Below are 461373 nucleotides of genomic sequence, written 5' to 3' on the forward strand. Positions count from 1 at the left end.
GCCTGCTAATCTATTGATTTGCAGGCTTTTGATGCGTTTGCTATTTCTTCAAGTGATCCCGCTGGGATTCGAACCCAGGACCCATACATTAAAAGTGTATTGCTCTACCAGCTGAGCTACGGAATCGTTTTTGCAACTTTCTTTATTAATTGGATTTGCACGGGGCGTTTCCGTAATTGCGATGCAAAAGTAGAATTCAAAAAAGTATAATGCAAGCCCTGAGTAAGAAATACCTGTTAATTTGGATTTTTTTGGGAACTGTCATAGCCCCTGAAACAGCCTTTTCAGCCAATAAAAAAGAGCTAAAAACGGCTGATTCTCTGTTTGCTATGGCAAGATACCCCGAGTCACTTGTACTCTATAAAAAAAATTTTAGCGAAGACGAAAAAAACAACCAAAGCCTGCTTCTCAAACTGGCTTTTCTGGCCGAAAAGACAAATAACTACACCGATTGCCTTTTTTATCTAAGCAAACTCGCCCTCACAAACCCGTCGCGGCGCCTTTTTGAAAAAATGGATAAGCTGGCGGCTGAACAGAATCTAACCGGCTATGAATTCGACGATTACAACTATTTTATAATTTTTTATAGAAGATATGGTGATTACATTCCAATATTGCTTCTAACTTTGGGGACGTACATAGTGGTAATAATGGTTACAAAAGTTCGGAGAGGCGAGCCGATAATGCAAATACACAAGGTGTCAATTGTCGTGTATCTGCTTGTGTTACTGGGTATTCTCAACGTGCCGTCGCTTTACCGGACTTGCATTATCATTAACGAAAATACGTTCCTGAGAGATGAGCCGTCATCGGCGGCCCCGGTTATCGATCGGGTAGGAAAGGGGCATAAGCTGACAATTGTGGGCTCTGTGGACCACTGGAACCGGGTTATATGGAACAACCGGATCGTGTATATACGTAAAAGTGACCTTTGGAATATTTGAGTGCAGTGCGGGTATCATTTTTGTAACGAGATAAGTTTATATATATTTAGGACAAATTTTTTTTTAAATTAACGATGTATGAAAAAGCCAATGAAACGTTTTTTACTATTGATCGCAGGAGTTGTAATGTTAGGGTTTGTGTCGTCTTGCAAAGAGGAAGGTCCTCACAAAGATGACATTGTGAAGTTCTCCGCAGTTATAAATAGTAGTGCTACTGTTCCAAAAGCTACTTCCGCTGGACAAGGCACAGGTGTTTTTGAATACAACAAAGCCACCATGGAGTTGAAATACAACATTAATTATCAGAACGTTACACCGACCTCTGTAAACATCCACACAGCAAGCCCATCATGGGAGGCAGGTCCGTTGGTGTTCACATTGGCTGATAAGCCTACAGGCAGCCAGGTTCAGGGAACACAGAAGCTGAATACTGAGCAACAAACACAATTGATCCTGGGAATGATGTATGTTAACATCCCGAGCGTAAACAACATTTACGGTGAAATTCGCGGACAGATCCTTGCTGATAAAATCGAAGAATAAGATCTTTTAGGAGTTTTTAACCTTATAAAAAAGGCTTGCAGCGAACCTGCAAGCCTTTTTTCGTGCCGTAATCCGAACATTAGTTCTTCTTTTTCTTCTTCTTGGCCGTTTCGTACGCTTCAACTTCTTTCATAAGCGATTTCAGATCGTCGGTTGTGTCGGCGGTGAAGTCGATGGTTTGGGAATAATCCGTGGCGCTGATGTTCAGGACATCGATGGGTTTGTCGAGATAGGTTTGAATTTCTTCAAGCATCGGTTTTTCCTCAGGGCTGCAAAATGACACGGCGCGGCCCTTTTGCGTTCCGCGTCCTGTGCGGCCTACCCGGTGCACATAGTTTTCGGCCTGTTCAGGAAGATCGTAATTCACCACATAATCAACATTGGCAATGTCTATTCCCCTGGCGCTGACGTCGGTGGCGATCAGCACTTTGGTATTGCCTTTCTTGAATTCGTTCAATGCTGTAAGCCGGTCGGCTTGTTCCTTATCGCCGTGAATGGTTAAGCTCTTGATCTCCATTCTTTCCAGCGCATTGAAAACCCTTTCGGCACGCACTTTTGTGCGAACAAAAACGAGGATTTTGCTATCCGGATTTTCTTTGATGACGCGTTCCAGGAAAAATCGCTTGTCATCCATTTCGACAAAAGCAACCGAATGGGTAATGTTCTTAGCAACCCGGTCATTAGGGGAAATCTGGATGCGTATGGCATTCTTTACAAGCGAATAGGCGAGTTTCTTGATCTTCTCATTGATCGTGGCCGAGAAAAAGAGCGTTTGCCTGCTCTTAGGAAGAAATTTGATCAGATCCTGAATGTCTTTAATAAAACCCAGGTCGAGCATATGATCGGCTTCGTCGAGGATCAGGATCTCGATGCGGTCGAGCTTAATGTGGCCCTGACTTACCAGATCGAACATTCTCCCGGGTGTGGAAACGAGCACATCAATGCCTTTTTCCAATTGTGCGATTTGCGGACCTTGTTCTACGCCGCCAAAAACGCTGAATGCCTTAACCCTCGTATGCTGCGCCAGTTTCGCAAAAACTTCGGTGATCTGGATCGCAAGTTCCCGAGTGGGGACCATCACTACGCATTTGATCCCTTCTGAGCGGCTGGAAACTTTTTGTTTGTGTAATTTATCAATGACCGGAATCGCAAAGGCGGCGGTTTTACCCGTTCCCGTTTGCGCAATGGCCAATACATCCTCGCCCTTCATAATCGCCGGAATAGCCTTGAACTGAATGTCTGTGGGCTTTTTAAACCCGGCTGTATCGAGGCTGCGCTTGATCTCGGAGGCAATGTGGTAATCTTCGAATTTCATAAAATAAGGATTGTAAGGCGGCTTTTCTGGTTCGCCGCCTTCTAAAAACTGCCCAAAGATACGCTGTTATCCAAGACCGCACGATTAATTGTTGAAGGCTTCGGCAATCAGTTCTTTTTGGCGCTCGTTCAGGTTTTCGGGAATTTTTATATCAAATGTTACATAAAGGTCCCCGAAACTGTCCGCTTTTTTGTAAACAGGAAAACCTTTTCCTTTTAATCTGACGACACTTCCATTCTGCGTTTCGGGCTTAACGGGAAGCTTTACTTTTCCGCTTAGGGTTTCGATGATCAGTTCACCGCCCAGCAATGCAGTTTTAAGGTCGAGCTCCACTTTCTGATGAATGTCGTCGCCGGTCCTTCGGAGCTTATCGTCGGCAGCAATGTTGAATGTGATGAAAAGATCTCCATTCTGGCCGCCGCTGGCACCCGGACCGCCGTGGCCTGCGATCTTGATCGTCTGGCCGTTTTGAATGCCTGCGGGAACGGTAATGCGGATGTTTTTGCCGTTAACCGTGATCGTCTTCTTTTGCGTATGATATGCTTCCTGTAATGTCAGGTGCAGCTCGGCCTGGTAATCCTGGCCGCGCAAAGTGCGCTGCCTGCCGCCGCCAAAGCCGCTTGAAGAACCGAACATGGATTCAAAAAAATCCGAAAAATCATTGCCGCCTGTCTGCCACTGGCCTTGCTGGCGTGACGAATGGGCCCGGGACTGGCGCGCCCTTTCAAACTCATCACTATGCTGCCAGTCTTTACCATACTGGTCGTATTTTTTTCTTTTTTCAGGATCGCTGAGCACTTCGTTGGCTTCATTTAGCTCCTGGAACTTCTTTTCAGCTTCTTTATCGTCCGGATTTACATCGGGATGATATTTCCGGGCCAGTTTGCGGTAAGCGTTCTTTATGTCCTTGTCCTGCGCGTTTTTATCTACGCCAAGGATCTGGTAATAATCTACGAATGGCATAATTAAAAAAGTTTAGATCGATTCAGGTTTGTTATTCATATCAAAAAAATTGCGCTCACGTCATTTGCGTTCGAGCATTTTCAAATACAGGTCTTCTACTTTTTTCCTTGCCCACGGCGTTTTCCTTAAAAACTTCAAACTGGATTTAACACTCGGCTCAAACTGAAAGCTATTAATATTAATGTGATAACCCATTTGTTCCCAGCCATAATATTCAACCAGTTCGTTCAAAATTGCTTCCAGGGTCTTTCCGTGAAGCGGGTTATTGGGTTGTATTTCCATGTTTTGTAATAGAATGTTGCCTTCGTTTTAAAGTAGATTTATCCAATTAAATAATTATTATGCTTAACGATTAGTTCAAAGCTGAATCGCGATAATTTCAAACAAAAATCCTGCTTATGGATCAGATAAAATGGGGCATTATCGGGTGTGGTAATGTTACCGAAGTCAAAAGCGGCCCGGCTTTTAACAAAGTTGCCAATTCCAGCCTTGTCGCTGTTATGCGGCGCGATGCCGAAAAAGCAGCCGACTATGCGTCCCGGCACAATGTTCCCAAATGGTATGCGGATGCCGACGAGCTCATTAACGACCCGGAAATCAACGCGATATACATTGCCACGCCGCCGGATGCGCACGAAGAACTGGCGATAAAGGCTATGAAGGTAGGTAAGCCTGTCTACATTGAAAAGCCGATGGCGTTAAATGGCGCTGAATGCGACCGGATCAATGCATTCAGTAAAGAAAGCGGCGTGCCTGTTTTTGTGGCATTTTACAGGCGTTCGCTTGACTATTTTTTAAAGGTTAAAGAATTGATTGACAGTAAGATAATCGGTGATGTAAGATTTGTCAGCATTTGCCTGCAATGGCAGCCTTATGAGGAAGAAGTCGGTGCCGACCGGAAACCGCGCTGGCGTGTCGACCCAAAAATATCAGGTGGCGGGCATTTTCATGACCTTGCTTCGCACCAGTTTGATTTCCTAGAATTTGTGTTTGGACCGGTTAAGTATGCTTCCGGGATTGCGCGCAACCAGGCGGGTTTATATGAAGCGGATGACATCGTCGTCGCCAATTATGAGTTTGAATCCGGTGTGCTGGGCCATGGAAGCTGGTGCTATACCATCAACAAGGAACAGCGCGAGGATCAGGCGCAAATCATTGGTTCCGCAGGCAGGATCACCTTTTCGTTTTTTGAAAAATTTGACATTATAGTCGAAACAGAATCCGGAACGGAGGTCATTAACATTCCGTATCCGCCGCACGTCCAACAGCCTTTGATTGATTCGATTGTGAAAACCTTACGAGGCGAAGGGACTTGCCCCAGCACAGGAGAAACAGGAGCAAGGGCCAACCATATCATGGATTGGATTACGAAAAAGTAATTTTTTTATAGTTTTACAGTTATTCAATCATCATAACCTCAAAAATTCAATAGTCATGGCAAAGGGTAAAAATCTCGACAAGGGAAGCACGAAAAAAGAGCCTGAGAAGAACCTGAAAGAAAAACGCGCAGAGAAAAAAGCGAAAAAAGACGGCAAAAAAGACTACTAAAAAACCACTTAGCGACAATGTCGCACTAAGCAAAGCCAAAGCCAATGTCAGACTGAGCGGAGCCGAAGTCCGCTCAGTCTGACATTGGCTTTGGCTTAATAAACTTCCCGGTTCGTCTTGTATTTGGCGAGCCTTTTTTTGGACCGGACGATTTTTGAATGGATCTTATTTTTCTCGTCCGGTGTCACAATGTCATCAGCCTGAGCCTTTTCTATCGCTGCCAGGATAACATCCTGTTCGCGCTGTAATTTGGAATATTCAAGCTCGGTTAATTTCTTATTTTTATAGGCTGCCTTAATTTCCGAATCGAGTTTTTTCAGTTCGGCTTTGAAATTCTGGGCTTGTGCCTGGTGCATGCCGACGAAAAAAGCGAAGATTGCTATTGCGAAAAACCTCATGATTAGTGGTCGTTAGTAGGAATGTTGCGTTTGAATAACATCGTGAATATAAGGGTTAAGGGACTTAATTTAAAAATTGAAATGTGTGAATGGTGGCTTTTTGAGCAAGTTTCAGGTTGGGTAACCGTAGATTCGAGGCCAATTTTGTATAACAAATTATTAATCCCATGAACCAGGAAAATTATAATTACGACAAAATTGCCAAAGCCATCGAGTTCATCGTCGCCAACGCAAAAGAACAGCCTTCATTATTCGAAGTTGCTGAGGAGGTGAGCATTAGTCAATTTCATTTTCAGCGTGTTTTCACAGAATGGGCAGGTGTGAGCCCTAAAAAATTCCTTCAATTCATCACTGCATCATATCTTAAAGAAAAGATCCGGGAAACATCCAACCTCGTTGAGCTCGCGGAACAAGCCGGTCTTTCCAGCCAGAGCCGGGTTTACGACCATTTCATCAGCATTGAAGCGGTGACTCCACAGGAATTTAAAACTTCGGGCAAGGGGCTGGCCATTCGTTACGGCATTCATCCTACACCGTTTGGCGATTGTTTTATCGCAGTAACGGACCGCGGAATCTGCGCCATGGCGTTCGTGGATGAGGCCAGCCGCGAAGCGGAACTGATCGCATTGGCCAAAAAGTGGCACTACGCCAACATTCAGCATGACCAGGATTCTACAAAAAGCTTTATTGACCGTATCTTCCAACCGGCAACGGGGTCGCTAGAAAAGCTGCCTGTGCTGATTCAGGGGACTAACTTTCAGCTCAAAGTCTGGGAAGCTTTGTTGAGCATTCCCAAAGGCGCGGTGACCACGTACCAGCAGATCGCCCAAAGCATCGGCCATCCGGCAGCAGTAAGGGCGGTAGGAAGCGCAGTTGGCGACAACCCGATCGCTTACCTGATTCCGTGCCATCGCGTGATCCGCAAGGAGGGAATGCTGGGAGAATACCGTTGGGGCAGCCTTCGCAAGAAGGCATTGATCGGGTGGGAGGCGGCGCGCTCTGCATAATGGATCATCGTTGACGCCAAATTTCCCAGGAAAATGGCGTGCTGAGGAATAATTTGCACAGCAATTATTGTAAGCCGAATAGCATAATTGTGATTTGCCAATGTTGTAAGGCATTGTCTGCTAAGCATTCACGCTTATTCGCAATGAGATTTTTCTGATATGGACTGATATTCGTAATGTCCTTAGCATTAACAATCAGTAATCTATATCAGTTATGAAAAAGCAATTATTTCGTTCGTTGGCTGTGGCGGCATTTTTCCTGACCATCAGCTCTGTTAGTTATGCCCAGTTCTCACTTGGACTGCAAGGCGGACTTGCCAAATCCAATGTGGAAGACTCTAAAACCGTTGCCGGTGGTGGGGTGAACCTGCGGGTTTTTACTTCGCCCAACTTTGCGTTTGGTGTTGCTGGTAAAATTTACGCAGATGGAAGCGATTATACGGTGGCAGGGCAAACGCTCAGCTCAACGGGCCGGTTGATGCCGGTAACCGGAACGATTGACTACTTTTTTACAGAAGGCGTGATCAGGCCATATGTTGGCGGTGATGCCGGTATTTACTTCTCAAAATACGACGCTAAGTTCAACGGAAATACAATCGTTGAATCTTCAAAACACAGCAACTTCGGTGCGGCTCCGCGTGCAGGTTTGATTTTTGCTTTCGGCAACGTCGGTATTCAGGTTGAAGGAATTTACCATTTCGTTTTCGGTAATAAAAACCACGGATCAACAACGGGATCGGCTAATAACATTGATTTCGAATCGACTTCCAATTTCGGTGGGGTTAATGTGGGTGTGATCTTCGGATTGGGCGGACAGTAATTTCCTAGTCAATCGAATAAGTTGCAAAACGCGCTCATTGAGCGCGTTTTTTTGTTACTGATTAAATCTGCGGCTAACTTGCCGACCTATGCCAGTCCCGTCATCACCGATCACCATGCAATCTTTCAGCGAACAAGTCTGTAAATGGCTTAGTAGAATGCATTTGTGGTGTGACATAAATCTGGAAACAGCATTTGCGACACATATTGAGATCAGGAATGACAACGGGCGGTCGCTAAACCTTGTGCTCGTTAATCTCGAAGATTGGCAAAAAAGCGGCTCCCCCGACAATTGGCAGCTTGAATTTTGTGACTTAATAAATAGGCGGAAAACCGGTGAAAAACGAGTTTTGATCTGGGAGGATTACTGGCTTAAAAAGCCGCAGGTCGTGAAATCCCGGATAAGCGCAATGTTGGGAATTTCTCAGAAAATTGCCGCCCGGCTCACGCAGGTCCGAAGAATTGACCAGGAAACGGCTTCTCATTTTTTAGAAAAAAATCACCTGAATGCTTCGGTTAGCTCTAAGACCAGATTTGGCTTATTCCTGCCCAAACGTTATTTCCGGGTTTTAAAAAGCGATTTTAAATGTGATCGAGAATCAGAGGAACTGCTTGTAGCGGTTGCAACATTCAGTGCGCCGCGTGTTTTTGCCAGAGAAGATGGTCCGTTCAGGTCTTTTGAGCTGTTGCGGTTTGCAAGCTTGCTGGGGACAAATATTTCGGGCGGATTGGACAAGCTGCTTATGGCTTTTGTCAGGGAGAAAAATCCGGATGATATCATGACTTATGCGGACCGGGAATGGTCGGAGGGGGCTGGTTATGAGAAGATTGGCTTTGAAAGAATTTCTGAAACGCATCCAATGCAATTTTATTTATCTCCCGAGGATATGACGAGAACCACAAAGTCAAGTCTGGGCGCCATTGCGATCTATAATGCTGGCAGCATTAAGTTTGTTAAGACTTATAAATTGCCCGATTAAATGTCTGAAAACCAAACCGCCGTTCCGCTGCTCGTGATATTGGGGCCAACTGCTTCCGGCAAAACACATTTGTCCGTGAAAGTTGCCGCTATGTTGCGTGGTGAAGTAATCAGCGCGGATTCCAGGCAGGTTTACAAGGATATGGACATAGGAACCGGAAAGGATCTTGCTGAATATCAGCTGAATGGTGAAGAAATCCCCTATCATTTGATCGACATTATGGATGCTGGCGAGCAGTATAATGTCAATGCGTTTCAAAAGGATTTTGAAACGGCATATGAAACGGTTCTTTCCAACGGCCATGTGCCAATCCTATGCGGCGGAACTGGTTTTTACATACTGTCGTTGCTCAAAGGTCATGCATATGCCTCCATTCCGGTGAATGAGGCACTCCGGACAGAATTGGAAGCATTGCCGAAAGAACTGCTACTAGCACGATTTGAGCATTATAAAACTGCTTATCAGCAACTTGCGGACACTTCGACCAGAAAGCGATTGATCCGGGCCATTGAAATATCCGAGTTTCTGACGCATAATCCTGCTGAGGAAGCATGTACAGAGAAGCCTGCCTATGGTTACATTGTTTTTGGTTTAAATCCTCCGGTGGAAATCAGGCGGGATCGAATCTCTAAAAGATTGCGGACGAGGTTGGAGCATGGTTTGATTGAAGAGGTTAAGGCATTGCTGGAACGAGGCTTAACAGCAGAGCAGCTGATCTATTATGGATTGGAATACAAATGGATCACATTATATCTGACCGGCGAACTGCAATACGAGGAAATGGTGGTGCGCCTGGAAACGGAGATCCACCGTTTTGCAAAGCGACAGATGACTTTTTTCAGGAAGATGGAAAAAGACGGCATTCATATCCACTGGCTTGATAGTGAACGCAGTGCGGACGAGCATGCAGCAACCGTAGCTTCGCTTTATCAGCAATATTTAGCATTGAAATAAGAGTAGTTTACCCTAAAAGACGTCATACTAAAATGAATAAGAAAGTGAGCAGCCTTTTGCTGCTGTTGGTCCTGAGTGTAACCGATGCCTACTTGCTTGCACATCCCAACCTGATCGGAAAGCTCGGTGTGATGGTTTATAAGCACGTTTACATCCGGAATTTTCCGAGGGCTTTGCTGACGGTTTTGCTCGTTGTGGGCGCTTCGCTGGCTCTTTGTGAATTGATAAGGAGGTTTGCAGACCGGAAGCCGGCTACCATTTATTACAGCTGGTTATTGGGCATTGCGGTGTTTTGGTTTGGTTACGTTTATCTCACGTTCTCAACCTTTTCCTATCGCATTACAGGCAAAGCATTTATCTATGGCGCTCACCTGCTGCCGGTTATTCTGGCCGGGTTGTTCGGGCGTTACCTGATCAAGCAGATACTGAGCAAGCCCAGGTATGTAGAGACGGATCCGACTCTGAAATGGACAAAGGATAAGGAAGCTTAACGCCTGCCAATTGCATTATTTTCGCTTATATATGTCTTCAATAGAATAATATCATATTTACTTTAAATTGTGAAATATTATTGCCCCAGTCCCGATTTTGCACAAATAAAACATGGATAATAATAGAAAGTACACAGTTTTTTAGGATATTGCGGCTTGTGTCGGATCAGGAAATGGTTACTCTTGCGTTCAATTAACACAAAATTAATTTGTTGGATAAGTAAATCAGGAGCACGGAAAATCTTTGGATTGAATTGACCCGATTTACCTATATCTTGTCATTAACCTTTTTAATTTTATTCCCATTAATATGTCCCAAATAGCTGAATTAACCCTTGAAGGTAAGAAGTACGAGTTCCCCATTATAGAAGGAAGTGAACAGGAGAAAGCGATAGATATTGCCAAATTACGTGACCAGACAGGGTATATTACAATTGATGCAGGTTATAAAAATACAGGCGCAACAAAAAGCGCTATAACGTTTCTGGATGGAGAAGAAGGGATACTGAATTACAGGGGTTATTCGATTGAGGATCTGGCTGAAAAGTCGTCATTTCTGGAAGTGGCTTACCTGCTTATTTACGGAGAGCTTCCTACGGCGAAGGAGTTTGAGGAATTCGAGCACGCGATCAGGACGCACACCCTCGTGAATGAGGATATGCGCAAGATATTTGAAGGATTTCCGGTAAATGCACACCCTATGGGCGTACTTTCGTCGCTGGTGAGCGCGATGAGTGCTTTTTATCCTGAAACTTTTGATACCAATTCAGAAGAGATCACGCAGCTGCATATTATTCGTTTGCTGTCCAAATTGCCGACGATAGCAACCTGGTCTTACAAAAAATCGCAGGGGCATCCGGTGAATTATCCGCAGAATGACCTGGATTATTGTTCCAATTTCCTGAATATGATGTTTTCGCTGCCCGTAGCGAAATACAATGTGGATCCCGTTGTTTCGGCAGCGTTGAACAAATTGCTGATCCTGCACGCAGACCATGAGCAAAACTGCTCTACGTCGACGGTTAGGCTGGTTGGTTCTTCCCATGCGAACATTTATTCTTCTATTTCTTCCGGTATCAGCGCACTTTGGGGCCCGCTTCATGGTGGTGCAAATCAGGAAGTAATTGAAATGCTGGAAGCTATTAAAAACGATGGCGGCGACACGCAGAAATACATTAACATGGCCAAAGACAAATCAAGCGGCTTCCGTTTGTTTGGTTTTGGACACCGTGTTTACAAAAACTTCGACCCGCGCGCACGCATTATCAAAAAGGCAGCGGATGATGTTTTGAATAAACTGGGCATCAATGATCCGGTTCTGGAAATTGCCCAGAAACTGGAAAAAGCGGCTCTGGAGGATGAGTATTTCGTATCAAGAAAACTTTATCCAAACGTCGATTTTTATTCGGGTATCATTTACCGTGCATTAGGCATTCCTACGAATATGTTCACAGTAATGTTCGCTATCGGCCGTCTTCCGGGATGGATAGCGCAGTGGAAAGAAATGCGTGCGAACAAAGAGCCGATCGGTCGTCCGCGTCAGATCTACACAGGCGCTCCGAAAAGGGATTTTGTTCCTATGAGCGAACGCTGATCAATTTAGAAATAACACTTTCAATATCAAGAGATTGCTTGTAAATAGCAGTCTCTTTTTTGTTAAATAAAATACAATGCTGATAAAACAAAAACACCTCGAAGGCATCATGTCCGGAAACGTTTCCCTTGCTTTCCGCAAATGGAAAAAGCTTTCGATCAGGAAAGGCAGCCTGCTCCAGACGAGCATTGGGGTAGTGAAGATTACGGACCTTGCAGAAACTGAACTATCCAAAATAACGGATGAGGATGCCAGGCTTGCCGGTTATGAAAACGCACAAGCGGTAACGAGCGAACTCGAAAAAGTCACGAACGGCGCCATTTACCGGATCGAACTTGGCTACGAAAGCCCTGATCCGCGCATTGGTCAGAGAGAACAAAAGGAAATTACGAACGAAGAGCTGGAAGCACTGAAAGAAAAGCTCCTTAACCTGGACAAGTTCAGCAACCAGGGCAAATGGACGACCAAAGTGTTAAAAGCGATTCAGGATAACCCAAAATTACCGGCTGTTGCGCTGGCAGCAAAGGTGAACAAGGAAAAGGAATGGTTAAAGACCAATGTCAGAAAACTAAAAAACCTGGGTCTGACGATTAGTCACGAACCAGGTTATACGCTGTCGCCGCTCGGCGAATATGTTTTGAAATCACTTCCTGAAAAGCCTCAGAAAGGATCAGGGATATAATCTTTCGATTTCCCAGCTGCCTTCATCCGTTTTCTCATAAACAAGGCGGTCGTGAAGGCGGCTGCTCCGTCCCTGCCAGAATTCGAAGTAATGCGGGATCACTCGGTAACCGCCCCAATGTGGCGGGCGCGGCACCTCGGCAGCTTCGAATTTTTGTTCCAAAAGTAGTGTCCGTTCTTCCAGCTCAGCGCGGCTTGCCAGATGCTCGCTTTGTGTGGATGCCCATGCGCCGATCTGGCTCCCGCGCGGCCGCACGGCAAAGTATTCGGCTGATTCCTGATTCGTCGTTTTCTCAACCTTCCCTTCGATCCGGACCTGCCTTTCCAGCTCTTTCCAGAAAAACGTAATCGCCACAAACGGGTCCGATTCCATTTCCTTTGCTTTTTTGCTTTCGTAGTTGGTGAAGAATGTAAAACCGGCCTGATCCAGGTCTTTCAGAAGCACAACTCTTGCCGAGGGACGACCGTCTGAAACCGTGCTGAGGACCATTGCATTGGGCTCCACAACGCCTGCTGAAAGTGCTTCGTCAAACCATAATTTAAACTGTGTGAAGGGATTAGGGTCCAAATCCTGTTCATCTAAACCCTTCAAATTATAATCCTGTCGTAATTTGGCAATATTATGGTCCATTGGATGCTAATATGTTCAATGTTAAGAAACCAAAAGTAGCCATTTCAGAGGAAAGATTATTAGATTTGTAATCCATAAGAGACGTACGTACGAAACCAGAATCACGATGGCACAAGAACAACAAGAAGGGGTCAAAAGCGATGAGCAGGAAGACCTGACACAAAAGACTATCGACACCCTTGAAATTGATCTTAACAATGAGTTGACGGAAGAACATGAGGAGGAAGTGCCAGACGTGGATTACAGCCAGTTGTCTAAGGAACAGCTTGTGAATATTTTGGAAAATGAGTTGGCGTCTATCAATGCGGAAGGTTCAAAACCAGCTGCATTGAAAAAAGCGGAATCCGTTGCGAGAGAAATCCGTCCGGTCCTTGATTCGATCAAACAAAAGGAGAAAGAAACGGCCCTGGCAGCATTTGTTGCAGAAAATGGCGGTGAAGAGGGGTTTGAATACAAATATGACGCGGAAACCCAGAAAATAGATGCTTTGAGCCGCGAGATCCGGGGTTTGAAAAACAGCTACTATCAAGGGCAGGAAAAAGAAAAAGAGAAGAATTTTAATGTAAAAACGGCTCTGCTGCAACGTCTGCGTACATTATTAGAAGACGAAGGCAGCAAGGAAACCGATGCTTCCGGGCTGAAATCGAGCTGGGAAGAATTTAAGAAGATCCAGGAAGAATGGAAACTGGCCGGTAACATTGCTTCTCCGCACAACGGAACGCTTTGGGCAACTTATAACGCGCTGATCGATCGTTATTTCAGTAACCGGAACATTTACTTCGAGTTGAAAGAACTGGATCGCCGCCGCAATGCTGAATTGAAAGCGGAGCTTTGCGAAAAGGTGGAGGAATTGGGCAAGTCGCTGGAAACGCGTCCTATGACGCGTGAAATCCTCAACGAGGCCAATCACATTTTCGAAGACTATAAACACCTTGGCCCGGCACCAAAAGAAGACCAGGAAAAGTTGTGGCAGCGGTTTAAAGAAGCACTTGACGTGCTTTATAATGCGCAACGCGGTCAGTTTGCAGAGCAGAAGAAGTCGATGCAGGAAAATTACGAGCAGAAGCTTAAAATCTACGAAGCAATAACACCCTTCACGACTTATAATTCGGGCAGCATTAAGGAATGGAATGCCAAGACAAAGGAGATAATGGCATTCCAGGATCAGTGGGTTGCGTTGAAAGGCATTATGCCGCGTGAAGAGGGCAAGGATCTGAGCAAGAAATTCTGGGCAGCATTGAAAACTTTCTTCAATAACAAAGGAGAGTTTTTCCGTCAGCTGGAATCGAAGCGCGAGCAAAACCTGGAATTGAAAAACCAGCTTTGCGCGGAAGCAGAAGCTATTCTGGAGACGGGTGAGGATAACCCTTCAACAACTCAGAAGATCATTGATCTTCAAAAGCGCTGGAAAGGGATCGGACAAGTGCCTGAAAAATTCAAAGACACTATTTACGAGCGTTTTAAAAAGGCCTGCGATGCCTATTTTGATCAGAAACGCGCCAAGAATAAGGAGGTTGAAGAAGAATTTGAAAGCAACCTGAAAAAGAAAGTCGATCTGATCGAAAGAATTGAGGCGGCTGCCAACAACAAGGACGAGTCAACATTGAACTTGCTAAGTGCGTTCAAGGGCGAGTGGTCGTCTATTGGCTTTGTTCCTAAAAAGGACATGCAGACGATCCAGAAAAGATATATTGCGGCGATCAACACATATGTAAGCGCAATCGGCCAGCTGTCGAGCAAGGAAAAGGAGCAGGCGGTTTTGGAGAGTGAAGTGGAACTGGTAAGGGATGGCGATAGCAGCCGTAACCTTTACAGAAAAGAAAGCGATATCCGCCGCAAGATTACGCAGCTTGAAAACGACATTGCGCTTTGGCAGAACAATATTGAATTCTTTGCGAAGTCAAAAACGTCGGACCGGTTGAAAGCAGAATTCGAACGGAAGATAAATAGTGCGCTGAGTCAGCTGAATGACTTGAAACACCAACTATCTATCATTCAGGAAGCTATATAATTTTCGAAAAAAAGTTGAAAAATTTTAGCGCTAAATGTTGCGCTGTATAGCCTTTCCTACTACTTTTGCACCATGATAACGGAATAACAAACGGTATCAGAAAGTAAAAAGAGGCCTCCATAGCTCAGCTGGTAGAGCAACTGACTTGTAATCAGTAGGTCGTTGGTTCGATCCCGACTGGGGGCTCTTGAAAATCAAGCACTTAGCATTAATTTGCTAAGTGCTTTTTGCTTTACTAACATTGAAAGTAACATTGATTTAGGCGGATTGATACCAAGCCATATGTCTGACTAGCGTCGACTCTTTTAATGCTTGTTATCCTCTGTATTTGAAATATTGTTCGACAACTTTATTGTATTCTTCCGTTGACTTCAACTTTGTGGGCTCTTCTGCCGAAAACTCAAATAATCTATTCTGTACTTCATCATGGAGATAAAAGTAAGTTGAGTCAAATTTCGAATAGATTTTAAGTGTGGTTATATCCTTTGCAATCCATCCCAGGTGAGGCAAATATGAGTCAGTGTCAAACTGCTCAACCTCTCTTATAAAATTGTATCCCTCCATTGCCATAGCGTTTTTAGGCATTATAACAGGTAGGGGACGGAAAAGAACTGAGAAATGAGTATCCGGTTGGATTGGTTTATTTCAAGGTCAATCTGTGCCATTAATCAAATTTCTTCCCACTTGAATGGTTAGTATAGGGTTTGGCTTTCCGTATAATACGTCTTTCCACTTCCGAGCTTGCCAACTATTATCTCTTCCCCATCTGGCGAGTGAGTTTTCTTTGGATTGTGAACGTAACGGTGATCTTTGTTTTCCATTTCAAAAACATCGCTTGAAGTCTTCAGTTTCTCTAACTCTGCTGTCGCCTCAACAGTCACGTTACGGATCGCCTCATATAAATCTTTTACTTTGGCCGATGGTATATTTTTAGCAACCGAATATGGCGAGATCTTTGCTGACCAAAGAATTTCATCTGCATATGCACTTCCTATGCCCCGGATCCATTCCTGTTTTTGAATAACCTCTTTAATTTTGCCACCTGTTTTTGCCAGGATTTTCCTTAGGTACTCCTCAGTGAAATCGTCACCCATGATGTCAGGTATTGATGGGATCTCGGGATTTAGAATAGGCTTTGCTTGGCCCAGTCCGTCTAATACAATTATACCAGCACCATTTTCAAATGTCAGTTCGAAAATTGGATTCTTCAAATTCTGATCAGTAGGTAGCAAAATCATTTTGCCCGTTAACATCATGTGGATCCCGAGGACTGCACCATTATCAAATTTTAGATGAAGTTCTTTCCCATTACGCCCCACTGAATGCAGCGTTCCGCCTTTCAAGGCGTCGTTAAATTCCTCTTCAGTAGCTTTCACACGCTTCTTCCAAAGCACCTCTAATCGCTTGAATTTTTGACCTTTGAAGTGCTTTTCGAGGGTAAGGCCCACAATGTTAAGTTCAGGTACTTCTGGCATGATTTCAATGTTTGGATGAAACTTCAAAATTAGCACAGCGGCATTCTTTTCATAAGGTTATGGGAAGTAAATTTATAGGGCAGGGTTATTTTATAGCAAACCATTAATTCAACCTAACATTATATGCTTGATATTTCAGAAGCGATTATCGCCGAAATCATAGATTTTGAAATTCATGTAATTGACGATGCGACGATCGGAGAAGCGATAGGTTCCGTTGCACTTTCTGCTTCGATGGAAATTAAAGTCGATGAGGGCTACTTTGTATTTGGTGGGCCGGAGGCGTTTCTTTCCATCCCCAACCAAGGAACAGATTTTTTCGGGCATTTTGTAATGCGCTGTATGCAGACCGTTGGCGTAACTGCCACAAGGGAAATGGAAGGTGAGCTAATAAAAGTAATCATACTGGATGGAAAAGTTATGGCGATAGCTTCTCTTAAGGATGACGTTTTTTTCAACCCATTAACCGAGTTCCCGTTAGTCAAAAAGAGTTCTCACGAAACTAGTAGGTATTATGGTCACGATTGACGAAAATTACGAAGGTCATAAGGAGTGGATGGCCTGGTCTCGGCAGGAGATAATAGCTGAGCAAGGCGAGACTTTGCATGAGGTAGTCGAGTTCATGCATGCACATCTTCAACATTTCGGAAGAACCGATCTTACTTTTGAAGTTGGCGATATTGAGCATCAGGGGAACATTTATTATATAATTTTAAAACCACATAATAGTCCGCCTGCGTATGTTCATTTCTCGGGTGGAAATTATAGAGTTCATAGTGGTGGTGGGTTACGTTTCAAATATTGAAAAATGGAGAATCAATTTGACAAAATTCATGTACTATTTTCGGATGACGATTCTGAATCCGAGCCAGTTGCAGCTTTTAGTGACTTGGGGTTAGCTGAAGGCCTGGCCGAGTACTTCAATAAATTCATAGAAGGAGGCGTAACCGTTAAGTCGATGCCGTCGGATCAGAACACTTTGCCAGTCGATAAATACGCCCGACTAATCGAAATGGGGATGGCTCCTTTCTACGTCTTACTCAATCCAGACGGAACTCCTTTTGGGCCAGCCGATATTTTCGCTCGGAGTTGGGAAGAAGATACACTTGAAAAGGCCTATGATTGGGTTGTCGAAATGCAGGAAGCTGAGACAAAGAACCCTGATAAAAAGTGGCTTATAGGTGGTGTGTTCTGGGCTCCGGATGAAGAGCTGGCAATCGAGCGTGCAATACTTCAACATAAGATTATCTTTGCTGCGCTCGCAAATTCCGCGGCGGAGCAGGAAGAATCCGCGGTTTAATCACTGCCTTTGTCATCATCAAGCCCGTACAAAGACAGTGTATCAAATGCAGGCCGCTCGTAGGGCGTTATTGCCGAAGGCACGTTGGTATTTAGCTTTGCATTGTAAATTCCGTCGATCACCCGATATGTTTCCAATTGTTCATCGGGATATTGGTAAGCCATCAGGCTTTTCATTTCATCCTGAGTTAGATTGGGCACAAGCCATGCCATAGCAGCATCACCTTGTAATATGAGTGGCTGTCTTTTCCCATCGTTATGAACTTCTGCCAATAGCGGGCTGGCGTCAGTCGTTACAATGCTGCATGTCTTCACTCCATTCCATTCTGAGTAAATACCACCCAGAGCAAAGTATTTTCTATTCTTCGGCTTAATATACCAGCTTTCATGCTCCTTTCCGTTTAGGTCCGGATAGTGCGGTTCAAAGAAGCCCGTGCAAATGATCAGACATCTGTTCTCCCAATACTGCCGGTAAGACGTCTTGTCGAACAATTCGTCGTTACGTGCATTTAACGTATTGGCTTTGAAATCCTTTTCCTCTTTCACCCAGTGAGGAACCAGACGCCAGCGGTACATGTCAATTAACCGGGGATTTTCTTTCGAAATTACTGGAAGAAATGGTTTTTCGAATCCATTGAAATCGTATCGCTTTTTAAACTGCTCTACTTTGTCCATTGGAAGCTTAAAATCTATCTTCAATTGTTCGGCGTCACTTTCGTTGGATACGTGATAACACATTGACAGTATTCGTTTGGTATGCGGTAATTGTAACACAATTAAAATTCAAAAGGTTACATAATTGAAAGCCTTTTACTCGCATTTTGGTGGCAGGCAATGGATGGTTATGATCTCGTCGAGCCTTGTAGTATACCTGGGCGAGAGTTTTTCCCGTTTCATTTTCCATACGCGATCCAAATCCTGAGAAGCAAGTTTGATTTTTTGCTGCCCCAAAGCCTGATTCATTTTGTCTACAACGGCCATCAATTGGGCATGCCGCGGGTCGGAATTAGCAAATAACATCTTTTGCTTAAATGCCTCAGGAGTGAATTCCATGGCAATTACGCCCGCTTTTTTATATGCATAGCCTTCCCTATATATCTTTTCTAGCGCATCAACAGCAAAGTGAGCAAGTTCTATACTGCTGTTTGTTGGGAAAGGCAGGTCAATGGTAATGGATTTGTTATATTGTGGCTGCTCGGGCCGGAAATTGTTGGTTTGCACAAACACTTGAATGACGTTACAGCATGAATCTTGTTTCCGGAGGCGTTCTGCGCATATCGTGGCAAATGTTATTACCCGCTCCTTTACCTTATCAAATTCCGTATAGTTTTCATTGAATGAACGTGTAACGGCAATGTTCTTTTTTGCCTTGGTGTCTTCCAAGTCGAGTGTCTTCATGCCAGCCAGTTCCTTTTGCAAGCGTAAGCCAACGATTGACATGTTTTTCTTAATCCAATCTTCCGGTATCAATGTAAAATCCAGCACGGTTTCAATGCCCATCGCCCTTAACCGTTTTTCATGAGCCCGACCAATGCCCCAGACATCGCCGATTTTAAAGAAAGCTAAAACGTTAATCAGCGTGTCCTGGTTGTCGATTACATACACTCCACCTGTCGCCTTCTGAAACTTCTTTGCCATCTTATTCGCCATTTTAGCGAGCGCTTTGGTAGGGCCTATGCCAATACTTATTGGAATGCCAGTTCCCTTAGTAACCACGCTGCGCATCTCGCGCGCAAGCTCTTTTACATCAAAATATTCATATCCTTCAAATTTAAGAAATGCCTCATCGATTGAATATACTTCCATGTCAGGCGTATAGCGCGATAATAACGTCATTACCCGGCTACTCATGTCGCCATAAAGGGCGTAGTTACTGGAAAAAACATGAATGTCATGCTCTTTATATTGTTTGGTAAACAGAAATGCAGGTGCTCCCATGTTTATCCCAAGCTTTTTCGCTTCTTGAGACCGCGCTATTACGCAACCGTCATTATTACTCAGCACAACGACGGGCTTTCCGTTTAAGTCGGGCCTAAAAAGGCGCTCACAGCTTGCATAAAAATTATTGCAATCCACCAGTGCGAACATGTCACAGGTATTTAATTACGTTGATGACAATGCCCCAGATCAGAAAATCATTGTCCTGCGTGACCTTAATTGGCCGGAATTTTGGGTTCTCGGCAACCAGCCAGCAGCCGTCTTCTTCGAACTGAATTCGTTTCACCGTAAACTCTCCATCAAGAAAGCAAACAGCTATTCTCCCGTTTGACGGGGGTAAGCTCTTGTCTATAATTAAAATATCACCATCGTTAATTCCAACATCTTGCATGCTATTTCCTCGTACCCGACCTAAGAAGGTACAAGAAGGGTTCCTTATTAACTCCTTTCCGAGGTCAATATTAACGTCTATAAAATCAGCTGCTGGTGATGGAAAACCCGCACTTATAGCCGGAATCAAGTTTAAAACCATTCCCTCAAATCTAAATGTTTGAGAAATTCTTAAATTGCCTGAAAGCGAGCTGAATACGGTACGCATAAATGAAAATGATATCTTAAGGATCACAAAATTGAGATCAATAGTATCAAATTATAATTGATAAGTCAAGCTGACCGTCAAGGAAAAGATTGTAAAAGCCCTTCCATTTCTTATATTCCCATATTTATTTTTAAAATCTTTCAGAGCTAGCGAAATCTTGAACGATGGTCTCATGATGCACCTAGATTTACCATTCGTCATTCTTTACGATTTATAGTCAGTCACCCTACCCATTTTGTAATTTATGGAGACCAATATTAAAACCGTTCACATTCTTTACTCAGGAGAAGATGAACAAGAGACACCCGTAGCGGCTTTTAGCGACCAGTCCGTTGCCGAAACGCTTGCTGGCCGTCTTGGCAAATTCATTGAAGGTGGCGTTAGCATTAAAGAAATTGACGCTGATAAGTGCGAAATTGAGGTGGATAAATACTCGAACCAGGTAAAAAATGGAAATACTCCATATAAGATCTCTATGCATAGGGACGGATATCTGTTTGACCCTTGGGATATGTTGGGTAAAAGCTTTGATGAGCCAGACTTTGACGATCAGGCAGAACACGTTGTTGCCATGCGAAAAGAGGAGATTAAAAACCCAAATAAAGAATGGGGTGTTGGCGGAACCTACTGGGGTAAGGATGCGTCTGACGCGATAAGGCGGGCAGATCAAAGGAGGCGAGAACTATTCTCTAAATTTAAAATTCCATTAAAACGAGATTTATAGGCATCCATACGAATCAGTATGCCAGCAAGTCGACAGATCTTTGACAACGGAAGCTGGTTGGCGATTATATATTACGGAAACTATCTATGGGTTGGGACAAGGCGATAGACTGGCAAAGTTTTGCTAGATTGCACTTAAACTCAATTTGTGCTTGCTTATGAACAAGAATGGTGAAATAGTGATCATAGAGGACGATCCAGACGACCAATTTTTGCTAGAAGAAGTGTTCAAGACACTTGATTACCCCAATAAACGAGTTTATTTTTCAGATGGTCAGGCAGCGTTGGACTATCTCCATCTTCCAACGACAGTTCCTTTTCTTGTTCTTTCAGACATAAATATGCCGCAGCTAAATGGGTTTCAACTTCGGGAAAAACTTAAAACGGATGCCGATATAAGTTTGAAGTGCATCCCTTACCTTTTCTTTTCTACCGCTTTAAATCAGCAAGTGGTTATCGAAGCGTACAGTATTTCCGCACAAGGCTTTTTTGTTAAGCCCAACTCTGTAAATGAACTGACAGAAACAATAAGGGTTATCATTGAATATTGGACGCGGTGCGCATCTCCGAATAATTTTTAGGAAGTTTAATGGGATATAACAGGCTCAATATCTCACCTCCCTATGACCAGAAATATATTATTGGCAGTAAGGGACTACATTCAGCTAACCGCCAGAGAAAAACTGGAATTCCTTGCGCAAATCAGAAAAATTGAGAAAATGAAGCCGATAGTCAGGTTAGACTATGAGAAACACTGTTGGACTTGGCGAATCAGTAGGTAATTTGTTTTAAATCTTGAGATCTAAGGGACTTTAAAATAGTATTTTCAGAGGAGTACATGGACGGAGATTAATTATATAAATCAGGGGCCAGAAGCCCCTTTTTTATGCATCATTACTAAATCATATGCTAAGTATTACGCTCCTCCACCGGTGAAAGTGTAGTCAACAGAATCCTCACTTAGCCGTATCCAGGCATCAATACCACCAACAGTATAAAAATAATACAGCCCCGCACCATAAGTTCCCCCATCAGTCTGTACCCATAGTTTCCCCAATCCGCTAGTAGCTCTTCTTTGAGCTTGTGTTCCTACGCCTACTGGCCCAGCACTACCTGTTGCGCTTATTACGCCTGTTGTCTGATTGAACGTTATCCCTGTACCAGCGGAAAGCTGCAACCTCACTTGCTCAGGGAAGTTTAGTATCTCGTCGGATGTGTGCGTATGTTCTGCTTGTGCCCGGCCAGCAATCTCAATGTCTACTTGATTCTTTGTGTATACATCTGTAATACCGTATCCTGCAATCGTTGTAGGCTTACCGGTTATGTCATTCCATGGCATCGTGTTACACGCAATAACAACATTACCCGCACCAACAAGCCGTCCTGTGAGCGTACCGGATGATGACATGTTATCGCCCATAATCAAGTCTCCTTTGGAGAAGACATTCTCTTTCCCGTTAAGTCCGGAGTCGATATTAGCCTTAGTATATGCGTCGGTAATACCGAAGCCTAACAGAGTGGTAGGTTTGCTCGTGATGTCAACCCAGGGTATGGTGTTACATGCAATAACCACATTACCAGCCCCCACTAAACGACCTGTTAAAGTTCCGGATGACGACATATTGTCACCCATGACCAAATCGCCCGTAGTAATAGCGTGCGTATGACTGGTGCTTGTTACCGAGTTCGTGGTTGCGTTAGTGATGGTAGAAGGCGTGCCAAGTGTTAAAACTGGATTAGTTGCTAAACCTCCACCGCCTGTTAACCCGTTACCAGCCACGACACTTTTAAGCGCGTAATTACCCCAACTATACGCCTCGCTCCATTGTGTAGAGTTTCCTACGATAGCAGTTATAACCCCTGTCGCTGCCGAGTTGCCGGTTGCATCGACAGAAAATACTTCTGTTGTATAGTTACGAACAGATAGAACCTTCCCGGTGATAGTCCCTGTCCCAGATGTATTTCTACCTGACAAAAGTATTGCTGCCTGGGTGTATGAGTCTTGCCCCTGGCCGATTATACCTAAGCCATAAGATGTACTAACCGAGGCAGTGCCTCTTATCGTAGGTAAGAAACTCTCTGCGAAAGAAGTCCCGCTAAGAATTTCTAACCATCCATCATTATAACCGAACCTCGATATGTAATTCAAGGATCCTGCCGGGCCTTGAATAGACATGGTTTGGTTTATTGCCGTATTACCTGCCGTTAAGACAGATTGAAGGGTAGGGACAAACGTTTTGGCAGCATAACGAGCATCACCCCACACAGTGTCAAAAGCAAGCGTTCTATCTGCTGTTAGTATCCCTCCACCTGTTAAACCTGTTCCTGCGATTACATTTCTTCCTACATAATCAGCATGAAAGTTAAGCACCTTAGTGTTGCTTTGCACGACCATAGGAGGCGAGCCCGGCTCTATGCCTGATACGAACTGCCCTGCTGCTGATATACCTAAAACATCCAAACTGTAGTTCGGCGTTTTCCCGATACCTATTTTGAGCCCTGATTGTCTAACAGCACTATCAACGAGAGTGTGTCCACCAGTTCCAAACATGGAAAGAAAGTTCTCCGTCCCGTTGATATAGTCTTCTAAAAGATCCTCAATATAATCTACCGTAGGGATGTCGCCAGGATCAGGTTCTACGCCTAGTTTAGTGATCGGTATAGCCGTTGGCGTCCCCGTTGCCGTGGTAGGATTACCCAGAACCGTTTTGGCTGGCATATCCTGAATATTGGCGTACTTAACACCTTTTGCTTTTAAACGTAGATGATTTAAGCCTGCCGTTTCGGGATCATTAGGAGATTCGGGTTCGAATATCTCTATTCCTACACTGTCAACGTTTACGTCGAATCTTTTAATATAATCCTCGGTGATCTCAGACATACCCGCCCCGGCAATATAATCAGCCAATCCGCCACCCGGTTCGCTAATTGGGGCGTCGTCTATTGGTATTTCAACCCCAAACGAGAAGTCTGCTGTGCTGCTTGCAACCAACTTTCCACCTGCACCACCAGCCCTACGGGTGTGAATAACCCGGAAAGCGGTTTCGTCAGCGTGAATACTGTCTATCTGCTTGCTGTTTTTTGTTCCAAACAGGTAATGATCAGAGAAAGTAACCTCGCCTGGATATGTTTGAACCGGAGAAACACCGTAAGACTGCGTGTTGATAGGGATTAGACTACCGCCTTTGAATTGATAGAAATCAAATCCTTCCCAATCGTAAGGCTCTGAAACCGAATCATTCCAAACACTCCAACCAGAAGCAGGTAAAGGGAATACGTTACCAGATCCGGCAAGCGTACCCATTAAGGTAAAATTGGTCTTCCCGGCGTTAGCTGAACCTATCTTTAATACATTCTCTGTTGCCTCAGGCTCTTCTTCGTTAATCGTGAAGTCTGCGTACCTGACAAGTACTTCTTCGCCGTCCAGGCTAAGAACGATCTCAACGTTATAAAAACCCGCTGCAAGTTCCGTATCAGTGTCGTAAACAAGATAATTTCCAGTAAGAGAATCAGCACCTAATGGATAGGTTTTACTTGCAAGTGCAACCTCATTTTGATAAAGCGTTATTACAGCGTTATCGTGGTTTACGTCGTCCGCAAGCGCTTTGATATTAAGTGCGCCAGGCTTTATAAATTTACTTGATCCGTCCGCTGCGATCTCACCAATATCACCGCCACCAGCTGTAAGAAAGAATTTTAACTTGTTAAGATATTCCTCGTCGTAAAGCGTAAATGTGATATTCTGACGGCTTACAATCTGTTCGCCTAATGCAGTCGTCACAAACAGCCGAAACTGCCCGGCCGGTGTTTCTATGCCACTTCCGAAGAATTGATAAGTACCAACTTCGGTTTCAAGTACCGCCGCGTTTACTGTTTCATTGATAGCATCACCCGTATCGCCGCCGCCGATAAGCGTCATCTGATACCAGTCATGCGGCCCGGCTATTTTAGCGGTTAAGTCCCAAAGGTCTTTTAATTGGTAAACCCCAGGAAGAGCGCCATCGACCGCCCCGCCAGCCGTCATGTCAAGCAAGTTGTAAGTTACTTTTGTAGCTGGAAGTGCTACCAAGTTTATTATGACAAGTCTATCTGCTCCGCTTTGGCTGATCAATTCAATCAATACTCTATCCGTTCCGGCCTTTGTGGGCTTGGCCGTGATTTGGATTTGCATATCTTGCTCTTCCTCGCCTCGATCAACAGCGACATAGGAAACCCAATCAGTATAATGCGTTGGAATGGCTGCAAGCTCAGCGGCGGTGTATTCCGGGCCTAGTGCTGCGGCTAAATCTACTACCTTTATTTCTTGCTGTCCAACGGTGTAATATAATGTAGGGATTAATTCATCATCTACATAAATTTCTAGTGGCGGATCTACTGGCGTTCCACTTCCTCCGATTTGCTGACTTCCGCCTGCACCTCCGTACATACGGTTTCCCCGGCGTCCGTTTTCGTCGCCCACTACATCTATTATCTCGTTAGGTATCGCATCAAAGATGAGCTCAGATAATGTTAGTTCGTACTGGCGCTTCTTTACATCCCAAGTCCAGGCATTAATAGTATAGAATGTTTGCGGGTCTGCGGGGTCATCATAGCGGCTAAATACAGTATGATCCGGTCGCATACCGTACCCTTTGAAAGATCCGTTTAAAACTCTTCTCTTACCACAAAGTAAGCGTATCCTTTCTCTTAGGGATTTCTTTTGTATAGGTTCGTAAACATCATCTGAGGGATCAGTAGCGCCGCCTGGAAACCTTTTCCATCCTTCGGTTAATGACCCATCTAAACGCGTCATGTAACCGGTCATAACGCGGTTAATTGCTCTTCTCTGCTCTGGAGTTTCAATGCCTATCTTATCGGCAATGATTGTAGTGTAATCTGTTGGGTTTGGGTTTCTAACATCTAATTGCGAATCTACCCTATACTTGTGGTCGCCTTCATAAATGGTCTCAGTAGTAATACAGATAGCAAAATCCTCCCACGTAGTCCGGGGTATAATCGTATCCATTTCAACGGCGTTTTGAGCGCCCACCATTACCTGGGGTGCACAAATGTCAAAGTATAGCCGTACAACCGCCATGCCATCACGTTTGAGCATGTTGGTAATTGGCTGTGAAGTAATCTCGAAAGTTTGTAACTGCGCGTCCTCGAAACTATTTGAGGTCGGGAAATCTACTGGAACATCCGGGGTTATCTTTACATAAACATTGTCTTTGTTGTTTTTTTTGCTGTTTGTCCACTTGCCTGTATTATCCATGTAGGCGTGAACTTTCCTGTCTTCCCTTCCCTCGTTAAGTCTTACGAATAACTGAAAGAACGAAATGTCTGAGGCTCTAAAAGCTCCTGAAAAAACAACTTTATATTTAAAAGGGTCTGCGTCTTTATTGGGGAAGTTTCCAGGGATCAATTCAATGAATCCCTGCATCCTCATTTGCTTCTGCGGAAAAGCTGGCCGGTATGGTGTCGGAAGTGCGCCGGTGATATCCATTTTATATGGATCTGTTGGGCTATTTGAGCCGCTCCTAGTCCATCCTGCGGCTACCGCTCCGCCGTCTAATCCGCCGTTTAGATTGATATTCCAACCAGGCAGATTGCCGCCTATTAACGGCCCCTCAAAAGCTCCATTCGGCAAGCGGTTTACGGCTATCCCCGGGTGTACACTATTAGTAGCTATTGAGTTACGCTCCGCAATACTTTCCGTCGCCCCTTTCATCGGGCGTAGGTTAGGAATATTTGAAGCGTAAGGCGTGCGGCCAATACTTGCGTGCTGATCTACTACCTGCATCCCGGTACTATCTCCATTTGCATTAAATGAGCGTAAGTATCCGTTTGTAACCTTTTGGTCTTTAAGACTTTTGATTACCCATGCACCATTTGATTGTACTATAAAGGCATTAAAGGCATTTAAAATACCTTCCAATACTTCCATAGCTTTCATACCTCGCAAACCGTCAGCGTCAATTTCTGCTAACTTAAACGGGCTATCAGGATTAAACCCTGCTGCCTGTTCAAATAGGTTAACGTATGTGTGTATAGGTAAGGAATAACCTGTAGACGTTAAACAGTTTGCAATGACCTTTATAAGGGATACTTTACCAGTAACAAAAGATCCGAAACCGTCTAAAAAGTAATCATCGCGAAGAAAAGGTAAGCCACAAGTAGCGGTAAACGTTACCGGGTAGGGGGGCGCTTCAAAGGGTTCCTCAACGTTAGTAGGGGCAATATATCCATAATAGATGGGCTCCGCCTCTGCCTCTTCATTGTATTTAGATAAACGGATTTGATATTGTTTATCATCATTAAGGAAAAGTTCTTTTATATCGAAAGGGTTTTCCCCTTCTTCGGTGATCCATTCTACTGTAAATTTTGTTGCGCGGATTGCATCAAAAGGATTATCTACGTTTGTAGTGGACGCTTTAAATGGTGTGCCTCCGGATAGAACTTGTATGGGCGCTCCTGCGTAATTTCTTTCTAATATTTCTACTATATACTCACCTGGGGCTACGCCTCTTGCTCCTTCGTCTGCAAATTCCGAAAACCATTTTAACCCGTATGCCATTTTTTATCTGTAGAAGTTTTCTCGGCGTGTCGCCTTTCTTGATGAAGTTTCTATATCAGCGCCTTTAAGAACTGATTGCATTTGCACGTCTATCGTGATAGATCCGCTTCCGCTTCCGTATTTGGATTGGTTTATCGAGCCGGTGTTTGTGCCGTTGATGAATCCCCAAAGTCTATTCTGTTGGGTACTATTCATTACGATCTCGCCTTTTGATAGTCTGGTGGGGACTAAATCGACTCCTGCGGGGCCTTCGACAATACCACCAGTGTACATCCCTCTTGCTGCGTCTTCTGATTTTTTATTTGCTGTTGCTCTTAGTGCGGCACCTGCTGCTACTGCTGCAATACCGACTGCTAATGCTACGTATGGATTTTTAAATGCAACCTTTAAGGCCTTCTTTAAACCGTCCATTGTCAATGCGTAGGCTATAATGGCTTTACCGATTTGTGACACCATATCACCCATAATCCGGGTTATTTTAGCGCCTGCGTCTTCTAATCCACCTGCATCTACGGTCAGTGCTCCAAGTGCCTCGCCAATTCCCGAAAACAACTCAACTTTACCTTGGTCTATAATTGCTGAAATATCGTCTTCGAGGTCTTCGAGACTGATAGCAAGATCATTAGTGGATGCTGCTGATGCGTCCTTAGCTATCTTCTCTTTCCACCATGCGGCGGTCATTTCGTTAATCTGTTGGGTAATGTGATCGAAATTTGTAGTAGACCCACCACCACCTGAAACAGGATTAGTAAGCGCAAATTTGTTTGTTCCTTCGTAGCCTTTGAAAATTTCTTTACTTCCGGTTGGGCTAGCTTGCCCCATCGTGCCTAGAACTCCGTTGAACTTACGGTATTTGAGTTCTACGGCTGCTTCTGCGGCTACTATACCTTCTTTGATTCTCAGGTTAGATTCGTAAATCTCCCGGCGGTTAATTTCATCTTGTGCGCGTTTCCTTTCTCCTGCTAGTCGCTTTTGCTCTGCGATTAACTTTCTATTCGCTTTTTCCTCTTCGGTTTTCCTGATCTCAAACGCTTTCGCGGCTATGTTGTAATCTTCCTTCGTGATTTTTGAAGGGAGTTTGTAGGGTGATCCGGCGGTGGGCTGATTCCATCCTGTAATCCCTTTGGTAGCTCCTGCAATAGCTGCGCGTTGCTGCTCCGCCTCCATTTGACGACGATAGCCGAAAGGGTCAGTTTCCAGGTTTAGACCTGGCATGATTCCGTTTGCTAGACCTGTTCCGGCTTTTACAATTGATGCCCCTACAGCTGCGCCTATGCCGTGTTCCCGCTGAATTTTATTGAGAACATCCAGGAAATTACCAGCGTCTAGGGCTGCTTCTGCTAAGGCTCCTTTCCCACCTGCGGTCTGGTAAAGACCATCTAAAAGAAGGGTTAGTTTACTGCGTGCGAATTCAATGTTATTACCTAAATCGGTTGCGTCTTGCTGTGGAATATCACCTAATGACTTTCCCAGCTCTTCGGCCAATTGAGGTAAGATGGTGCTAACTGCTTCCTCACTTGCTTTGAGAACCTTGTTAAGTTCTTCAGTTGTGATTCCCATTGAACCGGCAACCTTTACAAATGAATCGTATAATCTGTGGTCTAATTCTGTGGAAAGGCCTTTTGAATCCACGGTGCCTTCCTTCATCTTGTCAATGAAAGAGGTAAACTCGCCTGTTGATTCATCAATACTAACACCTAATTTACCAGAAACAGAAGTGAGCGTATCGAATATAGCGGCAGTGGGTGCGCCTTCGTTTACAGTGTTCCTTGTCTCCCTGGTCAGGGCGTTATATCCAGCGGTAAGGGTAAAAATGCTTTTACTGTACTTATCCGCAATGGTTTGGAGTGACTTTGAATTCTCTTCGTAGTTTTGCTGAGTACCGGATGAAATCCTTAAAGATTTCTCCATGTTCTCTACCTGCTCGTTGGCATCATAGATGGCAGTCGCTACCGCTAATGCAGCAGTAGCAAGCGTCCCGCCCATTATACCGGAAACTTTATCTATCGTTCCACCGAAATCATCGAAGGCCTTACCGGATTTTTTTGTCTCTTCCGATACGCCTTGTATAACCTTCTTTGCTTTATCAGATCCTTTTTCGAGTCCTGATACGTCGGCGGTGTACTGGACTTGTAATTCCGGCCCCTTACTAGATGATTCCATTTAGGATTTACTTTTACTTTTTTCCTTCTCGATCTCGGCGGCGAACTTGCTAGCTGCTACGAAATCATCCATTTCGATTTTCTCTCTGTCAGAGGGCAGGGGGAGGAGTTGATATGCTTGTACTTGCTCCGGTGAATTGGCGTTGTATATCAAGGTTCCTATTAGTCGGAAACGTCTCCATTCTTCCTCCCATCTACCGTTAAATCCTTCCAACTCGAGTGTGATCTCGTAAAGGGTTTTATCACAGAATTCGCTATAAGAGATATTTAAGTCCCTTATAGCTGTTCTTAGCAATTCATCGTAGGTTAAGCCAGAGCTCGACTTTTTTTTTGCTTTTTGTCTTTATCATCGAATAGGGGCTCCTTCATTGGTACGCCCCCGTTTTCAACCGCTTTGAAGAATTGACCGTAAGCATTAATTAGGTCAGGGTGCGAAATACCCAGCTCGTCTATCCAGTCGAATGCATCGTAGACAGTATATCCTGAGCCGCCTTCCTTTCTGCTCATGTAATCAGCGCCAGCCCAAAGCATTACCGCTGTAAAATCAAAAAAGTCTTTGGGGGTTGGCAGTTTTTTGCCGTCTATTTCAATAGTTGTAAATAGCTCACTGTATATCTGAGATAGTGAGATTTTATAATGCTTCGTCAGTTCATTAACTGCATAACATCCAAACTTTAACGGTATTTCTTTACCTGCGACATTGATTGTCGAGTAGCCTATTAGCTTATCCATGACTTCGATTTAATTATGCAATTGCTGCGGGTACTAATGCACCTGTTCCGATTACATCGGCATTCCATGTAACCTCTCCTTCGTGTGGTGCTGAGAATGTTACGTTAGTGAAATATCCATTTCCTGCATAGCTTACATCGCCGGTTGCAAGGGTGCTAAACTCGATAGCTACCGGTGCGCGTGCAATGTCGTAGGCGATCAATTCACCGAATGAAACCTTACCGGATGTAGTAGCCCAATCGACAATGCCAGTGGCTTTGCCAGTCCAGGATCGAACGCCACCTAAGTACTCTTTCCAGCCGCCGGAGTCGCGGGTAGTAACATCTATCTCCGCTGTGTTTACGGTGATGGAAATATCACGCGTGTCTTTAATTTCTTTGTCTGGCGCACCAGCAACAAACATTTTCAATAGTGATCCATTGAACTTTGCCATAACTATTTATTGATGAAGTGTAATTATATTTGGTAAATCAAATGCTCGATTGTAATTCGCTTTTCGTAAACAGTACGGTCGTCCCGGTTGTACTGATAGTCTTTAATCCCTCTGCATGTGGCGCTTGCGACGGTAAAACCGGCTGCTGAAACTCCTGATTTTCCAGGCTCTGGAATGACTCTTTGGAGTACTTCGTTTGCTATATCGTCGGCCAATTCACCGTTTCCAAAGTCACCTTCAAAACTTGTAATGATCATCAGATCAACCGTTGCGTCACACTTGAAAGTGTTTCTTGTATTGTCGTTCAAAGCCAAAAAACCTGTTAAGACAATCATGGGATTTTTGGCAGGATAGGGCGCTTGTAGGCGGTAGTATCCGACCTCTCGACCGCTTACAGTTATACCACTTAAAAGCGTGTTATAACCTATCATAAGGGGCTTCGTTGGGTCTTTCATTGAATCCTGGGCTTTAATCCTTTTAGCTTCTCTACGAATCGTTTTCCCTCCTGCAAATAAGTTGGAACTAGAAAGGGATGCTCCCTCATTGTTCCTTTACCGTTCACGTAGAATTGCCATGCAAGAGCTTCAAATTCAAATGGTAAGGTCTTTACATACCTAGCCGCTGCATCACCTGTTCCGAACTCTAAATAGGCGGCACAGTGATCTTTCGCTGTGTTCCCGGCAAAGACTCTCGCGGTAAGGGTGGATTCGTCTAGTGTGTGGTTTATGCTTTGTTTTACGGCGGCAATATCTGCTGACAATTCAGCATCACCGTTGTCTTCGGGGTTTGGTTGGCATCGTAATTTTGCTAGTGCTTCTGTTCGTAATGCGGCACCGGCGACTTCCTTCCAAATCAAACTTCTTAGCGACTTATTAAATACTTCCAGCGTGACGTTAAATCCATCTACGCCGCCCAATTCTACTTTCATTTACCTGCTTTGGTAATGATGAAGTTCACAAATCGTTTTCTTGTGTCTACTTCCAATATGTTACTGATTAGATAACGTTTACTATTATACGTCAACTTCATATCGGGCTTTAATTCATATTCTGGATCGTAGCGGATAATAACAGAGTACCTTTGAATCATCACAAGCTTCTGATCAAGGAAGACGGTGTAGGCCTTCATTGGCTTAACCCTTGCGAACGTATCGAAGTAGTATGTTTCTACCGCAGTTGTTCCGCCTGTGGGAGTCGGACTTTTGATTAAATCATAAAATGTAATCGGCTCCCGTAATTGCCCTGGGTTTATGCTATCCATGAAATCCTTCTGTAAGGTTGGCATGTGCTTCTCCAGTTGTTAGGCAAACTTGTCTCTACTGCTCCTGATAATGGTGTTCCGGTCCTAAATTCAAAGTCATCTGTTGCCTTTTTCATTATCGCCAAGCGTAAATCTTCCGGCACGTCCGTTGCATCGACACCATAACCGGCTCGATAGGTGATAACCGTTGGTTCTGATCTGTCCGCCTTTATCTTCATAAAATCACCTATTTGACCTTCCAGTGTGTAACCGCCTAAATCAATTGTGGTATCTGACTTATCGGCAACGCTGATAATCTCATTAACAGGGCCATAGGGTAGGGGTTGTCTGGTTAACTGTTCCCATCGTATGGTGATCAGTGTTTCTACCAATGAGACGCAAAGGAATTTTTCTATTTGCTGCCTGGCTGAGACTAGAAGTGTTTCTAATAGCTGGTCTTGTGACTCATAGCTCACCTGAACATGAGATTTAAATTCTTCCAATGTTACCGGCTCTTGTGCTCCGTCTACTACCTGCTTTTTAATTGAAATACCCCTGGATGTCATTAACTAGGCTTTGAATTCCTTTTCGATCTTAGATTTTACGGCGGCGTTTGATTCACCGTCAACTGATGCTTTATCTGGTGCGTCCTTCGTCTTTGCTGGTATCGGAGTCTTGTCAACATATCCAAGTTTCGCTAGCTCTTCCGCGCGTTGGACAGGTAAAAATATTTCCTCGTCTGTCCCGTGAAAGGCATAGTCGTTTTGACTATCCCTAAAGTTTTTCAGTACCTTGTATTTGAATTTTGGCATTTCTTTTCTATGTTTTTGTAGTTGATAATCAGGCAATTGCAAACTGGAAAACTTAATGAACCTACCCCTTAAAAAGAGGTAGGTTTCACGTGATTTATTCCAAGTTGTTCATGTACCGGATTGTGGCGATTTACTACTACACAATTGGTGCTATTTCTGAAAGGTCTAATTTGTAAAAGCTGTTAAGCTGGCTTACTTGTAGACCGATACGTGCTTCGATACGGATCGTAACCAAGTTCTTGATAAAGTTATCTTGATCTTCGTAAGAAAAATCAACAGATAAGCCTTCACGAACGCGGATTTGAATATTTTGTGCACTCCAGTCACCCACAAACACTTGATTTGCTGCTACCGCTGTACTCATGTATATCGGCACACCTGCAATGTTCATTGGCATATTCTGGTTCGGCAAAAACAACATTGGTGAGTTATACTCTCCGGTTGTAGTTTTGTAAGTCAAAAGTTGACCGTAAGCGGATGGGCGCAAAAGAATACCTGTCGGATCTTTGTCTGCATCCATCAAAGCAATCGCTGGATTTAAAAGAGCTTGGTAAATATCTGGCATAGCGCCAGCGTAAGCCGTTGCGTATTGGTTAACACCTTTAATTGCATTGTCTCCACCTACGCCGTAAAGGATTTCTTTATCCTCTGCTTTTAAGTAGCGTTCTGTTCCTTCGGTGAGAAGTGATTGAGCTAACCATGGAATGTCGGCAAGGTTTTGTTTTGCAACACGGTAGTAACCTGCGATTGTTTGAGCGTTCAGGATAACTACCTGATAATCTTCTTCAATCTGATTTTTCGCTTGACCTGGGATTTGAATACCAAAATCCCCTTCTCCGTGTCCTGTTAACTGTGGGTAGCGGAAAGAATCACCGCTCATCGGTGTCTGCGTAATGATGTTACGCATGTGAACTCTACGCGGTGAGGTTCCAACAACCGTTTGGCTGTAGTCAGGATTCACCGCTGTCGGTGTAGTGCCGTCGGAGGTGAAGTTAGCGCTGGTAATTGTTCCAACCGCCTTGGATACGCCTTTGTGCCCATTAGCCCATCTAAGAGACGCGGTTTCGAAGCGGTTATCGAAATTCTTATTTTCAATACCGGATTTTAGCTTTTCTTCAAGATCTCCTGAAAGATCAATACCTGCTGCTTTACCCACTCCGCCTGGGGTATTCATCTTTACAATGATTTCATCCACTCGTTCGATTTGTTCTTTAGACAAACCTTGAAGTACTGCTAGCTCTGTTTGAAGCTCCTTAACCTTTGCGGCTGCGTCTGTGCCGTCTTTCGCTTTTTCTTCCAGGCCTTTAATGGATTTATTGATATCCTCGGCAAGGGTCTTAATTTGTTGTTCAGTGGACAATTCCATTTAATGAAGTGTTTTTGAAAAGTTCTATCAGATTTTTATCTTGGCTCTGGCTTAGATTCTTCTCAGTGGTTTCACCTGGCGTGTCCGGCTGCATTGATTTAAGTAGTTTCCCTATTGCATTATATTGTTCTTGAAATTCAATCATGGTGGCATCTGAGTACGTACCATGGTGCAGGGCTTTGTAAAGTTTTGCGAACTGCCCTATAAGTTCTTCTTCTGATTTGAAGCCTAGAAAAGGAGTGGCTGAATTAGCGCCCCAACAGTGAAGCGAAGAGCCTTCCCACATCTTGACCTCTGTAATTATATTCGCGTCTTCCGACTTATTGTATGATTGTTTAACAGGGTTAATATAGACTGAATGCTCACTGATTAACTCATCTTCCGCTTTTAAAAGAAAGTCTTGAGCGTCCGCGTGTTTGCCTACTTTACCTTCGTAATACAAGCCTTCCTGCCTTTCCTCTAAAACCAGAAACTTACCTAGAAGGCGGGATTTGTCATGGTCGATTAACCACTTTATTCGGGGTGTGTTTGACTTCGGTCCCCATTCTTGAATGGTCTTTGTATAGGCTCCAAACTTGATAATATCACCGTCTGAATCCTTCTGATGGAAGTCTGACAATATACCGGTCATAATGCCATTTTTGACATCAATATCCTTTATAGACAAAGGCTGACCCTGTGATTTATAGATATACATTAAATGTTGATGAAGTGCCCAAAAATCGCACTGTAAATATAAAAATTGTTAATGAGAAAACCTAACGTATTGCTATATACGTTTCGCTGATTTGTTAAATATTTTTGGTATTAGAATTATTATTACATTTGAGTAATTGTAAATCCTCTGTTACATGAAAAAAGCTTTACTCTTATTTATTACTGGTGCTTTGTTTTCGTGTTCGCCTATATACATGGTAAGCAAGTCCGAGTTTCAGCAGATCCCCAAAGGCACTAAGAAAATCGTCATTCAAACTGAAATGGCAGATGACAGTCTATTTACCATCATTTCTAAATCATTCTCCCGCGAAGGCTGGGTAGTTAAATCTGATAAAGGATCAATGCAGATTAGCGCTGAACCTAAATCGGTCGGATCGGGCACAGCATTAAAGCCGTTTGTATTCATTGAAGATAAAAAGGCGTACTATTCAGGTGAGTGGGGGTTAGATCAGAAAGGCCAATTAATGATGCAATCGATGGTACGCGCTAACACTGTTGCCTTCGAGCCGATTGCATTTGAAAGATCTGGTATTACTAAAAATGACGTAGCGTTCCAGGGGTTATTGTTACTGGCTAAAAAGATACCTGGCGAATTAACTTATTCAAAATAAAAACATTTTCTCCTTACAGCAATGAGTCAGATTGAGCGTAAATCAAAAAAGTGGTATGAGTATAAAATATTATGGCTCTTTGTTGGAGCCTGGATTATTGGAGTAATGTTATCAAAAAACAGACCATCAACCAGTGTTGAATCCAATGTTAACGTAGCTGATATTCCGCCCGGTAATTATTCTAGTGACAATGGTGATGCGAAGCCAGACAATTGGTCCTATAATGAAAACATTGACCGAATGACATCTGCACCGAAAAAAACCGCTCAAACTGTGTCAACAAACACGTTGGATTTCGACTTCCCATACAATGGTGGTACTAGTTTCACACTGCTAGTCCGGAATGCGGGTAATGGAAATGATGTTATCCTGTCATGTTCTAAGTGCCAATTCATTCATAGCTTTACCGACACCAATTTATTGAAAGTTCGGTTTGACGAGAATAAAGCCGAATCTTTCCCATTCGAGATGAGTACAGATCATAGTTCTGATTTAGTTTTTATCGGCTCAGAATCCAAATTTTTGAAAAAGCTTAAGAAAGCGAACCACTTGATAATTGGTGCTGAATTTTACCAGGAAGGCGTTCGTTATATTGATTTTGATGTCTCTAATTTCAAATGGGAACAATGAGGGCAACAAGCATTCAAACTCCTGCTCTTACTTTTCAGTCCCGGTATTTCTAATGCCGAATTCATACTGGTGAAGCAATGTGATTCAATCTACAGAGAGGACTTGGGTCGTTAACATCGTGAAATTTAGTAACAGTTTGATCAGTCCTTTAAACTATAATAGGCCTGTATTCTGTTAATTATATTGTCGGAAATATATCTTCGTGATCTTCCGCAGGAATATAACTGACGGCACATCTACATTGAATAACTTCCTTAGCTTCGCCGTCTGGATCTCCGGGAACATCCATTAATGAGTCACCGACAACGAACTTTTCATTAAAGCCGATAGGGTGGGGGTTTATCCAATGAGTATCCCTTACGCGGTCGTCGCGTGTATCGATCCAAATCTTTTTAAGCACTAAACCTGTCAACTCCATTGTTTCAATTGCTGACTGTTTAGCCGCCTGGTTAGCAATGTAAGTTGCTTCGGTTCTTGCGATAACCTTTGAACGTCTGGCGCTGAATTTATCGCTGTCCATTTCAGATTGGATACGCTTTGCAATTACGCTCGGCCTGACTTCTTCTTTTACGGCACGTCCTAAAACGGCTCGTAGCTTCTTCTTAATTGTGTTTGTGACCTGGGTAACCTTTTGCGCTGCTTTGAGGCCGTACACAAGGTTTTTAAGCTTTCGTAGCCATTCAGGATTAAAAAAACCAATCCCTAAACCAGCATCAGCGGATGCAACATCTACATTTACAGTAGGTAGGCGGTCTTTCTTTCTTGCTAATCTGCGCTTTAATTCCTGATCCGCCCAAAGTTTATGTTTTTTGGCAACGTGAACGTAGAAATCAGTAAAGGCCTGTTCTATGATTTTACGGTCTACCAGAATATCAATTGATAATAAAGCGGATTCTACACCATGCGCTGCAATGTGCTTTATTACCGGGTTAATGGTTTTATTGATAGCAAGCTGAAAATGTACGGCCCCCGATCTTTCGTAAATGGTCGTTTGCCTGGCGTAACGCTTCCAGTATTGTATTTTCTCCGCTTCGGTCATGGTAAGTCTACTAAGTCAGGGTCTACTTCTGTCTCGGAAGGATAACTTTCTATTCCTATATCATCCAGAATTACCTTGCCCGTTCTCACCATTATTTTATTGCTGTTGATTCCTGGGTCTTCATCCCATCCCATAGCGGTACGGTACTCGTTTGGACTTAGCGGAATTTTATCTAACCACTCCGCTTTGGCTTTTTTGTCTTCCTGTAATTCTGAGAAGAAATCAAGATCAAAGTCAATAACATAGCCCTCACCGTATGATGGAAGAAACCAATTATTGAGTGCATCTTTCAATGCTTCGAGCTCTGGTATTACCGCATCCGTAATTGCCATTTTACGCGCTTCTGGGAAGTTCGTGTAGGTTGTTTGACCTTGATACCCAACTACCATGGGGTGGATGTGCCAGGCTGCGCAAAGATCTTCCTTAGTGACCTTTTGAGATTCTAATATTTTCAAATCTCCAATCGACATTCCGACGCGGATAGAACCTAATTCGGACTCACTCACCATTATACCGCCTGATGTGGTTTCCTCTAATCTTTGCTCCCAAACGTCGCGGGTTTCCATGAACTGCTCGAAAGTTCCTTGTTGATTTACTGAGTCTACGGGGTTTCCAGTATCTGGGGTCTTTCTGAAAAGTATGTCTCTGATGCCTCTTTTTTGAAGCAGATTGGCTTCCACCGTTGTTCCTTCATCATACTTCAATAGAATGTTTTTAGCGGCTTGTAGACGAGATAATCCGTAAAGGTGTTGTGTTTCATTTTCGTATTGAGGCGAGAAGTTCGCGATTCTGCAAACATTCGCTGCCTCTATTTTCTCGCTTGGGCTTGTCTGTAAATAGTACTCTTTGATCGGTTGAAATTGTCCACCTGAAATAATCCTCATATGATGCGCTGGCGGTAGGAACATTTGCTTAATCTTTCCTTTGGTCTTATCGTTAACGCTTCCAGATCTTACCGCCATAAAATACGCTGCACCAACCTGATCCTTATACAACGTGTAACCATAAGCGAATTGATACCATCCCATCAAAGGATTTGGTTGATTGATAACGTTCATTATCTCGCTGTTCTCAATCTCTTCGAGAGCCTTATACTTCTCAATCCGGGCTTGGATTAGGCTTTCATCTGTCGGGTTTTGTAACAGCGCCCGATATTTTTTATATGCCTTTGCGTTTTTAACCCGGTACAATACCGGTGGAACGGATGCGACTTTTGAACACTTCCAATCCTGGATGGTATAGATTACATGGTTCTCTAGAAATCCTTTTTTTATTAGGTTGCTACCGCCGTCTGCGTACCAAACCACCTGATTATCTCCGGTAAAACGAAACATCATTTCCATCGGCGTTGCATAAGGGCTAACGACAGCTACCGGATTTTTAACGGTTGGTAGTTTTGGCTTTCTCCAAATATTATCTAATACTCCCATATTTATATCTAATTACCCTCCACGGGCTCCTTTTTGTGTTGCTGTTAATACCGCGTATAAAACATAGCGGCTCGGGTCTAGTAAATGGTTGAACTTATCAATGGGTGTTTTGGATTTCTTTTCTAACCAGATATAATTATTTAATTCTATTGCAAGATTTAACGAGCCTGGATCAACGATAATAGTAAAGTCTTCCAGCATCTTTATACCTGCTGTTAATGAACCTGGTGGCTTTTGGGCAGGCTTTATATTAATCCCTGCCTTTTGTACTTCAAATATTAAACGCGGCTCGGCGCTGTCTGCAATGATTAAACCCGTTCCCGCTAATGCTTTGTCTAACTCGATAATTTGCGACGTGGTGAGCTTTGTTTTATAAAGAAGCTCTTTTAAATAGATCCGCTTCTGTGCCTTATCTACGCATACTTTTACCAGCGTAGTAGGGTCATTGCTGAAACCGAAATCCTGCCCATAATAAACCGGACCGACTTCCTGAAAGTCACCGTACTTCCAGTTTTCATAGATAACGCCTTCCGATTTCCCTAACCATCCACCATATACAACGTGTTTGTAATAATTGGCAGCGGCTACTATTTCCGGGTCGCATTCCTTCTTTTGATCCTCAGTTAAACTATCGTAAAGCTCAAACGCTCTGCGCTTTTCTTCGTACTCTTCCCAAATATCGTCTGGTATGTATTCGCGCTCAACATCTAAATAGCAGGTGTGGACGTAAAGAACATTTCCTTTAATGCCATTAAAACCTTCTTCTACGCCTCTTTTCTCGAAGTACTCCTTATATATCCAATGTTCTTTTGATGCAGGATTGAGCACTAATACACCTAGATTCCTTACATCTATTGCACGCATTGACTTTCTTATCTTGTCATACGTTTTAAAATCCGGTACTTCCTCGGCTTCTTCTACTAAAAGCATTGAGAAGTTTTCCAGCGATTTTAAATTAGCTGTTAGGTTTCCCGAACTGGTTTTAATTCCCTTAAATACAATCTTGCTATCATTCTTCTTTCCTTTGATCTCTGTCGTCCTAACATCAAATAAAGGCCTCGAATTAAGTAAATCAAGTTTGCTTGTGAAAGCTGGAATAATTGAATCATGCGCGGATGTTAAAGTATATCGTGTGTATAAAACCCTATGGTTATAATCTTTGGCTGCAACGCACGAAAATAGGCTCGTAGCGTACGATTTCTGTGAAAACCTACCACCCGTCATTACGACGGTGTGAACGCGTCCTAGATCAGTTTTTTTGTCTGCACTAAGCCATGCAAAAAGGTCTTCATATTTCTCGCTTAATTTAGTTTCCACTATCTCGGCTACCTTTCGTAAACACAATCATAGTTGGGTTTATTTTTTCCCCTTTAGATGTGTGATCAATCTCTCTCTTATCGATCAGCTTACCGTGAACTTGCAGAACTGACTTAACTGCGTCTTTGGCGTCGTGAATCTCTATCTCCGTTGTTACGTCTACTATATCAGTCCCGCCAATCGTACGCTTTGTTTGTTTAATCTTTTTGATCAGATACATCCGTCGTTGCGCTGCTTCGCTGGTCAGATCAACCGTTACATTGTTATTCTCATCAATTATAAGAAATGGCGTAAAGTCAGCTCGGGCGAATTCCGCTAGTCGCAAAAGCGCCTCATCAGCTGACATCTTCAATTCATCTATCCTTTTTTTTATTGCTTCCTTAATGTCAGGTTTCGTCAGGTTCTCACAACCAATAGCCCGGGCGGATTTTTCAGAATAGCCCGCTCGAATTGCTGCTGCTGTTGCGTTGAAATCTAAGGTGTATTCCTCTATAAAGCGCATTTGCTTCACGGATAATTTAACACCTAATTCTTCATCATGCCCTTGATGCTTGTCTTGCTCTTCCATCTTAATTCGTCATTTCGTCCGGGCCGGGTCCAGACATTAGCTTACCCCAACTCGTTAGGATAATGAATAGTGATACCAGTGTGTTTATGCCAGGAACGAACATCAGGTAGGACATTCTTTTATAGAACCCTGGCGCTAATTCGTGACCGCCGTAAATAAGGAACATTGACCAGAAGCCTACCGAATAGCAGTAGATAAAGGTTAGTACTATGATAGTTGCTGTTATATTCATTATTCTGATACTGCGCAATGCAGGTTAAATATTAATTCCTCTTCGTCAAGCTCCACATTATGAACTTTATAGAATGTTCCTTTTTTAAGTGATTTGTCTTTGATAAGCTCACCCTCTACTGGCAGGCTATTAACCTCAATCGTTTTACGAAACCGATTACCGATAAAAATTCTTGCTGGCTGCTTGTGTGACATTGCTTCTTAAATTGTCTCTATCGCAAATTGATCTTGTTTGCAAAGCACTTTTACTTTATTTCCGGAAGTGTCAAAGTTGCTATCAATCAGGCCGGTAAATACTAGCGTCTTATCGCCGTAGTAAATTATAAAATTCCTCGGCTGGCTTTCCAGGTATAGGTTTTCAATTCTGCTCTTTAATTCAAACGGTAGTCCCTGAAATTCGAATAGCTTTCCAATATACTTTGGTTTGTATCCCGGTTGTTCGTGGTAAAGGTTAACAATCTTAATAGAGTCACAGACAATAAAGAAAGGGTTATCAATGGTGTCTATGATTGCGTGATAATCATTCGTGGGTGATTGTCTTTGGTATCAGTATTGTTGCTTTAATATGCGCCTCGTTAGAAATTGATTCTAAGAAAAGTTTCCTTGCCTGCTTCTGTTTCTTCATGATCAATTCCCCATGATTAATGGATTCAATTTATAGCAAAGATCATCTAATGATGTGGAAGCCGGGACAGACACTCTTGTATGGTCCTTGATTATGTAAAGAGGTTGAGATCCTACGGATAGAGTTACCGATTTTCCCCAAATACATTCTAATTGCAATTGCGACTTAGGCAGCGTTCGGATTTCCCCTCTGGCTACCACTCTAAGCATACTACCAACACTATAAAATTCCGCTGGCGGATATGGTGGTTCGATAGCATCTGTGAAACTGAATGCAGCAATGCACGCTACTGTTAGAACTGATTTTAGAAAAAGGCTTCTCATGTGTGAAGATTTGATAAATTATTTCGTGGGGCGTATAAACTAAAAAACCCGCTATTATAGCCGGTCGGTATTTGGTGAGTGAATGAAGTAGCTTTTTACTAAATTCTAACATTGTCCTGCCTTTGAAAGTCTCCCTGTCCTGGAAATAGTGAGGCGGCAATTTACCGCCCCGTATTTAGTTTATCTATCAGTTTCTTTGCCATTAATCCAGAGTGGATGCGCATTTGTGGATGTGTGACATTGGGGATGGACGCATAGGCATACGCACCCGGCTCTGGATTAAAAGCGTTTAGTTACTGCGCTCCTACGGCTGTGGTAATAAATTTCGTTGATTGCGTTCCCGATCCGGTAACTGCTACTCTGTAATATAGAAACTTGCTCGGTTGTTCCTTAAAGAGTTTTGTTTGTGTTGCCACGTTTGCAAGGTTAAGGGAATCGGCAGCGCCTAGTGCTGCTGCTTCTTGTACGCGTATCCATGCCTGTTTATCATTTGATCCGAAAACACGAACAACGCCCGCGGTAGTACCGGAAATTTTGGTAGCCGTTACCTGAATACTCAAAACAGAAGCCCCGCGGGTTGCTTTCAGGATTTGGTTTTTTACGCCAGCGTTAACAACTGTGTCAATCTTAGTGCCGTTGTACTCTGAAATGAACGAGGATACCGCTTTTGTTTGAGCGAATGTTGAAACCGAGGCAAAGCAAAGGCCGATAAGCAAAAATGCTAATTTTTTCATTTGTCTTTAAAATTTTCTGTTTTGGTTGAATTTCTTGTGTCGGGCTTCACCCCGGTCTGTATGTAAAAATACGATTAACGATAGAGATTATCTAGTAAAACCTCATTTATTTGCATAAATAATCGGTATTTGAGTTGATTTATAGATAAAATATCTTTATGCACTATGTTTTTAAGCATTCCTCACTTCACTAACGTACGTCGCTATACGTTTTACTTTGTGGTCGGCTGCTGCGCTAGTAATTTCTCCGGGTTGTCTATCACCAAATAGAGCCCGGATCAGTGACGATTCTTGAACTACTACATACGCATTGGCTTCTTCTATGGACTTCCAGCCCATGATCTCGAGGACGTAAACTGGGTTTATCATACGGACGTTAAGCAAATAATTCGCCATGGTCTTTCTGGCTGTGTGGAAGGTTATTTGTTTTTTCACCCCAACTAGACCAGCCACTTCGTTTATGATTTTTCCTACATCTTTACTGAGAAGGTCAAAGGGTAGATTCTCTAACTTGCCGCCGTATTTTGAAATGATTCTCAAAGGTTCTGGTAATAGTGGTACACGAAAAGATGTTCCGGTTTTCTGGCGGCGGCCTTTCAATATATACACGCCTTCCGACTCAATCAATGTACCCGGCTCTATTTTGTTGACTGCTTGTTTCGCTGCTACTTTGGCTTCTCTATCCTCCGGATTCATTAAAAGATAGTCTCCAATGGCTAGTCCTGTCCAGCAACAAAAAACGAACGCATCCCGATACCTGCTTTTTCTCTCGTCTAGTTCAATGTCAGAGAACTGTTTTAGCTGGCTCGGCTCTAACCAAAAAGGAATGGTCTTTTCACCCTCTGCTATTTTCAATCGTTTTATGTTCCGTGCGGGGTTTTCCGCTATTAATCTCATATCGACGGCGTAATCAAATATTTTTTTGATCGTCGGCATCATCTTTATGACAGTTGATTTAGCCCACCTCAAAGTAGCCAACTTTTGGAAATTTAAAATATCCTCCCCGGATAGGTTCCTGATTGGCGTTTCGTGCAAATCTTGTTTTTCTAATATTTCATTTGCATTGCGGCGGTATCCCCTGTATTGCTCGTAGGTCGATAATCCCACACCGGTTCCTATGGTCTTTTTCATATCTGTGAGAAACGAATCAAAGATGTTTAGATAGGTCGGATGCTTGGTAATAACTCCATTTGCTATGTGATCAGCGCCTTTGAGTGCAGCACGGACTTCTGACTTTGTTAGAACCTTTCCCTTTGCTTCGTATTCTAGGTGAATCTGATTGAGGATTTTATTTATCTCATTGATGAACATTAAGCACACTACGCCGTTCTCAGCGTTTGTTTTGGGACGCTGCTTCTTTTGATCCCATTCGTTGGCATTGAGTTTAACGTTCGTCACGGACGTTAAAAGGATTGTTCCGCCGACCTTTACACGGCAGTACAGGATGCCTTTTTTAACTTCGGTTTTTGACGAGCGTAAATAGTAATTGATATGCAGATTGTTTAGCAACATGATTTCCTGATAGTTAAAATGTTAGATTAATGAATTGATATACTGCTCACTGTTCTGATAATGAACTGTGCAAAAGTTTTCTTTGGCAAATTCTTCGTATGCCGGATGCCAGGCTGGGATATGTAGTAAACATTCCGCTGTGTTAATATCCAGGTCTTTCACGAATTGTAGTAAGTCGCTGTTCTGCTGCCAGTAGTTATAAACTACTTCCCGTTTCCTGTGGCTGTATATCTTGACAATTGATTGTAGCGCCGGGGCTTCTGTGATGAAAATTTCACAAGCTAAATTCATTTGAATTCTTCTAGCTCTGCCATTCTCTCCATCTGTCCGGTGGTACACACTATACCAGCGGCGGTTAGGTCGGCAATTAGAAATTTGATTTCTAAGCTCTTCAAACGGAAGGGTAGGAAGTCCACCTTCTCGACATATAAATACTTGTCTACGAACTCTCGTTTACATACCCATGCGCGTAATATTTCGCCTTCTAAGTTGCGGATGTTGGCAGGCGTGAACATTTTACCACGTGGGAATTCTTCTGACTCAGGCATAAATTTATGCTGACAGGTTTTGTAAACCCTGACCTTTGCAATAAATCCGAACTTCTGGTATTTCTCTATGAAATCAACCGGTTCAAATTGCGCGTGCATTACTTCGTCTTTTCTACCGAACATGCTAATGAACTGTTGGCGGGTTAATGAAGTAAGTAAATCATAGGCGCTGCCGTCTTGCACATTCATTGCAGCCGCTAGCCATGTTAACTCAACCAATTGGGAGTTAGTTTTTGTCAGTTTGTTGTATGCTTCTAGGTTTTTCATTTAACTGTTTGATTGAAAGTTAGACATATACGGATGGAGATATATATTTTTGATCTTGCGCCTGTGGTATTAGTTCGTCGGGAAACCCTGATTTTTTGTGATAAATGGAATCTACACGATGAAAATCAAATGGTTGACCAATTTGTTCGGGGAATTTAGAGCATTGATAGTCATATTTTCTTTGCCTTTCTAGCCGTTCTTCTGCTATCTCTTTTGCGTTTCTATCGCTATATTCTGGCTTATCATTTAAATACCTACGCTGCGGTTTAGGTAATTTTGCTTTCTCTTCTTCGTAAAGGGCTGTGAAAGAATACCAGCCTTTACCGATCGCTTTATCAATCATTGCAATTGCTATCGCCTCGTTTTTCTCGCTACCTAGCATCTTTAACTGCTCTTCAAAGGTCATTTTAGTAATAGACCTTTTAGACTCATTCAGGTAGGTTATCCATTTTGTCCAGGCTACGGAAAAAGAATCACTACTGTAAGGCTTTTCCATTTCTGCTGGGTTGAATACTTCTTCTTTTTTTAATTGGTCGAAGCAGCCAAATTTCTCATGATAGACTGATATAACCTCGGGGAAATCTATTGGCCCACCAGTGGCTACACCCATCATTCCGCGAATCCTCAAATCGTAGTTCGATTTTCTTCTTTCCCTTTCGAGCGTAACTTCTGATGACAATTCAACTATTGCCGTTTCTTTTGTCTTTTGCGCCGGGTTAGCCATGATTTTATCTACTTCGTATTGTGGTAGATCAAATACGCCCTGATAATCTCCAATGATCGAACGCTGTAACATTTCGAGCGCCACCGGCTCCGGGTACTTCTTTAGTTTATTAAGAATTGCTTTTACGGCTAATTCAGTTAATGGGGCGCTCTTCTTTTTTCCTACCGCCTTAGCTTGTCTCATAGTACAGAAGTCTTTCCATGTCTCCCTGAACTCTTCAGAAACAAAAGGAAGATCAATAATTAAAGGATCAAAAGGCGCTATATTTATAATAGGTTTTTTAATCTTCTTTTCTTCTTTTTTCTTCTCTTCTCTGTTCTTCTCTTTTCTTTGTGTACTAAATTCCTGCTTAGGCGTAGTTTCTTCTTCAATTGGTTTAGTTTCTTCTGAAATAACTACGGTTTCTTCTGAATTAACTACCGTTTCTTCTTTCTCAATCAGCACTTTTTTTTTATCAAAATCATCGTCGTCTAAGAGATTATACTCAGGCATTATCTTAGATTTCCTTTTAGCTTGCTGGCTAATCCTATACCATGTCGCCTGAATTTCCCGGCTGGTTAAAATCTGAAACTCGTCATAAAGGCGCTTACTAAGCAACTCTCTGTTAAGCATGGAATTAATAACACCGTTGACTTTTTCGCTTGTCATTTGATGACCTATGCGCTTTGCGAATACGACAGACATATCATTACTCCATTTGGTAAAATAACCCTCTCTGTAAATCCAGGAAAATAGTCTAATAGCCACGTACCCGCCTTCTATTCCGCGATCCTCTTCAACCAGCAATAATTTCGGCTCGTCGAAGAAATCGACATCTAGCGGAAAGTATTCTAGTCCCTCAACTTTTGGTCTTGCCATGATAAATTTTGGCCTATGTTAATTTATTGATTTACTATTTGATCGGCGGGTGAGTACGGGCATGAAGATTAAACGAAAGACTGTTTTTGTAGTCCGTCTAGCTTTTCGATTTTAATCAGAGGTTTCTTAGGCGTTTTTATAGGCCTAGGAACAACTTTGTCTGTAACGTTGGTAATCGTGTCCGGTAATAGATGAACGGCTCCTACGTATTGAATCATCGCCTTTCTGAGTTGGCAGAAAAACGAATGATCAGGGAAGGTTTCAAAGTCTCCGCACTCATTGTAATAGCAATCGAAAATATCTAGGATTGTTTCAATTACTGCTGTGGCGAACTCCTCACCCTGCCAGAAAAACACGTCCGGGGTGGTCTCGAAAGAACCTCTTTCTATTCCCTGGCGCATATCTGAAAACGCATCCAGAAATGTTCGGTGCATCCAGGCAACGGTGGATAGCTCAACGTTTCGGAAATTGTCTGGAAGTGGTTCTCTTGATCTGAAATCGTAGTAGTAAGATACGGCGGTGGTGAAAGTTTTTAGGAGCTTAATTTCGCCCTCAGCGTTAGGCATGTTTTCAATAAAGAATTTTGTTGTTTTCATTTTCCTGCTATTTTGATGTTAAGTTTTACAACGCTTTTTCTTTCCACTCGGCGAAAATGCGGCGCTCATTTACCGACCCGTAATGCTTTATTTGTCTGGTGCTAGTATGGCCTAGCATCGCTGCTACTGATTCATGGCTCATATTAAACTCGTTGAGCGCCATATCGGTAAAAGTCTTCCGCGCCATCTTGTTAGTTAGGTTCTTTTCGATGCCTACAGTTTCGGCTACCAGTTTTAAATAATCGTTCGATTTTTGACCTGAAATCCGGGGAAGGTTCTCGATGCCCCCATATTTATCGATTATTTGCTTTGCATAAGAGTGGAGCGGTATAGATGCGCCGACCTTGGTTTTTACACGCTTAATCTTTAACCATTCAGAACCATTGATAATATACTGATCGGACGGTTTAAGTTCTTGATAGTCGCAGATGTGCAGTCCGGTGTAACACATGAACAAAAAAGAATCGACAACCTTTTGAAGTTTAGTGGACCAGGCATGACTTTTGAGTTTTGCCACTTCGCCAAGCGACAGACATGTGATATCAACTTCGCTTGTCCATTCTAACGACATACCTTCGAATGGATTCGTGCTAATATGGCCCTCTCGAATTCCAAATCGAAACAGCCCAAAGCAAGCCTGTGTGATTTTATTACAATAATCATTTTTTAAATCTCGCTGCTTCAACCACCGCCAGAAACCAGAGACATGTTTTTTATCCACGCTAGATGCAAGTAAATCATCGCCCAGGTATTCAAGTAAATAACGATAACATCGTTTGTATCTTAGAATGGTCTTTGGCGAGCGGTCTTTGGTAATCAATTCATCGACAAATGAGCTCGCCAGGCGTGAAACTGGATAAACGAGAGATAACTTACGGTTATATACGTCAGCTACCTCTTGTGCGGATAAGACGCGACCCTGAGACCTTTGAGTTTGAAAAATATCTTCGATTTCGTAGCGGATTGCGTTCAGCTTTCTGTTGCACTCTCGGGCTGCTTCGGTCGCTCCTTTGACTTGCTGGCTTTTGCTATCCCATTTGATAGATTCAATCGATAGGCCGGTAGCGAATTCTCTAGCCTTTTTACCATTAACTCGGATACGACACGCTACACCACACTTACCTGAACTATTTATACTGGCCCTCCGCTGTGCGAATCTGACTCTAATTTTGTCAATGCTGGTTCTCATGCTTTCTTAAATTTTGATTTTGGTGAAACCCTTCCTGATTCCATGTACTTGATAAGGTCCTCAGTTTTGAAATATAGGCGCGCGCCTACGTAGTGATAAGGAACCCGTCCTTTTAGCTTGTAAACATGCTCTTCCGAACAGTCTAAAAACTCAGCAGTGGCCTTTACGGTCTTGTATGGATTACTTGTTGAAGAAACCTCTTTAAGTCTTTCTTGATAATATGAATGGAGAGAATCCACTTTCTCATCAATAGCATACAGCCGTTCTAGCATCATCGCCTGGATATTTGGGATCTCTATCATAGCTCTGCAATTAGTGCTAGTGAATCCTTGAAAGGTCTTTTAAGCAGGATATTTGCTCTAAGAGTGAGCATGAATTCATTATAGCGAGAAAGGCAATCGTATATATCCTTCTGCTTCAAGATGGCAACCAGTTCGGCGTACTGTTCAATATCATTGGGTAAGTCAGTGACACTGCCTTTATCACATATTATTGAAAACAAATATTGTTGCGCAGCTTCTTCACCTATGATTTGCACATCTAAGTCCTGATCCATAGCCTCTTCGAAACGTCTGTAATTACCGTTAACGGCATCTATCAGGCAGTCAAATACAAATCTAGTTTGAAGTGCAAGGTTCTCCATTTGCGCCTTCGCCTTAGCGCCAATTAGAAACTCCTCAATAATATTCTCAATTATGTGTTGAAGCGATGCGTCCAATTCTTTGTTCCCTGATTCCTCGCATTTCCATGCGTTGAGTAAGAAGTAGGCGGAATTCGAGTGTTCGGAATTGTGTTCGATGTTTTGGTATGCCGAATCCATCAATGCCAAGCTAATTAAAGAGTTAGTATTCATTTTGATGAAAGTTTTTGGACGTAGCTTTCCTGTAAGGATTTCGGCTTAATCCGGTTGAACAATGGGTAAATAAGTAATTAGAGTCTTTAATTTAGCAACGTATCTCAGTATACGCTTTCGCTAAATTGCAAATGCTTTTGATGTTGTAAGCCTGTTGAATTCTTCAAGTTGAGTTTGCAATTCTGCGATTTGAATCGCTTGCTGCGTCTCTGCCTCTTTTAAAATTTCTGTGGCGATTGAAAGAAAGTATGCCATTTGTTTAGCAGTGGGCGAACCCTTGCCATTTCTCCAATTTGAAACAGTTGGTCTCGCAAATTTAATTTTCTTAAAAAACTTCGCGTTAGCGCCGGGGAATTTATTGATTTTTCGGATTGTGGCGGCTATTACATCGCTTGCCATTATCCCTTGAGGTGTACCTTCATCGCGCTTAGCGGAGGTTCTTGGGGCTGTCAAAATTTCTGTTTCGTTCATTATGCGTTGATTAAATAGTTTATACTGTAAGCAAATCGTTTAGCTTAGAGATTGCAATGAAGCACCTCCGATCCGTTTCCTCCTTGGTCTTATTTAGCTCGGCAATTACTGAAGTGGCGGTATTAATGAAATTGAGTTGTGTTGCGGTATCTGGAACAGCAACGCCATTTTTCCACTGAGTTATAAGAGATCGACTCTTTTCAAGTCGGACAAATAGCAGCCTGTTTCCTCCGGAATACTGGTTTACTTTGAGAATCGCATCTTTCACGATCACCGAAAAATTCAATGGGTTTTCGTATCTATTCATAGTTTTTTAGGTTAAACATGTCCGAATTATACCGCTCATCCAGGATATGTTGTAAACAATGCGAATTAGCATTACCTTTATCACCAAATCCTTAACGCTAGTAAAGATAATTAAACATTTGCTGAAAGTGAAAGAAAAATTTAGTAAAAATTCAGAAATTTCTGATAGGATTCGGCAAGTAATTGATTATCTAGGGGTTACAGTTAAAGAATTTTCGGAAAATTTAGGATTTAACCGTCCTCAAAGCATTTACGATTATCTTAATGGTCGAGTAAAGCCTAGTTTTGACTTTTTTAGCAACTTTCAAAATTCAGCATATTCTGAAAGTGTAGATTTAGCGTGGTTGGTCAGTGGTAAAGGGCAAATGGCTCGTGACCAAGGGAGTTTGCCGAAGGTTGAAATAATTGATACTGAATCTGGCGAGGATAGTTCGGTAGAGGCGATAATAAAAGAACAATTACTTGCCGCCTTTCAAGAAATGCATATCTATGCATCAGCAAATGCTTCTCCGGAGGTTTTAGCTGCAAAGCAATCGGCGGTTCAACGCCTGAAGGATGTTTATTATTCGGTTAAGTTAGATCGGGCTGAGAAGTCGCTTGTGGTAGGTGATGCGGTTGGTTTGGAGGGTGAAATAATTAAAATTGAAGACGGAACGGAATTTCGCCATTTTGGTGATGAAAAATACTTGGTAGTCACTCCATTTATTGATAGGTTCGCGTACGACCGATATGTTTTGGAGTGGTCAAGTAGGCAATACATTGATGAGCTTCCAAAATATGCAATCGTAGTAGACAAACTCCAATTCGGCGTTTATAGATCTTTTGTATTAGTTGATAATGCTATGGACAATGGTTTGAAGGGATCATTATGCAAGGGTAGCGTTGTAACAGCTCGAAGAGTTGATCAAAAGTACTGGAGGAGCAAATTGGATCCTCATAAGTTTCAAGATTTCATTATACATAGCAATAGGGGACTGCTAGTGCGAAGGATATCGTCGCATGATCTGGACGAGGGAGTTTTAACTTGTTTATCATTAAGTGCAGACAAGGATCTCTATCCAGACTTTAGTATAAATCTGCCCGACATAAAGGAAATTTACGCCATTGCCTACGTAACTAATGAATGGTCTTAATACGGTTAATCCTGGTAGCCTAATTATTGGGCTACCAGCTAAGGACTTAATTTAGATAAAACCCAGAAACTTTCTCAATCATTCCCCTCCATAAAACGTTTGGTTTCGGTTTCGTGTCTCCTAAAAATACTGCATCTGCAATATGGATGTATGAAGCATTTTCTTCGGGCAGGTCCTGATGTTCGATTGTTTCCTTAATGTTTTGATCGATCATCATGTTTAGGATCTCGTTTTGCATACTCCCCTCGGTTAGTTTTTCGGCGCGAGGGGTTGTAACAATACTGCGTATCTGTTCTAGGTACGCGTGACAGCTTATCAAGTTACCACTAATAACGCTGCCTTCCGTAGTAATTGTGATTGGTAGCTTCTTGTCTGTCCCATTGATGCCGACTACGATTTTTTCTAGTAGCCAGTCTGCTTCGGTTTGAAATAACATATGTTCGTTTAGTTTAAAATATGGTGATTAGGTACTACTGATTTGTTTTTGGGTCTTTGGGGACAAGATTTGAAAGGTAGGATTCCGTCGTCTTGCCTTCAATTGAACCAATATACTTTTCCGTCGTCTTCATTGATCCGTGGCCGAACTTCTGCGTGATGTATTTTAGTGGCGCATTCGCCGTTGCCATAGTGGTTGCAAATGTATGTCGGGCTTGATAAGTGTTTATCTTAATACCAAGTTCAAGTTCTTTTGCTATTCGGTTCATGTGTGTATTGATGTTCTTTGTGACCTGGTTAACTATCCGTTTTTCACGGTCTGCGCTTACATCGGCAGGTAGGAAGGAGAAGAGTCGAGCGCCTGGTGATCTATCGGTGTTGCGCCACTTCTCGAGTATTTCTTTGATTTCTGGTAAGACTTCGATAACTATCTTCCTCATGTCTGTTCGCTTTGTGTCAATCGTTTTGTCGCGGTAGAAGGAAATGGTATTCGTGCCAAAATCTAGGTCTTCATTTTTTAGTTTACAGAGATCCATTGTGTTTATGCCGTTAGCCATGTAAATAAATAGCCAAAGGTCTTTCCACATTTCCCTCGGCGAACCTGATACTGGCGCTTCATACTGAAAAAGTTTTAGTAGTATTTCCTCAGATATAGCCTTTTTGGTATTAAGCACAGACGCCAGTTTAAATCCTGATTTGTGTGCCGTTTTGAATGGGTAATTTTCTTTGCTTACTATGCCTGAGTCAATCGCCTCATTCCATAAGATGCGGATGTATCGGCAGTAAATAGAGGCTGTCGAGATAGACGCAGGTTTTGCTGGGTTGTCTGGATTCTTCGGCGCTTTCCCGAATTGCAGCATCCATTTTTCGTAGTTCCGTAAAAAGTTCTGGGTGATCGCCATAATTGGTAGTTCAACAGATTCTACGCTTTTAGCTAGCTTGGCGTAAACTGCGTATCTTCTTAGACTTGAGGCAGTCGAAAGGTGTAGATTACCATTGCTTGCGTCACCTTGCTGAATTAGCTTTTGCCCCCTGTTTTCCAGTGCCTTTATAATGTCGGCGTTTGTAGGCGTTTTGTCTTCCGGGTTGTAGTTACCTGCTATTGTCTGCGCAAATATCTCAAACGTAAAGTAATCTTCTATCTGAGCTAATACACGCTTACCTTTGGCAGTTACTGATTCTTTTCTTACTCCTGATATAGTATCAGTATACTCGTCGCCATAAATCATGTTCCATAAGTTGCGCTTGGCGTCGTCCTTGATTCTTCCCGAGAGAAACTCTTTATTTGCTTTAAGAAATTTGACGTCTTCCTCATCCAGTATTTCACCTGTGCTATACGCCTTTTGTTTACCTGAATAGTAGACGTGCCATTTGACGGAGTAGCGGCCTTCCGGCATATTGCGGCTATCGAACAGAATTGATATAGATGGTCTTTTCATACACTAACATTGTGACTAACATTGAAAATAACATTGTAATATTAGCTATTCAAAACGAATGTATACCAACAGAATTGGAAGAAAGTTTGTTATATGCTTATAATGAGTTGTTTATGGGAACGGCAAATATGAGAAAATCCTGTGGACGAATGCATGTAACTGACTTGTAATCAGTAGGTCGTTGGTTCGATCCCGACTGGGGGCTCTTGAAAATGCGGTTCGCCGCTCCGAAGCACTTAGCATTAATTTGCTAAGTGCTTTTTGCTTTACTGTAATAAAAGTTGCAATAGTTTTTTACAAGAGAAGTTGTGTCGGCGGGTCAGTTGTACGCATGCTGTTGATGATTGATATTGCCGCTGTCTATTTCTGCGACCCTAGAAAATTCACTCAATACAATGACATCTCCGTTTGCGAGCTCGTCAAGGATCAGATCAATCTTATGGTCGAGCCAGGAAGCTCTTCCGGAGACCTTACTTAACAAACTGGACTTTTCTAAATTATATCTCATTGTCAAGGTGTAGTATGTCGGCTTTGTTCTTTTCAAGATCTTGATCTAGCGTAGACTCACGTAATTACGAGCAATTTCAGTTTATTTCTGAGCGATTAGATGAAAACCTTATTTAAGTACTTATTTTATAATAATAGCAATGTAATATCAAACCCTTTTCACTGAATCATCCTTACCATTTATATAAACGTTTATTTTATAATGGATTAGCACTGTGTTGTCACCGAGGAAGCAACGCAGGGCACAGCCAGAAATTCGGGCATTTTGACCGGCAGGATTTCACAGAGTGCTGCCAGAAAGCTTTTGAGTAAACGTTTGGTTATGAAACTGAGATTAGCGAAACCTTCAAATATTGGAAGGTGATGCCGAATGGAACAGCAATGGAGCGTGCCGCATCCTTCTCTGTTAAGTCAAATGAAATGCCGATTACAATCCACTCCGGGTCTGATGAGACGCATTCCCAAAGTATTTTTTTTGTTTTCAGATAATTCCAACACCTTCATTTTTGTGGCATAATTATCCCCAAAGTCAAACTCATTTACAAAACCTAGTTCCGGCTTAACAATCAATTCTACTGTCTAGACAGCGCTCAGGCCTTCTTGGGTTGTTATTGCTTTGTAAATATCCGCAATGGGTGATTTAATGTAATTGATGTGCTCATTTTTTCCATTTTTTATGACTTGTTAATAGAAATACAAAATTGACAATTGATATCCAAGCTCGCTAGGCATATGAGACAACCAAAGGGGAAAATCGGACAGTTAAGAGTAAAATTTAAATAGCACAATCAAAATATCCCGTTGTTATTATGGAACATGGCAAATCCGAGAATTTCCTTCCAGAGTTTGTATAACATATTTCAGGCTAAATAAGGAAACACAGAACAAGGGGAGACAGGGTTATATTAAAGTTCTTTGAATATTGCAAGGAGAGCGCACTTTGTAAGACTGTGGATTTTTGACGCAGTGCTTATAGTCCGTACCCAACATTATCCTGCGGGTGCAAAAATCATAGCCAACAAAAATGGAGCGGTTATAGCGATTGATATTATTAGCGCCTTCCAAATTTTCTTATATTCATAATTGTCGGAAGGGAAATATTTTTTAAAAAAATACTCAGATAAGATTGCCCCCCATACCATATTGAAAAGATACGAAAAAGAGCCGCCTTTTGTATGGAAGTTGTTTACAATCAGTATTGTTAACACAGTAAAGACAATTGAAATCAGCAAAATAAGATTGGCTTCTTTCTTACTACCGCTGTTTATTAGGTTTTGCCGTAATAAAAATCCTCCGAACACCGGGGAGAAAAACACTGAGAAACCCCAAATTGCTCTTTTTGAGTAAATTTTAACTGTATTTTCCTGGTTAAAGCTTGGTGTTGTAAGGTCGTTTTCTTCTGTCATATTTTTATTAGTCTAGGATCAAGTCGGAACTGCCAAATCTTTTACAAAGCATATTATTGGCGAAAAGCTGGATAAAATTCAGTGGACGTATTAAGTGCTATGCATTTGAGGTTCTTTGTACATGACCAATATGAGCTAGAATTCCAATCTTATCGCCAGGTTTCAATTCATTTACAATGTTCTCTGCCATTAACGAATCCCTCAGAGTTGCTCTGCGCCTCAGAGGAGTTTTCCGGATTGTTCAGCAATAGGAATTGCTTGTAATTATCTACGCTTTTGCGAATAAGATTCTTTTCCAAGCAAACTGCTCTATCGATTGATAAGTTGTTAAATATTTGATCGCTTAATTCTAAGAGTTCTGCAAAATCTCCCTTGTAGAATGAGTGGTTGTACATCGCATTATCCAAGAGCCGATAGTCGACTTCTGCAAAGGGGGCCTCGATTCCTATTTTGGTCAATCCACTGGATTTGAATAGCGCCTTAATCAAAGACATTCTTGCCTTGAAAAACTCGGAGGTGCCATGAGACTGCTCCCCGATTCTTAGCACTTTAAAATTTGAATTAATTTCACCTGCCAGGTCAAAGGCGCATAACTTGATAAAACTGATGAGTCAAGAATGATGGCCACATTCTTGATGCGCTCCAGAAGGCGGTTATTTTGGCGGCATACTTTATCAGCTAAGAGAATTATGAACAATAAAATGACAAATCGCATTGACAACATAATAAGTGGGACCGGCTTGATTTCAAAGATCGGTGCGTAAAAGCTTTTGACCAAACGTTTGGCTATGAACGTGAGCAATAAACAAACCTTCTCATATTTAGGTGACCTAAACTACCTATTTCCATTCTCCTTGAACCTGTAGCGTATCCCCCAACTTCCCCTAACGATCGTTGAACCTTCATAGACGATAGGTGCCAATTCTATATGAAATCCGAAATTTTTTGAAGAAAAAGGGAAGAAATGAGCCCCGATAGGCACAACGAGTCCTGCAATATTATTAGCTCGACCTCCTAATCCAACATATACTTCCACGTCTTTTTTATTAATAAACTGGTATGTTGCCACTGCTTCTACCGACATATTTTCCAGATTTGTGTCTACTCCCAAGCGGAGTTCCGGAACAAACCGGTCTGCCACTTCATAATTAAAGCCAATGAAAGGCAAATTGGATTGGTGAATGCTTACGCCGAATTGCGCGAAGGAGGAATTTATAGAAACAAAGCAAAAAATTAATACTAATAGCTTACGCATGCGCTGGATTGCCTAAATTAATTGTATTTCGAACAAACGGATTAATTTTCATAAGTACAGAAAAAATTTTGGATTTTGATAACTTTTCTGACGATGAAGTCAAAAGGAAATATGGAAATACAATTTCCTAAACCTACTTATTAGTGCTAGACACGGGGCTTTGCCGATTGCGTTCCGGAGCAGATGGTATAGGTGAAGTGTCTCGTAATGTAAGTTAATGGAGCTCTACTTAATTTTAACCGATTCTATTATCTGCATGAACGTATTCTCATTACGGCTTCTACCCAAAAGTGTCAATTGGATTACCCCTAAATTATAATAGATACCGATCAAACCTTCGCCAGGTTTTCTCGGCCTCACCATCTTTGTTGGGTAACCATCCCGATTACTTTCTGTAATGATATGCGTTTTTGATGTTTCAGCAGTAAATCGATAAGAGTACATACCATAATCGTATGTCAGAGTATCCTTGCCATCGGTAACACCTCCCACCTTAGAATCGTAGCCCTGGGCGCTGAATTCTATCCATTTTGAAGGTGCTTCAAGTGTGAATGTGTCGAAATCAAATGTTTTCCATTCGCTTCTTGGTTCTTCCTTATTGCAGGCCAGCATTAGGCAACAAATTGTCAGAAATACAATGGTTTTCATAACATCTGGTTTAATGGTTTTTGTGAAGAAACAGTTTTTAATCAAATAGTTGCAGCACCGAGATTTACTTACTTATTCTCTTTCAATTGTCGTAAATAACCTCAGGTATTTTTTTGTAAAAGAGAGGATCTTACCTTCGCAAATTACGATATCTCCATACAAGCTATGAAACAGACATTATTTCTATTTTTGATCGCTGCCAGCCTGATGGGCTGTGAAAAATTGGGTCTGAAAGATGAAGAATCTACCCATCAGGTATCAAATGTTAAAAAAGACGAGGACTTTGTTATTGAAAATAAGAAGCAGCCAGCATTTGTTCACTTTAATATTGAAGGACAGCTAAGTCATGATGCTAAGCTGGTCTGGTCAGATAGAGCACCCGGAGCCGATTCGGTTTTTATAAATCCCAATGAAATTTCATTGCCAAAAGGAAAGGTAAACATTGCCGATGTTCGAGGAGATTACTACGGTAAAAAGCTGTATGTCAGGTATGTACCTTTGAATGATTCTACCTCGGGCGCCTTGCAAATAAAAATTAAGATATAAGTTCCTCATTATGAGTTTAATTATAAGTCTACGTGACAGGTTATTGTTGACTTCTGAGACATTGGAAAAAATGAATTTAACACCTTTGCCTTTTGTAGTCACTTCCGCGAAGCTCAGATAGTAGCGATCCATTTTCTAATCGCATACCATTCTCACGAAACGTCCGGGAGTGTTGCAACTCTTTTCTCTGTTGTTGCAGTCCTCGATGATCGAACTGCCTGCCGAGAATCCAAATGTCTATTACTTCCTTGGTAGTGAGAAGAAAATGTTGGCTATAAAAGCGAGTTGAGCTACTGCGAATATGACAAGGAGCGTAAAAGGATTAATAATCCAGAATGACGGCACTGCGACAATAGTGAGAATCAATATTGTTGTCGTAAGATGTAGAAGGGAGAATATGTAATTAGGCTTTTTCCCTGCCTTTTCAAGTAACCAATATATCATTCCAAAAGACAAAAAAAGTATGGCTAATGCGACAGCATATTGGCCTACAGTGATTACATAATAGGTGTCATACAGCTGAAAATCCATTATATCCTGCGCAAATAACAATGCTAGTAGTATAAAAATGGGTATGCTTAACCAGCATAAGACATAAGGCGATGTCCAGATAAATGTTCGCTTGCTTGAAATCATGTAGAGCTATACTTTACTTGACAAAATAAAACATCAGTCAGTGATAAAAATCTGGATGTTATGCACTATCAATAATGATTTAATACTTTTTTGATCACTGCAATTTCGTAACTTCAGCAATGCAAGGAAAGAAAAATTATTCAGAAACCTTTTCATATGCTTCCAACTTTCAGATAGGGTTCCCAAGGAAAATTTCTATCACAGGCTCAGCGAAACGCTCGATTTGCATTTTTTATACAGGGACACTCGCGAGCTGTCTGGCAGAACCGGCAATCCATCAATCGACCCCGTTGTTTTCTTCGAATTGATGCTGAGGTGATATTTAATCAGTAATCTGTAACGAACAGATCAAAGAAGCATCCAATTCAAGATGATACTTCATAACAAGTGGACTGCCGAGAAATCTGCCGCTTACTTCCAGAGTCAGTTTTCCTTTTGAGCCGGTTTGAATATAATCAATGGGAGTGAGCTGCATATTATACTTTTCCGTCGCTTCTTGTATCCACCCTTCAATTTCTTTCCTACCCGAGTAGGACGAACCTTCGTCGGAAACGGTTGCGTGTTCTGTAAAGTAATTGGCAAATGCTGTGCTGTCTAGATCGTTTTGTGCTTTAATAAAGCCTGTAATATTTTCTGGAAGTTTCATGATTTTGAATGTTTATGTTGATTTAAAATGGCTTTTTTATTGAATGAAATCTTGATAAAATCTGAGTTATAATGTGGGAATGGTCCCGCCATCGATCACGTATTCGGTGCCTGTAAGGTAAGTGGCTCTCCTAGAAACCAGGAAGCCGACCAGTTCGGCAACTTCATGTGGCCACGCCGGTCTGCCAAATGGAATGCCGCCTAACGTGTCCATGGCGCTTTTCTCAGCTTTTTCCATCTGTGCCGCCAGTGCTTTTGGCAATGCGCTCCATCATCCGGACGGATGACGTAGTCATGATCCAGCCAGGCGAAACGGTCAACACGCGCACGCCTTTGTGTGCCACTTCATTGGACAAACTTTTGCTATAATTGGCCAAAGCTGCTTTTCCGCCGTATAAGGCAAGGTGGAGTCGTTCAAAGGAAGTTTCGCCTGAATGGATGCAATGTGAATGATGACGCCACCGTGACGGTCGATCATGCCGCGTAAAAATCCACGGTTCAGCCGCACCGGTGCCAGCAGATTGGTTGGAAATGAAGATTCCCAATCTTTGTCCGAAAGCACTGCAAATCCACCCGCAGGTGTTTCCGAGCCTCCCATATTGTTGATCAGAATGTCTAGTTGGCCGAATTTTGCGGTGACCTCGTCCACCACTTTATACGTTCCTTCCGGTTTGCTTAAATCTGCGGGAATGAAATGGATGTTTTTATTTTCTTCTTCCGGCTTGTTTCTGGCTGTGTTGATCACCGTTGCACCTGCTTGTGAAAACCGGTCGCCGATTGCTTTCCCGCACCTTTGCTGCCGCCGGTTACCAGGGCAATTAATCTTTTAGTTCGTTTTCAAAATTAAAAATCCATGTCCTTATCGATTTGTGTAGGACAAATTTCAACACAATGCTACGCGCGGACAAGTACGGAATTACGATTCAGATAGGGATAAATTTATCCTATTGAACCGCCAAATGCATATGTTTGTCATTGCAGTATGTAAGAAAGACAATGCCGGACCTGAATTGCGGGCACAGTGCTTCCAACCCTTCCCGACAATTACATCCAGCAAATAGCCCTGATTGGCCAGCTTCAACAATCGCGGCTGCTATTGGAAGGTGTTTGTCGGCAATGCGCAGATATCATCAGGTAATAGTAGCGCACGTTAAGTACAGACCACACTTACTGCCCTGACACAGAAGCATCTTCGAGAATGTAGTTCAGATGCTCGACATCCTGGCTATTGAGCTTTAATGTACCGGTTACTGTTTTAACAGCATCGGTTTTAAAGCGCTGCTTTTTGTCACGAAACTTCAATTCTACAATAGACTCAGGACCTGCACCACCACAGAAAAAGCACATCGACATTGGCTGTGCAGAAATGACGTAAATGTTGCCATCCGGATCAACAGGTATCATGTAACCTTTTATTGCAACTTTCTTTCCTTCAAGATCTTTGACTGACCTACCAAAATCAGGGTATAAAAAATACATGTCGAGCACCTTATTGAATTTGCGGCTGAACCGTACATCAGAAAGGTGTTTCCAGTTTATAGCCTTTGAGCGCTCATCAGCAAAGCTTACCACCGAGCACAATAGCATAGCTGTGAATATCCATATCTTCATTTTTCCGATTTTTAATGCTGGCTGTTTTTACGCAGCTGTGCGCTGATGGACTCGATAGCATCTTTCGCATTACGCTGGTATTCCAGCATGGATTCATCTGTCATTTGCGGTGCAGGCTTATGCGTGTGGCCTTCGGCATGTTCATGTGCATGCTCAAAACCGGGAACCTCAATAACAGATTCTTCCCAGATTTCCACCAGGTGGGCCAAGCTGTCTAGCCTGACTTTCTCAGCAGCACTGGCATGCTCAGCAAGACTATCCAGCGACTTTTCCAGTTTGCCAGCTATGCTGACAGATTCCAGGTAGAGCTGATTGGCCTCGATTAGCATTTGGCTCTTTTGGTCAGATCCCCCGCAACTGAATGCGAATGCCAGCGGGATGGCATAAATAATTGTTTTCATGAAAACGAACTTTACTATTTGCAACAACGTTGCAAATATCGGTAAAATTTATTGATTTCATTCATTTTTGCCGTTATGCTTAAAAAGTCTGCTCTTTCACTACCGATTTCCATTTTCGTTTCCCTGTTACACGTAGGCTGCTGCATTTTTCCTTTGATAAGTATTGCAGTGGGCTCTGTGGCACGTTTTGAGGAGCTGACAAGGTATAAACCATTCTTTTTCGGGTTGCAGGTATTGCTTTTGGTTTACCTTGGTGTAACACTAGTAAGGTTCTATTTAGGCAAACGCCTCTTTCATAGCCAGTTTGAGAATTGGTCTTATCATATTGCTTTCGGGATCGCGATAGCTGGAATGATTCTTGGCGTATTCGAGCCCTTCCGGACAGAGCAGCAAGTGCTGGCACAACAGCAGTTTGAATTATTTCGGACCCACCGGCAAATTCAGTTGTCTGTTTCAGGTAAATACAATAGCGAGCGGCTCAAAGAAGATATCACTTCTATCAAAGGCGTTAAACCCACATCTGTAAAGATCAATGGAAGCTCTGTAAAGGCAACCTTTCAAAGTAATCAGGTGAGTTCAGCTCGAATTTTAAATACACTAAAAAAGCAGGGGTACAACATTATCAAAATAGACTAATCGATACGCTTGTGTTCATTCAAAGCATTTCGTGGACATACAACGTAAACGCCAGATTTGCACCAAGCAATTTGAGGGGTGTCAGATATATAAACTGGTTCAACTGTAAAAGGGAATTCACTTTCAAATCCGGGGAAACAGCTTGTCCTTGGCCTGCGACTACTTTTCTGGTTTGAAAAACCTGGGCATAGCCCTGATAGGCAAATCCTGGCTTCCCAACCATACCATCAAAGCTGTTTACAATGCCAAGATTTGTAGCAGGTAAAACAGGGTCCTGGGCTGCTGATCCAGCGAAAGACAGTAGCACCATTAGATTAGATAGTATCCAAAGCACGCATGTTTGGATACTATCTGTGACTATGATCTGCACAGTCGGATTAGGAGCGCTTCTTTACCAATGAATTGATCCAGGCAGCAATTTTTAAAGCGTCCTTCTCAGGTACGTTTTTCATTGGTGACATAGGCGGGTACCCAGGCCAATTTGCAGGCTTGGGATTGTAGATCAAAGCGACGATCTGAGCGTTTGTGTATTTCTTTTTTGCAACATCCACATATGCAGGCCCAATTACCTTAGCGTCAGCTTTATGACAAGCCAGGCATGCATATTGCGTAAGTAGCTTGGAGATATCTTCGGGTATGTTTACTTGCTGTTGGGCAAGGGCTGGCGTGCCCGTAAACCACAGATACGCTAGTATTAGACTCATTATGATTTTCATTCGATATCAAGATTTTAGATGTTTACCAATTGTGAAGCTTTTATTGACCGTGCGCTATTCCTTTAAAAGCACAGTCATATCCTCTATGAGCTTTGCCGTACTTTCCTTGGAAGTCCCATCATAAATACCCCGCACATACCTGTTTTTATCGACCAGCACGAATGAGCCGCTGTGAATAAACCCTCCTGGCTCATCGGGATCGGCCATCGCACTGACCATGTAGTGCTTTTGACCTATGTCATAAATTTTTTCCCGGTCGCCAGTTACGAATTGCCACATATCGCCTTTCAAGCCCAGATCATCAGCATATTTTCCCAGGACAGCAGGCGTGTCGTGTTCGGGATCAATTGTATGTGAAAGAATGCCGACTTGCGGGTTATCCTTGAAGCGTTCCAGAACCGTGATCATGTTGGATTTCATGATCGGGCAGATCGTCGGGCAGGTGGTGAAAAAGAAATCGGCGACATAGATCTTACCTTCCATTTGCTTCTGGGTGAACGGCTGGTTTTTATGGTTCACGAAAGCATAGTCGGGAATCCTTGGATATTCTGTCACCTGGGTTTTCTTGCCATCAACCACCTTTGTGACGATATCGGGCTCGCCCAGGATCGGTAATTTTTTTTGTTTGCATGCAACAATTGTTAGCAGCATCAGACATGCCATCAAAGTTTTCATTGGATGTTGTTTTTAATAAATTCTTTTGATTTTGAAATTGCATCCTGCATCTGGATGTTAACCAGGTCCATCTTAGCGGTCTGGCTTGCTATATAAGCTTCCTGTTGATGCTCATCAAGGGTTTCAAGTGTATCTGCCCTATACTGGTGCATCCAATCCATCATGGATTTATCTGCCTGCACCAGCTGCTGAATAAAGTCTCTTGCCTGCTGTTTTTGCTTTTGCAGCTGGGGGCTGGGTTTGGCCTCATTCAAGCTGTCGAGCTGGCTTTCAACGCTTGTCAGCCGCTTCTTGATAGCCATTATCTCTTCCATTTTGGGCATCGCACTGTCGTGCAGGTCCATAAGCGCCTTGGCTTTGGGGTTGGCCTGATGGCTATCTGCCATATTGTGATGCGCATCGGTACTAGCGCTTTTCTGAGTGCTGTCACATGCAGACACGCCAAGCGTTACAAGGATTAAAATCAATTTTTTTTTCATAAGACATTATTTAAATTAATTGGAGCACCATCCCGGCAATAGTTATCGCAACCAGTATTTGGATACTGGTAAGGATGATCGCAGATGGTTGCATTTTAAGGCGATTGACCGGCAGGCTTACGCCTGTTCCATCCAGCAGGAGCTGGACTTCATCTGGATGCAGTAATCGGTTCATTGTTAAAAATTGGGTGGCTTTCGGTGATCCGGATTTTCGATAAATGAATAGTCGTTGAGCGTATTCAGGAATGCGATGATTTGCTTTTTTTCCTGCTCGGAAAACCCAAACCCTTCTTTGGGAATCTGGGTTGAAAGCGTAGCTGAGCCCTTTATGCCATTTGCGTAATGCTGGATCACTTCGGCCAGCGTTGCCAAGCGCCCGTCATGCATGTAAGGCGCTGTGAATGCCAGGTTCCTGAGCGATGGCGTTTTAAAGTTTCCAAGATCTGCCGGCTCGTAAGTGATCCGGTAGCGCCCCTGAAAAATGCCTTCATGCTCCACATTTGAGAAATCTGCATCAATGCCATTGTTATGGAAACTTTGATCTGTGAAAAGCTCTCCTGCGTGACAGCTCTGGCATTTTTGCCGGACAAGCACCTGGCCTTTCAGCTCATCTGCTGTCAGTGATGCTCCGTTGACATTTAGCCGGTAACGGTCATATTTTGAATTGGCAGACACTAGTGAACGCTGGAATTGCGCCAGTGCTTTTGATAAATTCTGCGAGCTTGCAGGTTCATTGAATGCTTGCCGAAAACCCGAAACATACTCGGGAACCGCATTAAGCTCCCGAATCAGCTGATCCAAATCCTGCGCCATTTCGTCATGAGCAGTCAGGGGCGCGAATGCCTGAGATTCCAGGTTTGTTGCCCCGCCGTCCCAAAAGAGACCGTTATTGACCCAAGCCAGATTGAAAAGGGCAGGGGAGTGCCGCAGCAATGCGGTTGCCGAAACACCTGCATTGCTGAGCTTTACCCCGTCGCTGAAAGCCAGTTTGGGATCATGGCAACTCGCGCACGAAACCTGGTTATTGGCCGAAAGCCTTGTATCATAAAACAGCATCCTGCCCAGCTGCACGCCCGCCAGGCTCGCCGGATTTTCGGTGTCGAAAACGGGCTCGGGAAAGTGCGCCGGGACCTCAAATCGGTAAGGCTCATTTTTGGGCGCTAAGGCGGGTTTATCGCATGCATTGAGCGCGAGTGCCAGCAGCAGGATCCCTATTTTTCTGATACAAACCATCATTGACCTGCTGAGCCAAACATGATTGCCTTTGTCGCCTGGTTGGTCGCAACGGTCGACATTAACGGAGCCGTGGCCGCATTAATCGTAGGATTTTTGATCAGATCAATGCCGTCCAGAATTTTTGCCACATTCACTTGCAAGACAATCCCTTTGGCTGCGGCCGAGTTAACCGGCGCAGCAAAATCAATGGCCATCGTTTTGTAATTTGCATTCAGGCCCGTTTCTACTTTGAATGCCTTTGTCTCGCTGCCCTGTTTTACGGATCCGGCAAGTGAGCTGAAAATATAGCTCGAATGCCACATCCAGACAATGCTGCTCATCCCATTGGCAATCGAAAGCTCACCGGCGCGAAGGCTCAGGTTGTCGTTATGGCGGGAATCAACACCTATGGAGAATTTGACGGATTTGTACTCTCCCGCCGGAACACCCTTCAAAGTAATCGTTTCACGCTTATTGGCCGGATAGATCAGTTTGTCATTGATTGTCCCCGAAAGGTCCAGCTCGCCGACTTCCTCCATTAGAAAATAAGAGTCCGGTACGATAAATTCAGCGCCCTTGGTATCAACCAAGACCATGTTGCTGACCCAGTAACGGAGCTTGGTAAAGCTGAGTGTCTGGCTGCCAACCGTAAAGTCTTGATTAAGGGCAAAGTCGGCATTGCCTACCCTGGCATCAAAAGTAAGGCTGAGCTCCCCGGCAGCAGCTGGCGTAACAAGTGGCGAGGGTGCATCATCGGAACAGGCAGAAAAAAGTGCGGAAAGCAATGCAAATATCAATATACGTATCATCTGTTTGGTTTGATTTTGGATTTAAAAAGAGAGGTAATTTGGCGCAAATGATGGGCCATCACCAGTCAAGGCTTGCCCAGACAGGCAGCTTTGGCTGGTTAGCGCTGGATTTGTAAAACCTTTGAGCTAAATGGGGTCAGTTATGGCACAGCATTATTGAGGCGGACGCAGGATGCCGCTTGCCGGTGTTGTGTAAACAGAAAGGCAGAAAAAGAAGGGTCCGGATCTTAGTGTTGCAAATGACTTTGCCCCAAAGAAAAAGTGAGCCGCAGCCATAAAAAACAACTGTACAAAGGGCATGTTTTCAACGCGCTCGGTGGTCTCTTTATCTTTCTTATCCTGCTGTTCTTTGAGCTTTTTGGCCAGAAAGCATTTGCCATTGCAATTAAGTATGGGCTTGTCCCGGTTTTCGCACAGCACCCTGGCAATGTAAGTTTTATTGATCTGGTAATAGGCGACTGTTCCCCACGGACTTAGCGTAGGTAGCATGATTGCGGCCAGCAATATATATGCAAAAACAGATCTCATTTAATTAGGCAATTTGTTGTTTAAAATAGAAACCCAACCTGCACCAAAAGCCTTTCCCTGGCAACCACGTGGCCGGAGGCGCTTTTCTGGGCGATGGGTTTCTGGGCATTCACACCCAGTGTCCATTTGTTGGAAAAAAATGTTACCCCTGCTGTGCCATTCAGCAGCCTTCCGCCCGTAATGTCAAGCTCTTTTCCGTGCTGCTTTCCATGATCTGCATGCTCGCCGTAAACACCGATGCTTGGGGTCAGCGAAATGCTGCCAATATTGAAAGAGCGGTAAAGCTCAACAGTTCCAAAAACCTGATCACCAAAGCGGTAACCCTGGGAATTGGTCGTATTGAACTTGCGGGAGATATTGGTAGCCAGGCCCCACTGGTCTTTGTTAATGGTGTAAAAAGCATTGACGATGAAATCCGTGCTGCCGGTGCCCAACTGAAAATTAGCATTAGCGACTTCGAGCGTATTATTCTCATCAAACTTAAAATCACCCGTGGGCAGCTTTACACCGCCGCCGACCATCAGCGTATGATTAAATGCACCTGAGGTTTCCTTGTCCATGAATGTGTTCAGGATATTGTAGTTGGCCAAAACCGTGATATCGCCCAACCCGTTCTGCTTTTTGACATCGGCGGACGTCACCTGCTTGTCGATGCGGTAGGGAAGAAAAGCCATGACCTGCACGCGTTTGATGGGAAATAAGCGGGCATACACTTCGCCGACATTGAATTGCTCTTCCGTCTTCAAAACCTTGCTATCAGCATGCGTCACAAAATGCAGCCGCTGGTAACGCAGACCGATCACCGACTTGTGCGATTGCGGCATTAGCCCAAAGTAGGAGCCGCTATTAGCACAGCCGCAGATATCGCAGGCCTGCGAAACCTGAGCTGTCAGCAGGGAAATGAGAAATGCTAAATGTTTGATTTTCATAATGATGCTGTTTTAAAATGCAGTTCCGATCCCCGGATCGGCAAATTTGGAGTCGCGGATAAACTGCTCATCGGAAAGTGTTTTCAGGAAAGCAATCAGCGACTGTTTTTCTGTTCCGGATAATGCAATGCCCGGCTTGCCGCTGGACTGGATTAGAAGCGTGTCGAGCGTCGGGGTTTTCTGAACGCTGTCGGTGTAATGATCGAGCACTTCTTCCAAGGTATGGTATCGCCCGTCGTGCATGTAAGGCGCAGTCAGGCCCACATTGCGCAGGCTGGGGACTTTGAACTTGTATACGTCGCCCGGCTTTCCGGTGATCGCAAACCTGCCCTGGTCATTGTTGCGCATCGGCATCAGGCCATTGTTGCGGAAGGAATGATCCGTGAAAAGCACGCCCTGGTGACAGGAGCTGCAATTTTTTTGGAATAATACCAAACCCTGCTTCTCCTGCGCCGTAAGTGCATTTGCGTCGCCTGCGCGGTAATAATCGTACCTGGAAGTGGCCGAGATCATCGTCATCATAAACTGCGAGAGCGCCTTCATCATCCTTTCCGAATTGATCTCATCCGTCCCGAATGCAGCTTTGAACATTTGGGGATAATTCACCGGGATCTTGGCAGTAGGCGAGGGCGTATTGCGCAGCTTATCGAGCACATTAACTACTTTCTGATCCATTTCCACCGGATTTTCAATCGGATTGAATGGCACCAGATCCATATCATGCACGCCGCCGTCCCAGAAAAAGGACGTGTTCCAGGCCATATTCTGAATGGCGGGAGAATTGCGTACACCCAGCCGGTCGTCTACGCCGTGACTGAGTTCGTGACCATGATGCGTGAAGGCAGCCGCCTGCTGGTGGCAGGTGCCGCAGCCTACCAGGTTGGTCCTGGACAAGATGCCGTCATAAAACAGAAACTTGCCCAGCTGCACGCCTTCCTCGGTAAGCGGGTTGCGCGACAGGTCGTAAACCGGATCAGGAAAGCCAGCCGGTTTGGTCCATGTCATGGGCGTAGGCCCCGTCTTGACTGGCAGGGGTGCTTTCTGCTCGGCTGTACTGCAACAGATAAGCGAAAGCGTTAACAGAAAAATAAGTCTGTTCATAGCAAAAGCGGATTGTCAGATGATTCAGTGGATATGATCTAAGCTGAACATATTGACGTAGTTGCTGGCAATCTGCTGGGATTTGTCAGGCTGGCCACCCATAATGCTATTGTAGGCAGCAATACTGATATTGGTCGAAGGTCCGTCAAAGACTTTGAGCACATCAACCAGCAAATGCACTTCCGGCACAGCGCTTTCTGTCACACTGGCTTTCAGCTGGCCGAAGCTCATTTTTACTACACGCGTATTGTTAACGGTCCTTTCGTTATATCCGCCAAACAAGCCAATGTGATAGTAAAATTTGCCATTGACCGGGCTACCTTTGGAAGAAGTTCCTTCCAGTTTGACAAAAATATACCCCGAGTTCCAGGCCCAGTACATACCATCGTCCATCATTGAACCCGATGGATCCAACACGCCCTGGCGTTTTTCGATTGGTGCTGTGTTGCGGGTGCTGTCTACGCCCACCATGAATTCGGCTGCTGTGTAATCCGCAAACGGCACATTGTAAAGCGTCACAAACTGGGAGGTTTTTGTGTCCTCCTTCACCAGGAAATAACTTGAATCCTGGGGCACGACAAATACACTTCCGTCAGCTTTGGTGAGTTTGATGTTGGAAATAAAGTAATTGAACTTGGTAACTACAAAATCCTCATTTGAAGCATTTTTGTAAGTGACACTGCCAAGCACCAGATTTTTATCCCCAACAACATTGTCAAATTCCAGGCGGAGCTTTCCACCGGCAGGGGCGTCGGGTTCTGGGCTGGGACTTGCAGGCGTAGAACAGGAGAATAAAAGAAAGACAGCGCAGACAGCCAGCGCCGTCGCAAAGTATTGATTAATACTTTTCATGCAATATGAGATTGTATCTCAACAACTTAATGTCGAAACAATGAATGTTTTAGTAAACTCTGTAGGAAAATAAAGACAGGTTACTAAACGAGTGGTGGGCGGAAGATGCTGCCGATGAAAAGGCGGTCGATAAATGAAGATTGGTAGGAATAGTCAGCCTTATCAAGTAAAAGGAAGGAAGTAGGGGAATAATCAAATGACTTAAAGCTGTTGATATCCATCACCTGATAAATCAGACTGGCGATATAATCCTGCTCGGCCTGGCGTTCCTGCTGCTGACTAGCAGCAGCGAGCTTATTGGCCAGATAACATTTTCCATAACACACTGTGATGGGCTGATTCCTGTTCACGCAGAGTGTTTTTGCGATATATTCCTTTCGCAGCTCATAGTCCAGACAAACAAGCGGGATCAACCATGCTTTTACAAGCATTAGCGTCAAAAGGCCCAAGCCGATCCACTGTCTGGTTAAACTATTCAATTTGAGGCAGATAAGAATTTGTCACTCGAAGGTGCTGTAAATGTAGACATCAAACTTCAAAAATTAAAGCTAATCTTAATCTGATATCACACTTTATCTACCTTCCCCAGAATTCATCATCCACTTGCTGGTCATCTGAAAATGTCCACACGTGCATGATCTTTCCTGACTTCACTTCAAAGAGATCCATTCCGCCCAGATCAAAACTGATCGACCCCTTTTTTGCTGTAAACCAGACAGGAACTGCTACGAAGCTGCCACTTTCTTTCATCTCTCCGTTGGGCCTGACAGTCATGTTTCCGGCTGTATCGCCCATGATGCCTTCAAACATTTTGATGATCTCATCAAGATTTTTTTTCAAGCCGGAAAACTTGTTGTTTTCCGGTTGGCTCCACTTCGTTTCCGGCGTAAATGATGAAAGTGCATTTTGCATATCGCCTTTTGCTAATGCGTCAAAGTATGATGCTACGATTTCTTTCGCTTCCATATGCTTATTATTTTAATTGATAAAAAACCCTTTGTTCTCGCTTGCCCACGCTTCCAAAGAAGTCATTTCAACGGGCAATTTTTCCAAAATCTCTTGCATGTTGGGGTTGAATTTGGAGGGATAATGCGTAGCGTTTTGAAGACCCTGATAATAGGAGGCAACAGCTGCTGCTGCGGCTTGGCCAACAAATGGGGAAAGGATGTCCCTGAACTCTGCGGGGGGCTGGGTATAGTAAGTAATTTTTTCACCAACGCCTTTTGAGAAACGGTCTGCTAGCTCATCGCCTTTCAGGTTCTCTAAACCACTTACCCTGAAAGAGTCCGCTGTTAAGTTTGGGTTGTAAATAGCTTCGACCATTAAGGCGCTCACATCGCGCGATGCTAACCAGCCTATGGGCATTGCCTGCGGGGTAGGGTATGCCAGCTTCTTTTCATTGGTGACGAACGGGGCGCAAAATCCACCCATCATGTTCTCCATATAGATCGTAGGCTCAATGATCACATATTCGAGCCCACTAGCTATCAAATAATCTTTGACGTCCAATTTAACATCATCGGTAGGCATACCCGTTTTCTGATCTTCGAGCCAGCCGCTGGTATTCCAGACAATTTTTTTAACGCCGTTTTGATTGGCAGCATCAATGACATTTTTTGAAAATTGCAGGCCATCAAAAGGATTTGGCAAAGAGACCGGGATCATAAAGGCAATGGCATCTATACCTTTGGTGATTTCTACCATTTGGGCGGCATTACTGATGTCGCCTAAAACCGGCTCAGCGCCTGCCTGCTGTAATTTTTCGAAGTTCTTATCAGTACTGGTTGCAGCAATTACATCTGCCCCTTTTTTCTTTGATTCTGCTATGACGTGGAACTGTTGAGAGCCGGTGGCCCCGAATACTAATATCCTCATTTTGCTTTCTATTTTTAAGTAAGACTTGCACAAAATTGATTCATAACCTACTTTTGTACAAGTACTTACGATGTTGTAGGGTGCCTACTTACAGGTTAGAATTATTGATTATCAATGGAAAAAAAAGAAAAACAAATTCTGCCTTGCGACGAAGGTTGCCCTGTAAAAGCTTCGCTGAAAATCCTGGGAGGTAAATGGACGCTGATGATCATCTTTCAGATCAATGACGATGTGATGCGTTACGGAGAGCTGAAAAGGGCTATCCCGAGCATAAGTGAGAAAATGCTCATCCAGGAGCTGAATATGCTTGTTGAAAACAAACTGGTCAGTAAAAAAGCTTTTCCGGAGATCCCGCCCAGGGTGGAGTACCGGTTGACCGATTTAGGCTTAAAGACACTGCCTATTATCGACAAACTCGTGGAGTTTGGTCTTCAAAATTTAGTGTGATGCTGCCTAGGCCAGTACGTTTTATATGTTTAACTATCAATTTTTAAGTTATGTCCATTAAAAAATCTTGTATTGTAATCATCTTGCTGGCCCTGTCCGCTCTAAGTGTAACGGCGCAGACCCAGCTGACTGCTGATGAATTCGAAAGTAAGGTATCTGGTTCCCAGCAAGTGCAATTGATCGATGTCCGTACTGCTGCTGAATACCAGGATGGGCACTTGAAGAGCTCAAAAAACGTAGACTACAAATCGCCAGACTTCAAGGAGCAAATAAAGGGGTTTGATAAAACCAAACCAGTTTATGTATACTGTTTGTCAGGGGCCCGCAGCGCATTGGCTTCAAAAGCCCTTGTAGAAAATGGGTTTGGTCCGGTTTACGAGTTGAAGGGTGGATACCTAAAATGGTCATCTTCCGGGAAAGATGGCAAACTTGTTACCAGAAAGAACGGGATGATGGAAGAGAAGGATTTTCGCGCGCTTCTGGACAGCTCGCTTTGAGCTATAATATAAAATTATTCGTCTATCACCGCTTTCATGTTTCGGGGATGATTGCTTAAAAATTCAGAAATGGTTTCATTGGTAAGCGTCTTAAAAAAGCGCATCAAGTGATTAGGCTCAGAAAAGCCATATTCGTAGGCTATTTCGCTGGTGGTTTTGTCGGTATAAATAAGCTGTGATTGTATTTCGGAAAGCAGCCGGCGCTTGATAAGCTGTGTAGCAGTCACATTAAATGCTGCTTTTACACCCTTATTGAGCGATATTCTACTTATGCCTAACATTTCTGTATAGTCATTGATACGTTGTTTTTGACGGATATGTGTTTCCAGAAGCCTTTTGAATTGATATGCATAGTTAGTGTCGGCCTGTCCGGTGGACAGGTTGTTCTGGCTGGAATACTGCCGGTTTAGAGTTTGCAAAAGGTAGTACAATTGGGACCGGATGATGTGGGCACTATCAGGTCTGACTGATACCAGCTCGGTCTTTATTTCAGTTAAAATTTCACAGGACTTTGACATCTGCTGGCTTGTTACTGCCATTTTTAACGGATGTTGTAGCTGATAAAAATACAGGAGGCGGTAGGTAAAAAGCTTGTCTGCAAAAAACTCGTTTAGGAAGTCCTCCTGAAAGACAAGCGAAGTAAATTCGATGTGTCCGGCACTTAAATTCCATTGCCTTTTCTGAAATGCAGATATGAATACAATAGAATTATTGCTGATCTCCATCTTTTGGCTGTTCAAAATAACACTGCCTTCTGCCTTTTTGAAGAAAAGGATTTCAAAATAGTCCGTATTGTAAATATCAGTGTGGGTATAAGAATCTTTGACCTGATCACCGGGCAATACATTCAGAAGAAAATCAACCCCGCATTCAGTCTTGTTAAAATTAATTGTCCTCATATTAAAACCCTCCATTCATTTCTGAATTCCAATCTAAAATTTAGCTACCAAAGCATCGAAAAAGCACAAAGGGATTAATTGCAAGCTAAGTACGTGAACTTCGATCAGATTATCAAAATGGTAGTAACTAGTTGCTTTTTGATAGGGCATCCCCTGCGGTAGAAACCGATCTTTGTAGCAAGTTATAGTTTCTTCCAGTGTGGAATGTGAACCTTTTCAAAATGACTCATAGTATATGAAAACACTATTTTTAGGCGCTGCATTGCTTGTATCGATCGCATCGTTTGCACAGCCCAAAACAAGTAAGACCCCGTCCCTTCGGTTGATCAGGAACGCTACATTAGTAATTGAGTACGCAGGCAAGAAGATTTTAGTTGATCCCATGCTGTCTTCCAAGGGGGCATTTGAATCCTTTGCCGGGGTTGAAAAAAATCCAACAGTTGAATTAAAAATGCCTGTCAAAGAGATTGTTGAAGGAGTGGATCTGGTTTTGGTAACACACACCCATGTAGACCATTTTGATCCGGCTGCCAGCAATGCGCTTGTTAAATCTGTTCAGGTGCTCAATCAACCTGCTGACAAGGCGTTTTTTACCAAGGAAGGATTTACCAAAGCAAATGTTTTGGATAGTAGCACGGATTGGGATGGTATCCGCATTCAGAGAGTGGATGCGCAACATGGCAGCGGTAAGGTCCTCGAAATGATGGGCAAGACTTCGGGTTTCATATTAACAGCCAAAAATGAACCTACCATTTACATTGTGGGGGATGGTATCCTTACAGAGGATATTGTTAAGAATATCAAAAAGTTCAATCCTGATTACATTGTTGTTAACTCTGGCGGGGCATTTATTCCTGGGTTTGAAACAAGCCCAATACTGATGGATGAAGTGCAAACAATGGCACTGATTCGCGAGAGTGGGAAAGCCAAAGTGATAGCTGTTCATATGGATGCGCTGGACCATTGCCGCACGAGCCGCGCTAAGCTAATTCAAAAAGCAAACGAAATGAATATTGAAATGACAAAATTGATCATCCCACAGGATGGAGAGGTAGTCCATCTAAAACGATGAGCATCTACATTCAATAAATGCCAAGATCTAAGTCAGGCAGATTAGGAATGTTAAAATAGAACTGAGCCGCCCTGTATCACCGGACGGCTCTTTTTGTTGAAAGATGCTTTTTGCCAAGGCACAGATTCATACATTTCTTACCAAAAAGTAGGTGGCTTACCATTTGGTAGGTACTTGCTTGGAGGTTCGCAATACTCTAGTTTTGTTTATCAAGTATCTGAACTTTGCGCTGCTATCTAATCAGATCATCACCGATTGCATACACAATGAAAATTAGTTTACCCTCCCTGCTATGTATTTTGTTTGTCTTTGGTTGCGCCAAAAATGTCCCACCAGATGAATACAATTCCAAAGCGGCAGATCCACAAATCTTCCATGAAACGGCCATAACGAAGATGATTATTTATTCGCTTCGATCCGCAGGGGGGACAGAAATGCACTCACGAGCCTTTTTCGAAAATATTACCGTCATCTTTTCCGGATGGCTTTGTGTCTTACAAAGGATTGCGACATAGCATATGAAATTGTTATCGATGTCTTTGCCATGCTCTGGAAAAATCGGGAAATACTAAACGACAGTCAGTCCGTATCGTATCATTTATTTTCATCGACTCGCAAAAAAGCTACTGAATATGCTGAAAACAAATGATTTGGCCCGACCCTATTTTTTGATCTCCATTCTATCCAATACTGAGGCTACGCATTGAAGACAGCCAAGCAAGGTTTCCATCTATACCATTTTTTGTTCTCTGAATAAGTAACTAAATGCAGTTGGAAATGCAGATATCAATAAGAAAGTAATAGAGAGAAAAATAAAACTATATTGGCCTAGGTGTGTCACAGCCGTTCTATGGATATCTCCCTCCAACTAATTATAAAACAGGCATTAATAAAAGATAATAAGTATTCGGCAATAGTAGATTTCTATAAGAAATATATAGTATCGATAATCCAAAGGGAAAGATTAATTGGCACTTTATGGGGAAGAAAACAAAAGATCGGGTGTGTTTAACAATTACTACTATTTATACACCGGAGATCTGATTCTATGCCCATCATAGTGTAATAAAAACGAACGAATTTTTACACAATGAATAAATTAAAAGAAAGTGCAAAAAGAACCACCGGCTTCGCGTAGCAAATTGGGTCGCTTGTATTGACCCTATCCAAATCTCAGCGTCGTCTCCAATGGTATATCGAGAATAGTCCTGTGTGAGGAATGGAAATTCTATTTATTTTATCTCAATGGACCTATTTGCGAAACCTATGAGCTACATCGAAAAGTTTGAAAGTGCGTTCGTGATTCTTGCTGCGTATTGTGGCTTTTCGGACTCGGGATTGATGAATGCGTGGTTGAGCTCGGTGAAAAGAATGGAGCCGTCGCGAACCAGCAAGGCTTCTTTTGACATTGATTTCAAATCGCCTTTGTCTCTGAAAGGAAAGTTAACATGCGCTTGTGCTTCCTTAAAGCCATCGAATCCGAACCTGGTTGCAGATTGATTGCTGCTAACCAATGGTGAAAAAATGATCTTAAACGAATCATATTTGATAGAAGGAAAGTTTTTAGTCAGCCATTTCTGCATTTCTGGAACGCCAACCGAGTCTCTGTAGCTGACGATAAGGCTATCATAAAATGGTTTATGCTGCATGTAGAAATCTGCGAAGTTCGTTTTCGCTGCAAATTGCTGTAACCCAGGGATGTATTCTCTCAAATGATTGGCATTCGAAAAGCCAGTGCGGTCATAAACAGGGCTTTGAACTATCTTTTCATTGTGAAATTCAAATGCATAAGCGTCCATTTTCAGTGAATGGTTAATTGTCTGCATTTGCAAGCGCGGCATTCAATGCATTCACAACCGGCTCGTTGCCATAGTTTTGAAACCATTTTAACACATCCGAGTGAAAAGGATTTCAAGAGCGCTGGATGCGGCGGCAGCTTTGAATACATTGGCCTTCACAGCTATCTCGCCCGATTTTAACCAGAAAGGCGGCGCCTTTTTCCTGGGGAACATTCAACTCGCCGTTGGCGCTGCTGATACCCGTAATAAGTTAATTAGTGAAGGCAAATTCACCACGCGAGGGATCCTTTTCGATGTTAATAGTGCAAGTATTTTGCCGCAATCCTATGGAAGCCTCAAAGACATTGCGAAAGTTTTGCAGGAAAATGCTTCTATGCGCGTTCAAATCGTTGGGCATACAGATTCCGATGGAAATGATGACGCAAATCTCGACTTGTCGAAGCGTCGTGCCGCTGCAATTAAAGAATCGCTTATTACAGTTTTCAAAGTGGACGCTTCACGCGTTGAAACAGATGGAAAAGGAGAATCGCAGCCAGCAGATTCGAATGATACGACGTCAGGAAAGGCAAATAACCGCCGTGTTGAAGTTGTCAGACTTTAGCAATTGTGGTGGTGATAGTTGCTGTTGAGAATTTTTTAGGGAGAAGTTAAATGTTCATATTATCATTAATGAATTTCTGTTTGTTTGATTGAAGTAACAAGCCGTTGTCTATAAGGCCGTTAAACCAGTGAGAGAATCGTTTTGCTCCTAAAAAATTTAGGTGTCCAAGGTCGCCGAATTCTGAATTTTCTATCGGAAAGTCTTTGAAATCTAAAAAGTCGACATGGGCAAATCTCGTTTTAACTACTTTTTGAAATAGTTTCTCATTAGATACCATTGGATGCTTTTTGTGAATCGGGCTTCGCATTAAATACACATTTACATTCCTGGATTGACAATAGTTAATTATTTTTTCTAAATAACCTAAATTGTATTCAGATGTATGCATATCGTTAGTAGCCTTGATTTTATTCGTTTCTAACTTTTTAATTTCATTTTCCACGTTGCTTTTAACTAAGTACCGGTATGCTCCTCTGTTTTCTACAAATGAATAATTGGAAGTAACTATCAGTTTGATGTTTTGACGCAAACTCTTTTTAATGCCGTTGACAAGGCCCATCGGGTTTTTGTCAAATAATAGACTTACCCCATCTGAATCTATAAATGGGCCGTAGAGTTGATACTTAAACGGTAAATATTCGTTACCCCAAATCCAGCCTGTCATGATCGAATCAACCTGATTGTTTGTAATTTCAATAAAAACAGATTTTATGTTTTCATTCCTATTTAATAATGGTTTCAAGGTATAATAATTGTAAAAATAGGAGGTTCCTGAGGACGCCATATTTTTGCAATTTTTTATTATTGTATCATTATATGCGCATTCCGGGTGCGAATGACCAATAAGAATTTTATCAATATTGGCACTTACTTTATATTGGGTTTTCGCTCTAAGTGATTCGTTACTGACGATGCTGCCAACAATAAAAACGGAGAATAGAATGACTAACAATGTAGTAAAACCAGTAATGTTGTTTAGAAACTTTTTCATTTATATTAAAACTGAAAATAAATAAATGTTTGATTTTCGCCTGTAAATAAGAATATTAATATAATCACCGAATAGTAAAAACCCCATCGAATAGGCTTGTTCCAGCTCATTCCCAATTTCTCGATGGCATATTTATCTTCCCTCCCAAGCCACTCGATTAAAACAAACAGCCCGATAAGAATAGCCGTCACCAAAGATTTTGTATCTCCTTCGAAACTGGGAATTGTGAATAATGAAGCTGAAAATATCTCAGCTATATAATTAAAGGCATGCGATACATTGTTGGCTCGAAAGAAGATCCAGGCGAATACCGTTAATCCAAATGTCGATATAATTGCAAAAAAATCGCTTACTGTTGGAAACAACCTTCCTTTTGCTACAATTTCGAGATTGTTTCTGTTCGTATTGGAAATAATTGACGGTAGTATATATACGGCATTTAAGACTCCCCAAATTATAAATGTCCAATTTGCCCCATGCCAAAAGCCACTTACGATAAAGATGATAAATGTATTGCGTATTTTCATCCATACACCTCCTTTGCTGCCTCCCAAAGGAATGTATAGATAATCCTTAAACCAGGATGAGAGTGAAATGTGCCACCGTCGCCAGAATTCGGCGATATCCCGTGAGAAGTAAGGGTATGCGAAATTTCTCAAAAGCTCAATACCAAACAATCTGGCTGTGCCTAGTGCGATATCCGAATATCCTGAAAAGTCGCAGTAAATCTGAAACGTAAAGAAAAGGGCGCCTATTACCAGCGTGCTGCCTGAATGTGCGTCAGAATTATTGAAAATCGTATTTGCATATTCAGCAGAATTGTCGGCTATAACTATTTTCTTGAACAAACCCCATAAAATTTGCCGAAGCCCGTCAATGGCTTTTGACGAATTGAATGTCCTTACCTTAACCAACTGAGGTAGCAGATGCGTTCCTCTCTCAATAGGCCCGGCTACGAGCAAAGGGAAAAAGCTAACAAACAGCGAGTAGGAAATGAAGTCTCGTTCCGGTTGAAGTCTTTCCTTGTAAATGTCAATAACATAGGACAGTCCGTGAAAGGTGTAGAAGGATATGCCTATTGGTAATATAACCTGCAATGTTTGAAGATTGGCTTGAAATCCCAATAACGCTAATCCACTGGCAAACGAATCGGCAAAGAAGTTGTAATATTTAAAAATACCGAGAAACCCGAGATTGATACCAATGCTTAACCATAGCCAGAACTTTTTACTTTTATGGTTAGCGCTTTCATGTATCTTAATTCCGGTAATATAATCCAGCAGGGTAGAGAATATCAGTAGCAGCATGAATCGCCAGTCCCAACATGAGTAGAAAAAGTAGCTGGAAAATAGCAATACAATGTTTTGGAGTTTGAGATTTTGTTTCGCTAGAAACCAATGTAGGAAGAATACAATGGGTAAAAACAGAGCAAAGTGAATTGAATTGAAAAGCATATTTTTGATTTACAGATCTTGACTATTTTCATCATGGTGTTGAGTTATATGAACGAATAATTGATTGCAATAAAATGACTATATCACCTGGGAATTTTCGGGATATTATGTCGCGTTGAGTAGTAAAAACTGAATACGCTAAGAACTCAGTTTAGTATTAGAAGTGTCCGTCTAAATTAGAACAATATTGTTAGGGTTTCTTTACGAATTATTAAACGGTAATTCTGGCTTAGTTCCCGGGTTCACCAAGCGAAAGGCGGGCCATTGTCAATCCGACAAAACCCGCACACCTGCAGATAAATGCTTAATGACTGACCGCCAAAAATCCCCTCCATCTCCTTTCGCTTTTTTGGAAAGATTACAAAGGCAAAGGAAGAAAACAAGCCCGCTGCGGCTTGAAGAAATCAAGGCGGCCCTTCAACAAGGTTTTAAGCAGATAAAGGAATACTAGCAAAAAGAGGTTGCGTGTTCGCAACCTCTTTTCTTATTCATAACCTACGGCCATTTCGTTGACCAAGTTGTTTTACAAAACCTTATAATTCTGCCCGGTTTGACCGCCTGCCACGCTTTTGACATAAGCTTGCGCCACGCGATGCATTGAAACAGGCACGTGGCCAGGGAAAAAGGGGAAATATCCAGGCGATTCTTCCACCACATCCGGTCCGACTGCATTGATCCGAACACCATTTTTGAGCTCGATAGCAGCCGCCCTCACAAAAGCGTCAATTGCCCCATTTATTGCACTCACAGCAGCGCCCAGAATAATCGGGTCGTCTCCCATGGTTCCCGATGTTAATGTGAAAGAGCCGTTTGGATTAATGTACTTCTGGCCGATCAGCACGAGGTTCACCTGACCCATTAGCTTGCTGTCCACTCCGGCGCGGAACTCGTTTTCAGTCATGTCGGCGAGCGGGCCGAAATGGCCGTATCCGGCAGTGCTTACCACCGCGTCGAACGGGCCTACTTTTTCGAACAGGGCTTTGATAGAAGCTGCATCCGCAATGTCCACCTGGAAATCGCCGCTTTTTGAACCGACCTGAATAATCTCATGGCCGTTTTCCAATGCTTTTACGACGTGCTTACCAATGGTACCGGTAGCGCCGATAATAATAATTTTCATAGTAATGATTTGTTTTACAAAAAAGAGGAAAGTTTAAACGTTAAGTGAGTTTCCTAACTTCTTTTGTAAAGGCGTTGCTGCCAAAGTTTTACTATCTGTTCCAAACACCAGTGCTGGACATTTGACCCTCAATTTACCGATTACTAACTCAACCTCACCAGTCAATCAACGGCTTTGAGAACAAAACGCTATTAACGTTTATTTGTGACGGCTTAATAAAGTTCTGGTACACACACTATGCTTTAACCTATACGCACACTATATTTTATTTTGGGATACAAAAACATACAGGCTATCCCAATCTGTCGCGACGCCGGAAGCAATTGATCTAATGTTGCTCGGCGATCTGGATCAGGTTTCCGCAAGTGTCATCGAACACTGCAATCGTAACATTACCCATCGTTTTGGGCTCTCCGGTGAACATTACCCCCAGTTTCACCAGCTTTTCATAACTTTCTCTGATATCATCGACACCGAACATGGTGGCAGGGATATGCGCATCAAACAATTCTTTCTGATACACCTTCCCAGGTCCGAAAGCAATCGGTTCCAGCAGGAGTTCCACCTGGTGATCGTCTTCCGGTGATACAACGGTCAGCCATTTATGCTCTCCAATGGGAATCTCATTTTTTACAACAAACCCCAGTTTTTCGGTATAAAATTGTTTTGCTTTTTCCTGGTCGTTGACCATTACGCTGGTTACAATGATTTTCATTTGGGTGAATTTTTAAGGTTTGGAATTTGGAATCAGGCGGTGGGAAGCGATTGTGCGGGTTTCCTTTTCAGGATCAGTGCACAAATCAAGGATACGATAAGGCCTACGGGCAATATTTCAAAGTAGGTAAATAAAATGACCATCAAAGGATTTTTATACATTTCGCGGTATCCATCCATTTTGACAGATTCGGCTTGCAACTCCTGCGCGCTTGCGCCTTCCTGATGTAATTCCCGCATAACGTGCGTGGCGTAACGTTCCATAAATTCAGGAACAAACAGATAGTAATCTACCAGCCAGACAATCACGTAAATGGTCGAGGCAATTAAAGAAATATAAAGACCTATCTGAAATGCCTTGCCGAATGAAACGAAACCGCCATTGTATTTATCCCTGAAATTCCGGACACCTACGAAAATTAATGAAAAGGAGAGGAGCATGGCCGTATAGCCCAGCAGCATGTTTCCTTCAAAATTATTGCTGGAATAACAGACGGCTATGGACGACACCATGAACACCGACACAATGATCCCGGCAATGATGCCGCAGATAAGGATTATTTTTCTCATAACGCGATCGTTTGGTTTTGTTAGGCAGCAAAAATGGCAAGTCGATAGCTAAATTAACTCATACTTTTGGGTGATTTTACCTTTGAAGGGACTTTTTCATACCAAAGTATGATTGGCTGCTAGGGGATGAGGTTCAGGCGCTTGGCCTTTTCTACGGCCTGGGTGCGGCTCTTGACTTCCATTTTTTCGAACAATTTAGAGGAATGCGTTTTAACCGTGTTAAGGGAAACAAAAAGCTGCCCGGCAATTTCCTGATTACTCAGTCCTTCCGCGATCAGGTTGAGCACTTCGAGCTCTCTTTTGCTCAGTCCCAGTAGTTCCTGTTGCTGCTCATTGAACTGAAAACTTTTGCTTTCAATAAAAACCTCCTTCTCTATCACAACCGTTTCAACTTTGGGCTTAGTCAGTTTCATGGCGATCCAGATGCCCAGGCCTGTGAAAAGCAAGGCGATGGCGCCCGCGTAAATTTCGAAGATATGGTTAATGATGATAAACCGCAGTTCCAGCCACTTCAAAAGGAACAGCAGCATAGCCAGCGATATCCCGTAAAGAATGGTTGGTTTGTGCTTTTGAAGAAATTCCGAAGTCATTCAAAATAGCGGTTGGCAGAGTTGTCGCATCAAAAATAATGTTTCCACAGAATTAATGGCATTCAGATAACCATCTTTTTACAGCCGCTTATAGCTAATGTAAATTACTTTTAATATTATATAATGTATGCTAATTACAAATAGTATTAATAGTAAGCATAAAAAAAGAGGCCATGAACACTCATAGCCTCATTGCTTCGTATAGCGGACAATTGAAATATTAATTCCCTCTTTCAAAGTAATATAACCTTACTTTGAAATAAACTTATTGAATCTGCTCTCTTTTCCATCGGCAGTTTCGCTCTGATATAGGAACTGGAGATCTCCCTCGTCGAACTTTTCAAAGAATTCGTCCCAGCCAATTTCTTCAAGCGTGTCTTTTCCAGTGTAGCCAGGGAAGTCAATTCTCAGTATGCCTGCTTCTGATTTTTTCTTATTCGTGCCTTTCACCATTGCTGGTTTTCCGCCTCGCTGTTCCACCCAGGCACGAATCTCTTCATGGTCGGTTGTGGTGTTGGACTTGGAATCTGAGTCACTGTCTTTCTTCGCGCTGCTCTTGGGAGCCGTTTTAGACGCTGTTTTTGAGCCCGTCTTGGATGCGGCCTTTGTTTCACCTTTGTCTGCGGAACTTTTAGAAGCCGAAGTTGCCGACTTTTTTGAATCGCTCTTAGCAGCCGTTTTCGTTGTCGCATTATCTGCTGTGGACTTGGCAGCCGAAGTCGCCGATTTTTTCGGTTCTGATTTGGCGGCAGCTTTTGGAGCTGCCTTTGTTGCGGTTTTTGTTGCCGCCTTTTTAGTATCGGATTTTGCTGTTGTAGTAGCCATGATTATTGTTTGTTGATATACGCCTCTTATTAAAAAAGCATGCCGCGGACTTAACAAAAAAGGGTGCATCCAAAATATTGGATGCACCCGCTAAAAAGAAGAGGATCATGTGATTACCGTGAAGAAGATCCGCCAGGCATGTTGGCTAATTTAGCTTCGTCATCAGCTATCTTTCTCTTCAATGATTCAATGTCTTTTCTTAGATCATCCAGATGATCCGACGCTTTTCTGGCGCGCTTAGCATCTTTTCTCGCGCCGCTTGCGCTATTTCCTGCACGGCGTGCCAGCTTCTTGTCTTGTGGGTCACCGCCCAGTCGTTCCGCATTTTTCTGATTATCATCGGCCGATCGCTGCGCTTGTTCCGCTGTTTTTTCAACATCCCGGGTGGCACCGTCCAGTTCATTTTCCAGTTTTGCGAGCTCGGTTTTGCGCTCATTCAATTTTTTATTCAGCTCAATACTCTCTTTTTGTTCTTTTAATGTATTGAGGGAATCCCGTGACACAACTTGTGCGGTCAGAGGCATGGCAACAGAGAGGAGTCCTAGCAGCGCTAGTGTCTGGATGGTCTTGATTTTCATATTGGTATATTGTAAGGTCAAAACAGAATTGCAATAATCGTGCCGCAAATAAATGCCTGACAGGATAGGAATAGCGGCTTTTTGTGGAATTATAAGCGGTAGTTCTCGGTTACCTAACAGGCTTAACGGCCTGTTTTATTCACTCAATTATTACTAGCCATACTTTGAAAAATTTTCCAAAAGCTCTGCTGCTCATTTGGGGAATGACTTTAACAGCTTGCGAAGGCGTATTTCGGTACAATCCCAATCAGGTCATTTTTAAGGAAAACGAGACTAATTTAAATCAAAAAAACATCGACCGCATCCATGCCATTCCTGTAAAGGACACGTTGCGGTTTATCCTGATGGGAGACACACAGCGCTGGTATGATGAGACAGATGATTTTGTGAAAAGTGCCAACAGTCAAAAGGACGTTGCCTTTGTCGTGCATGCCGGTGACATTTCAGACTTCGGGCTTTCGCAGGAATTCAAATGGGTAAATAAGATTATGGTCAAGCTTAATTGCCCTTACCTGACCGTTATCGGGAATCACGATCTGGTTGCCAATGGTCCCGCGGCCTACAAAAAAATCTACGGCCCTATGAATTACTCGTTCGAGTACGGGCACAACAAGTTTATTTTTATTAACACAAATTCAAGGGAATACATTTTCAACGGCTCGGTTCCCGACATTAACTGGCTGCAATCCCAACTGGCCGATAATCCGGACAATAAGAATGCGATCGTCGTGGCGCATATCCCACCTTTCGACGGAGATTTTGACCCGGCATTGGCCGATGATTACTCCGGCTTGCTAGCGAATGACAAGAATGTAAAGTTTACACTCTACGGTCACCAGCACACTTTCAAGGACGGAACGTTTTACAACGACGGTGTGCATTATTACCTCACAACCGCCATGGGAGAACGCGGATATTGGCTTTTGACAACCTGGAAAGGTGGTTATAAGGCAGAAAGAATTGAATACTGAATGCCATGAAAAAAATAATTTTACTACTTATCCTCCTTACGCCACTAACAAGCTCTGCACAAATCCGTGATGATGTGGATGCGAAACGGAAGTGGTTTATGCCGGACCATATCAAATTGCAATTCGCCGGGAACATTGGTTTTTTATCCGGCGGGCCAGGTTATCTTTCCAGGAACAAAACATTGGAAACCGACTTGCTGTTTGGTTTTTTGCCCCAGAAATTCGGCGGCGACGGTCTGGTAAGTACTACGCTCAAAACCACTTACTCGCCTTGGAGCATTCCACTGAAAAGCGACTATTATATCAAACCGTTTTCACTTGGTTTTTATCTGAGCTACACATTCGGGACACAGTTTAATACCAAACTTCCCGAACATTATCCCGTTGGTTATTACTGGTGGGCAACATCTTTCCGGCCGGGCGCATATATCGGCGGAAAAATAGGTAAGGATGTGTCGATCAAGAATCGCCAGCGGTCAGTGGAAGTGTATTATGAGCTGGGGACCTACGACTTGTTACTGATCAGTTATGTCCAGAACACGGGTTACCTGCGTCCGTCGGACATTGTGAACCTGGCACTTGGCGTGAGATTTGGTTTTTAAACACTTTTCTCATCCGCTTTTCGGGCAATGTCGCGGATAACATCATCCAGCTCTTTGGCCGACATCAGCAGATGGTCCAGGAGTTCCTGTTTTTCAATGTCGGTGTGCTCGTAGTTTTTAATGAGGTCCACAATGCCCATGAGCCGAGCCAGCGGGGCGCGCACCACGTGCGATTGCAGGAAGGCGATTTCTTCCACATAATTCCTGAGCCGCGACTTGCTTGACGTGATTATTTCGGAATTCTTCCTGTTTTCAAGGATCATTTTTAAAATCGCGACGGCCCGGTCTATCACATTCAGCTCATCTTCATCCGGTGTTTTAATGTGGTCGTAATAAATGGCAAAAGTTGCGGCAACATTGCCCTCAGAATCCAGAATAGGGTGCGACCAGCACGAAAGCAGTTGATGGGGAAGGGCCAGCTGCCTGTAATTTTCCCAACGCGCGTCATTCGCGATATCACTGGAAATCACCTTTTCTTTCAGGTAAGCCGCAGTCCCGCATGACCCGTGATTATTCCCTATATCAAGCCCGTTCAATGCTTGAATATAAGCGACCGGCAAACTTGGGGATGACCAGTTGTCCAGTTTACCATCCACAATGCCCGTTATGGAGCACTTCATCCGCGGATAAATCTGCTCAATGCCCAAGAGATACTCAGAAAGCACTTTTTGAAGCGAAATTTCTCTATCGGAATTAAAATCGAGGATTTTTTTTTCTAATTGTTCCAGGATTTCAAAGCGCTTGTTCTCCGTAACATCCACCATTACACCGCGCAAAAGAGTAGGCACACCATTGGTTTTGATGACTGAGACAATGTCTTTCAGCCACACAATGTCGCCGGTTGCGGAAATCATCCGGTAGTCAAAAATATGATTTTTCCCCTCCCGGAGCTGGCGGTGGCAATAGCCGATCGCCTGTTCACGGTCGTCGGGATGAATGCGGTCCTGCCAGAAATTTTTCGTGTTTATCCAAACTTCCGGTGCGTAGCCAAGAATGCGGACTGCCTGGTCGCTTACAAAGGAGAACTCCAATGTTGCCACATCGGCTTCCCAAACAATTCCATCGACGGTCTGCACCAGGGACTCGAACCGGTCCTCCCAATTTCCAACACGTGCAGCAGGTTGCGTAGCATTCCAGGTCTTGTCACGGACCTTTCCATTAACCAAGCTCAAATCCATATTTCTGAATTTTGTTATACGGGCACATCGTGGAGGTAAAAGCAGAGTATAATCACAATATATATTCAAAAAATCAATAAATCATGTTTTCGGTGAACTGATTTTTAACAGATATCTCCGGTTCGGGAGGTGTGATCGTTAACACGGGCAAAAAATACCCGTGTCAATTTTTATTTTTCCGCCTCAATTTTTCCTATTGCCGCTTCCAGGTCAATGCCTTCGCCGAGCACGGGTTTAAACAGATCTCCTTCATTTGCCAACCGGTCCATTGCATTCAGAATCGTAAAATGGCGCAGTTGCAAACCAATTTTTACCTCTTCCCAATGCAGCGGCATCGACACCGTTGCGCCTGGCTTGGGCCGCACTGAATAGGGTGCGGCAAGTGTTGCCTTGGGCCTGTTCTGGAGATAATCGATGTACAACTTCCCCTTCCGGTTTTTAGTCATCCGCTCGATGCTGGTGAAGCTTGGCAATTCCTGTTGCACCTGGCTGGCGACCCATTGCGCAAAGAGCTGGCATTGATCGTACGAATATTTTGCGCCCAGCGGAATATAAATGTGCAGGCCTGTGGAGCCGGAGGTTTTGCAATAACTTTTAATGTCCAGCGAATCCAGCAACTGCTTGATAACGAGTGCAGTTTCTATCACTTGTTCGAATGTGTTGGTTGTGTCCGGATCAAGGTCGAGCAGGCACCAGTCGGGGTTGTCGGGTTTATTGGTGCGGCTGTTCCAGGGGTTCATATCAATGCAACCCAGATTAGCCATATAGAGTAATGCAGCTTCATCATTGCATATCATGAAATTCTTTTCCTGTTCTTCGTCATTGGAGGTGTAAGGAAATGTTTCTACCCAGGCCGGCACTTTACCTGTAACATCTTTTTGATAAAAACTTTTGCCGTCGATCCCATTCGGATAGCGGTTCAAAGACAACGGCCTCTTTTCCAGGTAGGGCAATATGAAAGGGGCTATCTGATAGTAGTAGTTGATGAGATCCCGCTTGGTGATTTTTTCCTGATGCCAGAAAATCTTGCTCAGGTTTGAAAACTTCACCTCATTACCATTGATTTTCCTAACCTGCGTCTCGTCGGTTGGATTAAGCAGCGTTTTACGTTTCGATTTTGCAGGCTTTGGAATAATTTCATCTTTTTTCTCCGACTTTTTGGCAGACTTAGCTTCCGGTTTCTTCTCCTCGTCAACCACTTGCTCGGTAGGCTGCTCGATCTCACGGACCACGTCTTTCGCCTTTTTGTCTTCCCGCATTCCCTCAAATGACGGATGCCTGAATACGCCGTCCGAAGTCACTTCTGTAAAACTTACTTCACAAACAAGCTCCGGTTTAAGCCAGGTTGCATTTGCCTTCGGCGGATTGGGCCGGAAACGGGAAGGTTTGTTATAATCCGGCGTTTCTTTGAATGGGCTGTTCTCTGTTTCCAGCGGTTTGAAGAGTTCCAGCATTTCCTTTTGCTGCTTATCCTTAAAACCAGTCCCAACCTTTCCCACATACTGCAGAACGCCTTGGTCATACGCAGCAAGAAGCAGCGCACTGAAATGCTTCGACGTGCCTGCATTACGGGTATAGCCCGCAATGATCACTTCCTGCCGCTTGTTAACCTTGATTTTAAGCCAGTCATTGGTCCGCAGCCCTGCAAGATAAGGGCTGTCGGATCGTTTAGCGATAATGCCTTCCAGGCCCATTTCCCGTGCTGCCTCAAAAAAAGCGGTTCCCTCCGAAGCAATACTGTAACCAATCCGGACCGGACTGTCCTCTGTAACAATGCTTTGCAGAATGGCTTTCCGCTCGGTCAGAGGCAAATGCATCAGGCTTTTACCTTCATACCAAAGAATATCGAACACATAGTAAATCAATTCTCCGTCCGCCTCGCTCCGCCAGTTTTGCAGAGCGCCAAAATCCGAATGGCCTTTTTCATTGATCACAACAACCTCACCATCCAGCACAGCATTGATTTTCCAATCGCAAAGGCCTTCATGGATGGGATAGAACTTGTCATTGAAAGATTTTTTATTGCGTGATTTCAGCTCTGTAACACCTTTATTCATGTAGGCAATGGCGCGGTAACCATCCCATTTTACCTCGTATTCCCAACCGGGATCATCGAAAGGCCCGTCCACGAGCGTAGCGAGCATGGGCACAATGTCCTCAGGGAATTGCGCTTTTTTACCTTTCTTCAGAAGCGCTGCGGCACTTTTTTCGTCGGATTTATCATCCTTTTCATTTGCTATATATTCGTCGATCGGAGCGGCTTCGTCTTCCTTATCTTTCTTTTTTTCGGCTTTGTCAGCCTTCTTTTTGTCCGCTTTCGATTCTCCGTAAACGTTGTCTGTGGTCGCTTTTATTCCTTCCAGTGTTTTGTTTGAGATAACCGATTTGTCTTTTTTCGTAATGTCCGCGTCCGAGGCAAATTTATCCCTGTGCTTAATGAGCAGCCAGGAGTTCTCTGACATGCCTTTTGTTTTGACCAATGCAAATTCACCTTTCAGTTTCTTGCCTTTCATTCTGATCTTCACGGAGCCGGAGGCAAGTTCCTTGAGTAGTATTTTTTCTTTCTCTTTCTTTGTTTTTGCTTCTTCCAATGGCTCATAAGTACCTTCATCCCAAACCATTACGGTTCCTGCGCCGTAGTTGCCTTTCGGGATTATGCCTTCAAAGTCTTTATAATCATAAGGATGATCCTCCACCATCATGGCCAGCCGCTTCGTTGCGGGGTCCAGCGATGGGCCTTTGGGGACCGCCCAGCTTTTCAGCACACCATCCATTTCCAGCCTGAAATCATAATGGAGCCTGGACGCATGATGTTTCTGGATGACAAAAATGAGTTCTTCCGAATCAGCTTTACCGCCTTTTGGTTCAGGTGTTTTTTCAAATGAACGTTTCTCGTTGTATTTGGTCAGGCTCATGATTTTAATAGTTTAATTGAACGTTAGTCTGTCAGCTCGGCGACAAGCTCTTTTAATTTCGCGCCGTTTCGGAGTGCATGACCGCCGACGTCGTTGTTAAAAAAGGCCCAAACCTCGTGGCCCTGCTTAACCCACTCGCCGAATTTCAGTGCATATTCTTGCAAGGTCTCAATTGAATAAGAAGAGCTATATAGCGATTCCGGGCCGTGAAAGCGGATAAATATGTCTTTGGCAGTGATTTCTTCATAATAAGGAAACTTCTCGGATTGCGCAAAAACGAGGGTTACCTTATGTCTTTTCATCAGTTTGAGGCTCTCATCGGAGAACCACGATTCGTCCCTTACCTCCATGGCAAAGCGGTATTCACTGTAATTGCTTCGAAGTAATTCATAAAATGGCCTGACAACCAAGTCGTTGAACTTTACATTATCAGGCAGCTGGATCAGCACAGGACCCAGGTGTTGTTTGACGGGTTCAAAAATGTTGAAAAAGCGCTGTAAGGGTTCTTCCGGGTCATGGAGCTTCTTCATATGACTCAGATAACGGCTCATTTTAGGACAAAAAAGAAAATCATCAGGCACCATTGTAATCCATTTCAGGACTGTTTCCTGGGTGGGCAGTTTGTAAAAGCTGCCATTCAGCTCGGAAACGGAAAAGTGGTTTGCGTAGAAAGAAATGTAATCGGTCGGCTTCATTTCATTTGGATAAAAGATCCCTTTCCAATGCTTATAGCTCCATCCGGAAGTCCCAATATGTATGCGATCCGTTGCTTTCATAACGTGATGATGTGGGAACGATTGAATAAAATAATCATACCGACTTGACCCTGAGCGCTGGCAGGAATGGTTTTTTCGTTGTTGGTTGCTTACCAAATCAATTTATGATGAGCGTTATTGATATTCTGGGCGAACAGGAGGAAACTTTGGGAACTGCGGAAGACCTTCGTGAAGAGATCATTGTTGAAAGTTTGCAAGAGGAGCTTTCAGGAAGTTTGGTTAAAATAGAATTTGAAACTTCCATGGGACTTTGCAGGGGTTATTACCATTCCGGTGAGTTGGGCCATGAAGAAGTAAATATGGAAGAAGCGTCAATGGAGATTCTAAAAGCGCTATTCCCCGCTTGCAATGGTGTTTTTGTGCATCAGGCAAACCGCGATTGGGTTGAGATCAGTCTTGCTGAGCATATAAGCGGTTTTCCTGAATACAAACTTTATAACCGCGTTGTTTCAGGAGGGGCAGCATAGCTTCACAGCCGAATTCGGCAGGTTTGCGTAAAAAAATGTCCGTCAAATCCTCAATTATTTCGAAATTGGGACATTGAGTTACGCCAAGCCGTTATTTTATGAAGGATATCACCGTTGGAGATCTGAAAGCCATCAAGGTTTTTCAGGATGTGCCCGACGATCAGCTGCAATGGATGATCGACAGAAGCAAGCATTACGAATTGCCGGAAGGCGAATTTATGACATCGCCAGGCGAACCGCTGACCGGCACCCATGTAATTTTTTCCGGCCGGATTGAGTTATACCGCATTCAAAACAATGCAAAACTATTCATTGCAGAGCTGCTTCCCGGCACTATAACCGGGTCCCTGCCGTTTTCGAGAGGAAAAGTAGGCGTGGCTTATGGGCAATGTACAGAATTGACGCAGATCATGACATTCCCGGTTGAGCTGATGCGCGAATTGATCATTTCGCATTATGAGCTTACCCAGGCGCTGGTGATCGTCATGACGTCACGCGTGCGCGAATTCACGGAATTGGAGCAGCAGAATGAGAAAATGATGGCGCTTGGGAAATTGTCAGCTGGCCTCGCCCATGAGCTTAATAATCCCGCTGCGGCGATTGTAAGAGGTTCTGTTTCTTTGAAAAAACACCTTTTGTTGCAGCCGGGAGCATTCAAAAAGCTGATCTCTATCCACCTTTCTCCCGAAGAAATAGAGCTCATCAATGAGAAAATGCTTCAAATCATGGCTACAAAGGACAGGCCGGTGATGAGCATGATGCAGCGTTCTGAGCGTGAGGACCAGATCCTGGATTGGCTTGACATGAACAGCATTGGAGAATGCGACGACATTGCCGAAAATATTGTAGAATTTGGCATCACCGAGGATGATCTGGAAGAACTCAAAAGCAAAATCAACAAAGATGATTTTTCCCCGATCCTGCTTTGGATCAACAACAACCTGACCACCGAGCGGATGGTGGCCGACATTCAGGAAGCGTCCAAAAGGATCGCTGATCTGGTGGGATCGGTGAAGACATTCACGCACATGGACAGGGGCGGGGAAAAAGAAGTGATAGATATTCACGTCGGCATCAAAAATACGCTCACGATGCTGAATTATAAGTTGAAAAAAGCTAATATTAAAGTTACAGAAGAGTTTGATCTCAGCCTGCCGCATGTTAAGGTGATGGTAGGCGAGCTCAATCAGGTCTGGACGAACCTGATTGACAATGCAATAGATGCGCTGGAAAACCAGCCTAATCCCGAACTGCGGATCATTACACACCGCGATAAGGAGTTTGTAAAAGTCTCCATTTGTGACAATGGTCCCGGCGTTCCGGCTGAGATTAAGAATAAAATCTTCGATCCTTTTTTTACAACAAAGTCAGTTGGAAAAGGGACGGGATTGGGCCTGGACGTGGTCATCCGCATTATAAAGCAGCACCACGGCTCGGTAACATTGCACAGTGCGCCGGGTAAGACGGAATTTTTAGTTTGTTTTCCTATCAATAATTAATTTAGATTTCTTTTTACCCTTTAACAGCAGTCTACTATGGGTTTGCCCATTATATTTTCAATTGACGACGATCCACAGGTTTTGCGGGCCATCAGCCGCGACCTGAAAGCCCAATATAGGGACAAATACCGCGTACTGAGCACTTCTTCCGTTAGCGAAGCCATGGAAAGCCTGGTCGAACTTCAGAATAAAGGCGAGGAAGTGGCCATATTTGTTTCAGATCAGCGCATGCCGGAGATGCAGGGCGTTGATTTTCTGGAAAAAGCAATGGCTATTTTTCCGTTCGCCAAAAGGGTTTTACTGACCGCTTACTCAGATACAGATGCGGCCATTAAGGCGATCAATGACGTACAGCTGGATTATTACCTGATGAAACCCTGGGATCCGCCCGAAGAAAAGCTGTATCCCGCTATCGACGAATTACTGCACGACTGGCAGGCTAATTACCGTCCTGACTTTACGGGCATTAAAGTGATAGGTTATCAGTTTTCTCCTAAGTCACATGAAATCAAGGATTTTCTTGCAGGTAATCTTGTTCCGTATCAATGGATGGATGCCAGTTCGAGTGATATAGGCAAGCAGATCATCAAAACCAACGGACTTTGCCCGACGGACTTTCCAACAGTAATTTTCGAAGATGGGACACTTCTGAGAACGCCGTCTTTACTGGATGTTGCTTCGCATATCGGATTGAATGCAAAGGTGAAGCTGCAAGTTTATGATGTGGTCATTATCGGTGCGGGCCCGGCAGGGTTGGCAGCATCCGTATACGGCGCATCGGAAGGTTTAAGTACTTTATTGATCGAGCGAAAAGCGCCTGGTGGCCAGGCTGGTACGAGTTCAAGGATTGAAAATTACCTTGGTTTTCCAGCAGGTTTGAGCGGGTCAGAATTGACCAGGAGGGCCATTACGCAAGCCACACGTTTTGGAACAGAATTCCTTTCGCCCCAGTCGGTGAAGGAGATCAAATTGAAGGATCAGTACAAAACCATTGTGCTGGAAGACGATACGGAAATCAATGCGAGAGCGGTCGTAATTACAACCGGCGTTGACTATCGCAAGCTTGAAACCAAAGGAATAGCGGAGTTTACGGGAAAGGGCATTTACTATGGCGCTGCCAGCACAGAAGCCAGTTCCTGCGGTAACAAGGATGTTTACGTCCTCGGCGGAGGTAACTCGGCGGGCCAGGCAGCCATGTATTTATCCAAATTCGCCAAAAACGTTTACATTATCGTCCGTAAGAACGATCTCACTTCTTCAATGTCGTCCTATCTTATCGACCAGATCAAAAACACAGATAATGTCTCGATCCTGGGTTGTACGGAAATTGTGGAAGCAAAAGGGGACGAGCATTTGGAGGCTTTAAGATTGGTTGACCTCAATTCCTCGGAAGAGCGCGAGGTTCCGGCCGATGCGCTGTTCATTTTCATCGGGGCGAGACCTTATACGGATTGGGTTGGTTTACAGATCATTAAAAACAACAAAGGATTTATAGAGACCGGCCGCGATATGAAGAGTCACGAGAATTTCAGGCAGGTCTGGAAAATGCAGCGTGACCCTTATTTGCTCGAAACCAGCTCTCCCGGCATTTTTGCCGCAGGCGACGTACGTGCCGGTGCCATGAACCGTGTCACTTCGGCAGTCGGAGAAGGTTCTATGTCGATTAGTTTTGTTCACCAATATTTAAGTGAAGTATAATGGATCAGGTTTGTCAACACATTAAGGAAATCACCGAAATCAAAAAAGAGGCTGCTCACGTATGCGAGGAATGCGTGAAAGTGGACGGCAGATGGCTGCACCTGCGGACCTGCCAGACCTGCGGCGCAACATTATGCTGTGACAGCTCGCCTGCAAAACACATGACGCAGCATTATCACCAAACCGGCCACCCCGTTGCCAGCTCGGCGGAGCCCGGCGAACAATGGCTTTGGTGTTACAAGGATGAATCATTTGTCGAATACAATTAAGCATTGAAATTTCGGGATTGAATTTTGTAACTTCGTTTATGGAAAAACCGACTTCAATCCCGGAATTTTATAAAGACACTTCACAGCTGATCCCCGAGCCAGTCCAGAAGGAGATCGGCCATTTTAACATTTTCCGGACGGAGGATCTTTTCAGGGATTCCAAGCCGAAAGCAGTTCCTTACAACCGGCGGGCTTACTATAAGATCAGCCTCATCCTGGGCAGGAACCGGGCTGAGTACGCGGATAAAGTCATTGATATTGAGCATAATGCATTATTTTTTGCTACGCCGCAGATTCCTTATAACTGGCAGCCCCTGGACGATAAGCAGTCCGGAATGTTCTGTATTTTCTCGAAAGATTTTCTTACCCAAAACAACAGCGGGATCTTGTTAAAGGATCTGCCTGTTTTCAAGCCGGGAAATGTTCCCATTTTCTTTCTCAATGATGAGCAGCTTGCGGACGTAAAGCACATTTTCAGTAAAATGTTCAAAGAGGTTTCTTCCGATTATGCATTCAAATATGATCTGCTGCGTAATTATGTGCTTGAACTGATCCATAGCGGGCAGAAGTTACAGCCGGCAACAGGTCTGTTTAATGAAACCAATGCGCATAAGCGCGTTTCTTCCCTTTTTATTGAGCTGCTCGAACGCCAGTTTCCTATCGAACCGCCGCACCAGAAACTCATGTTTCGTTCGGCAAAGGATTATGCGGATCAGCTGGCGATCCATGTCAATTATCTCAATAAGGTTTTAAAGCTGGTAACGGGCAAAACCACGACGGAACTCATCATTGAGCGCATTATCAAAGAATCCAAGATCTTGCTGAAACACACAGACTGGAACATTTCCGAGATCGCGTACAGCCTCGGATTCGAGGAACCTTCACACTTTAACAACCTCTTCAAAAAACACACAACATTAAGTCCGCGTGCGTTTCGCATGTGAGATTTGATTTTTGTAAGTTTTGATTTGAAACCGGCAAGCTTCCCTTTGCTGCATGGCATAACTTTGTTCCATCGAAAAATCAAAATAACAAAAAGATGGAACAAGGAAATAAAATAGCGCTGATAACAGGCGCCAGCAGAGGATTGGGGAAAAATATGGCGCTCAATCTCGCTCAGCAAGGAACCGACATTATTGTCATATATCGCAGCAAGGAACAGGAAGCGCTTGAAGTTGTGAAGACGATCGACGCCATGGGCAGAAAAGCCGTCGCTATGCAGCTTGATACGGCGAACACAAAGCTTTTTGATACATTTTTTACGGATCTTCAATCCGTTCTGGAAACTACCTGGAACCGGAAAACTTTCGATTTTCTGATCAATAATGCAGGCATTGATGCCAATTCTAAATTTACTGATACAACAGAGGAGGATTTCGACGCTTTAATGAACGTGCATTTTAAAGGCGTTTATTTTCTGACCCAGAAAGCATTGCCTTACATTGCAGACAATGGCCGTATTATCAACCTTTCCACTGGGCTAACCCGTTTTGCAACACCGGGTTACGCGGCATATGCATCTATGAAAGGCGCTATTGAAGTGTTAACCAAATATCTGGCGAAAGAATTGGGACACAGGGGCATTACAGTGAATATCGTCGCACCCGGGATCATTCACACCGACTTCACTGAACGAGCATTTAAGGCGCACGAGGGATTGGAGGCTCAGATTAATTCCATCACTGCATTGGGCCGGGTAGGAGAGCCGCAGGACATTGGCGCGGTGGTTGCGTTCCTTTGCACCGAAGGCGCCCGCTGGATCAATGCCCAGCGGATCGAGGCCTCGGGTGGGATGAACCTTTGATGTTAAATCTTCTTACCGGCTAGTTTCAAATGCAGGTCAATATCATTCTTGATGACTGCATCGTCTGGCAACGCAGGATCGGTGGCGTAGGTGATACCCCATTTGGTCCTGTCTATTTTTAATTTAGCTTCTACTTTGAGATTATCTCCATTCAAGTCAATTTTGGCAGGAAATGAAATGGAATGCATGATTCCCAGCATCGTTAGATTTCCGGTTACCAGTTGATTCGCGCCTGCAATTACATTCTCACCACTTCCGTTGAAAGATGCGACGCCTGTAATGTTGAACTTTACTTCCGGGTGAAGCGCCATATTAAAGAAGTCCGGGCTTTGTAAATGGTGCACCAGCGCATGCTTCAATTCCTCTGTCGGCAGGTTAAAGTTGACGATAGAGGCTATCGGAATGGTGAAAGAACCGCTCTTGACCTGTCCTTCACGAATGACCAGGCTTTCACTTTTGATGGCAATGGAACCTTCATTGAAATACTCATTTCTGAGATATCCCTTCCATTCTGCAACGGAGACGGATTCATCGAGCTTGAAGTTTGTTGATTGCACATCGTGATCTGCGCAACCGAATGCAATTGAAATTGAGGCTAATAGACTAAAAAGTTGCTTTTTCATTGTTGTTTTTGTTTTGCTTGCTTGATCATGGCTTTGATTAGTGATGCAAAACTAAGACGTGCACGCACGGAAGCGCCTACGCAAAACGGAGTAAAACCTACGCAAGACGAATTATCCGTAATTGATCTTGGAATAGGTATTCGTTTGAATAAATGTGATATTTACAGGGAGGAACCAGAACTAAATCCCCTGTAATGTCAGTAAAAGGGCCTATAATATTGATTGAAGACGATTCCGATGACCAGTTTCTGCTTAAAAGCATCGTGGAGGAATTGCAGATACCAAACCCGATTATTTTCTTTTCAAATGGTCTGGAAGCATTGCTTTTCCTGGAAACGACCACAGAGCAGCCGTTCATCATTTTCTGTGATATCAACATGCCGGTTATGAACGGGCTGGAACTCCGCCAGCGCATTGAGCAGAATGAGTATTTAAAGAAAAAGTCGATCCCATTCGTGTTTTTGAGCACGGCCGACAATCCCCACATTATATCCGTAGCCTACGAAGCCACGATCCAGGGATTTTTCAAAAAAGAGAACAGTTTTGAAGACCTGAAAAAACGGATCAGGATTATTTTCGAATATTGGCAAAGCTGCCTGCACCCGAATAATTACGTATAGCGCAAGCAGCATTCAATGCGAGGCGTCTATTTCACCCAAAGACTATCCGTGAAATAGTGTTTGCAATCCAGGAAGTGTTCGATCACTTTGAAGCCATTATTTTCTGCCGTTTCTTCGATTTCTTTTAATGTATATTTTTTAGACAATTCTGTACGGATCAGCTCGTTCTGCGCGAAGTCGTAGCATTTGTCGATGCGTTGCAAATGTATTTTCTGCGCCGCCAGACTTACCAGATAGCTCCTCACCTCGCCGTTGATAGGGTTATAGTGGGAATAGAAGTCAAATTGATTGGTTTTTATGTTCCCGCCCAGTTCGCGATTGATCCGCGTGAGGAGATTCATATTGAATGCTTTGGTAATGCCTTGCGGATCATCATAAGCGTTGCGGATTGTAGCCGGGTTTTTCTGTAAATCGAAGCCTGTCAGCAATTTGTCTCCTGGCTTCATGCTTTGGTTGAAGCTGGTGAGCAGATCGTTCACCTCATCTTTTTCATAATTCCCGATGTTGCCTCCCAGAAAAAGAAACAAGCTGGGCGTTTCGGAAGAAGCCAGCTCCTCAATCATGGAAAGGTAATTCCCGATCATCGGTTTGATCTGTAAATCAGGCAGATGGTCGAGCATATTGGCTTCCAGCTCCTCTATGGCTTTTGCGGAAATATCAATTGGCACATAAGAAAATTGCACCCCGTTTTCAACCAGCGTTTTAAGCAATTGGCGCGTCTTGATGCCATCACCAGCCCCGAACTCCACAATGTTAAAAGGCTGATCAAAGTTTAGCTTTTCGATGATCTGATTTCCCTGCAAAGACAAAATTTCAAATTCACAGGCCGTAGGGTAGTATTCAGGCATTTTCATGATATCCTGAAAAATGACGCTGCCTATATCATCATAAAAATATTTGGAAGAAATGTGCTTCAATGGCGCCGAAAGGCCTTTGTGTATATCTTTTGCGAATGTATTGTCCGACATAATGTTGTGTTGATTCAATTACTTCACCAGCCTGATGCCCGTGTATTGCCAGCGTTCGTGTGCTTGAAAAAAGTTTCGGTAAGTTTTGCGGCTATGCTCAGGTGAGGTAGCAACAGATGCTCCACGGAGCACCATTTGGTTAATCATAAATTTGCCGTTGTATTCGCCCACAGCGCCCGGCGCCTTCGAAAAGCAAGGATAAGGCAAGTAGGCGCTATTTGTCCATTCCCAGCGCTTGCCCCATTGGAACTGATCCGATGCAATTTCCCACTCCGCTTCTGTTGGCAACCGCATGCCTCTCCATTGTGCGTAGGCCGAAGCCTCATATAGGTTAATGTGGCTCAGGATCGCTTCCGGGTTCACTGGCTGTAATCCGTCCAGCGTATAGTAATGCCACGCTCCTTTTATTTTGTGCCAATACATGGGAGCATTGATCGCATGGTCGTTGACCCACGACCAGCCTGCATCCAGCCACAGGTTAAAATCCTGATAACCGCCCGCTTCCATAAATTCAATGTATTCGGCATTGGTAACCAGTGCTTTGGAAATTTCAAAATCGTGCAGATACACTTTATGCCTTCCCAGTTCATTATCAAAGCAAAAGCCGGAACCGTTGAACCCTATCTCGTAAACGCCCTCCGAAATCTGTGCAAATCCTGATTCTTCATTAACGTCATTCATCAGATTGTGGCCCGATTTGTAAACCGGAAACAAGGGATTATGACCCAGGATATATTTAATGTCGGTAACGAGCAGTTCCTGATGTTGCTGTTCGTGGTGTAGGCCCAGTTCTACCAGCGTTAATGCTTCGGGATCTGTTAATGTTTCGAGCAGCTCCGACATATGACGATCCACATGTTGCCGGTAAGCATACACATTTTTGGTCGTCGGGCGTGTAACATTTCCCCTGTCGGTGCGCAGGGTGCGTTCGCCTACATTGTTATAATAACTATTGAAAAGATAGTTGTAGTCGTTATCAAAAACCTGGTATCCGGGGTGGAAAGGTTTGAGGATGAATGTTTCAAAAAACCATGTTGAATGCGCCAGGTGCCACTTCGGCGGACTTACAAACGGAACAGGCTGCGGGACATAATCTTCGGTTTCAAGAGGCTCACAAATCGTTTCCGAATGTTGCCTAACACGATTGTATGCTTCACTTATGGCGGTGGTTGTCAGCGGATACATATTCTTTTAAATCTGTAATAGTTCTTATATTCAATGATTGTGCCTGTTCTTTGCGCATCATCAAAGCATAGGCATTATTGAAACCGATCGGTTTGAGCCATTGCAGGTTATACTGCTCGTCAAAGCCTTTTTGAACGTAACTAAAAACCTTCTCACGACTGCCTGCAAGTGCTGCCAGGTCGTTTTTCGAAGGTTTCAGGATTACCAAAAGCCCCGTTCCTGTGTATTCAGGATACATATCGATCTCGTTATTGGTTAATGCATCAAAACAGATCTTTGTTCCGCCAAGTCCCGTTTTTGTTTCAACTTTTAAATCCGTATTCCCTTCGATCAGCGCTTTGTACATGTTGATCAGAATGTATTGCTCGGCAAAGATTTTGGAGCCCAGCCGGATCGTGCCTTTGTTTCCGTTTCGGGGCTTCTTGTATAGGTTATTGGTCAAAATAAAGTCGTGAGCCACTTTTTCGGGACTTTGTTTCAGATAATCAACCCGGTAATTCAGATCGGTCATAATCGAATCGTTGATCTTTCCGGACAAGAGATTCAATGCACTTTCCAATTCAGGATATTGAAGCAAAACCTCTTTTCTAACCAGTGGAGAGGCGTAATAGGGCGGAAAAATGCGTTTATCGTCTTCGAGTGTAATAAGGTTGTATGCTTTAAGCCTTCCGTCCGTGCTATAACCGCTGATGACATCGATTTTCTTCTCATATGCCGCCTTGTACATTACCGCATCGCTGATTACAACGGTCGGCATATCCAGTTTGTATTTTGATTTTAAACCAAGATAACCATCTTCACGCCCCATGAACTCCGGTGTAAAGCCACCCAGAATTTTCGCATCAGCATAAGGAAATATGTAGAAAGAGGACAGTAAAAGCAGTAAAACCGGCAGAATAACGGACACTTTACGCATCTTCCTGACATTCGCTCTCTGAACCAAAGACAGCAGCATATCAAAAAATATGGCGAGCAATGCGGCCGGGATTGCGCCGGCCAGGATCATGTTGGAATTGTTCAATGCAATGCCTCCGAAAATAAATTCACCCAAACCGCCCGCTGCAATGTATGCTGCAAGCGTCGCAACGCCCACATTAATGACCGTCGCTGTGCGAATCCCCGCCAGGATCACCGGCATAGCAAGCGGAAGTTCCACATTAAACAAAACTTGCCAGCTGCTCATGCCCATCCCACGGGCGGCTTCCGTTACGGCCGGATTCACGCCGCGAATTCCCGTATAAGTGTTCCTGATGATGGGGAGCAACGCATACAAAAACAACGCAGTAATCGCCGGAAGCGCGCCGATGCCCAGCAGCGGGATCATAAAGCCAAGCAATGCGATGCTTGGAATGGTCTGCAACACGCCCGCAATGCCCAGGACGAGCCATGCCGCCTTATTTCGCTGCGCGATCCAGATTCCCAGCGGGAGTCCTATCACGACGGCGATCAGCAAGGAAATACATGTCAACCCAACGTGCGCAAGCGTCTGGCTCCAAAGTTTATCGGATTGCTGGGCCATGAATTCCCAGAAGCTTTGCTGCACTTCCATTAAATCTGCTGTTTTAACTTTTGGTAAGCTTCCTGAATGTTGGAAGTCGTGAACAACTTTAATGTATTGGCAGCCTGATTACGAACAGCCAATGCTTCATTTCCGGATTTTGAAAGGCGCTCCATCCCCGACCATAAGCTCATGCCAGCATTCACCTCGGCATTAGGCGCATTCTGCACGCTGTTATGCACAGCGAAATCGGCACTAGTAACCACATCCCAAATGTCCTCAAAGGTGACTGCGCTCAGTTCGAGAAACAAGCGCTGGTGATCAAAGAATGTCCGGGCAAATGTATTCGCGGGTTTCAGGATCAGCTCTTTTGCGGTTCCGGCCTGGACGATTTTGCCTTTGTCCATTAAACAAATGCTGTCTCCGAGCTCAAATGCTTCCTGCACATCGTGCGTGACGAGCACAATGGTTTTTTGTTTCAATTCAGGCAATTCCAGAAATTCCTTCCGCACGCCAGCCCGCGTAATCGGGTCCAGCGCGCCGAAAGGCTCGTCCATTAATAAAACCGGCGGGTCAGAAATAAGCGCACGCGCAATGGCGACACGCTGCTGCTGGCCGCCGCTCAGTTCATCCGGATATTTGTGGCCGAACGTTTCCAGCGGAAGCTTCAACTGGTTCAATAACTCCTGGGCTCTTTTGCGGGTTTTGGCCTTATCCCATTTCAATAATTTAGGAACAATCGATACATTTTCCTCAACAGAATAATGCGGGAAAAGACCATTGCTCTGGGAAACGTAACCGATTGTACGTCTGAGCAATTCCGGTTGCTGATCAAAAATATTCTTGCCATTGATGGAAATAAAACCGCCCGACGCATCGATCAGGCGGTTAAGCATCTTCAATGTTGTGGTCTTTCCGCATCCGCTGGTGCCCAGCAAAACCATGGTTTCACCTTCTTTTACTTCAAAAGAAATGTCATCAACTGCCCGGATATCATTAAAAACTTTGCTAATGCGTTCGGCAATGATCATGAGTTTACTGTTCCAGCGTCATGAAAAGATTGTTCAGCGATTCCGCGTATGTCGGGTGCGCAAAAACGCCGTTCATCAGGCGGTCGTACGTAACATGTCCCATCATGGCCATTTGCAGAATGGTAACGATCTCTCCGCCTTGTTCGGCCAGGACCGAGGCGCCCAGGATCTGTTTCGTTTTGGCGTCGATCACCGCTTTCATCATCCCGCGTTCGTCGCCGGTTTCAATGGAGCGTGCAACGCTGTCATTTTTCATCGTCGCTACAAGTATGTCGAGCCCTTGCTCGCGCGCTTCCTGTTCCGTGATGCCCACGCGGCCCAACTGCGGATCGATGAACATGCAGTAGGGGACGAGTCTGTCTTTTGTGGATGCATTTCCATTGCTGATAACATTCTCGCTGATAATGCGGTAGTCGTCGTATGAAATGTGCGTAAATGCCGGGCCACCTTTCACGTCTCCCAATGCATAAATGCCTGCCGCAGACGTTTCCAGCTTATCATTCACTTTTATATAACCCTTTTCGTCGACGTCCACACCGGTTTTGTCGAGGCCAAGCTCTTTTGTTTGCGGCCTTCTGCCCGTTGCAACAAGGATATGCGAGGATTCCATCACGGTTTCCTTGCCGTTTTCATCCACCGTCACGGCAATATGATCTCCATTTTTAGTAATTGATTTCGCTTTGGTGTTTGTAAGAACCTGAATGTCTTCCTCTTTCAAAACCTTGGTAACTTCCTCCGCAATGTCTGCATCTTCCTTTTTCAGGATCCGCCCTGATGGCTCTATGATGGTCACTTTGCTTCCGAATCGCTTGAACATTTGTCCGAATTCCAGTCCAATATAGCCACTGCCGAGCACGAGTAAATGTTCGGGAATGCTGTCGAGTTCCATGATACTGGTGGAAGTCAGGTAATCAACACTTTCAATGCCATCGATCTTTGGAACAGAAGGTTTTTCCCCTGTATTGATGAAGAATTTATCCGCAGTAAAAACAGCTGTTCCGCCATCATTCAATGTGACAGTGATCTCCTTATTGCCTGAAAATGTTGCGGTTCCATAAAACAGGTCCAGGTTTTTTGTTTCCTGGATGCTTTTCTCGGAACTGCTGCGCATGCGGTGCACAATGTCGTCCTTACGCTTTATGATAGCTGAAAAATCAACATAAAAATGATCGGTAATAACGCCTAAGCTTTTATTGTGATAGACAGACCACGCTGCTTTTGCAGAAGCGATCATTGCTTTGGTAGGGGAGCACCCATCGTTCACGCAAGTCCCGCCGACCCATCTTTTTTCTATTAATGCTGTTTTTAAGCCAGACTCGGCTAATTTTCTGGAAAGGGGCGTTCCGGCTTGTCCGGAACCGATTACTATGGCATCGTAATGTTGCATAGAGGCGGTGTGTTAATGGGATGTAAGATTTGAAAATGCAATTACACCAAATAACAACAAAAGCGTGCCGTCGGGACACGCCTTTTGCAATATATTCCGTCAGATTTTAAGAAAAGTAAGCCCGCGAATTTTCCTTGTCAATATTGATCTGTCGAACCAGCATATCCAGGCTTTCGAATTTTTGCTCCGGACGCAGGTAATGCAGCAGTTCCAGTTTTAGATCTTCGCCGTAGATTTCTTTATCAAAATCAAATAAGTTGGCTTCGATCGTCCGCATGGTTCCGTCCACGGTAGGCCGTACGCCAATATTCAGCATGCCCTTGAATTTTTCACCGTCGTAAGTTGCTTGAATGACGTAAACGCCGTTCATCGGGATCAGCTTATACGACTCGTGCAAATGCACATTCGCTGTCGGGAAGCCGATGGTGCGGCCCAGTTGCTTGCCTTTGACCACAGTGCCCGATAGCGTGTATGGTCTGCCTAATAAGCCATTCGCTTCGCCAATATGCCCGGTAACCAAGGCTTTACGTATCCTGGAAGAACTGATGGCAAGATCTTCAATGTCTTCGCGCGGAATTTCTTCCACCTCGAAACCATAGGAAGCACAATTTTCCTGCAAAAACTCAAAGCTTCCCTCGCGGTTGCGCCCGAAACGATGGTCATATCCGATCACCAGTTTTTTGGTCCCGATCTTTTCAACAAGGATTTCCTTAATGTACTCGTGGCAGGATAGCTCTGAGAAGGCACGGGTAAAAGGGACGATCAGCAAATGGTGAATGCCTAGTTCAGAGAACAGCTCAATTTTTTCATCAATGGTCGAAAGGAGTTGCAAACCCTGGCTGTCATCTGAAACAACCATACGCGGGTGCGGCCAGAAAGTAAGCACAACGGTTTCTCCGCCAGACTGTTCACTGATTTCCCGAAGCCGGGAAAGTATTTTTTTATGTCCAAGATGCACACCGTCGAATGTGCCACTTGTTACGACGCCATATTCCAGTTTTTCAAAGGAATCCAGGCTGTGATAAATATTCATTCGTCCACTTCTAACTTCAATTCAAGTCTTTTTTGCTGAATGAAATCGGTAAGATTCCACGCATCCTTCAATTCAAACGCTCCGATCCGGGTCCTGCATAAAGCGCTCATATAAGCGCCACTCCCCGCCAGCTGACCGAAATCGCGAACCATACTGCGAATATAAGTACCTTTTGAACAAATGATCCTAAAATCAACCGAGGGAAAATGCGTGGCGTCAATTTCAAAAAGCGAAATTTCAACATTGCGTTTCTTAATCTCGATCTCTTCGCCGCGCCGCGCCTTCTTGTAAAGCCGCTCGCCATCGACACGCAATGCCGAGTAAATCGGGGGTGTCTGCGCAATGCTGCCTGTTAATGCCAGCCGGGCACTTTCCAGAATTTCTGCGGTAATGTGATCTGTTGGATATTCGGCATCGAACTCGGTTTCCAGGTCGATTGAAGGCGTTGTTTTGCCCAGAACCAATGTCCCTGTATATTCCTTTTCCTGCGCCTGATAGGTGTCGATCTGCTTTGTTTTCTTGCCGGTGCACAATATAAGCAAGCCCGTAGCCAGCGGATCCAATGTGCCGGCATGACCGATTTTTTTGAATTTGCAAGCTCTTTTGAGCTTATTGGCCACGTCAAATGAAGTCCAGGTCAAAGGCTTGTCAATGAGAATGACTTCGCCTTCGTCCGGTATGTTATTTTCGTTATTCAAATTTTGGAATGCGTATTAAATGAAGCGCTTAGACAACGTCCAGCTTGTAGCCTGAGGCAAGCAGCCCTAAAAGGATCAGCCCGAGAATGATGCGGTAATAGCCGAAAACTTTAAAACCATATTTGGTCAAAAAGCTGATAAAGAACTTGATAGCCAGCATAGCCACCACAAATGCAACTGCATTCCCGATCAAAAGCACTTTAATGTCTTCCGCTTGAATGGTGTCGTAGGTTTTCAGCAACTTATAGCCGCCTGCTGCTGCCATAGTTGGCACTGCCAGAAAAAAGCTGAATTCTGCTGCCTGCTTGCGCGAAAGCCCCTGCAACATTCCGCCGATAATGGTGGAAGCTGATCTCGAAACGCCCGGGATCATAGCTATACATTGAAAAAAACCGATTTTAAGCGCATCAAAGTAAGAAATCTCTCTTTCGCGGGTGTTATCGTTGGCAATGCGGTCGATGAAGATCAAAATGATACCACCTACAAGCAGTGAAACGGCAACCACCACAACGTTTTCCAGCATGGCATCGATAAAATCATTGAGTAAAAACCCGATGACAGCAGCCGGAAGAAACGCAACAAATAATTTGAAATAGAAGTCTGTGGTCTGGAAAAAACGCTTCCAGTAAAGCACAAGAACGGATAATATCGCACCAAACTGGATATTAACCGTGAACATTTTAGTGAATTCCAAATGACTGATCCCCATGAAAGAAGAGGCGATGATCATATGGCCGGTAGAAGAAACGGGCAAAAATTCGGTAATCCCTTCAACAATTGCTAAAATAATGGCTTGCCAAATGCTCATGAATTACGGGGTTTACGTAGAATCGCCCAAAACTCGATGATAAAGCCGCTGATGGTCACCAGCGGGCCCAATGTCAATCCCAGAAAGCCGAAACCGAATTCCGTGCTATCGAATGTCATGATCAGGAATCCGGCAAGGATCAATGCAATGCCGATTAACATCGTGGTGTAGTTTGATGTCGAAAATGGAAGTTCGTTTTTTGTGTTGTTCATCAGTTTTGCGATTTACTATGATCTGAACGGTATTGTTTTTTTGAAAAGAATGCCTCAGTAAAGGTCATCCAGGGCCATTCTCAGATAGCGCGTAAGCGATTGGTAAGTGCTGGCTATGCCGATTAAAATGCCAAGAATTAGGACTGTTCCAACCAGGATAATGATCTTGTCATACTCCTGCAACATGCCCAAACCTTCCACATTCCGGACTGCAAGCTGTTGCAAACCAACCAGTAATGCACCGGCCAGAACGCCGCCGATCAGTCCCTGAATGGCGCCACGCATTACGTAAGGACGCTGGATAAAGCCATTGGTGGCTCCTACAAGCTGCATACTACGGATCAGGAAACGCTGGGAATAGATGGCAAGGCGGATGGTGTTGTTGACGAGCAACACGATGATAATCAGCATGATCAATGCAAAGCTGGCCAGGACCACGTAGATTTTGGTGACGTTACGGTTGATGTTATCTGCCAGATCTTCCTGATAAACGACCTCGTAAACGCCTTTGATCTTTTCCAGCTCTTTCTTGATCGCCTGCAATTTGGCTTCTTCGAAGTAATCTTCCTGGATTTTTACACGGTAACTGTCACGCAAAGGGTTTTCGCCCAAAAACGTAACAAAATCTTCTTTCGTCCCTTCGATAAATTCTTTGGCAGCTTCTTCCTTTGAAACAAATGTGATCGGCTTTACTTCCGAAGATGCAAGGACAAATGGTTTCGCCTGGATTACTTTTAATATGGAATCCTGGCCCGCCTGGGTTTCTTCTTTATTCAGAAATACGCGGACCTCAATGTTTTCACGGATAATGGAAACCAGTTTTTTGGATTGGATCACCAGCAGCCCGCAAAAACCGATCAGGAACAATGCAGCCGTGAGGCTCATTACAATCATTGCATTGGGGTAACTTCCAATCTTCTTTTTTTTAGGCATAAGAGCGTAAGGTTTCGCTTAGCAGTTGGTTCAGACTCTGGAATGAACGATGGCAAAAATAAGCATTATAATGGCATATGGGCAGAAACAGCCGGTTTGTTAACTATTTTTAACTTTAACAAAACGGCGCAAACTAGTTTCTCCGGCCCATTTCGTCGCGGATGCTGGCAGCTTTTTCGTAATCCTCTTTCGAAAGTGCGTCGTCGAGCATGCGTTGTAACTCGTCGAATGTAAGGTCACGCAGCTGGTCTTTGGATGATCCCGTTGTTCCCAACGTTTCTTTCACACCATCTTCCTCATCTTCTTCATCCTCTGTTAACGAGCTCGACACAATGCCTGCTTCGGAAAGAATGGCCTCGTAAGTGAAAATAGGAATGTCAAACCGTAAGCCGATGGCGATCGCGTCGGAAGGACGCGCATCGATTTCCACTTCCCGAAGATTATCCGTGCAGACGATCTTGGCATAGAATATGCCCTCTTTCAGGTCCGAGATGACGATTTCTTTTAATGTATAATTCATTCCATCCGCAAACGATTTAAAGAGATCGTGCGTCATCGGACGGTTTGGGACAATATTTTCTATCTGAACGGCAATGGCCTGTGCTTCGAACACACCAATAATGATGGGCAGGCGACGGTTACCCAGCTCTTCGCCCAGAACCAGTGCGAAGGAACCTGCCTGTGATTGGCTTGGAGACAGCCCGAGTATTTCTAACTTGATTTTTTTCACGTTTAAACTAAATGCGCAAGTTTGGTTAACAGTTGTGGTGAATATGCCTGAAAATGTATTCGAAGTTGCAAAAATAATTAACCCGTACTGCATAAAAAAATGAAGTACGGGTTAAGAATGTGCTCATTGACAGCCGGATGGAAATAAAGCGGCTTAATTATCTGATTTTTAAGCTATTTTTTCAAATGCGGCCAGTCAGTATTTATTACAATTAATTTCAATATGCGCAGAAATCGCATTTTTAGAGATTTTTCGCAGCTTCTGTCAGTTTTGGCAGAATTTCGAAAACATCGCCGACGATTCCATAGTCAGCTGCCTTGAAGAAGGGCGCTTCGGGATCCTTATTAATGACCACAATGCATTTGGAACCATTCACGCCGGCCAGATGCTGAATAGCACCGGAAATCCCGCAGGCAATGTAAAGGTTCGGCGCAACTTTAATCCCCGTTTGGCCTATGTGCTCATGATGCGGACGCCAGTCGAGGTCCGAAACGGGCTTTGAACATCCCGTTGCTGCACCCAGTGCATGAGCGAGATCAACCAGCGGCTGCCAATGTTCAGGCCCTTTCATACCGCGACCGCCGGAAACAATAATCTGCGCTTCGGTAAGAGATAGTTCAGAATTGGCTTTCTCAACATTCACAACGGACGCCTTGAAGTCAGCATCACGCAATTGCGGGGAGAATGTCTCCACAACCGCATTGGCGGAAGCGACATCATCCTCATTGATCTCGATGACATTCTTCTTGATTACCAGGATTTTTACATCTGATTTCAATTCGGTTGTAGCAAACGCTTTTCCGGTAAAAATCCCGCGTGTTACTTTAAATGAAGCATTAATTTCAGGCAAAGCTGTAACGCCGGAGACGACTCCCGCTTTCAACTTGGCCGCAGCACGGGCCGCCATGGCATCACCTAAGCCGGATTTGGAAAGAATGATGATTTTGCTGCCTTCCTGTCCGGCCGCCTGCGCCAATGCATCCGCATAGGCAAGGCTGTTTTCGTGCGATAGTTTTTCATCCGAGGCATGCAGGACTTTGACGGCGCCATAGTTTCCAGCAATTTCCAGTGCAGACGCATCCGCTTTGCCAATGGCCAGCACTACCGCCTTATCACCCGTTTTTTCCGCCACTTTTGCGCCGTAAGCCACTGCTTCCAGCGATGTTTTTTTGATAGAACCATTGTCCAGTTCTACATATATAAGGACTGACATTTTCTTTCTGTTTTAATTAATGATTGTTTCAAAAGATCACAACACCTTTGCTTCTGTCTGCAATAGGCGGATCAATGTTCCGGCTTCGCTGGCCGGGATCATTTTGCATGCACCTTTCGGGGCAGGCAGGAAGTATTTTTCCGGCACGGTCATTTCGTCCACGGACACAGGTTCAACCACGGTTAGCGGCTTGGTACGCGCCGTCATAATGCCACGCATATTTGGAATTTTCCATTCTGCAATCGGTTCCTGACAGCCGAGGACGAGCGGCAGAGGCGCTTTCAGGATTTCTTTTCCACCATCGATTTCGCGGCTTATCGTAGCCGAACCGTCTGCAATGTCCAGTTTCATAACCGGGGAGTAGGAAGCGATTCCCAGCATTTCGCCCACCAAGCCATGCACTACACCACTGTTATAGTCAATTGATTCACGGCCCATCAGGATCAGGTCATAGTTGTTTTGCTTAGCAACATCGGCAATCTGAACGGCCACGAAGTAGGAGTCGAGAGGATCTGCATTCACACGGATCGCATCATCGGCGCCGATTGCGAGTGCTTTGCGGATCTGTGGATCGGCGTCGGCTTCGCCTACGTGCAGCACGGTTAATGTTCCTCCGGATTGTTCTTTTAATTCAACGCCCCTGGCCAGCGCGTAATCGTCGTACGGGCCGATGATGTATTGGATCCCGTTTTTATTAAGTCTGGTGTCGTTGTCCGTAAATGTTATCTTAGCGGTTGTATCGGGCACATTGGATATACAAACGAGTATTTTCATGAGCTTTTATTTAGAATTATTGCCTGGTATGAATATAACTTTGTCCGGGCAAATAAAGGGAAATCTTAAATAGTATGCAAGCATAATAATCCATAATGAACACCACTTTACTCAACAATCTGATCAGCTTTTATGAGGAGGATCCCGCCGATCCGTTCAATGTCTATGCCCTTGCCATTGAGTATGCCAAGTTTGATCCGGCGAAAGCTGCGCATTTCTTTGATATCCTTCTCAATGAGCATCCCGATTACCTGGCCACATACTATCACGCTGGTTCATTTTTTGCTGATAATGAAGATGTGGAAAAGGCTGAGGAAATTTATCGCAAAGGGGTGGCCCTGGCGCTTTTACAAAAAAATACCAAGGCACACCAGGAGCTTGTAAGGGCTTATAACAACTTTCTGGACGAAATGGACGACTAACTGATTGCAGCAAAAATTTGCTCATTGACGTAAAATGCCGTACCTTTCATGATTAGTAAGAGTACTACAATCCAGACTGCTTTCGGTAATTACTTCCTCTGCTCAGTTTAGTTTGATTTTTAAGGAGTTCCCTTGATTTACGGGATAGAAAAAATTATTCATTTAATATTATGGAAAAGGAATTATTTATTCCACTTGTGGTAAAGTGGGCACAGGCTCATGGGTTCAAGGATATACAGGCCAATATGGAAGGATTTGAAACACCGAAGTCCTACGAACGGGCCGCCGATAATGCCAAATTTACCCCGGATGTTACAGGCGTAAATATGTTCAACAGGCACTATCTGGAAGTCTCAATGAAAACAGACCAGCTTCGGGGAAGTATCTCGAAATGGAAACTGCTCAGCGAGCTTGCAGGCATGAAAGGTGCTAAATTATATCTGATGGCGCCAAGAGGGCATGTCAGGTTCACACGCGAAATCATAGATCAGTACAACATTCCGGCGGAAGTTGTGAAGATCGATTAAAATAAAAAAGGGATTGTTAGCTTCAACAATCCCTTTTTCGTTTCTATGCCTGCGGATATTTCCATTCTCCCCGGTATTCCCTGCTCAAAAGCTTATTCGCTTCGGGATCACCTTCAATCGTCTCTTTTTCTCCGTCCCAGACGATGCTTCTGCCTAATTTTAGCGAGAGCATGCCCAGCAGCGCTACATTGGTTGAACGCTGCCCGATTTCAATTTCACAAATTGGTGGCTTATTCGTCTTGATGGATTCAATGAAATTGGCCCAAAGTTCTTTAATGTTCTGGTCGTCCGGCTTGTTAAGCCTGGCATCCTCATGAATGATAGGTTTCTTTGGATCTGTTGGGTAAAATGTCCACCCGTCCAGCCAGCCCATATGAAATGTGCCTTCCGTTCCGTAGAAATAAACGCCTACTGCCTGCTGCGGATGTGTTTTCTCTGCATTGTTTGCGGCAAAATTCCGGTGTTCCCATTCCAGCGTAAAACCATCAAAATCATAAACCGCCACCTGATGGTCGGGTGCATCCGTACTGTCCTGGCGGATGGCGCGGCCACCAGTTGAATAGATTTTCTTCGGATATTTTTGTTCGGACCACCACAAAACCTGGTCGAGCCAGTGAATGCCCCAGTCGCCCAATGTTCCGTTGGCAAAATTGAGATAATTCCGGAACCCGCGCGGGTGCATGGTTTTGTTATAGGGCTGTAATTGCGCCGGACCGCAGTAAAAATCCCAGTCGAGTCCCTGCGGCGGTTCCGAATCAGGCGTTTTCTGTCCCGGGCCGCCGCCATAATGTACAAACGCCCGCGCCATGCCTATTTTTCCTGCTTTACCTGATTTCAGAAATTCCATGCCGGAAACATTGTGAGGCGAAACACGCCTGTGCGTTCCTACCTGGACGATTTTCCCGTGCTTACGCGTCGCATTCACCATTGCCCGTCCTTCCTTGATCGTATGCGAAATGGGCTTCTCCACATACACGTGCGCACCCGACTCTATGGCTGCAATGCAGCACAACGCATGCCAGTGATCCGGCGTCGCAACGATCACCACTTCCGGCTTTTCCTTCGCCAGCAGTTCGCGGTAATCCTTATACATTTTTGGTTTGTCCGGCGTGAGCTTGGACATTTCCGCAGCGCAGACTTTGAGCTGGTTATCATCCACATCACAAAGCGCAACCAGTTTGTTTTCTCCCGATTGCAGCGCACAGCGCAGGATATTGGTTCCCCACCATCCCGTTCCGATCAGCGCCGTGCGGTAAGGCGCGGCGCGGCTAATGGCGCTTAGGAGAGGCAGCGATGAAAAGGCAGCACTGGATAGTGCCACACTCGAAAGTGCGGCACCCGCAAGGGCCGACTTCTCTATAAAGTTTCTACGATCCATTTTAATGTTCTTAAACTATTTTTTCGTGAGTTTTTCAATCAGCCAGTTGTTCATGATATCCTTTTCTTCCTGGTAGGTCCAGTGCCCGGTGTCCAGGAAAAGTTTCAGCTCCTTTGGCGCAGTGGTAACATTGTAGGCCGCGTACATGGAAGTAGGAGGGCAGGTTTCATCATTATATCCCCAGATATAAAATCCCGGCACTTTAACCCTTCTGGCGAAATTCACCACATCATAGTAAGCCACCGTCGCCACTTTTTCTTTCGTATTATTCCATTTCACGCCGTTCTTATCAAAATAATGCGGCCATCCGCCCGCGCGTCCGTGCAGGTAACCTGTTACATCGCTCAATGCAGGGTAAAATGCGCCCAGCCATTTCACGCGCGGATCGAGCCCGGCTGTGATGATGGATAATGCACCTCCCTGGCTTCCGCCGGTTACTGCCAGGTTGGTACCGTCATATTGCGGCAGGCTGGTCAGGAAATCGTTGGCACGCACGCAGCCGAGGTAAACCCTTTTATAATAAAACTTATCGCGGTCATCCATATTATAAGCAGGATAACCATTCAAAAGTCCCTGGCCCATATCCAAATACACCGAAGGATCCATTGTCACGGGAATGCCGTGAATGCCGATTTCCAGTGTAATAATGTTGTTCTCGGCAGTGGCTACATCGCCATAGTAAGCTCTCACGCCTGCGCCGGGAACCCTCAGTAATGCAGGATATTTTCCTTCTTTTTTTGGAATGCTCAGAATACCATAAACGCGGACGCCTTTCCGGTTGTTTTGCAGGTTAAGGTGATACACATTCACCTTTTCAGTGCAACGTTCGGGCAGGAGCGTCATTTTTGCGTCCATAGGAACGGCGGCAAGTTCTTGTTTAGCCGTCGCCCAGAATGTGTCGAAATCCTGTGGGTTGGCAACGGTAGGTTCAATTTTTTGAGGGTCAAAACCAGCTGTGGCCAGGCCGCGATATTCGTTTCCGTCCACTGTAACCCATGCAATGCATCTCAGGAAGCCAGGCGTTTTGAGTGTTCCGCCGTCAATGGTCAGTTTGCCGTCAGCGGCTGTTTTGGTTTCCTTAATGGTTGGATCCAATTTTTCCAAACCGATCTCGTAGCGTACAGAAGCATTTTTTACCATATTTCCATTTCTCATCACAGTCACTAGGAATTGCACTTTGTCGCCGGTTTTGTAAGTCCAGTCATCCCGGTCCATGGTAACGATCACTTCCACAGGGCGCCTTGCGGGCTGTGCGATAGCGGTTAATAATGAGAGCCAGAAAAGCGCGGCCAATGGTAAAAAACGATTTTTCATAAGTGGACAGATTTCGTCAATTGAGTTAAAATGATTTCAGCTTGTAACGTAAAAGTGACACGCTGCCGGAATCTTTAATAAAAACAGGATAATTTTTGCGAATTGCAGTAATTTGCTTCTCTTTAATTGCGGCCCTCGGGGCTGGATCAGTAATATTTTAAAAAGCAGATTTTGATCAGGATTAATAAATACATCAGCGAAACAGGTTTTTGTTCAAGGCGGGAAGCGGATAAGCTGGTGGAACAAGGCCGCGTTATGCTGAACGGCAGAACGGCTGTTCTGGGTGATAAGGCTTCGACCGAGGATGAAGTAAAAATTGATGGTAAGCCGCTGAAAGTCAGGAAAGCATCGGTTTATATTGCATTTAACAAACCTGTGGGCATCACGTGCACAACGGAGCGCGATGTAAAGGGAAACATCATTGATTACATCCGGCACCCCGAACGCATTTTCCCGATTGGCCGACTGGACAAACCTTCCGAAGGGCTTATTTTCCTGACCAGCGATGGCGACATTGTGAACAAGATATTAAGGGCCGGAAACAACCACGAAAAGGAATATGTGGTAACCGTCGATAAGCAAATAACGCCTGAATTTGTCGCTAAAATGTCGGCCGGCGTTCCCGTCCTGGGCACGATTACCAAAAAGTGTTACGTCAAAAAGGAAAGCAGCCATTTTTTCACCATTATCCTGACCCAGGGCCTGAACCGCCAGATCCGGCGCATGTGCGAATATCTGGGCTATCGCGTGACGAAACTGAAACGGGTCAGGATCATGAATGTTACACTGGATGATTTGCCCACCGGAAAATGGCGAAACCTGACAGCTGAGGAATTGCAGACGATTAACGCTGCTGTGGAGAGTTCTGTGAAAACAGAGGAAGGTTCATATCTCTCCGGCTGGGAAGAGTAGGTTTAAATTAAACAAAGAAATATTTGTTCGAATTGTCTAAATTTATAATGAAATATTGAAATAAAACCTTTCCCCGGATCTTCATGAAAACCTGGTCTCTGCTTTTCGTACTGCTGTTTTCTGGAAATCTAGTACGCGGGCAGATCAACGATATTTATCGGGTCAAGAACGGCTCTGACGTCACGAAGGTGATACCCTTCACAGAACGTTACCAGTTTGACAAGTTTCAGGACGGGCATGTGCTTTTCCGCAATGGAAAGACCTCCAAAGCGCAAATGAATTACAGTCTGGTTCATGGCGAGGTGTTGTTTATAGACGCCAAAAAAGATACGCTGATGTTCAACGATAATTCGTTTATCAGCAAAATCTTCGTGGGGGATAATCTTTATTTTTTTGCCAAAGGCCATGGCCACGTGCATGCAATCCGGGATTATAGTGGTGTGAGATTGGGTAAAAAGCAGTTTCTGGTCCGGATGGGCAATGAGAAATATGCTTCCTATGAGCAATATTCGGCTACTTCTGCGATTTCGAGTTATTCCTCATTCGTAAATCAAAATGGCAACTTGCAAAATTTGGAGAGTAATGTCAAAGTGATCTTAAAGCGAAGATCCATTTTCTTTTTAATAGATAAAAATGAGCGCGTTATGTTTGCCACGCGGCCCAATCTTCTCAAAATTTATCCCAAAAACAAAAGGAAGCTTAACGAATACCTCCGTGAGAACGAGACCAGTTTCGAGAAAGAAGCAGATCTGAAAAAAGTGCTGGAATTTGCCAGCAGTCTCGAATAACCTTCAAATTAAACGAATTTGGAGACGTATAATGTGGATCGGAGGCTTGGAATGATTTTTTAGCTTTCCCTGAAAACTTATTCTCTATGAAGGAAAACGTCTCCAAGATCCTCGTTTGGGTATTATTACTGATTGCCATTCCAGCTGGTTTGTATTTTGGCAAAACCTTTCTCGCGCCACTTGCTATCGGCGCAGTTCTTTCCATGATGCTCATTCCGATAATGGACTGGCTGATGTTGAAAGGCCTTGCCAAGGGCTGGGCAGTTGCCGGGAGCACGGTAACATTGCTGCTGTTCCTGGTTTTTCTGGGATCGCTGATTACCATTCAGGTTAAGATGATATCCAAGGACTGGCCGGAAATTGAGAAAAAGTCAGTGCAGTATCTGGAAGACGGACAAAAATTTATAGAAGACAAGACAGGGCTGGATCCCGACGAGCAGCTTGCTCAGGCGAAAACAATGGTGTCCAAGCTGGGAAGCGGAAGTCCGGCGGCCATTGGTTCGGTAGGAGGGGCCATTGCCAATGTTATCCTTATTATCGTATATGTAGTGCTGTTGCTTTCGCAGCGGGAGCGTTTTAAGGAGTTTATCTTAATTAATTTCCCTAAACAGGACCATGTGCGCGTGCGTAAAGCCCTGAAAGATATTCGCAAAACATCCGGCGGCTATTTCTACGGAATGTTAAAGGCAATGATCATCCTTGCCATCCTTTACGGAACCGGTTTTATGATCGGAGGCGTTAAATATGCATTTTTGCTGGCGCTGATTGCGGCGGTTTTCTCATTTATTCCTTACGTGGGAAATGCGATAGGAGGTGGATTGGCAGCTTTGTTAGCCTTGGTTTCAGGCGGTCCGTCGAGCGTTTTGGTTGTGGTCATAGTCATGTTTGCTGCCCAGATGATCGATAATTACATCACCCAGCCTTATGTTGTTGGGAAAGAAGTGGATCTTAACCCGTTCATGACCATTACTTCGGTTGTTGCATTCGGCGTGCTTTGGGGCGTTGCGGGAGCTATAATCGCCATTCCGATCACAGGGATTTTGCGGGTCGCATTTCAATATTTGCCTCATACCAAATCACTGGCTTTCCTGATGGGGAATGAAAAGCCAGTGATGGATCTTGAAGGCGTGAAGCATCAGGTAGATGAACGAAACAGCGCGTAGGCAATAGCCAGGCGCGTTTCCAGCTCATTCCTTCTACATTAATATGTTATTAACAGCCTTGATGGGCGCCGGAATGTTTTCCTCATTCAGCATTTCGCGGAGATCAATTTCAATGGTGCGGCAAATCGCTGTCATTGGAACATCGTTGATCGCATTCTCGAATGGGTTTTCGCTCGTGTCACCCACGACTTCCATGGTGTAAAACACCCAGCCGATGATGATATAGCTCGGGATCGCAAGCCATACCAGATTTTCGCCCAGTTTAGCGAATTCGCCGATGAGTCCGAAAGGTAAAATGGCGAGAAAAAGCCAGACAAAAACTTTGGAGAAAAAGGCATACTGGCGTGGAAACGGGAAGTTTTTGATCCTTTCGGCAGCGCCCTGCTGGTTGTAAAATTCCTGAATCACATTCATCATATGAAAGTAAAACAGCTCATTGATCGCGCCTTTACGGAAAACAGCATCAAGCTGCTTCGCCTGTGCTTTAAGGATATGCGTTGCGGGATTTTTTTTGGATAAATAATACGCTACTTCATCGCCGGGCAAAAGGCCGTTTAATGTATGCAAAAGTGGAAATTCATCCGGATCGCGCTGGTCGGCCACCACGTGGTGCGCGATGGAATGTTTATCATCCCAAACGCTTTTTGCGCGCAACTGTAACCGTACTGCATTGATATAAGCAATGTGCCTGTGAATGAGCGTAGTGCTTATTTCCTTCACATTATGCTCAGGATCATCGGGTAAGGGCTGAATGTAAGTGGCTGAGAATGTTCCCCAGCTCCGGCTGGCGTTGACAATGGCACCCCAGATGCGCCTCGCTTCCCAAAGCCTTTCATAAGAAGAGTTGTTTTTAAAACCCACATAAAATGCCACAGCCGTACCAATCAACCCGATCGGAACGAAGGAGATGCCGAGCGTAATGCCGGAAATATAACTCAACGTGCAGAGTAATGTGGCGTAAGCAAAAAAGATCAGGATCGGCCTCCATGCGAAGGACATAACGATCCCCAGTTTAATTTCTCGGGCGGTATACATTCAGTTTAATAGAAAGGTGTAGTTAACAAGCACTAAGGTTTCAATTTTAGGTCAAAACGCGGACAGGCAATGCGGTGAACCGGATAATTTCAAACATTAAGCTTCCGAAACCGGAAGTGGAAATTTTTATCATTCCAATGCAAAAGCTACATATTGATTGCCCTTCCTCGTCCCCAGCTTGGTTCCGCCGCAGGCGATTACTACGAACTGCCTGCCGTTGACTGCGTAAGTGGAAGGCGTTGCGAAGCCGGCTGCCGGAAGCAGTGTTTCCCAAAGCAGCTTGCCATTTTTCTTATCAAACACCCTAAATTTTCCGTCTTTTGTCGCTGCTATGAACAATAAGCCGCTCGCTGTCACGACCGGTCCGCCGTAATTTTCTGTTCCGGTTGTGGGATATCCCTGCTTTTTCAGGGATTCCACTTCGCCGAAAGGAATGCGCCACAGGAATTCCCCGGTGTTGAGATTAATGGCATTCAATGTTCCCCAAGGCGGCGAAATCGCAGGAAGGCCGTTGGCATCGAGGAATTTGTTATAACCCGTGCTCTGGTAAGGCAGATACACTTTATTGGAAGTTGTCGCAACAGAGGTGGCTTCCACTTTCTCTTCGTCGAATAAAAAGGCAACAAGTGCCTGTTTTTCATCAGCAGAAAGCGTTGTAAAACCCGGCATCATTCCCTTCCCGGAAGTAATGATCTGGCTTACGAATGCACGGTCGCGGCGGGCGCCGATGTTGACCAGCGAGGGGTAACCGCTTTTGGCGTTGCCTTTGCGCTGCGGCCCGTGGCAGGTTACACAATTGGTGGTGTAAACTTTCTCTCCGGGACTCAGATTGGTCATTTCGCTCGCTTTCGGCGTGTCTTTCATGGTGAGTATCCAGGCCATTTCGTTGCTGTTGACATACATGATACCATCTTCGGGATCAGCTGCTGCACCGCCCCATTCCGCGCCGCCGTCAAAGCCTGGGAGAATGATGGTCCCTTCCTTGCTGGGCGCGGCAAACAATGCTTTCTTGTAACTTTTAAATTTGATAACCAAAGAATCCCGATCCGGCGCGTAAGGGCTTATGTCCTTCTCTGTCAATGTGTAAGCTTGCCTTGCATAGGAGGCTGGTTTGGTAGGAACGGGCTGTGTCGGCCATGGGAATTCGCCTGGTAATGCGTCTTTGGGCGCGGTTACTTCGCGTATCGGAAACAATGGTTTTCCTGTAACACGGTCAAAAATGAAAACATATCCCTGCTTGCTGACTTGTGCGACGGCGTCGATTTTCATGGGTTGTCCGTCCGGGCCTTTCTTTGTGACGGTGATCAGGTTAGGAGGCGCAGGCAGGTCGCGGTCCCAAATATCGTGGTGCATGGTCTGGTAGTGCCACAAGCGCTTCCCGGTCCTTGCGTCGAGTGCGATAAGGCAGTTTGCGAACAGGTTTGCACCTTTTCTTTTACCACCATAAAAATCGTATCCCGCTGAACCCGTGGGCACATACAGGATCCCGCGTTCCCGGTCGATGGCCGTTCCGGCCCAGTTGTTGGCGGCTCCTGTGAATGTATTTTTGTAAGCATCCGGCGGGAATGTTTCGTAACCGAATTCTCCCGGGTAAGGGATGGTGTGAAAGGTCCACACAAGCTTGCCAGTACGCACATTGAATGCGCGCAAGTCGCCAGGTGCTGCATCCGAATCCTCGGAAAGACGGACCGGCATGACGATCAGGTCTTCAAAAATGGTTCCAGGGGTGTTGGAAACCATGTATTTGTCTTTTGCAATGTCGGGTAACCCTGCGCGCAGGTCTATTTTTCCTTTGTCGCCAAAACTTTCAACCGGCTTTCCCGTTTTCGCATCCAGCGCGTAAAGGAACGGGCCCATGGCGTGCATTATGCGCTTGTCCTCGCCGTCGCTCCAATAAGTAAGCCCGCGGCTTGTGTTGGAGCCATTTTTTGATTTATCCCCAAAAATCCAGATCTGCTTCCCGGTGGCTGCGTCCAGAGCAAATGCCTGGACCATGTTGGTTACCCCATATAAAACGCCGTCGACAATGATCGGATTCACCTGCGTTTGTCCCGAATCGGGCATGGCGTAAGTCCAGGCTACTTTCAATTTTGAAACATTCTGGCGGTTGATCTGCGTGAGCGGCGAGTAATGGTTACGGTCCGGGCCGCCCAAGTATTCGGGCCATTCTGTGCTTTGAGCGGGTTTTGTTTCAAATTTTTGCTGCTGCGTGGCAACCAGGAACAGTGCCGACGCAGCGATGCAAATTGAAAGTGGCTTTAACATATAAGGGCTTATGAGGTGCTGACTATTGAAATTTGCCATTTACCGAGCGGCCCGTCCAGTCATCTGTCCGGAAACTGCTGGCAGGAAATCCATCGGTGCTGAATAAGTTTGCTTCTTCGGGGGCGTCCGACCAGGCATATCTCACAGAAGCCGGCCGGGGGACTTTTGGATGGGAAATTTCCACTGTATTTCCTCTGATCTCCGCTTTGGCATAATAGAAAACTTTGTCGTCTCCGGCGATTTCGAATCCTTTGAGATAACCATACCGGTCTTTAACCATCAGCCCGTTTTCCGCATGCTTGAATGTTACAACTGCTTTACCATCAGTGAATTGTACTTTGTCGTAAAGCGGGGAAGCGTAGGGGATGTTTTGTCCGTAATCATTTTTCAATGCTTGTGTTGCAAGCCTGTGTGCGACATCCTGCTTGTTGGTAGGGTGAATGTCGTTTGGATTTCCAACGTCGGTACTCACGGCCATTCCTGTTTTTGGCAGGCTTAATGTCATATTTTGTGCCTCGCGCAGTTCGGCCCAGTAACTTCCTTTATTGCTGTCTTCATCCTTTCCAAAGCTTGAAAGCTGCACCCAGTAAAATGAAAAATCATCATTCCAAAGTTTACGCCAGTCGTTGATCAGCAAAGGGAACGATTTACGATATTGGTAAGCGCGCATTGTGTTTGCCTCGCCCTGATACCAAAGCGAGCCGCGGATGGCAAAAGGGATCAGCGGGACGATCATTGCATTGTAGATGCTCGTGCCAACATTGTTCATCAAATGCGCATACTCGTGTTTTTCAGCGAAAGAAGGCATCAAGAACCAATCTTTGGCTAGCGAGATCTTGTTCGTCCCGTCTTCCACAAAAATATCCGTCGCTTTGCCCATCATACCCGGCCCGAACCAGGGCGTTCCCACCATGCTTCCATGGGCAATAACGAGCTGATTTTTGCCTTCTTTCCATGTATTGGCAGGGACTTTGATTTTGCGTACACCTTTGGATTCGGTTTCGCCCACCAATTTTCCATTGATATAGATCTTGTTCGGACTGTCGTTCTCCGCCAGGGATAATGTGGTCTCTTTCCCAATCATATCAGCGGTCATCATTACTTCTTTGCCCATGTAGGCCTTTCCACGATAACCCATCACGCCTTTCCAATCCCATTGTCCCACCGGATCGGCCGTTTTCATCCAGATTGAAAAGTCCGCATTTCCGCTGGTGTATTTTTGCTCATCTGCTGCACTCGGCGTGAATGAATCACTTTTGAAGAGCGTTTTTCTGAGCTTGGCATCCATCATCAGATCGGCTTCCTGCCACGTTTTGGGCAGATTCTGCGCGTAAGTTTTCAGCTCATCGTCGCCGAGCATGCCTTCCTTACTGATCCAGCCCTCCACTTGCGAGCCGCCCCAGGAAGAATGCAGCAGACCAATAGGAATGTTGAGTTTTTGATATATTTCCCTCGCAAAGAAAAATCCGATCGCCGAAAATCCACCGACGGTTTCAGAAGATGAGATTTTCCATTCACCGGAAGTCAGATCGGTTTCAGGTTGCAATGTTACGTTGTGTTCAACCCGGAAATGACGGATTTGCGGGAAATCGGCATTCTGTTTTTCAATCTCAAAATCCTTTGCAGCAGACACAGGCCATTCTATATTCGATTGCCCGGACAAAAGCCACACTTCACCGATAAGTATATCATTAACAGCCGCTTGTCCCGATTTCGCTGACACATTGAGCTTATGTGGCCCGCCAGCTTCCATAGGATCAAATTTAACCATCCATTTGCCGGATGCGTCCGCTTTGCCTTGCAATGTCTGCTGCGCCAGCGTCACTTTTACCTTTTCTCCCGGCTTCGCCCAGCCCCAGACCGGAATGGGCTTTTGTCTTTGTAAAACAACGTGATCAGAAAACAGACGGGCGAATTTCACCTGCGCAAAAACGGACGTGTTCAGTAGCAGGAAAAGAAAAAGGAAAATGTGTTTCATCAATGTTCGAAAAAGTTTGTAACCCCTTTAAAACACCTCCGGGGTGCACTTTCTACTTAAAGCCCTAACTTTACAGATGCATTGTTCCTGCATTGCATGGATGTTAGCCATAACTTATTCAGAATCTGATACATGTTATCCATCGTTATCTGTTCAGCCAACGCGGAGGATCTGTCCATTGTGAAAGAAAACATAGCGCAAACAGTCGGCATTGCGCATGAGATCATTGCTTTTGATAATCGTTTTGAGAAAAAAGGCATTTGCGAAGTTTACAATTGGGGCACGCAGCAGGCCAGATATGACATCATTTGCTATATGCACGAAGATGTGGAGATCAGGACGCACGGCTGGGGGCAACCGGTGATTGATATTTTCTCTAATGATGCCCAAGCGGGCATTCTTGGTGTGGCTGGTGGCGGCTATAAGTCGCTGGCTCCTTCGGGCTGGTATCAGGTGGATTTTCACTATGAGGAGCGCGCATTTCAGAACGTTTTGCAGGGATTTAAATTCAACAGCAAAGAAGAAATTCATGCATATCACAATCCAGGGCAGGAGAAATTAAGCCAGGTCGTTTGTGTGGATGGTTTGTGGTTTTGCACGCGTAAAGACATTGCATTGCGCTTTCCCTTCGACGCTAAGCTCTTGCCGGGGTTTCATGGATATGATCTGGATTTTTGTCTCAGCGTGTATCCCGAATACAAAGTGCTGGTCACGTTTGAAATCTTAATGAAACACGCTTCTGAGGGGAATTTTGATAAAAAATGGTTTGATCAAATCCTGAAATTACACCGGAAATGGTCAAAAATCCTGCCGCTTACCACGGCTAACATTAGCGACAGGGAGCTTTATCTCACGGAGAGACGGTGCTTTGAAACGGTGATTGAAAAGATGATCCACTGGGACTATTCTTTCTATCAGATCCATAAAATGCTGATGAGTATGAGGAAGTCGCGTATCCGGAAAAAGCTTTTTTTTAAATCCTATCAGCATTTGCTCAGGTTGAAGCTGGGTCTTCGTCCTCTTTCCCAAAAAAGCTGAAATATCTGGCCCAGAACAATTTCGCTTTCAATCCCCAGATCTGGCGGTAAACAAACGCACGCTTGCTGGCTTTGCGGTATTTTTGAATGTAGTATAAAATGTCGAAATGCCTGCCGATGAGTCGCGCGTAACCGAATGATATCCAGGTGTCAAGCCGCCTTTCAAACAATTCGACCAGTCGGTTGAGGAATTCCGGGTTTCTGTTCTTTTTAAATGTTGCGCAGTATTTGATCCATTTCAAATCGCGTCTCAATTTCTTGATATCGCGGTTCTCGTGGTATTTTTTCCTGATCTTTTTCCGCTTGTTAAGGATATCGGTCGAGGTTTTCGGGTGCTGCCGGTAATTCACAAGCGGAATGTCGACATACTGGATTGTACCCAGATTAACAGCGACATATGCGATCCAATGGTCATGAAAGTGATCCGCGTCGAAGGGAAGAATATCAGCGACGAGCTCGCGCTTAAAAAATAAGCTGTGACCTGAAACGCAGTTAAAAAAATAGAAAACTTCGGGTTGATCGCCGCTATACAAATTGATGATGCTCGACATTTTCAGGTCCAGCAGCTTTCCGCCGTCTTCCATAAACCGGGAATCGTGGTAAACCAGCTTGTGCGTTCCTATATTGTCCAGCATGATCTGGATCTTGTCGAGATTCCAGGTGTCGTCCTGATCCGATAACGCAATAAATTCTCCTTTGCAGAGCGTGATGGCTTTCTCGAAATTTTTTACATATCCCAGATTCACCTCATTTTCATAAACCTTTAAATAAGGATATCGCTGCTGGTAATCCTTTAAAATCGCCCGCGAAGCATCGCTGCTGCAATCGTCCACGGCTATGATTTCGACATTCGGATATCGCTGATTAACCAGAGTGTCGAGTTGCTCCTTCAGGAACTTCTCTCCATTATAAACGCAAAGCGCGATGGATACGAGTGGAGATGTACTGCCCCGATGAGGAGGTGAATTGAGTGTCATATGCATTAAAGGAACGTTTTTGCTAATGGCCCCCAGATTTTTCTTAGGGTAAAGAAAAATTTACTCCAACTGTTTTTTTTCAAAAGCCTCAGTAAATAATTTCTGTCTTTCCATATAGCCTGGCCGTAAGCAATGCTCATAAAGGAAGCATTCCGGTCTAGACTTAGCTTGTATAATCTGGTAATCAGGTAAGCAGACTTGTCGGCAGCTTTCGCTGCGCAAATTTTAAGCCACTCACTTTCTCTTTTGAGTTCAGTAATCTTTTGCCCGGTGGACCTTGAAGTCGTGCGCAAGGCAAGTATGTCTGTATTATTTTTCTTGTGCTGCCGGTAACGGACCAGGCATTTATCTACAAAATCAATAGACCCATTGCTGGTGGCAATGTATGCAAGCCATTGATCATAATGGAAGCCCTCAGGAAATGGAAGCGCATAGGCAAGCAGCGATCTTTTCATGAAGATACTGTGGCCAGAAACGCAATTGAAATACAAAAAAACCTCGGGCCGGTCGCCGCGGTAAAAGGCAAATTTGTCGGATATCCTGGCGTCCATCGACTTTCCCGATTCGTCGATAAATTCCGAATCGTGGTAAACCAGCAGATTGTTCTGGATCGCTTCGAGTTGTAATTTCAGCTTATCCGGATGCCAGATATCGTCCTGGTCGCAGATGGCGATAAAGCCGCCTTCACAAAGTTGCAGCGCCTTTTCGAAATTCTTGTTGTATCCCAGGTTCTGGTGATTGCGATGGATCTTAAAACGGTTGTCGCGCGCTGCATAGCTGCTTAGTATAGTCAATGTTTCGTCTTGCGAAAAGTCGTCTACGATTACCAGCTCCCAGTCCTGAAGGCTTTGGGAAAGGATGGAGTCCAACTGTTCTGACAGGAAATCACTGCCATTGTAGGTGCACAATGCTATCGAAATGAGCGGCTTGTTTTCCATCAAATATCGCTGAATTGCTGCATATCAATCAGTCGCTTGTAAAGCCCCTCGCGTGCGATGAGCTCCGAATGATTGCCTTGCTCTACAATCTGACCATCCTCCAAAACCACAATCGAATCTGCTTTCTGAATGGTGCTTAGCCTGTGCGCGATCACCAGCGAAGTCCTGTTTTGCATCAAATTATTCAATGCTTGCTGCACAAGTTTTTCCGATTCCGTATCCAGTGCAGAAGTTGCTTCATCCAGCAACATGATCGGCGGGTTCTTCAAAACAGCCCTGGCAATGCAGATACGTTGTTTCTGTCCGCCCGACAATTTCATCCCACGGTCGCCGATGTTGCTATCATAACCATCTTCGGTCTCCATGATGAAATCGTGGGCATTGGCCACCTTCGCCGCAGCGGCCACTTTTTCAGGCGTCGCATTGGGATTTCCAAATGCAATGTTATTATAAATCGTATCATTAAAAAGCATCGATTCCTGGTTCACAACCCCGAAAAGTGCCCATAGTGATTCCATTTTTACTTGTTTTACATTCCAGTCGTCGATGGAAACACTGCCTTCCTGCGCGTCAATAAAGCGCGGGAGCAGGTCCATGAGTGTGGATTTGCCGCCACCGGAGGGCCCTACCAGTGCAATGGTTTTTCCCTTCGGAATGGTCAGGTTAACGGATTTGAGAACCGGTTTTGCCTGATAAGCAAAGGAAACGTTCTTTAATGTGAGTGCATGATTAAATTCTTTCAGGTCGACGGCGTCAGGTGCGTCCTGGATCTCTGGTTTTTCATCGATCAGATCCAGAACCCTTTCGCCGGCTGCTATACCCGCATGAATGGTGCTGAAAGAATCCGTTAACGCCTTGGCAGGACGCATTACCTGCGAAAACAATGCGATATAGGCGACGAATTTGGACACGCTCAGGTCGGACTGGTTATCCAGAATCAGCGAGCCGCCATAAAGCACGATGATCGCCACCATTGTAACGCCCAAAAATTCAGAAACGGGCCCGCTCAACTGCTGCCGGCGCGCCATTTTGCGTCCCAGGTCGGAATAGCGAATGTTTTCTTTGTGGAACTTATCCTTAATGTCCTCCGTCGCATTGAATGCTTTAATGATCTTGATCCCCGAAAGCGCTTCGTCCAGATAGCTGATCATTAAACCGAACAGGTGCTGTGCTTCCTTCGCCTGCTCTTTCAGCCTTTTTACAATTTTTGAAATGATAAAAGCGGAGATCGGGATAACGAGGATGGCGAAGAATGTAAGCTTGGCGGATGTTGCAAAAAGCATGAATATGTAAGCCAGCAACTGCAAGGGCTCCTTAAAAACAACCTGCAATGTTCCCGTCACCGAAAACTGGACAACCTGCACATCGGACGCGATCTTTGAAATAATGTCCCCTTTACGCTGATTGCTGAAATAGCCCGCGTGCAGGTTCATAACATTATTAAAAACAGTTTTCCGCAAATTAAGCAAGGTGTGGATCCGGAGATTTTCCATGACCCGCTGCGAGAAATATTTAAAAATATTGGAAAGTAAGATTGATGTAACGATCACCGCGCAGACCAGTTGCAATGCGCCATGCGGACCGTAAGCGTCGTTGGCTTGTTGTGCGTAGTAGTTTAGCATGCCCGTAACATCCCAGGCATCGGGTTTTGGTATCACTTCGGCCCCGTCCTTATTGTTATTGAACAGGGTGCTCATCAATGGAGCAAGCAGTGCAAGGTTAAGCGTATTGAAAATGACCCCGAGGACTGTGAAAAAGATATAGGGGACTGCAAATTTGGCAATGGGCTGGGCAAATGATAGTAATCGGAAGTATGTTTTCATTATGTGGAAATGGCATATTTAGCATACGCCTGAAAGTAAAACAGCCGAAAATCCTAGAATTTCCGGTTGAGGGTGCAAATTAATGCTTATCGCTTTAAATCGCTGACAATAACTATAATTTTACGACCTGCTTGTATTTAAGCATCATTTTAATGTTCTCGATAACGTCATTGATCCCGATGTTGGATTTATGATGTTTCATCTGGGTTTTGAACGCGGTTTTCTTCACCGAAAGTTCGTTCATATTCCGCAGGAAGTCAAGATAGGCCTGTGCTTTATAGAATTGAAGTGTAATGATGCTGGGGAGCACGTCGCTGAGAATGACCTGCATATGATACAGATTCAGGTCAATGCCGTGCAAATGCAGGTGATGCATGTAGTAACGGTTCCTGAAATAGATCCTTTTGACAGAATAATTGTCCTTATGGCCCTTGGTGCTCGCAGAAACCTCGTGGCGGCAAACTGCATTGTGCTCATAATAGCATTTCCAGCCCAGTCTCCACGCACGGATTGACATTTCCTGGTCTTCGCCGTAATAAGGGTTGAACATTTCATTAAAACCATTGATCGCTTTCAGCTTCCTGGTGTCCATTAAAGCAATGGCGCCGGAGAGATAGAATGTCGGTGTCAGCGTATCGGAATCTTTCAGATAAAAGAAGTTGCTTGGTTTGATCTTCCTTCCCAGAATCTTCGGCGAACGTGCAGCATCCAGGATGTTGTCGTCTTCCATGCCGATAATGCGTCCCATTACACCGAAAGTGTCTTCCAGTTCGAAGTATTTATAAAGTTTTTCAAAATAACCTTCTTCGAGTGTAACGTCTGTATTAAGCAGGAAAATGAGATCGTTGGTGGCCTTCTGAATGCCCAGGTTGCAGGTGTGGGAAAATCCCGAGTTCTTTTCCTTCCGGATAATGGTAATGTTATTCCCGTAATGTTCTTCCAGATATGCTACTGAATCGTCACTGGAAGCGTCATCAACGATTATGATCTGGACCTTTGTTCCTAGGGTATTGAGAATTTTGTAATTATTCTCGAAATATTTTTCGAATAAATGCTTTCCGTTGTAATTCGGAATTACTACCGAGATGCTTTTCATCAATCTTACAATTTAAGTGTAGAGTATATGGTTTACCCGATAGTTGTCTATTTAATTAAAATCCTTAGTTTCAGATTTACTGGCATCAATCATCAATTATTGAACCACTTACTTACTTTCAAGAACCTGCGTTGGCCACCGGAAAACGGTCCGGCTTTTTTTGGCAAGCGCACAGAGTCATTAGAGGACTCCGGGTCCTGTGTTCTTTGTTTCCGAATTTTATAAGGGTGAAGAGGGAATAGTAACTGCAGATGCCGGTGGAAATAAATGTCTTTTACTTAGCTTTTCCAGGCATTATGCTTAGAGTTAATGTGATTATTATCATTTCGTGTATCTATACACGTATTTTGGTTAATTTGATGCAGGCAAGATATGTTTTTTCCAAGATCATTCATCGATTCCATTGTTTTTATTTTCATAGCCGAAATATCGTTTTCTACCTTTCAAGCTTCGTTTTATACGACGTAAGAAGTTTAAAAATGGTTGGAATCGAATTGCAAGAATTTGTCAAAAAAACATAATCGCTAATTATTAAGCGGCCGAAAGAGCCTCATACTCACCTTTAACTATGCCGCATTTTGGCGAAAAAAATTTATTAGTATGTGAAAAAAAATACGCACTTATTGAGCATCCAACTTTTTATCACTTCTCTTTGTTGCTATCTTAACTCTGCGTTCTGTTGCCAGGAAGCAACTGCCATGAGAACGCTGGCAGCAGCAAAAAATTTTAAGTGACCGTGCATGAAGATGAATAACCCTGGAACTAACATGATTGCAGGCGATCCTGTTCCCGCCACAACGTATAAGCCGGCACGGGGCGTGGCCAGTCTGGTCGAAAGCCATTTCGAGCGCCACCACGAATCTGTAAGGAGCCATTACGATCAGGAACTGGCTCCTAAGCCCGACGCCCGGACGATTGAAACCATTATTGATACAACTTTTTGGGCAAGCCTGCGAAGGGAAGAGGGGCGTTCCCCCAAAGTTTCCATAGCATTCCTGCCGCCCGAAGATGCCGAAAGCCCCCTGATTTTCAGTGAAAGGCTCACATTATCAGCCAATACGCTTACCAAGCTCGCTCCTGCGGTGGAACGCTCGGGGATACATCTGGGTGTATGGATGGAAGGCAATGAGCTGTGCATCTGGGGAACCACAAGGGTCATCCCGGGGCTGTGTTTTGTGCTCGAAGTGGTCGAGCCAGGGATGCTCGTGATCAAGCACAGGCGTGTGGATGGCTTCGGTAAGTTTGTTAATGTCGCTGTTCTGAAGGGAGATCAGGTGAAAATTGTGGACGAGAATAGCGGCAGGGCGCGTGATTGCCCTTCGGTTATTAATTCCATGATCGGATTTACTTCTTCGACATTGTGGAGCGATTCGCTTAACCTGCTGGTTCAGCTGGCGGTTTCTATGCGCGCCCACGAGCGGGGAGGCATCTTACTGGTTGTGCCCAACGGAAAGGACGATTGGAGAAAATCCATCATTCACCCGATTACCTATCACGTTCAACCTTCATTTTCCGAGCTGGCAGAACTGAACAGAAAATACATAGAAGATCCCAACCCGATCGGCTGGCAGTCACAATTGAGCTCGGCTATAAACGGCCTGGCCGGGTTGACCGCCGTGGACGGCGCAACGATCATCAATGATAAATATGAATTGCTGGCTTTCGGGGCCAAGATCGGGCGGACTGCGGAAGGTCGGCCGGTGGAGGAAATGCTGGTAACGGAGCCCGTTATAGGGAACGTGGGCCAGGTTATGCACCCGGTGCAGCATGGAGGCACGAGGCACTTGTCTGCAGCACAATTTGTGTACGATCAGCGCGATGCTATTGCGCTCGTTGCGTCGCAGGACGGACGCTTTACGATTTTTTCCTGGGCTCCCTGTGAAGGAAAAGTGCAGGCGCACCGGGTCGACGCATTGCTGCTATAATACAATGCAGGTCAGCCGAACAATTCGAGCTGGCCTGAGTCTTTTGCTCTTCGCGACCGGATTTCCAGCTCCCCGAAGTTGGACAGCGAAATGCCCAGCAGGCGCACGGATTTTTCTTCCAGGTCTACTTTCGCCATAAGATCTTTCGCCGTTTCAAGGATAATGTCCAGGTCGTCCACGGGCGAGCCGAATGAATGGTTCCGGGTGATCTGGGTGAAGTCGCTATACTTTATTTTTAATGTAATGGTGCGGCCTTTGAGCTGTTTTTTGCGCAGCCGGTTGAAAACCGTAACACCGATCTTATCCAGCTCCTTATGCATTTCGTCAATGGTGGAGAGGTCGTACATGAATGTATCTTCCGCACCCAGCGACTTGGTTTCCCGTTCCGTTTGCACTTCCCGGTTATCAATTCCCCGCACGATCTTGTAAAAGAAATGTCCTGTTTTTCCGAAATGCCGGACCAGCTCGTTTTCAGGTAATTTTTTGAGATCACCACCAGTGAAAAGCTGCATCCGCTTCATTTTATCGGCTGTGACTTTGCCTACTCCGAAAAATTTTTCGACCGGCAGCGCATTGATAAATGCTTCCACTTTGGAGGGCCCTATGAATGTCAGACCGTCGGGTTTATTAATGTCCGACGCGATTTTTGCCACGAATTTATTGACCGAGATCCCGGCAGAAGCAGTTAAGTTGAGCTCCGTTTTAATCGCTGTTTTGATCTGTTCCGCAATATCCAGGGCTGAGCCGATGCCCAGCTTGTCCTCTGTAACGTCCAGAAATGCCTCATCCAGCGAAAGTGGTTCGATCAGATCGGTATAGCGCGAGAAAATCTCTCTGATATGCGTGGAAACGGCCTTGTAAACCTCAAAACGCGGCGGGACGAAGATGATGCCGGGACACAGCTGGATGGCCTTGCGCGAGGACATAGCCGACCTTACTCCGAATTTCCGGGCCTCATAACTGGCAGTGGCCACCACACCGCGGCCCGTAGGCGAGCCCCCGACAGCAAGCGGCTTACCCCGATATTCCGGAAAATCGCGCTGCTCAACGGACGCGTAAAAGGCATCCATATCAATATGGATTATCTTGCGTACCGGTAAAACAGCAGGTTCTGACATGATCAGATTAGCGGGTATGATTTTAGGTAAAACAAATTAAATAACTAAGAATTCGCATCACTTGCTGGTTTTTTTACGTAAGTATTCATGAACCGGTGTTGCTTTAATTACAAACCAGTTTTTTTATATCAATCTGATTCCCGGAATTTTCCCGATGCGATACTTTTTACTGCGATTAAAATACATTGTTAGCAGCCTGCTCATTGCATTTTTACTGACCCAAAGCGCTTACGTACGCGCGCAGGATAGATGCAGCACCATGGATTTACTTAATATGCGCTTCACGAGGCAGCCGGCACTCAAAATCATGTTTGACCAGCGGGAGCTGCGCCTCAAACAAGCGATCCGGCAGCGGAATGTGACAGGAAAGTCTTTAAAAACCACAGCGAATGTTACTATTCCTGTGGTTTTTCATGTTGTATCAAACAGGCAGTCACTCATCACCGATGAACAGATCCTGGCGCAGCTTGACACGATTAACGCAGATTATGCGGGTGTTAACGGAAGCGCGAGCCGCGTTCCGTCGCATTTCAGGGCACTGTTCGGGCAGTCGGGAATCCAGTTCTGTCTGGCGCAGCGTACACCCGATGAAACACCTACAACCGGGATCGAGCGGTACCCAACTTCCCGCGCAAATTTTGACTATACCACAAATTTGGTAAAACATGCTGAGACAGGCGGCGCTACGGCTTGGGACACAGATCGTTACCTTAATATCTGGATCTGCGACCTGTCGGGCGGGACACTGGGATATGCCACATTCCCGGATGACGGCGTGCCCGATGAACAAGGCGTGGTGATTGACTTTGGCAGCTTGCCAGGTGGAAATGTGGCCGGTTATAATGCCGGAAAAACCCTGACACACGAACTGGGACACTTTTTCAATCTGTATCACATCTGGGGCGACGACAATGGCAGCTGCAACGGAACAGACCAGGTGGACGACACGCCAAACCAGGGCAACAGCACAGGCACATGTCCAACAGGCATCCAGACAGACAATTGTACCCAGACCGCGCCGGGCATCATGTATCAGAATTACATGGACTATACTTCCGACAACTGCCTGATTATGTTCACGAAAGGGCAAGTGGTGCGGATGGATGAATCATTTAATCTGTCCCGGTTGTCCCTGGCAAGCTCGGATGCCTGCACGCCCTTGAACCTGAAAAACAAAGACGCTTCCCTTAAAGCCATCACAAGGCCTGACCAGCGGATTTGCGCCAATTCATTCACACCTCAGGTTGTGCTGGAAAACCGGGGAAAAGAAACACTTACTTCTGTGAATTTTAATGCAGTGATTGACAACGGCACCGTGCAGACTTTCAGGTGGACGGGTTCATTAGCGACATTTGACGAAACAACTGTAAATCTGGGTGCACTTTCCACCGTGGAAGGAAATCATATCCTTACCATCACCACTTCCAACCCGAACGGCGCTGCGGATGAAAATACGGCCAATGACGAGCAAAGTCTGACCTTTATATATTATGAACCGTTCGCTGCACCGGTTGTGGAAAGCTTCGAAAGCTTATTCCCGCCACAAGGCTGGGATATTGTGAATGAAGACGCAGGCACGACCTGGGAGAAAACGACAACCGCTGCCAAAACCGGCGCTGCATCTGTAAAGATCTCCAACTTTGGCAACGAGGCCATTGGCGAGCGCGATTACCTGAGATCTCCAACCGTCAACATTGCGGGCACAGATTCGGCCTATGTGTCATTCCAGCTGGCGGCGGCGACCTATACCAATTCAACGGTGGAAGGCAATGTCTGGGATACATTGCAAGTAATGGTCAGCACCGATTGCGGGCAGACTTACACCAGCGTTTATAAAAAATGGGGGCCTTCACTGGTGACCAGGACAGCCGCCACGCGAACTGCATTCAGGCCCGCTACTAATGAATGGCGCAGTGAAGAGATCAACATTACCAGTTTCATCAACCAGGGCGAAGTGCTTATTGCATTTGTAAACTCCAATGGAAATGAGAATGATATATTCCTGGATGACATCAATATCCGGACGGTGACCATTAATCCGAATCTGAAAGAAGCCGGGTTCCTGGTAACGCCAAACCCGACGAGTGGAAAAGTCTCAGTACAGTTCTATCCGCGGCCCGAAGGATTAAGGTCTGTTTCCATTTATAATGTTTCGGGACAAAAAATTGCCGAACAGCGGATAGCCGGAGAAGTAAGCAGCAATGTGTACGACTTCGACCTGACGAACTATGCCAGTGGGTTGTACATTGTTAAAGCAGAGTTTACAGATCGCGTGCTGACGAAGAAGATTGTCAAAAACTAGAAACGGGTCATTGAAATTTACATTCAAAGGCATAAAAAAATCGGCTTAACCGCTTGTTACAGATAGGTTAAGCCGATTTTTATTTTAATTAATTAATAAATCCTCTTTACAACAACTTTGCTGTTTGTCTGCGCAATCGCAAACTCTTTTGCATTCTCGTTGGGCGGGGAAATGAAGATCTGTTTTTTCTTCTTGCCATCGGTACTTACCCAGTTGGCAGAATATATTTCTGGCAATGTTCCGGCATAAATCGGGTGGTTGTCGGAAAACATGAACACTTCTTCTTCCTCGTAGGCCAGTTCCAGATCGCTTCCTTCAATCACGTCACAGATTATTTTCAACTTGCCAAAGTCATCATCTACCAAGCCTTTTATCCTTGCTTTCCCGAAAAAAGGATCTTCTTCAAAATCCCAGCGGATATAATATTCGATTACATTTCCTATCTGAGAATCAATATAATCGGCGGTCAGCAGTTGTTCCTGGCTCATGGTTGTATTTAGTTTCTTGCACTCCTTTTTATAAAGCAAATCTCAATCCCAGGAGTTATGGGCATTTTGACAAATGTAATCTTAACGTGCATGTTTCCAAAAATAATCGCTTCCGATCGCGAATTAATTTGGAAATAAAAAAATTATTCTAGCCGGAAATCTGCCTCGTTTTTTGTAACCGCTGCTGACATATACTTGTGAAGGTTAGCACTTGCGAATCGCTGTTATCACCACTGGAAACATAGCGGTATGATTTTTGTCGTGCACTATACGTATTCATGTCAGGACTCAGTCCTATCACTTAGCCAAACGATAAATATATGCAAACAACTCAACGATTAGGTGAGGTAGAGCCTGGCACGGGCAATCTCATTTTTCAGAGGGGTCGGGTCTTGCTGTTGTGTTGCCTGCTCGCAGTTACAAGCACCTACGCGCAGCAGGTAACACCCGATTCCGCTAAAAAAGATTCCCTGCCCAAGCCCGCAGCACAACCCATTCCGGCGCAATCGCCAGCTGCCACTCCGGCGGCACCAGCACAAGCAACACCGGCAGCGCCGATTAAACCCGCAACAGATACCCTCCCAAAGACAAAAACATCTACTGATACAAGTTCCGCAGCCCCGCTCGTAAAGCCAACCCAGAATTTTGACCCTCTGGTAAAACCAGCAGCGAAGCCGGATTCTACTGCCCAGCCGGGTGCGGCCCAGCCGAGTGCGGCCCAGCCGAGTGCGGCCCAACCGGGTGCGGCCCAGCCGGGTGCGGCCCAGCCGGGTGCGGCCCAGCCGGGTGCGGCCCAGCCGGGTGCGGCCCAGCCGGGTGCGGCCCAACCACAAGCTACGCCAGCCGCAGGAGCTGCAAAGCCCGACAGTACGAAACAGCAGACGCCGGTTGGCAATGTTCCTGCACAGCAATCGGCAACGCAGCCGGAACAACCCGCAGCTGCGCAGCCAACCACCGCGCAACCCGCCGCCGGACAACCAGTCTCAACTCAACCGGATTCGTTGAACCTGAATGCTAATCCACAGGCCGGGCCGCAGTTAGGCGCAGATGCCAAGCCCGTTTCAGGGAAGGTTGTTGATGAGAAAGGCCTTGGATTGCCCGGTGTCAGGGTCCTCGTTAAAGGAACGGAAATCGTTTCCGAAACGAGTCCGGAAGGGACATTTGAGATGAAGGTGCCTGCTAAGGGAGCCATTCTTGTCTTCACTTTTATCGGTTTTGCAACGAAAGAAGTCCCGGTAGGAAACCAGGCGAAGTTTAATGTGCAGCTGCTTCCCGAAGCCAAAGCCCTGAATGAAGTGGTTGTGGTAGGCTATGGAGCCCAAAGCAAGCGCGATCTGGCGAGTTCGACTTCCAGGGTTTCGTCCCAGGAATATAAATCGGCTGTCGTGAATACAGTGGATCAGGCATTGCAAGGTCGCACCACGGGCGTTTCTGTGGTCGAATCCTCTGGTGAACCGGGAGCGTCCACTGTGGTGAGGATCCGGGGAAATAACTCATTGAGCGGCAATAACGAGCCATTATATGTTATCGATGGCTTTCCTATGCCTCCTTACCGCGAAGCGGGCGCAAACTTTACGGGCGCTTATTCTCAAAATGGATTGTACGGCATTAACCCCAATGACATTGAGAGCATGGAGATCCTGAAAGATGCATCGGCAACGGCCATTTACGGTTCCAGAGGTGCTAACGGAGTTGTTTTGATCACTACAAAATCGGGTAAACGTGGCGAAGGCCGTGTGGAACTGGTGAATAAAACCTCTTTCGGGACGATCGCTAATCCGATCAAAATGATGAATTCGCGGCAATATGCAGAAACCATCAATGAAAGCTATATCATTTCCGGACGCCAGGCACCATTTGAAAACCTGGATAGCGCCCTTACAAACACCGATTGGGTAGAGGCAGTAACGCAGCCCAGCTTCCGTGAAGACATTACGCTAAGCCTTTCCGGCGGCAGCCCGAAATCTTCCTATTACATATCCGGAAACTATCTGAGAGAAAAAGGAACGATCATTAATTCCAATAACAACAGGGCCAGTTTGAGGGTTAACCTCAATAATGAGATCAACGATTGGTACAATGTAAAAGGCCAGGTTGCTTTTACCAGGCAGAAGTCGAACCGCGCCGTGACAGCCTCGCGCGCATGGCCCAACTCGGGTGGTTTAATGGACGGCCTCCGTGCCGCTCCGACGCTTGCGGTGGACTATCTGGGAAACAACAGCCTGGGAATCCCGAACTATCAGGGCTACTATTTTGCCAATCCTGTAAATGAGCTAATGGCCAAGCACGATGTTACGCAGAACGATTATTCGGTGCTTAACATTGAGAATTATTTCAAGCTCGCAGATGGCTTGCAGCTTGTAGTCAGCCTCGGTGGTAACCAGAATCTGACCCGGAGAAATGTATTTCTGCCGCCCAGCACAGCCGATGGAAACCAGGTTAAAGGTCGCGGTAGCAACAATACATCCAATACGTATAGTTATAATGTCAATGCGTACTTTCAGTACGAAAAGACATTCAAGAAAGATCATTACCTGAATTCGACATTGGGTGTGGAATATAACGACCAGACTGTTGAATTCGTCAGCACTAACTATTCCGGTTTTGATGTTCCGTTTTTCGGGGTCGACAACATTGGAAGTGCGCAATCGCAGGGCATCGGTTCCTTTAAAGAGCAGCGGATATTACAGTCAGGCTTTCTTCGGGCCAATTATACTTACAAAGGAAAGTATGTGTTAAATACTTCCGTAAGGATCGACGGTGCTTCGGCTTTTGCCGCCAACAATAAATATGGCGTGTTTCCATCCGTAGCGCTTGCGTGGAACCTGGAACAGGAAGAGTTTATGAAGAGTGTAACATTTGTGTCCAACACAAAGCTTCGGGCTTCTTTCGGTGAAACGGGAAGCCAGGCCATCGGCCCTTATTCTTCATTATCCCAATACACCAGCGGATTTTATGAAATGGGACCTGGCGGCGACGGCAGCGTGATCAATACGGGCATTTATCCGAACTCCATCGCCAATCCAAACCTAACCTGGGAACGCACGCGCCAGTTTAACATCGGAGCTGACTTTAATGCAGCGCGCGACAGATTGGTTTTCAGTTTTGATTATTACAATAAAGTAACGTCAGATCTGCTGCAACCCAGGAAAGTGCCTACGCAATCGGGTGTGGGGACCATTATTGATAACTACGGGACAATGCGTAACCGCGGAGTGGAGCTTAGCATTCAGGCAAACATTATTCAGAAGAAAAATATAACATTCTCTTCCCGTTTGAATCTTTCGCGCAATATAAACACATTGGTCGACCTGGGAGAACGTACACAGCCTGATTATGTGAGCATCAATGGAAACTTGCTTGGAGGCGTTTCGGGTATACTCACGCCGGGTAAGGAAGTAGGGCGCTTTTTCGGATTCCGCGTGTCGGGTCTGACGCAGACTTCTTCCTTCGACAGCAACGGAAATCCTACTTTCCCGACATTTGAAGGACCGCGCCCTGCGGGCTCAAAAGGCACACCGCTTTACGGTGCCTGGATTTACGAAGATATAAACGGCGATAACATTATCACTGCCGATGACCGGATCGTGTTGGGCAAATCAACGCCCGACTTTACGTTCGGTTGGAGCAATGATCTGACGTGGCGCAGCTTCTCAGTGAATGCACTCTTTACGGGTTCTGTTGGGAATGATGTCCTGAATCTTACCAATTTTTACATTAATAATGGTGTGGTCGATTACGGCGGCGTAGGATTTAATCAGTCGGAGGATTGGTACAACAACCGCTATACCGAATCAAACCCGCATAATAATGTGAAATATCCGGGTATTCAACGCGGGATTGCTTCGGGGGATATTAACTCCACTATGCTGGAAGACGGCAGTTTTATTAGATTAAAAATGCTTAGCCTTTCGTACACTTTCCCAAGGTTAGGGCCGGTGCAAAATCCGCGCTTGTTTGTGACTGGAACCAATATCTGGACGGCAACAAAATATACCGGTTTTGATCCTGAGGTGAGCTCCTACGCGCAGTCGCTGCTGCAACAGGGCATTGACTATGGCGCATATCCGTCACAACGTTCTTACACCATTGGCATTTCCTGCAATTTCTAATTCAGATCAAAGCATTATCAATATGAAATACCATATTAAAATTACGGCAATGCTTGTCCTTGCGCTGGGCATTGTTTCCTGCAAAGACAACCTGGAAGAATCTCCATATTCGTCGTTAAGCAAAGAGGTTGTATTTAAAGACGAAGACGGCCTCAATCAGGCAACCATTGGGGTTTACCAGGCCTGGACGGCGCCCGATTTTTCGGATATATCAAGCCGGTTTATCCTCACAGAATCGGGACATCGCTATGCCACTGCTGGCATTTTGGGCTCTGGCTCAGACCCTTATTATCGGTTCGGGCATGTTTCCACTTCCGGTGCTTTCGAGGCGGTTTGGTCACGGTTTTATAAAATTATTTTCAGGGCGAATACGGTTATCGACAATGCGGCCAGGGCTGTGCCGGGAGAAGAAGAGGAAGCCGATCCGTACATTGCCGAGGCGCGGTTCCTGAGGGCTTACGCTTATTTTAACCTGGTAAGGCTGTTTGGCGGTGTGCCGTTGCTGTTGAAAGAAATCAATTCTTTATCAGATGAAGATTTGATTTTTGCCCCAAGAGAAACGGATGTGGCTGTCTATGAAGCTATTATAGCTGATTTGACCTTTGCGGAGGCAAACCTGCCCGATTCGCGTGGTGGTGCCGAGCTGGGACGCGTGTCTGCGGGAACTGCTAAGGCCATGTTAGGCAAAGTGTATCTGACAATGGCGGGTAAACCGCTGAACAAGACGGAAAATTACCAGAAGGCGGTTGACAAGTTCAGCGAGATAGTAGGTCCGGCGAATGAGGAAAAGTTTGATTTTGAACTCATTCCCGATTTTGCTGAGGTGTTTTCGCTGGACAATGAACGCAACCGGGAAATCGTGCTTTCTTTCGGCTATTTTGTTAATTCGTCGAATCCAAACGGGAACATTCTTCCTTTCAATCTTTTCCCCTCAGGGCTGGTTAATGGTGACGAGCAGACGAACTACGGTTTGACTTATGATTTTTATAAATTGTTTGAAAAAACAGATACGCGCAGGCCATTCACCCTTGTGGACCGATACGTTTTCAAAGGCGGCGCCAGGGCAGGGGCGGAAGAGGGGGATAGCATTATCTATAATCCTGAGATCGGTAACTATGTGAACAAGCGTACCAAAGCTTCCCTGGCACATGACGACTTCAAATATGGTATAGCCTATGGTAAGCTGGCAAGGGTTGCCCGCCCTGCCGGCGCTGCAATACAGGGATACAGCGCTGACCTGATCGAATTGCGTTTTTCGGATGTATTGCTGTGCTATGCAGAAGCATTGGTCGAAACAGGCAAAACGGCGCAGGCATTGCCGATACTGAACCGTGTTCGCGCCCGCGCTAAGGCTACGCCTTCAAAAGCAACGGCGGCTGCGGCTCTTCGCACTGCTATCCGGACCGAACGCCGGTTGGAGCTTACTGGCGAAATGACAACCGTTTTTGACATTCGCAGGTGGGGCACATTGCAGCAGGAAATTGCGGCAATGTCAGAAGACCAGATCGTGGATAATGTGCTGATCCCGTATTCGCCAAGACTTGAATTGTATCCGATCCCGCAATCGCAAATTGATGCGAATCCGAATTTGAGACAGAACGACGGCTGGTAAGATTTCACAAGGCCAACTAAATTTAAGAGACTTTCTGGTTCGCCGGGAAGTCTCTTTTCATAATTTCCTCGCTATTTTTGTAAACGCAACAAATAGCATTATGACCCTGTCTCCGCGACACATTACATCCTTGGCCTGGACCATTGCCTTTGCCTTCTTCTCGTCCTGCCAGCAACATTTAGCTGTTACCAAAAATGAATACAAGCAATACGCGGTTGATAATCAGACAGCTGAGGACTCTTCCATTGTAAAATATTATCTTCCTTATAAGGCTAAAATGCAGGCAGAAATGAGCAAGGTCATCGGGCAAACCGCTCAGGCGCTTACCAAACCGTCTGATCCGGAAACCCTTATGGGTAACTATTTTGCCGATGCCATGCTTACCGAGGGATTAAAGAAAGATCCGACCATTCAATTCACATTATCTACCAAGGGCGGATTACGAACCACTTTTCCGGAAGGCGACATTACGGTTTCAAATGTATTTGAACTGATGCCCTTTGAAAATGAGATGGTTACCTTAAAATTATCCGGCGAAAATGTGCAGCAAGTCATTGATTTTATTGTAAAAAAGGAAGGTGAGCCGATTTCAGGAATGCGGATGAAGATCAGGAATGGCGTGGCTTACGACGTGACCATTGCCGGGGAGCCTTTTGATAAAACGAAAACCTATAACCTGCTCACCTACGATTATCTGGCAGACGGCGGCGATGACCTGGAATGTCTGCGTCACCCGATTGAAAGAAAGGAAATTAACAAAAAAGTGCGTGAAGCGCTTTTGGATAACATCAGTGACCTGACCCGTCAGGGGAAGAAAATAACCGCTCAGCTCGATGGAAGAATTGTCATTATCAAAGAATAGCCGCAGGGATTTCCTGAAAAAAAGTGCAGGCACAGCGGCTCTATTTGCGCTGGGAAATCCATTTGAATCTTTCGCCCGCGATGTTGCGGTGCGGCTTACTATTTTGCATACCAACGATGTGCATAGCCGCATAGAACCATTTCCAATGGACGGCTCGCGGAACCAGGGGTTAGGAGGCGTTGCGCGCCGGGCTGCTTTGGTGAAAAAGATCCGGCAGGAGCAGGGAAATGTCCTTTTACTCGATGCCGGCGACATTTTTCAGGGCACGCCTTATTTCAATTTGTATGGAGGCGAGCTGGAATTGCAGATCATGAGCGATATGGGTTATGATGCCGCCACCATGGGAAACCATGATTTCGATAATGGCGTTGCTGGCTTTGTAAAACAACTTCCGCATGCCAAATTCCCTATCCTGGTCAGCAATTATAATTTTGACAATACAGAGCTCCAAGGCAAAACGCAGCCTTACAAAATATTTGTAAAACAAGGTTTGAAAATCGGGGTTTTCGGGTTAGGGATTGAATTAAATGGTTTGGTAAATAAAAAAAACTACGGCGACACCGAATATCTGGATCCAATCAGCAAAGCCAATGAAACGGCGTCATTGCTGAAAAACGACAAGGATTGCGACCTGGTCATATGCCTTTCGCACCTGGGTTATAAATATAAGGACAACAAAGTTTCCGACCAGATCCTGGCCAAGTCCACCCGGAACATTGACCTCATCATTGGCGGACACACGCATACATTCATGAAACTTCCCGAAGATGTAATGAACCTGGACGGCAAGGTAACGACCATTAATCAGGTCGGCTTTGCGGGCATTAACCTCGGGCGCCTGGATTATTATTTTGACAGGGAATCGAAAAGTAAGAAAATGGTTTCGGCCGTTTATCCGGTGCATGGGCACGGACTTGTATAAGCAGCCGTTCAATTATTCCATATGCAGAAACTGTTGCCTGATTTTCTCTTCTTCCAGGTCCAGCTGGGCAAGGTGCTGACGGATCACTTCCTCTTCAAAGGTTTCTTTCTTATTGAATTTGTTCAGAACAGCGCGCTTATGGTCCAATAGTTCTTTCGTAATGTGCTGAAATTCTTTAATATAATCGTAGCCTTCGTTTGTGGTTTCGGGATGACTTACGTGTTCGAGGAAGCCGAGGTCACTTTCAATCTTGGTTTTTAAACTTTGTAACAACTCATTTTTCGGCAGTTCATCCGCGTGCCGCTCGTTAATGAGCAGCAGCGATTCTTCCGCCAGCTTTCTCCTGATTTTGATGTCCTGATCCTGTGCGCTGATTTCGTAGTCCAGCTCGCCGACATCCATCCATTTGATGACTAATGGCAATGTAAGTCCCTGGAAAACAAGCGTTACCAGAATCACCACAAATGTAATGAACAAGATCATATTGCGCTGCGGAAACGGCTGACCATTGGTTAGCAGCAGCGGGATCGACAATGCGGATGCCAGCGAAACCACACCGCGCATGCCCGCCCACCCGAACATGAATGGCGCTCGTAGTCCCGGTCTGCTATCGGCTGTACGAATGTACCGGCTGACCACAACGGTAAATAGCGAAGCACCGATGGCAGATGCCAGTCGAGTCAGGATCACCACCAGCGAAATAATCAGTCCGTATTTGATAGCGTCCGGCAATGCGTCCGGTCCCATTTCTTTTACAATTACAGGCAATTCGAGGCCGATAAGCATAAAGACAATGCCATTCAATACAAAACCGACTGTTGACCAAACATTTACACCCTGTATCCGGCTCAAATGTCCCATAATGGTGTGGCTGTGGTAAGAAAGAAACAGGCCGCCGCTTACCACCGCGATGACGCCGGAAAAATGGAATTCTTCCGCGGCAATGTACATGGCATAAGGTGCCACAAAGGTGAGAATCGTATCAATGCTAGGGGTGGTGGGAAGCCAGCGGTGAATAGCGTAGAAGATCAATGCGATGGTGAATCCGACGACAACACCCATAATGATCACAACGAAAAAGCTGCTAATCGCTTCCTGTAACACGAATGTTCCTGAAACCACCGCCGCAACGGCAAACCGGAAGACGATCAAACTCGATGCATCATTCAGCAAGCTTTCGCCTTCCAGAATCGTCACCAGACGCTTGGTGACTTTCACATCCTTTAAAATAGACGTCGCGGCGACGGCATCCGGAGGCGAAATAATGCCGCCCAACAAAAATCCCAGAGGCAATGTAAAACCCGGAATGATCGAATTGGAAACATAAGCGATGACGCAGGAAGTTAGGATTACGACAATGAATGCGAAGGAACCGATCACACGCCGCCATTTATAAAAATCTTTCCAGGAGGTTTGCCACGCGGCATCATACAGCAGCGGCGGCAGAAATATAAGGAAGATCAGCTGCGGGTCAATGGAAATGGTCGGTAACCCGGGGATGAAGCTGATCGCCAGCCCGCCGAGCACCAGGACAATAGGGTAGGAGACTCTGATCCGCTGCGCCAGCATCACAAGGAACAAAATGATGACAATCAGCGAAATGTATAGTATAATTTGTTCAGACATAAAGGATTAAGGTGGTGCTTTTTATCTTACGAATAATTTGATTCCGTTTGTAGACTTCAAAACAATCTGCGGATGCATACCGACCGGGTGGGATGGATCAGCTTCAAAATCAAATCGTTTGAGCAAGGAAGCCAGGATCAGCTGCATTTCCATCATGGCAAACTGCTGCCCGATACAGATCCTCGGCCCCGCTCCGAAAGGCAGGTAATTGAATTTCGGCCTGTCCTTCACATTGTCGGCGTTAAAGTTGTCAGGGTCGAATGTCAACGGATCTTTCCAGAGGTTCGGATTCCGGTGGAGCTCGAAAACCGACAGGAAAACGGAAGTGCCGGATTTCACATCAAAACCTTCAATCTCCTGATCCACCGTTGCTTCACGCGTCATGGTCCAGGCGGGCGGGTAAAGTCGCAGGCCTTCCTCCACAACCTGCCTGGTATAAGGCATTTGCATGAGATGGTTAAAAGTGGGCACATTATCAAAAATGACACTTTCGACCCTGATCTTCGCCACAATTTCAGGTTGCTTTGCTAATTCGAGCAATAGCCAGCTTAACCCCGTTGCGGACGTTTCGTGGCCGGCCGCAAACATGGTGATCGCCTCGTCCCGGATCTGCTGATCATTCATCTGCTCGCCGGTTTCTTCGTCAATGCTGTCCAATAAAAGTTGGAGCAGGTCATTCGGCCTTTCGCCCGAAATGCGCCGTTGGTGTATGAATTCAAAAACCAGTTTATTGAAATAAGACAGATCGGTTTCAAAGCGGCGGTTTTCACCATTAATAGCCATAATGGGCACGCGGTATGGCTTGCGGACCCTGGTTACCAGGTATTTCTGCGTCCGGTTGACCTGCTGGTAAATCCGCGCTTTGTCCTCCGTGGTCATGTTTCCAAAAAGCGTTTTGAGCGCGATATCGGAGGTTATGCCCATCATTTTGGCATCAATGTCTACGGCATCTTTCCCGCGAACAGCTTCCATTTCATCCAGAAAAGAAGCAGTTAGAACGCCCATAGCTAGGAACAACTCCTGCAATCTTTCGCGATGGAATGCGGGTTGAACAAGCCTTCTTTGTCTTAACCAAAAATCGCCATCACTCGTAACCAGCCCGTTCCCCAGCACCGGACGTAACATTTTTGAAGAACTTCCCTTTTTGAAATTACGGTTATGCTGCTGCAAAACGTGCCTGAAAAAGCCCGGATCACGGGTCACGACAAATTCACGGAACAGCTTCATCTTAAATGTATCGCCACAGGCGTCGAATCCCTGGTGGAGGAAATGCAAAGGGTTTTTGGCAAATTTGAAAGGGGCCATAATGCCCAGCCTTCCAAGCTTGTAAACGGGAATGTTACGCATGGCTGGAATCAAAAGAGAATTTATGCAAATAAGTCATTAAGGCATAAAAAAACCATCCTTATTGAGGATGGTTTCGTAACATTCGCTTGAAACAGCTGGTCCTGCTTACTTTTTGCCCGCGAAAGAGCGCAGCATCCAGGTATTTTTTTCTTTGAACTGCATGAAACGATTCACCATATCATTGGTCCCGTCGTCGCCCGCTTCATCACTGGCAATCAGCAGGTAGCGCTCCAATTCGATCAGCTTTGCCATATCGTCCAGCAATGCTTCAACCATATCCAGGTCAGACATGCCGATGGTGTCGATCTCCTGGATCGAAGATTCCTTGATATAATCGGCAAAACGGCTGTGTGGCGGCTTGCCTAATGTGAGCACGCGCTCGGCGATCTCGTCGATGGTCAGCTGTGCGTTGGTATAAAGTTCTTCGAATTTTACGTGAAGGGTGAAGAAGTTCTGGCCTTTGATATTCCAGTGGCACCCTCTCAATTTCTGATAGTGAATGTGGTAATTGGCCAGGTAATCGTTCAGAAGGTCTACCACAGGTTTTACTTCTTTCTCATTCAGGCTTATCGCTTCGGCATTCATGATTTTTTTGGATTAATGTTGATTCTGATTTATAACAAAACCATACCACCATCATTTAGTTTCACATATATACGTAAGAGACGGTTTATGTTTAAAAAATGGGGAAGGGTGGCCAATTTCGGTGTTTTTTTCACTTGCAGGCACGATAGTTGAAAGTTGCTCGTTCAATACGCGTCAGACGGGCATCTCCGTTTTATAGTCCACAATTTAATTACAAATATGATTACGAAAAATTTCAAATTGCTCAGCGTTCTGGCCCTGGTTTTCACACTGTCAGGAAGTATTTCAAGCGTTCAGGCACAGGGAAAGGAAGAGGACAAGATCAGGGCGGCAGTTACCGTGCTGGATGATTTCAGCAGCATGGAAGAAAGCATTCCGGCGCAATTGCTTGACATTTCAAAAGGGATCATTATCGTCCCGAAACTGATCAATGCTGGCCTGATGGTGGGCGGGAAGCATGGTAAGGGCATTGCAATGGTAAAAAATGCGAAAGGCGAATGGAGTGACCCGGTATTTGTCACCATCACAGGCGGCAGTGTAGGCGCGCAGATCGGCGTTCAGGCTGTTGACCTTGTTCTGATTTTCAAGAATAGCAAAACATTAACGGAGATCGGCAAGGGAAGCTTTACATTAGGCGGCGACCTTTCTGTTGCTGCCGGTCCTATGGGAAGAAGTTCTTCGGCGAGTACGGATTACAAGCTGGAAGCGGAAGTCTATTCTTATTCGAGAAGCAAGGGATTGTTCGCAGGTGTGACGATCAATGGCGCAGCGCTGTCTGTGGATGCCAAGGCAAACAATGCTTTTTACGGAAATACGGACAGCGCCAACACGATTTTCACGTCATCCAGGATCTCTTCAAAACCGGTTGCAGATCTGAAAGACAAGCTTGATGATTTAAACTAACATTGATTTGCCATGCCATCTTCTGTTGTCGCAAAAATGATATACGACGGAGATACCGAAACGTTGCGGATTGTGTATGTTTCGGGGATGGTGTATGATTATAAAAATGTTCCTTTGGAAGTGTACCAGGCTATGAAGAACTCAGGATCCAAAGGGACATTTTTAAATAATCATATCAAAAACAATTATGAATTTGAAAAGGTAAACGACTGATAGTTAGCGTTTACAGTCAGCCTGAGACTATCACGGAATCTCGCAATTCTTCTCGTTGCAAAACTTCACTTCTCCCGTTTTTTCATTTCTGCACTTCACTTTACCGGTTATTTTCACCGTAGCACCCTTCTGTATCGACTCGTGGTTGATGATCACCCAAATGTCCTTACTGCCCTTGATTTTGACACGTGTGCCATCAAAAAATTTTTGTACCGCCATCGTCTACTTTATGTTCAAGGGGCAAATATAATGTATCAAATGTTCCCTTTTTTCATTTCACTCACCGCGTGGTCTACCGCCCTTGCTGTTAATGCCATATAAGTCAGTGAGGGATTTTGTGTGGATGTGGACGTCATACACGCTCCGTCGGTGACGATCACATTAGGGCATGCGTGCATCTGGTTCCATTTATTAAGCATGGAAGTTTTTGGATCATTACCCATCCTTACGCCACCCATTTCGTGGTTTTCACTGCCTGGATTGCGGTTTGTGTCGGAAGTCTTAATATTTGAAAAGCCAGATTTTTCAAGCATTTCGCTGAGCTCGTTGTAAAAATCTTTGACCATTTTCATGTCATTATCATCGAATTCGACATGCATTCTAAGCTGCGGAATGCCCCAATCGTCCTTTAAAGTTTTGTGAAGACTTACAAAATTTGTCTCCTTAGGCAGTGTTTCTCCCATCATTTGCGCACCCAGGCTCCATCCGCTGTCGTCCGGCTTGAAGAGGCTTTCTTTTAAAGATTCACCCAGTTCATTGGATTTAGCGCCCATTTTGGAAGCGGAAAAGGAGGTTGCGTAACCGCGGAGGAAATCCGTTTCCTGTTTGAAAACATTCCTGAAACGCGGGATATAAGCACCATTAGGTCGACGTCCGTCCACTGTCCGGTCGTGGTAACCGTCAAATTCTGCGCTCACGCGGCCTCTGTAATTGTGGAAACCTATGAATTTTCCCAGCAGACCATTGTCATTGCCAAATCCATTAGGGAAACGATTGGAAATAGAATTAAGCAGGATCAGGTTCGAGTTGATCGCTGATGCATTTACGAAAATGATTTTGGCATAATATTCCGTCATTTCTTTGGTCAATGCATCCACCACACGCACGCCTGTCGCCCGCTTCTTCTTTTCATCATAGATAATGGAATGCACAACGGAATGCGTTTGCAATGTAAGGTTCCCCGTCTTTTCAGCCCATGGCAATGTGGACGAATTCGAACTGAAATACCCGCCGAACGGACATCCGCGCTGGCACATGGTCCTGTGCTGACATTTGGCACGGCCCTGCTCGGTGTGAATGGGCTGCGGATCGCTGATATGCGCCACGCGACCGATAATGATGGGACGCGTATTGTTGTAATTTTTGGCTGTCTGATCGCTGAAATGTTTTTCCACACAAGACATTTCATGGGGTTTAAGAAATTCACCGTCAGGCAGTTGGGGTAAATTATCTTTGTTGCCGGAAATCCCTGCAAACTTCTCAACGTAACTATACCAGGGTGCAATGTCCGCATAGCGGATCGGCCAGTCAACACCGAAACCGTCCCTTGCCGGTCCTTCGAAATCGAAGTCAGACCAGCGCTGCGTTTGCCTCGCCCACAAAAGTGACCTGCCGCCCACCTGATATCCGCGCATCCAGTCGAAGGGTTTGTCCTGCACGTAAGGATGTTCCGCGTCTTTCACCACGAAATGCATGGCGTCTTCTTTAAAGATATAATGTTTGCTGGCCATCGGATTTGCCTGCCTTATCGCCAGGGAAGGCTGACCGCGGTGCTCGAATTCCCAGGGCTGCATGTTGGCAGTAGGGTAGTCCACAATGTGTTTTACATCCTTCCCGCGATCGAGGATCAATGTCTTTAAGCCTTTCTCCGTAAGCTCCTTAGCAGCCCATCCACCACTAATCCCCGTTCCCACCACAATGGCATCGAAGGTCCGCTGCTTAACCGAATCGATATTGAAATTTGACATATTCGTAAAATATCTGAATGCTTTTTATTTGGTCTTAGGTGACGATTTGCGCCATAGATTGGGCAGCAATTTGTCATTCAACAGCATTCGCCAGGTTCCCCAGTCATGTGCGCCGTCGCCGCCAATGTAATAGTCGTGCTGAATGCCTGCTTTTTCCAGCGCCTTATGCGTTGCTTCCGAGCGTTTTCCAACAAAATCCAACTCACCACTTCCCAGGCCAACCAGCAAGTAATCCACCTTATCCTTTATTTTAGTATCACTGAAAAATGCCGGGTTCAACTTCTCCGGATCCAAGTCGCCAGCGCTCATAATGCCAAATGAACTGAACAAGTCCAACGCCTTGAAACCCACTGCCTGCGTGTGACGGCCACCCATGGATAAGCCCGAGATTGCACGTGATTTCCGGTCGGCTATGGTGCTGTATGCTTTATCCACATACGGAACGATATGCTTCCTTAATTCTTCTTCAAAGAGCACATAAGTTTTTTCGAGGTGCTTTGGGTCGCTCCGGTGAAGGACCTGGTTGTTGGGCATGGCAATGATCATCGGCACAATTTTGCCTTCCGCCAGCAGGTTATCAGCGATGAAATTGGCACGACCGTCCAACATCCAGCCGGATGCCAGCTCGCCGCTGCCGCCCATGAGATAGAGCACCGGATATTTCTTTCCGGAATCGTATCCCGGCGGCGTGTACACATACATTTCACGTTCGCCGTTCAGTACATCGGAATGGTAAATATGCCGCGTAATGTTGCCATGCGGGACGTTTTTGGCATCGTAATAGGCGGGCTTGTTGTCGTGAACAATCACATTGCTGTAACCGGGCTGGTTAGAAGTTCCTGTGAATGTATTGTTCGGATCAGCAACCGGAACGCCATCGATAAGTAACCTGTAAACATAAATATCAGGCTTAATCGGCCCGACTTTCAGTGTCCAGGTGCTGTCGCTGCCTTTTATGAACGGCACAGGGCCTTTTGCTTTCAGTGCAAGAAGAATAGGGCCGCCTGTCAGTTCAACCTTATGCGCATCAGGCGCTTTTACCCGGAATGTTATAGTGTGATCGTCTGCAACATCGGGCGAAATCACATTTCCACCGTACGGATTCAGTTGCTGGGTGTTCTTTTGGGGATTCCAGTCCAGGTTCACATTGGCCTGCTGTGCAAATGTGCCCGGAGCTGCGAGCAGAAGCAATATGGCGGCCCGGTAACAAGCACCGGGCCAGTATCTTAGGTAATCTTGTTTCATGCTGAAAGTGTTTCGCCTGCAACGTTGTGCTGCTATCCTGAATAAAGACGGCGATTCTGCAAGATTACCCGGTCAGTGCAATGAAATCAGATTTTTTTTAATGCATTGAAGATGTTCTGATGCGGCTGCTCACCTTCAAATGTCTGCACAAGTTTACCTGCTTTGTTATAGATAGCAATGTAAGGGAACGACTTGATCTGGTAATAGCGCTGAACCGTGTACGAATATCCCTCCGTGCCAACCTTAATGTTAGGATAAGTGCCCAGCTTATGCTGCGCCACAAAAGGTTTCAGCATTTCCATTGACTGGAAAGTGACCATCACAACCTGCTTGTTGGCAAACACGCTGTAATTTTTAAGCATGTCTTTCGTAAAATCCTGGCAATGTTCGCAATCAGGTGAAAAGTAGATCAAAACCACCGGGCCCGCGGCAAGCTGCGATGCAGTATACTGCTGCCCGTTGGTTAATTTTATCTGAAAAGGCGCGATCTTCTTATCGGCCAGGACAGACTGTGAAAAAGCGAAACTGCTCGCAAAAACGAAGAGAATGACGGGAATTATTTTCCGGAACATAAAACTGAATTCTTTTTGAATGAAGAATCCGCAAGTTATTAATGTTTGCTGTTTTATCCCGCTACCTTTTCGCTAAGTTTTTTGCGAATATTTGTCAACTGATGAATATGTCTTTTCGAATGACAAACTACAAAACTCAGCCATTCCCAGCGGGTGAATGTGCCAATTCCCGGGAACTCAAATGCACTGGCTGTAAGCCGGAGATCCTGTTCTGCGGCCACTCTCCTGATTTCATCCCGCTCTTTTGTAAATGCTTCGATCAGCTCCACCTTGTTATGCGGCCCGTCCGAAGGAACGTTGAAGTCCGGTGCTTTTAGTTTCGTTGAAAAGTCCAGAAAGATATTTTCAATTTCCGGAATATTGGCATCGACCGGTCTGTTGGTATTGGTTGTATCGCCCAATAATACGCCAGGCAAGCCGCTTTCTGATTTTAGAATGTGCTCTACAACCTGCCCGGCCGTCCAGCTTCCTTCAAAGGGCACTTCATTAATTTCTTCTTCGTCGAATGATTCGATGGCGTCCCTGAATTTTTTAGTTGTCCTATCTAATTCATCCAGCAGGGCAGTTGCGCTGGTGCCTGTTTCTGACAATTCCTTGATAATGACGAGCGCATGGTCCCAGGCATCGGACATCATTTCAAAATAGTCGGCGCCCATATCACATTGCATATCCATGCGCGTGAGGCCATTTTCTTCTCTGAGCCGGTAAATTTCCTGAAATCCGTTCATGCCTTGTGCTTCTTCGGTCTCATAATTTTCCACGCCGTCGTTGAGAACGCCATTGTATTCGATAACCAGCTCTTCGGCAGGCTTATTAACCTTAATCACGCCTATAATTCCATTTTTGGACGCATCCGCAAAAATAACTTTACTGCCAGTCTGCCAATCCGTTTGGGCTTGCGTTCCATCGCTGAATGCATTGAACCAGATCTTGTTTTTATTATTTGAAATAATGGTTTCCCAAACGCTTTCCTTAGGCGCATTCACTTCAATCGACTTCTTAATGAGCATAGTTTCCATGGTTCCTGAGTTTATTTGTTGAATGATGTTGCTTTACAGACTATTTTTCAAGGATAGTTTTCAGGTTTTTCAAACTGGATTCCAGGTCTTTGCCAAGGATTCCATCGATAAAAAGGTTGGTAATGTTCATGGGATATTTACTTTTCCCGGTCATGCCCCAGCTTACTCGGGTTTGATCATCAGCAACCGGCGTGGTCGTCATCGCCGCCAGCCCGAATCCTTCGAATGGCCGTACAAAGCGGACTTCAATATTCACAAGCTCGCCTTCCACAAGCTTCATAATTTCCTGTTCACCGGCACCGACATTCTTATCCTTACTGTCCCACGCATATTTAAAACCGACCGTCCCGTCGACGCCGGCGTAAGTCTTCTTCATACCCGGATCCGCCATCACCCACTTGCTGTAATTGTCCTGATTTTTCAAGAATTTGATATAATCATAAACCCGGCCCTTCGGTCTGTTAATCGATATCTCCCGCCGCACCTCGTATTCATTTTTAACAAATAACGCCACCACCAGCAGCAGGACAACGAGGCCAACGATCACAGCAAGAATTGTTAGGATAATCTTCATCGGGTAATAGGTTAAAGTTCAGGTCAGCAATAAGATGTAACAAACCTACAAGTCTTTTCCCAATCCCCCGGGGGGTGAATATGTCAAATGCAGGGGCCGAACGCGACAAAGATTATGACTCGTAATTGTTGGAAATTACAAGGCACTGTTTAATATCCAGTATAACTACAATTTCATTTTGCTAATGAAGGAATCCGATTGAATGGCTTCCTCAAACCCGATACCCGTAGCTATCCACGATCGTCCTGAACACACTATCCCGCTCGTGCTCGCTCGTGTAGACCCATCTGTCGAGGGTGGTGGACATGTAGCTGTCTTTTACGGTGATTTGTTTTTGGAATACGATGTGGAACTCGGCGCCGCTGCGGTCTAGCTTGAAGGTGTCAACATTATCGAGGTTGATCGCTTTTTTTTGTTTTTCGTCGTAAATAATAGTCGGCATGAAGATTGGATTGAATGGTTAAGTTATCACCATAAGTTGCTTTCATCCTTAGACTACTGACGGGAAGCCGCATACCTATTGAATGCGACAGCGTATTTTGTTATTTTGAAAATATGAAGCATATATCAGTTCTTGTTCCACAGGGCGATGCTGCGCTCGGGACCATTGAGGGGCCTTTCAAGTTTTTTAATTTCGTAAACGACTTCCTGGCTGCTATGGGCCGCGAGCCGGCCTTTAATGTCCAGCTGGTGGGCATGACCGCTGATCCTCAGAAGTATAGCGGCGTTTTTACAGTGGTTCCGGATGTGACGATTCATGATCTGAAAAAAACTGATCTGGTCATCATTCCTGCTGTTAATGGTGATCGTGAAAGTGTGATTGAGATGAATAAGGTTTTTTTTCCGTGGATCATTGAGCAGCATGAGAACGGTGCGGAAGTGGCCAGCCTTTGTGTAGGCGCGTTTCTGCTCGCGGCCACCGGCATGTTGAACGGTAAAAGCTGCACAACGCACTGGATGTCAGCTTCGGATTTCAAAAATATGTTTCCAGAAGTGAACCTGATGGATAACCGCATTATCACCGACGAAAACGGCGTGTATACCAGCGGCGGCGCAAATACGTTCTGGAATCTGCTCGTTTATCTCGTCGAAAAATACGTGGACCGGCAGATGGCGATTTACACGACCAAATTTTTCATGATCGAAATTGACCGCAATACGCAGTCGCCTTTCATTATGTTCACGGGCCAGAAAGAGCACGAAGATGTCGAAGTCAGGAAGGCGCAGGAATTTATAGAAAGGAGTTTTCAGGATAAAATTACAGTGGATCAGCTTTCCGAAATGTTCGCAATCGGCCGCCGCAGTTTTGAACGCAGATTTAAGAAAGCCACTTCCAATTCGATTGTGGAATACATTCAGCGTGTGAAGATCGAGGCGGCCAAGAAAAGCTTTGAAGTGAGCCGGAAAAATGTGACCGAACTGATGTACGAAGTGGGTTATACCGACACCAAAGCCTTCCGCAGTACATTCAGGAAAATCACAGGCTTATCCCCGGTTGAATACAGAAACAAATACAACAAAAGCCAGATCAGCGCCTGATTGCTATTTCAATTCAGCGCTGACCACATTGATTTTACCATTTACTTCTATTGTGTCAAATGTGCCATTGGACTTCGTAGCCACTGCTTTCCCATTGACCTGATAATTTTTGAATTTCGCAGTCGGCAGCGCGATTTCCAGTTTCCAGCTTTCCTGCGACTGTGAAAGGTTCAGGCGGATGCTTTTTCCATTCCTTTTAAATGTATAATCCAGCGCATTGTCGCCTACGATCACGTTTTCCAGACTTGCATCATTCCAGGCCGATGGCATCTGCGGTTGAATGCGGATTAATTTTTTAGATGCAAACGGTTGTATGCCAAAGAATTGCTGAACGATCGGGTAAGCGTAACTGTATACATTCCAGGCCTGCGCCATCATGCCGTAATCCGGTGAAACCTCATAGATAGAACCAGGAAGCGCGAAGCTGAATGATTTTGTCATTCTTTTCAAATAACCCAATGCAGCATCCGGACGTCCATAATTATTTTCAGAAATGGCCAGTACGCCCGTGGGAAGTGTCATTACTGCACCTGTGTAAGTAAAAACTTTATTGTTGCCAGCAACAGAACGCTCATCTTTCCCGGCCGACTCATCCCGGTCGATGCCGGTCACGAAGGCGCCGAAGGGATTTACAAACTTGGAGGCTGTTTGCAACGCGGACAGCGCTTTTGCAGTATCAGCAATGCCGGTTTCCATGGGCGTGTTCACAACCCAATTGTGGTGCACTACAAATCCGCGCTTATTGTTTGATTTCGAGCTCGTTATTTTGGCTTTCGCTGCTTTCAGCTCTTCCACTGCCCAAGGCTTTTTCAATGTGTCGGCACGGATGATGGCATCATCAATGAGGCTGATCGCCTGCTTTGGTGTGCCGATAAAATCTGCATAGGAGTTGCTTTCAGGAACCCAGAACTCCCGATTGATCTTGATGCGAAGCCTGTCCGCAATGCTGGAATAATGTTGAGCCAACTTTTTGTCCCCCATTTCCGTGGCAAGTTCGGCGGCGTCGGCGAAGGCTTTTTGGGTGTACGCAGCAACGTCGGTCATTTCGCTGTTCATGCCGTGGATTTCCATCATGCCAAATCCATCAGGCAGCAGGTTACCATCTTTGTCATTCTCTTTGAGCAGCCAGTTCAATCCTTTTTTAAGGGTAGGAAAATATTTTTTAAGAAATTCCTTGTCACCGGTCCAGCGATAAACCTGCGCCACCAGCGAGGTGAATTGCGGCGTTTCGTTAATGTTGCCAGGATTGTAAACAGCGCCGTTCGTGGAGGTTTCATGCATAATGCGGCCATTTCCGTTCACTTTTTCCGAGAGTTTGTGAACCACATCAACTGCATTTTTTACCAATTCAGGCTGACCTGTGGCAATGAGCCCTTTGAGCGCATATTCGCTGTCCGCACCAAACCACCAGGGATAATCCGGAGCGCCGGCAGACAATCCGCGGCCAATTTCAGGCACATCGCGGATGAGCCAGTCAGTGTTGTACTTGGTCCAGCGAAAGGCTTGTTCCAGGTTTTTGTCGGGAATTGTCAGTTTGGTTTTAGAATCAATGGATTTATATCGCTCTTTCTTTGCAAGCAGTAATTTAGTGGCATTCGCCTGTGTTTCTGTAAATGTTTTTCGCGCGTCTTCCTTTGATTTGTAGGAACCGGAAATGGTTATAGAAAGGCTTATGGCACTGTTTCCGGCAATAGCAAGCTCATATTGCAGCGAAGCGGAAACACCCTTTCCCTGGGGTTTGTAATCGCAAGTGATGGCCTTCTGCTCATGCGATTTGGGCGACATGGCAGCGCCAAACATTACATACCAATCATTCAAACTATCCTTGGCGATCCAGCTGTGCGACGCCTCGTCCCAGGTCGTCACATCCGGGCCATCAACCATATTGGTTCTTTCACCCAGCCAAACCGGGCGGAGATCGGTATAACCATTGAAATCAAACTGAATGTTTAGCTTGTCTTTTCCTTCATTGATAAAAGTGTATTCCACCACCACAGCCTCTTTGCCATCTGGCACGAACTGGAAACGCTCTACTTTCAACTCTGGAAGCCCGGTTGTAAAAATGTGTTTATTGGCAAAAGGGAAATTAACGAATGTATCTGCCTTTGTGAGACAAGCAGACTGATTATCAACCGTCACGGAAGCTGCAAAGCCATCCATCAGCTTGATCGGATGATCCCAGATGCCGCCCATTTCGCCTGTAACATGCCAGCCAATATCCGGAAATGTCCCATTTTGATGGCCCACCATGTAAACGCGATCGCCCGCAGTAATGTAAGGCGTATTGAGATAAATACTTTTGCCCCGAATGTTCTCCGTATCGCTGACCACACTTTGCAGATTCTGCGCGTTACGATCACTTTTCGAGCATTCAAGCAAGAAAATGGAACAAAGGCCAATCAAAATCAGTAAATTTCTCAGTGTGTCAGGGGCTGTTTTCATGAAAAAAATGTTATCAGGGAGATTTCGGGCTAACCCGAAAACGCTTCAAGATAACACTTTTAAATCATGCATAAATTACCTGATTTCTTTCCCGCTCAGACTGGCAGCTAGCACGGGTTTCGAACCTTACCCTTGCAAAACCGACAGGATATTTCCTGCAGGATCCTTGAACCAGGCTACGGAAGGTTTTCCTCGGCTAATGTTGTTTTCGTCCGTTTTTAGCCCCGGAAAATCGTAGCTTTCAAATGTTACACCCAGTGCTTTCAGGTCTTTTACAGCTGTGTCAATGTCGTCGACCGGGAAATTAAGAACCGTGAATGTGGCAGGCGTATGATTTGGTTTTTCATACAGGATCACGTCGCTGCTCCCCGCAATGTGCAGTTGCAGCAAGCCCATTTCTTCCACTTCGGAGAGGTCAATACTGAGGACATTTCCATAAAAAGCCTTTGCTTTTTGCAGATCGTCCACTGAAAATCCACTGAATGCTTTTGTTTCTCTAAACATGATTTTCAAATTTTATTGATGACTAGATTTCTCCCTCTGCTTGAATTGCGTCGGCTTCTGTAAATGCAGGTTCCGGTTTCTTATAGATCTGAGATAACTGATGATACGCCTTCGATCGCATTGCAATTAATGTTACAATAAGTCCCAGAATGCCGGTTACAGTAAATAAAAGTGCCAGCCCACGTGCAGTGCCTGTCCCGAACCACGAGCCGATAAGGTCCACACCGGCGCCGGTTGTCATGAATGGTATGAAGACAAATTTGGCGATAGGTCCTATCATAAAGGCAGTGATAGGCGATGCTGCTTGCTCAATGCTTTGTGCAAAACCAAAAACGCGTCCCTGTCTCTCATGCGGAATTACTTTTTGCAGGATCGTTTGTTCCGTTGCTTCCACGACGGGGATCAGGCAGAGATAAATGAACATGCCAATGCCCAGCAATATGATGGATGCCTGAATTGTGAAGAATATACAGATCGTCCACATGATAATGTTGGCAACAAACAATGTACGCAACGGCTTCTTTCCCAGGCCTTTTTTGGCAACAACAAGCCCGCCGACAATAAATCCAAGGCTTAACACACCCCACAATATTCCCCAGACCTGAACCGAAACCAGCGAAAGGCCGTAAGCGTCCATGAGCGACATGAACACACCGCCGAGAAAATTATTGAATGTATTGAAGAAAATCAGGCCGAAGAGGCCCGGTACGAGTCCCACAACGGCGATAGTGCCTTTGATATCAATGCTTTCCAGGTGCGAACCCGTCTGAACTATCTCCTTTTCAGGAATATGGATTGTGAATAAATGCAGCAGCACTGCGATGGTTAACCCAACGGCCAGTGCCAGCATCCAAGTCATGCCCAGAAACCCGATTACAAGACCACTGAAAATAGATGCTACTAAAAAGGAAACACCATTAACGGTCCCAACCAGACCATTTGCCTTGTCACGTTCGTCTTCCTCGATCAGAATGGTAACAACGGTCGAAATGGCGATGGCCCGGATATTGCCGACCAATGCGCCCAGTAGGCAAAGGACAATCAAAACCCACAGTCCGATGCTGCCTGGATTCTTGAAATCGGCTTCGGGTGTTAACACATAGGTAAGCAACGCCAGAATATATAGGATCAATGTTGCAATGCCGGAAATGGTCATCGAGGTTTTTTTCTTATAACGGTCCACAATGGAGCCCAGGAAAAAGCCGGATAGTGCAACGGTTGCGAAGTAAATCCCGGCCATGACCGAGGTGGCAATGACGGATTTGGTTTCCAGATATACCCAAAAAGTAACCGCGAACCAGACGAACGTGTTCGTCAGGGTCGCGGCCAGGGAATTAGCTAAAATGGAATAAAACGTTTTCATGGCTAATAGTAAGTAGATGTGTCGTGCTGAAATGGATTCAATTCCGACATTACAAAATTACTACATCAAGCCATCATGCAGAGAGGTGTTATAAGACAATTTCAGGGTGGAATTGTGCCATTCTCCGCATGCCGTTTGTGGTAACTTTCATCAGGGAACGCTGCGAACGGGCACCGTCTGCTGCACAGGCTGCGTTTTCTGTACAGGTTGGGTTTGCTGCACCGGCTGCGACTGCCGGGCGGGCTGCGTTTGCTGAACATTCTGTCTGGTTGCCGGAACGGTCGTTGTTCTGTTGGTCGTCGTTGTGGTTGTTGATGTCGCGGGTTGCATTACACCGGGCGTTGTTTGTGTGGTTGTGGTGCCATTCTGTGTCTGCACATTTGTCTGGGTCTGCGCGTTAGATCCTGTTTGTGGTGTTCCCGTTGTAGTTTCCTCGACCTCAGTTACCTGCTCAACAGGCTGTGTCGTTGCAGGCATGTATCTTTCAGGCATTGTGGCCGGATCCTGCGATGTATTTACCTTAGGAACCTGTCCTTGCTGCACCACAGGGACCGGATCTGAAACGACGCTTGGATCCGCAGCTTGCGTCGCCCCCTGAATTTGTCCAGTCGGTTTTGGCTGATATTCGCTGTATGGCCTGGCGGGCTGTCCCGGGCCTGAGCTTGGAATTTTGCCGGTAGGAGCGGGCCGGGACCCGATTTTTTGTGCGTGTGATTCAACAAAAAATGCTTCTGCTAAAACCATTGCAGAAAATAATGTTACGGTCAGAATCTTCATATAGTGTTGGATAGATTGAATGATAAATGTAATCCTATTCACAATCTTACCAAAACCATTCCAACGAAAACAGCACTGCGCTATCAAAACGCAGGCTGTTCCGGTTCAATTCATGGCTAATAGATGCTGATGATGTGGCTGAATGTTGTTCTACCGATCCCAGAAAGCAGGCGGCTCAACACCCAATGCACGCAGATACACATATCCCTGTCCCCGGTGATGGATCTCGTTATCGATCAGATAAATGATTGTGTTCAGGATTGTGTTCTCATACATTCCGAACGCAGCTTCACTTTCCTCAAATCGCTCAGGACGGATCTGCGGCCAGAGCGTGTTAATGTATTCAGTTACCAGGTCCCAAAGGTTCAGCACTTCCTGTTTTGTCGGCGGTGGAGGCGTTGAGTGATCCAGAACGGGATCACCGAAAGTCCAGTCACCGAATGCAACGCCGCGAATTCCGGGTGCTGCCAGGCCGATCATTTCCATTGTCAGCAAAGAGAATGGACGCATGCCGCCGATAGAGAAATTGTAAAACGCATCCTCAGGAAATGCTTCGATTACCCTGCGCGTCAGCGCGCGGTGTCCCTGCCAGTGATTGAGCAGTGCTTCGGTTGTGAGTAGTGCTGGTGAAACAGCGGTTTCATTAGTGAAGGTGTTGTTGGTTTCCATTGTCAAAGGTTTTTAGTGATTTTTTGTTTGAACAATACAAAGGAAACATGGCCTTATGACAGCAGTATGTCAGCAGGTTTTTGAGTGTGAAAAATATTTTTTTTGGCTAAAATGATTTTACTAAACACTGTTTATTATATTTACGACGAAAACACTGAAACATGGCGATCAAAGAGAGAAAAGAGCGGGAGAGGCAGGATATGCGCAACCTGATCATTGATTCCGCCACGCAGCTGTTTTTAAAGCAGGGTTATGACAAAACCTCCATCCGGACCATTGCGGAGGACATTGAATACAGCCCGGCAACCATTTATTTGTATTTCAAAGACAAGGATGAAATTTTTTACGTCATCCACGAAAATGCTTTCGCATTACTGGACAAGCAGTTCCGCAAGCACGATGGAATCGAAAACCCTTTTGACCGATTGATCGCTGTTTGCAAGACTTATGTCAAGTTCGCAATGGACAACCCCGACTACTACGATCTGATGTTTATCATGCGCGCACCGCTCTCGCAGATCAAATCTGAGGAAAAATGGGATGCCGGTGAATGTGCATTTGAATATGTCGTGGATACGATCGCCGCCTGCCTGGAAGCGAATCTTATCAAACCGATGGACAAATACGTCCTTGCGATATCCGTGTGGTCCTTTGGGCACGGATTGGTCTCCCTGTATGTGCGTGAAAGATTGTCCATTATGGATATGCCTAACGATGTAATGCTTCACATGATGGAAAGCTCCGTCAACTTTTTTTTAGAAAACCTGAGAGTGTAAAAAAATTTAGCCATGAGTAAACAGTGTTCACTAAATAAACGTCATTTACATCCCAGTAAGTGGCCTGTTCGTCTACGTCAAAAACTGCTCCTCTTCGCAGTAATGACTTTTATTTCCCAAACGCTTTTTGCGCAAAACCGCGTGCTGGATGCTTACATAAGTCAGGGATTGAAGAACAACCAGGGATTGAAACAACAGGATTTTTTGCTGCAAAAGAGCCTGTATGCATTAAAAGAAGCCAAAAGCTATTTCCTGCCGGAAGTCAATTTCAACACATCCTATCTGGATTCACGCGGAGGAAGGAAGATCAGCATTCCGATCGGTGATCTGCTGAATCCGGTTTACACATCATTAAACCAGCTTACGAGCTCGTCCGCATTTCCGCAGGTCGAGAATGTAAACCAGACATTTAATCCCAACAATTACTATGACGCCAAATTCCGCACCTCGCTGCCGCTCTACAATCCGGAAATAGGGGTTAATACCAAGATTCGGAAGGAACAAATCCAGTTCCAACAGGCTGATTATGACGTCTATAAGCGCGAATTGGTCAAGGAAATCAAGCTTGGTTACTATGCTTACCTGCAATCCGAAGAAGCGATCCGCATCCTGGAAAGCGCCGTAACCCTGGCCCGGGAAAACCTGCGCTTCAATCGCGTGCTAGTGAGTAATGATAAGGCAATAAGGACAGTTGTGAGCCGCTCGGAGAATGAACTGATCGGGTTGGAAGCAAAATTGGAAGAAGCCAGGTATCAATCCAAAAGCGCAGCGGCTTATTTCAACTTCCTGCTGAACACGCCGCTGGACTCTAAAATAGAAACTGGCGACAACATCCAGACCGAGCTGGCGGCGGGACCAGGCACATTGGCCAAACGCGAGGAATTGTTGAAACTGGAATCGCTGGGCAGGATCAACACGCTTTCCGCCCAGCTGGAAAAAGCGACTGCCCTGCCAAGGTTAGCAACGTTTATAGACCTGGGTTCGCAAGGTGATTTCCTCAATTTTAACAATGATACGCGTTATTATCTGTTCGGGCTTACGCTCGACTGGCGCGTGTTTGCGGGTAATCGCACGCAATACCGAACCAAGCAGGCACTACTGGATGGTAAAGTGGCGGGCGAGCGCATCAGTCAGGCGGAGCAGCAGCTGGAACTGGAAGCGCAGACGGCTGCTAACAAACTGAATGCAGCCATCAAAATATACCAGGCATCCAAAAGCCAAACGGCACTTTCCCAGCAATATTACCAGGATCAGCAGAAGCTTTACCGCGAAGGCCAATTGCTTTACATTGAGCTACTTGATGCGCAAAACAGGCTCATCAGTGACCAGTTGCAGCAAAGTATTTCCTATATGATCATGCAGACACGTTCCGCAGAGTTGGAGCGTGCGCAAGCCAGTTATTCATTCTAAACTTTAAATATGCCATGAAAAATACGATCAAGACGGGCATGATGATGCTCATCCTTTCGGCCACTCTGCTTGCGTGCAAGGAAGAAAAGAAAGTGGAAGAAACGGACCCGACTATTCCCGTAAAAATCATCAGTTCGGCAGCATTAACCCAGTCGCAACCCGTGCAGACTTCTGGGTTGCTTGGGACTGAAAATGAGGCAAACCTGTCCTTTAAAGTGGGCGGAATTATTAATACTATCCTGGTAAAAGAAGGCGACAAAGTGCGTAAAGGACAGCTTTTGGCAACACTTAATGCCACAGAATTTGCAGCGCAAATGGCACAGGCAGAGGAGAATTTTATGAAAGCCAAGCGTGACGCCCAACGCACCCAGAACCTGTTTCGCGACAGCGTAAATACAAAAGAACAGCTGGAAAACAGCCTTACCACCTTGCATGTGGCCGAAAAGCAACTGGACATTGTCCGCTTCAACCTCTCGCAGGCTAAAATTTACGCGACAACGGACGGCGTGGTGATTCAAAAGTTGAAGAATCCCGGCGAGCAAGTGGCGGGCGGTTCGCCGGTGTTGTATATCAGCAGCACAAATAACAAGGATTGGGTGATCAAGTGCGGCTTAACGGATAAGGATTGGACGCGCTTGAAAGGCGGCGAAAAAGCAGAAATCGTCTTTGACGCTTATCCGCAAACTTTTTCAGGAAGCATTGCAACACTCTCACAAGGCAGCGATGCGGGTTCAGGTTTATATCAGGCCGAAATCCGACTGGATAAGCAGCCCGCCAAGCTCGCAAACGGTCTTTTTGCTAAGGTTAGCATTTATCCGAAACAAAAGACAGAGATGATATCCGTCCCGGTGGATGCCTTGATAGAGGGCGACAGCGACAGCGCTTTTGTGTTTGTGGCAGCGAATGGGAAAGCATTGAAAAAGCAGGTTAAAGTAGCGTTTCTGGAAGGGGAGAAGGCATTTATTCTTTCAGGGATTGATGCCGGTGCGCAGATCATCCGGGAAGGTTCAGCTTATCTGGCAGATGGCTCGGCAATCAAAATAGTTCAGTAACATTCAAACCCCTACGTCATGAAATTACCTGAATTTGCCGTTAAGAATTACCAGTTTACATTGGTGATTTTCCTGGCCGTGCTGGCGCTGGGCGTTTATTCGCTCTTTACGATGCCGCGCAGCGAAGATCCCGACATTCATCCGCCTCAGTTCACCGTCGTCATTGTTTACCCCGGTGCAAGTCCAAAGGATATGGAGCAGCTGGTGGTGGACCCGATGGAAAAAAAGATCAACGAGCTGGACGATATGAAGCACGTGATTACGGACATCAACGACGGGCTGGCCGTGATGCAGGTGCAGTACAAATACAGTTCCGATCCTGATGACAAATACCAGGAGTTGGTTCGCGAGATCAATAGTCTGCGAAACAGCTTGCCTGCGGACATTAACGACATTCGGATCAATAAGCAGATCCCGTCGGACGTGAGCATTTACCAATATGCATTGATCAGCGAAAATGCTTCCTATGCGCAGCTGAAAAAGTATTCCAAAGAATTTAAGGAGCGACTTGAAAAGGTCAAATCGCTGAAAAAGGTCGAGTATGCCGGCTTTCCGGAACGCCAGGTGAAGGTTAGCCTCAATTTGGAAAAAATCGCCCAGCAAAAGCTTACGCAGAACCAGATCATCAGTGCCTTACAGAGCGAGAATGTGAACATTCCGGGGGGCAGCATTAGTATGGCGACCAAAAAGCTGAACATTAAGACCAGCGGAAATTACCGGACGCTGGATGAGGTCGCAAACACAGTTGTATCTACGTCCGGCGGGAAGATCGTTTACCTGAAAGACGTTGCGGATGTGAAGCTGGGCTATGAAGACGAAACGCACATTACACGCTTGAACGGTTTCCGGTGCAGCTTCGTGAATGTAAGCCAGAAAGAAGGTGAGAACATTATAGCAGTCCAGGACCAGGTTGCACCCATTGTTGCAAACTTTGAAAAGGAGCTCCCGTCGAACATTGATCTGGTTAGAGTTTTTGATCAGGCCAAAAGCGTTGACATTCGTTTATCTCATTTCGCAAGGGATTTTAGCATTGCCATCCTGCTTGTGTTGCTGACTTTGCTGCCGCTGGGCTCTCGGGCGTCGGTGGTGGTGATGATTTCCATTCCGCTTTCACTCAGTATCGGGCTTACAATGATGAACTTGCTGGGCTACAATATCAATCAGCTGAGCATTGTAGGGATGATTGTGGCCTTAGGGATCCTGGTGGACGACAGCATAGTGGTGGTCGAGAACATTGAGCGTTATTTGCGGATGGGTTATGGCCGCGTCGAGGCCGCCGTGAAAGCGTCCTCGCAGATCGGTATGGCGGTTGTGGGTTGTACGATTTTATTGATTTTTGCCTTCTTACCACTTGTTTTCCTGCCGGAAGGCGCGGGCGATTTTATCAGAAGTCTGCCGCTTTCTGTAATTACCACGGTTTTCGCATCCATGCTGGTGTCGCTTACGATCGTTCCGTTTTTGTCCAGCATTATATTAAAAAAGCATGCGAGCGCGGAAGGTAACTTTTTGCTGCGTGGCATGAAGAAAGGCATTCACAAAACTTACGGAAGTCTTTTGGATAAAGCATTGAAATGGCCTGCCGTTACATTGGTGCTGGCCGGGTTGATCTTCGCAGGTTCCCTCGCGCTCGTCCCGCTGATCGGGAATAGTTTGTTTCCAAAATCAGAAAAACCAATGTTCCTCATCGACATTGAAACACCGCAGGGCACCAATTTGAAAAAGACGAACCAGGTGACACGCTATGTCGAAGGGATTTTAAAACAGGAACCCCTGATCACTTCGTTTGCGACCAATGTGGGAAAAGGAAATCCAAGAGTCTATTACAATGTTATCCAGCGAAATGAAAGTGAGAATTTTGCCGAGATTTTTGTGCAGGTGGAAGGACTCGAAACGGAGGAAAAAGTGGAGGTTATCGAGCGGTTAAGAAAAAAGCTGGAACGTTACCCGGGTGCGGAAATCAAGGTGAAGGATTTTGAGCAAGGCCCGCTGATCGAGGCGCCGCTTGCTTACCGCATTTATGGCGAAAATCTTGACGATCTGCGTAAAACCGCATTCCGCGTGGCCGATATGCTGAGCAAGGTGGAAGGGACGATCTATGTCAACAATTCCCTGCAAGTACAGCCCACAGACCTGAAAGTGAATATTAATAAGGAGAAAGCAGGAACGCTGGGCATTTCATCGGCCGACATTGACCGTACCGTGCGGCTCGGCACGGCGGGACTAAATGTAGCCACGTATCGCGAGGATGTTGGAAAAGCAGATAATTATAATGTGAATGTCTCTGTTTCCCGGAATGCGACCATCCAGGATTACAGTGTTTTTGACAAATTATATGTGACGTCCGCATCCGGCGCGAACATTCCCTTAAAGAATGTGGCCAACATTGAATTCGAAAGCTCACCGAACCAGATCCGGCATTATGATAAGGACCGCTATGTGACGGTTTCGTCCTTTGTGAAGCCGGGTTACAATGTGCAGCGCATCAACGAGGACATTACAGCCAAGCTCGGGCAGTTCAAGTTTGCAGATGGCCAGACCTTTACTGTGGCAGGTGAAAAAGAAAGCCAGCAAGAAAGCTTCGGCGGTTTAGGCTTGATCATTCTGGTTACCATATTCGGTTTTTTGGGTGTATTAATTTTGGAATTCAAGACATTCAAGAGCATTCTGATCGTGCTTTCCGTGATCCCTTTGGGCATAGTAGGCGGCCTGACAATGCTTTTCCTGACCGGTGAGACGCTTTCGTTCACGGCAACGATCGGTTTTATAGCATTAGTAGGCATTGAGGTGAAAAACTCACTGCTGGTTGTGGACTTTACCAACCAGCTACGTGCACAGGGAATGGGGATTGAAGAAGCCATCATTGAAGCCGGGGAAATCCGGTTTGTGCCGATCCTGCTTACTTCGATGACCGCGATTGGTGGTTTGCTGCCGCTTGTGTTCGAATACAGCGCGCTTTATTCGCCCCTGGCGCTGGTGTTAATCGGCGGATTGATCAGCTCTACATTGCTTTCGCGGCTTGTTACGCCGGTGATGTACAAACTTCTTCCGCCGTCGATCGAGCATGTGGCTAAGGAAGAAGCGATGCTGGAACCTCAGTTTTAAAATTGTCGGCCCAGGTTATTGGTAGAATCAAAAAAACGGCACCAGCAAGAGTAACGCGGTTCTATTGCTGGTGCCGGTAATAACATATGATGAGGAGGGATTAGCGTGCACTAAGTTGGTCAGACATTTCCTGGTGCATCCGAGTCTTCTTTTGTGCGTTCCCCACTTGTCCGCTGTGCCATCGGCAGACCGAGAGAATTAATAAGAGAATAAGCAGGAAGGATTGCAGAAAGAAATACTTGTACTTGACCAGTCGCATGGATTTCACTGAGAAGATGTCTAACACTTCAAATGTAGGAATAACCCCCTTGCAGACCTGAAAATGGAGCATTCCAAAAACATTCCAATTTCAAATGCACTGATAGCTTGCGGGTTATCTTTTCGATTCAGTTTTCACTTACTCCCTCAGATTGTAGTAACCACATCCCTCAAATCCGATTCTTCCGGCAGGTTCAGTTTTTTGCGGATCCTGTGGCGGATTACACGCACACTTTGCACGGAAATTCCGAGCGTGCTGGCCATTTCTTTATAGGTAAGGTTCAGTTTGGCAAGCGCCATGAACCGGGTTTCGGCAGGCGTTAGACCGGGAAGCTTTTCCCTTAACCGCGAGAGGTAACCTACGTGTATTTTTTCAAACAGACTTCTGAAATACTCCCATTGTTCGTCGGTAAGGATCGTAATGTTCTGCAATTCCTGAACGGTTTCCTCGCTCTCGTTCATGCCGTACCGCGCGCTGAGCTCTTCCACGAGCTGGGTTTTTTCCGAAATGCTTCGCGTAAACTCTTCCAGCTGTATGGAAGCAAAGTTTAGTTCCTGTTCCGCTTTGGCGAGCTGATCGTTGATAGCACGCTGTTTTTCACGGTTTTTGTAATAATGCGTTTTATAAAAATACAATGCGACCACAACCAGCAGCAGCACCAGAATGAGCAGGATATTCCGCTCCAATGTTTTGATCTGCTTTTCAGTGGCGATTCGCTCCATAGCGGACCGGTGTGCCTGTATCTGTGCCTTTTCTCCGGCCCGGAGCATCTGGATCGAATTGAAATCCTGTTCAAAAATGTTCCTGATGCGCGCCGCAGAGTCGAGATAAACATTGGTTAAGGCGAAGCGGCCCCTTGCGGCGTGGACTTTGCCGTAAACCTGGTAAAGCAGTTCGAGCGGCTTGTCATTCCCGCAACGTGCCACAGCTTCCCGCGCCAGGTGCATCTCTTTTTCAGCCTTCGCAATATTGTTCTGCCGAAAGTGAATGTCGGCAAGCATTGCGCGTGATCTGGCAACCTGACTGTAATCCGAAATAAGCACAGCCTGATCGACATTTGCTTCCAAAAGTGGGATCGCTTCAACGTATTTTCCACGCAGATAAGCCGTATGGCCCAGGTCTCCAAGCGCGATGCCTTTCCAGACATTGTAGTCGTCAATGCCCACATTTTGCAGGATCCGTTTGAAATAATAATCAGCAGATTCCATAAATCCGGTTTTAATGTAGCTCAGGCCGATGGTGTTCAATGCGGTGTTATGCACGCCACGATGTTCCTGAATAACATTGGCAGTCAACGCTTCCCGTGAGAAACTGATGGCATTTTTGTAATCACCGAAATAATAGTAAGCTTCGCCGATCTGGGTAAGGAAGTATGCTTTTTCTGGAAATTGCTTATCTGAGATCTTTGTCAGCAGCGGGTGTATGGTCAAATATTCCTCAAATGCGCGCTCATAATTTTTTGTATCATACCAATACAAATGCGCCAGGAACCTTCTCGCCCGGAGATGGATCTGCATGTTCCCGGCATCGTAAGATTTTGCTATTAAGGCTTTAAGATCCAGGATATGCTGCTTGGAAGCTTTCTTATCAACTTCCCGATTCAGCATGATCTTCATAAATTCTGCTTCCAGGACCAAATCGTCATCGTTGTTCTTCGCAGCGACTTGTTTGAGCGTTTCCAGTGATTTGTAACCGGCTGCGCTATCACCATTATTGATATGAAGGTCAATAAATCTCCGGAGCGCCGTATAGCGCTCGATGGGGGGCTTATTTACAATGTTATCGAATTGAGCATCAGCAACAAATGCTGAAAATAGAAGGCATAATAAAATGAAACATTTACTAAAAATGCGTTTCATTAATGTTCGGGAGGGTTAGGTTTGGGTTGTTGAGCTTGTTTGCCACCGAAGGCAAATGTGTTTAAAAAATGGCGGCCATTTATGACCGCCCGCAACCCACAACAAAAGAGTGGCACAGTATTAATCTGCGGTTACACAATTGTAGTCCTTGACTAATCTTAGGTTTTGAAAACCTGTATTTGTGTTCAGCCATCACTTTAATTTATGGAAAACAGCAAAATTAATTGCTTGCAACTCAACTGTAAACAGATGGTGCCACGATAAATCGGTTCCGATAAAATGATGAAAGAGGTTGCAGGTGCTAAGCTAATACAAATCCCGACCACATCAAATTTTTCATTTCAGGTGCTAAAATGAGACTTGGCATAAGTTTTATAATTTTATTAGAGTTCTATGGAAAATTTAAAACAACAGAAAAACGAAGGAAGATTAATCATTGTAGCCTATCGATTGCCATTTAAAATCATTAAGGAAAACGATCAGGTGCAATTATTCCAAAATTCAGGAGGCCTTGTATCGGCTGTACTCTCCCTGGTTAAAGATAAAAACGGGCTTGTATTCAACGAGGGTGAAAAGATTCAGTGGGTCGGTTTCTCGGAGAATACCAGGGAAGAATTGGAAGGCCAATCGCTCACTAATGATGACTTTCAGGCGCACCCGGTTTTTATTCCGGATGATGTGAATGAAAATTACTACGAAGGTTTCTGCAACAATCTGATCTGGCCGCTTTGCCATTATTTTCCTTCCCTCGCGCGGTTCAATGATGAATATTTTGAGGCTTATCAAATCGCTAATAAGCTGTTTTTTGATAAAATTCAGGAAATCATACAACCGGGTGACGTGGTTTGGGTGCAGGATTATCAGCTGATGCTGCTGCCCGAAATGATCCGCAGTAAATTTCCTGATAATAAGATAGGATTCTTTTTCCATATTCCTTTCCCGTCGTTCGAACTGTTCCGCTTGCTGCCCGTTACCTGGCGTAAGGCCATTGTGAATGGAATTTTGGGAGCGGACGTGGTTGGTTTTCATACAAATGACTATGTTGAATATTTCCTGAAAGCAGCGCGGCTTGTGTCGGGCTATGGAAATAAGCTGCATTACATAAACATGAGCAACCGGATCGTGAAAGTGGATTCATTCCCCATCAGCGTAGATTTTGATAAATTCAATGATGCGTACGACGAACCTATGGTTGCAGAGGCGCGCAACGAAGTAAGGCAATCTCTGAATCAGAAGATCATATTTTCGGTGGACAGGCTGGATTATTCCAAAGGCATAATCCACCGGCTGCGCGGTTTTCAGCGTTTTTTGGAAAGATATCCGCAGTGGCACGAAAAAGTTTCGTTCGTTATGGTCGTGGTTCCTTCCAGGGACACCATCGAGCAGTATCAACAGATGAAATCAGAGATCGACCAGACGGTGGGCCGTATTAATGCGGATTATGGAAACATTTACTGGCAGCCGATCATATATCAGTATCGCTCAATGCCTTACCATGAACTGGTAGGCATGTACACGGCAAGCGATGTTGCATTGATCACACCTGTCCGCGATGGTATGAACCTTGTTTGCAAGGAATATGTGGCAAGCCGCAAGGACCGGAAAGGTGTGCTGATCCTGAGTGAAATGGCCGGCGCGGCTGCGGAACTCGGAGAGGCGTTAATTATTAATCCACTTGATGTCCAGGACATTGCGGACGCCATTAAAATAGCTTTTGAAATGCCCGAAGAGGAGCAGACAAAGCGGATGGATGCCATGCGTGAGCGTATCAAAGCGTACGACGTATTCGCCTGGACAGAAGACTTTTTTACCCAAATGACCATGTTAGAACAAGAACACGAGCGCCTGAGACAGGTTTTTCTTACCAATAAAGGCATCGACGCCATTCGTCATGCCTACACATCTGCGACCAATCGTATCCTTTTCTTTGACTACGACGGCACCTTGGCACCAATCGTGCCGGATCCTTCCAAGGCCATTGTATCGGAGGATGTTAAGAAACTGATCCTGGAAATTGCGAAAAGGGATACGGTCATTATCATCAGCGGACGTGATCGTCATTTTCTGGATAATCTCTTTAAAGACCTTCCTGTTCATATCATTGCCGAACATGGGGCGCTAATACGCACCAAGGGAAGCGACCAGTGGGATTTGAACGAGAGCTATGAAGAAAACTGGAAGGAGAGCATCCGTCCGATCATGGATATTTATGCCAAACGGTGCCCGGGTGCATTTGTTGAGGAAAAAGAAACTTCGCTAGCATGGCACTACCGGACAGCCGATGATAAGGAATATGCACAGAGACGTGCGCAGGAGCTGCTCTGGCAACTCAAAAATTACATTCAACCGGAGCTGAATTTGCAGGTTATCGATGGTAGCAAAGTTGTCGAAGTTAAAAAGACCGCATTTAACAAAGGAACCGCAGCCCGGAGCTTTGTTGAAAATGGGAACTATGACTTTGTACTGGCCATCGGGGATGACACTACGGACGAGGATATGTTCGAAGCGCTTCCCGAAACTGCTTTCACGATCAAGATCGGCGACGATTTGTCCGCAGCCAGAAACCACATTAAAAGCCAGGAAGAAGTTTTCCATTTTCTTAACTTTATGGTTTCATCCATCGCGGAATAAAAAAGACATGCAAGAAGAGCTTCGGCTGCTGCGAAAACTTATAGAATCAGTCAGGCCGCTGAATGACGAAGACTGGGATGCATTTTCGGGAATATGGAAACCGTATACAGCCGGTCGTAAGGAAGTCGTTACGACGGCTGGCCAAACCGAAAATTATTTGTATTTCGTCGTCAAAGGCATTCAGCGGGTTTATTATCTGGACGATCAGCACCGCGAGGCAACACTGGCTTTCATGTACCCGCCTTCGTTTGGTGGCGTTGTGGATTCATTGCTCCTGGGCCAGCCTTCGCGGTATTATTACGAAACACTTACCCCATCAGAATTTCTGCGAGCTCCCGTCAACGACTTGCAAGCAATGATGGCTAAGCACCCGGCAATTGCCGATATGGTCCGGCTTGGCGTAACCCAAACGCTTTCCGGCATCCTGGAAAGACTGGTGGAAGTGCAGTGCTTTTCTTCGGAAGATAAATTCCGGAACTTGCTTCGCCGCAGCCCGCACATATTACAGCTCGTGCCACACAAGTATCTGGCCAATTACCTGGGCATAGACGCAACGAATTTTAGTAAGTTGATAAATAAGGTCAGGATTTGAAATGTTGGTTTTTACCAAAAAATTATCCCGCCGCGGTTCTCATTTTTGCATTATAAAACAATAGCAAAATGAAACCTGTAAACAAAGCAGAACTGCTCCGAAACCTGGAAGATAGGGTAGAGGAGCACATTTCCGAAGCCATTGCCCTCTTTCAGAACCTAAGCAATGCCGATCTGAACAAGCCGTCCCCAACTGGTGGCTGGAGCATAGCACAATGTCTGGACCATCTCAATAGTTATGGAGACTTTTATTTACCACACATTGAAAAAAATTTACTGCACGCAGCAGATGGAAATACTTCGGAGTTCAAAAGCTCCTGGTTTGGCGCATATTTTACCAACATGATGGATCCGGAAACTGGTAAAAAGAAATATAAGGCAATGACAGGTCATATTCCTGCCTCGGATCTGAACGGCCCGAAAGTTGTGGGGGAATTTTTGAGGCAACAGGAAGCATTAATGGACTATATCAGGAAAGCCCGTAATAAGGATCTTGGTGAAATTAACATTCCCATATCCATCTCCAAGCTGATCAGGCTTCGGCTTGGAGATGTGTTTCAGTTTCTGATTGCCCACAATGAGCGGCATATGCAACAGGCAAAACGGAATTTGATGGGCGCAAAAGCGGCAAAAATTGGCTAGGTAAGCGACAGTCCCTTCGGTTCGCTCAGATTTTCCAGCTTTACAAAATGACAAACGTATCCCGCTGAACGTAAGACCGCCTGGATCTTTGAAAAATCAGATAACTCTGAGGTTAGGGTCAATAACAAATCCTGAAAATCGTAAGCCCAGTGCTTCACATTCAGTTGTTTAAGGCAGTCGTGCAATCGCTGGAAGGACTTGTTGTTCTTTATTTTGGTTCGAAATGATATTTTATATGTATTACGCATGTTAGTCGAAATTTATGAAGGGATAGTCCGGAATGAAGCCTGGTCAAGCATTGGAATATTGGCCTACTAACGTTTATCAAAGATGGCGCTTATTTATAATAATTACAAATAAGTAATTGTTAATTTATCTTAAAATGCATTACAAAAAAAAGCTTCACAACTCTTATGCAAGTTGCGAAGCTTTTCTCTAAATAATATTATTGGAATATTAAGATTTTATTAGATTTTTCCGAAGTAAATCATTTCCAGCTACGATCCAGAAAATCAACCCAGTTGCGCCACATGATTTGTTCAATATCCGCAGCCGAGTAACCTCTTCCAGATAAAATCCCGGTTATCGATTGCAGGTCGGCAATGGAATCCAGGTCCATTGGCGATTGTTCTTTTCCATATGCACCATCCAGATCGGAGCCGATCCCGACTTGCAATGCATTTCCTGCAAGCTGGCAGATATGGTCGATATGTTCGGCCACATGCTCGATCTTCAAGCCCATATTTTCCGGGGTCGATTTTCCGCGGATCCAGCCCGGAATCATCATCCACGCATCGAACGCCATGCCGATAACTGCTTTTCTTTCGAGCAGCTCCCTGATCATTTCGTCCGAAAACTGCCTGTTATGCGGCGTAATCTTCCGGACCAGGTTATGACTGGCCCACACAGGACCCTTGAAAATATCCAGCGCCTCCCAGAACGCCGTATCGCACAAGTGTGTCGCGTCCAAAATAATATTCAGCTTTTCCATTTCACGCAGCAGATCTTTCCCTTTTTGCGATAATGGCTGGTCGGAATCTGTCCCGTAAGCGTACACGCCCGGACCATAATGTGCCGGTCCGATCGCCCGCAGGCCGTATTGGTAGGCGATTTCCAGGTTTTTGAGGCTGATAAAGGAATCGGCCCCTTCGAGACTCAGGATATAGCCAATCGGCAGGTTTTCGGTCGACGCCGCATTTTTCCAGAGATCTAAATGTTGATGTAAGCCGGGAAGATCGACAATCTGCACCATTTCACCGGCTTCTTCCATTGCTTTGTACCAAGCGATTTGCGCCTGCGTTTGCGCCCATGCCTGTGCCTGCGAATGCCAGCCTGGAATTTTGCTGTCGGGTTTCACTAAACGGGCGATCTGTGTTGCTACGCACATGCCAATGTTGCCTTTACGCATTTCGGGAAAACTGACAACGCCTTTGCCGCGGTCTGGTTTATCGGTCAGGTTTGCTTCACGTTGTCGGATCGCATTTAAATCCTGGGTAAGGTCCCGGTTCCATTCCACCGCATTCATGGAAAGGTCGAGATGGGCGTCGAAAAGAAACATTTTATTTTGTTTAGGAATTGAATTAAATGGTCAGGCGTCTGTTACGGGCCACGATTTTCCACTCGTCGGTCACTGCTCCGTCTTCAATGACGGAGGCAAAGTCATGCAATGCAACCGTCGGGCAGACGTGATAGGGCAGGGCATAGAGCACATCGCCGATCTCCGTAGCATCCCAAACGTCTTGCGTAACCTGCAAAACGCCATGTTCCTCGCTCTGTCCCATCAATGTATAGCTCGGCAGGTTGAGCAGTTTAAACCTGTTTTCAATCGGACTTTCGGGCGCAATGGCTTTATGACCCAGATCAATGGTGACAATGCCAGCCGTGGGTTTGGACACAACGCGGGTCAGGACCAGTGCTGCGTGCTCGAATGGCTGACTATCAAACCGGTCGCCATAACCCCAGTCCCAAAGCACATTTGTGCCCGGGCTCAGATACACATCCGGGCGCATGGCGTGTACGGTAAATGACGGAGAGCCGCCGGCGATGATCATGGGCGCATTGCCCGTATGGTTTTTGATCAGGTCAAAGAGTGGAAGGACAGTTTCGAATGCTTCATCCACAGCCAGTTTACGATCCGAAAATTCGGGATGACGCAGATGACCATCATACACATGAACGCCGCCGAAGGAAACGTTGGACAGTCCGGAAATGTAACGATATAAGGAAAGCAATGTGACGTCGGTAACGTGTCCCGAACGGTTCATGCCATTATTTACATCAATATATACATTGAAAATAACATCACTGGCAATGCCCAGTTTATTGAGGTCGTCCGTCGACTTCTCGTTGTCGACGAGGGAAGCGAAACTCACATCCTGGAATTTTTCACGCAGAGCCGACAGTCGGGTAATGTTCGGGCCAACCATCTGGTAAGCAAGCAAAATCCATTTTGCACCGGCATCGGCAAGCATTTCGGCTTCTGCGATCGTGGCGCATTTGAACTTACTGATGCCCTGTTCCAGCTGCATTTTTACGATTTCTCCGGATTTATGCGTCTTTACGTGGGGAATAAGCCTGTCGGCGTCACCGGCAATGCTTATCATGCCGCGGATATTGTTTTCGATCCGATCCTTATAGAATAGCAGGGAAGGGGAAATGACTTCGTCGGGGTTGTTAAGTTTGAACCACATATTATTTTTCTTCAAGCTCAAACATCACCTCAATCTCCACCGGAATGTTATCAGGAAGGCTTCCCATTCCCACCGCGCTTCTAACGCCGATTCCGTTTTCTTCGCCCCAGATTTTAGCAAAAAGTTCGCTGCATCCGTTGATGATGAAGGGGTGTTTTTCAAAGTCGGGTGTGCAATTGACCATGCCTAAAATTTTGATTACGCGCTTGATCCGGTTCAGGCTTCCCAGGTTTGCTTTTAAAGTCGACAGGATCGTCAATCCAACCTGGCGCGCTGCCAGCTTTCCTGCGTCTGCGTCCATATCCTTACCGATCCGTCCTTTGATTAATGTTCCGTCATCCTGGACCGTTCCGTGTCCTGAAACGTAAACCCAGCGTTTGTCGACGATCAGAAGAGGCTTGTAAACGCCAAGTGGCTTTGGAGCTGGAGGAAGACTAAGGCCAAGAGCAGCGAAGTTGGATTCAGGGGTGTTGTTCATTTTTATTGAGTGAATGAGCGAATGAGTGAATGACTGAATGTTTTTCTCATTCACTCATTCAAAATTAAACTTCTAAACAAACAAATTTAGTACTAAAACGCCCAGCAATCCCATTATAGACACAATTGTTTCCATAACTGACCAGGTAAGCAGAGTGTCTTTGATGCTTAAATTGAAATATTCTTTGAACAGCCAAAAGCCGCCATCGTTCAGGTGGGAGAACATTAAACTACCTGAACCAATGGACAATACGAGCAGTTCGGGAGAAACATCTGAAGTTACCAGCAACGGCGAAAGTATGCCCACCGTGGTGAGTCCGGCAACGGTTGCTGACCCTACGCAAATGCGGATGATCGCAGCAATCCCCCAGCTTAATATCAGGGGCGAAATGTCGACGCCTTTCAGGCTTTCGGCTATATAAGTGCTTACGCCGCTCGCTGTCATGATTTCTTTGAAAACCCCAGCTCCGGCAATGATCAGCAGGATTACGGATACGCCCTTAAATGCTTCTTCCATGGATTTGCTGACATGCTTCATATTCATTCCGCGACGGATCCCAAGCACATAAGCAGCAAACAATACAGAGATTAACATTCCGAAATAGGGTTCGGCAAGCAGGCCAATGATCTTATTGTCAGGATAAATGCGTTTTACGCCCGACATACTCGTCAGCAAAAATACAGGTAACAGAGCGGTTACCACACTGATTCCCAATCCGGGTAACTCGGCTGTTGGCCGTGGTTTTACATTGAAAAGATCTTCGTCTGGTTTTGGTTGGAAACGTTTCAGGGTGCTGCCGAAAAGCGGCCCGGCTACGGCGATTGCAGGAATGGAGACCATGATCCCGTATAATAATGTTTGTCCGAGATCCGCATTAAGCTGGCTGGCAATGGCGGCAGGCGAGGGGTGGGGCGGAAGATAGCCGTGCGCAACCGACAAAGCGGAAAGCATTGGCACACCCACATATAATAAAGGAAGGCGCGCAGTGGCGCTGATCATGAATATCAAAGGAATGACGATCACAAAACCAGCATTATAGAACAAGGGAATGCCTATCACAAACCCGGCCAGCGCCATGCCCCATTGAATGTATTTTTTCCCGAAAAGCCCGATTAGCGCATCTGTGATCCTTTGTGCCGCTCCGCTGTCCGCAACCATTTTCCCCAACATTGCACCGAAACCGACAATCAAAACAAGGTCGCCTAGTGTTCCGCCAACGCCTTTTTGGATGGCTTTGCTAACCGTCTCCACATCCAGCCCGCTAGCCAGGCCAAGTCCGATGGAGACGAGCAGGAAGGAGATGAAAGTGTCGATTTTGAGCCAGGCAATGAGGGCAATGAGGGCGAGTATGGCAATAAATGTCAGTAATAAAGGCATAATGGAATTGGGAGAAAAGTAAGCATTTAGGTAATAAGCTGGAAGAAACTAAAATTTAATGATAGAAGCCAATTAAGTTTTGAAAGCACATTCTTTCCTTAAAATCCGAAGGATCACCGATATACGAAAGGAATGCTGAAATAGCACAAAAGATAGTTTGTTAGAATGCTTTAAAATAGCGAAATTTGACTTTTTAGAACTTACATTATAGTATTAATTCATTGGGTAGTTGGACTTTTCAGCTGCTCGTTTAAATTTTCGATTCTTTTCTAATTCTTTATGGCAGAATCTTCTGGTGAAAACATTATCCCCATTAATATTGAGGATGAAATGCGTGGAGCATACATCGATTACTCGATGTCAGTTATTATTTCCCGCGCTTTGCCCGACGTTCGCGATGGTTTGAAACCGGTTCACAGGCGTGTGTTATACGGGATGTCGGATTTGGGTGTGAATTACAATCGCTCGCATAAAAAGTCGGCTCGTATAGTAGGGGAGGTTTTGGGTAAGTATCACCCGCATGGTGACTCGTCTGTTTATAATACAATGGTGCGTATGGCCCAGCCGTGGTCGTTGCGCTACCCGCTGGTTGACGGCCAGGGTAACTTCGGTTCGGTGGATGGAGATAATCCGGCGGCAATGCGTTACACCGAAGCAAGACTGAAACGCCTTGCCGACGAGCTGCTGAATGACCTGGGTAAAGACACGGTTGATTTCCAGCCTAACTTCGACGATTCCTTATCCGAGCCGTCGGTTCTTCCCGCTAAATTTCCGAATTTATTGGTCAATGGTTCCTCCGGTATTGCCGTGGGTATGGCCACCAATATGGCACCTCATAACTTATCGGAAGTTATCGATGGAGTCCTGGCTTACATTGACAATAACGAGATTACCATTCCCGAATTGATGGAGCACGTGAAGGCGCCTGATTTTCCAACGGGAGGGATTATATATGGTTACCAGGGCGTTAGGTCTGCTTTTGAAACTGGCCGCGGAAGCATTATTATGCGTTCCAAGGCGTCATTTGAGGTTTCAAAAACAGGTAGGGAGCAAATCATCATTACGGAGATTCCTTACATGACCAATAAAGCCGCGATGATCGAACGCATTGCAGGCCTTATTAATGATAAAAAACTGGACGGCATTTCGGACATCCGCGATGAATCTGACCGGGACGGGATGCGCATTGTTTTTGATTTGAAAAAAGATGCAGTTCCTAATATTGTATTGAACCACTTGTTCAAATACACGCCGCTGCAATCGAGCTTTGGTGTGAACAATGTGGCGTTGGTCAAAGGACGTCCGGTAACGCTTAATCTGAAAGACCTGATCAAGCATTATGTTGATCACCGGATTGTGGTTATCACACGTCGTACCGAGTATGAACTTCGCGAAGCAGAAAAGAGAGCGCATATCTTGCAAGGTTTGCTGATTGCGCTGGATAACCTGGATGCCGTTATTACATTGATCCGTAACGCACGTGATCCGGAAATCGCAAAAACAGGTTTGATGGAGTCGTTTGAACTGAGCGAGATTCAGGCCAAAGCGATTCTTGAACTTCGTCTGCAACGGTTAACAGGTCTTGAAAGAGACAAAATCGTGAAGGAATACGAAGAGATCATGGTTTTGATTACGGATTTGAAAGACATTCTTGCAAATGAATCACGCAAGTATGACATTATCAGAACGGAATTAGGAGAGATTAAAGATCGTTACGGCGACGAGCGCCGTACTAAGATCGAGTTTTCAGCGGAAGAATTCAGCGACGAGGATATGATCCCGGATGACGAAATGCTGATCACAATCTCGAATGAAGGTTATATCAAAAGAACACCATTAGCAGAGTATCGCACGCAGACAAGGGGTGGAGTAGGGTCCCGCGGAGTAAAAACCAAGGATACAGACTTTACCGAACATTTGTTCTCGGCAACGATGCTGAATTACCTGCTGATATTTACCGAATATGGTAAATTGTTCTGGATGAAGGTTTATGAAGTTCCCGAAGGAAGCAAGCAATCCAAAGGCCGCCCGATCCAGAATTTGATCAGCCTGGAAAATGGAGATTCCATTCGTTCAGTGATCAACGTTCGCACATTGTCGGATGCGGATTATATCAACAATAATTACCTCATTATGTGTACGCAGCAGGGCACAATCAAGAAAACTTTGCTGGAAGCATACTCTCGTCCGAGAACAAACGGAATTATTGCAATCTCAATTAACGAAGGCGACAGACTGTTGAATGTTGCGCTTACCAATGGCGACAATGACATCGTTATCGCATCGAGTGCAGGACGTGCTGTTCGTTTCAATGAAAAAGGAGTTCGACCAATGGGCAGAACTGCCGCAGGTGTTCGTGGTATCAATCTGAACGATGCGGATAACAAAGTAATCGGAATGGTTTGTATCAACCGCGAAGATGCCCAGCTGCTTGTTGTTTCTGAAAATGGTTTTGGAAAACGTTCTGCAATAGATAGTTACCGCATTACCAAGCGTGGTGGGAAAGGGGTTTCGACCATGAATGCCACCGACAAAGTGGGTAAATTGGTAGCAATCCGTGAAGTTACTGAGCAGGATGATCTGATGATCATTACCAGAAATGGAATTGCGATCAGAATGAGCGTATTGGACATTCGTCTGGCCGGCCGTAACACGCAGGGGGTTAAGTTGATCCGTCTGAACAATTCGGACGAAATTACTTCGGTTACACGAATCCTGAAAGATCCGGACGAAAAAGCGGAAGAACTGGATGAGAACGGAAACGTAATCCCGTCGGCAGCGATAGAAGGAACTTCGGACATGATCATCGTCTCGGCGGATGAGCAGGCAGAAGAGTTGGATGATGAAGAAGATGTGATTGAAGATGAAGACGACGAAGAAGATGAAAATGATCCTTCTGACGAGCCAGAGGCATGATTTTTGTAAAAATTATTTTAATTGATCTATATTTAGAATTCGAACAATCAATCACAACCAAAGTTTAATATTTATGAAAAAATTGTTTTTTGTGTCTGCACTTAGCCTTTTCAGTATGTCAGCGTTTGCGCAGGACGATGCTGTAAACAAGGCTGTTGTAGACCAGTTTCGTAAGGATAAAGAGAAAAGCGATAAAGACCTGACTGATGCAAAGGCTAGTGCAAAGGCTTCATTCTGGATGGAAAGAGCAAAATTGTATGAAAACATTGCTTTGCAGGGATCAGAAGTAGATTCAAGTGCAGCCAAAACGTCTTTAGAAGCTTACAAAAAGGTTGTGGAGCTTGACAAAACTAAAAAAGGTGAACCTGGTAAGTCTGCGAAGGAAGCTGAAAATGTGCTTGCAGGCGGAGAGGGATCTCAACTTTTCAATGCAATTGTAAAGCAGGGTGCTGAAAAATACCAGGCCAAAAACCTGAACGGTGCTCTTGAAATGTTCACAGCTGCTCAGGAAATCAATAAGAAAGATACGCTGGCTTCGCTTTACGGCGGAATTGCTGCGCAACAGCTTGATAAGAAAGACGTTGCAAGAGAGCAATTCGAAAAATATGCTGCAAATGGCGGTAAAGATCCAAGCGTATTCTACGGATTGGCACAGCTATATCGTGAAGAGAAAAACTTCGACAAAGCGATTGAAGCTTTGAACAAAGGATTAGCGCAGTCGCCAAACAACAAAGACCTGAAAGCAGAAGTTGTTAACATTCTTTTGGCGTCAGGTAATGAGTCTAAGGCGATCAGCGAACTGGAAGCATTGGCACAAGCTGATCCTAAAAATATTCAGAACGTGGTTAACCTTGCAATTCTTTACGATAACATGCAGCGCACTGCTGCGGACAGCGTGAAGCAGTTGAGTGCTAAGATGGGTTCAGGAAGTAAATCAGCTGCAAGTCTGACTAAAAACCTGGAAGCAGAAAAAAGCAAGATCGAAGTTTATGACGGCGAGGTGAAACGTATTGGTGCGTTGATTAAGAAGCAGCCAAAAAATGCGGATCTGAAACGTCAGCTCGCAGATGTAAATGCTAAGAAAAAAGAAACGATCGCAACCATTGCAACAATGGAAGGCGAAGTGAAATCTGCGACGGAAGCTGCACAAAGCAGTGCATCGTCAGGATCTGAAAAACAATTGGCAGACTTGAAAGCGAAGCAAAAAGACGCGAGCGAGAAAGCTATTGCGAACTACAAGAAAGCATTGGAGATCGACGGTGCAAATTATGACGCTTTGTATAACCTTGGTGTTTTCTATTTCAACGAAGCTGTACAATTGAAAGGCGAAGTTGACAATATGAACATGACTGAGTATCAGCAACGCGGCAAAGAAATCGAAGGTCGTGTTTGTGGTAAGTTCAAAAAGGCGAAGCCATATTTTGAAAAAGCTATCCAAGCGAAAGACGAAGCTGAGGCAAAAGATAACTTGACTACTGTAAACGGAGTTCTTGAGCAGTTCGCTGCAAAACAAGTTGCTTGCGTTGAAGAGTAAGAAGTTTATTGATATAATAAATGAAACAAGCGCTGAATAGGCGCTTGTTTCATTTAGCAAAGTCTATTTAACATAATATAAATTATACAACAAATGGATCCTGAATTTGAGTTCAGGTGTATGGGCAATTAGAATTCGTTATATCAGTCTAAGATGCGGGATGTGCTGTTCTATTCAATTCTAAGGGCGATCAATTTCAGCTATTTGAAGCTTATTTGGCTGATATTGAGCATTAATAGAGGCATTTTAAGCTCGGTAAAATGACAATCGTCATTTTGATTTATGCTGCTAAAAGTTCAGAAACGGGCCTTTTGATAAAGAATATTGTAATGAAATCGAGATCCGATTTAAATGACGATCTCGATTTCATTAAGTTTCGAATCAGGCAATGTCACAAATCTGCACACATTGTTTCAGGGAAGCCAGCGGTTCACGTTTTGGAATAAATTCCTGCGCGACAAAACCTTTATAGCCGGTGTCGACAATGGCCTTCATGATAGCCGGGTAATACAACTCTTGCCCTTCGTCAATTTCATTTCTGCCAGGAACTCCCCCGGTGTGATAATGTCCGATGTATTTATGATATTTTTTGATCGTTGCTATGACATCGCCCTCCATAATGGACATGTGATAAATGTCGTAGAGCAACTTAAAGTTCTCTGAGCCAACCATTTCGCACAAGCCTGCACCCCATGAAGTATGATCGCACATGTAATCTTTGTGGTTCACCTTGCTGTTCAGCAACTCCATGATCATCGTAATTCCGTGCTTTTCAGCAGACGGCATTAACCTTCTTAATCCGATTGCACAGTTACGCATACCGTCAATGTCGGACATGCCACGTCGGTTGCCCGAAAAACAAATGACTGTTGAATATCCCGCTTCCTTTAATTTGGGAAAAAGATCTTCGTAGCTTTTTACAAGCTCGTCATGTAATGCAAGATCATTAAAGCCTTTTTCAATTCCCATCCCGGCGCCGTTTGGCAATGCACAGGTCAGGCCATATTTTTTAAGTGTTGGCCAATCTTCCGGACCTAGTAATTCGATGGACGTTATGCCCATTTCCTTACATTCTTTTGCAAAAGTGTCCAGCGGAATTTTGCCATAACACCATTTACAAACCGAATGATTAATCTTGCCATTTAGTTTTGAACCTAAGGCTTTTTCATTTGCAGCAAAAACATCGGACAGCGAAAGTACGCCGGTGCCTGCGGCTAAACTCTTTAATACAGATCGTCTCGTAGACATATAAGTAAGTATTTTAAAATAAATATCAGGCGATGTCACAAATGGTTACACCCTGTTTCAACGATGCGATGTCATCTTTACGGCTTGGGATAAACTCCTGACCTACAAAGCCTTTGTAACCGGTTTCGACGATTGCTTTCATGATTGTGGGGTAATACAATTCCTGCGTTTCGTCAATTTCATTCCGTCCGGGAACGCCGCCTGTGTGATAATGGGCAATGTATTTGTGGTATTTTTTGATTGTCGCAATCACGTCACCTTCCTGAATTTGCATGTGGTAGATGTCGTAAAGAAGCTTGAATTTCTCCGAGCCAACCATTTCGCAAAGGGCTGCCCCCCACTCTGTCCGGTCGCACTGGTAATCCCGGTGGTTCACCTTGCTGTTGAGCAATTCCATTACCAAAGTTACATTGTGCTTTTCCGCAGTCGGGATAAGTTTTTTGAGTCCGACCGCGCAGTTACGCAAGCCGTCTGTGTCAGACATGCCGCGGCGGTTTCCCGAAAAGCAAATAATTTTGTCATAACCTGCCGCCCGAACTTTTGGGATCACATCTTCAAAACCTTTGATCAGCTCTTCATGATTGGCTGGATCGTTAAAGCCTTTTTCAATATTTCTGGTCAGGCCCTCGCCCCATGGCAATGCGCAGGTTAGTCCGTGCTTTTTAATGATCGGCCATTCGGCAGGCCCCAAAAGCTCTATGGAAGTTATGCCGATTTTCTTGCAGTCCTGTGCGAAAGTTTCCAGAGGGATCTTCCCATAGCACCATTTACAAACGGAGTGATTGATCTTGCCATTGAGTTTCGGACCTAATGCTTTTTCCGATGCGGCAAATGCTTCTGCCAAAGAAACCGGTAAAGTCATTAATCCCGCGCTGGCGGCAATATTTTTTAAAACAGAACGTCTTTCGATACGTTTCATTTGCATGCAGAAAATTGTGGAACTGGATAAAAAAGTAGTGGTGCAAGGGATTCCCTGCACCACTATATTAAGCTTAATAAAACATAATCTACTCAAAAAATCGATGATCTATTTCCCGCCTTTCGGAGCCGAAGCTTCGGTATAAATCGGGTTATTTTTATTGCCTCCTGACATCAGGTAAGCAACCAGATCTCTTAATTCATTCGGATTCAAACCGTTGATCAAGCCTGGAAGCATGACAGAAACGGTTGACATTTTAGTAGATGCAACCTCTTTTTTGCTGATCTTGCGGATCGTTTTAGAATCAAACGGGTTCTGGGCAATGTAATAAGCGTTAGCATCTTCATTGATCTGACGACCTACAATTGACTCTCCCGATTTCATTGTATAAGCGACTGATCCAAACTGGTCCGAAATCGTTTTGTTCGGATCAATAATTGATTCCAGCATGTCTTTGGCCGAGAAACGTGTTCCGAGTTGTGTCAAATCTGGTCCTACATCATTGCCTTCGCCCTGAATTACGTGGCAACGGTTGCAAAGTACAGCCGAAAAAATCATCTTGCCTTTATCGAAATCGCGGTTAGCAAGGCTGTCCTGAACAAGCGCAACGGCTTCATCCAGCTTCCAGGCACGTCCGGGTCCTTTTGGCGAGTACATTTTTACCAGATCGTTACCGGTGCCGGTAAGTAACTCAGCACCAGACAGTTTGTTATAATAAGCAACCTTATCCTTCGGAACGTTTTTCAATGCCAGTTGTCGCGCCTTGTCTATAAATCCAATGTAGCTGCGACCACCCTGATAGCTGAATGCCTTGGCGAACCATTTGAAATATTGTTCACTCAATTGTGGCGTCCAGCCTGTTTTGGCGCTGCTCAACATGATTGCGTAGAACATTTGCTGTTGTGGCGGCATTTTTTCCAGAAGACCAGCCAAATCAAGACCATATTGAGGGTTTCTCAAAATAAGGTCGGCAGAAGCTGTCACCATTTCATTGTCCTTATCATCAAATTTCTCATTCTTCTGGATCAGCGCAAGCGTTTTTTCAACGGCTTTCGGCGCTTCGAGAGTGATCAGGATTTTGCTTAAAAAACGGTTCTGCAAAGCACTCGGAGATGGATATTTTGGATTCAAGTAAGCGATTACTGCTTGCTTTGTTGCCGCATCCGGCTGTCCTGTGCGGTAAAGCGTCACTTCGACAGCGCGAAGCAGTGCTTGTTTTTGAAGATCATTCAGCTTCGCATAGTCGATCTTGGTAAGTCCGTTTAAAATAGGCCCTCCTACTTTTGTAGAATCTCCTTCGCGCGCCAACGCTATGGATGCATAAATCAATGTTTGCGGGTCTTTTTCAGCATAAACTTTTTGTTCCCATTCTGCAACAGGCTGATGTTCAATTGCTAAGCGTGCTGCAAAGCGCAGGAAACGATCAGGACTTTTCAAATATGGCCATGAAGTTTCTACTGCTTTTGGATCTTTTACTGCATGGAATTTTTCCAGATCTGTGCGTTGCTTGTGTTCTGCCGTAAGCACAGGCTTTACTGTATTTGCACCAGCCGGGATATTTTTGTAGTCTCCATAATACACCCGGTAAAGGTCAGATTCCAGGCGGCGGCCACCGGTTAGGAAATACAATGCGCCATCCGGACCGATTGCTCCGTCTGTAAGAGGAAGTGGTGCTCCTGACAGAAACTCTTCGTGATCTGCCGAGTATGTTGAACCGTTTGGTTTCAAATGCAAACTGTGAACGATACCAAAACTCCAGTCAAATGCCAGGAGCGTGTTTTTGTATTTCGCCGGGAACCTTGCCTCGTTCAGGTAAATGAGGTTTGTAGGCGATCCCTGGCCAATGTTCATGATCGGTGAAAGGAAGTCCGCGAATGCTGGCGACGTGTTGGCTGAGCCTGTTCTCCATCCATAATCACCACCGCTGGTTGCGTGACAAACGCGGGTTGGGCGATACCATGGTGTACCGAAATCCCATTCCATATCCGAATCATAGATGAAAAGATCACCTGCTTCATTGAAAGCAATGTCATACGAGTTACGGTAACCTGCACTTACAAGTTCCCAGGATTTTCCTTCCGGATCCGTTTTCGCGATCCAGCCGCCTGGCGCATGTCTATCAGCTGCGTGTCCGCGAGGGTCTTTGATGAATGGGAAAAGATTGTCATTTTTCCAATTAGGCATCAGCCGATAGCTGTCCATTTTCGGAAGATCGGTGAAGTTACCGGCAACCACATAAAGCGATTTTTTGTCTGGTGAAAGCACAATGCTGTGCGGTCCGTGCTCTCCTTCGCCTTTCAATGGCTTAATCAATGTGATCTTGTCATATTGATCATTACCGTCTGTATCCTGCAACCGGTAAAAACCGCTTCCTTTCGGAAATTTGGTGCTTTCGCGGTTGTTGATCATTACATAAAGGCTGTTAAACGCATATAACAGACCATGCGCATAACCCATTGCCACCTTCGCAGTATCGCCTTCCACTTTCAAAGCTTCCACCTTTGGTTTTTCAGTAGAGCCGATTGGAGGCAATACAAGCCGGAACAAACCGCCATACTGATCAGATGTGATCATCCGTCCTTTGTCATCAAATGTCATGGAAACCCACGAACCATTTTTTTCTTCGGAAGGACTATATAAATGTTCTGCTTTAAAGCCTTCTGGCAGCTTGATTTTATCCACCTTTGAACCCGGCGGACGGTGTTTGGCAGTTCGGTTACTGAGCATAACCCCGCAGAAAACGCCTACTGCAAGCAGCACGGCGAGTGTCATAGGAAGTTTAGACCATTGTTTTTTAGTGTACATTTTACAGCTAAGAGTTAAGTAAATATGAAAAAAGCATTCGTTCAGGGTGAAACTGGAATTTTACATTCTTTAATAAAGCAAATTTAAACTTCAAATAATCTGATAGATACAATATTAAGACGAAACGCTATTTTGACTATCCTGTTGTGTCGGGGAAGTTCAATGAGTGAATGATTGAATTAGTGAATGATTGAATGAATTTTAAAAAGAAAAATGAGTGAATGATGAAATCATTGAATCGCAGAATCGCAATTCAAATATTCATTCATTCACTCATTCTGTCATTCAACATTCAGCGCAGCGGCGCCCGCTCATTCAATCATTCAACATTCAATCATTAAAAATGCGGCGTCAACGCTGCTTCTACTGCCGGCAGACCGTAATAGTCGTCCAGGACTGTGAATGCGTTTGGCGGAGGAACGGCTCCTTTGGGGAAGTAGTAAGCTTGTGGATTGGCTTTTACTTTTGCCCCATAAGCGCCGATGATCTCCTTCACACGACCGGTGCGGGTGAGGTCGAACCAGCGCTTGTTTTCGAATGCAAGCTCAACACGTCTTTCCTTGAAGATCGCTTCACGCATGGTTGCTTGCGATGTCGCTTTTGTTGCCGCAAGGCCTGCGCGGGTACGAACCTGGTTGAGGTAAGTTGCTGCTTCGGCTGGTTTTCCTAATTCATTAAGCGTTTCTGCCATGAAGAGCAACACCTCTGAATATCGGTAAACGGGCCAGTTTTGACCAGTGTTGTTATGCAGTGAGTGCGGCTTTGCATATTTTTTGATGTACGGATAAGTCTTATTTTCTGCAAGACTTCCGCTCAAAGTCACATAACCAATGGAAATGTCTTTCCGCTTGTCACCTGTTTCATAAGCTGCGATCAGATCCGGCGTAGGAATGTTGTTACTTTCCTGCGAAGTGGCCTGAGGGTTTGACGTGCCCGTAAGCGGTGCGATTTCAGTGGCGGAAATTGGCGAAGGGATAAAACGGTAGATCTGATTACCATTGTACCCGGCCGATCCTTCCATATACTGGATCTCAAACACCGATTCTGCATTGTTCTTATTTGCAGTCGTTGTCGAGAATGCATTGGCATAATCCGGCATCAGAGAATAGCCGTCGTTTGTGATCACATCCTTTAACACCGGTTCGGCCAAAGCCCATTTTTTCTGGGTAATGTAAAGGTTGGCCAACAATGTTTTGGCAGCACCCGAAGTGGCACGCCCTGCCTCCTGTTTTGCTTTGTTCAGCAACAGGCCACCCGCTTCTTTTGCGTCCTTTTCTATTTGTGCATAAATCTCTTCGGTGCTGGCCAGCGGCGATGCAGCATCTTCACGTCCGACAACAGGCACAAGGTGAAGCGGCACTTTTCCGAACAGCCGCACAAGGTCAAAGTATGCAAATGCCCTTAGGAACAACGCCTGACCTTTCAGGTTTTTCTTGCGATCTTCTGCGAAATCCACACCGTCAATCAGTGCGAGAATTTGGTTCGCTCTTGCAATAATCTGATAATTAAGACGATACTGAACCAGTACGTTGTCATTTGCAGTAACACCTCCCGCAGTCGGAACCGCGAAGTCGGCAACGTTTTCAGTTGCGTCCACCGCACCGTAGAGGGTGTTTCTTGCATAATACGTATTATCCGAATGCATTTCCTCCAACACCCAGGCACGTTCGTTGTACATCTGGCGGAACGGAACATAGGCAGCATTGACAGCCTGTTGAAAATCCGATTCCGTTTTGAAAAATATTCCGTAGCTCAATGCCGTTTCCGGGATAACAGTCAGGAATTCTTCGCGGCATCCTGCTAACGCAAATGTCAGGAACCAGGTCGCTATATATCTTTTTTTCATCTTCTGATAATTAATATTGAATTGAATGTTGGCTGGCTTAGAAATTCATGTTCACACCCAATGTCCATGTACGTGGAACCGGATAATTCGAGAAATCCACACCTTGGCTCAGGTTACCACCGTCACCATTACCATCACCTTGTGCACTGGTTTCAGGGTTAGGTCCGCCCCAGTATTTGGTGAAAACATAAACCTGCTGGATTGAACCGTAAACACGGGCATTCTTGAAAAACTTATTCACCTTACCAATGTTGTAGCCGATTGTAATGTTCTTGATCGTGAAATAAGAAGCGTCCGCTACAAAGTGCGAGCTGTTCCAGTCTCTCTCGATACCCGTGTAGTTACCGCCATTGTTAGTTGCTCCGTACATTCCATTACCCTCGCTGATCACCGTAGTCGCAACACCGATTCCATTAACTGTTGTGTTTTTAACACGGAAACGATCTTTTACGCCCGCCACCATGTTGAATACACCGTCGAGGTTGGCCGTGCTGTAAAGGTGACGCACCCAAAGTTCGTTGCCATACGAGCCCGATCCTGCAATAGAGAAATCCCAGTTGCCATATTTCAGATCGTTAACGATTCCGTAAGTAAATTTAGGAAATGGGTTACCGATAATGGTACGGTCATCTGCGTCGCCGCCGTATGTAATGGTGCCATCGCCATTCACATCTTTTAGTTTGATGGTTCCGATTGCTGAACGTCCGGGAATGATCGGCGAGTTAGCCAAATCTTCTGCGCTCCTGTAAAACCCTTCTTTCACCATTCCGTAAAACTGACCAAACGGCTGACCAACCTGTGTGATGTGGAATGATCCGTAAACACGATCGATGCCTGGTGCAAGTTCCATTACCTTATTTCTATTGAAAGAAATGTTTGCATTGGTTGTCCATTTCAGCTTTCCATCCAGGTTTCTGGTTGTCAAAGAAAATTCATGGCCCCAGAATTTGATCTCACCAATGTTGTCATTGTAGAATGGGAAACCCGATTCCTGCGGAACCTGTACAGCATAAAGCAAATTGGTAGTCCGCTTCGTGTAGAAGTCATAAATGAACTGAATCCGGTCGTTGAATAAACCCAAGTCAAGTCCAATGTCAAATTGCTTGGTTGTTTCCCAGCCCAGGTTTCTGTTTGCCAAAGATGATACAACAGCACCAGTAGCCACATTTCCACCGAAAACAGCATTGGTAGTGTTGTTCACAAGCGCATATTGTGTGTAGTTACCAATGTTGTTGTTACCAATCACACCAAAGCTACCACGTACTTTTGCAAAGGAAACTTGTCTTACATTTTTAAGAAATTCTTCATCAGATACGACCCAACCCGCAGATGCAGACGGGAATGTTCCCCAAAGGTTATCTGATCCGAAACGCGACGAACCGTCCGCACGCACAGCGGCAGTGAACAGATATTTGCCTTTGTAATTGTAGGAAAGACGGGATAGATAAGACGTCAATGCCCACTCGTTTGCACCGGTTTGTGTTCCGCCGCGGTTGATGTTGATCGCTCCCTGAACAGTTGGAAGTCTGTCATCCGTGTAAGTATCAGCCTGGATACGCGTAAAATCCTGACGGTAACGCTGCTGGGTATATCCCGCCAGTAATTCAAAGTTGTGATCTCCGAAGCTGCGGTTGTAAACAGCCGTGTTCTCATTCAGCCAGCCCACGTTTTCCAGACTTTGGCGGATAGAAACAGCCGTTGTCGGGATTGCTACGTTAATATTACTGGTTGCCGTTGAAGGGTTGAAAAAGAAAAATTTGTTATTCTCGTATTCAATATTCAATGTAGCCCTCAATTTCAGTCCCTTAATCGGACTGTAAACAAGATATGTATTACCTAGTAATTTGGTGTTCTTGTTTTCGTTAGTTAACTCTTCTGCTGCCCGCACCCAGTTTGGATACTGGAAAATGTTTCCGGTTCCCTCTGGAAAGGTGTTTACCTTGGTCAATTGACCATTTTCATCACGAATCGGCATAACCGGCCATGTATGCAATGCATTGAAAAGGATACCTGTCCCGCGGTCGCCATCGGTTCTCGGGGTGTTATCAAAAATATACTGAGGAGCAATGTTGAAGCCGATCTGTATCTTATCGGAAACGTCGTACTCAGAATTCATCCGTAGTGAATATCTTTTGTAATCGTTATTTACAACGACACCTTTTTGGTTGAATATCCCCGCAACCAACGACGTTTTTAATTTGTCCTTATTGGAAGTGATTGTAAGGTTGTAACTCTGGATCGGTGCATTGCGCAAAACTGCATCATACCAGTCGTTATCTTTGTTTGCATATTGCTCTGGATTCTTAAATGCTTCCGGAACGGCTTTGTTCTCGTCCTCGAAAAGCTCCTTTTTGAACTGAGCAAATTCCTGAGCTGTCAGCATTTCCACGCGCCCTTTTTTAGGTACATTCTGGATACCGTAATAAGCGGTAAATCCCACATTGGTTTCACCTGGCTGGCCGCGTTTGGTTGTGATAAGCACGACGCCATTGGCTGCACGCGAACCGTAAAGAGAAGTAGAGGCTGCGTCTTTCAATACAGAAATATCTTCAATCTCATCCGGGTTCAATGCACCAATGTTACCAGTGATCGGGAAACCGTCAATAACGTATAACGGGTCGCTACCCGCTGATACCGAAACCTGGCCGCGAACACGGACCGACATTCCCTGCCCTGGCTTACCAGTGGTTTGGTTGATCTGCACACCAGCAAGGCGTCCTTGCAGTTTTTGCGTGATCTGGGATACGGGCACGTCCTTAATGTCTGCCGCGCTAACTGTCTGAACAGCTCCGGTAATTTCTCTTTTTAATTGGCTACCATAACCTACAACAACCACTTCGGTAAGTGCTTTGGAGTCTGTTGCAAGGGTTACGTCGATGGTTGCACCGGAACCAATCGCAACTTCCTGAGACAGAAAGCCTACCGAAGAAAAAATCAATGTTCCGCCTGCATCAGGCACATTAATCGTGTAGGATCCTTCGGCGTCGGTAACGGTACCGGTCGTAGATCCTTTGAGTACAATGCTTACGCCAGGGACTTTTTCCCCGGCTTCATCGCTAACCTTACCTTTGATGGTTTTGTCAACGGAAATGTTTTTGTTATTAAATACAGGATTAGGCGTAAAAAGCGGAGTTGCAACAGCCGAAATTCCGCAAGCAGTCCCAATGAGCACTTGACTCAGTGAAAGCTTGATCAGGGAATTCAACCGGGCACAATAGGATGATTGTCGAGATTGATTCATAAAAAGAAATTTTAGGTTTAGTGACTAGCAGGGGCTGGACCGTTCTTTCTTTGTTGACGGCGCGGAGGTTTGTTCATGTTTTCATACGAATATGGGTTAGGTGAATAGCTTGTAAGGGTTTAGGAATTGGTAAGGCGGATTGAAAGAACCGGATTGTCATATTTGTATAGGACAATAATTAATTCTTATAGTAATATATTGCAATACTAGGAGGATTGATACAACGGACTATCCTGCTCTGTCTGGTTTTAATTAATATTTAATTAGCAGGACTTTTTTGGATATAACTCATAAAAAAATCGCCAGGCAGATACCACCCGGCGATTTTGACTCAGTTTAACTATTATGACAATAACTCCATCACTGCTTTTCCTTTCCCGTCGGGTGTAGTGTAAAACGGTCGTTTTTCTACTTCATACTGCGTGTCTTCCGCAATGCCGAGGGCGTGATAAATGGTCTGGTGGACGCCGTCTATCTTGATCGGATTTTCGATGGTTTTGCATGGACGTTCGTCTGCGGTCTTTCCATAAACAAACCCTTTCTTGATCCCGCCGCCGAACATTAACATGGAGCCGCCGTCTGTAAAATGACGGTGCATTCCGTAGAATTTCAGGTCTGAAAGAATGTCGGGCTGCTGCACCTGTTCCAATACTTTGGCGTCTGGCTTGCCTTCCACCATCATATCACGGCTGAATTCACTGGCCAGTACCACCATTGTCCGGTCAAGCAAGCCCTGTTTATCGAGGTCTTTGATCAATTGCGCAATCGGCCCGTCGATTTGTTTTTTCATCTCCTGCAATCTCGTATGGCCGTTCTCATGCGTATCCCATCCTTTAAATGGCTCATATTCAGTTGTTACGCTGATGAACCTTGCTCCTTGCTCTGTGAGACGGCGGGCCAGTAAGCATCCCAGGCCAAATTTGCCTGTGTTGTAAATGTTATAGCTCTCTTTTGGTTCGGTACTTAGGTCAAATGCTTTGGACTCGGGTGAGTTCAGCAATGCATATGCCTGCTCCATGGACCTTTTCAACGATTCGCGCTGGTAATCGCTGCCGAATTCCCCTACCGGGCTGTTATTAATAAGCTCATTATAAAGCTGGTTCCGGCGCTCAAACCGTTTTGCGTCCATACCCACCGGCGGCCGCACGCTTTCGAGGCCCTGGCTTGGGTCCGGAATAAAGAACGGACCGAACTCGTTGCCCAGAAATCCTGCCGTATGAAAGGCCTTTAATTCTTCTGCTTCCCCGACAGTGAACCGCTGTCCAATGTCCACGAACGCGGGGATCACCGGATTTTTGGGACCCAGTTCTTTGGCTATCCAAGAACCCATATGCGGAGCTGCCACTGTCTGCGGTGGCTCGTAGCAAGTGTGCCAGTGATACTGATGCCGGGAATGTAAAATGTGTCCCATATCAGCCGCCACATATGAGCGGATCAATGTGCCCTTATCCATCACTTTTCCAATAGACTGTAATCCGTCGGAAAAATGGATGCCATCCAAAACAGTAGGAACTGACTTGAAAGTGCTGAGCACGCGGTTGCCTTCCATGTCTTTTTCGAACGGCGTATAAAGCTTCGGATCGAAGGTTTCTGTGTGCGCCATGCCGCCAGCCATCCATAATAAAATGACGGTGTCAGCCGAAGATTCTGGTCCGGATATGCTTTTGCAAGATGAAAGAATGTTTGATACAGGTGCTCCCGCAGCCAGCGCTGCCATTGTGGCGGCACTCGCTCTCTGCAAAAATTCTCTCCTATTCCAGGTAGTGTTCATCTCTTATGATTTTTTTATTAGCTCACTATTAACACATTAGCAATTTCACATTACATATTAATAATACTTTTTGTATTTATATTATGTATTAAAAATAAATAAAGTAATGTATTATACAATGTATGCTAAGTACTAATTGATTTGTGCTTTTGAAAAATACTTATCATTTAAATCTTAATAAATTAACTGGAACTCGGGAACGAGCGCTATCGCCCAAACCAGATCCTGAATACTCTCCTCATTTGGTGCCGGACCCAGGATTCGTTTTGCTGCCGCCAGCTCTTTTGCGAGCGGTGTCCGTCCTAATGCATTCTGATAAAGTGCCGTGACGAGTGAATCAGAAGTTGGATATTTCTCCTTCCATATCTTCGAGCCTTCCTTCAATGTGTTCGTGAATTTACTTCCATTTGTTAGCTCCAATGCCTGCAATAAATTGGCTTGCGAAGTCCGTGAAGTGCTCACTGTTTCCCGGTTCGGACGACCGAGTGAAGTCTGGAACGGGTCGTTTTTCACGAAGGCAGCGCGTGCAAATGGCAGGCGTTTCTTAATATCTTTTGGAAGCAGTTTATACACGATTGCCGAATCGGCATACATGGGATTGAACGCCGTGCTGATGGCGTCGGAGAACTGCTCAGCGGTGAGCCTTCTTCTCACCATGCCGGTGAACTTGTAGTCATTGGCCATAATGTCGGCTGCCTCTTTAACGGATGAGGAAGGAAGCTGATATGTCCTTGATGTGACAATGGTGTAGATCAATTTTTTCATGTCGTAACCATTGGCAACGAAATCCGAGGAAAGCCAGTCGAGCAGGTCTTCACTCCATGGCATGTTGTCCATCATGTCCACGGGTTCGACAATGCCGCGTCCGAGCAGCTGCGCCCAGACCCGGTTAACGGCGGTGCGGTAAAGCCGGCCGTCTTTAGGCTGTACCAGAAAGTCGGCGAGTTCGCGCAATCTTTTTTCGGTGCTTGCATTCACGCTGATTTCGCCCAGTTCCGGGAAGAGCATTTTTGTTCCGGCTATTGTTCCGGTCGGTTTGTCGCAGCGGTTAATTTCAAGTAATGTATCGGCGAAGATGTTTGCGAATGCGTAAGAGTCGGCGAGCTTCCAGTCGCTGATGAAGCTGTCGTGGCACGACGCACATTTAAGGTTAAGTCCCAGGAAAATCTGCGACACATTCTGCGCGGCCTGCATTTCGGTGCGCTGACTGGAATTGATCGTCCCGCGCCATTTGATTCCCTTAATAAAACCTTCCGAACCTTTGACCGGGCTGATCAGCTCTTTCACAAACCAATTGTACGGTTTATTGACCTGCAAAGATGAGTAGAGCCATTTGGTAATGTCAAACCTTCCGCCCGTAATGTATCCTGTTCCGGAATAGTCGTTCCGAAGGGCATCATTCCAGAACGACATCCAATGCTGAGCATAGTCATCTGAACGGTTCAGGAGTTCTTTTGCCAGTAGTTCTCTTTTATCGGGCCGTTCGTCCGCAACGAATGCTTCCACCTTTTCAGGCGGCGGCAATAAACCGATAATGTCCAGGTAAACCCTGCGAATGTAAATGCGATCATTCACCGCCGGTTTCCAGGAAATTTTGTTTTTTTGAAAATATGCATTAACCAAACGGTCTACTGGAAGTACGATGTCGCCGCTCGCAGCCGGAAGGACGGGCATCCGCGGTTCGAGGGCAGCGACTCGGTAGATGCTTTTTTGCTTACCATCCGGCCATAATGCGCCTTTTTCAACCCAATATTTAAGCACTTTGATTTCTCTTTCAGTAAGCCGCTTGCCCTTGGTCGGCATGGCTTCCTTATCGCCTTTGGGAAGGGAAATTCGCCTGATTATTTCACTTTTATCGGGGTGATCAGGAACAACGACAACGCCATTCTCTCCCCCTTTCATGATAGCATCCTTGCTGTCCAGCCGCAGATCGCCTTTGGATTTTGCTTCGCCATGGCAGCTGTAACAGTTGTGAGCTAAAATCGTCCTGACTTCCACATTCAGGTCCTGAACCTGCTGCGGGTTAAGCGCACCATTGTTCGTAAGCACAAAGTCTGCGGGATCTTCGTTGGATTGTTCCTGCTCAGGCTCCACAGATGATGGCATAACGCTGGTAAGGTAATCGTCGCCATGCGTGATCATGGCACCATAGTGGCCCGCCAGAGAAACGCCAAAAACGGTCACGAATAGCAGCGAGCGGTAAACGTTCCTGTTGGCATTACGTAGCGAAATCGTCGCCAGGATAGCCAGCCCCAGTGTAATGAAGCCGGCCCAGCGGTGAATTTCAAATGTCTCGCCCTGCGATTGTTCTGCGTCCGACAGTAACAAACCGAATGTGACGGATAAAGCGGCGCTTGCAACGCCGATCCATGTCATAATGTTGACCGCGTCACGCAGGCGTGCTGATTTTCGTTTCCAGTCTATTAATTCCAGAATCAATGCGACGAATAGCAATCCAATGGGAAAATGGACCATCATGGGATGCAATCGTCCTAAAAATTGCCAAAGCCAGAAAGTTTCGGTTGCTTCAAGTAACACAATGCGGAAGATTAGTGGATTAGGAATTTGGTACAGGCATCGGCCTGTAATGTTATACAATACTAGAACGAATCGCTTGTCAGACTATCCTGTTCTGTCTTGCTTAAATATTTAATTACCGGGGTTTTTTAGAAAAATTCCAATAGCAGAAAACTTGGAAGCCTATTACTCAACGAAAAAATGAATGATTTTCTTACTAAATCAATAAGGAGAAGCCACTCGTCATCAGCGCTTTTCCCTATTGATTTAGTAAGACACGTTATAAGTCACCTTAGTATCCTGGATTCTGCGTCAATTTAGCATTGATGAGGATCTGGGGTGCAGGGACCGGCAGCAGGTATTCATTTTCTGTGAAAACATAATCCGTGGAATTGAAAGGCACATTGCCCCTGTCGACGGTTGGCTTTGCCCTTTCGGCTGCTCCATGCGCATTCATGAATGCGGCCCATTCACCAGGTGTTTTTGTTCTTTTCAAATCAAACCAGCGGTGATTTTCAAATGCAAGCTCAACTCTCCTTTCTTTGAGCACCGCGGCCCGGAAGTCTGCCTTGCCGGTGGCTTTCGATGCAGCTAGTCCGGCACGCTTTCTTACCTGGTTCAGATAATCCGCTGCTTCGGCTGTGGGTCCGGTTTGTTCGTTAATGGATTCTGCGAGCATTAGTAACACATCCGAATAACGCAGAACCGGCCAGTTTGTATTGGTCCGTTGCACAATGGTGTGGGGATAGTTGTATTTGCTCACATAGGGAACGGGATAAACTTTGCCATCCAGCGTAAAACTGGTTTTAAGCGAAAGGTCCTTGCGCAGATCACCCGCTTCATATGCCGCAATCATATCATTGGTAGGTGAATTCCGACCTCCGTTTGCACCTGCTGAAAAGCCTGTAACCGCGCCTTTGGAAACCCTGGGCGCGAACACATACTGAAAGTTGCTCTGCTCACCGAGGTCGTTGTCTCCCTGATACTGTATCTCAAATATCGACTCCGGGCCGTTTTTCTTGGCAGGCGCAGGATCAAAGTTATCGGCATAGTTAGCATTTAATGTATAACCAAGCTTAGTGACTTCTTTGAGCGTGCTTATGGCGTCCGGATATTTTTTAGTAGTCAGATATGCTTTGCCGAGGAGCGACAAAGCTGCGCCCTTGGTTGCCCGACCTTTGTCGCCGGATGAGGCATACTTCTCCGGCAGCAAAGCGACTGCCTCTTTCAAGTCTTTTTCTATCTGCGCCCACACATCTGCCTGTGGTGACCGGGTGAGTTCAAAAGTAGGCTCAGGAACCGCAAATGTGCTGGTTACAATCACCACATCACCGAAATACTGGACCAGATTGAAATACAGATAAGCTCTCAGGAATTTCAACTGGCCTTCAATTTCCTTTTTGGGTGTCTCCGGAATGTCCGCATCTGCGATGCGCTCCAATGTCAGGTTCGCATTGTATAAGGTAGCGTAGTAATTGTTCCAGATGGCCGCAATCTCGCCATTGCCCGAATTGACGGTTGAAAACTCAAATGCTTCCCAACCGCCTGCGCCGCCGCGATCGGACGGGTTGAGGTCAATGGTTGTGTTGTCCGTTTGAAATTCACCTGCCAGATAAGCGGTGTTGGTTATAGATTGCAACTGTGCGTAAACACCATTTAACGCTTGCTTAGCCTGTGCCTCATTTTTATAGAACAAGTCTACATTCACCTTCGTCGGGTCCGTCTGGTTAAGGAAATCTTCACCGCATGAAGCCAGAAGCAGCGGAAGTACGACCAAACCTATTGCTGTAATTTTTTTCATTTTCATGGGATTTAGAAGTTGACTTTCAGGCCTGCGGAGAATGTTCTGGGAACAGGATAGGACTCATCGTCATTGTTGAGCTCCGTTCCGCCCCTTACGCCCGCGTCAGGGTTGTTGCCGGGATATTTGGTTATCAAAAACAAGTTGGCCGCATTTACGAATATCCGTGCATCAGAAAGAATGCCGTTCAACTTTGGAAGCGTGTAGCCAATCGTTACGTTTTTGATCCACATATGCGTTCCGTCATACACATAGCGCTCGCTGCTCTCGCGTGACCATTTGAAATAGTCCGTTCCGCCCTGTGAATTTTTAGCGCCCGGATTTGAGCCAGGGTTTTCAGGAGATCTCCATCTGTCTTTGGATTTTTCCAAAACATTGAAAACACCATCCATATTCATGGTAGACGCCTCGATGTTTCTGTAAATGTCATACTTATAGGCACCCATCAATAAAACGCTCACATCAAAACGCTTGTAATCAGCACCCACGGTCCAGGCCCAGTTGAATTTTGGGTTTGGGTTACCAATTTCAGTCATGTCCTTTGTATCATACGACACAATGCCATCGGGTCCGCCGTCGGCTGCGCCATGCAGATCCGCAAAGATCATAGCGCCTGGCACCGCACCTTCCTGCAATGGTGCCGCATCGATTTCAGCCTGTGTATTAAAGATGCCCAGTTTACGATAACCAAAGATCATCCCGATCGGACGGCCTACCTGCTGAATGTTGTAACCGCCGTATTGGCTTCCTTGCAGGATAAAATCATTTTGTCCGCGGATGGCCAGCACTTTGTTGCGGTTGAATGTAATGTTCGCGTTTGTCCTCAGATTGACCTGACCTACCTTAATGCGGTAATTAGCAGCCACTTCAATGCCCTGGTTTTCCACTTTACCCAGATTTTTCAGTGTTGACGTGAATCCGGAAACAGCTGGAATGCTGTATCCGAGAAGCATATCATCTGTGATCTTTTTATAATATTCGATAGTAAAAACCAGCTTGTTATCGAATGTTGCGAGATCCAAACCGATGTCCAGCTGGTTGGAAGTTTCCCAGGTAAGCTCGGGGTTAGCGAAGCGCGTTACTGTTTTGCCGGAGGCCAATGTGTTGCCGAGAATGTAGTTGTTCACGCCGAGGAATGACAAACTTTCATAATTCCCGTCATCACCTGCATTCTGACCGACACCAAAATTGTTGTTCGCGCTCACACGATACGTATTATTTCCTGTCATACCCCAGCTCGCGCGCAGTTTCAGGTCGGTGAGCCAGGGTGTTTTCGGGATAAATGATTCTTCCGAAATTCTCCATCCCACAGAAGCGGCCGGGAAATTGCCAAATTGATGTCCTTCGCTAAACCTGGAACTGCCTTCGCGCCGGAATGTGGCGGAAAACAGATACTTGTCCCTGAATGCATAGTTTAAGCGCGCAATGTAGGCGAGCATCGTCCATTTACGCTCCATAGAATTGGACGAACGAATGGTGGCACTACCCAAAAACGGCGTCAGGTCGTCCGGGAATGTATTTCCGGATCCATATAAGCCTTTAACCACTTCCTGCTGAGCCGAATAACCCACTGTTGCTTCCAGGCTGTGATCTTTGCCTAGGGTTGGTGTGTAGGTCAAAACCTGGTCAGTAGCGTAGTTCTTCAACTCTTCCGAGTCGTCCCGTTCGGTCGCCAGACGCGGAGGCGCACCATTTGTTCCGGTCTGCACGGGCAAGCCGATTGTCGAAGGAATGTATTCCTTGTAGGTGTTGTAGTTGATCTTCGCATTCACAGAAGACCTGAATTTCAGTCCTTTGGCAATGTTGAGTTCTACGTAACCGCTTGCCAGCACATCTGCAATGTTCCTGTTCCGGTTGATGTTTTTGAGCATATATAGCGGGTTAGGAAAGCCGAAAATGTCACCAACGCCATTGTAATAAGGGATCAGATCACCCTTTTCATTATAGGCAGGATAGCGTGGATCGGCAATCAATGTTAAGCCAACCTGCGCATTACGGCCGTCGGTGCTGGACAAACTGGACCGGGAGTAACTTCCGGCAATGTTCATCCCGATGGTAATGAACTTGTTCACTTCACCGGCGAGGTTGGTGCGTAACGATGCGCGGTCATATCCTGTGTACTGCAAAGCACCATCTTCCTTGTAGTAACCGGCAGAAACAACAGACTTGATCGGACCTTTTCCGGACGATAATGTCAGGTTAATGTCTTTGTAAGGTGCATTATTATGCAAAATCAGGTCAAACCAGTTGGTCGAATATTTGGTATCTGCGGGATTTCTGAAATCAATGGGAATCTCCGATTCTTCGGGTTGTTTTTTATTAGCCAATACATATCGCCCTATGAAAACTTCCCGCTTAAACTGCGCAAAGTCTTGTCCGTTCAACACTTTGGTTTTGCGGCTTTCAGGAACATTCTGGATGCCATAATCTACTGATATGTTGAGATTTGTCTTTCCATCCTTGGCAGATTTAGTTGTGATCAAAACCACGCCATTGGAACCGCGTGCGCCGTAAATGGCGGTTGCAGCTGCATCTTTCAGGATCGATATGGTTTCAATGTCGTTGGGGTTCAGGTTCTGCCCGGCTGATATGCCGACGGGAAATCCGTCAATCACATACAACGGGTCACTTCCTGCTCCTAATGAGCTGATCCCGCGTACTTTCACTTCAAATTGCTGCCCCGGCGTTCCACTTTTCTGCTTAATAATAACACCCGGAGCTTGTCCTTGCAGCATACGCGTAACATTGGACTTAGGCACTTCGCCAATATCCTCCATACTGATAACTGACACCGCCGAAGTAATGTCGCGCTTGCGTTGCGTACCATAGCCAACCACGACCACTTCTTCCAATGCCTTGGTATCAACTAGCAATTCCACATTGACAGCAGACTGATTTCCCACTGTCACCTCTTTTGGTACGTACCCGACGAAGGAAAAGACCAAAACATTTTCCCCGGTCTCCGGAATGTTCAGACTATAACTCCCCTCCGAATCGGTTACGGTTCCGGTACTGGAACCTTTGAGGATGACACTTACTCCGGGCAGGCCCAGTCCTTTGTCATCGGCCACTTTTCCTTTAATGGAGCGGTCTGCTACCATAGCAATGTGGCCATTCAAGTGGTTCGAGGCCGTTCCTGCTTCTGAGCTGCTGGTTAGGGCAGCGCCAACCAGCATTTGGCTTAGTGCGATTTTCCCAAATAGCCGTAGACAAACGCCCAGTCTTGATTGTCGAATTTCATTCATACGCTAAGGTGTTTAAGGATTGAAAAGATGAGACGACTTATGAAATCTTGATTGGAGGGTTGGTTGATCTGCTGCTAAACATGATCCTTTTATATAATAAATGCAATAAATGATTCGAATTGTATTAATCGCAATAGTATGCGTAATTCGATTTCATACTGTCCTGCACTGTCCGGTAATGCATTAAAATTGGACGTGAGAAATATTTTATTTGAAATTCCCGTTATCAAAATTTTTGGCTGTCTGTTATATCATTTGCTTGGCAATCATTAATTTTATGCGAACGTAGGGGACTTAACAGTTGGGTTGATGACAAGATATTTACGAAGGATTTTGTGGTTTCTACCACTGTTAGTTTTCCTTTCAATGCAAGTAAATGCCGATCATATCGTCGGAGGCGAGCTTTTGATGCGTCCGCTTGCAAATGCTGGTAATTTTGAAATTACGCTGATCCAGTTCTGGGACAAGAATAATCTGGTGGAACCATCCCCCGACGGAAACGGAAACAGGGACGCAGCAGCGGATGTTTACATCTATCGGAAGCGTGATAACAATTTTATGCAGCAGGTCCGCGTGCGCTACCTGTCTTCTGAAACCATTCAATATCAAAACAAAGCATGCGCAAGTGCCCGGTCGTTGAGCACCGTGATTGGCACATATAAAGGAACAGTAGCATTGCCCGAGCAGGACTACAATGATCCGGAAGGTTATTACATTGTGTGGGAAAGATGTTGCCGCAACAAGGACGTCAATAACATTAAGTATCCCGGGGAGATGGGGATGGTGTTTTATCTTGAATTTCCACCTGTTAGTACCCGAAATACTTCTCCGACGTTTTCAGCTCCTAATGGTCAATATATATGTAGTAACCGCGCCTTTTCAATGAGCATGTCAGCGTCCGATCCGGATGGTGACGAACTTCGATACGCATTGGTAACGCCTTACCGGGGTTACACAACGCCTAATAAGATTAATGGCAATAGCGCGCCAAAATCAGACTACCCGCTTGTAGATTGGGAAAATGGCATTTCTTTATCCAATATTATTCCTGGCCCGCGTCCGCTGGCTATCGACAAGACAGGGAAACTTACAGTGACCGCAAACCGGCTGGGCTTGTATGTGTTTGCAGTGGAGGTTGAAGAGTACAGAAATGGCAAGAAAATCGGTGTGATCCGGAGAGACTTTCAGCTGCTTGTGATCGATTGCAATGATGATCAGCCGGAGCAGCCGGTGATTATGCTGAATGCCGCGCCTGTTACTGAGGTTTCCTTTTGCCCTGAACGGCCCGTTACCTTACAAACGGAAAGTTCAGCCGACTGGTCATATCAATGGCAGCGCAACGGGTCGAACATTCCAGGTGCAACGGAAGCGGCCATCGCCGTGAGTGACACGGGTGTTTACTCGGTGATAAAAAGCTACACTCAGAAATGTTCGCGGGATACATCGTCACTAATGGTCAATGTTACCCTTGCTCCACCTATTGAGGCAACTATTTCGGCGGATAAAAATATCATTTGTGAGGGTGAGGTAGCAAAATTGGTTGCGAACGGAGGAAGTGTAAAGAATGGACTGGCACTTTCATGGAGCAGAAACAACGCGGTCCTGAATGAGAAGCAGAGCAAACTGGAAGCGAAAGATTCCGGATCTTACTCTCTTTTGATTTCAGATGAAGCAACCGGATGCACCGGCTCGGATACGATATTGGTAGCAAAAGAATCTGTTTCCGTAACGCTCCCTGCAAGAAAGGGCGTAGTGGAAGGGTCCAAAGTGACATTGCAGCCCAAGGTTGAACCTTCCGAACCGACCACATACAAATATCTGTGGTCACCGCCGGATGGCCTGGTTTCAGCAAATGACGAACGTGATGCTGTGGTTGACCCGCTTGTTGATACCCGTTATACTATTGTTGTAGAATCTGAAAACGGATGCAAGGCAGAAGCATCTACGGAAGTTTATGTGATAGCTAAAATGCACATCCCTACCTCGTTTACACCAAACGACGATGGGCATAATGATCGTTTTGAGATATTTAATGCCAAAGACCAGATCCTTGAAATGCGAATTTATAATCGATGGGGCCAGGTAATTTATGCCTCTCAGGGATATCAGGATCCATGGAACGGAAAATACAAAGACAACACGCCAGTCCCGGCAGGAAGCTATCCGTATACGATAAAAACCGCCGAAACGAGCCTTACCGGGACTATTCTCCTTCTTAAATAGAATCTGTAATACTGGTGGCAGAAAATCTAACATTGTTAGATGCTTCTATCTTACTTCCTCAAACGTCCCATCCGAGTAGAATATTAGAATTTTTTCAATCCGGCGGGTGTCGGAAGAGTTGTTTGTTGAGACCGGTAATGTTCTATTAAAATTCTTATTGCCTACGCCTGGTTTTAGAGGAAGGTTTGCATCCCGTGCAGCCGGACTTTTGTCTGCTGTAGGGGTTTCTAAATGGCTGGATTGACCGTCCTCTAAAAATTCAGAAGAGCTGGTTGGAAGCTCTTCACCATCTAATATCCAATTCGTTCCCAGTTCAGGGAAGCGCTTGATAATCTTCTGTACGATATCCAGGCTTGGTTTGTTACGTCCTGCAAGAATGTGGGACATGCTGGATCGCTGGATGCCGATCTCATCAGCAAATATGGACGGCGACATATTTTTGTCAGCCAAAATTTGTTTGATTTTTTCATTTAAATCCACGTAGTGCTCAGTTTACAATGTTACATGCAAGTTATTAAATGTAATTTATATTTACAAATGTTAAGTTTAATAATGTAACATTATTTCAGGTAGCTATTTATTAATGTAAACAACAACCCATTTACATTAATAAATGGCTTCATTTATAGCTTCTTGTGAGCATTCAAACATCTGAGACACAAAAAAAGAGCGTTATCCAGGATAACGCTCTTCCTTAACATAAATTTATCAACTTAAACTGTCACATTGTTTTCACGCAATGCATCATTTAAGGATGTTTTAAGATCAGTGCTGGCTTTGCGTTTCCCGATGATCAATGCACAGGGAACATGATAGGTTCCGGCGGCAAATTCCTTTGGAAGCGTGCCGGGGATAACCACTGAGTCTGCCGGAACAAAACCTTTGTATTCTACGGGCTCAGAGCCTGTTACATCTATGATCTTCGAGCTCCCGGTGATTGTTACGCCTGCTCCCAAAACCGCCCTTTTACCAATGTGCGCGCCTTCCACTACAATGCAGCGTGAACCAATGAACGCACCGTCTTCTATAATAACAGGTGCAGCTTGTACAGGTTCCAGCACGCCGCCAATTCCTACGCCACCACTCAGGTGAACATTCTTGCCGATCTGCGCGCAGCTGCCGACAGTTGCCCAGGTGTCGACCATTGTGCCTTCGTCAATGTATGCGCCAATGTTAACGTACGACGGCATCAGTACAACACCTTTTGATATGTATGCACCGTAGCGCGCAACGGCTGGTGGTACAACCCGAACGCCTAGCTTGTCATATCCTGTCTTCAATTTCATTTTATCATGATATTCGAAGATGCCAACCTCGCTAACAGACATCTGCTGAATCGGAAAATATAGAATGATGGCTTTTTTCAGCGCTTCATTTACCTTCCATGATCCGTCTTCCTGCGGTTCGGCCACCCGCAGTCTGCCTTTATCGACCTCTTCAATAACTTCTTTGATGTAATTTATGGCAGCAGGATCCTGTAATAATTCCCGGTCTGACCAATAAGACTCAATCTTTTCTGCAACAAACATGTTCAAGTAATGGATTAGTTAAATTGTTTTAAAGTACTGTATTATAGTTAGTTATGAGATGTTGTAAAATTAAACCCTTAAAAACCGAGTTATCGCCAAATCTTTAAAATAGACAATATTTCACTTCAAAATCTGCTAGGGAGGTTTATCCACGTAGTGAAGCCAGCTACCCTACCCTTCCAGACAAATATAAAGACATAAATCAAACGGAATAAATAAATTCAACAGAAATATATACTAACTTATTTAGTAAAAACCCGAAATTACTAGCATAAATAGTATTCCCGCAATTTCACTAATAAGATTAGTAGGCAGAGTATTGATCTTTGATCGACTTTTTTATGCAAATCCTTTAAATAAGGGCACATTTTTGTTAATTTCGCGTCAGTAATAAACAATCACTAGAAAGACATGTCTAAAGTAAAAGTTGCTATCAATGGATTTGGCCGGATCGGCCGTCTGGTTTACCGTCAGATTTATAATATGGAAGGCATCGATATAGTTGCTATCAATGACCTTACCAGCCCAAAAGTACTGGCCCACCTGCTTAAATATGACACTGCCCATGGCCGTTTTGATGCTGATGTAAAATCTACTGACAATTCAGTTGTTGTTAATGGAGAAAATATCGCAATATATGCACAACGTGACCCTGCTCAAATTCCCTGGGCATCACATGAGGTAGACGTTGTTCTGGAATGTACAGGTTTCTTTACAAGCCAGGAGTCTGCAAGTGCGCACATTAAAGCTGGCGCGAAAAAAGTGGTTATCTCCGCTCCTGCTACCGGCGACTTGAAAACAATCGTTTTCAATGTGAATCATGACATTCTTGACGGTTCTGAAACTATCATCAGCGGTGCTTCTTGTACAACCAACTGCCTTGCGCCAATGGCTCAGGTGTTGGAAGAGAAATTCGGCATCGTGAATGGTTTGATGACCACGATTCATGCATATACAAATGATCAGAACACGCAAGATGCACCGCATCCAAAAGGTGATTTGAGAAGAGCTCGTGCAGCTGCACAGAATATTGTTCCTAACAGCACCGGTGCTGCCAAAGCGATCGGACTTGTTCTTCCTGCATTGAAAGGAAAACTGGACGGTTCTGCACAACGTGTACCAACATTGACCGGTTCATTGACTGAATTAACTGTTATTCTTGGAAAAGAAACATCGGTTGAAGAGATCAATGCTGCTATGAAAGACGCATCTAACGAAAGCTACGGTTATACAGAAGACGAAATCGTTAGCAGCGACATCATCGGTATTAACTACGGATCGCTTTTTGACGCTACGCAAACAAGAGTTCAGAAAGTTGGTGATACACAGATCGTTAGAACTGTGGCTTGGTACGACAATGAAATGTCTTACGTATCTCAATTGGTAAGAACAGTTTACTACTTCGCCAGCCTGATCGGCAAGTAATAAACTGATAAGTATAACGAAAACGGCCTTTTTATCAATCGATAAAAAGGCCTTTTTGTTTAAGAGACAACTGCTTTAATGTATTTGATCGTATATCCTTTCGATACAAATATGCTTTCATAATGTGTCTTGACCCCATAATGCTCGTCGTGAAGATGCGACTCGTAAAGATCAGCCGTATGTTCGATGATCGTAAAGCTTTCCGATTCGCTCAGCTTTTCAAGACTGTACTCGTATAGGAAGGTGCTGTCAGTTTTCAGGTAAAACATGCCTCCCGCCTTTAAGTATCTGGCATAGCGCGCGAGGAATTCAGGATTTGTCAGCCTTTTGTTCTCGTCCCGGTCCCTAACCTGCGGATCCGGATGAATAAGCCAGATCTCACTGAGCTCATCGTCTTCAAAAAATTCGTCTGCATACTGGATGCCTGCCCGCAAAAAGGCAACATTATTAAGTCTGTTCTCAGTCGCGATCAGACTGCCCCTTGCGATGCGGTCTCCTTTGATATCCATCCCAATAAAGTTCTTTTCAGGGAACTGCTTGCCTAATCCAATGGTGTATTCACCCTTCCCACAGGCAAGCTCAACGACAACCGGATAATCATTTTCAAAGTATAAACTATTCCAATGGCCTTTGATTTGGGTGTATAAGGGTTTTCCTGCTTCAATAACATTCGCGGCGTCGGCGCTAAACTTGTAGTGTTCTAACTTTCTTCTGGTCATTCTATTCAATAATCTATTACAAATCTTCAATGTCGGCCACTACAAAAGTGCTTCCGCCCACGTAAATAGTGTCCTGTGGATCGGACTCGCCGATTGCAGCATCCAATGCATCATTTACATTCAAAAAGGCTCTTCCAATTAAGCCAAACGACGCGGCCAGCTGTGTCAGCTCCTTGGCATCCAGTGCGCGCAAATTGGAGGGCTGACAAAAGTAAAATATCCCATCTGACGGAAATAATTGAAGCATTGAAGTGATGTCTTTATCGCCAACAAAGCCCACAACAAATCGTTGCGCGCCGGTAGCGACGCTTTCAAATTGCTCCAACGCGGACGCTAATCCTGCGGTGTTGTGGCCGGTATCGCAATAAACATCCGGTTTTTCGCGGAGTTTTTGCCAGCGTCCTTTTAAGCCCGTGATTTTGATGACAGCCGAGAGAGCCTCCCTTACTTGCGAGTCAGAAAGTGTCCAACCCTTTTTTCTTAATGTCTGAATTGCTGCTACAACGCCTGCAATGTTCTTTAACTGATAAGCACCGGTAAGGTCTAAACGCAACCCTTCAAAGATGCTCGTGAGCGTTTCTTTTTCAACTACATCTACTTCCAACAAGCCATCCCTAAGACCTTTCTTCTGCACGTTATACTGGTCGGACGCGTAGATAATCGGTGCATCCGCATTCAGAGCTGCATTCGAAAGCACACCGCTGATAGAATCGGACTGCTTTTCACTGACTATGACTGGAATGTTTGGTTTAATTATGCCAGCCTTCTCAGCTGCTATTTCTTCCAACGTCTCGCCTAAATATTGCGTGTGATCAAGGCTGATGTTGGTGATTATGGACAGTTCTGGTGTTATAATATTCGTCGAATCCAGCCTTCCGCCCATCCCAACCTCGATTACCGCAACATCCACCTCCATTTTTGAAAAATACGAAAATGCCATGGCAACAGTCGCTTCGAAGAATGAAGGCGACAATCTTTCAATGTTAGATTTATTTTCGCTGATAAAGTCGATAATGAATTCTTCTGTTACAAATTGGCCATTAACCCGGATTCTCTCCCGAAAATCCTTTAAATGAGGTGATGTGTAAAGACCAACCTTATAACCGGCTTGCTGCAACACAGCAGCAAGCATATGAGATGTGCTCCCTTTGCCGTTTGTCCCGCCAATATGGATGGTTGGGTAATGATTTTGGGGATCTCCGAGAAAGTTACAAAGCTCCCGGGTAGTATGAAGGCCCGGCTTGAAAGCACGGGCCCCGATGTTCTGAAAAACCGGCAGGCGGCTATACAGATAATCCAATGTTTCCTGGTAATTCATTCTGAAGACTATTGGGAACGGATTTTAAATGTGATCGTTCCTACCGATTCGTCTGGCACGTTTGATGACTTTGGGATAAAGGTCAAATCGCGCACTGCGCTTTTGTATTTATTAACAACTGAATAATCGGTAACTGTTGTGTTTTGCGTGATAATGCTCTTCACACGGCCATTCTTATCTACGGTAATTTTGAATGTAATATCGCCCGTAGCATCCGAATTATCGTCCACAACCGGTCTTCTCGACCAGCTCCAACCGGATAAGCTCAACCCTACTGCCGTTCCGCCACCGCCGCCTTCACCTTTGTATGTCTTGGCAAATAAGCTTCCTGTTTTAGAACCCTTGTCACCAACGCCGTCTGCATCATCGCCATTGTTATTACCACCCACGCCGCTTTTTGTGCCGTTTGTGCCATTGCTTCCCGACTTGCTTCCGGATGATTTTGTAAACAATGCATCCTTATTAACTGCCTTTTCAGGAGTCGGCTTGGCAGCCGGGGCTGATGAAGCTTCGGAACCGGTCGATTTCTTGCTCTCATTCTTCTCAGGCGCTTCCACCGGGCTCTCAGCCTTGGACGTAATTACAGGCTTCTCAGCAACCGTTTTTGTGGGTTTCACCGGCTCAATCTTCGGAGGAGTTGGCGGTGTTGGTTTAGGTGTCGCAACAGACTTAACTTTTTTCACCTCATCTGCATCTGCCCGCATATTTTCAGCGACCTTGCTGTCATTAGGCTTGTTAAACGTCTGCACGTCGCCGCGGCCCACCTTGTCAGTTCCGTAGTTCACTTCCACAAAAAGCTCCATAGGAGCCACTTTGGGTATTGAGCTGTTCAGCCTGATGAAGAAAAATATGCCAAGCATTGCGATGGTGATCCCGATGGACATAGCCCAGGACACTGCAATTCTCTGACGATCTTCGGCTTGTAATACAATCATTGTATTTGCTATTATTTTACTGTTTCAACAACGTAAATTTAAAAAAAATCGTGTGTTACGAAAAAAGGAAGCACTTTAATGCTTCCTTCTCTATGCTTATTTAGATTATTTTTTCTTGTAAACCCAGCCCGCTTCTCCGATCACTCCTTTTAGCTTGTTAGAGGCGCGGTAAGCATCGGTCTCGGTGCCGTAGCCGTTCGTTGCCACCTTCACCTTCTTACCAAACCGGTCGGGAGGCAAAATGCTGGCGTCCTCAAATCCTTTTTCCTTTAACTGGGCCAGGAGCACTTTTGCTTGCTTGATCCCTTTAAATGTTCCTGCAATCACATAGAACTTAGAAGACGATGCTGGCTCGATGGTTGCAGCCGGCTCTGGCTTAACCGCCAGGATTGCCATTTTTGCTTTAACTGAATCATCCTTTAAAGGTTTCGCAGTTTCAACCGGCAAATTGGTTACAGCAACAGAATCAGTGATTAATACCGGTTGTGTGGTTGGTTTAACAGTTTCCGGTTCAACAACCGTCGTTTCCGATTTTTCCTCATTCGTTGCTTCTGCTTTGGCAAACAACTCGGTGAATGGGTTCAATGTGCTTTGAATGTCTCCGTTTCTTGAATTGACCAAAAACACACTTAAACCGCAGATCAATGTGGCTATGGCTGCCGCAGCGGCCCATCTTACCCACTTGAATGTGCCTGTTCTATCCTCTTCTGATTCAATAACTTCAACCTGTTCCTCAGCAATGTAATTGTCTCCAACTGCGATCGGAACTATCTTTTTATCAACCTGCTTGGCCCTGATCTTCTCAAAACCATACCATTCATCCTTGAAATATTTCTCAGTGTTCGGCTCGAAAACCAGCTTACCCTCGATATTCTTGCTGAAATCCCCAATCCCCATGATCTGCGCCCGGCCGAGTTGTTCGAGGTTATGGCGAAGTTCATCCGTATAACCTTTTACATATTCAACCGCTTCCAGATGCGACAAGCTTTCATGACGCGAAATGTAATTGGCTAAAAGTCCATCGTCCAGTTTAAGGAACTCGTTGAACGCCAGCTTCTTAGCAGGAGGAGAAAAAGTCTGCGACATCGAATCATAAGCAGCCGGGATCTGGTGCGAAAGCAATGCTCCGAATCCTGGAATGATTACAAATTCATATTCACCTACAAGTTTTCGGATGACTGTTTCGACTGCTATCATGAATGTTTTTTCAGTTAACTCAGCGAAGTTAAAAAGAAAACGATAATCCTCCAATAAAGTTTAGTCCTTGCTGCGGGTAATACTGGTAACGCTGATACTGCTTACCTAACACATTGTTGAGGGCCACAAATGCAGAGAAGTTCCTGGTTAACAGATAATCAATCTTGAAATTCAGGTCCGCAATCACAGGCAGTTTGGTCACTTCGCCGCTCTGGAAATTTTTTGCTTTTATTCCTCTCAGCATATAAAAATCCGCTGTTACGAACAATTTTTTACTGATTGCAAGCGCATTAAACCAGTTTAACGTAAGATCAGGACGGTGCCAGGGCTCTTCAAGGTCTGCAACTGAGTAATCAAAGAAGTTTACTTTAACAGACGTTTTGAACAGATCATTAAAGTTGTAACCCGCCTGACCGGAAATGCTCAGCACTTTTGTCTTGCCCGGATCATAAATGATCGAGAACTGCGATGTGTCGGCCAGGGAATTGTTGAAATAATAAAAATTTCTGTATTGCGTGTAAGCAACTTTACCTTCATAATTGAAACCGGCAAGTCCCTCACCTTTTACGCCCGCACTGATTTCAGAGTCCTTATCAGTGTTAAGTATTTGAACATTGGGACCCAGCCACATGTTCTCGCCGAGCATACTTTTCAACGTATTCCTCACCATATCTCCATTCCAGCCGGCGAAAACGTGCAGCCCGTCAAAAGGTGCAACGTCAATGTTCAGAACCGGGAATGCTTTCGTTCTGTTGATCTCTAATTCGCTGTCTGTTTCATTGGCTACATTAATCCCCGCGGTTACCGAGAACAGGTCGGATGTGTATTTGAATGTAGGCTTTACCCGGAACAGATTCCTGTTATAAGTGAAGCGGTCGACACGCTGTGTTATAAATGCATCCGCTTCCAGTAATGCATGAAACGATTCGGATAACGGCACGGAAGCCATTAACTTGGTTCCCCAATCCAATTCGGAAGCTTCATAACGGTCCCGCAATGTATGCAGGCTCGTTTTCACTGAATAATCAACAAGTACAGAAGCATCTGTATTTTCAAAACCCAATGCTACACCAAACCTGTTAATCGTCTGGCGGATGCTGTCCCTGTTCACCTGAACAGTTTCGGGCTGTGGCTGATAACCGTAGAAATAGTAGTTCTTACGATCATAGTCCAGCGCTGCCTCCACCTTGTACTTGCTCCGAATGTATTTACCGCCTATCCTGAAATTGGTTGACGCATTAGCCGAGTTCTTATTATCAACCGGACCATTGGCGGCGGATAAATGTTTCAGCTGCGTGGTAAAAACCAGATCTTCGGAAGGACGACCGCCTACGAATGCTTCACCCAGAAAACGGCCGTAGTTACCAGCGCCAAGCTTAACGTAATTATTCAGCACATCCGGTTCGTCCTTGCGTTTCTGTTCTTCCGATGATGCTGCTACGCTCGGCGTCAGCTTCGGCGACGAAAGGTCGATTTGCGGATCAATGATCTGGTAATCAACTTTTTTCTTGCCCGTTTCACCTTTTATCGGATCAACTTTATCATAAACCCGGTTTGCAGGTGCGAATTCAATGCTTTTTTCTTTTACAATCTCGTAAGTCTGGCTCTCAATCTCGCCCCGTTGCGCCATAGCGAAATGGGAAGAAAAGCCAAGTGTCAATAGAAATAAGGAAGAACGTATCGCGGTGGATTTCGTCATGAGTCTTAATATTTTCTGTTAGTCCCGCAGGAATGAATCTTATTATTTACTGATCTGAGCCAATTTTTCCTTAGCAAGCTCAACTGCTTCTTTATCGTCGGAATTATCGATAATGGAGGTTAATGTGGCCTTAGCCTGTCCCATTTCGTTCAATCCTACGTACACCTCAGCAAGCAGTATAAAAGACCTTACACGCCAGTAATCATATCCCTCGAAATTCTTGCCCATCTCAATGATCGCCGTCTCAGCCTCTTTGAATTTCTTATTTTTGAAAAGAATCGTTGCTGCCCAGTAACTGGCCTCAGCGCCGTATTCATCTTTTGACGTTGCAGCGATCTTTTTAAACTCTTCGGCTGCCTTTGTCAGATCCCCGCGGTCGTAGGGCACTTTACCCGCATAAAGCTGGGCTTTTCCAACTGCACCCGGGATCAGGTTGCCACTATTGATGACTTCTTTGGCATAATACAATGTGGAGTCGTAGCTTTTCAATGTATAATAAGTGTCCATCAAGCCAACCCAAGCCTGCGCCTGTTCTTTCTTGCTTTCCGAATTGCGGAGCAGCACCCGGAAGTTTGAAACCGCATTGTTGTAATTACCCCGGGCGATTTCCAGTTCTGCGGAGCGTTGGGCAGCTGCGGCAACAAACGTTGATTTGTTTTGCTGAACCACTTTACTGAAATATTGCAATGCCTCGTTCACCTTGCCGCTCTTGTCGTAAGAAGAAGCAATGAAATAGTTTGCGTCATACTGATGCTTGCTCGCAGGGTAACTCTGAATGAAGCCCTGCAATGCATTGATCGCATTCTCATATTTCTCTGCATAATAAAGATTACGCACGTTATCGAACTCCACTTCTTCGAGCTTCTCGTTACCCGGATTGTTTTTCCTTACAACACCAAGCACCTGCGTAAACTCTTCCGGACGTCCAACAGCCGTATAGGCTTCCTGAATCCCTTCCAAAGCGCTGTTTGCGGATGGAGAGTCTGCATATTCAGTCAAGATCTTACGGAAATCGACGATCGCTTGTTCGTACACCTGCAAGTTATAGTACGACTGCGCGCGACGAAGCAATGCTGCGGGGATTGCGTTGCTCTTCGGTTTCTCGTTGATCATTCTCGTGAAACCTTTCACAGCAGCAGAATAGCTCTGTTTTTGAAAATCAATGTCGGCCAGCTGGAAATAGGCATCATCCAGATATCTCGACTGCGGATATTGGCTGATCAGCAGATCAAACTGTCTGCGCGCTTCCTGCTCCCGGTTCATGTATACATAAGCACGGGCCTTCTGGAACAAAGCGTAATCCTTATCCACTTTACCTTTGGACGAAACCTGCTCGTAGGTCTTGATCGCCTCATTGTAATTCTTGGCAGCCAGATAGCAGTCCGCCAGCCGGGAAAAGCCATCTTCGATCATCGCCGGCTCGATGCCTTCAATGTTGTTCGTAAACTCCTTAAAGTATGTTAAAGCCTGAGCGTATTTTTTCTGGTTATAGTAAATATATCCCAGAGCATATAAGCTCTTTCTTGCATAAATGCCTGCCTTCGGATTTTTTGAGATCTGCGAGTACAGGTTGGCAGCTTCATCTACTTTGTTCAAACCATATGTCGACTCCGCCTTGTAATATGTTGCAGAAATGAAAAGTTGCTCATCAATAGGAAACTTGATTGACTTATCAAACATTACAATAGCATTATCAAACTTCTGCGCATTGAAATCGAGGACTCCCTGGTTATAAGTAAGCCTCTGATAGGTGCCATTTATTTTAGCATTCCGCTTGGAAAGGCCCTCAATGTACTTTATTGCCCCAACCGAGTTGCTTGCGCTGGCATATCCTTCGGCTACTAATTCAGTTGCTTCCTCGGTATGTTTACTTTCAGGATATCTTGCCATGAAGTCGTTAAACTCCTTTACGGCCTCATTGTTGTTCCCCGACTCCAACTGAACCTTTGCATGGTTGTAAGCGGCTTCTTCTTTAACGACAGGGTTAAAGTCAAGCTTAGCGGCATTGTCAAATGCTGTTAAAGCATAAGTTAATTTAGAAGTCTTTAAGTAGCTGATTCCCAGTATATATGAGGCGTACTGCGAAACAGAATCTTTGCCCGGTCCGATGGGTTTTAAGTTTGTTATTGCACCTTCATAGTTACCGCTTCTGAACAGCGCATGACCATAATGTAATGCCACTGTCGGAGGCACAACGCCTGGTTTCATTCGCTTGTAACGCTCGTAAGAAGTTACAGCAGCAGCATAGTCGCCTTTCTCGTAATACACTTCTGCTACATACAAAGCAACGTCATCCAGTTTAGTATTGCCTCTCTGCGATTTCAAGATCTTCTCGCCGTAAGTTAGCAGCTCATCATTACGCTTCAATTGGTATAAGGATGATATAATCCAGTTGGGCGCTTCGTTCTTATAGTAAGGATGATCCTCGATCCGCTGAAAATCCTGATAGGCTTCTTCAAATTTGTTCTTCTGGTAATTGATCACACCGGCATAAAACGAAGCATCGCCCGCATTTGCGAAAGAAGTCTCCGTTTTAACCTGGTTAAACAACGGCAGCGCTGCATCCAGTTGCTGCGTGTTGTAATAAGACATAGCCAACTGATAAGTGCTTTCCAGCTTATTCGCGCCGCTTCCTCCTACGTTAACAGCTTTATCCAGATAAGTGATGGCCTTTTCATACTGCCCGGACTCGTAGTAATAACGGCCCAGATCGCCGTAAATCTGCTGTGCTTTGGGATGTTCTGAATGATTTTTTACGAAACGGTCCACTTGCACTTCCGCTTCGGGATAGTTCAGATATAAGCCGGTAACTGCGACATAATATTCCGCCGTAACCTTGTTATAGTCCGTGGTGCTCAGCAACTTATCATCCGTTCCTAAAAACTCGTTGAATTCCTGCCTGGCTGCCACGTAGTTGGACTTTTCATAATATTCCAGGCCATTTCGAAAATGGGCTTCCGGTTCGGTTACGCTTAATGTATTCTGAGCAAAAACCGAAGATGCGCCAACATATAAAAGCATTCCGAAAGTGGAGGCGCCGTGTTTAAAAACCATAGAGACTGAGTTGGTGAATTTTTGATTTGAATTAATGTCATTAACCATATCTTTTTAAAGAGTATTTTGGTGCGCTCTTACCTCTTAAAATTGTTTGCTATCTAACGAAAAGTGTACTAAAACCGTATACGTTGATAGTAAAGGCATTATTTATAACCTCAGAAGATCACTTCGTTACGCCGTAAAGACTCTGAAAAATCATCATGCATTGCATCAAAACGGGAGGTAATTGCAGCAATAAATGATTCGTCCATGCAGCGTTCTATTTCTGCCGGACTTTCAATTTCGTAGTCATCGATTTTGTAAGTTTGCTCATACATGCCGGATTCAATTTTGACAATGTATTTATTGTTCCATTGATAAAGGCCGATCTTAAATTTGTCGTTGGGTATATCCTTAATATATCTCATTTTATAAATTGTTGCAACTCTATGGTTATCAGTATTAAACTAAATAGAATACTAATATTATTAGTGCTAATTCTTTCCGCTTGTTCTGGTCAGGATCAGAAAGATGCCGCTGACTTCTTTCTGAAAGGAAACAAAGCCCTTAGTCAAAAGAACTATGCCGAAGCATTACGCCTATATGACGAAGCAATTGCCAAAAATGCAGATTTTTCGGACGCATACCTCAATAAAGGGATAAGTTTATTGAAAATGGGCAGGCCGGAAGATGCCCATGAGATTTTGACAGAAGCGATTAAAATCGACCCTACACTCACACAGGCAAATCTCGTCAGGGCAGAATCAGGGCTTGATTTGGGGCGTTTGCGCGAAGCAAAGCAGGACTTGCAGCAAATTGAAAAAGATTATAGGGATTCATCGCGGTTTTTCCTTGTGCGTGGAAATCTGCTGGGTGCGGAAGGCAATGCATCCCTTGCACTTGCCGACTACGATCGCTCGATCCAATTACAGAAGCTGAATGTTGAAGCGTACGTCAACCGGGGAGCTATATACTACGGCCTTAAAAACTGGAAAGCAGCCAAGGAAGATTTTGAAAATGCCCTGGCTTTGAATCCGGTTCAACCCGAAGCGCTCAACAATCTGGGATTAATTGCGACAAAAGAAAGGAACTGGAAAATGGCCCTCTCCTATTTTGATAAGGTTCTGGCAGCAACGCCAAACGACCCTTATTCGCTCAACAACAAAGGCTATGTTTTGTTGCAGACAGGTTCGCCTGAGCAAGCGAAAGAACTCATCGAGAAATCGCTCGACAGGCTCCCCAAAAACGGATACGCCTTTCGTAATCTCGGCATCTATTATCAGCAGTCAGGCGCGCACGACAAGGCGATTGAAGCATTCACAAAAGCCATCGATATTGCGGAGCCGGTCGATATGCTTTACGGACTTGCGGGTCAGGCTTACTTCCAGCAAAAGAACCTTACGGAAGCTTGCAGGATCTGGAAGCAAGGCGCTGTGTTGAAGGACTCTATTTCAATGGTGCAATCAGCAAAAAACTGTCGTTAACCTTATTTGTAAGATACTTCTCACCTATTATTCCTTACCCAACTTCTTCAATGCCTTCCAAACCCTTTCATTCTCGTAAGGATCAGTAAAAATTTCCAACAAGCTGATGCCTTTGTTCTCTAAGAACGCATTAATAGCTGTATCCATTGTCTCAATTTCATTGCAACTGAAATAGGCAATGCCAGAATCTTCGCAAGTGCGCCTGGCCGAAAGTGCGTGTCTGGTTTCGAAGTAAGTTTCAATCTCGGGCAAGCCGGAAGGCCCGTCGATCATCCGGAATATATTTCCACCGGCATTATTGATCACCACGATTTTAAGATTTTGCGGAAGCGAGTTGATGAGCAAACCGTTGCGGTCGTACATGAATGCAACGTCACCCACAATTAATAATGTGTCCTGCCCGTTGACCAGCGCGGCACCAATAGCAGTGCTCACACAACCATCAATTCCGCTCGTTCCCCGATTGCAAAACACGCCATTGACCCTACTGCCAAGGTCGAGCAAATTGACGTATCGGATAGACATGCTGTTCGCAACATGTAACTGAAAATTATTATTGGTATATTTAAAAAGTAAATCTAACGATGTTAAATCAGATATCAAAGATAGATTTTTTAGATATTTATCTCTTGTACTAGCTGCTGATGCATCACTGCTTGCAAAACGCCTAAGGTAGGCTGAGTCCGTTTCAGGGTCTGAATTCTGCACAAACAGCTGGTAGTCAAGTTTTTCGAACAAATTTTTAAAGAAGTACCGAGGATTAACAGGAATCGTTCTTGTCAAAGATTGCGTTGGATCGGCCAAAAATGTGTCTTCGCCGATGTGCCAATGCAGCTTGGGTGGGTTTTTCCTGATAAATTGTTTGAAATCTTTTGAAATGAATGACAAACCGAACGTAATGAGCAGGTCGGGCGCCAGTTGTTCGACATCACTTCCTCCCAGAAAGAGATCGTGGTTGCGGATGATCTTCGCTCCGGAAATGTTTGCGATATGATCGGCCAGGACCGGGATGTCCCACTCTTCCGAGATCTTATTCAGCACATCGCTTAGTTCCTGATCGGGCATTTGCTGACCGGCAGCGATCAGTATTTTCGGGCAGTCTTCAAACTCGTCCAGCAATGCATTCCATTCTTCCTGGGCAAGGGTTTTCTCCGCCGATTGGCGCTGGATAATCCTCAAATTCGGAGACGGAATCATTTCATCACCCGGCGCAGGATAGAATGGCTCTCTGATCGGAACATTGATGTGCACCGGACCGGCCGGAACCGTTGCTGCCAGCGTTACCGCTTCGTTCGACATCCTGTTAATAGCCCATTGCACATCTGCGTGCGCATAATCAGCCGAGAATTCGAAGGAACGCTTGATGTGCTTGCCAAATATTTCGCTCTGATAGATCGTCTGCCCATCATATTGATGCAACCATTCCTTAGGCCGGTCGGCGGAAATAACAACCAGCGGAATTTGCTGAAAAAACGCCTCAGAGACAGCTGGCGCATAGTTGTAAACTGCACTGCCGGATGTGCATATTAACACTACTGGAACGCCTGTTTGCTGCGCTATTCCCAGCCCTAAGAAGCCCGCCGAGCGCTCATCCATGCACACGTGTAATGTGAAGCGCCCGAAGCGCGTAAATGCGAGCGTAAGCGCAGCGCTGCGGGAGCCAGGAGAGACCACGACGTGCCGGATTCCCTGTGCGTAGCAAATGGCGGCGAGATCCACCAAAGGTTGTAAAATGGCCATATCTGTAAATAAAAATAGCCTCATTTAAGAGGCTATTTAATTAATACTGTATCAAATCACTGGTTAATTGCAACATGATAAGCTGAGATTAACCCAGGTATGTTTTCAATGCTTTGCTTCTCGATACGTGGCGTAATCTTCTGATCGCCTTTTCTTTGATCTGACGAACGCGTTCACGGGTAAGGTTGAACTTCTCACCGATCTCTTCCAGCGTCATGGCATGCTCGCCATTCAAACCGAAATACAATGCGATAACGTCCGCCTCACGCTGTGTCAATGTGCAAAGTGCACGCTGCACTTCCTTACGCAATGATTCATTCACCAAACCGGAATCAGGCTTGTCTTCCAGATCATTCTCCAACACATCCAGAAGGCTGTTTTCTTCACCTTGAACGAATGGAGCATCCATGGATACGTGACGACCAGAGATCTTCATCGTATCAACAACCTCGGAAGAAGAAATTTCAAGCACTTCTGCCAATTCCTCAGGAGAAGGCTCACGCTCGAAACGCTGCTCTAGTTCTGAAAAAGTCTTTGATATTTTATTTAAAGAACCTACACGGTTGAGGGGTAAACGTACAATCCTGGACTGCTCAGCAAGCGCTTGCAGAATAGATTGGCGAATCCACCAAACTGCGTAAGAAATGAATTTAAAACCTCTTGTTTCGTCAAAACGCTGAGCAGCTTTAATCAAACCTAAGTTACCTTCATTAATCAAGTCGCCCAATGACAAGCCCTGATTTTGATATTGCTTGGCCACAGACACTACAAAGCGAAGATTCGCCTTGGTAAGTCTTTCCAATGCAAGCTGATCACCATCCCTAATTTTCTGAGCTAACGTCACTTCCTCGTCCGGCGTCAACAAATCCACCTTCCCGATTTCTTGCAAATACTTGTCTAACGACTGACTCTCACGGTTGGTAATTTGCTTACTGATCTTTAGCTGTCTCATCTATCTTTTATTATTTTTATATATAACGACATTAAATATTGCCCTTGTTTCCAAAAACACTATTTTAATCATTTTTGTTCTCTGGCTTCGGCAGCAATACTTTCCGTGACAGACGATACTTACCAGTTTTCTTATCGATTTCTACCAATTTAACCTGAACTTCCTCTCCTACCTCAAGCACACCGTCCATTTTTTCAAGACGTTCCCATTTGATTTCGGATATGTGAAGCAAGCCGTCTTTTCCTGGCAAGAATTCAACAAACGCGCCAAACGGCATGATTGATTTCACTTTACCAGAATAAATCTCTCCGATTTCCGGCACCAGGATAATTCCTTTGATACGGGCAACCGCCTTATCCATCGAAGTCTTATCAGCAGAGAATATACTTACAAATCCTGCTCCATCTTTTTCCTCGATAGAAACCGTAGCGCCGGATTCTTTCTGGATATCCTGAACAACCTTACCGCCAGGCCCGATTACGGCACCAATCATTTCACGGTCGATCTTGATCACGACAGCACGTGGTGTATGTGGTTTCAGATCGGCACGGCTTTCAGTCATCGTCTTGTTCATTTCACCCAGAATGTGCAATCTGCCTGCTTTCGCCTGCATAAGCGCCTCTGTCAAAACTTCATACGAAAGTCCGTTTACTTTCATATCCATCTGGCAAGCCGTAATCCCCTTTTCAGTTCCGGTTACCTTGAAGTCCATATCGCCCAGGTGATCTTCGTCACCTAAAATGTCCGAAAGAACGGCATATTTGCCTGTTTTTTCATCAGAAATAAGACCCATAGCAATTCCTGAAACCGGTGCTTTGATCTTCAAACCTGAATCCATCAATGCAAGAGAACCAGCGCAAACCGTTGCCATCGAAGACGAACCATTTGATTCAAGAATATCGGATACGATACGGATTGTGTATGGATTGTCCTCAGCAACGGGCAATACTTTTTTCAATGCACGCAAAGCCAGGTTACCATGACCTACCTCACGACGGCCAGGACCACGGTTTGGTTTCACTTCACCGGTTGAAAATCCAGGGAAGTTGTAATGCAGCATGAACTTGCTGTAACCGTATTTCATCGGCGTATCAACAATCTGCTCATCATTTTTCGTACCCAATGTTACCGTTGTCAATGACTGCGTTTCTCCTCTTGTAAACAAGGCAGAACCATGTGCATTTGGCAAGAAGTCGATTTCAGAAGCGATAGGACGAACTTCATCCAGTTTACGGCCGTCAAGACGGATCCTTTCATCCAAAACCAGGCGGCGTGATGCTTCCCACACCAGGTCATTGAAATAACGTTTTGCCAGGGATTTGTCAAAACCTTCTTCATCCTCAGGAACCGAAGCAATGAACTCTTCCCAAACTGCTTTAAAACCTTCTTTTCTAACAGTTTTGTTGGTTGAGCCCAGCTGGGTTACCTTGTATATTTTATCGTATGCAATTGTTCTCAAACGAGCTTCAAGCGCTTCGTCTGCTGCATCGCCTACGTATTCTCTCTTTTCTGTTTTGCCAACTGCCGCTTCGAACTCTTTCAAAGCAAGACATTGCTGCTTGATAACCTCGTGAGCCACTTTCAATGCTTCCACAACCTCTTCCTCCGACACTTCGCTCATTTCACCTTCCACCATCGCGATGTCATTGTAGGTTGCGCCTACCATCAGCTCCAATGTTGCACGTTCCAGTTCCACTGAACCCGGGTTAACAACGTAATGGCCATCAATTTTCGCAACGCGAACTTCTGAAACCGGTCCGCCGAAAGGAATATCGGAAGCGGCAAGTGCAGCAGAAGCTGCCAAAGCTGCCAATGCATCAGGCAATGCAGTTGCATCAGCCGACATCAGCATAAGGTTAACCTGAACTTCTGCGTGGTAATCATCCGGGAACAACGGACGCAAAACGCGATCTACCAGGCGGCTTGTCAAAACCTCCGGATCAGACAACTTGCCTTCACGACGCTGGAAGCTTCCGGGAATACGTCCCGCAGATGCGAATTTTTCTTGATAGTCAACTGATAATGGCAAGAAGTCAAGACCTTCTTTAATATCTTTATTAGCTACAACTGTCGCCAGCAACATCGTGTTGCCCAAACGAACTACAACCGAACCGTCGGCCTGCTTTGCTAATTTCCCTGTTTCAATGGTGATTTCCCTTCCGTCTGGCAAGGGTATAGTCTTGGTAACTATATTAAAGAGCATAAAATATTGTTTTTTGTAGCTGCGAAACGCCATCCTGACGTTCCAAATTTGTTAATTCCGCAAAAAATCAGGGAACTTTCATGTAGATGAAGTTCCCTGATTCTAAATTACTTACGTATGTTCAGTTCGGCAATAATCGCACGGTAGCGGTTAATGTCCTTTTTGTACAGATAATCCAACAATCTACGGCGCTTACCTACCATTTTAAGTAGACCAAGTCTTGTATCGTTATCTTTTTTGTGCGTTTTTAAGTGCTCGTTCAAATAATTGATACGATACGTAAATAAAGCAATTTGTGATTCAGCAGATCCAGTGTCTCCGCCTTCTTTCTTGAAACCTTTTGATTCGAAGATCTCGGTCTTCTTTTCCGCGGTTAAATACATAATTGTAACAACAGATTAATTATTTTTGGACTTTTCACAGCACCCTGCTGTAAATAAGGACGCAAAATTACGATTTTCGGCCTGAAATAAAAATATAATTTTACTATGATTGAATAAGCGCCCTTTTGCCAAATCTACTTGCCCATCTTTCTTTTATTCTTTTGACAAACATCAAATAGACATCTTTTTCAAACAACCGCGAGTCACTCCGCGCCCGGTCGATAAAGTATAATCCGGTCAAAAGCAGCACTGTATTAGCCATCCACGCGCCTACGGGCACAGCGAGCATGCCTTCCCTTACCCATTTGTCGCCCTGGTTGGTCAGGACATAAAGCAGGATAAAGAAAATAATGGATACCAGGACAGGCACCCCAAACCCGCCTTTTTTAATGATGGCACCCAGTGGCGCGCCAATCAGGAACATGATCAGGCAGGATAATGCATTGGTATATTTATGGTGTTTTTCCAATTCATACTTGGTTGCATCTTTCAGCTTCGTCTGCAAGTAATCCTTCTGGGATTTGGTGTAACTCAGCATACTGTTCGCAGCGCTTTTCGTATTCATTAAAATCTCCTTTTTCAAGCTGTCAGAAACTGGCTTATTCAGCAAAGAATCAATCCAGGGGCCTTTTTTCAGCGTTTTATCGGTTCCTTCGCGATAATTGTAGGAATAATATTGCTGGCTGCCGGCCACGAGATTTTTCCGCGTCTCATTATAGGAGTTACGGAGCGAATCTGCCGTTGAAGTCAGGTCGCTGATGTTCTTCATAAACTCGTGGTATTTGAACTGTCCTTCATCCGTGCGCTTCATACCAAACGACGAAAGGCTTTCCGTCAAACGGAAGTGCTTGAACGAATTGCGACTGAAATTGGAGTAATTCGGCATGCTGCCCCCACCTATCGGTGAAGATATATACGCAGGCCGCGCAGTGCCGGAACTCACCTCATCCGTGTAACGCGTTCCGTTATAAAGCTCGATCACCAGGTAACGGTTATCATTGATGGAATACATCCGGCCCGAGTCCGCCAGTATGATTTCGGTGTTTCCCACTTCATACGAACGGTTGCTATGCTTATAGATCACCATTCCCTTCAACTTACCATTCTCTTCCTTCTTATCCACTTTAATGCTAAACCCAGGGAGATCATTGTAAAAAATCCCTTCCTTTATCTTCAAAGTGGCTTTCGTGGTCTTAATATCATATAAAAGGCTGTAACCCTTTAAATTGGCCCACGGAGAAATTCGGTCATTGAAATAAAATGAGAAGGCACTGACGGAAACTGCGACAATGAAAAGCGGCGCCATAGCACGCACAACCGATATTCCTGCACTTTTTATGGCTGTCAGCTCGAAGAATTCACCCAGGTTACCGAATGCCATCAGCGATGACAGCAGCATGGCCAGCGGAAGCGCGGTAGGAACCGTTATCAAGCTAAAAAAGAAGAATAATTGCGCGTAATCCGTTATCCCAAGGTCTTTGGAAACGAAATCATCTATGTAAAAAATCATGATCCGCATCAGAAAGACGAAAACCACGACAGACATTGTTATCACAAAAGGCCCCCAAAAGGACATTAATATAAGCTTATCAAGCTTTTTCATCAACTACCAACGATATCTTTCAAATTATCAATAAAGCCATCCCAAAGCGAAGCCATCTCCCGCTCATCGCGGTTGGACGAATAGTCGGTCACGCGCAGGAATGTTGTCTGGGTTAACTCGCTAACTTCAAGTTTTAGTTCCACGTGATTGTTGTCCAGATTATCATCGCTTGTATTTTCAAAATCAAATCTTACTGCTTTATTAATACGCAAACCGGTCTGTCTAGCAATGTGGCTGTCGCCGTCCCACTGGAAGTCAAACCGGTGATCGGGCAATACAGTGACTTTTTCAGCAAACCATTGTTCCAGTCCCGAGGGCGTCGATATATATGGAAAGAGTACTTTTGGAGAGGATCGCAATTCAAATTCAGTAACAAATTTATATTTTTCCATATGAACTAAAATTAAAAAGGGTTAACCACAACAGTACCGCCTTATATGCTGATTTTAAAAGCTGTAATATAGCATAATTCAACAATAAATGTCATCAAAGTTAATTTTTGCTCTTTTATCCAAACGAAAATTTAGGGCGAAAATTGAAAAAACGCATTGGACTTTAATTTTTTTTAACATACTTTTGCACCACAATAACACGGCGGGGTAGCTCAGATGGTTAGAGCGTAGGATTCATAACCCTAAGGTCGGCAGTTCGATTCTGCTCCCCGCTACCAAAGATCAGACATCCCGAACGGATGTCTTTTTTATTGCCCTATCTGCATTCTTCTGCGTTCTGCGAGAATTAAATTACCGGATTTTCGGTTTCCCATAATAGTCTAACGCTGGTTCGCCTCTCATTCACCATGAAATTATTAATACAATACCTTAGCCGGTACAAAGCCCTCATTTTACTGGCGCTTGTACTCGCAGCCATCAATCAGGTCTTTTCGCTCCTGAACCCCTACATTCTCGGTAATTACCTCATCGACCCTTACGCCAACAAAGCACAATATTACCGCGATAATGGCCTTGATGACGCTTTTTTCAAGGGCATCCTTATCGGCCTGCTGATGATCATCGGTGTTGCCATGGTTTCGCGGATTGCCAAAGCATTTCAGGATTATGTCGTCAATGTTGTGATCCAGAAGTTTGGCGCAAACCTTTACACAGATGGGTTACGCCATGCATTACGCCTCCCGTTCCAGGATTTTGAAGACCAGCGCAGCGGTGAAACACTCTCGGTGCTGCAAAAGGTTAGGGCGGATTGTGAAAAATTCATTACCAGCTTCGTTAACGTGCTCTTTGCCACATTGGTAGGAATTGTGTTCGTGGTTGTCGTTGCCTTTAAGCTCAGTCCTTCATTGCCGCTTATTTACCTGGTTGGCTCGGTGATACTGGCAGTTCTGACGAGTGTTTTGAGCAAAAAAATCAAGTCAATCCAGAAGAACATTGTCAAAGAAACTACGGCGCTGGCTGGGTCCACGACCGAATCGCTGCGGAACATTGAACTGGTCAAAAGCCTTGGCCTGACGAATCAGGAAATAACCCGCTTGAACACAACCACATTCAAAATCCTAAAACTGGAACTCAGAAAGGTAAAGAGCATCCGCTCGATAAGCTTTATTCAGGGCACATTCGTGAATTTCCTTCAACAATGTATCATGTTCGCCTTGTTGTTCTTCGTCTTCCGGGACCGGATTACCGTCGGGCAAATGATGATGATGCAGTTTTATTCGTTCTTCATTTTCGGGCCTTTGCAGGAACTGGGTAATGTGATCCTCTCCTATCGCGAGGCCGAAGCGTCGCTGAACAATCTGCAAACATTGCTGGCCAGGCCCGTCGAACGCAAGCCCGCAAATCCCGAGGTGATTACAGACATCGAAGAACTGCGATTTGAACAGGTCAGGTTTCAGCATCAATCTGCGAACCGACCGGCTTTGGAAGATATTTCTTTTGACGTAAAACGGGGCGAGACCATTGCGTTCGTTGGACCGTCCGGCTCGGGAAAGACGACATTGGTCAAGCTTCTTGTGGGCCTTTATCATCCCATTTCGGGAGCTGTATATTACAATGGCATAGATGGTAATAACATTGATTTTGATGAAATCAGGAACAAAATCGGCTTTGTAACGCAGGATACGCAACTTTTTTCAGGCACAATAAAAGAAAACCTGCTTTTTGTAAACCCCGGTGCAACGGATGAAATGATTAACGATGTGTTGCTGAAAGCGGCTTGCTATAACTTGCTGTCGAGAGCTGAAAGCGGGATTGATACGGTGATCGGCGAAGGCGGGTTGAAACTTTCGGGTGGTGAGCGGCAGCGTTTATCCATTGCCCGTGCGCTGCTGCGTGAGCCGCATTTGCTGATTTTCGATGAGGCAACCTCTGCATTGGATTCGCTGACAGAAGAAGAGATTTCCAACACGATCCGCAACATTACCGATCAGCGTCAGCATATTACGGTAATGATAGCGCACAGGCTGTCTACAATAATGCATGCAGACCGGATTTATGTCCTGGAAAAAGGGCATGTAGTGGAAACGGGAAGCCATCATGCTTTGCTTGATGAAAAAGGCTTGTATTATGCCATGTGGCGCCAGCAGATCGGTGAGCGCAAGGACGAGTCGGTGCTTTCTTCCTAATGTATACAATAACCAAAAGCTAGCAAGATTCAGGTTTTTCAGCGGTCCTTCGGCGCCTATTTTTGTCCTGTCAATATTAGATTGGATCAAACAGAAATAAGACGAATGAAGAGCATTGAAACATTGGATTGGAGTTACATTACGGACGATCTGCACAGAAAAGGATACGGATTAATAGAACAGGTTCTTTCGCCTTCGGAATGTGATGAGCTGATTGCATCTTACAATGAACCAGCACATTATCGGAAGACGATCGTGATGGAGCGTTACCGGTTTGGGTTAGGAGAATATAAATATTTTCAATATCCCCTGCCAGACCTGATCCAGCATTTACGACAAAGCTTTTATTCAAAACTTGCCCTGGTCGCTAATAAATGGATGCAAGTCCTCAACATTGACCAACATTACCCTGCTGATTTCCAGGATTTTCAGACAAAGTGTCACGAAAAGCAGCAAACAAAGCCAACCGTGCTGATCCTGAAATACGGTGAAGGCGGGCATAATACGTTGCATCAGGACTTGTACGGAGATCTGTTCTTTCCTATTCAGCTGGTTATTTTCCTTAGCGACCCTGAAAATGATTATACAGGAGGAGAATTTGTGTTGACCCAACAAACACCGCGCGCTCAGTCGAAAGCCATCGTTTTGAAACCCAGGAAAGGAGACATACTGGTCTTCACAACCAATTTCAAACCCGTGAAGGGAACCAAAGGTTACTATCGCGTCAATATGAAGCATGGCGTTTCCGAAGTGACTTCCGGGAACCGCTTCACGCTGGGAATCATTTTCCACGACGCACTAAGCTGAAAGCCATGATCAGGCACTCGGACCTCGGACCTCCGTCGTTTCAAACGAGCAGAAGGTTGAAGAAACTAACTGACGATCACGTAATCTGTTATGGCGGAAATGCTCGTCTCAAAATTTACGGAACATTGCAATGTAATTCGGGAAAGCGCATGAAAATGAAAAACCGGGTCTTTTTCAATTCTGAGAAAGAGGCGATGTCGCGAGGTTTCCGACCATGCGGACATTGTATGCGGGAAGCTTACTCGAAGTGGAAACTAAAACAGCACATTACGGTAAAACCTTGAAAGTAAGGCTCCGCCAGAGATAAAAGACCAGGTAACTCTCCCAGCCTGCAAACTGTTGAAAAAGTGTATCGATCTTGCCTGTTTCCCTTCTATCCTGGATAATGTTGTGATTGGAAAGTGCATTCAACAGACCGATATCACCATGCGGAATGCCTCCAGGTTCCTGCAACGACTTCATTAAAACATAATTAGCCGTCCATACACCGATTCCCTTATGATCCGTCAATGCTTTTTTACGTGCTGCAAAGTCGGGTAATGCGCGAATTGCTTCTTTATCTAAACTCCCGTTTGCAAAAGCCCTGGCAATGCCAATCACGTAATCCGATTTTTGCTTCGAAAACTGCATTTCCTTCAAAAGGTCCGGATCAGCTGCTGCCAGCACTTCGGGCTCGGGAAAAACGTAGTAAGATTCATTTTCATGGTCGATTCGCTTGCCATAATGTTCCACCAGCCGCCGCTTCACTTTATAGGCAAAAGACAAATTAATCTGCTGACCGATAATACACCAGCAAATGGCTTCGAAAAGATTGGAAATGCCAATCACCCGCAGGCCTTTATAATCTTCGGCCATGTAGGCAATGCGTCCATAAGCTTTCAGCAGGTCGTAAAACGGCTGAATGTTCGTATCCATATCAAACCATTCACGCACATAACCAATAAGATAGGACTTATTTTCCTGCGTTGCTTCTCCTTTGAGAATTTCCAGTTCCAGGAAACCCGAATGCTCGCGGATGGACACCAGCAGCATTTCCGCTCCCACTTCCAGTGCCTTAAAGATGGTATCGCCTTTAATGATATGCAGGCAATCATCATAATTTCTGTTAAGAAACCACAAACATTCTTCAAAACTAAAAAGCGCCGGAACGGGGATTAAGACCTTATGCTCACTATTCATTTACCAAATATACCGCAACTGCAAACAAGCCAAAACCTGTTTCTTGCTGCATGATGACCTTAATGTACAATTTTGAAAACCAATTCTTTAAGCAGTTCACCTTCCGGAATGCTCACGCCGTCGAGCCCTTTCAGCCTTGCATCACATTCGCGAAGATAATGTATAATGTTGGCCACTTTGGGAAGCGGATAATTGCGGATAGCCAGCAGGTAATCTTTTACAAAGTAAGGGTTAACACCCAATTCGGTAGCAAGCCCTTTTTCTGATTTATCTTTGCTGGCGTGTGCAAGCAGCACTTTTGTGTAAAAACCAAACAAAATGATCAGGATAGGAGCCAGCGGATTATCCTTGGAATTTTGGGAAAAATAAGTGGCAATCTGGTTGGCCTTCATGACATCGCGCGTCATCAGTGCCTTTTGGAATTCAAACACATTATATTCTTTACTGATGCCTACAAACCTTTCAATGGCTGCGGCATCAATTCCCTCATCTACGCGGAGATTAACCAGGATTTTCCGGATCTCGTTCGACAATCGTTTCAGATCGTTTCCAATGTTATCGACCAGCATCTGCACAGCCTTAGGACTTATTTTGACGCCCTCATGCTGACAAAATGAAGCTACCCACTCGGGTAACTTGTTGTCGTACATCTTCTTAGACTGCACCACAACCCCATTTGTATTAATGGATTTGATGAATGTCTTACGCTCATCCGCATTGGCATGAAAACAAAAAACCAGCACCGTGCTGTTCAGCGGATTGAGTGCATAATCCTCTAACCTGGCCTGCTGTTCCTTTTGCTCGATCCCGCCCAGCTTATTTGCATCTTTCACGAGGATCAGCTGCCTTTCGGCCATGAAAGGAAACCGCCGGGCATAGCTTAGCACACCAGCCACATCCGTATCCTTTCCATACAGAACGAATTGGTTAAAACCCTTTTCAGATTCAGCAACAACACGTTTTTCCAGTTCTTCGGCAATGGAATCGATGTGGTAAGGCTCATCGCCGTGCAGAAAATAAATAGGCCTGAACTTCTTACTTCTGATCTCTTTCAGGACAATGTCCGGTGTTTGGGCCATAGGGTGTGCCGGTAGGCAATAATGTTAATGTGTTAATATAAACTCCTCGGACTGTTTTTGAAGTTCCGGAAAGAAGCGTAAAAATTTATCCCTGTAAAACTCCTCATTCTCGCGCAGCTCCAACATGGCATTCCGCAGCGGCGCAAGATAAGTAGCCCGCCTGGACATCCTGTGAAAGGTGAGCTCCACGCCTTCCAGCGTGGCGTAGCTTGTAAGCCAGTCCTCACGGATCATGGCCTGCACCATACGCGTCATATGCTCGGGAATAAAGTGCTCATTCTTCCTGATCAGCGCATAAATATTGCGGGTGTAGGTAAATAGCGGCTCAGCCTGAAACTGATCGAAATGCTGGGCAAGAAAATAATCAAAATAGATATCCATCACAATTCCTGCCAGCTTTCCCTGCGACAATGCAGCCTTGTGCGTGGCTTCACGGACAATTTCGTGCTGGTCTGTGAAAAAATCAATGTGCCGGTGCAGCTTCAAGCCGGTGACAAAATCCGGGTCCCATTCGGCCGTCTTTTCGTCCGTCAGACGGCCCTTTATGAAATCGCCCACAAAATTGCCCATCACCACGCCTTCCTTATTTCCTGATAGCAAAATGTGTGCTAAAAAATTCATCTAAATGGCATTTTGGCAAATTTGCCGTACGTTTGTTTTCCCTGCTCTACTTGGAACAATTTTTTACAACAACAATTATTTTAATCAAACTAGCAAATGAAAGTCGAAAAAAATAACGTGATAGCGTTAACATACAGCCTGAGAATTCCTGACACAGACGGCGAAACAGATGTCGTTGAAGTGGTTACGGAAGAAGATCCAATGTACTTCATACAAGGCATCAGCGGCCTTCCCGAGGGTTTCGAAAACCAGATCGAGGGACTTGTTGCAGGTGATATATTCGAATTCACGGTGGCCCCGGAAGAAGGTTACGGCGAGTTTGACGAAGAAGCCATTGTCGAATTGCCAAAAGCAGTTTTCCAGATGGAAGACGTTAACCAGGACGAATTATTGCAGATCGGTAACATTATTCCGATGACCAACGAAGATGGCGAAAGAATGCATGGTCAGGTTGTTGAGATCAAAGACGACATTGTTGTCATGAACTTCAATCACCCACTGGCAGGAAAAGAAATGCATTTTAAAGGACAGATAATCTCAATCCGTCCAGCCACAGCAGAAGAAATCAGCCACGGGCATGTGCATGGTGCTGGTGGGGTGCATCACCATTAATGAATAAAGACCGGGCTTGTAAGCCCGGTCTTTATTCATTAATAACATACTGCTCCACCTCCACGCCGAAACGCTTCAGAAACTCTACCCCTTCCTCCACTGCGATTCCCTTGTAAGCGGCGTATGAATGCAGGAAAATTACTTTTTTGATTTTCATTGTATAAATAACCCTGGCGCAGGCAATGCACGGCGCTAATGTTACGAAAAGCGTCGAACCCTCGATATTTGAGCCATTTTTTACTGCAAATAAGATAGCGTTCTGTTCTGCATGTAATGCGAGTGAGCAGCTTCCTTTCGCATCTCTCGGGCAACCCACTTCCGGAAATTCTTCATCACAGTTATGCGTGCCGGCAGGAGGACCATTGTAACCGATTGAAATGATGCGGGTGTCTTTTGTTAATACCGCACCCACCTGTGCTTTGATACAATGTGAACGCAACGCCAGATTTTTTGCTAATTCCATGTAGATATCATCAAATTCCGGGCGCAATTTCGTTGTAGGTAATGTCATTCGTTTCTTCAATAATTTTTATACAAACTTATCGAATTGAAAACGGGATTCAACATAAGATTTCGAAGTATGATCAGAAGTTTTTTGCTAGTCCTTTCGCTGTTTTTCACATGCCTGCCTGGTTTTTCACAACAGGAAAAGGTTGTGTTGAAACTTGCAATGGATCAGGCATCATTAGTCAAGAGCTATAAATTTTTTGTCCAGGAAGTTGAAGATCAGCGCATTATTCCCGGTTCTGGACTGGGAAAAGTGATTGTGCTGGGAAAGGAAACGCCTGTTGCATTGCCGGGCAAGGTGGATAAAGAACTGTTCAATTATTGGTCCTTCGCAGCACCCAAAAACCAGCAGACTTACCTTCCGCTTTACATCAGCATCAAAGAGCTTTCGCTAAACGAAAAGCGCGTTGGCCCCAACAAGGTGACCGGCGAAGTGAAGCTCTCTGTAAAATTCCGCTGGTACCGGAACATGCAGCCTGTGGAGCTCACAAATTATCAGACAGCAGCAAACTATACCCGACCGGAAAGGGATTTTGTCTATGAAAAGCTCGTAAAGCAGCTGTTAGACCAATCTATCGCGCACTTTCAAAAATGGATGACGCTGAATGCCGGAAAAAATCCCGCGCTTGCCAGGAACATTCAGTTGGTTTTTAAGGAAATCAGTAATAATAACCCTGATACGGTATTTTATTCTCCGAAAAGGCCGCTGATATGGGACGATTTCAAAGTCCGGAATGCAAAGCCGGGCAGCCGGTATGCGGCGGCGGTATTTACCAGTTTTGGCTACGAAGGACGCTCCTATCCCAAAGACGATGATCTGGTGGTGGAAATCGGGCTGAAAACATTCATGGTAAAAAGCATGTCATGGGGCCGGCCGGAGTCCAGGAATGCAAGCACATTACGCCACGAACAAATCCATTTTGACATTACCAGGCTCGTAGTTGAGAAATTTAAAGCCCGACTGCTCAAAGCCGACCTTACCATTGAAGATTACGACAGCGAGATCCAATATCAATTCCTGGAAGCATTTCGCGAAATGAACACCGATCAGGAACGTTATGATGGTGAAACCGGGCACGGCCTCAATGCCGGGGCGCAAGCAGCATGGGACCGCAAAATAGCTGGCGAGATTTCGGCGGTTTACGCCGTTCAATAGGACATTACTGCGCAGTAATAAACACCGTCTCTTCCACTTCCTGGCTCGTCGCGTAATTTTTAACGTAAAAATTATATGCGTCCAAATCCTTTGCAAAAGCCCGGTCACTCACTATATAAAGCGATTTCCCCTGCTTAATGCTCACAACCTCGTGCTTGGGAATCCAATGCACGGCCATTCGGTCCGAATCGCGAGTCTGAATGCTTTTAGAAACAGAATAGGTTGTAAAAAGCATGACCAGCAGATAGGAAACTTTTACATATTGATAAGATCTTATGTGATACGCATACCAGATTGTGAACAGGAGCGCATATAACAAAACTACCTCAATTTTATCCAGACTAAGGTTTTCCAATAAATACCCGGGCAAGGATTTGGGCACAGAAACGGCGATGTTTGTCAGATAAGCCGACAGCCAAACTATTTTATTGGTAACCACTTGTAGCCAAAGCACATTCAATGGCGACACCAGCAGGAGCATCAGCGCAGCCGGTAACAAGACGTTTGTAAAGGCGATCACGAATGGATTAACCAGCCAGAAATAAGTCGGAAATTGATGAAAGTAAAACAAGCTGAGCGGGAATGTAGCCAACTGTGCCGCGAATGACAATGCAGAGATCTGCCATACAAATTTTAAGACCCTATTCTGCGGCGTAAAAATGGCATTCAAAGGCTCATAAAGCAGGAATATTCCGCTCATGGCCAGGTAAGAAAGCTGAAACCCTACATCGTAAAGCGCAGCCGGATCCATGAGCAGGATCAACAATGCAGACAATGCAAGCGTATTCATGGCGTTTTGTTTCCGGCCAAAAACCTCCGCAACAACAAACACAATGCACATGAGCGTTGCCCGCTGCACCGACGGCGGCAAGCCTGTTACCAATGCATAAAAGCCTAGCAACCCGATCATCAGCGCTAAATAACCAATCTTACCAACACGCCAGCGCTTCATCCAACCCAACAAATGACTGATTACCAGAAAAATGATCGCAACATGCATGCCCGAAACCGAAAGAATGTGAACGGTCCCGGATGTCGTGTAGTCGCTGATCTGGTCAGAGCGGAGATCGTCTCTCCTCCCTAATAACATGGCTTTAATCAACCCGTAGGCTTCGTCATCGTCCACATTTTTCCTGAACGTTTGCGCAGCCCATTTCGAAATGCCGTTGCTCCAATGGTTAAGAAAAAAGGAATGGTCAGCAATGGGCATGATTTGAAACGAACGCTCCGTCAGATAATCGGTCCATACAATTCCTTTGTTTCGCAGATATTGCCGGTAATCAAACTGCATTGGATTTCCGGCTTCCATCGGGCGTTCTAATGTGCCTTTGACTATAATCGTATTGCCGGGTTCGGGAATGTTGCTGGCGTCCTGGCTAATGTTGATCAATGCTTTCAAATCAACCTCACTCCACTTCTCCCGCACCTTTATCCGCGTGATATGTGCTTCATAGCGAAGTGTTTTTGTTCGTTTCTCTGGTAAGCTCTTAATTTCCGCTTCATAAGCATCATATCCAGCATTTGCGAGCACTTTAATGTTCGCTTCATTATGTTGCTCGAAAGTTTGCATTGTCCATGCGCCCAGCGAAACAAAAAACAGTGCGAATGCAATCCCGAATGCTGTTTTCAGGATTTTGATATAAAAAATAAAACAGACGGCTAGAAAGAAAAGCGCCAGCGGCAGCAGAAACGTCGGTGTCCCTGCATACTGAGGAATGATTTCGCTCAGCAAAATGCCGGTAATGTAAGACAATACAATCCCGACGAATGGCGACCGTGTCAGCATATTAACGAACTACAAACCGTTTGGTGACTGTTTGTCCGCCGGATGAAACCCGGTAATAATAGAGTCCGCTTGGGAATTTTTGAACGTCGAGATAACTGAGATTAGTGGCACCGGAAGTGATAAGCTGGCCCCGCTGATTGAAAACTTCAACCGTGAAAAGTTGAAAATTTGGCGTAAAAACGCTGGCCGTTAATGTCTCACTCACTGGATTTGGAGACAATTCAACCAGGAGATCTTCACCGCTGATTTTTGAAAATTCCACCAGTTTGGCCCTCCTGGGACTTAGTTCGAGGACGGCATGCATCCGCTCTTTCTGATCATTGGTAAATACACTCATGCACCCGTCAGGAGAATAATCCATGTAATTCTCAATCATATTGCGGGTTGTAACACCCCGGCATTCGGAAAATACGGGTGTGCAGGAAATATCGGTTGTTTCATTTTTGGTAAAAGCAGTCGGCGTATCATCACAGTGGTCGGTCCCGCAGTTCCGGTCTCCCCAGATGTGGATCAATCCCAGCCAATGTCCCACTTCATGCGTGGTGGTACGGCCCAGACTATAAACGGAGCTGGTGATGGCCGGTGAGTTTCTGCCAAAGTAGCGGAAATCGATAATGACGCCGTCTGTTAATGCCCTGACCGCCTCATCTTCGGAAGTAGAAAGTCCTGTGGTAAGATCATTCAACTCAGTAACAACCGGAAATTGGGAAGTGCCCAGATAGCGGTCAGCCAGGCGGCAGACCCATATATTTAGATAACGGCTGGTTGCCCAAGCAGGCGAAATTTCAGCCAGATCGTCCGCTTCGGTAATGGGACTGAATTGGTTCTTTTCATTGTAAGTCCGTAATACTGTTACCAGTTTGAAGCGGATGCGCGTATCAACCCCCAGGGAATCGGTGTAAAAACCTTTGTAACCCGAAGTGTTGCCATAGTCTTCGTTCAAAACATCGATCTGGCTCTGGATCTGGGCTTCTGTGATGTTTTCATTGTTCGCCCCGCCGATGCTCATATCCTCTTCACTATGAACCACATGCACCACGACCGGAATCGTTATGATCTCGTCCGCATTCGTCCTGAGCGAAGTGCGGTTGGCCTGGATTCTTTTCTGGATGGCTTGTTCAGACTTGATCCTGAGCTGCTGTAAAGCAGGAAATCTGGAAATGGTCAAAGCGTCCAGTTCTGTGCTGGCACAGCGTTTCAGCAACGAATCGCTGTCCTGCGCCAGCACGAACGCTTTGGAGATAATCAACAGTAAAAAGGTCAGCAGAAGCTTACTGCTCGGCTTTATCATAAGCTGCAAGGATATCTTTTACCAAACGGTGTCTCACCACATCGGAACCATCCAGCTCAACAAAACTGATCCCTTTGATCCCTTTCAGGACTGCTAATGAATCAATTAACCCTGATTTCAGGTTTTTAGGTAAATCAATCTGAGATTTATCACCGGTAATGATGGCTTTGGAACTGGGGCCCATCCTGGTCAGGAACATTTTCATTTGCATGGGCGTCGTGTTTTGTGCTTCGTCCAGCAAAATAAATGCATTGTTTAATGTCCGTCCGCGCATGTAAGCCAGCGGCGCGATCTCAATAGTGCGACTTTCCAGATACAATTTCAGCTTTTCCGGTGCAATCATATCATCCAGCGCGTCGTAGATCGGGCGCAGGTAAGGATCAATTTTTTCTTTCAAATCACCCGGCAAAAAACCCAGGTTTTCGCCTGCCTCAACAGCCGGACGTGTTATAATGATTTTTCTGACTTCCTTATTTTTCAAAGCCCGCACGGCAATGGCCACCGCGGTGTATGTTTTTCCCGTTCCGGCCGGTCCTACTGCAAATACCAGGTCGAATTTCTCCGCCTGCTCCACCAGCAGTTTCTGGTTTGGCGTTTTGGCCTTCACAACCAGCCCCTTATTGCCATAAATGATCACATCCGCATCATCTTCTGCACTGGCAACGGGCGATTTAACAACGCCATTTAAATAACCTTTCACATTGTCATTGGTAACCTTGCCGTATTTTTGGTAATGGGCTATTAATGAATCCATTACATCGGTGATACGGATAATTTCAGGAGCGGTGCCCTGAATGCGGATCTCGTTTCCGCGTGAAATAATTTTGCTTCCAGGGAAAGCGGCTGCAACTTCCTTGATATTCGCATTGTGAATACCCAAAAAATCAACCATTGAAACGTCCTCGAGCGTGATGATTTTTTCCAGCAAATGAATTAAAGTTTAGTGTTTTTCTATTTGTTCTAAAATTTAGTAATAATAACGAACAATTGTAATACAAAACATGAGAAATACAATTATGATTTGATATTTGAAAACGAAAAATGACCTTATTTTAATCAACTCTTTCATTATCAGAGCCGGACAAAATGGATCAATTCCTGAAAAAAAATTTTTGCCTGAACTTAACCTTTCCTGCTTTCTTACGGGTCATGCTTTCCTTAACTTTGTAGTAACATGGAAAACGACAAGGCATCCGGCAATTTCTCGAAATCAGGCTTTAAACAGAACAATCAGGGGCGCAAGCCAATGGGCGCCAGAACGCCCGGTACTGATCAGACTTTCAGCAAGTTACCTCCTCAGGCGGTTGACTTGGAAGAGGCAGTTCTGGGTGCATTAATGATTGAAAAGGATGCGCTGACAGCTGTTGCGGACATTCTCCGCCCAGACAGTTTTTATAAGGAAGCACACGTCCGGATCTACACCGCCATCATCACGCTATTTGCTGATTCGGAGCCTATTGACATGCTGACGGTGACTTCCAAATTGCGCAGCACCGGCGAGCTCGAACTGGTAGGCGGTGCGCCGTATATCATGGAGCTGACTTCAAAAGTGAACTCCGCCGCCAACATTGAATTTCATGCGCGCATTATTTCCCAGGCTTTTATCAAGCGCGAGCTGATCAAAGTGGCTTCGGAAATCCAGCGCGAGGCTTTTGAAGACACCACAGACGTTTTCAGGCTTTTGGACAAAACCGAGCAGAGCCTTTTCCAGATCTCTGAATCAAACATTAAGAAAAATTACGCTGATATGGGCGCGCTGATGCGACAGGCATTAGCAGAACTCGATCAGAAAAAGAATAATAAGGATGGTCTTACCGGTGTGCCATCCGGTTTCAGCGCCCTTGACAGACTTACCTCAGGCTGGCAGAAAACGGAGTTAATGATCCTAGCGGCTCGTCCGGGTATGGGAAAAACGGCGTTCGTCGTTTCTTCGCTCCGTAATGCTGCCGTGGATTTTAATATGCCCGTTGCCATTTTCTCACTCGAAATGTCCTCGGTTCAGCTGGTTAATCGTCTGATTTCGGCTGAGGCAGAGATCGATAGCGAAAAAATCAGGAAAGGAAGCCTTGCGCCGCACGAATGGGAGCAATTGCACCACCGCATTCACCGGCTTACCAATGCGCCGATTTACATTGACGATACCCCTGCCCTCTCCATTCTCGAACTGCGTGCAAAATGCCGCCGTCTGAAAGCCCAGCACGACATTCAAATGATCGTGATTGACTATCTCCAGTTGATGACGGGAGATACGGGCGGCAAAGGCGCAGGAAACAGGGAACAGGAAATTGCCATGATCTCGCGTTCGCTTAAAAACTTGGCGAAAGAGCTGGATGTGCCGGTAATCGCATTGTCTCAACTTAGCCGGGCCGTTGAAACGCGTGGCGGTGAAAAAAGGCCTCAGCTTTCGGATTTAAGGGAATCAGGATCGATCGAGCAGGATGCTGATATGGTTCTTTTCTTATATCGTCCTGAATATTACGGTATTACAGAAGATGAATCAGGAAATTCCGTTGCCGGGATCGGTGAGGTCATCGTTGCCAAAAACCGTGCAGGATCACTGGATACGGTTCAGTTAAGGTTCATTGGAAAATATACCAAATTCACCGACCTCGACTCACAATTCACCCCGGCACCATTCTCGGTAGACCGGCCCATCCCAACCACAAACCCCATCGCATCATTCGAAAGCCAAAGCAAGCCCGCCCCCGCAGGCGGAACGCTCAGGAGCAGAGCAAATGATCTGAGTAATTTCGATTACAAAGGCCCCGATAGCGAGCCGCCGTTCTGACTTCGGCTCCGCTCAGTCTGACAGTAACGTTAGGACTTCGGCTCCGCTCAGTCTGACAGTAGCGTTAGGACTTCGGCTCCGCTCAGTCTGACAGTAACGTATTGCTATTATCATATTGCGCACAGCCAAAGTCCGGTCTAAACGAGCATAGCCAAAGCCGCTGTCAGACTGAGCGGAGCCGAAGTCCAAGCCCAAAGCCACTGTCACACTAAGCGGAGCCGAAGTCCAAGCCACAACGAGCGTAGCCAAAGCCCCTGTCAGACTGAGCGGAGCCGAAGTCCCAGCCCAAAGCCCCTGTCAGACTGAGCGGAGCCGAAGTCCCAACCCAAAGCCACTGTCAGACTGAGCGGAGCCGAAGTCCGGGCCGCCGCACCAGCAGCGCCACATTCTCCACATGGTGCGTGTTCGGGAACATATCTACCGGCTGCACCTTTGTCACCTCATAATCTTCCGTCATTAGCGCCAAGTCCCTTGCTTGCGTGGCTGTATTGCAACTTACATACACAATGCGGTCCGGGGCTGCTTTCAGGATCGTTTCCACAACAGGCTGGTCCATTCCCGCGCGTGGCGGATCGGTGATGATTACGTCCGGCCTGCCGTGTTCCTGCAGGAAGCTTTCGTTCATAATGCTCCGCATATCGCCCGCAAAAAAGGCTGTGTTGGTAATGCCGTTCAATTCCGAATTTTTTCTCGCGTCCTGCACTGCTGCTTCCACATATTCAACACCCACGACCTTTTTTGCCCTGCGCGCTACGAAATTGGCAATGGTCCCTGTTCCCGTATAAAGGTCATAGACCGACTCATTGCCCGTCAAACCCGCAAACTCACGCGCTACGCTGAAAAGCTGATAAGCCTGTTCTGAATTGGTCTGATAAAAAGATTTCGGACCGACAAGGAAGGTAAGATCTTCCATCGTCTCACGAATCGTGGTGTCGCCAGCATAATGGATCACTTCCTGATCCTGGTAAGAGTCATTTCCTTTCAGGTTCACAATGTAATTCAGGGAAGTAATTTCGCTGTGTGTTTTATGCAAATACTGCATCACCTGCTCAATGGCCTCATCATTCTGCTCACCAAACTGCACAATCACCATTACATCACCCGAATTGGCGGTTCTCACCACTAGGTTCCTGAGCGTTCCCCTGTTGAAGCGGACGTCGTAATAAGGAATGTCATGCAGCTCACCGAAATGATGCAACGAATTGCGGATCGTGTTGGACGGGTCCGGTTGCAGGTGACAATGGTCTACGGTAAATATTTTGTCAAAACGCTTGGGAACGTGAAAGCCGAGCGCATGCTTGGTAAATGTCGCACCGGAATCCATCTGCTCCTTCGTAAGCCAGCGCCAGTTGGAGAAAGTGAATTCAAGCTTGTTGCGATAATACTCCGTTTTTGGAGCAGCCAGAATTTCGTTGATGCTCACATTCTTAATGTGCCCGATCCGCTGGAAATGGTCTACAACCTGTTGTCTTTTAAATTTCAACTGATGCTCATATGCAATATGTTGCCATTTGCAACCGCCGCATACAACGTTATGCAGGCAATATGGGTCTGTCCTGAGAGGCGACTTTGAATGGATCTTCGTAACGATCGCCTCTTTGAGTTTTTTTTTGGTTTTTACTACTTGCAAATCAACTATGTCACCGGGAGCCACATTTCCTTCTACAAATATTACGCCGTCATCTGATTTAAATATACATTTGCCTTCTGCTGCAAAATCGGTAATTTCAACGTACTCATACTTGATATTCTTAACCATATTTCTTTTTTAAATTTCAAATTCCAAATCCTATAGGACAATTTCTACTCCCTTGTCAAGCCATGAAAAAACGGTACATCTTGTTCATGCTGATGCTGTTTGCCTTTACCAGAACCTATGCAACACACATTGTTGGCGGCCAGCTCTTTATTACGGAAAACAAAGACAATTATTACAACTATAACATCGGCTTAACGATGTATTTTGATGCGCTGAATGGCAATCCCGGTGCTGAGGACCCGGCTGTGAACATTTACGTCTTCCGAAAACGCGACAACCAGCCCATCGGCTATCTTCAAGCCCCAAAAATAGAACGAAAATCGGTCACCTATGCTAATCCGCAGTGCGGAATATCGTCGCTCGAAACATATATGATCACTTACAGCTCGTCGTTACGGCTGGAACCCAACGATTTCAGTGATCCGCAGGGTTATTATATGGTTTGGGACCGATGCTGCCGGAACGGAACGATCACGAACATTCAGGCACCGGGTGACGCCGGCAGCCTCTTTTATCTTGAATTTCCCCCGCTTTTCAAGAACAATGCAAATTTCAGGAACTCCTCCCCCATCTTCCCGGCAATAAAAGGCGACTATGCCTGCGTGAATTCTCCGTTTTTCTTTGATTTTGGTGGAAAGGACGCCGACGGCGACAGCCTTACTTACAAGCTGATCACCCCTATGCAGGGATTTTCAGACAAGGCTAATCCTAGTGTTGAAGCCCGAGGTTCCTCCAATTACCCGCGCCTTACGTGGCTTCCAGGCATATCGGAGGCCAACATTATTCCCGGGCCAAAACCTTTGACTGTTAATCCAAGAACAGGAATGTTATCCGTGACGCCGGGCAATGTCGGCCTTTATGTGTTCGCCGTGCAGGTGGATGAGTTCAGGAACGGTGTGAAAATCGGGACCCTTACACGGGATTTTCAACTTAAAGTCGTGGATTGCCCTAAAATGGACGCTCCGAAATTGTTGTTTAAACCCAAAGGCAAAAACACTTACTACAGGGAAAACGAAATTATTACCGTCAAAAAAGGCGATCCGAATTGCTTTGAAGTAATGGTTACCGATCCCACGGTCAACCAGATCATCCGTATCAATGGCCGGGCCGTTAATAATTCGAAAAACTATTTCACCATTCTGCCAGCCGAATTCAAGACGAAAGTTGCCAACGACACGCTCAAATTTGAAGTTTGCCTGGATGAATGCTTTGTAACCTACGACGAACGCCCGATCAAGATCGAGCTGATTGCAGAAGACGAAAGCTGCCCGGTTCCGCTGATGGACACGCTCAGCATTCTGATCCGTCGCGAAAGCAGCAGCAACAAATCGCCCGAAGTGACCACTTCCCTGCCCGGCCAGTATGTGCACGTGACAGCCGGTGTGCCGGTCGTTTTCACGGTGTATGGCACGGACATCGACAAGGACAGCATTGCCCTTTCCGGTCGCGGACAGGATTTCAATATGGTCGATGTGGCTATGGATTTCAAAGCCATCAGCGGCAAGGCGCAGATTCAGCAAACATTCAAATGGACGCCGCCGTGTAATGCAAAAAAAGGTGATACGCTGGCTGTGGATTTCAAGGTGGAAGACATGCGCTGTGTCGGCAATCCGCTGGCGGTTTCGAAGCCGGTGTATTTTGTCGTTAATGAATCGCCCAACACCCCGCCGCTGGTGGAAACATCGCTGGCAACACCAGAGATCACCTACACCATCGGAAGCAGCAGCGAGATAGTCTTCGACGTACTGGCCACAGATCCCGACACCAATACAATCAGCTTGGCGGCCGCCGGGCGCGGATTCAGCATTGGGGATGCCGGAATGAAGTTCGCCAACAAAACCGGTGTCAAAGAAGTAAGCTCTCCCTACGCCTGGTCACCCGAGTGTTCCATGCTCGATGGGCAGTCCGAAAAAGCCTTCATGATCGACTTCATCACCCAAGACAAAAGCTGCGCTGCAGCAAGCGACACAACGACGGTCAGGGTCATTGTGAAGGATGACACTTCGGACGTCGTTCCCGAATTTCCAAACGTGATCACACCCAACAATGACGGCAAAAATGACTGCTTTGTCTTAGAGGATTTACCTGCCGATAATTGTGTCAATCAGTTCAAAGATGTAACGATTTTTAACCGTTGGGGAAAGCAGGTTTATTATTCAAAAATCCGCAAAAACTGGTGCCCTGCCAGCATCTCCCAAGGCTACTATTACTACGTCGTGCAGTATACAAAAAAGTCTTTCAAAGGCGGGCTAACCATTCTTAAATAGAGGCTGCAAACATTCTGTAAGTAACGAACATTCGATATGGCTGATACATTCAGATATATCGACTAGTAAGGAATGTTGGTTACATTATATATTAACTATACTCGATAAGAATTTAATAAATTTAGCACTTTCTATAAATATAATTAGTATTGTACTTTTTATAAATTAAATACCTAAGATAGTATAACAACTAATAGTTATTTAGATACATTTTAAAAGAGTATATAATATTATTCAAATATTACATTTGATACTTATAATACATTTGTATAGTACTTAATTAATTAAATTTATAGATTCATTATTATTGATAATCAGCCTATTAAAACATAGCAATTGGTGTTAATGCCGATTAAGCTAATCTTTTTTGCTTTCTAAATTAAAACTCACAACCTTTATACTGTAATAACAAACATTACAGTACATGAACAACGGACGGTTCGGTATTTCGGTGCATATCCTTTCCTTACTCGCTTTTGAAGGTGACGAATGGATTTCTTCTGAGTATTTGGCAGGCAGTGTTAATATTAATCCTGTCCTTATCCGGAAGGAGTTAGGCAATCTTCGCACCCATGGGCTCGTCGTTAGCAAGGAAGGCAAGGCAGGTGGCAGCAAGCTTGCAAGGCCGGCTGAATCTATTTTTTTATCCGAAATTTACGACGCAATACGGCAGAATGATCTGCTCGGAAAGAGTATTAATGCGCCCAATCCGGAGTGCCATGTAGGGCGGCAAATCAATGTATATCTGGACGCACTTTACACCGAAGCTGAGCTCGCATTGAGGGCTAATCTGGCAAAGAAATCGCTGGCAGATTTCTGCCTAAATTTCGAGACCGAAAAGCTCACCATTTAGTCATTTACCAATGCCCAAACCGTCCTCCTTTTTTATCGAAAACAATTATCATTTTAAATCAAACGCAAGCATGAAAGTAGCATTAATCGGCGCAACAGGTTTTGTAGGCGCACCGCTTTTACAAGAATTAATTTCCCGTGGCCATGAAGTTGTCGCCATTGCCCGAAACATTGAAAAGATCCCAACCGACAGCGAGCTGATCGTCCCCAAACAGGCTGACGTGCTCGACACCGAGGCAGTATCGCAAGCCGTTGCGGGGGTTGACGCCGTTATAAGCGCATACAATCCGGGCTGGACCAACCCCAACATTTATGCTGAATATCTCGAAGGAGCAGCTTCCATTCAGACCGGCGTAAAGCAGGCAGGCGTAAAAAGATTTCTGGTTATTGGCGGTGCAGGAAGTCTGGAAGTAGCACCAGGATTGCAATTGATCGACACACCTGATTTCCCGGAAGAATACAAAGCGGGTGCAGGAGCAGCGCGAAAATACCAGGGTGAGATTAAATCAGAAAACGAATTAGATTGGACTTACCTGAGCCCCGCTATCGAAATGCATCCCGGCACATCGGGCAAAAGAACAGGCACATACAGGACATCTCTGGACACACCCGTCTTCAATGAAAAAGGAAGAAGTATCATTTCAGTAGAAGATTTATCGGTTGCCGTTGTGGATGAGATCGAAACGCCGAAGCATATCAAGCAAAGGTTTACAGTTGCTTATTAGCTCATAATCTGAATATTAGCAATTATAATGTATAGATAGTTTAAAATGTTTCGTATTAACTTATGTAAATAGCATTTAATTCTATCTATACATTCAATACAATTTAACAAACATTAAAAGTATTAAACAGACTAACCTTTTAATACATTTAATTAAAACTAATAACAATCGTACTTTTCTATTTACCCGATACATTACATCCTTTCTGAAAGATCTAACCTCATAATACATTTATCTCCGCTTCCTTTCCTAATGTGCCTTAAAAATATCCAGTTTACCAGCGCGCAAATTTTACGATTGAGCTCACATATTCTCGTGCAATAAGGCGAACGAACCAGCATTGGTTTTGAAGAAAAGTTAGGGCACTTGGGCAAGAATATTAGTGGAAAATAAAGTTCTTTGTACCCCATTTGCTGACACCAACTTCGTTCCAATGAAATACCGCATTACCGGTTTACTATTTTTTATTGCCCTATTAAGCAACTCGCAGGCCTACTCACAACGGTTCTTGATGGACCTCGTGGACACGACCAACCAAATGGGAAGAGGAATGTTGTCCATTTACGAGCGCTACAATCGCGTGCGGATCAGCGGATACATTCAGCCGCAGTTTCAATTCATCTCAAAAAAGGGTGCGGAAACTTATGGCGGCGGTAATTTTTCGGGCCAATCCAATAATCGATTTATGCTTCGTCGGGGCAGGCTTCGGGTAGATTATGCGCACCTAAATAAAAAGAATGAACCGACTTCATACTTCGTTTTCCAGTTTGACGGTACGGAGCGCGGCGTGGCGATCCGGGATTTTTGGGGAAGATTTTATGAGAACAAATTCAAAATATTTGCGCTGACCACGGGCATGTTCGCCAGGCCATTCGGCTATGAGGTGAATCTTTCGTCTGCCACCCGGGAAACGCCGGAGCGCGGAAGAATGTCCCAGATACTCATGCGGACGGAGCGGGACATTGGTGCCATGCTGACCGTGACGAGCCGCAATTCGGTGACCTGGCAGCAGAGACTCAAACTAGACCTGGGCGTGTTCAACGGCCAGGGAATGTCGGGGCCGGTGGATTACGACAGCCATAAAGATGTCATCGGCCGGCTCAGCGTCAAACCTTCGAAGGTGAGCGGCTTGGGCAGCGCGATTGTTTCCGGAGCAGTTTCCGGCTATGCGGGTGGGATTACCAGTCAGTCTGCCATATTATATCGTACGAAGGCGAATGCGGGCGAATACGCGATGGTACGCGACTCATCAGACAGGAATCTTTATAAGGTTGCGCCGCGAAACTATGCCGGCGCCGATTTTCAGATCTCTTTCCCGAACAGAAAAGGCGAAACGGAGTTCCGGCTGGAATACATTCGCGGTGATCAGACGGCCACACTTGCCAGCAGCGAAACACCCGGCGTTTATCCGGTAACGAACGGAATAAAAGACCCGCTTTATACCCGGAATTTTGACGGCGCTTACTTTTACTTTTTACAGCATCTGGGCAGCCTGGAACATCAGTTTGTGATGAAATATGACTGGTATGACCCTAATAAGCGCGTTTCGGGCACTGACATAACAGACGCCAGGGGTTTTAGTAAGTCTGATCTCCGCTATGATACGATTGGGATGGGTTATGTATACACCGCCAACGAATCGCTTAAATTTACCTTCTATTACGATTTTGTAAGAAACGAAAAATCTGCGTTAAAAGGTTTTGAAACGGATGTCTCAGATGATCTTATCACCTGCCGGGTGCAGTATAATTTCTAGCTTCCAAAGCGCTCTGTAAGCACTTTCCGGCGATATTCGAAGATTTGATTGACTTCATTTCTTACGAAAAGCGAATTAACCCAATCTCCAATGAAACCAAAAGGAACCTTGTAATTCAGGATATCTTCCATCATCACACCGCCGGGAATAGCTGTAAAACGGTGCTGATGGTGCCAGAATGCATAGGGGCCAAAACGCTGTTCGTCCACAAAGTACTGCTTATCAGCTACATGTGTAATCTCTGTGCACCATTTTAAAGGAATACCGAGCACGGGCTTTACAATGTAACGAATGATCTGACCCGCATACATTTCGCCGCCATGATGCCTTGAAGTTACGACAAAGCCCATTTTGGCGGGGGTTATCTCTTTCAAGTTAGCCGGATTTGAAAAAAACGACCAGGCTTCGTCGAGCGAAATGGGAAGATTTTGTTTGAAATATAATTCTTGCACGTGATATCTGATTTATCCAAAACTACATACGCTAAAATACGCGTATCAGACCAAAAAAAGGTTTGTTGGCATGATTTTCTCTGTGTTTTGGCATGACCTAATTCCGAAATTATGAACAGAAAACTGATTGCAACTACATCCACATCCATCTATGCCAGTCCTTCGGCTGTTTGGAAGGCTTTAATAGATCCCGAAATTGTTAAACAATATATGTACGGCGCGGAAGTGTACTCTGACTGGCACGTTGGAAGCCCGATCGTTTACCGGGGCGTGTGGGACGGCACACCTTATGAAGATAAAGGCGCGATCCTGGAAATTATTCCCGAGCGCGTTTTAAGCTTCTCATATTGGAGCCCGCTCTCCGGAACGGATGATTTTGAGGACAACTACGCGCATGTAACGTATCACATTTCAGAATACGACGACGAAACGACGCTTACCATTACACAGGATAATCTGGAAACCGAAGAAGCAGTGGTTGCAGCTGAGGGCAACTGGATGAAAGTAGTCGGAGAGATCAAACGAATCCTCGAAGGCGAACGGAAACACGTCCTATAAAGCATTAGCAAAAAGCCAGTCCGGCTTGATCCAAACCGGATTGGCTTAGCATTTCTATAACTTCATGCTGAGAGCAATGCGCTTTCTTGCTAAATCCACCTCAGTTACCTTCACACTCACAATCTGCTGTAACTTCACCACTTCGTTAGGATCTTTAATAAATTTATCCGCCATCTGCGAGACGTGAACAAGCCCGTCCTGCTTCACACCAACATCGACAAATGCGCCGAACGCAGTAATGTTGGTAACAATGCCAGGTAAGACCATTCCTACTTTCAAATCTTCCGGCTTGCGGACTGAGCTATCAAACTCAAATTGCTTCATGCCCTCGCGCGGATCGCGTGAGGGTTTTTCCAGTTCCAGCAGAATGTCCTTTAATGTCGGCAGCCCTACTGAATCAGAAATATATTTTTCAGGTTTGATCTGCTTCCTTAATTCAGGCTTTTGCATAAGATCCTTCACATTGGCACCGACATCCTTAGCCATTTGACCCACAACGTCATAACGTTCGGGGTGTACTGCGCTGTTATCCAATGGATTAGCACCATTCTCGATCCTAAGAAAGCCGGCAGCCTGCTCAAATGCTTTTGCTCCGAGGCGCGGCACTTTCAATAATTGCTGCCTCGATTTGAAGTCGCCATTTTTGGACCTAAAATCCACGATATTCTGCGCCAGGGACGCTCCCAGGCCCGATACATAACGCAAAAGATGCTTACTTGCCGTGTTGAGATTTACGCCTACGGAATTTACGCAGCTTTCCACGACTGTATCCAAAGCATTTCGCAATGAATTCTGGTCTACATCGTGCTGATACTGACCAACCCCAATCGATTTAGGATCAATTTTAACCAACTCCGCCAGCGGATCCATCAGCCGACGGCCGATCGAAACAGAACCGCGAACGGTTACATCTTTGTCCGGAAATTCTTCACGCGCCACATCCGAAGCTGAATAAATAGAAGCACCCTGCTCGCTTACCATGAACAAACCAACCTCGTCCGACTTGCCTGCATTTGTCAAAAGCTTGCGCACGAAATCCTCCGTTTCCCTCCCGGCTGTTCCGTTGCCGACTGCAATCGCCTCGACCTTCCATTTCTGGATCAGGTCCGAGAGTTTCCCGTTTGCATCTGCGGGTTTGTCAAAAGGATAAATCACCAGGTCTGCAACCAGATTTCCCTGGCTATCCAGCACCACGACTTTGCAGCCCGTGCGGTAACCCGGATCAATCGCCAAAACACTTTTTTGTCCCAGCGGTGACGCAAGCAACAATTGTCGCAGGTTTTCGGTAAACACTTGTATAGCAGCAATGTCCGCCTTCTCTTTTGAAAGATTGGCGAATTCTGTTTCAATGGATGGTTTCAAAAGTCGCTTGTAACTATCTGAAATCGCCAGCTCCATTTGCGTCAAAACAGCTGGCGGGCCTTTGCGGAAAAGGCGGTCCAACGCTTCAATGGCCTGATCCTCGTCCGGCGAGATCGTCACATTCAAAATTCCCTCTTCTTCGCCCCGGCGGATTGCCAGCAACCTGTGCGAAGGAATTCGCGACAATGGCTCGGAAAAATCGAAATAGTCGCGGTATTTGACGCCTTCTTCTTCTTTTTTCTTTTTAACCTTGGAAGTAATGACCCCACCGCGCTGGAAAAGATTACGAATACGGGTACGCGAATCCGGGTTTTCATTGATCCATTCCGCTATAATGTCTCTTGCGCCCTGCAAGGCATCATCCGCTGTCGGCACCTGGTCATTCAGGAACGAAGCTGCCTTCCGCTCCGGATCCGACTCTTTACCCGTAAAAATCAGCTGCGCAAGCGGTTCCAAACCACGTTCGATAGCTATGCCTGCCCGTGTCTTTCTTTTTTGCTTGTAGGGTAAATAAATGTCTTCCAGTTCGACCATTGTAAACACACCGGCCAGCTGCTTGCGAAGCTCCGGGGTTAGTTTTCCCTGCTCCTCGATGCTTTTTAAAATAGCTTCACGCCTTTTTTCAACTTCCAGCTGCTTTTGCCAGGCATCTTTGATCGCACCGATCTGCACTTCATCCAGCCCACCCGTAGCCTCTTTCCGGTAACGCGAAATAAACGGTAACGTCGCCCCTTCCTCAAAAAGTTGAATGGTATTCTTGACCTGTTTCTCAGAAATGGACGTCTGCTGGGCTATATAGGGGAAATTCATTGGATTGAAATACGCTTTTTGTGAAATCGATTTTCGAAGATTCTTTCCGCAAATAAAGCAGATATTCGTAGATTTAGTGACTTTAACTTTCCTACCCTATGCCCGTTTTCATGGAATTCCTGCGCCGAAATGGCGCCAGCTCACTTTTGCTGCTCCTTACATTAGCGCCATTTTTTGCCAAGGCACAATCTGATTTCAAAGTAATCGCATTCTTCACCGGAAAGAATGATAAGGCGCACATCAGTTTTGTTGGTGAGGCTAACAGACGCTTTCCTGAAATGGCGCGGGAGAATCATTTTACTTATGATACAACCAGTAACTGGAACAATTTAAATGCATCATTTCTGGCTGATTACCAGGTTGTTTTGTTTTTAGACACAAGGCCGGAGACGCCCGAACAGCGGCAGGCTTTTCAAAAATATATGGAAAAAGGAGGTGGCTGGCTGGGTTTTCACTTTTCGGCATTCGCATTGACGCCATCGGCTTATCCACAGAACTGGGATTGGTATCACAACGAATTCCTTGGTTCCGGACAGTACAAAAGCAACACCTGGCGGCCTACTTCTGCTATTTTAAAAGTTGAGGATGCCAAAAGCCCTGTCACAAATAGGCTGCCTGGGACATTTAAAGCATCGCCAAACGAATGGTATCGTTGGGAAAAAGAGCTGAAAGCGAACCCGGACATTCAGATCCTGCTATCAATTGACCTGGCCAGCTTTCCGCTCGGAACCGGTCCCAAACAGCACGAAATCTGGCATAGCGGCTATTATCCAGTGGTTTGGACAAATAAAAAATATAAGATGGTGTATATGAATATGGGGCACAATGACATTGACTACGAGAACAAAACAAACAAGGAACTCTCGTTTACTTTTGACAATCCCATTCAGAACCAGTTGATACTGAACAGCATACTATGGCTGGGGCAGAAGAACAAAAAGCATGGAAATTAACACTTATACATTAAGCAAATTCCTGCAACAATGGTTAAGGTAAAAACCCCATTCTTGCAGGAATTAAAAAGCTGGTCGAAAAGAACTGGATATCAGGGATTTTCGGATTCGATCTCCCCTACTTCCCGCTCGTCCGTTTCCTCGGCGGGCTCGTCGGTATCAAATCTGTTGCCTGTGCTTACCTCGGGGGCATCAGCGCCGGGCACGTCCGGTGTTGGATTCATAGGGCCCATTTGACCTGGTTCACCGTAACTGGGCACCGGTTGCTGCCTGGGTTGTCTGTCGACCGTTTCATCGTCGAGCTTCTCTTCCCGTTTGTCTGTCTGGGATTTCATAATGATCAGTTTAATTTGCTTTGACATTGCAAAAAACCGTGCCTTACCGCGTGATGTTTACTTCTTTTGCATAAGGGCCATATAAAATCCATCCGTTCCGTCCTTAGCAACGGATGTGCGGTGCGCCGAGATGAACTTCCACTCCCGCTTATTGGCTTTCATAAACCGTTTTACCTGATCTTCGGACTCCGAAGGAAGCACGCTGCAGGTAGCGTAGACCATCTTGCCACCAGGCTTCACCATTTGACTATAATGGTTCAAAATTTGCCACTGCACTTTTTTTATTTCTTCCAAAAATTGCGGTTTCAGCTTCCATTTTGAGTCGGGATTTCTTCTTAACACACCTAGGCCGGAGCACGGAACGTCCAGCAAAAGCCTGTCTGCCGTTCCCGCAAGCGCTTCAAAGAGCTTGTCAGAAGAGATCATCATGGTTTGCAGATTTTGGACGCCATTCCGGCCCGCTCTTTTTTCGAGTTCGAGCAGCTTATGATGCTCAATGTCCATCGCAAGGATAGAACCTTCATTTTGCAGCAGCGACGCAATGTGTAACGTTTTCCCGCCGGCACCTGCGCAAGCATCAATAACGCTAAGGCCGGGATGAATGTCCAGATAAGGCGCGATCAATTGTGATCCAGCGTCCTGAACTTCAAAAAACCCTTGCTTAAATGCATCGTGATTCAGTATGTTCTGGCGTTTTTTCAAAACCAAGGCGTCCGGAATGCCTGTAATTTCGTTCGCTCCGTCCTCACCGAAAACTTCCTTGACGGCAGCAACATTGCTTTTTAGCGTATTTACCCGTATCACAACTGGGGCCTGCTGGTTCAGTGCAGCCAGTTCTGCATCCCAGTCATCTCCCAGTTCCGCTTCGCCAATGGCATCGATCCAGTCGGGAACAGACTGCGCAATTTTTCGTACGGTAAGTCCTTCTTCATATCGCATTAATACATTTTCAGCATTAATATCCTCAAATTCGGGCCATTCCGGCAATTGGCCGTCATCTTCCGTGTGAAGGTGCAGGGGTTTTATAATTTGCCAAACGCCCACAATTTTCCAGAATTCCTCGGGTTCAGAAACCTTCTCAATGTCCGCTGCAAATTTTACAAGGCGCCACCAGCGCACGATCTCATAGGTGTTACCTGCGATAAAAGCACGGTCCCGGGCGCCCCATTTCTTATTTGTTTTCAAAAGCTGCTCCACCACGCGGTCAGCCTGGCGGTTTTTAATAAATATGTGCTGCAATGCTTCGACCGTTGCGGCAACCAATCCTTTATATAGTTTCAAAATATCCGGGTTAAACAAATGCTCGTTTGAAGCGGTAAAATTGGCAATGTCTTGCGTACAAAACAATATTTGAATGCAAAGGCATGGTTTTTAAACCCTTCTGTTTATGGATAGCTATATCATTACGCTCACAGTTATTGGGATTGCGGTCCTTGGAATGGCCTGGATGCCTTCCTTCACAAAGCAAACAGGGATTTCGGATTCCGTCGTCTATGTTGTGCTGGGCGTAATCGTTTATCAGCTTCTCGATGTTCTGCCCATACCTAATCCGGTGATTTTCAATATGCAGACCATTCATTTGACTGAAATGGTCGTCGTGATCTCGCTTATGGGTACCGGTTTGAAAATCGATAAGCCTTTCTCTTTCAAATCCTGGGCCGTTCCATTTCGCATGCTTACCATCACAATGGTGCTTTGCATTGCTTCCGTAACCTTCATTGCATACTATTTCCTGCGTTTCGATCTTGCTTCCGCATTGCTGTTGGGTTCGGTTTTAGCGCCCACAGACCCTGTTCTGGCGGCCGATGTGCAGGTTGGGCCGCCTATGGAGCAAGTTAGGGATGAGGTGCGTTTTTCGCTTACTGCCGAAGCCGGAATGAATGATGGCATGGCTTTCCCATTCACCTGGCTGGCTATTTTTCTCGCTGGGTCTGCAACGGGTGATTTTCGCGAATTTACCTGGGAATGGTTTAGGGTTGACTTTGCTTTCAAAATCATTGTTGGGACCGGATTAGGCTTACTGCTCGGCAGGATCCTGGCTTATATAATCTTTAATTTCTCCGAAAAGCGCAAGTCAATTGACCTCAATGATGGCTTTATTGCTGTTGCTGCGGCGCTGGCGATATTTGGCATCGTCGAGCTGCTGGGCGGGTATGGCTTTATTGCCGTTTTCGTAGCTGCTGTAACGATGCGTAACTACGAGCTGAACCACCAGTTCCACAAAGACCTTCATAGTTTCTCAGACCAGACGGAACGAATCCTGGTTGCTATTGTGCTGCTCATTTTCGGTGGAAGCCTTGTACACGGAATTTTGGATCATCTGACCTGGCAATATGCATTGCTATCCTTATTTTTCTTATTGATCATCAGGCCCGTTTCATCATTAATAGCGTTGATTGGCACAAATTTGCATTTCAAGGAACGAATGGGCATAGGATTTTACGGCATCCGCGGCGTTGGTTCCTTCTATTATCTTGCTTTCGCGTTAAGTAAAGAGCCGTTTTTAATGGATAAGGAACTATGGTCAACCGTATCATTCATCGTGTTGCTCTCTGTCGCGATGCACGGATTAACGGCAACACACGTCATGTCAAGTCTCGAAAAGAAGTTTTCAAAATCAGTTTAATGCTGTCCAACTTCACAAATATTACTAATAGATGTTTTGAGGCAATCTAACATCGAACGTGGTGCCTTTTCCGACGATGGAATGAATCTCCATTTCGCCTTCCAGGCTGTCGATGAGATGTTTCACCAATGCTAATCCGAATCCGAAGCCCTGCTCACCACTGGTGCCGCCCGTAGAGGATGCATTGCCGGTCATGATACTCTCCACGCTGGCAGCGGTCATACCTACACCTGTATCACTTACGGATATGAGCAAAGTGGGCATTTCCAATGTTATAGCGAGTTTCAGATCCACCGTGATGGTGCCGCCAACCGGCGTGAATTTGATGGCATTCGAGATCAGGTTACCCGTTATTTGCAGCAATTTATTTTTAGAGAATGCTACATTTTCCGTCAGGCTGCTAGTTTCAACATTCAAAAAGACCTTTTTATGTTTAGCCTGGGGCTCATATAATTTGAGAAGCTTTTCTTTAAAAAGAATCAGGTTAAAACGGTTGGTATCCAGGACGGCGCCTTCGGGAACAGCCGTCTTCTTCTCTTTATGTGAATCCAGGATCTCTTCGGCCAGATCGAGGATCGAATTTCCGCTTTTATGGATCAGATTTACAAATTCGAGCACTTCGTCCATCTGATTTTCATCACCCTGGTCCTTAATGATCTGAGCCAGTCCAACGATCCCGCCCAGCGGCCCGCGAATGTCGTGTGCGACTTTTTTCTGGGTTTGTTTCGCCTCGGTGAGCTTTGCACGAAGGTCTTCCAGCACCTTATGCGTTTTCAGCCGGCTCACGATCTCATCAGCAATGATCTTCATGAGCTCAACTTTCTCGGGATCAAGCGCTCTCCGTTCTGTATCCAGTACGCATAGTGCGCCGATTTGCAGTCCTTTGCTGGTTTTAAGCGGGACGCCGTAATAATAACGCACACTCGGACCTCCCGTTACATAAAATTTATCCTTGAACCGGTCGTCCTGAGAAAGATCCGCAACTTCAAACTGCTCTGTTTCCATGATGGTATACTGACAAACCGAATCCTCACGAAGCATCTGATCCAGATCCAAACCATAGTTGGAAATGGTCCATTGTGTCAATGAATCGATGAGGTTAACCAGCGAAATAGACGTTCCCGTCACTTTGGCCGCAAGCTTGGCCAGGTCTTTAAATGTGTCTTGGTGATCCGAATAATCAAGGTCAAAATCTGAAAGGCTGAATAACCTTTCCATTTCGTTTTCCGGAACAGGAGGTCGATTTTCCATGAATAAATATTAGGCTGGTTTACTGCTTCGAATATAGTTACAAAACGTGAGTTGACTAGTATTAATACTAAGCTCATAACACAGAAGCTGCCAAGCACGACTTTTATATCCATAACCTGCAATCACCCAATTAACCCGCTGATAAGATACAGCTACAATGTCACTGGCCTCAAACCAGTTTGCTACGTCTTGGAATAATTCAGTTTTACATATGGATGAAGTGTTGTATATTGTGCCTGGCTCTGGGAAAGAGTAATGTGATTTATTCTAGTCATGAAATTAGAATTAAAAATCTAACAGCGTTAACCTGCATATTTAACAATGTTAGAATAATTACCGTTAATCGAATTGTGCCAATATAAGCCCAAAAAGGCATTATCAACAAAAAACCTCTTTTAGTTACAAAAATTTTACTTTTAAGGCATTTAGTATAATTTTAAGACTTCTGACATCAACGAACCATTTAGAGACTGATCAGCATTCCAATGTATAAAATTACTTTTACAATATTTTTTGCGCTTGTCGTATCTTTTGCTTTTGGTCAATCTGCGCCAGGTGATAAAATTTTGGGGGAATGGGTGAATGAAGAAAAAGACACGCGCATTGAGATCTATAAAAACGGAAATTCTTACTCCGGGAAACTCATTTGGGCGCAAAAATTAATGGAAGCTGACGGTCAGACGCAACGCAAGGATGTCAATAATACCAATGAAAAACTTCGGACGAGAAGTGTTCTGAATATTGATCTTTTACACGACTTCATATACAGCGAAGGAATATGGGATGAGGGGAAAATGTATGATCCCAAAAGCGGGAAAACATACAGCTGCCTGATGAAACTCAGAACTGAAAAACTGGAAATCCGCGGCTACGTAGGAATTCCGCTGCTGGGCCGTTCCACATATTGGGAACGCGTGCTGTAAGCAGCAATGGCATGGATATTTAACCTTCACAGGTGCGTTGCTATCCGCAAGGAAAGCGTCGCTAATGTGTTCTAAGGGAATACAAAAGGTAAACCCGATGTTCTCTAATAAATAGCCATCACGCTTATGAAGCATATAAAATTAGGGATATTGGACCAATCTGTTGTGAGACAGGGCGCTACGGTCCAGGATGCCATCAATGAGACCATTGCCACTGCAAAACTTGCCGAAGAACTTGGATACAGCCGTTTCTGGGTTTCCGAACATCATAACTCAACATTTATAGCAGGATCCACACCAGAAGTGCTGATGGTGAAACTGGCGGATTCTACAAACCATATCCGCATCGGGTCAGGAGGCATTATGCTTCCCAATCACAGTGCATTGAAAGTGGCCGAGAATTTCCGGATGCTCGAAACACTTTTCCCGGGGCGCATCGACCTGGGAATGGGCCGCGCGCCTGGCACGGACAGAATCACATCCTCACTCTTGAATCCCTCCAACGATTTCAGTGAAAGTAGTTATTTGCGTCAGTTGGAGCATTTACAGCATTTCTTCCGGGATACGGCAGGGACGGAACGTAGTTTTATTTATGCAGCCCCACAGTCCCCTACCATTCCTATGCAATGGATCCTGAGTTCCAGCGGGGGCAGCAGCAACATTGCTGCGCGATTTGGGATGGGATTGGCTGTGGCTAAATTTATCAATGGGTTCGTCAAGCCGGATGTAATTGAAACCTATCGCAAAAACTTCCGTCCGTCGGATCAATATGCGCGGCCGCATGCCCTGCTTTCTGTATTTGTCCTTTGCGGCGAAACAGAGGAAAAGGCGCTTGAAATGCGCAAAATGATGGATTACATTCTGATCGAATTTGAGAAAGGAAAATTCGGGCCTTTCCCGGATGTGGAAACGGTTAAAAAATACAGGTTTACCGAGGGCGAGCTTGAACGACTCCGTTACAACAGCGGAAGGATCGTATCCGGCACAAAAGACGACGTCAAAGAGCAGCTTACCAAGCTTGCCAGCGACTTTGATGTGGATGAAATTATCATCTCCACCATGGCCGACAGTAATGAAAACCGCATACGGTCATTTGAGTTAATTTCTGAGGCATTTAATTTGAGAGAACCGGTCCAATAAGTTTATTTTTGTGGCAAATCCGTTAGCCAGCCACAAAATGAACCGTTTCGACCGCATTACTGCCATACTTATTCAGCTCCAATCCCGCAAAATTGTAAAGGCGCAGGATCTCGCAGAGCGGTTTGAAATTAGTTTGCGGACCGTATACCGGGATATCAGCTCGTTGGCAGAGGCAGGCGTGCCTATTATCGGGGAGGCAGGCGTGGGCTATTCTATCATGGATGGTTACCGCCTGCCTCCTGTCATGTTCACGAAAGAGGAGGCGCGGACATTCATCACGGCCGAAAAGCTGATGGAAAAATTCACGGACCTTTCGACGCAATCGCAATATCAGTCGGCAATGTTCAAAATCAAGTCGGTGTTGCGGAGCAGTGAAAAATCAATGGTGGAAACGCTTGAAAACCATATTGAGGTCAGGCAATCGGCCAAGCCGTTTTATGGGGAAGACAGCAACACGCTGGACATTCTGCTTAAAAGCATTACTGAAAGGAAGATTACCAAAATCAATTACAACTCGCTCGGCTTCCAGGACCTGACGGAACGCGTTATCGAGCCGGTCGGGATTTACCATGAAAATGATTATTGGTACACCATCGCCTATTGCCATTTACGCAACAATTACCGCAATTTCCGCTCCGACCGTATCCTTAAAATTGAACTGACCGACAAAGATTTTCAGCATAAGCACGCGCCGTTAAAGGATTTTCTTTCGCAGTCATGGGACACCAAAAACCTGCGGCTGATCCGGATCAAAATCGACAAAAACAAATCACATTACATTCGCAATCAAAAGTATTATTACGGTTTCGTTTCCGAGACCGTGACCGACGATGGCATTGAAATGAGCTTTTTGTCCGCCTCGCTGGACGCTTTCGCACTATGGTATCTGATGCTCGCCACAAGCGCGTGCATTCTCGAACCGGAGAGCCTGAAAGACAAAGTAAGGGCATTGCTGGCTCAGATTTCGGAGAAGCTGACCCATTGACATATATGAAAAAAGTATTTTTATTGGTAAAATGATAAAAATTGTGTCTGAAATAAAAGACTATAATTTCTATCTACTATATGTTTATTTAATACATTTGAATTCTATCCACCTTAAACAACGTTCAAAAAGATGAAATTTGAGACCCTACAACTCCACGCCGGACAACAGCCAGACCCCGTAACCAATTCACGCGCGGTTCCCATCTATCAAACCACATCTTACGTGTTCAACAATGCCGAGCATGCAGCTAATTTGTTCGCATTGAAGGAGTTCGGAAACATTTATTCGAGGATCATGAATCCTACCAATGATGTTTTTGAGAAAAGAGTGGCTGCTTTGGAAGGCGGTGTTGCGGCATTGGCTACTGCATCCGGACATTCAGCCCAATTTATAGCAATCAATAACATTACGACAGTTGGCGACAATTTTGTTACCACATCGTTCCTATACGGCGGTTCGCACAACCAGTTTAAGAACTCTTTCAAAAACATAGGCGTCGAAGCGCGTTTTGCAGACGGGGACGACGTAAGCAGCTTTGAAAAGCTGATCGACGAAAACACCAAATTCATTTATCTGGAAACGATCGGCAACCCGAGTTACAGCGTTCCGGATTTTGAGGCATTTGCAGCGTTGGCCAACAAATATGACCTGCCTTTAATGGTTGACAATACATTTGGAGCAGCCGGCGCGATATTTCAGCCTATTAAGCACGGAGCGCACATTGTGGTGCAGTCGGCAACAAAATGGATCGGCGGTCACGGGACTTCCATCGGCGGCGTGATTGTAGACGCGGGAACGTACAACTGGGGCAACGGTAAATTCAAGCAGTTCACCGAGCCATCACCTAGTTACCATGGCCTGGTTATGAACGATGTTTTTGGCATCGGCGGACCATTCGGCAACATTCAGTTCATCATCCGCGCCCGCGTGGAAGGTCTGCGCGACTGGGGCCCTGCCCTGTCACCATTCAACGGCTTTCTGTTCCTGCAAGGTCTGGAAACGCTTTCATTACGCGTCGAAAGGATTGGAGAAAATGCATTGAAACTGGCGCAATGGCTGGAAGCTCAACCACAAGTTGAAAGCGTAAATTATATCGGTCTCGAAAGCAGCAAATACCACACGCTGGCAAAGAAATATCTTACAAGAGGTTTCGGAGGCGTATTATCATTCGCCATCAAAGGGGACAGGTCACAAGCAGAAAAATTCGTAGACAACCTGAAACTGATCAGCAACCTGGCCAACGTAGGCGACGCCAAAACCCTGATCATCCACCCAGCCTCCACCACCCACTCGCAACTAAACGAAATCGAACAGGTTTCAGCAGGTGTACACCCAACGCAGCTAAGGGTTTCGGTAGGGATTGAGCATATAGATGATATTATAGCAGATATAGAGGCAGCGTTCGCGGTGTTGTAGGTGAGCTAACGAGCCTGTCAGCCCGAGCGGAGACAATGTTAACCAGCCCTGTCAGCCTGAGCGGAGACGAAGGCGCGCTACTCCTGGGTAACGCGCCTTCGTCTCCGCTCAGGCTGACAGGGCTTGGTTGTTAACATTGGTCAGGCCAACAGGCCAGGTTACTCCCGAATCCCCTCCAACGCGAACATAAACGCGAATTGCAGCGCTACTTCTTTCAAATACTCAAACCTACCCGACGCTCCTCCGTGGCCGGCTTCCATGTTTGTTTTTAGCAGCAGCACATTCTTATCTGTTTTGTGGGTTCTGAGCCTTGCGACCCATTTGGCAGGTTCGAAGTATTGGACCTGGCTGTCGTGCAGGCCGGTGGTTACGAGCATGTTGGGATAGTCTTTTTTCTCGACATTGTCATAAGGGGAATATGTTTTCATGAATGTATAATATTCCTTATCCTTCGGGTTACCCCATTCGTCGAACTCGTTGGTGGTTAATGGGATGCTTTCGTCGAGCATGGTTGTGACCACGTCTACGAATGGCACATCGGCGATGATGCCTCGCCATAGGTCCGGACGGAGGTTGGAAATGGCGCCCATTAACAAGCCTCCTGCGCTGCCACCTTCTGCGTATAGGTGTGCAGGTGAAGTATATTTGCCCTTGATCAAATATTCCGCACAGTCGATGAAGTCGTAGAATGTGTTTTTCTTTTTCAGCAACTTACCGTCTTCATACCACTGCCGCCCCATTTCCTGACCGCCCCGTATGTGCGCGATCGCGTAGATAAAGCCCCTGTCGAGCAAGCTGAGCCTGGTGCTGCTGAATGCCGCGTCGATGCTGTTGCCGTACGAGCCATATGCATATAGTAACAATGGCGTCTTTTCGCTCTTCACAGTGCCTTTTTTATAAACCAGCGAGATCGGGACCTTTACTCCGTCGCGTGCTTCTGCATACAAGCGCTCCGTCACATATTCCTCCGGATCATATCCGCCAATCACTTCCTGGCGCTTTTTCAGCTCCTTCCCTTTTGTTTCCATGTTGTAATCATACACGGAATTGGGCGTTGTGAGCGAGGTGTAAACATAACGCAGATTTTTGCTATCAAACTCAGGATTAGAACTGGCATAAGCCATATAAGCAGGCTCGCCAAAATCCACATAATGTTCCGCATTGGTTTTAATGTTGCGGATACGCAATTGTAACAGTCCGTTTTTACGCTCAGTAATGACCAGGAAATCCTTGAAGACGTCAATTCCCTCCAAAAGAACATCTTTTCTGGTCGGGATAACCTCCTTCCAGTTCTCCACGCCCGTCTTATTCAGCGGCGTTTCCATCAGCTTGAAGTTCAGCGCATCCTTATTGGTAACGATGAGGAATTTATCATTTTGATGATCGATGTCGTAAAGGACATTCTTCATTCTTGGCTGAAAAACCTCAAAATCGCCTTCCGGCTTGTCCGCATCCAGGATCCTGTATTCCGATGACATCGTCGCCGAAGATGCGATGATGATGTATTTTTCGGATTTGGTTTTGCCAACACCAATGTAATTGCTGTTATCCTTCTCCGCATAAACTACCGCATCCTTTTTACTATCGGCCCCTAATGTATGCCGCTTGATCTTTTCGCTCAGCAGCGTTTTGGGATTCGTTGCCGTGTAAAACAATGTCTTGTTATCGTTCCCCCACTCCGATCCGCCGCTTGCCGGGAAGATCTTGTCTTTAAACAATTCGCCCGTTTCCAGGTTCTTTATATAAATTGTATACTGGCGCCGCGAGACAGTGTCCACGCCATAAGCCAGTAATTTATTGTCAGGGCTTACATTAAAACCTACCGCGGAATAATACGGATGTCCTTCCGCCATTTTGTCCACGTCCAGAAGCATCTCTTCCGGCGCGTCCAGCGATCCTTTTTTGCGGCAGTATTTGAAATATTGCTGGCCTTCTTCGCTTCTTGTATAATACCAATATCCATTGCTGAACACCGGCACCGACTCGTCTTTCTCCTTGATACGTCCTTTCATTTCGGTGAAAAGATCTTCCTGGAATTTCTTTGTGGCCGCCATCATCGTGTCCGTGTAAGCATTTTCCGCTTTCAGGTAATCCACAACGCTGTTGCTGTCCGGGCCTTTCCTGAAAAAATCGGCCATCCAGTAATACTCATCATTTCGTTTGTCGCCATGCATTCCGGTTTCATGGTCTTTCATTTCTGCTACGGGAGGCGTTGCTTCCGGCCATTGATATGCTTCGTTCACGTCTTTATTTTGGTTACAGGAAAAAATGATAACAGCTAAAAAAGGTAAAATGATTCGCATCAGGCACGTTGATTAGGTTTAATATAATATTTATAAAAAGATATTAAAGTTTATAAAGTACAATTATATTTATACATTTTATTTTTATTATTAATATAAAAAGTATTATAATATAAAAATGTACATAAAGGGAAAGCATGCTGTCGATACGCAGCAATGGCTGCCTTAAATCTACAAAAAACCGTCAGCAATCCATTTCATCGGCACACTTACATTATATTTGAGTTTCGTAAATAAAAGACCTCATGGATAAACCCGTTCATAAACTTTTCCTGCTGGACGCGATGGCGTTGATCTATCGTGCGCATTTTGCATTTATCAAAGCACCCAGGATCACGTCAAAGGGATTGAATACAAGTGCTGTATTTGGCTTTACCAATACATTGCTTGAAGTTTTGCAAAAGGAAAAACCTACACACATCGGCGTTGCATTCGACACATCCGCGCCTACATTCAGGCACATACAATATGAGGCCTATAAGGCGCAGCGCGAAGCCCAGCCGGAGGATATTACAGTGGCCATTCCACTGGTAAAGCGACTCCTGGAAGCAATGTGTATCCCGATCCTCGTTCTGGACGGTTATGAGGCGGATGACATTATCGGGACCATTGCCAAGGAAGCTTCCGCGGCGGGTTTTGAAGTTTTTATGATGACGCCGGACAAAGATTACGGTCAGCTCGTGGAAGAGCATGTGTACATATATAAGCCCGCTTTCCTGGGCAAAGGTGCCGAAGTGCTCGGCGTGCAGCAGATCCTCGACCGCTGGCAGATCCAGCGTATCGATCAGGTAATTGACATTCTGGGACTGATGGGCGACGCGGTGGACAACATTCCGGGTGTGCCGGGTGTGGGTGAAAAAACAGCTCAAAAACTGATCGCGGAATACGACACCATTGAAAACCTCATCACGCACGCCGACGAAGTAAAAGGCAAATTAGGCGAAAAGCTGCGTGAGAACATTGATAAGGCGGTGCTGAGCAAGCAGCTTGCAACAATCGACATTAAAGTTCCGGTCCCGTTTGATCCCGAAGACCTTACCGTTTGTGCAGCCAATGCAGATAAAATCATCGAGCTGTTTGACGAGCTGGAATTCAAAACACTAAAAACAAGGATCCTGGGCTCATCAGCCCAAACAATTACCCCGGCTTTAAAGCCGGGGCTAGGGAAGGCCGGACAGCTCGATCTATTTGGAAATCCAACCGAGGAACTGGGTAAACAGCCAGCCATCATCAGCGAAGGGATCGCAGACGACGACGCGCCGGAGCAGTCATACGAGGATCTGCATATCCCGACAACGAAGTCGACCATCGACAACACATTCCACCGTTACCATACCGTGGATACGCCGGAATTGCTGAAAAGCCTGGCTTACTATCTCTCATTACAGGAATCGTTTTGTTTTGATACGGAAACCACATCGCTGGACACCATTGATGCTGAACTTGTGGGACTTTCATTCGCCTATCTGCCCGGAGAAGCGTTCTACATCCCGATCCCTGCCGATCGTGAGAAAGCCATTGAAATTCTTGAAAATTTCAGGGAAGTATTTGAAAATGAATCCATTGAAAAAATCGGGCAAAATATAAAATATGACCTGCTGGTGCTGAGAAGTTACGGAATTGAAATCCATGGCAAACTCAGCGACACCATGCTGGCACATTACCTGCTGGAACCGGACAAGCGCCATGGTATGGACATTCTGGCCGCTTCCTATCTCAATTACGAACCTGTTTCCATTACTTCCCTGATTGGCAAAAAAGGGGTGAAACAAGGCACTATGCGCGATGTTTCCATTCCTGAGATCACGCAATATGCAGGCGAGGACGCCGATATTACATTGCAGCTGAACACGATCTTCTCGCGCGAGCTGCCGAAGGTGAATGCATTCAAACTGTTCGAGCAAGTTGAGATGCCACTTTTGAAAGTGCTCGCTTCCATGGAAAGCAAAGGCGTAAGGCTCGACATAGGCGCGTTGAAAGAGATGTCCAATGTGCTTGAACTGGATCTTCGGCAAACAGAAAGTGAGATTTACGCATCGGCAGGTCAATCATTCAATATCAGCTCGCCGAAGCAGCTGGGTGAGGTGCTTTTTGATAAAATGAAACTGATTGAGAAGCCGAAAAAAACCAAAACCGGGCAGTATGCAACGGGCGAGGACATTCTCTCGGAGCTTGAAAACAGTCATGAAATTGCACGTAAAATCCTGGATTACAGGGAACTGCAAAAGCTGAAATCGACTTATGTGGACGCATTGCCTTTGCTGGTAAGTAGTCGTACAGGCCGCATTCATACATCTTACAACCAGGCAGTTGCGGCAACCGGTCGGTTGAGCTCAACGAATCCCAACCTCCAGAACATTCCGATCCGCACACCGCGGGGGCGGGAGATCAGGAAAGCATTTGTGCCTGATAACGAGGAATTTCAGATCCTTTCTGCGGATTATTCCCAAATAGAGCTGCGCATTATGGCGGCGTTCAGCGGGGATGAAAGTATGATCGAAGCATTCAATCAGGGGCGTGACATTCACGCTACTACGGCCAGTAAGGTTTTCAAAGTGCCATTGGAGGAAGTGACCTCGGACATGCGCAGGAAATCGAAAATGGTCAATTTTGGTATCATTTACGGGATTTCAGCATTCGGGCTCGCTCAAAGACTGGCTATTCCACGGGGTGAAGCCGGCGAAATCATCCGGGCATATTTTGAAGAATTCCCTGCCGTGAAAGGTTATATGGACAAAGTGGTGAATGATGCGCGGGAAAAGGAATTTGTGGAAACCATCCTGGGCAGGCGCCGCTACGTGCCGGACATTAATTCCAGGAACCAGACCAACCGCGGTTATGCCGAACGAAATGCCATCAATGCGCCCATACAAGGCTCAGCGGCCGATATGATCAAGGTGGCGATGATCAACATTCATGATTTTATCGCAAAGGAGAAACTCAAATCACGCATGATCCTGCAAGTGCATGATGAATTGGTTTTTGACGCGCACCGGGACGAAATCGATCTGCTAAAAGAAAGAGTGGACGAGCTCATGCGCATCGCCATTCCGCTGCCTGTAAAAATGGAAACCGGGATCGGCATCGGCGCCAACTGGCTCGAAGCACATTAAAATTGACCTGAGTCGTAGTAAAAGCCGTCTGCACAACTCCTGGTGCAGACGGCTTTTTTCTGTTTTAACAGATAACAATTTGTTTACAAATACTTCACAACGCACGATCCGAATCTCCCGATTTTTGCACCCGAAATGGAGCACCCGATACCTTACTAGCCCGACACGCGCAAATGGCAGTATATAGGGTGCAGAATTTTAGTTCAACAACCGTTAAAATTCATTTTTATGCGAAACAAACTTTTACCACTAATTGAAAGCCGGAAAATTCCGCGGCTCTGCCAGCAAGGATTAGCAATGCTGCTCATTTTCCTGGCCACTTTCGCAGCACCAATGGCCAATGCAGCCAAACCCGACCGAACCATCACCGGAAAGATCAATGACGAAAACAGCCTGGGATTGCCGGGCGTCAGCGTCGTGCTCAAAGGAACAACATCCGGCACAATCTCCGATTCGGAAGGGCGCTATACCGTTACTGTGCCCGACAATGCAGCCACATTGATCTACTCTTATGTGGGCTATTTGTCGCAGGAAGTGGCAATTGGCAGCGAGTCAGTTATCGACATTCTTATGAAACCCGACGCCAGAAACCTGAACGAAGTGGTAGTTACGGCCCTGGGTATCAAGCAGGAAACGAAAAGATTGGGTTATGCCGTCCAGGAAATAAAGGGCGGCGACCTGGATAAGGCGCGCGAGACGAACTTCGTCAGCGGACTGGCCGGAAAAGTGGCAGGTGTGCAGGTCATGAGCAGCCCAAGCGGCATCGGCGGATCAGCACGTATAACCATCAGGGGTGACAAGTCACTTGATATCAATAAAAATCAACCATTGTTCGTGATCGACGGGGTGCCTATCACCAATGCCTTGACGGGGTCGAGCGGCCGCGATTTTCAGGAACTGGACTATGGAAACGGTGCATCGCTGATTAATCCGGACGATGTGGAATCCATGACTGTGCTGAAAGGTGCGAATGCATCGGCGCTATACGGATCACGAGGTGCAAATGGTGTGATCGTGATCACAACGAAATCAGGTAAAAACAGCAAAGGGCTGGGCGTCTCGGTGAATGCGGGCGTGACTTTTGAAAACCCATTGATCCTGCCGAAATTCCAGCGTAAATATGGCCAGGGAAATAACGGTGAATTTTCGTTTGTAGACGGAAGCGGCGGTGGGACCCGTGACGGCGTCGACGAAAGCTGGGGACCGCAAATGGACGGCCGCCTGATTGCACAGGCCAACTCTCCTACTTCCAACGGTTACCGCGGCGGCGACATTTCACTGGTCGATGACGGCATTTTGGGCTCCCCTGCCGACCTGGCAGCACGCGGCACCATTACACCAACACCTTTCGTGCCGGGAAATAATCTGAAAGACTTTTACGAAACAGGGATTACCAACAACACCAACGTTTCGGTGACCGGCTCGAACGAAAAGGGCGATTTCCGTCTTTCTTACACACTTTTGGACCAAAAGGGAATCATTCCCAACACCGACATCAAACGCAATACATTTGCATTGAACTCGGGCTATAACCTGTCCCCGAAATTAAGCGTGCGTATTTCAGCAAACTACGTGCACAGCCAAAGCGACAACCGCCCTAACCTGACTTATGGAACGGAAAGCATCATTTATCTCCTGCATTGCTGGATGGGTCAGCACGTGGATCTGAACAGTTTGAAGGATTACTGGATTCCCGGAATGGAAAACAGACAGCAATATAACTTCAACTATAACTATCACGACAACCCGTATTTCAACCTTTACGAGAATACAAACAGCCAGAATGCCAACCGTATTTTCGGAAATATTTCTCTTAAATATGATTTTACAAGCTGGTTGAGCCTGCAATTACGCGGCGGAACGGACTTTAATAACGAGCTCAGAAAACGTCGCAGGGCATTCAGTACGCAGCGTTTCCCTTTCGGAAGTTATCGTGAAGAGCGCGTTCGGAACGGTGAATCCAACTTTGACTTCTTATTAAGTGCTAATAAGGAGTTCAGCGAGGATTTTACATTCGGTGCAAACCTCGGCGCTAACCGCCAGATCAGCAACACGAATAACCTGGAAGTAACTGCTCCCCAGTTGCTTATCCCCGGTATTTTTAGTTTTAACAATACAAGAATCCCACTTGTAAGCTCCATTGACGACATTAACAAGGTCATTAACAGCGTTTACGGATCGGTGCAGTTTGGTTATAAGAATTTCCTTTTTCTCGACGTAACAGCGCGTAACGACTGGTCAACGGCATTAACGCTTCCTATGGCAGCCGATTCACTGGGGCAAACGATCAATTCCTATTTCTATCCATCGGCATCATTGAGCGCCGTGGTGAGCGATGTAGTTACGATGCCGGAATGGGTTTCGTTTGGTAAGGTCCGCACGAGTTTGGCACAGGTTGGTAATGATACGGATCCTTATCGCTTTACTTCCGGTTACAGCCGCGATAATCCATGGGGAGACTATCCGATTTACAACTCCACCAACAGGCTTGTTAACTACAATTTGAAACCGGAAATCAGCACGTCATTTGAAATCGGGACAGAATGGCGTTTTCTGAAAGGCCGCGCCGGACTTGATTTCACTTTTTATAATATTAATACAAAAAACCAGATCCTACCATCCGTTCCGGTTTCCATTACCTCCGGTTTTGGCGACAGGATCGTAAATGCGGGTGAGATCAGGAATTACGGTTATGAAGTAATGCTTACAGGCACTCCTATCCAGACTTCGGATTTCAAATGGGATGTCAATGTAAACTGGTCGGCAAACAGAAGCAAGGTTGTGAAATTTGATGGAGAAGTGACTGATTATCAAATGGCTGAACGCCATGGCGTATCCATTCGGGCACAAGTAGGTGAGCGCATGGGTGATATGTATGCCATTGGTTTCAAGAAAGTGGAAGACAAGAACAGCCCTTACTTCGGACAGCAGATCTTTAACGAATCGGGACGTTTCATGGGCACCAGCAAGCTGGTAAAAGTAGGAAACTACAACGCCGACTGGATGGCCGGAATCAGGAACACATTCACCTATAAGAACGTCAGCCTGAGCGGATTGCTTGACATCCGTCACGGCGGTCAGATCTTCTCCGAAACATTTGTAGTAGGTCTGGAAGCCGGACAGCTGGAAGAGACACTCGAAGGACGTGCCGATGGCTACGACATTACCAAGGCTGGCAACGGCGTAATTGGTAAAGGTGTGATCGAAAATGCGGACGGAAGCTATCGCGTGAATGATGTGAAACTCACTGCCAGGGAATATCACCAGTCACGCACGGGTAATCGCGACATTCCGCAAGGCGGGATTTTCAACGCTTCCTATGCCAAATTGAGAGAGGTTCGTTTGGGATATGCTATTCCAGCGAGATATCTGTCACGCGCAAAGATTAAGGGACTTAATGTTTCCGTTGTGGGACGAAATCTTGCAGTTTGGAGCAAAGTGCCGCACGTGGATCCGGAAACTTCTTCGCTGAGCGGCGGCACCATCGTTCCTGGTATTGAATCAGTTGGAATGCCTACCACACGCAGCTGGGGCTTCAATCTTGGATTTACTTTTTAACTGAGGCAAACATTTAAGGATATGAAAAAGATAAGACAATATACATTAATGATCCTGGCCGCCGCCTTCTTTCTGCCGGCTTGTACAGACAATTTTGTTGAGAAAAATACAGATCCCAACGCCATCACGGCCGTAACGCCGGATCTGCTGCTGCCGGGCATTATCCGCACAGCTGTGAACCAGATGGTCGACCAAAGCTGGTCCATAGGCAACATTGTGATTCAGCATACTGCCAAAATACAGTTCGTATCAGAAGACCGTTACACCTGGGGCGACCGCGACGGACTTTGGGAGAATATGTATAACAACCTGCGGAATGTGCAGCTGCTCATCGAGATCAGTGACCGCAACAAAGCCAATAATTACAAAGGAATTTCGCTCATTATGCGCGCCTGGATGTACTCTTTGCTGACAGACGCTTACGGAGACATTCCCTATTCAGAAGCAACGAAAGGGGTAACTGGCATTTTGCAACCCAAATACGAAACGCAGGAAGCAGTGTATAACGGCATTCTGGCCGATTTGAAAACCGCCAACGAAATTCTTGGACCGGGAGAAGTCGTTGTGGGAGACTTGATTTATAATGGTGATGTAAGCAAATGGAAAAAACTGGCAAACAGCCTGCGCCTGCGTTATCTGATGCGGATTTCCAATGTAAAGGATGTGAAAGCGGATATGCAGGCGATCATTGACAACCCAACTGCAAACCCTGTTTTCAGCGATGCCAACAAGAACGAAGACAACGGAGTTTTGCGTTATCTTACATCCGCTCCTAACCAATTTCCCTTGTATACGGCGCGCCAGGGGTCTTTTGATGAATTTCGTTTAAGTAAAAATCTCGGAGACAAGCTCACCGCATTGGCCGATCCGCGCATCGCCATTTTTGCACAGCCCACCGACGCATCCGTTGCTGCCAACGCGCCCAAATACGTAGGCGTCCCCAACGGCCTGAATGAAGTGGCAGCCCTGGACTATAACGGCGGCCCCAACAATGTGTCGCGTGCAGGATCATTATTCTACAAAGGTTCGATCACAGAAAGAGGCTTGAATGTTGCCAAGGGCTACATTATGGGTTATCCGGAACTGCAATTCATTTTAGCTGAGGCTGTGAAGAAAGGTTTGGTAAAATCGCCGAAGACGGCAAAGATGCATTACGAAGAAGGCGTTAAAGCTGCATTTGGCTACGCAAATATCACAATGCCAGCTAATTACCTCACAACTCCCGGCTCGGCCTATTCCGAAACCGATGCATTAACATTGATCGGCACTCAAAAATGGATCGCGCTTTTCTTCACAGGCCTGGAAGCTTGGTTCGATTGGAGAAGGACCGGCATCCCAACCATCACCCCAGGCGTCGACAACGTAAACAGCGGTAAAGTCCCCGTCCGCTTCGCCTATCCAAGAAGCGAACAAACATTAAACCCCACCAGCCTGGCCGAAGCCGTAGCAAGACAAGGCGCCGATAACTACAACACCAAAGTGTGGTGGGACAAATGATACTATAATCTTTTTTTCACTCCTGTTAACAAAAAGACCGCCCTGAAAAAGCGGTCTTTTTGTTTTCCCGCAAACTGTAAATTCACTACGCAGGATAAGGCATACCAGCCGTTAAAAAATCAGAATGCTGATCAGCAGTTATTTCCTCCTATCATGCATTCCATTGCAAACAAGGTAAGCTAACTTCAAATCTGAAACCATGAAAAATCCGTCCCCAATCCGTGCTTTAATGCTTTTATTTCTTATTCTGGCCATGTTCTCTTGCAACAGAGCAACCAGGGACGTTGCACAGCAAACGTTCCTGTATGACGCTGCAAACCTTGCAAACCAACACAATGGATTTTATACAAAAGCTGGCCAGGTTGACGTTGCTGCGAAAGATGTGGAGGACCAGCGGGAACTGTCGATTACGCTTCATAATGGGGCAGCAAGCCCGAAAAATATTAAAATTTTTCAGAAAAAAGAGGCAAAGTCGCCTGATTTAAAGTCGGGGAAATATGAAGTGTTGTTCCTGCGCTCGGCGCTGATCTTCAATGATCCTGCGACCGGACAAAGCGTCGAATTCGTCGTCAAAAATGAAGACTTCGATGCGTTGAAAGCGAAGTTACCAACCAACTATTTTAATAAAAATGCAATGGAAGTGATTGGCATTGCTATTTACGGCAAACCTGACGTTTTAGCTCTATGAAGAAAACCCTATTTATTTAAAAATTAATTACAATTTAACGGGATATATTAGTAGCAAAATGCGAACTTCGCTTTTTAATTGTGAACAATACACTTAATATATCCAATGCGTCATTTGATTCAGAAAGTTTCCATGCTTTTTCTGACTTGTCCCATAATGGTTATGGGCCAGACAGCGAAAGGAAATTACTCCCTGCTTCCCTTAAAAGACCTCAGCTCATTTGAAAGCGCCAGCCCCAACTGGTCCGTGCAAAGCGACGTGGCAATTCACCCGACGGGGAACGCAAAACCCAAAACCAAATCCGGCGAAGGCATCCTGATCGGCAGTCCGGGTAAACCCCTCACAACCAAGTTGAAAGCGGGTGATATGCGCCTTTCAACCGAATTCATGGTTTCGCCAGGCGCGGAAGGTTACATCGTACTCCCCGGCGGACAAAAAGTAAGAATCTCGGATAGCAGCCAGCAGCGCGATGCCAATGCATCCACCTCCGGTTTTATCGGACAATTTCCAACACAAAACGCTTCAAAAGCACCCGGGCTCTGGCAAACACTTGAACTCGTTTATGATGCAGCTGTTCCGGGCGTTGCCAATTCGGCACGTTTGAACCTGCTTTCGCTGAATGGCGTGACGGTCCTTGAAACAGTTTACCTCCCGAATTCACAAGCCACTGCCGAAGGCAAGCCGCTTTCATTTGAAGTAAACAAAGGAACGATTGCTTTCAAAAACCTGGGTTACCAGTTGCTGGCAAGCCGTAAGACATTGACGTTGAACAACCTTGCCTACAAAGTTTACTCCGACAAGTGGGATGCGAAGGAATACAGCAAGCTTTCACATGAAGGCAAGTCACCCGCATTAACGCAGGAAGTAACGAACGGGATGCGTGAGTTTCACTTGGTTTACGAGGGCGATATGGATGTGCAGGAAGCTGGCGAATACATTTTCACAAGCGTTTACTCAGGACCGATGTTCGATTTTGAGGTGGACGGAAAAAGTGTGATGAGCCTGGGTGAAAGCACTTCACAGGAAACGCATACAGGTTCTGCTAACTTGACGCAGGGAGCACATAAGTTTAAAATACATTACTCACGTTTTCCGTGGAGACAACCTGCTTTGGGACTTCGCGTGGAGAAGGCGGGCATTCGTCCTTACGACCTGCATGTGCTTTCATCGCTTCCTGAACCCGAGCCAAAGCCTTATATCAGCGTCACGCCCGACAAACAACCTGAAATGGTGCGTTCATTTATCCAGATCGATGGCGAGAAATACAAACGCACACATTGCATTTCAGTAGGAAGTCCGCAGGGATGGAGCTACACGATCGACTTGAACCGCGGCGCCATGTTGCAGGCTTGGCGTGGGAATTTTGCCAATGTTACCGAAATGTGGTACGAAAGAGGTGAGCCGCAATTGCTGACTCCTGCTGGACTAGCTGTGCATGTTTCAGGCAGAAGCAGTCTGGCCGTTTTGGCCGATAAAGCAACGACCTGGCCGGATTCTTCAAACATTAACTTCCTGGGCTATAAAATCAACCCGGAAGGATTTCCTGTGTTTCGCTACGCCATTGGTTCTGCAACCGTAAGTGATCAGATCATATCCAATGACAAAGGAATGTCCCGTACATTCACGGTTGAAGGCAAGCCAAACGGAGCCATTTACTCACTGCTGGGTTCAGGAAAGCAGATTACCGACCTCAAAAACGGCCTTTTCCAGATCGATAACCGCTATTATGTTCAGGTAAACCAGAAGGCACAGGCTATGGTAAGGCCTGCGGGAGATAATCAGGAGCTGGTGTTGCCAGTGTCCGATTCGGCAACATATACGATGTTCTGGTAACCATATTCTTAGATCTCAATCAATGAAAAATATACTATTAACGACGCTGATTTCACTGGGATGTGTCTCGGCGTATGCGCAATCCAAGCAAAATAAAGAGGATGATTTCTACCGGATCATCACCATTCCAATTCCCGAGAACATTAAAATGGAAGTTGGCGGCATGCAAGTGCTTCCCGATGGCCGCCTTGCCACGTCTACGCGCCGCGGTGAAGTCTGGATGATCGGTAACCCCTATCTGAAAGGCGACGGACAGCCATCGTTCCACCGTTTCGCATCGGGCTTGCATGAGCCGTTGGGGCTTTTATATCGTGGAAAAGACTTCCTCATCTCCCAACGCGGAGAAGTTACGCGTCTGGTGGATACGGACAATGATGGCATTGCCGACGTTTATGATTCTTTTGCAAAATGGCCATTATCAGGCAATTATCACCAATATTCCTACGGCCCTGTGCCCATGCCAAATGGTGAGCTGCTGGTAACATTGAACCTCGACTGGGTAGGACGCGGTGCGAGCCAGTCTAAATGGAGAGGCTGGATGCTAAAATTGGGAGAAGATGGCAAATTGACCCCCTATGCAACAGGTTTGCGCTCCCCTTCCGGCTTCGGTTCGTACAAAGGCGATATTTTTTATACTGAAAACCAGGGCGACTGGGTTGGCTCCGGCCGTATGACGCATCTGGAAAAAGGCGATTTTGCAGGAAACCCGGCTGGTTTGCGTTGGAGCAAGGAAGAAGGTTCACCTGTGAAACTGACTCCTTCCGACGTCCCGAACACAGGCGAGCCACTTTATGATGTTGCCAAAAAACTGCCTGGCTTGAAGGCGCCGGCCGTTTGGTTCCCGCACACGCTCGTGGGAATCTCCACTTCGGATTTCAAGGAAGATGTTACTAACGGCGCGTTTGGTCCGTTTGCAGGACAAATGTTCGTGGGGGATCAGGGACACAGCATTATTACGCGCGTGGATCTGGAAAAAGTGAATGGCGTATGGCAGGGAACCGTTTTCCCTTTCCGTGAAGGGTTTATGTCCGGAATTTTACGGATGGAATGGGGATTGGATGGCTCTATGTTTGTAGGCCAGACGAGCCGTGGCTGGTCGGCAACCGGTAAGCAGGAATTCGGCATTCAGCGACTGGTATGGTCAGGTAAGATGCCATTTGAAATGAAAAACGTGCGTTCTATGCCGGATGGTTTTGAAATTACATTCACAAGCCCGGTCGACAAAAAAGCGGCTGCGGACCAGGATGCTTACAAGCTCAACAGCTTCACTTACAAATACCACCAAACCTACGGCAGCCCGATCGTTAACACGCAGGAAGTGCCTTTGAAGGGAATTGTAGTTTCAGAAGATGGCTTGAAAGTGCGTTTGGTGCTTGATCCGGCCCTGCTTCGCAAGGGTTATATTCATGAAATCAAGGCGGAAGGCGTGAAAGGTGCGGATGGCAATTCATTGTTGCATGCAACCGGTTATTATACATTAAATGAAATCGCGTCGGGCAATCCGGTGAATGCATCGGCATTTACAACAACGGTTAAGGCAGCTGCGGTTGACCACAGTGCCCACACTGCTGCCAGTGCATCCGCAGAACCGGCTAATTCGGCACCGTCCGCAAAACGTGTGGTGGAAATGCCTGCAAGCTGGACCAACGGCCCGGATCAGACGATTACGATCGGCACCGTTCCAGGATTGAAATTCGATATTTCTGAAATTCAGGTGAAAGCTGGGAGCCGTGTTAGAATTGTCTTTAATAACAATGACGATATGCTCCATAACTTGGTGATTACCAAGCCTGGAACTGCCAATGCGGTTGGTGAGGCAGGACTTAATCTGGGCTTGAAAGGCTCGGAATTGAACTACGTTCCCAGAACAAGCGACGTTCTGTTCCATAGCAACATTGTGGAGCCTGAAAAATCCGAAAGCATCTATTTTGTTGCGCCAAAACAGACTGGCACTTACCAGTATGTATGCACATTCCCAGGACATTACACATTAATGCAGGGCAAATTGAAAGTGACCAAGTAAGATTCAAATCCCGAGTAAATGGCTGTGCTGCACAGATTCCTGTTCAGCACAGCCATCTTTTTCCAAGTTCTTCCTCCCATTTTTTATTAAAATCACACTTCCTGAAATATTAAAAAAGAATAAAACTACGTGCCGCTTTCAATAGCATAATTCATTGAAATTTTAAAACAATGTTAATGGTTCAAAGTTTTGAATAACGAAGCAAACATATCAAACCTTTCTGACATTAATATCCAGCTCTGGCAGCGTTTCAAGGCTGGCGACTCTGCCGCATTGGGGCAGCTAGCTCAGGTGCATTACCGCGCTCTTTACAACTACTCCACCAAATTTTCATCTGATCCCGACTTCATCCGCGATTCTATCCAGGAACTATATCTCGAATTATGGGAACGCCGCGAGCATCTTTCAGAAACCGCATTTGTAAAATCCTATCTGCTCAAAGCGCTGAGACACAAGCTGATCAAAGAAAGCATCCGTCTGAAACGCTTTCAGGAACCGGGTCAGGAATATTTTGATATCGTGCAGGATGATGCGCCTGTCGAGTCGCAGATCATTGCGGATGAAAGCGCTCACTTCCGGTCCAGTCACCTGCAACGCATTATTATGCTGCTCTCCAAAAGGCAGCAGGAAATCATTTACCTGCGTTTTTATCAAAACCTTGACAACGAAGACATTGCCCATATTATGGGTTTGGGACGTCAAAGCGTTTCTAATCTTTTGCACCGCACATTGAAAGATATCCGGCAGATATGGGCACCCGCGCAATTTGTATGGGCTTTATTTGTTTTCGCATCCCTTCCTTAAACCGCGCATTCACGCTACTGTAAGCGGTTTTATCACTATTTCAAAAAATATTTTCATTTTTTTGGTTATATCGATCCAAAAAACGGACATACATATTTAAAGACCTTACGCTTTATTTATGGGTTACCGCCATCATACGGTTGAAGACTTCGCCAGAGATGAAAGGTTCCGGAAATGGGTGATAGCCCCTACTCCGGAAATCAGTGCATTCTGGATGAAATGGATCGCTGAAAATCCGGATAAGGCCGTAGAAATCGGCATGGCGAAAGAACTCGTGCTGACTGTATCCGACATGTATCAGGATAACCTGAGCGATGCAATGCTGCAACATGAAATCGGAGAAATTTGCAGATTGGCCGAGCGTCAAAAACATACACACAAGCACAGAAGCTTTAACCAATTACTCGCAGAACCACTCTGGCGTGTCGCTGCCATTTTTGTGTTCGTGTCGGCAGTGGGTCTGTGGTTTTATAAAACGCACAATCGCCCGGATGTTCCCGCCCTGGTAAGCTCGAAAAGCAGCTCGGTTGACTCTATAATCGTGCAAAAAAATGCCACTGAAACAGAAATGACGGTTTTTCTGAGTGATAATAGCGTGGCAACATTGTCGCCGGGAAGCACAATATGTTACCCCGTCACATTTGCACACGGAGAAAGAAAAGTCGTTTTAACCGGCGAGGCATTCTTTGATGTGGCCAAAAATCCTGATCGCCCATTTTTGGTTTATACCAATGAAACCGTAACCAAAGTGCTGGGAACAAGCTTCCGGGTGAAGGCATTGGATCAGGAAAATACGGTGATGGTGCTGGTCAGGACCGGCCGGGTGTCTGTTTACCCAAAAACAGAATATGAGACGCTGCAAAAGAAACCGGATAAGAAGGTTTCAATGATTGTGCTCGATCCTAATCAACAGGCCGTATTTAACCGGAAAGAGAACAAACTACTAAAAGGAATGGTAATCAACCGGCAGCTACTATCCGAGCTTTCGGTCCAGAAGGAGCTGATTTTCGATGATATGCCTGTGTCCCATGTCTTTAAAGCTTTACAGGACATGTACGGGATTGTGATTGATTATGATCATGATATGCTCGCGAATTGCAGCATCAGTGCCCAGTTCAATGATGAAAACCTTAAACAAAGACTCAGTGCGATTTGCCAGGCAATTGACGCTGGTTATGAAATGGTGAACGGCAAAGTTGTCATCACCAGCAAAGGGTGCAACTAAACAAACATTGCTAATGCCATAGGCTGTGGCATCATGCGCCCTCAGTGAATTTTTAGTGCCAATTTTTCAAGTACCAAACTAACCATTACACGTATGAACAAACATCGACTCTTGTCCCGGCTGGTTTGCAGCGCGATGCGAATGTCACTTTACCAATTATTAATTGCCTTTATCTTTGCACACCTTTCGCTTGCGAGGGTTGTGGGCGCGCAGGATATGCTGAACCAGAAGGTCACGATCCAGGTGAACAACCAGGAGATTAAGATGGTGCTTAACAAGTTGAACAAGCTTACGCAGGTCCGGTTTACGTATAATTCGGCGCTAATCCGCTCACAGCAAAAGGTTTCGATCAATGTAGTTGATAAAACGCTGGCGGACGTGCTCGACCAGCTTTTCAGGCCTATTAACATTGCCTACAAGATTGAAGGCAAGCAAATTGTGCTGACCAAAGGCAATGCAGAACCTGGCAGCGTGATTCCAGGCATCACAGACAATCGTACTTCCATTGACCGGACCATTACGGGAAAAGTGTCAGACGAAAAAGGCCAGCCGCTTCCAGGCGTAAGCGTTGTGGTAAAGTCAACGAAAGTGGGCACTGCTACCAATACAGAAGGGACTTATCAACTAAGCGTTCCGGATGCGGGCGGCGTTTTGGTGTTCTCGTATGTGGGCTACGCGCCAGAAGAAGTGACCATCGGAAATCAGACCACTTATGATCTCTCCATGAAACCTGACGAACGCAATCTGGAAATGGTTGTTGTTACGGCCCTGGGCATCAAAAGGGATGCAAAAAAGCTGGGTTATTCCACTGCAACCGTTAATACAGAGGAACTTACAACAAACCGCACGACAAACCTGGGAAACAGCTTGCAGGGAAAAGTGGCCGGCTTGAATGTAACGCCGCCAGCAAGCGGACCGGGCGGATCGACTAAAATCCGTATTCGAGGCCAGTCGTCTTTCGGAGGAAATAACTCGCCGCTGATCATTGTGAATGGCATTCCTATCAATAATAGCAGCGTGTCTGCGGGCGGATCGAACGGAAACGGAACGGGTAACCCAACGGGAGGCTCGTCGGATGGCGGCGATGGTTTACAAAGCATTAACCAGGACGACATTGAGTCCATGACCGTCTTGAAAGGTGCGGCTGCGGCAGCGCTTTACGGCTTCCGAGCAAAGGACGGCGCCATTATTATTACAACCAAAAGCGGAAGCAAAACAACGGGCATCGGCGTTGAGGTGAATTCCAATTTCCAGGCACAGCAAGCATTGGACTACACCGATTTCCAATACGAATATGGTCAGGGCGAGTTTGGAAAACGGCCCACATCAACCGCAGAGGCACAAAGCTCAGGCGTATTTGCATTCGGAGAAAGAATGGACGGCGCGCCTACGCCGCAATTCGACGGTAGCACACAGCCCTACTCGCCCAATAAAGATCGTATCAAGAACTTTTACCGCACCGGAACCAGCTTCACAAATTCGGTTGCCCTTTCGGGAGGGAATGAGAAGGGAAATTTCAGATTGTCATTTGCAAACACGGACGCGAATGCCATCATGCCAAATTCTGACTACCATAAAAAGATCTTTAACCTGGGTTTGAATTACAAATTCTCGGATAAGCTTTCTGCACAGCTGAATGCGAACTATTCGAATGAGCATAACAAGAACCCACCCCAGATCGGGATCCAGGATATGAATGCGAATACGACCATTTACACGATGGCAACGAGCATTAATTCCGACTGGCTGAAAAACCGCAAGGATGCAAATGGAAATGAAATGCCACTGGCGCGTTTTACAAACCGGAATAACCCGTACTGGGTGGCATACGACCGCTTTGAGAATGTGCGCCGCGACCGGATTTTTGGAAACACATCCGTGCGATATGATTTTACAAGCTGGCTGTTTGTGCAGGGACGCGTTGGGCAAGACTATTACACCCGTCCATACAACTACAACCGTCCTACCGGAACGCGCTCGATCAGTGCCGTTACGACAGGATTTAATGGTTATTATTATCAGGATGTAGCCACTTTCCGTGAGCGAAACCTGGACATTCTGATCGGCGCAAACCGTACTTTCGGTGATTTTGGTATAGATATCACCCTCGGTGGCAACCAAATGCTACAAGTGAGCGACAATGTCTCGACGGCGGTCACCAACTTCTACGTGCGGGATCTGTATACCATAGCAAATGGTCAGGTTAAAACGCCAAATTATGGATATAGCAAAAAGAAAGTAAACTCGATTTACGGAGCTGCTGAATTTTCTTTCAAAAACTTTCTTTACGTGAATGTAACAGGGCGTAATGACTGGTTTTCAACGCTGAACCCGGAGTCAAACAGTTACTTGTATCCATCTGTCAGCGCGAGTTTCGTTTTCAGTCAGGCATTTGCCAATGCACCTAACTGGCTGAATTATGGCAAATTGCGCGCAGCTTATGCCGAAGTAGGTGGTGATACAGATCCCTATTCCAACAACCTGTATTATGGTATCAATGCAAACCCGTTCAATGGCACTGCGTTAGGCACTTTTCCGTCGACGGTGAGCCCGAATGCGAATTTGAGACCACTAAAAGTGAAAGAAACGGAGGTAGGTCTTGAAATGAAAACTTTCGATAACCGGCTGAACATTGATCTTTCATTATACCGAAAAAACACGGTTGACGAAATCCTGAATGTAGACATTTCAAATACTTCCGGGTTCAGCCAGACCAAAGTGAACGTGGGTAAGCTGCGTAACCAGGGCGTTGAATTTTTGTTGACGATTGTTCCTGTGAAAACCGATGCTATTACCTGGGAAACCGGTTTCAACGGAAGCTACAACATTAGCAAGGTGATCGAGCTGGCAGCTGGTCAGCAGCGATTCGATGTAGGAACCGGAGAATTTTTCGGAATTGTTTCGCACGAAGTAGGCAAGCCATTGGCTTCGCTTCGCGGATTTGACTACAAAAGGGACGCACAAGGCAGAATTATCACATCAGGCGGCCTGCCCCAGCAAGGTAACCTCACCACATTCGGAAGCGCTATACCGACATGGGTTGGCGCCTGGGTGAACACAATCAATGTGAAAGGACTACGGATAGGCACGCAGATCGATTTCAAGGCGGGTAACAAAATACTTTCCAACTCCAACCTTAATTTCCTGCGTGAAGGTTTGTCGAAATCATCCCTGGCCGGACGTGAAGGCGGTGTATTGCTTGAAAGCGTAAAAGCAGATGGTGCCCCGAATGATACGAAAGTGGAAGCAGAGCAGTTTTACACGGCATACAGGAGTACTAACCTGGCATCACCATTTGTTTACAATGGCGCGTTTGTGCGGTGGAGGTCTATCACGATCGGCTACGATCTTTCACGGTTTGTGAAAGAAAAAACTTTCATAAAAGGACTGACGATTTCTGCCATGTGCAACAATGTGCTGATGATCAAAAAATACATCGACAACCTCGATCCTGAGGCCCAGGTGTCTTCATCCGACAACTTGCAAGGCATTGAAACCCACACGCTCCCAACCACCAGAAGCTACGGTCTCAACTTAAACTTGAAATTGTAAAGGAATGCTAACAAACCGACCATTCACTCATTCAGTCATTCAGTCATTCACTCATCGCCCGGCGACCCGGTCACTCATCGCCCGGCGACCCGGTCACTCATTCAAAATTAATATGAAACATCTACCCAAATATCTAATCATCCTCACCCTCCTGGCAACTTCCTGCGACAAGGGTTTTGAAGAGGTTAACGTAAACCCGGTGCAGGCTACCAGCCTCGACCCGATCTATTTTTTCTCCAATGCTGAATTTTCCTCTGCCATTGCAACGCATAACTATCAAATGCAAATTGTACAGCAGATCAATACGCCCTTTACCGGTGTCGTTGAAGGCGGAAATCATAATGTCGTTTCGGATCCCAATTCGAATGCCAATTTCAATTCGCTATACCTGCAAAATGGCCCTGTAAACCTGTTGACGACAGTTATTTCACAGACCAAGGACGATGCGGCCCGGAGTAATTTGTACAACATGTCACGAATCTGGAAGGCGTATGTATTTATGGTTTTGGTTGATACATACGGCGACGTACCCTATTTCCAAGCGGGAAAAGCATTTCTGGAAGGTATCAATTTGCCAAAATATGATGATCAAAAACTGATTTATGAAGATATCCTAAAAGAACTGACAGAGGGAACAAAGGCGCTCGACGCTACAAAACCGATCGAAAGCGGAGACCTTTTCTTCAAAGGCAACATTGCACAATGGAAAAAACTTGGCAATTCGCTATTGCTTCGTGCTGCCATGCGTTACACAAAATTGGATCCTGCCAAAGCGAAGCAATTTGTTGCCATTGCGGTTGATCCGGCCAACGGAGGCTTGCAAGATTCTAATGCTGATAATGCCTATATCGCGTTTAACAGCACATTCAATCATCCGCTTGCCGGCTATTTTCAGGGAACCGAGCGTGGTAATGTGTATATGGGCAAAGCATTTATTGATTATCTGAAAACGACTGCCGACCCGCGCCTCAAAGTGATCGCCGTGAAGTACGAAGCGCCCGGCAACCCGATCGCAACGGCTGGCGCAGAAGATACCAACCCCGCCAACCAGGAAGGAATGCCGTATGGTTACAACGAATCAACCATTACTAGCGTGGCCGGATTTCCCGGAAAAATTGGCTCTGCATTTAAATACTCACAGATTAATCGCAGAACGGTCGGAAAAATCGACGCACCCGAGTTTTTTATTACCTATTCCCAAACTTCGCTTCTATTAGCAGAAGCTGTGCAGCGTGGCTGGGCAACGGGAAATGTAAAAGCACTTTATGAGGCTGGTGTAAAGGCTCACATGGCGCAAATGGCAACTTATGATGTGTCCGCAACAATTCCCGAGGCTGCCCAGACTGCGTATCTGACTGCCAACCCATTCGTTCCGGCGAAAGCTTTGGAGCAGATCAATTGGCAATATTGGGTTTCCTCGTTCCTGAATGGCTCAGAGGCCTGGGCTAATTTCCGCAGAAGCGGTTTTCCTGTGTTGCCAATCAATATGTACCCAGGTAAAGATCCTTCGGTAAAGGACTTTATCAAAAGACTGGTTTACCCGGTGCGCGAACGTTCGGTGAATGAAGCTAACTACAAAGAAGCAGTAGCAAGAATGGGCCCTGACGAGCTTGGAACGCCTATTTTTTGGGACAAATAAAATTACTAACCCTTAATTTTTTACTTATGCTAAAACAAAACCTGCTTGCGGGAGCGCTTGTGCTGTTTGGTCTTACAGCCACGGCGCAAGCTATCTCACCTACTCCTGATCAGATCAAAGCCTACACGTCGGCGTGGAAGGGCGAGCGATCCCCGGATGGCCGGCCGAAAGTGTCCGATGCGATCCTGGCCAGATTGAAAAACATTTCCATGGAAGAAGCATGGGGCGTGTTACGGAACAAAGGTTATCACAATCAGTTCGAAGGCGAATGGCAGCTGATCTATCCCGACAGCGCCATGACCGGGCGCGTGGTAACTGCCCAATATGTTCCCTCCCGCCCCGATTTGGAGGCCTTAGTAAAGGAAACGGGCAAAAAGGAAGGCCGCGTACAAACGGGCGGCACCAATTCCTGGCCTATTGATGTGCTCAAAGACGGTGACGTTTACGTAGCGGACGGCTATGGCAAAATCGCTGACGGAACATTGATCGGTGATAATCTGGGGAATTCCATTTACGCTAAGTCCAAACGCGGCGTCATTTTCTACGGCTCGGTGCGTGACGTGGAAGGATTGAGTGAGATTAAAGGCTTCAATGCCTGGATGAAGGGCCAGGACCCATCTTATATTCAGCAAATGATGCTTACTAACATTAATACGCCCATCCGCATCGGTCGTGCTATTGTACTGCCTGGTGATGTGGTTTTAGCTAAAAAGTATGGGACGATCTTCATTCCGGCCCATCTGGCGGAGGAGCTCGTGCTAACCTCCGAGGTTACTGCGCTGCGTGATGAATTTGGACATTTAAGGCTCAAAGAAGGAAAATATACGCCTGGTGAAATTGACACAAAATGGTCTGCCGTAATTCAAAAGGACTTTTTGAACTGGGTCAACAACTATCCGGGCAAACTGCCTATGACCAAGAAGGAATTGGACGATTATCTCAAAGAAAGGAATTACTAAGGGCGATTGCCAAATTGCTAACTTCTAAACCAACACTTATGAAAAGCATTTTAACAGACATTATTGCTTCTAACAAAAAAGTTGAACAAGCGGAGAAAGTCGCCGCAGCTGCCGAGATCAGTAATCCCACCACCAAAGACAGCCGACGTAACTTCCTGCGCAAAACAGCCGTCGGTGGGATCGCGCTGGGCGGCTTTATGTCCATGTCAACCGAAGACACCATTGCACAAGCCACTTCAAAGGTCAATCGCGCTTCAAAACCTTCCGAACTGAAAATAACAGATTTGCGCTACTGCATTGTTCAGAATGTTGGCCGCACGCCCATTATCCGCATTGATACGAATCAGGGAATTTATGGTTTGGGAGAAGTGCGCGACGGTGCGGACGAACGTTATGCATTGTTTTTGAAAAGCCATTTATTGGGACAAAACCCCTGCAATGTCGAGCAGCTTTTCAAATCGATCAAGCAGTTTGGGTACCATGGTCGCCAGGCAGGCGGCGTCTGTGGCGTTGAAATGGCGCTTTGGGATCTTTGCGGAAAGGCTTATAATGTGCCCTGCTGGCAGCTTCTGGGCGGTCGTTATCGCGATAAAGTGCGCCTTTATGCAGATACGCCGGAGTCCAATGACATCAATGAGTTCAAAGAAAAGATCAAATTCAGAACGCAGGATCAGGGCTATACCTGGCTGAAAATGGATGTTTCGATCGGGATGCTGCGGAATAGTGAAAACAGCGTTGTGAACAATAAGGTATGGGGCGGCGGATTTTCCCAGTGGGCTGGCGACTATCATTCCTATGCCAACACGAAACACCCATTTACAGCGATCCAGATCACGCCGAAAGGCCTGGACGAAATGGCCAGGGTCGTGGAAGATGTGCGTAGCGTTGTAGGTTACGAAATCCCGCTCTCCACAGACCATTATGGCCATTTTGACCTTAATAACGGCATTCGGCTGGGTAAGGCGCTGGACAAATACCGCCTCGCCTGGCTGGAAGATATGGTGCCCTGGGAATATACCGACCAGTGGAAAACCATTTCCGACGCTTTGGAAACTCCCACATTAACCGGCGAAGACATTTACCTGAAAGAGGGTTTCAAAGCATTGATCGAAAAACGCGCCGTGGACATTGTACACCCCGACCTGGCTTCTTCGGGCGGTTTGCTGGAAACCAAACGCATCGGAGACTATGCCGAGGACAACGGGATTGCGATGGCCATGCACTTTGCGGGCACACCGGTGAGCTTCATGGCCAATGTGCATTGTGCAGCCGCCACGCAGAACTTCCTGGCCCTCGAACACCATTCCGTGGATGTGCCCTGGTGGGAAAGCCTGGTGAAGACAACGGACGGTCGCAAACTGATTGACAAAGGCTATGCACCTGTGCCGCTGGAAGCGCCCGGACTTGGTATTGAACTGAACGAAGAAGAAGTTAAAAAACACCTGAATCCGAAGGACAAAAGCTTCTTCGCCCCTACGCCGGACTGGAACGACAAGCGCTCTCACGACCGCTTATGGAGCTGAAAATCTAAATACGGGTTTCCATTCTTAACGGTCTGGAAACCCGCATTCAGCATTTATTCGCTATTTTGCGTGCTTTACACTCATTACTGACAATGAAGAGCATTCGCAATATACTTTTCTACACAATTACAATTGGTGCCTTTTCCGCTTTGCTTTACTTCTTTATCCGGCAAGGCCAAACCCTGGAAAAAGCAGACTTACTAGCCAACAACCCAGCCTCCACAGCGTCGTCCTGGGACCAGTTCACAGACACTTTCAGTCATAACCTGACACACCCGCTCGCTACCCTGCTTTTGCAGATCATTACGATCATCCTGGTCGCGCGGATTTTTGGCTGGATCTGTAAATCCATCGGGCAACCTACTGTTATTGGTGAAATAGCCGCAGGTATTTTCCTCGGCCCGTCGTTGCTCGGCATGTATTTTCCCGAGTTCTCAACATTTCTGTTTCCTACGCAATCGCTGGGTAACTTGCAGTTCCTGAGCCAGGTGGGGCTGATCCTTTTCATGTTTATCATTGGCATGGAGCTGGACCTTAAAGTCCTCAAAACCAAGGCACAGGAAGCGGTCGTGATCAGTCATGCGAGCATAATCCTGCCATTTGCGCTCGGTGTAGGGCTTGCATTTTATTTATATCAACAATTTGCCCCGGACGGCATCAGCTTCCTATCCTTCTCCCTTTTTATTGGTATAGCGCTCAGTATCACGGCCTTTCCGGTTCTGGCCAGAATTGTTCAGGAGCGTGGGCTTTCACGTACGAAGCTCGGCATGATGGTAATCACTTGCGCTGCCACCGACGACATTACCGCATGGTGTATTCTGGCCGCCGTAATCGCTATTGTCAAAGCAGGTGATTTTGTGAGCTCCATATATACAATTCTTCTGGCGGCTGCCTATGTCCTTTTCATGCTGAAAGTGCTGAAACCCATTCTGAAACGCTTGGGTGACCATTACTCCTACCGCGAAGGATTGACGAAACCGGTGGTCGGTTTGTTTTTTCTTGTCCTGATATTTTCTTCCTACTGCACTGAGGTCATCGGCATTCACGCCTTGTTCGGAGCATTTATGGCGGGGGTGATCATGCCTGCGAACCAGAGCTTCCGAAATCTGTTTATCGAAAAAGTGGAGGACGTTTCCATGGTCTTGCTGTTGCCGTTATTCTTCGTTTTTACGGGTTTGCGAACGCAGATCGGCCTGCTGAATGATCCTTACCTCTGGCAAATCACGGGATTGATCATCCTCCTGGCGACAACCGGAAAGTTTATCGGCAGTGCTGTTGCGGCACGTTTTGTAAATCAATCCTGGCGAGACAGCTTAATTATCGGTTCCCTCATGAACACCCGCGGGCTTATGGAGCTTGTTGTACTGAACATTGGCTATGATATAGGCGTGCTATCGCCTGAAATCTTTGCAATGATGGTCATTATGGCTCTTGCAACTACTTGTATGACCGGCCCTGCCCTGGACCTGATCGACCGTTTCCTGCCTGAAAATAAATCAGAGGCATCAGAAACAGTCATCGAGGAATCCAGATTTTCCATTCTGATCGCATTTGCAAGTCCCCAGGGAGGACGAAAAATGATGCGCATTGCTTATCATTTTATTCAAAAACAACTTCAATCACACCACATTACAGCATTGCACCTGTCACCGAGCAGTTACCTGAACCAGGTGAACACAGAAGAATATCAGCGGGAAACATTCCGGCCCATTACCGAAGAAGCGGCCAGTCTGGGTGCAACATTAGCAACGGTGCTGAAACCATCGCAGGACATCGAGCACGACATTATCGAAACGGCCAATGGCGGAGACTATGACATGCTGATGATCGGGATCGGACGCAATGTTTTCGAAGGCACATTTTTAGGAAAAATCCTGGGTTTCACTTCCAGGATGATCAATAGGGAAAGGCTTTTTGACACCATTACGGGCAAGGAAAAACTTTTCCACTCGGGTGTTTTTGACGAACGCACGACGCACATTATCAAGTCCGTAAGGATTCCGGTGGGCATTTTGATCGAGAATAAGCTCGAAAGGGCTGACAATATATTTGTGCCGATCTTCTCACCGGATGACAAGGTTTTGTTCCAATTCGTCAGAAAGCTCGTGTTGCACGAAAATGTGAAGCTTACCGTCATGGATCCCACCAATGCTGCCAGCCAATCGCCTGATATCCAGGCAGAGCTGGACGCCATAAACGGACTTGGTAATGACAGGGTCACGCTGTATAACGAGAATGTCCTGGAAAAGGATTTCCTGCTCGAAAAAGACGTGATGATCATCAGTCTGGAAAGCTGGAAAAAGGCCGTTGAGTCGCACAGCCTTTGGTTATCGCACTGCCCATCCGTTTTGATCGTGCGGGGATAAGTGTTTAATTTACATAAGCGACGACAGCATTCCGAACATATGATATCCCAGATTAAGAATAGCAAGATTTTCAGTTCTATCAATCCCCAGACGATCCTTTTTTTCTTTCATAATTTCTTTATCAATGTTGGGACAACGCTGGTCTACGTCTCGGCCAACGTTCTTCTGCTCGAAAATCATCCCGAATATTCCCTGCCCATCGCCTATGTAGCAGCAGCACTTGCGGTTATGGCGGCGGGGAAAGTGTACGAATATTTTGAGCACCATTTGCTTCTGAAAAGGTTGAGCCTGGGTACGATGCTGTCTTCACTGCTAATGGTCCTGGTGGTGATGGGCCTGCTCTGGGCGGGTCATGGCATTGCTACGGCCATTGCCATTATGGTGGGTTACCGGATCATTTACCTGCTCATTAACCTGGAATTCTGGGGCCTATCTGCATTGGTTTTTGATGTACGCCAAAGTAAAAGGCTGTTCAGCGTCATCGGATCGGGCGATATGCCTGCTAAGGCGCTGGGTGCGGTTCTGGCGGTTCTGATCCATTCTCCGTCTGTTTTAATGATCCTGCTGGTCATTTCGCTCGTATTTTTTGCCCTCGCATTTTACACCCAGATCCTGACTTTCCGGTTCACCGAAATCCCGAATCCGCACCACGCGAGGCCAAGACAAATCACCGCCTCGGACTCCAGGATCATTGAAAAATACTTTGGCGGAAATAAGCTCCTTACGTCACTTTGTCTGGGTATGGTGTTCGTTGCGGCAGCCGCGACCTGGATTGAGTATCATTTCTTTGTGAATGTAAAATATAAATTCCACAGCCAGCACGATGTGATCGTGTTCGTGGGAACGCTGCTCGCAGCCACTTATATCATTGCTACATTTGTAAAATTGATTTTCTCGGGTAAAACGGTGGAACGGTTCGGGGTTAGGCTTACGCTGTTTCTGTTGCCGCTGACGACCATTGTTATCTCGCTCGGACTGCTCATATCATCCTATTTCAGAAAGGACGAGCCTTCGCTGCTGGTGTATTATTGTGCCGCTTACCTGTTGTTTGAACTGGTGCGAAGAACCATTTTCGACCCCGTTTTCCTGGTGTTGTTTCAGCCGCTTTCCACCAAGACCCGCTTGAAGGGACATACATTGGCGAAGGGGCTGTTTGAGCCATTGGGTATGCTCATTGCCGGCGCATTGCTATGGATCATTTACACGCAGAAGCTTAGCAATATCAGCCTCACATTCGACCTTTCCCTCCTATTCGCGGTGGCGGCGCTGATCATATTCCGCAAAGCTTATGGCCATTACATTCAGGAGTTGAAAAGCGCGATCAGCAAGCGTTTCATCCGCAGCGGCGAAATGGCTTCGCCGTCGGAAGCATTGCCCATTATTACTGAAAACTTAAAGAGCGACAGGAAAGAGGAAGTGCTGAATGCGATTGACTGGCTGGCCCGGAACAAGGAATCTGTCTTCCGTAAGAATGTAGATTTCCTATTGAAAAATCCGTTTACTGCAGTTCGCCTGAAAACATTACAAACGCTCGCCGGACTTGAAAAACCGGAGCTCTCGGAGACGTTTTTAAAATACATTGAGACTGAACCTGACACAGCTTGCCAGACACTGGCCGTCAGGATTGCAGCATCCAAATCGCAGCTTACCGAAGAGCAGCTGGCGCGTTTCCTAGCGCATGAAGATCTGGACATTGTGAAGGGGTCGATCCTGGGAAGCTGGGAGGCCGGAAAAGCGTTGCCGCTGATCCATGGGACATTGCGTCGACTGTTTCTTTCGGAGGGTGAGCAGGCACAACTGGTGGCGTTGGACTGTGTCAAAATTACGGGTCTGAAAGCACATGAAGAGTATGTCAAAATGTGCCTGCGGAGTGGGTCGGAAAAGGTTCGGAACTATGCTTTGGAAGTAGCCGCAACTGTGGGTTCCCCGCAACTTTTACGTGAATTGAAGCCATCGCTTACCGGCTCTCTTAACCGGCAAACCGTTGCGTCGCTCATTAAATCCGGCGACTCGGGCATTGGTATTGTAGAGGAATGGCTGCAAAATGATCCTTCCCGAGAGCGTATGCAAACGCTCATTAAGGTGGCCGAAAAAACGAAACACGAATTTATACTTCAAATACTTTTTAAACTTATTAAAAATATTTACCATAATATAAATTTAGTTAACTCAGAAAGTTCAATACATTCTAATAATATAGACACTTATATTCACCGGGACGCATTGAAAGCATTGACAAATTATTCCCTAATGGCTGATTATAAGCACATTATTTCTGAATTTGTAGAAAAAGAACTATTTCACGCCTCCATGCTCCTGAACGGGATGGATGAGCATGAAGCGGATGAACGCTGGAATAACACCCTGGATTACGAACTGGAACTGACAAGTCAGCGTCTTTTTTACCTTTTCATGATGCAGTATGATAAGGACGCTGTGCAAAATGCCTGGAAGGGAATCCGGCATGCGTCCCGCGAGAAGCGGGCCAATTCTCTTGAAATGATCGAGAGCCTTTTGCCGCGCATGCTGTATCCGTCGCTGCACGCATTGTTTGAAAATATCCCTATTCAAAAGAAACGGGAAGCTTTGCGCCAGTACATGGGCAACCAGGAATCGGGCGTATCATTAGTGCCTTACATTCTGACCCAGAAAGAAAAATTATTTACCGAATGGACCATTGCGCTGGCGATTAACAAGAGCCATACGGACAACGAAATCGCGCTCATCGGAAGCTTCACCAGCCACACTTCCCGGCTCATCAGGGATGCCGCGCGGTTGAAATTGGGCGTATCGAATACACAAGCTACAGGCCTTAATCTCACAACAACAACCATGAAACACGCAGAAACTTCACAGCAAATTTCGGAAATGGAGCGAGTGATTGTTCTAAAAAACACCCAACTTTTCGCCCAGACCCCCGAGAATGTCCTGAGCTCCATTGCGCCGATCATGAAGGAAATCACTTACAGCGACGGGCAGCAAATTTTTGCAAAAGGAGATCCCGGCGATTCCATGTACATTATATATACGGGGCAAATCGGGATTTACGACGGCAAGAAACAGCTTGCATTATTTGATAAGGGAGAGATTTTTGGCGAGCTCGCGTTGCTCGATACGGAGCCCAGATCTGCTACAACAATTGCTGAAACGGACACACTCGTTTTCCGCATTGATCAGGAAGATTTCTTTGAACTGATGGAAGAGCGTGATGAGATCCTGAGAAATGTGCTGCGTATCCTTTGCCAGCGGATCCGCGTGCAGAACGAGAAAATGCGGCTGTTATAACAGGGTTTTCAAGCGCTCCTGCTTGGGAATGTCCCGCAGGCGCCGTGCCGATTCTGTCCAGTAAGCATGACCGCTAATGAATGTTTTTTGTAAAGCATTCCATGATTCAATGTCGGAAACCATATCACGGACTTTGAGCTCCCGATACAATGTTTCGGCGATCTGCTCGAAGTCTGCACGGCCGAGATAATCCAGGTCGGCGTCACAAATGATTTTTTCTAAATGTGTTTTCGGGCTCTGTGGGATCCGGGTGGCCATGATCATGCCGCAGATGACTTCGATCTGATCCGCATTGTAACCAAAGCGGGTCAGCGACTGGTGCACAATGTCACATCCGGCCTCCTCATGGCCGTGGTAGGTGACCATAAATCCTGAATCGTGGTACAAAGCGGCTGTTCTGAGCAGGTCAAGTGCTTCGGGATCGGTTACGCCTTCAAGCCTGGCGAGGTGCAATGCTGCATTAGTGACGTCCAGCGTGTGGTGCAGGCCGTGATAATACAATGTGTCGGGTAATTTCCGGCGAAACTGGTCAACGATGTAAATTTCTGCTTCCTGAACATTCATGGCTATTCCAACACTTCGTAAATCTTAACAGGATTTGCCTTATTTTTCAAAACAACCTCCCCTACCAGATTACAATTAAATGCCTCCTTTACAGCAAGATAAGCAGACTCCGGAAGTAAAACCTGGCCGGGCTTTGCCGCATTCTGCAGGCGCTGAGCTACATTAACGGCATCGCCGATGACAGTGTAGTCCAGCCGTTTCAGCGCTGCGGAACCAATGTTCCCCGAAACCATTTCTCCCGAATTAATCCCGATGGAAACCTTAGGAAAATAGCCTGTGTGCCCTTCTGGTTCCTCTTTAAAATTGTTGATCTGGTTTCTTACGGCCAGTGAAGATTCAATGGCGCGGTCCAAATGATATTCACCCCGGAAAACGGCCATCACAGCGTCTCCCATAAACTTATCGACCAGACCACCCTGCGCGATGATCTCTTTCACCATCACATCAAAATACTTGTTAATGAGCTTCACAACCAGATCGGCCGGCTCTTTTTCAGAAATGGAGGTAAAACCGCACATATCCATGAAAACGACCGTCGCCTCAATGTTCTCGCTGGTCATTAATGACTTTTCGAATGCGTCCTGAGTCATAAATTGCAGCACGGACGAGTCGACATACATTCTTAAAATATCATTTTCCCGAACGGCGCGCAGGGTTTCCCGGAGTTGTGCCACATAGGTGAGCGTCTTTTCCATGGTGACTTCAAGATCCTTGAAATCAATGGGTTTGGTCAGGAAATCAAACGCGCCGCGGTTCATGGCTGTACGAATGTTGTCCATATCCCCATAAGCCGACACGATGACCGATTTGAGGATCGGGCTCACTTCGCCCAGCCGGATGAGCAACGTCAAACCATCCATCTCGGGCATGTTGATGTCGCTTAACACCATGTCCGTGTCCGGATGCAGCACGAGTGCTTCAAGGGCTTTGAAGCCGTTTTCGGCGAAGATAAATTCGTATTCCTGCTCGCGGATCTGTCTACGGAATTTTTGTTTGATCAGTAACTGCAGGTCAGCCTCATCATCCACTACCAGTATCTTGGCTTTCATAAGGATTTAAGCAATTTCTCTTTTAATTCAACAAAATTGACCGGCTTCGTCAGGAAATCGTCGGCTCCGAGCTGCATCGCCTGATCGTGGTTGTTGCTGTCGCCATAAGCCGTGATCATCATTACCTGCGGCGGCGCGGCAGGAAAATCCTTACGGATGGTCTTCAACAACTCAATGCCGCTCATGCCGGGCATGTTAATGTCCGACAGGATCATAACGACCTCAGAAGGATGATCGGCGAGAAATGCCAAAGCCTGCTCGCCCGAAAACGCGAATGAAAATTCAAACTGCGCGCTGCGGATTTCCTTCCTGAATTTTTGTTCAAAAAGGGATTTAACGTCTTCCTCGTCGTCCACTACAAGTATTTTCATATCAAATCTATAAACTGTCGCGCGAAACTGTCGCGTGAAACTGTCGCGTGAATCAGGCAACAGGAATTGTAATTTTAAACTCTGTCTTTTGCCCTGGAATAGTCTCCACATCCAGCGTTCCGTTATGCCCACTGGTAATGATATCGTAGCTCATCGAAAGGCCCAATCCGGTTCCCTGGCCTGTTGGTTTGGTTGTGAAAAAAGGCTGGAATATTTTCGCCTTCACATGATCCGGCATGCCGGTGCCGTTATCTGACACCCTTATATAAAGCTTACCGGCAAACATTTTCGTGGAAATTTTGACTTCCGGTCTGTAATCGTCCAGCTTGCCAGCCTCTGTGAGCAGTCGTTTTTTCTCCGCAACGGCGTAAAATGCATTGGTAAAAAGATTCAGAAAAACCCTTCCCAGATCCTGCGGCATGACCAGCACTTTACCAATAGTTGGGTCAAAATCCGTAACCAGCGCTGCATTGAATTCCTTGTCCTTAGCGCGCAGACCGTGGTAAGCGAGGCGCATATATTCATCAGCCAACGCATTGATTTCCACCATTTCTTTCTCCCCGGACGATGCGCGGGAATGTTGCAGCATCCCTTTTACAATAGAGTCGGCGCGTTTGCCGTGATGCGTTATTTTCTGTTGGTTTTGGCTCAAATCGGCGATAATGCCTTTGATATAATCCTTATCCTCGTCTGCAATTGAAGTTTTATCCACTTCTTCTTCCAATTCCTGGCAAAGCTCCACCGACACCTCCGAAAAGTTATTGACGAAATTCAGCGGGTTTTGGATCTCGTGGGCAATCCCGGCAGTAAGCTCACCCAGCGAAGCCATTTTTTCGCTCTGTATCAGCTGGTTTTGTGTAGATTTCAGGTCTTCAATTGCCTTTTGCAGTTCCTCTTTCTGCGCCGTAAGTTCCATTGTGCGCTCGGCAACGAGATATTCCAATGATTCCTTTTGTGCTTTACTGGCCAGTTCCTCACGCAAACGATCCTCCCGTTCTTTTAACAATACTTTCTGTTGCTTGCGGGCATAGAACCAGATCACAAAGCAGAGTATGAATGCGAAAGCGACCGCAATGTCCAGAAAGTCGTGATATTGATCGTGGAATTTCGGAGCAACGAGGTCTACGACGTCATTTATAATAGAAATGACTACAAACGGGACAACCGACTGCGAAACCGATTTCATCTGCAGAAACTCATCCTTAGTTAAAAGAATGAGCAGGACTATAATCATAAATAGATGCCAGAGCCAGGAAAACCAGTCCGGCGTGTCCGTCACATAATACGTAACAAGTAACGCGATACTGGTGTACCGGCCGATCAGCAATTTGCGGTCCCATTCCGGAAGGCTTGTGGCTGTCTGCAATGAAGACCGGACGTACTGGATCAGGAAAAACGAAACGAGAAAATAATCCATGCAGGTTTTACGGTGCTGTTTTTTGCGTTTTGAAGAATGCCAATTTAACAGCAAAGTAATTATTTTCTGCCAATTTACTAATCAGGCAGCCGTTTCACACGAGTTGCCCGTTCAATGTTGAGGGGATAATGCTAAAAGGGCAAACCGCAAAGCAGTCTGCCCTTTATTAAGATATGTCCTCAGCTTCTAATGTTAAAAGTCCGTAGAAACTGTCAGATCTTTCCAGTCTGACAGTTCTTTTTGAACGGCAGCGATTTTGCCGTTTGCGATGGCAAATGCGTCGCTGCCCAGGAAGAGGTTCATAGGTGGATTGGCTTCTGCTACGATGCGGATCATGGCGTCAGCAGCTTTTTCCGGATCGCCGGGCTGTTTTCCGTTAATGTCGTTTTGATGTGCATTTTGAGAATCACGCACTTCTTTGTAATCCTCAATCTGAATTTTGGGAAGGCCAATGGATGAATCGGTCAGGAAGTTGGTCCTGAAATAGCCCGGCTCCACAACCGTCACATGCACGCCGAACGACCTTACTTCTTCCGCCAGCGACTCAGACATGCCATTAACCGCAAATTTTGTGGCACAATAAGCACCGAACCCAGGGAAACCGCCCATAAAACCTCCTATGGATGAAATGTTCAGAATGTGGCCGGAGCGCTGCGCACGCAGGTAAGGCATCGCTTTACGAATGACTGTAAACACCCCGAATACATTGATTTCAAAGTTATCGCGCACTTCGCTGTCGGTAAGCTCTTCCACGCTTCCTACCAAACCATAACCTGCATTGTTCACAACCACATCGATGCGGCCGAAATGCGCAACGGTTTTTTCGATCGATTCCTGCACGCTCGCCTCGCTTTTCAGGTCAGTTGCCAGCGCCAGAAACTGCGGGCTGTCATTGCCTACCGCTTTTTGCAAATCTTCCCGGCTCCGCGAAGTAGCAGCCACTTTGTAGCCATTAGCCAGGAGTTTTTGAACCAATGTCAGCCCCAATCCTTTTGAAGCACCTGTTACGAACCAAATTTTATCAGTTTCCATTTTTTTGTTTGTTTTAATTTGATGAAACAAAATTAGGTCACCGGGTAAAATCCTGCATTGCGCGGTTCAAACAGATGATTGCAAAATTCAAACAACGCGGTAAGAAGTGGGCGTCTGACTGGTTTGCTTTTTGAAAAAGTTGTTAAAATGCGCAGGTTCCTCAAATCCCAGACTATAACTGATCTCGGAAATGTTCCAGTTGGTATGCTTCAAAAGTGCAATGGCCTCACTGGCAATGCGTTCTGCAATGTGCGTAGTGGTTGTTTTTCCCGTTGTTTCCCGGATGGCACGGTTCAGATGGTTCACATGAACCGATAACTGCTGTGCAAAATCATTGGCCGATCGGTAAGTAAAACGCTGAGACGGGGATTCAATGGGAAATTGCCTTTCCAAGAGCTCCGTAAATACAGCTGTGATCCTGGAATTGGCATTCGGATGCTGATACAGCGACTCGGAGGGTTGCATTTTCATTGCGTAATGGACTGTTTCGGTCACATAGTTGCGCAGCAGATCATATTTATATTGATAATCCGAATCAATTTCTTCCAGCATTTTCTTGAATATCCCTTCTATATGTGCTTCCTGAGCTTCATTAAGCAGGAAAGCTGGTTTTCCACCAGGTGTAAACATCGGCAGATCACCCAATCCGTCCCTGATCCGACCGGAAAAGAAGCCCTCTGTGAAAATGCAGAAATAACCTGAAATGCTGTCAGGGCCCCCTTCCCAGGTATATGGTACCTGCGGATTGAAGAAAATCAACGTTGCACCGTCCGTTTCGAGGCTTTTATCCGCGTAATGGTAAATGTTCTTTCCACGGATAAGGGTAATTTTGTAAAAATCCTTACGGCTATACTGGATAGGTGCCGAATTCGGGCCCATACAGTCTTCCAAACGAAATACATTGAAATGCCCGATGTCCTGTTGGAGGTTATCGGGCAGCCAGTTAAACTTGTGCTGATAAAATTCTTCGAGTGTTTCTGAATTTGCCATGAAGCGAAGTTACAAAATTCAAATAGAATAGTAGAATATAAACGATACAATCTTGTTAACCTGTCCCAATTGAAATACTTTAAAAACCATTTATGAGATTAACCAAAATCCGACTTTCCGGTGCGGGAAGGGCGCTCCGCTTTTCTATTTGTACATTCATTTACCTTCATACCTGCAACATTGCCTTCGCGCAATCCTATCTGAAATTTTGGTATAAACAACCTGCCAAAAACTGGAATGAAGCATTGCCCATCGGGAATGGCCGCATTGGTGCGATGGTTTTTGGAAGGGTTAATGAAGAAATCATCCAGCTAAACGAGGAAACGCTCTGGTCGGGCGGGCCGGTGAACACAAATCCCAATCCAAATGCGAAGAACTATCTCCCGCAAATCCGGACGGCACTGGCCAACGAAGATTACAAACTGGCCGAGGAGCTGACGCAAAAACTGCAAGGCATTTTCACAGAATCGTACGAGCCGCTGGGTGATCTGATCATTAAGCACGACTTTGAAGGCCAGCCTACCGCCTACAAGCGTGACCTGGACATTTCCAATGCATTGTCTTCCACTTCTTTTACGATAAACGGCGTCGATTACACGCGTGAAATCTTCATTTCAGCGCCGGATCAGGTAATGATGGTGAAACTGAAAGCGAGCAAAAAGGGTGCGTTGAATTTCACTGCAAGCACACAAAGCCAGCTTGTATATAATAATGTAGCGATCGGGCAAGATCAGGTGGCGATGAAGGGACAGGCGCCTGCGCATACGGATCCCAGTTACATGCAAACCATGGAGCAGCCGGTGATCTATAATGATCCTTCCAAATGCCGGGGAATGCGGTTTGAGCTGCGTATGAAAGTAAAGGAGTCGGATGGCAAAACGGTTGCCGATGCGCAGGGCTTGCACATTACGGGCGCGACCGAAGTTGTTCTGATTTTGTCGGCAGCAACCAGCTTCAATGGTTTTGATAAATGTCCTGACAAAGAAGGAAAAGACGAGTCGCAGATCGCAGAAAAATATCTGACAGCAGCACAAACGAAGAGCTACGATGCCCTGAAAAGCGACCATATCACCGATTACCAAAAGTTTTTCGACCGCGTAAGCCTTGTTATTAATGGCAATCCAAAGACGGAGCTTCCTATGGACGAACGCCTGAAAGCATATGCCGAGGGTGCGAAAGATGCGGGTTTGGAATCGCTTTATTTTCAGTTTGGCCGCTATTTGCTCATTTCAAGTTCCCGTCCCGGCGGCATTCCTGCCAACCTGCAGGGCATATGGAACCGCGAAGTGCGCCCGCCATGGAGCAGCAATTTCACAACCAACATTAATACACAAATGAATTACTGGATGGTAGAAACGGCCAATCTATCGGAGCTGCATACACCATTAATAAACCTGATTGGCGACATTGCCGTGACCGGAAAGGAAACCGCCAAAAATTTTTACGGCGCAAAAGGCTGGACGCTCCATCACAATTCGGACATCTGGGCAACGACAAATCCGGTCAGCGGAAGCCCTTCCTGGGCCAACTGGCCGGTGGGCGGCGCTTGGTTATGCCAGCATTTGTGGGAACACTACCAGTTTAGCGGTGATAAAGAATATTTGTCCAAAACAGCATATCCCTTGATGAAATCAGCCGCAGAGTTTTGTCTGGATTGGCTGATCGAGGATAAAAACGGCAAGCTGGTAACCGCACCATCCACGACTCCTGAAAACATTTTCTTAACAGAGAAAGGCTTTAAAGGTTCGGTCTCGGTTGCCACCACCATGGACATGGCCATTATCTGGGACCTTTTCACGAATTTAATCGAAGCCTCCGAAAGGTTAGGAATCGACGCGGAATACAGACAAATGCTTATTGAAAAGCGCAGCAAGTTGTTCCCCATGCAAATTGGTAAAAAGGGAAACTTGCAGGAATGGTACAAAGACTGGGAGGATGTAGAACCGGAACACCGCCACATTTCACATTTATTCGGCTTGTTCCCCGGCCGCCAGATCTCACCGATAACGACGCCAAATTTTGCAGAAGCATCCAGAAAAACCATGGAGTTGCGCGGCGACGGCGGTACAGGATGGAGTAAAGGCTGGAAAATCAATGTATGGGCGAGGCTACTCGATGGAAATCACGCTTACAAGCTGATCCGCGAGCAATTGAAACTGACAGGCGTTGAAGGAACCGACTATGCAAAAGGCGGAGGAACCTACCCTAACCTGCTGGACGCTCACCCACCATTCCAAATCGACGGTAACTTTGGCGGCACTTCCGGCATCACCGAAATGCTGCTCCAAAGCCACGACGGCCTCATCAACATCCTTCCTGCCATCCCCGACAACTGGACAAGCGGCGAAGTAAAAGGCATGAAAGCCAGAGGCGGTTTCGAGCTCGACATCGCCTGGGCCAATGGTAAAATCACTCAGCTAATCGTTCGCTCCAAGCTGGGAGGGAATTGCCGCATAGGCGTTCCTGGGGCTGTGAAGGCTGCTTCGAAGGTTGCGTTAAAGGCTGCAAAAGGTGAAAATTCAAATGCATTTTATAAAAACATTCAAACAGTGCCAGCAAGCTCAAACCTTGTAAAAGCCGGAAGATTGGCATTTGATTTTCCAACCGAAGCCGGAAAGGAATACGTTTTCAAAACGAAATAGCAGGGTACGGAGTGCTGGTCGTTACATGCCTCCGGCATTCAGGCTTCCTGCACATTCATTTTTTTGCTACCAATATTGCATCGCTCCGCGATTTTAAGGCAATGCCGGAGGCATGTAATATTGGCGGCAAAAAACAAAACGCGCGAATCCAGAAATGCCGGAGGCATGTAATATCGGTAGAAAAAAGACGACGGACACGGCTTGAAAATGCCGGAGGCATGCAATATTGGTAGAAAAAAACGAAGCACACAGTTCAAAAAATGCCGGAGGCATGTAATATTGGTAGCAAGCAATGTTGGCGGCAATACGTCGCTTGCAAATTATAAGGAAGCACGGTTCTTGTCCACGAAATGCGCCAATGAAAGGACGATTAACTGCAACACTGCGAAGGAAACAAACAATGCAGGAATCGAATCTTCCGGTGCCGGGCCAAACATGTTGAAGATGTCAATAATGATAAAGAAGGCAACGAGCAGCCAGAAAAGCCATTTTCCTTTGCTATTAATAGCCCTTGTGCCCCTGTAATAAAGCGCGACGCCTATCATAAAGATGATGCTTTCTACAACGAGAGTCCCTTCCAGCGAATTCCAAAGCCCCATTCCGATTTTCGTATCTGAAAAAGGAGTCAGCGGCAAATCGGCAATGTGCACTACGGCATCCAGGAACCAGTGGCTCAGCACCGCCAGGCCTACAATCGCAGCGCTTTTGATATCTTTTTTGAAAAACCAATAAACCAATGCTGCCAATGCTCCCCACACAATGCCCATCAGCAAACTGTGTGTGTAAGGATAATGTACGAAATCAAATGGCGTAACAACCGTAATGCCCGGCGTAACCTTCACCTGCTCAACATCAAACAACAGCAGGAACGGCCAGAGAATGTCGACAAATTCGACGGCTACGAACAATGTCAGAAGCGATATTTGGGGAGCTGCTTTCTTAACTCCGAATGCTAATCCATAATGACCTATAAACATACAAATGGCTGGTTGATTAATGACTGTACAAAAGTATAGTCGGCACAATCAACGCCACTTGACCTATGTCAAGAAATCAAATGAGCTGCTTTCGGCGGATGCGGCTGATCGTTTCGGGCGTCATGCCTAGCATAGAGGCAATGTATTGCAACGGCACCTGATTGAAAATCTCTCGGCTGCTTTCGAACAGGACATTATAGCGCTGCTCAGCGGTCATAGACAGGAATGAGAACACGCGTTCTTCCAGCATGACGAAGCAGTGCGCAATGAACAACTTTTCTGTTTGGTGCCATTTTGGAACGAAGTCCCCTATCCGGTCGTAATCCGCTTTATCGATGGTGTATAATGTCGTATCTGTAAGCGCCTGAATGTTCCAGCGGGAAGGTTTGCCGAAGACAAGGCTGGAAAGATCGGTGATGAAATAACCCTTTGAAGAAATCCACTGCGTTACCTCCCTATCTTCCAAATCCACATAAACCCGCAGCAGGCCCGATTGGAGAAAGCTTAATTTATCGCAACTTTTCCCGGTTTTGAGATAATAATCGCCTTTTTTGACAAATTCGGGCTTAAAAAAGGAAGCGACGGTGGTCAGATCGCCCGGCTCGAACTCAAAATAAGATTGCAGATAGTTTTCCAGTTCTGTCATGGGTGATTTGCTTTATATCAAATGTAACAACGCTCCTCCGAACCGCCAAGCGCCGTGCCGCGCGAGCCTTTGTGATGCTGATCATTTTCGTACGAAAAGTGTCCGAATGCGGACATTTTGAAAAATGGAGATGCGTGTAAACGGCTTGTTAAGAGCCGTTAAGTAAATTGGCATATATTTTATACAAAGAACTATGTTATACAATGTACCGATCTGTTAGCCATAAAAATAAAATACAATCCGCTCTCATTCTCCTGCTGTTATGTTAAAAAACTATTTCAAAATCGCCTGGCGCAACCTGCTCCGCAACCGTGCCTTTTCTGCTATCAACATTACGGGCCTGGCCATTGGGCTGGCTTCCTGCCTGCTGATCAGCCTTTATGTGCTGGACGAGCTCAGTTTCGATCGCTTTCATGAGAACGGCGACCGGATCGTGCGGGTGGTTTTCAAAGGTGTAATGCAAGGCGGTGAGATGAAGGAAGCGCATGTAATGCCTCCCACCGCCGCAGCCCTTAAAGCCGACTATCCCGAGGTTTTGGAAGCCACCAGGTTAAGGCGAGGAGGCGCTCCGATGGTGTTACGCAACCAACAAATTTATACGGACGATGAGCTTGCATTCGTCGACTCTAATTTCCTGCAAGTTTTCACATTTCCGCTCGTAGAAGGGAATGTAAAATCGGCGCTCATACAGCCTAATACAATTGTTATTTCAACCAAACTGGCTGAGAAGTATTTTGGAAAACAAGATGCTGTCGGTCAGATAATCACATTTAAGGACTGGAAAACGCCTTATAAGGTAACTGGCGTAATGGAGGAAATGCCTGCACATTCGCATATTCAATTTGATATGCTGGCATCCATGGCTTCCCTGGAAGATGCCAAATCGACCTCCTGGATGATCTCCGAGTTTTACACTTATCTCCTTTTGCCTGAGGGCTACGATTACACGCAGCTGAATGCGAAACTCCCGCAAACCGTGGAGAAATACATGGGCCCCCAGCTCAAAACAGCCCTCGGCCTTACCTTTGCTGAATTCAAAAAGAAAGGAAATAACCTCGGCCTTTATCTGCAACCCCTGACCGAAATTCACCTGCATTCAGATTTTCAGTATGATCTGGGTACTAATGGGGATTTGAAATACGTGTACATTTTTGGTGCCATTGCAGTGATTATGCTGCTCATTGCCTGCATTAACTTCATGAATTTATCCACGGCCGGTTCTTCCAAGCGTGCCCGGGAAGTGGGTGTGCGGAAAGTGATGGGATCGGAAAAGATCGAGCTGGTCGCGCAGTTTTTGATGGAATCCATTTTACTGACTGGGATTGCACTGGTGTTTGGAGGGCTCATTTGTCTGGCCGGCTTGCCGTTGCTGAATAGTCTTTCGGGTAAGAATCTCGGTTTCAGCCTGGAAGCACTTCCCGCGCTGATTCCCGCTTTGCTGATCTTCGGTCTGTTTGTCGGCATTTTTGCAGGAAGCTATCCTGCTTTTTTCCTTTCGTCATTCAAGCCTATTGCCGTTCTCAAGGGCGGCAACGCAGCGGTTAAACTTAATTCATCCGGTAGAAATGTTGGCCTGAGAAGTGGATTGGTGGTTTTTCAATTCTTCGTTTCTATCACATTAATGGTCGGTGCGACGGTCGTATATCAGCAATTGAAATTTATTCAAAACAAAAAACTGGGTTATGAAAAAGACCAGGTCTTGGTTGTTCCGGCCTGGGCGCTGGGCAAAAATATGCCGGTTTTCAAGGACGAGCTGATGCGGGATTCGCGTGTAAGCAACGTCAGCTTGTCGGGCTTTGTGCCTGCCGGGCCTTCCGATAACAACAATTATATGATCACGCCGGAAGACAATCCCTCGCAACTTCTCAAAACGCTCCGTTACGAAGTGGACTACGATTACCTGGCCACATTGGGCATGGAAATGGCACAGGGACGCAATTTTTCAAAAGCTTATGGCTTGGATTCAACCGCCGTTATCCTGAACGAAACAGCTGCAAAAGCGCTGGGATGGCAGCATAATGCAATCGGGAAAACGCTTTCGCGGCGGAATAATGACGGCAAAGGCAGCGCTTACCACGTGATAGGCATTGTAAAAGACTTCCATTTCAAATCATTGCACGAGAAAATTTCACCGCTCGTGATGACATTGAGCCAGGACCGCGGATGGATGATCATTAAGACAAAAAACAAAGAGGTTTCTGGCCTGCTTGCCAAAATGAAAAACCAGTGGGAAAGCTTTAAACCTGATATGCCTTTCACCTATTCATTCCTGGATGAAAGATTTAATGAGACCTACAAAACCGAACAGAAAACGGGTAAGATATTAGCGATTTTTGCAGGATTAACCATACTGGTCGCTTGCATGGGACTGTTCGGGCTGGCGATTTTTACGGCGGAGCAACGGACCAAAGAGATTGGCGTTCGCAAAGTGCTGGGCGCGTCGGTAGCGGGCATTGTTGCGCTGCTGTCGAAGGATTTTCTCCAACTCGTTGTGGTGGCAATCGTGATTGCACTGCCCACTTCCTGGTGGCTGATGAGCCGCTGGCTGGAAGATTTTGAATATAAAATCGACGTTTCATGGTGGGCCTTAGCACTGGTAAGCCTGGTTTCGGTGGCGGTTGCACTGCTTACAGTGTCGTTTCAATCGGTTAGGGCAGCATTAATGAACCCGGTAAAATCGCTTCGGTCGGAATAAACTTCATTGGGTGCAAGACGACATTGAGACTGATCATAATGAGACCGGGAAACCGGTCTTGTTTGTTTATAATACATTAGTAAAGAGATGGATACGGATTTTTCAAATTTATTTTTATAAATTCCTGTAACCTTTTCCCGCACGCCAGGTTTCCACATCAGGATCACCACAAAAGACGAACCGTTTGAATACGCTGACAGATAATTCACTCATGCTGAGGGTTAAGGCCGGGGATCTGGACAAGATGGGCCTGCTTTTTGAACGGTACAACCGCCCTTTGTTTGCGTTTTTCTATCATATGACGCATAAAAGGGACATGAGCGAAGATCTCGTGCAGAATGTGTTTTACCGGATGCTCAAATACAAGCATACGTTTACGGGTGAAGGTGAATTCAGGACATGGATGTATCATCTGGCCAGGAATATCCTGAATGACTCCGCCAGGCAAAACCGCTCCAAAGATCATTATGATGTGAATGAAATGGCTGATAAGATCGGTGGAGGCACATTGGCAGATGAAGGATTTGAGAAAAGAGAAAATGCCGATTTCCTGCATAAAGCAATGGCCGGATTGAGTGACGATTACCGCGAAGTGCTCGTATTAAGCCGGTTCCAGGAAATGAAATACGATGAGATTGCCAAGGTTCTGAACATTAACGAAGGGACGGTGAAGGTGCGGGTGCACAGAGCTCTGGGGGAATTGAAAAAAAAGTTTTTTACTAATGAAAGACTATAAGGACATGCGTTGCGAACATGCAAAAGATAAATTGGAAGATTGGCTTCACAACGATCTGGACAAGGCGGACAGACTAAATATGGAGCGGCACCTTGCCGAATGTGTGCATTGCCAGGAGGAATTCGCGTCTGACAAGCAGCTTTGGGAAAGTCTGGGTAAGATGAAAGTCCCGGAGCCAAGCGAGGAAATGCGAGTGAACTTTTACGCCATGCTCGATAATTTCAAAGCCACGGAGGAAACCAGCACGCCGTTTTCTTGGCAAACATTTATCCAAAAACTCAGGGATTTTGCACTTCCGCAATGGTCAGTTCAGGTCGCATTCAGCTTGCTGCTGGTGGGTTTAGGCTGGGTGATCGGCCATAAGACAAGCAAAAATAATGTGTCTGCGAGCGCACATCAGGAACAAATTGAAACGCTCGCAACGCAGGTGGAACAGATGAAAAGCACCATGATGCTGGCGCTGATCGACAACCCTTCGGCAACAGAAAGGCTACGTGCAGTGAGCTATACAAGCGACATTACCCACGCCGACGAGAAGGTGATCGACGCACTTTTTTCAACATTGAACAACGATGCAAATGTGAATGTGCGCCTGGTGGCACTGGAAGCGCTTACGCAATTTGCCACGAATGCGGTGGTGCGGGAAGGCCTGGTGAAATCGCTGGCTGTGCAGGATTCACCAATGGTTCAGGTTGCGCTGGCCGATGTGATGGTAAAATTGCAGGAAAAAGGCTCTGTGAAAGAACTGCGTAAGCTGCTAAACAGAGAGGGGCTCAATGACCTTGTGAAGAACAAGATTGAGCAGTCAATCAAGGACTTATCTTAAATTACAACCATAATCCAACAATTAGCTATGAAATTTTTTGCAATCCCCTTATTAGCGGGAGCGGTGCTTTGTTGTACCCAGTCGCCCGCACAAAAGCTTGAATTCAAGGAGCGCGTGAGTAAAGAGTTTACCCTATCTCAGAATGCATCGGCCAATGTGCTGGCCATTTACAACATTAATGGCTCCATAAAGGTGGAGGGCTATAACGGAAGTAAGGTTTTGATTGAAGTGGACAAGAAAATTACGGGCAAAACCAACGCCATCGTAGATGAGGGAAAGCAGGAGTTTAAACTGAATTTCGATCAGAAAGCGGACAGCATTACGGCTTACATTTCCGAACCATTTGACTCGCGCCCCAACCACGGCAGGCGTAACAATGACGGCCCCAGGATCGAGTACGATTTTGAGCTGGATTTCACTGTAAAAGTCCCCTATGCCATGAACCTGCATGTGTCGACGGTAAACGGTGGCGACATAGATGTGAAGGATGTTACGGGCCGATTAGGCGTCAGCAATGTCAATGGCGCCATTACGCTGGTGAATGCAAAAGGTGCGGCTATCGCGCGGACCATTAACGGGAATGTTGTCGCCAACTATGTTTCACTTCCTCCGGGCGAATCGGATTTCAAGACATTGAATGGTGATATCAAGATCAGCTATCCGTCGGATTTTTCGGCCGACTGCCAGTTCAAAAGCTTTAACGGGGAATTTTATACAGACTTTCCAAACACCGAATCACTGCCGGTGAAAGTGGTAAAAAATGAAGAAAACAAAACCAATAAAACGGTCTACAAACTCAGCACGGAAACCAGGATCCGCATTGGTAAAGGCGGCCCGACCTATAAGTTTGAAACATTCAACGGGAATATTTATATTAAAAAACAATCATAACAAAAATGAAAACCAACCCATTATTGACCCTCTCGATTGCCGCTTTGCTAGCCTGTTTCACGAGTCCTTCCCAGGCTCAGACGGGAACGAAAGAACAACTCGTGGTGCCGCTTACTGACCCTGCGAAACCCGGATCTTTACAAGTCAATCTGATAAACGGGACCATTAAAGTGACGGGTTATTCGGGCAACCAGGTTATCATTGACGCGGTCGTTAAGAGCTCGGAAAAGCCGGACAAACCCAAAGACGAAGCAGCCGGTGGCATGAAGCGGATCACCCGAAACGGAGGCCTTGAACTGACCGCAACCGAAGAGCATAATGTTGTCAAATTGACGACCAGAATGGTGAACACAACGATGCTTCTGGAGATCAAAGTGCCCCAGAAATTTGGCCTCAAAGTTGGTACTGTAAACAACGGAGACATCGTCATTGAGAACGTGTCCGGCGAGATGGAAATCCAGAATGTGAACGGCGATATCACGCTTACGAACATTGCCGGATCGGCCGTTGCGAACACCATCAACGGAACATTGAAAGCTAACTTTAAGACCATCGACAACACCTCGCCCATGGCATTCTCGACATTGAACGGCAACGTGGATGTGACCATTCCGGCGACTGCAAAATTCGATGTAAAACTGAAATCAGACCGGGGCGAAATATTCAGCGACTTCGATGTGGACGTGGACAAAAGCGCTCCGCAGCCCACGCGCTCGGGCAAGGACGGAATGTATAAGGTTTCGATCGATGACTGGGTGAAAGGCAAGATCAATGGCGGCGGAAGCGAAATTATGATGAAGAATATGAATGGCAATATTTACGTGCGAAAAGCGAAGTAAAACCGCCTTTAAAAGCCCTAATAAGCAGAAACCCGCCGATGCTGAAAAGCAATGCGGCGGGTTTTCTTTTTGATGTACGAATATGCATGCATTATGGCCTGCGTCTATTCAATTGTGCCGCCCATTTCTACGAGCATTTTTGAAAGGTCGTCCAGTTTTTTTGTTCTTAGTGTTGAAAGAATCTGTTCTGACAAAAGCTCCGATGTGGCAGTTGCGTCGGTAAGGATCCGCTTACCAGCGTTTGCCAGCTTCACATACGACACCCGCGCGTCGCGGCTGTTGGCTTCGCGTTTCACCATTCCCAGCTTCTCCAGGGGCGACAGCATCCGGGTAATTCCTGAGGCTGTCAGGCCGATTTTTTCAGCGAGATCAACGCGGCGCATCTTCTCTTCGGGCGCTTCTCCGAGGTGAAACAAGATCAGAAATTCATTGAGACTAATGCCATGACTGCTCAGTTTTGCATCGAATCGCTTGGTAATCAAGGCCTGCACTGTGGTGAGGTTCAGGAACAATTTTAATGATGGCGTAATGGTTGACATATGATTGAGTTATATTTGTTTTATTGTTGATATAACGTTGATCGTTCAAGTATTATGCAAATATATAGCAAGTTTAACACATTGTCAAACAATGCTTTGCATTATTATGAATGAAAAAGTGGGTTTTTGATGCCTCTGAGCGGGATTTCGGAAATGTTTCACGTGGATCGTTAAGCAATGGCATAACCTGCCCTGTTACGCACTGGATTTCAATGCGTAATAAGGTAGTTTATGAAGCGCTTAGGCGTGAATTTTTACCCCGAATGTGCGCGCAGCAACTGGCGGTAACTGTTCAGAATGGCGGACTTGGAAATGAACCCTACAAACTCCCCGGACACTTTCACGACGGGTAAGTTCCAGGCACCCGTTTCATCGAACTTTTTGACAACACTTACAATGCTGTCGAAGTCGCTGATGACTACGGACGGGACTTTCATGAGGTTTGATATCGTGAGCATATCATACAGCTCCGGATTGAAAAGCAGCGGCCGGATGTCGTCCAGAGAAATTGTACCAACCAGGTTCTTATCCTCGTCCACGACCGAGATCATATTGCGCCTTCCTACCCGCACCAGCTCAGCCAGCTCCTCGCGTGTTGCGTACTGGCTTACCGTCTGAATGTCCTTATCGATGAGGTCCAGGATGTGCAGCAGCGAGAGTAAATTCCGGTCGTGTTCGCGGGTGAAAATCTTGCCTTGCTCTGCGAGTTTTCTGAGGTCGGGCGAGATCGGCGAAAACCATTTCGCCATTAAATATGAGATGACCGAAACGATCATTAACGGGATAAAAAGATCGTAACCGGAGGTGGATTCGGCGATCAGAAATATCGCGGTTAAGGGCGCATAAAGTACGCCGCTCATGACACCCGCCATGCCTACGATCACAAGATTATTGATGGGCACATCGGTGGCGCCGACCTGCACGCAGATGAGCGCAAACACGTAGCCGAGCGACCCGCCCGCAAAAAGAGACGGCGCAAAATTCCCACCGTTCCCGCCACTGAAAATGGTGATCGAGGCGGAGAATGCTTTGAGCAAACAGATCAGCGCAACGAAGACCACAACGACCCATTCGCGGTAACCGATGAAGCGGAACAAACTGTTCTCAATTACCGACTGCATCTGCCCATTGGTGATGGCTTTAATAGTGTCATAACCTTCGCCAAAGAGCGGCGGATAGAGCACGCACAAGACCGACAGGATCGCGCCTCCGAGCATGGCTTTTCTGATCCGCGTGAGTTTCAGCCCGTGAAAAAACTCGTCAATGTATTTGGCTATTAAAACGAAATACCGGGCGTAAAGTCCGCACAGAACGCCGAGAATTAGATAGAACGGAATGTTGTGATAATCGAATGGGTTGCGCGTCTTGAATTGGAATAAAACATTTTCCTGCAGCAAGATCTTTGAGATAAGACTTCCGCAAACTGCCGCAACGACCAAGGGGATAAAATCAGAAAAAACGACGCCTACCAGCAGGATCTCAAAGGCGAACATCATCCCTGCGATAGGCGCGTTAAACGCCGAGGCAATACCGGCCGTTGCGCCTGCTGCAAGCAGCAATGTCCGCTCGCGATAATCCAGCTTGTATGTCTGAGCGAAATTAGACCCGATTGCAGCCCCTGTAACTGCGATAGGGCTCTCCAAACCAGCCGACCCTCCCAACCCTACGGTGATCGCACTTTGAACGATCTGTGAGTACATTTTGACCGACGAGACCACACTTGAATTCTGCGCGATCTCGTACAGGATTACGGGGATGCCTTTTTTGTCCTGCCCTTTGAATATAAAAATCACAACCAGCGTCGTGATGACGATGCCGAGAAAGGGAAACAAAATATAAAAGAAAACCTGCTGCTCGAAGTAGACCTTGTAGGTAATTACATAGTGAATGTAATGTACAAGCGATTTGAGGATCACGCCCGCAAGGCCGCACGTGATGCCGACCAGGATACCCGACAGGATCAAAAACTGAGATCTTGTGAGCACACTTCTCAACCAAAAAAGCACGATTTCGTAACTGCGCGCTTTATTGAGGCTGTATCTGATGAAGTTTCTTCTGAACTTTAAATAACCGAATGCTCTCTTAATGTTGCTCTTGTTCACAATTTACCGTTTTGGTCCGCCGGAATGCCGGGACGCCGGCGGACTTCATTTTCAATGCTAGTTAGCACGGGCAAGCTGAACTTCAAGCTTGATGTCCACATTACGGTCGTTGCCGTTATAACGCGAGTTATAGCCGCCCGATCCGATGCCTACACCCATTCCGCCTCCCATTCCGATTCCTCCCCCTAAACCTATGCCAATGCGTGGGCTGAATCCGGATTGTGACGATTGTCCGTCCACTTTAATGTTAACACCAAGCATTGCGGTTTCTCTGGCGTTCACGCCCATGAGGCTGAACGGGATTGCAATCTGTTCTGTAAGCTCTCCATTCTGGTCCATCAGGATCTTGGACTTAATGCTGCCGTCCTGTGCCACCAGATTGATGAAATGCTGGCCTTGCTTGTCTTTCCAAACGGCTTCTTTATTATACGAATCCAGAAGCAGGTCGAGTCCTAGGCTGTTGGGGAGATCAGTATCCACGCGTTTCAGCGCTTTCCTGTCTTCTTTCATTACAACCGGAAACAGCAGTGAGTATTGGTCTTTTTTCTGTCCGTCGGGGCTGAAAGAGATTTTCAGGCCGCTGGAAAGGATGTTTTGAATGGTGGTCGGATCCTTCGTTTTCAGGGTCAGATAAACGTAATGTTCATCATTAATGATTCCGTATCTGAGCCTTGATTTCTGATCCTGCTGATCTGGTTTGACTTCATCCACGTACGAGAAAGGCGCGTTCCATTTCGACTCATATGTCATGGTTTTTGAGGAACTACATCCAGCGAGGGCAGCCAGCAGCAATAGACACCAACTGTTTTTTATGATTTTCATTTTAACTAAGCGTAACGATTATGAATAATTAATAAACGAAATCCTTCAACCAATCATTACTGCAAACTGAAATAAATCGTCGCGATGAAATCGTCGCGATGAATAAGACTTTCCACATTTGGGAAATATGTTTCCGGCTGATCTTCCGCTAACGCTATTCCTCTCCCAGCAAGGCGGCAATCTTCCGGTGCAATTTTTCCGGCTCAAATGGCTTGGATAATGTATCGTTCATACCCGATGCCAGGGCCTGCTGAATTTCCTCAGGCAACACCGTGGCCGAAAGCGATAAAATAGGCGTTTGAATCATCAGCTGCTTCCGGGCAAAGCTTGCAGCCTGAAAGCCATCCATTTCGGGCATTCTTGTATCCATAATGATCAGGTCATATTTCTTTTCCCTTAATGCATCAATGGCTTCCCTCCCATTCAAAACCATGGTCGCATCCAATAACCAGGTTTTCAGGTATTTTTTCAAAAGCAGTGCGTTGATCGGATTATCCTCGGCTACCAGGACTGTCTTCCCCGTAAATGGCGGCAAATCCTGGAATGCTACCGAAGGTTTTGGCTCAACGCTTTTTTCATTGGCATCCGGCAGGATTAAGGTGAAGAAGAACTGGCTTCCCTTATTGGATTTGCTGTTTACTTCCAGCTCGCTGCCCATCAGCCGCACGAGCTTTTGAGAAATTGTCAGCCCAAGGCCCGTTCCTCCGTATTGATGAGACGTGTTTTCAGAAGCTTGTCCGTACTCCGAGAAAATATTGGCAAGGTGCTCCTCAGACATGCCTATGCCGGTATCGTCGACGCTGAATTTGATCTTGTGGCCAAACTGCGTTTCTGAGATCAGATCCACACGGCAAACGACTCCGCCTTCCTGTGTGAACTTTAATGCATTGCCCACGAGGTTAAGCAAAATCTGGTTCAGGCGCATTCCGTCGGCCATGACGCATTCCGGAAGATTTTGGTCGATAGCCAGGCTGAGGTTCAGCTTTTTCTCATCTGCTTTAAAGCGCATCAGGTCAATAATCCCTTTTCCCAGCACACGGAGGTCAGTGGACGTCGGGATAATAGAGAATTTCCCTTCGTCAATTTTGGATATATCCAGAATGTCATTGAGAATGTTGAGCAGGGATCCGGACGACTGGCGCAGCATATCGATCAGGTCGCGCTGCGATGCGTCGAGGGGTGTTGCGCTGAGCAGATTCCCGAGCCCGATGATACCGTTAAGCGGTGTACGTATTTCGTGGCTCATGTTGGCAAGAAACGATTCCTTCGCCTTCCGGGCTTTTTCGGCAAGACTTTGTGCGTCGATTAATGCTCTTTCATGCTCTTTCCTTTTTTCTACATCATGCAGGTTTACAAACAGGAGCCTGTTTTTATACATAATGCGCAATTCGAGCCAGACTGGTTGTCTTAACCGCCCGAAGAACCGGTCTTCCACAACGATGGTTTCCCCACCCACGTAGCTCTTCCTGACCAAAACTTCACGTAACGAAGCATTCCCCGGTTCTACCAGCAGATCCAGGATTGTGGTTCCTACCAGGTGACTGGGAGATATTCCAAGAATTTTTTCAACTGATGGGTTAATGGAAATAATGTTGCCCGTTTCCGGTTCAACGGTTGCAATAATGTCGGGGGAATTGAGAATGATTGTTGCGTAATTTTCAAGTAATTTGTTCTTGTCACGGATCTCTTTCTGGCTCCTGGCCAGCCTGATCAGCGAGTCGACCTTTGCATTGGTTATATACGGGTCCAGCGGTTTGTACAGATAATCGATCGCTCCGGTTTTGAGCCCGCGCACCGCATAGGTTGTTTCTTTCGAAATGGCGGTCACAAAAACGATCAGAATTTCTTTAGTCTTCGGATTGGAAAGCAAGGTTTCTGCAAATTCAAAACCATCCATACCAGGCATCTGGACGTCGACAAGTGCCACCGCAATCTCATTTTCCCATACTATGCGCAATGCTTCGTTGGCAGAAGTTGTGGAGTAAATCTCGATATCATCCCTGCTTAGAATCGCTTTCAACGAAATGAGGTTTTCTTCACGGTCGTCGAGCAGCAGAATTTTTGTGTTTTCCATCTTAATTTATTCTATGAAAGTAGATCGCTGATCGTTTCGTAAAACCCATTCTCCTCTAACAGCTTGTGTTTTTGATATTTTAATAATGCTTCTTCCGGCATGCGCGGAAATTCCGCAAACGCCGGACTTTGCACATAGGTCGGACAGCCCTTTTCGGCCAGGAGTTTCAATCCCTCGGCTCCATCCTGGCTTGACCCTGAAAACAGCATAGCGGCTTTCAGGGGAATGCCTGACATTGCCGCAGACATAAATGTCGCGTCAATGGACGGTCGTGAGAAAAAGTCCGGCTCTGTGTGATCGTAGTAGAACCGATGATCCTCTCCGACCAGAAGATGATAATCCGGCAATGCAAAGTAAATCGTGTTCGAGGTAATCGGATCAAGATGATGCGGTTCGCTCATGTGAACATCGGTTTTTGTTTTAAATAAATCAGGCAACACCGATGAACTGTATCTTCCCCTATGCAATACGAAAATAACGGCAAACGAGATCGGTACCTTTAAAAGTTTAATAATGTCTTCCAGGATCACAAAGCTTCCCGACGAGCCGCCCATTAGTACAAGACTCAGCGATTCATCTTTCGCGCTGTTCATTTGATTTTCTGATAAATGTTCAGTGCACTGTCAATTATTTTGAAATGGGCTTCAAGCCCCGAATAACGCAATGTTTCTCTTTTTCCCAAACAAAGAAACCCTAACATGCTCAAACTATCGTAAAGAAGCTTGAAAACCTGCTGCCTCAGTTCGAGCGTAAAATAGATCATTACATTGCGACAGCTTATAAATTGAAACTCATTGAAAACCCCGTCACCGGTAAGGTCATGCAATGAAAAAACAATATTTTTCCGCAATTCCGGGGATATAACGGCTTTATTGTAAGCAACATGATAATAATCCGACAATGAGCCATTCCCCCCCGCCAGGAGATAATTTTCGGAAAATGATCTTGCGTTTCCCAAAGTAAAAACCCCTTCCCTGGCCGAAGTAAGCACCTTGTTGCTCAGATCAGTTGCATAGATCAGCGAACGGCTCATGAGTTGGGCCTCTTTTAGCAGGATTGCCATTGAAAACGCCTCTTCGCCCGATGCACATCCGGCCACCCAGAACCGCAATGACGGGTAAGATTCCAGGTAACCAAATACTTCCGTCCTTACCCGTTTGAAATATTCGGGATCGCGGAACATTTCAGAATAATTGACCGTCAGTTCCTGGATCAGGTCGTATACAATGCTTCCGCCGGGCTCGATGTGCTGTATGAGCTCGTCCAGGTCCATGCCATATTTAGCCAGGTAACGGCCCGCTCTTCTCAGCAGCGATGGTCGCGCATAACCGGAAAAGTCGAAACCGGAAATCTCTCGGATGCGGACGATCAATTCTTCGAGCTGTGAATATTCTAAAACAACCATATATCAGGCTGAATGCAGCCACACTTTAATTAATGCCAGCAACTTATCCACGTCCACAGGTTTGGAAATATAGTCATTGGCACCTGCCGCAAGACATTGTTCCCTATCACCCTGCATCGCCTTGGCCGTTACCGCAATGATGGGCAGGTTAGCCCATCTGGGCACTTCCCTGATTTTTCTCGTCGCCTCTATCCCATCCATTTCCGGCATCATTACATCCATCAGAACGAGATCAATTTCGGGTGTATCTTCCAGTTTTTCAATGGCTTCCCGGCCGTTCGTAGCGATTTCGATCTTGAAACCCGACTCTTCGAGCACCGCGCTCAAAGCGAATATGTTGCGCATATCGTCGTCAGCGACCAGTATTTTTTTACCTACAAAAACATTCTCGGAATGGACTACCGGATTGCTGAATGCATCCCGTTTCTCAGGTCCTTTGAATGTTTTGGGCTGAATGTTTTTCAGGAATAATTTTACTTCATCCAACAACCGCTCATTCGACTTCTTGGTTTTCATCACGACCGGATGCGCGTATTTCATTACACGTGTTAGGTCCGCCTGGTCCAGATCCTCCGCTGTGTTAATCACAACAGGCACTGCGCTCCAAACTGAATGCTTCTTGATCTCGTCCAGCAAATCGAGGCCATTCATGTCCGAAAGCCGGATATCCAGAATGATGCCGTCGACCGTTTTTGTATTAAGTATCTCTAATGCTTCGGCTGCTGAAAATGCATATAGCACAAAAATGTTGTTCGCAGTCAGGAAATCTCCCAGATACTTGCTCTGATACTGATCGTCTTCAACGAGCAGGATCTTTTGCTTTTCGGTCTTGCCGGATTCCAGTTTCAGCAAAGTAAATATATGCTCCGCCGATTGCTCGTCCACGGGCTTTTGCATAAATCCGATTGCTCCTTCCTTGACCATATCCATGTCCAGATAGGAACCCGAAGAAACCGTGTGAACAGGAATGAGACTTGTTTTTGGGTCTGCTTTCAGTTCTTTCAAAACTTCATCCCCGGACATATCGGGCAAATGCATATCCAGAATGATGGCCGTGGGCCGGAAACTCTGCACCAGCTCCATGGCTTTCCTGCCCGTGTCGGCTACTACTACTTCAAATCCGCTATCCCGTGCTTTGGACGACATATCCGCCGCAAAAATCTCATCATCTTCAACCAATAGCAACCGGTATTCTTTGCCGTTGTCATCCTCCGGCACTTTTGCCACCGGCTTCTGGATTTCAACCATTTCAAGAGGCATCGCTGCGGCTTCCGAAGTCGGCTCCTGATCTTGTACGGGAATTTTTAATGTAAATGTTGATCCTACTCCTGCTTCACTTCTTAGAGAAATGGAGCCTTTGAATAAATTAGCGAGCTCACGGCTGATAGAAAGTCCCAGTCCCGTTCCGCCATATTTCCGACTGGTAGAGCCGTCGGCCTGCTGGAAAGCTTCGAAAATGGACTGCTGTTTTTCAGGCGCGATCCCGATGCCTGTGTCCGAAACTTCGAAAAACAAATGTGACGCTTCTTGTCTGATATTCAACGAAACCATGCCCGGCGCCGAGGTGAATTTCACAGCATTGGAAACAAGGTTCCGAATGATCTGCAGCAATCTGACCTGATCCAAAAACAGTGTGTCAGGGCAAGATTCCGATTTTTCAATTTTCAGTTCCAGTCCTTTGTTCTCCGCTATTTTCTGAAATGTGTTTCTGACCTCGGATAACAAAAGTTCGGTGCTTACATGCTCGTGCATCAGCTCTATCTTACCCGATTCTACTTTTGCAAGATCGAGAATGTCATTGATCAATGTCAGCAGATCATTGCCAGAATTAAAAATTACAGAAGCATATCGCTGTTCTTCTTCGTTGAGCCTCGCTCCTTTGTTTTCGCCCAGGATTCTGGAAAGGATGAGAATACTGTTCAATGGGGTCCTGAGCTCATGGCTCATATTGGCCAGAAATTCGCTTTTGAACCTGCCGCTTTTTTCGAGTTCGTCGGCTTTGATCTGTATCTGATCACGCGCTTCCTCAATGGTGCTTTTTTGCTCTTCCAGCATAAAAGCTTTTTCTTCCAGCTCAGTATTAATTTGTTTCAACTCTTCCTGCTGCACCCGCAACTCTTCTTCCGAAACCTGCAAAAGCTGCGTCTGGCGCATGAGTTCCTCGTTCGTAACCCGCAGTTCTTCCTGCTGGCTTTCGAGCTCTTCCGCTTGCAGCTGGGTTTTTTCAAGCAGCTCATTGGTGGTCTCACGCGCATGTGCAGCCACGATGGCAACGGCAACATTGTCCGAAACCATTTCCAACAATTTGGAAACCTTATCGCCGGGATCATTGAGATAACCCACTTCTATAACCGCCGTCACCGCACCTTCAAATGAAACAGTTTTGATATAAACCATGGCAGGGTTGGTACTTCCCGTCGTGCTCGCAATTTTAAAATATGCAGCCGGGACTTCCACTTGCCTCAGTTCTACCTGGTCAGATGCCATTTGCCCCAGCATACCCTGACCAAATTTGATTTCATCCGGAACTGACCCAGCGTTTTCAATTCCATAAGTGCTGGCGAGCTGTAAAAGATTTCCCGAGCGGTTGACCAGATACATGGTCCCTACCGGCGAGCCGGTGACCTCTACAAGCTTATTTAAAAATTTGCGCGCCAGTTCGCGATGTGTAGGCTCTCCGCGAATGGCCTCTGCAAGTTTAACTGCATTGTTTAATATCCAATTTTTTTCCTGATCCTCAAGCGACAACTTTTCGAGCTGCTTATTAGCATTAATCGTTTCATTTTCGGAAGCGATCTGTGCATTATAGGTTCTTCTGATAAAATAGTATAGCAGGAAAACGACGCATAGGAACACGAGCGTTCCAAAAACAATGTATTGTGTTGCCTCGGATGAGCTGCCGGCAGCAAGTTGCTCACGCTCTGCAAGCAAGCCTTCTTCCTGGTTTTCAATGCGTTTAAAAACAAAATCGATCTGTGAAGAAAGGACTTTCCCTTTTAAGACGATCGCTTTAATGGTGTCGGGCTTGACGTTTCCGGCTTTGAGCAGCTCATATTGCTGATCCATCAGGTCCAGCCGCACTTGCATGATCGGCATGAGTGAATCCAACCGGCTGATTTGTATTCTATTATCCCTTACCAATTTCCGCATGGCATCCAATTGCTGCCATACATTGTCGGCGGCCTGCCGGTAATTGTTTTCGAACTGTACATTATTGGTAAGCGCGTATCCCCGGACATTGGATTCCGCAGTAAGCAGCTTGTTACGGACATTCGTTGAAATGGCCATTACTTCCCGGGTATGGTTCACCCAGCCGGTATTTTCCTGCTGCATCTTTATCGCATTGTAAGACGTAAGCCCTACTACAACAACTAAAACAATAGAGAAGATTATACCAATTAAAATCTGTTGTTGGAAAGATAGGCGCATAAACGACAAATAGCGGAATGGACTGGCTGAGCAATTTCCGCTAAATATCAGGAAAAAAACGGAAACCCCTCTTGATATGAAGCGTTTCCCCTAACTATTTTATAGAATTTCAGCGGATATTAAATATAAACTACTTCTACTTCGAACTGTCCTATTCGCTCGATTTTGCGGTAACCCATTCAACCAGTTCATTTTCCAGCGTGATCAGCACACCGCGAGACTTCTTGCCCACGCCATCGTATGTTTTGATCAGCTTCCGCAAATGCCTGCGCGGCTCGTCGGCATTGCTCCCCCCGACGAACGACATGAAAATGAACTCGCCGCTCGTTTGCTCTACAACCCGGTCAATGTGCAGTAACTTGCCTCCTGGTATTAGTAACTCTCTGTTTGTCTGCACCTTACCCGTATCCTGATAGAGATCTGACAGTTCGGGATCGCTCAATAAATCCCTGGTTTGTGCCTCAATCGCTGCTGATTCTGCCTTGGTAAAAATCCCCTCGCCTACCAGCCGGTCCAAGGCAAGTGGCAGGTCGGAAATGGTTTTGAGGCGGGTTAAGAGGTAACGTATTTTTTGTAAACGGTCATGTTTGGGTTCGAATGTTTCCACATCGAAGATCCTGTCTGCCATTCTTCTGAGGCGCAAGGATTCCGTACGGTCATTACTAAGAATGTGATTCAGTACAAATGGCTGTGCATCAGACTTTCTATGCGCGTGCATGGGTTCGCTATGGCCATTAGCGATGACGTATCTGGACTCACTTTCATTCCAGGCAGGCTCAACACCCTCCTGCGCCAGATAACTTTGCAGCCAGTTGCTAACCTGCTGCCCCAATTCCCACTTTCTTTCGCGTTTGGCCAGGATATACAATCGCTGCACGGGACGCGTGAAAGCGACATATAACAAATTCAGATTTTCGACCAATGTGCGTGTACGCTCATCTGTATACTGCGTGGCAACGACGGTGTTTTCAAGGTCTTTCACGACTGAGACCATTGAGCTCCTTAGCTTTTTTTCGGGCTGATTGGCCAATGCAAGTTCATCATAATCGACATCATCCAGATCGAGCCATAGGCGGTCGAGCTTGGCATTAGGCGTCACTTTCCAATGTGCATAGGGCACGATCACCACAGGATACTCCAAACCTTTCGATTTATGAATGGTGGTAATGCGGATGGCATTGGTTTCGTCTGGGATTGTAATAGAAAGCTTATGCCTTGCCGACTCCCAATAAGTAAGGAAATCGCCGAGGTGATTGCTTTTTCTGTTTCCAAAATCCATTACCACATCCAGGAAACGGAACAGATATTCGTTCTCGAAATGGCTTGCAAACAATCCGAAACGCTGCATCAGCTGCTCACTCAATTCGAACACGGACAATTGCCGCATTCTGAATGAACTCAGGTTAATGTTCCATTTTTTAAAATATTCCAGAAATGTATCCAAACCACTCTCTTCGCACAAAATGCGTATCTGCTCGTATTCACTCGCTGCCGGATTCTCTCTTCTGACGACCTGATGAAATAAATAAGCTGCCTCGTAACGCGCCAACCGGTGGTCGGAGCTTAGCAGCACTTTCATAAAGGAAATGATAAAATGCACCGATCTGGAATAGCCTAAGGAAAGCGCATCGTCCGATATCAAGGGTAATCCTGCTTCTTTAAGTGTGCTGGCCAGGGCAGTTGCTTCCCTTTTTTTTCTGCACAAAATAGCCATGTCACGCCAATCGTAACCTTGCATTTTCAACTCATTTACCAGTTCCAAAGAACGCCTGACAATGCTGTCGGTGGCTCCGATCTCTTCCGTCTCGTCGTTTTCCTCATGCAATTCGAGAAACTCAATTTCAACATGGCCGCCATTCGGCACATTATCTGGAATTTCCTGCTGGAAATTCTGATCATAGACATCCTGGATAAGCACATTCTCCGCGCCGACCGTTTCGGCAACGAAGGCAAAGAAGTTGTTATTGAAATCCGTAATCTCCCGACGGCTGCGCCGGTTGACTTTCAAATGATTTACATCCAGATAATTATCCAGGCTGAGTAACCGCTCGGCATTATACGAACTGTTCCCCAACACATTCGCCAGCGCCATCACCTGGCTGGTGGCGAGATGTAAAATAAGGTCCATATCACCGCCCCGGAACCTGTAAATTGATTGCTTGGCATCTCCTACGATCAGATTGAAAAAACCGCCTGATAATGCATTCTCAATCAGCGGAAGCAAATTGGCGAATTGCAGCTTGGATGTGTCCTGAAACTCATCGACCAAAATATGGTTATAGCGCTCTCCTAACCGCTCGAAAATAAATGGGACAGGCTCCCTGGCAACGATTTCGACGATCTTTCGATTGAAGTCTGAAATGTGAACCTGGTTATTTTGTTTCAAAAGCGCATCAAATTCCTTCCTGATCTCACCCAGCAGCGACAGGTTATAAATGTGCCTGTCAAGCTGTCCGTAAAGCGTAATTTTCTGTGTTTCGGAAGTCCGGATGTTCTCGATCTGGTGAAAATAATTTTCCAGGTCTGTCCTTACCTTCTCAATTTCGTCTTTAATTAAGACTGGGGCCTTGGCGCCATACCAAACCCCTTCTCCGATGGTTTTGTAAACATAGGAATTTGGTTCTGCCCAAATTTTCTTCCCTTCGGCCCTGTCCCGGAAGTAACCATAAATGCCTCTCCCGCTCTGGTGAAAATCTTTTTCAGTAAGAAAAGTGGATTGTATCAATTCAAATGCATGCTTCGAAAGTTTCGCCAAATGCGCCTCACGCTCGCGAACGAATGCGCGCATCTGGTTGCGTATGGCGATCCAATCCTGCATTTTAAGATCCTCCACCCGCTTCATCTGCATGTAACTTTGCTCACTCAGCAAAGTGCCGGCAGTGCCGCGGATTTGCATGGGTAGTGTGCCCCAGCTTTTCCCTTCCTCGGCATTTTCGCGATAATATCTTTCAACGATCTCTGTGAGCACCTCTTCGCCATCCTGCCCAATACGTGCGAGCAAGCGGTCTACGGCGTCGTCCAGCAAATCACTGTCGAGTTGTGTTTCGAAGATAAATGGGATCCCAAGTTCATCGGTAAAACTGCTGATAAGCCGTTGTGTAAACTTATCGATCGTCATGACCGAAAAATCGGAATAGCGATGCAGGATTTGTCTGAAAACGAGTTGCGCGCGGCCTGCGATTAACTGGCACGCACCTTGTAAAAGTTCTTGATCTTGAAGCGTATCGGGATACATTTCCGTTACCACATCACGGAGCATGGGATGTGGATCGGCATCCGAATTGAAGAAATCTGAAAAGATCCGCAGCATAAGCAGGATGCGGTCTTTCATTTCATTAGCTGCCGCATTCGTGAATGTGACAGCTAATATATGCCTGAAATAAGTATCTGAATTGGAGTGCAGGGCTAGCTTAAGATACTCCTTGGTAAGCGTATACGTCTTCCCTGACCCTGCCGATGAACTATAAACCTTAAACACCTTACAGGTTGAAGCGAATGCCTCCCGAAATGTTAGGGCTCAAATAAAATGGTCTTGGAAGCAGTTCAAGATATGTTCCCCCTTCCAGAAAAACAGAAATGCGGTTATCAGGAATGTAGTATTCAATTCCACCCAGCACCGATCCGCCTAGTGAAATGTCTTTTTCATAATTGCCATTCAAGCGTTTTGGATAAGATCTGCGGCTGTTGACCTGTCCACCCAATCCATAGTAAACATGCACAGCTTCGGAATTGAATAGCGGCGTATGCCATAAGTAATGCACTTGCAGGGAAACGCCGGCGTTTTTGTAAATTCCTTCGTCTCCTCTGTACTTACGGTCGTTGGACAAGATTCCGCCATAAGTCCCTATCGTTACGTCTAGTGCATGAATGTTGTTGAAATACTTACGGATATTGATCCCTGTTGGCTCGCCCAATTTAAAACCAACTGCCCAGTTGTCATATTGAGCATGTGCAAAACCAAAGCTGAGGATAAAGGCAAACGTTAAGGCTAATTTCTTCATAATGAGTTTTTATCGGGGATATTGAATTTTTGTGCTCTTCTAAAAAAGCGTGCTACACCGTCACGCTTTTTGATTGATATTTTTTCAAAGAGTCGATTAATGCTTCATTTTCTTCCTGCGTGCCAACTGTAATTCTCAAACAACCGTCACAAAGATGAACCCGGGATCTGTCCCTGACAATGATCTCTTCGCTGATCAGATAATCCATGATTGCCTTTGCTTCATCGAATTGCACCAGTAGAAAATTGGCATCAGTTGCATGCACTTTTATCACCAACGATAAATCCGTTAACATGTTACACAGAGAAGTCCTTTCTTTGAGAATTTCTGCGATCATTTTATCTTTTTTATCAATTCCTTCCAAACCTTCCAATAGCGCTTTCTGGGCTGGCAGGCTGATATTATAAGGCGGTTTGATCTTGTTCAAAATGCGGATCAGCTCCGGGCTGGCGAAGCACATTCCCACGCGGATCCCGGCTAATCCCCATGCCTTAGAGAATGTCTGGAGCACCACCAGATTCGGGTATTGATCCAGGTGTTGTATCCATGAAGGCGTGTCTGTAAAATCAATGTAAGCTTCGTCCACGACCACCAGCCCGTCGAAACTTTCGAGGATAGCCGTGATGGCATCGGCCTGCATAACGTTGCCGGTTGGATTGTTCGGTGAGCAGATCCAGATAATCTTGGTTTTCGGCGTCACTGCATTAAGCACTGCTTCCACATCAATCTGATAATCTGTCGTTAATGACACTTTATCAATGATGACGTCGTGTATGGAAGCACTTACTTCATACATTCCATAAGTAGGCGGCAAGATAATAACGTGGTCCTGACCGGGTGTGCAGGTCGCTCTCGTAAGCAGATCGATCGGCTCGTCGCTTCCATTTCCCAGGAAAATACGGTCGATATCAATGTTCTTGATTGGCGCAAGCTTATGTTTGATTTCTGACTGGTAAGGATCGGGATAACGGTTGTAATTTTCTTCCGTCACCGAGCCGTAAGGGTTTTCATTCGCATCCAGGAAAATACCTGAATGTCCTGTGTATTCATCCCTTGCCGACGAATAGGGCGCTAGTGAAAGTATATGCGGACGAAGAATTTTAGTAAGGTCAAATGTATTTTTCATGCGGTCCGTTTTATATCGCTCGGATGCGGTTATTTACTTTTTTGAAAAAAAGAATAGTCGTTTGTCAAATTCAAATGGCTCAATATGAATCACTTTCACTTCACTGGCAGCAGGATGCGACGGATTGATTAAATAATTATACTCCGAATTCACCACCACCGACGGAACTCTCAATAGCAACGACTTGCTGTCTTCCAACCAATCGTCACCCACCGACTTGCTCCATTGCGGATCCTGTTTCCAGTCTTCTATAGTGTATGCAGCGAGCGATTTAATGTCATCAGGCACAAAAAGCACCGCAACAACATAGTCCGGAGGCGGCGTGGACCGGCTGGCATGAACCAGCACTTCCAGCATAGCAAGCGACCTGTGCGAGGACGCATAGAGCATTGGTCTGCCGGGCGAGTTCCACCTTCCACCATGGTGAAAAGCGCCAATCCCAGTCAAATCGTCTTTATAAATAGTGCGTGTAATCCTAAATAGCTCCATTAAGCAAAAATACCGTGTTCGATTCGTCCCAACTCTGTTTTAATCAGTTCTATGCCTGCGTGTGTACGCAGAAAACTGATGGGTTTCTCCTGCCCCAAAGCAGGAATTTCATTGTTGAGCCAATCCAGAAAATATTCTTTACCTAGCACCCGAACTCCTATTGAAAAGAGATCTGCAAGCGAAATGAGATGATCTGAAACAACATTGCTAAGCAGATCCACATCATTGTAACGTTGCAGGTTGCGGGATGTTACAGGCAATAATGCAATGATATCTTTCACATCCATGCCTACTGAATCCGCCAGATGCTGAATGGATGCTTTCGGCACGCCATTTGCTGCAAGGTAAGCAAGATCGAAATCATTCTTTACAGCATGCTTCAGAATGCCATAACCTCCGAGCCGTTCATTAACCATGTATGCTGTCATCGCTCTTTTGATTGAGTTGAAAAATGTCCCCAAATTTAAGACATTTTTCCAGCATTAAAAATTCCTTCCTACAAAAGACTTGTCAGCCTGATGCTAACTGCTTTCTTATGTGCATCCAGTGACTCGGCTGCTGCCATGGCTTCCACAACGGGGCCAATTTGCTGGATTCCTTCCTTAGTAATGTTCTGAATGGTAATCTTTTTCACAAAACTATCAACCGAGACGCCGCTATATGCACGTGCGTAGCCATTGGTGGGTAATGTGTGATTGGTGCCTGAGGCGTAATCACCGCATGATTCCGGTGTATAATTGCCCAGGAATATTGAGCCCGCATTGACTATTTGTTCTGAAACCGCTTCTGCATTCTCAACACTTAATATTAAATGTTCGGCTGCATATTGGTTTAGCAGATCAATGGCATCCTCCTCGTTGTCGAGCAGAATGGCTTTGCTGTTGGCAATGGATTGAGCAGCCAGATCGCGTCTGGGCAGCTTGTCCATTTGTGAGGATAATGTGAGATTGACAGCTGATAGGAGCTTTTTGCTGGTCGAAACAAGCAACACCTGGCTGTCCGGACCGTGCTCGGCCTGGGATAAAAGATCAGCGGCTACAAATGCAGAAATGGCGCTATCATCCGCATAAACGGCAACTTCCGATGGTCCGGCAGGCATGTCAATGGCGATGCCTTCCTTGCTGACCAGCATTTTGGCCGTGGTAACATACTGATTACCAGGCCCAAAAATTTTGTAAACCTTTGGAACAGATTCCGTTCCATAAGCCATTGCCGCAATCGCCTGCGCCCCTCCTATCCGAAATGCTTTGGTAACGCCCACTAACTGCGCTGCATATAAAATAGCCGGATGATCCGAAGGCGTGCATAACACAACTTCCTTACAACCCGCAATTTTGGCAGGGATTCCAAGCATTAATACAGTGCTGAACAATGGCGCGGAACCGCCGGGAATGTATATTCCAACTTTCTCAATCCCAACACTTTTACGCCAGCAAGTAACGCCGGGCATGGTTTCAATCTTTTCGGCGGGTTGGAGCTGGGCTTCGTGAAATTTGTAAATGTTCTGATAAGCCTGTCCGATGGCTTCCTTCAAGGTCTCATCCAACTTGTCAGCAGCGCCACTTAATTCTGCTTCTGTGAAAGCAATGTTATCCAGCACTGTTTTATCGAATTTCAGCGCCAGTTCCTTAATGCCTTCGTCACCTTCTTTCCTTACCTTATCGAGGATCGGATTTACTTTTGCTTCGATATCCTGTGCTTCCTGAACGGGGCGGGCCAGCAATGCGGGCCATTGGTCTCTTTCAGGAAATGGAATAATATTCATACAATTATAAGATCATTTTTTCAATTGGAATAACCAGAATCCCCTCTGCACCAGCCTGTCTGATTTTCTCGATATTTTCCCAAAACTCATTTTCATTGATCACCGAATGCAAAGAACACCAGCCTTCTGTGGCCAGCGGCAGGATCGTTGGGGCACGCATGCCGGGCAAGAACTTGGTAATGCTCTCCACAGCGCTGGTGGGGCAGTTGAGCAAAATATATTTGTTATTCTTCGCAACCTGAACAGACTTGATACGGAAAAGCAATTGATCCAAAAGATCCTTTTGCACCTCCGAAAGATGCTTGCTTGCAATCATGACCGCCTCGGAGCGGAAAATCGTTTCCACCTCTTTCAAGCCGTTGCTCAAAAGTGTGCTGCCGGAACTTACAATATCACAAACAGCGTCTGCCAAACCAATGCTAGGCGCAATTTCAACCGATCCGCTAATTTCGTGGATCTGGGCTTTCACATTATTCGAACTCAGATATTTCTCCAACAAACGCGGATAAGTCGTAGCAATGCTCTTTCCTTCCAGGTCAGATACGTTGTTGTAATCGTGCTCGCGGAGAACGCCGATTGACAATCTGCATTTCGAGAAACCCAGCTTGTGAACCGTATCCACGTCCCGATTTGACTCCTCAGAAACATTCTCACCTACGATGCCCAAATGCGCCACGCCGTCCTCAACATATCCAGGAATATCATCGTCCCGCAGGAAAAGGATTTGAGCAGGAAAATTTGTAGCGTCGGTTTTCAACTTTCCGGCACCATTATCAAACCTGATCCCACACTCTTTGATCAATTTTAAAGAGTCTTCACTCAACCTTCCGGATTTTTGTATTGCAATTCTTAATATGTTGTCATTCATCGTGTTGTGGGCTTCCGCTAAGCAACGGTTTGGTCTGTAAGTTAAGTTTAGTTATTGTTTTCGGCGAGTGACGCAATGATGTCGTCGCTATTCAGCTTCTGCTGCTCACCTGTTTTCATATTTTTCAAAGTCAGCTGACCCGTTTCCATTTCATCCGACCCTATCAAAATAACGAACGGAATGTTCTTCCTGTCGGCATAATCCAGCTGCTTTTTAAGTTTTACCGAATCCGGGTAAATTTCAGCATTAATGCCCGCTGCCCTCAGCTTTGGCAAGATAGACAACCCGAAACGGAATGCTGGCTGGTCAAAGTTTGAAATCATAACCTTAGTTGCCGTCTTTTGGTTTTCAGGAAAGAGATTGAGTTCTTCCATGACATCATAAATCCGGTCGACGCCGAGCGAAATGCCCACGCCGGAAATGCCTGGAACGCCAAAAGTGCCCGTCAAATTATCATAACGACCACCGCCGGAAATGCTGCCAATTTGAACATTGTTCGCTTTCACTTCGAAAATAGCTCCTGTATAATAGGAAAGGCCGCGCGCCAATGTTACATCAAATTGGATCTTCGGGTTTTCCAGCCCGAGGTTTTTTATGAGATCCCAAACTTCTTCCAACTCCTGCACGCCCTTCATTGCAATTTCCGAACTCCCCAGCCAGTTTTTCAAAGCCGTAAAAGGTTCGTCACCATCGGAAAGACTAAAAACTGGGTCAAGTTGCGTAACACTGTCGCTGGAAAAGCCACGTTCAACGAGCTCTTCAACGACTTTATCCTTTCCTATTTTATCCAATTTATCAATCGCAACGCAAAGCGGGCCTTCCATCCCATGGGCACCGATCATGTCCGCAATGCCCGTGAGGATTTTCCGGTTATTGATCTTCACGGTAAAATCATTGATCCCTAATGCAGGTAAGATCTCGTGCAGAAGCAAAACGATCTCCGCTTCGCAAAGCAGCGAATCGGTTCCCACAACATCTGCATCGCACTGGTAAAATTCACGGTAACGGCCTTTTTGCGGACGGTCTGCACGCCAGACAGGCTGGATCTGATATCTTTTAAAAGGCATTACCAATGTTCCCCTGTTCATCACCACATAACGGGCGAAGGGAACCGTAAGGTCGTAACGCAGTCCTTTTTCAGAAATTTTCGAAGTTAATGGTTTGGAACCTTCCTGCCAGTCGGCATCGGTGAGCTTTCCGCTAAAATCTCCGGAGTTCAGTATTTTGAACAAAAGCTGATCGCCTTCATCGCCATATTTGCCCATAAGAACCGAGAGGTTTTCGAAGGCTGGTGTTTCCAAAGGCAAAAATCCATATCGTTGGAAAGAGCGGCGGATGGTGTCAAAAATAAAAGTACGTTTTGCCATTTGTTCGGGACCGAAGTCTCGGGTTCCGCGGGCAAGGGATGGTTTACTCATTGAATTCATTCGGTAAATTTACTGCGCACCGGAACCTGAAAGCGATGAACCGGCAAGTGAAGTTTGCCGGCTATCGAACGTCAATTGGTGTCAGTATTTGTAATTAATTTGGCTTGTAGGCCAATTTAACCGTAAAGTTAGGGCAGGTTAGGCAATATTTGTGACTATTGTCTGCATTATTTACATGAAAATGATTAATTTTGCGGCTCTTTCACAAAACAATATTTTACAATGGGAGTTACGGAATTAAAACGTAAGAGTCGCAGAAACAAAGCAGTGGCTAATAACCGCACAGCGAAAATCAAAGATCTTTTACGCAAGCCAGAAGTACGCAACGTTGATGTTGAAGCAATAAAGGCTCAGTTTGAAGCTAATAAAAAATAATTTAGCATCTACGAAAAGGAATTCAACTAGTCCCTGTCAATCTGTTTTGGTAGGGCTTTTTGCTTTTTTACCGGGTTTATGCTTGCTGGCAGACTTAATGTTGATTTTCCGAACAAGCTGACGCATGCTGCGCCGGGTTTCCCTGCGGACATCCAGTAGTATCCGGAACCGGAGGGCTTCGCCAAACATGATGAGGCCACCATTGATCAGCGCAAGACTATACAATCCCAATACAACCCAAACCTGCGTAGGAACTCCTGTCCGGCGCTGGTGTGCTGCCTCGCTCAGGACGGTCAGGCCAAAACTGAAAATCAACAAGCCGAACGGAGCCAATATCATCCATTTCGTACGCGTTGACATTCGTTTAATTAGCCTTTTGCCAGGTGGTTTCGGATCGATTGATGGAATCATTTATTACTTTTTTCCTTATTATGATCCTAAAATTATTAATTTTTAGTTAATTGATTTAATGAAATCCATCATTAGTTTAGTATTAAGGTATATTCCCCGGCCGTATCTGCAACTGGTCGGACATTGGGTTGCCCGTTTTCTCAGCATTTTTTACATTGGTAATCAGGTTGAATGTCCTGTTTGCGAAAGCCGTTACCGGAAATTCCTGCCTTACGGCCGTAACACTTCCAGCCGTGAGAACGCACTTTGCCCGAGTTGCCTTTCCTTAGAGCGACACAGGCTAATGGGTCTATATCTTAAAAGAAAGACCAATTTCTTTACCGCCAACCTCAAAGTCCTGCACGTAGCACCAGAATATTGCTTCATAGATCGCTTCGAGCAGATGAAAAACCTGGATTATATTACAGCTGACATTGAGTCACCACTGGCGAAGGTGAAGATGGACATTCATTCAATTCCGTTCCCGGAAAATACATTTGATGTTGCCTTCTGCAATCACGTAATGGAGCACGTGGACGATTATATTCTGGCCATGAGCGAGCTGCATCGTGTTCTAAAACCTGGCGGCTGGGCACTGATCCAATCGCCACAGGACATGAAGTACGAAGTGACTTATGAAGATGCCACGATTACAGATCCCAAGGAAAGGGAAAAGTACTTTTTACAAAATGACCATTTGCGGCTATTTGGACGAAATTATGGTCGCGAGTTGGAGAAAGGTGGTTTTACTGTTAAGGAGGACCGATTTGTGATGGATGAGCTGACAAAAGCGGAGGTTGCAAGATATGCATTGCCTGGTGAGGAGATCGTTTATTTTTGCCAGAAGGCGTTGTGATGTCGTCGTATCAACACGGCGGACGGAGTAGCGAGTAACGCGGCCGCAAGGTGGCTGACAGGCCGACGATGTTCTAGCAGGGTCACGGACCGGCGGACGGCGAGCCAGCAGGCGGCGGGCAGCGGGCCAGCAAGGGCGGACTGAGGGCCAGCACGGTGGCGAGCCGACGAGGACGGACGAAGGACCAGCACGGTAGCGAGCCGGCGAGGCACAGACGAAGGACCAGCACGGTAGCGAGCCGGCGAGGCACGGACGAAGGACCAGCACGGTAGCGAGCCGGCGAGGCACGGACGAAGGACCAGCACGGTAGCGAGCCGGCGAGGCACGGACGAAGGACCAGCACGGTAGCGAGCCGGCGGCATCCTGGGGTTGAAACCCCAGGTTATAATATCTGAATGATTATGATATAATCACCATCCCAGAGCCCCTAAATAATATCGTCAGATATGATAGATACTATAGCCCGGGGTTTCAACCCCGGGATCCCGGTAATTTGGAAGCCAATGTTATGATGGATATTCGATGGTCGCGCCGGTTTCCCGGTGCGATTTTTTTTCGAAAAGCCGTTTCCATCCCTCTTCCAGAAAGCCGATTCCGTAGCCGAAAAGCTGGACAAAAGCGGCTCCTATGCCCAGAAATGCAACCTCAGCGCTGCCTGTTTTTCTGAATGCATCTATAAAAAGAAGGGCAATGTATGTGGCTAATCCAATCAGCCCGAGATAGAAGAATGGCTTGAAGATCAGGAACCAAAGGGGAATGCTGCAAACTGCCAAGGTAAAAAGCAGCGGGAATGTGTGCACGAGTTTCAGTTCATCCGGGTAAAACCGGGCAATGTTGATCCTGGCTCTTCCAAAAAATTTTAGTTGTCTGAAAAACGGGATGAACTGCGTGCGGCGCTTGTGATAAATGAATGCATCCGGGATCAATGCAGAGCGGAATCCGAGCCGTAGAGCAGCAATGCTGAACAGAATGTCCTCTCCCATCCGGCTTGTTAAAAAGCCTCCTGTTTTTTCCCAAACCTGCCTGGAAAGGCCCATATTGAAACTTCTAGGGTGGAAAGTCCCACCCATGTTATTCTTCCTTCCCCTGATCCCTCCCGTCGTGAAAACGGAGGTCATGGAATAGCTGATCGCTTTTTGTATAGGCGTAAAAGAAGGATGATCTGTGTCGGGACCACCGTACAGATCGACGTAGTCCGTGTTTAGCTTTTGCTCGACAACAGCCAGATAGTCAGGTTCAACCAGCGCATCTGAATCCAGCAGAATAAAATAGTCCCCCGAAGCACGCTCGAAACCGTGGTTTCTGGCAAAGCCCTGCCCCCCGTTTTCTTTGAAGAAGTATTTAATGTTCAGTTTATCTTCAAAAGATTTTACAACCGCATCCGCCATGATTTTTGAGCCATCTTCCACAATGATCACCTCAAAATGCTTAATAGTCTGGTGCACAAGACATTCCAGCAATTCCTGCAACTCGTCTGGACGGTTGTAGACAGGGATAATGATGGAGTATTGGCGCATTAAATAATTTTGAATGAATGAATGAGTGAATGAGCAGTCGCGGATGCGATGAATGAATGGTCGCCGATTTTTATAGATCTAGAATCTCTTTTAGTGATTCCTCATTAGCCGTTATGATTTTGTCTAAATGCTTGTCTTCCAATGCAGTGGATAGGAACATGCTTTCGAATTGGGATGGGCCCATGTAGATGCCCCGGTCTAGCATAGCGTGGAAATATCTGCCAAATAATGGAAGGTCTGACGACTTTGCAGATGGAAAGTCTGTCACGGGCTGATCGGTGAAGAAGAGCGTATACATGGAGCCGATGTGGTTCAATGTATAGTTTAAACCCAACTTCTGCATGGATGCCTTGAAACCAGTTGATAACTTCTCTCCCGATGCTTCCAGTTGCGTATAAACTTCCGGATGATCGTTCAGATAATTCAGCATGGTTAGCCCCGCTGCCATCGCAATCGGGTTGCCAGACAGCGTCCCTGCCTGATAAACCGGGCCAGCTGGCGACACCTTGTTCATAATGTCAGCCCTGCCTCCGTAAGCTCCTACGGGCATTCCTCCACCTATAATTTTTCCTAACGTTGTTAGATCGGGTGTAATTCCGAATCTTTCCTGTGCTCCGCCCTTTGCCAAACGGAAGCCTGTCATTACTTCGTCCAGGATCAGGACGATTCCTTCCTCATCACATATTGTACGCAAACCCTGCAAAAAACCTTCGGCAGGAAGGACGCAGCCCATGTTACCAACCACAGGTTCAAGGATCAATGCTGCAATTGCATTCTTGTTGGCATTTACGAGCGTTTGAACTGCTTCAAGATCATTAAATGGTGCTGTTAATGTGTCATTTGCCACACCTTTTGTAACGCCCGGGCTATCCGGTGTGCCGAAAGTGACGGCACCGCTGCCCGCAGCTATTAAAAAGCTGTCGCCGTGGCCATGATAGCAGCCTTCAAATTTGATAATCTTATCTCTTCCTGTAAAACCTCTGGCCACCCGGATCGCAGACATTGTAGCCTCGGTGCCCGAATTTACCATTCTTACCTTTTCGATCGAAGGCACCATACTTACGATAAGCTCAGCCATTTCCACCTCCCGGCGCGTTGGCGCACCGAAAGAGAATGAATGCTGAATGGCATCGTAAACTGCCTTTTGTATCAATTCGTTAGCATGTCCCAGGATCATTGGGCCCCAGGAATTGATTAATTCTATATACTCATTATCATCCTCGTCGTAAACATAAGGCCCCTTGGCTGACTTGATAAAAACGGGCGAACCGCCCACTGCGCGAAAAGCGCGGACGGGAGAATTTACGCCACCAGGAATGAAATGTTGTGCTTTTTCAAAAAGATGCTGACTCGTTGCAATGTTCATTGGATATGCTAATTTGGGTTACCTGTCTACTGGCGTCCATTTGGAGCCGTTATGTTTCAAAACAGGTGTAATCTGGTTCTCGTTTGCTTTTGTAAAATTAAATCCTGACAAAAGATATTCATCACCTGCCGGCCGTGCGGATTGCAAGCCGTCCTGAAACCTATCTTTATGCTTGGCAAGCATACGCATAAAAAACAATAGCTGGTCGAATCCCTGATAAGAGTAAACGGATGGGAAAGTGTTCGTTTTGTTCCAGTAATTCTTTTGAAACTCACGAATGTTCTCCTTTTCACGGTCTACATAATCCGTATCAATCAGGTAAAGCCGGGATGCATAGCGGTTAAGTCTGGACTGCTGCGCGCTGAAACTTGTGGATGTGCTCAGGACCGGAGTTGTTGTCAGTTTACGTCGGTTCAACACCTCCATCAACATTGCGCCGGAAGATCCGTCGGTAGAGAAGAGGGCGATGTGAGATGGTTTTGTAGTTTCAAAGGTGGAAAGATTGTTTTCCAGCCACTCCCGGGATGTTTGGATTTTAAGCATTTCCAGCACTTTCCCTCCCTTACTCTTCCATTCATTGGCATATGAAAATGCCATTGCAGAGTCCTTTGACGTTCCACCGTAGTAGATCGCCGCGGACAATCCCATCGCCTGCGTTTTCATCCATTGCGCAGCTTTTTGCATTTGAAAAGCGATAGACGGATGCGCCAGGTAAATATTAGAGCCGGATTTCAAGAGGTTGCCATCGGTTGAAAGCGGATTAAGCATGATAGCCCTTCCATTAGCAACATAGCTGGAAGTGACCTCGAATGTGGCAGGATACAAGGGTCCGATCACCATATCAGATTGCTGAAAATTCTTATTCTCGACAATCGGCTCAACCGTTTTGGCATCAGCTCCCACGTCATATGCCCAGAGGTTTACGCTTATTCCCTCAGCGGCAAGCTGTTCTTTGGCCATTATAAGGCCCTGGTAATAGTCGTAAGCAAACTGGTTCGAACGGCGCCTGCCCGTGCTGAATTCATCCAAGCGAAACGGAAGGAGCACAGAAACATCATAGTAACCTTTTGTCCACTGCCCTTCGGATTTTGGAATGCTGCGCTTTGGCGCTTCTTCTGCTACGGCAACTTTTTCTTTTTTACTAAATTTAAACTGCTTTTGAAGCTGCTCCGCGATCTGGAAGTCAGTTTGTGTTGAGCTTGGGGAAGTCTCTATAAAGTGGACCAGGGTCAATGCAATGTCCCGATCATCCGCATATTGCTTCTGCAGTCCTTTCAGTTTAGCCAGATCGGTAATGGAGCCGAAATAATGTTGTTTTAAAGAAAATACATCCTTTGCCAAAGAGGAATCCTTGATTTTGGCCAAATGTGCCAGTCCTTCATCCGTTTTGCCCTCTTCCAGCGCAATGGCACCAAGCAGATATTGCGCATCGGCAATACGGTTCCACCCGGGATAGCGGCTTTGCAATTGCAGTAACATTTGCTTGCTCTCCCTGAAACGCTTCAATTGGTAAGCAGAAAGCGCATAATAGTAATGTGCGTAGGCTGAGAAGGTGGTTTTTGAATTGACACTTGTCAATGGCGAAAGTTTCTCCATTGCTGCGGCATAACGTCCTTGTTTATAATCTCCAAGCGCCGCTTTATATCTGCTTTCCGTTTGTGCAATACTCTGGGCAAATGCTGCATCGCTCAAACCGGCAAGTATGAAGATGACTACAATAATTGATTTCATCGTAACAGTGGGTGAAAATTGAGTAACGGCGGACAAATTACAAAATCCGGTCTAAGAGAAAAAAACGGGCAATATTTCCGGTTGGAAACATTGCCCTATACATTACGATATATTAAATCTTTTATTTCTTTTTCGAACGCTTTTCAAGCTCAGCCTGCTTCTTTTTGGCCTCTTCTGCGGCTTGAAGCGACTTTTCCAGATATTTCTGGAACTTCGTCTGCTTCTTCTCGCCATTCGCGTTTTTCTTTCTATTTTCTTCCAGAATGTTCCGGATCTTGTCTTCATTCACAAAACGCTTGATCAAAAGCTGCTGCGCGATCGTCACCACGTTTGATACAAAATAATAGAATGTCAAACCGGCAGGAAACGAGTTAAGAACAAACATGAACATCAACGGCATAATGTAGCCCAACACTTTCATGTTTACAGGGCCAGGCTGCGTTGGCGTGATCTGATTGTTATAATAAGCATAACCAATGCTGGATGCCGTCATCAACACGGTGAACAAGCTAATGTGGTTTCCTACACCGAAAGGAATGGTAAAGGGCAGCTTGATAAACGAATCATAAGTAGAAAGGTCGCTCGCCCACAGGAAGGGTTGCTGCCGCAGCTCAATCAGGTTGGGGAACAGGAAGAACAGCGAAAACAGGATTGGCATGGTCGCCAGCACGGGGATACAGCCGCTCAGCGGGCTTACGCCTACTTCCTGATAAAGCTTCATCTGATCTTGCTGCTGCTTTGCCATATCATCCGGGTTCTGGCTGCGGATCTGTTCCAGCTCGGGTGCCAGCAGGCGCATCTTGGCCATGCTGATATATGACTTGTAAGTCAGCGGTGTAAGGATCGTTTTTACAAAAATTACCAGCAGTATGATTAAAAGACCATAATTGCTAACAAATTTTTCCAAAAAGTTAAAAAGTGGAACGAGGAAAAACTTGTTGATAGGCTTTAAAAACGCATATCCGAGATAAACATTCTGGTCGAAATTCTCGGCTTTAACCTTATCGACAAGGTGATAATCGTTTGGTCCAAGGAAGAACTGATAATTGGCCTCCCCTTTCTGTATGGCGGACATCGGGATTCCGGCCGAAACATGCATTGTCTTTACGATGGTCGAATCCGCAGGGTTCACGTCAGCCCTTACAGCTACATTACCAAACGGATGCTTACCCGCGATCAGACCGGCAAGGAAGTATTTATGTTTGATTGTAAACCACTTAACAGGTTCGGCCGTTTTATCCTCTTCTGTTGCTGTCGGGCTCGTCGCAAGGCTTTGCAGATCATCGGTATAATAGTTGATCGTGACCACCTCACGGTTCTTGTGCATATCATTTTCCAATTGCAGCAGATCATTGTTCCAGTCCAGCTGAACCAGTTTGTCACTTGATCCGGTAGCATTTGATTTGATGCCGTAATCGATCACATAACCGCTTCCATGCACAACATACGTTTGTTCAACAAACTGATTGCCTTTCAACGGAGCGCGGTAAGTGACTATTACTGAGTCTTTTTCCCCTACTTTCTGATCTTGCGCCTCGGTAGTGAAGAACAGGTCCGTCAAGCGCACGTCACCTGTTGTGGTCGGGAAGTTGATCCGAAAACTGTTATGATTTTCCGCAATCAGGTAAAGCGGCTTCTGATCGTAGGTTTTGTATTTTTTCAACATTACCTCTTTCATGACCCCTCCTTTGTTAGAGAAAACGACACGCGTGTCGTTAGTCTCGATTACCAGGTCTTTCGGAGCGACTTGCGCTACCGCATTTGAATCAGTGGATTGAGCAGATAAGTTGGTTGAATCCGAAACTGTTGGTGATTGAACAGAGGGTTTTGTAGTAACTTGTTTTACTTGCTCCACAGGTGCAGGTTCCACAGGTTTTGGAACCAGTATCTGGTAGCCAATCAGCATTAGCATGATTAATACTAAGCCGATGATAAAATTTTTATCCATTATTTACTTGAAATGATTGAAATAGTAAACCCGCGAGGGGACGGCAAAGGTAATAAGTTTTTTGCTTATCGGCCTTTTTTGTGATCAGTGGATTGTGGTGTTAAGCGATTCAACAGATCTCTTTTGCAGCGAATAAGTAAGTGCAGCACTCACGAAGTTCACAAAAATCGGATGCGGGTTCATCACCGTGCTTTTCAGCTCAGGGTGGAATTGCACGCCAATGTAGAACGGATGCCCGGGCAGCTCAACCATTTCAACGAGGTTGTTGTCAGGATTAATTCCGGTTGCAACCAGTCCTTTTTCCTCGAAGTCTTTGAGATACTTGTTGTTGAACTCATAACGGTGGCGGTGGCGCTCGCTAATGTTCGTTTTGCCATAGATCCGGCTCGCCAGCGTGTCCTTCTTGATCTTGCATGGATAAGCTCCCAGACGCATGGTGCCGCCTTTGTTGGAAACGTCCTTCTGATCTTTCATCAGGTGGATAACCGGATGATCGGTGTTCGCGTCCATTTCAACAGAATGTGCTCCATCCCAGCCTATTACATTTCTTGCATATTCAATAACCGCCATTTGCATGCCTAAACAGATTCCGAAGAAAGGAATGTTGTTCTCACGCACATACTGGATCGCTGCGATTTTTCCTTCGATCCCTCTTTCACCAAAACCAGGCGCAACCAGAACACCATCCAGGCTTTCCAATTTTTCCACGGCATTTTCTGCTGTAAGGCTTTCCGAATGGATCCATTCAATGTTCACTTTGCACTCGTTAGCTGCTCCGGCGTGAATGAATGATTCAACGATGGATTTGTAAGCGTCATGCAATTCAACATATTTTCCTACCAGACCAATGCGGATGGAATCAACCGGATTTTTATAGCGGGACAAAAACGTCTTCCACGAATCCAGATCGACGTCTTTATCGTTGTAAATATCGAGCATATAGAGCGCGCGCTGATCCAGTCTTTCTTTCAGCATCAGCAAAGGAACGGCGTAAATCGTATCCGCGTCCATGGCCTCGATAACAGAATTCACCTGAACATTGCAGAAAAGCGCGATCTTTTTGCGGATATCGTAAGGAAGCGGATGTTCCGTGCGGCAAACAAGGATATCCGGCTGGATCCCCGCTTCTTGCAGCATTCTTACCGAGTGTTGTGTCGGTTTGGTTTTCAGCTCTCCGGCAGAATTCAAATAAGGGATCAGCGTCAGATGGATCACAAGCGTATTATGTTCTTCCATCTCAAACTTAACCTGACGAACTGCTTCCAGGAACGGAAGTGACTCAATGTCCCCTACGCAACCGCCGATTTCCGTAATAACGATATCGTAATCGCCGGTTTGCCCGAGCAGGAGCATATTCCTTTTCAGCTCGTCCGTAATGTGCGGAACAACCTGAACAGTTTTGCCCAGAAAATCCCCCCGGCGCTCGGCTGTAATGACATTGTGGTAGATGCGTCCCGTAGTAACATTGTTGGCCTGGGACGTGCGAACATTCAGGAAACGCTCGTAATGGCCCAGATCAAGATCCGTTTCGGCACCGTCGTCCGTTACATAGCACTCGCCGTGCTCGTAAGGATTCATGGTTCCCGGGTCAATATTAAGATATGGATCGAATTTTTGAATCGTAACAGAAAGCCCTCGGGCTTGCAGTAGTTTTGCTAATGAAGAGGCAATGATTCCTTTGCCAAGTGAAGATGTTACACCGCCCGTAACGAAAATGTACTTCGCGGTCTTTCGTGCTTTGGAAGCCATAAGACGTTGCTTTTTTTCTATGATTACGGGATACAAAGATACAGGAATATTAGAAGAATCTAAGCGGGGGCTTTTTAAATATTACCGTAAAATCATTAAACACTTGTTACTCTGGAAGGTTAGCAGGCGTAAATTTTTCTGCCCCCATTTTCTCCAAACAAGCTTTTGCACAGGTTTTAAGTGCGTTTGTGACTTCATAAAATGCATAAAATTTTGAATAAAAAAAACTACAAATTTTAATTCCTATTTTGCATCAATCCCAACCTAAATCATTTTAACCAATATGAGAAAAATTTTATTTCTGCCATTTCTGCTGATATGCCTAACGCCCGCATTTTCACAAAGCGCAAAGGACGCTGCCAAAACACCGCTCAAAATCATTGTGTTTGGCGCACATCCTGACGACTGCGACCTTGGCGCCGGAGGCGTCGCATCCATTTACTCCTCCATGGGACATAAGGTTAAATTCGTTTCCCTTACCAATGGCGACGCAGGCCACCAGGATATTGGCGGCGGAGAATTGGCCAAACGTCGGCTTAATGAAACAAAGGAAGTGGCGAAGCGACTAGGCATCGAATACGACGTGCTCGACAACCACGACGGCGAGCTTTTCCCCACATTAGAAAACCGGCTGGCAGTGATCCGCAAAATCCGTGAATGGAATGCAGATGTGGTGATCGCACCCAGAACAAACGACTATCACCCCGATCACCGCAATACTGGGGTGATTGTGTAGGATGCATCCTACCTGGTAATAGTGCCTAATATTCTTAGTAGTGTGCCTCCGCTGGTTAAAAACCCTGTTTTTCTTTACTTCCGGGATCGGTTTCAGCGTCCCAACCCTTCCGTCCGGACATTGCTATTGAAATCACCACAGCAATTACTAAAAAAGTCGATGGATTGGACGCGCATGTCTCCCAGTTCTACGAATGGTTACCCTGGACAAATCAGGATCTTGCTAATGTTCCGAAAGGTCTTGAAGAGCGAAAAAAGTGGCTATTGGCAGCTACGGAAAAACGTTCTTCTATCACCCCCGAGATTAAACTGACGGTTGAAAAATGGTACGGAAAAGAGCAATCTGAGAAGATAAAATTTGTGGAAGTTTTTGAGATAACTGAGTATGGAAAACAGCCGTCACCAGAAGAGATCAGGCGACTGTTTCCAATGCTTCCACAGGTAAATTAGGGTTAAACAGATTCAAATTACTTCGAGAATAGATATAGAAAAAGCCTCGTTCGGTCTGTCGTATTTATAACGATTATTCGAACGAGGCTTTTCGATTTAAGAGAGAATGTTAACTAAAATCAGGCATTTACTATGATAACCGGTCTTTGAAACTCTCGTATCCGAAAGACTTGATCAATCTAAAATCGCTACCAGTTGACACCATACCAATGGAAGGCAAGTTAACACCGTTAAATGTTGTCGTTTTAACCATGGTGTAGTGTATCATGTCTTCAAATATGATTTTAACTCCAGACGTTAATGGCTGATCAAACGAATAGTCACCAATGAAGTCGCCTGCGAGGCATGTCATACCGCCCATTCTGTAAGTTGGTTTTCCTGCGACTGCTTCCATGCTTGCACCTGCGATTGCAGGCTTATAAGGCATCTCTAATGTATCCGGCATATGCGCCGCAAATGACGTGTCTAGGATCGCGACATCGATGCCTTGACTGTCCATCACATCCAGTACAGTTGTAACCAGAACACCCGTCCGCCAGGCTATGGCTGAACCCGGTTCCAGTATCACATCCAGGTTATATTTAGCCCTTATATTACTAACTAATTTTTTTAGTTTTTCAATATCGTATCCTTCTCTTGTCATCAAATGACCGCCTCCCATATTCAACCACTTGGCCTGATGCAGCAAATCTCCGAAGCGTGATTCCAATGCTTCCAATGTCCGCTCCAATGTATCCGAACCGTTCTCACAAAGTGTATGGAAGTGAATGCCGTCTATCCCATCCGGCAAGGTGTCCGGCATTTTGTCCCGCGTAATGCCCAGGCGCGAGCCAGGCACGCATGGATTATACATATCCGTCGCGACTTCCGAATATTGTGGGTTTACGCGGATGCCGCAGGAAAGCTCACGATCTGGGTTCGCAGCTTTGAATGCTTCTACCCTATCTTTGAACCGGTCCCATTGGCTCAGGGAGTTAAATGTGATGTGGCTGCTGCGCTCCATGATCTCTGCAAACTCATTATCCAGATACGCCGGCATGTATGTATGCGCCTGGTAACCCATGAAATCATTGATCAGCTTCACCTCATTCAGCGAGCTTGCCGTTGCGCCGCTCAAATATTCTTTCACGATCGGAAATGCGCTGAACATAGAAAAACCTTTCAAGGCCAGGATGATCTTGCAACCGGCCGCCTGCTGCACCGAATCGATCAGGCTTAGGTTCTGGCGTAAGAGCGTTTCGTCCAGAACAAAACAAGGCGACGGGATTTCGTTGTAATCGATGGGCATTTTATATAAATGAATAATGAATGAATCAGCTAAAATGTAAGGTTTCTCTATTTTTGTACACAAAAGTATAAGTTTGAGTTTCAAAAGAGTCCCAATTTTATGTTACCAATTAAAACCACGGCATGGCGTTCCTCGTATTAGACATTGAAATGACGGGCCCCGAGCCGGGCTGGAATGAGATCATACAAATTGGAGCAGAGTTTTTTGACGACAACTGGCGGTCGCTGGGAACTTACCTTCAAAACGTCTATCCCGAAAACGAGGAGGCTTTTTCTGTCAAATCGGAAGAAGTGCATGGACTGTCAATGGCCGATCTGGAAGATGCACCTATGATTTACGATGTCTTGCCGGAGTTTGAAAAATGGCTTAAAAAGCTAAATGCCGGTAAACCAAACCTTACCAATGTTATCATTTGCGGCCAAAGTGTCATTAACGACATTAATTTCCTTCGCTATGCATACCGAAATGAGAAAATGAAGTGGGGATTCTCCAATAAGCTGATTGATCTTCACACGGTATCTTATTTGTTTTTTCAAATTTTAGAGAAGAATGGCAAAACGGTTCCCCGCTCGCTGAGTCTGGGTTCAGTGGCCACCTATTTTGGTTTTGAGCGGGAAGAAGAAACCCATAATGCATTGGAAGACGCCCGACTGACCGCTAAGTGCCTGAAAGAATTCTTCAAATTAATTGACAATCTCACACTCAAATGATCGATTACAATCCTAAGGAGTGGTTTCGCTACATATTTTATTTCCAAAAAGGAGATACGGTCCGCAAGCTCATGCCGCTGATTCTGACCATTGCGGTGTATTCAACAGCCATTGCCTATCTCTTATTGATTCATTTCAAATTAAAGGAAAACACGGATCTGAAAAACATTTCCCTGATGCACTCGCTATTAGGATTTGTCATTTCGATGCTGCTCGTATTCCGGACCAATACGGCTTATGACCGCTGGTGGGAAGGACGCAAACAGTGGGGCTCATTAATGAACATCAGCCGCAACCTTGCTCTGAAAATCAATGCATTACTTGGAAATGAACATGAATTGGAGCGGGCATTTTTTATGAAGATGATTCCTAATTATGCTTTTGCTCTGAAAAATCATCTGCAGGGCGGTTACAGGTCGGAGGAGTTTGAGGATTCAGAGTTGTATAAAAAAGTAACGCTTCGCGTGCACGATCATATTCCCAACCAGATTGCCGCTGCGATCTTTAGCAAAGTGATTGAACTGCAAAAAAGAGGGGTTTTGCTACCCGAGCATACGATTCTGCTAAATCACGAACTGGAAGCTTTTACTAACATTTGTGGAGCGTGTGAGCGGATCAAGAACACGCCTATCCCTCTCTCTTACAGCTCTTTTATCAAAAAATTCATTTTCATTTACTGCCTGACTCTCCCAATCGGCTACGTTTTTAGTCTGCACTTTTTGGTTGTTCCATTCGTAATGTTTGTGTTTTACATTCTTGCCAGTCTTGAAGTCATCGCCGAAGAGATCGAGGATCCATTTGGAGTAGACAGCAATGATCTGCCTATGGAGCGCATTTGCAATGGTATACAGACTTCCACACGTGCGTTGCTGCAATAATGTCAAGAATGCCACAATTATTAGGAAGAAATTAGAAAACCGTGAGAGTTTGATTAAAATTGATAATTTTTTCAAAAACTTTCTTCAATTGAATCTAATCCTGTTTTCATGATTTTGGAAAAATTTTTCAATAATCACCTTCATTTAAAAACCTAAGATTGTCATACTAACAATAATTTGGCAATTCAATCACCAAAAACTACCTCAAAATCCGCATTTCAAGCTTTTTGGCTGCATTTAAGCGCCTAGCAGGATGGCAAGAAATTTTTTATATTCATGGAAATCCCGTACAACGGGAGGTTTTGTTACTCGACTAAACGGATAATATCATGAATAAGTCATCTTTTTTAGTATCTATATTATTGCTTACAGGATTAGTTACGTTCGGTGCACAGGCACAGTCCATTGTTGATCCGGGAGTTTCTGTTCACAATTATAAACACCCAAATAAAGCTGCAAAAGCCAAAGCTAACCGCGGCAATGATGCTGTCGTTTATAATTTGAATACAGTTGAAAGTTACAGCAAGCAGCAGCGAAGCCGTTATGTGAGCAATACGCCCAAGTATGCGCCGCGCCCGGTGACGCTGGTAGTTACCAAGCGTTATACACCGGAAGGAGTCGATATTAACCCATTGATTTCACCGCGGAATTACAAAACGCCAACGAACATAACGACGAGCAACAACACGCAAGTGGCTGATTACTACAACAAACAGGATAGTACAGCTTATCCTACTGTTGACTAAGCGTTTATAACCCAAAAATAAAGCCGGTCCAAATGGACCGGCTTTATTTTTGGGTTATAAACTACTGACTTGCTTTTTCTCATTAAGGACTATTCGCAGCTTAAATCCAGCCAGGTCCGTTTTGACTTCCCGGCAGAGCCCATCTTTATAAGAATAGATTCCTTGTTTGCCATCGGGAAGTGTTACGCCATACTTCCCTTCCGAAAGCTTTTTGACGCTGCACATTTTCCCATATCGCTCAGAGTAAACTTCATTGATATTGATCGGCTCCTTATAGTAGAGGCCGGTTATCGTACTGCTAATCGGTATATTGAGTGATAGCTTTGGCTTATCCTCGCCGTCTTCACCCGAAAACAACACTTCGTAAGAACTCTTTGCTGCACTTTTTGTAAGTGTTTTTTCCTTCAAATCCCCATTCACATGATGCGCACAGGTTGCGGACACCAGCTTTCCTCCTGAATAATTCGCCTGGGTCGAATACTTACCCTTGTAGAACATCACCTTGAAATCCGATTCAATGCGATGCTGCTCCAAATTATCCTTGCCCTGGTCATCGAAGACCTTTAAAGATCCGATGGTGCGTCCTGCAACGATCACGTCGTATACATTTTGCGCCCGGACCATTGAAGCTGAAAGAAATAACATTCCGAAAACCAAATACCCTGAAACTCTCATTTTATGTCTTTTTGCTGTCGAAATAGTGCGTTGCTAATATAACTCTAAACTATTGTTCCTATTGCCTTCCATAAAGATAATCAGCGATATGACGGTCCTACACGCCGCCTGACAATTTTTCATAGGGTAATGTGGGGACTGAATGGAGCATTATTACCCAATCCCGGTAATCCATTAAAAACGGTCAAAATTTGCCGAATTTCAATGTGAGGTTATAGGTAATGTTGCTCAGATCGGAATCGGTAAGGCCGTTTCCTTTTGCACCAAACGCTTGCCGGTACGACACACCCGGGCTGAACCGCATCCATTTCAAGACATTGAATTCAACCTGTACACCCGGCTCCATGAGGAAGAAAAACTTAGGATCTTCGCCATCGTGATCGTCAAAATCGAAATCCCAGTCATCCACTTCCCGGCGATCGTATTGCATTGTAAATCCGGTCCCGGTTAACAAGTTGAAATTGAAATGCACCCATTTGGTCGAAGCAACTACATATTCCGTCATTAAGCCAGCTTGCCCGTATTGATAGGTCATTTTTCTCGCCGGGAACTGCTGGTCCTGCAAAGGAACGGGGATGTGATTGGTTGTGGCGGCAAAGCCCAAACCTAGCATGAAGCGGCGATTGATAAACCAGCCGCCGTAAATGCCGGGCATATTGGCATAGCTGCCATTGATTTTTGTAAACTTATTGGAGATCGCCGCATATCCGCCGGATCGCCGAATACCCGAGCTTTTGAAAATTGTTTCGTTTTCCTGCGCCAGGATGTCTGTGGCGGAAATACCGATTAAGCAGATGGCTAATAAGAGTATCTTTTTCATCATTTTCTGATTTTGTTTCTTCTCAGACAATCCAGAAAATCGACTCCCCTATTTAGTCATGAAATTTTTAAGAAATTATTTAGCAAGTGAAAAATCAAGCTGTTGTATCAATGCCGGGTTTTCGGGTGATAAGGTGAAGAAAACGCGCACATCGCCATTGGAACAATTTAAAAGAAAACTTCCTCTTAACTGGTTTTCAGCCTTGATTTCCGTTGATCCGGTCACATTTCCGGTTTGCGTGAGAATGGCGTCCAGCTCCTGCTTTCTATGATTTACAGATCTGTCAGGAAAGAAGTTCTCTGCAAATATCCCACTCTCCTGTGCGCCTTCCCAATGCGGCAATAGTTTTAGTAAGGCATCTTTTCTTTGTCTTAAAATAGCAGAAACTTCCACAGGAAGCGGTTTGAGACCTGCTAATGTAATAATCGTGTCGAGCACGGCGGTGTTAATGTTGGCCATGCCTGCGTAGGTGCGGTTGGCATGCGCAAGGATTCCAATGCCATATTCAGGCAGGATTTGCCACTGGCTCCCAAACCCCGGCAAGCCTCCTGTATGCCCGATTCCAGTCCGTCCTTCGCAATCGCGGCTCCAACGCAATCCATAACCATAAGCGGAAGCCATCGCACAGGGACGACCATTGGGATATTTATATTGTGCATTCAAATAGCTGAAATTCCACGGCATCTGCATTTCCCTCACGTCACTTCTCGAAACCGGGCCCATTTCCGGATCATTGCTTGGCGGCCAGGCCGACAAATGAAAAGTAACATATTTACTAAAATCATCGATAGAAGTGATCAAACCGCCCATGGCGCCATAAGTGCCGTCATGCTCCAATTCTTCCTCTTTCCATAATTCGTCCTCAAAGCGATATCCGTGTGCTAACAGGTTTGCAGGGGCCTTAGTATACTCCCAAATGGTGTTAGTCATCCCTAACTTCTTAAAAACAACCTCATTAATGTAGTCCTGATAAGGCTGCCCCGAAACATTGCTAATGATCTTGCCCAGCATAGCGAATCCCAGATTGCTATATTCGTAAGTCACGCCGGGGACATTTGAGAATGAAATTCCTTTTTTAATCAATTCAATAAGCTGCTCATCCTTTGTGTCCAGCTGCCTGTCGCCCCAGGGATTATCTTCCGGGAAGCCCGCCTGGTGGGTTAGCAAGTGCCTGATGGTGATAGCCGGGGCATCACTGGTCAGCGACGGCATATCTTTCAACTCGGGGATGTAGAGATAGGCGGGATCATCGAGTTTCAACTTTCCCTCCTTCCGAAGGGCCAGGATGCCCATCGCCGTGACGCTCTTGGACATGGAGGCAATCCGGAACAGAGAGCCAGGCGACGCTTTGGTCTCCGTGGCGATCTCTGAGAAACCGGTCGCGCCGGACATTACAAGCTCGCCGTCCGCCACTACGCCGAATGCCACAGCAGGAAAGTGGTTCTTTTCAGCATATTCATTGTACATCTTCTCGATCACAGGCAATGTGGCTTTGATCCTGGCGGCCCGGTCGCCGCTGTTTTCCTGGCCAAAAGCACTTATGAATAACAGAAAATTAAGGAGTGATGTGAAGGCAAATTTCATTAATCCAATGATTTTTATGATGGCTGAAAGGTCAATTTACAAAATGGATTACGCTATTTGAAAAAAGCTGAATCAGAAAATGCTATTTCTTACTTTTGTACAAAACATACTTTTTAATATTATTTAAAAAGTACAACAACGGTGAATCAAAATGTTTGATAATCCGTTATTTTTGCATCGGAGAGTGATTCACAATAAAAGCAATCTTTGTTTTTCACTATCTTAAAAATTTCGCATCTTAAAAAAATCATAACAAATAAATACGAATTGATAGTGCTGTACACATCTGTCATTAATTTTTCTCTCCTATGAATTATTCAATTTTCGCTCCCTCCGACTCCCGAAAGTATCTGCGCCTGGCCGTCGCTGCTTTCTTCTTCGTTCAGGGCCTCAGTTTTGCGGCCTGGGCGAGCCGGATCCCGGATATCAAGAACATGCTGCACCTGACCGAAGGCGGTTTGGGGACAGTTCTTTTGGCACTCCCCATCGGCTTAATGGCCAGCTTACCCATCTCAGGCTGGATGGTGACACATTACGGAAGTAAAAAAATGGTGCTGATCGGGGCCATTTTGTATGCGGTCACATTGTCTTTTATAGGTTTTGTAACCAGGACCGAGCAGCTTGTCATTGCGCTGTTCGCATTCGGGCTCTGGGGAAACCTGACCAACATTGCTGTAAATACACAAGCTGTTGCGGTGGAACAGGTCTACGGAAAATCCATCATGGCCTCATTTCACGGGCTTTGGAGTTTGGCTGGCTTTGTGAGCGCGATGATTGGCTCTTTCTTTATTTCGGTTAATATCCCTCCTCATATTCATTTTAGCGTGATCGCGCTGGCGGCATTCATCATTATTTTCACGGCTTACAAGCATACAATGCCGGATAGCGAGAAGAACGAAGGCGAAGCGCAACCCATGTTTGTAAAGCCGGACCGTGATTTGCTAATGCTAGGTTTGATCGGATTCTGTGCCATGGTTTGCGAAGGCGCAATGTTCGATTGGAGCGGTGTTTACTTCCAGGAAGCCGTTCACGTGCCTGCCTCATTGACAACACTTGGTTATGTAGCCTTTATGGGCACCATGACTGGCGGTCGCTTTGCAGGTGACTGGCTTGCTAACCGCATCGGACGCAAGAAAATGTTGCAGATAAGCGGCGCTTTGATGGGATCAGGACTTGCTATTGCTGTGTTTTTCCCATTCCTGGTTCCGGCAACATTCGGTTTCCTTTTAGTAGGATTTGGTGTTTCATCCGTTGTGCCATTGGTTTACAGCGCAGCAGGAAAATCAACCACTATGTCAGCCGGAATGGCGCTTGCTGCGGTTTCGTCGATCAGCTTTATTGGCTTCCTTATCGGACCTCCGTTGATCGGGATTGTCGCTCAGTTTGCCGATTTGAGAATGTCATTCGGAATTGTGGGCATACTCGCTTCATTAACAGCATTCCTGTCTTCAAAAGCCAAGCTGATCCAATAATTAAGGGTTATTGAGTAAAGCAAAAGGATAGTCGAGAGGCTATCCTTTTTGCTTTAAGATGTTTTTAAAATTTCCCCAGGCGGAATGCATATTTTGGCTGTTAGACGAGCCATTGAGTTTCACCCGAGGAACTGGCGGAGGTAATTTCTGCTCGTCAGGATTGCGCTTTGGACATCTGTAATGCTTCCTTCATAAGCCTTATCTTCTACTTCGATGACAACCGGACCCCGGTAACGCACGTCCGTTAAAGCCGCGAAGAAGGCGCGCCAGTTTACATCACCCAAGCCGGGTAATTTGGGGGAATGATATTCCAGCGGATTCGCCATAATGCCTACCCTATCCAGCTTGTCTTTGTAAATTTTTGCATCCTTTAAATGAATGTGGTGCAGGCGGTCTTTGTAGTCATAAATCGGCTTGGTCTCACTCATCATTTGCCAGATCATGTGAGAAGGATCATAGTTCAAACCAAAAACCGGGCTTGGTATGATCTCAAACATTCTGTCCCAAACTGCAGGGCTAATAGCCAGGTTTTTTCCACCCGGCCATTCATCGTCTGTAAAGAACATCGGGCAGTTCTCGATCCCTATCTTGACATTATTTTCCTCTGCAACCTTTACGATTGCCGGCCATACATCCGCAAATTTGGCCAGATTTTCTTTAATGCTCTTCGCCGGATTACGGCCAATGAATGTCGTAACGACAGGAATACCAAGCTTCGCTGCTCCACGGATCACCTGCTTAATGTGTTCAATATAATAACCGGAACGCTCCTCGTCCGGATCAAGCGGATTGGGATAGTAACCCAGCGCCGAAATGGTAATATTTGCTTCCTTTAATGTATGCCTGATCCCTGCAATCCGCTCGGGTGTGAGGTTGTTTACGTCAATGTGCGTGACGCCGGCGTATCTTCTGCTATCCGCATTATCTGACGGCCAGCACATCATTTCTACACAAGAAAAACCGTGATTACCCGCAAACTGAACCACGTGTTCGAAGCCAAAATCGCCCAGAATGGCGCTGTTAAAACCTAGTTTAAGCATAAGGATTTAGTTTTTGAGGCAAACTTCATTAAAAAACCGGCGGCATTCAAGAATCACCGTCAATTCTATCCAAATTTTACGAGGCTTCATCAATTCAGGGCACCATTGGTAATTATCGTACGGTACGAAATCCTTTTAATTTTAGTAATATTGATCTAACAAAATCAACACTTTAGACGCATATGGCAGATTCAGAACCGGGTATCGGAAAGAAGATACTCAGCTTTTTTATCAAGGAGGGTGAGGAACCGATCAGGCCAGCAGCAGCGCCAACAACGGCAGCTCAGGCAGCACCGGAAGCTCCCAAACCAGTCATCGCGAATACCGCCCCGAATGCTGCGGGCACGGGCAACATCGACAAGAAATTCACAGAACACTTCGTGAGCCTGCTCGAAAAAGCCAACCTTCCGGGACCTGATTATTTCGAATACAAACAGGCACTTCAGAGTATGGAAGGCCTGGGATTAGGAGAGGAAAAGCAGTTCCAGGCGGCCTGGGCAAGTTTCAAGGCGATGGGTGGTGTGAAGGAAACAACGGTTTTGAACACTTCTGCCAATCAATACCTGGGGATTTTGGATAAGGACCGGGCTTCGTTTTTGAAAGATGTCGAAAGGGCGATCAATGATCGCGTGGGCGCACTGCAGGATGAGGAAAAGCGGCTGGAAGATTCCAATAAGGCCATTGCCCAGCAGATTGCGGATCTGCAAAAAAAGATGGACGATAACAAGAACCGACTCGGACAGATCTCGGGAGAAGTGGCAGAACAAAGTGCGAAGATCAATGCAAACAAGGATAGTTTTGAAATCACCTATCTGAGTTTCGTAGATCAGATCAAGTCGGATTTAAATAAAATCAATCAATATCTTAAATAACCTAACATTTCGATCAACAATGGCTACACCAGATTTTACACAAATCGGAGGCTCGCAGGAAGACCCATCGAAGCGATCATACTGGAGCAAACCCGAAGGCATAACCTCACTCCTTTTTATCGGGGGAGCCGGGGCCATAACCCTTTATTTTTGGAATAAAATCGCAGCTTTCCTGATAGAAGTAACTAAAAACACACTCTATCTTGGCTTTTTAATGGCTGTACTCGCGCTGCTTATCTTTCTGTTCACCAGCAAAGATGTAAGGACGGCGGTTTTCTTCCTTTTCAAAACACTCATGCGCAACATTACCGGCCTGATTATCAAGCTGGATCCGATCGCGATCATGAAGATCTATATTGATGACCTGAAAGAGAAAAGGGAAAAAATGCAGGGTCAGATCAATACGCTCGCTGGCCAGCTCGTGAAATTGAACAAGAACATTAACGAGAATAATGAGCAGATCAAGCAGAAATTTGCGGAAGCAAACAAAGCAAGCACCATGCTCGACCGGCCGGGAATGAAGGAAACAGCATCTTTGGCAACCATTGAAGGAGCCGGTTTACAGGAGATGAATGAAAAGCTATTTCCTTTGCAGCGAAACATGAAAACCGTACTGGAATTTATGGAAAAAGTGAATAAAAGCGCTGACTACATTATTAAAGAAACAGAAATCAAGGTCAAACTTAAAGAAGCGGAATACCGAATTGTTAAAGAAAGCTCTAATGCATTGCGTACGGCGATCAGCATTTTCAAAGGAAATCCAGACAAAAAGTTCTATTTCGATGAGTCGATGGAATACATTCAGGACGATATGAGCCAGAAACTGGGAGAAATGAAGCGCGCGATGGACTTGTCACTGGACTTTATCAACGGCGTGGACGTTCAGAACGGGCTGCTTTCAGACAAAGGACAAGCCATGCTGGAAGCTTACAACTCCGGACAATTCAAACTTATCCAGCTCGATAATCCGCAGCCGGTGAACCGTTCGGCAGGAACTCCGAAAGATTCCAGCTACAAAGGGTTACTGGATTAAAATTCTTCCTTACTTCAATTTACATTATTCATTTTACACAAAATATCAATGAAAAGACTAACAGTTGCAGGCCGGTTGATCATTACCGCTATCATTATTGGGGCCATATTCTTAGGTTATAAATATCTCGGCGGCGAAAAAGCCCTGAACCAAATGGCCGAAGATCGTGCGCAAAGTCCGCAAACGGAAGCGAGTAACACCGACCCAGATATGCCTTCGGCCGAGACGCCTGCGGAAGATTCAGAAGCAACTTCCACAGAAGTTTCAGCATTCAGTTACACACCGCCAGAGCCAGTGGATGGCAAATTACGCGGTGTTGTTGAGCTGGGAGCAAGCGGTTTCAACTCATTCATCATTAAGGTTGACAAAGAAAAACGCTGGTCTCTTGAAAAATCAGAATTCGGAAATAGTCTTGTGACCGAAAATATGGCAACGGACGAAGACGTGAGAATTGGTCTGAAAAAATACATTGGCGGAATGCTGGATTATGGCGTGGCCAGCAAAGACATTCACTTCGTAGTGAGTTCAGGTGCTGCGAAAGCAGATGTTACTGTAAAAATAACGCGTGTTTTGAAATCGCTCGGATACGTGGTGAACCAGGTTACCGCCGAGCAGGAAGGGCAATTGGCTTTGAAATCAGTATTACCAGCTGACTATGCTGGCAAAGCGTTCGTTGTTGACATTGGCTCCGGAAACACAAAAATCTCATGGATTGAGAATGGAAAAGTTTCTGCGCTTGAATCATACGGAGCCAAATATTTCCAGGAAGGAACAGACGATTCCAAAGTATACCAGGAAGTAAGCGCGAAGGCCAAACAAATTCCTGAGGATTTGAGAAAAACCTGCTTCATCATCGGCGGCGTTCCCTTCGAAATGGCCAAAGAAGTGCGCAAAGGAAAAGAGCGCTACACCACATTGAGCGCGCCGCTCGCTTATTCGAAATTGACGAATGCCAAATCGAAAGCGGGTGTGAACATTTACAAAGCAGTAACAGATGCAACTGGCTGTCAGCAATTTGTATTCGACTGGGATGCAAACTTTACAATCGGCTTCTTGTTAGGACTATGAGTTGAGAAGAGCTGATGCAATTTTTGGAGGAGGGGAAATTTACAAATGTAAAATTCCCCTCCTCTTTTGTTATCTTTCCCTTTTATTAAACCTATTACATGACACTATCCCAACTCTTCAACTCCATTTCGGAAAATCCCTGGCCACTGGCCATTTATTTCATGTTGTTACCCATTCTCGCCTGGCTCATTGGAATGTCGGCAGATGGCAGTAAGGATGTTAAACTTTGGAGTTACGTCTATGCCGTGCTCGTCTATGCAGTTTGCATTCCAGGTATTTTCGCTGTCACACTCAATATTTATCTTTTTCTTTTTGAAAGGCAAAGTGTTTGGCAGGCAAACATTATCATGCAGTTTCTACCGATCATTTCAATGGGCTTGACACTCATGTTAATCAAAAGCAAGATCCCATTTTCGTTAATTCCCGGATTTGGCAAAATTTCCGGATTTCTGACATTGATTTTTGCACTCATCGGTGTGATGTGGTTTGTCGACAGAATCCACTTAGTAGCATGGACTTACGTTCCGTTTAGTGCCATTTTGATCGGTTTTGTTCTCACTTTACTAGCGATTAGGTTTGCATGGAGCAAATTGTTCTGACCAAGGGCTCGTATATTCAAATCTCAATCAGCGAAAATCAGCGGATTTTTGCTCGCGAGCTCGTAGAGCATTCTTTGCGCCACCATCACGTTGCCAATATTTGGGATAAGCACAACGACAAACTTTCTCAAACCAGGATGATGCGTTTTACCGGAAGCTTGGGTGAAATCATTTTTGCAGATTGCTATCATTTACCGCGGCCGACCAAATCCTTCGGCGCAACAGACGGGCAGGATTGGGGACAGGACTTTTTGATAAAATCCGAGGAACATTCATTTTCCGTCGATATCAAATCCATGAAGCGCCGCACCGGCATGCTAGGCTCCGACTATGTCCTGAACATTCCTTCGTCGCAACTGCACAAAGCCAATTCCAAAACTTCCCATTACTTCTGCATTTCATTTCACCAATGTCCCACCGAAGGCACCGTCGCCTCCCTACTTGGTTTCATTGATAAGGTTGCATTAGAAAGAGGAGAAATTGGAGCGCTGTATAAAAGCGGCACAAAACGCATCCGATCTGACGGAACTTCGTTTACATTTTATGAAAGTACATATGAAGTTTTGTTCCGCGACATCTATCCGCCCGTTATGACAAACCACATCAGGAAGTTGCCCGGCTTCCGGATCTGTGCGTTGAAATAATGATTTTTATACGTATATTTAAATAGTTTTATTCAATAACACACGTGTAAAATGAAAACAGTAAAAGAGCCAAAGGTTAAACTAACGCTTAGTGTCCGCAAATCGGCCATTGAACAAGCAAAAAGATTTGCAGCGACACGTGGCACATCTTTATCAAATCTCTTTGAAGAATATCTTTTAAGTTACACGAAATCAGACGATACAACGATCGCCAAAAAGCCTTCGATTGCCGACGAACTTTTCGGATGTGCCAAGGATGGTCCTCTCCGTTATATGACAGACAGAGAAATTAAGGACTTGATGATCAAGGATAAATACGGGCTATGAAGCTGTTTCTGGATACAAATGTCCTGATTGATCATGCGCTTGCAAGACCAACAGGCGAGCCTTTTGAAGCAAAGTTTATCCTGTCCTGGGCTTTGGAAAATGAAATTCCCATGTACATTTCGCCCGGTAGCTTTCATACATTTGTATATATTTTGCAGAAAAACGGCCTTAGAAACGAGGAGTTGAAGAAAAGGCTGATTCTCTATCTCGGCTTCCTGCATGTCTGCCATACAGATAGTAAGTGTTTAATGGATAGTCTGACATCGAGTTTCAAAGATCTGGAAGATGGCTTTCAATACAATACTGCGGTTATGGCGGGTTGCGACTACCTTCTGACAGGAAACACCAAAGATTTCAGTTCGGCGGCAGATAATAGCACGATCAAGGTGCTTGCTCCATCCAAATTTTTGACGCAGGTTCTGAAAAAGAGGCCCGGCATCGACTTTTAATGGCTTCTCAAACACGCACTTACGGAAAGAAAAAACTCCTCGGCCAGGTTTATACGCCGCTTCATATTGTTAAAAAAATCCTTCAAGATTCCGGGTTTTATGACGGTGATCTGGCCCACAAAAAAGTCCTGGATCCTGCTTGCGGCGATGGAAGATTTCTGGTTCCTATCGTTGAACACATTATCAAGACGACTCCTTCGCACCAACTTACTGATCGCCTAAACCAGATTTATGGCTGGGACATTGATCCGGATGCTTTGGAAAGTTGCAGGAAAAATTTGGATGCACTGACCGAACCGTTGGGTGCTAATATCAACTGGAATCTAAAACTTTGCGATGCGCTCAAACAATTTCGAAAGCGTTTGAAGTTCGATTTTATCTTTGGGAATCCTCCCTATATTCGGATCCAGCATCTTCCAATTGCGCAAAGAACATTTATCCAATCCCACTACGCCTTTTGTAAAAAAGGCTCTACGGATGCATATATGGCGTTTTTCGAGCTAGCTATAAAATTGCTTTCTCCGGGCGGGATCTGTGGATTTATCACGCCCAATGGCTTCTTAACCTCCGAAACGGGGAAACCGCTTCGCTCCTATTTTCAGCAGGAACGAAATGTCAAGCAAATTACTAATTACGGCTCTGTTCCCATTTTCGGCAATACAGCAACTTATTCGGCGATCGTGATCTTTGGAAATTTGGATCAAGCGCAGTTCACATTTGAACAATGTGAAAGCGCCGATTTACAATACAAAAAAAGAGATATCAACTTTTCTGAACTAGCTGAATCGAAGCCTTGGCAGTTGTCGGTGAAGCGTTCTGAGCACATTAATGGGCAACGATTAGGCGACATGTGTCAGATTTCCGTGGGCCTTACCACATTAGCTGATGCATACTACTTGTTTACGATCATTCGGGAGGACTCAAATCTCGTTTATGCCCAAAACAAGAACGGGATGCAGGTTGTTTTGGAAAAAGACATCCTCCGACCCATCGTTAAGGCTTCTAAATTGAAATCTTCAGCGGATCCGGTGACAGAATATATTTTGTTCCCTTACCAAAAAGATGCCGCTGGCAAACAGCGCATTATACCTGAAAATGTCCTTCAAGAACAATTTCCCCAAACTTATTCCTATTTTCTTAAAGTAAAACCTGCCCTGGATCGTCGTGATAATGGGAAGGTCAATGCAGTTGCATGGTATGCATTTGGCCGTGCACAGGGATTAGACAGCACATTTGGTAAAAAAATCGTGTTTTCGCCAATGAACCGCGCTCCGAATTTCGTGCTTTATGAAAATCCCGATGTGACTGTTTATTCGGGATATTTTATAAAATATGATGGCGATTATGAAGTGCTGCTGACCCAACTAAACTCCCCACGAATGTCCGAATTTATCGATGTAGCGGGTCGAGATTTTCAGGGCGGTTATAAAGGTTATAACAAAAAGATCATCGAGAATTTTATCATAACCTTAACTGAATAGCTTAAAACAGTGAATTTTATTGAATTTATTTAATGTAAAAGAACCAATAAATAAACGAACGTTCATTTATATTTGTGATGAAATTTCATACTTTATGAATTGAGAACCAGAGACATTAACAAAGAAACGGTCATTCGGGAAAAGGCGATTCAAATGATCGTCGATCAAGGATTTGAAGGTTTAAGCATGCATAAGTTAGCGAAAGCGGCAGGCGTTTCGGTGGCGACAATTTACATTTACTTCAAAGACCGCGAAGATCTGATCCAGCAGCTGTATGCCGAGGAAATGCAAAAAATGGTGGAGGCTACGTTACGCGATTTTGATCCCGAATCCCACTTCGACGACGGCTTGAAAGTGCAGTGGCTTAACAGGATGAATTATTGCTTCGAGAATCCATACAGCATGTTTTTTACGGAGCAAGTCAAGCATTCGCCCTTGGTCGACCGGTCCAATATTGACACGCGGTTCCTGAATGCGATGCACCGGTTTGTAAATCGGGCCATTGAAAGAAATGAAATCATTCCGTTGCCGGTTGAAATTTACTGGTCGATTGCTTTCGCCCCGCTGTATCAATTAGTGAAATTTCACATTGCAAAATCAAGTATGCCGGGTCGGCCGCTATTTGTTTTGGATGAAGAGAAGATAAGCATGACGCTAGGCCTGGTTATCAAAGCTTTAAAACCTTGAAACAGCGACTTTTGGCTGTCTTAACATTAGCTCACATGAAAAATAATCTCAACAAACAGGAATTTATATTGGTATTCCGCACCAACATAAACCGCAAAAAACATGTTAAGTCCCTGACTCCGCTTCTCAACGGCTGCTCGGAAATCATCAAATGGAACATTGACCTATCGGATTGCGACAATGTCCTGCGCATTGAAGCGACGCATCCGCATCATGAACCGGTCATTCACCTGGTGAACACCGCGGGATTCAACTGCGAAGAATTAACTGACTAGAAACCAACCAAACCTTATGACAGAATCTAAACCAAGCACATTTTCGGGCTATGAAAAGTTTATTATAGCCATTTTAGCCACATTACAATTCACGATCGTACTGGATTTCATGGTGCTTTCGCCATTGGGATACATTTTACTCGACAAGCTCGACATCACTACGAGCCAGTTCGGGCTCGTGGTATCGGCCTATGCGTTCAGCGCGGGCGCGGCCGGCCTGCTTACGGCGGGATTTGCTGATAAGTTTGATCGCAAAAAGATGCTCTTGTTCTTCTATACGGGCTTCATTATCGGCACGTTTTTATGCGGCATCGCTCCTACTTATCACTTTTTGCTCATGGCGCGCGTTTTTACCGGCCTTTTCGGCGGCGTGATCGGATCCATCAGTTTTGCGATTATCACAGATTTGTTCCCGATCAATGCGCGCGGGCGTGTAATGGGATTTGTACAAATGGCTTTTGCCAGCAGCCAGGTTCTGGGTATTCCAATCGGACTTTACCTTGCAAAGGAATTCAGCTGGCATGCCCCATTCCTGATGATCGTGGGATTAAGCCTTGTTGTAGGTTTCCTTATTGTGACTTACATGAAACCGATTAATGCACATTTGAAAATCCAGACCCAGAGCAATGCATTCCAGCATTTGGGAAAAACATTATCACGTCCCGAATATCTTCAGGGTTTTGCAGCGACCACATTACTAGCTACCGGAGGTTTCATGCTGATGCCGTTCGGGACAGCTTATGGAGTCAACAACCTCGGCATTCAGGAAGCACAACTTCCGACCTTATATATGATCACCGGACTTTGCATGCTGGTCTTCAGTCCATTCATCGGGAAGCTTAGCGATAAGATCGGGAAGTACAAAGTCTTCCTCGCCGGCTCTGCAATCACTTGTGTAATGACCCTCATTTATTGCAACCTCAGTGTGACACCACTTTGGATTATTATTATTTTGAATGTGCTCCTATTCGTAGGAATAACCGGCCGAATGATCTCGGCATCGGCGCTGATGACGGCAGTTCCCGAGCCTCAGGACCGCGGTGCATTTATGGGAATCAACTCATCCATCCAGCAAATCGCAGGCGGCCTCGCCTCCCTCCTCGCAGGGTTCATCGTTTCAGAAACCAGCACAGGATTCATTGAACATTACCCAACATTAGGCAATGTGGTGGTGGTTGCTGTTGTGGTGACCGCATTATTGATGTATCGGATTCATCGGTATGTTACAGCGAAGTTGCTGGCAAGCTCGGCGGAAAATTCGGCGAAGCCTGTGGTTTAGGCTTAGAGGTATGGACAAGGACAACGCTAGTCCCCGCGTCGGCCTGACGATCACTTAGCCTGTCAGCCTGATCATAACTTGGCCTGTCAGCCTGAGCGGAGACGAAGGCACGCTACTCCTTGGTAACGCGCCTTCGTCTCCGCTCAGGCTGACAAGGCTTACTTCTTACAAATCAACGAGATACACTCTCCCTAAAAATAAATTCAAATAATACTTATCATTCTTTTAAAAAGATCTATACATTTACAACTCAAAAAACTTTTGAGACTTTCTATTTATAGGGATTAGGTATAAAATTATTTTACGTTTATTTACGTATCAAACTGAAAATAAACTATTATCTTTTTATACTTATAATACTTTTAAATGAAAATCATTAGTATTGTCAACAACAAAGGCGGTGTGGGAAAGACCACTTCGGCTCAGAGTATTGCTGCCGGTCTCAGCAAATTTGCCAATGCAAGGGTGCTGGTAATTGATCTGGATGCGCAGGCTAGTCTTACCAAAAGTTTCGGCATTCAGCATGCAGGACTTAAAAAAGACAGTGGCTCGTTCATCACCGGCGAATATGAATTTGATGAGATCGTAAAGCGGGTTGGGGATATTGATGTGCTGCCTGGATCGGCAGAATTGATACACCGCGAAGACACCATTAAGGCGGCTCCCGTATTTCCATTCAACCTGAAAATTGCATTGGAAAAAATCAAAGACCGTTACGATTTCGTGATCATCGACTGCCCGCCTGCATTGTATGGGAATACGCGGTTGGCCCTGGTTTCGTGCCACCAGTATTATGTCCCGTTGCAGGCTGAGTTTTTGAGTTATGAGGGTCTTCGGAATTTTTTGGTTTACTCTGCGGAGATCAAAAAGATTAGCCCGAACACAAACCTGGGTGGCGTTTTTGCAACTAGATATAACCCGAAAATCAGAAAGAAAATCAGCCATGAACTGATCAACGCGACGAAAGAACAATTGGGTGATGTTTTCATGGCATCTTATATCCGCGACAATATTGCGCTTTCCGAAGCGCAGGCAAACGGAACAACCATATTTGATTACGCACCGAATAGCAATGGTGCCGAAGATTATTACAAACTGACACGAGAAATTTTAGAACGAATTAATAACTGACACGATGGCTAAGGAAAGGAAATTCGATTTTGCGCCGCTTCCGCGGGTTGCTGACATTCAGGAGGAGGTTGATAACAACAAAACCAATGAGGTTGCAGACGGAGCGCCCACCAAAGTAACATTTGATTGTGACTACATTTTAATGGAAAACATGAAAGATTACGGTTACTGGGAAGGCCTGACGCAAAAAGATATCATTCTTGAATCCTTAAAGCTGTATTTCCAAGACAAAGAGATCCGCCCAAGACCAGACAAAATTAGAAACCGCACAAAAGTAGGCCGCAAGCCAAAGTCGGTTAGTGAGTAAGATGATCACATCCCCTGTCACACTGAGCGGAGCCGAAGTGCGTTGCTGCTAGCAGAGGCGCACTTCGGCTCCGCTCAGTGTGACAGGGGATGTGAACTTTATTCAATCAGCAGCTTCCCGGAAACCTCTTTCCCACCATTACTGAATTTATATAAATACAATCCCGTCGTTCTATTCAGATTCAGTTCTGTTTGCTGCTCGAACTGCTTTTCCATTACTTTTCTGCCTTGAATATCGAACAGCGTGAACAGGGACGTTCCTGCCAGCTTCGTAGTGACTTTCACAAAACCTCTCGCCGGATTAGGTGAAACCTGTACAAGTGCATTGGCTGGATTTTCAACAGCTAATATCGGCGCCACTTTTACTTCCGTTGTCGCGGTGTCTGCACATCCATTTCCATCTACCACCCGAACTTCATAAACGCCCGAATTTTTGACAGTTGCATTTTCGATCCGTGCCGTCTGGGTTTGGGATTTAAAATCTTCCGGTCCTTGCCAGGAATAATTGATGCCTCCGTTGGCCGAAAGTTCAATGGTCTCTTTTTCAAAGTAAGGGCCTGTATTGGTTGCAGTGGCTTCTGGCTGGTCAAAGACGATGACTTTTGCTTTTAATGTTGAATCAGGCTGGCCGGGCGTTTTGCATGTTACAGTGTAGTCGGTTGTTGCCTTTGGGCTTACATTAATGGATAAGCCAGCTTCACCCGTGGACCAGGAAACATTTCCGGCACAGCCCGATGCAGTGAGCAAGCTAAACGCACCCGGGCAAATGTCCGGATCAGAAATTTTTACCTTAAAGACAAGCGGCGCATTGCTTTTGACCAAAGTCCATTGAACCGTTTTAGTACGCTCATTCGCCCTGTTATCCCGTCTGCTTAGCAATGTTGAGTCAAACACCGAGGCAACTAAGGTGCCCGAATTTTCCTTCATATCAGTCATATTTAAGCTTATCTCGCTTCCGGTCCTGATCAACTTTCCGTCCAGCGTCCATGCTACTTTCAAGCTGTTGGGCTCGGGCTCGACCAGGGTTAATTTGAATGTTTTAGGTTGTTCCGAAAGCACGATTCCCTGCGATGGCTCAGGGAAAACCTGGTCAATCGGACTTACATATTGCAAAATCCGCTCAGCTGTGGCCTCTTTACAAACTGCACAAAATGGTCGGTCGAGATATTCCATCAGGCAGTTGGCGTGCGTTGGCTTAAACCATTTAGCGGCCTCGCCTTCGCCGTGTGGGAATATACCAATGTTCGTTTCGTCCAGCCAGTTCTTCCATTTTATTGTTGCCGGATCGGTAATGGCTGTCATATTAGGCGCCTCCCAGCCATATTGCGGCCCAGCCCAGTATTCATCATTCAGAAAAGAAAATGTATGTCCGATTTCGTGAACGCCAATGGTGTTTGCAACTGAATGCAATGTATGGACGGCAATGCCGCCGCCCGAACCGCCATAGAAGGGTGTGTTAACCAGCATAACGACCAAATCGGCCGTCGGAAAGTTGAAAGCCAGCACATTCGTGAGATTCTGATAATTTTGGACAACAACGAGCCGATGAATGTATTCGCCGAATGTCGTCCCATAATAAGTGTCCTTCTTACCGACAGGCTGATCGGGATATGCGTCTGGTGCATTGCCCGGATTGCTTACGCCACTCTCCCTGGACGGTGTTGCAATAGAGAAAAAGTTGAAATAGTTGCGGTAAACATTGTACGGCGCGTAGTTGAGAAAGAAATCCGCAAATTTCCTGGCCTCTTCCGTAAACTTCGGAAGTTCGGCCTGCGTAAAACCGTCCCCCAGAATAACAACATTAACCCTGTTATCGATGGAGCCATGTTTATAGATGGTATCGACCTCAAACGTTTGAGAGAAGCAGGCAAAAGATGAAATCAAAAATAATACGAGGGTAAAAAATCTGGCCATCTATTTTAAGTTAAGTGTGTAGATTTTAATGTTTTCTTTTCCAGGTATAATGCTGAATAATTCGATCTTTTCCAGGCCATTATCGTTTTGAATGCGAACGGAAAGTATGCCCTCTTTTGCATTTAAATTCTGTTTGGTCAAATGTCCGTTCTCGCTGGCAACCTCTACGGACTTGTAAAGCGGATGCTCAAAAACCAATTCGTTTTCCATATTATTAACCGGATAGCGCGGGATTACAAGGATCCGATACGGACTATGAACAAGCGCAGTCAAATTTTTCAGCTTCCCATTTCCTGAAACTGCATTAACCAGCTCAACCGTTTCCATTTTCCCTTTCCCTTTACTAATCTTGAAATCCAGGAAAAGAACGTGGTTTGCAGCGTTAGGGTCGAAATTTCTGACCTGCCGGATCAAAAGTGTCGATTCAGCAGTTTTGCAGCCCGTTAGCGCAACGCCAATAATCATTAAAAGCAGAAAGCAAATTTTGTACATCATAACTTTTGACACAAAATCCCTTAAAACGGTTGCACTGCACATTGCCTAAGTAAGGATGCTTTTTACCACATGGCCATGCACATCCGTGAGCCGGAACCTTCTACCTTGAAATTTATAAGTCAACTGTTCATGGTCAACGCCCATTAAGTACATTAATGTTGCCTGAAAATCATGCACATGGACAGGATCTTTTACAATATTATAGCTAAAATCGTCCGTCTCACCGAAACTGATTCCCGGCTTCACTCCCGCCCCGGCCATCCACATAGTAAAGCAGCGTGGGTGATGGTCGCGGCCGTAATCATCGGCGGTAAGTTTGCCTTGTGAATAAACGGTGCGCCCGAATTCTCCACCCCAAACAACCAATGTATCGTCCAGCAGACCCCTGCGTTTCAAATCCATGATCAATGCAGCCGTCGCCTGATCTGTGTTTTTACATTGTTGGGCAATGCTTTTGGGCAGTCCGCCATGGTTGTCCCAGCCCTGGTGGTAGAGCTGCACAAACTTGACATCCTTTTCCAAAAGCTTGCGGGCGAGAATGCAATTGGCTGCATAAGTCCCTGCATCACGGCTGTCCGACCCATACAAATCGAAAACCTCATCCGATTCACCGGCGGTATCCATCACTTCCGGCACGGATGTCTGCATGCGGAAAGCCATTTCATACTGCGCAATGCGCGCGTCCACTTCGGGATCGCCGTAGGGCTCATTTTGGAGTTGATTCAGCTTTGCCAGATAATCCAGCATTTCCTTCCGGTCGGCGCCGTCATAGCCTTCGGGATTATTCAGGAAAAGCACCGGATCTTTGCCCGACCTGAACTGAACGCCCTGGTGTTTGGAAGGCAAAAAGCCGTTTCCCCAGAGCCTGGCATACAAAGGCTGATCTTTCGCACCATTTTTTGAAACCAAAACAATGAATGATGGCAGGTTCTGATTATCGGTCCCTAACCCATAACTAACCCACGAACCGATTGACGGCCTGCCCGGAAGCTGATTGCCCGTTTGGAAAAAAGTGATCGCCGGATCGTGGTTAATGGCCTCGGAATAAACAGATTTGATCATACACAACTCATCCACAACCTTGGCAGTATGGGGCATCAACTCACTCACCCAAGTGCCGCTTTTGCCATGCTGGTTAAATCCATAAACCGACGGGACCACCGGCAAAGAACTCTGGTTCGCGCTCATGCCCGTAAGCCTCTGCCCTTTCCTGACTGAATCCGGCAAGTTCTGGCCGGCCATATTAACCAGTTTTGGTTTGTAATCGAATGTTTCAAACTGTGAAGGGCCGCCCGCCATAAAAAGGTAAACCACCCGTTTTGCCTTAGGAGCAATGTGAGGCAGCGCTTTCAGGACTTTTTCTTCCAATGCCGCCGCCCCTTCCGTGGTGGCGGCGGCACCGGAACCAAACAGCTTTTGCGAACCAAATAGCGATCCCATCGCTAGCGCGCCCAGTCCCAGCGAGGTTTTAACCAGGAAATTCCGCCTTTCCAGCTTTTTATTTAGTATATCAAATTCAGGGCTATTGATCCTGAACGGTTCTTTATGATGGTCTTCCATGCTTCATCGCTTGGTTAGGGATGCATCCGAATTCAATATCGTGCTTGCTACAACTGCATTAGCCGCTATTTGGGTCAAATCCATTTTTTTGTCAATAACAAACTGCCCTTGCGCCAGCCAGCCCAACGCTTTTCCGGGTTCTTTGCTAAACTTTTCGACCTGCTTTCTTTGCAGATCCATCAAAAGCACAACTTCCTTCGGCGAAGGCTTTCTGCCTGTCAATCTGCGGTAACTCATTATAATGGCATCATTTATATTCTTCATTGAAGCCATTTGCTGCCCCATCACTTTCATGGCTTCGTTGAACGTCGGATCATTCAATGTGACAAGCGCTTGCAGTGGGGTGTTTGTTTTCTGCCGCCTTACCACGCAAAAACTACGTGACGTGGCATCGAATGTGGCGAGCGTAGGATTTGGGACGGATCTTTTGGTGATCACATATAAGCTCCGCCGGTAGACTGCGTCGCCGGAATCCCGCTGATAACTTGTATTATTAATCTCCCAAAGCCCATCCGGCTGATAAGGCTTGACGCTCTTTCCACCAACTCTTTTATTGATCAATCCGCTCGCTGCCAATGCATTATCCCGGATCATTTCGGCGGTAAGCCGGTTGACAGGACTGTGCGAAAGCAACCGGTTTTCCGGGTCTTTTTCCCGCACTTCCTTCGAAACGTCCGAGCGCTGCCGGTAAGTGGCCGACATGACAATCAGCTTGTTAAGCTCTTTCACATTCCATCCCGATTCCTGAAAACGAATCGCCAGCCAATCCAGCAATTCAAGGTGGCTGGGCATTTCTCCCTGGTTACCAAAATCTTCCGTTGTTTTCACCAACCCGGTGCTAAAGAAGTTCTGCCAGAACCGGTTCACCGCCACCCGGGCCGTCAGCGGATTATCCCTACTCGTCAGCCACTGCGCGAGTCCATATCTGTTTTTGGGTAAATTATCAGGGAACGCCAAAATTGATTTCGGCGTATTAGGAAAAACCTCTTCCCCGAAAGAATCGTAATTTCCGCGCAGCAAAATGTGCGCCTTTTTCCGATTTGGCATTTCCTGCATCACCATTAATTCCTTGATATGCTCCGTAGAATCAGCCAGCGCAGTCCGGGTCTTTTGAAGATCCATTTCCGCTTTGGTAACCGATTGAGAAACAGCCGATAAATAATATTCTTTCAACACCTTTCGCTGCTCGTCCGTCCATGCGGTTTGATCTACGGAAAGAATCGACTTCCAATCATTTTTGGCTGCCAAAATGCCGATTTCAAACGGCGCAAGCGCCCGTTTGTACACTACTATATCGTCTGCCAGACCATTCTTGAAACCATTGCCACGCCACCAGGCACCAATTTGAAGGCCGGGCTGCACATTAGAATTAAATAAAATATCTTTGGTCAGCTGATCCGTTTCCGCAACCATCGCCATTTCTGCGCCATCCATAAACAGCTTAAAGCCAGCCGCTTTCGATGATCCGTCATAAGTGATAGTCAGCTGGATCCATTTATTTCTAGGCACATTGGCTTTCGAAACTTTTGTAATCGCATTTGAAGGCGAAGTATGCGCCATATTCAGTTCCAGCTTATTATTTTTCAGATAAAGATGATAGCCGCGGTAATTATAAAGCCGCTCCGCCTGACTCTTATGCAAAATCACCCCCTCCTTCATTTCCTCAGGAACATTCACCCAGATCCCGATGCTGAAAGGTTCCGACTTTCTGAAAACGCCGGTTTGATTTAAATCCAAAAAAACATCACCGTCAAATCGCATGGCATAACCGTCTCGATTCGTCACAAAAACCGGCTTTCCGCCAGGCTGGCCCGACTCCCGTTTCATCACCGCCTTTTCAGCCTGATTGACCTGATTGGATAAAACTTTATTGCTTAATGCACCTCTATTGAACGGAAAATGTGCCTGCAAGCCCGCAGACGGAATTCTTTCACCCGCCAATTTTCGTAAACCAGCACTGTTAAGCCACTTCTCGAAACCAGCCTGATCACTGTTTTTCATTTGCAAGACAGCCTTTTGCTGCTCCATTTCCCGCGATTTCAGGAATTTCAGCATCTTCTCCTCCTCATCGGTCGGTAACATGAGCGTTGGTGTGGGAAGCGCGTCGTCCCAGGAAATTTGTCCAGCTTCTTTTACATTATTGAAAAAGCTGAACAGCTCGTAGTAGTTTTTTTGGGAAATCGGATCGTATTTATGGTCGTGACATTTGGCACAACCTACTGATAATCCAAGCATTGCGTCGCCGAATGTATTGGTGCGGTCTACGACATACTCCGTTTGAAACTCTTCTTCAATGATCCCACCCTCCATATTTTGCTGATGGTTCCGGTTGAATGCAGTAGCGATCAGCATTTCTTTTGTAGGTTTTGGCATCAGGTCGCCGGCAAGCTGCCAGTGCAGGAATTGATCATAAGGCAAGTTCCGGTTGAATGCGCCGATGACCCAGTCGCGGTAAGGCGACATGTCACGGAGACGATCCACCGTATAGCCATGCGAATCCGCAAAACGCGCCAGATCCAGCCAGTCGACAGCCATTTTTTCGCCATAATGTGGTGAGTTCATGAGCCGGTCAACCTGTTTTTCATAAGCATTAGCCGACTTGTCATTCAAGAAGCCATCCATTTCTGCAATGGACGGAGGCAATCCGGTCAAATCGAGTGATAACCGACGCAATAACAGCTCTTTATCTGCTTCGGCGGAAGGTTTGAGATTTTCGGTTTCCAGCTTCGCCAGGATAAAATGATCGATCTGGTTTTTGACCCAGTTATCATTTTTGACTTCTGGCAATTCCACTTTTTCAGGCTTCACAAAGGCCCAATGTGGTTTGTAAGCAGCGCCTTCTTCGATCCATTTGATCAAAATTGCCTTTTCCCTGGCGTTCAAGCTCAAATGCGATGCTGGTGTCGGCATCATATAATTAGGATCGCCTGAAAGAATGCGGTGGAATACTTCGCTGTTTTTCAGGCTGCCCGGGTCAATCGCCACTTTCCCTTTATTTTCCGGAAGATCACTATATGCAGCTTCCTGTAAATCAAGCCTTAACCCGGCCTTTTGTTTGGCTTTATCCGGTCCGTGACAGGCGAAGCATTTGTCGGACAGCACCGGTTTCACATGCTGATTATAATCCAGCTTTTCCGGCAGTTCCTCGTACGCAAGCTGTACATCCTGAGGCAGCTCAGGTCCGCAAGCCAGCATTCCCAAGACGCATGACGCAAATAATATGGCTTTAACCGAGATAGTCATACCGATTTTAGTCATTTTAAAAATAGGATTCAAAGTTTAATCCTAATTATTTCTCTAATCTCCATATATACGATACAGGTGTCTAAATCAGGCTATGCATCTGCATGCATATCATCCCACACTTCCATCTGTCCCAGCGCTTCATCCATCCCGTTTAATCAAGCCTTTATCATAATTTACTATAAGGTTTTTTTATTCTGTTGCATTTTTATGGTGCAAATACAATCCTATAAAAATGAATAAACTTTTTCTAGCTTCAATCATCATTCTGGCCACCCTCGTTTCTCCTGCAATTGCACAATTTCCAGGTGCCGCCGGAACCGCCCAGCCCAAAGCACTGCCCGGAACTGCGGGCGACCAAACTCCGAAAGGAAACGCAAAACTATCCGGCGCAATCGTTGACTCTTCATCCGCAAAAGGCATTGAATTCGCAAGCATTGCACTTTATAACAAAGCAACCGGCCAGGCTGTGGACGGAACAGTAGCCGATGAAAAAGGAAAATTCACATTATCCAAGCTCGCAGCGGGCGATTACAAAGTCTTGATTTCGTTTATTGGATTTGTAAATAAAACAATAGACAACATTGCAATCGGGAAAGGCCAAGAACTGGATCTTGGCGTAATCACTTTGTCATCCAATACGAAAACTTTGAACGAAGTTACGGTTACCGGACAAGCTGCTTTGATAGAAGAAAAAGTTGACAGGCTTGTTTATAATGCAGAAAAGGACATCACGGCAAAAGGCGGCGATGCGACGGATATTTTGAGAAAAGTGCCGTTACTAACAGTCGACCTGGACGGTAATGTTTCCTTGCGCGGAAGCCAGAACATTCGCGTGCTGGTGAACAACAAACCTAGCACGATCATTGCCAACAGCGTTGCAGACGCATTGAAGCAAATTCCTGCCGATCAGATCAAAACAGTGGAAGTGATCACAAGCCCATCGGCCAAATACGATGCCGAAGGTTCAGGCGGGATCATTAACATTATTACCAAGAAAAACAGCTTGCAGGGATTGAACCTGAATGTGGACTCCGGCATTGGAAACAGAGGATCTATTCTTTCGCTGAATGGTGGTTACCGCAAAGGAAAAGCTGGTTTCACCATCGGCGGTTTCGGACGCGGCATGTACAATACGATCACGAAAACAAACCTCGAACAGACCAGCATTGTCGACAACGTTTCCACGGTAACGCGCCAAACGGGCGACGGATCAAGCCGTGGATTATTTGGAAATTACAACCTTGGATTTGATTATGACCTGGCCAAAAATCAAAGCATTACGGCCGGTGTGCGCTATGGGGTCCGGAATTTCCGCAGCCAGCAGGACCTGATGACACGCATCATGAAAACGGGTGAAATGGACTTCAACACCGCCCGCAATGTGGATGCGAAGAATCTTTCGGGAACGATTGATGCGAACATTGATTACCTGCATACTTTCAAACCACAGCAGGAATGGAGCATTTCGACGCTTTACAGCCGAAACGATCTGACCAACGACTTTGACGCAGATATCCTGAATGGCAGCAGCGAGCTCGTTAACCGTCAGCGCAACCTGAACAAAAGCATCAACCAGGAGTTTACATTTCAATCTGATTATCAGACACCTATCAAGAAAAACCAGTTGCTCGAATTTGGTGGAAAAGCTATTTTCAGAGAGGTTACCAGCGCATATAACTTCCTGATCGCTGAACCAACCGGCGACTTCCGTCCCGAACTGGATCAGCCCGCGGGAGATTTGACCTATCACCAGAACATTGCGGCTGGTTACAGTTCCTACACTTATACAACCAAAAAGCGTTATACTTTCAAAGGAGGTTTGCGTTACGAGCATACATTTATCGATGCCAGCACCAATGAAGGGACTGTGGGCGTAGGTAATTATGGAGTGCTTGTGCCGAGTGTAAATGCTTCCAAAACTATCAAAGGAACAACATTGAAACTGGGTTATAACCGCCGGATCCAACGTCCCGGATTACAGCAACTGAACCCGAACTTCAACTCGGCCAACCCGCAGAACATTACCATCGGTAACCCCGAACTGAGACCCGAGCTGACAAACAACTTCGAGTTAGGCGTTAGTAAAAACATCAAAAAGACGTTTGTAAATGCCACTTTCTTTGGCCGCGTCACCAACAATGCCATCTCGCAAGTGCGTCAGCCATCCGATACGCTTGAAGGAGCCATTATTACCACCTATGAGAATATTGGAAAACAACACGCTTATGGTGTAAATATTTTCGCAAACGTGGCTGCCACTTCCAAGATCAGCTTCGGGATCTTCTCCAACATGTATTATGCCACACTGACTGGTCAAACATTGGAAAAAGGTGTTACACGGAAATTGGAGAATACAGGTTTTGTGGTGAGCGGAGGGTTGTTCTCACAGGCAACATTCAAAAATGGCTGGGGCGCACAGGCGTTTGGATTTATGCAGGGAAATACGGTCCAGTTGCAGGGTTACCAGGGTGGTTTCGGATTTTATACCGTGGGTGTGAAAAAAGAATTTGCGGATAAAAAAGCTAGCATTGGACTTGCAGCCGAAAACTTCCTGAGCAGACGTTTCAAAATGCACACGGAACTAAAATCGCTGGAATTCAATCAGGTGAACGACATCTACATGTACAACCGCGGCATCAGGCTGACATTTACATACAAAATCGGAAAGATGACCATGGATGCGCCGAAACGCAAGGCGAAATCGGTTAACAACGACGATGTGAAAAGCGAAGGCGGCGGACAGCAATCCGGTCCGGCTCCGGCAGGTGGCGGAACACCCCGGTAGTAATTTCACTATCAATACTTTAAGAAGATAACAAGATACTTACTCCAAATAAACCTACATATGAAAACAACCAAATTGTTCGTCGCTGTTGCAGCGGCATTGATCTCGGCAAGCACCTTTGCGCAAACTGTCGATGAAATCGTGGATAAGCATGTGGCCGCCCTTGGCGGAATGGATAAGATTAAAGCCGTTAACACGGTGATCACCGAACGTTCACTGGCTGTTCAGGGAATGGAAATCCCAACGAAAACGATTCTTGTGGTGGGCAAATCGCTTCGCAATGAATCGACTATTATGGGCAATTCAATGGTGCAGGTTGTGGACGATTCCAAGGGTTGGATGATCCGTCCGGCACAAATGGGCGGAACGGGCGAGCCTGAAGATATGCCTGCCGATCAGCTGAAACAACAGATTGCATCCCTGGACCCGTTTGGCGGCCTTGTTAACTATAAGGAAAAGGGCAACAAAGTGGAGCTTGTCGGCAAAGAAAAACTGGACAAGAAAGATGTGTATCACCTGAAAGTAACTTCGAAGGAAGGCACATCAATGGACGAATATCTGGACGCGGAAACATTCCTGGTTAGTAAGGTAAAAGTGGACATGAATGGGCAGAGCGGCGAGATCGAGCTTTCGGATTACAAGGAAGTGGAAGGCGTTAAATTTCCCAACACCATGGACATTACCAACGCGCAAATGGGCACAATGTCGTTCATTACCAACAAAGTATCCGTAAACACGCCTGTGGACGCAGCTGTTTTCAAGAAACCGGTAAAATAGAATCTTAAAGTTGCATATCGAAAAGGCATCGGGATCTTATTCCGGTGCCTTTTTTGCTTCCCGGCAACCTGGCTGGATTGTTGGTGAAACAAATAAATTGGACGCAAAGTAAAATAGAGACAAAAAAATCTTAATATTTACTTATTAAGCCAATATTAGTACCCTGCCAGATCGTGGTCGTTTGAATATGTGTAAATGTTTAAAAGTCGTTGTCATCCTGCTTGCATTCCAGTTTGGATACGGGATGATCAACTTGTGCCTTGCCCAGTCTTACGGACTTGGTTTTGAAAGTTTTGAATCGGTGCAGGATAAAAGGACCGGCCTGGATCTTTCGCCGGACGGGACATTATGTTTTGATAAAAATTTCGAGCTGTCCTTTGAGGTTTCTTTTCTCAAACACAAAAAAAATTACTTCGGCTACATTGTCCGTCTTATCGAAAACGACCAAAAGAACATTGACATTCTCTATGACAACTCTTCTTTGAATAAAGACCGCTTTAAGGTGGTTATAGGTGATAAATTTTCCAAAATTGCCTTTGATATCAGCGAAAACGCGCTTTACCAGCATTGGAACAAAATAAGGCTGGTGTTTGATAAAAGCACAGGCACGCTTACGGTTTTCAGCGGGACGCAACAATTCAGGCAGGCAGTTGCTTTGGAGAAAAATGGCTGTTTCAAGATTCTCTTTGGGGCAAACAAATACAAAAACTTCAATACGACGGACGTTCCGCCAATGAAAATCCGGAATGTGGCCATCAGCGAAAACGGCGCTGAAAAATATCGGTGGAATTTGGATGAAATGGCTGGTGTTCAAGCAATTGGAACTGCAAAAAATACAGATGGCCTCGTTAGGAATCCCTTATGGATCAAAAAGATGCATCACGAATGGCAGCCATTGCAAACCTTCCTGGTGCAAGGCCCAGCGCGCGTTACCTGCGACCAGTCAACCGGGATCGTTTACGTGGTTGGAACCGATACATTGACATCCTACCGCATTTCTAACAACCTGACAAAGCGCATTCCGCATGAGAACCAGCCACTTTTTATGGACAATCAGGTGTTTTATGAGAAATCAAAAAACCGGATCTATAACCTTTTTATCAACGAAAAACAGGTTTCCAGTTTTGATACGATCGGTCGCAAATGGGACAAAAACAATGTAAAGGCCGAATTGAAAACGCATTTCCTGCATGCGAATAAATTTTATTCCAAAACGGATTCAACGATTTATATATTAGGCGGTTACGGGCATCTCGAATACAAAAACATTATTCAAAAATATAAGCCGGCAACCGGACAATGGTCACAAGCGATCCCGCAAGACAGTGTTTTTTCGCCGCGTTATCTGGCGGCCGCAGGCGAGGCAACGGGTGGTGCGTACATGATGGGAGGATATGGCAGTATTACCGGCAGGCAAATTCTGAACCCGAGAAACTGGTACGATCTCATTTATTTTAATACCAAAACCGGGACATTTAAAAAAATATTTGAGCTGAAAGCTCCTCAGGAGGATTTTGTATTTGCCAACTCCATGATCGTCCGGGAAAAAGAAAACGCTTATTATGCGCTGATTTTCCCAAAAGACAAATTCAACTCTGAGTTACAGCTCATCACCGGATCGCTTTCGAAGCCAGAATACAAGGCCGTCGGCTCAAAAATCCCTTTCGAATTCATTGATACGGAATCATTTGCAGACCTTTTTTTCGATGAATCAACAGACAGGTTTGTCGCAGTATCCCTATTCCGGACAGATAAAAACCAGACAAAAGTCTCGATCTACTCCCTCTTCTCCCCACCATTAGCAACGGTTCCCACTATTGCGCAGGCTTCCGCGAAGTCAGGAAATATGTTCTGGATCATCGGAGCGGCGGTGGCCGCCGTTGCAGGGATATATTTTTACAAAAGGCGTAAACCCGTTGAAACGGTTCAAACAACTCTTCCTGTTCCTGCCGAAAAACATTCAAACACGGAGGCTGGCCTTGCAACCGTTCCTGTCATAGACATTCCTGAAAAAAGCATTGAAACGAAGGTCCTTCCGCTTCACAGCAGCATTATGCTCTTTGGTAACCTGCAATTGTTTGATGATAAAGGGACTGAGATTACAAGGTTATTCACGCCTTTGCTGAAAGAGCTTTTCCTGGTAATCCTGTTACATTCCGTGCGCCGGGAAGGGATTAGTTCTGAAAGATTGAAGGAATTGCTTTGGTCAGATAAATCGTCTGAGAGTGCGCGCAACAACCGCGCCGTTAACATTGCGAAGCTGAAAGGGATTTTGGACAAACTCAAATGGTGCCATGTTTCCAAGGAAAGCGGTTATTGGCGCGTCAACATTGATTATGAGCAGATCCACGTCGATTATGCCGAATATTTGAAGCTGGTGTCCGATAAGCGCGTGCTTTCGAAGCAGGACATTGTAGACCTGTCGCAGATCAGCAAACGCGGCACATTTCTCGCCGACCTGGAATATGAGTGGCTGGACAGCTTTAAATCTGAAATTTCGAACGAGATCGTCGATGCTTACTTGCGTTATGTTACTTCCGTAAAAATCACGGATGATCCGGAATTTATGATTAAAGTTGCCAATTATATCTTTTATTTTGACCCGGTTAATGAAGAAGCGATGACCATCAAATGCAAGGCGCTGGCGCTTTTGGGCAAGCATTCTCTGGCGAAAACGACTTTTGAGAATTTCGCCAGAGAATACAGCCGGATTTACGGGGAAGAATTTCAAAAGGACATGCCGGAAGTTTTACATTCCTGACCGCCCGTTTCCAAACTTAATTCGGTCTTTCAGGTTTCTTAGCACTGAAACCCGGATCTCCGTGAAACCATTTGGCGCCTTGTCCGGTGAGCCACAGATAGTGATCCGTTTTCAGATCCGCCTCTATCCCTACGAATTTCCCGCCTGCATTTTCGGGCAATTCACCTTCACGCCGGCATTTGAAAATCGCCGTTCCTTCATCCACCTCGTCGAACATTGCCACGTACAACGCCTCGGCGCCCGAAAGCTTTGCGCCTGCAATCTGTTGCCATAAGAAGTCCCCTTTTCCGCGGGGGATCTCGTTATAGAGCGATTTGTCGTTCTTTAAATTACCCCAGCTAAAACCAGGAAAAACGAGCGGCGCGTAATCCACATTGTTGGCCTTGCACCAGGCGATGTCGGCCGGTAAATTAGGTCCCGCAACGCTCGTATACGTGGATGCATTGTAGCGCCCAACTGCCCAGGGCATCACCACATCCACGCTTTTTACAACTGTATGCAGCAAAGTGGAATTTTCCGTATCCTTGCCCAGACTTCTCCAGTAATAAGGCACGCCCAGCAAGATTGAAGCCTTTTTGGTCGGCCCTTTTACTTTTTCAACGAGTTTTTGAATATCTGCAATGGTGTACTTGCGCCCGTCATTGAATCCCACGCCCCAGATCGCCAGCAAAGGCCGGCCGTTATGGCGCAGATATTGCGGATTTTCTTTGTTATCAAAAAGCTTAAATGTGCTTTGCAGCTCCTCCCAATCTTTTACGATAAAATCCATATCCGCAGATGTAGAGCCGCTCAGATCGTACATAATGCTGATCGCCCTGCCATATTTTTTGGAAGCTTTCAATGCATTGGCCAGCACTTTATTAAAATGCTTTTTGCCGCTCTCGCCCTTCACTTCCGACACAAACCGCTGCATATAAACGCCGTCAATGCCATGCTCCTTCATCCACTTGAAATGCAGATCGACGCTCTCTTCATCGTATGGGCTGTAAATCGGCGCTGTTTCACCGTTTTTGTATTTAAAGGCAGTCTTATAAGTTTTAGGATAGTCGCTTACATCCGGCCAAAAGTCGATAGAAGTGGAACCCGGCTCGAACTTGCCACCTTTTTGGTAATGATGCCAGCCGCGGCCAGCACCATCACCTTCGGCAGTAAACCAGCCCTGGTAACCGGCCATTACCAGTCCTTTGTAGCTCTTAAAAAGCACACCGGTTTCATCATACTTAACTTCTTCAATTGTTTTAGGATCAACAGTTTGTTTAACACCATCCGAACCATTACATCCGAATGAAAGAAAAGGCAAGAGTAAAAGGAATCGAAAAAACTTCATGGTTAAAGGTTTAGTTTAAAAAATCTTATTATTGGATGAATTGGAATATTATTAAGCTGATGGATTCATATATTGTCAAGTGATGGATTCAATATTATCAAGCCGATGGATTGAAATCCATCGCAACAAATGGTCGAGCCTGACGGCTCTTTTCTGCCCGAAGCAGGATTCTGCCCATAAGAGCCGTCAGGCTCGAAAGACACCCTAACCCTGGATTTTAATCCAGGGATAAAAAATCATCAAGCCGATGGATGAAATCCATCGCAAGTAAATGGTTGAACCTGACGGCTCTTTTCTGCCCAAAGCAGGTTTCTCCTCAAAAGAGCCGTCAGGCTCGAAAGACACCCTAACCCTGGATTTTAACCCAGGGTTTAAAAAATCTCAAGCCGATGGATTGAAATCCATCGCAAGTAAATGGTCGAGCCTGACGGCTCTTTTCTACCCAAAGCAGGTTTCGTCTCAAAAGAGCCGTCAGGCTCGAAAGATACCTAACCCTGGATTTTAATCCAGGGACACCACACCTGACATCGCTCATCTCACACATCCTGACAGCGCTCATCTCGCACACCTGACAGCTCTCATCTCGCACATCCTGACAGCTCTCATCTCGCACATCCCGACAGCTCTCATCTCGCGCAGCCTGACAGCTCTCACCTCGCACAGCCCAACAGCTCTTATCTTCATCACAAAGCAATCCGCACCGCCTTCGCATAGTTAAACTTGGATTCCGGGGCATCAATAATCGCGCCGACCCGGAAAAAATATTGGTTACCCGTTTTCAAGTTATTGCTGTTCGAAGGAATATCAATTTCCAGCTTGTAAACCTTGTTGGGATCCGTCGCACCGTTGATCTCCGTTTCCGAAAGAACAGTCCGCATAGGCTCTCCTACGGATGGTTCAGGGTGTGCATAAAGACCGATTTTCCGCACATTGTTGATTACAGTCTGCTGGATTTTGAACGTCGCGATCACCTTGGATCCAGACTTTTCGATTTTCGCATCTTTCAAACGAATGTAAGGCTGAACTTTAAAATCCAGCTGGGTTTCGCCAGCAACGGTAACTTCCTGCGGCTCCGTAGGAACGAAGTTTCCGCGCACCGGTGAAATGGTGTATTGATTCGCGAAGATCAGGTTGTTACGGTATGTTCCGTCATTTTTGACGAGCATAACTTGCTTTGTCTGAGAAGCATATCCGTGCTCAATGTATTCGATCGTACTCCCGCGAATAATGTCCTGCTCCACCGGTTCATTGGTTTCCGCATCCAGGAAAGTTCCGTAAAGCTGCGCATCCGGTGCAGGGTAATTGTCTATTTTACAGCCCGCTGCAAAGAGCATTAATGCCAGCGCGCTTACGTATATCTGTGATTTCACAATCTTTGCGATTTAAGTTCAATGTTTTAATTTCTAATCAGATCACTGGCTGAACGGCCTAATACTGCGGATTTTGTACCAATCCATTCGCACCGATACCCGGAACATAGCGGTAATAGTTCTTGTAATCGAACGTTGCCGGGTTTAGCCTTGCAATATTCTGACGGATGAAAATGTATTTTGCAGGCGTAACGCGCAGATCCAGCACCGGAACAAGCGCATGGCGTACGCGGTTGTAGAATAGCGTATGATATTCACGCCTTCTGATCAAATCCCAGAAGCGTTTGTTTTCAAAAGCCAGCTCAACCCTTCTTTCCCGGATCACATTATCGATCGTTAAAGGAATGTCTTTGGTATGGCCTGCCCGGCGACGAATGTCATTCAATGCCTGTGCCCCTTTTGTCGCCGTTCCGGCCCCGCTTTCAACAATGGCTTCTGCGTAATTAAGCAGGATTTCGGCATACCGGAAGTCTGCCCAGTCAGAAACGGTCTGGTTCCAGCCCGGCGCAACATTCACGCCCTCATTCAAAAATTTCTTGAAGCTGACGCCCGTGCGGGTGTTATTTCCTCCCCAGGTATCGAAGCCGGAATATTGTGTCCTGTCGGCTGCACCGTATGGATAAATGGTCGCGCTACCAACCTTGATTGGCTCACCGCCGAACAGCTGTGCGCTGCCGTCCGGTTTGATGAAACCCGCCTGAATGATAATCTTCTGGCCTTTCCAGGCAGTCCCCGGCAGGATAGCCGTTGCCCATAAGCGTGCATCCTTATCTTTATAAATTCCAGCAGGATCGTCGTAACGTTTGTAATTCTTGGCAGGATCAAAACCATTGTAATCGCTCACATCATTGCCCGCAACGGTCGTGGTAACCGATGCACTTTGTCCTGGATTTGTATAACTTTCATAAGCATCGATCAGGTCCAGCGTCGGATTCATGCGGCCTGGGTGCGGCCATCCGTTAGCGGTTTGATTAGGCTGAAACCAGATGCCGTAATTATGTCCCGTTCCTGAACCCGGACGTGCATAACCTTTGATGAAAATAGCTTCCGTAGGCGCAATGTTCGGATCTTCGAAAAGCTTGCGATAGTTTTCCGCAGCTTCCTCAGGACTTGCAGGTGAAGGCTTGTAAAGCGCAAATTTGCCCGATGCGATAATCGCCTCAGACGCTTCTATGGCAGCCTTATAGTACTCCGCAGCAGCCGATTTTTCCAGCCCAACCAATTTTTGATCCACCGCAGTGCCGGAAATTGGGGCTCTATCTCCATATTTTGCCAGCGAAGCAGCGTGCAATGCAGCCCTGGATTTGAGTGCATAAGCCACCCATTTCGTAGCACGCCTCTCACCGCCAGGCCATGAATCGGCCAGGTTTGCAATGGCGATGTCACATTCTTTTAAGACAAAATCCCACGTCTCTTTTTCTGTGCTGCGCGGCACTTTCAGCGCTTCCACATCGCCTTCATATTTTTGGACAGCCGTGATCAGCGGAACGCCTCCGTATCTTTTTGCCAATGCAAAATAAGCATACGCGCGAATGAATGCACTTTCGCCCACAAGTGCTTTAGTCTCGTCCTCGCTCACATCCAATGTAGGGATAATGTCAATCAGGATATTGGTGTCGCGGATGAGCTTGTAACCTTGGTCCCACCATTGAAAATCATCATTACCGATGAAATCCCCAAACTCCGTGTGAACCGCTTCGTCGGTGATCATGGCAGGTGCGAATCCACCATTGTTGGGGTCGCCTGTATTCCAGTTGAAACCCTGTCTGAAAAACGTAAAATCCTCGATAGGCAATTGATAATACAAATTCGCCATGTATAATTTGACCCCTTCCGGATTGGAAAAGAGGTTTTCTCCCTGCAATTTGTCCAATGGCTGCTTATCGAGCACATTGTCGCAGCTAATGGCCGTTAGCAGCACAAGGAGCATGAATATATGTTTGGTCAATTTCATTATTTCAGCTGTTAGAATGTAACATTAATACCAAAGTTGTAGCTTCTGGTTACAGGATAAGTAAGCCCTGCGCCAAACAACCCTTCAATTTTTTCCGGGTCAAATGGCTTCACGAACGGATCCGCCCAGGTGAAAATATTGTGCGCATTTCCGTAGATCCGCACGTCATCAATACCGATCTTTTTAAGCCATGCCAAATTGAAAGTGTAACCAAGCTGCGCGCTTTTGAACCGCAGATAAGAAGCATCTTTCCGCCACGCCGAGCTTTCTGCATACATCGCACCGACATTATAATTAAAACGCGAAGCAGGCCATTTTCCTGGAATCCACTCATTATCACCATCCAGATGCCATCTGTCATAAAAATATTCTGGCGTGTTGCCGCGGAAGGCAAAAACCTCGGCATATACTTCGCGGAAACGCACGCTGTATTTTCCCGATCCCTGGAACAATGCTGTGAAGTCAAAACCTTTCCAGGAAGCATTCAATGTCACACCGTAATACATTTTCGGATCGCCGCCAAAGAACAAAGGCAATGCATCATTCCCATCGATCATGCCGTTTCCGTCCACATCTTTGTATTTAAAATCACCGGGAAGCTCACGTGTATTACCCAGGTCGCCATTCTGAATCGGCGCATAAATCACCTCATCTTTGTTCTGGAACTGGCCTTCTAACTGATAAGCCCATACGACGTCGTTCCAGCGGTTGGTTGTTCCTGTTTTCCACTTATCCATGCTGTTCAGGAAATCACCTCTTTCCACATAGCGGTTCATCGTGCGGGCAAAATTGAAATTCCCCGAAATGCCATATTTAAAATCTCGTATCTGACCATTATAGGCAGCTGAAAACTCAATGCCTTGCACCCGGTCGCTGTTCAGGTTTTCGTCCGGCAATGTTCCGCCGAATGTGTTGGGCAATGAAACATTCCTTCTGGCCAGCAAGCCTTTGCGGTCGCGTTGGTAAACATCAAAAGTCAGGTCGATGCGGTTGTCCCAAAGCCCGATGTCAATGCCGACGTCCTTGATTTTCGATTTGAACCAGGTTAGTTGTTCGTTGACAATGGCGGGTGAAGCGGCTCCGGTTGTATAGTTGCCGTTGGTAAACTCATATCCGCCCCCGCCCGTGAGCGAGAAGCCGGGCACGTACTGGAACGGCGCGCCTGCATCGGCTCCTACAAGCCCGTAAGAACCTCTCAGTTTAAGATTTGAAATCAATGGAATCTTGTCCATAAATTGTTCCTCGGAAACCCGCCAGCCGGCCGAGACCACGGGGAACAATCCCCAGCGACGATCCGGGTGGTAGCGGTAAGAACCGTCATAGCGTGCAGCAACTTCAAGCAGATATTTTTCTTTAAAATCATAGTTCAATCTTCCTACAAACGATTGGCTCGCATATTCGCTTTCTGAGCCGCTGGTTGTCTGGTTGTTAAGCCCGGCCTGGTCAATCTGGTCATTGGTATAAAAAGCATATTCCCTTCCTAATCCCGCCCAGCGGTTTTTGGATTCCTGTTGTTCGTAAACCAATGTTGCCCCTACGTTATGGTTCTTGGCGATTACTGTGTTGTAAAACAACTGGCCCTGAAATGTGACACGATTGTTATCTGAAAAATTATTGCCAATGCGTGAAGGATTCCGTTGCAAATGCGCCGTGTATTTATCCGTCGCTGCGTCGTAAGTGTACAGGTTATAGCTTTTTGAGACTGATTTATTCCGGTAATTGTTGCTGTCATAAGCTACCAGTCCCTTCAATTTCAATCCCGGAACAAACGGAACCGAATACGTTAATGCAAAGGTCGACTGGAAAAATTTGTTCGCTTCTTCATTGTAGCCGGTCAGGTCGCCATCTGCAAGCGCAACGGGATTGTAGCCACCGCTCAGCAACGAAGGATATTTTGGATTGTCATTGGCATAAGGCCGCTCTGTCGCCAGTGCAATCCTTGTTCCTTTGTAAATATTGAAAAAGTTGTCCCCAGGCTGATCTCTTTTGTCAAATAGCCCGGAAAGGATCAGGTCTGCTTTCAGGTTTTGGGTAAGATCAATGCCCACATTCGCCCGGAAAGTGTACTTTTTGTAACCCATATCCTTGCTTTTCAAAAGGCCATTTTCATTTTGAAAACCAAAACTCGTAAAATACGACACAGCCCCTTCCCCACCGGAAGCCGAAAGAAAATGTTGCTGCTGTGAAGCTGATTTGTTCAAAACTGTCTTATACCAGTCTGTTCCTTCATATCCAGGCGCTCCTTTTCTGAATTTTTCGATTTCATCGGCAGTATATACCGGCGTTTCGCCCAGGTTTCTGGCAGCATCATTCCGCATTTCAGCCCATTGTAATGCAGAAGTCATTTGCGGAACATCCGTAGGGCTCTGGCGTCCGTAAACCGCGTTATAGCTGAACTTAGGCTTGCCCTTACTGCCTTTCTTGGTTGTTACGATCACGACACCATTCCCTGCCCGTATCCCGAAAATCGCAGCAGAAGCATCCTTTAACACAGAAATGCTTTCGATATCATCCGGATTGATCTTTTGAAATTCATAACCGCCGTCACGCGCTACGCCGTCCACCACATAAAGCGGCTCGCCAAACCCACGGATGTTAATGCTTGTACTGAATGAACCCGGTTCCCCCGAGTTCTGACGGATCTGCACACCAGCCACTTTTCCCTGCAGGCTCTGCGCAAGACTCGTATGCGTGGTGGTTTTAATGTCTTCGGAAACAATGTTGGAGATCGCACCGGTGAGCGTTTGTTTACGCTGCGTTCCGTATCCTACAACCACCACTTCCTGTAAGTCGTCGGTGCTAGGTTCCAGTCTGATCTGAAAATTCGTTTGGCTTCCCACCACAATTTCCTGGCGCTTATAACCCAGAAAGCTCACGATGAGCACGGAGCCTGATCTTGGAACGCTCAATGAAAAACGGCCATCTGCGTCGGTTGTAGTTCCTTTTGCGGTGCCTTGCAAAACAATGCTCGCGCCAGGGATCGCGCTGTTTTTTTCATCCCTGATTTCACCGGAAATGTTGGTTTCCTGCGCCAGCGCCATGTGCCCCGCCAGCAGTGTGACAGCGAATGCCAGGCAGCATTGCAAGAGGTATTTCTGGAAGCTTCGCAATACTTCCCGTTTTAATAAAAGTTGATTTTCCATAAAGTCATTTAAAGTCGGTGACAGCAATTCAAGTGTAGCAGGTTGGCCAAACCATGGGTCAAAGTAAAGCGAGGCTTATTAAGAAATGATTAATAAAACATTAACCAAACCTTACCTGGCAACTTTTTTATCTAATTATTAAATAAAATAATCCAATAATGCAGACTGCCGGGAATTTACCGTTCAGAAACTCGGTTGCAACTTCTCGGCGCTTTCTATTTCCAGTTATGCTCATAGCATATAGCTTTGTACAAAAAGATCTTATTTGTATGCAGAACCTAAAAATTGCTACGGCCCAGTTTGAAAACAAAAGCGGTGACAAGGCCTACAATCTGCTCGCTATCGACAGGCTGGCGGAGAAAGCAGCAGCCGACGGCGCGCAGGTTATCGCTTTTCACGAATGTTCCGTGACTGGCTACACATTCGCCAGAAAGCTCGATCGCGAGCAACTCACCGAACTTGCCGAGCCCATTCCCGACGGGCCCAGCATAACGAAACTCGTAGACATTGCTGCCAGACATAACATTGCCGTACTGGCCGGACTTTTTGAGAAAGACGAAGCGGGAAATCTTTTCAAGGCATACGTTTGCGTGGACAAAACAGGTTTGATCGCCAAATTCAGAAAACTGCATCCGTTCATCAACAGCAACCTCACGCCGGGCAGCGAATACGTTGTGTTCGATTTGTATGGCTGGAAATGCGGGATACTAATCTGCTACGATAATAACATTGTCGAAAATGTGCGTGCTACTGCATTGCTTGGCGCGGACATTATCTTCATGCCGCACGTGACCATGATGACACCCTCCACCCGCCCCGGCGCTGGCTTTGCCGATCCGGCTTTATGGGAAAAAAGGCATGAAGATCCGACCGCGCTCCGGCTGGAATTTGACGGCTTGAAAGGGCGTGCCTGGCTTATGAAATGGCTGCCGGCAAGAGCTTATGACAATGGGATTTATGCTATATTTTCAAATCCGATCGGGATGGACGACGACCAGCTCAAAAACGGCTGCTCTATGATCCTGGACCCATTTGGCGACATTATAGCAGAATGCAGAACACTTGGCGATGACATCGCGATCGCCACATGCACACCGGAGAAACTGACCCAGGCGGGCGGTCACCGTTACAGAATGGCACGCCGTCCCGAACTGTACAGCGACGTCATCGGCGCAGATCATGCTTCCAGTCAAAAAGTAGTCTGGCTAACGTGATTGCTTAGCAAGGGATTTTATATCATTTGGTGTTATAATTAAACATCCAAATGATGTCAAACTGATCCTGGACCACACCGAAAAGTGAATCGGTGGGTTCAGGATTTAATGCGTAAATAACCTTTCCGTCAGCCGCAAGCTTCGAAAAGCAACGGATGATCTCCTGCTGATCATCGAATAACAATGCGATAGAAACATCACTATCAGCAACAAACACGTGCCCACCCATGAAATCGGTGGCCATGATAGTAAACTCCACAGTCGTAAGCATTGCATGCATAACCTGATGCTGCATGTCATCCGGAAACTCTATGGCATAAGGCGTGTCGCCGATCGTTTCGAGCGTGAGTTTCCCGCCAAAGCACTCCTTATAAAAGTGCATTGCTTCCTTGCAATTACCATTGAATGTCAGATAGGGAGAGATACGCGTCGCCATTTTCAAACCAGAGTCGGTGCCTAAACAAAAATACCGCCCAGCCGCCACAAGCAACAGGGATTATACGACAAATCGCAGGGTGTTTTGCGACAATTCTGGTTTAATATATGATGGCGGGAGACCCTTACAGTTCAGCTGATATCCAACAGCTCATAGAGATCATTCGTGTTAACTACACGATCGAACCCGAGGCTTTTTAAGTGGTTAGTGAGTTTTTTATCACCTGTCCATAGCATTCCGTTTTTCTGTAAACTGAGCGCCACAAAAGCCAAGTCGTTTGAGTCAACACCGGCAGTCAACCTATCCGCTTCCTCAAAATGTTCAGTTGCTATCATTTTCTCATTCAGGAAATCAACCTGCTTCATAATCGTATACAGCAACGTGCTCACCCCTTCTACCGGCTGCTTGGAGAGCTGAACAATTTTGGACTGATGCTTGAACAACTCTGCCATTGCATAGTAACAACTTATCCGCTCTATGTTTGGCAGAGGGCTGAAAAGAATTTCGGAAATTCGGTTGTTTGGAGATATGCAGGCGCTAAATAAGATGTTTGTATCGATGACAACGATCATGGAAGAAAACGCGATTTGTTTTCAGACCACCAACTCTTATTAACCAATTCAGCCAAATCAGAAGCCTGTTCCTCTGAGCCTTGATTCTTGGCAACTATCTCGAGAATGTTAATGTAGTCAATTACCTTTTGGACTGCGCCCATATTGATGGAGTCGCTAGCCTCAATAATAATATTTCGATCCTGACGTGTGATGACCATAGCTGTGCTTTTTTCAAATATAACACAGTTATGGTCAAGAGTCAATTGTGGTTGATGTTTACTTAATCGAATACCAATCCCTAAGCCTCACATCGATTTTCTTGTCACCAGCGTTCACCAGCTTTTTGAAAGCTTCGGTGTCGCTTAGGCCGTTTTGGCCGCGGTAGTGGTAAGGATAAACGATTTTTGGTTTGAAATCCAGGACTGCGGAAGCAGCTTCGGGCACGTCCATGGTGTAGGGAAGGTTCATGCAAACGAATGCCAGATCAATGTTCTTTAAAGCGCGCATTTCTGGGATTCCGGCTGTGTCGCCGCTGATATAGACCGTTTTATCACCAAATTTCAATACATAACCATTGCCGCGGCCTTTGGTATGCTTTGCATCCGCTGATTCCGGAAGGTTATACATCGGAATAGCCATGATAGAGATATCCAGTTTGCTGATTGTCTGGCCGTTATTAACTTCAACGGCTTTGGCTTTCAGCTTGTCCGACATCATATCAATGACCGCTTTCGGTGCTACGATGATGGCTTTGCTCAGGTCCAGAGAGTCCAATGTTTTCGGATCGAAATGGTCGCCGTGAATGTCTGAAATAAGGACAAGGTCGGGTGCAGCAATGCCTTTGAATGTCTTCGTGCCGCCATATGGATCCACATAAATTGTCTTTCCGGCCCAGGTCAGCGACATGGTGGCGTGGTTGAGCGGCTGTATTTTCAGGGGGCCTTTGGACGTCGACAGATCATCGGCAGCGGGAAGTTGTGCCCATAGAGGAGCCGAAATCAGTAAAAATAAGAATGCAAATGTCGCTTTCATTTTATATCAGTTTGTTTGTCCAAAGTTAACTTTTTGTAATTACTTCCCGACTTTTTATATTGTTTACATTAGTATCAAAAACATCTATTCCGAACAAATGAAGACGCATACAACTAATTACTTCGATACATTCATCCAGGTTGCAGAAGACAGCCAGGCCAAAGCGGGCGAAGTGCCGCCAACAAAGGGGGCCGAAAAATCTGTCGCCAACATTCAGTTTGAAATCATCAGCGCCCATCCCTATCAATACACATCCGACGACGTCCTCTTCCAGACTTACGCCGTTCGCCAGGGTCTGGACGAGGCGGAGCTTGAAGCAGAGCGCGAAAAATTCTTTTCCAAGGGCCAGCCTTGCCTGAGAGCCTCACCACTCACGAAGCGATACGGCTGGGGCGTCCACAGCAACGCCGAAGGAAAAGTTGCGCTATACGGCCTGGAATCAAAAGAATATAATAAATTCTCTTCCGACGAAAAGCTAAAAACCGTAAAAGCCATGCGCTCGAAGCGAGCTTAGGGATTTGGAATAAATGTTAGAAACTCAACACTTACCATCCCCACCCGCGTCGGAGCAAGCCTCTCACTTGATTTCAGCTGCAATCACTTTTTTTTCGGCGCGGTTGATGCCGTAGATGATTTGCTTGCCCTTTATCCAATGGTCCATGGCGATGCCTTGACCGTGCATTGGTGCGGGGAGCGTACGGACGTGTTCGAGCGTGAATCCGGACTTCGGGAGGCGCATGACGTAAAGGTCCTGCTCGTCGTGCCCTGTGCAATAGAGCAATCCGTCTGCGCCCCAGGCGCCGCCTGAATTACTTTTCGGCGTAAAAAGCGCTATAATATGATTGGGAAAAATCCAAGATTCAAGCTGGCGCCATTCGGGATCGTATTTTACGACCGCCGTCCATCGGGTGTCCCTGCCTTCGCTGGCTTCTTTTCCGGAATAATGTGCAAACCCGCACCACCAAAAGCCATCTCTCTGGTCTATCCAAGTCAATGAGCCGTGCTGGGCAATACCAAAGCTATGGTTACCAATGTGTTGCATTGACTTCACATCGAAAATCTCAATAGAGCTTGCCATCGGAATTTCAGGGTAATTTGTGTTGGCGCAATACATTTTTCCTTTAATGACCACACCGCTGTTTAAATGTTTGATGCCTTCTTTTGAGCCGTCCCAGACAGCAACTTGCTTGCCGTCAGATTTGGTATGTTTGGTTATGGTGCTGTTGTTAATAACATAAAAATGATCTGCATCAACGGCAACAGCCTGCTTTGCTTCGGTTACCTGAAACGACCGGATTTCAGTTACACTTTGGGAAAAACAAAATGAAGAAAAAAGACTGCTGACTGAAAGCCAGAGCCAAAACGGCGCGCTGCGTAGGATCATAAGGTTAGGATATATTTGACCAATAAAATTAGTCAAATATATGTGCTGACAAATTACCTTATTATGATATCTCCCGAATGATTACTGCTGCACTTTCGCCAAAGCAGGTGCTTTGTATGTGTAGACGGTGTAAGGGAAAATGTAATGTGCAACCAGCTTGGAAATAAGGCTGGCTACCACAATAGGGACAAAAAGCATATAGTTGTCAGCGATGGCACAAACCAGGAAAATCGCTGTGAAGGGTGCGTGAATGCTGCCGCTCAGCACTGCCGCCATGCCGATGACCATGAAATTGACAGCGATCAGATTGAGACCGAAAAAGTGGTTTAAGACCGTACAAACGATCAATCCAAGGAACGCGCCAATGAATAAGCTGGGTGCGAAAACCCCGCCATCGCCTCCGGCGCCTAATGTTATGGAGGTTGCCAGCGGTTTCAAAAGCAAGATCAGCAACAATGGTAAAATGGTTGACATTGCAGTGTCCGGCGTGAGTTTCAACAGGTTATTGATCCCGGCATAACCTTCGCCATACAAGCTGGGAAAGAAGAAAACAAGCAACGAAATCAGCAAAGAACCAGCCAGGATTTTGGTGAGATCATTGTTCAAAGAGCTGAAAAAACGTTTGAAAAAGAGGACACTTTTGGTCAGGTACACCGAATTAAACCCAGCGATAACCCCGAGCAATACAAAGTAAGGCAAGGCGTAGCCATTCCAAACGGAGACATTGAAACTGAATATTTGTTTGAAAAAGAAATAGCGGGTTAACAGGTAAGAAACCAGCACGGCCGTAATGACGCTGGCTGTATGCAGCTTGCTTTTTCTTTTGGTAAAAACTTCAAATGCAAACAAAAAACCCGCAATAGGCGCATTGAACAATGCTGTAACGCCCGCGGCCAGGCCCGAACAAACGAGATCGGTCCTGTATTTTTTGAGATAACTCACTTTGCGACTGGATAATGCGCCTACCGACGCCGTAGCAACGACTGTGGAAACCTCGATGCCAGTTGATCCGCCGAAAATGACTGTCAGGAATCCGTTAAAGTAATGGGAAGGGACCTTATATGCGGGAAGCGTATTTCCATTTTTATTGATCGTGTCCAAAACCTCTTTGATGCCTTTATTGGCCTTATTCCTGAAAAGAAATCGCCTGAGCAAATGGATCGTTGTGATGCCGATCAGTGGCAAAACAAAAATGAGATAGGTGTTTTCATGGATCTTTTCAAGCAAATTTTCTTCGTAATGTTCCGTGATCACTTTAAGCGTATCTGCGATCAATGCGGATATTACACCTGTAAATGCGGCGGCAATTAACACTCCGACGACTCTCTGGCTTTTCTTTACGTGATAAGATTTCTGGTCCATGCTACATTATACAAGCGCCCCATCTCGATTTTGGTTCCTGAAAATATGATGCATTTGCCTGAATGTTATAGCAATCAATGTCTCGCAGAGGCGGTCTCCTGACGATATCGTTCCTTTAAAAGATTCATCATGTATACATTAATGTCCCACTGGCTCGCCACGGGCGTTTGTGCGTATGGTAACGACGGCATGTAAGGTAAAGGGCCGAATTCTGTAGTTACGGTGAGCTGCGACTGCTTTGCGTGATGCGAGGCAACCACCTGGTCCCACCATTGCAAATGGGTTTCAAGCGTTTCTGCCCATTCAGGTGCGCGGGGGTCATTTACCTGCGGCCCTTCGGTGTGGCCTACCCTACTGTGAATGTGGTCTGTATGCGCTATTGCCAATGCGACCTCTTCCACCTGATCTTCCAGCAGTGACTCGTGCACGTTGCACCAGTGAGAAATGTCCAGCGTAATGCGCAGATCCGGGATTTGTGAAAGGTATCCGTGCGTAACATGCGCGGCGTATAAACTTTTTCCACGATGCGTTTCATGAATAATAGGAACGCCGGATTCTGCTGCAAGTGAAGCAGCCAGATCAAAAAGCCGCTTGTTATGATCAAAAGGAAAGTAATCTTTTCCGGTCTGGCAGTTGATAAAAACCGGCCTGGCTGCGATCAGATTTCGAAGATATTTTTCATAATTAGCCGTATGCGCATCAATGTCCCGTTCAAATGACTGCCAATACTGACCAATCAGTTCGAGGCCATGCTTGGCCAGCGCTTCCAGGATTACGTCCGTTTCCTCCCGCTCAAAGGGCAGGGCCATCTCAACGCCGTCGTAACCTGCTGATTTTACATGGCTGCAAAAAGCGTCAAAAGGCAGGGTGTTGCCCCATTGCGGCGCATAAAACTTGATTTTCATCTCTTGTGTACTGTAAATGTTATTGAAAAAAGGCTTGCCCACGCCCTATTCTACCGGCTTAGGGCCGATAGCAGGCTATTTTTGATAAATCCAGGCTTATAATGTCTCCTGGCAAACGGCCAGACTTCACTTTCACCAGGACTGATTTTTATATTCATATTTTAATCAAATCACTGATCGACTGCTATGAGAATTGCCACCTATAATGTCAATGGAGTCAATGGCCGGCTGCCAGTGCTGCTGCGCTGGCTGGAAATGACAAAACCCGATGTCGTTTGTTTGCAGGAATTAAAAGCGCCGCAGGAGAAATTTCCCGAAAAAGCCCTATTGGACGCGGGTTACAATGCGATTTGGCATGGTCAGAAAAGCTGGAATGGCGTAGCGATCCTGTCACGGGGCTTGGAACTGAAAGAAGTGCGCAGAACGCTTCCCGGCTATGAAGATGATCTGCATAGCCGATACATTGAGGCCATTGTGAACGGAATGCTCGTAGGCTGTCTTTACCTGCCAAATGGCAACCCGGCGCCCGGGCCGAAGCTGGAATACAAATTGCGCTGGTTCGAACACTTTACAGCACACGCTGCGGAATTGCTGGCTTACGATGTGCCGGTCGTCCTGGCGGGGGACTACAATGTGATGCCCACTGAGCTGGACGTTTACAAACCCGAACGGTGGGTAGACGATGCGCTTTTCCGTCCCGAGGTCCGGGAGGCTTTCAAGAAGGTTGTGGACCAGGGCTGGACGGATGCCATCCGGAAATTGCATCCCGATGAAACGATATACACATTCTGGGACTATTTCAGAAATGCTTACGGCCGCAATGCCGGCCTTCGCATCGATCACTTTTTGCTAAGTCCGCACGTGGATGCGCGCCTGCTTGCGGCGGGTGTGGATAAGGAGGTCCGTGGTTGGGAGAAATCGAGTGACCATGCGCCTACCTGGATAGACATTGCCGATCCGGAAGAATAAGCTTTAAACCGCTTGCTAACCCTGCCCTGTAGGCATTTAAAAAACGAAACCGGACTGCTAAGCGGCCCGGTTTCGTTTTAATTTAGTAAGTCAGACTTTTCAGATAGGCAATGGTCTGCGGCACCTGCGTAGCGTAACTCGGGCTCTCGTCTTCTATATAGTAATGTTCAATAGACGATTTTTTCGCGGCTTTCAGAATGGCTGGAATGTCGAGTTGTCCGGTTCCTAATGCCACGTCGTTTTCAACAGGCGTTCCTCCGGACATGTTTCCGGTCACTCCCTTTTTCAAATCCTTCATGTGCATTAATTTGAAGCGCTTAGGATACTTTGCGATCAGTGCAGCAGGGTCGGCGCCTGGGAAAAAAGTCCATAACAGATCAATTTCAAAGCTGACATATTTCGGGTCTGTTTTCTGGATCAGATAATCCATCAAAGTGCCGTCTTCATGTTTTTCAAACTCATAACCATGATTATGGTAGCAAAATGTGAGGCCGAATTCCTCTTTCAATTGCTTACCGATCTTGTTAAAATCAGCAACAGTCTGCTGAGCCATTTCCAATGTGAAAGGGCCTTTATGCGGAATCCAGGCAACGCGTACGAACTTCGCCCCCAGCGCTTTAGCATTCTCTCCCACTTCTTTCGTTTTATTCAATGCGTCCGAATATTGCACACCAAAGGATGAACATTTGATCCCCCGCTCATCCAGAAGCTTGCGCAGCTCAGCTGCCGTTTTTCCGAACAAACTTGAAAATTCCATGTCTTTAATGCCAAGCTGCTGCAATGTATCCAACGTAGCCGCAGGGTCTTTGGCCAGGCTCTTGCGGAAAGTGTAAGAAACCATCCCCGGCATGTCAGGGAAAAGGGGTTTTGTTTTTTGGGCAAAAAGCGTGTTGACACCCAATGCAAAGGCAACAGTTGCTACGAGTATTCTTTTGAGTTTCATTTTATCAGTTAAGAAGTTTCATTATTAAGACGAATCATTATCATTCATACCCTACATACAACTGGCCCACTGCCTGATCATCTGGGTGACCTTACCATTAAATAAGAACTCTATATCGGAATAGTCCGTTTGCAGCTTGTTTTATTAATATTGCCGCTTCTAATTTTACTCACAATTCTCTAATCTCTTTCCTATGAAAACCATTCGTTTACTTGGCCTGAGCTTTTTCCTTTTTGCTTCTGCCCTCAGTTGCACCGACCACGCGCCGGACCCTGTCGAATTCAGTTCCACTGAGTTTTCAAAAGGTGCGCTAATTGCTCCAATCGCTATTACCAAGGGCGATAATAACAGACTTTGGGTAACGGAACAAGGCAGCGCTACCGACAAGGGCGACACTTATGACGGCCGGGTTTCCATGATCGGGCCTGATGGCACGGTTTATCCTGCAATCACCGGCTTTTTATCTAAAAGCAGCGTTGAAAAAATGCCTAGCGGCCTTACGCACCTTTTATACAAAGATGGAATGCTGTACATTCTTCACGGCGTGGAAGGCAGGCTTTACAAAGCAAATGTTTCGTCCTGGAACCCTGGCGACGCCCCATTGAAAGCAAGTGAGCTTAGTTTTGAAGATCTTGGCAGTTTTGTAAAATCACAGCTTCCTGATCCGGCAACTGCGGAATCCAATTTGTACAATCTGACATGGGGGCCAGAGGGCGATCTTTTCATTACAGACGCAGCGGGTAACATGATCATTCGCAGAAAAAGTGACGGCTCGAAAAGCGTATTTGCTACCTTCCCGGATTTCGACAATCCTAAAAAACCTGTGGGCGGCCCGACAGTGGATTTTGTTCCTACGGGTATCGCTTGGGACGGCAGCAAGTTCTACGTTACATCTTTAACAGGTTTCCCTTTTAATGAGGGCCTGGCTGAAATCAAAACTGTTGACCAGCATGGCAATGTATCGGATCATAAAAAAGGTTTCACAACACTGGTGGATGTTGTACTAACAGATAGCAATAAGCCATTGGCTGTACATTTCGCCAGTTTCTCATCCGCTTTCATGTTTGAGCAAAATACAGGAACAGTTACCAGTGAAGACGGTGCTGTTGTTATGGCCGGACTGAACATGCCAACGGACATCGAAAAAGTTTATACAAACACTTACTATGCCGTTTCACTTGGAAACAGTAAAGTATACAAGCTCACTTATTAACACGGATCAAGGATCCATTAGCATAAAAAATCGCCTTCCTAATCTGGGAGGCGATTTTTTTATATAGTGAAAATTAAAAATGCTAAACAGGAAGCCAGATGTTAAACACAGCACCATTACCCGGGCTTGAATGTGCCGAAATGTAACCGCCGTGCTGCTCCACGATTTTCTTCACAATGCTCAGCCCGATCCCGGTTCCCGAATATTCGTGCTTGCCGTGCAGCCGTTGAAAAAGGCTGAAAATCTTCTCGCTAAATTCCTGTTCGAACCCGATTCCGTTGTCTGAAAATGTAATGTGATGGAATAGCTGATCGTGATTAATGGCAGCATACGCCACCAGATCTGCCCCTTCAACGATTTCTGATTTAATGGTTATTACGGGCTTTTCCGTAGAAAATTTGATGGAATTGCTGATCAGATTAGAAAACAGCTGGTTGATCTGAAAACCATTTGACCTGATAACCGGCAGATTCTCGTAAAGGATAACAGCTTGTTTCTCAGCAATAAGCAATTCAAAATCGATTTCAATGTTCGCTACAATTTCGTTAAGGTCCACCGAAGTATGGTCGTCGCCTGTCTTAGCCAGCCGGCTATATGTCAGCACCGACTGGATAAGTTCGCTCATGCGCTGTGCCGACGATGAAATTTTCCGGTAATACATTTCTGCCGCGTTCTCGTCGGCTTTGTTTTTCTGGATTAAATGGATGAATGTCTGGATTTTCCGTAACGGTTCCTGTAAATCGTGGCTGGCAATGTAGTTGAACGATTCCAGTTCCTTATTGGCTAATAAAAGATCCTTTGTGCGTTGCTGCACCTGCTGCTCCAACTCTTCTGTAAATAACTTCTGGCTTTCCTCGATCCGCTTGCGGGCCCGCTGAATTTTGATCTGGGATGTAATCCTGGCGAGCATTTCATTGGATGAAAATGGCTTTACCAGATAGTCATCCGCGCCGATTTCATAACCTTCAATTTTGGATTCTTCTCCGGCCCGGGCGGTGATCAGGATCACAGGAAGCTGGCTGGTCTCCGGATTGGCTTTTACGCGCCTGAGCAATTCAATACCATCTATCTCCGGCATCATAATGTCGCTCAAAACGAGCGTAGGCTTATATTTTTGTATTTTATCGAGTGCGTCCAGGCCGTTGGTTGCCGTAATGGTTTCATATCTGGTTGAGACCAATGACTCAATGTGCTGGCGCATATCCACATTATCATCTACAATCAGCACCAGTTCATTTGCCTCTCCTGATCCTGCCTCAATCTCTGGGCTGCCACCATCTGGCACTAACGATTGCATGTCCACCAGCGCCGCTGCTTCCTGTACATATACATTGGAGCCCGCATTCGCCAAGCCGCCGTCATCTTCCAGAATCTGGGTATGGGATAAATGTTTAGTGCCAAACGGAATGGAAACCGTAAAGCAACTTCCCTCACCTGCAACGCTTTCCACTTCAATGTTACCATTATGCAGCAAAATGAGCTCCTTAATCAGCGACAACCCAATCCCCGTCCCCTCATATGTTCGGCCTGCCGTACTTTGGATCCGGTGGAAACGCTCAAACATATGCGGCAGCTCGTTCTCCGGAATCCCGACGCCGGTGTCGGTCACGGTAAGCACGGCATGGTCACCATGGGCAAAAAGCCTCACTGTTATGGTGCCTTCCAGTGTAAATTTGAAAGCATTCGACAACAGATTGAAGACAATTTTTTCCCACATCTGTCGGTCCAGATAAACCGGCGGAAGGTTGTCGTCAACTTCCACATTATATTGAAGATCAGCGCTTTCTATCACCGATTTGAAATTCGCCGCCAGGTTACGGGTGTATGTTGCCAGATCTGTCGATACAAAATTTCCCTGATGGCGGCCACTTTCAATGCGGCTAAAATCCAGCAGCGAATTGACGAGCTTCAATAGTCGCAAAGCATTCCGATGTGTTACTTCAATACTCTGCCTTTCCGCATTATTAAGGTTGCCGGCAGGCTTGTTCAGCAATTCTTCCAGTGGTCCAAGGATCAGCATCAGTGGCGTCCGGAACTCGTGGCTAATGTTGGTGAAAAATAGTGTCTTAGCCTTATCCAATGCTTCCAGTGCCTCAGCGCGCTTCCGCTCTTCCTCGTACGCGAGCGTATTGTTCACACCCAGCGCAATCTGGTCCGCAATCAGTTGAATAAAATTCCGGTATGCGTCATCGAATTTGCGATATGGATTGAGCCCTACGGTAAGCACTGCCAATGGAAACTGGCGGTTAGCGGATTTTATAGGAATATCCACAAAAATCCGCGGCGCAATGTCCCAGGCGCCTTTCGGGATCTCTTTCCACTGACCATCCACGACCGATTCCACGATATGATTTTCCTGAATGGCCGTTGTAATGCCGGGAGCGGCTAGTTCCGGGTTGGTCAGGTTTATCAACCCACTCACAGGAGCCTCCTCAAAGCCGGAGCAAGCGACGATCTCGGCGCTGCTGCCATCCATTTTGACCTTATAGACCATAGAAAAAGGAAAATCCTGGGGATTCCCTGCAAGCGCTTTTGTTGCCTGCGCGTACACCTCCTGTTCGTTTTTCTTCTGCGCAACTGTATCGAGCAACTGCATTGTTCTCAATGCCCGCTCGTTGATAATCCGGTCTGTATCAGCTGTATTATAGCAAATTATGCCTGATGGAAATCCGTCTGCGCCCAGCACGGGTGTGTAGGAAAAAGTATAATACGTCTCTTCCGGAAAGCCGCTTCGTTCCATGATCAGCAGCTGGGATTCCACGTAGGTGCCTTCGTCTTTTTTCATTGCCCGAGAGAGTAGCGGTTCAATGTCTTTCCAGATATCTTTCCAGACCACCGAAGCCGGCTGCCCTAATGCGACGGGATGTTTCCCGCGAACGATATCGATATATGCATCATTGTAAAATTTAATCAATTCATCCCCCCAGCCGATCCAGATCGGTTGTTTGGAGCTGAGCATGATCCGCACGCAGGTTTTAAGGCTTTGCGGCCATCGTTCGGGGGTGCCGAGTTTTGTTTTTTCCCAATCAAATTGCCGGATGCGTTCGCCCATTTCGCCTCCTCCTGCGAGGAATTCCAGCTTTTTTAACTCATTGTCTACCATGAAATGACTAGAAAAGGGTCGTTACGATTCTTTTAATTTCTTCCTTTACCTCATCCGTGTTGGCGTGTTTCTTAATAAGCCCTGATGCTCCGAGTGCCTTGCATTGCTGAACAATAGCCTTTTCATCGGAAGTCGAATACATAACAGCAGGGATATGAATGAGCGACGGCCTTTTTTTCATTTCTGCTAAAAATTCCATACCATTCATTCTGGGCATATTGATGTCTATGAAGATGACATCTGGGGAGAATGCGGGTTGTTCCAGTTTTTCGAGCGCCTGGATCCCGTCTTTGGCAAAAACGCATTTGGCTTCAGGAAGTGCGTCTTCCAGCATGATAGAAAAAATTTCCTGATCTTCGATGTCATCGTCAATCAGGAATACAATCAAATTTTCAAGCATTTTCAAAAATTTCGGGCAAGCGCAACTACGCAATGCAAGATAATAAAAATCCTAACCTCAACGCCAGCGGTGGTTTAGCAATGCTCCCGAAAACGCTGAGTTTGTTTAGCCGGTACATTGATAATCCTCTGCGAAAAGATCACGGCCTGGTCGTAGCGGAATACTTGCAAGCACTTTTACCCAGCCGAAATGCAAGCCAGATATGCCCTCTTTAATGATGATGTAATGTCGTCGTAGCGCAGGGGTTTGGAAATGTAATCATCCATGCCTGCGGCGAGGCATTCTTCGCGGTCTTCCTTCATGGCGTTGGCGGTCATGGCAATGATGTAAGGCTGCTCGATCTCCTGCTTGCGGATCAGGCGCGTGGCTTCCAGACCGTCGATTTCGGGCATTTGAACGTCCATGAAAACAACGTCGAACTTTCTGGTAAAGGTTTTGGCAACCACCTCAGCGCCGTCGCGGGTAACGATCGGGCTGTAACCCAGTTTTCCCAGTATTTTGACAAATAGTTTCTCATTAATCTGATTATCCTCCGCAATCAGAATGTGCAGTGGATACTGAATAGCAAACGCCTCCGAGAGTAGCGATTGCACCGCAGGTAAAACCAGCTTGGCCGAGTCGCCCTGATTTTTCAGCTCCATCTGGATCAACTGCCCAAGCTGCTGATGCTTAACCGGTTTGGTAAGAATAGCGGCGAATAGATCTTTGAAAGTATGCCGTTTTTCGTCGCCTACCGAGCTAAGCAGGAAAAGAGGCAATGTTGGGAAGCGCCGCTTAATAATCCCGGCCAGTGTAACGCCATCCATTTCAGGCATTTGCTGATCCGTAATGATCAGGTCGAATTTTATGCCGCTATCCAGAATTTCGAGCGCCTGTTTTCCCGATGACGCAAGCGTGGGCACCAGTTTCCATTGCTCCATTTGTGCATGAAAAATTCGCAGATTGGTCTCATTATCATCAACAACCAGGACTGCTTTGCCGTCGTTTTCAGATGTATTGAAATGCACATATTGCCGCTGGGATTCATGACTGACCTGTGCCTGGATGGAGAAATGGAAGCTGGTTCCCTTGCCAGGCTCGCTGTCAACGCTGATTGTTCCGCCCATCAGTTCCACCAGGCGCTGACTGATCACCAGCCCGAGTCCCGTGCCTCCGTACTTGCGCGTATGAGACGAATCGACCTGTGAGAAGGCTACAAACAGGCGGTCCAGCTTATCTGCCGGGATGCCTATGCCCGTATCTTGAACCTGAAAGCTGATTTCCAGTTCGTCATCACTAACATACTTAACCAGTTTTACAATCACCAGAATTTCACCCTCATGCGTGAACTTGATCGCATTCCCGACAAGGTTGATCAGGATCTGGCGCAACCGCTGGCTGTCGCCGATGATCTGGTTAGGAACCTGCGGACTGATCTGGTAAACAAGATCCAGACCGATTACCGCCGCTTTGGAAGAAAATATATCCAAAACCGCCTCAATACAATCCCGAAGATTGAAACTAATGTGTTCCAGCTCCATATTCCCCGACTCAATCTTCGAGAAATCCAGGATATCATTAATTACCATGAGCAGGCTGTCGCCACATTTGATAATGGTATCTGTATACTCGGTTTGTTCCTCATTCATAGGCGTTTGTGCCAGCAGCAACGCCATACCGATCACCCCATTCATAGGCGTGCGGATCTCATGGCTCATCGTTGCCAGAAACACGCTTTTGGCCATGTTCGCTTTTTCCGCTTCCTGCCTTGCCACCAGTTCTCTTTCGTGCTGGTTCTGCAAACGGGAATTCATTGTTTGCAGGTCGGCGGATTGCAGTTCAAGTTCATGCTTTTGCCGGATCACCTCAACGGTGCGTTCTTCAACCTGCTTTTGCAATAAATCCTTTTGCTTTTTCATAGCGCCGATCCGCCAGCGGTAGAACCAATAAATAAGGCCTGCTGCCAACAAAACCGCCAATGTGCGGAACCATAGCGTTTTCCAGAATGGCGGCGTAACGTGCAGGACAATGCTTGTTCCCTGGTCGTTCCATACTCCATCATTATTGGAAGCTTTTACTTTGAAAACATATTTACCAGGATCGAGATTGGTGTAAGTTGCTTTTCTGTTCGTCCCGCTGTAAATCCAGTCCTTGTCAAAACCAACGAGTTGGTATGCATACTGGTTCTTTTCAGAAAGTGTGTAATTCAGCGCGGTAAATTCAAAGGAAAGCATGGACTGCGCGTAGGAAACGGTAATTTCTTTGGCTGCGCTGATGTGATTTTTTAAAGGCGATCCCTCCTCCTGGTTTTTGATGGGTTGATTGAAAATCTGAAAATCTGTGATAAAGATGGGTGGGACGTATGCATTGTACTTAATGCTGTCGGGATGGAAAAAATTGAGCCCATATTGCCCTCCGACATATATGACTCCTTTTTTGTTTTTAAACAGGGAAAGACGGTTAAAAGAACCTTGCTGCAAGCCATCACTGAAATCGAAGTTGCGGAATTCACCAGTTTTTGGATTAAACCTGGAAAGGCCCTTATTAGAACTTATCCAGAGCAAGCCCCTGCCGTCCTCGGTAATTGCCTGAACGACATTATTAGGCAAGCCATCCGATTGCTGATAATGCTTAAAAGTATTGGTTTTCTTGTCTAACAAATTGAGCCCGCCACTGGTCGCAACCCAAATGTGCCCGTTTTTATCCTCATAAATAGCATTGACCTGGTTATTGGACAAGCTTGTGATTTGTGCAGGATCCGATGTGAATTTGGTAAACTGGTTGGTTTTCTTATTGTAACGGTTCAGCCCGCTTCCCTCGGTTCCTACCCAGAGATTCCCCGCGGAATCCATCAATAATGAGAGAATCATGTCGCTGCTGATAGAGCCCCGAACATTGGCGTCGGCCCGGAATTGCGTCAAGTTCCCCGAAGTTCTATCGTATTTCAGCAAACCTCTCGACGTGCCGATCCACAGGCAATGCTCGCTTTCATCATTGATCATCACGTGAACGTTGGCATAAATTGTAGAAGCCGGATTTTCACTTTGATTTAAGTTCTTAAATGCATTGATTTTCTTATCATACAAACTCAAACCGCCCTTGTAATTTCCCACCCATATGTTTCCGTCAGCGTCTTCGCAAATAGCGATTGCGTAATTACTCGCGATGCTGCTTTCGTTTTTAGGATTGTGAGTAAAATAAGTGGTCTGGTTGGTTTCAAGGTTCACCACGTTCACTCCTCCTCCATCTGTCCCGGCCCAGATCTTTCCCTCATTGTCTTCGATAACAGTGAGTACGTTATCGTTATTCAGGCTTTTCGGATCGTTAATGTTCGTTTTCAACAAGCCAAATTTCAATGGTTCCCGGTCCATTACATTAATCCCGCCACTATAAGTGCCCACCCACATGGTGCCCTGCGGATCGCAAAACATGCTGTATATCGATCCATTATTTAGCCCGCTCGCATCGTTCTTGTCATATTTGTAATGGGCAAACTGGTTGTTTTCCTGCAACACGTTAATCCCCCCGTTCCTGGTTCCTACCCAAAGTCTATGGTTTTTGTCCTCTTCCAGAGAGATGACATCATTATGAGATAGTCCCGTCGGTTGCTGATCATTGTGCCGGAAAATGGTAAATGTTTTTCCGTCCGCATTCAAAAGATTAAGGCCTCCGCCCTCACTCGCCACCCAAATTCTGCCGCGCGAATCTTCCAGAACCTCATTCAGATCATTGCTGCTCAGGGATGCCGGATTTTGAGGATCGTTTTTGTAAATGACAAACTTTTTTGCAGCCGCATCAAAACGGTTTAGCCCGCCACCGCTGGTGGTTATCCAGACGTTCCCCTTCCGATCGACCGTAATGTCGCTCACCACATTGTGGCTCAAACTGCCGGCAACGCGAGGACTATTTGAATAATTTTGAAATGTGTTCTTTTCCGGATTAAAGACGCTGACACCTCCTCCTATGGTGCCCAGCCAGAGATTTCCAGCTTTATCCTGATCAATTGCGTGCACCTTATTGTGGCTGACGGTGTTGTTATCCCCCGCTTTGTGCAGATAGTTTGTAAAGGTTTCCTGTTCACTGTCAAACCGGCTCAGCCCTCCATCGTCCGTCCCGATCCAGAGCCTGCCCTGTTTATCCTCGAATATCGTATGAATATAATTGTGGCTGATGCTCTGCGGGTTACGGGGGTCATTCCGGTAAACTGTGAATTTGTAACCATCAAACTTATTGAGCCCGTCCTGGGTGCCGAACCACATAAAACCGCGCCTGTCTTTCACAATGCAGGTCACATTGTTTTGAGATAAGCCTTTTCCGGTCGTTAAATGTCGGAATATTGCCTGCTTATGCTGAGCGAACGAAGGGGTAAATAAGTAAAGAAGAGAAAAGAGGAGCGTAAAGGTTTTATGCATGCAGGGTCACATTCAATTTACAACTATTTCTACGTAAATTAAATGTAAATTATCACTCTGCAAATATATTTTGTAAATAAAAGTTCAAGGGTTAGTGGCAACATTACGCGCTGGCTTTGTAACCCATCACATCTTTAATTTCACCTGCCAACAATTCAATGGTGCTAGGCTTTGAAATAACCTTCATCACACCGAAAGATTGATAGTTGGGAAGATCACTCACTTTCAGGCCGGTTAGAATAACAATATCCACATGGTTTACGCCCAGTGCCTCATTGATTGCAAACAGGCATTTTGGAAGCTCCATCTTCGGCATGTTGAAGTCAAGAAAAATATTATCTGGCAAAGGAAAAAGCCTGTCCTTTATTTTGTTAACCGCATCCTGACAGTTGAAGGAATGCTCGCAAGTGGCTTTTGGGTAAGCCATTTCCAATGCAAATTCAAATATATCATGATCATCCGGATCATCGTCGATAAGTAATATGCTGTTATTCATTTTAGTGTAATCCGTTCCACACACAGTTTCAAAGCGGGAGTGTAAAATAACCGTTCCCAGGATCCTGTCATGAAGAAAATTGACTGTCACCAATTTTATATTTTTTTATACTTTTTAACGAACCCTTAAAAGTTCGGCTTTCCCTGCTGCAATACCTTTGTTGCCATCAAATATTCACATCAATCATTTAAAAAGGTAACTACTCAAATCCAATGAAAAATCACTTATTCAAAACAGTTAGCTGTGGCTTAATGCTCGGCGCGGTCTTATTCTCAACAAGTTGCAAGGATCAGGAAATCCTGTCCGAAAACGAAAAAGTTGAGCTCGACGGTTCGGACGAGTCGGCTAAACTAGGTGTGCCTACCAAATTTGACGAGGTGGCATTTGCAAATCGCATTGAAACGTATCTGGAAAATAAGGTTGCGGGATTTGGCTATTCCATCATTAAAGACGGGAAAGAATTTTACGTGAACAATGGTGGGGACGGCTACGCCAGAAAGAAGATCGAGTCAAACTTCGAATTTCATGGCGCCAACGCTAGGCAGGAAATTGTTGCCGCTACGCAATATGTAACAGCGGTGGCCGTCATGCGGGTTTTGGAAAAATATAACTTAACGCTCGGACACACTGTTCACAATTATTTGCCCAAGGGCTGGGTGCCAAGCGCAAGCTTTAAAGCGCTGACATTCGAACGACTACTTGCACACCGCACTGGATTGATCGATTATGCCAATCTGAATGACCTGGAAAAAACAGTTGAAGGTCCGATAAACACAACCGTTTTTAATGAAAAGGCCTACCAGTTCTCTGACGCGAATTATGAGTTGCTGGCATTGATCCTACCGTATGTACATGCCAAAGAGTTAGCCAAACAAGGCGATAGCGGACTGTTGAATACACTAAATTCTCAACCAACGAATTCGAGTGTCTATTACGTAGCGACCACGATTTATGGAAATTTTGTAAGGACCTATGTTTTTGGCGCAGCGGGACTGGAACATGCAGACAAAATAGAATGGCGAGCCTGGTCTCCGACAGGGCCACTTAGCGCAGAAAAAGCAACCAAAGGATATCCGTCCAGATCCGGCTCAGAACCCGGCTTGTTGAAGGAGGATAACCTAATTAATGGTGGTGCTACGGGCCTGTATATCAGCGCTTCCCAATTTGCAAAGCTGCAATATGCGGTTAAGACATTTAAGGTGATAAAAATGGAATCCGTATTTGCTATGAAAAACAAGCTCCTCGGATTTGACGGCAAGCTGAACGGATCCAAGGGCGCTTATTACTGGAAAACAGGCAATGGTAAAAACTGCGAAACAATGGTGATCGACTTCGGCAGCGTGCAAGTTGCGGTATTCGCCAACTCGCCGGAAAGTGAGATCAGCGATCCGGTTGTACTGGCCAAAATGTTCGAAAGTTCACTTCACCCTTGATCGTACAAAGCCAGAAACTTTGTGTGACTAATAAATGTGTTGTGACAAGCGTGGCTGATTTCGGCCACGCTTATTTTTTGTCTTTCAAATCAATGGCGGGCAAAGGCATCATAACAGACTGTGTAGTCAAATTATATTGATAAAGCTCCGTTTTGGGCGGCTCCTTTAAAGAGAGGTTCTAAAAATTATCCATAAACATTTGTTCGTACGAAATATTTCCTACCTTTAACAAAAGTTGTGAAAGTGGTCTTAACCGCATTGTAATTATGGCTATCGATTTTTTACTGGTGTGCGCTATAATGGATAAATAATAGAATTTCTTTCTATATTAATTGGTCAAAATACGCCCGATCAATTATATGGACGCCTCCGCTACACTCACAGAACGCTCCTGGAAATGGGAAGAAAAAGTTGCATTTCGCTTTTTCTTCCTATTTTTTATGCTCTACATTGCTCCGTGGACCTGGCCGTCCAGCTTGCCTTTCACCGGCGACTTGCTTAGTTTCTTCAACGACCTGCACTGGGGCGCGGCGGATTGGCTGATTCAGCTGGTGAAAAAACATATCCTGCACATCGATATCAAAATTACGCCCAACGGCAGCGGCGACACGGTCGATGACTGGACCTGGAATGGGATCATGCTGTTCATTTCCTCTATCGGGACCGCGATCTGGTCGCTTGTGGATGCACGAAGACGGGAGTACAATGCACTTTACACGTGGCTGCAAGTGATTGTACGTTACCAGCTGGCGATGAGTATGTTTACTTACGGGTTTATCAAAATTTTCCCGATGCAGATGCCGGAACCCAGCATTAGTCAGCTTGCCACGCCGCTTGGCGAATTCACGTCAATGCGTTTTGCGTGGCTTTTTATCGGCTCCTCTCCCTCCTACGAGATATTTTCAGGCATTTGCGAAGTGCTCGGTGGATTGCTCATGCTCTCGCGGCGCACCACGGCTTTTGGTGCGATGATCCTGGTGGGTGTGATCGGCCACGTGGTGGCGCTTAATTTCTTTTTTGACATTCAGGTGAAACTTTTCAGCACGGCGCTGTTGCTCATGGCCATCTTCCTCCTGGTGCCGCATATGCAAAAGATATGGGCATTTTTCATTCAAAATCAACACGTTAGATTATCCATTCCGGTGATTAACCTCACTAAAAAATGGCAACGGACAACCAGAATAGCGCTGAAAACCTTATTCATCGCTGTGTTTTGCCTGATTTCTTTTTACGAAAATATGTCGGCATACGGGAAAGGTGGCTACATGCCTCTGGACAAACCGACTGTTACCGAGGGATTTTTCGACGTGGAAGCATTTGAGGTTAACAAAAAGCCACTAACGCTTCTTGCGGACACAACCCGCTGGGATAATGTGATTTTTGAAAAATGGAATGGCGGCAGCATCAAACGTCAGCCTGCGGACAGCCCGCTGATGCGCTATGGACGGGAGTATTTTACTTACAAAGCCGACACTGCGAAAAAGACATTTGAAATGCAATACAGAGACTCAACCCGCAACTTTACATTACATTATAAAGAACCGGACAGCTCGCGCATGCTCCTTTACGGGAAAAGCGGCAATGATTCGCTGCACATTCTTTTGCGCAAAACGAGCCAGCCATTCCGCCTGAACGAACCTATGCACTGGGTGCATAACAGCATAAGATAATGCGCTGACTTACTGGGCTTTCGTAAGATACTTAAAGAAGTAACTATCCGCCTTCCCCAACTGCTGACTCACAATGTATCCCGGTCCGAAATCACGAAGTTCCGGCGGAAACCTGAAACTAATCTCGTAGTGCGTCGCGCTAAAAATAAGCTCTTCGGCTGCGGTTAAAGAAGTGAGGAAGAACAAGAAGCCAGCGTAATAAAGCATGCTGCCTTTAGATTTTATCAATAAAATAAATTGCTTACCTACAAAAATACTGAGGATAAATATCGAAGGCATGCAAACTTTAATAGCCCAATCATTCCAGGTGCCAAGAATAATAAACGGAATAAGAATTAAAGAAAATATAGCTGTGAAAATAAGTCTCGTCTCGTCAGTGCTAAAATGACTGATTTTGTAAAGTATTATTGGCAGGATAAAAATAAACTCAACCAGAACAAATAGCAGATATCTTTTCCAAAAATCACTAAAAACCAGAATAGAGAAATGTATTGGAAATGAAAAGTCATTAGATAATATAAACAAGATCAGTACACATAATAAAATAAATGCAGAAAGGTTAATCAATGAAAAAGAAAGATACTGCTTCCAATGATTGATAAAATGAGGAATAAAAAAAGGTAGTAATCCCAGCATGCACAATGGCGACCAAAGAATAAGTGACACCGCAGCAATGGGCATAATCTTGTTGAGAGTGGGAAAAATATATTTACGATTTAATAAAATGCTAATTATAATCCACGCAGGAATGCAATGTTGCGGGGACCAATATAAATTGCACATATTTGAAAAGTAAAAGAATGGTGTCAGCCAGGTCTCAGCCCGGTCTTCTGTCATATGAAAAAGCAGGTTCACAACATAGTCGAAGCCACCGAAGAAACAAATGCTGATAAAGATGCAAAATATGCCGAGCAGGCTTTTCTGCACTTGTGAAAATGCGACGAGTAACAGAGAAAGCAAAGTGCCGGAATAGGAGAAGGCAAACAAAGCAAGATTTGCGGCCTTCCATCCAAAAACCTTCCCTACAAGTGCAGCAGGCATATAATAAGCAAAATAATAAACGTACGGCTTGTCCGTAATATATCCGAACCGCTCCCCCATGTACGCAGGCGAAAACCAAACCGGCCATGGATCCACAGTCAAATGCCACAGCAACGAACTCCTGATTCCCGAGTCGAAGTTCCGGTAACCGATGCCGCCAATGCTTGAAAACAGAAGCCATACAAAAGTTAATGTTGCCAGGAAAATCAAAACAGTGCGATGATTCAATGCATAGTAATAAGCGTGACTAAAAGATTTCGACACCTGATTGAATTGAACTGTTGTCGGGAAAGATTTATAAAGAGAAAAAAAAATGAGCGCATTCAAAGGAATAGCGAGCTCCAATTTCAAATAGCCATTTATAAAAATAATGACTGGTAATGTCAGGTAAATAAATGACAGACCGATTAAAAGGTTGATAAACTGAGCCTTGTCGACTGTTTTAATATTATGAGAAGATGCTACATTTTTAAATGGTTTATAAAATTTTTTCTGTTTTAGAATAAAATTATAGCCGGATACAAATGAAATAACTTTTGGTTTTGATGTGACATAATTGATCATAACGGAAGGGAATTTTATATATGGCCAATAGATTTCATGGTTACCATCCGTGCATATCACAATGGCAACAAAAAAAGGACTTGATTAAGCTATATTTTAGCTTAACCTATGAATGTATACGTGGTAATAAAGATGAAAGGAAAACTATTATTAATGCTCACACTAACGACACGAATCATCTTTTAATGCGTTGCATTTTTATTGAGATTTTATTTAAAAAAATATATTTCAATTTAACGCAACGCTTTGATTTTGATATGGTGTCTATGGGTTTGAATACATAAGATTTTAGTTGGTATGAGAGTTTTTTTATTGTGCGTCATTTGTTTGCTTTCCGTTGTTTCCTGTAACCAAGTGAATCAGTTGGAGCCACTTGAACCGGAACCAGTGCCTTCGAAAGTGATCGCACAAGTAAAACAGTGGTACCCGAATGCAGAAAACCTGGTGTTTAAACCGCTGGTTGAAAAGCTGGTTTGGGAGGTTAAATTTGATGAGGGAGCCAATAAGTATGTGTCGCTTGCCGACAGTACGAAAATATGGGAGACCTATCGTTTTAGTGGAGAAAGTGCACCTCCAAAAATGCTGGCGCTGGTGGAAAAAAGTGCTTTCCGGGGAGGAACGTTTAGTGCGAACCGGGACATGATCGGAGCGGTTGCTCCGAATGAATATAACAGGCTGATATATAACCTGCATGGAAGTGACTATAGTTTTAACTGGGTGTATGTTGATAATCGGGTTGCAGGTGCGGCATTCGGGGAAACGCTCTACTGGATTTTATACCGTGACATGAGCACGCTGCCGCAAAAAGCACAAAACTTTATTAATGCTGATCCACAGATCAAATATGAAGGTTTGGAACTGAAAGTTGATGTGAATTATAAAAAGTCTTACGAGGTGCAGGTGAGTTTTGACAAGGCGGGGGTGAAAACCTACGCAACTTTTATATTCAATGACGAAGGTGATTTACAATGGTTTAGCAGGGCATTCAATGAGCCGGAAGACCTTAATGGGCCGCCAAATTATGATAAATTGCCAGAGGCAATGCAGCAATATCTGGACTCTTCGAAAGAACTAGCCGGATTTTCCAGCCAGCCGATCGCAGGCATGCAGTGGATGGCGGAGTACCGGGGAGAGAAATGCTACTGGATCCGATATCTCAATAATACCACTTTTGATTTTTGCGATCTGCAGTTTGACAAGGATGGTAAACTGGTTAACAAAATGTACTTTATTTATTTTCAATAAAATTGACTATATCGTAACAGATTTACTCACAACGTGCTCATGTTCCGTACTTTATGAAGTTTTTTCTCTCAAAGAAATTCAGTAACCTGACCTCCTTGGTGAAAGCTTGTCAAAAGCAGGATCCGGGTGCGCAGACTGCATTCTATGAGCGATACAAAGGCCGGTTAACGGGTGTTTGCCAGCGTTATGCGAGGACAAAAATGGAAGCAGAAGATATTTTTCAGGAAGCATTTATCAAGATTTTCAATAACATTCAGGATTTGAAAGACCCGGAATCTGTGGATAGCTGGGTTAAAGTAACGGTCGTCAGGACGGCGATTAATTATTATCATCGTACCACGAAGCAACAGGACCTCAATGGTTCTATTCACAATATGGATATTCAGCTGGAATCCGACGATTATGAAAAAATTGTTGACCAGTTGAATGTAGAAGATTTGCTGGCTATCATCAACGAGCTGCCCGACAAATACAGGACCATTATAAACCTGCACCTGATCGACGGCTATACACATGCTGAAATTGGCGAATTACTCTCCATTCCCGACGCGACTTCACGGTCACAGTTTATGAGGGGGCGTAATTTGCTGTTAAAAAAATTAGAACTTAAAGGGATCGTGCATCATGAAAACTTCTGAGAACAAACTCAATGAGGCACTGCGGTCAGCCCTTAAACGCAAATTCGACAATTTTGAAAACACGCCTGACCCGTCTGCATTTGAGAAAATTCGCGCCAATATCAAACCTATTCCGCAGTGGAAGTATTTGTTTTTCAGCCTGTTGTTCGTAGGCATAGCCGTTACCGGCATCATTACAGACCAACATTTCTTAAAGAACAGAGCTGAGAAGCTAACTTCCGTGCATGCAGTTGACGTAAAAAATTCCAGTCTGGGATCGCCCGCCGCAGGATCGTCTGCCGCGGGATCGCCCGCCGCAGAATCATCGGTTAAGGAGTCCGATTTCTTGGAACGGGGAATTTCCAAAAAGTCGGTTGTGGCAAGTCAGGTTATTCATTTATCAAAGGCAACGTTTAAGAATTCAGATCATGTTGATCAAAACAGTTTGGCTGGTTCGAAAGGTGAGTTGAAGAATGAGTCTTTAGAATCCCAGGCACACGAAATACCAAGCTTGGATGAAAGCGCTAGTAATGATGCTGAATCAGACATTATTGTCAACTCTGAAAAAGCACAGCCCGGTGCGGAACCAGTTGCTGGTGAAGCCATTGACATTAACGCTGATATACTTGATAATCAACCATATAACTTTACAGCTGATCATTCCAGCTTACCGCATATTGATATTCAAAAGGCTGATGTTAAACCCGTTGTTCGTTATCAAAGAGGCCATTTTAACTGGCTTGTGAACGCGGCTGTGCTGCAATCTTACCAGATCCTGACAGTGCCGGCTGGTGGCCAGAGTTTCCAGAATTTTGAATTCCCTTCTACATTTTCTCTTCGTTCCCTGGGATATAAAGTCAGTGTAGGTGCAGAGAAGAAAGGTTTCCAGTTTATGCTGCATTATAGCCGTTTTCAGCAATCCTATTCATACGAAATAGCTGGTAATGACTACGTCGTACACACGGTGGACCAGGGTAAATTTGTCGTGATACGCCAGGGAACGCGGGTTAGTCAGGAGAATCAATTTAGTCTTTTAGGGATTGGCGTCAACAAGCAGGTGCAATGGGGAAATGCTTCGGTGGGCAAATATTATGCGTCCGCAGGACTGGAATATTCGTATGGAATGATCAGGAAGCAAAGCATTGGCTGGGTGAATGCGGGCATCGGCAAGCAATTCCCGATTAACAGACAAACTTCCCTGCACATTGGCCCCTATGCAGAATTCAGTCCGGTGAAATTCACCGGATCAGGCGATCCGTTTTATTACCAGCCTTACCGGGTGGGTGTTTCAGCAGGTCTGAGATTCGGCCGGTAATGTGTTGTAAAAGCGCTATCTGAAATTTCGACCATTGGGAAAAATCTCTGTTTGCACATCCTTGCGGACCTGTGTCCTTTTGTTCACGGCCATTGTAGCATACTCATCCTTTTCATCCGCCCGCGAAAGGGTCAGGATGTTTGGTTTTTCATCCTCAACGGCTGTCAGTTTTTTGAGTAAAACAGAAAGGTCGTAGCATTTTGATACAATTACATGCGTCACATCTCCTTCGCGCTGCAATTTCCCTTCAACCATTAAAAGTCTGGCATACAGGATTTCCTTTCGGTATTTTTCAAAAAGACTTTGAAATACGACCAGATTTGCAAAGCCAGTTTCGTCTTCAACGGTAATAAAACAAACCCCGCCGGCAGTTCCGGGCCGCTGCCTTACCAGCACCAGTCCTGCGACTTTCACCTTCATTGCATTTCCGATCTGATCCAATTTCCTGGTTGAAAAAACATTAAGCATTTCCAATTTTTCCCGCACAAAACTGACCGGGTGCGCTTTTAAGGACAAAGAAGTTGAAGCATAATCCTGAACCACATGCTCAGAAGCGCTCATAAGAGGCAAATTCACGGCTGCTTCCGACGCACTTTCCGATGGCTGGCCTTCAAACAATCCGATAGGCCTGTCGTTCATTGCGGACACTTCCCAGAGCGCCTGCCGCCGGTCGAGCCCTATGGACCGGAATGCATCGGCATCGGCCAGTTTTTCCAGGGCAGCTTGCGAAACACCAGCATCACGCAGGGCATGAATGTTTGTAAATGGCCGCTGCCTTGCCGTGAGCAGCGCCGCAATATCTTCCTCCCGCATTCCCTTAATCTGCCTGAAACCCAGCCTGATCGGGCAGTATACCCTGGTTTTCTCTTCCAGTAAATTGTCCCAATCGGAGTAATTGATATCCACAGGCCTTACTTCCACATCATGCTTTCTGGCATCAATGATTATCTGCGCCGGTTGATAAAAACCCATCGGCATACTGTTTAATAATGCAGCGGCGAACACATCGGGATAATAACATTTCAGATAGCATGAAACATACACCAGCAATGCAAAACTTGCAGCATGGCTTTCGGGAAAACCATAGCTCCCGAATCCTTCCAACTGCCTGAAAACACGCAATGCAAATTCTTCGGTGTAACCACGTGCCGTCATACCGGCCACAAGCTTTTTCTCGAACCGGGTGACCATTCCTTTCACTTTGAAAGTAGCCATGCTCCGCCGCAATTCGTCCGCTTCCGAAGGTGTGAAACCGGCTGCCACAATTGCGATTTTCATAGCCTGTTCCTGAAATAACGGCACGCCCAGTGTCTTACCCAGAATGTTTTCCAATTCTTTGGAAGGATAAATTACTTCCTCTTCCTTATTTCTACGGCGTAAATAAGGATGCACCATATCCCCTTGAATAGGGCCAGGACGTACAATAGCAACTTCAATAACAAGGTCATAAAAACATCTTGGTTTCAATCGAGGCAACATGGACTGCTGTGCACGACTTTCAATCTGAAACACACCGATCGTATCCGCCTTGCAGATCATATCATAAACACCTTCGTCCTTCTGGGGAATATTAGCCAGCGTATAGTCTTTGTCGTAATGTTTTTTGGCCAGATCAAAAGCTTTCCGGATGCAGGTGAGCATTCCCAAAGCAAGCACGTCGATTTTGAGAAAACCCAGAGTATCAATGTCATCCTTATTCCATTCAATGCAGGTTCTGTCCACCATGCGCGCATTCATGATCGGGCACAGGTCGGAAAGTTTGCCTTGCGTAATCACAAAACCGCCGGTATGCTGCCCTAGCTGCCGGGGAAATCCAACGTACTGCCTGGTCAGGTCCAGGATTTTGAGCAAATGCGGATCATTAGGGTTAAATCCCTGTTCAGCAACACGTTTGCCTTCAAACCATTCATCTGTAAACTCCCAGATTGAATTGGCCAGGCGATTAATAGCGTCCAGCGACATGCCCATTGCCTTAGCAACATCACGGATTGCCCCGCGCTGATGCATCTGTGTTACCGTAGCTACAATGCCGGCCCTGTCACGACCGTACTTTTTATAGATATACTGGATCACTTCTTCCCTGCGCTCATGCTCAAAATCCACATCAATGTCGGGTGGCTCATTGCGTGCGGAAGATATAAACCGCTCGAAAAGCAGATCAATTTCCAAAGGATCCACCGACGTAATGCCAAGACAATAGCAGATCGTGGAGTTAGCGGCTGATCCCCTGCCCTGACAAAGTATCTTTTGTTCACGCGCAAACCGGACAATGTCATAAACGGTAAGGAAATACGGCGCATAATCCATTTCCTCCACGAATTTCATTTCATATGCAATCGCATCTTCAACTTTTTGAGGAATGCAATCGCCAAAACGCTCCCTGGCTCCTTTCCAGGTTAGCGTTTCCAGCTCTATCATTACCGAATCTCCGGAGCTCGTAATTTCCTCAGGATAAACATATTTGAGTTCGTTCAGCGAAAACTGGCAGGCATCCGCTATCTCTTGCGTGCGCTGTATCGCATCCGGATATTGCCTGAACAGCCGCTGCATTTCATCAATCGGTTTCAGGAACCTTTCCCCATTCTGATAAAGCTTAAATCCGGCGTTGTGAATCGTGCATTTTTCACGGATACAGGTAAGAATATCCTGCAATTCCCTTCGCACCGGATTATGGTAATACACATCATTGGTGGCCACCATAGGAATGTCCAGCTGATGGGCCAGCTGCGAAATCCGGTGCAGCTTTTTCGTATCATCGCCCTGGTACGAGCGGGCCGCGGCAATGTAAACGTCCTTGCCAAAAGCCCTTTTGTATTCTTTTAATGCTTGTTTGAAATCAGGTTCAAAATCAAAATGACTATTCAAAGCGGCAGGAGGAACCACTATAAACTTGATTTCACCTGCATGCCGAAAAACATCTGCTTTGTATAAATGACACTGACCTTTTTCCGCCCTCAGGTTGCCTTCGGTTAATAGGGAAGAAAGCTGGGCATAACCTTGTTGCGTGGTAGGATAAGCCAGCAAACTGGGCCCATCCAGCAAATCCAGGCGGCAAGCCGGAATGATACGAATGTCTTTTCCTTTTGCAGCCGCATGGCCCCGGACAATTCCAGCCAGGCTGTTCCGGTCCGTGATCGCGATTTTTTTGTATCCAAATAGCAATGCCTGCTGCACCAATTCCTCCGGGTGCGATCCACCACGAAGGAAGCTGAAATTAGTCGTCACCTGTAATTCCGTGTAGCACATATTTATTTAAGCAAAAAAACCGTGGATAAACCATTTGGAATCATCATGATCATAATGTCCGAGCCGGAAAATCCAGAATCGCGCACCATCCTGATCTTCAACACAATAGTAATCCCTATGCATGCCTTGTTCCAGCCACCATTCCCTTTCAATCCGCTCCGGGCCGTCGGCGCGTTTCATATAATGGACCGTTCCTTTAAAACGGAACAGCACCGGCGGATAATCCGGCACAGGCACAGCCACATCGATCAGTTGCGGGTTTGCCAATAAAATGATCGGCCTGGGCCTGTCGATTCGCCATGCCGTTTGGGGCGTTTCTAACAGGGAATCAGCGATTTTCACAGATCTTTCCGGCCAGTAATGTTCATCCGGAAGATACCGGTGGATCGTCTCCATGCCTGCCCTGCCTGCAAGTCTGTCCAGCAGCTCGATCAGATTTACATTTCCCGAGTCCGCCTGCGTATTCCAAAGCTTTTTCTGGACCTCAGTAACATCTTCTGTAACAGGGGCTTCCATCACAAATAGCTCAATACCCATTCCCGGCCTAAGGGTGGATATTTTCAGTTCAAAAAGCTTGAAAAGGTGCATTACATCAAATGATCCCCGGTTGGTCACAATGTCGATCTGCACCACTTTCCCATCCACGCGATAACCTGTGAAAACGGCCGACCGCAACCCTTTCCCTTCCTTCACCAAGCGACGGCAGATGATTTCTAAAAGCCGTTTTAAAGCGATCTGAATGCCAACGGCCGTCACAATCGGCTCCATGCATGGTAACCTTTCCTGGTAAGGCACCGCCGGTTTAACCGATTGAATAATTTCTATGGCATGTCCGAAAGCCTGGTCCATCCGATCTAAAAGCTGCTGCCCGAAGCGCCTGCGAAGCACCGAACGCGGCATATCAATAAAATCCCGGATCTGATACAACCCCAGCTTCTGCATGCGTTCCAGAACTGTTGCTTCCAGCCGTAAGGCCGCTGGTGGCAAAGGCAACAATGCACCGGAAAGGCCATTTGGCGGAATAATGCGCTTATCCTGGCCATAATGCGCAACTGCCCAAGCACTGCCCACTGTATCCGCTATGGCGGCGCTTACCTCATAACCCTTGTGCCTGAGTTTGATGACGATGTCTTTCAAGTAAGCCCGCTCACCTCCCCACAGGTGTGCACATCCTGTGATGTCAAGCATCAGACAGTCGGGCAAGTCTACTGCAACAATGGGCGTATAGCGTATGCACCATTCTGCCAGCTCGTTCAGCAACCCGGCTGCCTTACCAGGGTCGTCATCTATCACCTCTAAAGCCGGAAAAAGGGCCCGGGCATCAGCAGCTACCATTCCTACCATGATCCCGCTTTCAATCGCTTTTGGACTGGCCGCTTTTACGACCATTCTTCCACGCTCGGGAGCCGCCAAAACAAACTGCTCGTTAGCAAGCTCAGGACGTTCAGTCACAACCCAGTCTGTGATTAAATGTCGGAACCATATGTTGGCAAAGCGCTGTTGCATAATGGTAATTTTTTCACATAAACAATTGATTATTAATTAATTGATATATAAATGATATTTTTGATATCTATTATTTGGTCACAATGATATCAAATCTCTTGTTTAGTCGCAAGAATTTTCTTTACTTTGTTTTATCAGACACCAACAAAAAAGCCCCTCAACCAGGCCGGAGATTGAGGAGCTTTTAAGAGATATATAGAATAAATTACTGCTGCTGTTCCAACACTTCGTCGAGGTTTTCGAATGCCATCAGGAAGCCTTCTTTGAAACCCATTTCAAGGTGTTTTTCCAGATCGGAAAGTTCGTTGAATGTTATTAAAACATCCACGATCGTATTGCCATTGTTTTCATTGAAGGATATGAGCCATTGAGAGCCTGGAAGAAAATCGCTTGGCTTTCCACTTTCATCACAGAAATGATCCACAGCTGAATAGGATTGATGTGTCGTAAGAGATTTGTATTCCATGCGCGCCCAATGCTCCTCTCCTTCCGGCCCGACCATGGCATATAACCAGTGCCCGCCCTCACGGAAATCCATTTCTTTCGTCCTTGCTTTCCAGGGTTTTGGCGCCCACCATTGTTCCAGAAGTTCTTTTTGAGTCCAGGCTGCCCAAACTTTCGCTACCGGAGCTGCAAATTCCCGTTCAACGTTTATTTTTTTATTTTCCTTGTCAACTGTGAAATTCAAAAACAGGTTAGCTTCCATAATCATTTGGTTATAAGTTATTTAATACTTCATCTAGTTGGTTATACCAATCTTCTCAAAGCTTCTTAAACTCTTTTACCACTCATCTACTTCTCTCATCTGCTTTGCATTGAAGTAATAATAAATTTCCCTGCCAGAGGATCTCTGATTGACAACCAGGAAGGCAATTATTTACATTGATCTACATTATATTTTAACTTTTATCACATAAAATTTGCGTAAGTAAATACTTACATATAATATTGTGTAAGCAAACACTTACATATATGTCCATTGAGGCAAGACGTGACGTTTTTCAAGCCATAGCAGATCCTACCCGGCGGCAGATTATCAGCCTGATCGCACATAAATCCATGAATCTCAATGCCATTGCGGAAAATTTTGAGATCAGCAGACCAGCTGTATCCCAGCACATTAAGATTCTGACGGAGTGCGGAATGGTAGTTGTCAGGCAGGAAGGGCGTGAGCGATTTTGCGAGGCTAAACTCGATTCGCTAAGTGAAGTATCGGATTGGGTAGATCAGTACAAACAATTCTGGAATGAAAAACTCGATTCTCTGGGAAGCTATTTAAGCCGTATTCAAGCAAATGACGAGTCGGGTAAAGAATCAAATACGAATCAATCAAACAATCAGTAATATGGACCAGCAAACAGAAAAAAAAGACGGATTAAAAATTGTCAGGGAATTTAAAGCACCTAAAACGCTTGTATTCGACGCATTTGCATCGCCCGAAGCATTTGGCGAATGGTGGGGCCCCGCCGGCAGCAATCTATCCGTGGAGCGTTTTGACTTCCGGACAGGTGGGAGTACGCATTACAAAATGGAAGGGAACGGCCACGTCATGTGGGGGTTATTTCAGTATAAAAACATTCAGCGTGCCGATCTGCTGGAATTTATCAACTCATTTGCCGATGCCGAGGGAAACATCATCACTTCACCATTTCCGATGGATTTCCCTTTGGAAATTTTCAACAAGATTACATTGGAAGAAAATGAAGGCATAACAACCTTAACCATCCAGGGCCATCCCATCAACGCAACACCCGCCCAGGAAGAAACCTACTTTTCAATCATGGACAACATGCACCAAGGATTCAACGGAACATTCGACCAGTTGGATGCGTACCTGGCGAAGGTGCAAGGGTGAGATTAAGTTTGAAACAAAAAAAATGGACGGTTCCGAGCACTCCGGACCGTCATTTTTGTTTCAAAAACTCCTTGGGAACAGGATTCCTTTCCAGGAAGATCTTCATTTCCTGAGCTTTTTTACTTAGTGGCCTGGTTTGATCCCATGAATCATCCTTGGTCTCCACTCGATCCGCTGGCTTTTGTGTCCCTTCCTTAATTTCTTTTTCGAGCATTAAATCTTTCATAACAAGATAGTTTGCGTGCTTATCAAATTTAGCCATTATTTTAAGTTAATCAAAAAAGCATCATATTTAGAGCCAATTCGAAATTCCTCCTAAGCATCGACAGAGCTTTTGCACGTATGATACCGAGCACATCTACCAACACCCAATCAGTAGCAAATGGAATTTTAATCTTAATAAGGTAAATACTGACCATTTGAAATTAAAACGCCCAACAACATGATCAAGCCACTTTATCCTTGCCTTTGGTATAATGGAAATGCGAAGGAAGCTGCGGATTACTATTGTTCTATTTTTAAAAGTTCCAAGATCACTTCTGAGAACCCGATGGTGGTGACATTTGAGCTGAACGGGTTCAAATTTATGGGGCTGAACGGCGGTCCGCATTACCAGTTCTCTCCGGCAACTTCTTTCGTGGTTGAATGCGATACGCAGGAAGAAATCGATTATTACTGGGAGAAATTAGGTGAAGGCGGATCATATAATCAGTGCGGATGGCTGGATGATAAATTCGGGATGTCGTGGCAGGTTGTGCCAAGTGTTTTGTCCAAATTAATGTCAGATCCTGAAAAGGCGCCTAGGGTGATCGAGGCTTTTATGCAGATGAGTAAATTCGATATCGCTGCGCTTGAAAATGCATAAGACAGGGCTTTCTGAGTTTATTTCAAGGATTTGTAGAGAAAACATCGGCTAAAAGGTAACTTGCGCCATAACATTTTAGCCCCTATTTCCAATATGTTGAAGTTCATTCTTCCTTCGCTGCTTTCTGTTTCCATGGCTGCAAATGCGCAGTTAGTTTCTGATTCCTTGCTCATTGAAGGCCATCACCGCGTTTTTGTTTATGATAAATCCGTGAAGGTCAAGCCGGGTGCAAGCCTTGTTTTTCTGATGCATGGCTCGGGTGGTGAACCGATGGGATTTGCGCCGAGAGCTGCTAAGCTGCAAGCCAGGGCCGAGGCTGAAAATCTTGTGCTGGTTTATCCGGCTGGTTATAAGCGATATTGGAATGAATGCAGAAAAGCCTCAACAGCAATTGCCAATAAGGAAAATTTGAATGAAGAAGCATTTTTCTCCGGAATGATCGACTTCTTTTCCGATAAATACAAGATCAACAAAGCAAACGTTTTTGCAACCGGTTTTTCGGGTGGCGGGCATATGTCGTACAAGCTGGCGCTGACCATGCCTGATAAGATCCGGGCCATTTCGGCGATTGTCGCCAACCTTCCCACGGATGAGAATATGGATTGTGCGGCTATGAACAAACCGCTGCCAGTCATGATTACCAACGGAACGGCCGATGAAACCAACCCGTATAATGGCGGTGAAGTGAAGACTGCGGGTGTAACGCTAGGCACTGTACGCGCGACAGATCAGTCATTTCAATATTGGGCAAAACTGGATGGTTACAGCGGTGAGCCTGTCAAATCAATGATGCCGGATGGCGACAAAACCAACGATGTTACTGTCGAAAAATATACTTACCAGAAGAAGGGAAAACCCGAAGTAACATTATTAAAAGTCATCAACGGCAAACACGAATTTCTGACCGATTTCGACATTTTCGAAGAAACCTGGGCATTCTTTAAGCGGCAGATGGCGAATTAGATTTGCGGAAAGGAGTCGCCATTTTTACTTCTTGTTCCAGATAGTTAAACCGCCCGTCCGACCATTCCATTTTCCACTCACCGGGTTCCCCGTTGCGCACTTTCAGAAGCTGTACGTGCCAGCGGGGAAAGCCTACACCAGGCATATCATCTTCCAGCTGACTGGGAATAGGTGTCACTTTCCAGCGCGAAACGCAAGCTAATGTGTTCAGGCTCCGCGGATTGCAACGATGCAAAAAACCGGTCACACGGCTTTGCTCCACAGCAAGTTGCAATCGGCGGGATTGGGTTAATGTGATTTCATTGAGCTCTCCTACCACGGCAGTGAGCGCTTCACATTTTAATGATTCTTCCACAGCCCATAACACGTCCTGTTCTTTCTGGAGATCTATAAAAATAACCCTGTCCGGCTCAATGCCGAAAAACTTCATGGCCGGAGGAAACAGGGTGCGGTTCATGCTGATCCATAAACAAGCCCCGCCCTTTTGCAACAATTTACCCAGCAGCCCCATCATAAAACCGGTGGTTGCCGCTGCGTCTTCCCTGGCACCACTCAAAAATTCATGAACCGCACCAGTCGGGAAAACCTGGTTCGGGAATGCCTTTTCCAATGCTCCAAAATCAAACGAGCTTTTTGCCCCCTCCGATGCGGTCTTAAAGCCCTGCAAAGAAAGGATCTCGTCTTGCAGCCGCTTGGCAAGATCGCTTTTTGGCGTCGTCTGGTTCATGATGGAAGTTGAGTAATTGTTATTATTGATAACAATTTTATGATTCCAAAAGTACCATTTTCCTTTTATAACCGCAAAACATTTTTTGATTTTATGCCTGATTAATGGATGTAATTGTCAAAAATACAGCTCCTATGCTGGATAAGGCATTATTTACTTAAACACAGTCCGACTAGTAAAAAGAACGGATAATGTGCTTATTCTCTCAAAATCAAATCCTATGACACGATCTGTTCTGCTAAAATCTTCCTTATTACTTGTTACTTGTTTCACTTTTCTGGCTATGAGTCGTTTGGCTCCCCGGGATTGGAAATTAGGCGTAGCACTTTATACATTTAACCCCTATTCTTTTGAAGGCCAATTGGCAAAAGCGGATAGCGCCGGCTTAAAATATGTGGAAGGGTTCACATTCGCGAAGGCCGGTCCGGAATTGAAGGATTCAGCCATGATGAAATTATCGCCTTCCGGCATAGCAAAACTGAAAACGATTCTTGGCAAAACCGACCTCAAAATGGAAAGTATTTACCTCGTAGGCGGCCCGACGGTAAATGATTGGAAAAAGGAATTTGAGATAGCGAAACAATTTAATGTGAAATATGTGACTGCCGAACCGCCCGTGAAAATGTGGGATAGCATCGACAGCCTTGCCGGCGTTTATGGCGTAAAACTGGCCATTCATAATCATTGGAAAGGAACAAGTGCTTACTGGCATCCAGATTCTGTGTTGGCAGCGCTAAAAGGACATCCGAATTTTGGCGTATGTGCAGATCTCGGACACATGCCCAAAAGCGGCATTAAACCGGTGGAAGCATTGAAAAAGCTGGAAGGCCATATCATTGCGATCCATCTAAAAGACATTGCCGCCTATAATGATCCAAAACTTGTGGATGTAGTCGTAGGAACCGGGGTAATTGACTTTCCGGCGGTGTTCAAGGAGCTGGAAAGACAACGATTCAACGGCCACATCATTATCGAACGTGACCGCCAGGAAAAGCCGAGCAATCTGCAATCCGTAATTCAGACGGTTCAATATTATAATAAAACCCTTGGATTAAAGTGAGCATTGCCTGCTGCTGCTGAATAAAGCCTCTGATCAATGCAGGCATTGCCAAAATGCTGCTGATCAGAGCTTTCTTAATTTAATGTTGCGATACCAAACCGTGCTTCCCCAGTCCTGCAACCCGATCCGTCCGTCATAAGATCCTTTGGAGATGGGTGCCGCTTTGAGTCCGCTGTTTGCTACTTTTTGCTTCCAATCGGCGCTGTTGAGGTCGTGTTCCTGGACCATGAATTCGTTTTGGTACACCGTAAGCTTTCCTTTCTTCACTATAAAATGGATTTTATTCCATTCACCTTCCGGATTTCCTTCGCGTAGACGGGCATTGGCAATGCCGAAAAAGTCGCTGGCGCGATGTGTATTTTCTTTGGCACCTTCATAAATTTTATCATCGATCACCTGTAATTCCAGGCCGGTTGTGTGCATATTCGGGTATTTGGCTGCTTCTGTTACGAAAAAGAAAATACCGCTGTTGGCATATTTGCTCACTTTCCATTCTGCCTTAAATTCAAAATCACCGGTCACAACTTCATCCGTAACAATATCTCCGCCATTCTTTGCTTTATTTCCAGCTCGTTCAGGCACATTCAATTTAATGGCACCTTGTTCGATAATCCAGGCTGTCCCCACCTGCTTGCCGCCATAGGCATGCCAGCCTTTAAAATCTTTTCCATCAAACAACAGTTTCCAGCCGTCCTTTTTTTCCGTGGCAGACAGCGTGTTAAGAGCTTGTGAATGCGCGCTTACATAGGCGAAACTCAAAAGCAAAGCAAATAAGGTGGGTTTGAACATTTCAGATCTAAGATTATTGTTAGAGAACAAGCGCGTCACTCAGGCAAAATACTTATTTATTCACAAAATATCTGGCATATCAACTTTTGTAAAACACCCTACTCTTTTAAAATGCTCTCCACAATCGTCAAGGATGCCTGCTCGCAGAAATCCAGGCCTGAATAATCCGGGTTATAACCTCCGATGTAAGGAACGGCCATCACATAAATCCGGCGATTCGTAGAACCTGAACGCTCCAAAACCTGAAAATGATCTGTAATGGCAATCCCCGGCACTTTCAGGTAAAAATCTTCTCTGGCCGTTTGCTCCACATTCTCGTTGCCGTCTGCAATGGCTGCACCGCCTTCTGCCGAAGACCTGAATTTTAAATGTGCGGGCATCACCGTTCCATCGGCGATGAGGCTTTTGAACGGAAAACTTTCAAAAGGCAAATGCGGCTGACCGATACAATCCACAAAGGTGTTGTAATAAATGGACTTCTCTTCACCCGACTCGTCCTTATAATGGTAAGTTATACCACCTTTACTTTCCGGAACAACCTTGCTATCATCCCCTACCGACACGATTTCGAGCTTGCCTGCGTCGTCCAGCGCCAGCATTTCCTTGGCGGAACTTTGCGGGACAAATGCGATAACGATCGATATGAGCGGCATGAGAACTTTCTGCAGCCGCATACGGTCCTCCGCTGACAAATATTTGGCAGGATAATTCATTGCATAACTCAAAACCGCCAGAATCTCCTTCCAATGTATCGACTCCTCATTCCGGATGGACTTTTCCGCCTCTGCATATTCTTTCCTGAAAAGCTTGAATGGTTCCGTTTTTTCCCGCACAGCCATCATCGACTCTACAAACTGCTCTATGTTCATCTCCCGGATCCTTTCGTAAAACTTCGGGTCCTTGTCGCGGAACAGGTCTTTAAAGGCTTTTTCAAAAATATAGTCCAGTTCCAGAAAACCATCGTTTGCTTCCCGGTTTTGCTCGATTTCTTCCTTGGTCAGCAATGCTTCTTCGGAAAGCAGCGGATCTTCCAAATGGAAGCGTATGGCAGGCAAAAGTCCATTTCTGGAATGCATAACCAGCCTGAAATCAGGACTTTCTTCTGATGGTTGGAACACAACTTTTCCGTCCTCATTCGTATGAAATGACCCATTATTCCGGGCTAATGTGCGCATTGCATCAATAGCAGTCAATGATGATCCACGGATCGCTATGGGATGATTTAGAACCAGTTTGAGCTTTGCAGGCGGATATGGGGAATCATAATAACCGGGCGTTGTTCCTTCGTGCTTAGCCGGCCAGTTATGCCCGGTGCAAATAATGACACGGTTGAAACGTGACAAGCCCGATCGCTCAATATCGACATCCACTTTCTTCTCCCCGGGTACGTCGATAATGTCAATCACCCGGCAACCTTTATGGATATGTGTCTGTAATCCAATGCGTTCGGCCTTTTTCAGGAGCAGATCAAATTGAGCTGATAAATACTGCCCGAACAACAGACGGGGAAGCACTTTATATTCATTAAATCGATCTCTGTCAACCCCAAAACGGATGAGCTCGTCCTCAGGGACAGTCTGGATCCATTCCTGGATGGAAGTTACAATTTCGGGAATTTCGTTGTCAGATACATTGGTAACATGCTCTTGGTTAGAGCCTTGATAACTATAAGGCATCCCGGCGCCTAATAGTTTTTTACTTTCAAAAATGTGTATTTCAAGATCTTTCTGACCTGCCTCTACAAATCTTTTAAAAACAAACAATGCACTTGGGCCTCCGCCGAGGATAGCGATACGCGTCTTCAATGCTTTACAAAACGTTAGGTGTAATTAATCCGACTCTTATTTTCCAATGTAATAAACAATTGTACCAGTAACATTCTGGGAATGGTTTTTTACCTGAATTACTTAATTATATCAAATATCAGCTCATACATCCGATCTTCGTCAATGCATTTATCCGAAATATGGGTATATCCCATTAAATCCCTGGGAGGGATCCGTTTGAGAGAATCGCTTGTTGAAGAACGGGGATTGAAATACGACAGGCGATGGGTGATCGTCGACGAAAAAGGCACTTTTCTCACCCAACGCACCAACGCCCAAATGGCCCTGCTGGACGTGGCAATAACAAACGAAGGCCTGGTCATTTCACACCGGTATGACCCTGTTAACCAAATGCTTATTCCATTTCTGCGTGAAGACGACGAGGATTTGGAGGTGAAGATCTGGGATGACATTATTACAGCAAGAACAGTTTCTACACTTGCCGACGAATGGTTATCCGAAAGGCTTGGTAAGGCTGTCAGGATCGTGGAAATGACGCCTGATACACATCGCAAAATGGGCTCGGTTTATGCCGAAACCGACCGTACGGTGAGCTTTGCAGACGACTTTCCGTTTCTGCTCATATCCCAGGCTTCGCTGGACGATCTGAACGGCAGGCTTTCACAATCCGTAGAAATGAAGCGCTTCCGCCCCAACTTCGTTGTTTCGGGCACTGCACCATTTGAGGAAGATCTTTGGAAAAACATAACGATCGGAAATACACGCTTTGAGGTTGCAAAACCCTGTGAACGATGTGTTATGGTCAACATTGATCCCAACACAGGGATCAAGAGCCCTGAGACACTGAAAGCACTAATGGGTTACCGAAAAGAGGGAAAGGATATATTTTTCGGGCAAAATGTCATAGGACTGGAAACCGGCATCGTCCGGGAAGGAGATGCTATATCGCAGTCATTGTCCATTTAAATAACTACTTAAAATGTCTTTGCCGGGGCAATGCTTGGTTTCTTAGGGTTTGGAATAACAAGTAATGTAATGATCGTGGCAAGCACCAGCGCCCCGGACATTAATGTATAGGAAGCATTGAAATTACCTGTTTCGCTATTGAGATAACCAACCAGATAGGACCCGGCAAACGAACCCAGCGCACCCAGACTATTGATAAGCCCAATCGCCCCGCCGATCACATTCTTGGGCAAAACATCCGCAATAGCCGCGAAAAAAGGCCCGTAAGGTGTGTATAACGCCCCGCCCGCAATCACCAGCAATACGTAAGACAGCCAGAACTTCTCGGGTCCGAGCCATACCGTCGCAAATAAACAAATGGCTGCAACCAGCAGAAAAGGCCAGATGAAAATACTTCTGTTGCCGGATTTATCAGAAAAGTAAGAGGCACTCAGCATTCCTATCACCGCCAGCAAATAGGGAACAGATGACAACCAGCCCGTGGTAACCATATTCATATCCGGCGCAGCTTTAATGATCGAGGGCAGCCACATCACAAATCCGTAAACGCCCACGCTCCACAAAAGATATTGCAGCGATAATAAAATGACTTTCCTGGAACGGAACGCCTCTGCATAGTTTTTGACCGGCTTAATACCCACCTGTTCTTCCTGTAATCGTCTTTCCAGTTCCGTTTTCTCGCTGTCCGTAAGCCACTTCGCTTCCATCGGACGTTCGTCAATCAATTTCCACCAGATAAAAGCCCACAGAATTCCCGGCACCCCCTGAATGATAAACATCCACCGCCAGCCCATTGAATCAATCAGATAACCCGAAAGTACGGACATCCAAAGCACCGTTACGGGATTTCCGAGGATCAGAAAAGTGTTTGCGCGGGAGCGCTCTTCTTTGGTAAACCATTGGCTCAACAGGATCAGCATTGCAGGCATAACCGCGCTTTCCACAACGCCGAGCATAAAACGGATCACGATGAGTGTAGTGGTATCATTAACGATCCCCGTAGCTGCGGCTAATGCTCCCCAAAAGATCAATGAAAAGAAAATCAGCTTCTTAGCCGCCTTATGCGCCGCGTATTGTGCCCCGGGAATCTGGAAAAAGAAATAGCCCAGGAAAAACAGCGAGCTTAGTAATGTAGATGTATTGGCTGTAATGTTCAGGTCGTCGGCCATTCCGCCGGCTACCGCAAAACCGAAATTGGCCCTGTCCAGGTAAGCAAGACTGTATGTAATGAAAACAACGGGAATGATCCGGAACCATCTTACCTGCGCCAATTGTGGTTTCATGCCTTTGGGATTCTCTACTGAATGCATTTTATCAATAGTGTTAAGGCTTTGTACGCAGGATTATACTATTTGAACGGCCTTGCTCATAAATGCGGAAGTGCGGGAATGGTATATCAATGTGGTTAACGTCTTTGTTAAGTAATTGTGTGCTAACTTCATCCGTTCAACTTTGCCGCAAATGAAAACGCTCTTCCTGATCATTCTTACATTCACATTCATTGCCTGCAAGGACAAGGAAGTTGACAAAACATCTTTGGAAAGTGAGCCCTGCATGCTTCTGAGCTATGTAACAGATACAACCGGCAGCGGGGCAAAATTTGAGATCAATTATGACAAACAAAATCTCATAACGGGAACCACATACGCCTATACCGGCTATTTTGGGGATACGACGAAGATAAAGAGCACCATCAGCTATTATTACAATGAGGACAAGCCGTCGTCCATCAGCAATTCTGAGAACGAGAATGTCACTCGATTTGAATACAATAATGAAGGACTGTTATCCCAAAAAACCTGGTACGAAAAGAAAACGATTCCCCGCCAGAGAATAAATCTCGAATGGTCCGGCGGCAAGATCGCCCGGGTCAAAAGAAGCCTTTTCGAGCGGACCGGCGCCGCCGACGACCCGAAGAGCTATGTGGAAAAGGCGCACGATAACATTGAACTGGAAATCGATGCAAAAGGAAATCTGGTTACACTGAAAAGATACTCCACTAAAAATGAGCTCATTTCGACCAACGCTTACGAATACGACAATAATCCGAACCCATTTGCCAGACTATACAAAATCCAGGCGGCGTTTTTCGACGATCAGGAACATTTACTTTCTACCAATAACAGGACGAAAGTCACCACAACCAATTCCATGAGCGGGAAGGTTACGGTGCTCGATTACAAGTTCAACTACGATGCCGCCGGATTTCCCAAAGATGGATTTTACATGAACCAGCGGGCGCTTGCTATGCAATATAAATGCAAGTAGAAGCTCGCAGGATCATTCCTTTGCGAAATTCTCGGGCAGCTTTTTAAACCATAAATTGGCCACGCGTCCGTTTGTCATGCGAAGCCCGGTAATCTCCCCCGCTTTGCCGCGGACCATTTCAATATTTTGGACAAACCACCAGGGCGCATTCAGGCGGTCCTTATTAACCACATTCAGATCCACCTCGCCGTGATGCACATGGACGAGCTTTAACTTGTCGTCTTTGAAACTGATGGTGTAAAGGGTTTCAAGTTCCGGACTGTAATATTGTCCAGCAAAATCCGCTTTGCTGACATCCTTATCCTGCTTTGGCTCCACGCGGTTACCCGGATGTTCACCATTTTGCCGTAAGGTGATTTTGGTCACTTTATCCTCTTTCGGCTTGTGAAAAACGATCGAAGCCTCTACAACTTTCAGATAAAAAGTGGAATCGGAAGAAGGGAACATTTCAACCGCTTGCTGGCCCGTGGCCTGGGTCATATAGCGGTCGCCTTCTTTCCTGAAATTCAATATAAATCCGGGCGCTTCCGCGAGCTCATAGGAGCCAGCATATTGCCGGAAAAGGGTCGAGTCAAATTTATAGTTTTCGTTTTTCGGACTTTCAGCAGATTTTTTCGCCACCGATTTATCTTCTTTAAACAAAGACCCCATATAAATTCCCGCCACGTCAAATGCCTTCTTTTCCGGCGCAAATTCCGCCTGGTTACTCAGCACAATAAAGCCGTAATCTTCTTTCGGGAAATACGTGATAGACGACCTGAAACCGGCATCCGCACCATTATGGCCATAATAAGCCAAACCTCTGTATGTTCCGTGCGCCAGGCCGAAAGCGTAAGGCAATGTATCGCCCTTGGTAATACGGCCGCGTTCGAGCATTTGTTTCATCACCGCAGGTCCGCCAAGTTGTGAAGTGCGGAAGTTGTTTATCCAGAACAACAGATCATTAACCGTTGTAAACAAGCTCGTTGCACCCACATTACCATAGCTCAGAATGGCTTTCTCAAATCCGCCGTCATTTTCCTGTGATTTGTGGAAGGAATAGGCGCGCCCTTTTACAATGTGCTCCTGGTTATCGTAAAACAATGTATTTTTCATTCCCAGCGGCTTGAAAACTTCTTGCTGCATCCATTCGGCGAACGGCTTTTTACCAACTCGGCTTACTACCTCAGCCAGCAAAGTATAACCGGTGTTGCAGTACGCAAAGGCAGACCCTGGCTCAAAATTCAACTCTTTTTGCCTTTTGATCAGGTTGAAAACGTGTTGCTTGGTAATGACATCATCAAGCTGCCAGCCGGCCATGACCAGGAGGTTCCATTGGTCGCGCAGGCCGCTTGTGTGGTGGATCAGGTGACGGATTGTAATGGTTTTACCAAAATCCGGGACTTCCGGAATGTGCTTCCGAATGTCGTCATCCAGCGAAATTTTCCCCTGCTGGGCCAGCAATACAATGCCGTAAGCTGTAAATTGTTTGGACACAGATGCGACGTGAAATATGGTCTGCGGTCCGTTTTTTGCGCCTGTTTCTACATCCGATTCTCCAAAACCTTTGGCATATATCAGTTTACCCTGATGAACCACGCCCACTGCCGCCCCGGGACTGCCCGGCTTGTTCCATTCCGAAAACAGCGAATCAGCCCTGGCCGAAAGCTTGGGCGAAAGTTTGTCGGACTGCGCAAAAATGGTTGAGCTGTGCGCAACGGAAAGCAGCGCCGTGGTGATCAGGTAAAGTAGCGGTCTCATAGAGGATATGATGTATATTTTACTAAGAAACGAACAAAAAAGGATGCACGCAAAAATTTAAAAACTAAGCTTTTAGTTTTTAAACGTATAAGTTAGTTCTATATTTGAGAAATCATATTGATCCAATTCCCAAAATCTAAAAAGCCATGATAAAGAATTACTTAAAGATCGCCCTCCGGGTTTTGCTCAAACAACGCCTGTACACGTCTCTAAACATTGGCGGACTAGCCATCGGGCTGACGACCTCGCTGCTGGTTTTGCTTTGGGTCAAAGATGAAATGAGTTTTAACAAATTCCATCCCAATTACGACCGCATGGTGAAGGTTATGCTCAACATTGCGACCGAATCACAGACCACCCAGACCTATGAGCTTACCGCACCGCCCGTTGCCGAGGCCATGAAACGGGAAATTCCTGGCGTGGTAGATGCCACTTGCTCCTGGCAAAACAAAGCGGTGTTCACATATGGAGAAAAAACAAATGAAGAAACCGGTCTCATGGCGGACCGGACATTTTTGAAAATATTCAACTTCCCCGTTTTAAAGGGCAATGCAGAAACTGCGCTGAGCAAGCCAAATGTCATTTTGATCACGCAAAAATTTGCTGAAAAATATTTCGGTCAGACTGATCCTGTCGGGAAAGTGATCCGGATCGGGAATGCCGAACATTGTTATATCGAAGGCGTCCTGGAAAATGTGCCTTCCAACTCTTCGCTTCAATTCGACTTCATCCGGTCGATGCCCGATTCGATGAGCACGGCCTCCTGGGTGGAAGTGAAAGCCCATGTGTTTGCGCTTCTGGAACCGGGCGTGAACATGAAAAAGCTTCGGGATCAGATGAAACCCATCACCAAACGCCATATGCCTGAATTTGTCACCGGATGGAGCTATTTCCCATACAGCCTCAACGATTGGCATTTGCGGAGCCACTTCGAAAATGGAGTTTACACAGGCGGCGGGCGTATCAGTTACGTGCGGCTGTTTGTCGTAGTGGCCATTTTTGTCCTGATTATCTCTGCCATCAATTTTACAAACCTATCTATTGCTCGGGCAACCGGGCGTTCCAAAGAAGTGGGTATACGCAAAGCAATCGGCGCAAAAAAATCCGCATTGGTCGCACAGTTTCTGGGTGAGTCTTTTATCCTCACATTCCTGGCCGGGCTAATCAGCATAGGCTTGATATATGCCATACTGCCATTTTTTAATGATTTTCTAGACAAAAAAATCACCATCAACTGGCTGGACCCCTCCTACTCCGTGAGCCTGCTCGGCGTGCTGTTGCTTACCAGCTTACTGGCTGGATTTTATCCGTCGTTCGTGCTGTCGGCGTTCAAGCCGGTTCTGGTGTTGAAAGGCGCTGGTCTGGGAAATTCAGCAGGCCCCGCATGGCAGCGCAAGGCGCTTATCATAGTGCAGTTTACTATTACGAGCATTCTGATGGTCGGCACAGGCGTTGTATATCAGCAAATTGAATTTATCAAAAACCGTAATCCAGGCTACGACCAGCATGATCTGGTCCGGATAGAGGCCAGGGAACTGTCCCAAGTAAACCGTTACAGGCAGGCGCGGACAACATTATCCGAAGTCCCGGGCGTGGAAGCATTTTCCAGCGCGAGCGCTACTTTTCAGGGAACATTCGGGCGCAACTATGTGGAATGGATGAACGGCCAGCAGCGGGAAAGGAATATGTTCGCAGTCATCAGCGGCGATCATAATCTGACATCAACACTGAAAATGAAAATCCATTCGGGCCGGGAATTTTCCCCGTTGCTGGCTTCGGACAGTGCCGGCGTGATCATTAACCAGGAAGCAGCCCGCAGAATGAACCTGGCAGAGCCGGTTGGCAAGCAAATCCAGGTAAACGGAATGGAAATGACCATTACGGGCGTAGTTGAAAACTTCCATATCGCGTCCGTTCACCAGATGATCGAGCCCACAGTAATCTTGTTCCGACCATTCCAAACCCGGTTTTTCTTTGCCAGGATTAATAAAAATGGCAGAGCTGCCACTTTGGAACAGCTTAAAGAAAAATACGAATCGCTGCTTCCCGGCGCTATTTTCAGTTACCAGTTTGTGGATCAGGAATACGAGCGCATGTATCAGAGCGAGATACAGGTGGGCACGTTGGCCAATTGGTTTTCGGCTGTTGCCATCATTATTTCGTGCCTCGGACTTTTTGGCCTTGCATCATTCTCAGCGGAAAGGCGGACCAAAGAAATCGGCATCCGGAAAGTTTCAGGCGCTTCGGTCGCGGAAATTTTTGTATTAATGAACAAGGATTTCGTCAGACTTGTGTTGCTATCCCTGCTCCTGGCTGCCTACCCGGCCTGGTATATGATGAATCTCTGGCTGGAAAAATTCGCCTACCACACGCGCATCAACGAGTGGATTTTCGTCCTGTGCGGCCTCGGCACCATAATCATTGCCATCGTTACTGTGAGCTATCAAAGCATAAAAGCGGCTCTCGCCGACCCTGTGAAAAGTTTGCGGCATGAATGACGGGCAAAAACCTAACCTGCCTTTTTATTTTGTGGATATTTCAGGCCGATCCTTTTGCATATATTGAGCCGATATTTACTCATTCCTTTATGAACGGCAGTACGGTCCCGCATGTACGTTTTATTGCAATCGACGATAATCCACTGGATCTTCTTTTTATTACCGAATTCGCGAAAGCATTCCCGTTCCTGCAAAACTGCGGCGCTTTTTCGAGCGCGTTGGAAGGTTATGAAGCGCAGCAATACATTAAGCCGGATCTGGTTTTTCTGGACATTGAAATGCCCGGGTTCACCGGGCTTGAATTATTGCGCAAGATCCGGGCCGAGGTGGATATGGCCGTTTTCATCACGTCACATCCCGAATTTGCAATTGACGGGTATGAACTGTCCGCCCTGGACTACATTCTGAAACCGCTTACCCAGGGGCGGTTCGAAGCAACTGCGCGCAGAATCCGGGAATACGCGCTGATGAAGCACCGTTCCGAGGCTTACGAAGTGCTTTTCGAGAAAGATGTGCTCATGATCAAAGAAGGCCATAACCAGGTAAAATTGTCGCAAAAGGACATTATTTATCTGGAAGCCATGCAGGATTATACCAAAATCATCACACCGCAAAAAAACTACATTACATTATCCACGCTCACCTGCTTCATGGAGCAGCTTCCCTCCGACCGCTTCATGCGCGTGCACCGGAGTTATGCCGTTTCATTAAATCAGATCAAAGAATTGCGGCATTCGGAAGTGGTCTGCAACAACACCATTATCCCAGTTGGAAAGACTTATCGATCAGCCATTGCAAAGCTCAGACTTTGAATATGAAAAAATTTCTACTGATTCTATTAGTTTCAACCGCCTTACTTTCAAACATTTACGCCCAGTCGCTCCCCGACTTGTCTGGCTACAAAACCACAAAAGACAAGCTCGAAGCACTGGCTGACCTTTGCGATACACTGGCCCTCGCCGAGGATGTTGAACGTGAAAAAGTGGTTTCCAAATACGCATTAAAACTGGCGCCCGGCAACGATTGGTATTACCGTTCCATATTCCATTACAATCTGGGCTTCGCTTATGAAAGCGCCGATCCCGACAGCTCCATTTACTTCCACGAGCAATCTCTCGCAGACGCACGCAGGGGAAAGTTGCCGATCCGCATTCTGACTGTCCTGCAACGGCTCTTATTTTCCTATTATAATACGCCGGGGCACACCCACAAAAGCGACAATGCGCTCCGTGAAATGCTGGCCAGCATTGATACTACCAAAAATGAGAACAGCAAAGCCTCCCTGTATGCCACAATTGGGAATTATTATTCTGTCAAGGGACAATACAACACGCAGATACAGTATTTGCTGAAAGGCATCGCCATTAAAAAGAAGCTCATAGAGCAAGGTGTGACCAAAGACCGCGAAGATGTGGTAGTAGATCTGATGAGCCTTTCGGAGATATATATCCAAATGGCGCAGGGTGAAAAAGGCCTCTATTATGGCAAGGAAGCACGAAAATACATTGTGGCTTACAAACCGTATCTCAATCACCATTACAAAGACATGACGGATGTTTACATTCTGCTGAAACAACCGGGTATGGCAAAAATTTACTACGACAGTCTGGCCGGAATGATCACGCCCGACAACCAGAATTCGGGCCGACGCTCCAATAAAATAGCAGCAGACCTCACTTTTGCAGACTATTATATGTCTAACAAGCAGCTGGATAGCGCAGCGATTTTTATCAAACGTGCCAATGATCTCGCACCAAAGTGGGCAGGTGAATTCTTAATGTCACAGGTGAACTATATGACCGGGGAATTGTATATGGCGCAAAAGCAGTATGCGAAAGCCCTACCATTGTTAAAGGCAGCCGAACCGAACAGCACGGGCCTCGGCCTCGAAATTCATGCTTTTCTTTTGCAATCACTAGCCAGATGTTACGCTGCAACCGGTCAGTGGCAGCAGGCGTATGCCTATTATGATAAATATGCACCCATCCGTGATTCGCTGTATCTGGAATCGTCCAGGAAAAGCATTGCGGACGCGGAAGCGCAATACCAGAACAAAGACAAGCAGCAGCAGATCGAGATGAAAAACATTCAGATCGATAAAGCGCAAAAGCAGCGGATCTGGCTTATTTCCGGGCTCGCATTGCTAGCCTTATCATTGGTGTTGCTAAGCATTATTTACAGGAATAAAAGGAAAAATGCAGCAATTTTAGATCAAAAAAACAAAGAACTCGCCAAGCTGATCGCAGAGTTGGAAGAGGCCAATCATACGAAAGCCAAACTTTTCAGCATTATCAGCCACGACCTGCGTTCACCGATCAGCCAGGTTTACCAGTTTTTGAAATTGCAGCAACTGAACCCTAAACTGCTTTCTGACCTGCAAAAGGCCGAATTGAGCGAAAAAATCCAGACCGCCACAGGATCTTTACTGGAAACAATGGAAGATCTGCTGCTTTGGTCCAAAACTCAGATGAACCAGTTCAAGGCTGATATCCAGCCTGTTGACGTTTCCCTCATCGCTTCACAAAGCTTGAAGTTGCTGCAACTGAACATTGATTCCAAAAACCTGCGCGTCGAAAACAATGTTCCATCCGGGACAATGGTCCAAACCGATCCTTACTACTTACAGGCCATTATCCGTAACCTGCTTCAAAATGCAGTGAAAGCGTCTGACGAAAACGGTTTGATCCGGCTTGGCATCAATGGCAACGAAAACCGGCTTACCTTTTTCATCGAAAACGGAGGAAAAGCATTCAGTGAGGATGATTACCAGCATATCCTTGCCCAAAAAGATGCCGGAAAAGGCCTTTCAGGTCTGGGGTTGAAACTCGTAGACGAATTATCCCTGAAAACCGGACTCAGGATCGAATTCCAAAATCCTGCCGAATCGGTGACGCTAAGCCAGGTAACATTTCAGATGTAACTTTTCAAATGTAACTTCTGACATACTTATAGAGCACATTTAACCGTTGAAAGGCAAAGCCTTACTCCGTGTTCGCCAGACTATTACTGATCTTCATCCTTTGTGCATCCTGCGCTGCCGCGCAGCCTTACTATACGCGCATTCGCGGGGCTTTTGGCGCAGAAATTTTTGGCATTGCTCCCAAAGGCGCCTTCGTTGCCGAGGCTGCATTTGGATATACGAAGAGGTCGTTCTGGGACGTTCAGGCGGGAATTGGTGCGGTGAGCCAGCCGGAATTTCGCAGTCCTGCATTTTCGGCAGCATTAACGCATTGTTTTATTTTAAATCCCTATAAACGAAACTCGTGCACGCCGCATCCACACCATTATGCCGTCGAAACCTACCTTGAAGCAGGAATTGCCTCCTTTTTCGTTGATCGCTATGACCGGGGCTTGCATTCGGGAGTCAACGGACAACCAGCATTAACACCGTCGGGAATTGCAGGATTGCGTTTTAACCTGGTAACCGACCGATGGATTTATATTTTAAAGATCAGATACACGCCACCGTTAGTTTCCAATCCAATCGCTTCCCAAGCCGGCGTGGGGCTCGCCATGGCCTGGCGCTGAAAAAGAAACCGATGGACCCACAAAAAACATCGGCGGCCTGATAAGTAATTATTTAGGGTTCGCTATTTTTGAATTTATCTTGCAAAACCCTTCCTGAATTATCGTGAGGCCGCGTTTTTTTTCGAAATACGAATGGTGGTATCATCTGGCGATTATGCCTGTGTTCTGCGCTGTCGGCAATTATTACTTTATAGGAACAGTCTATTTCCGGGAATTTCCGGTCTTCGTGAAAGCGACATTGCTTGTGCTGGCGCTTTACTGGTTTTCGATCGTGATGCTTACCCTTGTGGTCCGCTGGATCATCAGCAGGTTTCCGCATGTGGATGAGACACGGCCGCGCTTGCTGGCCATGTTACTGGCAGTAGGGACGCTTACAATGGGACTTGCTGCTTTTGATGTATGGGCTTACAGCGTTACGCCTGGCCTCGAAGTGCAGTTTACCTGGCAGAATATCTGGCCGATCATGATCCTGGGCGGCTTTTTCGACATTTTTCTGTGTTCCATGCTCGGCCTATTTTACTCTTTGGAACAATGGAAAAAAAATCAGACGGAGAGTGAAAAGCTGGAAAGGGAATCGCTGCAACACCAGTTTGATGCGCTCAAAGGACAGGTTAACCCGCATTTCTTGTTCAACAGCCTCAATACACTTTCCGCACTGATCGGCGATGATCAGGATAAGGCGGAAGAATTTGTCGAAGATCTGGCCAAAATTTACCGCTACATTTTGCAGGCCTCCAAAACGGAGCTCGTTCCGGTCCAGGCTGAATTCACTTTCCTGCAAACTTACGCGCGGCTGCTGGGTGCGCGCTATGGCGAGAGCCTGCACATTATAGAAGCGGAACCTTATGCGGGCGAACTGCTCGTCCCGCCGCTGGTGTTGCAGGTTTTAATTGATAATGCGATCAAATTTAATACCATGAGCAAAGCGAAACCGCTGACTATCGAAATAGGGATTGCATTTAGTCAGCGACTTATGGTCCGGAACAACATTCAGAACAAAGTCAGGACGATGGCGACGGAGCAGGGCGGGCTGTCCGGCTTGCGCGTAAAATATCATGCACTTAGCAACCGCGAGCTGCGCGTGGACGAAACGGACGAGCATTTTACAGTCACCGTTCCGTTGCTTTCCGCCCGGGTGCGCGCTTGATGTACAGATGCGAAACGGTACAATTCATGTATTTGTTCATTCAATTGATACAACATACATTCCCGCGTTTGGCACTGCGGGTATACTTTTGAATTCATTAACAAACTGAAATCGCGGCCAGAGTCCCCGGGCCGGCGCACAATGAACAACGGAAAATTGATAGCAGGAATGTCAGGTGCATTGAGCCCCAAAACGCGCTGGTCGTACGTGCTGACGATGCCGGTTTTCCTGCTTTTCTTCAATTATCTCATGGTGGGGCCGGGTTTTTACAGCAATTGGAAAACATTCGGGGGAAGCACATTGCTGAATGGTTCGCTACTGACCATCACGTTTTTTATTCAATCCAAAATCAGTGACAACATTGCGCAGCGCCATCCCCGACTGGACCAGACCATCAGGCGCATTTTCGTATCCATAGCCGCACACGCGGCAATTTCCGGTGTTTTTTTGTTGCTGATCGCCTGGTTATACATTGGTTTCGGGCTGTTCGGGTCCACGCTCACCGTCCAGAAGATACTGACCATTTACCTGATCAATATGGGCGCAATTATGCTGGTTATGGGCATTCAGGAATCTTTTAATGCCATCGGCAGATGGAAACACCATGAAGTGAACCGCGAAAGGTTGATGAAGGAAAATGTTAACGGACAACTGGAAAGTCTGAAAGCGCAGGTCAGCCCGCATTTTTTGTTCAATACATTAAATTCATTGTCGACATTAATTGCCGAAGACCCGCGGAAGGCCGAGCAGTTTGTGGATGAAATGGCGCGCGTTTACCGTTACTTGCTGCAAACCAATCACGCTTCTCTGGACGACAGCGATTTCAGCCAGCTCACCACATTACACAAAGAACTTTCCTTCATTGAATCATACGGACATTTACTAAAAACGCGCTATGGAGACGGAATGAAGCTGTATGTACATGTGGAGAAGCATTTGATGAACCGCAGGATTCCGCCATTAACATTGCAATTACTGGTTGAAAATGCAGTCAAGCACAATGTGATCCGCGCCAGCCGGCCGCTCACCATTTTCATACTAAGCACGCAGGACGGGAATTTAATGGTGCGTAACAATTTGCAGAAGAAGACATTGACCGCCGGTGCCGAAAACCTGGAATCGACCGGCGTGGGACTTGTCAATATCATTACCAAATATAAGCTTCTCAACGAACAGCAAAAGGACATTTCACAGCCTGTCGTTGAGAGTAATCACGAATTCTTTACCGTAATACTGCCATTAATAGCCTGAAAATTAAAATTATGGACGCACTAATCGTAGAAGACGAAGACCTGTCGGTCAGAAGATTAAGAAAATTATTGACTGAAACCGCGCCCGACCTGCTTATCAGCGGCGTGACCGATAGCATTGAAGAAACCGTGGAATGGCTGAGAAACAACCAGAAGGCAGGCCGTGCCGATCCGGACCTCATTTTTCTCGACATTGAGCTGTCGGATGGGCAGAGCTTTGAAATATTCAACCGCGTGCAGGTGACCAGCACCATCATTTTCACAACCTCCTACGATGAATATGCATTGCAGGCTTTCAAACTCAACAGCATTGACTACCTGCTGAAACCCGTACACCGCGACGATCTGCAGCGGAGCCTGCAGAAATATGAAAACATGCGTGCATTACCAGCCGAAGACTCGCTCGAAGGGATTAAGAAATTGCTGGAAGGATTTCAGAAAACGAGCAAGAAAGAATACCGTCAACGGTTTTTGGTAAAACAAGGTCAGAAAATGCTGTCCATTGAGGTAAGCGAGATCGCCTATTTCTTTACCGAAGAACGTTACAGCTTCTTTGTAACGGACAATAACCAGAAATTGCTGGTGGATTATACCCTGGATGAGCTCGCAGACGTGCTGGATCCTGCTCGTTTTTTCCGCATTAACCGCGGGATGATGGTGACGCACAAAGCGGTTGACAAAATCGATCCATATTTTGGAAGCCGTCTTGCGCTCAGCCTGCGACCGTCGCATAATAAGGAAGCGCTGGTAAGCCGTGAAAAAGTGGGTGATTTCAAACATTGGATGGGAAAATAGGAATAAGAATTTTTAACGATAATTTGTTATATTTCCAGTAAACTCTTGTTTACTACCTATGACAAACCTTTCCCCGCGTTTACGGCGAATTTCGCGTGTCCTGAAAAACACCGCCCAGATTCCCGCTTTTTTGCTGATTGCAGCATTCACTATTCAAGACAGTCCGCCTAAGCCGGATGAAAGCCGCTTTACGCCCATTGTGGTGGCGGAGAACCTGGACGAACCCATGGTTTTTGAAGTGCTTCCCGACGGTTCGGCTTACATTATTGAAAGAAAGGGCGCTTTGAAAAAATACAATGCGTCCACCCAGTCCACCGACCTGATCGCGATGATCCCCGTTAACACCAAATACGTTAGCGCAGAGGGAGTTTCCCGGGAAGCTGAGGAAGGACTGATGGGTTTTACTATGGACCCCAATTTTGAAAAAAACCATTGGATCTATCTTTATTACGCGCATCCGACCGAGAAAAAACACATTCTTTCACGTTACGAATTGCGGGATGACAAACTCATAGAAAGCTCAAAAAAGGATGTGATCGAGGTGGTTACACAACGCGAGGTGTGCTGCCACACGGGCGGCGGGATGACCTGGGATAAAGGTGGTAACCTGTATCTGACGGTTGGTAACAACACCGGAAACCAGAAAGCCGCTCAAACCGACGAGCGCGAGGGACGCGCCAGCTGGGATGATCAGGGACATGCGGGAAATACGAATGATCTGAGAGGGAAAATCTTAAAAATCCATCCCGAACCAGACGGCTCGTACACCATTCCGGAAGGCAATCTTTACCCAAAAGGAACGGCAAAAACGCGTCCTGAGATTTACTCAATGGGCCACAGGAATCCGTGGCGCATTGCCGTTGACAGCAAAACGGGCTTTTTATACTGGGGTGAAGTGGGGCCGGATGCCAGCGAAGATTCGGAGATCGGGCCGCGGGGTTATGATGAGCTGAACCAGGCCAGAAAGCCGGGTAATTTTGGATGGCCCTGGTTTGTGGGCGATGATCAGGCATTCCCGGTGTATGATTATGCCGCCAACAAGCCTTTGGCAAAAAAAGACCCGAAAAATCTGGTCAACAATTCACCAAACAACACGGGCTTGAAAGAGCTTTTACCAACTGCCCCTAGTTTTATTTACTATCCTTACGGCATTTCTGAAAAATTCCCGGCCGTGGGTTCCGGTTCAAGGAGCGCAACAGGCGGACCAATTTATCACCGTGGGGATTTCAAATCACCAAAAAGACCATGGCCGGCATATTATGAGAACAAATGGATCGCTGCCGACTTCTCCCGCGGCTGGATTATGGCCATTTCTATGAGCCCGAATGGTGATTATGAGTCCATGGAACGCGTGTTGCCGGCTTACCATCCGGTGCAGCCTATCGACATCAAATTCGGCCCGAATGGTGACTTGTATGTGCTTGAATACGGCAGCAACTGGTTCAGAAAGAGTGAAAATTCGAGGTTGATCCGCATTGAATACAATGGTGGGAACCGCAAGCCGATTGTTCAGGTTTCTACGGATAAAAAAGGCGGAACAGTTCCGTTTCAGGCGAAGCTTTCTTCGGCCGGAACAAAAGATTTTGACGGAGATAAACTGAAATACAGCTGGAAAATCACGGGTAACGGCGGCGCTGCGAAAACATTTGCCACAGCTGAGCCAACTGTAACATTTGATAAACCAGGCGTTTACACAGCCAGCCTGACGGTAAGCGACGCCAAAGGCGCTTCCAATTCGCAATCCCTGAGAATTATTGCAGGTAATGAGCCGCCAAAGGTCTCGGTGAACTTGGACGGAAATAAAACATTCTTTTTCGCCGGAAAACCCATTCCCTATTCCATCGACGTCACCGACAAGGAAGACGGTAGTTTACTGGAAGGAAAAATCAAACCTGAGGAAATTGCGGTGAGCATTGACTACGCCTCAGAGGGTTTTGATTATGCCGAAGTCATTCAGAGCCAGCGCAGTGTAGATGCGAGCACGCAGTTTGCCGTTGCCCAGGTCCTGATCGGCAAGAGCGATTGCAAAGTCTGCCATCAGGTGGACGCAAAATCGGTAGGACCCTCATTTGCAGATATTTCTAACAAATACAAAGGTAAGCCGGGCATAACGGAAGCATTGGTAGGGAAAATTCTCAAAGGCGGAGCCGGGGTTTGGGGTGAAGTGGCTATGCCTGCACACCCCGCATTGCCTGTGGCCGATGCCGAGACCATTGTAAAATACATTCTCAACAGCACGGACAAGACATTGAGTACATTGCCTGTCAAAGGTGAATTTACACCGAAAATTCCTGCACAGGATAATGGAAAAGGCTCCGTACTGATCAGGGCGGCATTTACGGATCGCTCTATGAGCGGCAACAAGGCCATCCCTGCCCAGACAACGGAAGAAATGATCGTCCTGAGAAGCCCGGAACTGAATGCGGCCGAAGCACCGATTGTGCAAGGTGCAGATATGAAAGCACTGGGAACAGCCGGGCTTGGTTTTAGCGTGGTGACTTTTGCAAACAGCTTTCTGGCTTTCAAAGAAACTGATCTGACTGATATAAAGGCACTTGAAATGAATGCCGCGGCCCAGAAACGGGAAGGCGCCATGGGCGGCAAGATCGAGATTCGGCTGGATTCACCTACCGGAACGCTCGTTGGTGAACAGCATGTAGAAATTGCTCCGGAAGTGGATATGGCCAAGCTAATGGCTGAACTGGAAAGCCAGAAAAAGCCGGTTGAAACCGTAAAACCGCCGCGTCGCCCTACCCGCGCGCCGGTTCTGGTTAACATTAAGCCAACCACCGGCAAACATGACATTTATATATTGTTTAAAAACGAAACGGCGAAGCCGATCGAACCATTGATGACGCTTTCCAAGATCACTTTCAAGCAGTAAGAACCTAGGTTTCTATCACAAAACGGTCGGCCAGGATGGCATTCATTCCTGGCTCGACCGTTTTTTCATGCGGAAGCGTGTAAAACTCGCTGGTAATGCGGATCCCTTTTTCTGTTCTTTCGAGCGAGACTTTCAAAAAGCCATGCTTGTTATCGCAGTAATTTTCAAGGGTTACATGATTAAAAGCCGCATTATTGGCTGTAAAACGGCTGTCCGAAGTGGTCGCAACAGGATGCAGCTCATCATAACCACCACCACCGGCAACGATAAACGGAACTGTTTTGCCATCAAAATATCGCTTTGAAAACCGCTGGTAATTGTGAACATGCCCGCTGAAAACAACATCCGGGCGGACACCGGTCTGCTCGAAAACCCCGTCAAAAAACTGGATCATCGGAAGGCTCGATCCATGGTTAATATCCGCAGAATAGGGCGCGTGGTGAATACATAGAATAATGGCCTTTTCAGGACGATCAGCATCAGCACTCCTGAGCTCTTCCAGTAACCACTTACGCTGGTCCGGGGTAATTACGCCGAACTTGGTAACATTGCCATACATGCCGATAATGCGCGCAACCGGTGTCATGAGCGACCAAAAAACATTAGGCTGCGTCATGCTTTTTCGTTCCGCCCCGCCGCTGAAACTTACGGTTTGCGGCTGCTTATCACAAAAAACGGCCTTAAACGGATCCAGGCTTCGGTAGGAAACGCGGCTGTCCGGGTTTACATCACTGTCGTGGTTTCCCGGGATGGCGAAGATCGGGCCAGGATATTTTTGGTAGGGATCGAAAAACTGCCTTTTGTACTGACTTGCTTCTCCGAAATTATAGACAATGTCGCCCAAATGATACAGGAACATGGGTTCCTTCCCCGTGCCATCAGTCTGCTGATATTGCTTGATCATTTCGGCAACCACGAGCTTTTGAAAATCCGGATTACGAATGCTTCCCGTGTCACCGAGCATGTGAAATGCCAGCTTATTACGGTCATTTAATTCCTGAACCGACTCCAAATCAAAGTGATAAGGATATTTTCCTGTGGGTGCCGGCAATGGCTGGAATTTATAGGAATCATCCGGCTGATTTTTCTTTAAAACCGGTTTGTCGTATTTCTTATTAAGGAATGAATTCATCAAGGTGCGAGTAACTGAACGTTCAAAATGTGCACCGCAATGAAGCAAATGCACATTTTTACAACGGGTTACCGCAAGTTTTGGTTCTTGTTGTCCCGACCATCAGGCAACTAAAACTTACAATTTCATCGCCTTCAACCGCAAGCTGTTCCCCACAACCGAAACCGAACTCAACGCCATGGCGGCACCTGCCAACATCGGATCAAGCAGGAACCCGTTCACGGCATAAAGCACGCCAGCCGCAATGGGAATGCCAATCAGGTTGTAGATAAACGCCCAGAAAAGGTTCTGTCTGATCGTTTTAACCGTTCTGGCGGACAGATTTAATGCTTTCGGGATCATGTTAAGATCGGAGGTAATCAATGTCATTTTGGCCACATCCATTGCAATGTCCGAGCCTTTTCCCATCGCAATGCTCACATCCGCCTGCGCCAGTGCGTGACTGTCATTGATGCCGTCACCCACCATTGCCACAATTTTTCCTTCTGCCTGTAATTGTTTTACAAAATCTGCTTTGTCCGAAGGCATTACTTCGGCTTTATAATGTTGTAAACCAATTTGTTCAGCCACGGCTGCGGCAGTTTGCTTGTTGTCGCCGGTGAGCATATAAACCGCAATGCCCATTTTCTGCAATTTTTCAATGGCTTGTTTTGAAGTCGCCTTAACCCTATCAGCAATGGCAATGATTGCCAGAACCTGTGTCTTATCAGCAAAATAAATGACCGTTTGCGCTTCCTGCTGCCATTTTTCAGCCAATGTTACCAGCTCATCGCCAATCGCCACGCCGCCTTCCGACATCAGTTTTTTGTTCCCTATAAAATACGTCACCCCGTCACTTACAGCCCGAACACCCTGGCCGGTAATGCTGTCAAAAGATGTCAAAGGCACTTTTCCGACGTGATCCTTCTTCAAATGGTTGACAACCGCATCGGCCAGCGGGTGTTCCGAGCGGGATTCCATGGCTAATAAAATTTGTTCGGCCAACGCATTATTCCGGACTTCTGCACTCCAAACCAGTTGCGTAACAGCAGGCTTGCCTTCGGTTATCGTTCCCGTTTTATCCAGGATAATGGCATTCACCTTGTGTGCAAGTTCCAGGCTTTCGGCGTCTTTGATAAGTATATTATTTTCCGCACCCTTCCCTACCCCAACCATAATAGCAGTAGGCGTAGCGAGGCCGAGCGCACACGGGCAAGCGATGACAAGAACGGTCACCGACGTCAGTAATGCATGCGTAAATGCATCTTCTCCACCCAAAACCATCCAGACGATGAATGTCAGAATAGCGATACCAATGACCACCGGCACGAAAATCCCGGCGATCTTGTCCACCAGCTTTTGCACCGGTGCTTTACTTCCCTGCGCTTGCTGCACCATTTTGATGATCTGCGCCAGAATCGTATCGCCACCAACTTTTGTGGCTTCAAACAGAAAGCTTCCTTTTTGATTAATTGTGCCCGCAAACACCTTTTCACCAGCCTTTTTTTCCACCGCAACCGGTTCACCACTGATCATACTTTCGTCCACAAATGAGCTGCCTTCCGTCGCGATGCCGTCCACCGGGATCTTTTCACCAGGTTTGATTACAATAATGTCGCCCACTTTCACTCCTGCAACCGGAATTTCCGTTTCCGTGCCGTCGCTGATAATGGTAACTGTTTTAGGCTGTAAACCCATGAGTTTTTTCAGGGCCGAAGTCGTGTTGGACTTAGCCTTTTCCTCCATTAGTTTACCCAGCGAAATAAATGCGACTACAACCGCGGCCGCTTCAAAATACACATGCGCATGCAAACCACGCGCATGCCAGAACTCCGGATATATCGTATTAAATGCGCTGAAAATGAATGCTATACCCGTGCTCAACGCAACGAGCGTATCCATATTGGCCTTTCCGTAACGGGCTTGCTTGAATGCATTAACAAAAAAGCTCCGGCCCAAAATAAACACAACGGGCGCAGCCAGCACCATCATAATCCAGTTCCCATAAGGCAACGCCCCGGCAGAACCTTCCATGAAGAACATGCCAATAACGACAATAGGAAGCGATAAGACAGCCGCCCAGATTGTCCTCTTTTTTAAACCATTATAATGTGCTAATTGTGCTTCCTGCTGCACTTGCTGCGGGTCTTCCACATTCACAACAAGGTCGTAACCCACTGAGCGGACCGCATTCTGAAGTTCCAGGGGCGTAACTGTATCCTCGTACTCCGCCCAGGCCGTCTGCGTCGCATAATTCACACCTGCATCATACACACCCTCGACGGATTTGAGCATACTTTCTACACTCACCGCACAGGCTGCACACGACATGCCCAGCACGGGAAAGGTTTCTTTTATATTGTTTTCAACTATCGTAGCCATCGCTGTTTTCATTTTTACAAATGTATCACAGCGCACTCCGTAAAGTTTTACACAATTCAGTCGGTGCTTTGTATAATTATTGCAAAACCATTGATGATCAAACTTCCTTAACCATCCGGTCAAAAACGGCGCGCTGTTCCATCATGCTTTTCACTTTGTCATCAGGATTCGTGTGACATTCGAGCAGGACCCAGCCTTTGTAATTCATTTTTCCAAGATTGCTTAGCAGGTCTTTATAAGGATAATCCGTGCGGTCCAGTTCGCGGACGTGGATGGTGTCGCCGAACCATTTTTTTACGAGGTCGAAATTATGCTGGAAGCCGTCGCCGATCAGATCTTCCTTGTTGCAGTTCCAGCAAATTCTGGCATTGGGATGGTCAGCAGCTTCCATAATCTGCTTGATATTTGGCAGTTCCTGTGTTTTTTCGCCATGCACTTCCAGCCTGATCTGCTGACCGAAGTCCTTCGCGTAGGCAGCCAGTTCATGCAATGCAGCACCAATTTGTGCCAGTGTTTTTTCAACGGGAACATCAGCATGAAGTGCATTGGGTTTCACCTTCACGCCAGAGCCACCCACATCAGCACTCAACCTTATAAACTCCTTCGTGCGTTCTATGGAAGCCTTCAATTTGGCCTGGTCCGGATAATCATATTGCTGGTTTGTACCTAGCCCTATCAGCTCCACGGGGCTGTCGGCAAACTTCTTCTTTACTTCGGCACGTTCTGCCTTAGTGAGATCAGGCATTACTTTATGTGCATGTTCGACGCGTAATTCAACGCCGTTTATTTTCGTATCCGAGCAGTTTTTGATCAATGTAGGCAGGTCCCAATCTTTTCCCCACAGATAAGTTACAAATCCAAGTTTGAAGTTCGCTTTGTTCCGGAACTCCGCCGCGCCCGCTTGCCCGTATACGACAGACGCGCCCGCCAGCAGGGATAACTCTTTCAGAAATGTCTTTCTGTCAATATAATTCATGGGATCTGAGTTTTTGGTTTGACATGATGGTAAAGCGCCACGCGGCGAAGTTCTACCTCATAACCCCGACACGGGCAGACCGCTGGGGACGCGCTCCGGAACGGATTTATCAAAATTATCGTCATTCAGCGCATTCAGAAACTCCACGATCCGGGAAATATCCCTGAAATTAACATCCATATCAGCCGCCAATGTATCGATCTGGCTGGGCTTGACATTCGGGTTCGGGATTTTCCCGCCTGCAATGTCTTCGTAAAACTGCAAAACCTGTTCAAGCGTCGCGAACTTTCCGCTGTGCATATAAGGGCCGGTGTAACGCAGGTTCCGGAGCGAAGGCGTCCGAAAAGCGTAATCATTATTGGCGCCTGCGTCCGTTTCTTTCCTGTTTTGCGAATCCGGAACGCCCAGGGTATGCAGCTTGTAGTCCGACAGCATGGGACCGGAATGACATTTGGCACAGCCCATTTTCAGAAAAAGATTCAGCCCTTCCTTCTCGCCTGTCGTTAATGCGCTGCTATCTCCGCGCATATACTGATCAAAACGCGAGTTATTCGCAATAAGCGTACGCTCGTAGGAAGCAATGGCTTTGGACAAATTAACGACATTAACAGGGTTCGCGTCCTCCCTGAATGCTTCGTGAAAGAGACTTTTATAAGCCGGGATTTTTTGGATCCGCGCCACAATCTGGTCGATCACTTTATCTTCCGGGTAGGAATGCCCGCGCATTTCTTCCAATGTACGAACCGGAATAAGCGCCTGCTCTTCCAGACCCTTCGCCCGCAAATCCCAGAACATCGGCGCAGTCTCGGCATCATAACTTTCTCCATTTTTAATGCCATTGAACGCTGTATTAACTATGCTCTGCGAGTTTCTCTTTACAAATGGTATGTCATTCTTTTCCAAAAACTTCCGCTTACTGCCCGTTCCGTGGCCATTGACGCCGATCGACGTCTCCAAAAACTCCGCATAATTGAACTCGGGCTGGTGACAGGTTGCACAGGAAACATCTTTATTTCCCGACAGGATGGGATCAAAAAATAACAGTTTGCCCAACCGTATCTTTTCGGGAGTTGATTTGTTTCCGGGCGGATCTGTGACGTATTTGGGCAATGCCCCCAGCGCATTAATAGTCTCAACGGTTTTTTCTTTCTTATTTTTCAAAGGCCCGCGCTCTCCGCCGCACGAAATGCAGATAACAGCGAGCCCTATTAAAAATAACAAAGAATGCATACTTGGAAAACGCAGTTTAATTATATAAAATACTTTTGGATTTAAATTTAAGGGAGATCTGCAAAAAGACCAATTTATGAGCGGAAACATGGAAGCCAAAGAAATTTTAAAGAAACATATCGCCCAGGCAGCCAGCCTCACCGACGAGCAGTTCGACTATTTCTTTTCCCATTTCAAATCCCTGTCCTGCAAAAAAGGCGAAGTATTGATTCAGGCCGGAAAACCGGTTGTGCATGAATATTTTGTGATCTCAGGCTGCCTGAAAGCATTTTTTGTCAACGACGACATCAGGACATACATTCTGCAATTTGCCATGCCCACCTGGTGGACATCGGATTACGCCGCCATGTACAACCATACAAATGCCACCATTACAGTAGACTGTATTACCGACGCGGAAGTCCTTTGCCTTTTCAGTGATGACCGCGAAAGACTTTGCAGCGAACTGCACCAAATCGAACATTTCTTCCGGTGGCGCACAAACCGAGGTTATGTAGCCTCGCAAAAACGACTGCTTTCCTTCATGAACAATGATACAAAAGCACGTTATGAGGAGCTGCTCTCCTTATATCCGCAACTTTACAATCTTGTCCCCAAGCATCTCATCGCCGCATATCTCGGCGTCTCGCGCGAGACCCTCAGCCGCCTGTACAACCATCACAGATAGGAACTTACATTTTGTGATCTAGGTCACGTAACAGGCGCCTTCCGGCAGACTTACTTTGTGTCATCAAACAATTAATGATAACATAAACAGTCAGGAAAATGCCATACGTAAAAATTGAGGTAACCCGTGAAGGCGTTACCCGCGAACAAAAACAAGCCCTGATCTCCGGGGTTACCACCCTGCTTTCCGATGTTTTGGACAAAGATCCAAACCTCACCTTCGTAGTGATCCAGGAAATTGACCTGGACGACTGGGGCCATGCCGGCGAACAAGTTTCCGTGCTGCGGGAAAAAGGAATTGTTTCAACAAAAACTCAAAACAAATAAATTCAGAAATCATGAAAACACAAACAGTTATAGTAACAGGCGCGTCAACAGGAATAGGAAAGGCCATCGCCACATTGTTTTTGGAAAGCGGGCATAATGTTGTCATTAACGCCGCAAACGAAGTAAATTTGAACGCAACATATCAGGAACTGGGCCGTCACGACCGGCTGGCATTGGTAGTGGGTGACATCAGCAAGCCGGAAACAGGTCGCTTGCTTGTTGAAACCGCAGTAGCGCGCTTTGGTGCGGTGGATGTGTTGATCAATAATGCAGGAATCTTTGAGCCTAAGCCATTTACGGATGTTGATGAAGCCTATCTTGATGGTTTTTTGAGTATTAATTTGAAAGGCACTTTCTTCACAAGTCAGGCGGCCATCAGGCAAATGCTGAAACAAGGAGAAGGTTCGATCATTAACATCGGTACTGTGCTAGTTGATCACGCCATTGGCGGGTTTCCGGGAACGGCGCCGGTTGTGAGCAAAGCTGGAATTCACGCGCTGACGAAGCAGCTGGCGGCCGAATTTGGCAAAAATAATATTCGAGTAAACACCATCGCTCCCGGCATTATAAGGAGTCCGTTGCAGGCAAAAAACGGCATTAGCAACGCAGACAGCCTTGCTGCGCTGCACTTGGTTGATCGCATTGGTGAAACAATTGATGTTGCGGAGCTGGCACTTTACCTTGCAGGAAGCAACTTTGTAACGGGCGAAATCATCAATCTGGATGGCGGTCACGTTGCGGGACATCATTTGGGTTAAGGAACGTTTAATATTAAGTGTCTGAAAAAATGGAAAACCGAACAAGAATAACGGAGCTTCTGGGGATTCAATATCCGATTTTACAAGGGCCGATGGGCGGCGGGTTTTCAAATGCCGCGCTTACGGCGGCAGTGTCAAATACAGGCGGGCTGGGTAGTTTTGGCGCTTACACGCTTACTCCTGAACAGATTTTGGCCGTGGATAAGGAGATTAAATCAAAGACCGACAAGCCTTATAATATCAACCTTTGGGTTTCGGACGTGGATCAAAGCCTGGAAAATTTTCCGGCAGAAAAGCTGGAAAAAGTAAAGCATCTTTTTAAGCCATATTTCGATTCGCTGGGTATTCCGCTTCCGGATTTAGACACAAACATTCCTTCCAAATTCCTGAAACAAGTGGAAGCAGTCTTCGAAGCGCGGCCTGCGGTTTTTAGCTTCATTTTTGGCATTCCGTCCAAAGGTATACTCGATGAGGCGCGCAAAATGGGCATCAAAACCGTTGGCGCGGCGACCACGCTGGACGAAGCATTGGCGCTGGAACAAGCCGGTGTCGATGCCATAGTTGCATCCGGGTTCGAAGCTGGCGGCCACCGGCCTTCGTTTCTGAAACCGGCCCCGGAGTCATTAACTGGCACATTTGCACTTATTCAGCATTTAAAAGCCAAGATCAAAACACCCATTATAGCAGCAGGTGGCATTGCAGACGGTGCCGGCATCAGGGCCGCATTGACCCTGGGTGCCGACGCCGCTCAACTCGGAACTGCGTTTCTGGTGACCAACGAATCCAATGCTACCCCCGCGCATAGGGCCATGCTCCTTTCGGACGAGTCGCGTTATACTGTTCTTTCCAAATCGCTCACGGGCCGCATGGGACGGATGATCCGTAACCGTGTTACCGAAGAAGTTCCCTACGCAACCGAAGTGCTTCCGTTTCCGTTGCAGTCACGCTTCATGGGACCGTTGCGGGAAGCAGCGCTGGCGCAGGGACGAACGGATCTCAGTATTTTTTGGTCGGGCCAGAATGCCGTTAATCTAAAACCGGGAAGTGCGGAGCAGCTCATGCAATCGCTGATCAATGAGGCATTTGCGCATTAATAGCCGTTTACATTGTTGGCGAGGCCTCTCGTTCAGTAATATTTTGCGGAAAAATAGAACATTGAGTAGAAGTAATCTGGATTGATTCCCTAAATTTGACGCGTGCAGATTTGCTGTATATTAGTCATGTTAAACAACTTAATCCTAATGCTATGTTGAAAGTAAAGTTCTTCTTTCTTGCGGTTTTCGCAATCAGTATGTTTTCAGTGCAGGCCCAGGGCACTTTAAAAGCCAGTGACCTTGTGGGAAGCTGGAAATACACAGTGACCAATGTTCCGCCTGAATATGAAACCGGCGTAATGACTTTTGAGGAAAAAGATGGTAAGCTAAGCGGCACGCTTGGTTCCACGGAAAAAATGGAAATGAAAGAATTGGTGGTTGATCAGGGAAAAATAACATTCAAACTGGATTTTCAGGGCGGCTTGCTCAATGTTACCCTGATGCAGGAAGGCGAGTCGTTGAAAGGAACCATTGTTTCACAGGACGGCGAATTCCCGATCACCGCTGTTAAGGAAGCAAAAAACTGATCCTGATTTGATAATGAACTGATTCTGATTTAGTTTAGATGAAGTATAAAACCCCGGCCAGAGCGCGTCTCTTGCCGGGGTTTTTGTTTTAATAAACTACTTTATACTTAGTTAACTTTGAATGTAAGGGTAGAAATGTAGCATTTCGTCTGGAAATATTGATATAGCGAAGCTGAATGCGAGCTAATGTGAAACATTTCCTAACCCAAACAAATGAGAAAAGGATATACAGTATTCCTTCGACCTGTGATGACGGGAAGTATGCTGCTAGCGCTGCTACTGCCCCCTGTAATGGCCAACAATGTGCCTAAAAACCGGAAAGTCGGTTCCCATCACACCATCGACAAGGCAATTTCCGGGAGGATTTTGTCAAAAGAAGACAACTCGCCCATCCCGGGTGTGACCGTTGTGGTTAAAGGCACAACAAACGGCACTACCACCGACGTTGACGGCAAGTACCAGATCAATGTGCCTGCGAACAGCTCCGTACTCGTGTTTTCCGCCGTTGGTTATCTCACACAGGAAAAAGAAGTGGGAACAGCCAGCGTGGTAGACATTACCTTATCAACTGATCAGAAAACCCTCGAAGAAGTGGTCGTGGTTGGTTACGGAACACAAAAGAAACGCGACCTTACCGGCGCCGTTTCCCAGATCAGCGCCACGAAGCTTGAAAACGAAAATCCGCAGTCTGTACAGGATGTTCTGAGAGGAAATATTCCTGGGATGAACGTTGGGTTTTCGGCATCTGCAAAAGGCGGTGGTAATGTGGGTGTGCGTGGTGCCAACTCCCTGACTGCGGGATCGTCACCGCTCGTCGTTCTGGACGGAGCGATCTATTATGGTGGTCTGGAAGACATTAACCCTAATGACATTGAGACAGTTGACGTTTTAAAGGACGCCAGCTCGGCTGCTGTTTTTGGTGCAAAAGCAGCCAGTGGTGTGATTCTGGTCACTACCAAAAAAGGAAAAGAAGGTAAAACGATCATCAATGTAAACACCAACATTGGTTTCGCCGAAGTCGCTCAAAATCAAGAAGTACTGAGTCCGGACGGTTTTCTCACTTGGCGCGGCGAGGTGATGCGTAACATTAATGCAGCCGCTCAGCCAAGCCGTTTTACAAATCCCAACAACCTGCCCGCAGGTGTAACAGTGGACCAATGGCTCGCATTTGACGGATCTGCCGGTGACCCGGAAACCATCTGGCTGCAACGACTTGGTTTACAATCTGTTGAAATAAAAAATTACAAAGAAGGCCGCAGCGTGGACTGGTATAACAAGATCTATCAAAAAGCCTTGCGCCAGGATCATACCATCAGTCTTTCGGGTAAAAATGACAAGGTATCCTACTATATGTCATTGGGTTACCTTAATAATGAAGGGATTGTTGTAGGCGATAAGTACAGCACGATCCGCGCCAGGATCAACCTGGAAGGAAAAGTGAACAAATTTCTGACCGTCGGGATCAACACTCAGTTTGCAGACCGGGACGAAAGCCAGGTTCCTGTTGACTATAACCTCGCTCCCAACCTCTCACCGTGGGGATCGGAGTTTAATCCGGACGGCACTTACAAATGGCGGCCCAATGAGGAGGCCAGCGGAGGAAACCACCCCTACTACGCCCCCAGCTTCACCGACCGCGACAAAGGTTCTACCACCATTAACAATGTAATTTTTGCGAAAGTCGGCCTGCCATTCGGCATTACTTATCAGGCGAATTTTACACCGAGATTTGAATTTTATCACCGCTATAATGCGGAGTCTTCCAAGCACGCGGAATGGGCAGCAGAGGGTGGCCGCGCTTCACGCCGGAACACGAAAACCATCAACTGGCAAATCGACAACATCCTGAAATGGAACAAGACCATTGCCGAAAAGCACAACATCGATGTAACGCTGCTAGCCAATGCTGAACGTTTCAGAAGGTGGGACGACAGCACATCGAACAAGGGCTTTGCACCAACGGACATTTTGGGTTACCACAACATTGGCGGCGGTAGTGCGCCTATCATGTGGAGCAATGATGAAACCAGCACTGCGGATGCGTTAATGGCGCGTTTATTCTATTCGTTTAAAGACCGTTACATGGTGACGCTTTCAACCAGAAGGGACGGTTACTCAGCATTCGGACAAAAAAATCCGAGAGCACTTTTCTCCTCGGCCGCATTGGGCTGGGTGTTTACGGATGAGCCCTTCTTTAAAGTGAGCTGGCTGAATTATGGTAAGTTACGTGTCTCCTACGGAAGCAACGGGAACAGGGACATCGGACGTTACGATGCATTATCCAACCTGGCGACAGGCAAATATCTGCACGTAAACTCAGGCGGGACGGTGGTTCAGGTGAGCCAGCTTTATGTAGACCGGATGCAAAACCCTAACCTGAAATGGGAGCGCACCAACTCACTCAATCTGGGTCTCGATTTTGCGCTGTTTAACACCATCATTGACGGTAGCCTGGAACTTTACAAATCCTCAACCAAAGATCTGCTCGTAAAAAGAGCGCTTCCCAATGTGCTGGGTTTCGATTTTGTACTGGACAACTTAGGGCAAGTGGATAATAAAGGATTGGAACTGAGCTTGAATTCGAACAATATGAAGCGCGAAAACTTCTCATGGCGCTCCACACTGAATGTTCAGATGAACCGCAACAAGATCGCCAAGCTGTATGGAAATATGGTTGATGTGAAAGATGCCTCAGGAAATGTAACGGGACAAAAAGAAGCCGACGATATCACTAACAAATGGTTTATCGGCCATGCGGTGGACGAGCTTTGGAACTACAAAGTGCTGGGTGTATGGCAAACCGAAGAAGCGGATGCGGCTGCCAAATACGGGGTTAAACCAGGAGACCACAAGATACTGGATGTAAATAATGATGGAAAATATACCAATGATGACAAGGTTTTCCAGGGTTACAAATCCCCAAGGGTTAGGCTAACATTCCGTAACGAGTTCAAACTCTTCAAAAACTTCGATGCCTCATTTATGATGTATTCATATCTGGGACAAAAAGGCGAGTTCAATCAAATGAAGAACCGTCCCGGATTCCCTGACCGTTCGAGCTCGTATGTATTCCCTTACTGGACCGCTGAAAACCGCAATAACGAATGGGCACGCCTGTATTCAAGCGAAGGATCGGCAACCGGTTACGCCGTTTACCGCAGCAAATCATTCCTCCGTTTTGAAAGCTTAGCACTGGCTTATACGATCCCGAAGAACATTGTGCAGAAGGTCAACATTCAGAACCTGCGCATCTATGGCAACGTGCGTAACCTGGGTTACTTATCGAGCTGGAGTTTCTGGGATCCGGAAAACGGAACGGATAACGACAAGAACACGAACCTCGACATTTCCGTACCGAGTCCGCGCATTTTCACATTGGGTCTGGATATAACCCTGTAATATTCTCTTCCAAAAATTGACGAAATGAAAACGATATATAACAGATCAAAACAAATATTTGCACCTGCGCTGATTGCCGGCTGCATGACAATGGTCGCCTGCCAAAAAGACTGGCTTGCACCCGAGCCGCTATCTTTTTACAATCCCGACATTACATTTAATGATCCGGCTGGCTTACGCGCAACATTGGTTGCCTGCGAGCGGAATATGCGCCTGGAATGGTATGGTGATGCGCCTCCGATGGTGACCGAAGCTGTGTTTTCCGACATTGCCGTAGAAGGAACAACGGATAAATCGGGCCCGGCTCAAAACCTGAACCTGCTGATCACCCCCGATGCGCAGCTCAACCATATTGACTACAACCGTATCGGCTGGTACTGGATTGAAGGCTTTAAGGGGATCAAATATGCAAATGTGGCCATATCCCGCATTGATCAGCCCACTTATAAGAGCGAACAGGAGAAAAATGAGATTCTTGGTGCCGCATATTTCCACCGCGCCGCACGCTACTACCGGCTTACCCAGCAGTTTGGTGATGTGCCATTGATTCTGGACGAAGTCATTGGTCCTAAGCTCGACTTCCAATCGACGAAGCGGGAAGTGATTTTGAAGAAAATGAAGGAAGATCTGGAATTTGCCGAAAAATGGGTTCCGGTCGTAACCGACAAAGGATCGGTTAACAGAGGTTCCGTAAGCCATTTGCTGACCAAGATCAACCTGGCATTGGGCTTGTTTGACGATGCCATCAAGTCCGCCAGTAACGTGATCGACGGGGGCACGCACAAGCTGATGACCAGCCGTTTTGGAGTGGACGCGAGCAAAGCAAACCGCAATGTGATCTGGGATCTGCACCGCCCCGCGAACAAGGCCTTAGGCGCCAATACCGAAGGCTTAATGCTTGTAATTGACCGCATTAACATGGATGGAAATGTACCGGATGGCATTCAGATCATGCGTAACACCGTTCCGTTTTGGCATAATAACATTAATACACCGGCTGGTAACCGGGGCACCATTGACACGTATGGCATCGAAATCGACCAGATCACGACAATTGGTCGCGGGATCGGACGTGTGCGTCCTACTTATTATTCGCAGGACGGTGTTTGGGATGATAAAAAAGATTTGCGCCACGCGCCGGGAAACTGGACGCGTATGGAAGACATCATTTACAATAACCCGGCTATCAAGGCTAATGATCCTTTTTATGGCAAAAACCTGCAGTTCCGCAATGCATCTGGTGCGGTGCTAACCATTGACACGATCCGCTGCTGGTTCGACTGGCCGAATTATAAATTGTTCGTCGAAGATCCGCAACGCATTCAGCCACAAGGTGGTAATACTGACTGGTACGTTTTCCGCCTGGCAGAAACTTACTTGCTAAGGGCAGAAGCCTATGCCTGGAAAGGTGATTTGGTAAAGGCAGCAGCAGATGTGAATGCCGTACGCACGCGTGCCAATTGCAGCCCGCTTGCACCAGCGAAAATCAACATTGGCACTATCCTGGATGAGCGTGCGCGCGAATTGTATTTCGAAGAACCGCGTAAGACCGAACTGACCCGCGTAGCCTACATTTTCGCCATGACCGGGAAACCCGCACCGAACGGCAAGACCTACAACATGGAAAGCTTCTCCGACAACAACTATTACTATGACCGCGTCATGGAGAAAAGTGATTTTTACAACAAAGGGGTGAAAACACGCCACGCAGATGAATACACCATGAGCCCGTATCACGTGCTATGGCCTGTGCCGCAGTCTGCTATCGATGGTAATGTCCAGGGACGGATCAACCAGAACAAAGGTTACAATGGTTTTCAGAACAATGTTCCTGCACTGACTTCCATTCCGGAATAAGGATAAAATCTCAATAGTTAAACATAAATAGTGCTTTCAAAGGGTTCCGGCTTCGGGACCCTTTGCTTTTTTAACCAATTATCGCTGCATACAACCAGGTAAAGCATAAACGAATGCGCGAACCAGGCGTTATATTTGCATTTTTAAGGGAGCAATTAATCAGTAAAATTTGAGAAAGCGATTCAGAAAGCATGTCCGCATGGCGCGATATGTGATTTACAAAGAAACCCTCATTGATTTCAATGATCATTTCTGGACATTTGTCGGGTCGTTCTTAGGCATTGCACTCATTGGTTATATCAACAACAGCCAGTTCACCCAAGCAGACAATGTGTTCCTTATCGGCTCCTTCGGCGCATCTTCTGTGTTAATTTATGGCATTATCAATAGCCCACTTGCACAGCCGCGAAATCTGATCGGCGGACATTTAATCTGCGCCATCGTTGGCGTCACAGTCCACAAGATCATGCCTGACCAGATATGGCTCGCCTCTGCATTTGCCGTTTCGCTATCCATTGTTTTTATGCAAATCACCAAAACTCTGCACCCGCCGGGAGGTGCTACGGCGTTGATCGCAAACATTGGTTCCGAAAAAATTACGAGTCTGGGATATAAATACGTTTTCAGTCCCGTTTTGACCGGCGTGTTGGTTTTGCTTCTGGTTGCACTCTTCGTTAACAACCGCGCCGCGCACCGGCATTATCCCAAGAATAAGAACTGGTACAAAATTTGGCAGCGCAGATACAGATAGATGTGCTACATTTAGATGTGCCACATTTAGATGTGCTACATTCGCTAAAACCAACTTAAAACCACAATGAAAAAATCCCTGAACATCATCCTGTGCCTTTCGCTGCTTTCCGCAACAACTGTTTTTGCGCAGGGCGACGACAGCGCGCTCATCAAGCAGCTGAACACCCAATGGCTGCAATCATACCCAAAACGCGACACCGCCGCAGTAAGCAAAATTTTAGCCGACGATTTCATCATGATCTCACAAACCGGCAAAAAGCTCTCTAAAAACGACGTCATCAAAGACCTCCTGACACCAGACCGTCAGATCATCAACGTCGCCATCGACAGCATGGATCTACAAATCGTCAACAATGTTGGCCTACTAACCGCTTACACCAGCTTCGTATTAAGGGACAAAGAAAAAATCCTCAAAGGAAAAAACGTCTATTCAGATGTCTACATCAAAAGAAAAGGCACCTGGGTAGCCATCAACGGCCACGAAACGCTGCTGGAACTGAAATGATGCTAGCAAGATGCAATGTTGGTTACCTGAAAATCCCGGAGGGATACCATATCACTAGCAAAAAACACAGACCTGTTATAAATCCCGGAGGGATACCATATCGGTAGCAAAAAAATACAAATCTTCTTGTAATCCCGGAGGGATGCAACGTCTTACCCGTCGTTGCATCCCTCCGGGATTTTTTCATTGTGGGTTGAAATGCCATGCTACTAATATTTTATCCCGCTGGGATTGAATAATTTTGGCTAGATGCGATGCTGGTTACCTGAAAATCCCGGAGGGATACCATATTGGTAGCAAAAAAAAACCAGAGCCTTAAATAAATCCCGGAGGGATATCATATCGGTAGCAAAAAGAATACAGATCCTTTTGTTAATCCCGGAGGGATGCAACGTCTTGCAAGACGTTGCATCCCTCCGGGATTTATTCATTGTGGGTCGTAATTCCATGCTACCAATATTTTATCCCGCTGGGATTGAATGATCTTGGCGAGATGCGATGCTGGTTAACTGAAAATCCCGGAGGGATACCATATTGGTAGCGAAAAGAATACAGATCCTTTTGTTAATCCCGGAGGGATGTAACGTCTTGCAAGTCGTTGCATCCCTCCGGGATTAATTCATTGTGGGTTGAAATGCCATGCTACCAATATTTTATCCCGCTGGGATTGAAAAAAATCCCGTACGAAGAGACAGGCGGATTTGGCATGTTTGTAGCTGACCGCATCTTCCAGCATGGATTCTTTGTTTGTCAAAGTGATCACGAACACTGTTATACGGACGACCTCTCCACCTTCTTCTCAGCAAAGATTACAGCAATTCATTCATCTCTTTCCATTCATAAACCTTCACCTTTCCCGCAGGTTTTTTGGCGGCTGATAGCATTGCTTTGGCGATGTCTTTTGCTTTGATTCCTCTGTATTTCTGGGCAGGGCCGATGAGGAGGGGGTTGAGCAGGGAGAATAATTTGATGAATATTTTTTCCATTGGGCGACTTTCCTGCCGGTCTCCCATGATCATGGACGGGCGGAAGATGTGGGTATGGAGCAGATCCTGGGCAACGACGTCACGTTCCGTCTCGCCTTTTGTCCGGACGTAAAAAATGCTCGAAGCTGCATCCGGCCCGACAGCTGATACCAGAAAAACGGATTTCGCTCCTTTTTCTTTCGCAATCTGTGTTGCCAGTACCGGGTAATCGTGATCGACCTCATAATAGATTTTCTGGTCCGGCGTATTCTTTTTTGTGGTTCCGAGCGAAATAAATACTTCGTCTGCAACGATCTGGTCTTTCAGACTGGGAAGAGAATGATAATCTCCTATCAATGTTACGAGCTTTGGATGGGACAGATTTAAATTTTTGCGCACAACAACGGTTACCTGGTCGTAGTTGGGATCATTCAAAAGTCCTTCCAATATATAATTGCCGACGAAGCCGCTTGCTCCGAATATAATGGCCTTTTTCCCTTGCGTATCAGCTTCCATAAATGTTTTATTAAAATCTAATTTGGTCGATTAATAGAAATGTCAAACAAATCATGCCTGAGTTTCAACCAATTTTTTCTTGTGAAATTTCGCGTAGATTTTTAGATTTGTCGTTATTAGGATGACTCCAACACTCTGATATTTCTCCAAGCGTCAACCCCGGCGCGCTCCCTTTTTTGAAGGGAATATTTCATTGTGCATTTACAATTTCCAAAAACCGGATCTGAATGCGGGCGGCTTGTCCTGCTTTTTGATCCAATTTTAAACATTGTTATGGGAGAGATATTAGATGATAATCAAATTCATGATTTTATAAATAAAGGCTTTGTCCGCATAAACAATGCATTTTCTGAGGAGTTAGCCAAGGCTGCCAGGGATATTTTGTGGGCCGATCTGGGCTTTAACCAGCAGGATCCGGCGAGCTGGACGAAGGCGGTGGTGCGGCTGGGCATGTATTCGCAGGAGCCCTTTGTCCAATCCGCCAACACGCCGGTTTTGCATCGCGCTTTTGATCAATTGGTTGGTGCCGGTAATTGGCTCCCGTGCATGAGTATGGGCACTTTTCCCGTTCGTTGTCCATCTGATGAAGATCCGGGCGACACGGGTTGGCACGTGGACGCCAGTTTTCCTGGCAGCGATCCGGCCAACTTTTTCGAATGGCGGGTCAATGTGAATTCAAGAGGCCGCGCGTTGCTGATGCTTTTCCTGTATTCAGATGTTGGTCAGAATGATGCGCCTACGCGCATCCGTGTTGGTTCGCATATGGATGTTGCCCGGTTACTGTCCACAAAAGGCGAAGAAGGCCTTGGATTTATGGAGCTGGCAAATGAGTTGGATAAATTTCCGGTCCGCGACGAGGTGCTGGCAACGGGTAAGGCGGGAACGGTTTACCTCTGCCATCCATTTATCGTCCATGCGGCTCAACCGCATCGCGGTCAGCACCCGAAGTTTATGGCGCAGCCGCCGTTACTGACCCGAAATGAGCTGCATATCAGCGGAAACAGTCCTGTGGAAAGAGCGATTCGCATAGCAATCTCGTAACTCGTGATCACTAAGACGGCTAAGTTTGGCTGACAGTCATTAATTTAGTCGTCTTAGGCATTGGATGATCATAATAAAATATGGAACGTGTTGTTCGCAAGAATATTTACAGAATTCTTGAAATAACATGACACCCTGACATAAGGCTGTCACAGGCCGCTCTTATTTTTGTAAGGAAATAATAGTTAATGTTAAACGAGTAGAAAAATGTCTGATCAAGCCCATTTGCCTATCAAGGAAACGAAAAATGACATCAATGCCTTCTACGCACCTACGAGAAAGGAGTGGCGTGAATGGCTGCAAAAAAATTGTCAAAAGGCGCAATCCGTTTGGCTTATCATTTATCACAAATCGAGTAAAACCCCAAGCGTATACTATGCAGAGTCTGTTGAAGAAGCATTGTGTTTCGGCTGGATCGATTCCAAATCCGTGAAGCGCGACAAAGAGAGCACATACCAAATGTACACGCCGCGAAAAGCAGCGGGCAAATGGAGCGCTGTGAACAAGGAACGTGTCGAGCGGTTAACAGCAGCCGGGCTGATGACACCAAAAGGGCAGGCACTCATTGACCTCGCGAAAAAAACAGGAACCTGGGACGCCCTCGTGGACGCGGAAAACAACGTTATTCCAGCTGATTTGCAGGAATTACTCGATCAAAATGAGGTCGCGCTTAAAAACTTCCTTGCTTTCCCACCGTCAGCCAAGCGCCTTATTTTAACCTGGATCTCAGATGCTAAAAGGCCAGAAACACGGCAGCAACGCGTGAAACTGACCGCAGAAAAAGCAGCAGAGAATGTTCGGGTGAAGGTTTAGGTTTGAGCTGGAAACGACAAGTTGAACGGGCAATATTATGTGCTTGTAAAAAATAAATTGAGCTGAATCATTGGAATGTTGTAAATCATCATGGAATAGCTATATTTACGCCCTACACCGACTTCATTTTGTTTATAGCAGCATGTAAGTCGCTGTTTTTAAACACACTATAACCCGTATGAGCAATGCTTTTTAACTCTCTGAGTTTTGCCCTCTTTTTTCCTGTTGTTCTATTTTTTTACTGGATCCTTGCGCGAAACAGTCTAAGACTGCAGAACATTATTCTCTTAGTTTCTAGCTTATTTTTTTATGCTTGCTGGGATTATCGATTCGTATTCCTACTAATTTTCTCTATTGCACTCGACTATTTCACGGGCCTGAAAATGGGGAATGCGACAGATCCGCGTGTGCGGAAATTCTGGCTCGTCCTGAGTATCGGCATAAACCTTTCTTTGCTAGGCGTACTCAAGTATTACAACTTCTTCATTGAATCATTTGCAGACGGACTTTCTTTGCTGGGTCTGTCGGTCAATCCCCAAACCTTGAACCTCGTCTTACCAGTCGGCATTTCCTTTTACACTTTTCATGGTTTGTCGTATGTCATTGATATCTACAAAAATCAGATCAAGCCGGAAAAAGACCTCATTGATTATGCCGTTTTCGTTAGTTTCTTTCCGCTTCTTGTTGCTGGTCCCATAGAAAGGGCTACCCACCTTTTGCCCCAAATTCAGCGAAAAAGAGTGTTTAGCTATGCCCAGGCCACCGATGGGCTAAGACAGATTCTCTGGGGCCTTTTCAAAAAGATCGTCATAGCCGACAATTGCGCCGAGCTGGCCAACCTCGCCTTCAATAACCATGAAGACCACTCCGGAAGCACATTACTTTTAGGCGCATTCTTCTTCACAATGCAGATTTATGGTGATTTCTCAGGCTATTCCGACATTGCTCTGGGCGTCGCCCGGATTATGGGCATTGAACTGCTGCGCAATTTCTCGTATCCCTATTTTTCAAGGGACATTGCAGAATTCTGGCGACGTTGGCACATATCCCTTTCTTCCTGGTTCAGGGACTATGTATATTTTCCGCTGGGTGGAAGCCGGGGAAGCTTGTTATTGAAGATCAGGAACACCTTTATCATATTTTTACTCAGTGGATTCTGGCATGGAGCCAACTGGACGTTCCTGGCCTGGGGCGCACTCAATGCCATTTATTTTCTTCCATTGTTAATTTCAAAAAGCAATCGGGAGCATATTGAGATCGTCGCGAAGGGACGTTTATTTCCCACAGTTAGCGATCTGCTCCGTATGCTGGCAACATTTTCCCTGACCGTCTTTGCGTGGATTTTATTCCGGGCAGAGAACATTCGCCATGCTGCTGAATACATTGGTAAAATCTTCTCCAAAAGTCTTTTTACAGTTCCTGACTTGCTCAGGAAAGAGCTTTTGCTCCTCATCGCAGCATTCATTATCGTGGAATGGATAGGTCGCGAGCATCCTTATGCCATCGCACGAATCGGTTTTAACTGGCCAAAAACGGTTAAGTGGGGATTCTATTATTGCTTGGTTATTGCACTCTTCGTTTACACAGGAAAACAGCAACAATTCATTTATTTCCAGTTTTAGATGGGTACTTTACTATTGAAATTTTTTGTTTTCCTTATGGGCGGGTTTGTCATAGGAGAAGCGATTGTCAGGGCTTACCATTTAACAAGTGAGGTGCCTAAAAGATATTTAGACGACAACGGTATCCAGCGATATAATCCGCATCAACAAGGCAGTTGGAAAGGAGGAAATCATAGCTGGGCAACGAACGAACTCGGCTGGACAGGCACATTACCGAAAAGCTACGATAACCTTGTGACAGTTATCGGGGATTCATTCATTGAGAATTTCATGAATCCCAGTGACTGCCATCAGGATGTGCTTCTCAAATCCCGGGTCCCTAAGATGAATTTCGTTGAAGCTGGCCGGTCTGGTGTCTCCTTTATTGAGGCCATGGAAATTGCAGCCAGCATGGACTCGCTAAGTCCCCAAATGCATTTGATATATGTAAATGCTGCCGACTTCACAGAAAGCATCAGGGATATCGCTGTTCAATCGGATATTACCCAGGTGGATCTTGGTAACAGGAAAGTTATTCCAGGCATCATGAAGTCAGCTAAGTTGAAGACGATACTGTACAACGTTAAATTCGCCTACTATCTGTTTCAGCGGTTTCCGTTAAATCAGATTAAGTTTGGGGGAGAAAAACATGCCCCTGCCAAACCAACCGTTCAACCGGATCACTCCAATTCTATAAAGTCACTTCTTGAATTTGTAAAGCAAAAATATGATGTGAGAGATAAAATTATTGTCTTCCATCCCAAACTTCCCGATGCAATAAAAAATGAGGTGAAGGCTGCCGGGTTTAAAACAATCTCCCTCGACTCCGACGGACAGGACAACTGGACTTTCGTTTACGACCACCACTGGACCTGTTATGGACACAATCAGGCAGCAGATCAAATCGCTTCATATCTGCAAGAACTGACAATTCCAGAATAAAAACTTCGCTGCTTATTGACGGATAACGGGCGTGTTTCTGACACGCTTGCTTATGCCATGCTCAGACAAATGCTTGAACTAAGATTTTCAAAGGCAATGTACCGACAGGCGTACAGCCAGTGTTGAAGGTGAGTGAATGCGATAAAAATACTTATTTTCGGTAAAAGACAGTTTGTAACATGCGATCATTTTATATAAGTTAGAGGCCTCTTTTCCTGAATACTTACTTCGTCATCATCCGCCACAATAACTTGAAGGATTTATCAGACATAGCGTTAATGAATCTGTTGAAGGATGGGGATGACAGGAATGCCTTCAATGAGCTTTATGTCCGCTACTGGAAGGTTATTTATGATATTGGTTTCAAAAAACTGCATAATGCCCAACTTGCAGAAGACCTTGTTCACGACTTGTTTGTAGATATCTGGAACAAGCGACAGGAGATTACCATTCACAGCACATTCATAGGCTATTTCCATACAATGCTGAAAAACCGGCTCATTGACCAAAGCCGGAAAAATGCTTTTCAACTTCAAGTGCAGCAAGACATTTTAGAACGAACTTCAGCGAACGAAAACCAGTTTTTCGATGCCGTTGCATCCGACGACATTGAAAAGCAGTTGATGGCCGAAGTGGAAAACCTGCCTTCGGATATGAAAAAGATCTTTTTACTAAGCCGTCAGGAGCATTTATCTACGATTGAAATAGCGCAAAAACTCTCCCTATCTCCGCAAACTGTCAAAAATCAGATCAGTAACGCGATCCGGCGTCTCCGGTTAAAAGAGCTGCATCTCTGAATTTTGGCGGATTGCATGTTGTTGCATGCCTCCGGCATTTGCGACACCGTGGCTGCTAATCATTTCTAATAATGTAACGTCGCGCTTCGACTTAGGACTGCAAATGCCTGAGGAATGACATATTTGTAGATCGCATCAGGTTGATTGCAATTTTTGAAATCCCTCGAGGGATGTAACGACGCACAAAAAGCAACATCGCAAAAATTTTTTTAACATTTTTTTTTTGGCATAGTACCACTGCATTTCCTATTCGTCATGTCATTGTAAGCATCAATTGAGATCCAAATTAAAGGGTCATCAAAAAATCGTACTCAATGGATATCGACGACCTCTATAAAAGCCTTGGACTGGAACGACCTTCGGATGATGAAAATAAGCATCAACCCGATGGAGACCACATTAAAGCCAGGATTGACCAGACATTAAATTTTGACAAAACCCGTAATATATTTTGGCGCAAATGGTATGCGATTGCGGCGTCGCTGGCTTTCCTTATCGTTTCAGCAGCAGGCATTTATAATTATACTGTTCACAATTCAGCGCCCGGGAATATGATCACCATCACAGCTCCGTCCGGCGGAACCCGTGAAGTGATCCTGCCTGACGGTTCCCGGGTGTGGCTGAATGCAGCAAGCGTTTTACGATATCCGGCCAGCTTTGGGAAAACACGGGAAGTCTTTCTTGAAGAAGGCGAAGGCTTTTTTCAGGTTAAAAGGGACACAACGGCGCCATTCACAGTTCACAGCTCCCACCTCGACACGAGGGTGCTCGGGACATCATTCCGGGTGAAGGCCTACAAAGAATTATCCCACGAAATCGTAACTGTGGTGAGCGGAAAAGTGGCCGTTTCACGGGGTGCCGAACCGCTGGCGCTTTTGGAAAAAGACCAGGAAGTGATTTTTGACAAAAATAGTGGAAATGAAAAAGAAATGCTGGTGGAAGCGGCCGAATCGGTCGACTGGAAATCGGGGAATGTGATATTAAAGTCAGTGCGCTTTGAAGATTTGATATTAGCTGTGGAAAATGCCTATCAGGTGAGCATTCACTTTGATAGGCAAAAATTTAAAGAATGCGAGAACAGCATTCGGTTTAGTACCCATCAGAGCCTCGAAAGTGTGATGGACCTTGTGCGTGACATCCAGGGGATCCGCTACGAAATAAAAGGAAAGGAGGTGATCGTAAGCGGAGAGGGCTGTCAGTAACATGAAATGCTGGACCTGCGCCAACAGGCCCAGCAAAGAATAAATACAATTCCGGGGGCTGATTTTGACGGATCCATTCCCCGGCTTTTGCCGTGTTTAATAAGTGTTTACTAAACCTAGGTAATTTATGAAAAGAAGAACTACTAAACTAATCAGAGTCATGAGGGCCGGATTGATCGTGTTTGGGGTGTTGATTACTACGGCGGGGACTTTGCTGGCGGAAAATGGTTACAGCCAGCGTCTCATGGGCAAGAAGGTCACGGTCAGTTTCAGTGACGTTTCGCTCGAAAAAGCCATTGAAAAAATCAGTAAGGCAAGTCAGATCGACTTTTCCTACAACAATAAAGAAGCCAGAAAGATAAAGGTCCATAGCAGTAACTTCCAGGAAACCAGTGTAAAAGAAGTGCTGGAATCGGTTTTGGCGGAAACCCCCTACTCTTTCAGGGAAACGGATGAAAGCATTGTGGTTTTCAAAACCAAAGACCAGCCGGCAGCAATGGAAAGCCTGTCAAACCGTCCACTTATAACGGGTCAGGCGTCTTCTTTAAATATAAAAAAGGACATTGTCATTAAAGGTCAGGTTACGGATTCAGAAAACAGTCCGTTACCTGGCGTTAGCGTGCTCGTAAAGGGAACGTCGGAAGGTTCTTTAACGGACGAAAATGGTAATTTCAAGATCAGTGTAGACTCAGAATCAGACGTTTTGATTTTTTCTTACATTGGTTTTCAAACCAGGGAAGTGCCCGTCGGCAATAACACAAGTCTGACGATCGCATTAAAAGAAGATACAAAAAGTCTGAGTGAGGTCGTCGTGGTGGGCTATGGAACGCAGAAAAAAGCCAACTTAACCGGCGCCGTGAGCACTGTAGACGTGGATAAAACCATGCAATCCAGACCGGTAACAGACGTGGGCCGGGCCTTGCAGGGTGCCGTTCCGGGCCTGACGATCACGACAACGACCGGCGATCTGGGCAGCAGCCCGCAGATCCGCCTCCGGGGAATGGTTGGCTCGCTGAATGCGGGCAACGGCGCGCAACCGCTTATTTTGCTGGATAATGTTGAGATACAAAGCTTGCTGCTTGTCAATCCAGACGACATTCAATCCATTTCTGTGCTTAAAGATGCTGCATCGACCTCTATTTACGGAAGCCGGGCCGCCTGGGGTGTTGTTTTGATCACTTCAAAATCCGGAAAGAAAAATACACGCAATCAAATCTCCTACTCCGCCAATTTTTCACAAAGCACACCTACAAACACGCCCAAACTCGCTCCCGCAGCCGATGGCCCGGAATATGCATTGCTGGCTGCGAAACGCAACAACCCTTCGGCCACCACATTCGGGACGGTGGGCATGTATTTCACAGACGAAAGCATCCAGAAAATCCGGGATTGGGAAGCGCAATACGGCGGTCAGGATTTTGGTAATGAAATGGTCTTGGGCCGCGATTTCGACATTAAGGATGGTCGCCTTTACTTTTACCGGCCGTGGGACGCGGGCGATATGTATATGCGTAAGTGGGCGCCGCAAAGCAATCATAATCTGGGCTTTACAGGCGGAAATGACAAAACCAGCTATAACGTCAGCTTAGGTTATATGGGCCAGGAAGGTGTTTTGAAAGAAAAAACAGACCTTTTCAAGCGTTACAGCGGCACATTCAGCATTAATTCTGATCTGAACAAATGGTTTAGCCTGAATGCCAAGCTATTACTCTCAAAGAATGTTGCGGAAAGTCCATTTTCTTTTGGCGGAACGACTTATGACCCGCTTTACTATCTGTATCGGTGGCATTCGGTCTACCCGTATGGGACTTACGAAGGCAAGCCGTTCAGGAATGTGGTTACGGAGGTTCAGCAGGCTAATATGCTTAATTATTCGTCCAATTTCATCCGGGCAACGGTGGGTGGTCAGTTTAAGCTGGCAAAAGACCTGACTGTTGACGCCAATTACACTTATTCTAACACCAACGATCACGTGCGCGAAGTCGGAGGAAGCGTTACGGCCTGGAACCAGTGGAACGGTGTGCCTTTGAAATATGAAAATTATACGAGCGCCACTTACGACCGTGTTAAATACAATTCAAACTGGAATGAGATGCACACCTTCAAGGCATTTGCAACTTATTCGAAAGATGTAGAAAAGCATTCGCTCAAATTCCTGGCGGGGATGGATCTCGATTTGTTCAAGAGATGGGGCCAATCTTCCGAAAGACGCGGGTTACTGGATCAAACGCATGGAGAACTGCCGCTTGCGACGGGCGACCAATATGTGGATGGTTTCAGGGGACATTGGGCTACGCAAGGTTATTTTGGCCGGGTCAACTATACATTCAATGACAAAATTCTCTTGGAAGTAAACGGTCGGTATGACGGTTCGTCATTTTTCCCAAACAACAGCCAGTGGGCATTTTTCCCCTCTGTTTCAGCTGGCTATGTGCTTACTGCCGAGCCATTTATGTCATTCAGTAAACCTGTCCTCGACAATCTGAAAATCCGTGGATCGTGGGGATCGCTGGGCAATACGGACGTGGGTAGCACCACATTCCGGCCGACTATGGCCTCTTCCGCTTCCAACTGGTGGATCGGAACAAGCAATATGGTGACCGTGGCAACGCCTTCGCTTGTGCCGCCATCGCTCACCTGGGAAAAGATCAGCACGCTGGATCTCGGTCTCGACGCGAGCCTATTTAATAACAGACTTGCCGTTACATACGACTGGTATCAACGCACGACAAGTGATATGATTACGGGCGGCATCGTGCTTCCCAGCAGCTTCGGGGCAACGCCGCCGAGAAGAAATTATGGCCAAATGCAGACAACCGGCTGGGAAATCGCTCTCGACTGGCGGCAAAGCCTGGCCAGCGGTTTCAATTTCAGCGTAGGTTTATCATTGTCTGATTTCAAAGAAAAAATTACCAAGTTCGACGGGAATCTGGTCAACGGAAATTACAGAGGCAAAATTCTGGGTGAGATCTGGGGTTATGAAACAGACCGCTTTTTCCGCAACGACGATTTCCAGCAAAATACCGACGGTACATTGATCACCGACGCAGCCGGTCACTACATTCTTAAAGATGGCATCCCCAACCAGACCAAGCACGAAGCTGGCACATTCTTCTATGGCCCGGGTGACGTAAAATATAAGGACCTGAACGGCGACGGAACGATTTTCACCGGCAGCAGCAGCCTCGACGATCATGGTGATTTGAAAGTGATCGGCAATTCCACGCCACGCTATCAGTACGGGATCCGCTTGGGCGCTGATTGGAAAGGCTTCGACCTGAATATCTTCATGCAAGGTGTCGGTAAGCGCGATCTCTGGGCTTCCGGCTCCATTTTTATTCCAGGAAATAACCCTAATGATGCCATGTACGCGCATCAGATGGACTACTGGACGCCGGAACGGCAAGATGCTTTTTATCCAAGACCTACCAACACCGGGCAGTCCAACAACACGCAGAACTTCCTGATCCAGGATAAATATCTGCTGGATATGTCCTACCTGAGAATGAAGAGTGTGAATTTTGGTTACCGGTTGCCCGCACGTCTGACGCAAAAAATCAAGATGCAAAACCTGCGCATTTATGTGAATGGCGAAAACCTGTTTGAGTTTGATAACCTCAATATCCCGATCGATCCCGAGGTGGATTTCCGCAATTCTACGATCGATCGCGCAACATTCGGACGCGTTTATCCTTATCGCCGGAGCGTTTCAATGGGTCTTCAACTAACATTCTAATTCAAAAACACAGTTATTATGAAAAAGATATTGCTCATCCTTTCCATTTCACTGCTTGTTATAACGGGGTGTAAGGAGGATTTTCTCACCCGCGAGCCGCAGGACGCGCTCACGGATGACAGTTACTGGACCAATGAAAAGAATGTAAGAACCTTTGCCTGGGGCTTTTATCCCAACTATTTTCCTGCTTATGGCTCTGGCTTTACATTCGGCAGATATTTTACAGGACAAACATTAAATGATGATTTTGCCCCGCTAAGTCCGACGCAATTTATCAAAAACGTCCCCGCTACTTCCACAACCTGGACTTTTACCTGGGTCAGAAAAGCGAATCTTTTCCTGGACCGCATCCAGACTGTTCCCATGGAGCAGGAGGCCATCGCGCACTGGTCGGGGATTGCACGGTTTTTCAGGGCGATGGAATACCACGAGCTCGTGCGGACTTACGGTGATGTGCCATTTTACGATAAGGCCCTGGACGAAAAGGATGCTGCGGGACTTTACAAGAAACGCCAGCCGCGTACCGAAGTGATGGACAAGGTTTTGGAAGATTTTCAGTTTGCCGCTGCCAACGTTCGTGCCGATGACGGCGAAAAAGGTCTGACGGTTAATAAGTCGGTCGTTCTGGCTTTCATGTCCCGCGTGTTCTTGTTTGAAGGGACTTATCTGAAATATCACAACATTGATCAGGCACGGGCAAAAACGTATCTGGAAGCGGCCAAATGGGCTGCTAATGAAGTGATGCAATCCGGTCGCTATACCATTTCGGAGAATTACCGATCCCTGTTTACATCCATTTCACTGGCCGGTTCGAAGGAAATGATCCTGTATCGAAAATATGAGACCGGGCAGCTTACGCATAGTTTGAACAGTTATAACAACAAAGAACCGCAATCCGGCGCGTCTAAAAGTGCCGTGGAAAGTTATTTGTCTAAGGATGGTTTGCCTATCGCTGTTTCGCCTTTGTATTTAGGGGACAAAAACATTAAAAATGTGATGACAAATCGTGATCCACGCTTTACATCAACATTTGTGGATGCCTTGCGCGTAAGCAAATATGCGCCTAATGCTTCGTCTAGCGGCTATGCAACATGGAAATTTCTCAATGAAGAAACCAAAGAGTTGCCCGAAGGAAGTGGTTCGCTGAACCAGACAGACGGCCCTGTGATCCGCTATGGAGAGGTTTTGCTAAATTATGCGGAAGCCGCTGCGGAACTGGGCGCGATGGTGCAGGCTGATCTGGACCAGTCGGTAAATCCGCTGCGCGCCCGCCCAGGCGTTGCTTTGCCGCCATTGCAAGTTTTGGGAGGCTTACCAGCTGTCAACGGAAAGGTGTATGACGACCCGAAACGGGACAAAACAGTCGCATCGCTATTATGGGAAATCCGTCGTGAGCGTCGTGTGGAGCTGATGATGGAAGGTTTCAGATTAAATGACCTTACCCGCTGGAAAAAGATGGAATATACTGACACAAAAGTCAATGCAGACATTAACCGCGGTGCTTGGATCAAAAAAGCTGACTATCCCAACACGGATGCCATCATCGAAGGAGGTGCGGCGGAAGGCTACATCATCCCCGCTTCTAAACCCGAATCACAACGCTTATTTGAAAGCCCGAAAGTTTACCTGACCCCTATCCCATTGGATCAGATCAAGCTTTACCAGGATGCCGGTTCTGAGCTGACACAAAATCCGGGCTGGGAATAATCATCGCATTATGAGATACTTCGCACTTTGCCTGCTGCTTTGGATTGCCCCGTTTTGTTTTGGACAAAATGAAAATTTCAAATTCGCTTTCGTCAGCGATACACACGTGGGCGGCTCCACAGGTGCTGAGGATCTCATGCGCACGGTGAAGGACATTAATGCCAATCCATCGCTCGATTTCGTAGTTGTGACCGGAGACATTACGGAGTTCGGCTCTGATGACGAGCTGACATTGGCCAAGGCGATATTGGATAGTCTGCAAAAACCCTGGCATGTCATACCCGGCAATCACGATTCAAACTGGTCGGAAAGCGGGAGTAATAGCTTTAAAACCATTTTCGGTGCTGAGTCTTTTTACTTTCAGCACAAGGGTTATGCATTTCTCGGAACAGCGTCGGGGCCTAACATGCGGATGGGTCCCGGCCAGGTTCCAAGGGAGCATCTGGTGTGGCTCGACAGCACATTAAGCAAGCTGCCCGATCCGAAAATGCCGGTTATTTACCTCAACCATTACCCGCAGGACTCCGCGCTCAACAACTGGTACGATGCCTTGGACAGGTTGAAAAGGAATAATGTTCAGCTTATCCTCTGCGGCCACGGGCATAGTAATAAAGCATTGGATTTTGAAAAGATCCCGGGCGTGATGGGCCGTTCCAATCTCAGGGCAAAGGAAGAGATTGGCGGCTACAACATTGTGACCATAAGCAATGGAAAAGCATCTTTTGAAATTAAAAAGCCATTCTCCGACAGTCTGACAGCATGGAACGAAGTAACATTAACGGATCACCAATTTTCAAAAAGCACTGAAACATTCCCAAGGCCAACTTACGCAGTGAACGATCAGTTTAAGAATGTCGAAATGCTATGGAGTTACCAGGACAACAGCGATATAGGCTCCGGTGTGACCTTGCAGAAAAAAGTCATTTTATGCTCTGATACAAAAGGTGTGCTGTTTGCTTTAAATAAAAAGGGAAAGAAGATTTGGGAATACAAAACCAATGGCAAGATTTACGCCACGCCTGCCGCGTCCGGTTCGAGTGTAGTCGTGACTTCCAGTGATAAGAATGTCTATTGTGTCGATGTAAAAAACGGCAAATTGAAATGGAAATTTACTGCCGAAAAACCAATCGTCGCCAATCCTGTGATTGCTGATGGTAAGATGTTTACAGGCGGTTCGGACGGCCATTTCCGCGCATTAGACCTGGAAACCGGTGAGTTGGTCTGGGATTTTAAAGATGTAAAAGGATTCGTGGTTACCAAGCCGTTGATTTATCAGGGAAAGATCTTTTTCGGCTGCTGGGCCAATGATTTTTATGCCCTCGACATGAAAACAGGCGCTTTGGCCTGGAAGTGGAACAACGGTGCCGCAAACAGAATGTTCTCACCAGCAGCCGTTTACCCCGTCGCTTCCGGTAACCGCGTATTCGTTGTAGCACCCGACCGTTACATGACCGCACTTAATGTAGCTACTGGCAATGTAGTCTGGCGCAAGCAAATTCCAACCGTTCGCGTGCGGGAGTCAATCGGACTTTCCTCGGACAGCAGTCTCGTGTTTGTCAAAACCATGGACGGCGACATTTACGGCGTCTCCACCAAAGCTGATTCCATGGAACTGAGCTGGAAAGCGAAATTGAAATTACCCTACGAAATCTCCCCCACCGCATTGGTCGAAACCAACAACATCCTGTACGTCCCCAGCAACTCCGGAATGGTGTGCGCCATTGACCGGAGCAGCGGCGAAACGATCTGGAAACACAAAGTTTCCAACGCACTGATCAGCGGCATCACACCTGTGGACAAACGGACGGTGCTGGTGACAACGATGGATGGGAAGATTGTCATGTTGCAGACGCGCTGATAATCTTTTGGGAATACGCTCAAAGAAACTTTTTAGCTTTTACCATTCGGCAGCGCTGCCATCCTCATGGGTCCAAAGCGGGTTTTTCCAGTTGTGGCCTACTGCTGCCATTCTCCGCACCTGTTCTTCATTGATCTCAATGCCTAAGCCCGGGCCGGAAGGAATTTTTACGAAGCCATTTTCATAAGTAAAAACGGTTTTGTTTTCCAGGTAATCCATCAGGTCATTGCCCTGGTTGTAGTGAATGCCCAGGCTTTGTTCCTGGATAAATGCATTGTGGCAGGTTGCATCCACTTGCAGACAGGCAGCCAGCGCGATGGGTCCGAGTGGGCAATGCGGTGCGGCTGCAACATCAAAAGCCTCGGCCATGGAAAGGATTTTTTTACATTCCGTAATGCCTCCCGCGTGTGACAAATCCGGCTGGATAATGTCCGCATATCCCTTGGTGAGCAACTCTTTAAACTGCCAGCGACTGAACATGCGCTCGCCGGTTGCGATCGGAATGCAGGTATGATTTGCAATTTCGCGCAGCGCCTCATTATTCTCCGGGAGCACAGGTTCTTCGATAAACATCGGCCGGAATTGCTCCAATTCTTTGGCGAGAACCTTTGCCATCGGCTTGTGCAGACGACCATGAAAATCCACACCAATATCCAAAGCGTAACCCACCGCTTCCCGGATCGAAGCAACGCGAAGCAAAACGAGGTCGATCTTTTCGTAAGAATCAATGTATTGCATTTCGTCGGTTGCATTCATTTTAATGGCCTTGAAACCGCTATCGAGTGACAACTTTGCCGCAATCGCTACGTCCGAAGGCCGGTCGCCACCGATCCATGAATACACCTTGATTTTATCCCTGCACTTCCCGCCAAGCAGCTGGTGCACAGGCGCATTATAGAATTTCCCTTTAATGTCCCAAAGTGCCTGGTCGATGCCCGCAATTGCACTCATCAATATGGGTCCGCCCCGGTAAAAACCGCCTCTGTACATTGTATTCCAATGCCCTTCAATGTCCATCGGATCTTTTCCGATCAGCGTATCCATCAGCTCAATCACCGCCGCCTTCACCGTCGCCGCTTTCCCTTCGATCACCGGCTCACCCCAGCCAATAATGCCTTCATCCGTCTCTATTTTAAGAAATAACCACCGCGGCGGAACCTGAAAAAGCTCGTAACTTCTAATTTTCATTTTGACAAATAATTAATGACACATTAAAGGAAACATATTCCATTGGTTCATTAAAGCGTTGGTTGGGAATTTTATAATGAAGTTGTCTTAGAAGAATGGATTACCTAAAACATCAGAGACCATCGGAATGTCAGCTGCCAACGACAAAAATGAATGGACAATAACAAATCCCGGAGGGATGTGATTTCGGCAGCAATAACATTATCGTAGACAAAGTAAATCCCGGAGGGATATCATATCGGTAGCAACAATATGATCGTAATTAGTGTAAATCCCGGAGGGATGTAACGTCATGCAGGTTGTTACATCCCTCCGGGATTTGAAAGCTACCTGGACCATCACTTTTCTACCAATATCGCATCCCTCCGGGATTTGAGTATTAGGCGCTCTTACTCCAGCGCATGAAGTAAAATTATCGAATCCCCTCTTTCAACAAGCTCCAATTCAAAAATTCCTTTCTGGATTCTTCCGAGTAATCCGAGGATAGCTTAGCCTTGGCTCTCGCAAAAATTTAAACAAACATCTGCAACGTTTCCCGGGTTGGCTCGTCATTGCGGTACTACGAGACCAAACCTTAGCCATGAGAAAAGTTTTATTGACTATTGCTGCGTTTACAGCCAGCATCTGCTTCACATTTGCCCAGCACATTAAGATCTCCGGATTGCTTCTGGACTCAATTGCTTCAAAACCAATTGAATTTGCTACCATCGCGCTCCTTAAAAATGGCAAAATTGTCCAGGGCGTGAATGCTGATGCGAAAGGACGCTTTGTTTTTCAAAAAGTGGAAAAAGGCGAATATGCTGTTCAGGCTTCGCTGATGGGTTATGTTTCAAAAACGGTTGAAAAAATTATCGCGAGAGACGAGGACATTGAAATGGGCATCATTAAGCTGGCCCCAACTGTCCAGAACCTGAGCGAAGTGACTGTTACCGAACAGAAAGCGCTTTTTGAGGAAAAGGCGGACCGCATGGTTTACAATGCTGAAAAAGACATTAGCAT

General features: G+C 45.8%; 391 protein-coding genes, 3 tRNA genes and 1 pseudogene (1 of these 395 only partly in view). 167 read left to right on the forward strand and 228 right to left on the reverse strand.

What is annotated here, in order from left to right:
* Positions 1–53: 53 nt before the first annotated feature.
* Positions 54–126: transfer RNA gene (locus L0660_RS05525), tRNA-Lys, on the reverse strand.
* Between the two features lie 203 nt (positions 127–329).
* On the opposite strand from L0660_RS05525, the gene L0660_RS05530 reads away from it, so the two are divergent.
* Together L0660_RS05530 and L0660_RS05535 are read left to right on the forward strand one after the other, a co-directional pair.
* A complete protein-coding gene (locus tag L0660_RS05530) occupies positions 330–944 on the forward strand; it encodes an SH3 domain-containing protein (RefSeq protein WP_235158511.1) in 615 nt (204 codons plus the stop codon).
* 78 nt (positions 945–1022) lie between these two features.
* Positions 1023–1487, forward strand: a complete 465-nt coding sequence (locus L0660_RS05535; protein ID WP_233798196.1) for a CHRD domain-containing protein — start codon at positions 1023–1025, stop codon at positions 1485–1487.
* 79 nt (positions 1488–1566) lie between these two features.
* Here L0660_RS05535 and L0660_RS05540 read toward each other — a convergent pair whose 3' ends face one another.
* From L0660_RS05540 to L0660_RS05550, 3 genes are all read right to left on the reverse strand, one after another.
* Positions 1567–2802 (reverse strand): DEAD/DEAH box helicase, encoded by a 1236-nt coding sequence (locus L0660_RS05540; protein ID WP_233798197.1) that lies wholly within the window; start codon positions 2800–2802, stop codon positions 1567–1569.
* 84 nt (positions 2803–2886) lie between these two features.
* Positions 2887–3765: a DnaJ C-terminal domain-containing protein gene (locus L0660_RS05545; protein WP_235158512.1), complete on the reverse strand. Its 879-nt coding sequence runs from the start codon at positions 3763–3765 to the stop codon at positions 2887–2889.
* Between the two features lie 60 nt (positions 3766–3825).
* Positions 3826–4047 carry a VF530 family DNA-binding protein gene (locus tag L0660_RS05550; protein WP_026633021.1) on the reverse strand — a complete coding sequence of 74 codons (222 nt, stop codon included), beginning with the start codon at positions 4045–4047 and terminating at the stop codon, positions 3826–3828.
* 116 nt (positions 4048–4163) lie between these two features.
* Here L0660_RS05550 and L0660_RS05555 point away from each other — a divergent pair, with 116 nt between their 5' ends.
* On the forward strand, positions 4164–5144 hold the full coding sequence (locus L0660_RS05555; RefSeq protein ID WP_235158513.1) for a Gfo/Idh/MocA family protein: 981 nt from the start codon (positions 4164–4166) through the stop codon (positions 5142–5144).
* A 264-nt stretch (positions 5145–5408) separates the two neighbouring features.
* Here the strand turns inward: L0660_RS05555 and L0660_RS05560 are convergent, their stop codons facing one another.
* Entirely contained in the window at positions 5409–5711 is a 303-nt protein-coding gene (locus L0660_RS05560; RefSeq protein ID WP_235158514.1) for a hypothetical protein, read from the reverse strand.
* Positions 5712–5878: 167 nt separating this feature from the next.
* Between L0660_RS05560 and L0660_RS05565 the strand changes: the two genes are divergently transcribed.
* From L0660_RS05565 to L0660_RS05595, 7 genes are all read left to right on the forward strand, one after another.
* Entirely contained in the window at positions 5879–6718 is an 840-nt protein-coding gene (locus L0660_RS05565; RefSeq protein ID WP_235158515.1) for a methylated-DNA--[protein]-cysteine S-methyltransferase, read from the forward strand.
* A gap of 214 nt (positions 6719–6932) precedes the next feature.
* A complete protein-coding gene (locus L0660_RS05570; protein WP_233798202.1) occupies positions 6933–7538 on the forward strand; it encodes a hypothetical protein in 606 nt (201 codons plus the stop codon).
* An 88-nt stretch (positions 7539–7626) separates the two neighbouring features.
* A complete protein-coding gene (locus L0660_RS05575; protein ID WP_235158516.1) occupies positions 7627–8517 on the forward strand; it encodes a hypothetical protein in 891 nt (296 codons plus the stop codon).
* Positions 8518–9471: a tRNA (adenosine(37)-N6)-dimethylallyltransferase MiaA gene (miaA, locus tag L0660_RS05580; protein WP_235158517.1), complete on the forward strand. Its 954-nt coding sequence runs from the start codon at positions 8518–8520 to the stop codon at positions 9469–9471. It begins immediately after the preceding gene.
* Between the two features lie 32 nt (positions 9472–9503).
* Entirely contained in the window at positions 9504–9962 is a 459-nt protein-coding gene (locus tag L0660_RS05585; protein WP_235158518.1) for a hypothetical protein, read from the forward strand.
* A gap of 310 nt (positions 9963–10272) precedes the next feature.
* Positions 10273–11556, forward strand: a complete 1284-nt coding sequence (locus L0660_RS05590) for a citrate synthase (protein ID WP_235158519.1) — start codon at positions 10273–10275, stop codon at positions 11554–11556.
* A gap of 76 nt (positions 11557–11632) precedes the next feature.
* Positions 11633–12238, forward strand: coding sequence for a hypothetical protein (locus L0660_RS05595; protein WP_235158520.1), 606 nt, complete (start codon positions 11633–11635; stop codon positions 12236–12238).
* Here L0660_RS05595 and pdxH read toward each other — a convergent pair.
* A complete protein-coding gene (gene pdxH / locus L0660_RS05600; RefSeq protein ID WP_235158521.1) occupies positions 12227–12868 on the reverse strand; it encodes a pyridoxamine 5'-phosphate oxidase in 642 nt (213 codons plus the stop codon). The two genes, L0660_RS05595 and pdxH, sit on opposite strands and share 12 nt — an antisense overlap.
* Positions 12869–12974: 106 nt before the next feature.
* On the opposite strand from pdxH, the gene L0660_RS05605 reads away from it, so the two are divergent.
* Positions 12975–14879, forward strand: coding sequence for a DUF349 domain-containing protein (locus L0660_RS05605; protein ID WP_235158522.1), 1905 nt, complete (start codon positions 12975–12977; stop codon positions 14877–14879).
* A 113-nt stretch (positions 14880–14992) separates the two neighbouring features.
* Positions 14993–15065: transfer RNA gene (locus tag L0660_RS05610), tRNA-Thr, on the forward strand.
* A 506-nt stretch (positions 15066–15571) separates the two neighbouring features.
* Here L0660_RS05610 and L0660_RS05615 read toward each other — a convergent pair.
* Positions 15572–16354, reverse strand: a complete 783-nt coding sequence (locus tag L0660_RS05615) for a DNA-formamidopyrimidine glycosylase family protein (protein ID WP_233797691.1) — start codon at positions 16352–16354, stop codon at positions 15572–15574.
* 123 nt (positions 16355–16477) lie between these two features.
* On the opposite strand from L0660_RS05615, the gene L0660_RS05620 reads away from it, so the two are divergent.
* Both L0660_RS05620 and L0660_RS05625 read left to right on the forward strand, forming a co-directional pair.
* Entirely contained in the window at positions 16478–16882 is a 405-nt protein-coding gene (locus L0660_RS05620) for a hypothetical protein (RefSeq protein ID WP_235158523.1), read from the forward strand.
* 280 nt (positions 16883–17162) lie between these two features.
* Entirely contained in the window at positions 17163–17654 is a 492-nt protein-coding gene (locus L0660_RS05625; RefSeq protein WP_235158524.1) for a hypothetical protein, read from the forward strand.
* Here L0660_RS05625 and L0660_RS05630 read toward each other — a convergent pair.
* The 3 genes from L0660_RS05630 to L0660_RS05640 form a co-directional block, all read right to left on the reverse strand.
* Entirely contained in the window at positions 17651–18391 is a 741-nt protein-coding gene (locus L0660_RS05630) for an SOS response-associated peptidase (protein ID WP_235158525.1), read from the reverse strand. The two genes, L0660_RS05625 and L0660_RS05630, sit on opposite strands and share 4 nt — an antisense overlap.
* Positions 18392–18463: 72 nt before the next feature.
* The gene (locus tag L0660_RS05635) at positions 18464–19741 is read right to left on the reverse strand and encodes a Y-family DNA polymerase (protein ID WP_235158526.1); all 1278 of its coding nucleotides are present in this window, start codon (positions 19739–19741) and stop codon (positions 18464–18466) included.
* A gap of 1 nt (position 19742) precedes the next feature.
* Positions 19743–20189, reverse strand: a complete 447-nt coding sequence (locus L0660_RS05640; RefSeq protein WP_235158527.1) for a LexA family transcriptional regulator — start codon at positions 20187–20189, stop codon at positions 19743–19745.
* 244 nt (positions 20190–20433) lie between these two features.
* On the opposite strand from L0660_RS05640, the gene L0660_RS05645 reads away from it, so the two are divergent.
* Positions 20434–20913 (forward strand): hypothetical protein, encoded by a 480-nt coding sequence (locus L0660_RS05645; RefSeq protein ID WP_235158528.1) that lies wholly within the window; start codon positions 20434–20436, stop codon positions 20911–20913.
* A 157-nt stretch (positions 20914–21070) separates the two neighbouring features.
* Positions 21071–21493: a response regulator gene (locus tag L0660_RS05650; RefSeq protein WP_235158529.1), complete on the forward strand. Its 423-nt coding sequence runs from the start codon at positions 21071–21073 to the stop codon at positions 21491–21493.
* 335 nt (positions 21494–21828) lie between these two features.
* On the opposite strand, the gene L0660_RS05655 is transcribed toward L0660_RS05650, so the two are convergent.
* From L0660_RS05655 to L0660_RS05700, 11 genes are all read right to left on the reverse strand, one after another.
* On the reverse strand, positions 21829–27468 hold the full coding sequence (locus L0660_RS05655; RefSeq protein ID WP_235158530.1) for a hypothetical protein: 5640 nt from the start codon (positions 27466–27468) through the stop codon (positions 21829–21831).
* 3 nt (positions 27469–27471) lie between these two features.
* The gene (locus tag L0660_RS05660; RefSeq protein ID WP_235158531.1) at positions 27472–29631 is read right to left on the reverse strand and encodes a hypothetical protein; all 2160 of its coding nucleotides are present in this window, start codon (positions 29629–29631) and stop codon (positions 27472–27474) included.
* Positions 29632–29936: 305 nt separating this feature from the next.
* Positions 29937–30362 (reverse strand): hypothetical protein, encoded by a 426-nt coding sequence (locus L0660_RS05665; protein WP_235158532.1) that lies wholly within the window; start codon positions 30360–30362, stop codon positions 29937–29939.
* Positions 30363–30375: 13 nt separating this feature from the next.
* Positions 30376–30795 (reverse strand): phage tail tube protein, encoded by a 420-nt coding sequence (locus L0660_RS05670; RefSeq protein ID WP_235158533.1) that lies wholly within the window; start codon positions 30793–30795, stop codon positions 30376–30378.
* Between the two features lie 23 nt (positions 30796–30818).
* Positions 30819–31250, reverse strand: a complete 432-nt coding sequence (locus L0660_RS05675) for a hypothetical protein (RefSeq protein ID WP_235158534.1) — start codon at positions 31248–31250, stop codon at positions 30819–30821.
* Positions 31247–31723 carry a hypothetical protein gene (locus L0660_RS05680; RefSeq protein ID WP_235158535.1) on the reverse strand — a complete coding sequence of 159 codons (477 nt, stop codon included), beginning with the start codon at positions 31721–31723 and terminating at the stop codon, positions 31247–31249. Before L0660_RS05680 ends, L0660_RS05675 begins: the two co-directional genes overlap by 4 nt.
* Positions 31720–32079 (reverse strand): head-tail adaptor protein, encoded by a 360-nt coding sequence (locus tag L0660_RS26285; protein WP_409013384.1) that lies wholly within the window; start codon positions 32077–32079, stop codon positions 31720–31722. Before L0660_RS26285 ends, L0660_RS05680 begins: the two co-directional genes overlap by 4 nt.
* The gene (locus L0660_RS05685) at positions 32043–32600 is read right to left on the reverse strand and encodes a phage head-tail connector protein (protein ID WP_235158536.1); all 558 of its coding nucleotides are present in this window, start codon (positions 32598–32600) and stop codon (positions 32043–32045) included. The genes L0660_RS26285 and L0660_RS05685 overlap by 37 nt, the downstream gene beginning before the upstream one ends.
* A gap of 3 nt (positions 32601–32603) precedes the next feature.
* On the reverse strand, positions 32604–32846 hold the full coding sequence (locus tag L0660_RS05690; protein ID WP_235158537.1) for a hypothetical protein: 243 nt from the start codon (positions 32844–32846) through the stop codon (positions 32604–32606).
* 136 nt (positions 32847–32982) lie between these two features.
* Positions 32983–34212, reverse strand: a complete 1230-nt coding sequence (locus L0660_RS05695) for a phage major capsid protein (RefSeq protein WP_235158538.1) — start codon at positions 34210–34212, stop codon at positions 32983–32985.
* Entirely contained in the window at positions 34196–34909 is a 714-nt protein-coding gene (locus L0660_RS05700; RefSeq protein WP_235158539.1) for an HK97 family phage prohead protease, read from the reverse strand. Before L0660_RS05700 ends, L0660_RS05695 begins: the two co-directional genes overlap by 17 nt.
* Positions 34910–35063: 154 nt before the next feature.
* On the opposite strand from L0660_RS05700, the gene L0660_RS05705 reads away from it, so the two are divergent.
* Positions 35064–35540: a hypothetical protein gene (locus tag L0660_RS05705; RefSeq protein WP_235158540.1), complete on the forward strand. Its 477-nt coding sequence runs from the start codon at positions 35064–35066 to the stop codon at positions 35538–35540.
* 21 nt (positions 35541–35561) lie between these two features.
* A complete protein-coding gene (locus tag L0660_RS05710; RefSeq protein WP_235158541.1) occupies positions 35562–36170 on the forward strand; it encodes a hypothetical protein in 609 nt (202 codons plus the stop codon).
* Positions 36171–36348: 178 nt separating this feature from the next.
* Here L0660_RS05710 and L0660_RS05715 read toward each other — a convergent pair whose 3' ends face one another.
* The 15 genes from L0660_RS05715 to L0660_RS05785 all read right to left on the reverse strand — a co-directional run bounded on the left by L0660_RS05715 (position 36349) and on the right by L0660_RS05785 (position 49762).
* Positions 36349–37209, reverse strand: a complete 861-nt coding sequence (locus tag L0660_RS05715; protein ID WP_235158542.1) for a phage minor head protein — start codon at positions 37207–37209, stop codon at positions 36349–36351.
* Positions 37206–38639: a phage portal protein gene (locus L0660_RS05720; RefSeq protein ID WP_235158543.1), complete on the reverse strand. Its 1434-nt coding sequence runs from the start codon at positions 38637–38639 to the stop codon at positions 37206–37208. Before L0660_RS05720 ends, L0660_RS05715 begins: the two co-directional genes overlap by 4 nt.
* Positions 38640–38651: 12 nt before the next feature.
* Positions 38652–39956, reverse strand: coding sequence for a PBSX family phage terminase large subunit (locus tag L0660_RS05725; protein ID WP_235158544.1), 1305 nt, complete (start codon positions 39954–39956; stop codon positions 38652–38654).
* Positions 39946–40524: a terminase small subunit gene (locus tag L0660_RS05730; RefSeq protein WP_235158545.1), complete on the reverse strand. Its 579-nt coding sequence runs from the start codon at positions 40522–40524 to the stop codon at positions 39946–39948. The genes L0660_RS05725 and L0660_RS05730 overlap by 11 nt, the downstream gene beginning before the upstream one ends.
* 231 nt (positions 40525–40755) lie before the next feature.
* Positions 40756–40950 carry a hypothetical protein gene (locus tag L0660_RS05735; RefSeq protein ID WP_235158546.1) on the reverse strand — a complete coding sequence of 65 codons (195 nt, stop codon included), beginning with the start codon at positions 40948–40950 and terminating at the stop codon, positions 40756–40758.
* A gap of 1046 nt (positions 40951–41996) precedes the next feature.
* Positions 41997–42437 carry a hypothetical protein gene (locus tag L0660_RS05740; protein ID WP_235158547.1) on the reverse strand — a complete coding sequence of 147 codons (441 nt, stop codon included), beginning with the start codon at positions 42435–42437 and terminating at the stop codon, positions 41997–41999.
* Positions 42438–42608: 171 nt separating this feature from the next.
* Positions 42609–43949, reverse strand: a complete 1341-nt coding sequence (locus L0660_RS05745) for a tyrosine-type recombinase/integrase (RefSeq protein WP_235158548.1) — start codon at positions 43947–43949, stop codon at positions 42609–42611.
* 287 nt (positions 43950–44236) lie between these two features.
* Positions 44237–44764, reverse strand: coding sequence for a hypothetical protein (locus L0660_RS05750; RefSeq protein WP_235158549.1), 528 nt, complete (start codon positions 44762–44764; stop codon positions 44237–44239).
* 19 nt (positions 44765–44783) lie between these two features.
* Complete coding sequence (locus L0660_RS05755) at positions 44784–46346, reverse strand: DUF4373 domain-containing protein (protein WP_235158550.1); 1563 nt, start codon at positions 46344–46346, stop codon at positions 44784–44786.
* A 68-nt stretch (positions 46347–46414) separates the two neighbouring features.
* Positions 46415–46942, reverse strand: a complete 528-nt coding sequence (locus tag L0660_RS05760) for a hypothetical protein (RefSeq protein ID WP_235158551.1) — start codon at positions 46940–46942, stop codon at positions 46415–46417.
* Positions 46943–46967: 25 nt separating this feature from the next.
* Positions 46968–48131 (reverse strand): site-specific integrase, encoded by a 1164-nt coding sequence (locus L0660_RS05765; protein ID WP_235158552.1) that lies wholly within the window; start codon positions 48129–48131, stop codon positions 46968–46970.
* The gene (locus L0660_RS05770) at positions 48128–48433 is read right to left on the reverse strand and encodes a helix-turn-helix domain-containing protein (RefSeq protein WP_235158553.1); all 306 of its coding nucleotides are present in this window, start codon (positions 48431–48433) and stop codon (positions 48128–48130) included. Before L0660_RS05770 ends, L0660_RS05765 begins: the two co-directional genes overlap by 4 nt.
* A complete protein-coding gene (locus tag L0660_RS05775) occupies positions 48430–48984 on the reverse strand; it encodes a hypothetical protein (RefSeq protein ID WP_235158554.1) in 555 nt (184 codons plus the stop codon). Before L0660_RS05775 ends, L0660_RS05770 begins: the two co-directional genes overlap by 4 nt.
* Positions 48985–49104: 120 nt before the next feature.
* Complete coding sequence (locus tag L0660_RS05780; protein WP_235158555.1) at positions 49105–49455, reverse strand: hypothetical protein; 351 nt, start codon at positions 49453–49455, stop codon at positions 49105–49107.
* A gap of 19 nt (positions 49456–49474) precedes the next feature.
* A complete protein-coding gene (locus L0660_RS05785) occupies positions 49475–49762 on the reverse strand; it encodes a hypothetical protein (RefSeq protein ID WP_235158556.1) in 288 nt (95 codons plus the stop codon).
* A 127-nt stretch (positions 49763–49889) separates the two neighbouring features.
* Here L0660_RS05785 and L0660_RS05790 point away from each other — a divergent pair, with 127 nt between their 5' ends.
* Complete coding sequence (locus tag L0660_RS05790; protein ID WP_235158557.1) at positions 49890–50894, forward strand: helix-turn-helix transcriptional regulator; 1005 nt, start codon at positions 49890–49892, stop codon at positions 50892–50894.
* A 46-nt stretch (positions 50895–50940) separates the two neighbouring features.
* Here L0660_RS05790 and L0660_RS05795 read toward each other — a convergent pair whose 3' ends face one another.
* The 6 genes from L0660_RS05795 to L0660_RS05820 all read right to left on the reverse strand — a co-directional run bounded on the left by L0660_RS05795 (position 50941) and on the right by L0660_RS05820 (position 56584).
* The gene (locus L0660_RS05795; RefSeq protein ID WP_235158558.1) at positions 50941–51330 is read right to left on the reverse strand and encodes a hypothetical protein; all 390 of its coding nucleotides are present in this window, start codon (positions 51328–51330) and stop codon (positions 50941–50943) included.
* A gap of 34 nt (positions 51331–51364) precedes the next feature.
* The gene (locus L0660_RS05800) at positions 51365–52768 is read right to left on the reverse strand and encodes a tyrosine-type recombinase/integrase (RefSeq protein ID WP_235158559.1); all 1404 of its coding nucleotides are present in this window, start codon (positions 52766–52768) and stop codon (positions 51365–51367) included.
* 319 nt (positions 52769–53087) lie between these two features.
* Positions 53088–53276 carry a hypothetical protein gene (locus L0660_RS05805; protein ID WP_235158560.1) on the reverse strand — a complete coding sequence of 63 codons (189 nt, stop codon included), beginning with the start codon at positions 53274–53276 and terminating at the stop codon, positions 53088–53090.
* A 988-nt stretch (positions 53277–54264) separates the two neighbouring features.
* The gene (locus L0660_RS05810; protein ID WP_235158561.1) at positions 54265–54681 is read right to left on the reverse strand and encodes a hypothetical protein; all 417 of its coding nucleotides are present in this window, start codon (positions 54679–54681) and stop codon (positions 54265–54267) included.
* An 835-nt stretch (positions 54682–55516) separates the two neighbouring features.
* Complete coding sequence (locus tag L0660_RS05815; RefSeq protein WP_235158562.1) at positions 55517–55936, reverse strand: hypothetical protein; 420 nt, start codon at positions 55934–55936, stop codon at positions 55517–55519.
* A gap of 225 nt (positions 55937–56161) precedes the next feature.
* Positions 56162–56584, reverse strand: coding sequence for a hypothetical protein (locus L0660_RS05820; protein ID WP_235158563.1), 423 nt, complete (start codon positions 56582–56584; stop codon positions 56162–56164).
* A 165-nt stretch (positions 56585–56749) separates the two neighbouring features.
* On the opposite strand from L0660_RS05820, the gene L0660_RS05825 reads away from it, so the two are divergent.
* Positions 56750–57130 (forward strand): hypothetical protein, encoded by a 381-nt coding sequence (locus L0660_RS05825; protein WP_235158564.1) that lies wholly within the window; start codon positions 56750–56752, stop codon positions 57128–57130.
* A 958-nt stretch (positions 57131–58088) separates the two neighbouring features.
* On the opposite strand, the gene L0660_RS05830 is transcribed toward L0660_RS05825, so the two are convergent.
* The 5 genes and pseudogenes from L0660_RS05830 to L0660_RS05845 form a co-directional block, all read right to left on the reverse strand.
* Positions 58089–58412 (reverse strand): nuclear transport factor 2 family protein, encoded by a 324-nt coding sequence (locus L0660_RS05830; RefSeq protein WP_235158565.1) that lies wholly within the window; start codon positions 58410–58412, stop codon positions 58089–58091.
* Between the two features lie 66 nt (positions 58413–58478).
* A complete protein-coding gene (locus L0660_RS26290) occupies positions 58479–58649 on the reverse strand; it encodes an SDR family oxidoreductase (RefSeq protein ID WP_409013385.1) in 171 nt (56 codons plus the stop codon).
* Positions 58636–59156: pseudogene (locus L0660_RS05835) on the reverse strand (SDR family NAD(P)-dependent oxidoreductase). The gene L0660_RS26290 and the pseudogene L0660_RS05835 overlap by 14 nt, the downstream one beginning before the upstream one ends.
* Before the next feature lie 422 nt (positions 59157–59578).
* Positions 59579–60022, reverse strand: coding sequence for a DUF3299 domain-containing protein (locus L0660_RS05840; protein WP_235158566.1), 444 nt, complete (start codon positions 60020–60022; stop codon positions 59579–59581).
* A gap of 11 nt (positions 60023–60033) precedes the next feature.
* Positions 60034–60423, reverse strand: a complete 390-nt coding sequence (locus L0660_RS05845) for a hypothetical protein (RefSeq protein ID WP_235158567.1) — start codon at positions 60421–60423, stop codon at positions 60034–60036.
* A 75-nt stretch (positions 60424–60498) separates the two neighbouring features.
* Here L0660_RS05845 and L0660_RS05850 point away from each other — a divergent pair, with 75 nt between their 5' ends.
* A complete protein-coding gene (locus L0660_RS05850) occupies positions 60499–61059 on the forward strand; it encodes a hypothetical protein (RefSeq protein WP_235158568.1) in 561 nt (186 codons plus the stop codon).
* Between the two features lie 19 nt (positions 61060–61078).
* Here L0660_RS05850 and L0660_RS05855 read toward each other — a convergent pair whose 3' ends face one another.
* From L0660_RS05855 to L0660_RS05920, 14 genes are all read right to left on the reverse strand, one after another.
* Complete coding sequence (locus tag L0660_RS05855) at positions 61079–61369, reverse strand: hypothetical protein (protein WP_235158569.1); 291 nt, start codon at positions 61367–61369, stop codon at positions 61079–61081.
* Between the two features lie 67 nt (positions 61370–61436).
* Complete coding sequence (locus L0660_RS05860; RefSeq protein ID WP_235158570.1) at positions 61437–61775, reverse strand: c-type cytochrome; 339 nt, start codon at positions 61773–61775, stop codon at positions 61437–61439.
* Between the two features lie 54 nt (positions 61776–61829).
* Positions 61830–62450: an SCO family protein gene (locus L0660_RS05865; protein WP_235158571.1), complete on the reverse strand. Its 621-nt coding sequence runs from the start codon at positions 62448–62450 to the stop codon at positions 61830–61832.
* A complete protein-coding gene (locus tag L0660_RS05870; protein WP_235158572.1) occupies positions 62447–62929 on the reverse strand; it encodes a eukaryotic translation initiation factor 3 subunit E in 483 nt (160 codons plus the stop codon). Before L0660_RS05870 ends, L0660_RS05865 begins: the two co-directional genes overlap by 4 nt.
* A 10-nt stretch (positions 62930–62939) precedes the next feature.
* A complete protein-coding gene (locus L0660_RS05875) occupies positions 62940–63104 on the reverse strand; it encodes a hypothetical protein (RefSeq protein WP_235158573.1) in 165 nt (54 codons plus the stop codon).
* A gap of 2 nt (positions 63105–63106) precedes the next feature.
* Positions 63107–64165 (reverse strand): cytochrome-c peroxidase, encoded by a 1059-nt coding sequence (locus L0660_RS05880; RefSeq protein WP_235158574.1) that lies wholly within the window; start codon positions 64163–64165, stop codon positions 63107–63109.
* Positions 64162–64953, reverse strand: coding sequence for an MbnP family protein (locus L0660_RS05885; RefSeq protein WP_235158575.1), 792 nt, complete (start codon positions 64951–64953; stop codon positions 64162–64164). The genes L0660_RS05880 and L0660_RS05885 overlap by 4 nt, the downstream gene beginning before the upstream one ends.
* Positions 64954–65106: 153 nt before the next feature.
* On the reverse strand, positions 65107–65481 hold the full coding sequence (locus tag L0660_RS05890) for a hypothetical protein (RefSeq protein WP_235158576.1): 375 nt from the start codon (positions 65479–65481) through the stop codon (positions 65107–65109).
* A gap of 20 nt (positions 65482–65501) precedes the next feature.
* Positions 65502–66410: a transporter gene (locus L0660_RS05895; RefSeq protein WP_235158577.1), complete on the reverse strand. Its 909-nt coding sequence runs from the start codon at positions 66408–66410 to the stop codon at positions 65502–65504.
* Between the two features lie 12 nt (positions 66411–66422).
* Complete coding sequence (locus L0660_RS05900; protein ID WP_235158578.1) at positions 66423–67511, reverse strand: cytochrome-c peroxidase; 1089 nt, start codon at positions 67509–67511, stop codon at positions 66423–66425.
* Positions 67512–67535: 24 nt separating this feature from the next.
* Positions 67536–68363: an MbnP family protein gene (locus L0660_RS05905; RefSeq protein ID WP_235158579.1), complete on the reverse strand. Its 828-nt coding sequence runs from the start codon at positions 68361–68363 to the stop codon at positions 67536–67538.
* Between the two features lie 83 nt (positions 68364–68446).
* Positions 68447–68842 carry a hypothetical protein gene (locus tag L0660_RS05910; protein WP_235158580.1) on the reverse strand — a complete coding sequence of 132 codons (396 nt, stop codon included), beginning with the start codon at positions 68840–68842 and terminating at the stop codon, positions 68447–68449.
* Positions 68843–68939: 97 nt separating this feature from the next.
* The gene (locus L0660_RS05915) at positions 68940–69329 is read right to left on the reverse strand and encodes a nuclear transport factor 2 family protein (protein WP_235158581.1); all 390 of its coding nucleotides are present in this window, start codon (positions 69327–69329) and stop codon (positions 68940–68942) included.
* 12 nt (positions 69330–69341) lie between these two features.
* A complete protein-coding gene (locus tag L0660_RS05920) occupies positions 69342–70238 on the reverse strand; it encodes an SDR family oxidoreductase (RefSeq protein ID WP_235158582.1) in 897 nt (298 codons plus the stop codon).
* 114 nt (positions 70239–70352) lie between these two features.
* On the opposite strand from L0660_RS05920, the gene L0660_RS05925 reads away from it, so the two are divergent.
* Together L0660_RS05925 and L0660_RS05930 are read left to right on the forward strand one after the other, a co-directional pair.
* Positions 70353–70685 (forward strand): helix-turn-helix domain-containing protein, encoded by a 333-nt coding sequence (locus L0660_RS05925; protein ID WP_235158583.1) that lies wholly within the window; start codon positions 70353–70355, stop codon positions 70683–70685.
* A 50-nt stretch (positions 70686–70735) separates the two neighbouring features.
* Positions 70736–71182, forward strand: a complete 447-nt coding sequence (locus L0660_RS05930) for a rhodanese-like domain-containing protein (RefSeq protein WP_235158584.1) — start codon at positions 70736–70738, stop codon at positions 71180–71182.
* 14 nt (positions 71183–71196) lie between these two features.
* Here the strand turns inward: L0660_RS05930 and L0660_RS05935 are convergent, their stop codons facing one another.
* A complete protein-coding gene (locus tag L0660_RS05935; RefSeq protein WP_235158585.1) occupies positions 71197–72081 on the reverse strand; it encodes an AraC family transcriptional regulator in 885 nt (294 codons plus the stop codon).
* Positions 72082–72316: 235 nt separating this feature from the next.
* On the opposite strand from L0660_RS05935, the gene L0660_RS05940 reads away from it, so the two are divergent.
* Positions 72317–73153: an MBL fold metallo-hydrolase gene (locus tag L0660_RS05940; protein ID WP_235158586.1), complete on the forward strand. Its 837-nt coding sequence runs from the start codon at positions 72317–72319 to the stop codon at positions 73151–73153.
* Positions 73154–74424: 1271 nt separating this feature from the next.
* On the opposite strand, the gene L0660_RS05945 is transcribed toward L0660_RS05940, so the two are convergent.
* Complete coding sequence (locus L0660_RS05945; RefSeq protein ID WP_235158587.1) at positions 74425–74979, reverse strand: DUF4932 domain-containing protein; 555 nt, start codon at positions 74977–74979, stop codon at positions 74425–74427.
* A gap of 73 nt (positions 74980–75052) precedes the next feature.
* Between L0660_RS05945 and L0660_RS05950 the strand changes: the two genes are divergently transcribed.
* Positions 75053–75553 carry an OmpA family protein gene (locus tag L0660_RS05950; protein WP_235158588.1) on the forward strand — a complete coding sequence of 167 codons (501 nt, stop codon included), beginning with the start codon at positions 75053–75055 and terminating at the stop codon, positions 75551–75553.
* A 46-nt stretch (positions 75554–75599) separates the two neighbouring features.
* Here L0660_RS05950 and L0660_RS05955 read toward each other — a convergent pair whose 3' ends face one another.
* The 8 genes from L0660_RS05955 to L0660_RS05990 all read right to left on the reverse strand — a co-directional run bounded on the left by L0660_RS05955 (position 75600) and on the right by L0660_RS05990 (position 82395).
* Positions 75600–76544, reverse strand: coding sequence for a hypothetical protein (locus L0660_RS05955; RefSeq protein WP_235158589.1), 945 nt, complete (start codon positions 76542–76544; stop codon positions 75600–75602).
* Between the two features lie 5 nt (positions 76545–76549).
* A complete protein-coding gene (locus L0660_RS05960) occupies positions 76550–77851 on the reverse strand; it encodes an MBOAT family O-acyltransferase (RefSeq protein ID WP_310589624.1) in 1302 nt (433 codons plus the stop codon).
* Positions 77852–78521: 670 nt separating this feature from the next.
* Complete coding sequence (locus tag L0660_RS05965; RefSeq protein WP_235158591.1) at positions 78522–79118, reverse strand: short chain dehydrogenase; 597 nt, start codon at positions 79116–79118, stop codon at positions 78522–78524.
* Positions 79119–79446: 328 nt separating this feature from the next.
* A complete protein-coding gene (locus tag L0660_RS05970; RefSeq protein ID WP_235158592.1) occupies positions 79447–79833 on the reverse strand; it encodes a VOC family protein in 387 nt (128 codons plus the stop codon).
* Positions 79834–79865: 32 nt separating this feature from the next.
* A complete protein-coding gene (locus L0660_RS05975) occupies positions 79866–80402 on the reverse strand; it encodes a DUF4199 domain-containing protein (protein WP_235158593.1) in 537 nt (178 codons plus the stop codon).
* A gap of 119 nt (positions 80403–80521) precedes the next feature.
* Positions 80522–80992 carry a LuxR C-terminal-related transcriptional regulator gene (locus L0660_RS05980; RefSeq protein WP_235158594.1) on the reverse strand — a complete coding sequence of 157 codons (471 nt, stop codon included), beginning with the start codon at positions 80990–80992 and terminating at the stop codon, positions 80522–80524.
* Positions 80993–81241: 249 nt separating this feature from the next.
* Positions 81242–81817, reverse strand: coding sequence for a hypothetical protein (locus L0660_RS05985; protein ID WP_235158595.1), 576 nt, complete (start codon positions 81815–81817; stop codon positions 81242–81244).
* Between the two features lie 113 nt (positions 81818–81930).
* Entirely contained in the window at positions 81931–82395 is a 465-nt protein-coding gene (locus tag L0660_RS05990; protein ID WP_233798296.1) for a hypothetical protein, read from the reverse strand.
* Between the two features lie 203 nt (positions 82396–82598).
* Here L0660_RS05990 and L0660_RS05995 point away from each other — a divergent pair, with 203 nt between their 5' ends.
* Together L0660_RS05995 and L0660_RS06000 are read left to right on the forward strand one after the other, a co-directional pair.
* A complete protein-coding gene (locus L0660_RS05995; protein ID WP_235158596.1) occupies positions 82599–83366 on the forward strand; it encodes a metallophosphoesterase in 768 nt (255 codons plus the stop codon).
* A 5-nt stretch (positions 83367–83371) separates the two neighbouring features.
* The gene (locus L0660_RS06000) at positions 83372–83968 is read left to right on the forward strand and encodes a hypothetical protein (RefSeq protein WP_235158597.1); all 597 of its coding nucleotides are present in this window, start codon (positions 83372–83374) and stop codon (positions 83966–83968) included.
* Here the strand turns inward: L0660_RS06000 and L0660_RS06005 are convergent.
* From L0660_RS06005 to L0660_RS06015, 3 genes are all read right to left on the reverse strand, one after another.
* Positions 83965–85146, reverse strand: a complete 1182-nt coding sequence (locus tag L0660_RS06005; RefSeq protein WP_235158598.1) for a PAS domain-containing protein — start codon at positions 85144–85146, stop codon at positions 83965–83967. The two genes, L0660_RS06000 and L0660_RS06005, sit on opposite strands and share 4 nt — an antisense overlap.
* A gap of 170 nt (positions 85147–85316) precedes the next feature.
* Positions 85317–88061: a DNA ligase D gene (gene ligD, locus L0660_RS06010; RefSeq protein WP_235158599.1), complete on the reverse strand. Its 2745-nt coding sequence runs from the start codon at positions 88059–88061 to the stop codon at positions 85317–85319.
* A gap of 23 nt (positions 88062–88084) precedes the next feature.
* A complete protein-coding gene (locus L0660_RS06015; RefSeq protein ID WP_235158600.1) occupies positions 88085–88837 on the reverse strand; it encodes a DUF72 domain-containing protein in 753 nt (250 codons plus the stop codon).
* A gap of 104 nt (positions 88838–88941) precedes the next feature.
* Between L0660_RS06015 and L0660_RS06020 the strand changes: the two genes are divergently transcribed.
* The 6 genes from L0660_RS06020 (at position 88942) to L0660_RS06045 (ending at position 94574) form a co-directional block, all read left to right on the forward strand.
* Complete coding sequence (locus L0660_RS06020) at positions 88942–89304, forward strand: hypothetical protein (protein WP_233798302.1); 363 nt, start codon at positions 88942–88944, stop codon at positions 89302–89304.
* A 98-nt stretch (positions 89305–89402) separates the two neighbouring features.
* The gene (locus L0660_RS06025) at positions 89403–90803 is read left to right on the forward strand and encodes an ATP-binding protein (RefSeq protein ID WP_233798303.1); all 1401 of its coding nucleotides are present in this window, start codon (positions 89403–89405) and stop codon (positions 90801–90803) included.
* A 36-nt stretch (positions 90804–90839) separates the two neighbouring features.
* Positions 90840–92501 carry a response regulator gene (locus tag L0660_RS06030; RefSeq protein WP_233798304.1) on the forward strand — a complete coding sequence of 554 codons (1662 nt, stop codon included), beginning with the start codon at positions 90840–90842 and terminating at the stop codon, positions 92499–92501.
* Positions 92501–92770 (forward strand): UBP-type zinc finger domain-containing protein, encoded by a 270-nt coding sequence (locus L0660_RS06035; RefSeq protein WP_233798305.1) that lies wholly within the window; start codon positions 92501–92503, stop codon positions 92768–92770. The genes L0660_RS06030 and L0660_RS06035 overlap by 1 nt, the downstream gene beginning before the upstream one ends.
* Positions 92771–92808: 38 nt before the next feature.
* Positions 92809–93714: an AraC family transcriptional regulator gene (locus L0660_RS06040; RefSeq protein WP_235158601.1), complete on the forward strand. Its 906-nt coding sequence runs from the start codon at positions 92809–92811 to the stop codon at positions 93712–93714.
* A 95-nt stretch (positions 93715–93809) separates the two neighbouring features.
* Positions 93810–94574: an SDR family oxidoreductase gene (locus L0660_RS06045; RefSeq protein WP_235158602.1), complete on the forward strand. Its 765-nt coding sequence runs from the start codon at positions 93810–93812 to the stop codon at positions 94572–94574.
* Between the two features lie 2 nt (positions 94575–94576).
* Here the strand turns inward: L0660_RS06045 and L0660_RS06050 are convergent, their stop codons facing one another.
* Complete coding sequence (locus L0660_RS06050; protein ID WP_235158603.1) at positions 94577–95197, reverse strand: YceI family protein; 621 nt, start codon at positions 95195–95197, stop codon at positions 94577–94579.
* Between the two features lie 194 nt (positions 95198–95391).
* Here L0660_RS06050 and L0660_RS06055 point away from each other — a divergent pair, with 194 nt between their 5' ends.
* A complete protein-coding gene (locus tag L0660_RS06055) occupies positions 95392–95817 on the forward strand; it encodes a response regulator (RefSeq protein WP_233798309.1) in 426 nt (141 codons plus the stop codon).
* Between the two features lie 26 nt (positions 95818–95843).
* Here L0660_RS06055 and L0660_RS06060 read toward each other — a convergent pair whose 3' ends face one another.
* The 13 genes from L0660_RS06060 to L0660_RS06120 all read right to left on the reverse strand — a co-directional run bounded on the left by L0660_RS06060 (position 95844) and on the right by L0660_RS06120 (position 108287).
* Positions 95844–96785: an L-histidine N(alpha)-methyltransferase gene (locus L0660_RS06060; RefSeq protein ID WP_235158604.1), complete on the reverse strand. Its 942-nt coding sequence runs from the start codon at positions 96783–96785 to the stop codon at positions 95844–95846.
* An 18-nt stretch (positions 96786–96803) separates the two neighbouring features.
* On the reverse strand, positions 96804–97970 hold the full coding sequence (gene egtB / locus L0660_RS06065; RefSeq protein ID WP_235158605.1) for an ergothioneine biosynthesis protein EgtB: 1167 nt from the start codon (positions 97968–97970) through the stop codon (positions 96804–96806).
* The gene (locus L0660_RS06070; RefSeq protein WP_235158606.1) at positions 97939–99519 is read right to left on the reverse strand and encodes an ABC transporter permease/substrate-binding protein; all 1581 of its coding nucleotides are present in this window, start codon (positions 99517–99519) and stop codon (positions 97939–97941) included. The genes egtB and L0660_RS06070 overlap by 32 nt, the downstream gene beginning before the upstream one ends.
* Positions 99519–100499 (reverse strand): ATP-binding cassette domain-containing protein, encoded by a 981-nt coding sequence (locus tag L0660_RS06075; RefSeq protein ID WP_310589625.1) that lies wholly within the window; start codon positions 100497–100499, stop codon positions 99519–99521. Before L0660_RS06075 ends, L0660_RS06070 begins: the two co-directional genes overlap by 1 nt.
* Positions 100500–100503: 4 nt before the next feature.
* Positions 100504–101886, reverse strand: coding sequence for a mercuric reductase (locus L0660_RS06080; protein ID WP_235158607.1), 1383 nt, complete (start codon positions 101884–101886; stop codon positions 100504–100506).
* Positions 101887–101992: 106 nt separating this feature from the next.
* Complete coding sequence (locus L0660_RS06085; protein ID WP_235158608.1) at positions 101993–102919, reverse strand: bifunctional riboflavin kinase/FAD synthetase; 927 nt, start codon at positions 102917–102919, stop codon at positions 101993–101995.
* Entirely contained in the window at positions 102916–103617 is a 702-nt protein-coding gene (gene truB, locus L0660_RS06090; RefSeq protein WP_235158609.1) for a tRNA pseudouridine(55) synthase TruB, read from the reverse strand. The genes L0660_RS06085 and truB overlap by 4 nt, the downstream gene beginning before the upstream one ends.
* Before the next feature lie 28 nt (positions 103618–103645).
* Positions 103646–104425 (reverse strand): undecaprenyl-diphosphate phosphatase, encoded by a 780-nt coding sequence (locus tag L0660_RS06095; RefSeq protein ID WP_233798317.1) that lies wholly within the window; start codon positions 104423–104425, stop codon positions 103646–103648.
* Positions 104422–104637 carry a DUF3098 domain-containing protein gene (locus L0660_RS06100; RefSeq protein WP_026632116.1) on the reverse strand — a complete coding sequence of 72 codons (216 nt, stop codon included), beginning with the start codon at positions 104635–104637 and terminating at the stop codon, positions 104422–104424. The genes L0660_RS06095 and L0660_RS06100 overlap by 4 nt, the downstream gene beginning before the upstream one ends.
* A gap of 54 nt (positions 104638–104691) precedes the next feature.
* Complete coding sequence (locus L0660_RS06105) at positions 104692–105570, reverse strand: ABC transporter permease (RefSeq protein ID WP_233798318.1); 879 nt, start codon at positions 105568–105570, stop codon at positions 104692–104694.
* 133 nt (positions 105571–105703) lie between these two features.
* Positions 105704–106300, reverse strand: coding sequence for a bifunctional nuclease family protein (locus tag L0660_RS06110; RefSeq protein WP_026632114.1), 597 nt, complete (start codon positions 106298–106300; stop codon positions 105704–105706).
* 241 nt (positions 106301–106541) lie between these two features.
* Positions 106542–107513, reverse strand: a complete 972-nt coding sequence (locus L0660_RS06115; RefSeq protein WP_235158610.1) for an electron transfer flavoprotein subunit alpha/FixB family protein — start codon at positions 107511–107513, stop codon at positions 106542–106544.
* 36 nt (positions 107514–107549) lie between these two features.
* Positions 107550–108287: an electron transfer flavoprotein subunit beta/FixA family protein gene (locus tag L0660_RS06120; protein WP_233798320.1), complete on the reverse strand. Its 738-nt coding sequence runs from the start codon at positions 108285–108287 to the stop codon at positions 107550–107552.
* Positions 108288–108382: 95 nt separating this feature from the next.
* On the opposite strand from L0660_RS06120, the gene L0660_RS06125 reads away from it, so the two are divergent.
* Both L0660_RS06125 and L0660_RS06130 read left to right on the forward strand, forming a co-directional pair.
* Positions 108383–108709, forward strand: a complete 327-nt coding sequence (locus L0660_RS06125) for a tetratricopeptide repeat protein (RefSeq protein WP_235158611.1) — start codon at positions 108383–108385, stop codon at positions 108707–108709.
* Positions 108710–108879: 170 nt separating this feature from the next.
* Positions 108880–109236, forward strand: coding sequence for a hypothetical protein (locus L0660_RS06130; protein WP_026632110.1), 357 nt, complete (start codon positions 108880–108882; stop codon positions 109234–109236).
* Positions 109237–109279: 43 nt separating this feature from the next.
* Here L0660_RS06130 and L0660_RS06135 read toward each other — a convergent pair whose 3' ends face one another.
* Both L0660_RS06135 and L0660_RS06140 read right to left on the reverse strand, forming a co-directional pair.
* Positions 109280–110614 (reverse strand): Gfo/Idh/MocA family protein, encoded by a 1335-nt coding sequence (locus tag L0660_RS06135; RefSeq protein ID WP_235158612.1) that lies wholly within the window; start codon positions 110612–110614, stop codon positions 109280–109282.
* Between the two features lie 15 nt (positions 110615–110629).
* Entirely contained in the window at positions 110630–111928 is a 1299-nt protein-coding gene (locus L0660_RS06140; protein ID WP_235158613.1) for an acetylxylan esterase, read from the reverse strand.
* Between the two features lie 171 nt (positions 111929–112099).
* Here L0660_RS06140 and rluF point away from each other — a divergent pair, with 171 nt between their 5' ends.
* The 3 genes from rluF (at position 112100) to L0660_RS06155 (ending at position 114791) form a co-directional block, all read left to right on the forward strand.
* Positions 112100–112840 carry a 23S rRNA pseudouridine(2604) synthase RluF gene (gene rluF / locus L0660_RS06145; RefSeq protein ID WP_235158614.1) on the forward strand — a complete coding sequence of 247 codons (741 nt, stop codon included), beginning with the start codon at positions 112100–112102 and terminating at the stop codon, positions 112838–112840.
* Positions 112841–112923: 83 nt separating this feature from the next.
* Positions 112924–113628, forward strand: a complete 705-nt coding sequence (locus L0660_RS06150) for a hypothetical protein (protein WP_235158615.1) — start codon at positions 112924–112926, stop codon at positions 113626–113628.
* A gap of 86 nt (positions 113629–113714) precedes the next feature.
* Positions 113715–114791 carry an AI-2E family transporter gene (locus L0660_RS06155; protein ID WP_235158616.1) on the forward strand — a complete coding sequence of 359 codons (1077 nt, stop codon included), beginning with the start codon at positions 113715–113717 and terminating at the stop codon, positions 114789–114791.
* Positions 114792–114824: 33 nt separating this feature from the next.
* Here the strand turns inward: L0660_RS06155 and L0660_RS06160 are convergent, their stop codons facing one another.
* The 3 genes from L0660_RS06160 to L0660_RS06170 form a co-directional block, all read right to left on the reverse strand.
* Positions 114825–115826, reverse strand: coding sequence for a bestrophin family protein (locus tag L0660_RS06160; RefSeq protein WP_233798327.1), 1002 nt, complete (start codon positions 115824–115826; stop codon positions 114825–114827).
* A gap of 129 nt (positions 115827–115955) precedes the next feature.
* Positions 115956–118091, reverse strand: coding sequence for a PQQ-binding-like beta-propeller repeat protein (locus tag L0660_RS06165; RefSeq protein WP_235158617.1), 2136 nt, complete (start codon positions 118089–118091; stop codon positions 115956–115958).
* Positions 118092–118113: 22 nt separating this feature from the next.
* Positions 118114–120069, reverse strand: a complete 1956-nt coding sequence (locus tag L0660_RS06170; protein WP_235158619.1) for a sialate O-acetylesterase — start codon at positions 120067–120069, stop codon at positions 118114–118116.
* 132 nt (positions 120070–120201) lie between these two features.
* Here L0660_RS06170 and L0660_RS06175 point away from each other — a divergent pair, with 132 nt between their 5' ends.
* Entirely contained in the window at positions 120202–121107 is a 906-nt protein-coding gene (locus L0660_RS06175) for a glycosyltransferase (protein WP_235158620.1), read from the forward strand.
* On the opposite strand, the gene L0660_RS06180 is transcribed toward L0660_RS06175, so the two are convergent.
* From L0660_RS06180 to L0660_RS06195, 4 genes are all read right to left on the reverse strand, one after another.
* On the reverse strand, positions 121064–122089 hold the full coding sequence (locus L0660_RS06180) for a glycosyltransferase (RefSeq protein WP_235158622.1): 1026 nt from the start codon (positions 122087–122089) through the stop codon (positions 121064–121066). The genes L0660_RS06175 and L0660_RS06180 overlap by 44 nt on opposite strands.
* Positions 122089–123021 (reverse strand): glycosyltransferase family 2 protein, encoded by a 933-nt coding sequence (locus L0660_RS06185; protein WP_235158624.1) that lies wholly within the window; start codon positions 123019–123021, stop codon positions 122089–122091. The genes L0660_RS06180 and L0660_RS06185 overlap by 1 nt, the downstream gene beginning before the upstream one ends.
* Positions 123021–124844, reverse strand: coding sequence for an ABC transporter ATP-binding protein (locus L0660_RS06190; RefSeq protein WP_235158626.1), 1824 nt, complete (start codon positions 124842–124844; stop codon positions 123021–123023). The genes L0660_RS06185 and L0660_RS06190 overlap by 1 nt, the downstream gene beginning before the upstream one ends.
* Positions 124845–124956: 112 nt before the next feature.
* A complete protein-coding gene (locus tag L0660_RS06195; protein ID WP_233798334.1) occupies positions 124957–125940 on the reverse strand; it encodes a glycosyltransferase family 2 protein in 984 nt (327 codons plus the stop codon).
* 740 nt (positions 125941–126680) lie between these two features.
* Here L0660_RS06195 and L0660_RS06200 point away from each other — a divergent pair.
* Positions 126681–127865: a putative sensor domain DACNV-containing protein gene (locus tag L0660_RS06200; protein ID WP_235158627.1), complete on the forward strand. Its 1185-nt coding sequence runs from the start codon at positions 126681–126683 to the stop codon at positions 127863–127865.
* 11 nt (positions 127866–127876) lie between these two features.
* Here L0660_RS06200 and dinB read toward each other — a convergent pair whose 3' ends face one another.
* A complete protein-coding gene (dinB, locus tag L0660_RS06205) occupies positions 127877–128983 on the reverse strand; it encodes a DNA polymerase IV (protein WP_235158629.1) in 1107 nt (368 codons plus the stop codon).
* 154 nt (positions 128984–129137) lie between these two features.
* On the opposite strand from dinB, the gene L0660_RS06210 reads away from it, so the two are divergent.
* Positions 129138–131285 (forward strand): M43 family zinc metalloprotease, encoded by a 2148-nt coding sequence (locus tag L0660_RS06210; protein WP_235158630.1) that lies wholly within the window; start codon positions 129138–129140, stop codon positions 131283–131285.
* A 92-nt stretch (positions 131286–131377) separates the two neighbouring features.
* On the opposite strand, the gene L0660_RS06215 is transcribed toward L0660_RS06210, so the two are convergent.
* The gene (locus L0660_RS06215; protein WP_026632093.1) at positions 131378–131773 is read right to left on the reverse strand and encodes a hypothetical protein; all 396 of its coding nucleotides are present in this window, start codon (positions 131771–131773) and stop codon (positions 131378–131380) included.
* 320 nt (positions 131774–132093) lie between these two features.
* Here L0660_RS06215 and L0660_RS06220 point away from each other — a divergent pair, with 320 nt between their 5' ends.
* The 4 genes from L0660_RS06220 to L0660_RS06235 all read left to right on the forward strand — a co-directional run bounded on the left by L0660_RS06220 (position 132094) and on the right by L0660_RS06235 (position 139281).
* Positions 132094–135885 carry a TonB-dependent receptor gene (locus tag L0660_RS06220; protein WP_235158631.1) on the forward strand — a complete coding sequence of 1264 codons (3792 nt, stop codon included), beginning with the start codon at positions 132094–132096 and terminating at the stop codon, positions 135883–135885.
* 22 nt (positions 135886–135907) lie between these two features.
* The gene (locus L0660_RS06225) at positions 135908–137497 is read left to right on the forward strand and encodes a RagB/SusD family nutrient uptake outer membrane protein (RefSeq protein ID WP_235158633.1); all 1590 of its coding nucleotides are present in this window, start codon (positions 135908–135910) and stop codon (positions 137495–137497) included.
* Positions 137498–137597: 100 nt separating this feature from the next.
* Positions 137598–138359: a 5'-nucleotidase C-terminal domain-containing protein gene (locus tag L0660_RS06230; RefSeq protein ID WP_235158634.1), complete on the forward strand. Its 762-nt coding sequence runs from the start codon at positions 137598–137600 to the stop codon at positions 138357–138359.
* On the forward strand, positions 138331–139281 hold the full coding sequence (locus L0660_RS06235; protein ID WP_235158635.1) for a metallophosphoesterase: 951 nt from the start codon (positions 138331–138333) through the stop codon (positions 139279–139281). The genes L0660_RS06230 and L0660_RS06235 overlap by 29 nt, the downstream gene beginning before the upstream one ends.
* 12 nt (positions 139282–139293) lie before the next feature.
* Here the strand turns inward: L0660_RS06235 and L0660_RS06240 are convergent, their stop codons facing one another.
* From L0660_RS06240 to L0660_RS06250, 3 genes are all read right to left on the reverse strand, one after another.
* On the reverse strand, positions 139294–140907 hold the full coding sequence (locus L0660_RS06240) for a Na+/H+ antiporter (protein WP_235158636.1): 1614 nt from the start codon (positions 140905–140907) through the stop codon (positions 139294–139296).
* 21 nt (positions 140908–140928) lie between these two features.
* Entirely contained in the window at positions 140929–142254 is a 1326-nt protein-coding gene (locus L0660_RS06245; protein ID WP_235158638.1) for a cytochrome P450, read from the reverse strand.
* Positions 142255–142359: 105 nt separating this feature from the next.
* Positions 142360–142839, reverse strand: a complete 480-nt coding sequence (locus L0660_RS06250; protein WP_026632087.1) for a Dps family protein — start codon at positions 142837–142839, stop codon at positions 142360–142362.
* A gap of 219 nt (positions 142840–143058) precedes the next feature.
* Between L0660_RS06250 and L0660_RS06255 the strand changes: the two genes are divergently transcribed.
* The gene (locus tag L0660_RS06255; protein ID WP_235158639.1) at positions 143059–143742 is read left to right on the forward strand and encodes a lipid-binding SYLF domain-containing protein; all 684 of its coding nucleotides are present in this window, start codon (positions 143059–143061) and stop codon (positions 143740–143742) included.
* Positions 143743–143754: 12 nt separating this feature from the next.
* On the forward strand, positions 143755–143955 hold the full coding sequence (locus L0660_RS06260) for a KTSC domain-containing protein (RefSeq protein ID WP_233798344.1): 201 nt from the start codon (positions 143755–143757) through the stop codon (positions 143953–143955).
* Between the two features lie 30 nt (positions 143956–143985).
* Here L0660_RS06260 and L0660_RS06265 read toward each other — a convergent pair whose 3' ends face one another.
* From L0660_RS06265 to L0660_RS06295, 7 genes are all read right to left on the reverse strand, one after another.
* Entirely contained in the window at positions 143986–144174 is a 189-nt protein-coding gene (locus L0660_RS06265; protein WP_026632084.1) for a hypothetical protein, read from the reverse strand.
* A 35-nt stretch (positions 144175–144209) separates the two neighbouring features.
* Positions 144210–145922, reverse strand: a complete 1713-nt coding sequence (locus L0660_RS06270) for a GMC oxidoreductase (RefSeq protein WP_235158640.1) — start codon at positions 145920–145922, stop codon at positions 144210–144212.
* A gap of 24 nt (positions 145923–145946) precedes the next feature.
* Positions 145947–147167 (reverse strand): esterase, encoded by a 1221-nt coding sequence (locus L0660_RS06275; RefSeq protein WP_235158642.1) that lies wholly within the window; start codon positions 147165–147167, stop codon positions 145947–145949.
* An 86-nt stretch (positions 147168–147253) separates the two neighbouring features.
* The gene (locus L0660_RS06280) at positions 147254–147739 is read right to left on the reverse strand and encodes a redoxin domain-containing protein (RefSeq protein WP_233798347.1); all 486 of its coding nucleotides are present in this window, start codon (positions 147737–147739) and stop codon (positions 147254–147256) included.
* Between the two features lie 53 nt (positions 147740–147792).
* On the reverse strand, positions 147793–148758 hold the full coding sequence (locus tag L0660_RS06285) for a DinB family protein (RefSeq protein WP_235158643.1): 966 nt from the start codon (positions 148756–148758) through the stop codon (positions 147793–147795).
* 40 nt (positions 148759–148798) lie between these two features.
* Complete coding sequence (locus L0660_RS06290) at positions 148799–149332, reverse strand: SRPBCC family protein (protein WP_235158644.1); 534 nt, start codon at positions 149330–149332, stop codon at positions 148799–148801.
* Between the two features lie 211 nt (positions 149333–149543).
* Positions 149544–149774, reverse strand: a complete 231-nt coding sequence (locus L0660_RS06295; protein WP_235158645.1) for a hypothetical protein — start codon at positions 149772–149774, stop codon at positions 149544–149546.
* 113 nt (positions 149775–149887) lie between these two features.
* Between L0660_RS06295 and L0660_RS06300 the strand changes: the two genes are divergently transcribed.
* Complete coding sequence (locus tag L0660_RS06300; protein WP_235158647.1) at positions 149888–150871, forward strand: GlxA family transcriptional regulator; 984 nt, start codon at positions 149888–149890, stop codon at positions 150869–150871.
* 3 nt (positions 150872–150874) lie between these two features.
* Here the strand turns inward: L0660_RS06300 and L0660_RS06305 are convergent, their stop codons facing one another.
* The 5 genes from L0660_RS06305 to L0660_RS06325 form a co-directional block, all read right to left on the reverse strand.
* Positions 150875–153313, reverse strand: coding sequence for a glycogen debranching protein (locus L0660_RS06305; protein ID WP_235158648.1), 2439 nt, complete (start codon positions 153311–153313; stop codon positions 150875–150877).
* Positions 153314–153439: 126 nt separating this feature from the next.
* A complete protein-coding gene (locus tag L0660_RS06310; RefSeq protein ID WP_235158649.1) occupies positions 153440–153817 on the reverse strand; it encodes a VOC family protein in 378 nt (125 codons plus the stop codon).
* A gap of 22 nt (positions 153818–153839) precedes the next feature.
* Positions 153840–155180: an MFS transporter gene (locus tag L0660_RS06315; RefSeq protein WP_235158651.1), complete on the reverse strand. Its 1341-nt coding sequence runs from the start codon at positions 155178–155180 to the stop codon at positions 153840–153842.
* Positions 155181–155330: 150 nt separating this feature from the next.
* Positions 155331–155957 carry a hypothetical protein gene (locus L0660_RS06320; protein ID WP_235158652.1) on the reverse strand — a complete coding sequence of 209 codons (627 nt, stop codon included), beginning with the start codon at positions 155955–155957 and terminating at the stop codon, positions 155331–155333.
* A gap of 150 nt (positions 155958–156107) precedes the next feature.
* The gene (locus L0660_RS06325; RefSeq protein WP_235158653.1) at positions 156108–156626 is read right to left on the reverse strand and encodes a DinB family protein; all 519 of its coding nucleotides are present in this window, start codon (positions 156624–156626) and stop codon (positions 156108–156110) included.
* A 161-nt stretch (positions 156627–156787) separates the two neighbouring features.
* On the opposite strand from L0660_RS06325, the gene L0660_RS06330 reads away from it, so the two are divergent.
* From L0660_RS06330 to L0660_RS06345, 4 genes are all read left to right on the forward strand, one after another.
* Positions 156788–157402, forward strand: a complete 615-nt coding sequence (locus tag L0660_RS06330) for a TetR/AcrR family transcriptional regulator (protein WP_233798357.1) — start codon at positions 156788–156790, stop codon at positions 157400–157402.
* A gap of 102 nt (positions 157403–157504) precedes the next feature.
* On the forward strand, positions 157505–158812 hold the full coding sequence (locus L0660_RS06335; protein ID WP_235158655.1) for a TolC family protein: 1308 nt from the start codon (positions 157505–157507) through the stop codon (positions 158810–158812).
* 14 nt (positions 158813–158826) lie between these two features.
* Positions 158827–159864, forward strand: a complete 1038-nt coding sequence (locus tag L0660_RS06340) for an efflux RND transporter periplasmic adaptor subunit (protein ID WP_233798359.1) — start codon at positions 158827–158829, stop codon at positions 159862–159864.
* 18 nt (positions 159865–159882) lie between these two features.
* On the forward strand, positions 159883–162966 hold the full coding sequence (locus tag L0660_RS06345; RefSeq protein WP_235158656.1) for an efflux RND transporter permease subunit: 3084 nt from the start codon (positions 159883–159885) through the stop codon (positions 162964–162966).
* A 405-nt stretch (positions 162967–163371) separates the two neighbouring features.
* Here the strand turns inward: L0660_RS06345 and L0660_RS06350 are convergent, their stop codons facing one another.
* Positions 163372–165084, reverse strand: a complete 1713-nt coding sequence (locus tag L0660_RS06350) for a hypothetical protein (RefSeq protein WP_235158657.1) — start codon at positions 165082–165084, stop codon at positions 163372–163374.
* Between the two features lie 393 nt (positions 165085–165477).
* Here L0660_RS06350 and L0660_RS06355 point away from each other — a divergent pair, with 393 nt between their 5' ends.
* From L0660_RS06355 to L0660_RS06365, 3 genes are all read left to right on the forward strand, one after another.
* A complete protein-coding gene (locus L0660_RS06355) occupies positions 165478–167715 on the forward strand; it encodes a bifunctional alpha,alpha-trehalose-phosphate synthase (UDP-forming)/trehalose-phosphatase (RefSeq protein ID WP_235158658.1) in 2238 nt (745 codons plus the stop codon).
* A 7-nt stretch (positions 167716–167722) separates the two neighbouring features.
* Positions 167723–168307 carry a Crp/Fnr family transcriptional regulator gene (locus L0660_RS06360; RefSeq protein ID WP_235158659.1) on the forward strand — a complete coding sequence of 195 codons (585 nt, stop codon included), beginning with the start codon at positions 167723–167725 and terminating at the stop codon, positions 168305–168307.
* Positions 168308–168375: 68 nt separating this feature from the next.
* Positions 168376–168948: a DinB family protein gene (locus L0660_RS06365; RefSeq protein WP_235158660.1), complete on the forward strand. Its 573-nt coding sequence runs from the start codon at positions 168376–168378 to the stop codon at positions 168946–168948.
* Here L0660_RS06365 and L0660_RS06370 read toward each other — a convergent pair.
* From L0660_RS06370 to L0660_RS06390, 5 genes are all read right to left on the reverse strand, one after another.
* Positions 168945–169196, reverse strand: coding sequence for a hypothetical protein (locus L0660_RS06370; protein ID WP_026632066.1), 252 nt, complete (start codon positions 169194–169196; stop codon positions 168945–168947). The genes L0660_RS06365 and L0660_RS06370 overlap by 4 nt on opposite strands.
* 239 nt (positions 169197–169435) lie before the next feature.
* Positions 169436–170506: a dipeptidase gene (locus tag L0660_RS06375; protein ID WP_235158661.1), complete on the reverse strand. Its 1071-nt coding sequence runs from the start codon at positions 170504–170506 to the stop codon at positions 169436–169438.
* A 22-nt stretch (positions 170507–170528) separates the two neighbouring features.
* Positions 170529–171638 (reverse strand): D-TA family PLP-dependent enzyme, encoded by a 1110-nt coding sequence (locus tag L0660_RS06380; protein WP_235158663.1) that lies wholly within the window; start codon positions 171636–171638, stop codon positions 170529–170531.
* 1 nt (position 171639) lies between these two features.
* A complete protein-coding gene (locus L0660_RS06385; RefSeq protein ID WP_235158664.1) occupies positions 171640–172116 on the reverse strand; it encodes a RidA family protein in 477 nt (158 codons plus the stop codon).
* Between the two features lie 72 nt (positions 172117–172188).
* Complete coding sequence (locus L0660_RS06390; RefSeq protein ID WP_235158665.1) at positions 172189–173493, reverse strand: gluconate:H+ symporter; 1305 nt, start codon at positions 173491–173493, stop codon at positions 172189–172191.
* Between the two features lie 279 nt (positions 173494–173772).
* Between L0660_RS06390 and gyrA the strand changes: the two genes are divergently transcribed.
* Both gyrA and L0660_RS06400 read left to right on the forward strand, forming a co-directional pair.
* Positions 173773–176409 (forward strand): DNA gyrase subunit A, encoded by a 2637-nt coding sequence (gene gyrA, locus L0660_RS06395; protein WP_233798370.1) that lies wholly within the window; start codon positions 173773–173775, stop codon positions 176407–176409.
* Positions 176410–176482: 73 nt separating this feature from the next.
* Complete coding sequence (locus L0660_RS06400) at positions 176483–177943, forward strand: lipopolysaccharide assembly protein LapB (protein ID WP_235158667.1); 1461 nt, start codon at positions 176483–176485, stop codon at positions 177941–177943.
* A 381-nt stretch (positions 177944–178324) separates the two neighbouring features.
* Here the strand turns inward: L0660_RS06400 and L0660_RS06405 are convergent, their stop codons facing one another.
* The 9 genes from L0660_RS06405 to L0660_RS06445 all read right to left on the reverse strand — a co-directional run bounded on the left by L0660_RS06405 (position 178325) and on the right by L0660_RS06445 (position 197336).
* Positions 178325–179191 (reverse strand): hydroxypyruvate isomerase family protein, encoded by an 867-nt coding sequence (locus tag L0660_RS06405; RefSeq protein WP_235158668.1) that lies wholly within the window; start codon positions 179189–179191, stop codon positions 178325–178327.
* A gap of 25 nt (positions 179192–179216) precedes the next feature.
* Complete coding sequence (locus L0660_RS06410) at positions 179217–180110, reverse strand: hydroxypyruvate isomerase family protein (protein ID WP_235158670.1); 894 nt, start codon at positions 180108–180110, stop codon at positions 179217–179219.
* A 108-nt stretch (positions 180111–180218) separates the two neighbouring features.
* Positions 180219–182915: a c-type cytochrome gene (locus L0660_RS06415; protein WP_235158671.1), complete on the reverse strand. Its 2697-nt coding sequence runs from the start codon at positions 182913–182915 to the stop codon at positions 180219–180221.
* Between the two features lie 337 nt (positions 182916–183252).
* Positions 183253–184761 (reverse strand): RagB/SusD family nutrient uptake outer membrane protein, encoded by a 1509-nt coding sequence (locus tag L0660_RS06420; RefSeq protein WP_235158673.1) that lies wholly within the window; start codon positions 184759–184761, stop codon positions 183253–183255.
* 37 nt (positions 184762–184798) lie between these two features.
* Positions 184799–188002, reverse strand: a complete 3204-nt coding sequence (locus L0660_RS06425; protein WP_235158675.1) for a TonB-dependent receptor — start codon at positions 188000–188002, stop codon at positions 184799–184801.
* A 343-nt stretch (positions 188003–188345) separates the two neighbouring features.
* Positions 188346–189773, reverse strand: a complete 1428-nt coding sequence (locus L0660_RS06430) for a DUF1501 domain-containing protein (RefSeq protein WP_235158676.1) — start codon at positions 189771–189773, stop codon at positions 188346–188348.
* 174 nt (positions 189774–189947) lie between these two features.
* Positions 189948–192251, reverse strand: a complete 2304-nt coding sequence (locus L0660_RS06435) for a DUF1549 domain-containing protein (protein WP_235159219.1) — start codon at positions 192249–192251, stop codon at positions 189948–189950.
* A 331-nt stretch (positions 192252–192582) separates the two neighbouring features.
* Positions 192583–194091 carry a RagB/SusD family nutrient uptake outer membrane protein gene (locus tag L0660_RS06440; RefSeq protein ID WP_235158677.1) on the reverse strand — a complete coding sequence of 503 codons (1509 nt, stop codon included), beginning with the start codon at positions 194089–194091 and terminating at the stop codon, positions 192583–192585.
* Between the two features lie 11 nt (positions 194092–194102).
* On the reverse strand, positions 194103–197336 hold the full coding sequence (locus L0660_RS06445) for a TonB-dependent receptor (RefSeq protein ID WP_310589626.1): 3234 nt from the start codon (positions 197334–197336) through the stop codon (positions 194103–194105).
* Positions 197337–197702: 366 nt separating this feature from the next.
* Here L0660_RS06445 and L0660_RS06450 point away from each other — a divergent pair, with 366 nt between their 5' ends.
* Complete coding sequence (locus L0660_RS06450; RefSeq protein WP_235158679.1) at positions 197703–199559, forward strand: gliding motility-associated C-terminal domain-containing protein; 1857 nt, start codon at positions 197703–197705, stop codon at positions 199557–199559.
* Between the two features lie 45 nt (positions 199560–199604).
* Here the strand turns inward: L0660_RS06450 and L0660_RS06455 are convergent, their stop codons facing one another.
* Both L0660_RS06455 and L0660_RS06460 read right to left on the reverse strand, forming a co-directional pair.
* Positions 199605–200039, reverse strand: a complete 435-nt coding sequence (locus L0660_RS06455) for a helix-turn-helix transcriptional regulator (RefSeq protein WP_235158680.1) — start codon at positions 200037–200039, stop codon at positions 199605–199607.
* A 233-nt stretch (positions 200040–200272) separates the two neighbouring features.
* Positions 200273–201088, reverse strand: a complete 816-nt coding sequence (locus L0660_RS06460; protein WP_235158682.1) for a 2,3,4,5-tetrahydropyridine-2,6-dicarboxylate N-succinyltransferase — start codon at positions 201086–201088, stop codon at positions 200273–200275.
* A gap of 411 nt (positions 201089–201499) precedes the next feature.
* Here L0660_RS06460 and gap point away from each other — a divergent pair, with 411 nt between their 5' ends.
* Positions 201500–202513 carry a type I glyceraldehyde-3-phosphate dehydrogenase gene (gene gap, locus L0660_RS06465; protein WP_235158684.1) on the forward strand — a complete coding sequence of 338 codons (1014 nt, stop codon included), beginning with the start codon at positions 201500–201502 and terminating at the stop codon, positions 202511–202513.
* A gap of 59 nt (positions 202514–202572) precedes the next feature.
* Here gap and trmB read toward each other — a convergent pair whose 3' ends face one another.
* The 7 genes from trmB to L0660_RS06500 all read right to left on the reverse strand — a co-directional run bounded on the left by trmB (position 202573) and on the right by L0660_RS06500 (position 211845).
* Positions 202573–203232 carry a tRNA (guanosine(46)-N7)-methyltransferase TrmB gene (gene trmB / locus L0660_RS06470; protein ID WP_235158685.1) on the reverse strand — a complete coding sequence of 220 codons (660 nt, stop codon included), beginning with the start codon at positions 203230–203232 and terminating at the stop codon, positions 202573–202575.
* A 16-nt stretch (positions 203233–203248) separates the two neighbouring features.
* A complete protein-coding gene (locus L0660_RS06475) occupies positions 203249–204550 on the reverse strand; it encodes a folylpolyglutamate synthase/dihydrofolate synthase family protein (RefSeq protein ID WP_235158686.1) in 1302 nt (433 codons plus the stop codon).
* An 8-nt stretch (positions 204551–204558) separates the two neighbouring features.
* Positions 204559–205485 carry a hypothetical protein gene (locus L0660_RS06480; RefSeq protein ID WP_026628769.1) on the reverse strand — a complete coding sequence of 309 codons (927 nt, stop codon included), beginning with the start codon at positions 205483–205485 and terminating at the stop codon, positions 204559–204561.
* A 105-nt stretch (positions 205486–205590) separates the two neighbouring features.
* The gene (locus L0660_RS06485) at positions 205591–206682 is read right to left on the reverse strand and encodes an SPOR domain-containing protein (RefSeq protein WP_235158687.1); all 1092 of its coding nucleotides are present in this window, start codon (positions 206680–206682) and stop codon (positions 205591–205593) included.
* A 28-nt stretch (positions 206683–206710) separates the two neighbouring features.
* On the reverse strand, positions 206711–208381 hold the full coding sequence (locus L0660_RS06490) for a TonB-dependent receptor (RefSeq protein ID WP_235158689.1): 1671 nt from the start codon (positions 208379–208381) through the stop codon (positions 206711–206713).
* Between the two features lie 42 nt (positions 208382–208423).
* On the reverse strand, positions 208424–211435 hold the full coding sequence (locus L0660_RS06495; RefSeq protein WP_235158690.1) for a tetratricopeptide repeat protein: 3012 nt from the start codon (positions 211433–211435) through the stop codon (positions 208424–208426).
* Between the two features lie 158 nt (positions 211436–211593).
* Complete coding sequence (locus tag L0660_RS06500; protein WP_233798388.1) at positions 211594–211845, reverse strand: hypothetical protein; 252 nt, start codon at positions 211843–211845, stop codon at positions 211594–211596.
* Positions 211846–211908: 63 nt separating this feature from the next.
* Here L0660_RS06500 and L0660_RS06505 point away from each other — a divergent pair, with 63 nt between their 5' ends.
* Positions 211909–212901: a tetratricopeptide repeat protein gene (locus tag L0660_RS06505; protein WP_235158692.1), complete on the forward strand. Its 993-nt coding sequence runs from the start codon at positions 211909–211911 to the stop codon at positions 212899–212901.
* Positions 212902–212928: 27 nt separating this feature from the next.
* On the opposite strand, the gene menD is transcribed toward L0660_RS06505, so the two are convergent.
* The 6 genes from menD to L0660_RS06535 form a co-directional block, all read right to left on the reverse strand.
* A complete protein-coding gene (menD, locus tag L0660_RS06510) occupies positions 212929–214665 on the reverse strand; it encodes a 2-succinyl-5-enolpyruvyl-6-hydroxy-3-cyclohexene-1-carboxylic-acid synthase (protein ID WP_235158693.1) in 1737 nt (578 codons plus the stop codon).
* A 64-nt stretch (positions 214666–214729) separates the two neighbouring features.
* On the reverse strand, positions 214730–215593 hold the full coding sequence (locus L0660_RS06515) for an RNA polymerase sigma factor RpoD/SigA (protein ID WP_015810559.1): 864 nt from the start codon (positions 215591–215593) through the stop codon (positions 214730–214732).
* A 64-nt stretch (positions 215594–215657) separates the two neighbouring features.
* Entirely contained in the window at positions 215658–217796 is a 2139-nt protein-coding gene (gene pnp, locus L0660_RS06520; RefSeq protein WP_235158694.1) for a polyribonucleotide nucleotidyltransferase, read from the reverse strand.
* A 107-nt stretch (positions 217797–217903) separates the two neighbouring features.
* On the reverse strand, positions 217904–218179 hold the full coding sequence (rpsO, locus tag L0660_RS06525; RefSeq protein ID WP_026628777.1) for a 30S ribosomal protein S15: 276 nt from the start codon (positions 218177–218179) through the stop codon (positions 217904–217906).
* A gap of 103 nt (positions 218180–218282) precedes the next feature.
* The gene (locus tag L0660_RS06530) at positions 218283–219782 is read right to left on the reverse strand and encodes an LptF/LptG family permease (protein ID WP_235158695.1); all 1500 of its coding nucleotides are present in this window, start codon (positions 219780–219782) and stop codon (positions 218283–218285) included.
* Positions 219782–220174, reverse strand: a complete 393-nt coding sequence (locus L0660_RS06535; RefSeq protein ID WP_026628779.1) for an START-like domain-containing protein — start codon at positions 220172–220174, stop codon at positions 219782–219784. The genes L0660_RS06530 and L0660_RS06535 overlap by 1 nt, the downstream gene beginning before the upstream one ends.
* 201 nt (positions 220175–220375) lie before the next feature.
* Here L0660_RS06535 and L0660_RS06540 point away from each other — a divergent pair.
* The 4 genes from L0660_RS06540 to L0660_RS06555 all read left to right on the forward strand — a co-directional run bounded on the left by L0660_RS06540 (position 220376) and on the right by L0660_RS06555 (position 223451).
* Positions 220376–220452, forward strand: a tRNA-Met gene (locus L0660_RS06540).
* 129 nt (positions 220453–220581) lie between these two features.
* Positions 220582–222360 carry an ABC transporter ATP-binding protein gene (locus tag L0660_RS06545; protein WP_233798393.1) on the forward strand — a complete coding sequence of 593 codons (1779 nt, stop codon included), beginning with the start codon at positions 220582–220584 and terminating at the stop codon, positions 222358–222360.
* Positions 222361–222465: 105 nt separating this feature from the next.
* The gene (locus tag L0660_RS06550; protein WP_235158696.1) at positions 222466–223167 is read left to right on the forward strand and encodes a 2OG-Fe(II) oxygenase; all 702 of its coding nucleotides are present in this window, start codon (positions 222466–222468) and stop codon (positions 223165–223167) included.
* Between the two features lie 56 nt (positions 223168–223223).
* Positions 223224–223451: an Ada metal-binding domain-containing protein gene (locus L0660_RS06555; RefSeq protein ID WP_235158697.1), complete on the forward strand. Its 228-nt coding sequence runs from the start codon at positions 223224–223226 to the stop codon at positions 223449–223451.
* Here L0660_RS06555 and L0660_RS06560 read toward each other — a convergent pair.
* Genes L0660_RS06560 through L0660_RS06570 form a run of 3 tightly spaced genes read right to left on the reverse strand, consistent with a single transcriptional unit; the run spans position 223435 to position 226046 of the window.
* Complete coding sequence (locus tag L0660_RS06560; protein WP_235158698.1) at positions 223435–224346, reverse strand: DNA-3-methyladenine glycosylase; 912 nt, start codon at positions 224344–224346, stop codon at positions 223435–223437. The genes L0660_RS06555 and L0660_RS06560 overlap by 17 nt on opposite strands.
* A gap of 59 nt (positions 224347–224405) precedes the next feature.
* Positions 224406–225425 (reverse strand): DNA polymerase III subunit delta, encoded by a 1020-nt coding sequence (gene holA / locus L0660_RS06565; protein ID WP_235158702.1) that lies wholly within the window; start codon positions 225423–225425, stop codon positions 224406–224408.
* Positions 225426–225449: 24 nt separating this feature from the next.
* Positions 225450–226046 (reverse strand): ACP phosphodiesterase, encoded by a 597-nt coding sequence (locus tag L0660_RS06570; RefSeq protein WP_235158703.1) that lies wholly within the window; start codon positions 226044–226046, stop codon positions 225450–225452.
* A gap of 96 nt (positions 226047–226142) precedes the next feature.
* Here L0660_RS06570 and L0660_RS06575 point away from each other — a divergent pair, with 96 nt between their 5' ends.
* Positions 226143–226658, forward strand: coding sequence for a peptidylprolyl isomerase (locus tag L0660_RS06575; protein WP_026628786.1), 516 nt, complete (start codon positions 226143–226145; stop codon positions 226656–226658).
* A 31-nt stretch (positions 226659–226689) separates the two neighbouring features.
* Here L0660_RS06575 and L0660_RS06580 read toward each other — a convergent pair whose 3' ends face one another.
* A complete protein-coding gene (locus tag L0660_RS06580) occupies positions 226690–227169 on the reverse strand; it encodes a dCMP deaminase family protein (RefSeq protein WP_235158704.1) in 480 nt (159 codons plus the stop codon).
* A gap of 69 nt (positions 227170–227238) precedes the next feature.
* Between L0660_RS06580 and L0660_RS06585 the strand changes: the two genes are divergently transcribed.
* Positions 227239–228321: a hypothetical protein gene (locus L0660_RS06585; RefSeq protein WP_235158710.1), complete on the forward strand. Its 1083-nt coding sequence runs from the start codon at positions 227239–227241 to the stop codon at positions 228319–228321.
* A gap of 4 nt (positions 228322–228325) precedes the next feature.
* Here L0660_RS06585 and L0660_RS06590 read toward each other — a convergent pair whose 3' ends face one another.
* The 3 genes from L0660_RS06590 to L0660_RS06600 are packed head-to-tail and all read right to left on the reverse strand — an operon-like array spanning position 228326 to position 232326.
* On the reverse strand, positions 228326–230107 hold the full coding sequence (locus tag L0660_RS06590) for a ComEC/Rec2 family competence protein (RefSeq protein ID WP_235158714.1): 1782 nt from the start codon (positions 230105–230107) through the stop codon (positions 228326–228328).
* Position 230108: 1 nt separating this feature from the next.
* Complete coding sequence (locus L0660_RS06595; RefSeq protein WP_235158716.1) at positions 230109–231398, reverse strand: M43 family zinc metalloprotease; 1290 nt, start codon at positions 231396–231398, stop codon at positions 230109–230111.
* Positions 231379–232326, reverse strand: coding sequence for a PhoH family protein (locus L0660_RS06600; protein ID WP_233798401.1), 948 nt, complete (start codon positions 232324–232326; stop codon positions 231379–231381). The genes L0660_RS06595 and L0660_RS06600 overlap by 20 nt, the downstream gene beginning before the upstream one ends.
* 246 nt (positions 232327–232572) lie before the next feature.
* Between L0660_RS06600 and dnaB the strand changes: the two genes are divergently transcribed.
* Positions 232573–234186, forward strand: a complete 1614-nt coding sequence (gene dnaB, locus L0660_RS06605; protein ID WP_233798402.1) for a replicative DNA helicase — start codon at positions 232573–232575, stop codon at positions 234184–234186.
* A 337-nt stretch (positions 234187–234523) separates the two neighbouring features.
* On the opposite strand, the gene rlmD is transcribed toward dnaB, so the two are convergent.
* Positions 234524–235945, reverse strand: a complete 1422-nt coding sequence (gene rlmD / locus L0660_RS06610; protein WP_235158718.1) for a 23S rRNA (uracil(1939)-C(5))-methyltransferase RlmD — start codon at positions 235943–235945, stop codon at positions 234524–234526.
* Between the two features lie 62 nt (positions 235946–236007).
* Here rlmD and L0660_RS06615 point away from each other — a divergent pair, with 62 nt between their 5' ends.
* The 4 genes from L0660_RS06615 (at position 236008) to L0660_RS06630 (ending at position 241545) form a co-directional block, all read left to right on the forward strand.
* Entirely contained in the window at positions 236008–238212 is a 2205-nt protein-coding gene (locus L0660_RS06615) for a gliding motility-associated C-terminal domain-containing protein (RefSeq protein ID WP_233798404.1), read from the forward strand.
* Between the two features lie 424 nt (positions 238213–238636).
* Positions 238637–239065 (forward strand): Rrf2 family transcriptional regulator, encoded by a 429-nt coding sequence (locus L0660_RS06620; protein WP_235158719.1) that lies wholly within the window; start codon positions 238637–238639, stop codon positions 239063–239065.
* 70 nt (positions 239066–239135) lie between these two features.
* On the forward strand, positions 239136–239789 hold the full coding sequence (locus L0660_RS06625) for an NAD(P)-dependent oxidoreductase (RefSeq protein WP_235158720.1): 654 nt from the start codon (positions 239136–239138) through the stop codon (positions 239787–239789).
* A 433-nt stretch (positions 239790–240222) separates the two neighbouring features.
* Positions 240223–241545, forward strand: a complete 1323-nt coding sequence (locus L0660_RS06630; protein WP_235158721.1) for a porin — start codon at positions 240223–240225, stop codon at positions 241543–241545.
* Here the strand turns inward: L0660_RS06630 and L0660_RS06635 are convergent.
* Positions 241542–241997: an SRPBCC family protein gene (locus L0660_RS06635; protein ID WP_235158722.1), complete on the reverse strand. Its 456-nt coding sequence runs from the start codon at positions 241995–241997 to the stop codon at positions 241542–241544. The two genes, L0660_RS06630 and L0660_RS06635, sit on opposite strands and share 4 nt — an antisense overlap.
* 111 nt (positions 241998–242108) lie before the next feature.
* On the opposite strand from L0660_RS06635, the gene L0660_RS06640 reads away from it, so the two are divergent.
* Positions 242109–242555 carry an SRPBCC domain-containing protein gene (locus L0660_RS06640; RefSeq protein WP_235158724.1) on the forward strand — a complete coding sequence of 149 codons (447 nt, stop codon included), beginning with the start codon at positions 242109–242111 and terminating at the stop codon, positions 242553–242555.
* Positions 242556–242609: 54 nt separating this feature from the next.
* Here L0660_RS06640 and L0660_RS06645 read toward each other — a convergent pair whose 3' ends face one another.
* Positions 242610–244727: a Tex family protein gene (locus L0660_RS06645; RefSeq protein ID WP_235158725.1), complete on the reverse strand. Its 2118-nt coding sequence runs from the start codon at positions 244725–244727 to the stop codon at positions 242610–242612.
* A 98-nt stretch (positions 244728–244825) separates the two neighbouring features.
* Between L0660_RS06645 and L0660_RS06650 the strand changes: the two genes are divergently transcribed.
* On the forward strand, positions 244826–245680 hold the full coding sequence (locus L0660_RS06650) for a ThuA domain-containing protein (protein ID WP_235158726.1): 855 nt from the start codon (positions 244826–244828) through the stop codon (positions 245678–245680).
* A 92-nt stretch (positions 245681–245772) separates the two neighbouring features.
* Here L0660_RS06650 and L0660_RS06655 read toward each other — a convergent pair whose 3' ends face one another.
* Both L0660_RS06655 and L0660_RS06660 read right to left on the reverse strand, forming a co-directional pair.
* Positions 245773–246015, reverse strand: coding sequence for a hypothetical protein (locus L0660_RS06655; RefSeq protein WP_233798412.1), 243 nt, complete (start codon positions 246013–246015; stop codon positions 245773–245775).
* Between the two features lie 57 nt (positions 246016–246072).
* Entirely contained in the window at positions 246073–247296 is a 1224-nt protein-coding gene (locus tag L0660_RS06660; protein ID WP_235158727.1) for an RsmB/NOP family class I SAM-dependent RNA methyltransferase, read from the reverse strand.
* A gap of 106 nt (positions 247297–247402) precedes the next feature.
* On the opposite strand from L0660_RS06660, the gene L0660_RS06665 reads away from it, so the two are divergent.
* Positions 247403–248641 (forward strand): sodium:proton antiporter, encoded by a 1239-nt coding sequence (locus tag L0660_RS06665; protein ID WP_235158728.1) that lies wholly within the window; start codon positions 247403–247405, stop codon positions 248639–248641.
* Positions 248642–248665: 24 nt separating this feature from the next.
* On the opposite strand, the gene L0660_RS06670 is transcribed toward L0660_RS06665, so the two are convergent.
* Positions 248666–249892, reverse strand: a complete 1227-nt coding sequence (locus L0660_RS06670; protein ID WP_233798415.1) for a GAF domain-containing sensor histidine kinase — start codon at positions 249890–249892, stop codon at positions 248666–248668.
* A 485-nt stretch (positions 249893–250377) separates the two neighbouring features.
* On the opposite strand from L0660_RS06670, the gene L0660_RS06675 reads away from it, so the two are divergent.
* The 4 genes from L0660_RS06675 to L0660_RS06690 all read left to right on the forward strand — a co-directional run bounded on the left by L0660_RS06675 (position 250378) and on the right by L0660_RS06690 (position 254359).
* Positions 250378–250815 carry a DUF2147 domain-containing protein gene (locus L0660_RS06675; protein WP_233798416.1) on the forward strand — a complete coding sequence of 146 codons (438 nt, stop codon included), beginning with the start codon at positions 250378–250380 and terminating at the stop codon, positions 250813–250815.
* 126 nt (positions 250816–250941) lie between these two features.
* Positions 250942–251955 carry an LLM class flavin-dependent oxidoreductase gene (locus L0660_RS06680; RefSeq protein WP_235158730.1) on the forward strand — a complete coding sequence of 338 codons (1014 nt, stop codon included), beginning with the start codon at positions 250942–250944 and terminating at the stop codon, positions 251953–251955.
* Positions 251956–251992: 37 nt separating this feature from the next.
* Positions 251993–252940 carry a YafY family protein gene (locus L0660_RS06685; protein ID WP_233798418.1) on the forward strand — a complete coding sequence of 316 codons (948 nt, stop codon included), beginning with the start codon at positions 251993–251995 and terminating at the stop codon, positions 252938–252940.
* 132 nt (positions 252941–253072) lie between these two features.
* On the forward strand, positions 253073–254359 hold the full coding sequence (locus L0660_RS06690; RefSeq protein WP_235158732.1) for an O-acetylhomoserine aminocarboxypropyltransferase/cysteine synthase family protein: 1287 nt from the start codon (positions 253073–253075) through the stop codon (positions 254357–254359).
* A 158-nt stretch (positions 254360–254517) separates the two neighbouring features.
* On the opposite strand, the gene L0660_RS06695 is transcribed toward L0660_RS06690, so the two are convergent.
* Entirely contained in the window at positions 254518–256662 is a 2145-nt protein-coding gene (locus tag L0660_RS06695) for a S9 family peptidase (protein ID WP_255711005.1), read from the reverse strand.
* Positions 256663–256907: 245 nt separating this feature from the next.
* On the opposite strand from L0660_RS06695, the gene polA reads away from it, so the two are divergent.
* From polA to L0660_RS06765, 14 genes are all read left to right on the forward strand, one after another.
* Positions 256908–259775, forward strand: a complete 2868-nt coding sequence (polA, locus tag L0660_RS06700) for a DNA polymerase I (protein WP_235158733.1) — start codon at positions 256908–256910, stop codon at positions 259773–259775.
* Between the two features lie 228 nt (positions 259776–260003).
* Positions 260004–263333: a SusC/RagA family TonB-linked outer membrane protein gene (locus L0660_RS06705; protein ID WP_235158734.1), complete on the forward strand. Its 3330-nt coding sequence runs from the start codon at positions 260004–260006 to the stop codon at positions 263331–263333.
* Between the two features lie 21 nt (positions 263334–263354).
* Positions 263355–264830, forward strand: coding sequence for a SusD/RagB family nutrient-binding outer membrane lipoprotein (locus L0660_RS06710; protein WP_235158735.1), 1476 nt, complete (start codon positions 263355–263357; stop codon positions 264828–264830).
* Between the two features lie 229 nt (positions 264831–265059).
* A complete protein-coding gene (locus L0660_RS06715; protein WP_235158736.1) occupies positions 265060–265518 on the forward strand; it encodes a hypothetical protein in 459 nt (152 codons plus the stop codon).
* Positions 265519–265623: 105 nt separating this feature from the next.
* Positions 265624–267351: a family 16 glycoside hydrolase gene (locus tag L0660_RS06720; RefSeq protein WP_235158738.1), complete on the forward strand. Its 1728-nt coding sequence runs from the start codon at positions 265624–265626 to the stop codon at positions 267349–267351.
* Between the two features lie 22 nt (positions 267352–267373).
* Positions 267374–269374 (forward strand): plastocyanin/azurin family copper-binding protein, encoded by a 2001-nt coding sequence (locus L0660_RS06725; RefSeq protein WP_235158739.1) that lies wholly within the window; start codon positions 267374–267376, stop codon positions 269372–269374.
* Positions 269375–269563: 189 nt separating this feature from the next.
* Positions 269564–270178, forward strand: a complete 615-nt coding sequence (locus tag L0660_RS06730; RefSeq protein ID WP_235158741.1) for an RNA polymerase sigma factor — start codon at positions 269564–269566, stop codon at positions 270176–270178.
* Between the two features lie 118 nt (positions 270179–270296).
* Positions 270297–271403, forward strand: coding sequence for a FecR family protein (locus L0660_RS06735; RefSeq protein WP_235158742.1), 1107 nt, complete (start codon positions 270297–270299; stop codon positions 271401–271403).
* Positions 271404–271496: 93 nt separating this feature from the next.
* On the forward strand, positions 271497–274955 hold the full coding sequence (locus L0660_RS06740) for a SusC/RagA family TonB-linked outer membrane protein (RefSeq protein ID WP_235158744.1): 3459 nt from the start codon (positions 271497–271499) through the stop codon (positions 274953–274955).
* Between the two features lie 112 nt (positions 274956–275067).
* Positions 275068–276594: a SusD/RagB family nutrient-binding outer membrane lipoprotein gene (locus L0660_RS06745; RefSeq protein ID WP_235158746.1), complete on the forward strand. Its 1527-nt coding sequence runs from the start codon at positions 275068–275070 to the stop codon at positions 276592–276594.
* A gap of 26 nt (positions 276595–276620) precedes the next feature.
* The gene (locus tag L0660_RS06750; RefSeq protein ID WP_235158747.1) at positions 276621–277553 is read left to right on the forward strand and encodes an RraA family protein; all 933 of its coding nucleotides are present in this window, start codon (positions 276621–276623) and stop codon (positions 277551–277553) included.
* A 38-nt stretch (positions 277554–277591) separates the two neighbouring features.
* Complete coding sequence (locus tag L0660_RS06755) at positions 277592–279076, forward strand: mandelate racemase/muconate lactonizing enzyme family protein (protein WP_235158748.1); 1485 nt, start codon at positions 277592–277594, stop codon at positions 279074–279076.
* A 92-nt stretch (positions 279077–279168) separates the two neighbouring features.
* The gene (locus L0660_RS06760; protein ID WP_235158750.1) at positions 279169–281442 is read left to right on the forward strand and encodes a cation:proton antiporter; all 2274 of its coding nucleotides are present in this window, start codon (positions 279169–279171) and stop codon (positions 281440–281442) included.
* 39 nt (positions 281443–281481) lie between these two features.
* Positions 281482–284727 carry a cyclic nucleotide-binding domain-containing protein gene (locus tag L0660_RS06765; protein ID WP_235158751.1) on the forward strand — a complete coding sequence of 1082 codons (3246 nt, stop codon included), beginning with the start codon at positions 281482–281484 and terminating at the stop codon, positions 284725–284727.
* Here the strand turns inward: L0660_RS06765 and L0660_RS06770 are convergent.
* The 6 genes from L0660_RS06770 to L0660_RS06795 form a co-directional block, all read right to left on the reverse strand.
* Complete coding sequence (locus L0660_RS06770; RefSeq protein WP_235158753.1) at positions 284722–285291, reverse strand: HD domain-containing protein; 570 nt, start codon at positions 285289–285291, stop codon at positions 284722–284724. The two genes, L0660_RS06765 and L0660_RS06770, sit on opposite strands and share 6 nt — an antisense overlap.
* Before the next feature lie 2 nt (positions 285292–285293).
* Positions 285294–286340, reverse strand: a complete 1047-nt coding sequence (locus tag L0660_RS06775) for an adenylate/guanylate cyclase domain-containing response regulator (RefSeq protein ID WP_235158754.1) — start codon at positions 286338–286340, stop codon at positions 285294–285296.
* Positions 286337–286711, reverse strand: coding sequence for a response regulator (locus L0660_RS06780; protein ID WP_026628826.1), 375 nt, complete (start codon positions 286709–286711; stop codon positions 286337–286339). The genes L0660_RS06775 and L0660_RS06780 overlap by 4 nt, the downstream gene beginning before the upstream one ends.
* A 52-nt stretch (positions 286712–286763) precedes the next feature.
* Positions 286764–288128, reverse strand: a complete 1365-nt coding sequence (locus L0660_RS06785; RefSeq protein ID WP_235158755.1) for a sensor histidine kinase — start codon at positions 288126–288128, stop codon at positions 286764–286766.
* 192 nt (positions 288129–288320) lie between these two features.
* A complete protein-coding gene (locus L0660_RS06790) occupies positions 288321–289160 on the reverse strand; it encodes an oxidoreductase (protein WP_235158757.1) in 840 nt (279 codons plus the stop codon).
* Between the two features lie 87 nt (positions 289161–289247).
* Positions 289248–290150, reverse strand: a complete 903-nt coding sequence (locus tag L0660_RS06795) for an AraC family transcriptional regulator (protein ID WP_235158759.1) — start codon at positions 290148–290150, stop codon at positions 289248–289250.
* A 92-nt stretch (positions 290151–290242) separates the two neighbouring features.
* Between L0660_RS06795 and L0660_RS06800 the strand changes: the two genes are divergently transcribed.
* Positions 290243–292792 (forward strand): glycosyl hydrolase family 95 catalytic domain-containing protein, encoded by a 2550-nt coding sequence (locus L0660_RS06800; RefSeq protein WP_235158761.1) that lies wholly within the window; start codon positions 290243–290245, stop codon positions 292790–292792.
* A gap of 320 nt (positions 292793–293112) precedes the next feature.
* Here the strand turns inward: L0660_RS06800 and L0660_RS06805 are convergent, their stop codons facing one another.
* Complete coding sequence (locus L0660_RS06805; RefSeq protein WP_235158763.1) at positions 293113–293769, reverse strand: metal-dependent hydrolase; 657 nt, start codon at positions 293767–293769, stop codon at positions 293113–293115.
* Between the two features lie 76 nt (positions 293770–293845).
* Positions 293846–294415, reverse strand: a complete 570-nt coding sequence (locus L0660_RS06810) for a Crp/Fnr family transcriptional regulator (RefSeq protein WP_235158765.1) — start codon at positions 294413–294415, stop codon at positions 293846–293848.
* Between the two features lie 262 nt (positions 294416–294677).
* Here L0660_RS06810 and L0660_RS06815 point away from each other — a divergent pair, with 262 nt between their 5' ends.
* The 5 genes from L0660_RS06815 (at position 294678) to L0660_RS06835 (ending at position 300402) form a co-directional block, all read left to right on the forward strand.
* Positions 294678–297110 carry an ABC transporter permease gene (locus L0660_RS06815; protein ID WP_235158766.1) on the forward strand — a complete coding sequence of 811 codons (2433 nt, stop codon included), beginning with the start codon at positions 294678–294680 and terminating at the stop codon, positions 297108–297110.
* A 211-nt stretch (positions 297111–297321) separates the two neighbouring features.
* Positions 297322–297846, forward strand: a complete 525-nt coding sequence (locus L0660_RS06820; protein ID WP_235159222.1) for an RNA polymerase sigma factor — start codon at positions 297322–297324, stop codon at positions 297844–297846.
* Positions 297833–298672: a zf-HC2 domain-containing protein gene (locus tag L0660_RS06825; RefSeq protein ID WP_235158767.1), complete on the forward strand. Its 840-nt coding sequence runs from the start codon at positions 297833–297835 to the stop codon at positions 298670–298672. Before L0660_RS06820 ends, L0660_RS06825 begins: the two co-directional genes overlap by 14 nt.
* Before the next feature lie 27 nt (positions 298673–298699).
* Complete coding sequence (locus tag L0660_RS06830) at positions 298700–299563, forward strand: hypothetical protein (protein WP_235158769.1); 864 nt, start codon at positions 298700–298702, stop codon at positions 299561–299563.
* Positions 299564–299568: 5 nt separating this feature from the next.
* Positions 299569–300402, forward strand: a complete 834-nt coding sequence (locus L0660_RS06835) for a DUF4097 family beta strand repeat-containing protein (RefSeq protein WP_235158771.1) — start codon at positions 299569–299571, stop codon at positions 300400–300402.
* 104 nt (positions 300403–300506) lie between these two features.
* Here the strand turns inward: L0660_RS06835 and L0660_RS06840 are convergent, their stop codons facing one another.
* From L0660_RS06840 to hisS, 15 genes are all read right to left on the reverse strand, one after another.
* Complete coding sequence (locus tag L0660_RS06840) at positions 300507–300941, reverse strand: MarR family winged helix-turn-helix transcriptional regulator (protein ID WP_235158772.1); 435 nt, start codon at positions 300939–300941, stop codon at positions 300507–300509.
* 254 nt (positions 300942–301195) lie between these two features.
* Entirely contained in the window at positions 301196–303043 is a 1848-nt protein-coding gene (locus tag L0660_RS06845) for a chloride channel protein (RefSeq protein WP_235158773.1), read from the reverse strand.
* A gap of 57 nt (positions 303044–303100) precedes the next feature.
* On the reverse strand, positions 303101–303793 hold the full coding sequence (locus L0660_RS06850; RefSeq protein ID WP_233798449.1) for a hypothetical protein: 693 nt from the start codon (positions 303791–303793) through the stop codon (positions 303101–303103).
* 226 nt (positions 303794–304019) lie between these two features.
* Positions 304020–305939: a response regulator gene (locus tag L0660_RS06855; RefSeq protein ID WP_235158774.1), complete on the reverse strand. Its 1920-nt coding sequence runs from the start codon at positions 305937–305939 to the stop codon at positions 304020–304022.
* Positions 305940–305950: 11 nt separating this feature from the next.
* Positions 305951–306532 (reverse strand): chemotaxis protein CheB, encoded by a 582-nt coding sequence (locus L0660_RS06860; protein ID WP_235158775.1) that lies wholly within the window; start codon positions 306530–306532, stop codon positions 305951–305953.
* Positions 306529–307344, reverse strand: coding sequence for a protein-glutamate O-methyltransferase CheR (locus tag L0660_RS06865; RefSeq protein ID WP_233798452.1), 816 nt, complete (start codon positions 307342–307344; stop codon positions 306529–306531). Before L0660_RS06865 ends, L0660_RS06860 begins: the two co-directional genes overlap by 4 nt.
* A 3-nt stretch (positions 307345–307347) precedes the next feature.
* On the reverse strand, positions 307348–310677 hold the full coding sequence (locus L0660_RS06870) for a response regulator (RefSeq protein ID WP_235158777.1): 3330 nt from the start codon (positions 310675–310677) through the stop codon (positions 307348–307350).
* 247 nt (positions 310678–310924) lie between these two features.
* Positions 310925–314251, reverse strand: coding sequence for a UvrD-helicase domain-containing protein (locus L0660_RS26205; RefSeq protein ID WP_235158778.1), 3327 nt, complete (start codon positions 314249–314251; stop codon positions 310925–310927).
* 1 nt (position 314252) lies between these two features.
* The gene (locus tag L0660_RS06880; RefSeq protein ID WP_026628845.1) at positions 314253–314774 is read right to left on the reverse strand and encodes a hypothetical protein; all 522 of its coding nucleotides are present in this window, start codon (positions 314772–314774) and stop codon (positions 314253–314255) included.
* Positions 314775–314826: 52 nt separating this feature from the next.
* Positions 314827–315900 carry a histidinol-phosphate transaminase gene (gene hisC, locus L0660_RS06885; protein WP_235158780.1) on the reverse strand — a complete coding sequence of 358 codons (1074 nt, stop codon included), beginning with the start codon at positions 315898–315900 and terminating at the stop codon, positions 314827–314829.
* 33 nt (positions 315901–315933) lie between these two features.
* On the reverse strand, positions 315934–316389 hold the full coding sequence (locus L0660_RS06890) for an RES family NAD+ phosphorylase (RefSeq protein ID WP_235158781.1): 456 nt from the start codon (positions 316387–316389) through the stop codon (positions 315934–315936).
* Entirely contained in the window at positions 316389–316817 is a 429-nt protein-coding gene (locus L0660_RS06895; protein WP_233798457.1) for an antitoxin Xre/MbcA/ParS toxin-binding domain-containing protein, read from the reverse strand. The genes L0660_RS06890 and L0660_RS06895 overlap by 1 nt, the downstream gene beginning before the upstream one ends.
* Before the next feature lie 68 nt (positions 316818–316885).
* Positions 316886–318154, reverse strand: a complete 1269-nt coding sequence (gene hisD / locus L0660_RS06900; protein ID WP_235158782.1) for a histidinol dehydrogenase — start codon at positions 318152–318154, stop codon at positions 316886–316888.
* 4 nt (positions 318155–318158) lie between these two features.
* Positions 318159–319022 carry an ATP phosphoribosyltransferase gene (gene hisG, locus L0660_RS06905; protein WP_233798459.1) on the reverse strand — a complete coding sequence of 288 codons (864 nt, stop codon included), beginning with the start codon at positions 319020–319022 and terminating at the stop codon, positions 318159–318161.
* A 47-nt stretch (positions 319023–319069) separates the two neighbouring features.
* The gene (hisS, locus tag L0660_RS06910; protein WP_235158784.1) at positions 319070–320440 is read right to left on the reverse strand and encodes a histidine--tRNA ligase; all 1371 of its coding nucleotides are present in this window, start codon (positions 320438–320440) and stop codon (positions 319070–319072) included.
* Between the two features lie 231 nt (positions 320441–320671).
* Here hisS and L0660_RS06915 point away from each other — a divergent pair, with 231 nt between their 5' ends.
* Positions 320672–320824 carry a hypothetical protein gene (locus tag L0660_RS06915; RefSeq protein ID WP_169719995.1) on the forward strand — a complete coding sequence of 51 codons (153 nt, stop codon included), beginning with the start codon at positions 320672–320674 and terminating at the stop codon, positions 320822–320824.
* A gap of 36 nt (positions 320825–320860) precedes the next feature.
* Here L0660_RS06915 and L0660_RS06920 read toward each other — a convergent pair whose 3' ends face one another.
* Entirely contained in the window at positions 320861–321184 is a 324-nt protein-coding gene (locus L0660_RS06920; protein ID WP_235158786.1) for a hypothetical protein, read from the reverse strand.
* Positions 321185–321293: 109 nt separating this feature from the next.
* Between L0660_RS06920 and L0660_RS06925 the strand changes: the two genes are divergently transcribed.
* The gene (locus tag L0660_RS06925; protein WP_235158788.1) at positions 321294–322070 is read left to right on the forward strand and encodes a class I SAM-dependent methyltransferase; all 777 of its coding nucleotides are present in this window, start codon (positions 321294–321296) and stop codon (positions 322068–322070) included.
* Between the two features lie 506 nt (positions 322071–322576).
* Here L0660_RS06925 and L0660_RS06930 read toward each other — a convergent pair.
* The 5 genes from L0660_RS06930 to L0660_RS06950 form a co-directional block, all read right to left on the reverse strand.
* A complete protein-coding gene (locus L0660_RS06930) occupies positions 322577–323587 on the reverse strand; it encodes a glycosyltransferase family 2 protein (RefSeq protein ID WP_235158789.1) in 1011 nt (336 codons plus the stop codon).
* A 70-nt stretch (positions 323588–323657) separates the two neighbouring features.
* Positions 323658–324953: a glutamate-1-semialdehyde 2,1-aminomutase gene (gene hemL, locus L0660_RS06935; RefSeq protein ID WP_235158790.1), complete on the reverse strand. Its 1296-nt coding sequence runs from the start codon at positions 324951–324953 to the stop codon at positions 323658–323660.
* Between the two features lie 18 nt (positions 324954–324971).
* Positions 324972–326684: an ABC transporter substrate-binding protein gene (locus L0660_RS06940; RefSeq protein ID WP_235158792.1), complete on the reverse strand. Its 1713-nt coding sequence runs from the start codon at positions 326682–326684 to the stop codon at positions 324972–324974.
* Positions 326685–326805: 121 nt separating this feature from the next.
* The gene (gene yidC / locus L0660_RS06945; protein ID WP_235158794.1) at positions 326806–328632 is read right to left on the reverse strand and encodes a membrane protein insertase YidC; all 1827 of its coding nucleotides are present in this window, start codon (positions 328630–328632) and stop codon (positions 326806–326808) included.
* A gap of 84 nt (positions 328633–328716) precedes the next feature.
* The gene (locus tag L0660_RS06950; protein ID WP_026628857.1) at positions 328717–330381 is read right to left on the reverse strand and encodes a CTP synthase; all 1665 of its coding nucleotides are present in this window, start codon (positions 330379–330381) and stop codon (positions 328717–328719) included.
* Between the two features lie 283 nt (positions 330382–330664).
* Between L0660_RS06950 and L0660_RS06955 the strand changes: the two genes are divergently transcribed.
* On the forward strand, positions 330665–331117 hold the full coding sequence (locus tag L0660_RS06955; RefSeq protein ID WP_235158796.1) for a PIG-L deacetylase family protein: 453 nt from the start codon (positions 330665–330667) through the stop codon (positions 331115–331117).
* A 164-nt stretch (positions 331118–331281) separates the two neighbouring features.
* On the forward strand, positions 331282–331566 hold the full coding sequence (locus L0660_RS06960) for a hypothetical protein (RefSeq protein WP_235158797.1): 285 nt from the start codon (positions 331282–331284) through the stop codon (positions 331564–331566).
* Positions 331567–331696: 130 nt separating this feature from the next.
* Here L0660_RS06960 and nspC read toward each other — a convergent pair whose 3' ends face one another.
* Complete coding sequence (gene nspC / locus L0660_RS06965) at positions 331697–332854, reverse strand: carboxynorspermidine decarboxylase (RefSeq protein WP_235158798.1); 1158 nt, start codon at positions 332852–332854, stop codon at positions 331697–331699.
* Between the two features lie 122 nt (positions 332855–332976).
* Between nspC and L0660_RS06970 the strand changes: the two genes are divergently transcribed.
* The 3 genes from L0660_RS06970 to L0660_RS06980 all read left to right on the forward strand — a co-directional run bounded on the left by L0660_RS06970 (position 332977) and on the right by L0660_RS06980 (position 335188).
* Positions 332977–333564: a PolC-type DNA polymerase III gene (locus L0660_RS06970; RefSeq protein WP_233798469.1), complete on the forward strand. Its 588-nt coding sequence runs from the start codon at positions 332977–332979 to the stop codon at positions 333562–333564.
* A complete protein-coding gene (locus L0660_RS06975) occupies positions 333561–334442 on the forward strand; it encodes a bestrophin family protein (protein WP_235158799.1) in 882 nt (293 codons plus the stop codon). The genes L0660_RS06970 and L0660_RS06975 overlap by 4 nt, the downstream gene beginning before the upstream one ends.
* 329 nt (positions 334443–334771) lie before the next feature.
* Positions 334772–335188 (forward strand): hypothetical protein, encoded by a 417-nt coding sequence (locus L0660_RS06980; protein WP_233798471.1) that lies wholly within the window; start codon positions 334772–334774, stop codon positions 335186–335188.
* A 54-nt stretch (positions 335189–335242) separates the two neighbouring features.
* Here the strand turns inward: L0660_RS06980 and L0660_RS06985 are convergent, their stop codons facing one another.
* From L0660_RS06985 to L0660_RS06995, 3 genes are all read right to left on the reverse strand, one after another.
* Positions 335243–335863: a DUF6134 family protein gene (locus L0660_RS06985; protein ID WP_233798472.1), complete on the reverse strand. Its 621-nt coding sequence runs from the start codon at positions 335861–335863 to the stop codon at positions 335243–335245.
* Between the two features lie 184 nt (positions 335864–336047).
* Positions 336048–336686: a hypothetical protein gene (locus L0660_RS06990; protein ID WP_235158801.1), complete on the reverse strand. Its 639-nt coding sequence runs from the start codon at positions 336684–336686 to the stop codon at positions 336048–336050.
* 72 nt (positions 336687–336758) lie between these two features.
* Entirely contained in the window at positions 336759–338267 is a 1509-nt protein-coding gene (locus tag L0660_RS06995) for a serine hydrolase (RefSeq protein ID WP_235158802.1), read from the reverse strand.
* Positions 338268–338575: 308 nt separating this feature from the next.
* Here L0660_RS06995 and L0660_RS07000 point away from each other — a divergent pair, with 308 nt between their 5' ends.
* A complete protein-coding gene (locus L0660_RS07000) occupies positions 338576–339739 on the forward strand; it encodes an MFS transporter (protein WP_235158804.1) in 1164 nt (387 codons plus the stop codon).
* 119 nt (positions 339740–339858) lie between these two features.
* Here L0660_RS07000 and L0660_RS07005 read toward each other — a convergent pair whose 3' ends face one another.
* Complete coding sequence (locus L0660_RS07005) at positions 339859–340779, reverse strand: sugar phosphate isomerase/epimerase (RefSeq protein ID WP_235158805.1); 921 nt, start codon at positions 340777–340779, stop codon at positions 339859–339861.
* Between the two features lie 182 nt (positions 340780–340961).
* On the opposite strand from L0660_RS07005, the gene L0660_RS07010 reads away from it, so the two are divergent.
* The 13 genes from L0660_RS07010 to L0660_RS07070 all read left to right on the forward strand — a co-directional run bounded on the left by L0660_RS07010 (position 340962) and on the right by L0660_RS07070 (position 350931).
* Positions 340962–341651: a hypothetical protein gene (locus L0660_RS07010; RefSeq protein ID WP_235158806.1), complete on the forward strand. Its 690-nt coding sequence runs from the start codon at positions 340962–340964 to the stop codon at positions 341649–341651.
* Positions 341652–341670: 19 nt separating this feature from the next.
* Entirely contained in the window at positions 341671–342684 is a 1014-nt protein-coding gene (locus L0660_RS07015) for a hypothetical protein (RefSeq protein WP_235158807.1), read from the forward strand.
* A 48-nt stretch (positions 342685–342732) separates the two neighbouring features.
* On the forward strand, positions 342733–343752 hold the full coding sequence (locus L0660_RS07020; protein ID WP_235158810.1) for a hypothetical protein: 1020 nt from the start codon (positions 342733–342735) through the stop codon (positions 343750–343752).
* 98 nt (positions 343753–343850) lie between these two features.
* Positions 343851–344351, forward strand: a complete 501-nt coding sequence (locus L0660_RS07025; RefSeq protein ID WP_235158811.1) for a hypothetical protein — start codon at positions 343851–343853, stop codon at positions 344349–344351.
* The gene (locus L0660_RS07030) at positions 344333–344995 is read left to right on the forward strand and encodes a hypothetical protein (protein ID WP_235158815.1); all 663 of its coding nucleotides are present in this window, start codon (positions 344333–344335) and stop codon (positions 344993–344995) included. Before L0660_RS07025 ends, L0660_RS07030 begins: the two co-directional genes overlap by 19 nt.
* Positions 344996–345046: 51 nt before the next feature.
* Positions 345047–345322 (forward strand): DUF6364 family protein, encoded by a 276-nt coding sequence (locus L0660_RS07035; RefSeq protein ID WP_233798482.1) that lies wholly within the window; start codon positions 345047–345049, stop codon positions 345320–345322.
* Positions 345319–345771, forward strand: a complete 453-nt coding sequence (locus L0660_RS07040; protein ID WP_235158816.1) for a putative toxin-antitoxin system toxin component, PIN family — start codon at positions 345319–345321, stop codon at positions 345769–345771. Before L0660_RS07035 ends, L0660_RS07040 begins: the two co-directional genes overlap by 4 nt.
* Positions 345771–347252, forward strand: a complete 1482-nt coding sequence (locus tag L0660_RS07045; RefSeq protein WP_235158817.1) for an Eco57I restriction-modification methylase domain-containing protein — start codon at positions 345771–345773, stop codon at positions 347250–347252. The genes L0660_RS07040 and L0660_RS07045 overlap by 1 nt, the downstream gene beginning before the upstream one ends.
* Before the next feature lie 99 nt (positions 347253–347351).
* Positions 347352–347939, forward strand: a complete 588-nt coding sequence (locus tag L0660_RS07050; RefSeq protein ID WP_235158819.1) for a TetR/AcrR family transcriptional regulator — start codon at positions 347352–347354, stop codon at positions 347937–347939.
* A gap of 35 nt (positions 347940–347974) precedes the next feature.
* Positions 347975–348214, forward strand: coding sequence for a hypothetical protein (locus tag L0660_RS07055; protein ID WP_235158821.1), 240 nt, complete (start codon positions 347975–347977; stop codon positions 348212–348214).
* A 16-nt stretch (positions 348215–348230) separates the two neighbouring features.
* Positions 348231–349493 carry an MFS transporter gene (locus L0660_RS07060; protein ID WP_235158823.1) on the forward strand — a complete coding sequence of 421 codons (1263 nt, stop codon included), beginning with the start codon at positions 348231–348233 and terminating at the stop codon, positions 349491–349493.
* Between the two features lie 366 nt (positions 349494–349859).
* Complete coding sequence (locus L0660_RS07065) at positions 349860–350624, forward strand: ParA family protein (protein WP_026628878.1); 765 nt, start codon at positions 349860–349862, stop codon at positions 350622–350624.
* 4 nt (positions 350625–350628) lie between these two features.
* On the forward strand, positions 350629–350931 hold the full coding sequence (locus tag L0660_RS07070) for a hypothetical protein (protein WP_026628879.1): 303 nt from the start codon (positions 350629–350631) through the stop codon (positions 350929–350931).
* A 98-nt stretch (positions 350932–351029) separates the two neighbouring features.
* Here the strand turns inward: L0660_RS07070 and L0660_RS07075 are convergent, their stop codons facing one another.
* Genes L0660_RS07075 through L0660_RS07090 form a run of 4 tightly spaced genes read right to left on the reverse strand, consistent with a single transcriptional unit; the run spans position 351030 to position 358142 of the window.
* The gene (locus tag L0660_RS07075) at positions 351030–352844 is read right to left on the reverse strand and encodes a M64 family metallopeptidase (RefSeq protein ID WP_235158824.1); all 1815 of its coding nucleotides are present in this window, start codon (positions 352842–352844) and stop codon (positions 351030–351032) included.
* On the reverse strand, positions 352845–353339 hold the full coding sequence (locus L0660_RS07080; RefSeq protein WP_235158825.1) for a hypothetical protein: 495 nt from the start codon (positions 353337–353339) through the stop codon (positions 352845–352847).
* 45 nt (positions 353340–353384) lie between these two features.
* A complete protein-coding gene (locus L0660_RS07085; RefSeq protein ID WP_235158826.1) occupies positions 353385–354899 on the reverse strand; it encodes a DUF1501 domain-containing protein in 1515 nt (504 codons plus the stop codon).
* A 3-nt stretch (positions 354900–354902) separates the two neighbouring features.
* Complete coding sequence (locus L0660_RS07090; RefSeq protein ID WP_235158828.1) at positions 354903–358142, reverse strand: DUF1553 domain-containing protein; 3240 nt, start codon at positions 358140–358142, stop codon at positions 354903–354905.
* Between the two features lie 235 nt (positions 358143–358377).
* On the opposite strand from L0660_RS07090, the gene L0660_RS07095 reads away from it, so the two are divergent.
* The 3 genes from L0660_RS07095 to L0660_RS07105 all read left to right on the forward strand — a co-directional run bounded on the left by L0660_RS07095 (position 358378) and on the right by L0660_RS07105 (position 364468).
* The gene (locus L0660_RS07095) at positions 358378–360930 is read left to right on the forward strand and encodes a TonB-dependent receptor domain-containing protein (protein ID WP_235158829.1); all 2553 of its coding nucleotides are present in this window, start codon (positions 358378–358380) and stop codon (positions 360928–360930) included.
* Between the two features lie 60 nt (positions 360931–360990).
* Entirely contained in the window at positions 360991–361707 is a 717-nt protein-coding gene (locus tag L0660_RS07100; protein WP_026628885.1) for an outer membrane lipoprotein-sorting protein, read from the forward strand.
* Between the two features lie 187 nt (positions 361708–361894).
* Entirely contained in the window at positions 361895–364468 is a 2574-nt protein-coding gene (locus L0660_RS07105; RefSeq protein ID WP_235158830.1) for a galactose oxidase, read from the forward strand.
* A gap of 16 nt (positions 364469–364484) precedes the next feature.
* Here L0660_RS07105 and L0660_RS07110 read toward each other — a convergent pair whose 3' ends face one another.
* Positions 364485–365795: a glycoside hydrolase family 71/99-like protein gene (locus tag L0660_RS07110; protein WP_235158831.1), complete on the reverse strand. Its 1311-nt coding sequence runs from the start codon at positions 365793–365795 to the stop codon at positions 364485–364487.
* Positions 365796–366066: 271 nt separating this feature from the next.
* On the opposite strand from L0660_RS07110, the gene L0660_RS07115 reads away from it, so the two are divergent.
* A complete protein-coding gene (locus tag L0660_RS07115) occupies positions 366067–366300 on the forward strand; it encodes a hypothetical protein (protein ID WP_235158832.1) in 234 nt (77 codons plus the stop codon).
* Between the two features lie 178 nt (positions 366301–366478).
* Here the strand turns inward: L0660_RS07115 and L0660_RS07120 are convergent, their stop codons facing one another.
* Genes L0660_RS07120 through L0660_RS07130 form a run of 3 tightly spaced genes read right to left on the reverse strand, consistent with a single transcriptional unit; the run spans position 366479 to position 372262 of the window.
* Positions 366479–367165 carry a DUF3823 domain-containing protein gene (locus L0660_RS07120; protein ID WP_235158833.1) on the reverse strand — a complete coding sequence of 229 codons (687 nt, stop codon included), beginning with the start codon at positions 367163–367165 and terminating at the stop codon, positions 366479–366481.
* Positions 367166–367223: 58 nt separating this feature from the next.
* Positions 367224–369119: a RagB/SusD family nutrient uptake outer membrane protein gene (locus L0660_RS07125; protein ID WP_235158835.1), complete on the reverse strand. Its 1896-nt coding sequence runs from the start codon at positions 369117–369119 to the stop codon at positions 367224–367226.
* Positions 369120–369130: 11 nt separating this feature from the next.
* Positions 369131–372262 (reverse strand): TonB-dependent receptor, encoded by a 3132-nt coding sequence (locus L0660_RS07130; RefSeq protein WP_235158836.1) that lies wholly within the window; start codon positions 372260–372262, stop codon positions 369131–369133.
* 269 nt (positions 372263–372531) lie between these two features.
* Here L0660_RS07130 and L0660_RS07135 point away from each other — a divergent pair, with 269 nt between their 5' ends.
* Positions 372532–373476 (forward strand): nitrilase family protein, encoded by a 945-nt coding sequence (locus L0660_RS07135; RefSeq protein ID WP_235158837.1) that lies wholly within the window; start codon positions 372532–372534, stop codon positions 373474–373476.
* 22 nt (positions 373477–373498) lie between these two features.
* On the opposite strand, the gene L0660_RS07140 is transcribed toward L0660_RS07135, so the two are convergent.
* From L0660_RS07140 to L0660_RS07155, 4 genes are all read right to left on the reverse strand, one after another.
* On the reverse strand, positions 373499–373912 hold the full coding sequence (locus tag L0660_RS07140; RefSeq protein WP_235158838.1) for a VOC family protein: 414 nt from the start codon (positions 373910–373912) through the stop codon (positions 373499–373501).
* A 131-nt stretch (positions 373913–374043) separates the two neighbouring features.
* The gene (locus tag L0660_RS07145) at positions 374044–374484 is read right to left on the reverse strand and encodes a PIN domain-containing protein (RefSeq protein ID WP_235158839.1); all 441 of its coding nucleotides are present in this window, start codon (positions 374482–374484) and stop codon (positions 374044–374046) included.
* Positions 374481–374729 carry a hypothetical protein gene (locus L0660_RS07150; protein ID WP_235158840.1) on the reverse strand — a complete coding sequence of 83 codons (249 nt, stop codon included), beginning with the start codon at positions 374727–374729 and terminating at the stop codon, positions 374481–374483. Before L0660_RS07150 ends, L0660_RS07145 begins: the two co-directional genes overlap by 4 nt.
* Positions 374730–374742: 13 nt before the next feature.
* Complete coding sequence (locus L0660_RS07155; protein WP_235158842.1) at positions 374743–375498, reverse strand: MBL fold metallo-hydrolase; 756 nt, start codon at positions 375496–375498, stop codon at positions 374743–374745.
* Positions 375499–375595: 97 nt separating this feature from the next.
* On the opposite strand from L0660_RS07155, the gene L0660_RS07160 reads away from it, so the two are divergent.
* Complete coding sequence (locus tag L0660_RS07160; RefSeq protein ID WP_235158843.1) at positions 375596–376012, forward strand: DUF6157 family protein; 417 nt, start codon at positions 375596–375598, stop codon at positions 376010–376012.
* Between the two features lie 63 nt (positions 376013–376075).
* Here L0660_RS07160 and L0660_RS07165 read toward each other — a convergent pair whose 3' ends face one another.
* The 3 genes from L0660_RS07165 to L0660_RS07175 all read right to left on the reverse strand — a co-directional run bounded on the left by L0660_RS07165 (position 376076) and on the right by L0660_RS07175 (position 379149).
* On the reverse strand, positions 376076–376882 hold the full coding sequence (locus L0660_RS07165; protein ID WP_235158844.1) for a hypothetical protein: 807 nt from the start codon (positions 376880–376882) through the stop codon (positions 376076–376078).
* Between the two features lie 81 nt (positions 376883–376963).
* On the reverse strand, positions 376964–378244 hold the full coding sequence (locus L0660_RS07170; RefSeq protein ID WP_235158845.1) for a chloride channel protein: 1281 nt from the start codon (positions 378242–378244) through the stop codon (positions 376964–376966).
* Positions 378245–378318: 74 nt separating this feature from the next.
* Positions 378319–379149, reverse strand: coding sequence for a sugar phosphate isomerase/epimerase (locus L0660_RS07175; RefSeq protein ID WP_235158847.1), 831 nt, complete (start codon positions 379147–379149; stop codon positions 378319–378321).
* Positions 379150–379335: 186 nt separating this feature from the next.
* Between L0660_RS07175 and xth the strand changes: the two genes are divergently transcribed.
* Positions 379336–380118 carry an exodeoxyribonuclease III gene (xth, locus tag L0660_RS07180; RefSeq protein ID WP_235158848.1) on the forward strand — a complete coding sequence of 261 codons (783 nt, stop codon included), beginning with the start codon at positions 379336–379338 and terminating at the stop codon, positions 380116–380118.
* An 82-nt stretch (positions 380119–380200) separates the two neighbouring features.
* On the opposite strand, the gene L0660_RS07185 is transcribed toward xth, so the two are convergent.
* Positions 380201–381061, reverse strand: a complete 861-nt coding sequence (locus tag L0660_RS07185; RefSeq protein ID WP_235158849.1) for a sugar phosphate isomerase/epimerase — start codon at positions 381059–381061, stop codon at positions 380201–380203.
* 193 nt (positions 381062–381254) lie between these two features.
* Here L0660_RS07185 and L0660_RS07190 point away from each other — a divergent pair, with 193 nt between their 5' ends.
* Positions 381255–382274 (forward strand): ScyD/ScyE family protein, encoded by a 1020-nt coding sequence (locus tag L0660_RS07190; RefSeq protein WP_233798514.1) that lies wholly within the window; start codon positions 381255–381257, stop codon positions 382272–382274.
* A gap of 82 nt (positions 382275–382356) precedes the next feature.
* On the opposite strand, the gene L0660_RS07195 is transcribed toward L0660_RS07190, so the two are convergent.
* The 4 genes from L0660_RS07195 to L0660_RS07210 all read right to left on the reverse strand — a co-directional run bounded on the left by L0660_RS07195 (position 382357) and on the right by L0660_RS07210 (position 390664).
* Positions 382357–385377, reverse strand: a complete 3021-nt coding sequence (locus tag L0660_RS07195; RefSeq protein ID WP_235158851.1) for an ATP-binding protein — start codon at positions 385375–385377, stop codon at positions 382357–382359.
* Positions 385378–385384: 7 nt separating this feature from the next.
* Entirely contained in the window at positions 385385–385777 is a 393-nt protein-coding gene (locus tag L0660_RS07200) for a response regulator (protein ID WP_235158852.1), read from the reverse strand.
* Between the two features lie 176 nt (positions 385778–385953).
* On the reverse strand, positions 385954–390168 hold the full coding sequence (locus L0660_RS07205) for a hybrid sensor histidine kinase/response regulator (protein ID WP_235158855.1): 4215 nt from the start codon (positions 390166–390168) through the stop codon (positions 385954–385956).
* Between the two features lie 103 nt (positions 390169–390271).
* On the reverse strand, positions 390272–390664 hold the full coding sequence (locus L0660_RS07210; RefSeq protein ID WP_235158857.1) for a response regulator: 393 nt from the start codon (positions 390662–390664) through the stop codon (positions 390272–390274).
* Positions 390665–390876: 212 nt separating this feature from the next.
* On the opposite strand from L0660_RS07210, the gene L0660_RS07215 reads away from it, so the two are divergent.
* Both L0660_RS07215 and L0660_RS07220 read left to right on the forward strand, forming a co-directional pair.
* Positions 390877–392097, forward strand: a complete 1221-nt coding sequence (locus L0660_RS07215; RefSeq protein WP_235158858.1) for a serine hydrolase — start codon at positions 390877–390879, stop codon at positions 392095–392097.
* 359 nt (positions 392098–392456) lie between these two features.
* Positions 392457–393767, forward strand: a complete 1311-nt coding sequence (locus L0660_RS07220; RefSeq protein ID WP_235158860.1) for a hypothetical protein — start codon at positions 392457–392459, stop codon at positions 393765–393767.
* A 9-nt stretch (positions 393768–393776) separates the two neighbouring features.
* On the opposite strand, the gene L0660_RS07225 is transcribed toward L0660_RS07220, so the two are convergent.
* Positions 393777–394808 (reverse strand): hypothetical protein, encoded by a 1032-nt coding sequence (locus L0660_RS07225; protein ID WP_235158861.1) that lies wholly within the window; start codon positions 394806–394808, stop codon positions 393777–393779.
* A gap of 927 nt (positions 394809–395735) precedes the next feature.
* On the opposite strand from L0660_RS07225, the gene L0660_RS07230 reads away from it, so the two are divergent.
* Genes L0660_RS07230 through L0660_RS07240 form a run of 3 tightly spaced genes read left to right on the forward strand, consistent with a single transcriptional unit; the run spans position 395736 to position 398549 of the window.
* Positions 395736–396617, forward strand: a complete 882-nt coding sequence (locus L0660_RS07230; RefSeq protein WP_235158863.1) for a hypothetical protein — start codon at positions 395736–395738, stop codon at positions 396615–396617.
* A gap of 53 nt (positions 396618–396670) precedes the next feature.
* Positions 396671–397255 (forward strand): RNA polymerase sigma factor, encoded by a 585-nt coding sequence (locus L0660_RS07235; RefSeq protein ID WP_235158864.1) that lies wholly within the window; start codon positions 396671–396673, stop codon positions 397253–397255.
* Positions 397242–398549 carry a hypothetical protein gene (locus tag L0660_RS07240; protein ID WP_235158865.1) on the forward strand — a complete coding sequence of 436 codons (1308 nt, stop codon included), beginning with the start codon at positions 397242–397244 and terminating at the stop codon, positions 398547–398549. Before L0660_RS07235 ends, L0660_RS07240 begins: the two co-directional genes overlap by 14 nt.
* A 15-nt stretch (positions 398550–398564) precedes the next feature.
* Here the strand turns inward: L0660_RS07240 and L0660_RS07245 are convergent, their stop codons facing one another.
* From L0660_RS07245 to L0660_RS07255, 3 genes are all read right to left on the reverse strand, one after another.
* Complete coding sequence (locus tag L0660_RS07245; protein ID WP_235158866.1) at positions 398565–401795, reverse strand: error-prone DNA polymerase; 3231 nt, start codon at positions 401793–401795, stop codon at positions 398565–398567.
* 6 nt (positions 401796–401801) lie between these two features.
* Positions 401802–403301: a DNA polymerase Y family protein gene (locus tag L0660_RS07250; protein WP_235158867.1), complete on the reverse strand. Its 1500-nt coding sequence runs from the start codon at positions 403299–403301 to the stop codon at positions 401802–401804.
* 205 nt (positions 403302–403506) lie between these two features.
* Positions 403507–404007 (reverse strand): SRPBCC domain-containing protein, encoded by a 501-nt coding sequence (locus L0660_RS07255; RefSeq protein ID WP_235158868.1) that lies wholly within the window; start codon positions 404005–404007, stop codon positions 403507–403509.
* Positions 404008–404273: 266 nt separating this feature from the next.
* On the opposite strand from L0660_RS07255, the gene L0660_RS07260 reads away from it, so the two are divergent.
* Together L0660_RS07260 and L0660_RS07265 are read left to right on the forward strand one after the other, a co-directional pair.
* Positions 404274–404645 (forward strand): helix-turn-helix transcriptional regulator, encoded by a 372-nt coding sequence (locus L0660_RS07260; protein ID WP_233798532.1) that lies wholly within the window; start codon positions 404274–404276, stop codon positions 404643–404645.
* A gap of 1 nt (position 404646) precedes the next feature.
* Positions 404647–405156: an SRPBCC domain-containing protein gene (locus tag L0660_RS07265; RefSeq protein ID WP_235158870.1), complete on the forward strand. Its 510-nt coding sequence runs from the start codon at positions 404647–404649 to the stop codon at positions 405154–405156.
* Positions 405157–405205: 49 nt separating this feature from the next.
* Here L0660_RS07265 and L0660_RS07270 read toward each other — a convergent pair whose 3' ends face one another.
* Positions 405206–405382, reverse strand: a complete 177-nt coding sequence (locus L0660_RS07270) for a hypothetical protein (RefSeq protein ID WP_235158871.1) — start codon at positions 405380–405382, stop codon at positions 405206–405208.
* Between the two features lie 216 nt (positions 405383–405598).
* Between L0660_RS07270 and L0660_RS07275 the strand changes: the two genes are divergently transcribed.
* Positions 405599–406021, forward strand: a complete 423-nt coding sequence (locus L0660_RS07275) for a VOC family protein (RefSeq protein ID WP_235158872.1) — start codon at positions 405599–405601, stop codon at positions 406019–406021.
* A gap of 93 nt (positions 406022–406114) precedes the next feature.
* Positions 406115–406984, forward strand: coding sequence for a PHB depolymerase family esterase (locus L0660_RS07280; protein ID WP_235158874.1), 870 nt, complete (start codon positions 406115–406117; stop codon positions 406982–406984).
* On the opposite strand, the gene L0660_RS07285 is transcribed toward L0660_RS07280, so the two are convergent.
* Positions 406962–407711 (reverse strand): ImuA family protein, encoded by a 750-nt coding sequence (locus L0660_RS07285; protein WP_235158876.1) that lies wholly within the window; start codon positions 407709–407711, stop codon positions 406962–406964. The genes L0660_RS07280 and L0660_RS07285 overlap by 23 nt on opposite strands.
* Before the next feature lie 220 nt (positions 407712–407931).
* Here L0660_RS07285 and L0660_RS07290 point away from each other — a divergent pair, with 220 nt between their 5' ends.
* On the forward strand, positions 407932–408771 hold the full coding sequence (locus L0660_RS07290; protein ID WP_235158878.1) for a sugar phosphate isomerase/epimerase: 840 nt from the start codon (positions 407932–407934) through the stop codon (positions 408769–408771).
* Positions 408772–408834: 63 nt separating this feature from the next.
* Here L0660_RS07290 and L0660_RS07295 read toward each other — a convergent pair whose 3' ends face one another.
* Both L0660_RS07295 and L0660_RS07300 read right to left on the reverse strand, forming a co-directional pair.
* Positions 408835–409560, reverse strand: a complete 726-nt coding sequence (locus tag L0660_RS07295; protein WP_235158879.1) for a DUF1080 domain-containing protein — start codon at positions 409558–409560, stop codon at positions 408835–408837.
* 98 nt (positions 409561–409658) lie between these two features.
* Positions 409659–411365, reverse strand: coding sequence for an FAD/NAD(P)-binding protein (locus L0660_RS07300; protein WP_235158881.1), 1707 nt, complete (start codon positions 411363–411365; stop codon positions 409659–409661).
* Between the two features lie 144 nt (positions 411366–411509).
* Between L0660_RS07300 and L0660_RS07305 the strand changes: the two genes are divergently transcribed.
* Positions 411510–412313 carry an MOSC domain-containing protein gene (locus L0660_RS07305; RefSeq protein ID WP_235158882.1) on the forward strand — a complete coding sequence of 268 codons (804 nt, stop codon included), beginning with the start codon at positions 411510–411512 and terminating at the stop codon, positions 412311–412313.
* An 8-nt stretch (positions 412314–412321) separates the two neighbouring features.
* Here the strand turns inward: L0660_RS07305 and L0660_RS07310 are convergent, their stop codons facing one another.
* Positions 412322–413623, reverse strand: coding sequence for an MFS transporter (locus tag L0660_RS07310; protein ID WP_235158883.1), 1302 nt, complete (start codon positions 413621–413623; stop codon positions 412322–412324).
* Between the two features lie 151 nt (positions 413624–413774).
* On the opposite strand from L0660_RS07310, the gene L0660_RS07315 reads away from it, so the two are divergent.
* Entirely contained in the window at positions 413775–414581 is an 807-nt protein-coding gene (locus tag L0660_RS07315) for a hypothetical protein (RefSeq protein ID WP_235158884.1), read from the forward strand.
* A 12-nt stretch (positions 414582–414593) separates the two neighbouring features.
* Here L0660_RS07315 and L0660_RS07320 read toward each other — a convergent pair whose 3' ends face one another.
* Positions 414594–416321 carry a serine hydrolase gene (locus L0660_RS07320; RefSeq protein ID WP_235158885.1) on the reverse strand — a complete coding sequence of 576 codons (1728 nt, stop codon included), beginning with the start codon at positions 416319–416321 and terminating at the stop codon, positions 414594–414596.
* A gap of 146 nt (positions 416322–416467) precedes the next feature.
* Between L0660_RS07320 and L0660_RS07325 the strand changes: the two genes are divergently transcribed.
* From L0660_RS07325 to L0660_RS07360, 8 genes are all read left to right on the forward strand, one after another.
* On the forward strand, positions 416468–418819 hold the full coding sequence (locus L0660_RS07325; protein ID WP_235158886.1) for an ABC transporter permease: 2352 nt from the start codon (positions 416468–416470) through the stop codon (positions 418817–418819).
* An 89-nt stretch (positions 418820–418908) separates the two neighbouring features.
* Complete coding sequence (locus tag L0660_RS07330) at positions 418909–419631, forward strand: LytTR family DNA-binding domain-containing protein (protein WP_235158887.1); 723 nt, start codon at positions 418909–418911, stop codon at positions 419629–419631.
* Between the two features lie 2 nt (positions 419632–419633).
* Positions 419634–421739: a HAMP domain-containing sensor histidine kinase gene (locus L0660_RS07335; protein WP_235158888.1), complete on the forward strand. Its 2106-nt coding sequence runs from the start codon at positions 419634–419636 to the stop codon at positions 421737–421739.
* 68 nt (positions 421740–421807) lie between these two features.
* Positions 421808–422347, forward strand: a complete 540-nt coding sequence (locus tag L0660_RS07340; protein WP_235158890.1) for a hypothetical protein — start codon at positions 421808–421810, stop codon at positions 422345–422347.
* A gap of 103 nt (positions 422348–422450) precedes the next feature.
* Complete coding sequence (locus L0660_RS07345) at positions 422451–423494, forward strand: sensor histidine kinase (protein WP_235158891.1); 1044 nt, start codon at positions 422451–422453, stop codon at positions 423492–423494.
* A 141-nt stretch (positions 423495–423635) separates the two neighbouring features.
* Positions 423636–424745: a sensor histidine kinase gene (locus L0660_RS07350; protein WP_235158898.1), complete on the forward strand. Its 1110-nt coding sequence runs from the start codon at positions 423636–423638 to the stop codon at positions 424743–424745.
* An 11-nt stretch (positions 424746–424756) separates the two neighbouring features.
* Positions 424757–425539 (forward strand): LytTR family DNA-binding domain-containing protein, encoded by a 783-nt coding sequence (locus L0660_RS07355; RefSeq protein WP_235158901.1) that lies wholly within the window; start codon positions 424757–424759, stop codon positions 425537–425539.
* 58 nt (positions 425540–425597) lie between these two features.
* The gene (locus tag L0660_RS07360) at positions 425598–428423 is read left to right on the forward strand and encodes a PQQ-dependent sugar dehydrogenase (RefSeq protein WP_235158902.1); all 2826 of its coding nucleotides are present in this window, start codon (positions 425598–425600) and stop codon (positions 428421–428423) included.
* 4 nt (positions 428424–428427) lie between these two features.
* On the opposite strand, the gene L0660_RS07365 is transcribed toward L0660_RS07360, so the two are convergent.
* The 4 genes from L0660_RS07365 to L0660_RS07380 all read right to left on the reverse strand — a co-directional run bounded on the left by L0660_RS07365 (position 428428) and on the right by L0660_RS07380 (position 434122).
* Positions 428428–429555: a metallophosphoesterase gene (locus L0660_RS07365; RefSeq protein WP_235158904.1), complete on the reverse strand. Its 1128-nt coding sequence runs from the start codon at positions 429553–429555 to the stop codon at positions 428428–428430.
* A 117-nt stretch (positions 429556–429672) separates the two neighbouring features.
* Entirely contained in the window at positions 429673–431916 is a 2244-nt protein-coding gene (locus L0660_RS07370; protein ID WP_235158905.1) for a heavy metal translocating P-type ATPase, read from the reverse strand.
* A 97-nt stretch (positions 431917–432013) separates the two neighbouring features.
* Positions 432014–432892, reverse strand: coding sequence for a sugar phosphate isomerase/epimerase (locus L0660_RS07375; RefSeq protein ID WP_235158906.1), 879 nt, complete (start codon positions 432890–432892; stop codon positions 432014–432016).
* A gap of 57 nt (positions 432893–432949) precedes the next feature.
* Entirely contained in the window at positions 432950–434122 is a 1173-nt protein-coding gene (locus L0660_RS07380; RefSeq protein WP_235158907.1) for a cytochrome-c peroxidase, read from the reverse strand.
* A 76-nt stretch (positions 434123–434198) separates the two neighbouring features.
* On the opposite strand from L0660_RS07380, the gene L0660_RS07385 reads away from it, so the two are divergent.
* The 9 genes from L0660_RS07385 (at position 434199) to L0660_RS07425 (ending at position 444008) form a co-directional block, all read left to right on the forward strand.
* Positions 434199–434789, forward strand: a complete 591-nt coding sequence (locus L0660_RS07385) for a Crp/Fnr family transcriptional regulator (RefSeq protein WP_235158908.1) — start codon at positions 434199–434201, stop codon at positions 434787–434789.
* 98 nt (positions 434790–434887) lie between these two features.
* Positions 434888–435115, forward strand: a complete 228-nt coding sequence (locus L0660_RS07390; RefSeq protein WP_026628937.1) for a 4-oxalocrotonate tautomerase family protein — start codon at positions 434888–434890, stop codon at positions 435113–435115.
* Positions 435116–435126: 11 nt separating this feature from the next.
* Positions 435127–435873: an SDR family NAD(P)-dependent oxidoreductase gene (locus tag L0660_RS07395; protein WP_235158909.1), complete on the forward strand. Its 747-nt coding sequence runs from the start codon at positions 435127–435129 to the stop codon at positions 435871–435873.
* Between the two features lie 29 nt (positions 435874–435902).
* On the forward strand, positions 435903–436967 hold the full coding sequence (locus L0660_RS07400) for a nitronate monooxygenase family protein (protein ID WP_235158910.1): 1065 nt from the start codon (positions 435903–435905) through the stop codon (positions 436965–436967).
* Between the two features lie 152 nt (positions 436968–437119).
* Entirely contained in the window at positions 437120–437494 is a 375-nt protein-coding gene (locus tag L0660_RS07405; protein ID WP_235158911.1) for a hypothetical protein, read from the forward strand.
* 213 nt (positions 437495–437707) lie between these two features.
* Positions 437708–440893, forward strand: a complete 3186-nt coding sequence (locus L0660_RS07410; RefSeq protein ID WP_235158912.1) for a SusC/RagA family TonB-linked outer membrane protein — start codon at positions 437708–437710, stop codon at positions 440891–440893.
* A 24-nt stretch (positions 440894–440917) separates the two neighbouring features.
* Positions 440918–442750 (forward strand): RagB/SusD family nutrient uptake outer membrane protein, encoded by a 1833-nt coding sequence (locus L0660_RS07415; protein ID WP_235158913.1) that lies wholly within the window; start codon positions 440918–440920, stop codon positions 442748–442750.
* 199 nt (positions 442751–442949) lie between these two features.
* Positions 442950–443501, forward strand: coding sequence for an HPP family protein (locus L0660_RS07420; protein ID WP_233798829.1), 552 nt, complete (start codon positions 442950–442952; stop codon positions 443499–443501).
* Positions 443502–443567: 66 nt separating this feature from the next.
* A complete protein-coding gene (locus L0660_RS07425) occupies positions 443568–444008 on the forward strand; it encodes a nuclear transport factor 2 family protein (RefSeq protein WP_235158914.1) in 441 nt (146 codons plus the stop codon).
* An 809-nt stretch (positions 444009–444817) separates the two neighbouring features.
* On the opposite strand, the gene L0660_RS07430 is transcribed toward L0660_RS07425, so the two are convergent.
* Positions 444818–445489 (reverse strand): oxidoreductase, encoded by a 672-nt coding sequence (locus L0660_RS07430; protein WP_235158915.1) that lies wholly within the window; start codon positions 445487–445489, stop codon positions 444818–444820.
* Between the two features lie 273 nt (positions 445490–445762).
* Between L0660_RS07430 and L0660_RS07435 the strand changes: the two genes are divergently transcribed.
* The 9 genes from L0660_RS07435 to L0660_RS07475 all read left to right on the forward strand — a co-directional run bounded on the left by L0660_RS07435 (position 445763) and on the right by L0660_RS07475 (position 459186).
* Entirely contained in the window at positions 445763–446530 is a 768-nt protein-coding gene (locus tag L0660_RS07435; RefSeq protein WP_235158916.1) for a phytanoyl-CoA dioxygenase family protein, read from the forward strand.
* Positions 446531–446737: 207 nt separating this feature from the next.
* Positions 446738–447343, forward strand: a complete 606-nt coding sequence (locus L0660_RS07440) for a YdeI family protein (protein ID WP_235158917.1) — start codon at positions 446738–446740, stop codon at positions 447341–447343.
* A gap of 383 nt (positions 447344–447726) precedes the next feature.
* Positions 447727–448965 carry an MBOAT family O-acyltransferase gene (locus L0660_RS07445; RefSeq protein ID WP_310589627.1) on the forward strand — a complete coding sequence of 413 codons (1239 nt, stop codon included), beginning with the start codon at positions 447727–447729 and terminating at the stop codon, positions 448963–448965.
* A complete protein-coding gene (locus L0660_RS07450; RefSeq protein ID WP_235158919.1) occupies positions 448966–449886 on the forward strand; it encodes a hypothetical protein in 921 nt (306 codons plus the stop codon). It abuts the gene before it with no gap.
* A gap of 278 nt (positions 449887–450164) precedes the next feature.
* On the forward strand, positions 450165–450683 hold the full coding sequence (locus L0660_RS07455) for a sigma-70 family RNA polymerase sigma factor (RefSeq protein ID WP_235158920.1): 519 nt from the start codon (positions 450165–450167) through the stop codon (positions 450681–450683).
* A 314-nt stretch (positions 450684–450997) separates the two neighbouring features.
* Positions 450998–451885, forward strand: a complete 888-nt coding sequence (locus tag L0660_RS07460; protein WP_235158921.1) for a FecR family protein — start codon at positions 450998–451000, stop codon at positions 451883–451885.
* Positions 451886–452012: 127 nt separating this feature from the next.
* Positions 452013–455621, forward strand: coding sequence for a TonB-dependent receptor (locus L0660_RS07465; protein ID WP_235158922.1), 3609 nt, complete (start codon positions 452013–452015; stop codon positions 455619–455621).
* Positions 455622–455639: 18 nt separating this feature from the next.
* On the forward strand, positions 455640–457328 hold the full coding sequence (locus tag L0660_RS07470) for a RagB/SusD family nutrient uptake outer membrane protein (RefSeq protein ID WP_235158923.1): 1689 nt from the start codon (positions 455640–455642) through the stop codon (positions 457326–457328).
* A 10-nt stretch (positions 457329–457338) separates the two neighbouring features.
* The gene (locus L0660_RS07475; protein ID WP_235158924.1) at positions 457339–459186 is read left to right on the forward strand and encodes a PQQ-binding-like beta-propeller repeat protein; all 1848 of its coding nucleotides are present in this window, start codon (positions 457339–457341) and stop codon (positions 459184–459186) included.
* Between the two features lie 39 nt (positions 459187–459225).
* On the opposite strand, the gene dgoD is transcribed toward L0660_RS07475, so the two are convergent.
* Positions 459226–460374 carry a galactonate dehydratase gene (dgoD, locus tag L0660_RS07480; protein WP_235158925.1) on the reverse strand — a complete coding sequence of 383 codons (1149 nt, stop codon included), beginning with the start codon at positions 460372–460374 and terminating at the stop codon, positions 459226–459228.
* Between the two features lie 580 nt (positions 460375–460954).
* On the opposite strand from dgoD, the gene L0660_RS07485 reads away from it, so the two are divergent.
* On the forward strand, positions 460955–461373 hold the start of the coding sequence (locus L0660_RS07485) for an outer membrane beta-barrel family protein (RefSeq protein ID WP_235158926.1). Its footprint extends 1987 nt past the window's final position; the window shows 419 of its 2406 coding nt (coding positions 1–419); its start codon is at positions 460955–460957; the stop codon falls past the right edge of the window.

The organism is Dyadobacter sp. CY351 (assembly GCF_021502625.1).
Lineage (GTDB): Bacteria > Bacteroidota > Bacteroidia > Cytophagales > Spirosomataceae > Dyadobacter > Dyadobacter chenhuakuii.

What these genes read in the sequence shown, in the direction of transcription:
- L0660_RS05885 (WP_235158575.1), bottom strand. Translation starts at nt 64,953, where the DNA reads ATGATACGTATATTGATATTTGCATTGCTTTCCGCACTTTTTTCTGCC.
- L0660_RS06285 (WP_235158643.1), bottom strand. Translation starts at nt 148,758, where the DNA reads ATGGAAACTATGCTCATTAAGAAGTCGATTGAAGTGAATGCGCCTAAG.
- L0660_RS06640 (WP_235158724.1), top strand. Translation starts at nt 242,109, where the DNA reads ATGAACAGAAAACTGATTGCAACTACATCCACATCCATCTATGCCAGT.
- L0660_RS07380 (WP_235158907.1), bottom strand. Translation starts at nt 434,122, where the DNA reads ATGCATTCTTTGTTATTTTTAATAGGGCTCGCTGTTATCTGCATTTCG.
- miaA (WP_235158517.1), top strand. Translation starts at nt 8,518, where the DNA reads ATGTCTGAAAACCAAACCGCCGTTCCGCTGCTCGTGATATTGGGGCCA.
- L0660_RS06655 (WP_233798412.1), bottom strand. Translation starts at nt 246,015, where the DNA reads ATGAAATCCCAGACAGACAAACGGGAAGAGAAGCTCGACGATGAAACG.
- L0660_RS07000 (WP_235158804.1), top strand. Translation starts at nt 338,576, where the DNA reads ATGAATTATTCAATTTTCGCTCCCTCCGACTCCCGAAAGTATCTGCGC.
- L0660_RS05805 (WP_235158560.1), bottom strand. Translation starts at nt 53,276, where the DNA reads ATGAGATATAATTTAGAAAAGTCCAGTTTGTTAAGTAAGGTCTCCGGA.
- L0660_RS07320 (WP_235158885.1), bottom strand. Translation starts at nt 416,321, where the DNA reads ATGAGACCGCTACTTTACCTGATCACCACGGCGCTGCTTTCCGTTGCG.
- L0660_RS06625 (WP_235158720.1), top strand. Translation starts at nt 239,136, where the DNA reads ATGAAAGTAGCATTAATCGGCGCAACAGGTTTTGTAGGCGCACCGCTT.
- L0660_RS06250 (WP_026632087.1), bottom strand. Translation starts at nt 142,839, where the DNA reads ATGAATGCCGAAGCGATAAGCCTGAATGAGAAAGAAGTAAAACCTGTG.
- L0660_RS06105 (WP_233798318.1), bottom strand. Translation starts at nt 105,570, where the DNA reads ATGCCTAAAAAAAAGAAGATTGGAAGTTACCCCAATGCAATGATTGTA.
- L0660_RS07335 (WP_235158888.1), top strand. Translation starts at nt 419,634, where the DNA reads ATGAAAAAATTTCTACTGATTCTATTAGTTTCAACCGCCTTACTTTCA.
- L0660_RS05925 (WP_235158583.1), top strand. Translation starts at nt 70,353, where the DNA reads ATGGAAAAAAAAGAAAAACAAATTCTGCCTTGCGACGAAGGTTGCCCT.
- hisS (WP_235158784.1), bottom strand. Translation starts at nt 320,440, where the DNA reads ATGAGTAAACCATCCCTTGCCCGCGGAACCCGAGACTTCGGTCCCGAA.
- L0660_RS06025 (WP_233798303.1), top strand. Translation starts at nt 89,403, where the DNA reads ATGAAGGATATCACCGTTGGAGATCTGAAAGCCATCAAGGTTTTTCAG.
- L0660_RS06150 (WP_235158615.1), top strand. Translation starts at nt 112,924, where the DNA reads ATGAAAACCTGGTCTCTGCTTTTCGTACTGCTGTTTTCTGGAAATCTA.
- L0660_RS06000 (WP_235158597.1), top strand. Translation starts at nt 83,372, where the DNA reads ATGAAAAAAATAATTTTACTACTTATCCTCCTTACGCCACTAACAAGC.
- L0660_RS26285 (WP_409013384.1), bottom strand. Translation starts at nt 32,079, where the DNA reads ATGCCAACCTTACAGAAGGATTTCATGGATAGCATAAACCCAGGGCAA.
- L0660_RS06335 (WP_235158655.1), top strand. Translation starts at nt 157,505, where the DNA reads ATGACTTTTATTTCCCAAACGCTTTTTGCGCAAAACCGCGTGCTGGAT.
- L0660_RS07475 (WP_235158924.1), top strand. Translation starts at nt 457,339, where the DNA reads ATGAGATACTTCGCACTTTGCCTGCTGCTTTGGATTGCCCCGTTTTGT.
- L0660_RS07115 (WP_235158832.1), top strand. Translation starts at nt 366,067, where the DNA reads ATGGTTGAACCTGACGGCTCTTTTCTGCCCAAAGCAGGTTTCTCCTCA.
- L0660_RS06265 (WP_026632084.1), bottom strand. Translation starts at nt 144,174, where the DNA reads ATGGCGGTACAAAAATTTTTTGATGGCACACGTGTCAAAATCAAGGGC.
- L0660_RS07455 (WP_235158920.1), top strand. Translation starts at nt 450,165, where the DNA reads ATGAATCTGTTGAAGGATGGGGATGACAGGAATGCCTTCAATGAGCTT.
- L0660_RS05645 (WP_235158528.1), top strand. Translation starts at nt 20,434, where the DNA reads ATGGAGACCAATATTAAAACCGTTCACATTCTTTACTCAGGAGAAGAT.
- L0660_RS07210 (WP_235158857.1), bottom strand. Translation starts at nt 390,664, where the DNA reads ATGAATAACAGCATATTACTTATCGACGATGATCCGGATGATCATGAT.
- L0660_RS05880 (WP_235158574.1), bottom strand. Translation starts at nt 64,165, where the DNA reads ATGATGGTTTGTATCAGAAAAATAGGGATCCTGCTGCTGGCACTCGCG.
- L0660_RS06310 (WP_235158649.1), bottom strand. Translation starts at nt 153,817, where the DNA reads ATGTTTAGAGAAACAAAAGCATTCAGTGGATTTTCAGTGGACGATCTG.
- L0660_RS05900 (WP_235158578.1), bottom strand. Translation starts at nt 67,511, where the DNA reads ATGAACAGACTTATTTTTCTGTTAACGCTTTCGCTTATCTGTTGCAGT.
- L0660_RS06160 (WP_233798327.1), bottom strand. Translation starts at nt 115,826, where the DNA reads ATGTATACCGCCCGAGAAATTAAACTGGGGATCGTTATGTCCTTCGCA.
- L0660_RS06070 (WP_235158606.1), bottom strand. Translation starts at nt 99,519, where the DNA reads ATGGAAGTGCAGCAAAGCTTCTGGGAATTCATGGCCCAGCAATCCGAT.
- L0660_RS07175 (WP_235158847.1), bottom strand. Translation starts at nt 379,149, where the DNA reads ATGAAAATCAAGTTTTATGCGCCGCAATGGGGCAACACCCTGCCTTTT.
- L0660_RS06860 (WP_235158775.1), bottom strand. Translation starts at nt 306,532, where the DNA reads ATGAACAGCGCGAAAGATGAATCGCTGAGTCTTGTACTAATGGGCGGC.
- L0660_RS06820 (WP_235159222.1), top strand. Translation starts at nt 297,322, where the DNA reads ATGCTGAGGGTTAAGGCCGGGGATCTGGACAAGATGGGCCTGCTTTTT.
- hemL (WP_235158790.1), bottom strand. Translation starts at nt 324,953, where the DNA reads ATGAACATTGCAACGAGTCAGCATCTTTTTGAAAAAGCACAACATTTC.
- L0660_RS06055 (WP_233798309.1), top strand. Translation starts at nt 95,392, where the DNA reads ATGTCAGTAAAAGGGCCTATAATATTGATTGAAGACGATTCCGATGAC.
- L0660_RS06315 (WP_235158651.1), bottom strand. Translation starts at nt 155,180, where the DNA reads ATGAAAACGTTTTATTCCATTTTAGCTAATTCCCTGGCCGCGACCCTG.
- L0660_RS07325 (WP_235158886.1), top strand. Translation starts at nt 416,468, where the DNA reads ATGATAAAGAATTACTTAAAGATCGCCCTCCGGGTTTTGCTCAAACAA.
- L0660_RS05780 (WP_235158555.1), bottom strand. Translation starts at nt 49,455, where the DNA reads ATGAACGAAACAGAAATTTTGACAGCCCCAAGAACCTCCGCTAAGCGC.
- L0660_RS05675 (WP_235158534.1), bottom strand. Translation starts at nt 31,250, where the DNA reads ATGAAAGACCCAACGAAGCCCCTTATGATAGGTTATAACACGCTTTTA.
- polA (WP_235158733.1), top strand. Translation starts at nt 256,908, where the DNA reads ATGGATAAACCCGTTCATAAACTTTTCCTGCTGGACGCGATGGCGTTG.
- L0660_RS07065 (WP_026628878.1), top strand. Translation starts at nt 349,860, where the DNA reads ATGAAAATCATTAGTATTGTCAACAACAAAGGCGGTGTGGGAAAGACC.
- dnaB (WP_233798402.1), top strand. Translation starts at nt 232,573, where the DNA reads ATGGAAAACGACAAGGCATCCGGCAATTTCTCGAAATCAGGCTTTAAA.
- L0660_RS07225 (WP_235158861.1), bottom strand. Translation starts at nt 394,808, where the DNA reads ATGCCTGCTGCACTTGTAGGGAAGGTTTTTGGATGGAAGGCCGCAAAT.
- L0660_RS07045 (WP_235158817.1), top strand. Translation starts at nt 345,771, where the DNA reads ATGGCTTCTCAAACACGCACTTACGGAAAGAAAAAACTCCTCGGCCAG.
- L0660_RS05740 (WP_235158547.1), bottom strand. Translation starts at nt 42,437, where the DNA reads ATGAAAAAATTAGCATTTTTGCTTATCGGCCTTTGCTTTGCCTCGGTT.
- L0660_RS06675 (WP_233798416.1), top strand. Translation starts at nt 250,378, where the DNA reads ATGTATAAAATTACTTTTACAATATTTTTTGCGCTTGTCGTATCTTTT.
- L0660_RS07190 (WP_233798514.1), top strand. Translation starts at nt 381,255, where the DNA reads ATGAAAACCATTCGTTTACTTGGCCTGAGCTTTTTCCTTTTTGCTTCT.
- L0660_RS06800 (WP_235158761.1), top strand. Translation starts at nt 290,243, where the DNA reads ATGAGATTAACCAAAATCCGACTTTCCGGTGCGGGAAGGGCGCTCCGC.
- L0660_RS06585 (WP_235158710.1), top strand. Translation starts at nt 227,239, where the DNA reads ATGATCAGAAGTTTTTTGCTAGTCCTTTCGCTGTTTTTCACATGCCTG.
- L0660_RS06535 (WP_026628779.1), bottom strand. Translation starts at nt 220,174, where the DNA reads ATGGAAAAATATAAATTTGTTACTGAATTTGAATTGCGATCCTCTCCA.
- L0660_RS07055 (WP_235158821.1), top strand. Translation starts at nt 347,975, where the DNA reads ATGAAAAATAATCTCAACAAACAGGAATTTATATTGGTATTCCGCACC.
- L0660_RS05875 (WP_235158573.1), bottom strand. Translation starts at nt 63,104, where the DNA reads ATGAACCGATTACTGCATCCAGATGAAGTCCAGCTCCTGCTGGATGGA.
- L0660_RS05760 (WP_235158551.1), bottom strand. Translation starts at nt 46,942, where the DNA reads ATGAAAACAACAAAATTCTTTATTGAAAACATGCCTAACGCTGAGGGC.
- L0660_RS06855 (WP_235158774.1), bottom strand. Translation starts at nt 305,939, where the DNA reads ATGGAAAACACAAAAATTCTGCTGCTCGACGACCGTGAAGAAAACCTC.
- L0660_RS05710 (WP_235158541.1), top strand. Translation starts at nt 35,562, where the DNA reads ATGAGTCAGATTGAGCGTAAATCAAAAAAGTGGTATGAGTATAAAATA.
- L0660_RS06415 (WP_235158671.1), bottom strand. Translation starts at nt 182,915, where the DNA reads ATGTACACTAAAAAACAATGGTCTAAACTTCCTATGACACTCGCCGTG.
- L0660_RS06140 (WP_235158613.1), bottom strand. Translation starts at nt 111,928, where the DNA reads ATGAAAAATCGTTTTTTACCATTGGCCGCGCTTTTCTGGCTCTCATTA.
- L0660_RS06575 (WP_026628786.1), top strand. Translation starts at nt 226,143, where the DNA reads ATGAAAGTCGAAAAAAATAACGTGATAGCGTTAACATACAGCCTGAGA.
- L0660_RS06715 (WP_235158736.1), top strand. Translation starts at nt 265,060, where the DNA reads ATGCTTTTATTTCTTATTCTGGCCATGTTCTCTTGCAACAGAGCAACC.
- L0660_RS07185 (WP_235158849.1), bottom strand. Translation starts at nt 381,061, where the DNA reads ATGAAACTCAAAAGAATACTCGTAGCAACTGTTGCCTTTGCATTGGGT.
- L0660_RS06045 (WP_235158602.1), top strand. Translation starts at nt 93,810, where the DNA reads ATGGAACAAGGAAATAAAATAGCGCTGATAACAGGCGCCAGCAGAGGA.
- L0660_RS06075 (WP_310589625.1), bottom strand. Translation starts at nt 100,499, where the DNA reads ATGATCATTGCCGAACGCATTAGCAAAGTTTTTAATGATATCCGGGCA.
- L0660_RS05920 (WP_235158582.1), bottom strand. Translation starts at nt 70,238, where the DNA reads ATGAGGATATTAGTATTCGGGGCCACCGGCTCTCAACAGTTCCACGTC.
- L0660_RS07130 (WP_235158836.1), bottom strand. Translation starts at nt 372,262, where the DNA reads ATGGAAAATCAACTTTTATTAAAACGGGAAGTATTGCGAAGCTTCCAG.
- L0660_RS07270 (WP_235158871.1), bottom strand. Translation starts at nt 405,382, where the DNA reads ATGAAAGATTTAATGCTCGAAAAAGAAATTAAGGAAGGGACACAAAAG.
- L0660_RS07160 (WP_235158843.1), top strand. Translation starts at nt 375,596, where the DNA reads ATGAAGACGCATACAACTAATTACTTCGATACATTCATCCAGGTTGCA.
- L0660_RS07170 (WP_235158845.1), bottom strand. Translation starts at nt 378,244, where the DNA reads ATGGACCAGAAATCTTATCACGTAAAGAAAAGCCAGAGAGTCGTCGGA.
- L0660_RS07010 (WP_235158806.1), top strand. Translation starts at nt 340,962, where the DNA reads ATGGCAGATTCAGAACCGGGTATCGGAAAGAAGATACTCAGCTTTTTT.
- L0660_RS05570 (WP_233798202.1), top strand. Translation starts at nt 6,933, where the DNA reads ATGAAAAAGCAATTATTTCGTTCGTTGGCTGTGGCGGCATTTTTCCTG.
- L0660_RS05730 (WP_235158545.1), bottom strand. Translation starts at nt 40,524, where the DNA reads ATGGAAGAGCAAGACAAGCATCAAGGGCATGATGAAGAATTAGGTGTT.
- L0660_RS06665 (WP_235158728.1), top strand. Translation starts at nt 247,403, where the DNA reads ATGGATAGCTATATCATTACGCTCACAGTTATTGGGATTGCGGTCCTT.
- L0660_RS07195 (WP_235158851.1), bottom strand. Translation starts at nt 385,377, where the DNA reads ATGGTAGACAATGAGTTAAAAAAGCTGGAATTCCTCGCAGGAGGAGGC.
- L0660_RS05625 (WP_235158524.1), top strand. Translation starts at nt 17,163, where the DNA reads ATGGAGAATCAATTTGACAAAATTCATGTACTATTTTCGGATGACGAT.
- L0660_RS05915 (WP_235158581.1), bottom strand. Translation starts at nt 69,329, where the DNA reads ATGGAAGCGAAAGAAATCGTAGCATCATACTTTGACGCATTAGCAAAA.
- L0660_RS06580 (WP_235158704.1), bottom strand. Translation starts at nt 227,169, where the DNA reads ATGACATTACCTACAACGAAATTGCGCCCGGAATTTGATGATATCTAC.
- L0660_RS05985 (WP_235158595.1), bottom strand. Translation starts at nt 81,817, where the DNA reads ATGGCTACTACAACAGCAAAATCCGATACTAAAAAGGCGGCAACAAAA.
- L0660_RS07085 (WP_235158826.1), bottom strand. Translation starts at nt 354,899, where the DNA reads ATGGAAGACCATCATAAAGAACCGTTCAGGATCAATAGCCCTGAATTT.
- L0660_RS06030 (WP_233798304.1), top strand. Translation starts at nt 90,840, where the DNA reads ATGGGTTTGCCCATTATATTTTCAATTGACGACGATCCACAGGTTTTG.
- L0660_RS07040 (WP_235158816.1), top strand. Translation starts at nt 345,319, where the DNA reads ATGAAGCTGTTTCTGGATACAAATGTCCTGATTGATCATGCGCTTGCA.
- L0660_RS06365 (WP_235158660.1), top strand. Translation starts at nt 168,376, where the DNA reads ATGAAACCTGTAAACAAAGCAGAACTGCTCCGAAACCTGGAAGATAGG.
- pdxH (WP_235158521.1), bottom strand. Translation starts at nt 12,868, where the DNA reads ATGGACCATAATATTGCCAAATTACGACAGGATTATAATTTGAAGGGT.
- L0660_RS06215 (WP_026632093.1), bottom strand. Translation starts at nt 131,773, where the DNA reads ATGAGCCAGGAACAACTGCTGACCGCCGATTATATTGATTCTCAGATA.
- L0660_RS05595 (WP_235158520.1), top strand. Translation starts at nt 11,633, where the DNA reads ATGCTGATAAAACAAAAACACCTCGAAGGCATCATGTCCGGAAACGTT.
- L0660_RS05755 (WP_235158550.1), bottom strand. Translation starts at nt 46,346, where the DNA reads ATGGCAAGACCAAAAGTTGAGGGACTAGAATACTTTCCGCTAGATGTC.
- L0660_RS05670 (WP_235158533.1), bottom strand. Translation starts at nt 30,795, where the DNA reads ATGGCAAAGTTCAATGGATCACTATTGAAAATGTTTGTTGCTGGTGCG.
- L0660_RS05695 (WP_235158538.1), bottom strand. Translation starts at nt 34,212, where the DNA reads ATGGAATTGTCCACTGAACAACAAATTAAGACCCTTGCCGAGGATATC.
- rlmD (WP_235158718.1), bottom strand. Translation starts at nt 235,945, where the DNA reads ATGGTTAAGAATATCAAGTATGAGTACGTTGAAATTACCGATTTTGCA.
- L0660_RS07355 (WP_235158901.1), top strand. Translation starts at nt 424,757, where the DNA reads ATGGACGCACTAATCGTAGAAGACGAAGACCTGTCGGTCAGAAGATTA.
- L0660_RS06200 (WP_235158627.1), top strand. Translation starts at nt 126,681, where the DNA reads ATGAAGATGAATAACCCTGGAACTAACATGATTGCAGGCGATCCTGTT.
- L0660_RS06650 (WP_235158726.1), top strand. Translation starts at nt 244,826, where the DNA reads ATGCCCGTTTTCATGGAATTCCTGCGCCGAAATGGCGCCAGCTCACTT.
- L0660_RS06305 (WP_235158648.1), bottom strand. Translation starts at nt 153,313, where the DNA reads ATGAAAACAGCCCCTGACACACTGAGAAATTTACTGATTTTGATTGGC.
- L0660_RS07145 (WP_235158839.1), bottom strand. Translation starts at nt 374,484, where the DNA reads ATGATCGTTGTCATCGATACAAACATCTTATTTAGCGCCTGCATATCT.
- L0660_RS06380 (WP_235158663.1), bottom strand. Translation starts at nt 171,638, where the DNA reads ATGTGGTTCAAACTTAACAACCCCGACGAAGTCATTTCCCCTTCCCTG.
- L0660_RS06590 (WP_235158714.1), bottom strand. Translation starts at nt 230,107, where the DNA reads ATGCTGACACGGTCGCCATTCGTCGGGATTGTATTGTCTTACATTACC.
- L0660_RS06015 (WP_235158600.1), bottom strand. Translation starts at nt 88,837, where the DNA reads ATGAAAGCAACGGATCGCATACATATTGGGACTTCCGGATGGAGCTAT.
- L0660_RS06765 (WP_235158751.1), top strand. Translation starts at nt 281,482, where the DNA reads ATGATATCCCAGATTAAGAATAGCAAGATTTTCAGTTCTATCAATCCC.
- L0660_RS06405 (WP_235158668.1), bottom strand. Translation starts at nt 179,191, where the DNA reads ATGTCTACGAGACGATCTGTATTAAAGAGTTTAGCCGCAGGCACCGGC.
- L0660_RS06385 (WP_235158664.1), bottom strand. Translation starts at nt 172,116, where the DNA reads ATGAACAACACCCCTGAATCCAACTTCGCTGCTCTTGGCCTTAGTCTT.
- L0660_RS06760 (WP_235158750.1), top strand. Translation starts at nt 279,169, where the DNA reads ATGAAGAGCATTCGCAATATACTTTTCTACACAATTACAATTGGTGCC.
- L0660_RS05770 (WP_235158553.1), bottom strand. Translation starts at nt 48,433, where the DNA reads ATGATAGAGATCCCAAATATCCAGGCGATGATGCTAGAACGGCTGTAT.
- L0660_RS06235 (WP_235158635.1), top strand. Translation starts at nt 138,331, where the DNA reads ATGGAAGAATTGTCATTATCAAAGAATAGCCGCAGGGATTTCCTGAAA.
- L0660_RS05850 (WP_235158568.1), top strand. Translation starts at nt 60,499, where the DNA reads ATGCTTAAAAAGTCTGCTCTTTCACTACCGATTTCCATTTTCGTTTCC.
- L0660_RS06815 (WP_235158766.1), top strand. Translation starts at nt 294,678, where the DNA reads ATGTTAAAAAACTATTTCAAAATCGCCTGGCGCAACCTGCTCCGCAAC.
- L0660_RS07060 (WP_235158823.1), top strand. Translation starts at nt 348,231, where the DNA reads ATGACAGAATCTAAACCAAGCACATTTTCGGGCTATGAAAAGTTTATT.
- L0660_RS05980 (WP_235158594.1), bottom strand. Translation starts at nt 80,992, where the DNA reads ATGACTTCGGAATTTCTTCAAAAGCACAAACCAACCATTCTTTACGGG.
- L0660_RS06485 (WP_235158687.1), bottom strand. Translation starts at nt 206,682, where the DNA reads ATGATAGCAGTCGAAACAGTCATCCGAAAACTTGTAGGTGAATATGAA.
- L0660_RS07365 (WP_235158904.1), bottom strand. Translation starts at nt 429,555, where the DNA reads ATGAATTCATTCCTTAATAAGAAATACGACAAACCGGTTTTAAAGAAA.
- L0660_RS06805 (WP_235158763.1), bottom strand. Translation starts at nt 293,769, where the DNA reads ATGTTTATAGGTCATTATGGATTAGCATTCGGAGTTAAGAAAGCAGCT.
- L0660_RS07140 (WP_235158838.1), bottom strand. Translation starts at nt 373,912, where the DNA reads ATGGCGACGCGTATCTCTCCCTATCTGACATTCAATGGTAATTGCAAG.
- L0660_RS07460 (WP_235158921.1), top strand. Translation starts at nt 450,998, where the DNA reads ATGGATATCGACGACCTCTATAAAAGCCTTGGACTGGAACGACCTTCG.
- L0660_RS06940 (WP_235158792.1), bottom strand. Translation starts at nt 326,684, where the DNA reads ATGAAATCAATTATTGTAGTCATCTTCATACTTGCCGGTTTGAGCGAT.
- L0660_RS06180 (WP_235158622.1), bottom strand. Translation starts at nt 122,089, where the DNA reads ATGCATATGACACTCAATTCACCTCCTCATCGGGGCAGTACATCTCCA.
- L0660_RS06595 (WP_235158716.1), bottom strand. Translation starts at nt 231,398, where the DNA reads ATGATAAAGCCGAGCAGTAAGCTTCTGCTGACCTTTTTACTGTTGATT.
- L0660_RS07215 (WP_235158858.1), top strand. Translation starts at nt 390,877, where the DNA reads ATGAAAAATCACTTATTCAAAACAGTTAGCTGTGGCTTAATGCTCGGC.
- L0660_RS06500 (WP_233798388.1), bottom strand. Translation starts at nt 211,845, where the DNA reads ATGAGATATATTAAGGATATACCCAACGACAAATTTAAGATCGGCCTT.
- L0660_RS06745 (WP_235158746.1), top strand. Translation starts at nt 275,068, where the DNA reads ATGAAACATCTACCCAAATATCTAATCATCCTCACCCTCCTGGCAACT.
- L0660_RS06320 (WP_235158652.1), bottom strand. Translation starts at nt 155,957, where the DNA reads ATGAAGATTCTGACCGTAACATTATTTTCTGCAATGGTTTTAGCAGAA.
- L0660_RS06870 (WP_235158777.1), bottom strand. Translation starts at nt 310,677, where the DNA reads ATGCAGCAGGAAAATACCGGCTGGGTGAACCATACCCGGGAAGTAATG.
- L0660_RS05545 (WP_235158512.1), bottom strand. Translation starts at nt 3,765, where the DNA reads ATGCCATTCGTAGATTATTACCAGATCCTTGGCGTAGATAAAAACGCG.
- L0660_RS06495 (WP_235158690.1), bottom strand. Translation starts at nt 211,435, where the DNA reads ATGGTTTTTAAACACGGCGCCTCCACTTTCGGAATGCTTTTATATGTT.
- L0660_RS07410 (WP_235158912.1), top strand. Translation starts at nt 437,708, where the DNA reads ATGAGAAAAGGATATACAGTATTCCTTCGACCTGTGATGACGGGAAGT.
- L0660_RS07240 (WP_235158865.1), top strand. Translation starts at nt 397,242, where the DNA reads ATGAAAACTTCTGAGAACAAACTCAATGAGGCACTGCGGTCAGCCCTT.
- L0660_RS07370 (WP_235158905.1), bottom strand. Translation starts at nt 431,916, where the DNA reads ATGGCTACGATAGTTGAAAACAATATAAAAGAAACCTTTCCCGTGCTG.
- L0660_RS05860 (WP_235158570.1), bottom strand. Translation starts at nt 61,775, where the DNA reads ATGAAAATCATAATGAGTCTAATACTAGCGTATCTGTGGTTTACGGGC.
- L0660_RS07315 (WP_235158884.1), top strand. Translation starts at nt 413,775, where the DNA reads ATGAAAACGCTCTTCCTGATCATTCTTACATTCACATTCATTGCCTGC.
- L0660_RS07375 (WP_235158906.1), bottom strand. Translation starts at nt 432,892, where the DNA reads ATGAATTATATTGACAGAAAGACATTTCTGAAAGAGTTATCCCTGCTG.
- L0660_RS05935 (WP_235158585.1), bottom strand. Translation starts at nt 72,081, where the DNA reads ATGAGGACAATTAATTTTAACAAGACTGAATGCGGGGTTGATTTTCTT.
- L0660_RS05665 (WP_235158532.1), bottom strand. Translation starts at nt 30,362, where the DNA reads ATGGATAAGCTAATAGGCTACTCGACAATCAATGTCGCAGGTAAAGAA.
- L0660_RS05655 (WP_235158530.1), bottom strand. Translation starts at nt 27,468, where the DNA reads ATGGCATACGGGTTAAAATGGTTTTCGGAATTTGCAGACGAAGGAGCA.
- L0660_RS06185 (WP_235158624.1), bottom strand. Translation starts at nt 123,021, where the DNA reads ATGGAAAACAAGCCGCTCATTTCGATAGCATTGTGCACCTACAATGGC.
- L0660_RS07260 (WP_233798532.1), top strand. Translation starts at nt 404,274, where the DNA reads ATGTCCATTGAGGCAAGACGTGACGTTTTTCAAGCCATAGCAGATCCT.
- L0660_RS07090 (WP_235158828.1), bottom strand. Translation starts at nt 358,142, where the DNA reads ATGACTATCTCGGTTAAAGCCATATTATTTGCGTCATGCGTCTTGGGA.
- L0660_RS06355 (WP_235158658.1), top strand. Translation starts at nt 165,478, where the DNA reads ATGGAAAATTTAAAACAACAGAAAAACGAAGGAAGATTAATCATTGTA.
- L0660_RS06890 (WP_235158781.1), bottom strand. Translation starts at nt 316,389, where the DNA reads ATGGAGCTATTTAGGATTACACGCACTATTTATAAAGACGATTTGACT.
- L0660_RS06035 (WP_233798305.1), top strand. Translation starts at nt 92,501, where the DNA reads ATGGATCAGGTTTGTCAACACATTAAGGAAATCACCGAAATCAAAAAA.
- hisD (WP_235158782.1), bottom strand. Translation starts at nt 318,154, where the DNA reads ATGAATATTATTCCATTTCCTGAAAGAGACCAATGGCCCGCATTGCTG.
- L0660_RS05550 (WP_026633021.1), bottom strand. Translation starts at nt 4,047, where the DNA reads ATGGAAATACAACCCAATAACCCGCTTCACGGAAAGACCCTGGAAGCA.
- L0660_RS06790 (WP_235158757.1), bottom strand. Translation starts at nt 289,160, where the DNA reads ATGGAAACTGATAAAATTTGGTTCGTAACAGGTGCTTCAAAAGGATTG.
- hisC (WP_235158780.1), bottom strand. Translation starts at nt 315,900, where the DNA reads ATGAAAAATACATTTGACCTTACTAAAATTCTTCGTCCGCATATACTT.
- L0660_RS05975 (WP_235158593.1), bottom strand. Translation starts at nt 80,402, where the DNA reads ATGAGAAAAATAATCCTTATCTGCGGCATCATTGCCGGGATCATTGTG.
- L0660_RS07220 (WP_235158860.1), top strand. Translation starts at nt 392,457, where the DNA reads ATGGACGCCTCCGCTACACTCACAGAACGCTCCTGGAAATGGGAAGAA.
- L0660_RS06995 (WP_235158802.1), bottom strand. Translation starts at nt 338,267, where the DNA reads ATGAAATTTGCCTTCACATCACTCCTTAATTTTCTGTTATTCATAAGT.
- L0660_RS07425 (WP_235158914.1), top strand. Translation starts at nt 443,568, where the DNA reads ATGAAAAAATCCCTGAACATCATCCTGTGCCTTTCGCTGCTTTCCGCA.
- L0660_RS05750 (WP_235158549.1), bottom strand. Translation starts at nt 44,764, where the DNA reads ATGAAAAACCTAGAAGCATACAACAAACTGACAAAAACTAACTCCCAA.
- L0660_RS06430 (WP_235158676.1), bottom strand. Translation starts at nt 189,773, where the DNA reads ATGAACACTACCTGGAATAGGAGAGAATTTTTGCAGAGAGCGAGTGCC.
- L0660_RS06130 (WP_026632110.1), top strand. Translation starts at nt 108,880, where the DNA reads ATGGAAAAGGAATTATTTATTCCACTTGTGGTAAAGTGGGCACAGGCT.
- L0660_RS07465 (WP_235158922.1), top strand. Translation starts at nt 452,013, where the DNA reads ATGAAAAGAAGAACTACTAAACTAATCAGAGTCATGAGGGCCGGATTG.
- L0660_RS05690 (WP_235158537.1), bottom strand. Translation starts at nt 32,846, where the DNA reads ATGCCAAAATTCAAATACAAGGTACTGAAAAACTTTAGGGATAGTCAA.
- L0660_RS06685 (WP_233798418.1), top strand. Translation starts at nt 251,993, where the DNA reads ATGAACCGTTTCGACCGCATTACTGCCATACTTATTCAGCTCCAATCC.
- L0660_RS07280 (WP_235158874.1), top strand. Translation starts at nt 406,115, where the DNA reads ATGTTGAAGTTCATTCTTCCTTCGCTGCTTTCTGTTTCCATGGCTGCA.
- L0660_RS07015 (WP_235158807.1), top strand. Translation starts at nt 341,671, where the DNA reads ATGGCTACACCAGATTTTACACAAATCGGAGGCTCGCAGGAAGACCCA.
- L0660_RS05630 (WP_235158525.1), bottom strand. Translation starts at nt 18,391, where the DNA reads ATGTGTTATCACGTATCCAACGAAAGTGACGCCGAACAATTGAAGATA.
- L0660_RS07035 (WP_233798482.1), top strand. Translation starts at nt 345,047, where the DNA reads ATGAAAACAGTAAAAGAGCCAAAGGTTAAACTAACGCTTAGTGTCCGC.
- L0660_RS07305 (WP_235158882.1), top strand. Translation starts at nt 411,510, where the DNA reads ATGCATTTATCCGAAATATGGGTATATCCCATTAAATCCCTGGGAGGG.
- L0660_RS07445 (WP_310589627.1), top strand. Translation starts at nt 447,727, where the DNA reads ATGGGGAATGCGACAGATCCGCGTGTGCGGAAATTCTGGCTCGTCCTG.
- L0660_RS06210 (WP_235158630.1), top strand. Translation starts at nt 129,138, where the DNA reads ATGCGATACTTTTTACTGCGATTAAAATACATTGTTAGCAGCCTGCTC.
- L0660_RS06080 (WP_235158607.1), bottom strand. Translation starts at nt 101,886, where the DNA reads ATGCAACATTACGATGCCATAGTAATCGGTTCCGGACAAGCCGGAACG.
- L0660_RS05575 (WP_235158516.1), top strand. Translation starts at nt 7,627, where the DNA reads ATGCCAGTCCCGTCATCACCGATCACCATGCAATCTTTCAGCGAACAA.
- L0660_RS06795 (WP_235158759.1), bottom strand. Translation starts at nt 290,150, where the DNA reads ATGGCAAATTCAGAAACACTCGAAGAATTTTATCAGCACAAGTTTAAC.
- egtB (WP_235158605.1), bottom strand. Translation starts at nt 97,970, where the DNA reads ATGTATCCGCTGACAACCACCGCCATAAGTGAAGCATACAATCGTGTT.
- L0660_RS05635 (WP_235158526.1), bottom strand. Translation starts at nt 19,741, where the DNA reads ATGTTCGCACTGGTGGATTGCAATAATTTTTATGCAAGCTGTGAGCGC.
- L0660_RS06615 (WP_233798404.1), top strand. Translation starts at nt 236,008, where the DNA reads ATGAAAAAACGGTACATCTTGTTCATGCTGATGCTGTTTGCCTTTACC.
- L0660_RS06020 (WP_233798302.1), top strand. Translation starts at nt 88,942, where the DNA reads ATGATGAGCGTTATTGATATTCTGGGCGAACAGGAGGAAACTTTGGGA.
- L0660_RS07310 (WP_235158883.1), bottom strand. Translation starts at nt 413,623, where the DNA reads ATGCATTCAGTAGAGAATCCCAAAGGCATGAAACCACAATTGGCGCAG.
- L0660_RS05905 (WP_235158579.1), bottom strand. Translation starts at nt 68,363, where the DNA reads ATGAAAAGTATTAATCAATACTTTGCGACGGCGCTGGCTGTCTGCGCT.
- L0660_RS07205 (WP_235158855.1), bottom strand. Translation starts at nt 390,168, where the DNA reads ATGCATAAAACCTTTACGCTCCTCTTTTCTCTTCTTTACTTATTTACC.
- L0660_RS05810 (WP_235158561.1), bottom strand. Translation starts at nt 54,681, where the DNA reads ATGACAGAAGAAAACGACCTTACAACACCAAGCTTTAACCAGGAAAAT.
- L0660_RS06245 (WP_235158638.1), bottom strand. Translation starts at nt 142,254, where the DNA reads ATGCGTAACATTCCCGTTTACAAGCTTGGAAGGCTGGGCATTATGGCC.
- L0660_RS06125 (WP_235158611.1), top strand. Translation starts at nt 108,383, where the DNA reads ATGAACACCACTTTACTCAACAATCTGATCAGCTTTTATGAGGAGGAT.
- L0660_RS06445 (WP_310589626.1), bottom strand. Translation starts at nt 197,336, where the DNA reads ATGAATGAAATTCGACAATCAAGACTGGGCGTTTGTCTACGGCTATTT.
- L0660_RS06925 (WP_235158788.1), top strand. Translation starts at nt 321,294, where the DNA reads ATGAAATCCATCATTAGTTTAGTATTAAGGTATATTCCCCGGCCGTAT.
- L0660_RS06735 (WP_235158742.1), top strand. Translation starts at nt 270,297, where the DNA reads ATGGGTTACCGCCATCATACGGTTGAAGACTTCGCCAGAGATGAAAGG.
- L0660_RS07430 (WP_235158915.1), bottom strand. Translation starts at nt 445,489, where the DNA reads ATGGAAGCTGATACGCAAGGGAAAAAGGCCATTATATTCGGAGCAAGC.
- L0660_RS06350 (WP_235158657.1), bottom strand. Translation starts at nt 165,084, where the DNA reads ATGAAACGCATTTTTAGTAAATGTTTCATTTTATTATGCCTTCTATTT.
- L0660_RS05585 (WP_235158518.1), top strand. Translation starts at nt 9,504, where the DNA reads ATGAATAAGAAAGTGAGCAGCCTTTTGCTGCTGTTGGTCCTGAGTGTA.
- L0660_RS05870 (WP_235158572.1), bottom strand. Translation starts at nt 62,929, where the DNA reads ATGAAAAAAAAATTGATTTTAATCCTTGTAACGCTTGGCGTGTCTGCA.
- L0660_RS06865 (WP_233798452.1), bottom strand. Translation starts at nt 307,344, where the DNA reads ATGGTTGTTTTAGAATATTCACAGCTCGAAGAATTGATCGTCCGCATC.
- L0660_RS05715 (WP_235158542.1), bottom strand. Translation starts at nt 37,209, where the DNA reads ATGACCGAAGCGGAGAAAATACAATACTGGAAGCGTTACGCCAGGCAA.
- L0660_RS06390 (WP_235158665.1), bottom strand. Translation starts at nt 173,493, where the DNA reads ATGCCTTTATTACTGACATTTATTGCCATACTCGCCCTCATTGCCCTC.
- L0660_RS06170 (WP_235158619.1), bottom strand. Translation starts at nt 120,069, where the DNA reads ATGAAACACATTTTCCTTTTTCTTTTCCTGCTACTGAACACGTCCGTT.
- L0660_RS07070 (WP_026628879.1), top strand. Translation starts at nt 350,629, where the DNA reads ATGGCTAAGGAAAGGAAATTCGATTTTGCGCCGCTTCCGCGGGTTGCT.
- L0660_RS07420 (WP_233798829.1), top strand. Translation starts at nt 442,950, where the DNA reads ATGGCGCGATATGTGATTTACAAAGAAACCCTCATTGATTTCAATGAT.
- L0660_RS07235 (WP_235158864.1), top strand. Translation starts at nt 396,671, where the DNA reads ATGAAGTTTTTTCTCTCAAAGAAATTCAGTAACCTGACCTCCTTGGTG.
- L0660_RS05560 (WP_235158514.1), bottom strand. Translation starts at nt 5,711, where the DNA reads ATGAGGTTTTTCGCAATAGCAATCTTCGCTTTTTTCGTCGGCATGCAC.
- nspC (WP_235158798.1), bottom strand. Translation starts at nt 332,854, where the DNA reads ATGCCCATCGATTACAACGAAATCCCGTCGCCTTGTTTTGTTCTGGAC.
- yidC (WP_235158794.1), bottom strand. Translation starts at nt 328,632, where the DNA reads ATGGATAAAAATTTTATCATCGGCTTAGTATTAATCATGCTAATGCTG.
- L0660_RS07245 (WP_235158866.1), bottom strand. Translation starts at nt 401,795, where the DNA reads ATGTGCTACACGGAATTACAGGTGACGACTAATTTCAGCTTCCTTCGT.
- L0660_RS05620 (WP_235158523.1), top strand. Translation starts at nt 16,478, where the DNA reads ATGCTTGATATTTCAGAAGCGATTATCGCCGAAATCATAGATTTTGAA.
- L0660_RS06755 (WP_235158748.1), top strand. Translation starts at nt 277,592, where the DNA reads ATGAAAAGCATTTTAACAGACATTATTGCTTCTAACAAAAAAGTTGAA.
- L0660_RS06480 (WP_026628769.1), bottom strand. Translation starts at nt 205,485, where the DNA reads ATGATTGTATTACAAGCCGAAGATCGTCAGAGAATTGCAGTGTCCTGG.
- L0660_RS06260 (WP_233798344.1), top strand. Translation starts at nt 143,755, where the DNA reads ATGCCATCTTCTGTTGTCGCAAAAATGATATACGACGGAGATACCGAA.
- L0660_RS05960 (WP_310589624.1), bottom strand. Translation starts at nt 77,851, where the DNA reads ATGCTGCTACTGATATTCTCTACCCTGCTGGATTATATTACCGGAATT.
- L0660_RS06220 (WP_235158631.1), top strand. Translation starts at nt 132,094, where the DNA reads ATGCAAACAACTCAACGATTAGGTGAGGTAGAGCCTGGCACGGGCAAT.
- L0660_RS06225 (WP_235158633.1), top strand. Translation starts at nt 135,908, where the DNA reads ATGAAATACCATATTAAAATTACGGCAATGCTTGTCCTTGCGCTGGGC.
- L0660_RS07440 (WP_235158917.1), top strand. Translation starts at nt 446,738, where the DNA reads ATGTCTGATCAAGCCCATTTGCCTATCAAGGAAACGAAAAATGACATC.
- L0660_RS26290 (WP_409013385.1), bottom strand. Translation starts at nt 58,649, where the DNA reads ATGGAAAAAGCTGAGAAAAGCGCCATGGACACGTTAGGCGGCATTCCA.
- L0660_RS07400 (WP_235158910.1), top strand. Translation starts at nt 435,903, where the DNA reads ATGGAAAACCGAACAAGAATAACGGAGCTTCTGGGGATTCAATATCCG.
- L0660_RS06775 (WP_235158754.1), bottom strand. Translation starts at nt 286,340, where the DNA reads ATGAAAGCCAAGATACTGGTAGTGGATGATGAGGCTGACCTGCAGTTA.
- L0660_RS06360 (WP_235158659.1), top strand. Translation starts at nt 167,723, where the DNA reads ATGCAAGAAGAGCTTCGGCTGCTGCGAAAACTTATAGAATCAGTCAGG.
- L0660_RS05565 (WP_235158515.1), top strand. Translation starts at nt 5,879, where the DNA reads ATGAACCAGGAAAATTATAATTACGACAAAATTGCCAAAGCCATCGAG.
- L0660_RS07080 (WP_235158825.1), bottom strand. Translation starts at nt 353,339, where the DNA reads ATGATGTACAAAATTTGCTTTCTGCTTTTAATGATTATTGGCGTTGCG.
- L0660_RS05995 (WP_235158596.1), top strand. Translation starts at nt 82,599, where the DNA reads ATGACTTTAACAGCTTGCGAAGGCGTATTTCGGTACAATCCCAATCAG.
- L0660_RS06930 (WP_235158789.1), bottom strand. Translation starts at nt 323,587, where the DNA reads ATGCGCCAATACTCCATCATTATCCCTGTCTACAACCGTCCAGACGAG.
- L0660_RS07135 (WP_235158837.1), top strand. Translation starts at nt 372,532, where the DNA reads ATGCAGAACCTAAAAATTGCTACGGCCCAGTTTGAAAACAAAAGCGGT.
- L0660_RS06955 (WP_235158796.1), top strand. Translation starts at nt 330,665, where the DNA reads ATGAGAAAAATTTTATTTCTGCCATTTCTGCTGATATGCCTAACGCCC.
- L0660_RS07295 (WP_235158879.1), bottom strand. Translation starts at nt 409,560, where the DNA reads ATGTTCAAACCCACCTTATTTGCTTTGCTTTTGAGTTTCGCCTATGTA.
- L0660_RS05555 (WP_235158513.1), top strand. Translation starts at nt 4,164, where the DNA reads ATGGATCAGATAAAATGGGGCATTATCGGGTGTGGTAATGTTACCGAA.
- L0660_RS07095 (WP_235158829.1), top strand. Translation starts at nt 358,378, where the DNA reads ATGAATAAACTTTTTCTAGCTTCAATCATCATTCTGGCCACCCTCGTT.
- L0660_RS06440 (WP_235158677.1), bottom strand. Translation starts at nt 194,091, where the DNA reads ATGAAAAAAATTACAGCAATAGGTTTGGTCGTACTTCCGCTGCTTCTG.
- L0660_RS06970 (WP_233798469.1), top strand. Translation starts at nt 332,977, where the DNA reads ATGGCGTTCCTCGTATTAGACATTGAAATGACGGGCCCCGAGCCGGGC.
- trmB (WP_235158685.1), bottom strand. Translation starts at nt 203,232, where the DNA reads ATGACCAGAAGAAAGTTAGAACACTACAAGTTTAGCGCCGACGCCGCG.
- L0660_RS07385 (WP_235158908.1), top strand. Translation starts at nt 434,199, where the DNA reads ATGAGCGGAAACATGGAAGCCAAAGAAATTTTAAAGAAACATATCGCC.
- L0660_RS06680 (WP_235158730.1), top strand. Translation starts at nt 250,942, where the DNA reads ATGAAGCATATAAAATTAGGGATATTGGACCAATCTGTTGTGAGACAG.
- L0660_RS06095 (WP_233798317.1), bottom strand. Translation starts at nt 104,425, where the DNA reads ATGAGCATTTGGCAAGCCATTATTTTAGCAATTGTTGAAGGGATTACC.
- L0660_RS05830 (WP_235158565.1), bottom strand. Translation starts at nt 58,412, where the DNA reads ATGAAACTTCCAGAAAATATTACAGGCTTTATTAAAGCACAAAACGAT.
- L0660_RS07290 (WP_235158878.1), top strand. Translation starts at nt 407,932, where the DNA reads ATGACACGATCTGTTCTGCTAAAATCTTCCTTATTACTTGTTACTTGT.
- L0660_RS07125 (WP_235158835.1), bottom strand. Translation starts at nt 369,119, where the DNA reads ATGAAATTGACCAAACATATATTCATGCTCCTTGTGCTGCTAACGGCC.
- L0660_RS06670 (WP_233798415.1), bottom strand. Translation starts at nt 249,892, where the DNA reads ATGGAAAATCGACCTCCTGTTCCGGAAAACGAAATGGAAAGGTTATTC.
- L0660_RS06135 (WP_235158612.1), bottom strand. Translation starts at nt 110,614, where the DNA reads ATGGATCGTAGAAACTTTATAGAGAAGTCGGCCCTTGCGGGTGCCGCA.
- L0660_RS06340 (WP_233798359.1), top strand. Translation starts at nt 158,827, where the DNA reads ATGAAAAATACGATCAAGACGGGCATGATGATGCTCATCCTTTCGGCC.
- L0660_RS06400 (WP_235158667.1), top strand. Translation starts at nt 176,483, where the DNA reads ATGAAAAAATTGTTTTTTGTGTCTGCACTTAGCCTTTTCAGTATGTCA.
- L0660_RS06295 (WP_235158645.1), bottom strand. Translation starts at nt 149,774, where the DNA reads ATGCCGACTATTATTTACGACGAAAAACAAAAAAAAGCGATCAACCTC.
- L0660_RS06040 (WP_235158601.1), top strand. Translation starts at nt 92,809, where the DNA reads ATGGAAAAACCGACTTCAATCCCGGAATTTTATAAAGACACTTCACAG.
- L0660_RS06515 (WP_015810559.1), bottom strand. Translation starts at nt 215,593, where the DNA reads ATGAGACAGCTAAAGATCAGTAAGCAAATTACCAACCGTGAGAGTCAG.
- L0660_RS06980 (WP_233798471.1), top strand. Translation starts at nt 334,772, where the DNA reads ATGAATAAGTCATCTTTTTTAGTATCTATATTATTGCTTACAGGATTA.
- L0660_RS05890 (WP_235158576.1), bottom strand. Translation starts at nt 65,481, where the DNA reads ATGAGATCTGTTTTTGCATATATATTGCTGGCCGCAATCATGCTACCT.
- L0660_RS06780 (WP_026628826.1), bottom strand. Translation starts at nt 286,711, where the DNA reads ATGAAAATACTTGTAGTGGACGACGAGGAAGACGTTAAATCCCTTTTT.
- L0660_RS06975 (WP_235158799.1), top strand. Translation starts at nt 333,561, where the DNA reads ATGATCGATTACAATCCTAAGGAGTGGTTTCGCTACATATTTTATTTC.
- L0660_RS06345 (WP_235158656.1), top strand. Translation starts at nt 159,883, where the DNA reads ATGAAATTACCTGAATTTGCCGTTAAGAATTACCAGTTTACATTGGTG.
- L0660_RS06450 (WP_235158679.1), top strand. Translation starts at nt 197,703, where the DNA reads ATGCAAGTAAATGCCGATCATATCGTCGGAGGCGAGCTTTTGATGCGT.
- hisG (WP_233798459.1), bottom strand. Translation starts at nt 319,022, where the DNA reads ATGAATGACAACATATTAAGAATTGCAATACAAAAATCCGGAAGGTTG.
- L0660_RS06370 (WP_026632066.1), bottom strand. Translation starts at nt 169,196, where the DNA reads ATGCGTAATACATATAAAATATCATTTCGAACCAAAATAAAGAACAAC.
- L0660_RS06435 (WP_235159219.1), bottom strand. Translation starts at nt 192,251, where the DNA reads ATGATGGTCCATTTTCCCATTGGATTGCTATTCGTCGCATTGATTCTG.
- L0660_RS05685 (WP_235158536.1), bottom strand. Translation starts at nt 32,600, where the DNA reads ATGACATCCAGGGGTATTTCAATTAAAAAGCAGGTAGTAGACGGAGCA.
- L0660_RS06840 (WP_235158772.1), bottom strand. Translation starts at nt 300,941, where the DNA reads ATGTCAACCATTACGCCATCATTAAAATTGTTCCTGAACCTCACCACA.
- L0660_RS06630 (WP_235158721.1), top strand. Translation starts at nt 240,223, where the DNA reads ATGAAATACCGCATTACCGGTTTACTATTTTTTATTGCCCTATTAAGC.
- L0660_RS05540 (WP_233798197.1), bottom strand. Translation starts at nt 2,802, where the DNA reads ATGAAATTCGAAGATTACCACATTGCCTCCGAGATCAAGCGCAGCCTC.
- L0660_RS06060 (WP_235158604.1), bottom strand. Translation starts at nt 96,785, where the DNA reads ATGTCGGACAATACATTCGCAAAAGATATACACAAAGGCCTTTCGGCG.
- L0660_RS06825 (WP_235158767.1), top strand. Translation starts at nt 297,833, where the DNA reads ATGAAAGACTATAAGGACATGCGTTGCGAACATGCAAAAGATAAATTG.
- L0660_RS06770 (WP_235158753.1), bottom strand. Translation starts at nt 285,291, where the DNA reads ATGAATGTTCAGGAAGCAGAAATTTACATCGTTGACCAGTTTCGCCGG.
- L0660_RS05735 (WP_235158546.1), bottom strand. Translation starts at nt 40,950, where the DNA reads ATGTCACACAAGCAGCCAGCAAGAATTTTTATCGGTAATCGGTTTCGT.
- L0660_RS06275 (WP_235158642.1), bottom strand. Translation starts at nt 147,167, where the DNA reads ATGAAACAAGATTACCTAAGATACTGGCCCGGTGCTTGTTACCGGGCC.
- L0660_RS07250 (WP_235158867.1), bottom strand. Translation starts at nt 403,301, where the DNA reads ATGCAACAGCGCTTTGCCAACATATGGTTCCGACATTTAATCACAGAC.
- L0660_RS07285 (WP_235158876.1), bottom strand. Translation starts at nt 407,711, where the DNA reads ATGAACCAGACGACGCCAAAAAGCGATCTTGCCAAGCGGCTGCAAGAC.
- L0660_RS06270 (WP_235158640.1), bottom strand. Translation starts at nt 145,922, where the DNA reads ATGTCAAATTTCAATATCGATTCGGTTAAGCAGCGGACCTTCGATGCC.
- L0660_RS05705 (WP_235158540.1), top strand. Translation starts at nt 35,064, where the DNA reads ATGAAAAAAGCTTTACTCTTATTTATTACTGGTGCTTTGTTTTCGTGT.
- L0660_RS05940 (WP_235158586.1), top strand. Translation starts at nt 72,317, where the DNA reads ATGAAAACACTATTTTTAGGCGCTGCATTGCTTGTATCGATCGCATCG.
- L0660_RS06785 (WP_235158755.1), bottom strand. Translation starts at nt 288,128, where the DNA reads ATGGATTATTTTCTCGTTTCGTTTTTCCTGATCCAGTACGTCCGGTCT.
- L0660_RS06950 (WP_026628857.1), bottom strand. Translation starts at nt 330,381, where the DNA reads ATGGCTTCCAAAGCACGAAAGACCGCGAAGTACATTTTCGTTACGGGC.
- L0660_RS06645 (WP_235158725.1), bottom strand. Translation starts at nt 244,727, where the DNA reads ATGAATTTCCCCTATATAGCCCAGCAGACGTCCATTTCTGAGAAACAG.
- L0660_RS06325 (WP_235158653.1), bottom strand. Translation starts at nt 156,626, where the DNA reads ATGGAAACCAACAACACCTTCACTAATGAAACCGCTGTTTCACCAGCA.
- L0660_RS06165 (WP_235158617.1), bottom strand. Translation starts at nt 118,091, where the DNA reads ATGTTAAAGCCACTTTCAATTTGCATCGCTGCGTCGGCACTGTTCCTG.
- L0660_RS05650 (WP_235158529.1), top strand. Translation starts at nt 21,071, where the DNA reads ATGAACAAGAATGGTGAAATAGTGATCATAGAGGACGATCCAGACGAC.
- L0660_RS07450 (WP_235158919.1), top strand. Translation starts at nt 448,966, where the DNA reads ATGGGTACTTTACTATTGAAATTTTTTGTTTTCCTTATGGGCGGGTTT.
- L0660_RS06175 (WP_235158620.1), top strand. Translation starts at nt 120,202, where the DNA reads ATGTTATCCATCGTTATCTGTTCAGCCAACGCGGAGGATCTGTCCATT.
- L0660_RS07165 (WP_235158844.1), bottom strand. Translation starts at nt 376,882, where the DNA reads ATGATCCTACGCAGCGCGCCGTTTTGGCTCTGGCTTTCAGTCAGCAGT.
- L0660_RS07200 (WP_235158852.1), bottom strand. Translation starts at nt 385,777, where the DNA reads ATGCTTGAAAATTTGATTGTATTCCTGATTGACGATGACATCGAAGAT.
- L0660_RS05775 (WP_235158554.1), bottom strand. Translation starts at nt 48,984, where the DNA reads ATGAATACTAACTCTTTAATTAGCTTGGCATTGATGGATTCGGCATAC.
- L0660_RS06550 (WP_235158696.1), top strand. Translation starts at nt 222,466, where the DNA reads ATGAAGAGCATTGAAACATTGGATTGGAGTTACATTACGGACGATCTG.
- L0660_RS07435 (WP_235158916.1), top strand. Translation starts at nt 445,763, where the DNA reads ATGGGAGAGATATTAGATGATAATCAAATTCATGATTTTATAAATAAA.
- L0660_RS05965 (WP_235158591.1), bottom strand. Translation starts at nt 79,118, where the DNA reads ATGAAAATTATTATTATCGGCGCTACCGGTACCATTGGTAAGCACGTC.
- pnp (WP_235158694.1), bottom strand. Translation starts at nt 217,796, where the DNA reads ATGCTCTTTAATATAGTTACCAAGACTATACCCTTGCCAGACGGAAGG.
- L0660_RS06810 (WP_235158765.1), bottom strand. Translation starts at nt 294,415, where the DNA reads ATGACAGAACTGGAAAACTATCTGCAATCTTATTTTGAGTTCGAGCCG.
- L0660_RS05930 (WP_235158584.1), top strand. Translation starts at nt 70,736, where the DNA reads ATGTCCATTAAAAAATCTTGTATTGTAATCATCTTGCTGGCCCTGTCC.
- L0660_RS06725 (WP_235158739.1), top strand. Translation starts at nt 267,374, where the DNA reads ATGAAAAATATACTATTAACGACGCTGATTTCACTGGGATGTGTCTCG.
- L0660_RS07350 (WP_235158898.1), top strand. Translation starts at nt 423,636, where the DNA reads ATGAACAACGGAAAATTGATAGCAGGAATGTCAGGTGCATTGAGCCCC.
- L0660_RS07020 (WP_235158810.1), top strand. Translation starts at nt 342,733, where the DNA reads ATGAAAAGACTAACAGTTGCAGGCCGGTTGATCATTACCGCTATCATT.
- L0660_RS06920 (WP_235158786.1), bottom strand. Translation starts at nt 321,184, where the DNA reads ATGTCAACGCGTACGAAATGGATGATATTGGCTCCGTTCGGCTTGTTG.
- L0660_RS06085 (WP_235158608.1), bottom strand. Translation starts at nt 102,919, where the DNA reads ATGAATATTTATCACAGCCTGGATTCCTTTGAAAAACTGGAATATGGC.
- L0660_RS06195 (WP_233798334.1), bottom strand. Translation starts at nt 125,940, where the DNA reads ATGAAAAGCATCTCGGTAGTAATTCCGAATTACAACGGAAAGCATTTA.
- L0660_RS06740 (WP_235158744.1), top strand. Translation starts at nt 271,497, where the DNA reads ATGAACAAACATCGACTCTTGTCCCGGCTGGTTTGCAGCGCGATGCGA.
- L0660_RS07415 (WP_235158913.1), top strand. Translation starts at nt 440,918, where the DNA reads ATGAAAACGATATATAACAGATCAAAACAAATATTTGCACCTGCGCTG.
- L0660_RS05590 (WP_235158519.1), top strand. Translation starts at nt 10,273, where the DNA reads ATGTCCCAAATAGCTGAATTAACCCTTGAAGGTAAGAAGTACGAGTTC.
- L0660_RS06990 (WP_235158801.1), bottom strand. Translation starts at nt 336,686, where the DNA reads ATGATGAAAAAGATACTCTTATTAGCCATCTGCTTAATCGGTATTTCC.
- L0660_RS06330 (WP_233798357.1), top strand. Translation starts at nt 156,788, where the DNA reads ATGGCGATCAAAGAGAGAAAAGAGCGGGAGAGGCAGGATATGCGCAAC.
- L0660_RS07155 (WP_235158842.1), bottom strand. Translation starts at nt 375,498, where the DNA reads ATGAAAGCGACATTTGCATTCTTATTTTTACTGATTTCGGCTCCTCTA.
- L0660_RS06530 (WP_235158695.1), bottom strand. Translation starts at nt 219,782, where the DNA reads ATGAAAAAGCTTGATAAGCTTATATTAATGTCCTTTTGGGGGCCTTTT.
- L0660_RS06190 (WP_235158626.1), bottom strand. Translation starts at nt 124,844, where the DNA reads ATGAAAACATACTTCCGATTACTATCATTTGCCCAGCCCATTGCCAAA.
- L0660_RS07330 (WP_235158887.1), top strand. Translation starts at nt 418,909, where the DNA reads ATGAACGGCAGTACGGTCCCGCATGTACGTTTTATTGCAATCGACGAT.
- L0660_RS06915 (WP_169719995.1), top strand. Translation starts at nt 320,672, where the DNA reads ATGGGAGTTACGGAATTAAAACGTAAGAGTCGCAGAAACAAAGCAGTG.
- L0660_RS05840 (WP_235158566.1), bottom strand. Translation starts at nt 60,022, where the DNA reads ATGAAGATATGGATATTCACAGCTATGCTATTGTGCTCGGTGGTAAGC.
- L0660_RS06850 (WP_233798449.1), bottom strand. Translation starts at nt 303,793, where the DNA reads ATGACATATGAGTCGAAATGGAACGCGCCTTTCTCGTACGTGGATGAA.
- L0660_RS07265 (WP_235158870.1), top strand. Translation starts at nt 404,647, where the DNA reads ATGGACCAGCAAACAGAAAAAAAAGACGGATTAAAAATTGTCAGGGAA.
- L0660_RS05680 (WP_235158535.1), bottom strand. Translation starts at nt 31,723, where the DNA reads ATGAAAGTAGAATTGGGCGGCGTAGATGGATTTAACGTCACGCTGGAA.
- L0660_RS06835 (WP_235158771.1), top strand. Translation starts at nt 299,569, where the DNA reads ATGAAAACCAACCCATTATTGACCCTCTCGATTGCCGCTTTGCTAGCC.
- L0660_RS07030 (WP_235158815.1), top strand. Translation starts at nt 344,333, where the DNA reads ATGGAGCAAATTGTTCTGACCAAGGGCTCGTATATTCAAATCTCAATC.
- L0660_RS06690 (WP_235158732.1), top strand. Translation starts at nt 253,073, where the DNA reads ATGAAATTTGAGACCCTACAACTCCACGCCGGACAACAGCCAGACCCC.
- L0660_RS07100 (WP_026628885.1), top strand. Translation starts at nt 360,991, where the DNA reads ATGAAAACAACCAAATTGTTCGTCGCTGTTGCAGCGGCATTGATCTCG.
- L0660_RS05660 (WP_235158531.1), bottom strand. Translation starts at nt 29,631, where the DNA reads ATGGAATCATCTAGTAAGGGGCCGGAATTACAAGTCCAGTACACCGCC.
- L0660_RS06425 (WP_235158675.1), bottom strand. Translation starts at nt 188,002, where the DNA reads ATGAATCAATCTCGACAATCATCCTATTGTGCCCGGTTGAATTCCCTG.
- L0660_RS06240 (WP_235158636.1), bottom strand. Translation starts at nt 140,907, where the DNA reads ATGTCTGAACAAATTATACTATACATTTCGCTGATTGTCATCATTTTG.
- L0660_RS07470 (WP_235158923.1), top strand. Translation starts at nt 455,640, where the DNA reads ATGAAAAAGATATTGCTCATCCTTTCCATTTCACTGCTTGTTATAACG.
- L0660_RS06120 (WP_233798320.1), bottom strand. Translation starts at nt 108,287, where the DNA reads ATGAAAATACTCGTTTGTATATCCAATGTGCCCGATACAACCGCTAAG.
- L0660_RS05795 (WP_235158558.1), bottom strand. Translation starts at nt 51,330, where the DNA reads ATGTTATTTCAAACCGAAGCAGACTGGCTACTAGAAAAAATCGTAGTC.
- L0660_RS05530 (WP_235158511.1), top strand. Translation starts at nt 330, where the DNA reads ATGGCAAGATACCCCGAGTCACTTGTACTCTATAAAAAAAATTTTAGC.
- L0660_RS06420 (WP_235158673.1), bottom strand. Translation starts at nt 184,761, where the DNA reads ATGAAAAAAAGATATATAGCGACCTGGTTCCTGACATTTGCGTTAGCA.
- L0660_RS07105 (WP_235158830.1), top strand. Translation starts at nt 361,895, where the DNA reads ATGTGTAAATGTTTAAAAGTCGTTGTCATCCTGCTTGCATTCCAGTTT.
- L0660_RS05815 (WP_235158562.1), bottom strand. Translation starts at nt 55,936, where the DNA reads ATGCGTAAGCTATTAGTATTAATTTTTTGCTTTGTTTCTATAAATTCC.
- L0660_RS06560 (WP_235158698.1), bottom strand. Translation starts at nt 224,346, where the DNA reads ATGAATAGTGAGCATAAGGTCTTAATCCCCGTTCCGGCGCTTTTTAGT.
- L0660_RS05800 (WP_235158559.1), bottom strand. Translation starts at nt 52,768, where the DNA reads ATGAAAAGACCATCTATATCAATTCTGTTCGATAGCCGCAATATGCCG.
- L0660_RS06895 (WP_233798457.1), bottom strand. Translation starts at nt 316,817, where the DNA reads ATGACAGCATACATGGTTAATGAACGGCTCGGAGGTTATGGCATTCTG.
- L0660_RS06695 (WP_255711005.1), bottom strand. Translation starts at nt 256,662, where the DNA reads ATGCGAATCATTTTACCTTTTTTAGCTGTTATCATTTTTTCCTGTAAC.
- L0660_RS07395 (WP_235158909.1), top strand. Translation starts at nt 435,127, where the DNA reads ATGAAAACACAAACAGTTATAGTAACAGGCGCGTCAACAGGAATAGGA.
- L0660_RS05845 (WP_235158567.1), bottom strand. Translation starts at nt 60,423, where the DNA reads ATGAAAACAATTATTTATGCCATCCCGCTGGCATTCGCATTCAGTTGC.
- L0660_RS05765 (WP_235158552.1), bottom strand. Translation starts at nt 48,131, where the DNA reads ATGAGAACCAGCATTGACAAAATTAGAGTCAGATTCGCACAGCGGAGG.
- L0660_RS05825 (WP_235158564.1), top strand. Translation starts at nt 56,750, where the DNA reads ATGAAACAGACATTATTTCTATTTTTGATCGCTGCCAGCCTGATGGGC.
- L0660_RS05970 (WP_235158592.1), bottom strand. Translation starts at nt 79,833, where the DNA reads ATGAAAATCATTGTAACCAGCGTAATGGTCAACGACCAGGAAAAAGCA.
- L0660_RS06985 (WP_233798472.1), bottom strand. Translation starts at nt 335,863, where the DNA reads ATGAGAGTTTCAGGGTATTTGGTTTTCGGAATGTTATTTCTTTCAGCT.
- L0660_RS06230 (WP_235158634.1), top strand. Translation starts at nt 137,598, where the DNA reads ATGACCCTGTCTCCGCGACACATTACATCCTTGGCCTGGACCATTGCC.
- L0660_RS05820 (WP_235158563.1), bottom strand. Translation starts at nt 56,584, where the DNA reads ATGAAAACCATTGTATTTCTGACAATTTGTTGCCTAATGCTGGCCTGC.
- L0660_RS06720 (WP_235158738.1), top strand. Translation starts at nt 265,624, where the DNA reads ATGCGTCATTTGATTCAGAAAGTTTCCATGCTTTTTCTGACTTGTCCC.
- xth (WP_235158848.1), top strand. Translation starts at nt 379,336, where the DNA reads ATGAGAATTGCCACCTATAATGTCAATGGAGTCAATGGCCGGCTGCCA.
- L0660_RS06880 (WP_026628845.1), bottom strand. Translation starts at nt 314,774, where the DNA reads ATGAAGAAATTAGCCTTAACGTTTGCCTTTATCCTCAGCTTTGGTTTT.
- L0660_RS06490 (WP_235158689.1), bottom strand. Translation starts at nt 208,381, where the DNA reads ATGACGAAATCCACCGCGATACGTTCTTCCTTATTTCTATTGACACTT.
- dinB (WP_235158629.1), bottom strand. Translation starts at nt 128,983, where the DNA reads ATGTCAGAACCTGCTGTTTTACCGGTACGCAAGATAATCCATATTGAT.
- L0660_RS05700 (WP_235158539.1), bottom strand. Translation starts at nt 34,909, where the DNA reads ATGTATATCTATAAATCACAGGGTCAGCCTTTGTCTATAAAGGATATT.
- L0660_RS07275 (WP_235158872.1), top strand. Translation starts at nt 405,599, where the DNA reads ATGATCAAGCCACTTTATCCTTGCCTTTGGTATAATGGAAATGCGAAG.
- L0660_RS06115 (WP_235158610.1), bottom strand. Translation starts at nt 107,513, where the DNA reads ATGTCAGTCCTTATATATGTAGAACTGGACAATGGTTCTATCAAAAAA.
- L0660_RS06300 (WP_235158647.1), top strand. Translation starts at nt 149,888, where the DNA reads ATGAAGCATATATCAGTTCTTGTTCCACAGGGCGATGCTGCGCTCGGG.
- L0660_RS06830 (WP_235158769.1), top strand. Translation starts at nt 298,700, where the DNA reads ATGAAATTTTTTGCAATCCCCTTATTAGCGGGAGCGGTGCTTTGTTGT.
- L0660_RS06005 (WP_235158598.1), bottom strand. Translation starts at nt 85,146, where the DNA reads ATGGATTTGAGCTTGGTTAATGGAAAGGTCCGTGACAAGACCTGGAAT.
- L0660_RS06280 (WP_233798347.1), bottom strand. Translation starts at nt 147,739, where the DNA reads ATGTTCCGGAAAATAATTCCCGTCATTCTCTTCGTTTTTGCGAGCAGT.
- L0660_RS07405 (WP_235158911.1), top strand. Translation starts at nt 437,120, where the DNA reads ATGTTGAAAGTAAAGTTCTTCTTTCTTGCGGTTTTCGCAATCAGTATG.
- L0660_RS05720 (WP_235158543.1), bottom strand. Translation starts at nt 38,639, where the DNA reads ATGGGAGTATTAGATAATATTTGGAGAAAGCCAAAACTACCAACCGTT.
- L0660_RS06290 (WP_235158644.1), bottom strand. Translation starts at nt 149,332, where the DNA reads ATGAAGATTATCCTAACAATTCTTGCTGTGATCGTTGGCCTCGTTGTC.
- L0660_RS06570 (WP_235158703.1), bottom strand. Translation starts at nt 226,046, where the DNA reads ATGAATTTTTTAGCACACATTTTGCTATCAGGAAATAAGGAAGGCGTG.
- L0660_RS05745 (WP_235158548.1), bottom strand. Translation starts at nt 43,949, where the DNA reads ATGTTGCTAAACAATCTGCATATCAATTACTATTTACGCTCGTCAAAA.
- gap (WP_235158684.1), top strand. Translation starts at nt 201,500, where the DNA reads ATGTCTAAAGTAAAAGTTGCTATCAATGGATTTGGCCGGATCGGCCGT.
- L0660_RS07255 (WP_235158868.1), bottom strand. Translation starts at nt 404,007, where the DNA reads ATGGAAGCTAACCTGTTTTTGAATTTCACAGTTGACAAGGAAAATAAA.
- L0660_RS05865 (WP_235158571.1), bottom strand. Translation starts at nt 62,450, where the DNA reads ATGAAAACTTTGATGGCATGTCTGATGCTGCTAACAATTGTTGCATGC.
- L0660_RS06255 (WP_235158639.1), top strand. Translation starts at nt 143,059, where the DNA reads ATGATTACGAAAAATTTCAAATTGCTCAGCGTTCTGGCCCTGGTTTTC.
- L0660_RS06375 (WP_235158661.1), bottom strand. Translation starts at nt 170,506, where the DNA reads ATGTTTCTTTTCGACGCCCATCTCGACCTTTCCATGAATGCGGTGGAA.
- L0660_RS06100 (WP_026632116.1), bottom strand. Translation starts at nt 104,637, where the DNA reads ATGAACAACACAAAAAACGAACTTCCATTTTCGACATCAAACTACACC.
- L0660_RS07075 (WP_235158824.1), bottom strand. Translation starts at nt 352,844, where the DNA reads ATGGCCAGATTTTTTACCCTCGTATTATTTTTGATTTCATCTTTTGCC.
- L0660_RS06710 (WP_235158735.1), top strand. Translation starts at nt 263,355, where the DNA reads ATGAAAAAGATAAGACAATATACATTAATGATCCTGGCCGCCGCCTTC.
- L0660_RS06705 (WP_235158734.1), top strand. Translation starts at nt 260,004, where the DNA reads ATGCGAAACAAACTTTTACCACTAATTGAAAGCCGGAAAATTCCGCGG.
- ligD (WP_235158599.1), bottom strand. Translation starts at nt 88,061, where the DNA reads ATGAGCCTGACCAAATACAACGAGAAACGTTCATTTGAAAAAACACCT.
- L0660_RS05855 (WP_235158569.1), bottom strand. Translation starts at nt 61,369, where the DNA reads ATGGTGCTACTGTCTTTCGCTGGATCAGCAGCCCAGGACCCTGTTTTA.
- L0660_RS06410 (WP_235158670.1), bottom strand. Translation starts at nt 180,110, where the DNA reads ATGAAACGTATCGAAAGACGTTCTGTTTTAAAAAATATTGCCGCCAGC.
- L0660_RS05615 (WP_233797691.1), bottom strand. Translation starts at nt 16,354, where the DNA reads ATGCCAGAAGTACCTGAACTTAACATTGTGGGCCTTACCCTCGAAAAG.
- L0660_RS07025 (WP_235158811.1), top strand. Translation starts at nt 343,851, where the DNA reads ATGACACTATCCCAACTCTTCAACTCCATTTCGGAAAATCCCTGGCCA.
- L0660_RS05640 (WP_235158527.1), bottom strand. Translation starts at nt 20,189, where the DNA reads ATGCGTACCGTATTCAGCTCGCTTTCAGGCAATTTAAGAATTTCTCAA.
- L0660_RS06750 (WP_235158747.1), top strand. Translation starts at nt 276,621, where the DNA reads ATGCTAAAACAAAACCTGCTTGCGGGAGCGCTTGTGCTGTTTGGTCTT.
- gyrA (WP_233798370.1), top strand. Translation starts at nt 173,773, where the DNA reads ATGGCAGAATCTTCTGGTGAAAACATTATCCCCATTAATATTGAGGAT.
- L0660_RS06475 (WP_235158686.1), bottom strand. Translation starts at nt 204,550, where the DNA reads ATGAATTACCAGGAAACATTGGATTATCTGTATAGCCGCCTGCCGGTT.
- L0660_RS05955 (WP_235158589.1), bottom strand. Translation starts at nt 76,544, where the DNA reads ATGAAAAAGTTTCTAAACAACATTACTGGTTTTACTACATTGTTAGTC.
- holA (WP_235158702.1), bottom strand. Translation starts at nt 225,425, where the DNA reads ATGGCCCAAACACCGGACATTGTCCTGAAAGAGATCAGAAGTAAGAAG.
- L0660_RS07360 (WP_235158902.1), top strand. Translation starts at nt 425,598, where the DNA reads ATGACAAACCTTTCCCCGCGTTTACGGCGAATTTCGCGTGTCCTGAAA.
- L0660_RS06620 (WP_235158719.1), top strand. Translation starts at nt 238,637, where the DNA reads ATGAACAACGGACGGTTCGGTATTTCGGTGCATATCCTTTCCTTACTC.
- menD (WP_235158693.1), bottom strand. Translation starts at nt 214,665, where the DNA reads ATGAGGCTATTTTTATTTACAGATATGGCCATTTTACAACCTTTGGTG.
- L0660_RS06460 (WP_235158682.1), bottom strand. Translation starts at nt 201,088, where the DNA reads ATGTTTGTTGCAGAAAAGATTGAGTCTTATTGGTCAGACCGGGAATTA.
- rpsO (WP_026628777.1), bottom strand. Translation starts at nt 218,179, where the DNA reads ATGTATTTAACCGCGGAAAAGAAGACCGAGATCTTCGAATCAAAAGGT.
- dgoD (WP_235158925.1), bottom strand. Translation starts at nt 460,374, where the DNA reads ATGAAAATTAGAAGTTACGAGCTTTTTCAGGTTCCGCCGCGGTGGTTA.
- L0660_RS05535 (WP_233798196.1), top strand. Translation starts at nt 1,023, where the DNA reads ATGAAAAAGCCAATGAAACGTTTTTTACTATTGATCGCAGGAGTTGTA.
- L0660_RS05605 (WP_235158522.1), top strand. Translation starts at nt 12,975, where the DNA reads ATGGCACAAGAACAACAAGAAGGGGTCAAAAGCGATGAGCAGGAAGAC.
- L0660_RS05945 (WP_235158587.1), bottom strand. Translation starts at nt 74,979, where the DNA reads ATGCAGACAATTAACCATTCACTGAAAATGGACGCTTATGCATTTGAA.
- L0660_RS05990 (WP_233798296.1), bottom strand. Translation starts at nt 82,395, where the DNA reads ATGAAAATCAAGACCATCCAGACACTAGCGCTGCTAGGACTCCTCTCT.
- L0660_RS05785 (WP_235158556.1), bottom strand. Translation starts at nt 49,762, where the DNA reads ATGAATAGATACGAAAACCCATTGAATTTTTCGGTGATCGTGAAAGAT.
- L0660_RS05895 (WP_235158577.1), bottom strand. Translation starts at nt 66,410, where the DNA reads ATGAAAATCAAACATTTAGCATTTCTCATTTCCCTGCTGACAGCTCAG.
- L0660_RS06155 (WP_235158616.1), top strand. Translation starts at nt 113,715, where the DNA reads ATGAAGGAAAACGTCTCCAAGATCCTCGTTTGGGTATTATTACTGATT.
- L0660_RS07390 (WP_026628937.1), top strand. Translation starts at nt 434,888, where the DNA reads ATGCCATACGTAAAAATTGAGGTAACCCGTGAAGGCGTTACCCGCGAA.
- L0660_RS06050 (WP_235158603.1), bottom strand. Translation starts at nt 95,197, where the DNA reads ATGAAAAAGCAACTTTTTAGTCTATTAGCCTCAATTTCAATTGCATTC.
- L0660_RS06545 (WP_233798393.1), top strand. Translation starts at nt 220,582, where the DNA reads ATGAAATTATTAATACAATACCTTAGCCGGTACAAAGCCCTCATTTTA.
- L0660_RS07110 (WP_235158831.1), bottom strand. Translation starts at nt 365,795, where the DNA reads ATGAAGTTTTTTCGATTCCTTTTACTCTTGCCTTTTCTTTCATTCGGA.
- L0660_RS07005 (WP_235158805.1), bottom strand. Translation starts at nt 340,779, where the DNA reads ATGCTTAAACTAGGTTTTAACAGCGCCATTCTGGGCGATTTTGGCTTC.